The 461,373-nt window shown below is 69.9% G+C and carries 401 protein-coding genes, 7 tRNA genes, 1 other RNA gene and 5 pseudogenes (2 of these 414 running past the window's edge); 215 read left to right on the top strand and 199 right to left on the bottom strand.

What is annotated here, in order from left to right:
* Window positions 1–500, top strand: the 3' portion of a protein-coding gene (locus G4Z16_RS15430; RefSeq protein WP_197351354.1) for a DCL family protein. Its footprint begins 151 nt before the window's first position; only the last 500 of its 651 coding nucleotides appear in the window; the start codon falls outside the window, past its left edge; the stop codon is at window positions 498–500.
* Between the two features lie 994 nt (window positions 501–1,494).
* On the opposite strand, the gene G4Z16_RS15425 is transcribed toward G4Z16_RS15430, so the two are convergent.
* Complete coding sequence (locus G4Z16_RS15425; protein ID WP_197351353.1) at window positions 1,495–1,902, bottom strand: hypothetical protein; 408 nt, start codon at window positions 1,900–1,902, stop codon at window positions 1,495–1,497.
* Window positions 1,903–2,310: 408 nt separating this feature from the next.
* Window positions 2,311–4,041 (bottom strand): TIGR04141 family sporadically distributed protein, encoded by a 1,731-nt coding sequence (locus G4Z16_RS15420; RefSeq protein WP_197351352.1) that lies wholly within the window; start codon window positions 4,039–4,041, stop codon window positions 2,311–2,313.
* Window positions 4,042–4,669: 628 nt separating this feature from the next.
* Here G4Z16_RS15420 and G4Z16_RS15415 point away from each other — a divergent pair.
* Window positions 4,670–4,755 (top strand) — tRNA-Ser (locus tag G4Z16_RS15415).
* 329 nt (window positions 4,756–5,084) lie between these two features.
* On the opposite strand, the gene G4Z16_RS15410 is transcribed toward G4Z16_RS15415, so the two are convergent.
* Window positions 5,085–5,336: a hypothetical protein gene (locus tag G4Z16_RS15410; RefSeq protein WP_197351351.1), complete on the bottom strand. Its 252-nt coding sequence runs from the start codon at window positions 5,334–5,336 to the stop codon at window positions 5,085–5,087.
* A 52-nt stretch (window positions 5,337–5,388) separates the two neighbouring features.
* Between G4Z16_RS15410 and G4Z16_RS15405 the strand changes: the two genes are divergently transcribed.
* Entirely contained in the window at window positions 5,389–5,817 is a 429-nt protein-coding gene (locus tag G4Z16_RS15405; RefSeq protein ID WP_197351350.1) for a hypothetical protein, read from the top strand.
* A 45-nt stretch (window positions 5,818–5,862) separates the two neighbouring features.
* Here G4Z16_RS15405 and G4Z16_RS15400 read toward each other — a convergent pair whose 3' ends face one another.
* From G4Z16_RS15400 to G4Z16_RS15390, 3 genes are all read right to left on the bottom strand, one after another.
* Window positions 5,863–6,069: a hypothetical protein gene (locus tag G4Z16_RS15400; protein ID WP_197351349.1), complete on the bottom strand. Its 207-nt coding sequence runs from the start codon at window positions 6,067–6,069 to the stop codon at window positions 5,863–5,865.
* 400 nt (window positions 6,070–6,469) lie between these two features.
* Window positions 6,470–6,979: an RICIN domain-containing protein gene (locus G4Z16_RS15395; RefSeq protein WP_197348653.1), complete on the bottom strand. Its 510-nt coding sequence runs from the start codon at window positions 6,977–6,979 to the stop codon at window positions 6,470–6,472.
* Window positions 6,980–7,581: 602 nt separating this feature from the next.
* A complete protein-coding gene (locus tag G4Z16_RS15390) occupies window positions 7,582–7,959 on the bottom strand; it encodes a hypothetical protein (protein WP_197351348.1) in 378 nt (125 codons plus the stop codon).
* Between the two features lie 347 nt (window positions 7,960–8,306).
* On the opposite strand from G4Z16_RS15390, the gene G4Z16_RS15385 reads away from it, so the two are divergent.
* Complete coding sequence (locus tag G4Z16_RS15385; protein WP_197351347.1) at window positions 8,307–9,152, top strand: pentapeptide repeat-containing protein; 846 nt, start codon at window positions 8,307–8,309, stop codon at window positions 9,150–9,152.
* A 76-nt stretch (window positions 9,153–9,228) separates the two neighbouring features.
* Here G4Z16_RS15385 and G4Z16_RS15380 read toward each other — a convergent pair whose 3' ends face one another.
* The 9 genes and pseudogenes from G4Z16_RS15380 to G4Z16_RS15340 form a co-directional block, all read right to left on the bottom strand.
* Window positions 9,229–12,372, bottom strand: coding sequence for an error-prone DNA polymerase (locus G4Z16_RS15380; protein WP_197351346.1), 3,144 nt, complete (start codon window positions 12,370–12,372; stop codon window positions 9,229–9,231).
* Window positions 12,365–13,921 carry a DNA polymerase Y family protein gene (locus G4Z16_RS15375; RefSeq protein WP_197351345.1) on the bottom strand — a complete coding sequence of 519 codons (1,557 nt, stop codon included), beginning with the start codon at window positions 13,919–13,921 and terminating at the stop codon, window positions 12,365–12,367. Before G4Z16_RS15375 ends, G4Z16_RS15380 begins: the two co-directional genes overlap by 8 nt.
* A gap of 318 nt (window positions 13,922–14,239) precedes the next feature.
* Window positions 14,240–14,560, bottom strand: a complete 321-nt coding sequence (locus G4Z16_RS15370) for an RraA family protein (RefSeq protein WP_246530873.1) — start codon at window positions 14,558–14,560, stop codon at window positions 14,240–14,242.
* A gap of 380 nt (window positions 14,561–14,940) precedes the next feature.
* Window positions 14,941–15,264: pseudogene (locus tag G4Z16_RS15365) on the bottom strand (helix-turn-helix domain-containing protein); the annotation flags it as partial.
* Window positions 15,265–15,354: 90 nt separating this feature from the next.
* Complete coding sequence (locus G4Z16_RS15360; protein ID WP_197351343.1) at window positions 15,355–16,218, bottom strand: class I SAM-dependent methyltransferase; 864 nt, start codon at window positions 16,216–16,218, stop codon at window positions 15,355–15,357.
* A 131-nt stretch (window positions 16,219–16,349) separates the two neighbouring features.
* Window positions 16,350–17,132, bottom strand: a complete 783-nt coding sequence (locus G4Z16_RS15355) for an oxidoreductase (protein ID WP_343070938.1) — start codon at window positions 17,130–17,132, stop codon at window positions 16,350–16,352.
* A 224-nt stretch (window positions 17,133–17,356) separates the two neighbouring features.
* Window positions 17,357–17,998: an RraA family protein gene (locus tag G4Z16_RS15350; protein WP_197351341.1), complete on the bottom strand. Its 642-nt coding sequence runs from the start codon at window positions 17,996–17,998 to the stop codon at window positions 17,357–17,359.
* A 42-nt stretch (window positions 17,999–18,040) separates the two neighbouring features.
* On the bottom strand, window positions 18,041–18,994 hold the full coding sequence (locus G4Z16_RS15345; RefSeq protein ID WP_197351340.1) for a DUF5996 family protein: 954 nt from the start codon (window positions 18,992–18,994) through the stop codon (window positions 18,041–18,043).
* A gap of 254 nt (window positions 18,995–19,248) precedes the next feature.
* Window positions 19,249–19,935 (bottom strand): hypothetical protein, encoded by a 687-nt coding sequence (locus tag G4Z16_RS15340; protein WP_197351339.1) that lies wholly within the window; start codon window positions 19,933–19,935, stop codon window positions 19,249–19,251.
* 797 nt (window positions 19,936–20,732) lie between these two features.
* Between G4Z16_RS15340 and G4Z16_RS15335 the strand changes: the two are divergent.
* A pseudogene (locus G4Z16_RS15335) lies at window positions 20,733–20,926 on the top strand (DDE-type integrase/transposase/recombinase); the annotation flags it as partial.
* Window positions 20,927–21,276: 350 nt separating this feature from the next.
* Here the strand turns inward: G4Z16_RS15335 and G4Z16_RS15330 are convergent.
* From G4Z16_RS15330 to G4Z16_RS15315, 4 genes are all read right to left on the bottom strand, one after another.
* Window positions 21,277–23,133: a caspase, EACC1-associated type gene (locus G4Z16_RS15330; protein WP_197351338.1), complete on the bottom strand. Its 1,857-nt coding sequence runs from the start codon at window positions 23,131–23,133 to the stop codon at window positions 21,277–21,279.
* Window positions 23,130–23,582 carry an effector-associated constant component EACC1 gene (locus tag G4Z16_RS15325; RefSeq protein WP_197351337.1) on the bottom strand — a complete coding sequence of 151 codons (453 nt, stop codon included), beginning with the start codon at window positions 23,580–23,582 and terminating at the stop codon, window positions 23,130–23,132. The genes G4Z16_RS15330 and G4Z16_RS15325 overlap by 4 nt, the downstream gene beginning before the upstream one ends.
* Window positions 23,583–24,123: 541 nt before the next feature.
* A complete protein-coding gene (locus G4Z16_RS15320) occupies window positions 24,124–24,891 on the bottom strand; it encodes a transposase family protein (protein WP_197351336.1) in 768 nt (255 codons plus the stop codon).
* A gap of 29 nt (window positions 24,892–24,920) precedes the next feature.
* Complete coding sequence (locus G4Z16_RS15315; RefSeq protein ID WP_197351335.1) at window positions 24,921–25,829, bottom strand: LysR family transcriptional regulator; 909 nt, start codon at window positions 25,827–25,829, stop codon at window positions 24,921–24,923.
* 161 nt (window positions 25,830–25,990) lie between these two features.
* Here G4Z16_RS15315 and G4Z16_RS15310 point away from each other — a divergent pair, with 161 nt between their 5' ends.
* Window positions 25,991–26,617, top strand: a complete 627-nt coding sequence (locus G4Z16_RS15310) for a LysE family transporter (protein WP_246530872.1) — start codon at window positions 25,991–25,993, stop codon at window positions 26,615–26,617.
* A 571-nt stretch (window positions 26,618–27,188) separates the two neighbouring features.
* On the opposite strand, the gene G4Z16_RS15305 is transcribed toward G4Z16_RS15310, so the two are convergent.
* From G4Z16_RS15305 to G4Z16_RS32945, 4 genes are all read right to left on the bottom strand, one after another.
* Complete coding sequence (locus G4Z16_RS15305; protein ID WP_197351333.1) at window positions 27,189–27,611, bottom strand: SgcJ/EcaC family oxidoreductase; 423 nt, start codon at window positions 27,609–27,611, stop codon at window positions 27,189–27,191.
* Between the two features lie 213 nt (window positions 27,612–27,824).
* Window positions 27,825–28,028, bottom strand: coding sequence for a hypothetical protein (locus G4Z16_RS15300; protein WP_197351332.1), 204 nt, complete (start codon window positions 28,026–28,028; stop codon window positions 27,825–27,827).
* A gap of 501 nt (window positions 28,029–28,529) precedes the next feature.
* Window positions 28,530–29,765 carry a PP2C family protein-serine/threonine phosphatase gene (locus tag G4Z16_RS15295; protein ID WP_246530871.1) on the bottom strand — a complete coding sequence of 412 codons (1,236 nt, stop codon included), beginning with the start codon at window positions 29,763–29,765 and terminating at the stop codon, window positions 28,530–28,532.
* 1,732 nt (window positions 29,766–31,497) lie between these two features.
* Window positions 31,498–32,667: a hypothetical protein gene (locus tag G4Z16_RS32945; protein ID WP_197351331.1), complete on the bottom strand. Its 1,170-nt coding sequence runs from the start codon at window positions 32,665–32,667 to the stop codon at window positions 31,498–31,500.
* Between the two features lie 571 nt (window positions 32,668–33,238).
* Here G4Z16_RS32945 and dapA point away from each other — a divergent pair.
* A complete protein-coding gene (dapA, locus tag G4Z16_RS15285; protein WP_197351330.1) occupies window positions 33,239–34,120 on the top strand; it encodes a 4-hydroxy-tetrahydrodipicolinate synthase in 882 nt (293 codons plus the stop codon).
* Between the two features lie 282 nt (window positions 34,121–34,402).
* On the opposite strand, the gene G4Z16_RS15280 is transcribed toward dapA, so the two are convergent.
* Window positions 34,403–35,731 carry a flavin monoamine oxidase family protein gene (locus tag G4Z16_RS15280; protein WP_197351329.1) on the bottom strand — a complete coding sequence of 443 codons (1,329 nt, stop codon included), beginning with the start codon at window positions 35,729–35,731 and terminating at the stop codon, window positions 34,403–34,405.
* A 142-nt stretch (window positions 35,732–35,873) separates the two neighbouring features.
* On the opposite strand from G4Z16_RS15280, the gene G4Z16_RS15275 reads away from it, so the two are divergent.
* Both G4Z16_RS15275 and G4Z16_RS33080 read left to right on the top strand, forming a co-directional pair.
* Window positions 35,874–36,095, top strand: coding sequence for a hypothetical protein (locus tag G4Z16_RS15275; RefSeq protein ID WP_197351328.1), 222 nt, complete (start codon window positions 35,874–35,876; stop codon window positions 36,093–36,095).
* 203 nt (window positions 36,096–36,298) lie between these two features.
* Window positions 36,299–38,152, top strand: a complete 1,854-nt coding sequence (locus G4Z16_RS33080; RefSeq protein ID WP_197351327.1) for an ABC transporter permease — start codon at window positions 36,299–36,301, stop codon at window positions 38,150–38,152.
* Window positions 38,153–38,365: 213 nt separating this feature from the next.
* Here the strand turns inward: G4Z16_RS33080 and G4Z16_RS15265 are convergent, their stop codons facing one another.
* The 3 genes from G4Z16_RS15265 to G4Z16_RS15255 form a co-directional block, all read right to left on the bottom strand.
* Complete coding sequence (locus G4Z16_RS15265; RefSeq protein WP_197351326.1) at window positions 38,366–38,743, bottom strand: GntR family transcriptional regulator; 378 nt, start codon at window positions 38,741–38,743, stop codon at window positions 38,366–38,368.
* Between the two features lie 4 nt (window positions 38,744–38,747).
* A complete protein-coding gene (locus tag G4Z16_RS15260; protein ID WP_197351325.1) occupies window positions 38,748–39,560 on the bottom strand; it encodes a hypothetical protein in 813 nt (270 codons plus the stop codon).
* Between the two features lie 325 nt (window positions 39,561–39,885).
* A complete protein-coding gene (locus G4Z16_RS15255; protein ID WP_197351324.1) occupies window positions 39,886–40,212 on the bottom strand; it encodes a MarR family transcriptional regulator in 327 nt (108 codons plus the stop codon).
* Between the two features lie 128 nt (window positions 40,213–40,340).
* Here G4Z16_RS15255 and G4Z16_RS33075 point away from each other — a divergent pair, with 128 nt between their 5' ends.
* The gene (locus G4Z16_RS33075; protein ID WP_197351323.1) at window positions 40,341–40,763 is read left to right on the top strand and encodes an ANTAR domain-containing protein; all 423 of its coding nucleotides are present in this window, start codon (window positions 40,341–40,343) and stop codon (window positions 40,761–40,763) included.
* A 337-nt stretch (window positions 40,764–41,100) separates the two neighbouring features.
* Here the strand turns inward: G4Z16_RS33075 and G4Z16_RS15245 are convergent, their stop codons facing one another.
* The 4 genes from G4Z16_RS15245 to G4Z16_RS15230 all read right to left on the bottom strand — a co-directional run bounded on the left by G4Z16_RS15245 (window position 41,101) and on the right by G4Z16_RS15230 (window position 45,913).
* Window positions 41,101–42,237: a YihY/virulence factor BrkB family protein gene (locus tag G4Z16_RS15245; protein WP_197351322.1), complete on the bottom strand. Its 1,137-nt coding sequence runs from the start codon at window positions 42,235–42,237 to the stop codon at window positions 41,101–41,103.
* A gap of 379 nt (window positions 42,238–42,616) precedes the next feature.
* On the bottom strand, window positions 42,617–43,243 hold the full coding sequence (locus G4Z16_RS15240; RefSeq protein ID WP_246530870.1) for a DUF4142 domain-containing protein: 627 nt from the start codon (window positions 43,241–43,243) through the stop codon (window positions 42,617–42,619).
* Between the two features lie 236 nt (window positions 43,244–43,479).
* The gene (locus G4Z16_RS15235) at window positions 43,480–45,270 is read right to left on the bottom strand and encodes an AMP-binding protein (protein WP_197351320.1); all 1,791 of its coding nucleotides are present in this window, start codon (window positions 45,268–45,270) and stop codon (window positions 43,480–43,482) included.
* A complete protein-coding gene (locus G4Z16_RS15230; protein ID WP_197351319.1) occupies window positions 45,203–45,913 on the bottom strand; it encodes a TetR/AcrR family transcriptional regulator in 711 nt (236 codons plus the stop codon). The genes G4Z16_RS15235 and G4Z16_RS15230 overlap by 68 nt, the downstream gene beginning before the upstream one ends.
* Window positions 45,914–45,988: 75 nt before the next feature.
* Here G4Z16_RS15230 and G4Z16_RS15225 point away from each other — a divergent pair, with 75 nt between their 5' ends.
* The gene (locus G4Z16_RS15225) at window positions 45,989–49,219 is read left to right on the top strand and encodes a carboxyl transferase domain-containing protein (protein ID WP_197351318.1); all 3,231 of its coding nucleotides are present in this window, start codon (window positions 45,989–45,991) and stop codon (window positions 49,217–49,219) included.
* Window positions 49,220–49,304: 85 nt separating this feature from the next.
* Here the strand turns inward: G4Z16_RS15225 and G4Z16_RS15220 are convergent, their stop codons facing one another.
* On the bottom strand, window positions 49,305–50,558 hold the full coding sequence (locus G4Z16_RS15220; RefSeq protein WP_197351317.1) for an RNA polymerase sigma factor: 1,254 nt from the start codon (window positions 50,556–50,558) through the stop codon (window positions 49,305–49,307).
* 17 nt (window positions 50,559–50,575) lie between these two features.
* Complete coding sequence (locus G4Z16_RS15215) at window positions 50,576–50,932, bottom strand: YciI family protein (RefSeq protein WP_197351316.1); 357 nt, start codon at window positions 50,930–50,932, stop codon at window positions 50,576–50,578.
* 677 nt (window positions 50,933–51,609) lie between these two features.
* Between G4Z16_RS15215 and G4Z16_RS15210 the strand changes: the two genes are divergently transcribed.
* The 4 genes from G4Z16_RS15210 to G4Z16_RS15195 all read left to right on the top strand — a co-directional run bounded on the left by G4Z16_RS15210 (window position 51,610) and on the right by G4Z16_RS15195 (window position 56,858).
* Window positions 51,610–52,497: a choice-of-anchor P family protein gene (locus G4Z16_RS15210; protein WP_197351315.1), complete on the top strand. Its 888-nt coding sequence runs from the start codon at window positions 51,610–51,612 to the stop codon at window positions 52,495–52,497.
* 585 nt (window positions 52,498–53,082) lie between these two features.
* Entirely contained in the window at window positions 53,083–53,472 is a 390-nt protein-coding gene (locus G4Z16_RS15205; RefSeq protein ID WP_246530869.1) for a TraR/DksA family transcriptional regulator, read from the top strand.
* 259 nt (window positions 53,473–53,731) lie between these two features.
* Window positions 53,732–56,107 carry an ATP-binding SpoIIE family protein phosphatase gene (locus G4Z16_RS15200; protein WP_246530868.1) on the top strand — a complete coding sequence of 792 codons (2,376 nt, stop codon included), beginning with the start codon at window positions 53,732–53,734 and terminating at the stop codon, window positions 56,105–56,107.
* Between the two features lie 142 nt (window positions 56,108–56,249).
* A complete protein-coding gene (locus G4Z16_RS15195) occupies window positions 56,250–56,858 on the top strand; it encodes a dihydrofolate reductase family protein (protein WP_197351312.1) in 609 nt (202 codons plus the stop codon).
* On the opposite strand, the gene G4Z16_RS15190 is transcribed toward G4Z16_RS15195, so the two are convergent.
* Window positions 56,849–58,174, bottom strand: a complete 1,326-nt coding sequence (locus G4Z16_RS15190; protein WP_216865967.1) for a winged helix-turn-helix domain-containing protein — start codon at window positions 58,172–58,174, stop codon at window positions 56,849–56,851. The two genes, G4Z16_RS15195 and G4Z16_RS15190, sit on opposite strands and share 10 nt — an antisense overlap.
* Window positions 58,175–58,409: 235 nt before the next feature.
* Window positions 58,410–59,339, bottom strand: coding sequence for a LysR family transcriptional regulator (locus G4Z16_RS15185; protein ID WP_246530867.1), 930 nt, complete (start codon window positions 59,337–59,339; stop codon window positions 58,410–58,412).
* 136 nt (window positions 59,340–59,475) lie between these two features.
* On the opposite strand from G4Z16_RS15185, the gene G4Z16_RS15180 reads away from it, so the two are divergent.
* From G4Z16_RS15180 to G4Z16_RS15160, 5 genes are all read left to right on the top strand, one after another.
* Window positions 59,476–60,633 (top strand): 2-methylaconitate cis-trans isomerase PrpF family protein, encoded by a 1,158-nt coding sequence (locus tag G4Z16_RS15180; protein WP_197351310.1) that lies wholly within the window; start codon window positions 59,476–59,478, stop codon window positions 60,631–60,633.
* 171 nt (window positions 60,634–60,804) lie between these two features.
* Window positions 60,805–61,929, top strand: a complete 1,125-nt coding sequence (locus tag G4Z16_RS15175) for a Bug family tripartite tricarboxylate transporter substrate binding protein (protein WP_197351309.1) — start codon at window positions 60,805–60,807, stop codon at window positions 61,927–61,929.
* Between the two features lie 89 nt (window positions 61,930–62,018).
* Complete coding sequence (locus G4Z16_RS15170) at window positions 62,019–64,004, top strand: tripartite tricarboxylate transporter permease (protein ID WP_197351308.1); 1,986 nt, start codon at window positions 62,019–62,021, stop codon at window positions 64,002–64,004.
* Window positions 64,001–64,522: an AbrB family transcriptional regulator gene (locus G4Z16_RS15165; protein WP_197351307.1), complete on the top strand. Its 522-nt coding sequence runs from the start codon at window positions 64,001–64,003 to the stop codon at window positions 64,520–64,522. Before G4Z16_RS15170 ends, G4Z16_RS15165 begins: the two co-directional genes overlap by 4 nt.
* Entirely contained in the window at window positions 64,519–65,037 is a 519-nt protein-coding gene (locus tag G4Z16_RS15160) for an AbrB family transcriptional regulator (RefSeq protein WP_197351306.1), read from the top strand. Before G4Z16_RS15165 ends, G4Z16_RS15160 begins: the two co-directional genes overlap by 4 nt.
* A 5-nt stretch (window positions 65,038–65,042) precedes the next feature.
* Here G4Z16_RS15160 and G4Z16_RS15155 read toward each other — a convergent pair whose 3' ends face one another.
* Window positions 65,043–65,780: a GntR family transcriptional regulator gene (locus tag G4Z16_RS15155; protein WP_197351305.1), complete on the bottom strand. Its 738-nt coding sequence runs from the start codon at window positions 65,778–65,780 to the stop codon at window positions 65,043–65,045.
* Between the two features lie 99 nt (window positions 65,781–65,879).
* On the opposite strand from G4Z16_RS15155, the gene tcuA reads away from it, so the two are divergent.
* The 3 genes from tcuA to G4Z16_RS15140 all read left to right on the top strand — a co-directional run bounded on the left by tcuA (window position 65,880) and on the right by G4Z16_RS15140 (window position 69,998).
* Window positions 65,880–67,361, top strand: a complete 1,482-nt coding sequence (gene tcuA, locus G4Z16_RS15150) for an FAD-dependent tricarballylate dehydrogenase TcuA (protein WP_197351304.1) — start codon at window positions 65,880–65,882, stop codon at window positions 67,359–67,361.
* Between the two features lie 5 nt (window positions 67,362–67,366).
* Window positions 67,367–68,506: an isocitrate/isopropylmalate dehydrogenase family protein gene (locus tag G4Z16_RS15145; protein ID WP_197351303.1), complete on the top strand. Its 1,140-nt coding sequence runs from the start codon at window positions 67,367–67,369 to the stop codon at window positions 68,504–68,506.
* Window positions 68,507–68,699: 193 nt separating this feature from the next.
* Complete coding sequence (locus G4Z16_RS15140; protein WP_197351302.1) at window positions 68,700–69,998, top strand: hydroxyacid-oxoacid transhydrogenase; 1,299 nt, start codon at window positions 68,700–68,702, stop codon at window positions 69,996–69,998.
* Window positions 69,999–70,086: 88 nt separating this feature from the next.
* On the opposite strand, the gene G4Z16_RS15135 is transcribed toward G4Z16_RS15140, so the two are convergent.
* Window positions 70,087–70,686 carry a GNAT family N-acetyltransferase gene (locus G4Z16_RS15135; protein ID WP_197351301.1) on the bottom strand — a complete coding sequence of 200 codons (600 nt, stop codon included), beginning with the start codon at window positions 70,684–70,686 and terminating at the stop codon, window positions 70,087–70,089.
* A 64-nt stretch (window positions 70,687–70,750) separates the two neighbouring features.
* Window positions 70,751–71,935, bottom strand: coding sequence for a Gfo/Idh/MocA family protein (locus G4Z16_RS15130; RefSeq protein ID WP_197351300.1), 1,185 nt, complete (start codon window positions 71,933–71,935; stop codon window positions 70,751–70,753).
* Window positions 71,936–72,112: 177 nt separating this feature from the next.
* Between G4Z16_RS15130 and G4Z16_RS15125 the strand changes: the two genes are divergently transcribed.
* The 6 genes from G4Z16_RS15125 (at window position 72,113) to G4Z16_RS15100 (ending at window position 78,778) form a co-directional block, all read left to right on the top strand.
* Window positions 72,113–73,333: an ROK family transcriptional regulator gene (locus G4Z16_RS15125; RefSeq protein ID WP_197351299.1), complete on the top strand. Its 1,221-nt coding sequence runs from the start codon at window positions 72,113–72,115 to the stop codon at window positions 73,331–73,333.
* 106 nt (window positions 73,334–73,439) lie between these two features.
* Complete coding sequence (locus tag G4Z16_RS15120; RefSeq protein ID WP_197351298.1) at window positions 73,440–74,708, top strand: ABC transporter substrate-binding protein; 1,269 nt, start codon at window positions 73,440–73,442, stop codon at window positions 74,706–74,708.
* 1 nt (window position 74,709) lies between these two features.
* Window positions 74,710–75,696, top strand: coding sequence for a carbohydrate ABC transporter permease (locus G4Z16_RS15115; RefSeq protein ID WP_197351297.1), 987 nt, complete (start codon window positions 74,710–74,712; stop codon window positions 75,694–75,696).
* A complete protein-coding gene (locus G4Z16_RS15110) occupies window positions 75,689–76,615 on the top strand; it encodes a carbohydrate ABC transporter permease (RefSeq protein ID WP_197351296.1) in 927 nt (308 codons plus the stop codon). Before G4Z16_RS15115 ends, G4Z16_RS15110 begins: the two co-directional genes overlap by 8 nt.
* Window positions 76,616–76,703: 88 nt before the next feature.
* Window positions 76,704–77,759 carry a Gfo/Idh/MocA family protein gene (locus G4Z16_RS15105; protein WP_197351295.1) on the top strand — a complete coding sequence of 352 codons (1,056 nt, stop codon included), beginning with the start codon at window positions 76,704–76,706 and terminating at the stop codon, window positions 77,757–77,759.
* The gene (locus tag G4Z16_RS15100; RefSeq protein WP_197351294.1) at window positions 77,756–78,778 is read left to right on the top strand and encodes a Gfo/Idh/MocA family protein; all 1,023 of its coding nucleotides are present in this window, start codon (window positions 77,756–77,758) and stop codon (window positions 78,776–78,778) included. Before G4Z16_RS15105 ends, G4Z16_RS15100 begins: the two co-directional genes overlap by 4 nt.
* Window positions 78,779–78,928: 150 nt before the next feature.
* Here the strand turns inward: G4Z16_RS15100 and G4Z16_RS15095 are convergent, their stop codons facing one another.
* The 7 genes from G4Z16_RS15095 to G4Z16_RS15065 form a co-directional block, all read right to left on the bottom strand.
* Complete coding sequence (locus G4Z16_RS15095) at window positions 78,929–79,882, bottom strand: transporter substrate-binding domain-containing protein (RefSeq protein WP_197351293.1); 954 nt, start codon at window positions 79,880–79,882, stop codon at window positions 78,929–78,931.
* 70 nt (window positions 79,883–79,952) lie between these two features.
* Window positions 79,953–80,624 carry a hypothetical protein gene (locus tag G4Z16_RS15090; RefSeq protein ID WP_197351292.1) on the bottom strand — a complete coding sequence of 224 codons (672 nt, stop codon included), beginning with the start codon at window positions 80,622–80,624 and terminating at the stop codon, window positions 79,953–79,955.
* 91 nt (window positions 80,625–80,715) lie between these two features.
* The gene (locus tag G4Z16_RS15085) at window positions 80,716–81,498 is read right to left on the bottom strand and encodes a transporter substrate-binding domain-containing protein (RefSeq protein ID WP_197351291.1); all 783 of its coding nucleotides are present in this window, start codon (window positions 81,496–81,498) and stop codon (window positions 80,716–80,718) included.
* A gap of 494 nt (window positions 81,499–81,992) precedes the next feature.
* Complete coding sequence (locus tag G4Z16_RS15080) at window positions 81,993–82,991, bottom strand: sensor histidine kinase (RefSeq protein ID WP_197351290.1); 999 nt, start codon at window positions 82,989–82,991, stop codon at window positions 81,993–81,995.
* On the bottom strand, window positions 82,988–83,689 hold the full coding sequence (locus G4Z16_RS15075; protein WP_197351289.1) for a winged helix-turn-helix domain-containing protein: 702 nt from the start codon (window positions 83,687–83,689) through the stop codon (window positions 82,988–82,990). Before G4Z16_RS15075 ends, G4Z16_RS15080 begins: the two co-directional genes overlap by 4 nt.
* A 25-nt stretch (window positions 83,690–83,714) precedes the next feature.
* Window positions 83,715–84,329: a hypothetical protein gene (locus G4Z16_RS15070; protein ID WP_197351288.1), complete on the bottom strand. Its 615-nt coding sequence runs from the start codon at window positions 84,327–84,329 to the stop codon at window positions 83,715–83,717.
* A gap of 126 nt (window positions 84,330–84,455) precedes the next feature.
* Entirely contained in the window at window positions 84,456–85,892 is a 1,437-nt protein-coding gene (locus G4Z16_RS15065; protein ID WP_197351287.1) for an MFS transporter, read from the bottom strand.
* Between the two features lie 99 nt (window positions 85,893–85,991).
* On the opposite strand from G4Z16_RS15065, the gene G4Z16_RS15060 reads away from it, so the two are divergent.
* Window positions 85,992–86,531: a CGNR zinc finger domain-containing protein gene (locus G4Z16_RS15060; protein ID WP_197351286.1), complete on the top strand. Its 540-nt coding sequence runs from the start codon at window positions 85,992–85,994 to the stop codon at window positions 86,529–86,531.
* 87 nt (window positions 86,532–86,618) lie between these two features.
* On the opposite strand, the gene G4Z16_RS15055 is transcribed toward G4Z16_RS15060, so the two are convergent.
* From G4Z16_RS15055 to G4Z16_RS15045, 3 genes are all read right to left on the bottom strand, one after another.
* On the bottom strand, window positions 86,619–87,137 hold the full coding sequence (locus G4Z16_RS15055) for a nucleoside/nucleotide kinase family protein (protein ID WP_197351285.1): 519 nt from the start codon (window positions 87,135–87,137) through the stop codon (window positions 86,619–86,621).
* Between the two features lie 145 nt (window positions 87,138–87,282).
* Entirely contained in the window at window positions 87,283–88,359 is a 1,077-nt protein-coding gene (locus tag G4Z16_RS15050) for a hypothetical protein (protein ID WP_197351284.1), read from the bottom strand.
* Complete coding sequence (locus tag G4Z16_RS15045; RefSeq protein ID WP_197351283.1) at window positions 88,356–88,718, bottom strand: PadR family transcriptional regulator; 363 nt, start codon at window positions 88,716–88,718, stop codon at window positions 88,356–88,358. Before G4Z16_RS15045 ends, G4Z16_RS15050 begins: the two co-directional genes overlap by 4 nt.
* A gap of 212 nt (window positions 88,719–88,930) precedes the next feature.
* On the opposite strand from G4Z16_RS15045, the gene G4Z16_RS15040 reads away from it, so the two are divergent.
* Complete coding sequence (locus tag G4Z16_RS15040) at window positions 88,931–89,419, top strand: cupin domain-containing protein (protein ID WP_197351282.1); 489 nt, start codon at window positions 88,931–88,933, stop codon at window positions 89,417–89,419.
* Between the two features lie 228 nt (window positions 89,420–89,647).
* On the opposite strand, the gene G4Z16_RS15035 is transcribed toward G4Z16_RS15040, so the two are convergent.
* From G4Z16_RS15035 to G4Z16_RS15015, 5 genes are all read right to left on the bottom strand, one after another.
* The gene (locus tag G4Z16_RS15035; protein ID WP_197351281.1) at window positions 89,648–91,333 is read right to left on the bottom strand and encodes a glycoside hydrolase family 13 protein; all 1,686 of its coding nucleotides are present in this window, start codon (window positions 91,331–91,333) and stop codon (window positions 89,648–89,650) included.
* 172 nt (window positions 91,334–91,505) lie between these two features.
* Complete coding sequence (locus G4Z16_RS15030; RefSeq protein WP_197351280.1) at window positions 91,506–93,146, bottom strand: glycoside hydrolase family 13 protein; 1,641 nt, start codon at window positions 93,144–93,146, stop codon at window positions 91,506–91,508.
* A 44-nt stretch (window positions 93,147–93,190) separates the two neighbouring features.
* The gene (locus tag G4Z16_RS15025; protein ID WP_197351279.1) at window positions 93,191–94,024 is read right to left on the bottom strand and encodes a carbohydrate ABC transporter permease; all 834 of its coding nucleotides are present in this window, start codon (window positions 94,022–94,024) and stop codon (window positions 93,191–93,193) included.
* Window positions 94,021–95,091, bottom strand: coding sequence for a carbohydrate ABC transporter permease (locus G4Z16_RS15020; protein ID WP_197351278.1), 1,071 nt, complete (start codon window positions 95,089–95,091; stop codon window positions 94,021–94,023). Before G4Z16_RS15020 ends, G4Z16_RS15025 begins: the two co-directional genes overlap by 4 nt.
* A gap of 14 nt (window positions 95,092–95,105) precedes the next feature.
* Window positions 95,106–96,413, bottom strand: coding sequence for an ABC transporter substrate-binding protein (locus tag G4Z16_RS15015; RefSeq protein ID WP_246530866.1), 1,308 nt, complete (start codon window positions 96,411–96,413; stop codon window positions 95,106–95,108).
* 684 nt (window positions 96,414–97,097) lie between these two features.
* On the opposite strand from G4Z16_RS15015, the gene G4Z16_RS15010 reads away from it, so the two are divergent.
* Window positions 97,098–98,198 (top strand): LacI family DNA-binding transcriptional regulator, encoded by a 1,101-nt coding sequence (locus tag G4Z16_RS15010; RefSeq protein WP_343070824.1) that lies wholly within the window; start codon window positions 97,098–97,100, stop codon window positions 98,196–98,198.
* A gap of 37 nt (window positions 98,199–98,235) precedes the next feature.
* On the opposite strand, the gene G4Z16_RS15005 is transcribed toward G4Z16_RS15010, so the two are convergent.
* On the bottom strand, window positions 98,236–98,931 hold the full coding sequence (locus G4Z16_RS15005) for a hypothetical protein (protein WP_197351277.1): 696 nt from the start codon (window positions 98,929–98,931) through the stop codon (window positions 98,236–98,238).
* Between the two features lie 317 nt (window positions 98,932–99,248).
* Between G4Z16_RS15005 and G4Z16_RS15000 the strand changes: the two genes are divergently transcribed.
* The 4 genes from G4Z16_RS15000 to G4Z16_RS14985 all read left to right on the top strand — a co-directional run bounded on the left by G4Z16_RS15000 (window position 99,249) and on the right by G4Z16_RS14985 (window position 103,905).
* Window positions 99,249–100,040 (top strand): helix-turn-helix domain-containing protein, encoded by a 792-nt coding sequence (locus G4Z16_RS15000; protein ID WP_197351276.1) that lies wholly within the window; start codon window positions 99,249–99,251, stop codon window positions 100,038–100,040.
* Between the two features lie 194 nt (window positions 100,041–100,234).
* Window positions 100,235–101,233, top strand: coding sequence for a glycoside hydrolase domain-containing protein (locus tag G4Z16_RS14995; RefSeq protein WP_246530865.1), 999 nt, complete (start codon window positions 100,235–100,237; stop codon window positions 101,231–101,233).
* 195 nt (window positions 101,234–101,428) lie between these two features.
* Window positions 101,429–102,049 (top strand): SigE family RNA polymerase sigma factor, encoded by a 621-nt coding sequence (locus tag G4Z16_RS14990; RefSeq protein ID WP_197351275.1) that lies wholly within the window; start codon window positions 101,429–101,431, stop codon window positions 102,047–102,049.
* 203 nt (window positions 102,050–102,252) lie between these two features.
* A complete protein-coding gene (locus tag G4Z16_RS14985) occupies window positions 102,253–103,905 on the top strand; it encodes a long-chain fatty acid--CoA ligase (protein ID WP_197351274.1) in 1,653 nt (550 codons plus the stop codon).
* A gap of 118 nt (window positions 103,906–104,023) precedes the next feature.
* On the opposite strand, the gene G4Z16_RS14980 is transcribed toward G4Z16_RS14985, so the two are convergent.
* Window positions 104,024–107,692, bottom strand: a complete 3,669-nt coding sequence (locus G4Z16_RS14980) for a PAS domain-containing protein (protein ID WP_197351273.1) — start codon at window positions 107,690–107,692, stop codon at window positions 104,024–104,026.
* Window positions 107,693–108,179: 487 nt separating this feature from the next.
* On the opposite strand from G4Z16_RS14980, the gene G4Z16_RS14975 reads away from it, so the two are divergent.
* The 7 genes from G4Z16_RS14975 (at window position 108,180) to G4Z16_RS14945 (ending at window position 113,838) form a co-directional block, all read left to right on the top strand.
* A tRNA-Ser gene (locus G4Z16_RS14975) sits at window positions 108,180–108,270 on the top strand.
* Window positions 108,271–108,493: 223 nt separating this feature from the next.
* Window positions 108,494–108,566: transfer RNA gene (locus tag G4Z16_RS14970), tRNA-Arg, on the top strand.
* Between the two features lie 305 nt (window positions 108,567–108,871).
* The gene (locus tag G4Z16_RS14965) at window positions 108,872–109,042 is read left to right on the top strand and encodes a hypothetical protein (protein WP_197351272.1); all 171 of its coding nucleotides are present in this window, start codon (window positions 108,872–108,874) and stop codon (window positions 109,040–109,042) included.
* Window positions 109,043–109,482: 440 nt separating this feature from the next.
* Window positions 109,483–109,797 carry a circadian clock KaiB family protein gene (locus G4Z16_RS14960; RefSeq protein WP_197351271.1) on the top strand — a complete coding sequence of 105 codons (315 nt, stop codon included), beginning with the start codon at window positions 109,483–109,485 and terminating at the stop codon, window positions 109,795–109,797.
* Window positions 109,790–111,295, top strand: a complete 1,506-nt coding sequence (gene kaiC / locus G4Z16_RS14955) for a circadian clock protein KaiC (protein WP_197351270.1) — start codon at window positions 109,790–109,792, stop codon at window positions 111,293–111,295. The genes G4Z16_RS14960 and kaiC overlap by 8 nt, the downstream gene beginning before the upstream one ends.
* Before the next feature lie 13 nt (window positions 111,296–111,308).
* Entirely contained in the window at window positions 111,309–112,361 is a 1,053-nt protein-coding gene (locus tag G4Z16_RS14950) for a SpoIIE family protein phosphatase (RefSeq protein ID WP_207794547.1), read from the top strand.
* Between the two features lie 229 nt (window positions 112,362–112,590).
* The gene (locus G4Z16_RS14945; protein ID WP_246530864.1) at window positions 112,591–113,838 is read left to right on the top strand and encodes a PP2C family protein-serine/threonine phosphatase; all 1,248 of its coding nucleotides are present in this window, start codon (window positions 112,591–112,593) and stop codon (window positions 113,836–113,838) included.
* Window positions 113,839–114,045: 207 nt separating this feature from the next.
* On the opposite strand, the gene G4Z16_RS14940 is transcribed toward G4Z16_RS14945, so the two are convergent.
* Complete coding sequence (locus G4Z16_RS14940) at window positions 114,046–114,702, bottom strand: M15 family metallopeptidase (protein WP_197351268.1); 657 nt, start codon at window positions 114,700–114,702, stop codon at window positions 114,046–114,048.
* Window positions 114,703–114,845: 143 nt separating this feature from the next.
* On the opposite strand from G4Z16_RS14940, the gene G4Z16_RS14935 reads away from it, so the two are divergent.
* On the top strand, window positions 114,846–115,883 hold the full coding sequence (locus G4Z16_RS14935) for a uroporphyrinogen decarboxylase family protein (protein WP_197351267.1): 1,038 nt from the start codon (window positions 114,846–114,848) through the stop codon (window positions 115,881–115,883).
* 255 nt (window positions 115,884–116,138) lie between these two features.
* On the opposite strand, the gene G4Z16_RS14930 is transcribed toward G4Z16_RS14935, so the two are convergent.
* Together G4Z16_RS14930 and G4Z16_RS14925 are read right to left on the bottom strand one after the other, a co-directional pair.
* Window positions 116,139–117,605 (bottom strand): amidohydrolase family protein, encoded by a 1,467-nt coding sequence (locus tag G4Z16_RS14930; RefSeq protein WP_246530863.1) that lies wholly within the window; start codon window positions 117,603–117,605, stop codon window positions 116,139–116,141.
* 40 nt (window positions 117,606–117,645) lie between these two features.
* Entirely contained in the window at window positions 117,646–118,911 is a 1,266-nt protein-coding gene (locus G4Z16_RS14925; protein WP_197351265.1) for an MFS transporter, read from the bottom strand.
* Between the two features lie 198 nt (window positions 118,912–119,109).
* On the opposite strand from G4Z16_RS14925, the gene G4Z16_RS14920 reads away from it, so the two are divergent.
* From G4Z16_RS14920 to G4Z16_RS14895, 6 genes are all read left to right on the top strand, one after another.
* Window positions 119,110–119,922 (top strand): IclR family transcriptional regulator domain-containing protein, encoded by an 813-nt coding sequence (locus G4Z16_RS14920; protein ID WP_197351264.1) that lies wholly within the window; start codon window positions 119,110–119,112, stop codon window positions 119,920–119,922.
* 114 nt (window positions 119,923–120,036) lie between these two features.
* Entirely contained in the window at window positions 120,037–121,206 is a 1,170-nt protein-coding gene (locus G4Z16_RS14915) for a CaiB/BaiF CoA transferase family protein (protein WP_197351263.1), read from the top strand.
* Window positions 121,207–121,298: 92 nt separating this feature from the next.
* Window positions 121,299–122,120 carry a citryl-CoA lyase gene (locus G4Z16_RS14910; RefSeq protein WP_197351262.1) on the top strand — a complete coding sequence of 274 codons (822 nt, stop codon included), beginning with the start codon at window positions 121,299–121,301 and terminating at the stop codon, window positions 122,118–122,120.
* A 20-nt stretch (window positions 122,121–122,140) separates the two neighbouring features.
* A complete protein-coding gene (locus tag G4Z16_RS14905; protein ID WP_197351261.1) occupies window positions 122,141–123,004 on the top strand; it encodes a DODA-type extradiol aromatic ring-opening family dioxygenase in 864 nt (287 codons plus the stop codon).
* Window positions 123,001–123,360: a hypothetical protein gene (locus G4Z16_RS14900; protein WP_197351260.1), complete on the top strand. Its 360-nt coding sequence runs from the start codon at window positions 123,001–123,003 to the stop codon at window positions 123,358–123,360. The genes G4Z16_RS14905 and G4Z16_RS14900 overlap by 4 nt, the downstream gene beginning before the upstream one ends.
* A gap of 7 nt (window positions 123,361–123,367) precedes the next feature.
* The gene (locus tag G4Z16_RS14895; RefSeq protein ID WP_246530862.1) at window positions 123,368–124,384 is read left to right on the top strand and encodes a quinone oxidoreductase family protein; all 1,017 of its coding nucleotides are present in this window, start codon (window positions 123,368–123,370) and stop codon (window positions 124,382–124,384) included.
* A 103-nt stretch (window positions 124,385–124,487) separates the two neighbouring features.
* Here the strand turns inward: G4Z16_RS14895 and G4Z16_RS14890 are convergent, their stop codons facing one another.
* Complete coding sequence (locus G4Z16_RS14890) at window positions 124,488–125,225, bottom strand: class I SAM-dependent methyltransferase (protein WP_197351259.1); 738 nt, start codon at window positions 125,223–125,225, stop codon at window positions 124,488–124,490.
* A gap of 254 nt (window positions 125,226–125,479) precedes the next feature.
* Here G4Z16_RS14890 and G4Z16_RS14885 point away from each other — a divergent pair, with 254 nt between their 5' ends.
* The 3 genes from G4Z16_RS14885 (at window position 125,480) to G4Z16_RS14875 (ending at window position 128,753) form a co-directional block, all read left to right on the top strand.
* Complete coding sequence (locus G4Z16_RS14885) at window positions 125,480–126,334, top strand: caspase family protein (protein ID WP_197351258.1); 855 nt, start codon at window positions 125,480–125,482, stop codon at window positions 126,332–126,334.
* Between the two features lie 587 nt (window positions 126,335–126,921).
* The gene (locus G4Z16_RS14880; RefSeq protein ID WP_197351257.1) at window positions 126,922–127,443 is read left to right on the top strand and encodes a M23 family metallopeptidase; all 522 of its coding nucleotides are present in this window, start codon (window positions 126,922–126,924) and stop codon (window positions 127,441–127,443) included.
* A 224-nt stretch (window positions 127,444–127,667) separates the two neighbouring features.
* Window positions 127,668–128,753, top strand: a complete 1,086-nt coding sequence (locus G4Z16_RS14875; RefSeq protein WP_197351256.1) for an N-acetylmuramoyl-L-alanine amidase — start codon at window positions 127,668–127,670, stop codon at window positions 128,751–128,753.
* A 278-nt stretch (window positions 128,754–129,031) separates the two neighbouring features.
* On the opposite strand, the gene G4Z16_RS14870 is transcribed toward G4Z16_RS14875, so the two are convergent.
* Window positions 129,032–129,862 (bottom strand): YceI family protein, encoded by an 831-nt coding sequence (locus G4Z16_RS14870; RefSeq protein WP_197351255.1) that lies wholly within the window; start codon window positions 129,860–129,862, stop codon window positions 129,032–129,034.
* Between the two features lie 258 nt (window positions 129,863–130,120).
* A complete protein-coding gene (locus G4Z16_RS14865; protein ID WP_484600486.1) occupies window positions 130,121–132,547 on the bottom strand; it encodes an MFS transporter in 2,427 nt (808 codons plus the stop codon).
* 894 nt (window positions 132,548–133,441) lie between these two features.
* Between G4Z16_RS14865 and G4Z16_RS14860 the strand changes: the two genes are divergently transcribed.
* On the top strand, window positions 133,442–133,666 hold the full coding sequence (locus G4Z16_RS14860) for a hypothetical protein (RefSeq protein ID WP_197351253.1): 225 nt from the start codon (window positions 133,442–133,444) through the stop codon (window positions 133,664–133,666).
* A 125-nt stretch (window positions 133,667–133,791) separates the two neighbouring features.
* On the opposite strand, the gene G4Z16_RS14855 is transcribed toward G4Z16_RS14860, so the two are convergent.
* The 5 genes from G4Z16_RS14855 to G4Z16_RS14835 all read right to left on the bottom strand — a co-directional run bounded on the left by G4Z16_RS14855 (window position 133,792) and on the right by G4Z16_RS14835 (window position 138,091).
* Window positions 133,792–134,649: an RNA polymerase sigma factor SigF gene (locus G4Z16_RS14855; RefSeq protein WP_197351252.1), complete on the bottom strand. Its 858-nt coding sequence runs from the start codon at window positions 134,647–134,649 to the stop codon at window positions 133,792–133,794.
* A 198-nt stretch (window positions 134,650–134,847) separates the two neighbouring features.
* Window positions 134,848–135,639, bottom strand: coding sequence for an RNA polymerase sigma factor SigF (locus G4Z16_RS14850; RefSeq protein ID WP_197351251.1), 792 nt, complete (start codon window positions 135,637–135,639; stop codon window positions 134,848–134,850).
* A 361-nt stretch (window positions 135,640–136,000) separates the two neighbouring features.
* Entirely contained in the window at window positions 136,001–136,165 is a 165-nt protein-coding gene (locus tag G4Z16_RS14845) for a hypothetical protein (RefSeq protein ID WP_197351250.1), read from the bottom strand.
* A 287-nt stretch (window positions 136,166–136,452) separates the two neighbouring features.
* Entirely contained in the window at window positions 136,453–137,040 is a 588-nt protein-coding gene (locus G4Z16_RS14840; RefSeq protein ID WP_197351249.1) for a hemerythrin domain-containing protein, read from the bottom strand.
* 193 nt (window positions 137,041–137,233) lie between these two features.
* Window positions 137,234–138,091 carry an LLM class flavin-dependent oxidoreductase gene (locus G4Z16_RS14835; protein ID WP_197351248.1) on the bottom strand — a complete coding sequence of 286 codons (858 nt, stop codon included), beginning with the start codon at window positions 138,089–138,091 and terminating at the stop codon, window positions 137,234–137,236.
* A gap of 363 nt (window positions 138,092–138,454) precedes the next feature.
* On the opposite strand from G4Z16_RS14835, the gene G4Z16_RS14830 reads away from it, so the two are divergent.
* The 9 genes from G4Z16_RS14830 to G4Z16_RS14790 all read left to right on the top strand — a co-directional run bounded on the left by G4Z16_RS14830 (window position 138,455) and on the right by G4Z16_RS14790 (window position 145,293).
* Window positions 138,455–139,054 carry a sulfite oxidase-like oxidoreductase gene (locus G4Z16_RS14830; RefSeq protein ID WP_197351247.1) on the top strand — a complete coding sequence of 200 codons (600 nt, stop codon included), beginning with the start codon at window positions 138,455–138,457 and terminating at the stop codon, window positions 139,052–139,054.
* Entirely contained in the window at window positions 139,024–139,779 is a 756-nt protein-coding gene (locus G4Z16_RS14825) for a ferredoxin reductase (RefSeq protein WP_197351246.1), read from the top strand. Before G4Z16_RS14830 ends, G4Z16_RS14825 begins: the two co-directional genes overlap by 31 nt.
* 1 nt (window position 139,780) lies before the next feature.
* Window positions 139,781–140,065 (top strand): DUF6510 family protein, encoded by a 285-nt coding sequence (locus G4Z16_RS14820; RefSeq protein ID WP_197351244.1) that lies wholly within the window; start codon window positions 139,781–139,783, stop codon window positions 140,063–140,065.
* Window positions 140,066–140,129: 64 nt separating this feature from the next.
* Window positions 140,130–140,702, top strand: coding sequence for a GNAT family N-acetyltransferase (locus G4Z16_RS14815; RefSeq protein ID WP_197351242.1), 573 nt, complete (start codon window positions 140,130–140,132; stop codon window positions 140,700–140,702).
* Window positions 140,703–140,895: 193 nt separating this feature from the next.
* Window positions 140,896–141,783, top strand: a complete 888-nt coding sequence (locus G4Z16_RS14810; protein ID WP_197351240.1) for an ABC transporter substrate-binding protein — start codon at window positions 140,896–140,898, stop codon at window positions 141,781–141,783.
* A 131-nt stretch (window positions 141,784–141,914) separates the two neighbouring features.
* Window positions 141,915–142,835 carry a LysR family transcriptional regulator gene (locus G4Z16_RS14805; protein WP_197351239.1) on the top strand — a complete coding sequence of 307 codons (921 nt, stop codon included), beginning with the start codon at window positions 141,915–141,917 and terminating at the stop codon, window positions 142,833–142,835.
* Between the two features lie 383 nt (window positions 142,836–143,218).
* Window positions 143,219–144,502 carry an ABC transporter substrate-binding protein gene (locus G4Z16_RS14800; RefSeq protein ID WP_197351237.1) on the top strand — a complete coding sequence of 428 codons (1,284 nt, stop codon included), beginning with the start codon at window positions 143,219–143,221 and terminating at the stop codon, window positions 144,500–144,502.
* A 101-nt stretch (window positions 144,503–144,603) separates the two neighbouring features.
* Window positions 144,604–145,014, top strand: coding sequence for a MerR family transcriptional regulator (locus G4Z16_RS14795; protein WP_197351236.1), 411 nt, complete (start codon window positions 144,604–144,606; stop codon window positions 145,012–145,014).
* 81 nt (window positions 145,015–145,095) lie between these two features.
* Window positions 145,096–145,293 (top strand): hypothetical protein, encoded by a 198-nt coding sequence (locus tag G4Z16_RS14790; protein ID WP_197351235.1) that lies wholly within the window; start codon window positions 145,096–145,098, stop codon window positions 145,291–145,293.
* A 354-nt stretch (window positions 145,294–145,647) separates the two neighbouring features.
* Here G4Z16_RS14790 and G4Z16_RS14785 read toward each other — a convergent pair whose 3' ends face one another.
* From G4Z16_RS14785 to G4Z16_RS14750, 8 genes are all read right to left on the bottom strand, one after another.
* Window positions 145,648–146,619 (bottom strand): lysylphosphatidylglycerol synthase domain-containing protein, encoded by a 972-nt coding sequence (locus G4Z16_RS14785; RefSeq protein ID WP_197351234.1) that lies wholly within the window; start codon window positions 146,617–146,619, stop codon window positions 145,648–145,650.
* The gene (locus G4Z16_RS14780; protein WP_197351233.1) at window positions 146,612–147,976 is read right to left on the bottom strand and encodes a glycosyltransferase family 4 protein; all 1,365 of its coding nucleotides are present in this window, start codon (window positions 147,974–147,976) and stop codon (window positions 146,612–146,614) included. Before G4Z16_RS14780 ends, G4Z16_RS14785 begins: the two co-directional genes overlap by 8 nt.
* 264 nt (window positions 147,977–148,240) lie before the next feature.
* Window positions 148,241–149,290: a UbiA prenyltransferase family protein gene (locus tag G4Z16_RS14775; RefSeq protein WP_197351232.1), complete on the bottom strand. Its 1,050-nt coding sequence runs from the start codon at window positions 149,288–149,290 to the stop codon at window positions 148,241–148,243.
* Window positions 149,287–150,423, bottom strand: a complete 1,137-nt coding sequence (locus G4Z16_RS14770; RefSeq protein ID WP_246530861.1) for a glycosyltransferase — start codon at window positions 150,421–150,423, stop codon at window positions 149,287–149,289. The genes G4Z16_RS14775 and G4Z16_RS14770 overlap by 4 nt, the downstream gene beginning before the upstream one ends.
* Before the next feature lie 65 nt (window positions 150,424–150,488).
* A complete protein-coding gene (locus G4Z16_RS14765) occupies window positions 150,489–151,769 on the bottom strand; it encodes an endonuclease/exonuclease/phosphatase family protein (protein WP_197351230.1) in 1,281 nt (426 codons plus the stop codon).
* Window positions 151,769–152,818, bottom strand: a complete 1,050-nt coding sequence (locus tag G4Z16_RS14760; protein WP_197354603.1) for an NAD-dependent epimerase/dehydratase family protein — start codon at window positions 152,816–152,818, stop codon at window positions 151,769–151,771. Before G4Z16_RS14760 ends, G4Z16_RS14765 begins: the two co-directional genes overlap by 1 nt.
* Window positions 152,819–152,883: 65 nt before the next feature.
* Window positions 152,884–154,311 carry an aspartate aminotransferase family protein gene (locus tag G4Z16_RS14755; RefSeq protein WP_197351229.1) on the bottom strand — a complete coding sequence of 476 codons (1,428 nt, stop codon included), beginning with the start codon at window positions 154,309–154,311 and terminating at the stop codon, window positions 152,884–152,886.
* A gap of 577 nt (window positions 154,312–154,888) precedes the next feature.
* A complete protein-coding gene (locus G4Z16_RS14750) occupies window positions 154,889–157,240 on the bottom strand; it encodes an AfsR/SARP family transcriptional regulator (protein WP_281393696.1) in 2,352 nt (783 codons plus the stop codon).
* A 693-nt stretch (window positions 157,241–157,933) separates the two neighbouring features.
* Between G4Z16_RS14750 and G4Z16_RS14745 the strand changes: the two genes are divergently transcribed.
* On the top strand, window positions 157,934–158,872 hold the full coding sequence (locus G4Z16_RS14745) for an aldo/keto reductase (RefSeq protein ID WP_197351225.1): 939 nt from the start codon (window positions 157,934–157,936) through the stop codon (window positions 158,870–158,872).
* A gap of 69 nt (window positions 158,873–158,941) precedes the next feature.
* Here the strand turns inward: G4Z16_RS14745 and G4Z16_RS14740 are convergent.
* The 4 genes from G4Z16_RS14740 to G4Z16_RS14725 all read right to left on the bottom strand — a co-directional run bounded on the left by G4Z16_RS14740 (window position 158,942) and on the right by G4Z16_RS14725 (window position 160,737).
* Window positions 158,942–159,026, bottom strand: a tRNA-Ser gene (locus G4Z16_RS14740).
* A 98-nt stretch (window positions 159,027–159,124) separates the two neighbouring features.
* Window positions 159,125–159,619, bottom strand: a complete 495-nt coding sequence (gene tadA / locus G4Z16_RS14735) for a tRNA adenosine(34) deaminase TadA (RefSeq protein WP_197351223.1) — start codon at window positions 159,617–159,619, stop codon at window positions 159,125–159,127.
* 35 nt (window positions 159,620–159,654) lie between these two features.
* On the bottom strand, window positions 159,655–160,200 hold the full coding sequence (locus tag G4Z16_RS14730; protein WP_197351221.1) for a tRNA adenosine deaminase-associated protein: 546 nt from the start codon (window positions 160,198–160,200) through the stop codon (window positions 159,655–159,657).
* 246 nt (window positions 160,201–160,446) lie between these two features.
* Window positions 160,447–160,737 (bottom strand): hypothetical protein, encoded by a 291-nt coding sequence (locus G4Z16_RS14725; RefSeq protein ID WP_246530860.1) that lies wholly within the window; start codon window positions 160,735–160,737, stop codon window positions 160,447–160,449.
* Between the two features lie 91 nt (window positions 160,738–160,828).
* On the opposite strand from G4Z16_RS14725, the gene upp reads away from it, so the two are divergent.
* Window positions 160,829–161,464: a uracil phosphoribosyltransferase gene (upp, locus tag G4Z16_RS14720; RefSeq protein WP_197351219.1), complete on the top strand. Its 636-nt coding sequence runs from the start codon at window positions 160,829–160,831 to the stop codon at window positions 161,462–161,464.
* 128 nt (window positions 161,465–161,592) lie between these two features.
* Here upp and G4Z16_RS14715 read toward each other — a convergent pair whose 3' ends face one another.
* The 5 genes from G4Z16_RS14715 to G4Z16_RS14695 form a co-directional block, all read right to left on the bottom strand.
* Window positions 161,593–162,267 carry a LytR C-terminal domain-containing protein gene (locus tag G4Z16_RS14715; protein ID WP_197351217.1) on the bottom strand — a complete coding sequence of 225 codons (675 nt, stop codon included), beginning with the start codon at window positions 162,265–162,267 and terminating at the stop codon, window positions 161,593–161,595.
* Window positions 162,268–162,362: 95 nt separating this feature from the next.
* Window positions 162,363–162,659, bottom strand: a complete 297-nt coding sequence (locus tag G4Z16_RS14710; protein ID WP_028438603.1) for a type II toxin-antitoxin system VapB family antitoxin — start codon at window positions 162,657–162,659, stop codon at window positions 162,363–162,365.
* A 288-nt stretch (window positions 162,660–162,947) separates the two neighbouring features.
* On the bottom strand, window positions 162,948–164,444 hold the full coding sequence (locus G4Z16_RS14705) for a M28 family peptidase (RefSeq protein WP_246530859.1): 1,497 nt from the start codon (window positions 164,442–164,444) through the stop codon (window positions 162,948–162,950).
* Between the two features lie 485 nt (window positions 164,445–164,929).
* Complete coding sequence (locus tag G4Z16_RS14700) at window positions 164,930–166,114, bottom strand: acyltransferase family protein (RefSeq protein ID WP_246530858.1); 1,185 nt, start codon at window positions 166,112–166,114, stop codon at window positions 164,930–164,932.
* A 352-nt stretch (window positions 166,115–166,466) separates the two neighbouring features.
* Window positions 166,467–167,621: a tetratricopeptide repeat protein gene (locus G4Z16_RS14695; protein ID WP_197351214.1), complete on the bottom strand. Its 1,155-nt coding sequence runs from the start codon at window positions 167,619–167,621 to the stop codon at window positions 166,467–166,469.
* 427 nt (window positions 167,622–168,048) lie between these two features.
* On the opposite strand from G4Z16_RS14695, the gene G4Z16_RS14690 reads away from it, so the two are divergent.
* Complete coding sequence (locus tag G4Z16_RS14690; protein ID WP_197354597.1) at window positions 168,049–170,298, top strand: terpene synthase family protein; 2,250 nt, start codon at window positions 168,049–168,051, stop codon at window positions 170,296–170,298.
* Between the two features lie 81 nt (window positions 170,299–170,379).
* Here the strand turns inward: G4Z16_RS14690 and G4Z16_RS14685 are convergent, their stop codons facing one another.
* The 3 genes from G4Z16_RS14685 to G4Z16_RS14675 are packed head-to-tail and all read right to left on the bottom strand — an operon-like array spanning window position 170,380 to window position 173,450.
* Entirely contained in the window at window positions 170,380–170,907 is a 528-nt protein-coding gene (locus tag G4Z16_RS14685; RefSeq protein WP_197351212.1) for a hypothetical protein, read from the bottom strand.
* A 60-nt stretch (window positions 170,908–170,967) separates the two neighbouring features.
* Entirely contained in the window at window positions 170,968–172,518 is a 1,551-nt protein-coding gene (locus tag G4Z16_RS14680; RefSeq protein WP_197354595.1) for a sensor histidine kinase, read from the bottom strand.
* Window positions 172,519–172,535: 17 nt separating this feature from the next.
* Entirely contained in the window at window positions 172,536–173,450 is a 915-nt protein-coding gene (locus G4Z16_RS14675; protein ID WP_197351210.1) for a response regulator transcription factor, read from the bottom strand.
* 311 nt (window positions 173,451–173,761) lie between these two features.
* Between G4Z16_RS14675 and glgC the strand changes: the two genes are divergently transcribed.
* From glgC to G4Z16_RS14660, 3 genes are all read left to right on the top strand, one after another.
* Window positions 173,762–174,982 carry a glucose-1-phosphate adenylyltransferase gene (gene glgC, locus G4Z16_RS14670; RefSeq protein ID WP_197351209.1) on the top strand — a complete coding sequence of 407 codons (1,221 nt, stop codon included), beginning with the start codon at window positions 173,762–173,764 and terminating at the stop codon, window positions 174,980–174,982.
* A 453-nt stretch (window positions 174,983–175,435) separates the two neighbouring features.
* The gene (locus tag G4Z16_RS14665; protein WP_197351207.1) at window positions 175,436–175,876 is read left to right on the top strand and encodes a DUF485 domain-containing protein; all 441 of its coding nucleotides are present in this window, start codon (window positions 175,436–175,438) and stop codon (window positions 175,874–175,876) included.
* A complete protein-coding gene (locus tag G4Z16_RS14660) occupies window positions 175,873–177,501 on the top strand; it encodes a sodium:solute symporter family transporter (RefSeq protein ID WP_197351205.1) in 1,629 nt (542 codons plus the stop codon). The genes G4Z16_RS14665 and G4Z16_RS14660 overlap by 4 nt, the downstream gene beginning before the upstream one ends.
* Here G4Z16_RS14660 and G4Z16_RS14655 read toward each other — a convergent pair.
* On the bottom strand, window positions 177,473–177,688 hold the full coding sequence (locus tag G4Z16_RS14655; RefSeq protein ID WP_197351203.1) for a DUF397 domain-containing protein: 216 nt from the start codon (window positions 177,686–177,688) through the stop codon (window positions 177,473–177,475). The genes G4Z16_RS14660 and G4Z16_RS14655 overlap by 29 nt on opposite strands.
* The gene (locus tag G4Z16_RS14650) at window positions 177,685–178,518 is read right to left on the bottom strand and encodes a helix-turn-helix domain-containing protein (RefSeq protein ID WP_197351201.1); all 834 of its coding nucleotides are present in this window, start codon (window positions 178,516–178,518) and stop codon (window positions 177,685–177,687) included. The genes G4Z16_RS14655 and G4Z16_RS14650 overlap by 4 nt, the downstream gene beginning before the upstream one ends.
* 115 nt (window positions 178,519–178,633) lie before the next feature.
* Between G4Z16_RS14650 and G4Z16_RS14645 the strand changes: the two genes are divergently transcribed.
* From G4Z16_RS14645 to fdhA, 5 genes are all read left to right on the top strand, one after another.
* Window positions 178,634–178,888 carry a hypothetical protein gene (locus tag G4Z16_RS14645; RefSeq protein WP_246530857.1) on the top strand — a complete coding sequence of 85 codons (255 nt, stop codon included), beginning with the start codon at window positions 178,634–178,636 and terminating at the stop codon, window positions 178,886–178,888.
* Window positions 178,885–179,145: a hypothetical protein gene (locus G4Z16_RS14640; RefSeq protein WP_246530856.1), complete on the top strand. Its 261-nt coding sequence runs from the start codon at window positions 178,885–178,887 to the stop codon at window positions 179,143–179,145. The genes G4Z16_RS14645 and G4Z16_RS14640 overlap by 4 nt, the downstream gene beginning before the upstream one ends.
* Window positions 179,146–179,617: 472 nt before the next feature.
* Window positions 179,618–181,015, top strand: a complete 1,398-nt coding sequence (locus tag G4Z16_RS14635) for an FAD-binding oxidoreductase (protein WP_197351199.1) — start codon at window positions 179,618–179,620, stop codon at window positions 181,013–181,015.
* Window positions 181,016–181,231: 216 nt separating this feature from the next.
* On the top strand, window positions 181,232–182,017 hold the full coding sequence (locus tag G4Z16_RS14630) for an Fpg/Nei family DNA glycosylase (protein WP_197354590.1): 786 nt from the start codon (window positions 181,232–181,234) through the stop codon (window positions 182,015–182,017).
* 147 nt (window positions 182,018–182,164) lie between these two features.
* Complete coding sequence (gene fdhA, locus G4Z16_RS14625) at window positions 182,165–183,394, top strand: formaldehyde dehydrogenase, glutathione-independent (protein WP_197351198.1); 1,230 nt, start codon at window positions 182,165–182,167, stop codon at window positions 183,392–183,394.
* Window positions 183,395–183,488: 94 nt separating this feature from the next.
* Here fdhA and G4Z16_RS14620 read toward each other — a convergent pair whose 3' ends face one another.
* From G4Z16_RS14620 to G4Z16_RS14600, 5 genes are all read right to left on the bottom strand, one after another.
* Window positions 183,489–183,794: a hypothetical protein gene (locus G4Z16_RS14620; protein ID WP_197351197.1), complete on the bottom strand. Its 306-nt coding sequence runs from the start codon at window positions 183,792–183,794 to the stop codon at window positions 183,489–183,491.
* Between the two features lie 236 nt (window positions 183,795–184,030).
* Window positions 184,031–184,339, bottom strand: a complete 309-nt coding sequence (locus G4Z16_RS14615; RefSeq protein WP_197351196.1) for a hypothetical protein — start codon at window positions 184,337–184,339, stop codon at window positions 184,031–184,033.
* Between the two features lie 229 nt (window positions 184,340–184,568).
* The gene (locus tag G4Z16_RS14610) at window positions 184,569–184,856 is read right to left on the bottom strand and encodes a hypothetical protein (RefSeq protein ID WP_197351195.1); all 288 of its coding nucleotides are present in this window, start codon (window positions 184,854–184,856) and stop codon (window positions 184,569–184,571) included.
* A gap of 230 nt (window positions 184,857–185,086) precedes the next feature.
* Window positions 185,087–185,380 carry a hypothetical protein gene (locus G4Z16_RS14605; protein ID WP_197351194.1) on the bottom strand — a complete coding sequence of 98 codons (294 nt, stop codon included), beginning with the start codon at window positions 185,378–185,380 and terminating at the stop codon, window positions 185,087–185,089.
* A gap of 240 nt (window positions 185,381–185,620) precedes the next feature.
* Entirely contained in the window at window positions 185,621–185,908 is a 288-nt protein-coding gene (locus G4Z16_RS14600) for a hypothetical protein (RefSeq protein ID WP_197351193.1), read from the bottom strand.
* Window positions 185,909–186,292: 384 nt separating this feature from the next.
* Between G4Z16_RS14600 and G4Z16_RS14595 the strand changes: the two genes are divergently transcribed.
* On the top strand, window positions 186,293–186,832 hold the full coding sequence (locus G4Z16_RS14595) for a hypothetical protein (protein ID WP_197351192.1): 540 nt from the start codon (window positions 186,293–186,295) through the stop codon (window positions 186,830–186,832).
* Window positions 186,833–186,876: 44 nt separating this feature from the next.
* On the opposite strand, the gene G4Z16_RS14590 is transcribed toward G4Z16_RS14595, so the two are convergent.
* A complete protein-coding gene (locus tag G4Z16_RS14590) occupies window positions 186,877–187,686 on the bottom strand; it encodes an IclR family transcriptional regulator (protein WP_197351191.1) in 810 nt (269 codons plus the stop codon).
* Between the two features lie 84 nt (window positions 187,687–187,770).
* On the opposite strand from G4Z16_RS14590, the gene G4Z16_RS14585 reads away from it, so the two are divergent.
* Both G4Z16_RS14585 and G4Z16_RS14580 read left to right on the top strand, forming a co-directional pair.
* The gene (locus G4Z16_RS14585) at window positions 187,771–189,033 is read left to right on the top strand and encodes an MFS transporter (protein WP_197351190.1); all 1,263 of its coding nucleotides are present in this window, start codon (window positions 187,771–187,773) and stop codon (window positions 189,031–189,033) included.
* Entirely contained in the window at window positions 189,033–190,217 is a 1,185-nt protein-coding gene (locus tag G4Z16_RS14580) for a 4-hydroxybenzoate 3-monooxygenase (protein WP_197351189.1), read from the top strand. The genes G4Z16_RS14585 and G4Z16_RS14580 overlap by 1 nt, the downstream gene beginning before the upstream one ends.
* A gap of 123 nt (window positions 190,218–190,340) precedes the next feature.
* Here G4Z16_RS14580 and G4Z16_RS14575 read toward each other — a convergent pair whose 3' ends face one another.
* Window positions 190,341–190,535, bottom strand: coding sequence for a hypothetical protein (locus G4Z16_RS14575; protein WP_197351188.1), 195 nt, complete (start codon window positions 190,533–190,535; stop codon window positions 190,341–190,343).
* Window positions 190,536–190,838: 303 nt separating this feature from the next.
* On the opposite strand from G4Z16_RS14575, the gene G4Z16_RS14570 reads away from it, so the two are divergent.
* The 3 genes from G4Z16_RS14570 (at window position 190,839) to G4Z16_RS14560 (ending at window position 196,058) form a co-directional block, all read left to right on the top strand.
* On the top strand, window positions 190,839–192,080 hold the full coding sequence (locus tag G4Z16_RS14570) for a serine/threonine-protein kinase (protein ID WP_246530855.1): 1,242 nt from the start codon (window positions 190,839–190,841) through the stop codon (window positions 192,078–192,080).
* 272 nt (window positions 192,081–192,352) lie between these two features.
* The gene (locus G4Z16_RS14565) at window positions 192,353–192,958 is read left to right on the top strand and encodes a GOLPH3/VPS74 family protein (protein WP_197351187.1); all 606 of its coding nucleotides are present in this window, start codon (window positions 192,353–192,355) and stop codon (window positions 192,956–192,958) included.
* Window positions 192,959–195,530: 2,572 nt separating this feature from the next.
* Window positions 195,531–196,058, top strand: coding sequence for a hypothetical protein (locus G4Z16_RS14560; RefSeq protein ID WP_197351186.1), 528 nt, complete (start codon window positions 195,531–195,533; stop codon window positions 196,056–196,058).
* Between the two features lie 389 nt (window positions 196,059–196,447).
* Here the strand turns inward: G4Z16_RS14560 and G4Z16_RS14555 are convergent.
* A tRNA-Ser gene (locus G4Z16_RS14555) sits at window positions 196,448–196,532 on the bottom strand.
* Window positions 196,533–196,606: 74 nt separating this feature from the next.
* Here G4Z16_RS14555 and ffs point away from each other — a divergent pair.
* The 7 genes from ffs (at window position 196,607) to G4Z16_RS14520 (ending at window position 202,569) form a co-directional block, all read left to right on the top strand.
* An RNA gene (ffs, locus tag G4Z16_RS14550) (signal recognition particle sRNA small type) lies at window positions 196,607–196,701 on the top strand.
* A gap of 199 nt (window positions 196,702–196,900) precedes the next feature.
* Window positions 196,901–199,402 (top strand): DNA polymerase III subunit gamma and tau, encoded by a 2,502-nt coding sequence (locus G4Z16_RS14545; RefSeq protein ID WP_197351185.1) that lies wholly within the window; start codon window positions 196,901–196,903, stop codon window positions 199,400–199,402.
* Window positions 199,403–199,642: 240 nt separating this feature from the next.
* The gene (locus G4Z16_RS14540) at window positions 199,643–199,993 is read left to right on the top strand and encodes a YbaB/EbfC family nucleoid-associated protein (RefSeq protein ID WP_197351184.1); all 351 of its coding nucleotides are present in this window, start codon (window positions 199,643–199,645) and stop codon (window positions 199,991–199,993) included.
* A 237-nt stretch (window positions 199,994–200,230) separates the two neighbouring features.
* Complete coding sequence (gene recR, locus G4Z16_RS14535; RefSeq protein WP_197351183.1) at window positions 200,231–200,830, top strand: recombination mediator RecR; 600 nt, start codon at window positions 200,231–200,233, stop codon at window positions 200,828–200,830.
* A complete protein-coding gene (locus G4Z16_RS14530) occupies window positions 200,823–201,500 on the top strand; it encodes a DUF5063 domain-containing protein (protein WP_197351182.1) in 678 nt (225 codons plus the stop codon). Before recR ends, G4Z16_RS14530 begins: the two co-directional genes overlap by 8 nt.
* A gap of 108 nt (window positions 201,501–201,608) precedes the next feature.
* Window positions 201,609–201,884 carry a DUF1905 domain-containing protein gene (locus G4Z16_RS14525; RefSeq protein ID WP_197351181.1) on the top strand — a complete coding sequence of 92 codons (276 nt, stop codon included), beginning with the start codon at window positions 201,609–201,611 and terminating at the stop codon, window positions 201,882–201,884.
* 22 nt (window positions 201,885–201,906) lie between these two features.
* Entirely contained in the window at window positions 201,907–202,569 is a 663-nt protein-coding gene (locus G4Z16_RS14520) for a DNA alkylation repair protein (RefSeq protein WP_197351180.1), read from the top strand.
* Between the two features lie 24 nt (window positions 202,570–202,593).
* Here G4Z16_RS14520 and G4Z16_RS14515 read toward each other — a convergent pair whose 3' ends face one another.
* From G4Z16_RS14515 to G4Z16_RS14500, 4 genes are all read right to left on the bottom strand, one after another.
* Window positions 202,594–203,058 (bottom strand): SRPBCC family protein, encoded by a 465-nt coding sequence (locus tag G4Z16_RS14515; protein ID WP_197351179.1) that lies wholly within the window; start codon window positions 203,056–203,058, stop codon window positions 202,594–202,596.
* Window positions 203,059–203,195: 137 nt separating this feature from the next.
* Window positions 203,196–203,837 carry an SRPBCC family protein gene (locus G4Z16_RS14510; RefSeq protein ID WP_197351178.1) on the bottom strand — a complete coding sequence of 214 codons (642 nt, stop codon included), beginning with the start codon at window positions 203,835–203,837 and terminating at the stop codon, window positions 203,196–203,198.
* A complete protein-coding gene (locus G4Z16_RS14505) occupies window positions 203,837–204,199 on the bottom strand; it encodes an ArsR/SmtB family transcription factor (protein ID WP_425508079.1) in 363 nt (120 codons plus the stop codon). Before G4Z16_RS14505 ends, G4Z16_RS14510 begins: the two co-directional genes overlap by 1 nt.
* Before the next feature lie 191 nt (window positions 204,200–204,390).
* A complete protein-coding gene (locus tag G4Z16_RS14500; protein WP_197351177.1) occupies window positions 204,391–204,888 on the bottom strand; it encodes an SRPBCC family protein in 498 nt (165 codons plus the stop codon).
* Window positions 204,889–205,417: 529 nt separating this feature from the next.
* Between G4Z16_RS14500 and G4Z16_RS14495 the strand changes: the two genes are divergently transcribed.
* From G4Z16_RS14495 to G4Z16_RS14485, 3 genes are all read left to right on the top strand, one after another.
* Entirely contained in the window at window positions 205,418–206,770 is a 1,353-nt protein-coding gene (locus G4Z16_RS14495) for an aspartate kinase (RefSeq protein WP_197351176.1), read from the top strand.
* Window positions 206,767–207,921, top strand: coding sequence for an aspartate-semialdehyde dehydrogenase (locus G4Z16_RS14490; protein ID WP_197351175.1), 1,155 nt, complete (start codon window positions 206,767–206,769; stop codon window positions 207,919–207,921). The genes G4Z16_RS14495 and G4Z16_RS14490 overlap by 4 nt, the downstream gene beginning before the upstream one ends.
* A gap of 170 nt (window positions 207,922–208,091) precedes the next feature.
* Window positions 208,092–208,349 (top strand): hypothetical protein, encoded by a 258-nt coding sequence (locus G4Z16_RS14485; protein WP_197351174.1) that lies wholly within the window; start codon window positions 208,092–208,094, stop codon window positions 208,347–208,349.
* Window positions 208,350–208,429: 80 nt separating this feature from the next.
* Here the strand turns inward: G4Z16_RS14485 and G4Z16_RS14480 are convergent, their stop codons facing one another.
* Entirely contained in the window at window positions 208,430–209,362 is a 933-nt protein-coding gene (locus G4Z16_RS14480; RefSeq protein ID WP_425508165.1) for an aminoglycoside phosphotransferase family protein, read from the bottom strand.
* A gap of 432 nt (window positions 209,363–209,794) precedes the next feature.
* On the opposite strand from G4Z16_RS14480, the gene G4Z16_RS14475 reads away from it, so the two are divergent.
* The 3 genes from G4Z16_RS14475 to G4Z16_RS14465 all read left to right on the top strand — a co-directional run bounded on the left by G4Z16_RS14475 (window position 209,795) and on the right by G4Z16_RS14465 (window position 213,684).
* Complete coding sequence (locus G4Z16_RS14475; RefSeq protein ID WP_197354576.1) at window positions 209,795–210,370, top strand: SigE family RNA polymerase sigma factor; 576 nt, start codon at window positions 209,795–209,797, stop codon at window positions 210,368–210,370.
* Entirely contained in the window at window positions 210,367–212,400 is a 2,034-nt protein-coding gene (locus G4Z16_RS14470; protein ID WP_197351173.1) for a hypothetical protein, read from the top strand. The genes G4Z16_RS14475 and G4Z16_RS14470 overlap by 4 nt, the downstream gene beginning before the upstream one ends.
* A gap of 435 nt (window positions 212,401–212,835) precedes the next feature.
* Window positions 212,836–213,684, top strand: coding sequence for an SURF1 family protein (locus G4Z16_RS14465; RefSeq protein ID WP_197351172.1), 849 nt, complete (start codon window positions 212,836–212,838; stop codon window positions 213,682–213,684).
* Here G4Z16_RS14465 and G4Z16_RS14460 read toward each other — a convergent pair.
* Window positions 213,611–215,470 (bottom strand): S9 family peptidase, encoded by a 1,860-nt coding sequence (locus tag G4Z16_RS14460; protein ID WP_246530853.1) that lies wholly within the window; start codon window positions 215,468–215,470, stop codon window positions 213,611–213,613. The genes G4Z16_RS14465 and G4Z16_RS14460 overlap by 74 nt on opposite strands.
* A 158-nt stretch (window positions 215,471–215,628) precedes the next feature.
* On the opposite strand from G4Z16_RS14460, the gene G4Z16_RS14455 reads away from it, so the two are divergent.
* Together G4Z16_RS14455 and G4Z16_RS14450 are read left to right on the top strand one after the other, a co-directional pair.
* Window positions 215,629–216,759, top strand: a complete 1,131-nt coding sequence (locus tag G4Z16_RS14455; protein WP_246530852.1) for a hypothetical protein — start codon at window positions 215,629–215,631, stop codon at window positions 216,757–216,759.
* 136 nt (window positions 216,760–216,895) lie between these two features.
* On the top strand, window positions 216,896–217,471 hold the full coding sequence (locus G4Z16_RS14450; RefSeq protein WP_197351171.1) for a class I SAM-dependent methyltransferase: 576 nt from the start codon (window positions 216,896–216,898) through the stop codon (window positions 217,469–217,471).
* Between the two features lie 308 nt (window positions 217,472–217,779).
* Here G4Z16_RS14450 and G4Z16_RS14445 read toward each other — a convergent pair whose 3' ends face one another.
* The 8 genes from G4Z16_RS14445 to G4Z16_RS14410 all read right to left on the bottom strand — a co-directional run bounded on the left by G4Z16_RS14445 (window position 217,780) and on the right by G4Z16_RS14410 (window position 226,607).
* Complete coding sequence (locus G4Z16_RS14445; RefSeq protein ID WP_197351170.1) at window positions 217,780–218,781, bottom strand: LysR family transcriptional regulator; 1,002 nt, start codon at window positions 218,779–218,781, stop codon at window positions 217,780–217,782.
* A 72-nt stretch (window positions 218,782–218,853) separates the two neighbouring features.
* Complete coding sequence (locus G4Z16_RS14440) at window positions 218,854–220,197, bottom strand: cytochrome P450 (RefSeq protein WP_246530851.1); 1,344 nt, start codon at window positions 220,195–220,197, stop codon at window positions 218,854–218,856.
* Window positions 220,198–220,477: 280 nt separating this feature from the next.
* On the bottom strand, window positions 220,478–221,581 hold the full coding sequence (locus tag G4Z16_RS14435) for a selina-4(15),7(11)-diene synthase (protein ID WP_197351169.1): 1,104 nt from the start codon (window positions 221,579–221,581) through the stop codon (window positions 220,478–220,480).
* Between the two features lie 377 nt (window positions 221,582–221,958).
* Entirely contained in the window at window positions 221,959–223,365 is a 1,407-nt protein-coding gene (locus tag G4Z16_RS14430) for a cytochrome P450 (protein ID WP_197354568.1), read from the bottom strand.
* Window positions 223,366–223,505: 140 nt separating this feature from the next.
* Window positions 223,506–224,126 carry a GTP-binding protein gene (locus G4Z16_RS14425; protein ID WP_197351168.1) on the bottom strand — a complete coding sequence of 207 codons (621 nt, stop codon included), beginning with the start codon at window positions 224,124–224,126 and terminating at the stop codon, window positions 223,506–223,508.
* Window positions 224,107–224,460 (bottom strand): DUF742 domain-containing protein, encoded by a 354-nt coding sequence (locus G4Z16_RS14420; protein ID WP_197351167.1) that lies wholly within the window; start codon window positions 224,458–224,460, stop codon window positions 224,107–224,109. The genes G4Z16_RS14425 and G4Z16_RS14420 overlap by 20 nt, the downstream gene beginning before the upstream one ends.
* Window positions 224,457–224,861 (bottom strand): roadblock/LC7 domain-containing protein, encoded by a 405-nt coding sequence (locus G4Z16_RS14415; protein WP_246530850.1) that lies wholly within the window; start codon window positions 224,859–224,861, stop codon window positions 224,457–224,459. Before G4Z16_RS14415 ends, G4Z16_RS14420 begins: the two co-directional genes overlap by 4 nt.
* Window positions 224,862–224,864: 3 nt before the next feature.
* Window positions 224,865–226,607: a sensor histidine kinase gene (locus G4Z16_RS14410; RefSeq protein WP_246530849.1), complete on the bottom strand. Its 1,743-nt coding sequence runs from the start codon at window positions 226,605–226,607 to the stop codon at window positions 224,865–224,867.
* A gap of 1,021 nt (window positions 226,608–227,628) precedes the next feature.
* Here G4Z16_RS14410 and G4Z16_RS14405 point away from each other — a divergent pair.
* Window positions 227,629–229,149 carry an SPFH domain-containing protein gene (locus G4Z16_RS14405; RefSeq protein ID WP_425508164.1) on the top strand — a complete coding sequence of 507 codons (1,521 nt, stop codon included), beginning with the start codon at window positions 227,629–227,631 and terminating at the stop codon, window positions 229,147–229,149.
* Window positions 229,146–230,459 carry an SPFH domain-containing protein gene (locus tag G4Z16_RS14400; RefSeq protein WP_197351166.1) on the top strand — a complete coding sequence of 438 codons (1,314 nt, stop codon included), beginning with the start codon at window positions 229,146–229,148 and terminating at the stop codon, window positions 230,457–230,459. Before G4Z16_RS14405 ends, G4Z16_RS14400 begins: the two co-directional genes overlap by 4 nt.
* A gap of 140 nt (window positions 230,460–230,599) precedes the next feature.
* Here the strand turns inward: G4Z16_RS14400 and G4Z16_RS14395 are convergent, their stop codons facing one another.
* The gene (locus G4Z16_RS14395; RefSeq protein ID WP_197351165.1) at window positions 230,600–231,556 is read right to left on the bottom strand and encodes a TIGR03621 family F420-dependent LLM class oxidoreductase; all 957 of its coding nucleotides are present in this window, start codon (window positions 231,554–231,556) and stop codon (window positions 230,600–230,602) included.
* 147 nt (window positions 231,557–231,703) lie between these two features.
* Between G4Z16_RS14395 and G4Z16_RS14390 the strand changes: the two genes are divergently transcribed.
* The 4 genes from G4Z16_RS14390 to G4Z16_RS32940 all read left to right on the top strand — a co-directional run bounded on the left by G4Z16_RS14390 (window position 231,704) and on the right by G4Z16_RS32940 (window position 234,328).
* Window positions 231,704–232,591 (top strand): alpha/beta hydrolase family protein, encoded by an 888-nt coding sequence (locus G4Z16_RS14390; RefSeq protein ID WP_197351164.1) that lies wholly within the window; start codon window positions 231,704–231,706, stop codon window positions 232,589–232,591.
* A 205-nt stretch (window positions 232,592–232,796) separates the two neighbouring features.
* A complete protein-coding gene (locus tag G4Z16_RS14385) occupies window positions 232,797–233,639 on the top strand; it encodes an SAM-dependent methyltransferase (protein ID WP_197351163.1) in 843 nt (280 codons plus the stop codon).
* Window positions 233,640–233,747: 108 nt separating this feature from the next.
* Complete coding sequence (locus G4Z16_RS14380) at window positions 233,748–234,173, top strand: class I SAM-dependent methyltransferase (protein WP_281393695.1); 426 nt, start codon at window positions 233,748–233,750, stop codon at window positions 234,171–234,173.
* A gap of 23 nt (window positions 234,174–234,196) precedes the next feature.
* Window positions 234,197–234,328 carry a hypothetical protein gene (locus G4Z16_RS32940; RefSeq protein ID WP_281393694.1) on the top strand — a complete coding sequence of 44 codons (132 nt, stop codon included), beginning with the start codon at window positions 234,197–234,199 and terminating at the stop codon, window positions 234,326–234,328.
* Between the two features lie 389 nt (window positions 234,329–234,717).
* On the opposite strand, the gene G4Z16_RS14375 is transcribed toward G4Z16_RS32940, so the two are convergent.
* Entirely contained in the window at window positions 234,718–235,701 is a 984-nt protein-coding gene (locus tag G4Z16_RS14375; protein ID WP_246530847.1) for an LLM class flavin-dependent oxidoreductase, read from the bottom strand.
* Between the two features lie 89 nt (window positions 235,702–235,790).
* Window positions 235,791–236,723: an SMP-30/gluconolactonase/LRE family protein gene (locus G4Z16_RS14370; RefSeq protein WP_246530846.1), complete on the bottom strand. Its 933-nt coding sequence runs from the start codon at window positions 236,721–236,723 to the stop codon at window positions 235,791–235,793.
* 364 nt (window positions 236,724–237,087) lie between these two features.
* Between G4Z16_RS14370 and G4Z16_RS14365 the strand changes: the two genes are divergently transcribed.
* Window positions 237,088–237,834, top strand: coding sequence for a TetR/AcrR family transcriptional regulator (locus G4Z16_RS14365; RefSeq protein ID WP_197351161.1), 747 nt, complete (start codon window positions 237,088–237,090; stop codon window positions 237,832–237,834).
* Here G4Z16_RS14365 and G4Z16_RS14360 read toward each other — a convergent pair.
* A complete protein-coding gene (locus G4Z16_RS14360) occupies window positions 237,831–238,889 on the bottom strand; it encodes an NAD(P)/FAD-dependent oxidoreductase (RefSeq protein ID WP_197351160.1) in 1,059 nt (352 codons plus the stop codon). The genes G4Z16_RS14365 and G4Z16_RS14360 overlap by 4 nt on opposite strands.
* A 385-nt stretch (window positions 238,890–239,274) precedes the next feature.
* On the opposite strand from G4Z16_RS14360, the gene G4Z16_RS14355 reads away from it, so the two are divergent.
* Complete coding sequence (locus G4Z16_RS14355) at window positions 239,275–240,969, top strand: FAD-dependent monooxygenase (RefSeq protein ID WP_197351159.1); 1,695 nt, start codon at window positions 239,275–239,277, stop codon at window positions 240,967–240,969.
* Window positions 240,970–241,069: 100 nt separating this feature from the next.
* Here G4Z16_RS14355 and G4Z16_RS14350 read toward each other — a convergent pair whose 3' ends face one another.
* Window positions 241,070–241,273: a hypothetical protein gene (locus G4Z16_RS14350; RefSeq protein ID WP_197351158.1), complete on the bottom strand. Its 204-nt coding sequence runs from the start codon at window positions 241,271–241,273 to the stop codon at window positions 241,070–241,072.
* Window positions 241,274–241,620: 347 nt separating this feature from the next.
* Here G4Z16_RS14350 and G4Z16_RS14345 point away from each other — a divergent pair, with 347 nt between their 5' ends.
* Window positions 241,621–242,850: a threonine synthase gene (locus G4Z16_RS14345; protein WP_197351157.1), complete on the top strand. Its 1,230-nt coding sequence runs from the start codon at window positions 241,621–241,623 to the stop codon at window positions 242,848–242,850.
* Between the two features lie 88 nt (window positions 242,851–242,938).
* Here the strand turns inward: G4Z16_RS14345 and G4Z16_RS14340 are convergent, their stop codons facing one another.
* Both G4Z16_RS14340 and G4Z16_RS14335 read right to left on the bottom strand, forming a co-directional pair.
* On the bottom strand, window positions 242,939–243,157 hold the full coding sequence (locus tag G4Z16_RS14340) for a cold-shock protein (protein WP_197351156.1): 219 nt from the start codon (window positions 243,155–243,157) through the stop codon (window positions 242,939–242,941).
* A 385-nt stretch (window positions 243,158–243,542) separates the two neighbouring features.
* The gene (locus G4Z16_RS14335; RefSeq protein ID WP_197351155.1) at window positions 243,543–244,451 is read right to left on the bottom strand and encodes an NADP-dependent oxidoreductase; all 909 of its coding nucleotides are present in this window, start codon (window positions 244,449–244,451) and stop codon (window positions 243,543–243,545) included.
* Window positions 244,452–244,566: 115 nt separating this feature from the next.
* Here G4Z16_RS14335 and G4Z16_RS14330 point away from each other — a divergent pair, with 115 nt between their 5' ends.
* Window positions 244,567–245,010, top strand: a complete 444-nt coding sequence (locus G4Z16_RS14330; protein ID WP_197351154.1) for a winged helix-turn-helix transcriptional regulator — start codon at window positions 244,567–244,569, stop codon at window positions 245,008–245,010.
* Between the two features lie 70 nt (window positions 245,011–245,080).
* Here G4Z16_RS14330 and G4Z16_RS14325 read toward each other — a convergent pair whose 3' ends face one another.
* A complete protein-coding gene (locus G4Z16_RS14325; protein ID WP_197351153.1) occupies window positions 245,081–245,476 on the bottom strand; it encodes a hypothetical protein in 396 nt (131 codons plus the stop codon).
* 198 nt (window positions 245,477–245,674) lie between these two features.
* Here G4Z16_RS14325 and G4Z16_RS14320 point away from each other — a divergent pair, with 198 nt between their 5' ends.
* The 3 genes from G4Z16_RS14320 to G4Z16_RS14310 all read left to right on the top strand — a co-directional run bounded on the left by G4Z16_RS14320 (window position 245,675) and on the right by G4Z16_RS14310 (window position 248,390).
* Window positions 245,675–245,920 carry a hypothetical protein gene (locus G4Z16_RS14320; protein ID WP_197351152.1) on the top strand — a complete coding sequence of 82 codons (246 nt, stop codon included), beginning with the start codon at window positions 245,675–245,677 and terminating at the stop codon, window positions 245,918–245,920.
* A 1,127-nt stretch (window positions 245,921–247,047) separates the two neighbouring features.
* Window positions 247,048–247,284: a hypothetical protein gene (locus tag G4Z16_RS14315; protein WP_197351151.1), complete on the top strand. Its 237-nt coding sequence runs from the start codon at window positions 247,048–247,050 to the stop codon at window positions 247,282–247,284.
* 122 nt (window positions 247,285–247,406) lie between these two features.
* Window positions 247,407–248,390, top strand: a complete 984-nt coding sequence (locus tag G4Z16_RS14310; RefSeq protein WP_343070816.1) for a LysR substrate-binding domain-containing protein — start codon at window positions 247,407–247,409, stop codon at window positions 248,388–248,390.
* 94 nt (window positions 248,391–248,484) lie between these two features.
* Here G4Z16_RS14310 and ddaH read toward each other — a convergent pair whose 3' ends face one another.
* Window positions 248,485–249,384: a dimethylargininase gene (ddaH, locus tag G4Z16_RS14305; protein ID WP_197351149.1), complete on the bottom strand. Its 900-nt coding sequence runs from the start codon at window positions 249,382–249,384 to the stop codon at window positions 248,485–248,487.
* 125 nt (window positions 249,385–249,509) lie between these two features.
* Window positions 249,510–250,772 carry a phenylacetate--CoA ligase family protein gene (locus G4Z16_RS14300; RefSeq protein WP_197351148.1) on the bottom strand — a complete coding sequence of 421 codons (1,263 nt, stop codon included), beginning with the start codon at window positions 250,770–250,772 and terminating at the stop codon, window positions 249,510–249,512.
* Between the two features lie 336 nt (window positions 250,773–251,108).
* Here G4Z16_RS14300 and G4Z16_RS14295 point away from each other — a divergent pair, with 336 nt between their 5' ends.
* From G4Z16_RS14295 to G4Z16_RS14230, 14 genes are all read left to right on the top strand, one after another.
* Entirely contained in the window at window positions 251,109–252,422 is a 1,314-nt protein-coding gene (locus tag G4Z16_RS14295) for a phenylacetate--CoA ligase family protein (protein ID WP_246530845.1), read from the top strand.
* A complete protein-coding gene (locus G4Z16_RS14290) occupies window positions 252,422–254,212 on the top strand; it encodes a prenyltransferase/squalene oxidase repeat-containing protein (RefSeq protein WP_197351147.1) in 1,791 nt (596 codons plus the stop codon). Before G4Z16_RS14295 ends, G4Z16_RS14290 begins: the two co-directional genes overlap by 1 nt.
* A 14-nt stretch (window positions 254,213–254,226) precedes the next feature.
* Window positions 254,227–254,649 carry a tautomerase family protein gene (locus tag G4Z16_RS14285; protein ID WP_197351146.1) on the top strand — a complete coding sequence of 141 codons (423 nt, stop codon included), beginning with the start codon at window positions 254,227–254,229 and terminating at the stop codon, window positions 254,647–254,649.
* Entirely contained in the window at window positions 254,646–254,948 is a 303-nt protein-coding gene (locus tag G4Z16_RS14280) for an acyl carrier protein (RefSeq protein ID WP_197351145.1), read from the top strand. Before G4Z16_RS14285 ends, G4Z16_RS14280 begins: the two co-directional genes overlap by 4 nt.
* Window positions 254,945–255,979: a class I adenylate-forming enzyme family protein gene (locus tag G4Z16_RS14275; protein ID WP_246530844.1), complete on the top strand. Its 1,035-nt coding sequence runs from the start codon at window positions 254,945–254,947 to the stop codon at window positions 255,977–255,979. Before G4Z16_RS14280 ends, G4Z16_RS14275 begins: the two co-directional genes overlap by 4 nt.
* 3 nt (window positions 255,980–255,982) lie before the next feature.
* Window positions 255,983–257,596: an aromatic amino acid ammonia-lyase gene (locus G4Z16_RS14270; RefSeq protein WP_197351144.1), complete on the top strand. Its 1,614-nt coding sequence runs from the start codon at window positions 255,983–255,985 to the stop codon at window positions 257,594–257,596.
* Window positions 257,584–258,831, top strand: a complete 1,248-nt coding sequence (locus G4Z16_RS14265; RefSeq protein WP_197351143.1) for a 3-deoxy-7-phosphoheptulonate synthase — start codon at window positions 257,584–257,586, stop codon at window positions 258,829–258,831. Before G4Z16_RS14270 ends, G4Z16_RS14265 begins: the two co-directional genes overlap by 13 nt.
* A gap of 91 nt (window positions 258,832–258,922) precedes the next feature.
* Complete coding sequence (locus G4Z16_RS14260; protein WP_197351142.1) at window positions 258,923–260,218, top strand: ATP-grasp domain-containing protein; 1,296 nt, start codon at window positions 258,923–258,925, stop codon at window positions 260,216–260,218.
* A gap of 112 nt (window positions 260,219–260,330) precedes the next feature.
* Window positions 260,331–261,098 carry an SDR family NAD(P)-dependent oxidoreductase gene (locus G4Z16_RS14255; RefSeq protein ID WP_197351141.1) on the top strand — a complete coding sequence of 256 codons (768 nt, stop codon included), beginning with the start codon at window positions 260,331–260,333 and terminating at the stop codon, window positions 261,096–261,098.
* 110 nt (window positions 261,099–261,208) lie between these two features.
* The gene (locus G4Z16_RS14250; protein WP_197351140.1) at window positions 261,209–262,456 is read left to right on the top strand and encodes an ATP-grasp domain-containing protein; all 1,248 of its coding nucleotides are present in this window, start codon (window positions 261,209–261,211) and stop codon (window positions 262,454–262,456) included.
* Between the two features lie 220 nt (window positions 262,457–262,676).
* A complete protein-coding gene (locus G4Z16_RS14245) occupies window positions 262,677–264,110 on the top strand; it encodes an amidase (protein WP_197351139.1) in 1,434 nt (477 codons plus the stop codon).
* A gap of 358 nt (window positions 264,111–264,468) precedes the next feature.
* On the top strand, window positions 264,469–265,800 hold the full coding sequence (locus G4Z16_RS14240; RefSeq protein ID WP_197351138.1) for an MFS transporter: 1,332 nt from the start codon (window positions 264,469–264,471) through the stop codon (window positions 265,798–265,800).
* A 178-nt stretch (window positions 265,801–265,978) separates the two neighbouring features.
* Window positions 265,979–267,697, top strand: coding sequence for an APC family permease (locus G4Z16_RS14235; RefSeq protein ID WP_197351137.1), 1,719 nt, complete (start codon window positions 265,979–265,981; stop codon window positions 267,695–267,697).
* Window positions 267,698–267,873: 176 nt separating this feature from the next.
* Entirely contained in the window at window positions 267,874–269,247 is a 1,374-nt protein-coding gene (locus G4Z16_RS14230; protein WP_197351136.1) for an ATP-grasp domain-containing protein, read from the top strand.
* Between the two features lie 202 nt (window positions 269,248–269,449).
* Here the strand turns inward: G4Z16_RS14230 and G4Z16_RS14225 are convergent, their stop codons facing one another.
* The 6 genes from G4Z16_RS14225 to G4Z16_RS14200 all read right to left on the bottom strand — a co-directional run bounded on the left by G4Z16_RS14225 (window position 269,450) and on the right by G4Z16_RS14200 (window position 275,872).
* Window positions 269,450–270,475 (bottom strand): iron-containing redox enzyme family protein, encoded by a 1,026-nt coding sequence (locus tag G4Z16_RS14225; RefSeq protein ID WP_197351135.1) that lies wholly within the window; start codon window positions 270,473–270,475, stop codon window positions 269,450–269,452.
* Window positions 270,472–271,914: a glutamate--cysteine ligase gene (locus tag G4Z16_RS14220; protein ID WP_197351134.1), complete on the bottom strand. Its 1,443-nt coding sequence runs from the start codon at window positions 271,912–271,914 to the stop codon at window positions 270,472–270,474. Before G4Z16_RS14220 ends, G4Z16_RS14225 begins: the two co-directional genes overlap by 4 nt.
* A gap of 34 nt (window positions 271,915–271,948) precedes the next feature.
* Window positions 271,949–272,614, bottom strand: coding sequence for a HemK2/MTQ2 family protein methyltransferase (locus G4Z16_RS14215; RefSeq protein ID WP_197351133.1), 666 nt, complete (start codon window positions 272,612–272,614; stop codon window positions 271,949–271,951).
* Window positions 272,615–272,764: 150 nt separating this feature from the next.
* A complete protein-coding gene (locus G4Z16_RS14210; RefSeq protein ID WP_197351132.1) occupies window positions 272,765–273,649 on the bottom strand; it encodes an SDR family oxidoreductase in 885 nt (294 codons plus the stop codon).
* 412 nt (window positions 273,650–274,061) lie between these two features.
* The gene (locus G4Z16_RS14205) at window positions 274,062–275,327 is read right to left on the bottom strand and encodes a PP2C family protein-serine/threonine phosphatase (protein WP_197351131.1); all 1,266 of its coding nucleotides are present in this window, start codon (window positions 275,325–275,327) and stop codon (window positions 274,062–274,064) included.
* 212 nt (window positions 275,328–275,539) lie between these two features.
* Window positions 275,540–275,872 (bottom strand): plasmid stabilization protein, encoded by a 333-nt coding sequence (locus G4Z16_RS14200; RefSeq protein ID WP_197351130.1) that lies wholly within the window; start codon window positions 275,870–275,872, stop codon window positions 275,540–275,542.
* 195 nt (window positions 275,873–276,067) lie between these two features.
* On the opposite strand from G4Z16_RS14200, the gene G4Z16_RS14195 reads away from it, so the two are divergent.
* Both G4Z16_RS14195 and ku read left to right on the top strand, forming a co-directional pair.
* A complete protein-coding gene (locus tag G4Z16_RS14195) occupies window positions 276,068–276,484 on the top strand; it encodes a CBS domain-containing protein (protein WP_197351129.1) in 417 nt (138 codons plus the stop codon).
* Window positions 276,485–276,831: 347 nt separating this feature from the next.
* Window positions 276,832–277,821, top strand: a complete 990-nt coding sequence (gene ku, locus G4Z16_RS14190) for a non-homologous end joining protein Ku (protein WP_197351128.1) — start codon at window positions 276,832–276,834, stop codon at window positions 277,819–277,821.
* 150 nt (window positions 277,822–277,971) lie between these two features.
* On the opposite strand, the gene G4Z16_RS14185 is transcribed toward ku, so the two are convergent.
* The 8 genes from G4Z16_RS14185 to G4Z16_RS14150 all read right to left on the bottom strand — a co-directional run bounded on the left by G4Z16_RS14185 (window position 277,972) and on the right by G4Z16_RS14150 (window position 287,568).
* Complete coding sequence (locus tag G4Z16_RS14185) at window positions 277,972–278,310, bottom strand: hypothetical protein (protein WP_197351127.1); 339 nt, start codon at window positions 278,308–278,310, stop codon at window positions 277,972–277,974.
* Window positions 278,311–278,513: 203 nt separating this feature from the next.
* Complete coding sequence (locus G4Z16_RS14180) at window positions 278,514–278,840, bottom strand: ArsR family transcriptional regulator (RefSeq protein ID WP_197351126.1); 327 nt, start codon at window positions 278,838–278,840, stop codon at window positions 278,514–278,516.
* A gap of 120 nt (window positions 278,841–278,960) precedes the next feature.
* Entirely contained in the window at window positions 278,961–279,557 is a 597-nt protein-coding gene (locus tag G4Z16_RS14175) for a winged helix-turn-helix domain-containing protein (protein ID WP_197351125.1), read from the bottom strand.
* 464 nt (window positions 279,558–280,021) lie between these two features.
* On the bottom strand, window positions 280,022–280,369 hold the full coding sequence (locus tag G4Z16_RS14170; RefSeq protein WP_197351124.1) for a MerR family transcriptional regulator: 348 nt from the start codon (window positions 280,367–280,369) through the stop codon (window positions 280,022–280,024).
* A 1,053-nt stretch (window positions 280,370–281,422) separates the two neighbouring features.
* Window positions 281,423–283,453, bottom strand: a complete 2,031-nt coding sequence (locus G4Z16_RS14165; protein ID WP_197351123.1) for a hypothetical protein — start codon at window positions 283,451–283,453, stop codon at window positions 281,423–281,425.
* Between the two features lie 39 nt (window positions 283,454–283,492).
* Window positions 283,493–284,734: an ATP-grasp domain-containing protein gene (locus G4Z16_RS14160; protein WP_197351122.1), complete on the bottom strand. Its 1,242-nt coding sequence runs from the start codon at window positions 284,732–284,734 to the stop codon at window positions 283,493–283,495.
* Between the two features lie 384 nt (window positions 284,735–285,118).
* Window positions 285,119–286,087, bottom strand: coding sequence for an IS481 family transposase (locus tag G4Z16_RS14155; RefSeq protein WP_197351121.1), 969 nt, complete (start codon window positions 286,085–286,087; stop codon window positions 285,119–285,121).
* Window positions 286,088–286,848: 761 nt separating this feature from the next.
* The gene (locus G4Z16_RS14150; RefSeq protein ID WP_246530842.1) at window positions 286,849–287,568 is read right to left on the bottom strand and encodes a DinB family protein; all 720 of its coding nucleotides are present in this window, start codon (window positions 287,566–287,568) and stop codon (window positions 286,849–286,851) included.
* A gap of 55 nt (window positions 287,569–287,623) precedes the next feature.
* Between G4Z16_RS14150 and G4Z16_RS14145 the strand changes: the two are divergent.
* Window positions 287,624–287,789, top strand: a pseudogene (locus G4Z16_RS14145) (ATP-binding protein); the annotation flags it as partial.
* A gap of 258 nt (window positions 287,790–288,047) precedes the next feature.
* Here the strand turns inward: G4Z16_RS14145 and G4Z16_RS14140 are convergent.
* Window positions 288,048–288,758, bottom strand: a complete 711-nt coding sequence (locus G4Z16_RS14140; RefSeq protein WP_197351120.1) for a YceI family protein — start codon at window positions 288,756–288,758, stop codon at window positions 288,048–288,050.
* 610 nt (window positions 288,759–289,368) lie between these two features.
* On the opposite strand from G4Z16_RS14140, the gene G4Z16_RS14135 reads away from it, so the two are divergent.
* The 3 genes from G4Z16_RS14135 to G4Z16_RS14125 all read left to right on the top strand — a co-directional run bounded on the left by G4Z16_RS14135 (window position 289,369) and on the right by G4Z16_RS14125 (window position 293,985).
* Complete coding sequence (locus tag G4Z16_RS14135; protein WP_197354556.1) at window positions 289,369–290,649, top strand: serine/threonine-protein kinase; 1,281 nt, start codon at window positions 289,369–289,371, stop codon at window positions 290,647–290,649.
* Between the two features lie 433 nt (window positions 290,650–291,082).
* On the top strand, window positions 291,083–291,514 hold the full coding sequence (locus G4Z16_RS14130; RefSeq protein ID WP_197351119.1) for a hypothetical protein: 432 nt from the start codon (window positions 291,083–291,085) through the stop codon (window positions 291,512–291,514).
* Window positions 291,511–293,985 carry a tetratricopeptide repeat protein gene (locus tag G4Z16_RS14125; RefSeq protein ID WP_197351118.1) on the top strand — a complete coding sequence of 825 codons (2,475 nt, stop codon included), beginning with the start codon at window positions 291,511–291,513 and terminating at the stop codon, window positions 293,983–293,985. Before G4Z16_RS14130 ends, G4Z16_RS14125 begins: the two co-directional genes overlap by 4 nt.
* A 164-nt stretch (window positions 293,986–294,149) precedes the next feature.
* Here the strand turns inward: G4Z16_RS14125 and G4Z16_RS14120 are convergent.
* Together G4Z16_RS14120 and G4Z16_RS14115 are read right to left on the bottom strand one after the other, a co-directional pair.
* Window positions 294,150–294,223 (bottom strand) — tRNA-Pro (locus G4Z16_RS14120).
* A 205-nt stretch (window positions 294,224–294,428) separates the two neighbouring features.
* Window positions 294,429–295,358, bottom strand: coding sequence for a metallophosphoesterase (locus G4Z16_RS14115; RefSeq protein ID WP_197351117.1), 930 nt, complete (start codon window positions 295,356–295,358; stop codon window positions 294,429–294,431).
* Between the two features lie 213 nt (window positions 295,359–295,571).
* On the opposite strand from G4Z16_RS14115, the gene G4Z16_RS14110 reads away from it, so the two are divergent.
* Window positions 295,572–296,039: a GatB/YqeY domain-containing protein gene (locus tag G4Z16_RS14110; RefSeq protein WP_197351116.1), complete on the top strand. Its 468-nt coding sequence runs from the start codon at window positions 295,572–295,574 to the stop codon at window positions 296,037–296,039.
* A gap of 286 nt (window positions 296,040–296,325) precedes the next feature.
* On the opposite strand, the gene G4Z16_RS14105 is transcribed toward G4Z16_RS14110, so the two are convergent.
* Entirely contained in the window at window positions 296,326–298,620 is a 2,295-nt protein-coding gene (locus G4Z16_RS14105) for a transglycosylase domain-containing protein (RefSeq protein WP_197351115.1), read from the bottom strand.
* A gap of 467 nt (window positions 298,621–299,087) precedes the next feature.
* Between G4Z16_RS14105 and G4Z16_RS14100 the strand changes: the two genes are divergently transcribed.
* Entirely contained in the window at window positions 299,088–299,450 is a 363-nt protein-coding gene (locus tag G4Z16_RS14100) for a WhiB family transcriptional regulator (RefSeq protein ID WP_070017779.1), read from the top strand.
* A 565-nt stretch (window positions 299,451–300,015) separates the two neighbouring features.
* Here G4Z16_RS14100 and bagB read toward each other — a convergent pair.
* Both bagB and bagA read right to left on the bottom strand, forming a co-directional pair.
* Window positions 300,016–301,449 (bottom strand): ATPase BagB, encoded by a 1,434-nt coding sequence (gene bagB, locus G4Z16_RS14095; RefSeq protein WP_197351114.1) that lies wholly within the window; start codon window positions 301,447–301,449, stop codon window positions 300,016–300,018.
* Entirely contained in the window at window positions 301,446–302,420 is a 975-nt protein-coding gene (bagA, locus tag G4Z16_RS14090; RefSeq protein WP_197351113.1) for an ATPase BagA, read from the bottom strand. Before bagA ends, bagB begins: the two co-directional genes overlap by 4 nt.
* A gap of 44 nt (window positions 302,421–302,464) precedes the next feature.
* On the opposite strand from bagA, the gene sp36 reads away from it, so the two are divergent.
* The 4 genes from sp36 to G4Z16_RS14070 all read left to right on the top strand — a co-directional run bounded on the left by sp36 (window position 302,465) and on the right by G4Z16_RS14070 (window position 305,007).
* Window positions 302,465–302,623, top strand: a complete 159-nt coding sequence (sp36, locus tag G4Z16_RS14085) for a Sp36 family protein (protein WP_106965479.1) — start codon at window positions 302,465–302,467, stop codon at window positions 302,621–302,623.
* Window positions 302,620–303,093, top strand: coding sequence for a RidA family protein (locus G4Z16_RS14080; RefSeq protein WP_197351112.1), 474 nt, complete (start codon window positions 302,620–302,622; stop codon window positions 303,091–303,093). Before sp36 ends, G4Z16_RS14080 begins: the two co-directional genes overlap by 4 nt.
* Before the next feature lie 106 nt (window positions 303,094–303,199).
* Complete coding sequence (locus G4Z16_RS14075) at window positions 303,200–304,180, top strand: NUDIX hydrolase (protein WP_197351111.1); 981 nt, start codon at window positions 303,200–303,202, stop codon at window positions 304,178–304,180.
* Complete coding sequence (locus G4Z16_RS14070; protein WP_197351110.1) at window positions 304,177–305,007, top strand: MBL fold metallo-hydrolase; 831 nt, start codon at window positions 304,177–304,179, stop codon at window positions 305,005–305,007. Before G4Z16_RS14075 ends, G4Z16_RS14070 begins: the two co-directional genes overlap by 4 nt.
* Before the next feature lie 112 nt (window positions 305,008–305,119).
* On the opposite strand, the gene G4Z16_RS14065 is transcribed toward G4Z16_RS14070, so the two are convergent.
* A complete protein-coding gene (locus G4Z16_RS14065) occupies window positions 305,120–305,794 on the bottom strand; it encodes a Crp/Fnr family transcriptional regulator (protein WP_028438501.1) in 675 nt (224 codons plus the stop codon).
* 422 nt (window positions 305,795–306,216) lie between these two features.
* Between G4Z16_RS14065 and nth the strand changes: the two genes are divergently transcribed.
* From nth to G4Z16_RS14050, 3 genes are all read left to right on the top strand, one after another.
* Entirely contained in the window at window positions 306,217–307,251 is a 1,035-nt protein-coding gene (gene nth / locus G4Z16_RS14060; RefSeq protein ID WP_197354554.1) for an endonuclease III, read from the top strand.
* A 113-nt stretch (window positions 307,252–307,364) separates the two neighbouring features.
* The gene (locus G4Z16_RS14055) at window positions 307,365–307,976 is read left to right on the top strand and encodes an NUDIX hydrolase (RefSeq protein WP_197351109.1); all 612 of its coding nucleotides are present in this window, start codon (window positions 307,365–307,367) and stop codon (window positions 307,974–307,976) included.
* A 109-nt stretch (window positions 307,977–308,085) separates the two neighbouring features.
* Window positions 308,086–309,285 carry a MarP family serine protease gene (locus tag G4Z16_RS14050; RefSeq protein ID WP_197351108.1) on the top strand — a complete coding sequence of 400 codons (1,200 nt, stop codon included), beginning with the start codon at window positions 308,086–308,088 and terminating at the stop codon, window positions 309,283–309,285.
* Window positions 309,286–309,654: 369 nt separating this feature from the next.
* On the opposite strand, the gene G4Z16_RS14045 is transcribed toward G4Z16_RS14050, so the two are convergent.
* The 3 genes from G4Z16_RS14045 to acs all read right to left on the bottom strand — a co-directional run bounded on the left by G4Z16_RS14045 (window position 309,655) and on the right by acs (window position 313,440).
* Window positions 309,655–310,593, bottom strand: a complete 939-nt coding sequence (locus G4Z16_RS14045; protein ID WP_197351107.1) for an alpha/beta fold hydrolase — start codon at window positions 310,591–310,593, stop codon at window positions 309,655–309,657.
* Between the two features lie 105 nt (window positions 310,594–310,698).
* Window positions 310,699–311,184, bottom strand: a complete 486-nt coding sequence (locus tag G4Z16_RS14040; protein ID WP_197351106.1) for a phage holin family protein — start codon at window positions 311,182–311,184, stop codon at window positions 310,699–310,701.
* Between the two features lie 291 nt (window positions 311,185–311,475).
* The gene (acs, locus tag G4Z16_RS14035; RefSeq protein ID WP_197351105.1) at window positions 311,476–313,440 is read right to left on the bottom strand and encodes an acetate--CoA ligase; all 1,965 of its coding nucleotides are present in this window, start codon (window positions 313,438–313,440) and stop codon (window positions 311,476–311,478) included.
* Between the two features lie 407 nt (window positions 313,441–313,847).
* Between acs and G4Z16_RS14030 the strand changes: the two genes are divergently transcribed.
* On the top strand, window positions 313,848–315,041 hold the full coding sequence (locus tag G4Z16_RS14030) for a polysaccharide deacetylase family protein (protein ID WP_197351104.1): 1,194 nt from the start codon (window positions 313,848–313,850) through the stop codon (window positions 315,039–315,041).
* 86 nt (window positions 315,042–315,127) lie between these two features.
* Here G4Z16_RS14030 and G4Z16_RS14025 read toward each other — a convergent pair whose 3' ends face one another.
* Window positions 315,128–316,111: an ATP-binding protein gene (locus tag G4Z16_RS14025; RefSeq protein ID WP_197351103.1), complete on the bottom strand. Its 984-nt coding sequence runs from the start codon at window positions 316,109–316,111 to the stop codon at window positions 315,128–315,130.
* A gap of 108 nt (window positions 316,112–316,219) precedes the next feature.
* Here G4Z16_RS14025 and G4Z16_RS14020 point away from each other — a divergent pair, with 108 nt between their 5' ends.
* Entirely contained in the window at window positions 316,220–317,041 is an 822-nt protein-coding gene (locus G4Z16_RS14020; protein WP_197351102.1) for a Fic family protein, read from the top strand.
* 411 nt (window positions 317,042–317,452) lie between these two features.
* Here the strand turns inward: G4Z16_RS14020 and G4Z16_RS14015 are convergent, their stop codons facing one another.
* Window positions 317,453–318,295 (bottom strand): HAD family hydrolase, encoded by an 843-nt coding sequence (locus G4Z16_RS14015; RefSeq protein WP_197354552.1) that lies wholly within the window; start codon window positions 318,293–318,295, stop codon window positions 317,453–317,455.
* 451 nt (window positions 318,296–318,746) lie between these two features.
* On the opposite strand from G4Z16_RS14015, the gene ssd reads away from it, so the two are divergent.
* The 7 genes and pseudogenes from ssd to G4Z16_RS13980 all read left to right on the top strand — a co-directional run.
* Complete coding sequence (gene ssd, locus G4Z16_RS14010) at window positions 318,747–319,901, top strand: septum site-determining protein Ssd (protein ID WP_197351101.1); 1,155 nt, start codon at window positions 318,747–318,749, stop codon at window positions 319,899–319,901.
* A complete protein-coding gene (locus G4Z16_RS14005; protein WP_197351100.1) occupies window positions 319,898–321,253 on the top strand; it encodes a TadA family conjugal transfer-associated ATPase in 1,356 nt (451 codons plus the stop codon). Before ssd ends, G4Z16_RS14005 begins: the two co-directional genes overlap by 4 nt.
* Before the next feature lie 56 nt (window positions 321,254–321,309).
* Window positions 321,310–322,188 carry a type II secretion system F family protein gene (locus G4Z16_RS14000; RefSeq protein WP_197354550.1) on the top strand — a complete coding sequence of 293 codons (879 nt, stop codon included), beginning with the start codon at window positions 321,310–321,312 and terminating at the stop codon, window positions 322,186–322,188.
* A complete protein-coding gene (locus G4Z16_RS32505) occupies window positions 322,185–323,012 on the top strand; it encodes a type II secretion system F family protein (protein ID WP_246530841.1) in 828 nt (275 codons plus the stop codon). The genes G4Z16_RS14000 and G4Z16_RS32505 overlap by 4 nt, the downstream gene beginning before the upstream one ends.
* A 189-nt stretch (window positions 323,013–323,201) precedes the next feature.
* The gene (locus tag G4Z16_RS13990) at window positions 323,202–323,378 is read left to right on the top strand and encodes a DUF4244 domain-containing protein (RefSeq protein WP_246531292.1); all 177 of its coding nucleotides are present in this window, start codon (window positions 323,202–323,204) and stop codon (window positions 323,376–323,378) included.
* Entirely contained in the window at window positions 323,365–323,730 is a 366-nt protein-coding gene (locus G4Z16_RS13985; RefSeq protein WP_197351098.1) for a TadE family type IV pilus minor pilin, read from the top strand. The genes G4Z16_RS13990 and G4Z16_RS13985 overlap by 14 nt, the downstream gene beginning before the upstream one ends.
* Window positions 323,669–324,028, top strand: a pseudogene (locus tag G4Z16_RS13980) (Rv3654c family TadE-like protein); the annotation flags it as partial. The gene G4Z16_RS13985 and the pseudogene G4Z16_RS13980, both read left to right, overlap by 62 nt.
* A 96-nt stretch (window positions 324,029–324,124) precedes the next feature.
* On the opposite strand, the gene G4Z16_RS13975 reads toward G4Z16_RS13980, so the two are convergent.
* Window positions 324,125–326,614, bottom strand: coding sequence for a DEAD/DEAH box helicase (locus G4Z16_RS13975; protein ID WP_246530840.1), 2,490 nt, complete (start codon window positions 326,612–326,614; stop codon window positions 324,125–324,127).
* Window positions 326,615–326,834: 220 nt separating this feature from the next.
* Here G4Z16_RS13975 and bldG point away from each other — a divergent pair, with 220 nt between their 5' ends.
* The 13 genes from bldG to G4Z16_RS13910 all read left to right on the top strand — a co-directional run bounded on the left by bldG (window position 326,835) and on the right by G4Z16_RS13910 (window position 346,314).
* Window positions 326,835–327,176: an anti-sigma factor antagonist BldG gene (gene bldG, locus G4Z16_RS13970; RefSeq protein ID WP_019547857.1), complete on the top strand. Its 342-nt coding sequence runs from the start codon at window positions 326,835–326,837 to the stop codon at window positions 327,174–327,176.
* A 103-nt stretch (window positions 327,177–327,279) separates the two neighbouring features.
* Window positions 327,280–327,732: an ATP-binding protein gene (locus G4Z16_RS13965; RefSeq protein WP_197351097.1), complete on the top strand. Its 453-nt coding sequence runs from the start codon at window positions 327,280–327,282 to the stop codon at window positions 327,730–327,732.
* Window positions 327,733–328,491: 759 nt separating this feature from the next.
* Entirely contained in the window at window positions 328,492–330,867 is a 2,376-nt protein-coding gene (locus G4Z16_RS13960; RefSeq protein WP_425508078.1) for a sodium-translocating pyrophosphatase, read from the top strand.
* Between the two features lie 209 nt (window positions 330,868–331,076).
* On the top strand, window positions 331,077–331,634 hold the full coding sequence (locus tag G4Z16_RS13955; protein WP_197351095.1) for a small secreted protein: 558 nt from the start codon (window positions 331,077–331,079) through the stop codon (window positions 331,632–331,634).
* Window positions 331,635–331,723: 89 nt separating this feature from the next.
* Window positions 331,724–333,283 (top strand): DUF7059 domain-containing protein, encoded by a 1,560-nt coding sequence (locus G4Z16_RS13950; protein ID WP_197351094.1) that lies wholly within the window; start codon window positions 331,724–331,726, stop codon window positions 333,281–333,283.
* A gap of 376 nt (window positions 333,284–333,659) precedes the next feature.
* Window positions 333,660–336,569: a type I DNA topoisomerase gene (gene topA, locus G4Z16_RS13945; protein ID WP_197351093.1), complete on the top strand. Its 2,910-nt coding sequence runs from the start codon at window positions 333,660–333,662 to the stop codon at window positions 336,567–336,569.
* Between the two features lie 69 nt (window positions 336,570–336,638).
* Window positions 336,639–339,596 (top strand): dTMP kinase, encoded by a 2,958-nt coding sequence (gene tmk / locus G4Z16_RS13940; RefSeq protein WP_197351092.1) that lies wholly within the window; start codon window positions 336,639–336,641, stop codon window positions 339,594–339,596.
* 222 nt (window positions 339,597–339,818) lie between these two features.
* Window positions 339,819–341,036 (top strand): DNA polymerase III subunit delta', encoded by a 1,218-nt coding sequence (locus tag G4Z16_RS13935; protein WP_197351091.1) that lies wholly within the window; start codon window positions 339,819–339,821, stop codon window positions 341,034–341,036.
* Between the two features lie 244 nt (window positions 341,037–341,280).
* Window positions 341,281–342,882, top strand: a complete 1,602-nt coding sequence (locus tag G4Z16_RS13930; RefSeq protein ID WP_197351090.1) for an alpha/beta hydrolase — start codon at window positions 341,281–341,283, stop codon at window positions 342,880–342,882.
* A gap of 141 nt (window positions 342,883–343,023) precedes the next feature.
* Window positions 343,024–343,097: transfer RNA gene (locus tag G4Z16_RS13925), tRNA-Thr, on the top strand.
* A gap of 856 nt (window positions 343,098–343,953) precedes the next feature.
* Window positions 343,954–344,391, top strand: coding sequence for a hypothetical protein (locus G4Z16_RS13920; protein WP_207794546.1), 438 nt, complete (start codon window positions 343,954–343,956; stop codon window positions 344,389–344,391).
* A 347-nt stretch (window positions 344,392–344,738) separates the two neighbouring features.
* A complete protein-coding gene (locus G4Z16_RS13915) occupies window positions 344,739–345,299 on the top strand; it encodes a hypothetical protein (protein WP_197351088.1) in 561 nt (186 codons plus the stop codon).
* A 166-nt stretch (window positions 345,300–345,465) separates the two neighbouring features.
* A complete protein-coding gene (locus G4Z16_RS13910; protein WP_197351087.1) occupies window positions 345,466–346,314 on the top strand; it encodes a hypothetical protein in 849 nt (282 codons plus the stop codon).
* A gap of 35 nt (window positions 346,315–346,349) precedes the next feature.
* On the opposite strand, the gene G4Z16_RS13905 is transcribed toward G4Z16_RS13910, so the two are convergent.
* The 19 genes and pseudogenes from G4Z16_RS13905 to G4Z16_RS13815 form a co-directional block, all read right to left on the bottom strand.
* On the bottom strand, window positions 346,350–346,568 hold the full coding sequence (locus G4Z16_RS13905) for a hypothetical protein (RefSeq protein WP_197351086.1): 219 nt from the start codon (window positions 346,566–346,568) through the stop codon (window positions 346,350–346,352).
* A 44-nt stretch (window positions 346,569–346,612) separates the two neighbouring features.
* Complete coding sequence (locus G4Z16_RS32935) at window positions 346,613–346,888, bottom strand: hypothetical protein (RefSeq protein ID WP_197351085.1); 276 nt, start codon at window positions 346,886–346,888, stop codon at window positions 346,613–346,615.
* 433 nt (window positions 346,889–347,321) lie between these two features.
* Window positions 347,322–347,564 (bottom strand): hypothetical protein, encoded by a 243-nt coding sequence (locus G4Z16_RS13895; protein ID WP_197351084.1) that lies wholly within the window; start codon window positions 347,562–347,564, stop codon window positions 347,322–347,324.
* Between the two features lie 533 nt (window positions 347,565–348,097).
* Entirely contained in the window at window positions 348,098–349,402 is a 1,305-nt protein-coding gene (locus G4Z16_RS13890; protein WP_197351083.1) for a site-specific integrase, read from the bottom strand.
* Window positions 349,403–349,747: 345 nt separating this feature from the next.
* Window positions 349,748–351,685, bottom strand: a complete 1,938-nt coding sequence (locus tag G4Z16_RS13885) for a DUF3987 domain-containing protein (RefSeq protein WP_197351082.1) — start codon at window positions 351,683–351,685, stop codon at window positions 349,748–349,750.
* A 132-nt stretch (window positions 351,686–351,817) separates the two neighbouring features.
* Window positions 351,818–353,779: a hypothetical protein gene (locus G4Z16_RS13880; protein ID WP_197351081.1), complete on the bottom strand. Its 1,962-nt coding sequence runs from the start codon at window positions 353,777–353,779 to the stop codon at window positions 351,818–351,820.
* 103 nt (window positions 353,780–353,882) lie between these two features.
* Window positions 353,883–354,803 carry a hypothetical protein gene (locus G4Z16_RS13875; RefSeq protein ID WP_197351080.1) on the bottom strand — a complete coding sequence of 307 codons (921 nt, stop codon included), beginning with the start codon at window positions 354,801–354,803 and terminating at the stop codon, window positions 353,883–353,885.
* Between the two features lie 44 nt (window positions 354,804–354,847).
* A complete protein-coding gene (locus G4Z16_RS13870) occupies window positions 354,848–355,282 on the bottom strand; it encodes a hypothetical protein (RefSeq protein WP_197351079.1) in 435 nt (144 codons plus the stop codon).
* A gap of 126 nt (window positions 355,283–355,408) precedes the next feature.
* A complete protein-coding gene (locus G4Z16_RS13865) occupies window positions 355,409–355,630 on the bottom strand; it encodes a hypothetical protein (RefSeq protein WP_070009400.1) in 222 nt (73 codons plus the stop codon).
* Complete coding sequence (locus tag G4Z16_RS13860) at window positions 355,627–356,157, bottom strand: helix-turn-helix transcriptional regulator (protein WP_197351078.1); 531 nt, start codon at window positions 356,155–356,157, stop codon at window positions 355,627–355,629. Before G4Z16_RS13860 ends, G4Z16_RS13865 begins: the two co-directional genes overlap by 4 nt.
* A 406-nt stretch (window positions 356,158–356,563) precedes the next feature.
* Window positions 356,564–357,182, bottom strand: a pseudogene (locus tag G4Z16_RS13855) (DUF2637 domain-containing protein); the annotation flags it as partial.
* A 257-nt stretch (window positions 357,183–357,439) separates the two neighbouring features.
* A complete protein-coding gene (locus tag G4Z16_RS13850; RefSeq protein WP_197351077.1) occupies window positions 357,440–357,649 on the bottom strand; it encodes a hypothetical protein in 210 nt (69 codons plus the stop codon).
* On the bottom strand, window positions 357,650–358,402 hold the full coding sequence (locus tag G4Z16_RS13845) for an exonuclease domain-containing protein (RefSeq protein WP_246530839.1): 753 nt from the start codon (window positions 358,400–358,402) through the stop codon (window positions 357,650–357,652).
* The gene (locus G4Z16_RS13840) at window positions 358,399–359,055 is read right to left on the bottom strand and encodes a GGDEF domain-containing protein (protein ID WP_197351076.1); all 657 of its coding nucleotides are present in this window, start codon (window positions 359,053–359,055) and stop codon (window positions 358,399–358,401) included. The genes G4Z16_RS13845 and G4Z16_RS13840 overlap by 4 nt, the downstream gene beginning before the upstream one ends.
* 115 nt (window positions 359,056–359,170) lie before the next feature.
* On the bottom strand, window positions 359,171–359,431 hold the full coding sequence (locus G4Z16_RS13835; RefSeq protein ID WP_070009405.1) for a hypothetical protein: 261 nt from the start codon (window positions 359,429–359,431) through the stop codon (window positions 359,171–359,173).
* A gap of 105 nt (window positions 359,432–359,536) precedes the next feature.
* Window positions 359,537–359,899 carry a hypothetical protein gene (locus G4Z16_RS13830; RefSeq protein WP_197351075.1) on the bottom strand — a complete coding sequence of 121 codons (363 nt, stop codon included), beginning with the start codon at window positions 359,897–359,899 and terminating at the stop codon, window positions 359,537–359,539.
* Window positions 359,896–360,246: a WhiB family transcriptional regulator gene (locus G4Z16_RS32495; protein ID WP_343070809.1), complete on the bottom strand. Its 351-nt coding sequence runs from the start codon at window positions 360,244–360,246 to the stop codon at window positions 359,896–359,898. Before G4Z16_RS32495 ends, G4Z16_RS13830 begins: the two co-directional genes overlap by 4 nt.
* Before the next feature lie 189 nt (window positions 360,247–360,435).
* Complete coding sequence (locus G4Z16_RS13820) at window positions 360,436–360,807, bottom strand: hypothetical protein (protein WP_197351073.1); 372 nt, start codon at window positions 360,805–360,807, stop codon at window positions 360,436–360,438.
* Between the two features lie 104 nt (window positions 360,808–360,911).
* The gene (locus tag G4Z16_RS13815; RefSeq protein WP_197351072.1) at window positions 360,912–361,127 is read right to left on the bottom strand and encodes a helix-turn-helix domain-containing protein; all 216 of its coding nucleotides are present in this window, start codon (window positions 361,125–361,127) and stop codon (window positions 360,912–360,914) included.
* Between the two features lie 242 nt (window positions 361,128–361,369).
* Between G4Z16_RS13815 and G4Z16_RS13810 the strand changes: the two genes are divergently transcribed.
* The 3 genes from G4Z16_RS13810 (at window position 361,370) to G4Z16_RS13800 (ending at window position 363,662) form a co-directional block, all read left to right on the top strand.
* Window positions 361,370–361,687, top strand: coding sequence for a winged helix-turn-helix domain-containing protein (locus G4Z16_RS13810; protein ID WP_197351071.1), 318 nt, complete (start codon window positions 361,370–361,372; stop codon window positions 361,685–361,687).
* A gap of 234 nt (window positions 361,688–361,921) precedes the next feature.
* Window positions 361,922–363,145, top strand: coding sequence for a helix-turn-helix domain-containing protein (locus tag G4Z16_RS13805; RefSeq protein ID WP_246530838.1), 1,224 nt, complete (start codon window positions 361,922–361,924; stop codon window positions 363,143–363,145).
* 58 nt (window positions 363,146–363,203) lie between these two features.
* Window positions 363,204–363,662, top strand: coding sequence for an NUDIX domain-containing protein (locus G4Z16_RS13800; RefSeq protein WP_197354518.1), 459 nt, complete (start codon window positions 363,204–363,206; stop codon window positions 363,660–363,662).
* A 167-nt stretch (window positions 363,663–363,829) separates the two neighbouring features.
* Here the strand turns inward: G4Z16_RS13800 and G4Z16_RS13795 are convergent, their stop codons facing one another.
* The 4 genes from G4Z16_RS13795 to G4Z16_RS13780 all read right to left on the bottom strand — a co-directional run bounded on the left by G4Z16_RS13795 (window position 363,830) and on the right by G4Z16_RS13780 (window position 369,094).
* Window positions 363,830–364,360 (bottom strand): restriction endonuclease, encoded by a 531-nt coding sequence (locus G4Z16_RS13795; RefSeq protein ID WP_197351070.1) that lies wholly within the window; start codon window positions 364,358–364,360, stop codon window positions 363,830–363,832.
* A gap of 4 nt (window positions 364,361–364,364) precedes the next feature.
* The gene (locus tag G4Z16_RS13790) at window positions 364,365–365,297 is read right to left on the bottom strand and encodes a pentapeptide repeat-containing protein (RefSeq protein WP_197351069.1); all 933 of its coding nucleotides are present in this window, start codon (window positions 365,295–365,297) and stop codon (window positions 364,365–364,367) included.
* Between the two features lie 565 nt (window positions 365,298–365,862).
* The gene (locus G4Z16_RS13785) at window positions 365,863–366,924 is read right to left on the bottom strand and encodes a beta family protein (RefSeq protein WP_197351068.1); all 1,062 of its coding nucleotides are present in this window, start codon (window positions 366,922–366,924) and stop codon (window positions 365,863–365,865) included.
* A gap of 397 nt (window positions 366,925–367,321) precedes the next feature.
* Window positions 367,322–369,094, bottom strand: a complete 1,773-nt coding sequence (locus G4Z16_RS13780; RefSeq protein WP_246530837.1) for a DNA/RNA helicase domain-containing protein — start codon at window positions 369,092–369,094, stop codon at window positions 367,322–367,324.
* A gap of 204 nt (window positions 369,095–369,298) precedes the next feature.
* Here G4Z16_RS13780 and G4Z16_RS13775 point away from each other — a divergent pair, with 204 nt between their 5' ends.
* The 3 genes from G4Z16_RS13775 to G4Z16_RS13765 are packed head-to-tail and all read left to right on the top strand — an operon-like array spanning window position 369,299 to window position 370,972.
* Window positions 369,299–369,661 carry a nucleotide pyrophosphohydrolase gene (locus G4Z16_RS13775; protein WP_197351066.1) on the top strand — a complete coding sequence of 121 codons (363 nt, stop codon included), beginning with the start codon at window positions 369,299–369,301 and terminating at the stop codon, window positions 369,659–369,661.
* Complete coding sequence (locus G4Z16_RS13770; RefSeq protein WP_197351065.1) at window positions 369,661–370,653, top strand: hypothetical protein; 993 nt, start codon at window positions 369,661–369,663, stop codon at window positions 370,651–370,653. Before G4Z16_RS13775 ends, G4Z16_RS13770 begins: the two co-directional genes overlap by 1 nt.
* A gap of 58 nt (window positions 370,654–370,711) precedes the next feature.
* Complete coding sequence (locus G4Z16_RS13765) at window positions 370,712–370,972, top strand: hypothetical protein (RefSeq protein WP_197351064.1); 261 nt, start codon at window positions 370,712–370,714, stop codon at window positions 370,970–370,972.
* A 72-nt stretch (window positions 370,973–371,044) separates the two neighbouring features.
* Here the strand turns inward: G4Z16_RS13765 and G4Z16_RS13760 are convergent, their stop codons facing one another.
* A complete protein-coding gene (locus tag G4Z16_RS13760; RefSeq protein ID WP_197351063.1) occupies window positions 371,045–371,290 on the bottom strand; it encodes a hypothetical protein in 246 nt (81 codons plus the stop codon).
* Between the two features lie 128 nt (window positions 371,291–371,418).
* Between G4Z16_RS13760 and G4Z16_RS13755 the strand changes: the two genes are divergently transcribed.
* The 6 genes from G4Z16_RS13755 (at window position 371,419) to G4Z16_RS13730 (ending at window position 379,425) form a co-directional block, all read left to right on the top strand.
* Entirely contained in the window at window positions 371,419–372,504 is a 1,086-nt protein-coding gene (locus G4Z16_RS13755; RefSeq protein ID WP_197351062.1) for a hypothetical protein, read from the top strand.
* A 1,076-nt stretch (window positions 372,505–373,580) separates the two neighbouring features.
* Window positions 373,581–375,137 (top strand): alpha/beta hydrolase, encoded by a 1,557-nt coding sequence (locus G4Z16_RS13750; RefSeq protein WP_197351061.1) that lies wholly within the window; start codon window positions 373,581–373,583, stop codon window positions 375,135–375,137.
* Window positions 375,138–375,235: 98 nt separating this feature from the next.
* Complete coding sequence (locus tag G4Z16_RS13745; protein ID WP_197351060.1) at window positions 375,236–376,492, top strand: sensor histidine kinase; 1,257 nt, start codon at window positions 375,236–375,238, stop codon at window positions 376,490–376,492.
* Between the two features lie 10 nt (window positions 376,493–376,502).
* Complete coding sequence (locus G4Z16_RS13740) at window positions 376,503–377,150, top strand: response regulator (protein ID WP_197351059.1); 648 nt, start codon at window positions 376,503–376,505, stop codon at window positions 377,148–377,150.
* 167 nt (window positions 377,151–377,317) lie between these two features.
* Window positions 377,318–378,118: an ABC transporter ATP-binding protein gene (locus tag G4Z16_RS13735; protein WP_197351058.1), complete on the top strand. Its 801-nt coding sequence runs from the start codon at window positions 377,318–377,320 to the stop codon at window positions 378,116–378,118.
* A complete protein-coding gene (locus G4Z16_RS13730) occupies window positions 378,115–379,425 on the top strand; it encodes an ABC transporter permease (RefSeq protein ID WP_197351057.1) in 1,311 nt (436 codons plus the stop codon). Before G4Z16_RS13735 ends, G4Z16_RS13730 begins: the two co-directional genes overlap by 4 nt.
* Before the next feature lie 187 nt (window positions 379,426–379,612).
* On the opposite strand, the gene G4Z16_RS13725 is transcribed toward G4Z16_RS13730, so the two are convergent.
* Window positions 379,613–380,416 (bottom strand): SDR family NAD(P)-dependent oxidoreductase, encoded by an 804-nt coding sequence (locus G4Z16_RS13725; RefSeq protein ID WP_197351056.1) that lies wholly within the window; start codon window positions 380,414–380,416, stop codon window positions 379,613–379,615.
* A gap of 86 nt (window positions 380,417–380,502) precedes the next feature.
* On the opposite strand from G4Z16_RS13725, the gene G4Z16_RS13720 reads away from it, so the two are divergent.
* Window positions 380,503–381,354, top strand: a complete 852-nt coding sequence (locus tag G4Z16_RS13720; RefSeq protein WP_197351055.1) for a helix-turn-helix transcriptional regulator — start codon at window positions 380,503–380,505, stop codon at window positions 381,352–381,354.
* Between the two features lie 141 nt (window positions 381,355–381,495).
* Here G4Z16_RS13720 and G4Z16_RS13715 read toward each other — a convergent pair whose 3' ends face one another.
* On the bottom strand, window positions 381,496–382,446 hold the full coding sequence (locus G4Z16_RS13715; protein ID WP_246530836.1) for a helix-turn-helix transcriptional regulator: 951 nt from the start codon (window positions 382,444–382,446) through the stop codon (window positions 381,496–381,498).
* 62 nt (window positions 382,447–382,508) lie between these two features.
* Here G4Z16_RS13715 and G4Z16_RS32930 point away from each other — a divergent pair, with 62 nt between their 5' ends.
* Entirely contained in the window at window positions 382,509–384,764 is a 2,256-nt protein-coding gene (locus tag G4Z16_RS32930) for an ATP-binding cassette domain-containing protein (RefSeq protein ID WP_197351053.1), read from the top strand.
* 456 nt (window positions 384,765–385,220) lie between these two features.
* On the opposite strand, the gene G4Z16_RS13705 is transcribed toward G4Z16_RS32930, so the two are convergent.
* Together G4Z16_RS13705 and G4Z16_RS13700 are read right to left on the bottom strand one after the other, a co-directional pair.
* Window positions 385,221–387,995, bottom strand: coding sequence for an SCO7613 C-terminal domain-containing membrane protein (locus G4Z16_RS13705; protein WP_197351052.1), 2,775 nt, complete (start codon window positions 387,993–387,995; stop codon window positions 385,221–385,223).
* A 433-nt stretch (window positions 387,996–388,428) separates the two neighbouring features.
* Window positions 388,429–389,361 carry a phosphotransferase family protein gene (locus G4Z16_RS13700; RefSeq protein ID WP_197351051.1) on the bottom strand — a complete coding sequence of 311 codons (933 nt, stop codon included), beginning with the start codon at window positions 389,359–389,361 and terminating at the stop codon, window positions 388,429–388,431.
* 373 nt (window positions 389,362–389,734) lie between these two features.
* Between G4Z16_RS13700 and G4Z16_RS13695 the strand changes: the two genes are divergently transcribed.
* The 6 genes from G4Z16_RS13695 to G4Z16_RS13670 all read left to right on the top strand — a co-directional run bounded on the left by G4Z16_RS13695 (window position 389,735) and on the right by G4Z16_RS13670 (window position 396,117).
* The gene (locus G4Z16_RS13695) at window positions 389,735–390,568 is read left to right on the top strand and encodes an RNA polymerase sigma factor SigF (RefSeq protein WP_197351050.1); all 834 of its coding nucleotides are present in this window, start codon (window positions 389,735–389,737) and stop codon (window positions 390,566–390,568) included.
* A 355-nt stretch (window positions 390,569–390,923) separates the two neighbouring features.
* A complete protein-coding gene (locus G4Z16_RS13690; RefSeq protein ID WP_197351049.1) occupies window positions 390,924–391,988 on the top strand; it encodes a DUF2235 domain-containing protein in 1,065 nt (354 codons plus the stop codon).
* Window positions 391,989–392,241: 253 nt separating this feature from the next.
* Window positions 392,242–392,598: a hypothetical protein gene (locus G4Z16_RS13685; RefSeq protein WP_197351048.1), complete on the top strand. Its 357-nt coding sequence runs from the start codon at window positions 392,242–392,244 to the stop codon at window positions 392,596–392,598.
* A gap of 5 nt (window positions 392,599–392,603) precedes the next feature.
* Complete coding sequence (locus G4Z16_RS13680) at window positions 392,604–393,977, top strand: hypothetical protein (RefSeq protein ID WP_197351047.1); 1,374 nt, start codon at window positions 392,604–392,606, stop codon at window positions 393,975–393,977.
* A 637-nt stretch (window positions 393,978–394,614) separates the two neighbouring features.
* The gene (locus tag G4Z16_RS13675) at window positions 394,615–395,217 is read left to right on the top strand and encodes a DedA family protein (protein ID WP_197351046.1); all 603 of its coding nucleotides are present in this window, start codon (window positions 394,615–394,617) and stop codon (window positions 395,215–395,217) included.
* Window positions 395,218–395,301: 84 nt separating this feature from the next.
* Window positions 395,302–396,117 carry a peptidoglycan recognition protein family protein gene (locus G4Z16_RS13670; RefSeq protein ID WP_197351045.1) on the top strand — a complete coding sequence of 272 codons (816 nt, stop codon included), beginning with the start codon at window positions 395,302–395,304 and terminating at the stop codon, window positions 396,115–396,117.
* A gap of 108 nt (window positions 396,118–396,225) precedes the next feature.
* Here the strand turns inward: G4Z16_RS13670 and G4Z16_RS13665 are convergent, their stop codons facing one another.
* Window positions 396,226–397,050, bottom strand: a complete 825-nt coding sequence (locus G4Z16_RS13665) for an alpha/beta fold hydrolase (protein ID WP_197351044.1) — start codon at window positions 397,048–397,050, stop codon at window positions 396,226–396,228.
* Between the two features lie 370 nt (window positions 397,051–397,420).
* Between G4Z16_RS13665 and G4Z16_RS13660 the strand changes: the two genes are divergently transcribed.
* The 3 genes from G4Z16_RS13660 (at window position 397,421) to G4Z16_RS13650 (ending at window position 400,417) form a co-directional block, all read left to right on the top strand.
* Window positions 397,421–397,963, top strand: coding sequence for a hemerythrin domain-containing protein (locus tag G4Z16_RS13660; RefSeq protein ID WP_197351043.1), 543 nt, complete (start codon window positions 397,421–397,423; stop codon window positions 397,961–397,963).
* A 615-nt stretch (window positions 397,964–398,578) separates the two neighbouring features.
* Window positions 398,579–399,511, top strand: coding sequence for a hypothetical protein (locus G4Z16_RS13655; protein ID WP_197351042.1), 933 nt, complete (start codon window positions 398,579–398,581; stop codon window positions 399,509–399,511).
* A gap of 159 nt (window positions 399,512–399,670) precedes the next feature.
* Window positions 399,671–400,417: a DedA family protein gene (locus G4Z16_RS13650; protein ID WP_197351041.1), complete on the top strand. Its 747-nt coding sequence runs from the start codon at window positions 399,671–399,673 to the stop codon at window positions 400,415–400,417.
* 169 nt (window positions 400,418–400,586) lie between these two features.
* On the opposite strand, the gene G4Z16_RS13645 is transcribed toward G4Z16_RS13650, so the two are convergent.
* The 3 genes from G4Z16_RS13645 to G4Z16_RS13635 form a co-directional block, all read right to left on the bottom strand.
* The gene (locus G4Z16_RS13645) at window positions 400,587–402,200 is read right to left on the bottom strand and encodes a tripartite tricarboxylate transporter permease (protein WP_197351040.1); all 1,614 of its coding nucleotides are present in this window, start codon (window positions 402,198–402,200) and stop codon (window positions 400,587–400,589) included.
* Window positions 402,201–402,203: 3 nt separating this feature from the next.
* Complete coding sequence (locus G4Z16_RS13640; protein ID WP_246531290.1) at window positions 402,204–402,722, bottom strand: tripartite tricarboxylate transporter TctB family protein; 519 nt, start codon at window positions 402,720–402,722, stop codon at window positions 402,204–402,206.
* 68 nt (window positions 402,723–402,790) lie between these two features.
* Window positions 402,791–403,774, bottom strand: coding sequence for a Bug family tripartite tricarboxylate transporter substrate binding protein (locus G4Z16_RS13635; RefSeq protein WP_197351038.1), 984 nt, complete (start codon window positions 403,772–403,774; stop codon window positions 402,791–402,793).
* Between the two features lie 263 nt (window positions 403,775–404,037).
* On the opposite strand from G4Z16_RS13635, the gene G4Z16_RS13630 reads away from it, so the two are divergent.
* On the top strand, window positions 404,038–404,979 hold the full coding sequence (locus tag G4Z16_RS13630) for a DUF389 domain-containing protein (protein WP_197351037.1): 942 nt from the start codon (window positions 404,038–404,040) through the stop codon (window positions 404,977–404,979).
* A 157-nt stretch (window positions 404,980–405,136) separates the two neighbouring features.
* On the opposite strand, the gene G4Z16_RS13625 is transcribed toward G4Z16_RS13630, so the two are convergent.
* The 4 genes from G4Z16_RS13625 to G4Z16_RS13610 form a co-directional block, all read right to left on the bottom strand.
* Window positions 405,137–406,879, bottom strand: a complete 1,743-nt coding sequence (locus tag G4Z16_RS13625; protein WP_425508163.1) for a BCCT family transporter — start codon at window positions 406,877–406,879, stop codon at window positions 405,137–405,139.
* Window positions 406,880–406,978: 99 nt separating this feature from the next.
* On the bottom strand, window positions 406,979–407,185 hold the full coding sequence (locus G4Z16_RS13620) for a DUF2277 domain-containing protein (protein ID WP_197351035.1): 207 nt from the start codon (window positions 407,183–407,185) through the stop codon (window positions 406,979–406,981).
* 149 nt (window positions 407,186–407,334) lie between these two features.
* Window positions 407,335–408,357: a rod shape-determining protein gene (locus G4Z16_RS13615; RefSeq protein ID WP_197351034.1), complete on the bottom strand. Its 1,023-nt coding sequence runs from the start codon at window positions 408,355–408,357 to the stop codon at window positions 407,335–407,337.
* Window positions 408,358–408,509: 152 nt separating this feature from the next.
* A complete protein-coding gene (locus G4Z16_RS13610; protein WP_197351033.1) occupies window positions 408,510–410,417 on the bottom strand; it encodes an ABC transporter ATP-binding protein in 1,908 nt (635 codons plus the stop codon).
* A 380-nt stretch (window positions 410,418–410,797) separates the two neighbouring features.
* Between G4Z16_RS13610 and G4Z16_RS13605 the strand changes: the two genes are divergently transcribed.
* A complete protein-coding gene (locus G4Z16_RS13605; protein WP_197351032.1) occupies window positions 410,798–411,037 on the top strand; it encodes a DUF397 domain-containing protein in 240 nt (79 codons plus the stop codon).
* Window positions 411,038–411,201: 164 nt separating this feature from the next.
* On the opposite strand, the gene G4Z16_RS13600 is transcribed toward G4Z16_RS13605, so the two are convergent.
* Window positions 411,202–411,717: an ATP-binding protein gene (locus G4Z16_RS13600; protein WP_197351031.1), complete on the bottom strand. Its 516-nt coding sequence runs from the start codon at window positions 411,715–411,717 to the stop codon at window positions 411,202–411,204.
* 350 nt (window positions 411,718–412,067) lie between these two features.
* Between G4Z16_RS13600 and G4Z16_RS13595 the strand changes: the two genes are divergently transcribed.
* The 7 genes from G4Z16_RS13595 (at window position 412,068) to G4Z16_RS13565 (ending at window position 419,713) form a co-directional block, all read left to right on the top strand.
* The gene (locus G4Z16_RS13595) at window positions 412,068–412,907 is read left to right on the top strand and encodes a helix-turn-helix domain-containing protein (protein ID WP_246530835.1); all 840 of its coding nucleotides are present in this window, start codon (window positions 412,068–412,070) and stop codon (window positions 412,905–412,907) included.
* A gap of 100 nt (window positions 412,908–413,007) precedes the next feature.
* The gene (locus G4Z16_RS13590) at window positions 413,008–414,465 is read left to right on the top strand and encodes an aldehyde dehydrogenase family protein (protein ID WP_197351029.1); all 1,458 of its coding nucleotides are present in this window, start codon (window positions 413,008–413,010) and stop codon (window positions 414,463–414,465) included.
* A 119-nt stretch (window positions 414,466–414,584) separates the two neighbouring features.
* The gene (locus G4Z16_RS13585) at window positions 414,585–415,169 is read left to right on the top strand and encodes a DinB family protein (protein ID WP_197351028.1); all 585 of its coding nucleotides are present in this window, start codon (window positions 414,585–414,587) and stop codon (window positions 415,167–415,169) included.
* Window positions 415,170–415,341: 172 nt separating this feature from the next.
* Complete coding sequence (locus tag G4Z16_RS13580) at window positions 415,342–415,962, top strand: PadR family transcriptional regulator (protein WP_197351027.1); 621 nt, start codon at window positions 415,342–415,344, stop codon at window positions 415,960–415,962.
* Window positions 415,963–416,058: 96 nt separating this feature from the next.
* Entirely contained in the window at window positions 416,059–417,087 is a 1,029-nt protein-coding gene (locus G4Z16_RS13575; protein ID WP_197351026.1) for an ATP-binding cassette domain-containing protein, read from the top strand.
* The gene (locus G4Z16_RS13570) at window positions 417,084–417,863 is read left to right on the top strand and encodes an ABC transporter permease (RefSeq protein ID WP_197351025.1); all 780 of its coding nucleotides are present in this window, start codon (window positions 417,084–417,086) and stop codon (window positions 417,861–417,863) included. Before G4Z16_RS13575 ends, G4Z16_RS13570 begins: the two co-directional genes overlap by 4 nt.
* A 194-nt stretch (window positions 417,864–418,057) precedes the next feature.
* Window positions 418,058–419,713 carry a threonine/serine exporter family protein gene (locus G4Z16_RS13565; RefSeq protein WP_246530834.1) on the top strand — a complete coding sequence of 552 codons (1,656 nt, stop codon included), beginning with the start codon at window positions 418,058–418,060 and terminating at the stop codon, window positions 419,711–419,713.
* A gap of 172 nt (window positions 419,714–419,885) precedes the next feature.
* Here G4Z16_RS13565 and G4Z16_RS13560 read toward each other — a convergent pair whose 3' ends face one another.
* Entirely contained in the window at window positions 419,886–420,377 is a 492-nt protein-coding gene (locus G4Z16_RS13560) for an inorganic diphosphatase (protein ID WP_028438011.1), read from the bottom strand.
* An 85-nt stretch (window positions 420,378–420,462) separates the two neighbouring features.
* On the opposite strand from G4Z16_RS13560, the gene dacB reads away from it, so the two are divergent.
* The 6 genes from dacB to folE all read left to right on the top strand — a co-directional run bounded on the left by dacB (window position 420,463) and on the right by folE (window position 428,237).
* On the top strand, window positions 420,463–422,088 hold the full coding sequence (gene dacB / locus G4Z16_RS13555; RefSeq protein WP_197351024.1) for a D-alanyl-D-alanine carboxypeptidase/D-alanyl-D-alanine endopeptidase: 1,626 nt from the start codon (window positions 420,463–420,465) through the stop codon (window positions 422,086–422,088).
* Window positions 422,089–422,181: 93 nt separating this feature from the next.
* A complete protein-coding gene (locus tag G4Z16_RS13550) occupies window positions 422,182–423,315 on the top strand; it encodes a zinc-dependent metalloprotease (RefSeq protein WP_197351023.1) in 1,134 nt (377 codons plus the stop codon).
* Between the two features lie 284 nt (window positions 423,316–423,599).
* Complete coding sequence (gene tilS, locus G4Z16_RS13545) at window positions 423,600–424,685, top strand: tRNA lysidine(34) synthetase TilS (protein WP_197351022.1); 1,086 nt, start codon at window positions 423,600–423,602, stop codon at window positions 424,683–424,685.
* Window positions 424,686–424,768: 83 nt separating this feature from the next.
* On the top strand, window positions 424,769–425,308 hold the full coding sequence (gene hpt, locus G4Z16_RS13540; RefSeq protein WP_197354514.1) for a hypoxanthine phosphoribosyltransferase: 540 nt from the start codon (window positions 424,769–424,771) through the stop codon (window positions 425,306–425,308).
* 172 nt (window positions 425,309–425,480) lie between these two features.
* Complete coding sequence (ftsH, locus tag G4Z16_RS13535) at window positions 425,481–427,511, top strand: ATP-dependent zinc metalloprotease FtsH (protein WP_197351021.1); 2,031 nt, start codon at window positions 425,481–425,483, stop codon at window positions 427,509–427,511.
* Window positions 427,512–427,631: 120 nt separating this feature from the next.
* Window positions 427,632–428,237 (top strand): GTP cyclohydrolase I FolE, encoded by a 606-nt coding sequence (gene folE, locus G4Z16_RS13530; RefSeq protein ID WP_197351020.1) that lies wholly within the window; start codon window positions 427,632–427,634, stop codon window positions 428,235–428,237.
* Between the two features lie 8 nt (window positions 428,238–428,245).
* On the opposite strand, the gene G4Z16_RS13525 is transcribed toward folE, so the two are convergent.
* From G4Z16_RS13525 to G4Z16_RS13490, 8 genes are all read right to left on the bottom strand, one after another.
* Complete coding sequence (locus G4Z16_RS13525) at window positions 428,246–428,737, bottom strand: DUF3180 domain-containing protein (protein WP_197351019.1); 492 nt, start codon at window positions 428,735–428,737, stop codon at window positions 428,246–428,248.
* 14 nt (window positions 428,738–428,751) lie between these two features.
* On the bottom strand, window positions 428,752–429,348 hold the full coding sequence (folK, locus tag G4Z16_RS13520; protein WP_197351018.1) for a 2-amino-4-hydroxy-6-hydroxymethyldihydropteridine diphosphokinase: 597 nt from the start codon (window positions 429,346–429,348) through the stop codon (window positions 428,752–428,754).
* Window positions 429,345–429,704 carry a dihydroneopterin aldolase gene (folB, locus tag G4Z16_RS13515; protein WP_246530833.1) on the bottom strand — a complete coding sequence of 120 codons (360 nt, stop codon included), beginning with the start codon at window positions 429,702–429,704 and terminating at the stop codon, window positions 429,345–429,347. Before folB ends, folK begins: the two co-directional genes overlap by 4 nt.
* A gap of 333 nt (window positions 429,705–430,037) precedes the next feature.
* On the bottom strand, window positions 430,038–430,517 hold the full coding sequence (locus tag G4Z16_RS13510; RefSeq protein WP_197351016.1) for a nuclear transport factor 2 family protein: 480 nt from the start codon (window positions 430,515–430,517) through the stop codon (window positions 430,038–430,040).
* On the bottom strand, window positions 430,514–431,449 hold the full coding sequence (folP, locus tag G4Z16_RS13505; protein WP_197351015.1) for a dihydropteroate synthase: 936 nt from the start codon (window positions 431,447–431,449) through the stop codon (window positions 430,514–430,516). Before folP ends, G4Z16_RS13510 begins: the two co-directional genes overlap by 4 nt.
* Window positions 431,446–431,940: a rhodanese-like domain-containing protein gene (locus tag G4Z16_RS13500; RefSeq protein WP_197351014.1), complete on the bottom strand. Its 495-nt coding sequence runs from the start codon at window positions 431,938–431,940 to the stop codon at window positions 431,446–431,448. The genes folP and G4Z16_RS13500 overlap by 4 nt, the downstream gene beginning before the upstream one ends.
* Before the next feature lie 86 nt (window positions 431,941–432,026).
* Window positions 432,027–432,617: a cupin domain-containing protein gene (locus G4Z16_RS13495; protein WP_246530832.1), complete on the bottom strand. Its 591-nt coding sequence runs from the start codon at window positions 432,615–432,617 to the stop codon at window positions 432,027–432,029.
* Between the two features lie 254 nt (window positions 432,618–432,871).
* Complete coding sequence (locus tag G4Z16_RS13490) at window positions 432,872–434,104, bottom strand: ABC transporter ATP-binding protein (protein ID WP_197351012.1); 1,233 nt, start codon at window positions 434,102–434,104, stop codon at window positions 432,872–432,874.
* 314 nt (window positions 434,105–434,418) lie between these two features.
* Here G4Z16_RS13490 and G4Z16_RS13485 point away from each other — a divergent pair, with 314 nt between their 5' ends.
* From G4Z16_RS13485 to G4Z16_RS33070, 4 genes are all read left to right on the top strand, one after another.
* On the top strand, window positions 434,419–435,225 hold the full coding sequence (locus G4Z16_RS13485) for an ABC transporter permease (RefSeq protein WP_197354513.1): 807 nt from the start codon (window positions 434,419–434,421) through the stop codon (window positions 435,223–435,225).
* A 2-nt stretch (window positions 435,226–435,227) separates the two neighbouring features.
* Window positions 435,228–436,028, top strand: a complete 801-nt coding sequence (locus G4Z16_RS13480; RefSeq protein WP_197351011.1) for an ABC transporter permease — start codon at window positions 435,228–435,230, stop codon at window positions 436,026–436,028.
* A 77-nt stretch (window positions 436,029–436,105) separates the two neighbouring features.
* On the top strand, window positions 436,106–437,098 hold the full coding sequence (locus G4Z16_RS13475) for an ABC transporter substrate-binding protein (RefSeq protein ID WP_425508162.1): 993 nt from the start codon (window positions 436,106–436,108) through the stop codon (window positions 437,096–437,098).
* Between the two features lie 239 nt (window positions 437,099–437,337).
* Window positions 437,338–439,806, top strand: a complete 2,469-nt coding sequence (locus G4Z16_RS33070) for a hypothetical protein (protein WP_197351009.1) — start codon at window positions 437,338–437,340, stop codon at window positions 439,804–439,806.
* 121 nt (window positions 439,807–439,927) lie between these two features.
* Here the strand turns inward: G4Z16_RS33070 and G4Z16_RS13465 are convergent, their stop codons facing one another.
* Window positions 439,928–441,121, bottom strand: a complete 1,194-nt coding sequence (locus G4Z16_RS13465; protein ID WP_246530831.1) for an NADH-quinone oxidoreductase subunit D — start codon at window positions 441,119–441,121, stop codon at window positions 439,928–439,930.
* Between the two features lie 96 nt (window positions 441,122–441,217).
* Between G4Z16_RS13465 and G4Z16_RS13460 the strand changes: the two genes are divergently transcribed.
* Together G4Z16_RS13460 and G4Z16_RS13455 are read left to right on the top strand one after the other, a co-directional pair.
* Entirely contained in the window at window positions 441,218–441,817 is a 600-nt protein-coding gene (locus G4Z16_RS13460) for a PH domain-containing protein (protein WP_246530830.1), read from the top strand.
* Between the two features lie 22 nt (window positions 441,818–441,839).
* Window positions 441,840–443,477 (top strand): PH domain-containing protein, encoded by a 1,638-nt coding sequence (locus tag G4Z16_RS13455; protein ID WP_425508077.1) that lies wholly within the window; start codon window positions 441,840–441,842, stop codon window positions 443,475–443,477.
* Here G4Z16_RS13455 and G4Z16_RS13450 read toward each other — a convergent pair.
* Window positions 443,463–444,683 carry an SAM-dependent methyltransferase gene (locus tag G4Z16_RS13450; protein WP_246530829.1) on the bottom strand — a complete coding sequence of 407 codons (1,221 nt, stop codon included), beginning with the start codon at window positions 444,681–444,683 and terminating at the stop codon, window positions 443,463–443,465. The two genes, G4Z16_RS13455 and G4Z16_RS13450, sit on opposite strands and share 15 nt — an antisense overlap.
* A gap of 121 nt (window positions 444,684–444,804) precedes the next feature.
* Here G4Z16_RS13450 and G4Z16_RS13445 point away from each other — a divergent pair, with 121 nt between their 5' ends.
* Window positions 444,805–446,067 (top strand): sensor histidine kinase, encoded by a 1,263-nt coding sequence (locus G4Z16_RS13445; protein WP_197351008.1) that lies wholly within the window; start codon window positions 444,805–444,807, stop codon window positions 446,065–446,067.
* Here the strand turns inward: G4Z16_RS13445 and G4Z16_RS32925 are convergent.
* Window positions 446,051–446,182 carry a hypothetical protein gene (locus G4Z16_RS32925; RefSeq protein ID WP_281393692.1) on the bottom strand — a complete coding sequence of 44 codons (132 nt, stop codon included), beginning with the start codon at window positions 446,180–446,182 and terminating at the stop codon, window positions 446,051–446,053. The two genes, G4Z16_RS13445 and G4Z16_RS32925, sit on opposite strands and share 17 nt — an antisense overlap.
* Window positions 446,183–446,203: 21 nt before the next feature.
* On the opposite strand from G4Z16_RS32925, the gene G4Z16_RS13440 reads away from it, so the two are divergent.
* Window positions 446,204–446,881 (top strand): response regulator, encoded by a 678-nt coding sequence (locus G4Z16_RS13440; protein WP_197351007.1) that lies wholly within the window; start codon window positions 446,204–446,206, stop codon window positions 446,879–446,881.
* 48 nt (window positions 446,882–446,929) lie between these two features.
* Here G4Z16_RS13440 and G4Z16_RS13435 read toward each other — a convergent pair whose 3' ends face one another.
* Window positions 446,930–448,132, bottom strand: a complete 1,203-nt coding sequence (locus G4Z16_RS13435) for a threonine aldolase family protein (RefSeq protein WP_197351006.1) — start codon at window positions 448,130–448,132, stop codon at window positions 446,930–446,932.
* A gap of 235 nt (window positions 448,133–448,367) precedes the next feature.
* Here G4Z16_RS13435 and G4Z16_RS13430 point away from each other — a divergent pair, with 235 nt between their 5' ends.
* The 9 genes from G4Z16_RS13430 to G4Z16_RS13390 all read left to right on the top strand — a co-directional run bounded on the left by G4Z16_RS13430 (window position 448,368) and on the right by G4Z16_RS13390 (window position 456,375).
* Window positions 448,368–449,321: a Rossmann-like and DUF2520 domain-containing protein gene (locus tag G4Z16_RS13430; protein ID WP_425508076.1), complete on the top strand. Its 954-nt coding sequence runs from the start codon at window positions 448,368–448,370 to the stop codon at window positions 449,319–449,321.
* Entirely contained in the window at window positions 449,321–450,400 is a 1,080-nt protein-coding gene (gene panC / locus G4Z16_RS13425; protein ID WP_197351004.1) for a pantoate--beta-alanine ligase, read from the top strand. The genes G4Z16_RS13430 and panC overlap by 1 nt, the downstream gene beginning before the upstream one ends.
* Complete coding sequence (locus tag G4Z16_RS13420; RefSeq protein ID WP_197351003.1) at window positions 450,397–452,331, top strand: L-aspartate oxidase; 1,935 nt, start codon at window positions 450,397–450,399, stop codon at window positions 452,329–452,331. Before panC ends, G4Z16_RS13420 begins: the two co-directional genes overlap by 4 nt.
* A complete protein-coding gene (gene nadC / locus G4Z16_RS13415) occupies window positions 452,328–453,464 on the top strand; it encodes a carboxylating nicotinate-nucleotide diphosphorylase (protein WP_197351002.1) in 1,137 nt (378 codons plus the stop codon). Before G4Z16_RS13420 ends, nadC begins: the two co-directional genes overlap by 4 nt.
* A complete protein-coding gene (locus G4Z16_RS13410; protein ID WP_197351001.1) occupies window positions 453,464–454,261 on the top strand; it encodes a type III pantothenate kinase in 798 nt (265 codons plus the stop codon). The genes nadC and G4Z16_RS13410 overlap by 1 nt, the downstream gene beginning before the upstream one ends.
* 149 nt (window positions 454,262–454,410) lie before the next feature.
* Window positions 454,411–454,581, top strand: a complete 171-nt coding sequence (locus G4Z16_RS13405; protein WP_028438035.1) for a hypothetical protein — start codon at window positions 454,411–454,413, stop codon at window positions 454,579–454,581.
* Window positions 454,582–454,632: 51 nt separating this feature from the next.
* Complete coding sequence (locus G4Z16_RS13400) at window positions 454,633–455,040, top strand: BlaI/MecI/CopY family transcriptional regulator (protein WP_197351000.1); 408 nt, start codon at window positions 454,633–454,635, stop codon at window positions 455,038–455,040.
* 284 nt (window positions 455,041–455,324) lie between these two features.
* Window positions 455,325–455,852 carry an amino-acid N-acetyltransferase gene (locus G4Z16_RS13395; RefSeq protein WP_197350999.1) on the top strand — a complete coding sequence of 176 codons (528 nt, stop codon included), beginning with the start codon at window positions 455,325–455,327 and terminating at the stop codon, window positions 455,850–455,852.
* A gap of 190 nt (window positions 455,853–456,042) precedes the next feature.
* Complete coding sequence (locus tag G4Z16_RS13390) at window positions 456,043–456,375, top strand: histone-like nucleoid-structuring protein Lsr2 (protein WP_197354486.1); 333 nt, start codon at window positions 456,043–456,045, stop codon at window positions 456,373–456,375.
* Here G4Z16_RS13390 and G4Z16_RS13385 read toward each other — a convergent pair.
* Window positions 456,354–456,818 (bottom strand): hypothetical protein, encoded by a 465-nt coding sequence (locus G4Z16_RS13385; RefSeq protein ID WP_197350998.1) that lies wholly within the window; start codon window positions 456,816–456,818, stop codon window positions 456,354–456,356. The two genes, G4Z16_RS13390 and G4Z16_RS13385, sit on opposite strands and share 22 nt — an antisense overlap.
* Window positions 456,819–457,387: 569 nt before the next feature.
* On the opposite strand from G4Z16_RS13385, the gene G4Z16_RS13380 reads away from it, so the two are divergent.
* Window positions 457,388–459,916, top strand: coding sequence for an ATP-dependent Clp protease ATP-binding subunit (locus G4Z16_RS13380; protein ID WP_197350997.1), 2,529 nt, complete (start codon window positions 457,388–457,390; stop codon window positions 459,914–459,916).
* A 59-nt stretch (window positions 459,917–459,975) separates the two neighbouring features.
* Here G4Z16_RS13380 and G4Z16_RS13375 read toward each other — a convergent pair whose 3' ends face one another.
* Window positions 459,976–461,373, bottom strand: partial view of an NACHT domain-containing protein gene (locus tag G4Z16_RS13375; protein ID WP_197350996.1) — the 3' portion only. The gene runs 1,281 nt beyond the window's last position; 1,398 of the gene's 2,679 nt are visible here — the last part of the coding sequence; the start codon falls outside the window, past its right edge; its stop codon occupies window positions 459,976–459,978.

Here is a 461,373-nt window from a genome sequence, read left to right as displayed (position 1 = left end):
AGAAGGGCAGCGGAATCACCGGCTTCACGGTAATCCGCAACGAGCTACACGGCACGTACGGATTCGCGGTGTTGCGCGTGGACGGAACCACCATCGACTTCTCCTGGAACGTCTGCTTGAATCCGCCATCTCAGCTTCAGAAGGTCCTGAGCTGCCTGCGGCGGGCGATAAAGGACCAAGTGATTGCCCACCGAGACGCCGCTTTCATGGCAGGTCCCGTCAGCTGCGCGATAACTGGCGCAACGATCGCCTTCAAGCAGGAAGCGCACGTGGACCACCACGCTCCGACCTTCCTTGAGATCGCCGAGGGCTTCATCACGTCGCACGGTGGCCCTGATGCCTTCCGTATTGCGGACGACATCCCAAATGGGTTCTCCCACGCCGAACTCGCCGACAAGGAGTTGGAAGCTGCCTGGCAGGAACACCACCAAGCGGTCGCTGTGCTCCGCGTCGTTACCAAGTCGGCGAACCTGAGTCGACCCAGGGAGGAGAACAGATGATCGCCTTGGGCTGGTGATACACCCCTGTGAGGTTGGCTCGGGGCCTTGTGGAACGGGTGACGAGAATCAACCCGTGCGCTGGGCTTGGGAATCACCGTGCAGATCGGGCCAGTTGACCTCTGACCTGCACGGAGCAGTCCTTTCTCAGTCGTTCAATGACCCCGATTATTGGCCCCTGTTGACCGTGGCTTACCGCCTCTTCTGGTGCGCATCTGGTGCGCATCTGGTGCGGGAGTCGTGCGGCGAACACGAGGCTGTCGGCGCAGTGTCCAGTGCTGCACCGTTCCACGTGGAACAGGCTAGGACTGTTCCTCCGACCACGGCCGGGGAAGGGTCCGGACATGGACTCGAACGGTGACGCTCAAGCGGCAGCTCGGGAGCTGGCACGTCGAGCGCAGGAGATACGATTCACAGCGGCCCGACGGGCATGGCGGAAGCTCCTTTGGACGCTCACTGGCGGGCAGTTCGGTCGCAGCGGGCCATGGAACGACCGGAAATGCGGCTCTTTCGAACGTGCAGGATGGCGCGTGCGAGCGGCTGAGCTGGACGACGATGACGCCTTCGCGGTCACGTACTGGGTGTGTCGGAGATGCCGCCTTGGATGGGTGGAGTGGCCCTATGCCGCGCCTCAGTACGTCCGCTGTGGGCTGGCTGGTGCCGGCCTTGCAGCTCTGCGCGCCGACAACCAGGGGGTGGAGTGGTACACCCTGGGCGGACACGATCTGGATGCCGTCCCGTTTTGGAAGTCGGTTGGCTCTGGCGTCCCAGGCGGTTACGAACCGCGCGAGCCGTGTGAGCACGACCCTCAACATCGGGGCCGCAGCAGATCTTGACGCGTACAGGGAAGCTAGGGGGCTCCTCTTGGTGGCGTGAGCTGAGTTCCAATGCCCCTTGGCCCCCGACGGTGCCCGTCAGGGTGGGCGTCGCCGAACCTGAAAAGAGCTCTGGAGGGGTGACCGTCGTCGACGGTCACCCCTCGTGTCTTCAGCGTGTCTCAGCTCGTTCCACGTGCTTCCCGTTCCTGACCCGCCTGTGTGGGCGATGCGTGGGTCAAGCGGGAGGGGCGGGTCTGCATTTCGACAGCAACTGACATCGTGAGCTCACCGAAGCGCTTAGCCACCGTATCGTGGTAATCGCGAAGGGTTTTACTGGAAATATCCGGACGTTGACGACCCATTAGATAATGGGACACCACCGCACAGGCCTGATTGTGTGCTTTGAGGGCGTTTTTGACTGTGCGTCCAGCGACTGTCATCACTGTGGACAAACGCCTGATGAGCTTCACGTGCGCGGTGAGCGTACTCTCCAGTGCCTCGACCATGCGTAGGTCTTCAGTCGGCTCCTCCACGCGATTGCAGAGAGTTGCCAGCGCCGTAAGGAAGTTCTCCGCATCTTGGAGCATGTCGCTGTATGTAGCTCTGCGCTCTTGACGTAGCCAGTGCTCAAACTGATCGTTAGCCTGCCGCTCGGCGTGTTCCAAGGCGGACTTTGCCGCCCGATCTGCGCTTTCCCGCGCTCCTCGGACTGCGGCGTACCCACCAGCCAAAGATCCACCTACTGCGCCTATCAATCCCATGGCCGCAGCCAACACGGCGGCCCACCCCTGATCCACGGTTTCCCCCTCATCGCCAGTAGAGCGCCCTCCCTCAGAGGATGCTGCATGCACCTGCATCGACGTCGTGTCATGCAGGTGCATGCAGTTCCGAGCCATTCGTGGATGACAGAAAGGTCCTATCCCGGCGGACTCGTGTGACGAATTATAGGCACGACGGTCGCTGATCATCTCAGCCGATCGACTAACTTCCTGGGTTCATCCTCGTCCGACTACGGTCGCGGGTGTTGGACGAGAAATCTTCGCCAACGCCACTCCGAATCCTGCCTTCCTGATCTCGGATACACGCTTAACGAGATTCACCTTACTGAAGAAGAACAGTGATCTCGCAAGTGGCCCGTCCTTACTGGTCGCGATTGCCAAGATCATTCTCTTGTTGTTCTCAACGGCTGTTACGTCACCCCACTTTTCATTGTATTGATTTCGCGTCTTATCGGCGTAGCCGATTTGCGAGTCTCGACCGCTTCCAACCGCATTCTCAACGTATAGATCTGCTGATACAGCTGCTTGACTGAACAGGTGCGACATGGTGGGTGAGTCTTCCATTTTCTTCACACACACAAAGTCATATTCTTTGGTGAGGAGATCGCACACCTCTACCTTTTGATGCGAGCCACCGATCATGAAGTTCTTCGTGTCGAGAAGAATGTGCCCGCACTCATCTGCGACATCTTCATTGTATTCGGTTTCTGTCTTATATGAACCATCGAGATTTGGCAGCCATGGGGGAAGACCTATGCCTTCAGTTACGTCCTCGATCTGGTCGATTCGGCTGTTGATTTCGTGTAGGTATCCTGCTGCAATTCGAAACCATTGACCTAGGCAGAGCGCGTACGTCTCTTCGGCCGTTTCTGTTTCGAATACGAAGTAGTCTGTCAGCGATCGTTTGGGACGCATGGGGGAATCGGATGCATCGAACGGCGTGATCTTGAGCTTTTTCAACTTTTCGTCAAGATCATTTTCAGGAAGCCTCGTAAGCATGCTCGCGAGGTCAAGCTCCTCCAGTGGCTCTCGCTTCCGTATCCGGTCACCGGAGATCTTCCAGTAGGAGACGTCTGCGCCTAGCAGGTCGTCTGGGCATGCCACACCGATCTTTTTACTAGTCGAGTCCTCCAGCGCGCTACACAGCGCACTCCAGAGATTTTCCAGTACTGGATCACCCTTGGACACGGGCACAAAATTGTCGAGGTACGGAAACTTCTCCTTGTAGTCTTCCGACTCAAACTTGTCGAGAAGCTGAGAAAGGAGGCCTGGGAATTCGAGAAGGTCGGTATCAGTTGTGAGCGACAAAGCCTGAGATCCCCCCACGCCTGTCGCCCAGTTCAAATCCTCCGTGACGTCGGCCTTGAGGTACCTGAGCCACTCTCGTTCTACTTCTAGGTCGAATTCTGCAACGCGAGACCTATTTGCTGTTTGGCTTCGCTGCTGCCTAGAGTTCGCGTCCACGGTTCGAACTTGCATGGCGGAAATCTTCATCGGATCTGCCATGTTCGCCGTTACGCGCAGTCCGAATTCTGGCTCCAGTAGCTCGTTGTTGAGCATTGATTGTGCATACCCGAAGCACACAGCAAAAAAGCGGTCCGCAACTTTGAATAGTACGGCGACTGAATTGTTTGAGTTTTTCAGGTCAGTGACATCCACGAGGGGCGACAGAGCTGCAGCCCATTTTGGTTCCTTCGGATGGCCGGGCATGACCCAAACCCGACAATCCAGGCTCCCTTGATTGTCAGGTATGGTTACTCGCTCTTCCGGCCTCTGCGAGCTTAAAGAGAAATCGCGCAGCAGACCTTCGAATCCCTGAGCCTCTGCACGAAAGAGATAAATAGAGACGCGCATCCCAACCCCCCAGTTGCGAAGTAATTGGTTGAGGATGGCACAAGAGTTGGTAAAAGTGTAGAGATTGTGTGCAGAAAGGTATGTTTCGGTCAACTTGGCCAAGTTTAGTACGTGCGTGTGTTCGATTATGTTGTCTTGGCAAGCTGCTTACGGTGGGTTGAAGGTCTAGATGTGTGCTTGTCGGAGACTGCGAATCTACGCCCCTGAGGTCGGTGTAGCGGCTTTGGGCTGGAGCTGCCTTGGGGCGAGAGATCAGGGGCTCGTAAGCTTCCTGCGACTCGGGCAGTCTCCTGATCTGCCCGCAATGGCCCGAAGTGAGCCCCTGATCTTGGAGGCTCGCCCCAAGGTGGCTGCCTAAAGCCGTGGAGCCGACCGGCCCCGCCGGCAAGCCGGGCCGCGCGGCGAGCGGAGCGAGCCCTTGAAGCCGTAAGGAAAGTTGTTACTCACCGCTGAGGCTGGTGAGTGTCCTGTCTCGGGAGATGCTTTACACGCCCGCCGGACGGGGACGGCGGATGCACGACGATCGGCGCAGGCATGTGACCAGCGTGCAGACGTGCCGGCGCCGCCCCACCCGGGACCCTTCGCCTGGATCAGATGAGCCACAGCGGGTGCCGGGCGGATGGGGCTTCCCGGCCCAGGCGCTGGCTCTTCACAGCCCTACGGACAAGCCGCGGACAAGTCATTGCCCGGTTGGTGCCCTGATTGGTGCAATAGCAGGTCAGAGGCATGAGACAACATGTGGGCGCATGGTCTTGAAAACCGTCGTGAGGTGATCCCTCACCGTGGGTTCGAATCCCACCGCCTCCGCCGAGGTCAGAGAAGTAGCAGGTCAGAGGGCGCGTCTCCGGTTCGGGGGGTGCGCCCTCTGCGCGCACTCTGTCTCACCCAGTTCCGCGTATTTCTCGGCTTTGACCAGCCTGTGTGGGCCATCTGTGGGCCAGGATCGCCGCATTACGCACCGTCAATGGCCGCCCCGTGCGGCGCTCTTCTTCGGCGGTCTCGTCGACTGTGGGCTCCTGGTTCGTGCGCCCTGCCTCTTCTCTGCCTGTGTCGCTAGGGTTCACGTGGACCTGCTCCGCAAGAGGCGGACAGAGGGCGGGTAATGGGCGGGTAGAGGGCGGTTGTACGACTGCCCGTCAGTCGAGGTCCGAGCGGTGGCTCACGCCGGGCCGGCCGATGTATGCGCTGCGAACCTCGTCCGCGTAGTACAGGTTCAGCACGTTCGGACGCGGCGGGCGGACGGGCTCGACTCCCCATCGTCGTAGCGAGGCGCGGGCTTGGCCGGCCGCATTGGGGCCGGTGTAGCCGAAGTGCTCTGCGGCCTGGGCGGCGGTCCACAGCTCGTCGTCGTCCGGTATGGCGAGCAGGTACCCGCACCGGCTTGGCAACGAAACGGCATAACCCATCCGAGGTCAGGGGCGTGGTGCATACCGTCCTGGCATGGACTGGGGGGACGTGCCCGCGTGGGCCGCGCTCGTGCTGTCGGGCGTTGCCGTGGCGGTCAGCTGGAAGGCGCGCAGCGACGGGAAGCGGTCGGCGGACGCGGCGCAGTCGTCAGCGGCCTCGGCCGCGGGTTCCCTTGCGCTCCAGCAGGAGGAAGCCCACGTGCGGAGGGTCGCGGCACGGCAGTCGCACATGCGGCTGGAGCACATTGAAGACCGCTGGCTACGGCTTCGGAACGTCGGACGCGAGGTCGCGTCGTGCGTGATCGTGGTCGAGGAGTTCGAGGGGTTGCGTGATGGGTTCGACCTGGAGCCTGGGCGGTCCCTCGACTTCGAGCTTCCCGAAACGGCGCGGCCCGAAATCTGCGTCACGTGGGAGGAAGCCGACGGCGAGTTCGTGTATCTGCCGGTGCCGCCCAAGGAGTGAGCGGCGCCGACAGGAACGATTCCCCGAGCCGGAAGAGCTAGGGGCTCAGAGGGTGGTCAGGTCCCCCAAGGGCAGAGAGAAGCTGCCCTGGCTGGCATGCGGGGCCACTGCGTCATGTTCCAAGCCCGGGATAGGAATCTTCGTTCCGAAGACGGTAACGGTGGACTCCGCCGCAGAAGCTGTTCCTGTGCCCAGGATTGCTCCTGCCAGTGTCAGTGCGGCCAGTGCGCCAAGGCGTTTCGTGTACTTCATCGATCCTCCTCATGGTGTCTTGCTGTTCAACGAGCGAGGACCGTCAACGGAACGACATGGCAGGCCTGCCCCTTCACCCCCCCGGTGCTCCCATTCGTCGGTCCCCCCGGTTCCCCCGGGTAAGGGTCCGTGAGTCGATACGCTGGCGCGGTCAGCGGATGTCGCTTCGGCGCCCCCACGCTGGGCCGGTTGGCGGCGCGGATATCGTCGGCGCGGTACGGGTTCTCGGAAGGCGATACGCAGCCGCCGGCTGCTCCGCGCCAAGCCAGCAGAGAGGGCCCGTCAGCTTGCTGACGGACCCTCATGCAAGGTCGAGGTTAGCGACCTTCCATCGCTGCCTGACGGGTCACCACGGACCCGGGCACGACGCGACTACGTCGAAGCCCTTTCCTCAGCGGCCTCAGTTGAGCGCGTTGATGGCCCATCGTTGCTTTTGGGTGCCCTCGTCCTCCTCCAGGAGCACCACACTGTGAGCGCTCTTGCTGTAGGGCGTGAGCACGTTACCCGTGGAGACCGAGGTGATCTTGTAGGTGCCACCGGCAGAAGTCAGCCGCCACTGGAATTCCGGGGTGGAGCCGCACTCCCATTGCTCCACACGGGTCTGGCTGCCGAACCTGACCGGCCTGAGACACTTTTGTGTCTTCTCATTGCGAATTTGGGTGCCACCGTTGACGGACCTGAATGTCCACTGGTTACCGTCACCCGTGGGCTTCTTGTAGCCGGTCCAGATGTGAATGCCGTCGCGGTCATTCTTGCCGTAATAGTACGGCGTCAGGTGGCCGCCGGTCTGGTAGTTGATGATGGCCCACCGGGAGGCGTTCACCGCGGTGGCGGAGCCTGCCGTCAATCCGCCAAGCAGGGCTGTGAGCAGGCCGAGGACGAGAAGGAGCCGATTGGCTGAGCGTTTCACGAAGTCATGCCTCGTTTCTGTGCTGCATGGGGTTATGGAATGCACGGCGCCTTCGGAAACATCCGGCGCGGTGCACCAAGAGACTATGGAATTTCCAGCTCCTCAGCAGCAGTTCCCAACGTCCTTCATTCGATCAGGTATCAACGACCATTTCAAACTGTCACGTTGCGGTGAATGCCCGGCGCGGTGGCGCAGCAAGGCAGCGAATTCCCGGCATTCACTCCCCAGAGCCCTGGGGTCCGCGTCACTCACTGGAATGGAGCGCCTGGCCGCCCCACCGGACCGGCCGCGCTCCCGGTGCCGCCCAGGGATTGAGCGGCACCGGCAGGCGCGAGGTCAGGCGGCTGCGGGATCGGGTGCCGACCGTGTCCATCCGCAGCTGCTTCGCGTGCAGCGCACCGCGGGCGGGCGGCCGTCGCCTCCTTCGACTTCGAGGGTGCCCCGGCAGTGCGGGCACGGTTCTTGGATGACGCGTGTGCGTCGGGTCATGTCCAGCGCGGACTCGACGCGTTCGGCCGCCGAGCGGGCCACGGACGTGATGCGGTCGACCTGGACGGCGTTCAACTCGCGGAACGGGCCCGGGGCTTCATCGAGGCGGTGCGTCAGCCACACTGCGGCGAGCGGCGCCGTACGGGTGGGATGCGTGACGTAGGACCAGCGTGCGGTGTCGGCCTGGTCCTGCGCTGCGGCCAGTGAGAGGCGTCGGCCGATTTCGTCGCCGGGCCGGCCGACTTCACGCGGGCGGCGGGGCGTTGCACTGCGCTGGCGATCTGGTCGGCGCAGTCGAAGAGAGCGAGTTCGACGGTGCGCATGGTGTCGTGCACGGCGACGCGGATGGGGACGGGGCGTTCGTCGAGTGCGTCGTACGGGCGGTCGGCGCGGTCCTCCAAGCGGGCCTGCCGGGCGAGGGCGATCTCGTCGGCGTCGAGCTGGTCGAGGGCGTTGAGGTATGCAGCGAGGCCTGACGGGGGCCAGGACACGGTGTTGGGGGTGCCGAGTGCGTCGGTGAGTCGTCCCAGTGGTGGGTGACGACGGCGAGGTTCTGCTGTGCGGTGCGGGCGGGGATCACCGCAGGCTCCTGTGCTGCTCGGTGTACGGTTATCTCGCCGCATGGGGCGCCCTGGTCTGGCGGGACTGGTAGGGCGCCCCGTCGTCGTTCAGGGCTGTTTCGGCTGGTGCGGGGTCACTGCGCGACGGCATCGTGGCCGTCATGAGAATCGCGTTACTGCGGCGTGTTCGCCGCTCTGCCCCGACACCGTCACAGCTCAAGAAGCGGCGTACACGGGCGATGCGCGGGCGCCACGCCCAACGCATAGACAGTCGGGTGTTGTTGGGACTCGCGGCCTTGGTCCTCCTCGTCGGGCTGCCGCTTGGGGTGTGGAAGCTCCCGTACCTGCTCGACGGTCAGTACCTCGACACCGACTCGATCGGTGAAGGAGTGGGCTCGGCGACGTTGGTGACGGGCTTGCGAACGGCGATGGTCACCTGCGTAGCGGCGATCGGCGCAGGTGTCGCGCTGTTCTACACCGCCAGCACCTATCGTCTGAACCACCGCGGTCAGGTCACTGACCGTTTCACCAAGGCCTTGGAGCGGCTTGACTCGGAGCACATTTACGTCCGCATCGGCGGCATCCTCGCCCTGGAACAGATCATCCGCGACGCGCCCGACCATGCCGCCGACGCCGCTCGCGTACTGGGGCACTTTGTCCGGCACATGAGACCACCGGCGTCGCTGGACCGCCCGGACGCCGATATTCAGGCCGCATTGACCGCGCTGACCAGACCCGAAAGCCGCGCACACGTCTGGGACCACGCTTTGGACCTCAGAAACCTCTGTCTGGTCGGGGCAGACTTGCAAGGCGCGGACCTCACCAACGCCTTGCTGGAGAAGTCGATCCTCACCGATGCTGATTTGTGCGGTGCGAACCTCACTCACGCCCAGTTGATCGATGCGAACCTCACCGACGCCTTGCTGTCCGAGGTGAACCTCACCGGCGCCCGGCTGTTGGGTGCAGACCTCACCGACGCGGAGCTGATCTGTGCGGACTTCACCGGTGCCTGTGTAACGGTCGATCAGCTCCTCTCTGCGTTGGACCTGCTTGACGTCCGGCTGTCGCCGGACATGGCCCGCGACGCCAGAATCGTCGCGCGACTGCGGCGCGGCGCTGGCTGAGTGCGGGGACCAGCAGCGGGCCCACGGCGGGCGCGATCACTGCCCTCCCGGGCCTCCGGCGCCGCGGTGCAGTGCTCTACCGGCGGCCGGTGGGCGTGGTGATGGTGAGGGGTTCGAGGCGGCGGGCGACGACATTGATGGCGCCCCGGGCGCGTTCGATGCGGCCGTGGATGAGGAGTGCGGCGTGGTTGACGGCCATTTTCATGTGGGCGTCCCAGACTGGTGGCGGAACGATGACGTTGACCATGCCGGTCTCGTCTTCGATGTTGAGGAAGCAGGTGCCCTTGGCGGTGGGTGGGCGCTGCCGGTGGGTGACGAGACCGCCGAAGACGACTGTGGTGTCGTCGGGCTCGTGGCGTACAGCGGCGGCGGGGAGCACTCCCCGGGCGTCCAGATGGGGCCGGAGGTGCTGGACGGGGTGGCTGTCGGGGCTGGCGCCGGTCGCCCACAGGTCGGCGAAGGTCTCCTCGATCACGCTCATTGCAGGGAGCGCGGGTGGGTCGGGGGCCGCGGTGGTGCCGGGCAGGAGCGCCTCGTCGGCGGTGGCGAGTGCGCCGGCGGCCCACAGGGCTTCCCGTCGGCTGACGCCGAAGCCGTCGAAGGCGCCCGCGGTGGCGAGGTTCTCCAGCACTTTCGTCGGCAGGCGGGTGCGGCGGGCGAAGTCCTCCAGCCCGGCATACGGGCGGCCATCGGCAATCGCGTGTGCTGCCTCCGCCGAGAGGCCGTGGATCCCGGTCAGGCCCAGGCGGATGGCCCGGCCGCCGGTGGAGGCCTCGTCCGGTTCGAGGCCGGCCTGCGGGCCGGAGTGGGTGACGTCGATGCCGCGGACGGTGATGCCGCGGCGGCGGGCGTCGCCGATGAGGGTCAACGGGCTGTAGAAGCCCATGGGTTGGTTGGCCAGGATGCCGGCGATGTAGGCCGCCGGGTAGTGCAGCTTGATCCAGGCGGAGGCGTAGACGATGTGCGCCAGGGACTGGGAGTGGCTCTCGGGGAAGCCGTAGCCGGAGAAGGCCTGGATCATCGTGTAGAGCTCCTCCGCCGCAGCGGGCGGGATGCCGCGGGCGGCCATACCCTCCATCAGCCGCTGCCGTAGTTTCGCGACGCGTTCGGGGGCGTGCTTGGCGGCCAGGGCCTTGCGCAGCTGGTCGGCCTCGCCGGGGCCGAAGCCGGCGCAGTCCATGGCCAGCCGCATCATCTGCTCCTGATACAGCGGCACTCCGAGGGTGCGCTCCAAGGCGGGCTGGGCGAGCGGGTGGGGGTAGGTGACCTTCTCGTGCCCGGCGCGGCGGCGCAGGTAGGGGTGCACGGAGCCGCCTTGGATCGGGCCCGGCCGGATCAGTGAGACCGCCACGACCAGGTCCGCGAACGTCTGGGGGCGCAGGCGGGGGAGGGTGGACATCTGGGCGCGGGATTCGACCTGGAAGAGGCCCACGGTGTCCGCGGCGGAGATCATGGCGTACACGCCCGGGTCGTCGGGAGGGATCGACGTCAGGTCCAAGGTGCGGCCGTGGTGGTGTGCGATCAGATCGCAGGCGGTGTGCAGGGCGGAGAGCATGCCCAGACCGAGCAGGTCGATCTTGACCAGTCCGGCTTCCTCGACGTCGTCCTTGTCGCCCTGGAGGACGCTGCGCCCTTCGGCGGTGGCCCACTCGACGGGCATGATCTCCCCGATGGGCTGTCGGGTGAGGACCATTCCGCCGACGTGCACGCCCATGTGCCGGGGCAGGCCGTCCAGTTGGGCCGCGAGCTCTACCACGTCGGTCGGGATGCCGGCGTCGGCGCCCGGGGGTTCGTGGTGCTGGATGTGCCGGGTCATCTCGTCGATGTGGCCGGTCGCATAGCCCAGCGCGCGGGCGGCGTCGCGTACGGCGAGCCGGGGCCGGTAGGTGATGACGTTGGCGACCTGTGCCGCGTGGGTGCGGCCCCAGCGGCGGTAGACGTACTGGATGACCTCCTCACGGCGGGCGTTCTCGAAGTCGATGTCGATGTCCGGCGCTTCGGCCCGCTCCACCGACAGGAACCGTTCGAAGAGCAGCTTGTGCTTGATCGGGTCGACGGCGGTGATGCCGAGGGCGTAGCAGATGACGGAGTTGGCGGCCGAGCCGCGGCCCTGGCACCAGATTCCGGCGCCGGTGGCGTACTGCACTATGTCGTGGACGATGAGGAAGTAGCCGGCCATCTCCAGCTGTTCGACGACGTCGAGCTCGCGGTCCAGCTGCCGCCACGCCACCTGCGCCGCGGAGGTCTCGCGTGGGCCGTAGGTGTGTTCCGCGGCCCGGGTCGCCAGGTGGCGCAGGAAGCTGGTCTCGGTATGCCCGGCAGGGACGGGGAAGCCGGGCAGCTGCGGTCTCAGGTCGGCGAGGTCGACCACGCAACTGCGGCCCAGCCGAAGGGTGTTCTCCAATACCTCGGGGTAGCGGGCCAGTCGGCGGGCCATCTCGCCGGGTGAGCGCAGATGCGCCGTCGGGGCAGGTGGAACGTGTCCTGCCGCATGGTCGAGGTCTTCGCGGCGGCGCAGCGCGGCCAGGGCCTGAGCCAGGCGGGCCTGGGCGGGGGTGGCGTAGTGCACGGCGTTGGAGGCGACGACGGGCAGGCCGAGCCGGCCGGCGGCGGCATACAGGGCGTCGTTGCGCGTCGAGTCGGTGGGCAGGGCGTGGTCGACCAGCTCGATGTGCAGGGCATCTCGGCCCACCAGATCAGCGAGCTGCTCCAACCGCCTTGCGGTGGCGCCCGCATCGCCCACCTCAGCTGCGGTCATTTCGGGAGTCTCGCCCGGGGCGGGGCAGCCGGTCAGAACGGCCCACTGGCCGTTTCGGGCGGCCTTGGCCAGCTGCTGCAGGTCGTAGACCGGGGCGCTCTTGGCTCCGGCCAGTTGCGCGGCGGACAGGGTGGCCGCGAGTTGCCGGAAGCCGGCCAGGTCACGGGCGAGGACCACCACCGGCCCGTACGGGAAGGGCAGGCTCAGCTCGACGCCGTAGACGGTCCCGAGCTTGTGGTCGCGGGCGGCGGCGCCCATCCGGCGTGCGGCGTAGAGGCCGTCCCGGTCGGTGATCGCCAGGACCTCGATGCCCAACTCGGCTGCCTGCGCGGCCAATGCGTCCGCGTCGGATGCGCCTTGGAGGAAGGAGAAGGAGGAATGGACGTGCAGCTCCGCCCACCCGGCGGGTCTTCGCTCCTGGGTGGGCAGGCGCAACAGCCGGCCCGTCCCGTGTTCAGCCATAACAGGCCTCCGCCCACCACTGCCCCTGCTCCAGGACCAGCAGCCAGGCCGGACCGGCCACGGTGACCACTTGCATGCGCACCAGGCGGCGGGACCTGCCGGCGTCCCACCACTGCTCCAGGGCGGGCCACGGCCCGGCCCAACCCGACACCTCAGCGGCCGGGCTCCCGTGGACGGTGAGCCGGGCCGGGGGAGCGGACAGTTCAAGGCGGGCGGAGACGCCCACCAACTCGCCTGCCGCATCTTGCAGTCGGGCGGTCTGCGGCTGGGCGGGCACCCAGGCCGGGTGCGGAGCGGGCAGACGGCCTGGCCAGGGACCGCTCGGGAGGCCGTCTCCGGTCGGCAGGTCGCCGAAGGGGAGGCGTACCGTGCGCTCGGCCGGGCCACGGCCCCCGCCCAGCTGCACGCGGGTGACCGCGCCGTGTCCGAGCATCGCCTGCAGCCGCCCGGCCGCGACTTCCATCTCGGCACTCGCCGATCTCTCGCCGAACAGCAGCTCCTGCCGTCCGGTCGCCGCGCTCAGCGACTCGGGACGCAACGCCAGCCGCACGATCCCCGTCGCCGCATCGCTCCCCTCGTCTTGTGGGGAGAGGGCGCCCACCTCATGCCAGGCGGTCAGCTGCCAGCGGACCCGTTCGGCGACCGCCAGTTCCGAGAGCCGGCCCTCGTGCCGCCACAGCCTCGTCAGCCCTCTCCCGTCGGCGAGTTCGACCCCGACCTCGATCCGGGCACACACCGCCCCAGCGGCGGCCAGCCGCTCATGCAACGACCGGGCGAGCTCCTTCGCGGCGAATGCGACCGGCTCCAGTCGAAGTTCGGCAGGGTCGAAGGCGTGCGCGACGGTGAGGTCTTGGCCGGGCGCACGGGTACTCAGACCCCTCGCCTCCAGCCCGCGGGCAGTGCGGTGCGCCGCTGCGCCGTCAGCGCCGAAGCGTGCGAGCACTCTCTCGCTCGGCAGGCCGGCGAAGGCGCCCACAGTGGGAAGTCCCAGCCGGACCAGGAGTGTTGCCAGGTGCGTGCGGCCCAGCACGCCGACCGGATACGGAGCCAGGAACTCTCGTGTCTTCCCCTCTGGCACCAAGGCGCCCCGGCGAGCGGCGAGCGCGGCGCCGAAAACGGTTCCCGCCACCCCCATTCGAGCGGTGTGGCCTGCCGCCGCGACGGTCATCACGACCTTGTCGGCCAAGGCCGCTTCGCCGCTGAAGAACCGGGCCGGGCCGTGTGCCGGCAGCACCACCAGCCCGGGCCTGATCACCTCCCAGCGGGGTGCGACCTCCTGCTCCAAGAGCTGCATGATCGGCTCGAAGTGCCGCGTCTCGGCCTCCACATCGCGGGCGATCACCTCCAGTTCAGGGGCGCGGCTAGTGGCCTGCCGCAACCGCATTCCGCGGCGCACCCCCAAAGCGCGGGCAGCGGCTGAGCAGGCCACCACCTTCCCTGCGGCAATCACTGCGGTCGGACGCACACCGCCGGGATTGGTGCCATCGGCCACGACCGGCCAGTCCGGCAACCACGCGCACGCGACGCGGTCCGGCGGCGAATTATTCATCGGAAACAACACGCCCTCGTTGCACCTGCGTTGGAGCACGAAGGATCCCGGGCAGGTGTCCAGCCACCTGACCTGGCCAGTTACCCGCCGGCCGTACACGGCGCAACAATGATGCGGTTGATGCAACGAGGAGGAGGGTGTGCAGCAACTGGATGCGCCCGAGGTCGGCATGTCGGCGACCAGGAAGGCCGCGGCGGACCGCGACGGGACGTGAGGGGCGAGTCAGAGACGGTACTGGCACACCCATGAGAATCGGACAGATGTTCGATCTAAGCAAGATGTGACCGCGCCAGTGCGCCGCTGCCGCTGCTGTGTCCTTCAACACGCGGGCGACCGCATCATGAGTCCTCTGCACGGTCTTCTACTCGAAACCGCGACTGAAAACTCGTGCACTGAGGTGAGCGTCCAGGGGAAGTCCTCTGTGCGCATCTGGGACAGATCTGCCTCGTCCTCCGCGTCAACGCGGCGAGCCTCGGCTGTGACCTCGGCGAGGCTGTGGGTGGCGATGACGACGGCACCGGAGCAGTCGGCGTAGACGTAGTCGCCGGGAGTGATGCAGACGTCGCCGACCTCGACGGGGACGCTGGCCGCTGTCGGAGCGCCGGTGTCGCGCCCCAGCGGGTGGCTTCGCCGGTGCACCAGGTCGCGAAGTCATAGGAGGCAGTTCACCGAAGTCGCGTAGCCGGCCGTCGGTGAGCACGTCCCAAAGGGAAGAAGGCCCTCCTGATCGTGCACGTCGACGCCTACTACGACCACGTCCGCAATACCAGCGATCTTGAGGTAGCACCTCCACAGGACCAGCTGTACGGGCCTCGCACCTTCACCGTCACCGACCCCTGGGGATACCAGTGGAGCTTCTGGCAAGGCGAAGCCACACCACCGCATGATCCATCTGTAAGGATCGTCCGTAAATGATCTCTGGCATGCCGGTTGACCAGCTCGTTTTGCGCTCAGCCAGCGAGGGTGAGGTTGTGGAGGCGGGGGATGCCAAGCATGGCGTGGTGGACGCCGTCGCCTTTTTCTACGATGAGCACGGCATCCTTGCGGTGCCGCTTGCGCTGATGGAGGGCCGGCCTGGGACCGAGGTGGGCGATGATCCGGTCGGCCGCGGAATTAGAGACGCCGAAGAGCGGGGCGAGCTGCCGCAGCGTGAGGTTGGTGCGCCAGTACGCAGTGACCAGCAACACCCGGTCCTCCAGCGGCAGACTCCACGGCCTGCCCTTGCGGGCCGGATTCGCCCCCTCGCGTCGCAGCGCGGTGACGGGCCTGCCGGACTGACGCCGGCTCAACCCGGTGAACGAGGCTATCCAGGACGGCTTCGACGCCGTGATCACACCAGCCACCACAAGATCATCCCATCCGTGGCCAGCAGTTACGGGTCATCCCTTGGCCGTCGCGACAGATGTGGTGCACGTAGGCGTGGCAGGCAATCCTCAGCGGCTCGCGCGCAGTATGCGGATCGCGCGCAGTGTGCTGGGTGGTTCGCCCTCGAATCCTGCGAACCCGTGGAGGTAGCCGGCGATGAGGTCCGGAGCGGAATGGTCTTCGATACTGGTGAACCCGAGGGCGTGCAGCTGGGCGGCGATGTCGTCGGGTGCGAAGTAGCTGAACACGGGTTCGCCGGCGCCGGCCAGCCGATCGGCACGTGCCCGCTGGTGCGCGCGGTCCTCGTCGGTGGCCGCAGGCTGCAGGTAGTCGAAGACCACCTCGACCGGCTGGGCTTGACCAGCGATGTATTCGAGGGTGGCGTGGGCAGCGTTCGGGGTCAGGTAGAAGACGACGCCGAGCCACACGAATACGGCCGGCTCCGTCCGTTTGAATCCGGCGGATTCCAATCCAGCTGCCAGCGTCTGGGTTTCGAAATCGACCGGCACGAAGGTCAACGTCTCAGGGCGGTCGATCCCGGTCGTAGCAAGGCGTTCGCGTTTCCACGCTTGGGTGGCGGGGTGGTCGACCTCGAAGACACGCAAGTCCGGGTGCGGATTGCGATAGGCGAAGGTGTCCAGGCCCGCGCCCAGGATCACGGCCTGCCGCACACCAGCGGCGATGGCCGCGGTCACGGCGTCCTCGGCGAAGCGGGCACGGGCGGCGAAGAACAGGCGGCGGGGCCGATCGCTTGCCCCGGCACCGAGGAGATCGGTTGTGGGCGTGCCCAATTCCGTCAGTTCCTCTGCGGTGACGCCGAGCAGACGTGCCGCCAGGGGGTCGGTGAAGATCTGTGGTCGGTCAGCGATCTGGTGATAGGCGCGGGCGTACGCGGTGACGAGCGCTGTCCGGCTGGGTCCGCCGTTCTCCATGCTCCAGAACCTACTCACGAACGCGGCACGGGCTCTATGAACTCACTCACGAAGCCATGCGCGTCGACGCCATCGCTCCGGCGCACAAGCTCCTCCAAGGAACGCGCCTGCGCTGATCAGGGTTGAGCGCGTCACCGGACGGTGGTGATCAGGCCACCATCGACGGTCATGTCCGAGCCGGTGATGTTCGCTGCACGGTCGCTTGCAAGGAATGTGACCAAATCAGCGACTTCCTGGGGGGTGTTGAAACGGCCCAGCGGGGTGTCCGCGACAGCGGAGTCGGCGACCGACTGGGGGTCATTCCCGTCGGCAGACGACAGCGTCTGCGCCACACCAGCGTCTCCGAACCACAAGTCCGTGCTCACCGGGCCGGGGCTGACCGAGTTGACGCGCACGCCCTTGGGTCCGACTTCTTTCGACAGACCCTTGGTGAGGTTCGTCAGGGCCGCCTTGACCACGGAATAGTCCAACACAGCAGGATCGGGCAGGAACGCGTTCACAGAACCGACCATGACGATCGCTCCGCTGCCCTGTTGCACCATGGCCGGGACCGCTGCCCGGGTGGTACGCACCGCGGCCATGAGTCCGAGCGTCCATGCTCTGTTCCAGTCGTCATCGGTGATGCTGAGGAAGCCGTCAGGTCGGGGGGTGAGGGCTCCGGCGTTGTTGACGAGGATGTCGACGCCGCCGCGCTCGATGGCGACGTCGACCAGGGCGGGCGCAGCGCCTGGCTCTGTCAGATCGCCCGCCACAAACGTCACCTTTCCTGCCTGTTCCAGTTCTTTGAGCTCTTTGGTGAGGGTCCGTGACCCGGCGACCACGTGGCCGCCGGCATCTGTCAGTGAGCGAGTGACGGCCAGTCCGATTCCCTTGCTGGCGCCCGTCACGACGGCGGTCTTGCCGTTCATGTGCATGTCCACGGTTTGGTCCTCTCCTCGTCGGCGCTGGAGCTGCGGTGTGTCCGTTACGTCCGGCAGAGATGGGAGCCCGTGAGTGTTCGATAGGGGCGCCGGGCTCGGTGCATAGCAAACTCGGACCGGCATGGCAGTTCGGGTATTTCGCAGGCTTCCTTGACGGCGCGGAGAAAGCCGAGGTCGTCGACCAAGACAGGGCTGACGATGTGGTTGCCCGTACGCATTTACGGGAGGTCCTTCGTACGCATCTGGGACAGGGATGCCTTGTCCTCTGCCTCGACACGGCGGGCTTCGGCCGCGACGTCGGGGAGGCTGTGGGCGGGGATGACGACGGCGCCGGAGCTGTCGGCGTAGACGTAGTCGCCGGGGGTGACGCAGACGCCGCCGACTTCGACGGGGACGTTGACCGCTGTGGGGGCGACGGTGTCGCCGCCCCAGCGAGTGGCTTCGCCGACGCACCAGGTCGAGAAGTCGTAGGAGGCGAGTTCACCGAAGTCGCGTAGCCGGCCGTCTGTGAGCACGCCCGCCAATCCGAGATCGTGCACGCTGGACAGCTTGGTGCCGCCGCCGTGCGAGGCGTCCGGGTAGCCGCCGCTGGAGAGGACCAGCACCTTGCCTCGCGGAGAGTCCCCCACAGCGCGACGGAACAAGCCCTCGAATCCCAGCGTGTTGGTCTCGGTGAAGTCGTCACGGTAGGGCAGGTAGGCGATCGTCACTGCCGGCCCGAACAGCGAGCGTCCGGGAGTGGGGCTGACCAGGCTCAGGATGTGCGCCCGGTGCCCATGGTGGCGGGCCATCGCATCGACCAGGTCAGCACAGGACAGCCCGCCTACCAGCGCCCTGGGATCGGTGTTCTGCTCACCCATGCCGGTGTCTCCCTCGCGGTGGAACTGCTACGCCTGATGCGGTCAGCGCGGCGCGGCGCGCCGCTCGGGCCGGTCCTCCAGGGCGTCGCGGTCCCACCGCGCGTTCTGGGCGGCGGCCTCGTAACTGCTCTGCAGGAACTCCAGCAGCGCCTGGTCGGGGTCGGGGGATGTGCGTACGGCTTCGTAGGGAAGCAGGAACTCGCCGACATCCGCGTTGTATGCGGCAGCCGTGGGCCGCACCGGGTGCTGGGCGTAGCCCGCGGGCTCCGGGTAGGCGTAGGAGTAGAAGGTGCCCTCGGCCGATCCGCCGGGCCAGAAGCCGCAGCTGGACAGCTCGTGCGAGTACGCCTCGACCATGATCCAGTCGGCAAGATGCGGCGCGCCGCCCGGGTGCGGCGGGGCGGGCCGTCCGGAGAATCGGGTGACCGCGAGGTCCATGGACCCCCAGAAGAAGTGCACCGGGCTGACCTTCCCGATGAACCTGGACCGGAACTCGGCAAGCACCCGCTGCGCAGAAGTGAGCTGCCCCCAAAAGCGGCGGACGTGGTCCGGCCGGTACGAGGCGTGCCCGGTGTCATCCGGAAACGGGATGGCGGACTCGACCTCGACGGGCATCGGCCGAATCGCCACCTCGATGCCGAGCGCATCCAGGGCAGCCAAGGTCTCGTCATAGAAGACGGCGACGGACTTGGCCTCCAGAGCGATCCTTCGTTCCCCTCCGTCGCTGGCCCGCACATGCAGGTGGTGGTCGCAGAAGTCGAACTCCATCTCGAAGGTGCCCTCGCCATACGGAATGGCCGAGGTCGTCAACCCCCGCGTCGACACATACAGCGGCACCTGCCACCAGTGGTTGACCATCGGCGCCTGCGCCAACCGGACCTTGCCCACGATCTGGGCCCACATATGCAAGGTGTCCCGCGTCTCGGCCCACTCCTCCAAGGGCGCCCTCGGCCAGTCCTCGATACCGGACAATCGAAGCTGCTGGCTGCGGGGCATAACTGCGGGCCCTCCGTCTCCTCGCTAGTGCTGCCCCCTTGTGGCCGCCAGCGGCGGCCACACGCGGGACCAGGCGACAACACCAGCCCGGAACATGCATCATCGTCAGAATTGTCCGCCGCGAGCCCGGGCCACGCCACTCGCCGCGAAGAGCGCAGTCCACCTCGGCCCTGGATAGCTCCAAGATCCGAGACGGGCGCTCCACGTGAGCAATATGCAGCGACACGAACAATCAACTGCGCCAGTCATCACCCTCACCGCACGACACGCAGCGGACCGTGGCTCGCCGATGTGGCCTCGGAGGCAGCCTGTTCGGCGGCATCGGTGTCCGTGAGGCGCGCCGTGCCCCCGTCCGGACCCGGCAGCCACAACCGAGCAGTGCGGGGGGCGCCGCCGGCCGCTCCGCGGCCGGACGCCGTCACCTCCACCTGCCGGGCACACAGCAGCCCGTGCCCGGCCCCTACGCCCACCCACCGCGACCGGGTCACCGCCAGGCGCACATCGGCGCCCTCCCACTCCCCGGCGGTCAGCAAGACCGTGCCGGTGCGACGCAGTACCGCACCAACACGTTGTGCCGTGCGCCCGGTGGCTGGACCGCATCCGCCGAGCAGCAGCACCGGAACCACTTCAGCGAGCGTGGCCACCACCTCCGGCCAGTGCCTCCCGGGGTGGTCAACGAACATGCCCACGCCCACATCCAGGCCCATGGACTGCGCGGCCAGCACGCCCAGCTGCGGCAGGCCTACCACGGCCCAAGGTCCGGCCTCGGCCGCGGCCCATCCCGCCAGCGCCAGCAGCAGCGGCATGTCCCCGCCCGCACTGACGGTGGTGCCAGCTCGCAGGCAGCCACCCGGCAGCAGCGAACCGAGCTCAGCTGTGACGCCGAACCCGGAAGGCTCCTGCTGCAGCGACGACCCCTCGATGACTCCTACCGTGCCCACACAACAAAGAATCGAACACAGGAACTATTCAATGCAAGGCGACGCACCCGCGTTCATTGGCTCTCACGCAGGCTGAACACCCTGGTGACAGGCTCAACTCGGCGCCCTTGCAAGGGAGTCAGGCGATCAGACTCGAGAGGAGAAAACGCCGCCACCATGGGAGCGCTGTCCGGCGCCACGGCATGTTGACCGGACCGTGTGTGGCCGTGGCCACGATCCGGCAGGATGGCCCGATGCGCGGGGCCTGGATCTGACCGACGAGCAGCGCGCCGAGTCCGCCCGCCTCCGCAAAGAGAAAGCGAGGCATCTCTCGCCGTCCGCGCGGCTCTCTTCGCGAGCGAACTCCCTGAAGAGCACGACTACTACATCGCCTCCCAGGCCCTGAAAGACACGGCCCGCCCCGAGCCCGCCCCGAGGTAATCTCCGGCCCCGCGTGCGCGATGTGCTCCGGGGCCGACTGCCCGATGTGTACTGCATCATCGCGCCCATGACGACAACGCACGTACACAACGCGTCCCCGGCACCCGCTCAGGCGGCCCGGCATCGTCCGTGAGCCGGAATCCGCCTCGGGACGCGCCGTGTGGTCAGCAGAAGCAGAGGCCGACTCCGCACCCGGCGAACACGCCTGAAGAACGCCGGTTCCAGAAGGAGACCCGGAAACTGCGTTCGATGCTGCTGGGACATCCACGACGAGGTGCACGCGGACGCCCCGGCCCGTTCCACTCTCGCGAGCTCCCCGCGCCCGCGGGGCTGGTCCAGGGTCGGCCTGCGGGTTGGCTAGGGGCTGTTCGTGCTCCCCGCACGACGACCTCGTGCGCCGCGATTTCACCGCCGTTGGCCCCGAACCTGCTGTGGCTCGCCGATATCACCGAACACCGCACAGCAGAGGGGAAGTTGTATCTGTGCGGTCAAGGATGCCTTCAGCAGGAGAATCGTCGGCTACTCCATCGATGAGCGCATGAGATCCCATCTCGCAGTCGTCGCCACCGACGCCGACGACAAACCTCGCTCGGACGCCTGACCCCCATCGAATACGAAGCCGTCATGACCAAACCAGCACTTCACGCCGCGTGACCCAACCTGTCACCCAAACCTGCAGCAGACCCGCCCGCGTTGACCGTGGTTTACGGCCTCTTCAAGTGCACATCTGGTGCGGTAGTCGTGCGGAGCCCAGGACAGCTGCTGCCGCAGCGCCCCCCCCGTACGACCATCGCTGCGCTGAATCGCAACTCCCCAGGTCCCGTGCTGAGATGGCCAAGTGTCGTCCGTCGCAGTCCTCATGCATCGCCGCGCATGAAAGATCGCATGTCGGGAGATAAGTCCTCCGCCGTTTGCGCATGCTCAGAGATCGAGAGCGATCGTGTAGAGCCTGGTGGAATTCTTCTTTGCGGGGGTCGTGTCGTCGGAGACCAGGTAGAGCAACTGCCGTCGCTTGTGGTCCCCCATTTTCAACTTCGCCCCGAGCGCCATGCCTTCGACGTTGAGCGCCAGGGGATTCGGCCCCTTCTTCGGTGTCGGGGCTCCCTTATCGGGACAGCGGTGGAGGCTGAACATCCAGTTCCTCTTCCCGAACCCGCCGGCCGGCTTCCCAGCAGGGGCCCGTCCCGAGGCGTTGCCGCTGTTGCGTGTGCCGTCCAGGGGGAGACGGTGGACGCGCACCTGGTACCCCTTGTCTTTGCTGTAGCCGCGTTCGAGGGCGAGTAGGTCTCCGCTGTCGGTCGTCGTGAGGTCCGTGAGCTTGGTGCCGGTGCTGGTGTGGTAGTAGAAGTCCCCCTCCACGCTGTACCGGCCTCCCGGGCTGCCCTTGTACACTAGGAAACGCACCCGCGGCCTGTTGTCGCCGGCGCCGTCCCGCGTCGAACCCTTCGTAGCGACATAGAGGGACGTGCCGTCCTTGCTCAGGGCCATGGATTCGAACCCGTGCTCCTCTCCGCTGCCGTCATCGGCGCGGGAGCCCTTCGGCACCTCGAAAGTGTCCAGCCGACGGCCGCTCTCCCGGTCGAAGCGGCTCACCGACGCCCCTTGCTCGGAGGCGACCAGAACGGTCTTCCCACCCTCTTCCAGTACCAGCGCCTCAGGATCGAGCTGCTCGGAGCCGGAGGATTCGTCCTTGTCGAGCCGGAGAGCAGTGCTGTCGACGAGCCGTGTCTCCCCCGGCACCTCGGGAGGGTCCAGCGACAGCTCGTAGAGTCTCGCCGCCTCCTTCCCCTTCGTCCTGTCCGAGACGGCCAGTGCTCGCGAGGACCCGTTCATCGCGAGGGACGACAGTCCGGACACCTGTTTATCCAGCCGGTCGGAGAAGCCGAGAAGAGAGGCGTGCTGAGAACAGGCGCCCGGGTCGGTACGGTCGAGCCACCGGTGCGCGAGGGGCGCCGCGACAGCCAACGCCAAAACCACGGCGGCAGCGGCGCTCAAGCGCCTCGAAGGGCGCCACCGAGGGGGAGGATCTGGTGAACTGCCCCCGGCACCCTGTCGGTTGTGTACGAAGGGCAGATTGCCGATACGGCCCCGGTCCTGCACCTGCGGTTCGGGCTTGCCACTGGCTTTCAGCGCGCCCCGCACGCGCTCGTAGACCGTGTCCAGGGTCAGGAATGCCTGACCATCGGGCACACCTTCGCCGAGGACGCGGAGGAGTTCACCGGTGAAGGCCGTGCACTCCTCGTCCTTCGGAGAGAGGGCCTGGACGTTCTCGGCCGCGGAGGTCAGCAGGTAGGTGCCGTTGACTCCGGCAGCTGCGGGCAAAGCCGAGGTGGCGGGCGCCATGCCCTCGAGCGCGCGTCCGCTGTAGCAGCAGTCGAGGATCATGATCCGGCGCTGCGCCCTGCTGTTCTCGAGGATCGCCTGGCGCAGCCAGTCGTAGGGCACGGCGGTGTGTCGCCGAGCGGTCTGCGAATCGGGCAGGGTGAGGAAGAGTTCTCCGCGGTGGTCGACGAACCCGTGACCCGCGTAGTACACGATCAGGGTGTCAGGGGCCTCGCATGCCGCGCGGATGACGGGGTCGACCATGGCGGCCGAGGTCGGCGGGTCGGCCACCACATGGCACCGCTCGGCGGGCAGTCCCAAGACGGCGGGATCTGCCAGGGCTTTCGTCAGTCCGGCGCGGTTGCCGGCGACGGCGGGCAGCCGCGGCAGGTCCGTGTACTCACCGACTCCGACGACGACTGCTGCGGATCGCCGAGGGTCGGGGAAGCGGGTCACCGGACGCCCACGCCCCCGTCGCCGTCTGCTTCGCCTTCCGCCGCTCCATCGTCCGCTCCCTCCTCGCGCTGTCCCTGACGGGCGTCCGGGTTCGTGCCCGGCGCGGTGCGGAGACGCTCCAGGGCCTCGACCACAGCGCCGGCGTCGTGCAGGTCCGTCGTTTCCAGCCGGATCTCGGTGTCATGGTGGATGATCGTCACTGCCGAGCGCGGCTCGCACGCCTTGCGCCACGAAGCGATCCCGACCGCGAGAGACGCCAGTTGAAAAGACGAGTCGAGGACCAACTGCACCGAGTCGAAGACGGCACTCATCTCGCCGGGAACTCCGTCGGCCGGAACGAGCGACACCTCCGAACAGGTGCGCAAATCGCGTTCCGTGCGTAGCCAGTCATACAACTGCCCGAGGTTCTCGACTTGTTGAGCGTCGGACAGCCTCAACGTCAGATCCATCTTTCGTTACCCCCTGTGCCTCACACACTGACTCTCGTCGGGTTCAGCCGCAACTCCGGGGATCAGGAGCGTCGGAAGAGTGGCCGAAAGGCATCGCCACAGAGGCATAGAGACTTCGGAGGGCAGTCGGCGCCCGGGTCCCCATCACAGAGAGGAAGCCGCAGGCGCCCCGGGGTATTCGAAGGCAGGGACGCCAGGGAACGCTGGTGGTCCGCCTGGTGGTTGGGGTCGCTGTTGTACAGCAACTCACCGGACCCTCCGCTTTTCAGGCGCGTCCATGGGTTGGGACAGCCATGATCTCTCGCAGGAACGACCAACGTTGACACGTCGTGACGTACCGCTGCCTGCCTACCCTGGCGTCCGTTGGCGTTGCCGTCAGACTGCCGTCAGTGTGGCGGGGGTTGACCTCCTGAGTATCCACTCGCTCAGAGCCGCCTCGCCGGCCTTGGTGAACGTCATTCGCTTGCCGCTGCTAAGGCTTGTCCCGTAAATGATCTTCGATGTGGTCAGGGTGCGGTCGAACGTTGAGGGGGCCTGCCATCTATCCGGCGAGGTTGAGGTTGTGAAGACGGGCGATGCCGAGCATCGCGTGATGGACGCCGTCGCCCTTGAGGCGGCAATCCCGCAGGGTCTTCCAGCACTTCATGCGGGCGAAGACGTGCTCGACGCGCGCCCGGACCTGCTTGTGGGAGGTGTTGTGCGCCCGTTGCCAGTCGGTCAGTTCTTCACCTGCTCGGCGGCGGTGCGGCATCACCAGGCCGGTGCCCGGATAGCCGCCGTCCGCGATGGTCATCGTCCTGCCGACGGCGCCCTTCGCGCCGGATTCCTCCCATGCCCTGCAGTCGTTACGGTTTCCGGGCAGCGGCCGGCCGACGACCACGACGAGTCGGGTGACCGCATCAATGACGACCTGGTGATTCGTGGAGTAGCGGTAGTTCTTCGACTGCTCGGCCAGGGCATGGTCGCGAGTGGGCACCAGGATGCCGTCCACGATCAGCACGGTGGCTTTCGCGAACCGCTGCCGCGGCCGGAGCGCGAGCTTCGGTCCGACATGGTCGAGGATCCGATCAGCAGAGAACTTCGAGACGCCGAACAGCGGGGCGAGTTGGCGCAGCGTCAGGTTGGTGCGCCAGTACGCTGCGATCAGCAGTACCCGGTTCTCCAACGGCAGGCTCCACGGCCGCCCGCGCCGCGGCTCGTCGGGGACCTCACGCCGCACCACGGTCATCAACTTGCCGAAGCCGCGCGGGCTCAGCCCGGTGAACGGGGCTATCCAGGACGACTCCGACGCGGTGATCACACCAGCCATATCTAGATCATCTCACCCGTGAACTGGCGTTATGGGGCAAGCCTTAGGGCAGCGTCCTGGAGCGCGTCCAAGCCGCGCGCGATGGCGATCTGTGTCCTACTGCCGGGCCGGACACAGGCCAGGAGCCGACGGACGGGGGCCGTCGGGCCTGCCAAGGGTACGCGACGGAGGGGCAGGCCCTGAGGGAGCGGGGCCTGCCGGGGGACGAGACATATTCCGTGGCCGTGGGCGACAAGGGCGGCCACAGCAGTCCAGTCGATCGCGCTGTGTGTGACTCGCGGTGTGAACCCCGCGGCGGCTGCGGCATGCAGGAGGACCGGGTGTTGGTCCCTGGGGTCCCCGGCATGGATCCAGGTCTCCTGAGCAGTGTCCGACAGACGCACGGTTTCACGGCCGGCCAGTGCGTGGTGGTCGGGTACGAGCAGGTCCTGGGGTTCTTCGATCAGCACGTCGTGTTCGACGAGGCCACTTCCCGTGGAGGACACGTCGAAGGTAGCGATCACTACGGCGATGTCCACTCGGTGGGAGAGCAGCAGGCTGATGCGGTCCTCGTCGGGGTGCTCGTCGAGTCGGCAGGCCATGCCCGGGAACTGCTCGCAGAGTCTCTGTGCCGCGGGGGCGATCACCGTGGCCAGCGCGCTGGCGACGCCGGTGATCCGCAGAACGCCGGCGGCCCCCTCACGGTGGGAGTCCAGGACGCCGTTGGCCCGTTCCCATTCTGCGTTCATAACCTCCACGTGCTCGACCAGGGCGAGCGCGGCGGGTGTCAGCCGGACCCTTCGGCCCACGGGTTCCAGGAGTTTCAGGCCGAGTTCGCCGGACAGCTGACGCAACTGCTGCGAGACCGTGGGTGGAGAGAGGTGCAGGACAGCCGCCGTGGCGGTGACAGTTCCTTCTGCACGCAGAACGCGCAACGCCTGCAGCCGAGGATCGATCATGTGGTTTCTCCGAACGGAACGGTGCGGAACTTCCCAATGGACGCCATCAGGACGCCCGGACCAGGATGAAGATCCGAACCTTGGACGGCCACCTCTCACACAGGGGCCTGCCCGAATCCTGCTTTCCCCGCTGTTCTTTCAGCGCCCCCTGGAGGCTTGTTGTGTTCGATTCAGCCGTCGCGGGAGCGCTGGCCGGTTATGGCCTGGCGATCCCGGTGGGAGCCGTGGCCGTACTGATGATCAATCTGACGGCCCGGACCTCCTTCCGGGTCGGAGCCGCGGCAGCGATCGGAGCGACGACGGCAGATGCGCTCTACGCGGTGATCGCTGTTGAGGGAGGAGCGGCAGTGGCCACGGTGATCCAGCCGTTCTCCGAGCCTTTGCGGTGGATCGCCTTCCTCGTCCTGACCATGATGGCCGCGCGGATCGCCGTTGCCGGGCTTCGAGGGCAGAAGGGTGGAGCGGTCCAGGCGCCGACAGAGGAGGCGGCCATCAGTCCACGGCGGTCGTTCACTACGTTCCTGGCGCTCACTGCACTCAACCCGTGGCCTGCCCTCTACTTCGTCGCGCTCGTCCTCGGACACCAGGGGCTCCGGAACGCATCAGGAGCGGAGGCTGTGGTCTACATCGTTGCGGTCGTCGCCGCGTCCGCGAGCTGGCAGTTGCTGCTGGCCGGCGGAGGCGCTGTCTTCGGCCGCTTCATCACCGGCCCTCGCGGCAGAAAGGCAACCGCCGTGGTGTCCAGCGCCCTGATCTTTGGGCTCGGCGCCCACATGGCACTGGGATGACTCGGCACGGTGTCCGCCTGAGGCGCGGTTGCCGCCTGGGCAGAGCCATCAGTTTCCCGGCACACCGGGCCAACCCACGTATGGTCAACCGTCATGTGCTCAGTCCTGCCACGGACGACCTCGAGCTACCGTGGGACAGCTGCGATGACGGCCAGTACGACGGCGAGACCTGGCCACCGGATGCCCTGCTCGATCTCGCGTCCCCTTACGCAGGTCATTCCGACTGCCCCACGTTCCTGGGGAGGAGACGGTTTACGGGACAGCCCTTAGTCGCGATAGATGTCACCGGGTTACGGCTGCGAGCAGGGATTCCCGGAGAACTGTTCGCGACACTTGTCACCGTTCGGTCGAGATAGTTGTCATCAACCTCGCTTGTTCGCGGCATCTGTCATCGTTCTTCATCTCATCCGCGTTTCCTTGGGAGGTCTGTGCCACCTGTCCTGTCGCAGCGCATCCGTCAACGAGGAACTTCGACCTGCGGAGTCGCCATGTCGTCTGAGAATGCCGATGGATCGGGTTCTCAGACGACATGGCATTTGAGGCAATCGCGCTTGGGTCGCAAAGCGGCAGCTCAGCGAACCGGTGTCGTCTGGGCCAGGGCGATGCGCCAGTCGCCGCCTTGGCGGGTCAAGACATAGGTCATGGCACCGACCGAGGGCAGCTCGGACGAACCCTCCACTTCGGACCGTTCGTCGTGGACGGTCTTGGTGACGCTGACGATGGCGACGTCAGGGGTGGTGAACCGGATGTCGTCGACTTCCAGCGAGGTCCGGACGTCCTTGAGCGGCGAAGAGAGCGCCTCGGCCATGGCCGAAGCGAAGGCCTCACGCCCGAAGATGCGCCGACCAGCCAAGTTGACGATCACCAAGTTTTCGGTGTGCAGCGCAGGCAGCACGTCCGGGTCGGTCTGCGCCTCCTGAGAACGCGCAACCAACTCGCGAATCCCCTGCTCGTCGGCGTCCTTGGCGGGAAGAGTAGAACTCGTGGTGTCCATTGGGGAAACCTAGGACTTCAACTTATGTTTAAGTCAACCTCTGACAGGTGCCAGGTGTCCTCCCGGCGGCGACTCGGGTCGTCGCCAGGAGCGCGCGGCCGCAGTGACAGTTACGGCGACCAGGGGACATCTATCGCGACCAGTCACATCTGATCGTGTAGAGGCGAGGAAGGTCCTCGGGCAGTGGCAATTCGGGTACACGTTCGAGAGTAGCTAGTGCCACACATCCGGCCCACCCCGGCGCCATTCGATTAGTTCGGGGTCGTCGAACCGCAGGTTGTCGGTGTCCAGGCCGAGCCGGCGCAGGAACTCGGCGAGATCCTGCAGGCCGTGAGCGAGACCGAGGATGCGTCCGTTCGCGGTGACGCGGCGCCCGCCGGACGGGGACGGCGGATGCACGACGATCGGCGCAGGCATGGGACCAGCGTGCGGACTTGCTGGCGCGCCCGCATCCTGACTCCGTGATGAATCCAGAGGGTGCAGCTCGCCGCCTCCTTGGCCTGCTGCGCCAAGTCACGGGGTCGACGAAAGGCGCTTGTCAATCCACGCTGTGCCGACCTCGGTGGGCCATGTGTGGGCCAAGGCCATGCGTTGTGGGTCTATGGGAGCACTCCATCGCAGGTGAGGCCACACTCCGGCCCTTGAAGTCCGACGCTCTTGAAAACCGTCGTGAGGTGATCCCTCACCGTGGGGTCGAATCCCACCGCCTCCGCGCGCTGAGCAGTGAAAGCGGCCCCCGGCCAGGCAAGTTGGTCGGGGGCCGTTGTCGTGGGTGCTGCCCGGTGGTGGCCGTGGTTTCCCGTAGTTCCCCGTCTCTTCCGGCACGCGGATGGCACGGTGGAGCCCACCTGGGGCTCGCGCTGTCACCGTTGGTCGCCCCCGCACTGCCCAGAGACGCCGCTGTCATTGAACGGGGGGTCACTTTTCGGGGCTGGGCCAGTCCAGGCAGAGCACTGTGGCGTCATCTCGGGGATTGCTGTCGCTGGCCTGCATCACGGATTGCGTGAGGGCGCGCGCCGCTTCGCGCGGGTGCAGCGTGCCGGTCTCTCTGATCAGGCGATGCAGCACTTGCTCATGGCCGTGCGGTTCGAGCATGCCGTCGGTCAGCAGGAAGAGACGATCCCCGGGGCGCAGGTCGAGGCTCTGGGCGTGGTACTCAGCGTTGGCGGAGACACCGAATGGCAGGTCGACGACCGGGATGACTTCGTCGACGTGGCCATTCCGCAGCAGCAGGGGCCAGACGTGGCCGGCATTGATGAACAGGGCGCGCCCGGTGTCGAATTCGACCCACAGCAGTTGTCCGGTGACCATGGCCTGGGCACCGTGCTTGGCCAGCGCAGTGGTCACCTGAGCCGTCTGGTCGAGAACCGCGCGGTGCTCGTGCACGGCGTGATTGAACACGGCAGCGTTGGCGGCTTCTGCCTGGGCGACGAGACGGAGACCGGCGCGGCGGGCGTTGCGCACAGCAGCCAGGACCACGGTGGCCAACTGCGCGGCCCGGACATTGTGGCCCATGGCGTCGGTCAAGGTCATGTTGAGGCCGTGGCCGTTGAGGATGTAGTCGAAGGTGTCCCCGCCGACATCGGCTGCAGGCTCCAAGGACCCGGCGATGATGAAGGGCCCGGCCTCGCAGGTGTAGGACTCGGGCAGCAGACGGTGCTGGATCTCCGCCGCCAGGGACATCCGGGTCGTCCGTCTGCCCCACTCGTACAAGTCGGTGAAGCGTCGGTTGACGACCACGGCATACGCCAGCACGCGCGTCGCCTCAGTGATCCGTTCCAGCGTGTCCCGGTCGGGCGGAGTGGGAAGGGTCAGCTCCAGGAGCCCGATCGCGTCCCCACGGTCAGTCACCGGCGCGACCACCTTCGTATCACCGCGGCCGGCCTCGGCATCCCCGAGCCCCTCCGTGCTTACCCACGTCTGCTGGGATCGGATCACCTGTTCGTAGACCGTGCCGGGCAGGGCAATCGGCTCGGGAGCGATACTCCCGCCCTGCTCCGTCGATCCCGTCAACCGGACCACGGCGTCGCCCGCGAAGTCCGTGATGAGGAAGGTGACCTCTTCGGCAGAGAGCTGCTCCCGCAGCACCCTCGCCAGCACCGCGACCGACTTCACCGGTTGGGCCTCCTGCACAGCAGCGAGCAGGTCACTCACCCAACCCATGCTCAACGACACGCGCTGCGCCTTTCCCATAGATGGCAAAGCTCCGCCCTGGGAAGGATGTGGCGATCTTGGCTCGGCCGCCAACGGAGACGGTCTGTCGGGGTGAGTCGAGGTCGGTGGAGCCGGCCGACCCCACCCCGCACCCCTCTTTCATATTCCCGCCCTCTTCTTCCTGCGCCTTGGGGTTCGGCGGGTGGCTGCTCCGGGCCTGGGATGGGATTCGGTGTGCGTCAGTGGTGTTTCGATCCTGGCTGGTTGTCGGCGGGCTGCTCACGGGGTGTGGGTGGTGCGTTGCCCGTGGGGCGGGGTGTTTCTGCTCTCGTCAGTCCGGCGCGGGCTTTGGTGGATCAAAGCGGGAAACGGACAATCCCGCGGCTGTCTTGCCGCCGTGGGACCGGGGCGGCGCGCCGAAGGCAGGCGCCCGGCCCCGAGCCCCGAGTGGCTCGCACGGCGGGCCCCGGGGTGTGTCCGTAGCGACGGCTGTGAAGCCGATTGATCTGCCACGCGACCGGATGCCCGAAGGGCAAGAGCTTCCCCGCCAACACGGTGCCGACACCGACACGTTGCCCTCTGGGCCCTGGCTGTGCGGCTCTGCCTGAATGCCGCTGAGCGATCCCCCAGCTCAGCGGCACGTGCGGCCCAGACTAGGTTGGCGGCTCACGCTCACGCTTCTGTGTACATGCAGAGAAAGTTTCCCCAACACGCATGGACCGCTGGACCGGTGCTCCTCCACCGTGCTCCCGGCACTGTTGGCCGATGTCGCGGCGGGCCACGAGCGTGACAGGAACTCCACCCGGGAGCAGACTCCAAGCGGAGACGTGGGCACCGTCTTCCGTGCAACGGACGAACCGGAGCGAGTCCCGACCGGACAGTCAACTCCTCGACGGCAGGCGCTGGTTGGAAGCCAGCCAGCTCGTCGTGGACGTAATGACGCAACATCCGTTCCGCATGGAACGGTTCACTGCCGACGCACCCAACTCCATGATCGACCGGGCCGATTCATGTGCCTGCGCGTGCGAGGCGAGGGTCACTGCTGCCTCGGGGTTTTGGCCGTGTTGTCGGGTGGGGCACGGTTCATCCGTGCCAAGTCTGCTCATAAGCAGAGCACTATCGGTCATGCCACTGCAATCCCCTTTAACGTTCACCCAGCCTGCGGACCGTGCGCCGTGCTCGGCGCGCGAAGAGTGCCGCGGTGGAACGCGACACAACGGATCCGTTGAGGAGGCCGAGGGTGGCAGCGCTAACGTGCTCAACATGCGGGGCACTTATCCAGATCGACGGCACATCGCCCTGTCCGTGCGTGCTCATGGCCGCAGCAGAAGTCGATCGGGCCTTTGAGACGTTCCGATACAAGTGGAGTCCCGTCCCGCCCAAGCCCACCGCACCGCCCGCCCCTGCCTCGGACGGCACAGGCGGCTCGCGTCCGGCCCGACGCGGCAAGACCGTTCTCATGGCCATCGCAGCGGCCGCAGCGTTCGGGACAGTGGCGTTCAGCGTGCAATCGTTCAACGACGGTGAAACGAATCACGAGAGCGGCGGCATGCCGTCCCTCTTGATTCCACCCGGCCTGGGCGGCACTGACCCGGGTGATGAGAATGGCGAACGCCCGCCCGGTGGGGACGGCGGTGCTCCCTCGCAGCCTGGCTGGTCGGACCAAGTCGGTGACGATGACGGCGGGTTGCGCCCCAATATGCCTCCCCCCGAGCGGCACCACGATGACCCCTCACCTCCGCCCTCCTCGGGCGATGGTGGGGGTGTTCCGCCGGGTGACGGGGGGGGTGTTCCGCCCGGCGATGGCGGGGGTGTTCCGCCGGGTGACGGTGGTGGTGTTCCGCCGGGTGACGGTGGCGGGGGTGTCCCGCCGGGCGACGGTGGAGGTGTTCCGCCGGGCGACGGCGGAGGCGGCTCGCCGGGCGACGGTGGAGGTGTTCCGCCGGGCGACGGCGGAGGCGGCTCGCCGGGCGATGGCGGGGGTGTTCCGCCGGGCGACGGTGGTGGTGGTGTTCCGCCGGGCGATGGCGGAGGCGGCTCGTCGAGCCGGGGCCACGGATTGGACAGGCTGCTGGGCAGAGTCGGTGGCCTGCTCGACCATGGCGGTGGCAACCACGGCGGTGGTCACCAGGGTGGTGGCGGTCCGCAGAGCGGTGGCAACCACGGCGGTGGTCATCAGGGTGGTGGCGGTCCGCAGGGTGGCGGCAACCACGGCGGTGGCGGCCCGCAGGGTGGTGGCAACCACGGCGGTGGCGGCCCGCAGGGTGGTGGCAACCACGGCGGTGGCGGCCCGCAGGGTGGTGGCAACCACGGCGGTGGCGGCCCGCAGGGTGGTGGCAACCACGGCGGTGGCGGCCCGCAGGGTGGTGGCAACCACGGCGGTGGCGGTCCGCAGGGCGGCGGCCCGCAGGGCGGTGGTCATCAGGGTGGTGGCGGCCCGCAGGGTGGTGGTCATCAGGGTGGTGGCGGTCCGCAGGGCGGCGGCCCGCAGGGTGGCGGCCCCCAAGGCGGTGGAGGCCCCCAGGGCGGTGGTCACCAGGGTGGTGGCGGCCCCCAGGGTGGCGGCAACCACGGCGGTGGCCCCCAGGGCGGTGGCGCCCCCCAGGGTGGTGGCGGTCCGCAGGGTGGTGGTCATCAGGGTGGTGGCGGTCCGCAGGGCGGCGGCCCCCAGGGTGGCGGCGGCCCCCAGGGCGGTGGTCACCAGGGTGGCGGCAACCAGGGTGGCGGCGGTCCGCAGGGCGGTGGCGGCAACCAAGGCGGCGGTGGCGCCCCCCAGGGTGGCGGCAACCAGGGTGGCGGCGGTCCGCAGGGCGGCGCCCCCCAGGGTGGCGGCGGCCAGCAGGGCGGTGGCGGCAACCAAGGCGGCGGTGGCGCCCCCCAGGGTGGCGGTGGCGGAGGCCACCCCTAGGGCCTGTGCGAAAGTCGCCTCGGCTTCAGGAGATCACGGTGCGGCGCGAAGTGACCTGAGCGCGCCGTTGAGTTCGAGTCCCTGCCTGGCCACGGACAGGCGCGGACGAGCAGGCGCTGGAACGGCCCTGGGAACTCGTTGGACCCGCATGGTCTCGAGACCGTCGAGGCAGCGATGCCTCCGTGGGTTCGGCCCCATCGCTTCCGCGCCGATAGCAGGCAACTCGGCCCCCGACCAGGGAAGTTGGCAGGCAACTCGGCCCCCGACCAGGGAAGTTGGTCGGGGGCCGCTGTCGTGCGTGGCCGCCCGGTGGTGACCCTGGTTCCCTTCTCGATCCGGCACGAGACCGGCACGAGACCGGCACGAGACCGGCGCGAGACCGGTACGAGCGAGGTTCTTCCGACGGAGAGAACGAGATCCGTACGTGCCGGCTGCCGGTCCTCGCGGGGACATTCGCCAGGGCTGCGCGATGATGGGGAGGGTCCTTCCGGCCGGCTCGTTCGGATGGACCGTCAAGTTGGTTGCCCCCTTCGTGCCGGGGGAGAGGCTGTCCGAACAATGAAGCATGCGAGGGGTGGTCAATGTGACTGAAATGAGTCGTGCGCCGCTGGGGTCTGTGCTGACGGCGATCGTCACCCCCTTCGACAGCGATCTTGAGGTGGACGAGCAGGCCTTCGTGTCGCTGCTGCGTCATGTGTCCGCGAACGGGTCCGACGGTGTCGTGGTGGCCGCCACAACGGGAGAGCCCTCCACTCTCACCAACACCGAACATCTCCGGCTGATCGAACTCGCCTGTTCCGAGCGGCCGGCCGGTACGAGCGTGATCGCCTCCACCGGTTCGAACGACACGGCGCAGGCTTGCGCAATGACCGAACGGGCCATTGAGCTGGGCGCTGACGCGGTGCTGTCGGTGGCGCCGTATTACAACCGGCCGAACCGCCGTGGCCTGGTGCGGCACTACACGGAGATCGCCAAGGCCGCCGGGAAACCCGTCGTGCTGTACAACATCCCCGCACGCGCCGGTATCGACATGCCGAACGATCTGCTCGCCGAGTTGGCCCAGATCGAGCACATCGACTACGTCAAGCAGGCCAACAACGCCAATCTCGCCCCAGTGGACGGGCTCGGCCTGTATGCGGGCAACGACGACGTCTTCGCCCGCACCCTCGACCTGAACGGCTGCGGGGGAATCCTCGTCGCCAGCCATGTCGCCGGGAACCTGATGCGGCGCATGGTCGACGAACCCGAGCGGCGTGCGGAGATCGACGCCGTGTTGCAGCCGCTCTACCGGGCGCTCGGCGTGACGACCAATCCGATTCCGGTCAAGGCCGCCCTCAACCTGCTGGGCCACCGTGTGGGCGGCCTGCGTCTGCCGCTGGTCGAAGCGGACGATGAAGAAACGGAAGTCGTCCGCACGGCACTTGTCGCATGCGGCCTGCTCGACTGAGCTGCCGAGCGGTCGAGTCGGTTGGTTGCCTGGCCGGACGTAGCACGGCGGGGGATCTTCCTGCGCTTCTCCGAACTGGTGGGAAGCCCCGCCGAGTTGCTGCCGCGCGGGCTGCCAAGAGCACGAAGAACCAGGCGTAGGGCGTCCATAGGGTTCCGGCTCATGGAGACGTGGAACGCACCGGCGACGGCTGCGCCGCCCCACGCGGGAGCGTGGCAGGCGCCGACAGGGCCCCTGGCCTACCGCTGGATGGGGCCCCGGGAGGGCGACGGACAACGACCCTCAGTCCGCCGCCCACGCGTCCGCGATCGGGATGGGACGACCGAGGACGTCGCACGCGGCGCGGTGGCCGGAGTGGAGCGCCGCGGTGACCGTCGCCGGATCGTCCGTCCACGTCGCCTCGCCCGCGAGATGGAGCACGCCGCCCACGGGGGTGGCGAGCAGGTCATGGTCCTCGGGCGCCGATCCCACGGTCATGTACGCGTATGAACCTCGCGAGTAGGGGTCGTCCTGCCACGAGGTCACGTGCGCACCGACGGGGTTCTCGAAGCGGTCACCGTAGAGCCGGCGCAGTTCCCCGAGGACCGACTCGACGATCTTCTCCCTCTTCCATCCTCGTGTCTCCTGCGCGGCCGGACCCGCGGCGAACGTGAGGAGCGTCGGTACGCCGTGTACGGCGGTGAGGTCGTACCAGGAGTGCCACCAGACCCCGCCCGGCCCTTGCTGACGGATGCCGTACACGTCCTCGTCCCAGAACTTCGAGGGGAAGCGGAGGAAGACCTTCTCGAAGGCGTTCATGTCGAGGCGTGCCAGCGCACCGGCAACGGGTTCGGGCAGCGGGGGTTCGATGACGAACTCCGCGGACTTCAGCACCCCGACCGGGACGGTGACCACGGCACGGCTCGCCGTGAACACGCCCTGATCCGTGATGACCTCGGCTCCGTCGGCTGACCAGTGCACCGAGGTGACGACGTGCTCGAGACGGACGTCGAGTCCCGTCGCGAGGTGCGTCGCGAGGGCGTCGTAGCCGTCGGGGAAGACGACCTCGTCGCCGTCGATCGAATCGTCGTCGAGCCCGTGCGCGTCGAGCTCGTCGATCCAGACGCCGTACTGCTCCTCGGTTCGATGGCGCAGATACTCCCGGACGCGCTCGGCGCGTTCCGCCTCCCAGCCCTGGGAGCCCAGGGCTGATTCGACCGCCTCGGCGTACGAGTGCCCGGGCGCCATGTCGGCCACGAGGCGGACGAGCTCGGCATCCACCGCGTCGATGTCGGCCACGAAGCGCTCCACTTCGTCGTCGGTGAGACGAACGCCGGAGGGGCCGTAGTACGCGATGGGCCGGCTGTACGGCTGGTATCCGCCGACCGTGAACTCCGCGGTCCGGAGTCCGAATGCGGCTGCCGCCGCGGCGACGGGGCTGTCGGTGACCCCATGGATCCAGCTCGCGCCGAGATCGGTGACGACCCCGCCCTCCCGGTCGCTCCACACACGTCCGCCGATGCGATCGCGAGCTTCGAGCAGGACGACCCGCTGGCCGCTACGGGAAAGCAGTCGTGCCGCGGTCAATCCCGCGATACCCGCACCCACGACGATCGTGTCGACTCGATCCATCGCACCCACCCCTTCTCGGCGCGCTTCGCGCGGCGCACCCGGTCAGCGTATTGGGCGGTGCGGCCTCCCGGCCTGCCGCTTCAGATCCGGCATCCCTTCCGCCTGACCGCTGAGGCCCGATTGCCCGCATACTGACAACACGATGACGAAACCCTTCGCGCCCCGGCGCCACCTGCCCACAAGCCCCTTCAAGGCCGCGGCCGACCCGCTGGTCAAGCACTTCGCGCTAGGAGACCGGGTCTCACACGACCAGTACGGCCTCGGCAGAATCGTCGGTGTCGAGGACGGGATCGCGATGCTCGTCGACTTCGGCTCCGAAAAGGCTCGAATCGTCAGCCCGTACACCGGGATGGAGAAGCTCTGACTTCGAGACGGACAAGGCAACTCGGCCCCCGGCCACCGAGCAAGGTGGCCGGGGGCCTTTGTCGCAGCCTCCTCGGGCGCACGGCCGCGGGCGGGCGTTCGGCCGGCTTCGCCACCTGGCCCGGAGGGCTCTCAATGGAGTACTCGAGCGCGTAGGAACGGCACAATCAGGCTCATAGGGGGGCGCCTTTCGGAGAGTGAGCGATGCCCGGTTCCGCCATCCACGTCCAGAGTCTCGTCAAGCGCTTCCGAACGACCACGGCGCTCGCCGGCATCGATCTGAGCGTCGAGGAGGCCAGCGTCTTCGCGCTGCTCGGACCGAACGGCGCGGGGAAGACGACCCTGGTGCGGGTCCTTGCCACCCTGCTCGCCCCGGACGCCGGAAGGGTCACGGTCTTCGGCGTCGACGTCGTCGACGATCCCGCTGGTGTACGGGAACTGCTGGGGCTGACCGGCCAGTTCGCGGCGGTCGACGAGATGCTGACCGGTCGGGAGAACCTTCAGATGTTCGGCCGCCTGTTCGATCTCCCGGCGACGGCTGCCCGCCGCCGGGCGGATGAGCTGCTCGAGCGCTTCGATCTGACCGACGCCGGTGATCGCCGGGCCGGCACGTACTCAGGTGGTATGCGGCGACGTCTCGACCTCGCGTCGAGCCTGCTGACCCGCCCGCGCGTGCTGTTCCTGGACGAGCCGACGACCGGCCTCGACCCGCGAAGCCGCAATGAGATCTGGTCGGTCGTGCGTGAACTCGTCGCCGAGGGGACGACGCTCCTGCTCACCACCCAGTACCTCGAGGAGGCGGATCAGCTCGCCGACCAGATCGCGGTGATCGACCACGGTCGCGTGATCGCGCAGGGTACGGGGGACGAGCTCAAGGACCGGATCGGCGGCAAGCTCCTGGAGGTCGAGCTCGCCACCGCGGCGGAACGCGACAGAGCACGGTCCGCGCTGGTCGGCATCGGCTGCGGCGAGCCCGAACCCGGGGACCTGCTCGCGCAGCTGACCCTTCCCGCGCCCCATGACGGCCTCGAGATGATTGAGAACGCGGCTTCGGCACTCCGCGGTGCGGATGTCGCGGTGCGCGATCTCAGGCTCCGGCGCCCGACGCTCGAGGATGTGTTCCTGCAGCTGACGGGCGCGCCGCCGAGCGAGGACGAAGGGGACGAAGCGGCCCCCGAAGCACCCATGGACGAGAGGCCGAGCCTGGACGTCCCTGCCGCCGACACCCGGGAGGCCCGCCCCCCGGCCACGACGCGGCCACCGTGGTGGAGGCGACTCTCGCCGGGCAAGCTCCGTGCCGCCGTGGCAGACGCACGAGTCGTCAGTACGCGGAACCTGCGCCACTTCATCCGCCAACCGGATCTGCTGGTCTTCTCGACGATCCAGCCGATCACCTTCGTGCTGCTGTTCTCGTACGTGTTCGGCGGCGCGATCAGCCCGTCGCTGCCCCACGGCGTCACGTACATCAACTACCTGCTGCCCGGCATCCTCGTCCAGTCGGTGACGTTCCGGGCGAGCATGACGGCACTGGGCCTGTCCGACGACCTGAAGCTCGGCGTGATCGACCGGTTCCGGACCATGCCGATGGCCCGGTCCGCGGTGCTGGTCGGTCGTACGGCCGCGGACCTGGTCCGCAACGTCCTGATCATCGGGTTGATGATCCTCATCGGCTACATCATCGGCTTCCGCTTCCAGGCGGGTGTTCTGCAGGCCCTCGGCTCCATCCTTCTCGTCAGCGCGTTCGGTCTCGCCCTGAGCTGGATCTTCGCCTTCGTGGCGCTGATGGTGCGGAGCGCCGAGGCGGCTCAATCGGCCGGCTTCGTGGTCCTGTTTCCGCTCGTGTTCGCGAGCTCGGTGTTCGTGCCGGTCTCGAGCATGCCGAGCTGGCTGGAGGCGTTCGCGAACGTGAGCCCGGTGACCCTGACCGCGGACGCGGCGCGTTCGCTGGCGCTCACCCCTGGCGTCCCCTCGACGCTCGGTGGCGCCATCGCATGGGTCGCGGCCATCCTCGCTCTGTTCGTCCCGCTCTCCGTGTGGCGCTACCGGCGCATGACCTGACTTCTGCGGGCGCCGGTGAGCAGGTCGGGACCGGACGCGGCGCTGACCGTCGCCGAGGCAGTGAGGCGCGATGAGAACCGGTGGCCTGCCGCCGGTCGCCAACGGCCCCGCGGCACCCGGACATTCGCCGACCGGCTCCGGGGGCAAGGCCCGGCGACGCCTCATGAGAAGGGGTGCCGTGTCGCGAAACCAGCGGACGTCCGCCGGATCACGTCACGGCGAGGGCGAATCCGCCGAGCCGTTGGTCAGCGCCGCTCGGACGATGCGGATGGCCTCGTCGGTGTCGATGCCGACACTGGCGATGACGCCCGCGTACTCCTCGGCGGCGCGGCGGGCCCGTTCGCGTCCCTGCTTCCCGTCCGCGGAGACGAACGAGCCGGCCGGCCCGCGGGTCTCGATCAGTCCCGCTTCCTCAAGCTCCCGGTAGGTCCGGCCGACGGTGTTGACGGCCAGGCCGAGGTCCGCGGCCAGGCGGCGGATGGTCGGGAGCCGGGTGCCCACTGCGAGCGTGCGGTCCTGGATCTGCCGGGCGAGCTGGGCGCGGAGCTGCTCGAACGGCGGGACGGGCGAGGCGGAGTCGATGACGATCATCGGTTCACCCGGCGCTCATGGCGTGCCGTGCCACCGTGCCGCTCTGCGCGGTCCGCGTCGTGATCAGGGCCAGCGTGATGGCGCTCAGGGCGATGAAGGCGAGCCAGGCCGCGATCCACCAGCCCAGCGCGGTCTCGAACACCGACACGACCGGCAGTGACCACACCACGGTCGGCGTGGCGACGTTGCGGGCGTCCTCGACGCGCATGATGACGTCGGCGGTCAGCGAGACCTCGTCGTCGGCCACGACCGGGTGCGTCAGAACATGGCGCAGCTGCACGACCGTGCCGACCGCGACCCCGCACAACCCGATGAGCAGGACGAAAGCCCCGTACCGCGCGGTGGAGCCCTGCGTGGTCAGGGCACTCACACCCAGCACCGTCGCGGCGGCGAACGTGGCGACCGCGAACAGGGCGCGCGGCACGCCGAGCACGGTGCGCCAGCCGAGCGGGACCGGGTGGGCCGCCCGTCGCGGCAACGCAGCGGCGGCCTGCCGGTCGGCCCGCCGCACCCGCCGGTCCAGCAGCGACTGGGCCAGGACCAACGCCACGACCACCGCCGTCAGGACGAGCAGCGACCAGTGCCAATAGGGCCCGGACCCGTCGACCGCGGCGCCGATGAACTTGTCGACGGTGTAGATGAGGGCGACCGCGATGATGAATGCGGCCAGCAGGACATCGGCGGCGAGACGTGTGCGTCGCCGGGCCGCCAGACGCGTGGCCAGCAACGGTGTCGGCCGGACGTCGGCCAGGCCGTGCTGGGCCAGCCACGCAGCGGCCCGCTCGGCATCCGCCGGAGGCACCGACTTGTCAGTCATCGGGCCACCTTCCTTTCAGCGCGCGACGCGCCTATGTCTCAAGTCTTGTCGCAACATGGTGCGTCAAGGCTTGCGACAAGTCAACGGAGGAAGGACGGCGACGGGTTGAGGCGGAGATCAGGTCGCACGCCGGAGCCCCGGCGGCGCGATCAGCGATGCGGCACTTCCGGGTCCTGGTGCCGAAGAGCACGGCGCCGTCGCCGGCACCGCATGTGCCGGTCCTCTTCACGCACGGCGGCGGCCGGGTCCCGCCTTCGTCAGCGTGGCCACGGGTCGGATCCGGTCGATGCCGGGCGCTCAAGTACCCCTCGGGGGTGGCGCGTTGTCAGCCCGGCTGGGACGACTTGCGGTCGGCCTCGTCCTTGACGAGCCAGGACAGCAGCGAGGCGACGGTCAGGCCGGCCTCGGCCGGGTGGCGCAGGACTTTGCGGGGCTCGATCTCGTACGTGTTGGCACGGCCGACGCGGGTGTGGGAGAGGTAGCCCTCTTCCTCGAGGTCGTAAATGATCTTCTGGACGGCCCGCTCGGTGAGACGGCAGTGCGCGGCGATATCGCGAATGCGGGCGTTGTGATCGTCGGCGATCGTGGCCAGCACTCGCGCGTGGTTGGTCAGAAACGTCCATCCGGTATGGGGCTCGGGCACTCCGTCCATCCTCCGACTCTATCGACCAGGCATGCGTCCTAGATAACACGTACTGCAATTCATGTATATTAGTGCGTGTGCGGCCTGGGGGTGGGCTGAAAGCCAAGGTTGGCCGCCTAGGGAGGGGAGAGAACCTCATGGCGGAGCCTGCGTTCTCCGGGCAGACACCTGAGCAGGATGCAGCGCTGACGAACAGTGGCAGCACGCAGGCGGTGCCTGGCCCGGGCTTGGACAAGCGTCCCGACCCGGACGACGTGGACGGACTCGTTGCCGGTGACCCGCTCGACGACTCCGATCAGAATCTGCGCCTCGAAGTGTCGCAGCTGCGACGAGCCATGCGGACCCGGCCTGCCATCGATCAGGCCAAGGGTGTCCTCATGGCCGCGTACAGCCTCACCCCGGACGAGGCCTGGGAGGTCTTGGTGACCGTCTCCCAGCACACGAACACCAAGTTGCACGTGGTGGCGGAGGGGATCACGGCGAGCACTCAGGAAGGCGTCGTGGACGCATGCCTGCGGGGCGCGATCCAGGCTGCGCTGAGGGAGCTGGGGAAGCAGTAGGCCGATCCGCTCCGCCGCACGGCAACCGTCGCCACGGGTTGTCATCGGAGGACAACGGAGTGCTCTGCCCCGCCTGGGCGGGACAGAGCACTCACGTCGCGGCTTACACGGCTGTCTGTCCAACCAGTGAACGCCTAGGAAGTGTGCATTACCGGTCATGCAAACAACCTGACGGCACAATTACCCCTTACGAAACAGCGCATGCCGGCCGGCCGTTCCCCGCCCCGTGGGGGGCCTGCCATCGCCCGCCCCCCCCGGATCATTGCTTTTCAGGTGACGGGGCGCACCGCTCGATCTCCACGGTGGATGCCGGCGATCGGCTCTCGCGGCAGGCGGCTCAGGCCGTGCGTGACCGCTTCTTCCGCTTGGGCCTGGAACGTTCGTCGAGTTGCAACTCCCGCTCCGCGCCGCGGGTCCCGGCCGCGATCTCGCGGCTGCGTTCCCGCTCCGCGTTGAACTCGGCCCCCAGCAGGATCGCGAGATTCGTGATCCACAGCCACACCAGGAAGACGATCACTCCGGCGAGCGCCCCGTAAGTCTTGTTGTACGAGCCGAAGTTGACTACGTAGGCGGCGAAGCCGACCGATGCGACGAGCCAGATGGCCAGTGCCAGCACGGCGCCCGGGATGACCGACTTCAGGCCCGACAGCCGGGCGTTGGGGGACGCGTAGTACAGCACGCAGAACATGAGAACGACGACCAGCAGCAGAACGGGCCACTTCGCGTAGTTCCAGGCCGTCACCGCGGAGTCGCCGGCGCCGATGACCGAACCGGCCTTCGTGGCCAGCGGCCCGCTGACCACCAGTGCGATCAGGACGACGGCCTGCAGCAGGACGAGAACGAGCGTGACGAGCATCTGCAGGGGGCGGAGCTTGATGAAGGGCCGCCCTTCCTCGACCTCGTAGATCACATTCGAAGCGCGCATGAAGGCGCCGACGTAGGCCGACGCGCTCCACAGGGCCGCGGCGACACCGACGACGAGCAGGACCCCTGCCGCTTCCGTGCTCGCCGCCAGGTCGTTGATCGGGCCCTTGAGGGTGTTCACCGCCGACGCGGGTCCGATCGAACTGACCAGGTCCGTGCCCGCGCTGATGATCTTCTTCGGGCTCATGACCAGGCTGACGAGCGAGAACAGCGCGATGAGCGCCGGGAAGATCGACAGGACCGCGAAGTAGGTCAGGGCCGCTGCCGAGTCGGAGAGATTGTCTTCCTTGAACTCGCTGACCGTGCGCTTGAGGGTCTGCCCCAGGCCGCCCTTCCTCGGGTGCGGAGGGCCCTCGGGCCGGCGGCCGGAGCGCTTCTCGTCCAGGTGGCTCACGGAGGCGGACCGGGACTCGGAGCCCGGGGCCTCCCGGCCGGTGTGCTTGCCGGAGGCGGGCTCAGGCGTCGGCCCGGAAGCCGGGCCTTCGCGCTGTCCCGGCCCGTGAGAGCGTTCCTCGGGCCCGTCAGGTGATGTGGGATCCGTGCCGGACATCGAACCTCCTTCACCGGAGGTCGGGGGCAGTCACAGGTGCCACTTCTGAGCACCATCGCGTCCAGGCTAGGGCGGGGATTCCCGTGCTGCACTCGGAGCGAGGTCATGCCGCGTCCAGCGAGAGTCCGCATGGCCTCCGACGGGGCCTGCCGGAGTCGCGAACGCCGGGGCGGGACAGGCGAGTTCGCGATGACTCGAGCCGTTCAACGCCGGGGCGCGGAGGTGTGGGCGGCCCGGAGCTGTTCCGCGACGGTGGGGCGGGCCGGTGCGGGCTCCCGCCGCGCCCGTGGTCCGAGGCGGGTCCGCCGGAGCTCGTCCATGAAGACCTCCCGGGCCGGTGGCCCGCCGGCGGCGAGCACCCGCGCCCGGGCGGCGCCGGTCACTTCACGTCGTTGAGTTCCTCGAACTTCACAAGTCCGGTGTCCTCCAGGACCGTGATGTGGTCGAGAACGATGGCGTTGGCGCGGGTTGCCAGCGACCGCACCATCGAGTTGCGGGTCTGGTCGCGCACGAGGCCCACCAGGCCGAAGACCACGCCGTGCTGCTTGCGCAGGTGGGCGACGAGGATCTTGTCGAACTCCTTGCCCGTGGCGCTGTCCATGTCGTTCAGGTACTTCTGCTGGGAGCCGGTCGGCTGGTTCGGCAGCGAGACGTCCAACGCGCGGCTGGCGGAGATGGCGCGCCTGTCCAACTCCTCGTGGCCGTCGACGAGATGGTTGCCCACGATCCGCACCGACTTGGTCGTGCCCCGTTCCTGTGCCGAGCGGCCGGCAGGGCCTTCCCACAGTCCGGCGGCGCGCACCTTGCGTATGAAGTCACGGTCCATCGGCGTGAGCGGCCCGTACTTCGTGTTCCAGGTTCCCCTGCCGTCGTCCTGCCATCCGGCCCTGGCCAACGCGCTGGCCCTGTTTCCCTCGAACATGTCGGAGGGCATGATCAATGCTGCGAGCGTGCCCGCGAGCGCGATCACCACCAGCACCGTGCCGATCGCCCGTCCAGTGAACATGCCGGACCCCATCCGTCCCACCTCTCGACACACGCGTTCCAGTGCAAGGAGGTTAGCGAGGTGTGCGCCGTTGCGCGCGGCCCTCGTCCCGACAGGACAAGAACCGTTTCCGTAGCGCCCAAGCCTGCTATGTGGAGCGGGACTCCGGCCGCGATCCGGACAATGGCCCCACCGGCAGACCTACGGCACGATCCGGAACGGGGACGGGGACGAGGATGGAGGGGAGCGGAACCGGCTCAGGCGCCGCAGGCGTGCGCGGCCCGCTCGGCGAGTTCCACCTTGCGGATCTTGCCCGTGGCGGTGAGGGGGAACTCCTCGACCAGCTCGACCACCGGCACCTTGTACACAGCCATGTTCGCCCGGGCCCATTCCCGCAGGTGACCGCTGGTGAGGAAGGCCCCGGGGCGCGTACGCACGAACGCGTAGGGCAGTTGCCCGCTCCGGGAGTCCGGCACCGCGACCACGGCCGCGGAGACGACGTCCGGGTGCCTGTCCAGCAGGGCTTCCACCTCGGCGGGGAAGACGCTCATGCCGTTGACCTTGATCATGTCCTTGTCCCGGCCGAGGTAGTGCAGGCAGCCGTCCTCGTCGAGCATCCCGATGTCGCCGGTGCGCAACCATCCGTCGCGCAGCGCCTCGGCCGTGGCCTCGGGTTTGCGCCAGTACCCGCGCAGGAGGGACGGACCGCGCAGCACGATCTCTCCGTGCTCCCCCAGCGGCAGCGGCTCGCCGGTGCTGAAGTCGGTGACCATGACGTCGGTCCCGGGGACCGGCAGCCCGCAGAAGACCGGGTCGGTGAGCAGATCCCGGTCCTCGTCCTGGAAGCCCAGCGTGAAGGTGTCGCTGGTGTGCGTCTCCGTCATCCCGTACGAGGCCTCGCGCAGCACGCTGTGTCCGCCGACCGCTTCGCGCCAGCGTCCTCGCAGCTCGGGGGAGAGCTTGCGGATGAAGGAGATCACGGTGGGGTTCGTCAGGCTGCTCAGGTCGTGGTCGCCGAACTCGGGGTGTTCCAGGAGCTCTTGGTAGTTCTCCACCGTCCCGGTCAGTACGTCGACCCCGTAGCGCTCGATTGCCCGCAGCGCGGCGGACGGATCCCAGCGGGTGAGGAGCACGCTCGTGCCGCCGCTGACCAGCGGCGCGAGGATCCCCAGATTCTCGCCGGCGATCCAGAAGACGGGCAGGTGGCACAGCACCGTCATGCCCTCGCCCTCGGCGAGTGAGGACCCGGCGCGGACGGCTGCCGCCGTGTAGACCATGTGGCGCTGGGTGTGCTCGCATCCCTTGGGCAGGCCCGTCGTTCCGCCGGTGTAGTTGAGCGCGGCCAGGGCATCCAGATCGTCGGCCGCCTGCCCCAGCGGGGCATGGGCCAGGGCATCGGCCCACCCGGAGGGAGGCACGCCGGGCCGCCCGGCCCCGTCCGCGTCGCCGGTCCCGTCCGTCATGGAACGCGGCAGCGGAAGCAGGGGCTGCTCGGGCAGTACGTCGGCGAACGACGTGACCAGGACCTTCCGCACGGACGTCTCGGGCCGCACCTCTTCCACCAGCGGCGCCAGTGTGTCCAGTGTGATCACCAACTCCGGGGCGGCGTCCTGGAGTTCGTGGCGCAGTTCGGCGGCGCGGAAGAGCGGGTTGACCGGCACGTGCACGGCTCCGGCCCGCAGAACCGCGAGGAAGGCAACAAGGAACTGGGGGCAGTTGGGGAGATGGACTCCGACGCGGTCCCCGGGCCGTACCCCGGCGTCCACGAGCCATCCGGCCAACCGGTCGGAGGCGTCGTCCAGTTCGGCATAGCTGGTCTCGGCACCGTAGAAGACGACCGCCGGACGCCGAGGGTGGTGGCGGGCCCAGTGCCGCACGTGGGCGGGAAGGGTGATCTCGCCGAGCGGATAGCGCGGCCGCGCAGGGAGCTGCGCGGGGCGTATGCGGTCCTGGCGTCGGCGCACGTCCGTCAGGTAGGTCTCAACCGGGCCGGGATCGTGGTGCGTCGGGCCTCGGGGCGCGTGGTGCTGGGGGCGCTTCGGATCCATCGGGCGGCTCGCTCCCGTCTCGCGGAGTGACGCGTAGCAGGTGGAGATGCATGGTGGTGACGTCGCGCACGGCGTCCTCGTACACATCCGGGTCGGCGGCCACCAGACGCGCCCAGGTCGTGGACATCGCACCCACGGCGCGCGCCAGCGCGAGCGGTTCGACGACCGGGTCGGCGCGGCCGTCCTTCACCAGCCTGCGTACGTATCTGGCGTGCCGGCGCAGCGGGCGGCTCTCGATCTCGGTCCACAGCTCGCGGACTTCGTGGTCGCAGAGCGCCTGCTGCTCGAAGAGGGCCAGCAGCGGCAGATGTTCGGCGTACGCGGCGATGAACGCTCCGGTGGAGGCCCGCGCCACCGCGTACGGGTCGTCGGGGTCCGTCCCGGGAACCTCCTGCGCGGCCAGGAAGGCGTCGCGCACCTGTACCGCCAGCACCCTGAACACCTCTGCCTTCGAGGCGAAGTAGACGTAGAAGGCGGCACGCGAGAGGCCCGCCTCGGTGGTGATGCCGGCGATCGTCGCGGGCCCGTATCCATGGCGCGCGAAGACGCGCCCGGCCGCCGCGAGGAGCAGCGCACGGGTGCGGGCGTCCCGTCTGTCGTGTTCCGTGCGTGCTGCCCAAGCCTGCTGCTGCCGTGGTGTCACGACGGGCAGCATATTGACGTTGACACCAGTGTCAATGAGCATGACGTCCTCGGAACACCGCAGCGTGGAGGGCATATGGAACCGGCGGCCGTGCTCGTCGCAAACCGTGGGGAGGCCGCGGTACGGGTGCTGCGCGGCGCGGCCGAGGCCGGGATGCGTACCGTCGCCGTGCACGCGTCCGACGACGCCGGATCGCTCCATGTGCGGCTCGCCGACGAGGCGTTCGCGCTGAAGCGTTCGGGCCCCGCGGCGTATCTGGACATCGACGGACTCCTGGACGTGGCCGAGCGCGCGGAGTGCCGGTTCGTCCACCCCGGCTGGGGATTCCTCAGCGAACGGGCCGACTTCGCACGGCGCTGCTCCGAGCGCGGTGTCACGTTCGTCGGACCGCGTCCCGAAGTCCTCGACCTGCTGGGCGACAAGGCACGGGCACGCGAACTCGCCTCGGACAGCGGCGTTCCCGTGCTGCCCGGCACCACCCGGCCCACCACGCTGGGGGAGGCCCGCGCCTTCCTGGACGAGCAGGGCCGCGACGGCGCGGTGATGATCAAGGCTCTCTCCGGCGGCGGCGGGCGCGGGATGCGCGAGGTGCGCGGCGGCGACGGGAGCGCGGACAGGCTCGACGAGGCATGGGAGCGCTGCGCCTCTGAGGCCCGGCACGCCTTCGGGCGCGGCGAGTTGTACGTGGAGCGGCTGCTGACCGGCGCGCGGCACATCGAGGTGCAGATCGCCGGGGACGACAACGGCGCCGTGGTGCATCTGTGGGAGCGGGACTGCAGCGTCCAGCGGCGGAATCAGAAGCTGATCGAGACAGCGCCCGCTCCCTCACTCGACGGAGGGACGCGGGACCGTCTGCTGGACGCGTCGCTGCGGATGGCGCGCGCCGCCGGTTACAGCGGCCTGGGCACCTTCGAATTCCTCGTCGAGGGCGGGGAGTTCTTCTTCCTGGAGGCCAATCCACGTCTCCAGGTCGAGCACACCGTCACCGAGGAGATCACCGGGCTCGACCTCGTGGCCGTGCAACTCGCCCTGGCCGGTGGTGAGTCGCTGGCGGGTCTCGGCCTCGGCAGTGCTCCGGCGCCCCGCGGCTACGCGATCCAGGCACGGGTGAGCGCCGAGTCGTCCGGGAAGCTCACGCGCTTCGCACCTCCCCACGGCCCCGGGGTGCGCGTCGACACCGGCGTCGCCGAGGGGCATGAGACCGGCACCGCCTACGACCCGCTCCTCGCCAAAGTCGTCGTCCGCGCACCCCGCTTCACCGCGGCCGCCGAGCGGGCGCGCCGTGGGCTGGCGCAGTTCCACATCGAAGGCGTACGCACGTCCGTGCCGTTGCTGCGCTCGCTGCTGGACGAGCCCGGCTTCCTCACGGGCGGCATCGACACCGGGTTCGCCGACCGGCATGCGAGCGGCGCGGCGCCGGACACGGACGTCAGCACGAATGCTGCCGACGACGCGGGTGCCGACGACGCGGGTTCCGATGGCGCGGCTGCCGCCCGCGCTCCCATGAGCGGCACCGTGATCTCGCTCGATGCCTCTGCGGGTGACGCCGTACGTGCCGGGCAGCAACTCGCCGTCCTCGAAGCGATGAAGATGGAACACGTCGTGCGGGCGGCAACTGCCGGAACCGTACTGGCAGTTCCGGTGGCCGTGGGCGACACCTTGGCCGAAGGGCAGCCCGTCGTACTGCTGGACCCGGCGGGCACTGGGGACGACGGTCCCGTACGGGAGCAGGAGATCGACCTCGACCTCGTACGTGACGACCTCGCCGAGGTCATCGGCCGGCACCGTGTGGGGCAGGACGCCGAACGCCCCGCGGCCGTCGCCTCCCGGCACGATCGCGGGCGGCGGACCGCGCGCGAGAACCTCGCCGATCTGTGCGACGAGGGCAGCTTCACCGAGTACGGGGCTCTCGCCCTGGCCGCGCAGCGCCGCCGCCGCGGCCTGGACGACCTGATCGCGAACACCCCCGCGGACGGCATGGTGGCCGGCACGTGCACCGTCAACGCGGACCTGTTCGGCCCGCGGCGCGCCGACTGCGTCGCCCTCAGCTACGACTACACGGTTCTGGCCGGGACCCAGGGCCATATGAACCACCGCAAGACCGACCGCCTGCTGGAGACCGCCGAACGCAGGCGCGCCCCCGTGGTGCTCTTCGCGGAGGGCGGCGGCGGCCGTCCCGGCGACACCGACACCACGGCGGTCGCCGGGCTCGACCTGGGGACCTTCCGCCAGATGGGACGCCTCAGCGGTCTCGTACCGCTGGTCGGCGTCGCTTCCGGCTACTGCTTCGCGGGCAACGCCGCGCTGCTGGGCTGCTGCGACGTCGTGATCGCGACGCCCGAGTCCAGCATCGGCATGGGCGGGCCCGCGATGATCGAGGGCGGCGGGCTGGGCCGATACCGGCCCGAAGAGGTGGGCCCGCTGGACGTGCAGGTCGCGGGCGGCGTCGTCGACATCACCGCCGCCGACGACGCCGACGCCGTGCGCCTCGCCCGCCGCTATCTCGCGTACTTCCAGGGCCCGTTGAGCGACTGGGAGGCGCCCGATCAGCGGCTGCTGCGTCATGTCGTGCCGGAGAACCGCCGCCGTGCCTACGAGATACGGGACGCGATCGAGTCACTGGCCGACACCGGCTCGGTGCTGGAGCTGCGGCGGGGCTTCGGCGCGGGGGCGGTCACGGCACTGATACGGATCGAAGGCCGCCCCATGGGGCTGATCGCCAGCAACCCCGCGCACCTGGGCGGCGCCATCGACAGCGACGCCGCGGACAAGGCGGCCCGCTTCCTCCAGCTGTGCGACGCCTTCGGCCTTCCGGTCGTCTCCCTCTGCGACACCCCCGGCTTCATGGTCGGTCCCGATTCCGAACGCACCGCCACCGTCCGGCACTTCTCCCGGCTCTTCGTGACGGGCGCGAATCTCTCCGTGCCTGTCTGTGCGTTGATACTGCGCAAGGCTTACGGGCTGGGCGCGATGGCGATGCTGGGCGGTTCGACACGGGCACCGGTCGCCACGGGTGCCTGGCCGAGCGGGGAGATAGGCGCCATGGGCCTGGAGGGCGCCGTCCGGCTCGGGTACCGGCGCGAACTGGAGGCGATCGCCGACCCCGAGGCTCGCGAGCGCGCCTTCCAGGACCGGGTCGACGAGCTCTACGCCAACGGCAAGGCGCTCAACGCGGCCACGGTCCTGGAGATCGACGACGTCATCGACCCGGCGGACAGCCGCAGTTGGATCACGGCCGCCTTCCGCGACCATGCGGATGGGGCGCCATGGGACGGCAAGCGCCGCCCGTACGTCGACACTTGGTGAGGGGCCGACACTTTGTGTTGGGCAGGCCGGTGACGTTCCGGCCGCTCCGGCCACGAGGGTCCAACTGCCCGAGCGGGACGGCCCCTCAATACTCCGAGGCATCCCCGGGATCGCGGGCGCCCTCGCGGGCCCGGTCGGCTGCCTGCCGGAGGAAGCCGCGCTCCGCCTGGTTCTCGGTGAGGGCGATCGCCGATTCGTAGGCCCGGGCGGCCTCGTCCCCGCGTCCCAGTCGGCGCAGCAGGTCTGCCCGTACGGCGTGGAACACGTGGTAGCCGTCGAGATCGATGTCCTCCACCAGGGCCAGCGCCTCCCGCGGCCCTTCGACCTCGGCCACGACGACCGCCCGGTTGAGCGCCACGACCGGCCCGGGAGCCACCACGCTGAGCTGGTCGTACAGCTGCAGGACCTGTCCCCAGTCGGTGTCCGCCGCCGTCGCCGCGTCACTGTGCACGGCCTGGATCGCGGCCTGGATCTGGTACGGGCCGGGCCGGTCGCGGCGCAGGCACCTGCGGACGAGGGCCTGGCCCTCGGCGATGAGTTCGCGGTCCCACAGGCCGCGGTCCTGGTCGGCCAGCAGCACCAGTTCACCGTCGGGCGTGGTGCGGGCCTCCCTGCGGGACTCGACGAGCAGCATCAGGGCGAGCAGGCCCAGGACCTCCGGTTCGTCGGGCATGAGCCCGGCCAGGAGCCGTCCCAGACGCAGGGCCTCCGCGCACAGGTCCGCCCGGGCCAGGGTCTCGCCGGAGCTTGCGGTGTGGCCCTCGTTGAAGATCAGGTAGACGACGGCCAGCACGCCCTGGAGCCGGTCGGGGAGATCGGCGTCGGCAGGTACGCGGTACGGGATCCGCGCGTCCCGGATCTTGCCCTTCGCCCGTACGATCCGCTGGGCCATGGCCTGCTCGGACACGAGGAAGGCACGGGCGATCTCCGTGGTGGTGAGCCCGCCCAGCAGCCGCAGCGTCAGCGCGACCCGGGCGCCCTGGGCGAGCGCCGGATGGCAGCACGTGAAGATGAGGCTGAGCCGCTCGTCGCGCACGGGACTCTCCTCGGCCGGCTCGTCGCGGGTATGGAGCAGCGCCGCCTCGGCGTGCCGCTCGGCACGGGTCGCCTCCCTGCGGAGGCGGTCGACCGCGTGGTTGCGGGCGGTGGTGATGATCCATCCGGCCGGGCTGGGCGGGAGTCCGTCCGCCGGCCACCGCTGGACCGCCGTCGTGAACGCCTCCTGGACCGCCTCCTCGGCGACGTCGATGTCACCGAAGACGCGGACCAGGACGGCGACCGCGCGCCCGTACTCCTCGCGGAAGACCTGCTCGACCGCCGAGGCGGACACCTGAGACATGCCGTGCGCCACTCACGTCACCCGCAGTGCCCGAACTCCATGGGCCTGACTTCGATCGAGAGGGGCGTGAGCACCTGGGCGAACTTGCTGCCCCAGGCCAGGGCGGCGTCCAGATCCTCCGCCTGGATGACGGTGAAGCCCCCGAGGTGCTCCTTGCCCTCGACGAACGGGCCGTCGGTGGTGAGCACTTCATTGCCCTTCCCCTGCAGCACGGTCGCCGTGCTCGGCGGGTTCAGACCGCCGGAGAAGACCCAGGCACCGGAATCCCTCAACTCGGCCTGCAGCGCCTCCATGTTCCGCATGATCGGGTCCAGCACCTCCGGGGGCGGCGGGTCCCCGTCGGGCTGGTAGATGCTGATCAGGTACTTCTTCATGGTGGGCCTCCTCGTGACGGTGCCGGTCCGGTGCCCGTGGCATCCCGGCTTCTCACTCTCTATACGAACGGCGGCCCCCTGGATCGACACACCGGGCGAGAAATTCTCGTGAGGCTGTCCCGTGGAGGGGGGCGGCGGGCCGCGCTGCAGGGGATGTGAATCAGCGGAAGAGCCGGGAGGCGGAATTCAGGCCGCCGGAGAGAGAGCGGTCGGCTGGTGCCGAGTCGCCGAATTCCGGTGGTCCACTGACGTCGTCATGCGTTCGAATCCCGTCGCCTCACTTCACGGGACCGGCACGCACCGCGTCGACGAAGCGACATTCTCACCGGATCGGCCTGTCGACTCCGCTCGCTGACGGTTGGCGCCCTCAGGCCCCCGCGGAATGCGGCGGACAAGGGCGGAAGCAGGCGTCCGGAAGGCCGCGCCGCTTCCGGAGAGTGGAGGAACGAAGGAGGAAATCGGCAGGCGCTGCGCCAGTATCACGCGGGAGAAAGGAAGGGCCTGGAAGGGGGCTTCGAAATTACTGGCGGCCTTTCACTAAATAGGGTTACCAGGAGTTGCACCCCGATCTCAGGGGCGGCATAGTTCCCCGGACCAAGCCCCGACCGGCCCTGCTGTCCCCCTGGTGCGGCGTCCTCGGCGGCTCCATGTCCCCTGGAAGGTTCCCCTAGTTGATCATGCATGTCTCGAACCGGCGGGCGCGCCGGGCAGCGCTGCTGGGCACCGCCACCATCGTCGTGGGCGGCGCGATGATCTCCGTCCCGGCTCATGCCGCCTCCGCGGACGGGCACTCCGGATCGACCGGCAAGGCCACTGCCGTCGCGGCCCGCGCGGATCTGAACGTCTCCGTCGTGAACGCCGCCAAGGTTCCGGTCCGGGCCTCCCTCAACTCCGTCAGCGCCCCCCGCGCCGCCGACAAGACGCTGCTGACCGCCGAGGTGAACGGCGCGAACAAGGGTCAGCCCGTGAGGCTGGTCGACGCCAAGGTCGCCCGCTCCGCCGCCAAGGCAGGTGCGCAGCGCTCCGTCGGGCACGTCAAGCTCGCCGGGCTCCGTGCCTTCGCGCCGGGCCTGCCGACCAAGCCGCTGGTGAGCGCCGACCTTCTCACCGCCACCGCCCTGTGCAAGGCGGGCCAGAAGCCCGTCGCCAAGGCGGACCTGGAGAACGTCTCCGTCCTCGGCAAGCCGGTCAAGGTCAACGGACTCGGTAGCCAGAAGGTCGAGTTGCCCGGCGTGGGAACCGTCGACATCGCCCTGGAGGAGACCACCACCAAGGCCGCGTCGGGAGCCGCGACGGCGCTCAAGCTGTCGTACGAGGTGAACCCGGCCAACCTCAACGTCGTGAAGGCCGCCGGTGAGATCGTCCTCTCCGAGGCGACCTGCGAGACGCCGAAGGGCGCCGGTGGCAACGAGCCCGGCCCGCAGACCGGTGACGACGACGGCGGCGGCCTCGCCGAGACCGGCGGCAACTCCGCCACCCCGATCATCGCCGGCGTGGGCGCGCTCCTCGTCGTCGGTGGCGGCACGATGTACCTGATCCGTCGCCGCGGCGCCCGGAGCAGCTGACAGACCAGCGGGACCGGCGGTACCGCACGAACCACGTGTTCAGTGAGTCCCTGTGGAGACCGGTCCCCTTCCGACCGAGGCCCACCGCGCCCCTCCCCCGAGGCGCGGTGGGCCTCGGTGCTGCGTGGGGCGGGCTTGTCTGCCGCTTCGGGTCCATCAGCACGTTCACCATTTCCGGAACGGTACGTGGGAGAGCCAACGCCTCGGCCGCGTAATGGAGTTGTGGCTCCGCGCCGGGAATGAAGCGTCGCCCCGGCCGGCGGTGCCCCGGTGCCGAATTCGTGCGGGGGCAATCGGCGGGGGATCGGCCATATCCCGTTCGTCGTCGGACGGAACGCCGGAGCCGGCCATGGCCCCCGGTCGAATTTCGCCGCGGATCTGCTTGCCGGACATGCCGTGGCGGAAGGGCACCAGGGGATCTTCATCGGCTCGGCCACGTTGCTTCGACGCGGCATCGGAGATACGACCGTTGGGCCGGGAACGTACGTACGGAATCGCGGCCGAATTCGCCGTCGCCACGGGAACACCCGTCTCGGCTCCATGGCCTGCAGGAATAGCGCGCCGTGGCGACTTGCTTCCGCCCTTGTGGAGAAGCGTCCCGAGAACGCCGAGGGGCCCTCGCCGGAGGAGCGGCGGGAAGCCGCCGAGCGGATCGACGAGGCCAGGGCCGGGAACGAGCGGCTCGTCGCCTCGCTGACGCGCCTGTGGGACGGCGTCGTCGAGGCGTCCACGCAGGCCAACATCGACGACGAGCACGATCCCGAGGGGGCCACGGTCGCCTTCGAGCGTGCCCAGCTACGGGACGCGCTCAAGCAGGCACGCTCCGATCTTGAGGACCTCGGCAGGGCTGCCGAGCGGCTGCGCGCCGGCGAGTACTGGGTCTGCGAGCGCTGCGGAGGCTCCATCCCGGGCGCCCGCCTCGCCGCGCGCCCGACGACCGCCCGCTGCATCGACTGCGCGGGCAAGCCCCTCTGACGAGGCCGCGTGCGACCTCGTTCTGCCTGGTGAGGGCCGCAACCCGCAGCAGAGGCCGCGGGGGAAGCTGAGCGAAGACCTCCCCTCGGCCCTGGCCGCCAGGGCGCCGTCCGGGGCGTGCTGCCGTTGTCTTCCAGTTGGTGCAGGCTGGAAGCAGCGGCCCGGACCGCCTCACACTCCGCGCCGTGGGAAGAGGGCGGTGATGACCCGGCAAGGAATTGCGGCTTCGCGACGCGACCGGCCCCGCGACGGGGACGACGTGGCGACTCCCGCCACGGCCGTCCTCGACGAGCAGGGCAAGGTGACCGCGTGGAGCGAGGGTGCCCGGCGCCTGTCCGGCCATCGCCGCGAGGAGGTCGTCGGACGCGATGCCGCCGGGCTGCTGTCGGGGGACGCCGATCAGCCGGAGGGGCCGGCGCCGGGCAGCCGCATCTGGAGCGGGCACGCCGTACTGCGGCACCGGAACGGCTTCGATGTGCGCGTGGCACTCCTCGCCCGCCGCCGCGAGACGCCCTTCGGCTCCGACTGGCTCGTGGTGCGGGTCGCCGAATCACGGCTGCGCCCGTACCGGGACGACGCCTTGATGAGGTGGGCGTTCGGCGAATTCCCCTGCATCCTCGCGATCTTCGACACGAATCTGCTGCTGGTGAGGGCGAACCCCGACATGGAGCGCGCCGTCGGTCTCACCGAGGAGCAGCTGCAGGGCCTGCGTCCCTCGGAGATGCTCTCGTCGCAGCCCGAGCCCGGCAGCGTCGAAGAGGCCATGCACGAGGCCGTACGGAAGGACGAACGCCGGCATCTGCGCATGTTCCTGTGGGTGCCGGGCGAGGACCGCGAGCACGCCTGGTCGGTGTGGGTCGCACCCGCCAAGGACGAGGGCGGCCGGCTGCGCGGCGTGTGCTTCACCGCGCAGGATCAGACGGAACAGTACGCGGCACAGCAGCGGCTGCTGGTGCTCAACAAGGCCGGCACGCGCATCGGGACCACCCTCGACATCAGCCGCACCGCGCAGCAGCTCGCGGACGTCGCGGTCCCCGAGTTCGCGGACTTCGCCAGCGTCGACCTGCTCACGTTCCTCGAACGCGGCGAGGAACCGCCCCCCGGTCCCCGTGCCGGACCCGTCGCCCTGCGCCGTGCCGGCCAGCGGTCCTCGAGGAGCGGGAAGCCCGAGGACCTGGTCGTGCCCGGTGACGTGATCACCTACCCGCAGCTCTCGGCCCTCGTCGAGTCGCTGGAGGGCAGAAGGACGACGACCCCTGATGCCAGCCGGGACCTGCTCACCCGGTGGTCGCCCCAGGACCCCGAGCGGGCCGCCCGGCTGCGCACGCAGGGGATCCACTCCGTGATGGTCGTGCCGATGCGCGCCCGCGGCCTGCTCCTCGGGGTCACCGTCTTCATGCGCCACCGGCACCCGGAGCCGTTCAACGAGGACGACATGCTGCTCGCCGAGGAGCTCACCGCGCGTGCGGGGGTGTCCCTCGACAACGCGCGGCGCTACATCGCCGAACGCAACAGGGCCGAGACCCTCCAACGTGACCTGCTGCCGCAGCGGTTGCCGGAGCTGAGCGCGATCGAGACGGCCGCCCGCTACCTGCCCGCCAGGGAGCAGGCGGGTGTGGGCGGCGACTGGTTCGACGTGATCCCGCTGTCCAGCGCCCGCGTCGCCCTCGTCGTCGGCGACGTCGTGGGCCACGGCCTCCAGGCCTCGGGCGCCATGGCCCGGTTCCGCACGGCCGTACGGGCCCTGGCGGACATGGGGCTCCCGCCCGACGAACTGCTCACCCGCCTCGACGACATGGTCACGCGCCTGTCGGACGAGGACGGTGCCGCGGGCGCGAAGTACATCGGTGCGACCTGCCTCTACGCCGTGTACGACCCGGTCTCCCGGCTCTGCACCGCCGCATGCGCAGGCCACCCCGTGCCCCTGGTCGTGGGGCCGTCGGGGGAGGCGGAGGTCGTCGACCTCCCCATCGGGCCTCCACTGGGCATCGGCGGCATGCCGTTCGAAGCGTCCGAGAGCGAGCTGCCGGAAGGCAGCGTGCTGGCCTTCTACACCAACGGCCTGATCGAGTCGCGTGACCGGGACATCGACGAAGGGATCGAACTGTTCCGGCAGACGCTGGCCGGGACACCCCCCTCCCTGGAGGCGGCGTGCAACCACGTCGTCGCGACGTTGCTCCGCGATCCTCCGCGGGACGATGCGGCGCTCCTCCTCGCCCGCACCCGCGCCCTGAGCCCGGAGCAGGTGGCCACCTGGGAGCTCCCGGCGGACCCCGCGGTCGTCGCGCGGATCCGCGGCGACGTCGAGGGCCAGCTCGGCCGCTGGGAGCTGGACGACCTGGCGTTCAGCACGGAGGTGGTGGTCAGCGAGCTGGTCACCAACGCGATCCGCTACGGCCAGTCGCCGCTCCAGCTGAGGCTGATCCACGACCGGGAACTGATCTGCGAGGTCTCCGACGCCGGCATCGCGGCCCCGCACCTGCGCCCGGCCAACCTCATGGACGAGGGCGGACGCGGCCTGCTCCTCGTCGCGCAGCTGTGCCGTCGCTGGGGCGTGCGGTACGGCCCGCAGGGCAAGACGATCTGGGCGGAACAGAGTTCACCGGGCGACCATCCGCATCCGCTGGCGATGTGACGGGCGGTCGGCGACGGCGGCGACAGCGGCGAAGGCCCGGGCGCTGACGCTCGCGCCGGGACGCGCGGCTCCGATGAGTTTTCCCCGGCCGGCTCGTCTGACTGGAGGAAGGCGTCACCGACAAGCCGTCCCGGAGGACATCATGAGGAAGATCACCGCTGGGTTGTTCATCTCGCTGGACGGAGTGGTGGAGGCCCCAGACCAGTGGCACTTCCCGTACTTCAACGACGAGATGGGTGCCGCCGTCGACGCGACCCTGGGGTCGGCCGACACCGTCCTCCTCGGCCGCAGGACCTACGACAGCTTCGCCGGCGCGTGGCCGGAGCGTGAGGCGGCGGGGGGCGAGGACGCCGGTTTCGCCAAGAAGCTCGGCGACGCACGCAAGATCGTCGTCTCGAATCAGCAACTCGCCTTCACCTGGCGGAACTCCGAGCAGCTGACGGGCGAACTCGCCGAGGCCGTCACGGCGTTGAAGAACGAGCCGGGCGGCAACATCGCCATGAGCGGTTCCGTCTCCGTCGTCCGCCAGCTGCTCGCCGCCGGACTGCTGGACGAGCTGCACCTCCTCGTGCACCCGATCGCGGTCCGCAAGGGCATGCGCCTCTTCGACGAGGGCGAGACCGCGATCCCCTTGCGACTGGTCTCGTCGGAGGCGTTCCGGACCGGCGTGCTGAACCTTGTCTACGCCCCGGACGGGACGGTCGACGACGCCACGTACGACGACGCCAAGGGGCACCTGCCTCAGGGCTGATGAACCTGCCCGGCGGTGTGGGTGTGCGGAGGTTCCTGAGCGCTGGTGACCGCCTTCGCCAGCTTCCCGGCGAGGTCGCCTTTCCCCGCCACCGAGACGTCTTCGAGGTCGAGCCAGCGGGCGAGCAGCCGCAGCTCGTCCGCCAGTTGCACAGCCACCGCGCCGGGATCGGCCCCCGGCTCGGCGAACGCGCCGAGCACCCGCAGGACCCCCGCAGCGCGGTCGCTCTTGACATCGATCCGTGCCACAAGACCGTCGCCGAGGAGGAACGGAAGCACGTAGTAACCGTGGACCCGCTTGGCCGCCGGGGTGTAGAGCTCGATCCGGTGGCGGAAGCCGAAGACCCGTTCGGTGCGTGGCCGCGACCAGACCAGCGGGTCGAAGGGCGTCAACAGGGCGCGCGCTTCGCGCACGGGCGCCGGGAGCCGTCCCGCCGTGACGTAGGCAGGGGCGCTCCAGCCCTCGACCCGGGCCGGGTCGAGGGCACCGGCCTCGACCAGTTCGGTCAGCCGCGCCTTGGACTCCTTCCGCGGCAGGCGGAAGTAGTCACCGAGGTCGGGTTCGGTGGCGACGCCGAGGCGTGCCGCTGCGATCAGTAGCAGCTGCCGCTGCGCCTCGTCCTCGGGCGGGGTCGGGGCGTCGAGGACGGCCTTCGGCAGCACCCGCTCAGGGAGGTCGTAACGGCGCTCGAATCGGACACGGTGGTCGGCGCAGACGAGGCCGGCGAAGAAGAGGTAGTCGAGTGCGATCTTGGCCTCGCTCCAGTTGTACCAAGGGTTCTTGGGCCTGCGTACCGGCGTGGCGAGCTCGGCGGCACGGACGGGCCCCCGCTCGCCCACGGTGCGCAGGACCGACTGGAGCAGCTCGGGCTTCTCCGCGGCCAGGAGGCGGGCCGGTTTCTCGGCGAACTTCTCCGCCCGCGCCATCCGCCAGCGCAGCAGCGGCTGCAACTCGACCGGCAGCAGCGAAGCTTCGTGTCCCCAGTACTCGAACAGGGCGCGGTCGCGGCCGGCACGCGTTGCGGCTCCGGCGGCGGTGTCAGCGTGCGAGGCCAGGCGGTCGAGGGTGGCCCGCGGGTAGGGGCCGAGCCGGGAGAAGAGCGGCATGTAGTGAGAGCGGCAGAGGACGTTGACCGAGTCCAGCTGAAGCAGGCCGACGTCGTCGATCGCACGCCGCAGCCGGCGGGCGTCGATCCGGCCGTTCGGCCGCCGTCGGCCCAGGCCCAGGCCCTGCGCTGCGAGTGCGACGCCCCGCGCCTCACGTGCACTCAGCTCGATCTCGGCGCCCACGCTCACCGTCCTTGTTCCGGCGCTCACTTCGATCGCCCCTTGCCTTTCGACGGCGCCCCAGGAGACGCAACCGGTCCTCGTGGACAGTCCGGGGATCTCCCAGCCGTCGTGGAACCTTCGACGACCGCCCGGAGTGTGCCCGTCAGGCGTGCGCAAGCGTAGCCCCCTCCTCGGTCGGGTTGGGGGGCGCCGAACCGGCCACCGCCACGGCTCCGTTCGCACTCAGCGGGTCACCGGAGACCTCGCCGCCGGCGACGGGGGATCACGAGGCCGGTGCCTCGCGGTTCCAGCCGCCCTCGCGCACCACCTGCCGCAGGATCCTCGCCATCGCCGTCCCCACCGGGGACGGAGCACGGTCGGCGGAGCTGGCGAGCATGATCCGCCGCGACGGTGCCTGGCCGCCGAGTCCGAGGACGCGCACGTCCTCGCGCACTCCGCTCAGGGCCAGTTGAGGCACGAGCGCGACGCCCAGGCCCGCGGCCACCATCGCCTGGGCCTCCTGGTAGTCGTGCGCCTCGAAGGCGACCGCCGGTTCGTAGCCGGCCGACTGGCACGTCCTCAGCAGCACCTCGACCACGGGATGGTGGTCGGCCCGCGTGATCCAGCGCTCCTCGGCGAGCTCGTCGACGCCGACGGCGTCCCGGTCGGCAAGGCGGTGGCTGCGCGAGACGACCAGCCGCGTCGGGTCGGCGAGCAGCTCGTGGACGCTGAGGCCCGGCTCGTCCAGCCGGGACCACTCGTAGTCCCAGAGGACGGCCATCTCGATCTCCCGCGAGTGGAGCAGGTCGAGCAGCCCGGTGAGGCGGGCGCTGCGCACGGAGAGCGAGACGCCGGGGTGGCGTGAGGTGAAGCTCGTGATCGCGAAGGGCAGCAGCGAGGCTCCGAAGGTGGGGAAGGTGCCGAGCCGCAGCGTGCCCGCACGTGCGCCGCGGATGTCCTCCAACTGCTCACGCAGCGCCGCCAGTTGACGTTCGATCCCGGCGACGTGCTCGACCACCGCGCGCCCCGCGTCGGTGAGGTCCACCCCTTTGGCATGACGGGCGAGGACCCGCAGGCCCAGCTCGGTCTCCAGCTTGCGGATCTGCTGGGAGACGGCCGAGGGCGTGTAGGCGAGCCGGTCGGCGGCGGCGGTCATCGACCCGTACCGCGCGACCGCGGCCAGCAGCCTCGACCGTCCGATGTCGACATGCACGGACGGGACTTTAGCAAGAGTTAAGCCTGCGTGGAGAGATGGGAGATGGTGTTCAAGCCGCACCTGTAGCAGGGTGTCTCCCACTTGGCGTACAGATTGCATGCAACTTGCATGGCGAAGGGGAGGCGGGCGAACGATGCAGGTACCGGCGGTACTGATGCGGGGCGGCACCAGCCGGGGACTGTTCTTCCACGAGTCGGATCTTCCCGCCGACCCGGAGCTGCGCGACCGGTTCATCCTGGCCGCGTACGGCAGCCCCGATCCGTACCGCAGGCAGGTCGACGGCGTCGGCGGGGCAACCTCCGCCACCAGCAAGGTGGCGATCATCGCCGACGGCAGTCACCTCGGGGTCGACGTGACGTACGAGTTCGGGCAGGTCTCGATCGACCGGCCGCTGGTGGACAGGACGGGCACCTGCGGCAACATGTCCGCCGCCGTCGGGATCTTCGCCGTCGACGAGGGTCTGGTCCCGGCGACGGACCCCGTCACGCAGGTGAAGTTCCTCAACATCAACACCGGCAAGGCGGTCACCGCCCACGTGCCCACCCGCGACGGCCGGTTCGATCCGGCGGGCGACTTCGCGATGCCCGGCGTCCCCGGGACGGGCTCCAGCATCCGGCTCGACTACCTGCACCCCGGCGGCGCCGTCACCGGCTCGCTGCTGCCCACGGGACAGACGGTCGACAAGGTGGAGGTTCCCGGCATCGGGACCGTCGAGATGTCCGTCGTCGACGCAGCCAACCCGCTGCTGTTCGTGAGGTGGGAGGCCCTGGGCCTGACTGGCAGGGAACTCCCCGACGAGATCGACTCCGACCCCGAACTGCTCGCCCGGCTCGAACTCGTCCGCGCCTCCGCGGGCGTGCACATCGGGACGGCGACCTCGGCCGGTGACGCCACGAAGCGGACCCCCTCGGTCCCGAAGCTGGCCCTCGTCGGACCGCCGTGCGACTATCCCCTGCCGGACGGCAGGGTGCAGAGTCCCGCGGGCCAGACGCTGCGGGCGTCGATGATGTCGATGGGCAGGCTCCACCGGTCCTATGCGCTCAGCGGGGCCATCTGCACCGCCGTCGCCGCGGCGATCCCCGGGACGCTCGTCTCCCAGGTCGCCCGGGCCGGCTCCCCTGACGACGAGATCCGAATAGCTCATCCCTCGGGCGTGCTTCCGATGACCGCCCAGGTCGAGCGCAACGGCGAGGGATGGGCCGTGCCCGTCGTCTCCGGCTACCGCACGGGACGGCGGCTCATGGCCGGAGAGGTCCTCGTGCCCGACGAGAGGGTCGCCTCTCCCGCGTAGCGGCCCCGAATCCGCATCCCTGAGCCCCGAACACGAACCCCGCCTCCCGAGTCCCGGTCCCCGAATCCCCGATCCCCGACTCCCAGTCCCCGACGAAGACAAGCTCAGCAGTGCGGTGAACGTCTGCCGCAGGTCAGCCAGGACACGTCACCGCTCAAAGGAGGACCCTCGATGAGCCGCAAACCGATGGCACGAATACGCGTAACCGTGGTGGTGGCCGCGGCCGGCCTCGGGCTCGGAGCCTGCGGCAACCCGCAAGGCGTCGGGGACGACGGCAAGACCGACGCGGGGGCGAAGGTCCCGTCACGCGTCGAGATGGTCATCCCCTACGACGAGGGCGGCGGCACCGACACCTGGGCGCGCTTCCTCGCGCCGTATCTGAAGAAGCACACCGCCGGCGGTCCGACGTTCCTGCCGGAGAACAAGCCGGGCGGCGAGAGCATCACCGGCTCCAACGAGTTCGTGCGCTCGGGCGGGACCGACGGCAAGGAGGTCCTGGTCACCTCCGGGACCACCTACTACCAGGCACTGCTCAAGCGTCCCGAGGTCGAGTTCGACTTCTCCAAGATGCGGCCGCTGATCATGAACGGCTCGGGCGGCGTCATCTACACCTCGCCGAAGTCCGGCATCAAGAGCGCGAAGGATCTGGCGAAGTCCAAGAAGAAGCTCAAGTACGGCGGCATCAGTGCCACCGGCCTCGACATGACGATGCTTCAGGCGATGGACGTGCTGAAGAAGCCCGTCGACGCCACGTTCGGCTTCGAGGGACGTGAGACGGCGCTGCTGGCCTACCAGCGCGGCGAGGTCGACATCGACTACCAGACCACCTCCGCCTACAAGACCCAGGTGGAGCCGCTGGTCAAGAAGGACAAGGCCGTTCCGCTGATGTCCTTCGGCGTCATCAAGGACGGGAAGGTCGTGCGCGACCCGAACGTGCCCGACCTGCCGACGGTCGAGGAGTTCTACAAGAAGATGTACGGCAAGAAGCCCTCCGGGTCCGCCTACGACTCGTACAGGGCCTTCCTCGTCCCCGGCTGCACGTACCAGAAGGGCCTGTGGGCGAACGAGGACACCCCCGACTCGATCGTGAAGGCCTACTGGAGCTCGGTCGACAAGCTGAAGAAGGACAAGAAGTTCTCCGAGAAGAGCGGCGAAGTGCTCGGCGGCTACCCCCTCTACTCCGGTGAGAAGGGGGAGAAGCAGATCCAGAAGGCGTTCGAGATCGATCCCTCCGCCCGCAAGTACGCCCTCGACATGCTCGAGCGCGAGTACGGCGAGAAGCTCGGCGGAACCTGACCGGCCCGTCCCCGGGGGCGCCTTCGCACGGCGCCCCCGGAGCGGTGTCCCGGAGCGAATGTGAAGCAGCACCCCGAAAGGCTTGATCGATGCTAGACGCCGCGTTCAGCGCGCTGGGCAACCTCTTCGCCCTGTCGAACTTGATATTCCTGCTGCTGGGCGTCGGCTCCGGCCTGGTCATCGGCATGATTCCCGGACTCGGCGGCACGGGTGCGGTGGCGATGCTGCTGCCGTTCGTCTTCGCGCTGGAGCCGACGCAGGCGCTCGCCCTCATCATCGGCGCCGTCGCGGTCGTCCACACCTCCGACACCATCGCCTCGGTGCTGCTGGGCATACCCGGCTCCGCCTCCGCGAGTGTGCTGATGCTCGACGGACATCAGATGGCGAAGAAGGGGCAGGGCGCGCGGGCGCTGTCGATCGCCTTCATGTCATCGATGATCGGCGGGCTGCTCGGCGCTCTCGGGCTGACGCTGTCGATACCCGTCGCCCGCCCGCTGGTTCTCAGCTTCGGCGCCCCCGAACTGTTCATGCTGACGCTGCTCGGCGTATCGCTGACCGCGGTGCTCTCGCGCGGAAACATGGTCAAGGGGCTGCTCGCGGGCGCGTTCGGGCTGCTGCTCGGCGGGATCGGCGCGGCACCCGCGGCGGCCGACTACCGCTTCACCTTCGGCTCGCTCTTCCTGTCCGAGGGCCTCGACCTGGTGGCCGTGGCCCTGGGCATCTTCGGCATCGCCGAGATCGTCACGCTGGTGGGCACCCGCTCCAGCGTCGCCACCGGGTCCGGACTCGGCAGCGGCTGGCGGACGGGCCTGCGCGACGTGCTGCACCACTGGCGCCACGTCATACGCGGGGCCCTCGTGGGGATGTGGGCCGGTGTCCTGCCGGGACTGGGCGCCACCGCGGGGACGTGGATGGCGTACGGGCAGGCGAGGGCGACCACCCGCAAGGAGACCAAGAAGACCTTCGGCAAGGGGGATCCCCGCGGGATCATCGCGCCGGAGAGCGCCAACAACTCCGTCGAGGCCGGGGACCTGATCCCCACGCTGCTGTTCGGGATTCCCGGAGGAGCGCCCGCGGCCCTGCTCCTGGGCGCGCTGCTGGCCTTCAACATCGAGCCGGGGCCGGCGATCATCACCAAGGACCTCGACATCGTCTACACGATCATCTGGTCCTTCGCGCTTGCCAGCATCCTCGGGGCGGCGGCCTGCTTCCTGCTGAGCCGTCCACTGGCGAAGCTCAGCTTCGTGCGGTTCCCGGTGCTGGCCGGCGGGCTCATCGTCGTACTGTTCACGGCCGGCTTCCAGGAGTCCGAGCAGATCGCGCTGCTCCAGGTCATGCTCCTGCTGGGCGCCCTCGGGTGGGTCATGAAGGTGTGCGGTATCCCGAGGGCGCCTTTCCTGATCGGCTTCGTGCTGAGCCTGCCGATGGAGCGCTACTACTTCCTCACCGCGAACCTCTACAAGTTCGACCAGTGGATCGTGCGCCCATGGGTCCTGGTACTTCTCGGCGTGCTCGTCGTACCGACAGTCTTCTCCCTGGTGAAGAAGGTGCGCGCCCGCCGCGACCCGGAGGCGGCCGACGATCCGGACGAAGAGGTGGGCGAGGGACCGCAACCGCCGGGGATCTGGGGCGTCGTGGTCCCGGCCGCCTTCCTCGCGGTCTTCGTCGCGGCGTTCGTGATCTCCCGCGGTTACAGCAGCCAGGCGCGGCTCGTGCCGGGACTGGTGACGGTGGTCGGAGCAGCGATGGCCGCGACGGCACTCGTCATCGGCATCCTCGCCCTGCGGCGGGCCGGGGCACGGGAGGAGTCCGAGCGTGAGGCGTGGGTCGTCGAATGGCGCGCCGTGCTGCGGTCGTTCGGATGGCTCGTCGTGTTCATCGTGCTGACCTACGTCCTCGGCGTGCTCCTTGCGGCACTGGTGTTCCTGCCGCTGTTCCTGCGCCGTGTGGCCGAGATGAGCTGGCGCGCCATCGCGGTCTACACCGTGTGCACGGTCGCGGCGCTCGGCGCTCTGGCGGCCTTCGCCGACATCGCCCTGCCCATCGGCTACCTCACGCCGGTCGGGCTCCTGTGAGCGAGCCGTCGCCCTCCTTCTCCCGCGCGGCCGTCGGGCTGCTGGCGGGGGCGGCCGGCGGACTGCTGCTCACATGGCTTCGCGTACCGGCCGGGACGCTGGTGGGTGCCGTGCTCGGGAGCGCGGCGGCCGGTGGCTTCGTGAACGCGCGGCGGCATCCGGTGCAGCGCTGGGTGCGGACGGCCGGTCTCGTGCTGATCGGCTGTGTCTCGGCGGCACGGCTCGACGGGGAGAGCCTGGCGATGATGGGGCGCATCGCGCTTCCCGTCCTGGCGGCCGTGGTGTTGCTGCTCGTCCTCAACGCCGTGCTGGCGCGCTGGCTGATCCTGCGTCACGGGCTCGATCCGACGACGGCGGTTCTCGCGTGCGCGCCGGGCGGGCTGAGCGAACTTGCCGTTCTGGCGGTCAAGGAGCGGGCGGACGTCCCGACCGTCACCGTCATCCACCTCGTTCGGGTACTGCTGGTCGTCCTGGTGGCGCTCCCGGCCCTCGTCCTCGTCCTGGGCCGGTCGGCATGACGGGCGCACCGGGCCTGGTGATGCTGCTGGCGCTCGCCGGTGCCGGGGCCGGGCTCGGCCGGATGCTGCGCCTGCCGATGTGGCCGGTCACGGGCTCGATCCTGGGGGCGGCGACGGCTCCGCTGGTCGGGCTGGGCGGCGCCGTACCGCCCGGATGGTGGTCGGTGACCGGCCAGTTGCTGGTCGGCTCGGGTGTCGGGGCCATGGTGGGACGGGGCTTCTTCGCCTCCGTGCGGCGCGTCAGCGGGCCCGGGGCCCTGGTGGTGCTGCTGATCGTCGTCGTGGGAGCCGGTGCGGGGGCGGCACTCGCGGCGAGCGGCGCGCTCGAACCCGTGCCGGCGCTGCTGGGCTCGATTCCCGGCGGTGTCGGGGAGATGGTCGCCGCGACGGCGGGGCTGGGCGGCGACAGTGGACTGGTCGCCGGGATGCATCTGATCCGGCTGGTCGTCGTGCTCTCGGCGCTGCCGTTTCTGCTGCGGTGGGCCCGCCGCCGGTACGGCCGGAGCGGGGTATGACCGCGTCAGCCGCCCAGCAGCACGGCGAGCCGGATCTCGCGGGCGCGCCGCATATGAGCCCTGGCCTCCGCCTCGGCCGCCTCGCCGTCGCGCTCCTTCACCGCGCGGGCGACCGCCTCGTGTTCGGCAAGGACCTCCTCGGGCCGGCCCGGATGCACGAGGGTCGTCGCCGGGAGCCGCCGCACGGCGTGCTCGACCTGGTTGAGGAACCTCTCCAGGTACGGGTTGGCGGCGCCGGTGCGCAGCGCCCTGTGCCAGGCGAGGTTGAGCTTGGAGAGCCCGGCCACGTCCCCGCGGTCGGCGGCCTCCCGCATGCTCGCGTTGATCTCGTCGAGCTGGTCGACCAGTCCCTCCGGACACCGAACCGCCGCCAGCCGGGCCGCGAGCCCTTCGAGGTCCTCGCGGACGACGTAGAGGGCGAGCACGTCCTCCAGGGAGAGGGCGGCGACCATCGCGCCGTGGTGGGCGGTCTTGACGACCAGGCCCTCGTCGGCGAGCCGCTTCAGTGCCTCACGGACCGGGGTGCGGCTGACCTTGAAGGCGGCCGCGAGCTCGCTCTCACGCAGCCAGGTCGACGGAGAGAGGACGCCGTCGAGGATCGCCTCTCGCATGGCGCCCGTGACGTCGTCGGTCGTGCGGCCCCGTACCGCTGCCCCCTGGTGCAGGTAAGCGCGAAGGCGCTCCACCGACTCCTCTGACTGACTCGTGATGCCGCTGGTCGTAGGTGCTCTGTCCTCCTGCACGGAGTGAACCGTACGGGAGTGGTCAGATCGTCCGCAAGTTGAGTACAATCCCGAGTCGATTGCATGCAACTTGAATGTGACAAGGATGCGGGAGTGCGCATGGCGAGTCGGCGAGTCATCGTTGTCGGAGCGGGAAACGCGGCGCTGTGCGCGGCGCTGGCCGCACGGGAACAGGGTGCGGAAGTCCTGGTCCTGGAGCGGGCGCCGAAGAAGGTCCGCGGCGGCAACACCGCGTTCACCGCCGGTGCCATGCGGGTCGTCTACTCCGGTGTCGAGGATCTGAAGAAGCTGATGCCCGACCTGACCCCGGAGGAGATCGACAGCACGGACTTCGGGAGCTACACCGCCGAGGCGTATCTCGACGACCTGGCACGCGTCACCGAGTACCGGACCGACCCCGAACTCGCCTCCACCCTGGTGGAGAAGAGCCTGCCGACGCTGCTGTGGATGTCGGAGAAGGGCGTGCGCTTCGTACCGATCTACGGGCGGCAGGCCTTCAAGGTGGGCGGCCGCTTCACCTTCTGGGGAGGCCTGACCGTCGAGGCGTCCGGTGGCGGAATGGGCCTCGTCGAGGCCCTGACGCGCGCCGCCGAACGGGCCGGGATACGCATCGAGTACGGGGCGCGCGCCTTCGGACTGCTTCAGGACGACGGCGGCGCGGTCCAGGGTGTGAGCCTGCGTCAGGACGGGCGGACGCGTGAGGAGCATGCCGACGCGGTCGTGCTGGCCAGCGGCGGCTTCCAGTCCAGCCCCGAGATGCGGGCGCGCTACCTGGGCCCCGGCTGGGACCTCGCCAAGGTTCGGGGAACGATGTACAACACCGGCGACGGCCTGCGGATGGCGCTCCGCGCCGGGGCGAGCCCCGCGGGGAACTGGTCCGGGTGCCACGCCGTCGGCTGGGACCGCAACGCCCCCGAGTTCGGGGACCTGGCGGTCGGTGACAGCTTCCAGAAGCACAGCTATCCGTGGGGCGTCATGGTCAACGGCCGCGGCCGGCGGTTCGTCGACGAGGGCGCCGACTTCCGCAACTACACCTACGCCAAGTACGGCCGCGTGATCCTGGAACAGCCCGGCCAGTTCGCCTGGCAGGTCTTCGACCAGAAGGTCACGCACCTGCTCCGCGACGAGTACCGGATCCGGCAGATCACCAAGGTGACCGCACCGACGTTGGAGAAGCTGGCCGAGAAGATGGACGGCGTGGACCCGGCCGGGTTCGTCGCGGAGATGGCCGCCTACAACGCCGCCGTCGACACGGGCACGCCCTTCAACCCGAACGTCCGGGACGGCCGAGGCACGACGGGCCTCTCCGTCGACAAGTCCAACTGGGCCAACACCGTGGACGAGGGGCCGTTCGAGGCGTACGCGGTGACGTGCGGAATCACCTTCACGTTCGGGGGCGTGCGCATCGTTCCCGAGACCGCGCAGGTCCTGGACACCGACATGAACCCGATCTCCGGTCTCTTCGCCGCGGGTGAACTCGTCGGCGGGCTCTTCTACTTCAACTACCCCGGAGGCACCGGCCTGACGAACGGGTCGGTCTTCGGGCGCATGGCCGGTACCTCGGCCGGACGGGCGGAGTGAGGCCGATGCCAGGGGAGCGGGAGCGGGAGCAGGACCGGGAGCGGGCGCGGGACCGGGGCCAGGCGCGGAACGCGGAGCCGGAGCCGCTCGATCTCGTGGTGATCCCCGGGGACGGCATCGGGCCCGAGCTGGTGGACAGCGCGCTGCGCGTGCTGGGGCGGGTCGCGGCCGTGGACGGTTTCGAGTACCGCGTCACGACCGTCGAGGCGGGCGCCGGCGCGTACCGGAGCACCGGACGGGCACTGCCCGAGAACGCCCTGGACCGCCTGCGCGCCGCCGACGGTGTGCTCAAGGGGCCCGTGGGTCTACCCGGCGTGCGGCACCCGGACGGTACCGAGGCCGGGCTGCTCGGGGGGCTGCTGCGGATCGGCCTGGACACCTTCGCCAACGTCCGCCCGATGCGGCTGCTTCCGGGCGTCCCCGGCGGCACGCGGCACGAGGCGGGCGAGATCGACTACGTCGTGGTGCGCGAGAACACCGAGGGCCTGTATCTCTCGCGAGGAGCGGGCGCCGCCACTCCGCACGCCGCCTGCGACCAGCTGATGGTCACGCGTGCGGGCACCGAGCGCGTGGTGCGGTACGCGTTCGAGCTGGCGCGGGCGCGCTCCGGCGCCCCGGCCGACGGCACACGCCGGGTGACGTGCGTCGACAAGAGCAACGTGCTGCGCAGCTACGCGCTCTTCCGCAGAGTGTTCGACGAGGTGGCCGAGGAGTACCCGGACGTCGCGACCGAGCATCTCTACGCCGACGCCGCGGCGCACGACCTCGTCGCGCGGCCCCAGTGCTTCGACGTGATGGTGATGGAGAACTTCCTCGGAGACGTGCTCAGCGACCTCGGGGCCGCGACGGTCGGCGGCCTCGGCATGTGCGGTTCCCTCAACGTCGGTGCAGACGCGGCCTACGCGGAACCCGTGCACGGCAGCGCTCCCGACATCGCGGGCCAGGGCCTGGCCAATCCGCTCTCCCAGATCCTGAGCCTGGCGCTCCTGCTGGACCACGCGGAGCTGCCCGCCTCGGGCGACCGCGTCCGGCGCGCCGTGGAGTCGGCGCTCCTGCTGGGAGCCGTCGAGCTGGGTGAGAGGGGACGGCCCAGCGGCGGGACGCAGTCCGTCACGGCGGCCGTGTGCGAGAACCTGCGGCCGTGACGCCATGAGGCCGTGGCGACCGTGAGGCCAGGCGGGCGACCGTGAGGCCACGGGGCCGGGCGGGCCGGGCAGCCGGTTCCGGCGAGGCGGAATCCCAGCGTCCGTGTCGCGGTGGTCGCGCGCGGGCACCCGCAGTTGAGAGACCGGCACGGCTGGTTCCTTCCTCAACCGCGAGCGTGGAGGCGTACTTCCGATGAGCACTGGCAGCGACGTGGACCCGGCCGAGGAGACGATTTTCACCTGGGGTGCGCCCCCGCTGAAGTTCGGTGCCGGCGCCTCCGACGAGATCGGCTTCGACATGGCGCAGTTCGGGGTGGAGCGTGTGCTCGTACTGACCGACCCCGGCGTCGCCGCCCTCGGGATTCCGCAGCGCGTGGCCGAGAACCTGAAGCGGTACGGCATCACCGCGGAGGTCTTCGACGGCGTGCACATCGAACCGAGCGACGCCGCCTTCGAGAGGGCCGTCGAGTATGCGCGTGCCCAGGGCCCGTGGGACGGGTTCGTGGCCGTCGGCGGCGGCTCGGCCATCGATACCGCGAAGGCGGTCAACCTGCTCACGTCCTGCTCCGGCGAGCTGATGGACTACGTCAACAAGCCGATCGGACGGGCCGAGGTGCCGCCGCACCAGCTCAAGCCGCTCGTCGCCGTACCGACGACGGCCGGCACGGGCGCCGAGTCGACAGCCATGTGTGTGCTGGACGTCCTGTCGATGAAGGTCAAGACCGGCATCAGTCACTGGCGGCTGCGTCCCACGCTCGCGGTGGTCGACCCGCTGCTGACGATGAGCCTTCCGCCCGAGGTCACCGCGTCGGCGGGCATGGACATCGTCTGCCACGCCCTCGAGTCGTACACGGCCAAGTGGTACGGGGATTCGGGCCGGCGCAAGCCCGAGGAGCGGGTGACGTACTGCGGCTCGAACCCGGTCTCCGACCTGTGGTGCGAGAGGGCGCTGGAACTGATCGCGAAGTCCTTCCGGCGGGCCGTGCACGGCGGGGCCGAGGACGTCGAGGCGCGTACGGACATGATGATGGCGGCGACCTTCGCGGGAATGGGCTTCGGGAACTCGGGCGTCCACATCCCGCACGCCAACGGCTACCCGATCGCCGGCATGGTGAAGGACTACCGTCCCGCCGGCTACCCGCAGGACGAGCCGATGGTGCCGCACGGGCAGGCGGTCTCACTGACGGCGCCGGAGGCATTCCGGTTCAGCTTCCCCTCCGCTCCCGAGCGTCATCTGCGGGCCGCGGAACTGCTGGCGCCGCGGACGGAGCGGCTCCCCGACCCCGTCGAGCAACTGCCGCAGGTGCTCGTCGATTTGATGCGCGACATCGGCATCCCCAACGGCATCGGCGCCGTCGGCTACGGCGAGAGCGACGTGCCGGACCTGGTGCCGGGGACGATGAAGCAGCAGCGCCTGCTGTCGACCTGCCCCCGCCCGGTGGGTGAGGAGGAGATCGAGCGCATCCTGCTGCGTTCCGTGAACAACTGGTAGCGCCGTCAGGGCCGTTGCCGTGCCCCGGCCGTCGCTCCGCCCCCGGCTGTCGCCCCGCCCCCGGCTGTCGCCCCGCCCCGGCAGTCCCTCAGCCCGCCTCGACCTGACCGGCCGTCGCGGGATCAGCTTGGGGAGGCAGGGGCGTACGGCCTCGCAGGGCCCGCCAGACGACCTCGACACCCGACTCGCCCGGCGCCGCCGGGCCCTCGATGGCGCGCCGCCGCTCGACCTCGGTGAAGCCCAGTCGCATCGGCACTCCCCCGCTGGCCTCGTTGGCCTCGTCGTTGTGGATCTCCACCACGTCGATCCCGGGCAGCGAGAACGCCTCGCGCAGCAGTGCCGCCGCGGCAGCGGTCGCGAGGCCCCGCCGCGTCCACGAGGGGTGTATCCAGTAACCGATCTCCAGGCCCCCGGGGCCGATGCGGCGCATCAGGCCGCAGCTGCCCACGGTCGAACCCTCCACCGACACCGCGTAGTTGTACGCCTTGCCCTCGGCCCATTCACGCTCGCACCTGGTCACGAATTCGAGGGACGAATCAGGGCTGTAGCCCTCGTCGGCCCACGGCATCCACGGCACGAGGTGGGCGAGCGATTCCGTGACCACGCGGTAGTGCACGTCGGCGTCGCGGTAGCGCCAGCGGCGCAGCTCGACGCGGTCATGGCGGAGCAGCTCCGCAGGCCGGTTCATGCGGGGAGCATTCCCCCGCACGCCCCGTCCACAACTCGACGTCGTGTGGCGCCCGTTGCCTTTCTCAGGGCTGTCCCTGTGCGTAGTAGGACACCAACTCCTCAGGAAGCGGCGGCACTTCGACAGGAACGCTCCCCGAGCGCAGCGACGTCGCGGCAGCGTGCCCCGCCGCGACCGCCTCACGTGCCGCGAGCGGCGAGGTCTCCGTCGGTCCGCCGGCCGCCGCGAAGCGGAGGAACTCCTCCACCAAGAGGCGGTCTGCTCCGCCGTGCATCCCCTCCGCCCGCGGTACGGGCACGGTCAGATCGGCGTCGTCGCGGTAGCCGGAGCGGCGGGAGTTCCAGACCTTGATGACCGATCCGTCGAGGTCGCCGAAGTTCTCCAGGCGTCCGTGGTCGCCGATCACCGTGTAGTTGCGCCAGTAGTCGGGCGTGAAGTGGCACTGCTCGTAGCTGACGAGCACGCCGTTGTCGGTGCGGCCGTGCAGCATGCTGATGTCCTCGACGTCGACGACCGGGTTGAGCCCGCGCAGCGACGTCGGCGGCCAGTTCGCCTCGGGGTCGTGCCACTCCGACATGCGCTCGCCGCCGCGGTCGCGCCGGTCGGATATGCCGCCGTAGACGGCGAGTTCGCCGACCGCCGTCACCCGGCGCAGGGAACCCCCGGCGAGCCAGTGGATGACGTCCAGGTCGTGCGCGCCCTTCTGCAGCAGCAGGCTCGTGGTGTTGCGCCGTTCCGCGTGCCAGTCCTTGAAGTAGAAGTCGCCCCCGTGGCCGACGAAGTGGCGGCACCACACGGCCCGCACCCGCCCGACCGCCCCGTCCAGGACGAGTTGCCGCATCCGGCGGACGAAGGGCGCGTGCCGCAGATTGTGGCCGACGTACAGGCGGCTGCCCGTCGTTCTCGCGGTGCGCAGGACCAGGTCGCAGTCGTCCGTGGTGATGGCGAGCGGCTTCTCGACGAAGACGGCGACGCCGGCGCGCAGCGCGTCGAGCACGCAGCGCGCGTGGAGATGGTCGGGGGAGAGGACCATGACGGCGTCGAGCCCGCCGGCCGCCAGCATCTCCTCATGCCCCTGGTGCACGGGCACTTCGGGGCCGAAGAGCGTGCGCGCCGCCTCCTGCCCGCGCGGATGCGGGTCGGCGCAGGCCACGACGCGTGCCCCGGCTCCGGGGTGGTGGGCGTGCGACGCCAGCACGGCCCTCTCGCCCACGCCCACGACTCCTATCCGCAGGTCGCCGCTCGTCATGGTCCGCCCTCACTCATATCCAGGAGTCCTTCGTAATTACCCGGTCGGAAGCCTTCACGCCCGCTCGCGTTTATGCAACAGTCCTCAATCAATCAATCCGTACAAGTGACGGGACGGGCCTCACGGGCCCCGGCCCGTGAGGGACCGGACCCTGCTCGGGCGGAGGAGGTGCACGGGATGCGAGGCCACGACCTGGCCGCTCTGCGGCGGTTGAACACGATCGCCGTGCTGCGTTTCCTGCGCTCCCAGGGGCCGGGCCGTCCGCAGTCGCTCAGCCAACTCGCCGCCGCCACCGGGCTGTCGCGTCCCACCGTCGACCAGGTCGTCGAGGAGCTGACTGCGCAGGGCTGGCTCACCGAGGCGTCCGACCCTGTGGCGGGACGCTCCGGCCGTCCGGCCCGGCGCTTCCGGTTCCGGGGCGAGGCGGGACGGGTCGTCGGCGTCGACATCGGGCTGCACAAGATCGTGCTGCTGCTCTCCGACCTGGCCGGCGACATCATGGCGAGCGAACGCGAGGAGATGGACCCGGACATGGGCGGTGCGGAACGCCTCGCCTTCCTCCGTGCCCGCGTCGCACGCTTCCTCGACGAGCAGAAGGTGCACCCGGACGAACTCTGGGCCCTGTGCGTCGGGGTGCCGGGAGTCGTCGGCGAGACGGGCCGCATCACTTCGGTGATCGTGCCGGAGTGGTCGGACTTCGAACTGGCGCGCAGGCTCGGCGAATCCTTCCCCTGCCGGATACTCGCCGAGAACGACGTCAACCTGGCCACCCTCGCCGAACACTGGCAGGGCGCCGCCCAACTCGCCGACGACGTCGTGTGTCTGCTGATCGGCCACCGCTCGTCGTGCGGCGTGCTGCTCGGCGGCCGGCTCCACCGCGGTCACCGCGGCTGGGCCGGTGAACTCGGGCTGCACCGCGGACTCGGACTCGCACATGCCCACAAGGCACTGTCCTGGCGGGGCGAGCGCCGCAATGCCGTCTCTTCGGCAAAGGCAGGGGTCGGGGTCTCCCCGCCGGAGGCAGGGGAAGAGTCTGACGTCGCGGCGCTGGCCCGCGCCGCCGGCGAGCGGGACCCGGACGCGCTCGAAGTCCTCGACCGCTACGCGGCCCGGCTCGCACCCGGGATCGGGGCGCTTCTCCTCGCCGTCGATCCCGAACTCGTCGTTCTCTCCGGCGGGATGACCCCCGTCGGGGAGGCGCTGACCCCGCTGCTCACTCAGCATCTGCGGGACGTCGCGCTGGACGTTCCCTTGCACGTGCCGCGCATCACCGTCAGCACGCTGGGCGAGCAGGGCGTGGCGCTCGGCGCCGTGCGCAAGGCGCTCGACAGCGTCGAAGCCCTGCTCTCCGACGCCACCGGACCTCTGCCCTCCGTGCCGCCGTCCACGATCCGCTGAGCCAAGTTCGCCCGGACCGCCTGCCGTTCACGAATCAGCTCCGGACACCTCGTCCGGACCCCGCCCCTCACCCTCCCCGTGCCCACACCGTCCCCGGGAGTCCCCGATGCGAAGGAGAACACTGCTCGCCGGAGCGCTGGCCGCAACGCCGGTCGCCGCCGGCGCGGCCACGGGCTGTTCCGCGGGAGGTGCGTCCGCGCGCACCTCCGGCGGCCGCACCACCATCTCGTACGGGATGTGGGACCAGCTCCAGGTCGCCGGCATGGAGAAGATCATCAAGGCATTCGAGGCGGAGCACCCGAAGATCTCCGTCAGCATCCAGGTCACGCCTTTCACCTCGTACTGGACGACCCTCAAGACCGCCATGCGCGGCGGCTCCGCACCGGACGTGTTCTGGATGAACGCGGTGAATCTCCAGCTGTACGCCTCGGAGGGCGTTCTGGAGCCGCTGGATCCCTTCATCGAACGCGACGGGTTCGACATGGGCGTTCATCCGGAGGAGCTGCTGCGGATGTACACCTACGAGCGCACTCGCTACGCGATGCCGAAGGACTTCGACACGATCGGACTCTGGTACAACAAGGAGCTCTTCGACAAGGCCGGCATCAAGTACCCGGACGAGAGCTGGACCTGGGACACGGTCCGGGACGCGGCGGCAGAGCTGACCGACCCGCGTGCGGGTGTGCATGGCATCGCCGCCGAGATGAGCAGGCAGTACACCTACTACAACTCCATTGCCCAGGCCGGGGGTTACGTCATCCGCGACGGGCGGTCCGGCTTCGGCGACCCGCGGACCATCGACGGACTGCGCTTCTGGACCGACCTGATCGACCGCGGCCACTCGCCCTCGCAGAGCGCGATGACCGACACGAGGGGCCGACAGCTGTATCTGTCGGAGAAGGTCGCGATGAACTACGACCTCTCCGCGATGGCCTCGCAGATGTACGCGGAGCCCGCGATCAAGGACCACGGCGCTGTCGCCGTGCTGCCGAAGGGACGCGAACGCGGGACCACCATCCACGGCCTGGCCAACGCCATTTCCGGAAAGAGCCCCAACACCGAGGCGGCGTGGGAGTTCGTGAGGTTCCTCGGCTCGCGGAAGGCCGCCGAGATCCAGGCGCGCGAGGGCGTGACGATCTCCTCGTACGAAGGCACGCAGGACGCCTGGGTGAAGTCGATGCCGGAGTTCGACCTGAAGGTCTTCACCGACATGCTCGACTACGCCGTCCCCTACCCGGCCTCGAAGTACACGACGGTGTGGGAGAACCTCCAACCGCAGCTGCTGGGAGGCCCGTTCACCGGCAAGGGCGGCATCGAGGACGCCTCGCGCACCCTGGGCCGGCAGATGGACCTCGCCCTGGAACAGGAGAAGTGACATGGCTGTCTTTCCCTCCACGGCCGGGGCGCAGCAGGCCGAACGGCGCCTCCGCAACAGCGGTCGCGGCGACGGCCGTTCACCGGCGGGCGGCGCGGGCGCCGGCGCCAAGGGCGGCCGGCGGTCGCAGCGTGCCGCGTACCTCTTCATCGCGCCCATCGCGCTGGGCTTCCTCGTCTTCTACATCTGGCCGCTGCTGGAGACGTTCTGGTTCAGCTTCACCTCGTTCGGTGCCTTCGGCGGCAACTCGTGGGTGGGCGGCGAGAACTACGAGCGCGTGGTGCGGGACGTCACCGTCGGCAGGGCGCTGGGCAACACCGTGCTGTACATGGTGATGGGGCTGATGACGCTGCCCGTCGCCATCGTGCTGGCCGAGCTGATGAACCGGCGCGGGCTACGGGGCGTACCCGTCTACCGGGCGCTGTACTTCATGCCGTTCGTGACGCTCCCCGCGGCCGTGGGCCTGGTCTGGAACTGGCTCTACAACGGCGACTTCGGCATGGTCAACGAGGCGCTGTCGTGGATCGGCGTCGACGGGCGGTACTGGGTCTCCGACCCCTCGACCGCCGTGTACGCGATCGGCATCGTGATGATCTGGTCCCACATCGGCTACTACCTGATCATTTTCACCGCGGGCGTGAAGGCCATACCGCGCGACTACTACGAGGCAGCCGAGATCGACGGCGCCGGGCCCCTGCGCCGCTTCTTCCGCATCACGCTGCCGCTGCTGAGCCCGAGCATCTTCTTCGCCTCGGTGATCTGCGTGATCAACTCGCTCCAGCAGTTCGACCTGATCTTCGTGATGATGAGCCCCGAGAACCCGGCGCTCGGGGAGACGCAGTCCATCGTGACGCTCTTCTTCAAATGGGCCTTCGACGAGAACTCCCAGGGCGCGGCCGCGGCCCTCGCCTTCCTCCTCATGCTGCTGATAGCGGCGCTCACTTACCTGCAGTTCCGGTTCCAGAAGAGGTGGGTGCACTATGCCTGAACCGGCCCCCGTGACACCGGCCGCCGCGGCGGCAGTGGCGACGACACGCGACCCGGCGGCCCCCGCGGCTGCGGCATCCGGGCGCCCGGCGCGCGGCCGGAGGTTCGACCCGGCATCCGTCGCCACCCACGCGGTCCTTTCGCTGGGTGCGCTCGCCATGATCTTCCCGTTCCTGTGGCAGCTGCTGACCGCGTTCAAGACCATGCCGGAGGCGGTACGCGTGCCTCCGACGATCCTGCCCGAGGCGTGGAACTGGGCGGCGTTCGAACAGGTCTTCACCGCCGTGCCGTTCGCGGAGATGCTCACCAACAGCCTTCTGAACACGGCCGGCAGGACACTCGGGCAGCTGGTCTTCTGCTCGCTCGCGGCCTACGCCTTCGCGCGGCTCCAATTCCGCGGCAGGAACCTGCTGTTCGCGGTCTTCCTGTCGGTGCTGATGGTGCCGCCGCAGCTTCTCGTGCTCCCCCAGCACGAGATCATGATGAAGCTGGGGCTGCTCAACAGCGTCCCCGCGCTCTTCCTGCCCGGCATGTTCAGCGCGTTCGGCACGTTCCTGCTGCGGCAGTTCTTCCTCGCGCTGCCGAGGGAGCTGGAGGAGGCCGCCCGCATCGACGGGGCCGGGCCCTTCCGGATCTTCTGGAGCATCATGCTCCCGCTCGTACGGCCGGCGCTCGCGGCTCTCGCCGTCATCACGGCGATGTGGTCGTGGAACGACCTGCTGTGGCCGCTGGTGGTCAACACCGACCCGGCGAAGGCGCCGGTCAGTGCCGGACTGATCTCCCTGGAGGGGCAGTTCATGACCAACTACCCGGTCATGATGGCTGGTTCGGTCATCGCCAGCCTCCCGATGCTGCTCCTCTACGTGCTGCTCCAGCGCCACTTCGTCCAGGGAATCGCGCTTAGCGGTTCGAAGGGCTGAACCGCCGGGCCCCAGGACCCGCCGGCACCGCCCCTCGGCCCGTCACCTCGCATCCGCACCCCCGACAAAGGAAGGCAGTCACTCCCCTATGCCGGAACTCGCAGTGGGGCTCATCGGCGCGGGCGGCATCGCCCGCGCCCATCTGCCCGCGTGGCTCGAGCTGGGAGCACGGGTCACCGTGTTCACCCCCGACGACAGCGGAGGGAGACTCGCCGCGCAGTACGCGCAGCAGGGCGTGCGGGCGGCGAGCAGCCTCGCTGAACTCCTGGAGGTGGCCGAGGCGGTCGACGTCTGCACCCCCACCCACACCCATCGGGAGGTCGCCCTCGCGGCTCTGCGCGCCGGACGTCACGTCGCCTGTGAGAAGCCGCTCGCGCTCACCGCGGAGGACGTCGAGGAGATGATCGCGGAGGCCGAGCGGGCGGGCGTCCTGCTCTTCCCGGCACATGTGGTGCGGTACTTCCCCGAGTACGCGGCCATGGCGAAGGCCGTAGCCGGCGGTGCGGTCGGGGAGCCTGCGGTACTGCGCTTCACGCGGACGGGCACCTACCCGGTCTGGTCGCCGTGGTTCGCCGACCCGTCGCTCTCCGGCGGTCTGCTCGTGGACCAGATGATCCACGACTTCGACTTCGCGCGGCTGCTGGCGGGTGAGGTGACCCGGGTGTACGCCCATGTGCGGGGACACCAGGAGGCACCCGCCCCGGCGGGCTGCGTCGCCTCGGCCACCGCGGTGCTGACCCACGCGTCGGGCGCGATCAGCCACGTGCACGGCGTATGGGGTCTGCCCGACTCCCAGTTCCGCACGACCTTCCGCATCGCCGGACGAGGCGGGGTGCTCCAGCACGACTCCGCGCGGACCAAGGCGTTCCGCGTGATCTCGCAGGGCGGAGCCGCCGACGGCGAGGGCATCCCCGCGACGAACCTCACCGAGAGCCCCTTCCTCACCGAGCTGCGCGAGTTCGCGGAAGCGGTCCGGGGCGGCCCGGCCCCGCGGGTGACCGCACTGGACGGACTGGCCGCGGTACGCATCGCCCTCGCCGCGGCCGAATCGGCGCGCACGGGACGGGCGGTCGACACCGGCAGCGGCAACGACGGGGCCGCCGGAGCCCAAGGGGCGCAGGAGACCAGGGAGGTGGCCCGATGAAGGTCGGCGTGCTCTCGTTCGCCCACGTACACGCGGCGGGCTACGCGAAGCTGCTCCGCGGAATGGACGGCGTCGAGGTCCTCACCAGCGACCCGGACGGCGGGTCGGCACCCGCGGGCGAGGTGCGCGGCAGCGCGCTGGCCGAGCGGCTCGGGGTCCCTTACGCCGGCACCTACCAGGAGGTGTTCGACTGGGGGCCGGACGCGGTCGTCGTCGCCGCCGAGAACTCCCGGCACCGGCCGCTCGTCGAACTCGCCGCGAAGCACGGCGTGGACGTGCTCTGCGAGAAGCCGCTGGCCACCACCGTGGAGGACGGCGAGGCGATGGTCGCGGCCTGCCGTGAGGCAGGCGTACGGCTCGGCGTCGCCTACCCCGTGCGCTTCAGCCCCGCCTACGCGGCGCTGCGGGAGGCGGTGCGCGGCGGCGGCACAGGCCGGGTGCTGACCGTCGCCGGGGCGAACAACGGACGGCTACCGGCGGACGCCCGCGCCTGGTTCACCGATCCCCGGCTCGCCGGCGGCGGCGCCCTGATGGACCACACCGTGCACATCGCCGACCTCCTGGACGACCTGTTCGGCGACGCACGCGCCGAAGAGGTCTACGCGCAGACGAACAACCTCATGTACGAGGCCGACGGCGTCGGGGTGGAGACCGCCGGACTCGTGACGGTCCGCTACGACAACGGCGCCGTCGCCACCATCGACTGCAGCTGGAGCCATCCCGACCACCACCCCACCTGGGGCGGTCTCGAACTCCAACTCGTGGGCGAGCGGGCCACGGTGGAGATGGACGCCTTCGGCCAGGTCGTCTCCGGCTTCGACGAGTCGCGCCGCGAGGGCGTGCTGCTGCCGTGGGGGAGCGACCTCGACGATGCGATGGTCCGGGCGTTCCTCCACGGCACGCGGGACGACTCCGCGGTCCAGGTCGCCGACGGAGAGGCCGGGCTCCGCTCGCTGCGCATCGCCCTGGCGGGCTACGCCTCGGCACGCTCGGGGCAGCCGGTGCGGCTGGAGGGCTGAGCGGGGACGGCCCCGGCTACCGCGCCGCGGCGGCCTCACCGTCGTGTGTCCAGATGCCGGGCCCGGTGAACTTCCGGGCCCGGCAGGGCGGTTCGCGTTGCGTACGGGCCACTGACCGGGGAGCCGATTCCGCCGGCTTCGGCTCCCCGGCTACGCGCCGCCGCACGACTTGGCCTCGTACGCCTTGAATTCGCGTTCCGTGGGCTTGTACTGCTGCTCGAACCCCGGGCCGCCGGCGGCGATACGCGGGAAGTGATCCGTGAAGGTGTCACGCCATGTCTGCCGGAGAAACTTCTTCAGCCTGGCGTTGATACGTCTGCAGTCCCGCTCGTGGCCTTCCGGGAGGCCGATGCCGTAGAACTGGCGGCTCTCGATGGCGATGTCCTCCACCACCTTCACATCGTGGCCGCCGTCCGCCTCCGCGATGCCTTCGAGGAGCACCTTGTCCGTCCAGACGGCGTCGACGACTCCGGTCCTGAGCGCGCTCACGCAGGAGTCGTAGTCCTTGCGCAGCTTGATTACCGCGTCCCGTCCGATCGCGTCGACGATCTGCTCCCGCTCGCCGCGCCCGGGGGCGCTGCCCGGATCGGAGGTCGTTCCGGTCGCGGTGCACACCCGCTTTCCGGCGACGTCGTCGAGCTTCTTGATGTCGGTGTTGTCCTTGCGGACGAGGACTCCCTGGTAGGTCTTGAGATAGGGCGCGGTGAAGTCGATCTTCTCGTCACGTGCTTCGGTGATCGTGTACGTCGCGATGGCGAGGTCACCGAGGCCCCTGCTCAGGCTCTGCTCCCGCTCGCCGCCGGGCACACTGCGCAGCCTCTCCTTGAAACCGATCTCCCTGGCGAGGAAGTGCGTGAGCGCGACGTCGAATCCCGTGTAGCTCTCGCCGCCCGAGGGCGTGCTGAAGCCGGGTTGGTCGCTCTTCACGAGGACGGTGACGGGGCTGTCCGCGAACAGGGACTTCTGGCTTCCCGAGTTCGGATTGCGTCCTGATGCCTCGCCGTCGGAGCCGTTCGACGTCCCGGAGCCGGTGCATGCGCACAGCCCGGCAGTTGTCAGCAGGGCGACGAGCTTGAGGCGTAAGTGCCGGGAGCGGCGGTTCATTTCGGCTGTCTCCTTGTGGCGGGCTTCGGTGGGTACGGCCTTTACGGCTGGGCGCGGAATCGGCAGGCGGTCAGGGGTAGTTGACGCTCTTGAGCGTGAGATCGACTTGGCAGAGGCCGCTGCCGCTCTCCAAGGTGATCGTCAGTCGCACCCGCGGTCCGTTCGCGCGAACAGGCAGGGTCTTCGTCACCACGTCATCCAGATCGACGGTGCTCTCCCCGGCGAGGTCGGTGCCGTGGAAGCGGAGTCGGCTCGTGGGCACGCAGGAAGTACCGGCACCGTCGGCGTTGTCCTCGGCCGAGAGCGTCAACTCGAGTTTGCCGTTCGATGGTTCGGCGTCGACGTTCAGCTGCGCCGTCGCTCCGTCGTTCATGTCTTTCGCATGCAGCAGGTGCGAGCGCCCTGTGACGTCCTCCGACGCCGTCGAGAGCGCGAACGCCGTCACAGCGGCTCCTGTGACGGCGACGCCCAGGGCGGCGAGGAAGATCTGCCTGTTCCGGGTCACCTGGATACGGTCGTCCCGGCGGCCCACCCACTCCATGGCGGGCAGGACGGTGACGAGCGCAGCGACGACGGTGGCCATGGCGCCGAAGTCGTGGCCTGCGAAGGCTGCCCAGAGCACCACGACCGCGGCAAGGGCGAACGGCGTCAGGTACACGAGGAACAGCGTCCACAGTTGGCGCGTGCTCTCCGGTCCGGGCGGTCTTTCGCTGCCAGGACTTCCTGGTCCCTGCGCGGTCATGCGAGCCCCCGAGAACGAAAATCCCATGGCGTCGTAGCACTGGCCCGAGCCGTTGTCGCGTCACCTCTGCTGAGGCTGTTCCGGGCCACGTTCAGTCCTTGCCGCAGGATTGTTTTCTGTACGCCTTGAACTCACGTTCCGTGGGCTTGTACTGCTGCTCGAAGGTCTGGTCCCCGGCGATCCCCGGGAAGTAGTTACGGAAGGTCTCGCGCCAGCTCTCGTGGAGGAAGTCCTCCAGTTTGTCGTTGATCTTCCGGCAGTCCTGTTCGTGACCCTCCCTGATGCCTATCGCGTAGAACTGACGGTTCTCGATGGTGATGCCATTGACGAGCTTCACGTCTTCGCTGTACGGGGAGGTCTGCGCGAATCCTTCCAGCAGTACCTTGTCCGTCCACACGGCCTCGAAGTTCCCGCTCCGCAGTTCCTTGACGCACGTCTTGTAGTCCTTGCGCAGCCCGATCTTGGCCTCGGCGCCGAGCGCCTCCTTCAACTGGTCCTTTTTCCTGGCGGCGTTCGGATCGGTCGTCGAGCCCTCGGCGCTGCACACGCGCTTGTCCTCCAGGTCCGCCACCTTGTTGATGTCGGTGTTGTCCTTGCCGACGAGGACTCCCTGATAGGTCTTGAGGTAGGGGGCGGTGAAGTCGATCTTCTCGTCACGGGCGTCGGTGACCGTATAGGTCGCGATGGCGAGATCGGCGTCGTGGTCGATCAGTCTCTGCTCGCGTTCGCCGGCCGGGACGTCGTGAGCGTACTTCTCGAAGTCCAGTCGGCTGGCGAGGAAGTCGGACAGGGCGATGTCGAAGCCCGCGTACTCGTACTCCGAGCTGCTGCGTGTGCTGAAGCCGGGAAGTCCCTTCATCACCTCGATCTTCACGGACGGCTGATCGAAGAGGGATTCAGCAGCTTGAGAAGGCTCGCCCCCACCCTGTTTCCCTTGCTCTTCCGGACTTCCACAGGCGGCGGCGAGCGTGCCCAGAGCGCACAGGCATATGACAGCCTGAAGTCCTAATCGCCGAGTTCCGATCATCCTGGGACTCTCCTCCGTGATCGCAGTGAAAGAACCGTGGTGCGGTGTGATGCAGGAGTGACGAAAGGGCGCTCGTACGGAGCCCCCTCCTTGCAGAGGGGGAGGGCAGCGTGAAACGGCGCTCGGGGTCACGGCGTGGGGGGCGCGAGTGCAGGCGCCAAGAATGCCACAGTGCGCCGTTGGAATCGCATCAACAATGTTGCGCGCTATGGGAGTTACTGTTCTGTGGCGGCGCAGTTGCATGGACGTGCCGCTTCCGCCGACGGCCCGGCGTCCGGCTGCTATCCGTTCAGGTGCCGCAGCCGTTCAGGTGCCGCATCCGCTCAACGGCTGCTATCCGTTCAACGGCTGCATCCGTTCAACGGAAGGGAGAGCCGGATTCGCGTGCCCGGCTCGGGGCCCGTCCCCAGAAGCAGCGCGCCGCCGTGGGCGTGGACGCACCATCGGACGACCGACAGGCCGAGCCCCGTACGGGCAACGGGTGGCCGAAGCCCCGGCCCCTCGTCGCCGACCGTGATCAGGGCGCGGTCGCCGTCCGCCTCCACGGTCACCTCGATCCGGGCCGGGCGGCCGGGCAAGTGCCCGTGCCGCAGCGCGTTGTGGACGAGGTTGGAGGCGGCCCGCTCCGCCAGGGCAGGATCGATCAAGGCGACCGTGGGCGTCGCTCTCATCGTGATGCTGTGACCGTCCAGGTCGACCGACAGCCGCGTGGTCCCCCCGTCGTCCGTGCCGGATCCGGGCCCGGTGCCCGCCAGTTCCGTGCCCGCCAGTTCCGTGCCCGCCAGGTCGGCGATGACGCGCTCGACAAGCAGATCGAGACGCACGGGACGGCGGCTCGCCTCGATCACACCGGCGGTCAGCCGGGCTCGCAGCAGCAGGTCCTCCATCGTGTCGCCGCTGCGGTGCGCGAGTCGGGCGGCCCGCTCCAGCGCGTCGTCGCGTGCGTCCGCGTCGGGGTCGCGGCGGGCGGTCTCCAGGAGCGCGCCAAGGGTGGCCAGGGGCGTCTTCAGGTCGTGGGCGGCGGTTCCGAGGAAGGACTCCTGTGCGCTCAGCGAATGCGACACCGGCGCCAGCACGTACCCGAGCAGTATCCAGGCGACCGGTGCGAAGAGCGCCACCGCCAGCCCGCCCAACACGGCGAGGGACCAGCCCAGTTCGGCGCCCCCTCCGCCAGATCTCGACGCATAGCCCGGTGCGGCCACGGCGGAGACGGCCACCACCGTCACCGTGAGCACCACCGCGAGGACGAGGGTGAACCACACGGTCAGCGACCAGCGCAGCCGGCGCAGCGAGCGTTGCGGCGGAATCGGCGCGGGCCCCGGTCCCCGCCCGCCCTTCACGTCAGGCCTCGCGCCGCGGGGCCTGACGGACTCTCCTCCGCCGCGTCCAGCCGGTAGCCGACGCCCCGCACCGTGCGCACCACCGCCGGCTCGCCCAGCTTGCGGCGCAGCTGCGCGACCACCACGTCCACGACGTTGGAGACCGGGTCGGCCATCTCGTCCCAGCAGTGCTCGACGAGGTCCGCGCGGCTGACCGCGACGCCCTGGCTCGCGGCGAGCACTTCGAGGACGGCGAACTCCTTCGGGGTGAGGGTGAGTTGGACGCCCGCCCGGAACACCTCGTGCCGGGCCGAGTCGACCGTCACGTCCCCGATGGTCACCACCGCCGCCCGCATGGTGCCCGCCCGCCGGCACAGGCTGCGCACCCGCACCACGAGTTCGGGCACCGCGAACGGCTTGACCAGGTAGTCGTCGCCCCCGGCGTCGAACCCCTCGACGCGGTCGGCGAGCCCGTCGCGGGCAGTCAGGAAGAGCACCGGCAGCAGCCAGCCGCACTCCCGGTACCGGCGGACCAGATCGACGGAGTCCCCGTCGCGCACCAACCGGTCGAAGACGGCCGCGTCATAGCTGTTGACGGAGAGGGTCTCGTCCGCGGCGGCCAGCGTCTCCACCGTGTCCACGGCGAATCCCGAACGCTTCAGGGCGTCACGGACGGCACCGGCCAGGTCCCGGTCGTCCTCGAGCAGAAGAATCCTCATGACTCGCACCCTCGGGCCGCGGCCGTCACCAGCTCTCGTCCCAGGCGTACCACGGCCCGTGAAGATGCTCGTAGAAGTCCTCACCGATCCGCGGAGGCGGCCCGCCGGGGTTGTAGACGAAGCCCGAACCGTCAAGGAAACCGGCGTACTTGATCAGGAACCGCGCCCCTCCGCCGTCGAGACGCTCGGCCCGCTCCACGGGGTACGGTCCGATCCAGGCGGGCTCCCGGGCGTCCCGGTCAGTGGCGAACTCGGTCATCGTCGGTTTGGCGAGGTGGAGTCCGGCACGCAACGGCGCCCCGGTGCTCACCAGGACCACCGCGACGGTCGCGACCGCCGGCACGGCCGCCCACCGGGCCCAGTCGCGCAGGACCCCGCGCAGACCGCCGTCCGTCGCCAGCGTGAGGGCGAGACGGGCGGCGAAGGCGAGGACGAGTCCCAGCCACACCTTGTACGTCAGCAGCCAGAGCAGGAAGAACCCGTCGGGGACGGAGTTCACCACCAGGGTGAGCACGGCGTTCACCCCGGTCACCGTCCCGAAGAGCCACCGGGGAGGCCCGCTGAACCAGCGCCGCAACGTGTCCATCCGGCTCTCCGGACCGAACTCCTCGTCGGTGATGTCCACGAACTGCTCGGCCATGCCCCTCTCCCTCACGTCCACCGCACGCGTGCGGCCTCTCCGCCCGCCGGACACGAAGGCTCACAGGCCCACCATGAGGATTTGATGAGGTCCTTGCCGGGCATTCGTCCGCTTCGCCGCCAGGCATCACGCCCTCGGGCCGGCCGATCCTCGGCGCCGGTGGGCCGTGAAGACGGGCACCGCTGTGCCGACGACGGTGAGGACCGCCGCCACGGACAAGAACGTCAAAGACATGGGCGGCAGTTGCGTCGCTGCCGACGTGCTCCACAGATACAGCGTTCCTGCTGCGGCGATGCCGGAGACGATCGAGAGCTGGATGACGGTGGCCACGACTCCGCTGACGTCCGCGGCGTGTTCGGTGCGGACGCTGCCCGCAGTCCGCTGCATGAGGGCGCCGAACCCGGCCCCGTGGCCGGCCCCTGCCATCACGAGCAGCGCCGTCGCCTGCCAGGGCCAGCCCTGACCGGCGACGGCGAGCGAAAGGAGGCCGGTGGCGAGGGCCATCGCCGCGAACGAAGCACCGGGAACGCGCGGATGCCAGGCGGACGGCAGCCGGGACCAGGTCAGGGACGCCGTGGCGAATCCGGCGGAGTACGCGGCGAAGGTGAGCCCGGACCGCAGGGGACTGTAGAGCAGCACGGTCTGGAGGTGCAGCGCCGTGGTGAACAGCAGCCCTCCGAAGCAGCTCATCATGGTGAAGATCCCCACGAGCCCCGCCCGGACCTCCGGCGGCGACAGAAGCGCGGGGTCGATCAGCGGCTCGCGTCCCGTCCTGGCCAGGCGTGCCTCGTACATGCCGAAGAGCATCAGCGCGAGCGCGCCCGCGGCCAGCGACGGCCAGCACCACCAGGGCCAGCCCGCCCCCGCGCCGAATGTGAGGGGCACGACGAGCATCAGGACGCCCCCGGCGAGTACCGCTGCTCCGGGCAGGTCGAGCCGCCGCTCGCCCGATGCCGGCCCCTGGGGGAGCCGTCCGGCGGACCAGGCCAGCACGGCGAGGCCGACGGGAACGTTGACCAGGAAGACCGGCCGCCACTCCATGCCGAACAGGTCCGCGCCGACCAGGAGCCCGCCGAGCACCTGCCCGGCGGCCACACCGATGGCGAGCACCATGCCGTACAGGCTCAGCGCGCGGCGCCGCTTCTCGCCCTCGAAGGTGATCTGAAGCAGGGAGAGGACCTGCGGTACGAGCAGGGCGGCGCCCAGCCCCTGGACGGTGCGTGCCGCGACCAGCATCGAGGGTGAGACCGCCAGCCCGCAGGCGAGCGAGCTGACGGTGAACAGCACGACCGCCCACGCGAACACCCGCCCGTATCCGTGCCGTCCGCCCAGCCGGGCACCGATGATCAGGCCGACCGCATAGGCCAACACGTAGGAGTAGACGGCCAGTTGCAGGTCCGCGCCAGACAGTCGCAGATCCCGCTGAACGCTCGGCCCGGCCACGTTGACGATCGAGGTGTCGAGCGTGGCCATGACCTGCCCGCCCAGTACGCACACGGTCAGCGCCCACGGGGCCAGTGGCCTGCGGGGCCGGCGCTCCTGCCGCGGAGGGGCAGTCACCACGGGGACTCCTTCGACGAACATCAGTAGTGATCTATAGAAAGCTACTGATGCCATTGAAGCAAGTAGTATTTCCTTGAACAAGACTGATGCGGGGTGATCATGGAGGAGTCGGAGCTCGACCTCGATCTGGCGGTCGAACTGGTCAACGCCTTCACGCTCGCCGGCACGGACGGGACCCTGACCGACGTGAGATCCGGGGCCGACGTCCTGAGGAGGCTGGAAGGCCACGAACTGTCCGCGGAGCTGTCCGAGGACGATCTGCCCGCGCTCGGGAAACTGAGTGCGGAGCTCGCTCCGGTCTTCGCGGCGGGCACCGTCGCCGAAGCGGTGAGCGTGCTCGACCCGTTGCTCCGCGACGCGGTCGTCCCCGCGCGGCTCGTCGAGGACGCCGAGGGTTCAGGGGTGGCCCGCTGGGGCTGGGGCCGTGACCAGCAGGGGATGGACGCGATGCGCACGCGGCTGCTCGCCGCCCTTGCCGCGCACCTCGTCCGCCACGGCACGAAGCGCACAGGGGTGTGCCGGGCGGATCCGTGCCGGTGCGTGTTCGTCGACCGCAGTCGCGCACGCACTCGCCGCTACTGCTGCGACAGGTGCAACGACCGGGCCGCAGCGACCGCCTACCGGAGGCGGCAGGACTGACCGGGGATGACGCGGGCGGTCACGGACGGGCGCCGGGGCGGCTCCCATGCGGCCGTCACCCTCGCCGCTGCGGTTTCCCGACCGCGGTCAGCCCAGCGCACCCGCGTCGTCCGCGATCGCCTTCGCGACGTCTTTCGGCTGCCGGTGCGTCGTGTCCACGATCTGCGCCGCGTCACGCAGCCAGGGCAGCGCCTCCTCGTAGTCGGTGAGGTGCCGCAGCCGCCAATCGTGGCCCGTCGGCCGGTCGTTGACGATCCGGTGGGCGAGGGTGTCGCGGTCGGTGTGGAGCACGTAGTGGTGCACCTCGATGCCGGCTTCGGCGAGGCCGGTGCTGATCTCGTCCCAGTACTGCTTCACGAGGACGGTCTGGGGGACGACGAGGATTCCGCCCACGTAGTCGAGGAGTTGGGAGGCCGTCTCGACGACGAGGTGGCGCCACGGCGGCCAGTGCTGGAAGTCCCCGAGTTCGGGGAGGTCCGGCACGGTAGCGAGCATGCCTCCGACCTGTTCGGTGTCGAAGAACCGTGCCTGCGGGAGGAGTTCGGCCAGCTTCCCGGCGGTGGTGGTCTTGCCCGCCCCGAATGTTCCGTTCAGCCAGATGATCACGGGAGCTGAGCCTAGTCCGGTGGAGGGCATCCGCTCAGCCGTTCGCCCGATGGAGACGCGGAGACGGCCCCCTCCCGTGTCATGCGCGGCCCCGTGTCATACGGGGCCCCGTCTCATGCGCGTCCCCCGGCCCCGGCCCGCCCGGTCACTGACCGTCCGGGGACGAACCCGCCGTCCGCGTCCGCGACTTGTTGCGGTAGTGGCGGACGAGGCCGAATCCCGTCAGCACGGCCACGGCCAGGAAGCCCCACTTGCTCCACCCGATGTCGACCCAGGGTGTCTGCGCGAGTTGCAGCACCGCGATCCCGAAGAGGCCCCACCGCCTGTAGAGGCTGAGCTCCTGGCGGGAGGGGCGCTTCGCGCCGCCCTCCTCCACGAGGCTCAGTGCGTACCGCTCCACGTCGCCGAACTCGTCCTGCGGGCGGGTGCCGGACGCCTCCAGGTGCTGCCGCGCATCGGCGACGAGACGCCGTGCCTCGCCGCGCCTGACGTGGTGCCGCCCTCGGAGCAGCCCGTGGAGGTGCGCGAGCCAGCGGCGGGTCTCGCGGGCGTCGGGTGCGCCGGAGGCGGCCGAGCCGCGCCGCGTCGCACGACGCCGGAGTGCCTCGATCGCTCTGCGCTCGGCCGTGTGCGGGCGTTCCAGTCTCTCGCCGACCCAGTTGAGAAGAAGGGCCACGGCTATGAGCGTCGGAGTGGGTATCCGGCCCAAGCCGTTGTGGGGCAGTTCGAAGAAGGCCAGGGCGGTCGGGCCGGAGAGTGCGAGCGCGACGCACAGCGTGACGAGTGCGGCGCGCCGGTGGCCGGCCGCGCGGAGGGAGTGCGCCCCTCCCAGGACGGCGCAGATGACCCCGAGCAGGACGCTCCCCACGAGCCCGGCGACCGTGACCCGGATCCACAGCCCCGCGCCGATCCACGCGAGGATTCCGCCCAGGAACAAGTAGTAGGCCGGCATCGTCAGCGGCGCGCCCCAGTACTCGTCCATGGTGACGTTGTCGTAGTCCGTCCGCGCACGCTTCGAGACGGGGATACGGCTGGTGGCGACGGAGTCCGCGTACTCCTCGGGATCGCCGAACGCCTGCCGGAGGCTCTCTCCGGACTCCTCGCAGTGGGCGACGGCTTCTGCCACGCAGGCCTCGGCGGTCTTCTCGTCCAGGCCGCGCTGCATCAGGGCGGTCGTGAACTCGTCGTCCCAGCCGATGTCTTCTTCCGTGGTGCTGCTCATGTGGTGCGGCCCTTCTGGACGTTGGTGGTCAGCAACTGGTCCATGCGTTCGGCGAAGCGGCCCCACCGGGTGCTCTGTTCCGCCAGCCACCGGGAGCCGGAGGCGGTGAGCGAGTAGACCTTGCGGCCCGGTCCGCCTTCCCCCGCTGCCCACGTCGAGCTGAGGATCCCCTCGGACTCCAGCCGCGCCAGGACGGGATAGAGCACCCCGCCCTTCATCCGTCCGAAGCCCGCTTCGTTGAGGCGCTGCGCCACGGCATAGCCGTGGTTGTCGCCCTCTGCGAGCACGGCGGCGGCCGCCAGTTCGATCACACCGCGCAGCCACGCGGCGGGTTCCTCGTTCGTCGCTTCGGTGGTCACGGACTGAGAGTAGACGGTTTTCGGAACTAGTCAATATCCCGACTAGTCTTCGCGATGAGCCGCCGCCGGGGCTCTGTCTTCCGAGCCCGCCCCGGACCCGAGGTGCGGTACGGGAGGTGTACGCCCGACCGGCCCCGCGTCCGATGCCGGACCTCGGCCGCCGTGGCCACAATCGCGGGAACGGGAGAGGGACGGACGGGAAGGAGAGCCGCATGTCGTATCCGGAGCCCCGGTACCTCGGCGAAGGAGGCGAGGTCACCGCGGTGTTCAGGCCGTCCACGACGGAGCCAGACATCACGACCGGGACGGGCAACAGCACCCACTACCTCGCCACGAGCGCCGGCACCGGGGGTGAGTTCGGGCTCTACAAGGCGGACATGGGACCGCGCTCGCCCGGGCCGAGCACGCACTTCCACCGTTCGATCTCGGAGTCCTTCTACGTGCTGTCCGGGGAGGTGCAGCTCTTCGACGGCGAGCGCTGGACCACCGGACGGGAGGGTGACTTCCTGTATGTGCCGGTCGGCGGGCTGCACGCGTTCAAGAACTCCTCCGACAGCCCGGCGTCGATGCTCCTGCTGTTCTCGCCCGGCGCACCCCGCGAGGAGTACTTCGAGCGGGTCGCGGAGATGGCGCAGCGCGGTGGCAAGGAGTTCGAGGACTTCCTCGTGAAGCACGACAGCTTCTTCGTCGACGGGCACTGAGAACGAAGAAAACGCGTCGCCGCCGGTGTGCACCGCAACCGGAAACGGCAACGGCACGGCGGTCCCCCGTCGTTCGGGGGTACTCGCCGTGCCGTTCGTCCCGGTCCGGTCCGGTGCGGTCCGGCAGGCAGCCGGAGGCCGTGGGCCCTCAGCTCTCAGCCCTCAGCTCTCAGCCCTTGGCCATCGGCACTCGCCGAGGACCGCCGGCCGCTCCGCTCCGGGCGGGCCTCAGCCCTCCCCGGCTCCGTCCCGCAGCCACACCGTCGTCTCCCCGGGGATGCCGTCGCCGTTCAGCGGGCTGCTGCTCAGCAGGACCTCACCCTCGGGCAGCGGCTTCGTGTCCGTGCCGAAGTTGGTCAAGCAGTGCCATCCCTCGGGACGTACGAAGTGCAGCAGGCCCTCCCGCTCCGACTCCTCATCGCCCCGCCATGTCAGCGACTCGTCGGTGCCGACGAGCTTGTGCCGCAGCCGCAGCGCCTCCCGGTAGAGCTCCAGCGTGGAGCCCTCCTGGCCCTCCTGCGCCTCCACGGACAGCTCGCCGAAGCCGGCGGGCTGTGGCAGCCACGGGTTCTCGCCGCCGAAGCCGAACGAGGCGCCGGTGCGCGTCCACGGAAGCGGTACGCGGCAGCCGTCGCGCCCCTTGCGGGTGTGCGAGCTGCGGATCCACGTCGGGTCCTGGAGGTCCTCCTCCTTGAGAGAGGCGACCTCGGGCAGCCCCAGCTCCTCGCCCTGGTACATGTACGCGGACCCGGGCAGCGCCAGCTCCAGCATGGTGGCGGCCCGCGCCCGCCGCAGTCCGCGCTCGGCGTCGGCCTGCGGCTTCGTGCCCCCGCTGAGCAGCCACTCGTCGGTGTCGGTGCCCTCGGGAAGCGCGAATCGCGAAGCGTGCCTGATGACGTCGTGGTTGGAGAGCACCCACGTCGCCGAGGCCCCGGCCTCCTGCGCTGTGCGCAGCGAGACATCGATGACGCGGCGCAGCTCCTGCGCGTCCCAACCTGTCTTCAGATACTCGAAGTTGAAGGCCTGGCCCAGGCCCTCGGGACGTGCGTAGAGCACCAGGCGGTGGTTCTTCACCCAGGCCTCGGCGATGCCGACACGGGGCGGGTCGTACTCGTTGAAGACCTCGCGCCAGTCCCGGTAGATCTCGTGGACCTCGTCGCGGTCCCAGAACGGGTGGCTGCCGTCCTCCAAGTCCTCCATCTGGTCGTCGAAGGAGATCGGCCCCATGTCGCGCAGCGGGTCCTCGAGGTCCTTCATCAGGGCGTTGGCCACGTCGATCCGGTAGCCGTCCACGCCGCGGTCCGACCAGAAGCGCAGCGTCTTGCGGAAGTCCTCGCGCACCTCCGGGTTCTCCCAGTTGAGGTCCGGCTGCTCCGGCGCGAAGAGGTGCAGGTACCACCAGCCGTCGGGCAGCCGGGTCCAGGCCGGGCCGCCGAAGGCGGACTGCCAGTCGGCGGGCGGCAGTTCACCGTTCTCGCCCTTGCCCTGACGGAAGACGTAGCGCTGCCGCTCCGGCGATCCGGGCTCGGCACGCAGCGCCTGCTGGAACCACTCGTGGTCCTCGGAGGTGTGGTTGGGCACGATGTCGATGATCACCTTGATGCCGAAGCGGTGTGCCTCGGCGACCATCGCGTCGAAGTCCTCCAGCGTGCCCAGGCGCGGGTCGACGTTGCGGTAGTCGGCGACGTCGTAACCGCCGTCGGCCAGCGCGGAGGGGTAGAACGGGCTCAGCCAGACGGCGTCGACCCCGAGTTCGGAGAGGTAGGGCAGCCGGGAGGTGATGCCGGGTATGTCGCCCAGGCCGTCACCGTCGGAGTCGGCGAAGCTGCGGGGATAGATCTGGTAGACGGCGGCCTGCCGCCACCAGTCGGGGCCGTCCTGGCGGTGCGGTGCGGATGCGGTGCGGTCGGTCACGTGAGTCCTCGCTCATACGGTCCTGTGCGGATCAGTGGTCTGGTGTCGGTGGGGCGGGGGTCCCGGTGGTTCAGCGGCTCGTTCGGAGTCGTCGAAGGAGAGCCGCCGACGACCTGGAGGGCGCCCCGCAGTTGGGGGCGCCCTGGACCTGGAGGCCGAACGGAACCGGCGCTTACAGTGCGAGCCACACCGCGGCGTCGGGCGCCAGGTAGCCGTCGTCGAGCTGCCGGCTCGCGAGCAGCACCTTGTGCTGCTGCGGAAGCCGATACGGCTCGGCCGAGAAGTTGACGACGCACGCGAAGTCCGGATCGCGGTTGAAGGCGAGCACTCCCTCGGGGGCGTCCCACCAGGTCAGGCTGCCCTCGCCGAGGGCAGGATGGGCGCGGCGCAGGTGCAGGGCGCTGCGGTAGAGCTCCAGCATCGATGCGTCGTCACCGGTCTGGATCTCGACGCTGTGCTCCTTCCAGTTCGCAGGCTGGGGCAGCCAGGGCTCGCCGGTGGCGCCTTCGGGGCTGAAGCCGAACGGCGCCGTCTCCCCGGACCACGGGATGGGCACGCGGCAGCCGTCCCGTCCGCGGTCGGTGTGCTCGGATCGCTCCCACATCGGGTCCTGAAGGACGTCGTCGGGCAGGTCCTCGACCTCCGGCAGGCCCAGTTCCTCACCCTGGTAGATGTAGGCGCCGCCGGGGAGGGAGAGCATCAGCAGGGCGGCCGCGCGGGCCCGCCGCACTCCGAGTTCGAGGTCCAGGGGGCCTTCGGGCCGGAAGCGCTCGTTGGCCACCCATTTCTTCGACTGGTCGCGGCCGAAACGGCTGGGAGGGCGCGCGACGTCGTGGTTGGAGAGCACCCAGGTGGCCGGTGCTCCGACCGAGCCGAGCGTGGCGAGCGAGTCGTCGATGACCGCCCGCAGCTGCTTGGAGCCCCAACTGGCCATCAGGAAATCGAAGTTGAACGTCGTGTGCAGACCGTCCCGCCGTACGTACGCGGCGAGCCGCTCCGGGGTCTCCGCCCATGCTTCCGCCACGAACGACCGGTCGCCGGGGAACTCATCGGCCACCCGACGCCACGCGCGGTATATGTCGTGCACCTCGTCGCGGTCCCAGTGCGGGTGAGCCACCCGTTCCCGAGGCGGCGGGCCGTCCGGGTCGACGCGGGGTGGCAGATCGGGCAGTTCGGGGTGCTTGATCAGGCCGTGCGCCACATCGATGCGGAACCCGTCCACTCCACGGCTGAACCAGAACCGCAGGATGTCCTCGAACTCCGCCCTGACCTCCGGGTGTTCCCAGTTGAGGTCCGGCTGCTCGGGGGCGAACAGATGCAGATACCACTGTCCGTCGGGCACCCGGGTCCAGGCCGGCCCCCCGAAGACCGACCTCCAGTCATTCGGCGGCTCGGCGCCTTCGGGGCCGCGCCCGTCCCGGAAGATGTAGCGATCCCGCTCGGGGCCGCCCGGCGGGTCGGACAGCGCGGCCCGGAACCACTTGTGCTGGTCGGAGGTGTGGTTCGGCACGATGTCGGGGATGACGCGGAGGCCGTACTGGTGCGCCTCCTCGATGAGTTCCTCGGCCTCGGCCACGGTGCCGAACTGCGGGTCGATCTCACGGAAGTCCGCGACGTCGTAACCGTGGTCGGCCATCGGCGACTTGTACCACGGGTTGATCCAAATGGCGTCGACACCCAGCGACTTGAGATACGGCAAGCGGGAACGAATGCCCGCGATGTCACCGACTCCGTCGCCGTTCCCGTCGGCGAAGCTGCGGATATAGACCTGGTAAATGACGGCACTGCGCCACCAGGGTGCGGTGCTTGACATGCTGTGCAGGCTCCTTCGAGTAGTGATCCGCGGAGAGGGCCGGTCTACTTCGCCGAACCGGAGGTGAGGCCGGAAACGATGCGACGCTGGAAGACGATCACCAGGACGACGAGCGGCAGGGTGACGAGCACGCCAGCCGCCATCTGGCTGCCGAACGGGACCTCGAAATCAGAGGCGCCGGTGAACTTGGAAACGGCGACAGGAGCTGTCTGCATGTCCTCCTTGTTCGTCATCGTCAAGGCGATGAGGAATTCGTTCCAGGCGATGATGAAGACGATGATCGCGGTGGTGAACAGGCCGGGCGCGGCAAGGGGAATGATGATCTTGCGGAACGCCTGGCCCCGCGTGCACCCGTCGACCATGGCCGAGTGCTCGAGTTCCTCCGGCATCTGCCGGAAGAAGGTCGTGAGGTTCCATACCGCGAGCGGCAGCGCGAAGGACATGCTGGGCACGATCAACGCCTGATAGGTGTTGATCCAGCCGAAGTCCGTGAACAGCTTCAGCAGCGGGACCACGATCGACACCACGGGAAACATCGAAGTGGCGATGATCACCGTGAGCACGACGCGCTTGAAGCGGAACCGGAGCCGCGCCATGGCGTAGGCGGTGAAGGTGGCAAGCACCAGAGCCACGGATGTGGTGACCCCGGCCACGACGATGCTGTTGATCATCGACTTGGTGAACGACTGGGACGGGTCGAAGACCGCGAGGTAGTTCTCAAGGGACGGGTGGCTGGGCAGCGGTGCGTTCTCGAAGATGTCCGAGGTGCGCCGCAGGCTGGACACCACCATCCAGTAGAACGGGGCCAGGCAGTAGGCGACGACGACGGCGACACCCACATACGGAAGCCACCTGCGGATCTTTGCCTGGAAGTTCATGCCGTCACCTCCGTGCGACGTCGCGTCAGCCACCGGCGGCGGCGCTTGGGGGTGGGGTCGTCGTCACGGACGAGATCGGTGCCCAGCAACCGGACAAAAGCCAGCGCGATCAGGAAGACATAGATGAAGAGGACCACCGCGTACGCCGCAGCCGGTCCGAACCGCACGTTCGACGCCTCGTCCTGGGCCAGCATCGACAACGTCTCCACCGATGCCTTCTTCGCGCCGATGAGGACGTAGGGAAGGTCGAACATCCGCAGCGCGTCCAGCGTCCGGAACAGCACGGCCACCAGCAGCGCGGGCTTCACCAGGGGCAGGGTGATGTTCCAGAACTGGCGCATTGCGGTGGCCCCGTCGATCCGTGCGGCTTCGTAGACCTCCTTGGGGATCACCTGGAGACCGGCCAGCACGAGCAGGCCGATGAACGGCGCGGTCTTCCACACCTCGGCGATGATGACCGCGACCTGGGCGTGGAATCCCTCCGTGGTCCACAGGATCTGCTCGCCGATGATCTTGTTGGCCACGCCGTCGCTGTTGAATATCCAGCGCCACAGGATCGCGGAAATGGCGGTGGGGATCGCCCACGGGATCAGGATGCTCGCACGGACCAGTGCCCGGCCCTTGAAGGCCTTGTGCATGATCAGCGCCATGGCCACACCGATCACCGTTTCCAGCGTGACCGTGGTGACGGTGAAGAACGAGGTGTTCCAGAAGGCGTTCCAGAATCGGGAGCCGGCCTCCCCGAAGATGTCGGCGTAGTTGGACCAGCCCACGAACGGTTCCGTCTTGCTGACGAATCCCGTCTTCGGGTCCAGACCCGCAGTGCCGTAGAGCGAATCCTTGAACGCCACGATCGTGGGGTAGAGCACGACGATCGTCAGCACCAGCAGTGTGGGGGAGACCAGCAGCGCGGCCATCCGCGCGGATCCCGACGTCGCCCCGGGCTGCCGGCGCCGGCGCTTGGCCGGCGCCGGCAGCCCGTCGGGCGAACTGCCGCCCGAGCGGTCGTGCGACGACTCATCCGCACTGGCTGTCGCACTGCCCCCGGGGTTATGCGTTTCCACCATGAGCGGGCCGCTCCTTACTGCTGCGCCGTGGGCTTCTGAAGAGCCTTCTGAAGGTCCTTCAGGGCCTCAGCACTGCTCTTCGTACCCGTCATGGCGGCGTAGGCCTCCTTCTGCATCGCACTGCTCGCGTCGCCGTAGTTGACGACTCGGGGACGCGGCTCGGCGGTCAGAATCGACTTCTTGAGCGTGGGCAGGTACGGGAACTGCTTCACCAGCGCCTTTTCGGTGTAGAGGCTCTCGTAGGGCGGCGCGAGAGAAGCCTCCTCGAGGGCGAACCGGGCCTTCTGCTCACTGGTGAAGAACTTCATGAAGTCGAGTGCCGTGGCCTTGTTCTTCGCCGAGGACGACAGAGCGACGTTGTGGCCGCCCAGACTTGAGGTGCCCGGCCCCTTCAGGCCAGGCAGAGGGGCCACATCGAACTTCCCCGCGACCTTGCTGGAACCGTCCTTCTTCGATGCGAGGGAGTGCACGTACGGCCAGTTCCGCATGAAGATCAACTTCCCACCCTGGAAGGCCTGCCGGCCTTGTTCCTCCTGGTAGGTGGTCGCTTCCTTGGGGATCGTCTTGTCCTTGACGGACTTGGCGAGGAAGTCCAGGCCCTTCTTCGCCTCGGGGGTGTCGAGGTTCGGCTTGCCCTTCGCGTCGAGCACCTCACCACCCGCGGAGTTCACGGCCTCGGAGAAGTTGACCGTCAGGCCCTCGTACTTCTGGTGCTGCCCGGCATAACAGTCCATGCCCTTGCCCTCGGACAGCTTCTTGACCTTGTCGCAGGCGTCCTGCATCTCCGCCCAGGTGGCCGGGGCCTTGTCGATGCCTGCCTTCTTCAGCAGGTCCTTGCGGTAGTAGAGCAGGCCGCCGTCCGAGGCGTGCGGTATCGAGTACTGCCCGCCCCGGTACTTCCCCGTCTCCACGACGGGCTTCATCATCTTGTCCAGCGGGAACTTGTTCTCGGGCAGCCGGTCGATCCACTGATGAGCCGCGAACTCCGAGGTCCACACGACGTCGAGGGACAGCACCGAATACGCGTCGGACTTCGTCTGCGCGTTCTGGATCATCTGCTGACGCTGCGCGTCGGCATCCGTGGGCAGCTCTACGAAGGTCACCTTTTCCTTCGGGTGCGCCTTGTTCCACTTGTCGAGCACCTTCTGGACGGACCCTCCGGCGTCCTTGCCGGCCACGTACTTGATGGGGCCGCGGCCCTTGAACGAGGGGTTCTTCTGAGCGGCGTCATCGCCACCGGACGATCCGCAGGCGGTGGTGGCCATGAGGCCGGCAAGGACGACGGCCGAGCACTGAACCGCCCTGGTAGCACTGGTCTTCACTCTGTCTCTCCTAACGGTGTGGAACCGGATCGGCCGGATCGCTCCGGCGCGCAGCCGCTGGCCGGTTCCGGCGAACGAGGGCGTGGTCCCCGCTGGGACGAAGGCGCACAGTTGTTGTCCGCCGATCGTCGGCGGTGCGAGCTCTGCGGGTGGGCGCAGCGATGACGGCGGCCCCGCTCCCGTTGTCACGGTTGCCCGGGCGGGTCACGTACGCGCAGAAGGTCTCGGTAAGTAGATCTCCACCGGCAACGTCCGATACAGGCCATCGACAGCCGAGCGGTCACTCCAGGTGCAGCACCTGGAGACCCTCTCGGGACTCGCTGCAGCCATGCGAATCTCATCCCTTCACCGGCCGCGCTCTCAGACGGTGTGCATGGACGCTCAAAACGGCCTGATAGAGGCGCTGTCATAGACGTGTTGAACGACCGAACTGCAGGTCAAAGCCATGAAGACGCACGCAACGCATGCATGGTGTTGACTACTTCAAGACAGCGCGTTCAACGTATGGATGCACATACGGGAAGTCAATGGGTGTCACGCAGGGATCTCTCGAACTTCTGCTGTGAAATGTCCGTTTTGGTGTGAGAAAAACCAAGCATTCAAAGGTTGAATCGTTGCGACCCTCCGTGGCAGCGCTGTCATCAGCTGCCGCTGAAAGGGGCTTCCCGTGCTAGCGTCCCCGTCATGCCACCAGCGCAACGGCACCCCACGATGGTCGATGTCGCCGTACGGGCCGGGGTCTCCCCTTCCACCGTCTCTCGCACGCTGCGCGGGCTCTCGACCGTCTCGCCCGAAGTCCGCGTCCGGGTCGAACAGGCAGCCCGCGAGCTGAACTTCGCGGTCTCCAGGCAGGCCGCCAGTCTGGCCACCGGCAAGACGGGGGTGGTAGCAGTACTCACGCCCGTTCTCAATTCGTGGTTCATGGGCTCTGCGTTGGACAGCCTGGCGCCGATACTGCGCGCGGCGGGCATGGATCTGCTCATGTACGTCACGCCCAACATGACCGAACGCGCCGACTTCTTCGAACGTCTCCCGGCCCGGCGGAACGCCGACGCCCTGCTGGTTTTCTCCTTCGACCTCACCGAGGAGGAGGGCGCGCGTCTGGACGACCTGGAGATCCCGGTCATCTACGTGAGCCAGCACGCCGAGGGACGAGCGAGCGTGTACATCGACGATGTCGCCGGGGGGCGCCGCGGCACGCAGTATCTGCTCAACCTCGGACACCGCCGTATCGCCTTCGTGAAAACGATCGGTCCCAGCGGGTTCAGCTTCAGCTCCAACGAACGGCTGACCGGCTACCGGCAGGCGCTCACCGAAGCGGGAATCCCCCTGGACGACAGTCTTGTGGTCACCGCCTCCAGCTTCGGCGACAAGCGAAGAGTCGTGGAGTCGGTCGGGCAGCTGCTCAGCCAGCGGCAGCCACCCACCGCGATCTTCGCCGAACAGGACCAAGCTGCCGTCTCGGTTCTCTGGACGCTGCGCAGGAGCGGCATCGACGTCCCCGAGCAGGTATCCGTACTCGGCTTCGACGACCATGAGATCGCCCGGTGGTCGGACCTGTCCACCATCGCCCAGTCGCCCACGGACATCGGACGTGTCGCCGGTGAACTGGTTCGTTCACTTGTCAGCGACAGCGATGCTGACCAAGGCCAGCACATCGTCCTGCCGACACGTCTGATCCTGCGGGGCAGTACGGCGCCGTTGTCGCGCGAGGAGACGCTGCCCCACAGTGGCGCGGACCCACTGGAGGCGGCGTCCCCCGCTCACGCCGACGACGGCTCCTGACGGTCGGTCGGCGAAAGAAGCGACCAGGCCGCGGAGGCTAGTCGTTGTCGTTGTGGAACTTCACGCCCCGCCAGTCGGTGACGCAGTCGCGGTCCATGAAGACCCAGCCCAGGTTCGAATCGCGCACGACGACCGCGGGGTTGGAGCCGTTGGTCGTGTACCGGTACTGCACCTGGGCCGCGGGCGTGCCGGCCGGGTCGCGCAGCGAACCGCTGTTGTAGTCGCTGGAGTCGTAGTAGTTGAGGTACGCGCCTCCCGAGCAGGCCGGGTCGACCGAGACGGCGCTGCCGTCCTCCGCCTCGTGGGCACGGGCGTTGAAGTCGGAGCCGAACGAGCGGCGGTGGCCTATGCGTTCCTTCGTCTCGGCGCTGCACGACTCGTCGGCCTTGCCCGTGGGCGAGCCGCTGAGCGCGCCCGGCGGCACCCAGGCACACAGGTTGTTGCCGCCGTAGTTGTGCCCGTAGTGGTAGTCGCTCTGCGCGGTCTCGTGCACATCGAAGGCGGTGCCGGCCAGGGCCGTGCCGACGAAGTAGCCGCACACCTTGTTCTGCAGCCAGGTTCCGGCCGGGACGGTGCCGTGGTTCTTGCAGGCCTCGGGCTTGGGGGAGTTGGCCTGGATGGTGTAGCGGTTCACGGCGGCCTCGGCGTCGGAGGACCAGATCGTGAGCGTGCTTCCGAGCGCGGTGATCAGGGCGCCCGCGAAGACGAGTTGGAGCTTCCTCTTGATGGTCATCGGTTTCTCTCTTCGAGTGTTCGGTTGTCCGGTTACGCCGGGCAGTCGAGACGGCTCGAAGTGCCCGGGGCTCGCATCGGCCCGCCGGATCCCGGTGCGCACCGTTCCGGCACCGCGCCCGCCCGCCGCGTGAGAACATGCGGGCGTTCCCGGAGCGCAGGGGCCGGTGTGAACCGCCGAAGTGCACGGAGGACGAGCCGGGTTGATTCTTCGGTCCCGCCGCCTGGCACCGCCACGGGTTGCGTGCGACGAGGGACACCGGGAGGCCCGCGAGCCTCTGACCGGCGAAGAGGGACGTGGATGAGGGAGGCAGGGACGTGCCCGAGCCAGGCAGACGCCCGCTGAAACCGCTGCCGGACGAACTCGGCGGCACTGTCAGAGACTTCACGGAGCAGCTGCGTGCCGTCTTCCGGGACAGGACGGAGCTGAACCAGCGCGAGCTCGCCGAGGCGCTCCATCTCACCAAGTCACCGGTCTCCCGCTACCTGAACGGCCAGGAGGTCATGCCCGCCGACACCTTCGCCGCCTTCTGCGATGTCGCCGGGCTGGCACCCCGGGAGCGGCAACGGCTGGGCAGGCTGCGCGAGCAGGCGGCGGAGGCCACCGAGCGCGAGAGGAACGCACCGGACGAGGCGGCGGAGCAGCCCGGGCAGGCCGGACAGCCCCGGCAGGCGGGACGCCGGGAGTCCCCGGCACCCTCCGTGTGGTGCCTGCCGGCCGGGCTCCACTCGCGCGCCGGGCTGGTCGCGCTGGTGGCCGCGGTCGCGGTCTGCGCGGGGACGTTCGCGGTGGTGTGGTCGGGCACCTCGGGGACGCCGGACCGCGCGGGGAGTTCCGCGAAAATGACGGCGGACGAGCCGGACAGCAGCGCGAGTTGCCGCATGACCCGCGTATACCGGGTGATGCGGGAAGGGGACATCCTCGACGCCGGCCGCAACGACATCGGGGACGTGCACACCGACGACATCTTCCGCCTGGACGAGGCTCCCGCTGGGCGCCCGTACCGCTTCCGCGACTACGGCCATGTCGCCGGCAGCCGTACGAAGGGCTACGTCGACCAGGCCAAGCTCAAGTCCCTCGGCAGCCGCTGCGTCGGCGAGGGCGGCTGAGCGGCCGGCTCCGCCGGGACGGTACCGGCCGGCACCCGGCAATGGCGGACGGGGTAACGGGCGTGGCCGCGCGGCCTGTTCGGGCAGCGAGCCCGCGCCGCGGCAGTCACCGGCGGACGGCCCAGTCGGGCGAAACCGCTGCGGCGGCGGCGAGCCTCAGCGGCGCCGCCGGGTGATGCCCGTTCACTCGGTCCATGTGGCATAAAAATCACATCATCCGCAAAACCGCCGTCTCCCTTGCCTCGATCACCCTGCTCACCGGCCTCGCCGCCGCCGACATGATTCCCGCGCACGCCGCGAGCGGACCGGCGGCCGGTCCGGCCCCGACGGCCACCCCCACTCCCACGGCCACCCCGACGGCCACCCCCACTTCCACGGCCACCCCGACGGCCACCGCGACCGCCACTCCCGGCGCCCGCAAGGGCTCCGTCTCCGGCAAGCGGCCGAAGCGCGACCCCAGCCCGTCCGGCGCCGAGATCTTCCAGGGCCAGGCCTTCGACACCTGCCACACCCCTTCTTCGTCCCTCATGCGCGCATGGGACGGCACCTCCCCGTTCGGTGCCGTAGGCGTCTACATCGGTGGCCGTGCCCGGGCGTGCCCCCACCAGCCGAACCTCAACACCTCCTGGATGCGCTCCGTGGACCGCATGGGATGGAAGGTGCTGCCCATCTACATCGGTTCGCAGTCGCCCTGCGTCGAGTCGACGCGCAAGGGCCGCTACTCGATGAGCCACACCGCGCCCACCCGGCGGGGCCTGCGCGAGGGACGCGACGCCGTGGCCGCGGCCAAGAAGCTGAGCATGGCCAGGCACAGCGCCATTTACCTCGACATGGAGTCCTACGACAACTCCTCGACGCGCTGCGCCGCCACCACGCTCCGCTTCATCCAGGGATGGAACCGCTCCGTGCGCGAGGCGGGCTACCTCCCCGGCTTCTACAGCAGCGCGAACTCCGGCATCGAGCACATGAACGGCGCGCGCAAGGCGGGCAGGAAGGATCTCCCCCACGCGCTGTGGTTCGCGGACTGGAAGGCGAAGGCGTCCGTGAAGAGCAACAAGTACATCGACGCGGGTGCCTGGCAGCCGCACCGCCGCATCCACCAGCACGACGGCAACGTGACCCGCACCTACGGCGGCCGCCGCCTGACCATCGACCGCAATCTCGTGGACGCACCCGTTGCCGTCGTCCCCTGACCCGCTGCCTGAACCGCTCGTCACGGCACGGCGCCCCGGACCCGGAGGCGCGCCCCTGAGGCACCCTGACCCCCGGGTACCCCCGGGGTCCACCCTGCGGAGGTGGAGCGGGCACCGCCTCTCCCCCCAGAGGCGGAGGCCGCTTCGGGACCTCGGGGCGATCCGCGGCGGCCCGCCCGCTCCTAGCGTTGAGCCATGACCACGCCTGGGACAGCCGGGAGGGCCCGAAGCGCCTCTCCGTCCGTGACGCCGCTGACGTTCACGTCATACGTGCGGGACCGCGGGCCGGTGCTGCTGCGCACCGCGCGCTCGCTCACAGCCAACCCCTGCGACGCCGAGGACCTGCTCCAGACGGCGCTCACCAAGACGTATCTGGCCTGGGAGCGGATCGAGGACCACCGCGCGCTCGACGGCTACGTTCGCAAGGCACTGGTGAACACGCGCACCTCGCAGTGGCGCAAGCGCCGCGTCGACGAGTTCGTGTGCGACGAGCTGCCCGAGCCCGAGCCGCAGCAGGGGCCCGACCCCGCCGAGGCGCAGGCGGTGCGCGACGCGCTGTGGCACGCCATCCTCAAACTGCCCGCCCGGCAGCGCGCGATGGTCGTGCTGCGCTTCTACGAGGACCTGAGCGAGGCGCAGACGGCCGCGGTGCTCGGGGTGTCCGTGGGAACGGTCAAGAGCGCCGTCTCCCGTGCGCTCTCGAAGCTCCGCGAGGACCCGCAGCTCGCGACGGACGTGCTGGGCGCCGAGGAGGACGAGCCGGCCGAGCCGGACCGGACCGCGGAGCCCGCTCATGAGGCGGTCGCGGCGGCCTGAGCAGTGCGGCCCGGGTGCCGCCCCGGTGCCGTCTCCGTGCGTCCGAGGTGCGGCAGAGCCGCGGCCGAGGAGACCCCGGCGCCCCCGGTGCGTGCCGCACCCCGCCCTGCCTTGAAGTTCTCGCCTCCGAGTAGTGACGTACCGCGCGGTATGCGTCCAGAATCGCAGCACCAGTACCCGTCCGTAACTCGGGGAGGCCCCAGGTGCTCAGCACAATGCAGGACGTACCCCTGCTCGTTTCACGCATCCTCCGTCATGGTTCGACCGTCCACGCGGAATCGACGATCACGACCTGGACGGGAGAGGGGGAGCCGCACAGGCAGAGCTTCGGGGAGACGGGTGAGCGCGCCGCGCGCTTCGCCCACGCGCTCCGCGACGAGCTGGGCATCGTGCGCGACGACCGCATAGGCACCCTCATGTGGAACAACGCCGAGCACGTGGAGGCGTACTTCGCCGTCCCCTCGATGGGGGCGATCCTGCACACCCTGAACCTCCGGCTGCCCACGGACCAGCTGGTGTTCATCATCAACCACGCCGCCGACCGCGTCATCGTGGTCAACGGCTCCCTGCTCCAGCTGCTCGCTCCGCTGCTGCCGTCCCTGGACTCGGTCGAGCACATCATCGTCGTCGGTCCCGGTGACACCTCCGTGCTCGAGGGCTGCCGCCAGTCCGTGCACGACTACGAGCAACTGCTGGAGGGCCGCCCCTCCACCTACGACTGGCCCGAGCTGGACGAGCGCGACGCCGCCGCCATGTGCTACACGTCCGGCACCACCGGCGACCCGAAGGGCGTCCTCTTCTCCCACCGCTCCATGTATCTGCACAGCATGCAGGTCAACATGACGCAGTCCATGGGCCTCACGGACGCCGACACCGCGCTGCCGGTCGTGCCGATGTTCCACGTCAACGCCTGGGGACTGCCCCACGCGACATTCATGACCGGCGTGAACATGCTGATGCCGGACCGCTTCCTGCAGCCCGGCCCGATCGCCGAGATGATCGAATCCGAACGCCCCACCTACGCCGCCGCCGTCCCGACCATCTGGCAGGGGCTGCTGAGCGAACTCGCCGAGAAGCCGCGCGACATATCGAGCCTGAAGCTGGTCACCATAGGCGGCTCCGCGTGCCCGCCGGCGATGATGCGGGCCTTCGAGGAGGACCACGGCGTGCGCGTCTGCCACGCCTGGGGCATGACGGAGACCTCGCCTCTGGGCACCTTCGCCCACCCGCCGGCCGGGCTCAGCGCGGAGGACGAGTGGCCCTACCGCATCAGCCAGGGCCGCTTCCCCGCCTCCGTCGAGCCCAGGCTCGCGGCACCGGACGGCACCTTCGCGCCCTGGGACGGGAAGTCGCCGGGCGAGCTGGAGGTTCGCGGCCCCTGGATCACCAGCGCCTACTACGGCGGCGCGACCGGCGAACCCCTGCGCCCCGAGGACAAGTTCAGCCCCGACGGCTGGCTGCGCACGGGCGACGTCGGCGTGATCACCCCCAACGGCTATCTGACGCTCACCGACCGCGCGAAGGACGTCATCAAGTCCGGCGGCGAGTGGATCTCCTCCGTCGAGCTGGAGAACGCGCTCATGGCGCACGAGGCCGTCGCCGAGGCGGCGGTCGTGGCGGTGCCGGACGAGAAGTGGGGGGAGCGCCCGCTGGCCACCGTCGTCCTCAAGGAGGGCGCGGAGAACGTGGGTTATGAGGAACTGCGTGCCTTCCTCGCCGAGCGCATCGCACGCTGGCAGGTGCCGGAGCGATGGGCGCTCATCCCTGCCGTGCCGAAGACGAGCGTCGGCAAGTTCGACAAGAAGGTGCTGAGGGGGCAGTTCGCGGCGGGAGAGCTGGACGTCACCCGGCTCTGAGACGGACGAACGGGGCCGGTCCGGGAACGACGCGCTCGGACCGGCCCGGCGGGCACGGACGCGAAAGGCCCGTGCCCGCCCGGGTCAACGCGCGGAGATCATGTTCGGAACGGGACGCTCACTGCGCGCCGATCTTGGACAGCATGTCCACGATGCGCTGCTGAACCGCGTCGCTCGTCGACCGCTCCGCGAGGAAGAGCACGGTCTCGCCCGTCGCCAGCCGCGGCAGGTCCGCCGGGTTCATGTCGGCGGAGGTGTAGATGACGAACGGCGTGCGGCTCAGCAGCCTGTTCACGCGCAGCCAGTCGATGATCCCGGCACGCCGGGTACTCACCTGCATCGCGTCCATCACGACGAGGTTGGGCCGCATCTGCGCCGCCACGTTGACGGCGACCTCATCCGTCTGCGCGTGCGCGACCTGGATCCCGCGCCTCTCCAGCGACGCCGCCAGCGCGCCCGCGATCGGCGGCCGCTCCTCGACCAGCAGCACACGCGGCGGGTGCTGCTCGCTGTCGCGTGGGGCGAGGGCCTTGAGGAGGACGGCCGGGTCGGCGCCGTAGGCCGCTTCGCGCGTCGCCTGCCCCAGCCCCGACGTGACCATCACCGGCACCTCGGCCGCGACCGCCGCCGTACGCAGCGACTGCAGCGCGGTGCGCGTGATCGGGCCGGTGAGCGGGTCCACGAACAGAGCGGCGGGACGGGCCGCGATCTGCGCCGCGACCTCCTCGCGCGAATGCACGATGACGGGACGGTAGCCGTGCGACGAGAGCGCGTGCTGCGTCGCGGCGTCCGGTTCCGGCCACACCAGCAGCCGCCGCGGATTGTCCAGCGGCTCGGGCGGCATCTCGTCGTCCGCCTGGCGCGGCACGGGGAATCCGCGTCCGTCGGTCAGCTCGACCGGGCTGTTCGGGCCGTCCAGCGGCTCCGGGCCCTCGGCGGTGCCCGCCGCCGGGGCGCCGATGGTGAACTCGCGCGCCGGGGGCGGATTCCCGTGACCCGGCGCCGGTCCCCTTCGGCCCTGCGTCTGCCTCCCGGTGGGCTGCTGCCCGCCGGCCTGCCCGCCGCCCTGGTCCGGCGCCGCCAGCTTGCGACGCCTGCCCTGACCCGGCGGCGTCGACGGAGTGGACGGTATGGCCGTCGCCGGCGCGGGCGCGTGCGCCTGATGGGGCGAGGGCACCGGTGCGCGGGTCGCGGAGTGCCCGTAGGACTGCGGACCGCCGGGCCTCTCCGTCATTCCCGGCGTGACGGGGACGCCCTGGCCGAGCGTCTGCACGCGGTGGTGTCCCGTCTCGTACGACGCCTGCTCCTCGGCACTCGGTGCGCCGGGCATCGGCAGGCCGCGCGGCTGCTGCGGAATGTTCTGCGGCAGCGGACCGCCGCCCAGGATGGGGCTGGCGGCGACCACCTGGTGCTCCACCGCCTGCTGCTCGCCCTGCCCGGCCTCCTGCTCGGTCTGCGGGGCGCTCTGCTGTGCCGGAACCTGCTGGGCGGGGACCTGCTGCGGCACGGCACCGTTCTGCTGTGCGGCCGCCGCGCCCTCGTCGGCTGCCGGGGCCGCACCGTTGCTGCCGGGCTGCGGCTGACCGGGCGCCGCCGCGAACTGGACGCCCTGCTGGCCGGTTTCGCCCTCTGCTCGCGCGAGCCTGCGCGCCCTGCGGCCCCCGGCCTGTGCGGAACCGTCGTCGCCCTGGCCGTGCTGGGCCTGCTGTGCCTCCGCCGGCTGCGGCTGACCCGGCTGTTCCTGTGCGGGGCGGCGTCCCCTCCGGCCCGTCCCCGGCTGAGCCTGCTGCGCGGGCAACGGCTGTGCGCCCGCGGCCTCTTCGGCCTGTGCGGGCTGAGTCTGCATGCCGGCGCCGTCCGTACCGGCCGGGGGCGGCGAGAGCGTTCGCCGCGAGCGGCGGCCCGCGCCGGCCTGCTGCGGCACCGTCATACCGGCCGCCTCCGCACCCGCGGCCGCGTCACCGGCTGCGGCCTGCTGCTCCTGCTGCGCCTCGGCGGGGCTGGGACGGCCGCGGCGGCGGCCGGTCGGCGTCCCCTCGTCCTGCTCCTGCGTGTGCCGTGCCTGGAACTGGTCGGGGATACCCGCTGCGGGCGGCGCGTCCGAGACGTCGCCCGTGCCCGTCCACGGCCCCGCGGGCTGGTCCGCCGGCGCCTCCGTGCCGCGCACGGGCTGCGCGGGCACCGGCATCACCGTGGTCTCGTTCCCCTCGCGGCCGCGCTGAGCGGACCCCTCGCCCGTGGCACCGGCCCGGTCACCACCGGCAGCCGACTCGGCGGCGCCCGCGGTGTCAGCCTTGAGGGGCACTTCGAGCACGTACGCGCTGCCGCCCGCGCCCGGCACCTCGTGCGTCTGCAGCACACCGCCGTGCCGCTCGACCGTGCCGCGGACGATCGGCAGATGCACCGGGTCGCCGCCGCCGTAGGGGCCGCGCACCTCGATCCGTACGACGTCACCGCGCTGGGCCGCGGCGACCACGATCGTGTTGTCGACGCCCGGCGTCACCACGAGGGTGTTGCCCGTCGCGTCCACGCCGGCCACGTCCGCGATCAGATGCGCCAGCGCGGTCGTCATCCGCTCGCCGTCCACCTCGGCCTCGATCGGCGGCGCGTGCACCACGAACTGTGCGCGCCCCGGCCCGATCAGCTCGACCGCGCCCTCGACGCCGTTCGCCACGACCGAGTCCAGGGACGTCATCTCGCGGCGCAGCTTCTCCCGGCCCGCGTCGAGGCGCTGATAGCCGAGCACGTTGTCCACGAGCGTCGTCATGCGCGCGTAGCCCGCCGCCAGGTGGTGAAGGATCTGGTTGGCCTCGGGCCACAGCTGCCCGGCGGGGTCGGCGGCCAGCCCGGACAGCTCGTCGCGCAGCTGGTCCAGCGGCCCGCGCAGCGAGTCCTGCAGTACTGCCAGCAGCTGCTCGTGCCGCGCGGCCAGCGATTCCTGGGCACGCCGGTCGCTGAAGGTCACCACGGCGCCGACCAGCTGCTCGCCGTCGCGCACGGGTGCCGTCGTGATGTCGACGGGCACCGCCTGCCCGTCCTTCGCCCACAGCACATGACCGGCGCGCACCCGGTGCTTGCGCCCCGACTTGAGGGTGTCGCTGAGGGTGGTCTCCTCGTACGGGAGCGGATTCCCGTCCGGACGGGAATGCAGCAGCAGCGAGTGCAGGTCCTGACCGCCGAGGTCGCCTGCGCGGTAGCCGAGGATCTGCGCCGCCGCCGGGTTGACGAGGACGATCACGCCGTTGGTGTCCACGCCGATGACGCCCTCGGACGCGGCGCGCAGGATCATCTCCGTCTGGCGCTGCTGGCGGGCGAGTTCGGCCTCGGTGTCGAGGGTGCCGGTGAGGTCCCGCACGACGAGCATCAGCAGCTCATCGCCCGTGTAGGAGTTGCCGCTGCCGGGGCCGTGATCGGCGAAGGCCGCCTCGAAGGCGGAGGCGTAGGGCGTGCGCCCGTCCTCCAGGTTCGCGCTGGTGACCTCGACGTTGAACTCGCTGCCGTCGGTGCGCCTCGCGACCATGCGGGTCGGCAGCTGGCGCTGCTCCAGCTCTGCGGCGGCCTCGTCCGGCCTGCGCATGGAACCCGGGATCCGCTTCGCATCGAACTCGGGCAGCAGATCGAGCAGCCCTCGTCCCACCAGTGCGGTGCCGGGAGCCTCGAACGCTTCGAGCGCGATGGTGTTTGCGTTCACCACCGTGCCGTTGCAGTTGACCAGCAGCAACGCATCAGGCAGTGCGTCGAGTATGGCGGCGAGACGAGCAGCGCCTCGGGATGGCCTGCTGCTCACGACGGAATTTCCTCCCTGCTGACACATGGTGCGGGTGACCGGTCGCCCGGCCCTCTGCGTTCGGTCACGGCTGCCAGTGTGCCGCCGACCCCGGGCGTGCCACCAGAGGGGAGTCTACGGCCAGCGGGCATATACGCGGCCAGTGCTGTACGGAGTGCACAAGAGAGGGGTGCATACGGGACGACGGGCGCCTCCCGGGCGCTGCCGCGGGCCCGTGCTCCCCCTCGCTGCCCGCCCCGTTGCTCCTCGGGGCGATCTTCCAGGTACCGGTCAGGTTCTCGGTCAGGCACCGGGGCACGTGCCGTGCCGTACCGGCCGCGCGGGCCGTCGGCCGGAGCGCGGATCATTCCCGGTCACCGGCGGTCGGTGCCGCGAATCGCTTTGCCCGCCGGTGCCGGGACCGAGTACGGTAGGGGTCGATTGGAGACAGCCCGTGAGGCTGTGCCATCATCGGCACGCACCGCTCCGTCAGGTCGCGGTCGTGCGGGGAGGCTTCGCCTAGTCTGGTCTATGGCGCCGCACTGCTAATGCGGTTTGGGGATAACCCCCCATCGAGGGTTCAAATCCCTCAGCCTCCGCTTCCGATCTCCAAGATCGCCGAAACCCCGGCTCTCGTGGCCGGGGTTTCGTGTGTGCCGGGAAGGGCTTCGGGAAGGGGGCGCGAGGCTTGTCCCGTGAGGGCGTCGAAAGGGCCTTTTCGCAGCTCAGAGTGGGTGCGGAGAACAGATTTCGCCTCTGGGCGCCGTTCATGTAATGTTGTTCCCGCAACATCGCAGGGTTGATCAACAGCCCACGTGTCAAGCGCTCGTAGCTTAACGGATAGAGCATCTGACTACGGATCAGAAGGTTGCAGGTTCGAATCCTGCCGAGCGCGCACAGGTCAGAAGCCCCTTGGAATCATCCAAGGGGCCTTTGCTTTGACCGTTGACATCATCGATTGACAGCAACCGCCACAGAGCGGGCTTCAGACGACTGCTGGAGCCGCGTCGGGGTCGCCGTCCTCGTCTTCCTCGTTGCCCATGTCGCGCACGTTGTCCACGAGTCGAAGGACCCTGGGGGACCGTTCGCGGCCATGCCGGAGTCGCCGCCGCTGCAGCCCGTTCAAGAGGGCAGGGGCGTGTGCACTCCAAGGCGGTCTTGCACAGCGGCAGTTCAAGTTCGGGCACGTGGACGCCGCGGATGCGAGCTGGCTCGTTCCTGGACGACCATGTCCGGTTGAGCGCGTCGCGAGGGCGTGAGCACTTCGTGACGATGCGGCGGCGCATCCGGCCGTCCGGCAAGGTCCGTGCGGCACGCGAGTTGACGGCGCGTGCCCGGGAGATTGCTGCGATGAAGGGACGGCCGGCCTGACATACCCCCCCGGACGTCGGGACTCCGGGGGACACGGCAGGGGACTTGCCGCCACGGCATCGCGACCCACCGCGCGTGGGCCTGCCACAGCATCGCGACCCAGCGCCCGTGCGCCTGCCGCAGCACCCGTATGGCCGTGTCCCGCGGGCGCCCGGCGGCATGCAGGGTGATCGTGAGAGGGCGGAGCAGCCCATCGGCTCAGCGGCACGACCCTCGGCGGGCCGCCGTGCGCCTACGGGCAGGACCTGCACTCCTGGCTCGGACGAGGGCTGCGCAGCGGGTTCTGGAGAATTTCCGGGTGCTACTCGGTCTGGAAAGGTCAGGTGCCTGGATGGACGTCACGGGAAGCCGGTCGAGGCGGGACGGTGCCGCGGGGCGTGGCGACCGGGGAGGGGCTCCTCAGCATTCCCGGCAACCCGGCACGGGGGGGGTGATGGTTGGTGACGGACTACGCGTTCCGCCTGTTCGTCGCTGGGCAGTCTGAGCGGTCCAGCGCTGCCGAGTCGAATCTGCGTGCCCTTGCCGAGACCCGACTGCCGGGTGGGTACGAGATGGAAGTGGTGGACGTGGTGGATCGGCCCGGGCTGGCGGAGGAGCAGCGGATCCTGGCCACGCCGACCGTGGTCAGGCTTCGGCCGTTGCCGCAGTTGCGGGTGGTCGGGGACCTGTCCGACCCCCCGAGAGTCGCGAACGCGCTGGATCTGCCTGGTGAGTCGCAGGAATTCCGGGAGGAGAAGGAGGCGGGCGGTGCTTGAGGCCGACGCGATCGAGCGGGTTCCCACCGGGATCAACGGGTTCGACCAGGTGGCGATAGGCGGACTGCCGGCACACAGGCCGACTCTGGTCACCGGCACGACCGGCAGCGGTAAGACGATCTTTGCCGGGGAGTTCCTCGCCCGCGGGATCGCGAAATACGACCAGCCGGGAGTGTTCGTCACTTTCGAGGAGACGCCGGATGCGATCCGCCGCAACTTCGTCTCGCTGGGCTTTCCGATCGAGCAGTGGGAAGCCGAGGGGAAGTGGGCGTTCGTCGACGCCGCCGAGAGCAAGGACGAGGAAGCCGCCGTCGTCGGAGCCTACGATTTCGGCGCGCTGCTGTCCCGCATCGAGCACGCGGTCCACCGGATCGGCGCCTCCCGGGTGGTACTGGACTCGCTGGGGGCCGTGTTCGCCCGGTTCGCCGACCCCGGGATCGTCCGCCGGGAGAGCTACAGGCTCTCTTCCGCGCTGACCTCGCTCGCAGTCACCTCAGTCATCACGGCCGAGCGGAACAGCGAGTACGACGGCGTATCGCGGTACAGGGTCGAGGAGTTCGTCGTCGACAACGTGATCGTCTTGCGCAATGTGCTGCTCCAGGAGCGCCGGCGCCGGACCGTCGAGATCGTCAAGCTCCGCGGTGCCCCGCACCGCACGGGCGAATGGCTGTTCACCATCGACCCGCGCGAAGGGTTCGTTGTCATCCCCCTCGCTTTCCTCGGTATGCCGTCCACGACCGCCGCCAGTACCCGCGTGTCCTCGGGTAACGCCGGGCTGGACCGGATGTGCGGTGGCGGGTTCTACCGGGACGCCATCGTCCTGCTGTCCGGGCCCTCCGGGTCCGGCAAGACACTGACCAGTCTGAAGTTCCTGGAGGCCGGTGTCGCAGAGGGAGAGCGCTGCCTGGGGTTCACCTTCGACGAGACCCGCGAGCAGATGCGGCGCAACGCCGCCGGCTGGGGAATCGACCTGGAGGCCATGGAGGAAGGCGGCCAGCTGCAGGTGGTGTGCGACTACCCGGAAGTGGCCTCCTTGGAGGACTACTTCATCCGGATCCGGCGGGCCGTGATGGATTTCCAGCCCCAGCGCCTGGTCATCGACACCCTGTCCGCACTGGAACGCATCGCCACACCGAGGGCGCTCCTCGACCTGGTGATCGCGCTGGGCGCGGTCGTACGCGAGCACCGCATCACCACGCTGCTCACCTCCGCCCCCACCAGCCGCTTCACACCTGTGGAGACACCTTCGATCGCGCGTGAACTGGCCAGCCTCACCGACGTCACCATCGCACTGCGGTACTTCCAGAACGCCGGGATGATCAAGCGCACCGTAGCCGTCGTGCAAAACCGCGGCTCCGCCCACGACGAGGCCGTGCGCCAGGTCAGCATCGACTCGGACGGCATGCACATCGGCGCCCCGGTCGCCACCCTCGACGACATGGAAGCCGTCGGCCTGGACGCGCCACCGTGGCCGGGCGTCATCGGCGATGACATCTGAGCGGCGCACCCCCATGGCGAGAGACAGGCCCGGAGCCGGGACCAGCGGACTCGGAAGCGACCTCATCGACCTGGTCATCTCCGCGTCCGCCGACGGGGTCATCGCAGTGGACGATCAGGGGATCGTCCGGCTGTGCAATCCAGCCGCGACGGAGCTCTTCGGCCGCCCCGCCGAGGATCTTCTGGACACGCCGTTCGGCTTCCCGATCGTGGACGGCCAGGCGACAGACGTGGAGCTGAGGCAGCCCGGGGGCGGCGTCAGGGTTGTCGAGATGCGCGTCAGCGCGACCACCGCGAACGGCGCTCCGCTGTCCGTCGTCTCGCTGCGGGACGTGACGTCGCGATGGCTCGCCTTCCAGCGGCTGCTGCTGCCGACGCTGCCGGACCTGTCCCCCCTCCAGACGGCCGTCGTCTACCGGCCCGCCGCCGAGCAGCTGGGCGGTGACTGGTATGACGCGCTCCCGCTGCCCGGCGGCGCCGTCGGCGCCGTCATCGGTGACGTCGCCGGGCACAGCCTGCAAGCCGCCGCCGCGATGGCCCAGATCCGCAACATGCTGCGCGCCTTGTTCTACGACCGGCCTTCCGCGCCCGGCTCGGTGCTGGCCACACTCGACCGGACGCTGCACGCGATCAACGAGAACCCCGTCACCACCGCATGCGTGGCCTGCATCGAGCCGAGCGGCGACGGCTGGCAGCTTCGGTGGAGCAGCGCGGGCCATCTCCCGCCCCTGCTGCTCACCCCCGTCGGCGCGGCCGAGTACCTGCACACCGAGCCCGGCCTGCCGCTCGGCGTCGATCCCGGCCGGCCCCGCTTCGCCGGCACGCGGTCCCTGCCCGAAGGCGCCACGATGATCTTCTTCACCGACGGGCTGGTGGAACGCCCGGGCCAGTCCATCGACGTGGGCCTGACCTCCCTGGCCGCCATCGCCGGCGGCAGCGCCCACCTGCCGCTGGACGAGCTGTGCCGGACCCTCGCTGATCAGCACCTCGGGGACGACCACGACGACATCGCCATCCTCGCCCTGCGACTGCCCGCTCAGCCCCACGACGGAAGCTCTGCGCGATAGCAACGCGTCCGATGGGCGCTGCCTTCGGAGACAGCACCCGGCCTTCCGGCGCCGTGCGAGCGCTCAGGCGACGGGCGGATCCGCGAGCCGCACAGCGACTGAATGGCACGGCCCCTGTGACGCAGCCCTGACCCCCATCCATTGGGGTGAGGTGTCCGGCCGGTTCGTTGCTTCGATCCGTTCTGGTAGTTATGCCGGGATAGTCGTTCGCCGAAGGGAGGGGCATCCGGTGGAGCAAGGTCGAAGGCCGGGTCGCCGGGTTGATGTGGACCTCTCGGAGGGGTTCGGTGAGCGGTTGCTGGGGCAGTTGCTGGACCGGGCTCACGAGATGCCGGCGCATCTCATCGCTCCGCTGGTGGCCGAGGAATGCGCCAAGGTCGGTGGCCGGGACGTCTCCATCTACCTTCAGGACTACGAGCAGTTGATGCTGGCGCCGCTGCCGGGCCGTGGACTCGTCCACGGTGACGCGTTGCCCATCGACGGCTCACACGCGGGTCAGGCATTCCTCAGCAAGCGCGTGGTCGAAGAGTGGCTGGCGGAGGCCGTGCGCCTGTATCTCCCCTTGCTGGACGGCAGCGACGTGGTGGGCGTCATGGCCCTCACCCTGGACGCGGTCGAGGAGGACGACCGGAGGCTGCTGCGGAGGCTGTCCGGTCTGGTCGCGGACATCGTGGTCACCAAGAGCAGCTACACCGACCAGTTCTTCAAGGCTCGGCGTCGTGGCAAGTCGTTGACCGTGGCGGCGGAGATCCAGTGGTCGCTGCTGCCTCCGCTGTCGATGAACACCCCGCAGGTGTCCCTGGCCGGCGCCTTGGAACCCGCCCACGAGATCGCCGGGGACAGCCTGGACTACGCCCTCAACGACAACGTCCTGCATCTGGCGATCATCGACGCCATGGGCCACGAGCTGAGTGCGGCCGTGCTGGCGACCGTCGCCATCGGCGCCTACCGTCACGCCAGGCGTGCCGAGATCGGGCTCGCGGAGCTCTATTCCTTCATGGACAGAGCTGTCGACGCGCAGTTTGGGCCGGAGCAGTTCGTGACGGCCCAAATGCTGCGCCTGGACGTGGAAACCGGCCAGCTGCAATGGGTCAACGCGGGCCACCCGTCGGCACTGCTCATCCGGGGTCACCGGGTCATCCGGAAGCTGGAGGGTCCGACCACGCTGCCGGTCGGCTTCGGCGGCGCCGAACCGCAGGTCTCCACCATTCAACTGACCAAGGGCGACCGGGTGATGTTCTACACCGACGGCCTCACCGAGGAACACCGGATCGGCGGGGAACCGTTCGGCGAAACACGCATGATCAACACCATCGAGCGCACCGGACCGCTCTGCGACGGAGTGGCCCAGATGGCACGGGAGTTGTCCCAGTCCCTGATGCGGGAGCGGGGCGGGACCACCAGCGACGACGCGACGCTCTTCCTCATCGAATGGCACGGCGGCAGCGCCGACCACCTCGCCGTCCCGGACCTCTGACGTCCCGCCTCCGGATGACCACGAACTCCCGGCCCCGCACTGCCGGGTCCCGGCCGTTGTCAACGATGTGGAGCGCAGGCCGGGTAGGCACGCGGCGCATTTCCGGGTCACGGTGGGGCTCTCACGAGGGCGTCCGCGTCCTCGGTCCGCCGGGGCCGCGCGTCAAGGCGGGGGCGGCGGGAGTCCGTTGGGCGGTGAGGACGACGTTCACGGCTCCGGTTCCGTGGGGCCGTGGAGAGCGCACTCCGCTCCCGTCGCCATGGCCCAGTACCGGTCTCCGTACGACCAGTGCCACCACTCCGTGGGGTAGTTGACCAGTCCGGCGGTGCTCAGCGCCGCTCCCAGTAGGTCCCGGTGGCGGCGGGCCTCCTCGCTGATGTTCCCCGCCTGCGTGTAGCAGGCACCCGAACTCTCCTCGGGAGTGGCGTTCATGCGCGTGCCCAGGTCGAGTTCATGGCCGTCGGCGTCGGCCAGCGTGAGATCGACGGCGGCGCCGGCGCTGTGGGGTGCCAGCTCCGGTGGAGAGACGTAGCGGCTGGCCGCCGACCGCAATTGCTCGGCGGACCACTCCGGATGGGCCGCGCACAGTCGCGCCGCGTAGTCCTCGAAGTAGCGGCGCTGCAGGGCCGGCGGCCGGTACCCCTCGACGAACAGCAGCCGGAACCCCTGGGGCAGCGACGCCTCCGCCCTCAGCAGCCGGTCGAGGACGCCGCGGCGCACCTTGGCGAAGTCGCCGGCCGAGTCGTGTCTGCGCCCGTCGACCAGCAGTTCGCTCTCCCGTCGTACGTCCACGAGCCGTTCGCCACTGTCTGCGACGGGAACGGCCGCGACTCTCGGGTCGGACATCAGGATGACGCCGGTCATGGCGCGATCATCTCGCGTGCGCCCGTACCGCCGTGCCCGTTCTTCCCCATTCATCTCAGCGCCCGCGCGCCCCTCGTGAACCGGAAGATGACATCGTGGGAGGTCTATTGCCTGACCGGGAGAAGTCCTGCACAGTTCGCCCCATGCGGAACCTTCCACTCTTCCCAGTGTCGTTGGTCGGCAGCTATGCCCAGCCCGAGTGGCTCATCGACCGGGCGAGACTGGCCGACCGGTTCCCTCCGCGGGTCCGCGCCCGTGAGCTGTGGCGGCCGGACCAGGAGTATCTGGCCGAGGCGCAGGACGACGCCACGCTGCTCGCCATCCGCGCGCAGGAGCGAGCGGGCCTCGACGTCATCACCGACGGCGAGATGCGGCGGGAGAGCTACTCCAACCACTTCGCCACCGCGCTGGAAGGCGTGGACATCGACAACCCCGGCGAGGCGCTGGACCGTAGCGGCCACCCGAACCCGGTCCCTCGTGTAGTGGGTCCGATCCGGCGGCCCGAGCCGGTCCAGGCCGACGACGTGCGCTTCTTGCGTGCCAACACCGACCGCGTCATCAAGGTCACCGTGCCGGGCCCGTTCACGATGTCGCAGCAGGCGCAGGACGACCACTTCGGCAGCCGCGAGGCGATGGCCATGGCCTACGCCGAGGCAGTCAACGCCGAGGTGCACGACCTCTTCGCCGCAGGTGCCGACATCGTGCAGCTCGACGAGCCGTACATGCAGGCGCGTCCCGAGCCGGCGCGCGAGTTCGGCCTGAAGGCGCTGAACCGGGCGCTGGAGGGCGCACCGGGAACCACCGCCGTGCACATCTGCTTCGGCTACGCGGCGATCATCCACGAGCGGCCCTCGGGCTACTCCTTCCTGCCCGAACTCGCCGACTGCGCCTGCGATCAGGTCTCGATCGAGACCGCACAGTCCGGTCTCGACACCTCGGTGCTCAAGCACCTGCCGGACAAGACGGTCATCCTCGGCGTCATCGACCTCTCCGACCATGCCGTGGAGAGCGCCGAGACCGTGGCGGCCAGGGTCAGGCGCGCGCTGCCGCACGTGAATCCGGAGCGCATCGTCGTCGCGACGGACTGCGGCATGAAGTACCTGCCGCGGCAGTCCGCCGAGGGGAAGCTCCGCGCGATGGCCGATGCCGCGGAGATCCTGCGTGCCGAGGCGATCGGCTAGATGTATTGACCTGATGCGTTGTTCACACGGGCGCTACGGGGACCCGGACCGCCCGCGCTGCCGGGGCCGCCGCGCGAGCGGCCCCTGACCGTGGTGTTCCCTGCCCAACTGGTGCCGCTTAGGGTGGCGTTCGCCCCGGCCTCGTCGAGCGTGCGTTTTCGTCGCCGTCACACCCCGCGTCCGCGCCGCGGTCCTGGGCCTCTTGGCGGCGCGTCCAGCGAACTCCGGTCTGCGCGGCCGGAGTCCGGGGCGCGGCTAGCCGGCCGCCTTGTGCGTCGCGGCGCTCCGGAACCCCGTGTACGTGTACGGGTTGTCCAGCACCTCCGTCTCGGGGATGTCCGGGTTCATGCCCTGCCGCCACGCCTCGTCCCCGAGCGCCCCGCGCAGATGGTCGACGGTGGCCTCGACGGTGCGGCGGACGGCCGGGAGGTCGACGTCGACGAGCCGGTGGTCGTGCTTGACCACCCGGCCGTCGACCATGACCGTGTGGACGTCAGCGCGCTGGGCCTGGAACGCGACGTGCCCGTACGGGTTGAGGACCGGGAACATGACCGGTGAGTGGTCGTTCTTGATGAGCACGACGTCGGCCTTCTTACCGGGCTCGAGACTGCCCACCTTGTCCTCCAGCCCGAGGGCCTTCGCTCCCCCGCGGGTCGCCCACTCGACGACCTGTTCGGCGCGCAGGCGGCAGTGCGTGACCGTGTCTCCCACCGCGTGCGCTTCCAGGTGTTCGCGTGCGCGGTCGGCTCCGAGTGTCGAGCGCATCGCGGAGAAGAGGTCGCCGCTCCACCAGGCGCTGGTGTCCATGGACAGCGCGACGGGTATGTCGTGCGCCCTCAGCACCCACGTGGGCGGGTAGCCCTGACCGCAGCTCTGCTCGCTCTCGGTGGACACCGACACCGTTCCTCCGCTGGCGGCGATGCGGTTGTAGGAGTCGGCGCTCAGTGTCGCCGCGTGCACGTAGACGGTGCCGGGGGTCATGAACCCGTGGTCGTGCATCAGGCGGATGCTGTCGTCGTTGGTCGCCCCCCACACGCCGGCGTGCGTCGTCACCGGGGCGCCCAGCTCGCGCGCCACCTCGAACGCGGCCCGCTCGGGGAACTCCGGATCGCCCGTCACGTCGAAGGCCATCTGGAAGCCCAGCATGTCGCTGCCGCCGAACCGCCTCTCGACGAATGCGCGGAACTCCGGCTTAGCCGACCAGTCCCACGGCGCGGCCTGGATGTTGCCGTAGGCCAGTACGAACCGCCCGGGCACGGCCTCCAGGGCGTCGACGGCGGCCTCGGCGTGATCGGTGGTCTGCAGCCCGTGCGACCAGTCGACCGTGGTGGTGACCCCGGCATCGAGCGACTCGACGGCCGACAGCAGGTTCCCTGCGTATATGTCCTCGGGCCGGAAGAGCTTGCCGTGTTCGAGGTAGTACCAGACGAAGTACTGCGTCAGGGTCCAGTCCGCGCCGTACCCGCGCATCGCGGTCTGCCACATGTGCCGGTGGGTGTCGACCATGCCGGGCATCACGATGCCGTCGGCGGCGTCGATCTCGACGGTGCCCTCGGGGACCTCCAGCCGTCTTCCGACGGCCTTGATGCGCTCGTCGATCACGAGCACGTCCGCGTCGGTGAGCACCGACCGGCGCTCGTCCATCGTGAGCACGGTGCCGTGACGGAAGACGACGGCACGTTCTGACGGGAACATCCGCTGAGGCGAACCGCCGGTTGTCATGTTCGTCCCCTCCAACTCTGTGCACGCGTACGGGGGTTGGTCACTTGGCCGGGGAGGCGTACGGGACGAGCATCTGCGACGTGCGCACCAGGCTCAGTCCGGCGATCCCGAGGACGGGCAGCAGCGTCAGCTGCCACAGTCCGGCGCCCTCCCACCCGATGCGCCCGACGAGCCAGGCGAAGATCAGGCCGGAGAAGGCGGCGCCGACGTAGTAGGTGAGCATGAACATCCCGGCGCCGCGTCCGACGTGCTCGGGCCGTACCGCCCGCTGCATGGCCGTGGTGCAGTTGGTGAACAGGAAGCCGCTGGCGAACGTGCCGATGAGGAAGGCCAGCACGTAGTGCGCCGCCGGTGAGGTCATGACCTGGTAGGCGAGGAACGTGCAGCCGCCCGCTCCGACGAACCCGACGGCGAGCAGCATGCGCTGGTCGTAGCGATCCCCGAGCCACCCGGCGGGCAGGGCCATCATGGCGCCGAACCCGGCCATCGACAGCGCGAAAGCCGCCTCACCGGCGGAGAAACCGAGCTCCTTCGCGAGGAACGTGGGGTAGAGGCCGAGGAATCCGTAGAAGACCAGGCCCGAGACGACGCAGGCCACCCCGAGTCCCAGGGTGTTGCGGTTGAGCGGGTTCGCCGGCACGTGGTCGTACGTCTGCGCCGCGGCGCCCGGTGTGCCGACCGCCTCGGTCAGCTTCTTGGAGACGGCCGCCACCATGAGCACCGACATGACCACGCCGACCGCGGCGAAGAGGTAGAACGGCCCGCGCCAGTCGCCCCACGCGGCGACGATCTGCGTGCCGACGAGCGGGCCGAGGAAGATGCCGAGGCCGAACGAGACGCCCACGACCCCGGCGGCCACCGCCCGCCTGTGGAAGAAGAACGCGCCGACGACCGCGTAGAGGGCTGCCGCGTGTATGCCCTCGCCGACGCCGGAGAGCAGCCGGTAGGCGCTCATGTCCACGAAGCCGCCGGCCAGCGGAACGCCGACCGTGCCGGCCGAGTACATCAGGACGGCGATCACGAGGATGTTCCGCCGCGAGAGCCGGTCCGCGAGGAAGCCGCCGACGAGGCCGGCAGCTGCCAGACCCAGCGTGAAGCCGGTGGCAAGCGTGCCGCCCTGTTCGAGGCTGAACCCGAACTCGCCGCTGATGGCGGGCAGCAGCGGATAGAAGATCTGCCGGTCCATCGCGTTGAGCATGTACGAGAGGCACAGGACGCCGAAGCCGACGGCGACCACCCTCGGTGCGGTGCCGGACCCTCCCGGCGTGTTCCCGGTCTCCACCTGCTGCTGCGGAACGCTCGTCACGGCGTGCTCCTCGGGTGTCCGGTGTGCGGACAATCGTCCGTGGAGCAGTAAAGTAGGAGCGGGCCTGCGCGGTGTCAAGGTCAGGGCACTACGGCAACGTGCCGCGTGGTTCACTGAAAGGTCCGCGAGGCTCGCGACCGCCCGTCGGGGCCCCGGGACGTTGCCGTCCCGAAGACGCAGCCAGCTGCAGGAGTGCCGATGCCCCGCCGTGACCCAGACCCCGACTTCATCGAGTCCATCGCTCGGGGCTTCGACGTCATCAAGGCGTTCGACCAGCACCGGCCGGTGATGTCGCTGAGCGAGGTCGCAACGGCAGCCCAGCTGGCGCGGCCCACGGCGCGACGGATCCTGCGCACCCTGGAGTCCCTCGGCTACGTGCGGGCGGTCGGCGGCGGATTCGCCCTCACGCCGCGGGTTCTCGAACTCGGGCTGACGTATGTGCAGGGCATGGGGCTGTGGGAGGTGGCGCGCACCCACATGGAGAAGCTCGTGGCGCAGACGAACGAGTCGAGTTCGATGGCACAGCTCGACGGCTCCGACATCGTCTACGTGGGCCGGGTCGCCGTGCCCAAGATCATCACGCTGGCGGTCCAGATCGGCACCCGCTTCCCGGCGCCCGCGACATCCCTCGGAAAGATCCTGCTGGCCGACCTCGACGAGGACGAGCTGGAGCGCACGCTCGCCGAGCCGAGCCGCGCGGGCGTCGTCGCGAAGTGGCAGCCCGAACGGACCGAGCTGGACGCCGCGTTGCGCCAGGTGCGGGCGCGCGGCTGGGCCCTGACCGACGAGGACCTGGCCGCCGGCATCCGGTCGATCGCGGCGCCGCTGCGCGACGGAACGGGCAAGGTCGTCGCCGCCATGAACGTGACCGTCCACGCCGCCGAGACGTCCGTGGAGACCCTCACCGGGGAGTACCTCCCGTTGCTGCGGGAGACGGCGAGCGCGGTGAGCGCCGAGCTGGCACTCCACGACGCGCTGCCTCGCACGGTGGTCGAGCCCGAGGTCTCCTGACCGGTCCTGGCGCGGGGCCGCTCTTGACATCGGCAGTGCGCGCGCCGATGCTGGCCGCGTCCGGACAGTTGTCCGGAGAGCGGGCAGGGAGGGCCTCTCTTGTTCGATGTCCCGGTGGATGACTCGGAGCAGGGCCAAGGACGACGGCCTCTCGAAGGGCTGCTCGTCGCCGATTTCTCACGCATCCTGGCGGGGCCGTACGCGAGCATGCTGCTGGCCGACATGGGCGCCGACGTCGTCAAGGTGGAAGGCCCCGACGGCGACGACACCCGCACATGGTCGCCCCCGCTCCGCGACGGCGTCGCCACGTACTACCTGGGCATGAACCGCAACAAGCGGTCCATCGCGCTCGACTTCCGCGACCCCGACGACCGCGCCCTCGCCCAGGAGCTGGCAGCGCGGGCCGACATCGTCCTGGAGAACTTCCGCCCGGGCGGCCTCGCCAAGTTCGGCCTGGACTACGACACCGTGGCGGCGGGGAATCCGGCCGTCGTCTACGCGTCCATCAGCGGATTCGGTTCGGGAGGCGGCGCCGCGCTGCCCGGCTACGACCTCATCGTGCAGGCGATATCGGGACTGATGAGCCTGACCGGCGACCCGGACGGACCGCCCTTCCGCTCCGGGATCTCCGTGTTCGACGTGATGTCCGGCATGCAGGCAACCATCGGGATCCTGGCGGCACTTCAGCACCGGGGCCGCACCGGCCGCGGGCAGCACGTCGAGGTCAACCTGCTCTCCACGGCCCTGTCGGGGATGGTGAACCACACCAGCGCCTACGTCGCCGGCCACGTCGTCCCGCACCGCATGGGCAACGCACACCCCAGCCTCTTCCCGTACGAGCCGCTGCCCACGGCCGACGGCGACCTGATCATCACGGCCGGCAACAACGGGCAGTTCGCCAACCTGTGCAAGGTGCTCGGCGTGCCGGACCTGGCGGAGGACCCGAGGTTCGGCACCAATCAGGAACGCACGGCAAACCGCGAGCAACTCCGGCCGCTCCTGGTCGAACGCCTGCGGACACGGGGGCGGATGGACTGGTTCCGCGAACTCCTCGACGCCGGCGTCCCGTGCGGGCCGATCAACACCGTCGAGGAAGGCGTCGCGTTCGCCGAGCAGTTGGGCCTGGACCCCGTCGTACGGGTCGGCGAGGGCGACAGCGCGGTCCCCTCGGTGCGCAACCCGATCACCTTCTCCGAAAGCCCCGCGCGCTACGACCTTCCGCCCCCCGCGCTCGACGAGCACGGCGGCCAACTGCGCGCCTGGCTCACCGCACCCCGCCGCTGACGACGGACACCGGCACCGCTGGCAACCGGACACCGGCACCGCTGACACCCGGACACCGACACCGACACCGACACCGCCGAGGAGTTCACGGAGTGGACGACAGCTCGCCGCCCGGCACACCGTCATACCCCACGTCGCTGGGGACGTCGGACGCCGAGACGATCTCGCTGCTCGGGCACGATCTGGCCACCGAGCTGATGGGCAACGTCGGCTTCGGCGAGCTGGCGATGTGGCTGGTGACGCAGCAGCGCCCGACACCCGGCCAGGTCCGCCTCTTCGAAGCGGTGCTCGTGGCGCTCGCCGACCACGGATTCACCCCGACCGCCATCGCCGCCCGGCTGACCTATCTGTCCGCCCCGGACTCGCTGCAGGGCGCGCTGGCGGCGGGTCTTCTCGGCGGCGGGTCACGCTTCCTGGGCGTGACCGAGGACTGCGGCCGCTACCTGGCCCGCGTACTGGAGGAGCACCGCGCGGACCTTCCGGAGGACCCGGACGACGAGGCCGGATGGGACGTGCCGGCGCTGGCGGCGGTGCGGCAGGCCAGGAAGTCCCGCAGCATCGTTCCCGGGCTCGGGCACCCCGTGCACAAGGAGCGGGACCCGCGCACCGCGAGGCTGATGGACATCGCCGCCGAGGAGGACCTGAAGGGCCCGCACCTGCGGCTGTTCGAGGCCATCGGCCGCGTGCACCCCGCCGTGCTGGGCAGGCGCCTGCCGCTCAACGGCGCCGGCGTGTGCGGTGCGGCACTGGCGGATCTGGGCCTGCCGGGCGAACTGCTGCGAGGGTTCGCGCTCCTCGCGCGCACCGCCGGCCTGCTCGGGCAGCTCGCCGAGGAGACCCGCAGGCCCGTGGCGAGCGACATCTACCTGTCCGTGGACCGCAACGCGTTCTCCGTGCCCCCGGAGACTGCCTGACCCGAACCGAAGGAGCAGCCATGGCCGAGGTCGTCGCGGTGATCGCCTCCACGCACCATCCCTTCTACTACCGGGCCAGCACGTCCACCGGTGACGAGCGGCCGCCCTTCGCCGACGAGTGGGTGGCGAAGATCGAACGGTTCCGCGAGACGCTGACCCGCGCACGGCCCGACGTGCTGGTGATGGTGGGCAGCGACCATTTCCATCAGCTGTGGCTGGACAACATGCCGCAGTTCCTCGTCGGCAAGGCGCCCTTCTACGACGGCAACTTCTACAACGAGGAGCGCGAGTTCGGGCTGCCGCGGATGCTTCTCGACGGGCACCAGGAGCTCTCCGGGCACATCCTGCGGCAGGGGTTGGACGCCGGGTTCGACCTCGCGTTCAGCGAGGAGCTGCGCATCGACCACAGCATCACGTGCCCCGTCATCACGCTGCGGCCCGAGGCGGACCTGCCGATCGTGCCCGTCTACACGAACATCTTCGCCCCGCCCTTGCCGCAGCCGAAGCGCTTCGTCCAACTGGGCCGTGCCATCAGGGAGATCGTGGAGTCCTGGCCCTCGGACCAGAGGGTGGCGATCATCGGGACCGGCCATCTGTCGCTGGAGCTGGGAGGCCCGCGCCAGTTCGGCGAGCACGGCCCCGACCCCGAGTTCGACCGCAAGGCCGTCGACTGGATCGCCAATGGCGACCTGGAGGGCTGCCTGAGCGAGGTGAGCCTGGAGAGCCTGCACGCTCCGGGGAACGCCACTCACGGATTCATGGACTTCATGCTGATGATGGGCGTCGCCGGTGAGAACGCCAAGGCCGACCACGTCGACAGCCTTGACCTCTTCCACACCATGGAGGCCTACTTCACCTGGTATCCGAACGGAGCACCGGCATGAGCAAGTACCTGGTGGACAAGTTCCTCTACACCATCGACCGCGACCCCGAACTCGTCGAGCGCTACCGGGACGATCCGCGCGGCACCGTCGAGTGGTGGGAGGCCGAGCAAGCCGGAAGCATCCTCAACTGCGTCCGGGCGGAGACCACCACCTGGCTGAAGTTCGAGCCAGGGGAACGCGAGGCGCTCGCGACGCACGACTACCCGCGGCTGTTCGAGCTCGGCGCCCACCCCTTCCTCACCCTCACCCTGTTCATCGCGATGTTCGAGCGCGACCACGAACCGCTGGGATTCCAGAAGGAATACGCCCGCAGGCTGGGGCACTTCCAGCTGCCCTACCCCGACTACGCGACCTGAGGCACCAGTGCGAGCAGCCGTCATCGAACGCCACGGCACTCCGCCCGCGATCGGGGAACGTCCCCCGCCGGCAGGCTCCGAGGCACACGCACTGGTCAGTACGACGGCGGCCCCGGTCACGCCGCTGGACATCCTGTGCGCCACCGGCAAGTCGTACTTCGGTCCGCCGCCGCTCCCTTACGTTCCCGGCGTCCAGGGAGTGGGCGTCGTCCAGGACGCCGAGGGCCTGACCGGCGGGACCCGCGTCTGGTTCCCCACCACTGCCGGGATGGCACCGGGCGACGGCAGCCTGGCCGAGCAGGTGCTCCTGCCCGAGTCCGAACTCATAGCGCTACCCGACGGCGTCGAGGACACGCTGGTCGCGGCGCTGGGGCTGTCCGCCATCGCAGCGTGGACGGCTCTGACCTGGAAGGCCGGGCTGCGGCCGGACGAGAACGTCCTCGTCCTCGGCGGCGGCAGCGTCGTCGGCCAGGTCGCGATACAGGCCGCCCGGTTGTGCGGCGCGGGCCAGGTGGTGGCCGCCTCCCGTTCGAGCCGCGCCCAGGAACGGGCGAAGGCGTGCGGCGCGGACGCCGTCGTCGCCCTTCGCGACGACGACGAGCCCGACGAGCTGGCCGGGAGACTCGCGAACGCCTGTGCACGGGACGTCGACGTCGTGATCGACCCGCTGTGCGGCGTTCCGGCAACGGCCGCGCTCCAACTCCTCGCGCCGGGCGGCAGGTTGGTCAACCTCGGAAGCTCGGCCGGCGACACCGCGACCTTCAGCTCCGCCACAGTGCGCAGCCGCTCGGCCCGGGTCCTCGGCTACACGAACAACGAGATCAGCACCGAGCAGAAGGGCGAGGCCCTGCTGGCCGTGCTCCGGCACGCGGCGGCGGGACGCCTCTCGGTCGACCACGAGGTCGTGCCCCTCGACGGGCTCCCCGACGCCTGGGAACGACAGGCGCAGGGGCTGGCCGAGCGGCGCATCGTCGTCCACTTCACCGCGCGCGGCGGCCAGGTCGGCGAACTCCCTTCGCCGTGAGCGGGCGGGGACGTCGGGTGGCCGCCGGTGCGCGCCCGGTACGTACGCCGCCCGTACGTGCCGGATCCTGCCGGGCGACCCCAGGGCCCGGCTCCGGCCCGGCTCAGCTCCGTACGGCGACGGTGATGATCTCCGGGCTGCTGTCGGTCAGAGGGCCGGCGTCCCAGTTGCCGTACTGCTCCGCCACCCTCAGCCCGGCCTCCGCGAGGAAGGACGACAGCGCCTCCGTGCCGAGGAACCTCAGCGTGCTGCGGGAGGTCTGCGGCACGTCCCAGCGGGGCCCGGCGAGCGTATGCGTGAAGGTGACGAGGCCGCCCGCGACCGGTCCCTCCATCTCGTGCCACGAGCGCAGCACGCCACCGCGGGGATCCGTCACCTCGACCCCGTTCTCCGGGACCCAGTGCTCCCAGGCGCGGGCGGCGGGGTTGCGCGTATCGAACATGAAGCGGCCGTCGCGGGTGAGGGCCGAGCGGATCGAGGCGAGCGAGGAGCGCAGGCGGTCGTCCTCCACGAAGACCTGGAAGGTGTGCCCGGTCATGACGACCAGCTCGAACTCGCCCTCCCAGCGCGCGGTTTCGGGGTCACCGAGCACCCACTCGACGTCCGGCCGCCTGCGGCGTGCCTGGGCGAGCATCGCCTCGGCCGGGTCGAGGCCGCACAGCCTGCCGGTGTGGCCGGCCTCCCGTGCCAGGTGCAGCAGCTCACCGGTTCCGCAGCCGACGTCGAGGACCGTACGGGCCGACATCACGAACGGCAGACAGAAGGCGAAGTCGTCCCTCCCGGCGTACAGCGTGTCGTACAGCTCGGCGAGTTCAGGATCGGAGAACAGGCGGTCCACCATCGGGCATGTCTATCCGGCTCGGTACGCCGCCGCCACGGGATATCCGCCCCTGGGCCCGGCGGGGCGCCCGCTTCGGCCGTGCGGTGATCGGGCCCGGACGGCCCGTTCCCCGGCGATCCGCCCCCCGTCACCCGTATGGCCCAGCAGTTCCTCTCATGCCCCCGAACGGGCGGTTAGTTTCGCGGAAGGACCCGTCCAGCGGGCGTGGGCTGCACATTCGTGCTTGTGCCCGCCCGAAGGGAAGGAGACGTTCCATGGGCCAGGGCATGTCCATCCACATAGGTCTCAACAAGGTCGATCCCAAGAAGTACGGGGGCTGGGACGGCAAGCTCATCGCCTGCGAGAACGACGCACGGGACATGGACCGCCTCGCCAAGGAGGCCGGATTCCGGGACCGCACGACGCTGCTCACCAAGGACGCCACGGTCGACAACGTGAACTCCGAACTCCGCAAGGCCGCGAAGACGCTCGGAGCCGGGGACATCCTGCTCTTCTCGTACTCGGGTCACGGCGGCCAGGTGCCGGACATCAACGGCCCCGAGGACGAGCCCGACCGGCTCGACGAGACCCTGGTCCTCTACGACCGGGAGTACATCGACGACGAGTTGTTCAAGGAGTTCGAGGGGTTCGCCGAGGGCGTCCGCATCCTCACGTTCCTCGACAGCTGCCACAGCGGCAGCGGCGTCAAGGTGCGGGAGATCCTCACGCCGGAGGCGATGCGGGACCAGTTCCAGACGACCGAACCCGCGGAGGTCGAGCAGGCCTCGCGGCTGATGCCGCTGGAGAAGCAGTCGGAAATCTACGAGCGGGACAGGGACTTCTTCGACTCCCTCCAGCGTGAGCTCAACGCCAAGGACAACCGGGACCTCGGCGCGTCCGTTCTGCTCATCTCGGCCTGCCAGGACAACCAGCTGGCGGGCGACGGCCTGCGCAACGGCATGTTCACCGGGAAGCTCCTCGAAGTGTGGAACGAGGGCAAGTTCTCGGGCGGCTACCGGGCGTTCCACCGGGAGATCCTCAAGGCGATGCCCGCGGTGCAGAGCCCCAACCTCTTCCTGACCGGGCGGAGCAACAAGAGGTTCGCCCGGCAGCGGCCCTTCACGATCTGACGGCGGGTCTCCGGCGCGGCCGATGTCGCCTCGGCCGCGCCGGCCCTTCCACCGACCGCGCCGACCGCCCCTGCCCGCTCAGGCCCAACGCGCCGAGCGGGCAGGGGCGTTCGGCGCGCGCCTGTCGGCCTCCTGCTGACGACCGGCCGCGCCCGACCGGTCGGAACCGCACCGCGTGGGGACGACAAGTGCGCCTCCCCGCGCCCGGCGCCAAGGGGACCCGGTGACGTGAACGCGGCTTCCGGCCGCCGAACCACCCCGCCCCGTGGGGGAGTTGAGGGGGATTTGAGGAACGCACGCGAGGCGTCGTCAGAACCACGCCCGAACGGCTGCGGATTTCGTACCTCAACACCTCTGCGGACACCGCTCAGTTCGTCCACAACGTGAGACGGCACTTTCCTTCAGTGGTCGAACCAAGGAAGGAAGAGCCCGAATTCGCTTGGCTGCGGGTGATTCGTACGGGCCGAATCCTTCACGTGACACAGAAAGTGTCACTTGTTGGCGGAACAGGGTTGTCGCGTACATGGCCCGCTGCGTCTACTGGCGGTCGCACGGAATTCGTCTTCATCCGTGGAAGGAAACCCCCCATGTTCCGTCCCCACAGCAGACGCGCCAAGCGCGCGCTGCTCGCACTCGCGGCCGCCGGCGGCTGCGTGATCGCGACCGCTGCCGCCGTGCCGGCGAGCGCCGGCACCGCCGACGGCGCGAAAGCTGCTTACCAGGCTTCGTGCCCCGTCGGTGCCGAGATCAGTCAGGGCCATCACGACGGCCACGACGGCGTGGACCTCGCCGCCCCGATCGGCACCCCCATCTTCGCCGCGGGCCCCGGAGAGGTCACCGAATCGGGCCCGGCCTCCGGCTACGGCCAGTGGGTGCGCATCAAGCACCCCGACGGGTCCGTCTCCGAGTACGGGCACATGAGCGAGCGGTTCGTCCAGGTCGGCGACACCGTCGAGGGCGGAGCGCGGATCGCCTCCGTCGGCAACGAGGGCCAGTCGACGGGCCCGCACCTGCACTTCGAGGTCCACCTCGACGGAGGCACCGGCGTCGGCGACGACCCGCTGGCCTACATGTCCGAGCGCGGCGTCTCCCTGCCGTGCACCCCCTGACCGTCTGATCCGGCCGGGGGCGGCGACCGGCCGCCCCCGGCCCGCACCCCAGGCATCCAGGAAAGGCGCCGAAGCCGTCCAGGCACCCCCACACGTGTCGTGGACGGCGTACGGGCGCACCGCGCCACCCCTGTCACCGGCCGAGATCCGGCGCGCCGGCCGGCGACAGGAGCAACAACCCCCCACCACGCGCTGGAGTTGGATCCAGAGAGGCAACAGAGCCGATGAACACACGAAAGAGAGTCCTGGCAGCGGCCGTCGGTGGCGCGCTGGTGGCGGGCCTGGCGGTGGCGACCCAGCAGGCCACGGCCGCTCCCCCCGCCGAAGCGCCGTCGATGAACGAGGCGTTCACGCAGGCCGCCAAGGAGTTCGACGTTCCGCGCGACCTCCTCGTCTCCGTGGGCTACGCCGAGACGCACCTCGACGGTCACAAGGGCAAGCCCAGCCAGGACAACGGCTTCGGCGTGATGCACCTGGTCAGCAACCCCGAGCGCAAGACGCTGGAGCAGGCCGCCGAACTCACCGGCGAATCGAAGGCCGACCTGAAGAAGAACGACGCCGCCAACATCCGCGGCGGTGCCGCCGTCCTCCGCGCCAAGGCGGACAAGGCCGGCCTCAAGGCGGCCGACCGCAAGCGCGTCGAGGCCTGGTACCCGGCGGTCGCCGCCTACGGCGGTGCCGAGAGCGCCTCGCTCAAGCGCCTCTACGCCGATGCCGCCTACGACTTCGTGAGCAAGGGCATCCCGTCCAAGGGCACGAAGGTCCGCATGTCGGCGGAGAAAGTCACCCCCGAGCGCGGCAAGCTCGCGAAGGCGGCGGCCCCCGGCACCGGGACCAAGAGCGACGACTACCCGCCGGCGATCTGGAACCCGGCCGACCCGGCCAACTTCAACACCGGTCGTGACGCCGCGATCTCCCAGGTCGTCATCCACGTCACCCAGGGCGCGTACGCGGGCACGATCAACTGGTTCAAGAACCCCGAGGCCCAGGTCAGCGCCCACTACGTGGTGCGGTCCTCGGACGGCGAGATCACCCAGATGGTGCGCGACGCCGACACCGCGTGGCACGCGAGGGGCGGCAACGCCTCCGGCATAGGCATCGAGCACGAGGGCTTCGTCGACGACCCGTCCTGGTTCACCGACGCCATGTACCGCTCCTCGGCGGCGCTGACGAAGCACCTGTGCGACAAGCACGGCATCCCGAAGGACCGTGCGCACGTCGTCGGCCACAACGAGGTCCCCGGAAACGATCACACCGACCCGGGTCCGAACTGGAACTGGGACACGTACATGGGCTACGTCAACAGCTGACGTACCAGGAGGGCGCCGCGGCGCCCACCGAGAAGTGATCCGGTGACCCGGCCACCTGTGCCGGGTCTCCGGGTCGTCCATACGAGGGCCCCCGGGGTCACTCCGGGAGCCGGGCCCGGAGCCCGGGGGTCCTCAGCCGTTCCGGTATCTCACTGCCGCCGTCCGGGAGTTGCCGGGGCGGCGCCGTCCCGTCCGCGGACCGGCGGCCGCGCGCTCGGGGCCCCGACCGCCGGTCGGGGGCCGTGACCGGCAGGGAGCCCGCTCGCCCGCGCCCGCGTCTACTCGAGTTCCGGCAGCTCCTCGCCCTGCACCGCCTGGATGTCCAGCTCGATCCTGAGCGTCGTGCCGATCGCCGCGATCCCGGCCGCCAGGATCTGGTTGTAGTTCATCGCGAACTCCTCGCGCTTCAGCTCAGCCGTCGCGCGGAAGGCGGCTCGCGTGCCTCCCCACGGGTCCGGCCCGTAGCCGAGGTACGTCAGGCTCAGCGTGACGTCGCGCACCACTCCGTGCATCGCCAGCCAGCCGTGCACCGTCCAGCGGTCCGTGCCCGCCGGCTCGACGGCGTGACTGCGGTAGGTCAGCTGCGGGTGGCGCTCGACGTTCAGGAAGTCCTCCGAACGCAGATGCGCGTCGCGGATCCTGTTGCCCGTCTCGATGCTCGCGGCCTGGATGACGGCCTCCACGGAGGACTTCTCGGGCTCCTCGTCGACCTCGATGCGGGCCTGGAAGTCGGTGAACCGGCCGTGCACGCTGGATATCCCCAGGTGCTGTGCCGTGGCCCCCACCGTCGAGTGGACGGGGTCGACGGTCCACGGGCCGGGCGGCGGCAGTTCGGTGCCCCCCTGCCGTACGAGCACGAGGGTCCCCAGGTCCGCCCTCCCGGAGGCGGTGACGAGCGCCGTGGCCGCGGCGGGCGCATAGCCGAGAGCGGTGGCGATCACCGTGTAGGGGCCCGCGGGCAGTGCCTCCTCGCTCTGTGCGACACCGTCGTCGTCGGCCTCCACACGGAGCACCTGTACGCCCGTCATGTCGGTGACGGTCAGCACGGCGTGCTGTACCGGCCATCCCTCCCGGGTGTGGATCTGCGCCCGTACGCCTGCGCCTGCCATCTGTCGATTCGCTCCTTCTCGCTCGGGCCCGGTCTGTCCGGCCCGCCCCGTGACATGTCCCGGAACCGGGGCCGCCCGCCCGACGCCCCGGCCCAGTCTTCCCTCCGCGTCACCGACGCGGGAAGTGCGTTGCGGGATCTTCCGGTTCCGCTCTGCGCACCTCTTGGTCCGGCGTTCGGGCGGCGTCCGCTTTGTGTCCCTTCCCGGCCGTCCGGGGCCCTGCGAACCGCTCAGGGGTGCCCGGACGACGGGACGGGGTTACTCGTCCGGGTGGTGCAGCTCGATGTCGTGGGAGTCCGGCCCCGCACCTTCGACACTCAGGGCACTGGCCACCGGCGGATAGCCGCTGGCGATGATTGAGTACTCGCCCGCGTCGAGGTCGGTGAACCCGTACGCGCCGTCCTCACCGGTCGTGGCGGTGGCGACGACGTTCCCTGCCGCGTCGACGAGCGTCACCCGCGCGTCCGGGAGCGGACTCGCGTCGACACCGGCCCGGATGACGCCCTGCACGCGGGCGCCGGCCGCCAGCTCGACGTCGATGCGGGTGATGCCCTGCCCCTCGACCTCGATGGGCCGTGCCACGGGCCGGAAACCGGGCGCGTTGACGGCCAGCGTGAAGGTGCCGGTGACGAGCTCGTCGAAGGCGAACTCGCCGCGCTCGCCGGTGCGTCCGGTGGCCAGCACCTCGCCGCGGTCGTCGGTGACCACGACCATCGCCGCCCGCACCGGCTGCCCGTCTCCGGAGCCGCGCACGCGCCCGGCGAGCCCGCTCGTCGCCGCCAGCCGGACGTCGTGGCTCAGCTGCTCGTCGCCGACGGTCAGCGTCGTCGCCTGCGGCTGGTGACCGTCGGCGGCGGCGATCAGGACGTAGGTCCCGGGCCCCGGGGTGTCCATGCCGTAGCGGCCGTCGCCGCGCGCCACCGACCGCCCGAGCTGACGCCCGCTGAGCGAGATGAGGGTCACGGCGGCACGCGGCACCCCGTTGCCCTCCGCGTTCCGTACGGTGCCGAGCACGCAGTGCTGGGAGTTGGCCAGGGGCTCGGTCGGGTCGCCCTCGCCCGGCGCGGGCCGCGCGGGCTGGTATCCCGGCGGGATGAAGTCGCCCGCGTCGCCCTGTCCGGCCTGACCGGCGGCGAACGCGGGGTTCTGCTCGAGGAAGTCCGCGGCGGCGGCTTCACCCTGGCTCATGCCCGGCTTCGTCTTCAGCGGCACCTCCTTCACGAACAGCACGAGCAGCAGGCCCAGCAGCGCCGCGGGCGCCGCGTAGAGGTAGATGTCGCCGATGCCGTGCCCGTACGCCGACTCGATGACCTCACGTATGGGCCTGGGCAGCTTCGCGAGGTCGGGGAGCTCGCTGCCGGCGCCGCCCGTGGGGCCGCCGTGCTTGATGCCGAGCTTGTCCAGGCCGTCGTCGACGTAGTCCGTGATGCGGTGCGCGAGGACCGCGCCGAGCACGGACACACCCACGGCGCCGCCCAGCGAGCGGAAGAAGTTCACCGACGAGCTGGCCGCGCCGAGGTCGGTCGCGTCCACCTGGTTCTGCGTGGCCAGCACCAGGTTCTGCATCATCATGCCGACGCCGACACCCACGCCGGCCATGAAGACCGCCAGCTGCCAGTACTCGGTGTCGTGCCGCATCGTGCCCAGCAGGCCGAGGCCCGCGGTCAGCAGCACGCCACCGGAGCAGAGCCAGATCTTCCACTTGCCCGTGCGGCTGATGACCAGTCCGGAGAGGGTGGTGGACAGGAACATCCCGACGATCATCGGGATCGTCATGACGCCCGCCATCGTCGGCGACTCGCCCCGCGCCAGCTGGAAGTACTGGCTGAGATAGACCGTCGCGCCGAACATCGCGATGCCGACGAACATGGAGGCCATCGACGTCAGCGCGATCGTGCGGTTGCGGAAGAGCCTCAGCGGGATGATCGGTTCCTTCGCCTTGGCCTCGACGAGGATGAAGAGCAGGGCCAGCAGCACCGAGCCGCCGACCATCGAATAGCTCTCCCACGACAGCCAGGCGTACTTGTCGCCGGCGAAAGTCACCCAGATCAGCAGCAGCGAGGCCGCCGACGCGACGAGGAAGGCACCGCCCCAGTCGATCTTCACCTCGCGCTTGAGCACCGGAAGGTGCAGCGTCTTCTGGAGCAGCAGCAGCGCGATGACGGCGAAGGGGATGCCCGCGTAGAAGCACCAGCGCCAGCCCAGCCAGCTGGTGTCGGTGATGACGCCGCCGAGCAGCGGCCCGCTCACCATCGCGACGGCGAAGGACGCTCCGATGTAACCGGTGTAACGGCCGCGCTCCCTCGGGGAGATCATCGCAGCGATCACGGTCTGGGTCAGGGCGGAGATGCCGCCCATGCCTATGCCCTGCACCGCTCGCGACGCGATCAGCATGCCCGTGTCCTGCGCGAGACCGGCGCTGGCCGAGGCGAGCACGAAGATGATGATGGCCGTCTGTATCAGCACCTTCTTGCTGAACAGGTCCGCGAGCTTGCCCCACAGCGGGGTCGACGCGGTCATGGTCAGCAGCGACGCCGTCACCACCCAGGTGTACGCGCTCTGCCCGCCCCCGAGTTCCGAGACGATCTTGGGCAGGGCGTTGGCGACGATCGTCGAGGACAGGATGGCGACGAACATGCCGAGCAGCAGCCCGGACAGCGCCTCCATGATCTGCCGGTGCGTCATGGGCGCGGCGCCCCCCGGTCCGGAGGAGGCGGACGCGTGATTCTGCGAAGCGTCGCCTGCCCCGCCTCCGGAGCCGGCGCCCTGCACACCGGACGGTGTGGTCGTGGCCATTCTTTCCCTAACTCTTCTTCAGTGCGGTGCAGTGTTCCTGCTGTGGTCGCTGTGCTCGCTGCGGTCCGTGGCCGTGCCGGCCCCGCCGTTCTCCGTCTTCGTCGTCCGGGCCGGCCGGCCCGGTGAGTACTGTCCCGTCGCGACGGAGGCTCGACGGTCCCCGAAGCCTTCCCGAAGGCGCCCGGGCATCCCCTTCAGCTGCGATGTCCTCCCCGCTTTGCTCAGCTCGGTCCAGTCGTGAAGAAGCCCTCCGGGGCCCAGGTCGTGGCCCCGCAGAACGTGTCCAGTTGTCGGCGCCCCGTCGGGCGGGGCGCGGCAGCCGGGAGCTTCCGTCCTGCGGACCGGGCGCATGCTCGGCCCGCCCACGCTCCACCCGTGTGTGTGACGTGGCGACTGGTGACAGACATGTCTACCGCCATCGGCTCCGCGAGACGACCCATACGCATCTCGTCTCGTTGTGAAGATGCGTCAACACGGGGGCGTCGGCGGGCGGTCGGCCGGCCGGCGGCCCCGCGAACAGGCTCCCGCCGGACGGAGCCGAGGCCGCCGGTACGCCGGGCCGGCCCCTCATATCCGCTGCGTGTGGCTCGTACGGGCGTCGTCGCTCAGAAATCGTTGCTTTAGGCAACTATAATTTCCATGTGTTGACGTACGCAAATGATCGGGATGCAAGCGGAGGCAAAGAATCAGCAAAGGGCGGCTGTTCCTGCCGCCCGGATACGCGCGCGGCCGCCGGGCCCGGGGCTGTTCCCGCCCTCGCAGCGTTCGCTATCGTCCTGCCCCATGGCTCACAACCCGCATGCCCCGCAAGGTCCCGACCCGTCCCAGGACGCGGCCGGCAGCACGCAGATGTTCCGCGCGTTCGTCGACGAGGAGAACGGTGGCGCGGGTGCACAGCGACGCGGCGCACCGGAGACGCAGTCGTCCGGTCCCCGGGTCGGTCTGATCGTCGGCGTCATCGTCGCGGTCGCGGTCATCGTGGGTGCGGTCGTGCTGGCGATCTCCTGACGCGCCCTGTCCCGTACCCGCGCAGGATGTGACCCGGCCGTCCCGTGGGCCGCCCCGGAAGCGCGGCGCGAACGACGTGCCCGTACGTCAGCGGTGCGTACGGGCGGAGCCGCGCACACCGGCGCTCACTCCTCCGCGATCAGCCCCTCACGCAGCTGCGCCAGCGTGCGCGTCAGCAGCCGGGAGACGTGCATCTGCGAGATGCCGACCTCCTCGCCGATCTGCGACTGCGTCATGTTGGCGAAGAAGCGCAGCATGATGATCTGCCGCTCGCGCGGAGGCAGTTTGGCAAGCAGCGGCTTGAGCGACTCGCGGTACTCAACGCCTTCCAGCGCGCTGTCCTCGTAGCCGAGCCGGTCCGCGAGCGAGCCCTCGCCGCCGTCCTCCTCCAGTGCGGGGGAGTCCAGCGAGGAGGCGGTGTAGGCGTTGCCGACGGCCAGCCCGTCGACCACGTCCTCCTCCGACACCCCGAGGGCGTGGGCGAGTTCGGGGACGGTCGGGGAGCGGTCCAGGGTCTGCGAGAGCTCGTCGCTCGCCTTGGTGAGCGCCAGGCGCAGCTCCTGAAGGCGCCTGGGCACCCGCACCGACCATGAGGTGTCACGGAAGAAGCGCTTGATCTCACCGACCACCGTCGGCATGGCGAACGTCGGGAACTCCACGCCCCGCTCGGCGTCGAAGCGGTCGATCGCCTTGATCAGGCCGATCGTGCCGACCTGGACGATGTCCTCCATGGGCTCGTTGCGGCTGCGGAAGCGCGCCGCGGCATACCTCACGAGGGGCAGGTTGAGCTCGATGAGCGTGTCGCGCACGTACGTGCGCTCCGTGCTGTCCGTGTCGAGCGTGGCGAGCCGCAGGAAGAGGGAGCGCGAGAGGGTGCGCGTGTCGATGGCGTGGTCTACGGGGGCTTCGGGGGCTCCCATGGCGTCGACGTCGTCGGTCGTGTTCTCTGTGAGCACCTTCGAGCTGCCCAGTTCTACGGACATGCCACCCCCTTGAGGTCGCGGACGGATCGCAGCGGCGCCCTCGTGCGAGGGGGGCACCTCCCCCTGCATACCGGAAGCGCCGTCGCGTCAAACGCAGCTCTTGCAGAATGTCACAAGTAGGCAACGCGACGTAGCCCCATGTCGATAAAACTGCACAGCTGAGGAAGTTGAGTCGCCAACTTGCCTCACTCTGTTCGGTTATGCCTCGATTCGATTTGCGGCACGGAGGCGCGCGAAGCTGCGCGACAGCAGCCGTGATACGTGCATTTGGGACACACCCAACTCGGCACTGATCTGTGACTGCGTCAGATTCCGGTAGTAGCGCAGGAGCAGGATGCGCTGTTCGCGCTCCGGCAGCTGGACGAGCAGGTGCCGTACGAGGTCGCGGTGTTCGACGCCGTCCAGCTCAGGGTCCTCGTAGCCGAGGCGGTCGAGCAGGCCCGGCAGGCCGTCCTCGCGTTCCTGTGCCGCCTCCAACGACGTTGCGCGGTAGGAGCGTCCGGCCTCGATGCAGGCCAGCACTTCCTCCTCGGTGAGCTTCAGGCGCTCCGCGATCTCGGCGGTGGTGGGCGAGCGTCCGAACGCCGTCGTCAGGTCCTCCGTGGCGCTGCTGACCTGCACCCACATCTCGTGCAGGCGTCTCGGTACGTGCACCGTGCGGACGTTGTCCCGGAAGTAGCGCCGGATCTCCCCGATGATCGTCGGCATGGCGAACGTCGGGAACTGCACGCCGCGGTCGGCGTCGAAGCGGTCGATGGCGTTGATGAGTCCGATCGTGCCGACCTGGACGACGTCCTCCATCGGCTCGTTGCGGCTGCGGAAGCGCGCCGCGACGTAGCGGACCAGGGGAAGATTGGCCTCGATGAGTGCGGTGCGCACCCGTTCGTGTCCGGCGGTGCCGGGTTCCTGCTCGGCCAGCTGCTCGAAGAGCTCCTGGGTCAGCGCCCGGGCCTCCGCGCTTCGGCTCTCGCGGGTCTGGGTCGCCGCCACTCAGCCACCACCTCTTCGGGTCCGGGTCGGTTTCGATCCACGCATCGGCCAAAAGCGGTCATAGCATCACAAGACATGTGCAACGTGCGCAAGCACCGTAAATTGCCGTGTTGGTGCGGAGTTGAGAAGTTTCACCGTTGCCTGTACGGACCGCCGGACACGGATGCCGGTACGACTCGCCGGCCCGTACGGCTCCCGTTCGTGCGGGAGGGCTGCCCTCGCACCGGTGACGGGTGGGGGCCGAATGCCGGGGAGCGGCGGGACGTGCCGGTGCGGCCGTCCCTGCCGGGCGCCTGAGCGGTGCTCGCGGGGTCTGCGGGAAGCCCGCGGGAAAAAGGGGCCGGTTGCGCCGTCAGGGGCGCTACCTGACCACCTCGGTCATGAAGTTCCCGACTCCCTGGGCGGCGCTCGATATCCCCTCGAAGCCGATCTGGACGAGGTCCGCGGCCCTGGCGGGGGACGTGATGATCGTATACAGGGCGAACACGGTGAGGACGTAGATCGCGACCTTCTTCGCCTGCACCATCCAGCTCCTCCCGCGGCTGCCCGTGCTCCCCCTCTTAGCAGTCGGGTGAGTCTAACCACCGGTGCGGGCGGGTCGATCCATACGTACGGCGGCAAAGTGGCAGTAATCAGGGCTCTTTGACCAGTGCTGCACGTGTCGTTCCCCGATCGTTGCACCGGCTTCACACGCCGGGCCGCCGCAGGGTGGCCGGTGGCGCACATCCGGCGCGCCCTCCGCCCGGCGCTGCCGTCACGTCCCGGTCGCTCGTGGGCGGGCCGCAGGGAAGGGCGGCCGGACGGCACCCCGTGTCAGGGGCGGCGCCGCGTGGCGCCCAGAGCGTCCCTGGCCCGGTCCAGGAGCGACTCGAAGGGGGTGGCCGCCCACTGGGCCGCCGGCGATCCCGCCGTGGCGGGATGCGGGTGTGTGGGCGCTGTCCGCTCCGCCCTCAGCAGCCGCCTGCCCATCTTCTGCCGCTGCTCCCGCGAGCACCCGTCGCGTACGGCGGGGAACTCCTCCAGCTCCTCGCGGTCCGCGTGATCACGGAAGGCCTTCTCGAACTCCGAGAGCTTCGCCTCGAATTGGGAGCGGTCCGGGTTCATCTGCTCAAGCTCGGCGAGGATCCGCTCTTCCTCCCTCTCCTCCTCGTTGCGTGCCGCTGCCTCGTCCTCCCCCGCGGTCTTCCGCGCGACGGGCCGAAGGATCATCTCCTCGGCGGCCTCGTGCACGGCCAACAGGGCTCTGAATTCGCCGAACTTCGCTCGCTTCGCGTCGCCCAGCGTCACGTGCACCTCGGCGAACAGCTCCCGGATGCGGGCGTGTTGGGTCAGCAGGATGCCGATGATGTCGTCCTGCGGGAGCTTCGCCGCCTCGGCGCGTTCCAGTGCTGCGTTGCTCACGGGGACCCACTCCTCCGTACGCCGGCGTCGTCGCACCCCCGGCCCCGTGCCGGTGGTGCCGGACGACGGCGTCGGCGACCATGTCACTCGCGTTACGAGTCACCTCGCCCTCCCCGGGCAAACACGGCGGCCACCAGGGCGGACACCGCCCGGGCCGGGGCCGCATGCGGCGAGGGGGCGCCCGGTGACGGAACTAGAAGGCCGGCGGGCCCTGTTCGACGCGGCGCAGCACCGGTTCGAGCCGGTCGAGATCGCCGCTGTCCTGGAGCTGGCGCTCGTCCCACCATGTGGCGCCCGCGTCGATCAGCGGACCGAGCAGGTCACGCGCCTTGGCGGGAGCGGAGGGGCTGACGCCGCCGAGGACGATCTCGAAGGGGCCCTCGCCCCGGCCGCGGTGCCTGCCGACGTACGCGACCAGATCGTGCACCTCCTCCACGGGTGGCGCATGCCCGTGCTTCGCCGAAGCGAACAGCGGCACCGCGCCGTCCCAGCGGGCGGCGCGGCGCATGGGCGGCCGGTTGGGCCAGAAGCCCGCGATCCACACCGGTGGACGGGGACGCTGCACGGTGCCGGGCAGCAGCGCCACGTCCCGGGCCTGGAAGTGCCGCCCCTCGTGGTTCACCGGATCGCCCAACCAGAAGCGGTTGAGCAGATCGAGGCCCTCGTCCAGGCGCTCGGCCAGCACGACCGGGTCGGTGGTCTCACCGAAGCTGCCGTACTCGTCCTCCGCCGGGCCGCCCAGCCCCGCCGCGAAGAGGACCCGGCCGCCGCTGAGGTTGTCCAGCGTGGCCACCTGACGGGCGAGCTGCTGCGGGCGGCGCCGGGCGACCGGGGTGACGAGCGTGCCCAGCCTGATCCGGGACGTCGCGAGCGCGGCGGCGGTCAGCAGCATCCAGGGATCGCCGAACGGCCGGGGGTGGCGTCTGTGCAGCACGTGATCCCACACGAACAGCCCGTCCCACCCCGCCTCCTCCGCCGCCGCGGCCACCTTCGCCACCGCTCGCGGGTCCGCGAAGTCGCCGAAGTTCGGAACGTTGACGGAGAAGCGCATTCCGGCATCGTGCTCCGCGCGGGAGGCGGCCTCAAGCGAATAACAGGCTGTGGACGGCCAGTTGGGCCCCGGCCGCGTTCGGGGAAGGACGCGGCCCACCGTCCGGCACGCGCTCGGCGGGCACGGCCGTCCGCGTTGCGCCGAACGGCTCCTCCGGTCGCGGCCCCGATCGCCGGACCGTACATTCCAGGCAGCTCGACGATCGTCCCGCCGGTCGTGAGCACGCCGCCGCGACCGGGCTGCGTCCCGTTCCCGCCGGGGTTCGCTTTCGTGTGTGCACCACCCCTGACCTCGCCGTGCCCGAACGCATCGAGCGGCGCCGGCATCCGCGGTCCGGCGACCGTACGAAGGGAGGAGCCCCGTATGGGCGTTGTTTCCCCAGGTTTCCGGGGCCGGCCGCGGGAGTCCTCCCGCCGTCTGCCGCCAGGGCAGTACGAGACGCACGACTTCCCCGTGCTCTCGGCCGGACCGACGCCGCGGATCGCCAGGGAGGACTGGGAGTTCACGGTGACCACCGAAACGGGGGACCGTCACTCCTGGAACTGGGCCGAGTTGACCGCCTTGCCCAGCGAGAACCCCACGGTCGATCTGCACTGCGTGACGAAGTGGTCGAAGTTCGATACGCGTTGGCAGGGCGTCTCCCTCGACGTACTGCTGGCGGAGGTGGAGACCGCCGCGGACTACGTCATGGTCAGCTCCTACGGCGGCTACACGACCGGCATGCCGCTCGAGGACCTGCTGCACGGCCAGGCCTGGATCGCCTACGGCTACGACGGCGACGACATCCCGCCGGAGCACGGTGGCCCCGCCCGTCTGCTCGTGCCCCATCTGTACTTCTGGAAGTCGGCGAAATGGGTGCACGGCATCCAGCTGCTGCCCCAGGACGAGCCCGGCTTCTGGGAGAGCCTCGGTTACCACGACTACGGAGACCCATGGCGCGAGCAGCGGTACCAAGGCGACTAGGCACACGCCTGCGCTGGCAGGTGGCCACGCTCGTGGAGCGCCGGGCGGAGAACGAGGGGGCGAGCACCCTCGTGCTGGACGTCCCGGACTGGCCCGGTCACCTCGCCGGACAGCACGTCGACGTCCGGCTGACCGCCGAGGACGGCTACAGCGCCCAGCGAAGCTACTCGCTGGCCTCGGCACCCGACGCCCGGCACGTCGAAATCACCGTGCAGCGGGTCGGCGACGGCGAGGTCTCCGCGTACCTGGTCGACGGACTCGCCGTCGGTGACCCGATGGAGCTGCGCGGACCGGTCGGAGGGTGGTTCGTGTGGTCCGCGGGACAAGCCGACCGTGTGCTGCTTCTGGGCGGCGGATCCGGTGTCGTGCCCCTGATGGCCATGATCCGCGCCAGGCGTGCGGCCGCCGACCCCACACCCTTCCGGCTGCTGCACTCCGTACGAAGCCCGGCCGACCGCTACTACCTGCCCGAGCTGCGGCGCGGCGACCCGGGCCTCACGACGGAGTTCCTCTACACGCGGACCTCTCCGGACGGCCGGTCACGGCCGCCCGGCCGGATCCGGCAGGAGGACATCACCGGCTTCGCGTGGCCGCCGGAGACCTCACCGATGTGCTACGTCTGCGGCCCCACCGGATTCGTCGAGACCGCCGCGGACCTGCTCACCGGCCTGGGCCACGACCCCGACCACATCCGCACCGAACGATTCGGTCCCAGTGGAGGCTGACATGAACCACCGGCCCGACAGCGACGGGTACGAGGACGGCAACGCCCTGGCCGGCCCGCTCTCCGAGATCTTCGCCGTCGACCTGACCAGCGCGCTCGGCCGCTGCGCGAACTGCGGCGTCACCGAGCCGGTGGCCCGGCTGCACGTCTACACCCGAGCACCCGGCCTGGTGGCACGCTGCCCCCACTGCGCCCACGTGACGCTCCGCATGGTGCGCTCCCCGGACGACGCATGGCTCGACATGAGCGGCACCGTGGCCCTGCGGATCCCCCTGACGTCCGGCTGAGACGGAAGACGCGCACGCAGGCCGGCCGGACGGCCTTGTCGGTGCGGCGTGGCATCGTGGCGCCATGACCATCGACGTTCGCCCGGCTTCGGCCTTCGATGACGTCCGCACCCTGGTCGGTCCGAAGTCGCCGGGGGCGAACGTCTGCTGGTGCCTCAGCTACCGGATTCCGTCCAAGCTCAACAACGAGCTCCGCGGACCCGCTCGCGGTGAGTACGTCGCCGAGCTGTGCCGAGCGGATCCCGCTCCGGGGGTGCTCGCCTACGACGGCGACGAGCCGGTCGGCTGGGCCGCTGTGGCGCCGCGGTCTGCAACCTCCTTTGCGCGCAACAGGAAGATCCCGCACGTCGACGACCTGCCCGTCTGGTCGCTGTGGTGCATCCGCGTACGCCCCGGCCACCGGAAGAAGGGCATCTCGCACGCCCTCATCGCCGGCGCCGTCAAGTTCGCCGGCGCCCATGGCGCCCCGGCGATCGAGGCGTACCCCCTCGACAACGGGGACGCCAAGGTCGATCTGACGATGGCGTACGCCGGGCTCCGCAAGAACTTCGAGCGCGCCGGCTTCGTCCACGCCGCCGACACCACGTCCGTGCTGGCCGGTCACCCACGGGTCCTGATGCGGCTCGACCTGCGCTGAGAGACCTCCACTGAATGACCGGCACCCCGGGCCCGCGCGGTCGGGGCCGGTACGGCACGCCCCGGCGGGACGTCCGCGCGCCGCGCAGACACGTCATCGAGAAGTCCGATACAGCCATAGATCCCAGCCCGTTGCCGCTCCTGATGGGCGTGCCTAGCGTCGTTCGCACCCGTCGCAAGGGAGGGCAGAAACCGTGGGCAAGTTCGTCATTCAGCCGCACGTGAGGTTGCAGGAGTGGGTGGCCGAGGAGCGCGGTTACTTCACCGAAGAGGGCCTCGACTACGAGTTCATGCAGGCCGGGCTGGCCGGAGCGTCGCGCACCACCTCGGCGGTGCGGCCGGCGGACAGCGTCCCCGTCGAGCTGCGCAGCGGCGCGTTCGAGGACATGCAGGACGGGCGTAGCTGTGATGTGTCGGCCGCCTGCCACTGGGCGGTGAGCGCCGCCGCCGCGGAGGGTGCCGGACGCATGTGGGGCGACGCCTACTCGGTCTCGCCGGCCGGCATCTTCGTGTCGCCCGACTCGCCGTACACGCGCCCGGAAGACCTGGCGGGTGTGCACGTGGCGGTGAGTTATCACTCCGGCAGCCACTACTCGGCCATCCAGGCTCTGGAGCCCTTCCTGCGGCGGGACGAGATCGAGCTGTCCTACTCAGGTCTTCCCTACGACCGTGTGCGGTTGCTGATGCGCGGCGAGGTGGCGGCGGCCAACGTGTTCGGAGCCCAGTACTACGTGCTGGAGCAGCTCGGGTACCGCAAGCTCGTCGACACGACGTTCGTGATGGGTTTCCTGGTCCCGCGCGCTGCCGACCTGGAGGACACCCGTAAGTACTTCAGGGCGCTGAAGAAGGCGCAGCGTGACGTCGACCTGGAGCCGGAGCGCTACAAGAAGTACTGGCTGCGCGAGATGCCCGATGACGTGGCCGAGGTCGTGGACATCCGTCGCTTCGGGCCGGGCGAGCGCATCGTCTTCGAGCCGTACACCCGGGAGATGTTCGATGTGACGCGGGCCTGGATGAAGAGCTGGGACCTGCTGGATCTCGACGTCAGGCCCGAAGGGTTCGAGCAGACCGTTCTCGCCTGAGGCCTGTCGTTTCGGATCGTCGCGCGCACGCGGAGATCCGGACGACAGGCCCTAGCATCCGGCAGTGCGGTGGCGTGCACCGCCGAGATGCGGGCGTCCCGGGCGGCCGCCGGCTCACCGGAGGAGGTTCGGTGGCTCTGGATCTTTTTCGTCTGCTGGTCTTCGTCACCGTTGTGGACCGCAACGGCTACTCGGCGGCCGCCCGCCATCTCGGTCTGGCCCAGCCGACCGTCTCGCACCACGTCGGCGAACTGGAGAGGGCCCTCGGCACGACGCTGCTGCACTACGAGCAGCGCGCCGTGCACCTCACGGCGGCCGGTCGCGAGGTGTACCGGGTCGCGTCGGTCATGCTGCGCGAGCAGGACCAGCTCACCGAGTCGCTGAAGGACATCGAACAGGGTCGTCGGGGACGGGTCCGGCTGGGCGCCAGCATCGCGTTCGAGCAGAAGTACTTCATGGAACGGGTGGTCGCCCCGTTCTGCCGAGCGCACCAAGGCACCCTGTTGTCACTGCGGTTCGGCCACAGCCGCCGCGAGGCTCAAGCAGTGGTCGACAGGGAGCTCGATCTGGCCTACGTCATCTCCTGGCATCTGCCCCACGAGGTGCACTTCGAGCGGCTGCACGAGGCCACGCTCACGTTCCTGGCCGCGCCCGGGCACCCACTCGTCGGCGAGGAACGAGTCACGGTCGACCAGATCGGTGCGGCGGGGCTGATCACCGCGCCGCTGACCGGCGTCGAGTCCACCTACTACCGGCTGGTTCTGCGGGAGTTCGGCCTGACCGGCGACCACTCGGTGCTGGAGATGGACGGCTTGCAGCCCCGGGTTCTCGCGGCCGAGGCGGGACTTGGCGTGGTGGCCACGTTCATCCCCGAGTACGGGCGCGGCTCTTCCCCTGGTTCACTCGTGCCGCTGTCCGTCGAGGAACCCGCCCCGACGGTGGAAGTCGGCCTCGTACGGCGAAGGGCGGAGCCGGAGTCGGCCAGCACCGGGGCCCTGGCGGACTGGCTGCGCGCGGCAACGACGGGCAGCCGCCGCACGCGGCCCGCCTGAACCGGGGCCGGACCGAGCTGCGCGCGCCGGCCGACGGCGCCCGCTTGCCTCCACGAGCCTCTGGTGACGCGCGAACCCTGCGTCGGCCGGCGGAGCATGTCTCGAGCCATGTGATGCGGCAGCGATACCAGGTCCCGACGGCAACCGGGACGGCACACGCCGGTGCAGGCCGTCAGACGCGGACCATGCGAAGCCGCTGCCAGAGCAGGCGATCTTCCCGGTGCGGCAGCGGTCGGCGCAGGCCGAAAGCGCAGCCGTGTCGCTGACACATGCCTGTCACCGGCTGCGAGGTTTCTGACAGCGGGCCTGTGCTCAACTGAGCCGTCCGCGAAGGGGAGCCGAGCCGCACACCTCCAAGGCACGGCAAGGCAAGAGGAGATCATGTGCGTGCCATCGAACGACGACTGCTGCCGTGCACTGCCGTCACTGCCGCACTCACGCTCCTCGGCGGCTGCGGTCCGAGCACGGCGAGCGACGGGAGCGGAACCGATGCCAAAGAGCGCGGGCCCATCACGTTCGTCTCGGGCAAGAACACCTCGGGAACGGTCGAGAAGCTGATCAAACGCTGGAACGACAGGCACCCCGGTGAGAAGGTCACCTTCATCGGACTGCCCGAGGACTCCGAAGAGCAGCGGGCGAAAATGATCCGGAACGCGCGGCTGAAGGCGGACACCTACACGGTGCTCACGCTCGACGTCGTGTGGACCGCCGAGTTCGCCGCGAACCGCTGGATCGACGAACTCCCCAAGAGTTCCTTCCCGTTCGACAAGACGCTCGGCCCCATCAACGGCACGGCCAAGTACCGCGACAAGTTGTTCGCGATGCCGTACACCTCCGACGGCGCGCTGCTCTACTACCGCAGCGACCTGCTGGAGAAGGCGAACATCGAGCCGCCCAAGACCTGGGACGAGATGCGCGAGGCCTGCGACGAGGTCCTGCCGAAGCAGAAGGGGATGTCCTGCTACGGCGGCCAGTTCGAGAAGTACGAGGGGCTGACCGTCAACTTCTCCGAGGCGGTGAACTCCGCGGGCGGCCAGGTCACCGACGCCAAGGGCAACCCGCACCTGGACACGCCCGAGGCCAAGCGCGGCCTGGACAACCTGATCAAGGGCTTCCGCGACGGCACGATGCCCGAGAACGGCATCAAGTTCATGGAGGAGAACGGCCGACAGGACTTCGAGAAGGAGCGGTTGCTCTTCTACCGCAACTGGCCCTACCAGTACGGCGTGTCGAACACGAAGGCCAAGGGCAACAAGGTCGTCGACAAGTTCGGCGTCGCTCCGATACCCGGTGAGAAGGGCACAGGAGCCTCCTCCCTCGGCGGTCACAATCTCGCCCTGTCCTCCACCGCTCGCAACAAGGCCACGGCCCTGGACTTCATGCGCTATGTGACCAGCGAGGAGGGCGCGCGGCTGCGGCTCACCAAGGCGACGCAGGCGCCCGTCTTCGCGAAGCTGTACGACGACCCGAAGCTGGCGGAGGACTTCCCGTGGCTGCCGGTGCTGAAGAAGTCCATCGTCGGCGCCGAGCCGAGACCGCGCGTGGTGCGTTACGGAGATGCCAGCAAAGTCATCCAGCAGGAGGTGCACGCCGCGCTGACCGGAAAGAAGAGCTCCGCGGCGGCACTTGAGAGCCTTCAGAAGAAGCTCAATGCCCTCAAGCCCTGATCCGGCTGACCGGGTGTGTGCCGTTCGTTTCACACACCCGCGGACGTTGGCCGAACCCGGTCCTTGACCTGGTGTGCACTCCAGGTTGCAAGGTGTTCGCCATGACGACGTCCGAGAGATACGTGAGCATCGGTGAGGCAGCGCGGCAGTCGGGGCTGACCGTGGACACGCTGCGCTACTACGACCGCGAGGGTCTGCTCGGAGAGCTGCCCCGCGACACGGGTGGGCGGCGCCGCTTCGACGCCGACGCCCTCGGACTCTTGGACGTACTGGTCGCGCTGCGCCGCACCGGGATGCCGATCGAGGCGGTGCGCGAGTTCAGCAGGCACTCACGCAGCGGAAACGACGCCACGAGGGCCGCTCGGCTGGCGCTGCTGCGCTCCCACGGCGAACGGGTACGGGCGGACCTGCGTCAGCTCCAGGCCGACCTCGAACTCATCGAGTGGAAGGTGGCTGCGTACACAGCGGCCGAGAACGGGGAGGACCCTCCCCCGAGGAAGGATCAGCGGTGAACAGGACGCCGGCTACCGCGAACTCATGGTCCGGGCACAGACCGGGCCGCCACCCCGTTTCATCGGCTTGGAGGAGATGACATGATCCCCATCGAAGGCCCCATGATCGTGAATGCGATGCGCGAGGCGGATTCTGCCTTACCGAACGCACCCGTAGCCGACGACGCACCCCGCAGACCCCGCTTCTCACGGCAAGCGCTGGCGCGTTCGCTGCGCTCGGTGGCCGATTGGCTGGAGCCGCCGCGGTACGAAAAGCCCGCCTTGCAGCCTCCGGGCTGAGTGTCTCGATCACCAACTACCCGCGGCAGCGCGTCGGATTCGGCCCGCCGCCGCGGATCGCTCTTCTCACCTCCGCCACCAACACCCGCCGAACCGCCGTTGATCGCGCTGCGGAGTCCGCCTTCTCCTCGACAGCTACGAGGCCGACTCCGGCAGCGGCCAAGTGCGCCCCCGTCCTGCGCACCCCACCGTCCTGCGCCTGCCACCCACCGACGCCGAGAAGGCCGCCGGCCGCCTGATCTCCCGCGAACGCGCCCCCGTCGGGCATGGCTTGGCCGACACGCTGAGTGGCAGAGGGGCACACAGTTCCCCGCGCCCCAGGGCGGCCGGCGAGTACGTGCCTGCCGTCCGGCGTCACCCCGAGCGGGGAAGCTCGGTGACACCGTCCGTGATGGCTTCGGGGCGCCACCGCCGGGACACCATGGTCAGCGCGCACACGCCGCTGGCCAGCAGATCCGTCAGCAGGCAGACGGCGCGGCTGGCCACCGCCACGGCTGTGGCCGCGGTGACGGGCAGCACCTGGGAGAGCGTCCCGATCAGGACCATCTCCCGGATCAGGGCGCCGTCGGGCAGTACCACGACGACCGAGCTGAGCCCCGTGGCCAGCGCGAACGCTCCGATGCTGACCACCAGGGACTGCCACACGGGCGCGCCCATGGCGAGCGTGAGCAGCCACAGATGGAGGCCGGAGACCAGACGGCAGGCGATCTGCCAGCTGATGGCCGCGCGGATCTGCCGTCCCGAGCCGGATGTGGTCAGTTCCCGGCGCAGCAGGCGGGCACCCGCCTGCGCGGCCCGGCCCACCAGCGTCGGCCGAGCCATCACGAAGGCCAGCGACGCGGCCGGGAGCAGCAGCAGCCAGCTCCAGCCGCCGAGCATCGGGGGCGCGGCCAGGCTGCCGACGACCATCCCGGTCAGCAGCACGATCGGGATGTTGAGCAGCCAGACGGCGACGGTGACCAGCGCTCCGACACCGACACTCTGAGCGAGCCGCGCATGGGTGAGGACCACCCAGAGCGCCCCGGGCGCGTACTTGGCGCTCATCCCGACGAAGTAGACACCGGCGGCGGTGCGGCGGGGGAGGGGATGCCCCAGATCGGCGAGGACGCTGCGCCAGGACATCATCGCGCACAGCAGTGCTGCCACGTTGACCACGCAGGAGAGCAGCAGGAAGGGCAGCGCCTGGAGGGTCACCATGGGGCGCGTGGCCGACCAGTCCTGTCCACGGAGGGCCAGCACGAGCCCGGCGACGATGACGCAGGCCAGTGCCCAGCCGGCCAGCAGCCGCCAGCGTGGCCGCCGCCCGGGGCTGCTGGTGTCATCCACGACTGGGCTCCCGGCGCGTCAGGCTCTCGTACAGGCCGAGAGTGCGGGTGATGGTGTCCGGCCAGCGGAAGTTCTGACAGGCGTGGGCCCGGCCGCGGGCGGCCAGCCGTGCAGCTGCGGCGGGGTCGTCCAACAACTGGCAGACGAGGTCGGCCAGTTCGTCGGGGGTGTCGCCGCGCATCCGCAGCGCCGCCGGACCGTCGCTGCCCTCGCCGTCGGAGATCAGCGTGGAGAAGCCGGAGCCGAGCACCACCGGGGCCGCCAGGGCCATCGCTTCGACCGAGACCAGCCCGAACGGCTCGTAACGCGAGGGGAAGACGCAGGCGTCGGCGGCGAGATAGTGGCGTCGCACCTCCTCCTGGGGCAGGTAGCGGTGGTAGACGTGCGTCCGGTCCCCGATGCCGAGCTCGGTGACCAGCCGGTCCACCGCCTCGTCCTGGTCCGTGCCGGCGAGGCCGACGCCGAGCATCACCAACTGGACGCCGGGGTGGCGGCGGGCGATCACGGGCAGGGCGTGCAGCAGCGTGGGAACGCCTTTGATCGTGCTGAGCCGGCCGGCGAAGACCAACAGCGGGGCGTCGGGAGGAAGCCCGAGTTCCGCGCGGAGCCCGCTCCGCTCCCGCTCCCGCTCGTGGCCGAGCTCCGCGTCGTCGGCGTTCCGGTCGGCCGGGACCGCGCCGGTCTCGCAGCCGTGCGGGACGACCTCGATGCGGTCCGCCCGCCAGCCGTGCGCGACGGCCAGCCGTCCCAGCTCCGGGGTGGGCACGACGACCCGGGCCGCGACTCCGGCGAGCAGCCGCTGACTGATCTCGATCAGCCGGAAGGGATCGGTCACATCGGGCTGTTCGGCCATGGTCATCTCGGTGTTGTGGACGTGATAGACCACGGGCAGCCGTAGCACGGTGGCCGCGAGGATTCCGGCGACGGCACTCTGCCAGTCGTGCACGGCCACCACCGTGCCCGACCGGCGGGCTCGTACGAGCGTGGGCAGTGTCGCCAGATTGAAGGCGAGCAGGGAGAGCGCGAACAGGGCCCGGCCGCTGGGTGCCAGATGGTTCTTCGGCGCCACGATGCGCCGCTTGAGCCGGCGCGGCAGCCAGGGCCGCCGGATCGTCAGGGAGCCGTTCCGCTCGCGTCGCGGGAGGTTCTCGGGGCAGTTCAGGGTGTACAGCGTCAACGGCACGTCGTCGCGCTCCCGTTGGGCGCACTGGACGAACCGCTGCGCGTACTCCGCCAGGCCGCCCACGTTCCAGGGCGGGTACTGGTGACAGACCACCACCACCCGCCGCAGCGGGGAGCGTGGTGGGGCGGTGCCGAGGCCCGGGCTCGGGCGACTCGACGTGCTGGGGCGAGTCAAGTGGAGCATCCTCTCTTCGCAGCCCTCATGGGTGGGGTCGTGACCTCGCGGCCGCAGTGGGTGCACGGCCGGTCGTGCGAGCCGTCCGACGGCCCGCACGAGTTCCGCCGGCTCCGCCGGGCCGAGGACGTCTGATCGGCTTCGGGGACACGCACCGCTGAGGGCCCGTCAGGCCACTCCCCGCAGGCGCCGGCCCGCCGTACGGTTCCCGGGTCGTGCTGAGGGATCGGGGGATGCGTGCAGGCTCGGACCGAGTCGGTGTGCTCACAGAACTCGGCCGACGGCCAGACAGGCCAGCCAGAGCACGGCGTTGATCAGGAGCGGCACGTCCGTGAGCACGTCCTGACCGGGTTCGCCGCCGCTGCGGTCCACCGCCAGCAGTTGCGCGTAACGGCACAGGGCGAAGACGGCGAACGGCACGGTGACGACGGCCAGTACGGAGCTGTGCGGATGCGGCGCGGAGAGGACGAACAGTTCGTAGCTGATCAGCGTGGCCGCCAGCAGCACGGCCGTGAGCTGGTCGAGCAGCGGGACCGAGTAGCCGGAGAGGGCGGGCCGCTGCGCCGCCGCCTGCCCCCGGAGGGTCGCCGTCTCCAGTTCGTGCCGCCGCTTGCCGAGCGACATCAGCAGACAGGTGCAGTACACGCAGATGATCAGGGCGGGGTTGAACGGCGCCGCCACCACGAGGCAGCCCGCGACGGCCCGCAGCACGAACCCGGTGGCGACGACGCTGACGTCGACCAGCGGATAGTGCTTCAGCAGCAGGCAGTACGCCAGGTTGAGCACCGCGTACCCGCCGACGGTGGCCTGCACGGGCAGGGGCAGCAGCACTCCGGCGGCCGCCAGCGTCGCCAGACAGCCCGTGCCCAGCAGCAGCGCGCCCAGCGGTCCGACCTTCCCGGAGGCCAGCGGGCGGTGCCGCTTGACGGGGTGCAGCCGGTCCTGCTCCCGGTCGAGCCAGTCGTTGAGGACGTAGACCGCCGCCGACGCCGCCGTGAACGTGACGACCGTCGCCAGCGCCCAAGTCAGATGCCGCAGGACCGCCGCCGGATCCACCGCGAGCGGCGCGATGAGCACGAAGACGTTCTTCACCCACTGGCGGGGGCGCAGCAGCACCAGCGCCGCGGGTAACCGCGTCCGGGGTGCCGCGGCGAGGGACGGGCCGTCCTCCGGCGGACCGTGCGCACCGCTCCCGGAGCGGACGGGTTCCGGGACCAGTGTCATGGGCGGCACGACCTGACGCTGACCGGGCAGGGCGGCCGCGGCCGGGCCGCGCCGTTCCCCCATGGTGTCCCCGCCGCCGGGCAGCTTCACGACCGGCTGCCTCTCAGGAGCTGCCGGAACGCCTCTTCGTGCGCGTCGAGGAAGGCCTCGCCGCCGAAGAGCTTCGTCGCCACTTCCCGTCCGGATTCCCGGTCCTCGGCCGGCATACGGGCCAGCTCCACGATCGCCTCGCGCAGGGCGTCCGGGTCGCGCGGCGGTACGAGCCGGCCGAAGCCGGTGGCCGCCACCGGGTAGCGGGAGCCGGGGAGTTCGGTGCTCACGGGCGGGATGCCCGCCATCATGGCCTCGACCTGGACGATGCCGAACGACTCCGAGATCGAGGGCAGCGCGAACACGTCGATCGATGCGTAGAAGTCCCGTACGGCCTCGCCGCGCAACAGCCCCGTGAAGCGGATGCGCGAGTCGTCGCCGACCTCGGCCCGCAGCTGGTCGATGTTGCTGCCACCCGCGACGGTCGCGTAGTCGCCCGCGATCAGCAGCCGCGCGTCCGGGTCGTCGTGGGAGCGGAACGCGCGGATGAGGTACTCGATGCCCTTGTCCACGGTGATCCGGCCCATGAAGCCGACGTGCAGCCCGTCGCCGTCCCGCATGCTGGGCGTACCGCCGTTGCGGTCCACGCAGGGGGAGGAGATGGGCTCCAGGCGGCGGCGCCGGATCGTCGGCCAGATGCGCGAACCGTGCGCTTGGTCCTCGCTGTTGGTGATGACCAGGTCCGCCTTGCGTACGGCCGACTTGCAGGTCTGGTCGACGGCCCACATCCCGAAGCGGTTCACCGGGTTGTCGGGCAGGAAGACGTCGATGTGGTACGTCACGACCAGCCGGGCCCGGCGCCTGAGCGCGGCGACGAACCCGGCCTCGGGGTTGGGCAGATGCATGTGCAGGATGTCGGAGCGCGCCGCGAGCCGCCCTGCCAGCAGCGGGAGTTGGGGGCTGATGAAGCCCCGGCTGATCTTCGCGAGCACGGGCGCCCGGAAGACGTGGACGCCGTTGACGACCTCGTACCGGGGCAGCTCGGGGTCGTGCTGGTAGCAGGCGACCGCGACCTTCCAGCCGCGCGCGGCGAGTCCTTCCGCGGTCAGCCGTGCCGCCTCCGTCAGTCCGCTGACGTACGGCGTGTAGTAGTCGAGCATCACCGTCACGTCGAACCTGTCAGGTTGCAGCACGGTGTTCCCTTCCTCGTCGTGGGATGTGGCGCGGGAGTGGTGCGATGCGGTGCCGGTACGGGACGTCATCGGGCGTGCGCCGACGACTCCTTGCGCGGGACGACCAGGCGGATCTTCTGAGCCGCATGGTCCGAGAGGGCCTCGCCGCCGCCGAGCCGGTAGCTGGAGACCGCCAGGTCGTCGCTGGTGAACAGCCAGTCGAAACGCCACAGTTGGGGCAGTACGCGCCACGACTGGGGCAGTGAGCAGGAGCCTTCGCAGGCGGGCCAGGTGCGGGCGGGAAACAGGGAGCCGCCCGGGTTGTGCGGCCGCGTACCGGCTCCGAGCGGGTAGCGGTCCATCCAGGCCGCGTTGAAGTCGCCGGCCACCACGGCCGGGTGGGAGTTGCTGCCCAGATCCGCGCGCAGCTTGCGCAGCTCCCTGGTCCACCAGTCCTCCTGGAACTTGGAGGCTTGGCGGAAGCGGTCCCACCCGTAGCGGAGGTCGCAGGGCCGGAAGCGGATCGGCAGATGCACGTTGTAGAAGGAGACCGTCCGCCCGCCCGCGCGGATATCGGTGCGCTGGGACTTCGCCAGCTTCCAGTACCAGTCCTCACCCTTGGCCGGAGCCTTCTCACCCGGCGCTTCGACGACGGGCAACCGGGTCAGAGTGAGCAACTCGCCCTGCACGAGCAGCCGGTAGCCGGGGAACTCCGCGCGCAGCCGGGCCGTGTCGTCGATGCGGACAGGACTTGTGCATACCTGCTGCTCGTCCCGGTTCGTGTAGTTCCAGTTGAGGTATTCGTGCAGGAGATACACGTCGGCGTCCTGGCGGCGCAGGAAGTCGTAGAAGGCGTCCTTGTCGCCGGCCGCCATCTGCCAGTAGTCCGAGGACCAGGCGAAGACCTTGACCTCCGTGCCGCGGGCGCTGTCCGAGGTGGTTCCCGTCCATCCGAAGCCGGCCAGATGGGCCCCGGCCAGCAGCAGGAGCACCAGGACCGCGGAGAGCCAGCGGCGTACCGGCGCCGCGAACGGCACGACTGCGAGCAGCAGCAGAGGCACCACCACCGCGGTCAGCGGCGGGACGATCTCGACGACGATCCATGGCCGCCAGCGACCGGTGAGCGTGACGTGCAGGACGAGGAGGACCGTCCAGAGCGCCGTGCCTGCCACCAGCAGTCGCGTTCCCCAGCACCAGCGGCGGGCGGCGGGTTCCTCACCGGCCGGTTCCCCCACCGATTCCGGTTCCTGTGCCGACCCCTCCGCCGGCTCCGGCTTCTGTGCCGACTCAGGTGCGGTGTCCCGCTCCGTGGCCCCGTCGGCCGTGCGTATGGACGAGTCGCCGCCCGGTGCGTCCGAAGCGGCCATCAGAAGAACACCTTCGCGAGTCCGAGCACGCCCTGCTTCCACGGGTCCGTACTGGTCCGTCCGGCACCCTTGCCCGCCGTGCCGCCCGTGGCGGCCGCGCGCTGCGTGCGCCACCAGTCGTACGTACGGAGCACGGCGTCCTGATTGGACAGTCGCGGACGGAACCCGAGCTTGTCGCGGACCTTGTCGACGCTGACGTACGAGTCGGCGAGCAGCTTGGAGACCAGCCGGCCGTACACGGGGGACAGCTTCGTCCGCTCCAGCGTGCGCAGCACGGCGACCGCCGGGCCTGCGGGCATCGGCACCACACGGCGGCCGTGCCCGGCCGCGTCCAGCACGCACTGGAAGTCCTCGCGCAGCGTGCCGAATTCGGCGGCGCCGATGTTGTACGTGTCGCAGGCCACGTCGTCCGGGGCGCGCAGCACCTCCAGCAGCGCGTCCACGAGGTCGTCGAGTCCGAGCATCTGGATACGGACGTCGCCCTTCCCGAGCACGGGGAAGTGCCGGCCCTCCTCGGCCCATTGGAAGAGCATGTCGAACAGGCCCATCCGGCCCGGCCCCACGAAGGTCTTGGGCCGGATCACCGGCAGGCACATCCCGTCCGCCCGGAAACGCTCGGCCACCTCCTCCGCCGCCGCCTTCGCGCGGCTGTACGGGTCGACGGGCTCGTGCGGGTGCTCCTCGGGCGTCGGCACCAGCTTCGGCAGCCCGTACACGGCGGTGGAGGAGACGTGCACCACCCGCGGCACCGCCGCGGTGCGGGCCGCCTCCAGCACCGTGGTGGTGCCGTCGACGACGATCGACCGGATGTCGGCCTCGGGATAGCTGGGCAGCGCGGAGGCGCAGTGCACGACGGCGTCCGCGCCCTCGAACGCCTCGGCGAGCGCCCGCGGATCACGAATGTCGCCGGTGAACGCCTTCAGTCCGGGCTTCGCGGGCACCTCCCGCAGGTCGAACGCGCGGAGCTGGGCGCCCGATTCCAGCAGCCGGTCCACGAGACGGCCGCCGAGCACGCCGGCCGCTCCGGTCACGGCGACATGGACGGGCAGGCCGGGGAGGCCGGGGAGGCCCGAACTCTCCGGCGACGGCGGGTCGTCGGGGGCGTCCGTGTCCTTCACCACGAGCTCACCCGCTCGCGTACGAAGCGGGCGAGCAGCCGGTTCATGCCCTCGCCGAGTGTCGAGTCCAGGGCCTCCAGGAACCGCTCGGCGTCGTCCGGCTCCGCCACCAGCGGCGGGCTCACGACCAGCGGGCTCCGGCCGTTGAGGGTGTTGTAGGTGTACACGTCGTGCTTGCGGTACAGGGTGTGGATCACCGCGGCGGTGATGATCTTCGTGCGGATCAGCGGGTCCTTGGCCAGATCGCCCGCCGGCAGCTTGCCGATGAGGTCCAGCACCTTGGGGCCGCCGGAGAGGAAGACCCCGAACAGCGCACCGGCGCCGCGTACTTCGGAGATCAGCTGCGGGTACCGCTCGCGGAGCCGCTCCAGTCCCGGGCGGAGCACGGCCTCCAGCGCGCGGGCGCGTGCCGGGTAGTCGTCCTCGACCGCCACGGCGACGGCCTCGATGGCGGTCGCGGTCTCCTCGCCGAAGCCGTAGTACGTCGTACTCGTGCTCTGCATCATGGCGTCGGCCATGTTGTCGTAGGCCTTGCGGAAGACCGGTTCGCGCGCCACGTACGCGGAGACGGAGGACTTACCGCCGCCGAACGACTTGGAGGTCGTCACCACGTCCGGCACCAGGCCCTCGTACCGGGTGAAGTGGAACATGCTGCCGGTCTTGCCCCAGCCGGTGTAGATCTCGTCGAAGATCAGGACGATGTCCTCGGCGGTGCACAACTCACGCAGCTCACGCAGGAATTCCTCGGAGCACCAGCGGATCGTGGACGCGCTGAACGGTTCGATCAGGAGCGCGTACACGTCGCTGCGTCCGCGCTCGCCGCGGGTCTCCTCGATCACCTTGCGGACGGACGCGATGTCGCCGTACTCGAAGGTGCGGATGCCGGGGATCGTGGGGAACGCGAAGGTGTTCTGCGCGCTGCCCGTGAGCCCGCCGGAACCGAGCAGCTTGCCGTGGAAGCTGCAGTCCGCGCGCAGGACCGTCTGCCGCTTCCCGTCGTGGTACTTGTACGCGAGTTTGACGGCGCCCTCGACCGCCTCCGCCCCGGAGTTGGGCAGGAAGGAACGGTTCAGGTCACCGGGGAGGACCGCCGCGAGGTTGTGCCCCAGCGCCGCCAGGTACGGCGAGAAGTAGGTCTTGTGCACCTCCATGCGCCGCTGCTCCTGGAAGCGTTGGCGGGCGGCGAGGATGCGCGGGTGGTTGTGTCCGTGGTTGAGGACACCGACACCGCCGGTGAAGTCCAGGATCCTGCGGCCGTCACGTGTGTGGACGTAGGCGCCCTCGGCGTGGTCGACGAGCTCCCGGCCGAAGCCGAAGGAGGTCATCAGCCGGACCTGACTCTTGTTGATGTACGTGCGGTACAGGTCGTGCACGTGCTCGACGTCCAGCTTCTCGGCCTCTTCGAGGCTGATGAGATCTGCCATGGGTCCTTCCGATCGACGTTTTGGGTGCTCCGACATCTACGCAGGTGCCATGTCCCTGACCCATCGCTGTCACTGCGGCCCTCGTCCGCGGGATTCCGGACCCGGCGCCACTCCGTTCGACGGGCCGGGAATCCGGGGAGGCCGGTTGTCCCGGCTACCGTCCGCCCCCGCCCCCGCCCGTGGCCGCCGCTCTCACCGCGGCGTCTTCCGGACGGCTTCGGAGAGTTACGGCCCCGGGCATGAGAAATCCCCGCGTACCTGTGGCTGGATGTGCCCCCGTTCCCGTGTCCCTCGGCCCGGGGGATGTGTGACCGGGCGCCGCGCCCCCGCGGACAAGCTCTTGCCATGCCTTGGAGGTGTGCGGCTCGGTTCCCCTTCGCGGACGCCTCAGTTGAGCACAGGCCCGCTGTCAGAAACCTCGCAGCCGCTGACAGGTGTGTGTCAGCGACATGACATGTGTCAGTGGCATGACGGCGTTACCAGCCTGCGCCGACCGCTGCCGCACCGAGAAGATCGCCTGCTCCGGCACCGTTCGAGTCCCCCCAGCTCTTCGAAGGCTGTGGCTCGCCTCCTCGAGTCACTTCGACGCTTCGGTGAGCCGCCGCTGGTCCCACCGTGTGAGGCCGATGCTGGTCAGCACCGAGGCTTCGCCGTACCGGTCACCCTGTGCCCGCGCAGCGGCGAGGCCCACTCTGTGGCTTTCGATCCAGTCGCCCCAGTGTTTACGCAGGTTGAAGAAGCCCCACAGGATGGTCGGTAGCCGCCAGGCGATGGTGTACTCGCCCACCTCGAAGGCGAGCCGGACAGCGGCCATCAGATTGGCGCGCTCTGTCTCACACCACCGCAGCGCCTCCTCGTGCGAGGAGAAGGCAAGCGGTGCGCAGCCCTCCTCGGGCGGGTCGGGCGGACGGTGCTGGTGCCCGGGGTTGAGTATCCGCTCGGCCGCTTCGGCGGTGTGCATGTACCAGGACAGGACCCGATGCAGCGCGGCCAGCCGGGTCGGTTCGCTCTCCTCCGCCTCGGCCCGTTCCGCCGCGTACAGGCGCATCAGGTCGTGGAACCGGTAGCGGTACCGGCCGGCCCGCTCCAGCAGACCCCGGTCCGCCAGCCCCTCCATCAGCCGCCGCGCCTGGTCCGTGCCGACGCCGATGAGCACGGCCGCCGCCTCGGTGCTGATGTCGGGCCCGGGGTGCAGGCCGAGGACGCGGAAGGCGCCGGCGGCGGCCGTGTCGAGTGCGTCATAGGACCAGGAGAAGACTCCGCGAACCGCTGAGGTCTCGTCGTCGCCCACACTGAGCACGTCCAACCGGTCCCGCTCCACGGCGAGTTCGGCGACGAGGTCGTGCAGCGGGACGGAGCGCCCGGCCGCCGGGCCCGTCGGGTCACCCGGGCCGGACAGGTGGTGGATGCGTTCGGCGGCCAGGGCCAGGGCCAGGGGCATATGAGCGCACAGACCGGCGAGTTGCACGGCGGTGTCCGGCTCGGCCGCGATCCGGTCCTTGCCCAGGACACCGGCGAGCAAGGTGACCGACTCCTCGACGGACAGCCAGTTGAGGCCGACGCGGTAGGCGCCTTGCCGCACGGCCAAGCCGCGTAACTGGCTACGGCTGGTGACCAGGACCAGGCAGTGCGAGCCGGGCAGCAGCGGACGCACCTGCGCGGAGTCGCGCGCGTTGTCCAGCAGCACGAGCACCCGCCGGTCGGCCAGGGTGCTGCGCAACAGCGCGGAGCGGCCGTCCAGTTCCGGCGGGATCTGCTGCGCGGGAACGCCCAGCGCTTGCAGGAACATCTCCAGGACCGCGGTCGGCTCCACCGGAGCGCCCATGCCGTAGCCGCGGAGATCGGCGTAGAGCTGCCCGTCGGGAAACCGGTCGCGCACGCGGTGCGCCCAGTGCACCGCCAGGGTGGTCTTTCCGGCTCCCGCCGCCCCGTCGACCACGACGATCGCCGACTTCTGCGCGGACTGACCGTGTTCGGCGGGCAGCAGGCCGTCCAGTGTGGCGAGCTCCATGGTGCGGCCGGTGAAACAGGGGATGCCCGGCGGAAGCTGCTGCGGGCGGATCGGCGGCGACTGCACAGGTGGATCGGCGGCGGGATGGACGATCGTGCCGGCGACCGGCTCCAGCTCACCTGTGCCGCCGGCCTGGGAGGCGGTCGCGCCGCCGTCGAGGATGGACCGGTGCAGGTCCCGCAGCTCATCGCTGGGATCGAGCGCCAACTCGTCCCGGAGGATCGCGAGGACCTGCTGGTACGCCTCCAGGGCCTCGGCGCGGCGACCGCATCGGTGCAGGGCCAGGATCAGACGCTGCCAGCTCGCCTCGTGCAGCGGGTGGGCGGTCGTCAGCTTGCGCAGCTCGGGAATCAGCTCATGGTGCCGTCCCGCTGCCATCTCGAGGTCGATGCGGCACATCAGGGCGCTCAGCCATTCGTCGTTCAGCCGGGGCACCACCTCGCGGTCCAGCCACGGGGAGGCGACATCGGCGAACGGGTCGCCGCGACGGAGCGCCAGAGCTTCGCGCAGCAGAACCAGCTTCTCGCCGGAGTCGTTTCCGGCGGCTTCCGAGCGCCGGACGAGATCCCGGAACCGCAGCAGGTCCACGCTCTCGACCGGTACGCGCAGGGCATATCCGCCGGCTCTCGTCTGCACCAGATCGGGGCAGAGCAGGCGGCGCAGCCGTCTCACGCAGGTGTGCAGCGCGCCGCGTGCCCGTTCCACCGGGGTGTCTGCCCATAATCGATCGATCAGCGTGTCGCTGGAGACGACCTCGTTCGGCGACATCACCAGGCACGACAGGAGCACACGTAAGCGGCCTGCGGGTAACTGCACCACTCGCTGTCTGTGGCTCACCTCGAGTGGCCCCAGTACCTGGAAGTCGAACTCCTTGCACACCGCCGCCTCTGCAGGCGGGGCAGAAACCGATGACTGCATAGAGCAGATCCCCCGTGAAATGTCGCAGTTTATTGCCCGGCACTGACATCTGCCGTGTGTTTTACGACTGGATCCGGCACCCGGTTTGGTCAGTTGTGCTGTGCGGTCGTTTCATGCTTGTGTCCGGCTCCGCGGGCGACTGGAGCCGACCGTGCACCGGGTCCCGATGCCCCGCTCCCCTCCGGTCATCCGGCCGCCGCCTGTGCGGCAGAGCCCGCTCGTTCACGCGCCCTCGCACACTTCGTGCGCAGCTCCACCTGCACCTCTGCCCCGTGCCGCGCGTCTCCCGTACACCGGGCACGTACGCCGCCCGGGCTGCTGCGGCCCGGACGACCGAATACGGAACCGAAGCGACACAACGCCCGGAGAACCTACCGAACAACAACGGGTTCTGTCTCGTAATCGGAGGGTGACCGGGCTCGTCGGCATGCCGTGGGAGATCTCAACTCCTCTGTGAAGATGATCTTTTCCGGCTCTCGGCACTGGTCATCGAGGTGTGGTGGACGGGGGCGAGGCGATTCACCTGGCGGGCACGGCAGGGGCCCGCGTTGGACCCAGCGCTTCATCGGGTGCCCGGCGACGTGCGGCATGTGGAACGAGTCTGGGTTCACGCTGCGGCCTGCCCCACGAATCCGCAGCTCTCGTGAACTCGCAGCTTGACCTGGAGCGTGCTCCAGCAACGAGGATGGCGCCATGACATTACCCAAAATGGCCCTAGGGGCGATGTACTTCGGCACCAAGGTGGACGAACGGACCGCCTTCTCCATCCTCGACCGGTACGCCGAACTGGGCGGAGCCTTTATCGACACCTCCGACAACTACAGCTTCTGGATGTCCGAGACCGGCTTCGGCGGCCAGAGCGAGGCGCTGCTGGGCCGCTGGCTGGCGTCCAACCCCGGGGTTCGCGTCCGCCTCAGTACCAAGGTCGGCGCCCAGCCCACGCGGGTCGGCGGATTCCCCGACCACCTCGAAGGGCTGCGCGAGGACGTCGTTCGCGGAGCCATGGCAAAGAGCTTCGAGCGGCTGGGCGTGGACGCTGTGGACCTGTACTGGGCGCACGTCGAAGACCCGACCGTTCCGGTGGAGAACCTGGTCGAGACGTTCGGTGGCCTGGTCCGTGACGGCCTGACCGCTCGCTGGGGCGTGTCGAACCACCCGTCCTGGCTGCTCGAGCGGATCCGGGCCACCGCCGAACTTGCCGGCCACCCCCAACCAAGCGCGTACCAGCAGCGCTACTCCTACCTCCAGCCCGCCGGCGGCATGGCCGTTGAGGGCCAGCCGATCCCGCTGGGAATGCTGTCACCGGACGGCCTCGACTTCCTGCGACGCAACCCGTCGGTCGACGGCTGGGTCTACACCGCCACCCTCCTGGGCCGATACGACCGCAACGACCGCCCGCTCGAGACCGAGTACCGCCACCCCGGCACCGAACGACGGCTGGAGGCGCTGACGCGCGTCGCCACTGCGCGCGGGCTCCGACCGGGCCAAGTGGTCCTTGCTTGGCTGGCCTCCGGGAGCCCGGCGCTGACCCCGATCGTCGGAGTCAGCAGCGTCGAACAGGTCGAGCAGGCCGTGGTAGGCGCATCCACCGAACTCACCGAGGACGAACTGGCGGCGCTGAACGGCGCATAGGCGACGACGCCCACAACGACGGTGGGCCGGGTCTCCTGGACCCGGCCCACCGTCGTTGCACTTCACAAGCGGTAGCGGTGGGATTTGAACCCACGGAGGGTTGCCCCTCACTCGCTTTCGAGGCGAGCTCCTTCGGCCGCTCGGACACGCTACCGAGACGCACTCTAGCCCAACGGGTGCCGTGTGCCGAAATCCGTTCGGGGGAGAGGCCGCGGGGACCCCGTGCCGTCCCGTCAGCCGGGCGGCGGGACCTCAACAGGGGCCGGGGGAACCGCGGAAGAAGTCCTTGAGCAGTGCTCCGCATTCGTCGGCCAGCACCCCGTGGATCACCTCGGGGCGGTGGTTGAGCCGCCGGTCCCGTACGACGTCCCACAGCGAGCCCGCGGCGCCGGCCTTCGGGTCCACAGCGCCGTAGACGACGCGCTCCAGGCGCGACAGCACGCTCGCGCCCGCGCACATCGTGCACGGTTCCAGGGTGACCAGCAGGGTGCAGCCTTCCAGCCGCCACTCTCCGTGGAGGGTGGCCGCCGCCGCGCGGATCGCGATGATCTCCGCGTGTGCGGTGGGGTCGCCCCACGCCTCACGGGCGTTGTGACCGCTTCCGATCACCTCGCCGCCGGGGCCGAGAACCACGGCTCCCACCGGTACGTCGCCGCTCTCCCGTGCCCGTCCGGCCTCGTCGAGGGCGCGGCGCATCGGCTCCCGCCAGCGGTCGCGGACGGGGTCGGGCACGGGAGAGTCGGTCATGAGGCCAGTTTCCTACCGCCCCGCGGCGGCGCGGGCTACCGCACTGCCTCCAGGACGTCGGTGCAGCCCAGCGCGTCCGCGATCTCGCTCAGTGCGTCCTCGGGAGCGAGGGTGAGCAGCGTCTTGTCCTCCATTCCGAGGTCCGCGAGAAGGCCCGCGTCACCGAGGGGACCGATGGGTGCGCCCTCGGCCCCCTCCGGGCCGGTCTCGTCGCCGTCGGCTGTGTCCTTGGACTCCGGCTCACCGTCCTCGGTGCCGTCCAGGTCCACGAGCTGGTCCAGCGCGTCGGGGTTCTCCGGCTCGCGGCCGAGGAGCTCGTCCGAGAGGAGGATCTCGCCGTACGAGCTGCGCATGGCAGCGGCCGCGTTCGAGACGAAGACACGCGGGTCGTCCTCGCCCTCCACTCTTACGACGCCGAACCACTCGCCTTCCTGCTCGATGCAGGCCAGCACAGGCTCGTCGTCGGTCGCGGCCTCCCGGGCCAGGTCGGCCAGGTCGGCCAGGGTCTCCACATCGTCGAGCTCCGTGTCGCTCGCTTCCCACCCGTCTTCGGTGCGCGCGAGCAGTGCGGCGAAATACACCGTGACTCTCCCACTGGTTTCTGAGGTGCCCGATGGCTGCTGACGAGGACATCGCCCCGCCCCAATCGGCATCGTGGCAGAAACCGCGGCTGTGCGAAGGGTCTTCGACAGTGCGTCGTGCGGGTGTTTGCGCAGATCTCTTGTGCGGACCTTGTGATGAGAACGCAGTGTGACCGATTCTTGACCAGGTGTTGTGATTTGACTGTGTCTGTCCTGTGGGGTTTTCACGCTCTGCACATCATCGCTCTACCAACGGAACGTGCGCATCCGCATTGCCTGGCGCATGCGCGCGGTGCGGGTACGGCGAGGCTGCACTCTGTCGCGCAGCTCTCTCGCCTCGCTGCGCTCGCGCAGGAAGCGGGCCCGGCGGCGCAGGCGCTCCGTGCGCGCCTCCGTGGCGGGGGCACCGCCCGCCGTGCCGCTGTCGCGCGACTTGGCGGCGTTGCGTGCCGCGCTCACCTTCCGGTCGCGTGCGTGGCCGGGGTCACCGGCCGGGCGTGAGTTCCTGGCGTCACTGCCGTTCTGCGAGTCGGACATCTGTACACCTCCGGCTACTTGACCACCTTCCCCCGTCGCGCAGGGGTACGCCAGTACGAGCCGTACTCATGCCTCCGCTAGTGTCGGGCGCATGCGGATCCACGCCGTCGACCACCCGCTGGTGGCGCACAAGCTGTCCACGCTGCGCGACGAGCGCACCGACTCACCGACGTTCCGGCGCCTCGCCGACGAGTTGGTGACGCTGCTCGCCTATGAGGCGACGAGGGATGTGCGTACCGAGACGGTCGACATCACCACTCCCGTCACCGCCACCACGGGCGTGCGCCTGTCGCACCCGCGCCCCCTTGTCGTGCCGATCCTGCGCGCCGGGCTGGGCATGCTCGACGGCATGGTGCGGCTGCTCCCGACGGCCGAGGTCGGCTTCCTCGGCATGATCCGCGACGAGGAGACACTCCAGGCGTCCACCTACGCCAACCGGATGCCGGACGACCTCTCGGGGCGTCAGGTGTACGTGCTCGACCCGATGCTGGCGACCGGCGGCACGCTCATCGCCGCCATGCACGAGCTGATCCGGCGCGGCGCCGACGACGTGACGGCGATCTGCCTGCTGGCCGCGCCCGAGGGCGTACGCATGATGGAGCGCGAGCTCGAGGGGACTCCCGTGACGGTCGTGACGGCCTCGATCGACGAACGCCTCAACGAGAACGGCTACATCGTCCCGGGGCTCGGTGACGCGGGCGACCGGATGTACGGCACCGTGGGCTGACCCTCCGGCGGGCGCGTGCGCCCGCGTCTTCGGGCGACTCGTTCCCAGCCTGCACCGCCCGCCGGGCCCGCCGCCCGGAGCCTCGACCGCGTTCTCGCTGCTCGGCCGCCGACGCGGCTGTCGCGCCGTCAGTCCTTGCAGCGGCCGCGGGACGGGGACGGCTTCGGGTCGCTCAGAGCCGTCAGCGCCGCATCGGCTTCCTTCTCCTTGGCGAGCTTCTCGTACGCCTTGCCGATGATGAAGTCGACGTCTTCGCCCTTGCGGTCGTCGAACTGGTTCTCGACATCCTTGAACTGAGTGCCCAGCACCTTCAGACGGGCGTCGCCGTCCTCGCCGGGCGCTCCCATGAGGATGCCGGTGTTCTCGACCTTCTTGTCGAACTCCTTGGGCGCGTTCGTCACCTCGCCGATCTTGAAGCCGCGCTTCTCGAGCTTGTCGGCGATGGACTTGGCGAGACCGCTGCGGTCCGTGGCGTTGAGGACGTTGACCTTGATCGAGTCCGGTTCGGGAAGGTCGATCTTCTTGCCGTCACGCTTCGGGTTCCGCTTGTCGGCCTTCGCGTCGGTGGCGCAGTCCGCGCCTCCCGTGCCCTTTCCGCTGCTGCCGGCGGCGTTGGCGGAGGTGCCGCCGGAGAAGATGTCGATGAGTTGAAGCGTTCCCCACCCGCCGAGGGAGAGGGCACAGACGGAGGCGAGTGAGGCGAGCACGATCCTGCGACGGTTTCGGGGGCGGCGCATGCGGGGGTAGCGATTTCCCGTGATGCGGTACTTTCCGCCCATGCCGGGGGGAGTCAGCATGCTCATGGGCGCAGAGTAGTGCGGGATGCGGGCGATGCCTACTAGATGATCAATGGTTGTGACGTGGTGGCCCTGAAAGGGCTAGCGACGCTGACGCCGGGTCAGTCAAGTTCCAACACGCGTGCGTGCAGAACTTGTCGCTGCTGAAGGGCCGCTCGCACGGCGCGGTGCAGCCCGTCCTCCAGATAGAGGTCGCCGCTCCACTTCACGACGTGCGCGAAGAGATCCCCGTAGAACGTCGAATCCTCCGCCAGCAGGGTCTCGAGGTCGAGTTGACCCTTCGTCGTGACGAGCTGGTCGAGGCGCACCGGGCGTGGGGCCACGTCCGCCCACTGGCGGGTGCTTTCCCGGCCGTGGTCGGGGTACGGCCGCCCGTTTCCGATTCGCTTGAAGATCACACGGAAAGCCTACCGGGCCAGCGGCTCCGGGCGCAGCTTCCCGTGGTTCTTACAGGTGCACGTGGCGGGGCTGTGGGCTGCCCGGGGACGGACGCGAATAGGGGGGTGATGCGACGGGCGAAGGGGCCCGGGACGGGCGGCGGCGCCGGGGCAGGACGGGGCGCACGCGCCCGGTGCCCGCGCCGTGCGAGGGGTCACGAGGTATCGCACGGGCGGGCACCGGACGGCGGACGCCGAGGAGTGCACGGGCGCGCCGGTAATGGGCTCCGGCGCGCCCGTGCGCTTGCTTCAGGGAAGGTCGCTGACGTCCCGTGAGTAGTGCCCGACGGCGTTGGCGATCACCTTGATGTTGAGGTCGAATGCCTTCTTGTTGATGTTGTCGAGGTCGTCGCACTCCTGGTGGTAGCAGCCGTCGTACGCGGCATCCGCCTCGCCGCCCCACAGCTTCTGCTCCTCCGCGGTCTTGATGCCCTCCGCGCCCGTCTTCGAGCCGCCGCCCGGGATGCCCGCCTCGATGAAGGGGCCGTAGTCGGAGCGGCCGTCGAAGTCGGCGCCCCGCGTCTCCTCGCCCTGCGACTCGATGAAGTCGACGATGTCCTTCTCCAGTTGGCCCGAGCCCTCGGGGCCGGGGCCGGAGCCCTCGCCGTCGGAGTCGTCGCCGTCGTGGACGAAGAGTCCGTAGTTCGGAGAGGCGATCATGTCGAAGTTGAGGTAGAGCGCGATCTTGTCGCGTTCGGCGTCGGAGAGTTCGGAGACATAGTGGTCGGCGCCCTGGAGGCCGACCTCCTCCGCCGTCCACAGCGCGAAGCGCACCTTGTTGCCCTCGTGGCCGCCTCCGCTCCTGGTGCCGCCGGCACGGGCGAACTGGAGCGCGGTCTCGAGGATTCCGGCCGAGCCGGAGGCGTTGTCGTTGATGCCGGGGCCCTCGCTCACCGAGTCGAGGTGCGCGCCGAACATCGCCACCTTGTTCTCGTCGCCGCCCGGGGTCTCCGCGATGACGTTGGGCGTGCTGCGCGTCTCCTGGAACTCCCGCAGCTCCACGTTCACCGTGACCTCGCCCGAGCCGGCCTCGGCGGCGAGCGCACGGCCGTCCTTCTGGCTGATGCCGCCGGTCGGGATGACGCCGCTTTCCGGGTCTCCCAGGGTGCCGTTCAGTTCGCCCTCGGTGTTGTTGTAGATGACCGCCGCGACCGCGCCCGCGTCGGCGGCCGCCTTCTGCTTCTCGGCGAAGGTGCAGCCGCCGCGCTGGATCAGTGCGATCTTGCCGTCGAAGTCCCCGGCTGCGTAGTCGTCGGCCGTGCAGCCCGACGTCGCGTCCGCGTCCTCGGGGACGGGCGCCAGGGCGGCCTTCGTACCGCCCTCGGGGGTGCTCTTGGTGTACGTCATCAGCTTGACCGGCACGTCCCGCTCGTCGGGCGAGGTGACGGTCATCCTCTCGGCGAGGGTCTCGCGGTAGACGAAGTCGAAGTTCTGGTAGGTGACTTCGTAGCCCGCGGCCTTGAGCAGCGTGCCGGCGTACTTCGCGGACAGTTCGTGCCCCCGCGAACCGGCGGCGCGGTTCCCGTCGCTGTGACGTGCGATGGCCTGGAGGGCCTTGAGGTGCTTCATGGCGCCCTTGGCACCCGTCCGTCGGACGAGCTGCTTCGCCAGCCGGTCGCCCTCCTTGGCCGCGGAGGCCTTCTCGGCCGCCGAGGCGGACGCCTTGGCCGCCGCGGACGGGTCCGCCGCCGCGGGTGAGGCGGCGGCGGTCAGCAGCAGCGGTGTGGCGAGCGCGGTGGCGGCCACCGCGGCGAGCGAGCGGCGTCCGAGCCGTCGGCCCGGCCCGGTGACGGGTCTCGCGGGCGAACCGGCTGTTCGAGGCGGTACGTGCACAGTCGGGGTCCTTCCGGTGCGTACGGCGGCAGGCGGCACACCCGGGCCCGAGGCGTCCGGCCCGGTGTGCGCCATGTCCGGGTTACGGACGTGTCGTACCGAAAGCTAGCGGTCTCGGCGCCAACAGGGAACGCATGTGCGGCAGTTGGCCGTGACCGGCTGCGTCGCCCCTCGATGACCCGGATGGCCGAGCAGGGCCCGCGCCCCTGCCCCTGCCCTGCCCGTGCCCCGGACGGGCGCTCGGCCGGGCTTGCGACCGCCGGCCGTCCCGCACCAGGCGCGAAAGGCGCGAACCCTCGGCACCGGGCAACCGCCTCACAGCCCGGCGGCCGGCAGGATAGTTGAGGCCCGCAGCGCGGACTGCGCGGTACGGGCCTCGATGGGGGTCTGCTGTCTCGTCAGCTCCTCACGCGCATGCGGGCCGCCGCGGAGGCGTCCTCCTTGAAGGCCCACCCCAGCTTCGGCTCCATCGCGAAGCGGAATACCCGCTGGACGGGCGGTGTGCACAGCGCGGTGATCAGCGCGGCCGCGATGCAGGTCACCCCTATCGCGCCCAACGGCGTGTGCACCCAGTCCACTTCGTACCAGTCCCCGAAGCGGGAGCCCTTGGCGACGAAGCCGTGCAGCAGGTACCCGTAGAGGGTGCCGGCGCCCAGAGCCGTGAACCACATGTGGCGGCCCGGGACCCAGGCCAGGAAGCACGCGGTGAGCACCATCGAGCAGCCGAAGAGCGCGAAGGTCATGATGACGCCGACCCACCACGGGGCGCCCATCTCCTGTGCGCTGTTGTAGTGGTAGAACCACGCGGCGTTCATGCGCTCCACCGCCCAGTACGCCACGACCAGAGCGACCGCCATCACCGGCAGCGACAGCAGCCGTGCCCGGCGGCCGCGCACCAGGTCGAAGTGCTCGGGCTTGAGGAAGAGCCCGATGACGAAGAACGGCAGGAACTGCAGCACGCGTTGGAGGTCCATGTCGTCGCCGATGTCCGGCGAGATGGACGCCAGCACGGCCACCGCGAGGGCGAGGGCGACGGGCCAGCGCACCGTCTTCCACAGCGGTGTCGTCAGGCGCCAGATGAACAACGCGCCCAGGAACCAGGTCAGATACCAGGGGTCGAGCAGGCTGATCGGGTACGTCGGGTCGTCGTCGGCCCACCGCTTGAAGAGGGTGTAGGCGACCTCGAAGAGGACGTACGGCACGGCCACGCCCGTCAACAGCCGCTTGAGCTGGTGCGGTTTGCCCTGGAAGCTGCGCGAGAAGTAGCCGGAGATCACCATGAACGCCGGCATGTGGAAGGTGTAGACGAAGACGTAGAGGGCGCCCGCGGCGCGTGAGCCGTCCCGCAGCGGCTCCCAGGAATGACCGAGCGCGACCAGCACGATCGCCAGGTACTTGGCGTTGTCGAAGTACGGGTCGCGCTGCTTTTCCTTGGGCTGCTTCGGTGCGGCGGCCTCTGGCGGCCTGCCGGGTGCCGGGCCGTGCCGTGCCTCCCCGTTCTCCGGGCGGTGCGGCGCGGCGGGTTCGGCTGCCGGGGGGAGGGGAGTCCGGGCCGCTGTCCGCGATTGCAGTTCCTGTCTCACGGGACCTCCCTGGGAGGCCGTGAGGGACAGCGGACAGGAGCGGTGAAAGGGGAGGGGCTGAGCATCGGGTTCACTGTAATAGTGCTGCTCGGGCTCACCAATTCGCCCTGTGCGGCCGCATTTTGACCGCGCGAAAGGTCCGCGGCGTCAGTTCTCGGGGAGCCGGCCGGAGGGTGGAAGGGGCGGACGGGGACGGGCCGGGTGCGTCTCTTCCGGGGAACGGGGGTTCGTCGCACTCGTGTCAGGGTCATGGCATACGGATTCCCCCGAACTCCCGTTCCGTGCCTGCCAGTTGTCCGAACCCCAGTTTCCCGCCCGACCGGCCCCGGTCGCGGACGGATCCGCGGAGTTCTCAGGCGGCCGCTGCCTTCTCCCCGTCCTCGTCCGCCCCGTGCTGCCGGTCCGTCTCCCGCTCCCCGCCCGTCTCCCGCTCCCCGCCCGTCGTCTTCCGCCTCGCCTCCGCCTCCGGCGTGGCCTCCGCGGGCGCGAGTCCGAGCTCCGTACGGGCGTCGTCCGTGAGACGGCGTGCGTGGTGCAGCCCGATCGACTCCAGGGCCCGTCGCAGCTCGTCGAGGTCCGCGGAGGTACGGCCGGGCTCACGGCCGAGACGGGAGTGCGACTTGATCAGCCCGAGACGCGCCAGCGCCTCCCCCCGCCGCTCGCCGATGACGAGGAACTCCGAGCGCGCCTGCTCGTACATCCTGCGGGCCTCGGAGTAACGGCGGGCCCGGTAGAGGACGTTGCCGCGCATCTTGTGGTTGTAGGCGAGCGCGCCGGCGAGATTCATGGCGCGGCACAGCTCTGCGGCCTCGGAGAGCAGAGCGAGCGCGCGCTCCGTGTCGCCGTCGCGCACGGAGACGAGGTCGGCGACGCCGCGGAGCGCCCAGGCGCGGCCCCGGCGGTCGTCCGCCTCCTCGGCGATGGCGGCGGCCTCCTCGAACATCGCGAGCGCGGAGTCGTAGGCGCCGGTGTTGCGGCGCATCTGGGCGATGCCCTCCAGCGCCCACACCATGTGGCGGGCCTCTCCGCGTTCGCGCGCCTCGGCGAGCAGTTGCTCGTGCAGCTCGTCGACGGCCTCGTAGTCGCCCTGGATGCGACCGGTCTCCGCCAGCCCGGCGATCGCGTAGCCGCGGGCGAGTATGTCGCCGTCGCGCTCGCCCAGTTCGGCGGAGAGGGTGAGCAGTCTTCGGGCGAGCGGCATCGCGCCGCGCTGGCGGGCGAGGGTGCCTCCGCTCCATGCCGCCCAGGCCATCGCGCCCGCGTCGCCCGCGCTGCGGGCCGTCCGGTAGCTCGCCTTCCAAGCCCGGTCCGCCTCACCGGTGTTGCCGAGCCGCCGGTGCGCCTCGGCGACGGCGAGGGAGCAGCGTGCCGCCTCCTGCCGGGTGCCCTCCCGTTCGGCGGCGCGCAACTGCTCGGTCGCACGGACGAGTACGTCGGCCAGCGAGGAGTTGACCGACAGTGACCCGAGAGCGCCCTGGTACTCGGGTGCGAATGCCTTGCCGTACATGCCCATCCCTTCCGCGGTCCCGTGAGGGCCCGATCGCCGGCCCAGCTATACACAGGGGGTATACATCGCGTGTATAGACGTCGTGCGGGGCGTACGGGTTGAGCGGTACGGATGTGAATTCCGAAACGAATCAAGGGCGTTGGGCAAGGCCCGCACAGCCGCCCTGGTGGCCGCTTGGGCAGTGGTCCGTGGGCTTATATGACTGTTTTCCGCAATGGATACGGCACTCGGACGTCGGGTAGTGCTGAGCCCGACCGGGGGCGGGAGGCGGACACACCGGGGTGTGCCGGCCGCGTCGCGGAGGGCTCGGCGCCGCCCCCGGCAGAGCGTGCGGCGCAGCCTCGTACGAGGCCGCGGGAGACAACGTGAGAAAGGCCGGGGCGCATCGGTGACAGCGGGCAACCCCTTCCAACTGCCGGACTTCTACATGCCGTATCCGGCGCGGCTCAACCCGCATCTGGAGCAGGCACGGGCGCACTCCACCGCGTGGGCGCGCGAGATGGGCATGCTGGAGGGCTCCGGCATCTGGGACCAGGACGATCTCGAAGCCCACGACTACGCGCTGCTGTGCGCCTACACGCATCCCGACGCCACGGCTGCCGACCTCTCGCTCGTCACCGACTGGTACGTGTGGGTCTTCTTCTTCGACGACCACTTCCTGGAGAGGTTCAAGCGCACCCCCGACCGTGAGGGTGGCAAGCAACACCTCGACAGGCTCGCCGAGTTCATGCCGATGGACCTGTCCGCGGAGATGCCCGGACCGGAGAACCCCGTCGAGGCGGGTCTGGCGGACCTTTGGACCCGTACGGTTCCGCGCATGCCGGACGGCTGGCGGGCCCGGTTCGCGGAGAGCACCGAGAATCTGCTGGGCGAGTCCCTGTGGGAGCTGTCCAACATCGGCGCGCACCGCGTACCCAACCCCGTCGAGTACATCGAGATGCGGCGCAAGGTGGGCGGCGCGCCCTGGTCCGCCGGTCTCGTCGAGTACGTGACGGGCGCCGAGGTGCCGGGACCGATCGCCGCGTCACGGCCGATGCGCGTGCTGCGCGACGCCTTCTCCGACGCCGTCCATCTGCGCAACGACCTCTTCTCGTACCAGCGGGAGGTCGAGGACGAGGGGGAGAACAGCAACGGCGTGCTCGTGCTGGAGCGCTTCCTGGAGTGCACGACGCAGGAGGCGGCCGACGCCGTCAACGACCTGCTGACCTCGCGTCTGCAGCAGTTCGAGAACACGGCGCTGACCGAACTCGCCCCGCTCTTCGCGGAGTCGGGACTCGATCCGAGGGAGTGCGCGGGCGTGCTCGCGTACGTCAAGGGACTCCAGGACTGGCAGTCGGGCGGCCACGAGTGGCACATGCGCTCCAGCCGCTACATGAACGAGGGCGGCGCGGGAGCGAGCGGCGGGACTGCCGCCGGCGGGCTGCTGCCGCCCGGCCCGTCCCGCCCGCTGCCCGAGCCGTGGCTGGGGCCGAGCGGGCTGGGTTCGTCCGCGGCCAGGCCCGCTGCGGCGAGCGGCGTGCGCACCACGCCGCGGGCCGAGTCCGCCCGTGTCCGCAGCTTCACCCACGTCCCGTACCGGCAGGTGGGCCCCTCTCAACTGCCCGATTTCTGCATGCCGTTCACGGCCCGGCTCAGTCCGCACCTGGAGCGGGCGCGGCGCAACGTCGTGGACTGGGCGCACCGTACGGGCATCCTCCAGCCGCAGCCCGGCGTGCCCCTCTCCCACGTGTGGGACGAGCGCCGGCTCATCGACAACGACCTGCCGCTGTGCGCCGCGGGCATCCATCCGGACGCCTCACCGGACGAACTCGACCTGAGTTCCGCATGGTTGGCGTGGGGCACGTACGGCGACGACTACTACCCGGTGGTCTACGGACGCCCCCGCGACCTGGCCGGCGCCAAGGCCGCCACCGACCGGCTCCCCGCGTTCATGCCCCTCGACGACCCGTCCGCGACCCCGCCGTCTTCCACAGCGCTGGAACGCGGGCTCGCCGACCTGTGGTTCCGTACGGCCGGACCGATGGCGCCCGACGCGCGCCGCGCCCTGCGCCGGGCCATCGAGGACATGACCGGCAGCTGGCTGTGGGAACTGGCCAACCAGACGCAGAACCGCATCCCCGACCCCGTCGACTACATCGAGATGCGGCGCCTGACCTTCGGCTCGGACCTGACGATGAGCCTGTGCCGCCTGGCGCACGGCGGGAGCATCCCGCCGGAGATCCACCGCAGCGGGACCATGCGTTCGCTGGAGAACGCCGCCTGCGACTACGCGGCCCTGCTCAACGACGTCTTCTCGTACCAGAAGGAGATCGAGTACGAGGGCGAGATCCACAACGGCATCCTCGTCGTGCAGAACTTCTTCGACTGCGACTACCCGGCCGCGCTCGGCGTCGTCCACGACCTGATGACGTCGCGGATGCGTCAGTTCCAGCACGTGGCGGCACACGAACTCCCAGTCCTGTGCGACGACTTCGGACTCGACGAGGACGCGCGCCGCTCCCTCGGCTCGTACGTCGAGGACCTGGAGAACTGGCTGTCGGGCATCAAGGTCTGGCACGAGGGATGCCGCCGCTACCGCGAGGAGGACCTCCGGCGCGCCCACGACCCGCAACACACCCCGAGGGGCCTGGGCACCTCGGCGGCCCGTGTCCCCCAGCCCGTGGGGCGGGGGATGTGACCGGAACAGGGGACCGCGCCCGTCCGCCCCCCGCGGCGTGGACGGGCGCGACCCCCTTCGGTGGACCGGCCGGTCAGCGCGTCAGCTGTCGCTGCTCTCGCCGCTGCTGTTCTTCTCGCTCTTGCCGTCGTCCTGCGTGGCGCACCAGGCGCGGACCTTCTTCAGGCCCTCCTCGCGGTCCTTCAGCCTGACCTTGAGTTCGCGGCGGTCGTCGAGGCGGTCGTTCAGGAAGTCGGCGATGACGCCGTGGCCGGCCTTCTTCGCGTTCTCGATGCGCTTCTCCAGGCGGTCGATGGACCCGCGCGTGCGCAGACCGCCGTCGAGCCGGTTCTGGACGCGGTCGATGCGCTTGTCGATCTTCGGGGCGTGCTTGCACAGCGCCTTGGCGCCGTCGGCCTTGGGCGCGTGCTTCGCGAGCCGCTTCTTGGCCTTGCCGTGGCGCTTCTTGGCCTTGTCATGCCGGTCCTTGGCCGTCTGGGCCTGCGTCTGCGAGCTGTCGGCGGACACCGGACTCGCGTCGCTGCCGGCGACCGCCGCGGCGGCACCGCCCGTCGCGAGCAGCGCTGCGACGGTGGACAGGGCGACGACGGTTCCCTTCGTTTTCCTCATGACGGTCTCTCCTCCTTGTCGGGACGGCACGAGTGCGGATCGCCCGCGCGGTCCCGGACGTTAGAGGCCCTCTTTGTGAATTCCCTGTGAGCCGGAAGCCGTCCCGATCAGCCAGTCCCGCTGTGCGGGAAGCCGCGGGTCCGCCGCGCTCGCCTCGCGGGGCGCCAGCGGGATGCGCACCTCGACGCGCGTGCCCTGACGGCCGTCCGGCCGCTCCCGTATCTCGACCGTCGCCCGGTGCAGCGCCGCCTGCTGCGCGACGAGAGTGAGGCCGAGTCCCGAACCGCTGCTCTCGGCGCCGCGCCGGAAGCGCTGGAAGACCGCCGCGCGCTGCTCCTGCGGGATGCCGGGGCCTTCGTCGTCGACGGTGAGGATCGCGACGGGTCCCGCCGGTGACGCGTACGGGCGCACCGCGACCTCGACGGCGCCCGCTGCTTCGCCGTACAGGTTCCGTCGCCCGTGCGTCAGCGCGTTGCCGATGAGGTTGTCGAGCAGCGAGCGCAGGCCGGGCTCCCAGCCGTGGACGGTCAGTCCCGGTTCGGCGGCGGCCAGGCTCACCGCCGCCGTACGGTCCCGTCGCCCGGCGTCCGCCACCGCCGCCTCGGCCACCTCACCCAGGTCCAGTGGCCCGAACGCGTCCGCCTCGACGAGGTCGCCCTGCCCCAGCTCCCGCAGCATCACCAGCAGGCCCAGCAGCCGGGAGTGCTCCCGCCGCAGATCCTCCAGGACCTCGTCGCGGTCCTCGCCCGCCAGTTCGGGATGGGTGGAGAGGATCTCCAGATTGGTCTGCATGCTCATCAGCGGGGTTCGCAGTTCGTGCGCGGCCGACGACGAGAAGGACCTCGCGGTGGCCAGCGCCTGCTTCGTGCGTCCGGCCTGCTCGTCGTAGCGCGCGAGCACCGTCCGCAGCGTCTCCGCGAGGTCGTCGACCTCGGTGATCCCCGTCGGGGTGTGTTCGAGCCGTGACGTGTCCGAGCGCGGATCCAGGCCGCTGGTGCGCCGCTGCAGCCTCCGCAGCGGACGGCTCGCACGCGAGGCCGCGGCCCACGCCAGCAGCGCCGAGACCGGCGCGGCGACAAGCGCGACGCCCACCACCCGCCGCCGTACGAAGGCGAGTTGGGCCCTTCCGGTGGTGTCGGGGGAGAAGAGCCACAGCGTGCCGTCGACCCCGGCCCTCTTGCCCTGCACCGGCACCGAGAGCACCCGCCAGCTGTCCACCCTGCGCTTGCGCGGCATGCCCTCCGGTGTGCCCTTGCCCCGCTCCTGGACGGTGACGGGGCGCGGCGCGGCCTTGGGCAGCCGCGTACGGGCATCTGGCTGCGGACCCCCGGAGAAGGTGCCGTCCGGGCCCACGACGCGGATGCCCACGTCGAGGGCCGCCGCGTAGAGCCTCCGCTCACGTATCTGTTCGGCACGCGGCTTGTCCGATGAGACGACGCGCAGCAGCCGCCGTGCGTCCTTCTTCACCACGGCGGCGCGCTCACGCAGATGCGCGTCCTGTTCGGCGTGCAGGTCGCGCGAGACCAGCGCGAACAGCAGCCAGCCGGAAGCGAGCACGAGCAGGGGCACGGTGACGCCGACCGCCAGCGCGATGCGTGTGGAGAGCTTCATCTTCACGGGCGTGCCCCTTACTTCTCCTCGCGCAGTACGAAGCCGACGCCCCGCACGGTCTGCAGCAGCCGCGGCCGTCCGCCGCTCTCGGTCTTGCGGCGCAGATAGCTGATGAACGTGTCGACGGCGTCCGTCCGCACCTCGAAGTCGTAGCCCCAGACGCGTTCCAGCAGCTGGTCCCTCGTGAGGACGATGCCGGCGTTGCGGGCGAGTACGAGGAGGAGTTCGAACTCCCGGCGGGTAAGCGGCAGCGGATCACCCTCGCGGTGCGCCTCGCGGGTCGCCGGGTTCAGTACGAGGCCGCCGACGCGCACGGCCTCGGCGGCTCCCGGTATCGCACCCGGTCCGGAGGCGTCCGCCGCCCCGTGGCCGGGTCCCGGACCGGCACCCGCGATCCCGCCGCCCCCCGCTCCGCCCGCCGCGGCGCCTCCCGCACCCGGGGCCGGTGCCCGCCTGCGCAGCAGCGCGTCCAGGCGCAGCACCAGCTCCTGGAGCGCGAACGGCTTGACCAGATAGTCGTCGCCGCCCGCCTGGAGCCCCGCTATGCGGTCGGCGGTCTCGTCGAGCGCGGAGAGCATCAGCACGGGTACGTCGTCGCCGCCGTCGCGCAGCGACTGGCACACCTGGATCCCGTTCACGTCCGGCATCGAGATGTCGAGCACGACGACGTCGGCGGGCCGCTCCCGCATGAGAGACAGGGCGCGGCGGCCGCCCTCGGCCAGTTCGACGGCGAACCCGTTGAGCCGCAGTCCGCGGCTCAGCGAGCGCCGGATCGCCGCGTCGTCGTCGACGACCAGGACCCGTCCGCGGTCGCCGCCCGCCGGGACGGGGGCTCCGGCGGCTCCCGCCGCACCGGGCGCTCCCGCCGCACCGGCCGCTCCGGGCGCCGCTGCCCGGCCCGACCAGGCCCCCGCAGCTCCGTTCGCGCTCATGGTCCTCCCCTTCCGCCTCCCGCCCCGCCTGCCGTGTGCCGCTTGTCCGTGCAGTCTGGCGTGCGCACCTTCCGGCCCGCGAGCCCCCTTCACCCCGCCCTTCCCCTTGATCGACGTTTGCCGCTCCGCAATCGTGCGTACAAGGGGTTTACGGGACAGGGACCCACCGCCCCGGGAGCCCACCGGACTGGGCGCGATGGCGGGAGCGCGCGGCGTGCGGTGAGCGGGCGAACACCGGGCGGGGTGGGACGAGGTTGACCGGCGGCCGGGCGCGGGCACGGCCGGGAAGATCAGGCGGCGGAGGTTTCGGGATGGCAGCAGGACCGCGCGTACTGGGCATCGTCCTGGCAGGCGGCGAGGGCAAGCGACTGATGCCGCTCACGGCGGACCGCGCCAAGCCCGCGGTGCCCTTCGGCGGCGTCTACCGGCTGGTGGACTTCGTACTGTCGAACCTCGTCAACGGCGGGATCACCCGCATCGCGGTCCTCACCCAGTACAAGTCGCACTCGCTCGACCGGCACATTTCGACCACGTGGCGGCTCACGGGCCTGCAGGGCGACTACGTGACGCCCGTCCCCGCGCAGCAGCGCCTCGGCCCGCGCTGGTTCATGGGCAGCGCCGACGCGATCTACCAGTCGCTCAACCTCATCCACGACGAACAGCCCGACTACGTCGTCGTCTTCGGCGCCGACCACGTCTACCGCATGGACCCGCGGCAGATGCTCCGCCAGCACATCGCGGGCGGCGCGGGTGTGACGGTCGCGGGCATCAAGGTGCCGCGGGACCAGGCGAGTTCGTTCGGGGTGATCAACACGGATCAGGGGAGCGAGCGCGTCAAGGAATTCCTGGAGAAGCCCGAGGACCCGCCCGTACTGGCCGGGGACCCGGACCACGTGTTCGCCTCGATGGGCAACTACATCTTCTCCACCGACGTTCTCCTCGACGCCCTGCGGAGGGACGCGGAGGACGAGGACTCCGTCCACGACATGGGCGGCAGCATCCTCCCGCTGCTCACCGACCGGGGCCAGGCGCAGGTCTACGACTTCGACGACAACGAGGTCCCGGGCGAGAGCGAACGCGACCACGGCTACTGGCGCGACGTCGGGACCCTCGACGCGTACTACGACGCGCACATGGATCTGATCTCGACCGAGCCCGTCTTCAACCTCTACAACCGGTCCTGGCCCATCTTCACGAACCAGGCCCAGCTGCCCCCGGCGAAGTTCATCGCCGGGGGCATCGCGAGCGAGTCGATGGTCAGCACGGGCTCGATAATCGCTGGTCAAGTGACCGGATCGGTCCTGGCGCCCGGTGTCGTCGTCGAGGAGGGCGCCGTGGTGCAGGGTGCCGTGCTGCTTCCGGGCGTGCGGGTGGGCCGCAACGCGGTGGTGCGTCAGGCCATCCTCGACAAGAACGTCGTGGTGCCCGAGGGAGGGACCGTAGGCGTCAACGCCGAACACGACGCCGAGTACTGCACGGTGTCGGCCGACGGCATCGTGGCGCTGGGCAAGGGGCAGCAGGTGCGGCTGTGAGCGTCGGCGGCCCGTTCGGCTCGCCTCCCTGACCGGACATCAGCGCCGGAACGGACGGGGAGGCCCGGAGGCCCGCGGCCGTCCGGTCGGGCGTTCTTCGGCGGACGGAAGCCGGGGCCCGCAAGTCCCGCTCCGGGCCGCCGACTTGGCCCCGCGACAGGGGCCCGCCGGTGTGAGCGCCCGGGCACGTTACCTTCACCGACTCCCTTCACACGCGGCCCTTCAGTGATCACTATCAGTGGCCCTAAACTGCTGTAACCCCCGGTAAACAGCCGGCTTTTCGCAGCCCTCCCGTGTCTCGGTGCATCAGGCTGCCCCCATGACCCGCTGGAGAACCTTTTGACTTTCGCCCGTCGCCCCGGCATGTCTTCACACACCCACCGCCGGGCGCCGCAGACTCGCCGCAACGACCCTGTGGTTCAGGGGAGTTCGGGGTTTCTCCGACGGGACTCCATGCGGCCCGCCTACCGGACGGGCTCCTCCAGCGAGGCCCTGACCGCCGCCCGGCGCACCCAGCTCCACAGGGGTCTCGGCCTCGTCCTCGGCGTCTTTCTGCTGTACGCCCTCGTCTCCTGCCTCATCCCCGGGCTGCTGCCCCTGCACGTCTTCGGCGGCCTCCGCGTGGGTGAACTGGCCGCCGCCGCACAGGTGTTGCTCATCGCCGTCGCCGTGTTCCGTCACGACCGTCACGCCCGGCGGCACGTCGAACCGCTGGCGCAGCGGGTCGCCAAGCGCGAACCGGCCGTACAGGCCGAGCAACCCCGTCGCTCCTGGACGGCGGGCACCAGCGAGACGCCGGACGATGAAGGCGGTGGGTTCAACGCCTTCGACTCCTCCCGCGCCTTCGGCGGCCGGACGAACGGGGCGCGCGGCGCAGCGAGGGCGACCACGTGAGTTCACTCGCCGACGAACGTGCCATAGCGATCTCCGTCTTCCTCGTCTTTCTCGCGGGCTGCCTCTTCATCTCCATGCTGACCAGCCCCGACCTGCACGAGGGCATGGACGACTTCTTCGCGCCGCAGGGAAGTACGAATCCCCTGCGCCAAGGGATCGCCTTCACCGGCGACTTCATCTCGGCGGCCGGCGTCCTGTACCTCTGCGGGATCGTCGCCGTCGGCAGCTATGACGGCATCCTCGTCATCGCCGCCACAGCGCTCTCGCCGGTGCTGATGAAGATATGGCTGGCCGAACGCCTACCCACCGGGCCCGGCTGGTCACTCGGCGACGTGCTCTCCCGCCGCCTGCCCGCGGGTCCCGCCCGCCGCGCCGCCGGCATCGCGACGCTCGTCGTGTCCATACCGCTGCTCATCGCGCAGCTCGTCCCCATCGGGCAGATCACCGCCTCGCTGATGGGACTGCCGGGCGAGCACGGCGAGATGGCCGGTATCGCGCTCGTCGGAATCCTCATCCTCTCCTGCGCGGCGATCGGTGGTGTACGAGGCTCCACGCTGCTCCAGATCGTCAAGACCGTCGGGTTCCTGCTGGTGGCACCTCTGCTGGCCGCACTGGTGCTCGCCCGCTTCGACTGGGACTACGGCGAGGTGCTCGCGCAGGCCGCACAGGGCAGCGGAGCGGGCGAGGCCTACCTCGCCCCCGGGCGGCTGTTCGGCACCGACTTCGTGGGACGCCTCGACACGCTCAGCCTCGCCGTCACCGTGCTGCTCGGCACGGCGTTCCTGCCGCATCTGGTGATGCGCCTCTCCACGAGCCGCACGGCCGAAAGCGCACGCCGCGCGAGCAGTTGGGCCGTCGCCGCCATCTGCCTGATATCCGTCGCGGTCGCGGTCATCGGCTACGGCATGCAGGCGCTCGCCGGAGCGAAGCAACTCGAGGACGCGGGCCCCCGCGGCAGCAACAACCTGCTGCTGCTCGCTGCCGCACTCGACGGGAGCGACCCCAACAGCCCCGACAGCCCGGGCACGTTGCTCACGTTCATCGCCTGCGCGGCGTTCCTGACCGTCCTCGCGTCCGCGTCGGTGCTGCTTCTCGCGGGCTCAGCCGCGATCGTCCACGACATGGGCCGCCACCGGCACGCCCCCGCCGGCCAGGTCAACCCGCACCGTCCGCTGCGGGCGAGGATCGCACTCGTGATCGTCGGCGTGGTCTGCATCGCGCTGGCCGTCTTCGGACGCACCGCCGACGCGCAGTTCTGGCTCGTCCTCACGTACACCGAGGCCGCCACCGTCGTACTCCCCGCGCTCGGATGCGCCCTGCTCTGGCGGGACTTCACCCTGCGCGGGCTTCGCTGGTGCGTGTACGGGGGCACGCTCGTCACCCTGGCGCTGCTCGCGGTCTCGCCGGCCGTCTCCGGCAGCCCGGACTCCGTCTTCCCGGATGAGGACTGGGTCGTCTTCCCGCTCTACGCCCCGGGCCTCCTCAGCGTCCCGCTCGCGTTCCTGCTGGCATGGGCGGGCACGCGGCTCACCCCGGCGTCACGGATCGAGCCCGCTCCGGCGAACCCCCAACGGACGGGCCGCTCCGAGGACTTGCTCAGCGCGACCGGAGCGCGTCGCCCCTGACGGCGGCGACGAAGGCGCCCCAGCTCGTGGCGGGGAAGAGGAGCGCGGGCCCGTCCGGGACCTTGCTGTCGCGGACGGGCATCACCCCGTCGAACCCGTCGGCGACCTCGAGGCATGCGCCGCCGTCACCGTTGCTGTAGGACGACTTGCGCCAGGCGGCTATGTCCAATTCCGGTCCGCTGCTCATGGTTTCGCGTAGTCCTCCGCCACCGACTCGATGCGTGCCAGGGACGCCTCTGGCGACAGCGCGGCGGCCCTGACCAGATCGTATGCCTTGCTGTATTGCCTCACCAGCGCTGGCTCGTCGATGAGTTGACCCGCGTATGCACTCTCCGTGTACGTCACCGCGGGCGAGTCCGCAAAGGTCATGTTGATCACGGTGCCGTTGAGGAAGGCAGGCGCTCCGGCGGCGAACGGCATCACTTGGACCACGATGCGGTGATGGCCCCGGCCCATGCCGACAAGCCTCTCCAGCTGCTCGGTCATCACTGCTGGACCACCGACAGGGACTCGAAGAGCTGCTTCGTGGATGACGACCCACAACTCCGGCGCTGTTGGGTGGTCGAGGAGGCGTGCCCGTTCCATTCGAGCCCTCACATGGCCTTCGATCTCGTCGTCGGGCGCGAAGGTCTGCGCCGCCCGGGTCAGCGCCCGCGCATACGCCTCGGTCTGCAGCAGCCCGGGTACGAGCATCGGTGCGTATTCGCTGATCGTGATGGCCTGCTTCTCCAACTCCGCCGCGTCCGCGAAGTAGTCGGGGTGCTTCGACTGCCGGGCGAGCCTGCACAGGCGCTGGACGTGCTCACCGCTGCCGAGGACTTCGTCGAACTGCTTGGAGACGTCCGTCTGCGGGCGGCGCACGGCCGACTCGAACTGCCCCACGTACGTGCCGGAACAGAAGACGCGCTCGCCCAACTGCTCCTGCGACAGCCCGGCCTTCTCACGGAGACGGCGAAGTTCCGCGCCGTAGAAGGCGCGTGGCGAGGTGTAGGGGTCGAGCTCTTTGGGCTGAGTCATTGCCGGTTTCCCCCGGGTCGAGCAGATCGCTTGCTGGGTCGGATCCCCTACACAGCGTAGCCGCGTTTGGTGACGCTATGAGTGTGAAGCGTGACGAACGGGCAACCAGGGAAAGGTGATCGCAGTGCACTCCGTGTATCCGGACTCCTTCGACGACCGAGCCGTCGAGGCCATGACGACGTCCACCGAGGCGGTCGTGAAGCTTCAGGAAGCTCTCACCGACCTCGGCATCGTCCTTCCGTCCCTCAGTATCGATCTGCTCTCGTGCAGCCGCCCGTTGGACCCGCGTCCACTCATCGAGCTGGGGCGTTGCAACCTCGAGACGGCCGCCGCACTGACCGCCGCTCTCCGCAGGGCGGGTGAGGCTTGAGCCGGGAGCCCGCGCTGCCGATCGAAGGCATGGTCGTCGTCGACGAGGATCGGGGCAGCGTCGGCAAGGTCCACGGACGGCAGGACGGACGGCTGAGGCTCCGCCCCATTCGGGGCGGCCGCGAGTGGGAAGCCGACCCCGCCCGTGTACGCAGAGCCACGCCCGCCGAACGGCTCCGCGCCACGCTGGCCGCGGTCAACGCCGTCAGCCGCGCGGAGCCGTCGGACGGCGCGTGGAGGCGCGATGAGGGCGAGTGACCGGCCGGCCGAGCCGAGATGATCACGGGAGGACGAGGAACCGCCTGCGCGCCCGGCGCCCTCTCCGGTGCGACGCGCCGGAGGCGCACATGGCGGCGGCAGGCCGGCCCGCGGTGTCACGGAAGGGCCACGGGGCGGCCCGCCGCCGTGTCCGGAGCGCCGGGCCGAATCCCCGGGACGCTGCCCGGAGAGTCTGCCGGACAGAGGTCCGGACGGGAGCCGGAACCCTCAGCAAGGGCGCCGGTCCGGCTTGCTGGTCCACGCCTCGTACGTCGGGGGCAGTCCCTCGGCGTATGAGGTTCTCGTAGAGCTTTGCCCGAGTTGCACCTAAAATTACATTTGCCTACGCTACCTGAAGTGAGTTCTCGCGCAACCCCGCGATTCACGGCGGATCTCGCCGCTGCGGTCATTCCCAACAAGGTATGTACGGAGCGGAATTGATCGCTGCCGGCGCCGACGAGGCGAGGACACCATGAGCAGCCACCGAAACACGGTGACCACGGGCAACCGCCCACACATCGAGGGCGAGCTGACCAGACGCGGCGAGAGCGCGTACGAGCGCGCGCGTGAGTCGGCGGTCTGGAACGGGCTCAAGCCCGACCGGTTCCCGGAGCTGATCGTGCGCCCGGCCTCCGAGCGGGACATTCCCCAAGTCCTCGCCTACGCCCGCGAGCAGGGCCTGCGCGTCTCTATGCGCTCCGGTGGGCACAACTGGTCCGGCGCCCAACTCCGCGACGGCGCCCTGCTTCTCGACCTCTCCGGCCTCGAACAGTGCGACATCGACCCGGACTCGTCGACGGCGACGGTGGGCCCCGGCGTCATCGGCCGGACGCTCGCCGCTCAACTGGCCCGCTACCGGCTGGCGTTCCCCACCGGCCACTGCCCGACTGTCGCCCTGGGCGGCTACCTGCTCAGCGGGGGCCTCGGCTGGAACTGTCGTGAACTGGGCCCGGCCTGTCAGTACGTCGAGGAGATCGAGGCGGTGACGGCCGACGGCCGCACCGTCACCTGCAGCCAGCGTGAGAACCCGGACCTGTTCTGGGCCGCACGCGGAGCGGGGTGCGGCTTCTTCGCCGTCGTCACCCGCTTCAGGCTGCGGCTGCTTCCGCACCCGGGCTCGATCATGACGGCGCGGTTCACGTTCCCGCTGACCGAGGCCGAGCGCGTGGGGAGCTGGGCGGTGAGCACGGCGCGGGAGATGCCGTCGAACGTCGAGACCAGTCTCGTACTCACGGCCGCCGGCCCCGCCGTGGGCACGGCCGCCCCCGGGCCCCGGCTCAAGATCCAGGCGAGCGCCTTCGCCGCGACACGGGAGCAGGCGGCGGACGCGCTCGTACCGCTGGACGCATGCCCCTTCCTCGATCGCGCCCTGGAAGTGAGTCCGTCGAGCCCCGTGGCCTTCAGGGACCTGTACGAAGGCGACGGTTCGACATGGTCCGCCGAGCGGCGGTACACGGTCGACACCCTGTGGTCGACGGAGTCGTACGAGACCCAACTGGCGCGCGGCGCCGAGCTGATCGCCCGGTCGCCGTCCGAGCACTCACTGGTCCTCATCCCCGTGGAGCCCGTCGCCCCCGACCCGCAGGGCTTGCGGGACATGGCCTTCTCCGCGCTGGGCGAGTCCTATCTCGCCTGCTTCGCGATCTGGGAGGACCCGGCGGCCGACGTGGCCAACACGCGCTGGCTGCGGGAGGGAATGGACGAACTCGACCCGAGCGGTACCGGAAGCCACTACATCGGCGAGGCGGACCTGGGCGCCGGGGTGTCACGTTCCCGGCGCTCCTACGCGCCCGCCGACTGGGAACGACTGAGGCAGGTGAGGGATCGATGGGACCCTTCCGGACTCTTCCAGGACTACCTCACTCCCTGAAGCCCGCCTGCTCAGGGCGTCTTTCGGCCATGTCCGAAAGGCGTGCGCAGGCGCCCGCGGAAGCGGCACTCTCTACGACGGGCAGCGGTGTTCCGGGCGTTGTACGGGGGAGGTCCGGAGCACCGCGCTCACCCGTGCCGGCTCCGCGACCAGCGACTACGCCCATGATCCGGGGCGGATCCGTCCCAGGCGCTCCCGGGAGCGGTGGTGAACGCCATGCCTGAACTGCCCGACGTCGAAGGCTTCCGCAGGCTCCTGGACTCATGCGCCCGCGACCGGCGGATCCGCCATGTCGAGGTCTACGACACGGGCGTGCTGCACGGCGTGAGCGCGCAACGTCTGCGCCGCGAGCTGGAGGGCCGCACCTTCACCGAGCCCGGTCGTCACGGCAAATGGCTCCTCGCCCGAACCGGCGGCCCCACGCTGATGCTCCACTTCGGCATGACCGGACAACTGCTGTGCTGCCGCCCGACGGACGAGCGGCACGCGCACGACCGCGTCGCCTTCACCCTCGGCCGCGAACGCCAGCTCCGCTACCGCGACCAGCGCAAACTCAAGGGCCTCTGGCTCGCGGACGAAGAGGAACTCGCCCGCACCCTGGACGCGCAGGGCCCGGACGCCGCCGCCGTGGGCCGCGACGAGTTCGACGCGCTGCTCCGGCGCCGCCGGGGCGGCGTCAAGTCCGCGCTGACCGACCAGTCGGTGATCGCGGGGATCGGGAACCTGCTGGCCGACGAGATCCTCTGGCACTCCCGCCTGCACCCGTCCCGCCGCGCGAACAGCCTCACCGACGGCGAACGCGCCCGCCTCCACGGGGACATGCGCACCGTCCTGCGCTCGTCCGTCCGCGCGGGCTGCGTACCGCCCCGCGAATCCTGGCTGACGGGCCATCGCGACGAGCCGCACGGCACGTGCCCGCGCTGCGGCACGGACCTGAGCCGCGGCCGCACCGCCGGCCGCAGCACGGTTTGGTGCCCGCGCTGTCAGCCGCGCCCCGGGTGACGAGTCGCCACGCACCGTCACCGCAAAGGCACATAGGTGCAGGTGATGGGACGTTGCGGCCCTCGGACTGGCTGGCCCGTCCAGACTCCCGCAGACTGTCACAAGAGTGACGAACAGTGCCCATACGCATGGCCGGAGGGACAGTTCATGAGTGGAAACAAGGCCGTCGCCTACATCGAACCCGGCGTCGTCGAAGTGCAGACCATCGCCTATCCCGATCTGGAGCTGCACGACGGCCCCGGAGTGGACCCGCGCAACGTCGGACGCAAGTGCCGGCACGGCGCCATCCTCAAGGTCCTTGCGACCAACATCTGCGGCAGCGACCAGCACATGGTGCGCGGCCGCACCACCGCGCCCGCGGACCTCGTACTGGGCCACGAGATCACCGGCGAGGTGATCGAGACGGGACCGGACGTCGAGTTCGTCAACGAGGGCGACGTCGTCTCCGTGCCGTTCAACATCGCGTGCGGCCGCTGCCGCAACTGCAAGGAGCGCAAGACCCACATCTGCCTCAACGTCAATCCGGCCCGTCCCGGATCCGCCTACGGCTACGTCGACATGGGCGGCTGGGTCGGCGGCCAGGCCGAATACGTGATGGTGCCGTACGCGGACTTCAACCTGCTGCGGTTCCCGGACCGCGAGCAGGCCCTGGACAAGCTCCTCGACCTGGCGATGCTCGCCGACATCTTCCCCACCGGCTACCACGGTTGCGTCAGCGCGGGCGTCGGCCCGGGCAGCAGCGTCTACATCGCCGGCGCGGGCCCGGTCGGCCTCGCCGCGGCGCATTCGGCCCAACTCCTCGGCGCCGCCGTCGTCATCGTCGGTGACCTCAACGAGAAGCGTCTCGCCCAGGCCCGCAGCTTCGGCTGCGAGACGGTCGACCTGACGCGCGGCTCACCGCAGGACCAGATCGAGGACCTGCTCGGCGAACCGGAAGTCGACGCAGCCGTCGACGCCGTGGGCTTCGAGGCGAAGGGCCATGGCAAGGACTCCGACGAGGCCCCCGCCACGGTGCTGAACTCGCTGATGGAGGTGGCAAGGGCCGGTGGCGCCCTGGGAATTCCCGGGCTGTACGTCACCGAGGACCCCCGCGGCGTCGACGCCGACGCACAGACCGGATCGCTCAAGCTGCGACTCGGCCTCGGCTGGGCGAAGGCGCACAGCTTCACCACGGGCCAGTGCCCGGTGATGAAGTACAACCGTGAGTTGTCCATGGCGATCCTCAACGGCCGCGCGCAGATCGCCAAGGCGGTCAACGCCCAGGTGCTCCCCTTGGAGGACGCACCGCACGGCTACGCCGAGTTCGACAAGGGCGCCAGCACCAAGTACGTCCTCGACCCGCACGGCGCGTTCGACCGCTTCTCGACGGCCCTCTGACAGACCGTCACCCTCGCCCGGACATGCGGACGGGCAGCTCAAGAACCCGGTGCGGACCGGTTCCTGAGCTGCCCGACGAGGCCGCCTCTTGTGCCTATTCGAGGAGCCCGGACGCCGCTCCACCGTTGGCGTCACCGGAGGTCTGGTCGTTGTCGTTGTTGCCGACGCCGCAGATGTTCTGCATGTTGCGGGAGTCGGCCAGCGTGATGAGGGGGCCGGTGACGGTGACGAGGCCGCCCAGGTCCGTGGACCCAGCGGTGTCGCCGTTCGACTGGTTGCAGGTGATCTTCACGTCCTTCGGGGGCTCTTCTCCCCCGCCTGCTGCGGCGACGCCGGCACCGAGCATGCTGACGCTACCGACCATGGTCGCCACAAGAGCAGCTTGGCGAAGCTTGGGCATTTCATCTCCACTTCGATGAAGGCTTACGCGATCGGTAATTGATCGCATACAGGCAGTGGAAAACCATATTCGCCGAAATGGGATATACCGTTGTCCAACACGCGGTTTTGCACTGCCCCATGGCCGGGCCGACCGTCGAGGTCGGTTCTGCGGCCTTGTGTTGGGACCGGGTGGGACATGGTTCAGGGACCGAGCCCGAAGGCTCGGTCCCTGAATGTGATTCGGCGAGGTCGGTGTCAGCCGCCGACGAGACCGTTGGCGTCTCCGCCGGTGGCGGCGCCGGAGGTCTGGTCGTTGCCGATGATGAAGGCACCGCAGTTGTTCTGCAGGTTGCGGGAGTCGGCGTTGCCGCCACCGCCGGTCAGCGCGGCGAGGGCCGGGAGGTCGGTGTCGCCTTCGGTGTCACCGTTCGACTGGGTGCAGGTGATGTTCGGGATCTGCGGGGGCGGGCCACCGAAGTCGCCGGCGGACGCAACACCGGCACCGAGCATGCTGACGCCGCCGGCCACGACGGCCAGTACGGCAGCTTCGCGAAGCTTGCGCATTTGATCTCCACTTTCATGAGGGCTTGGACACGATCAGTAACCGATCGCATGTAGGCAGTCACATACGGTATTGCGTGAAATCAGGCTTTTCAGCTGCAACACGCCGTTTTGCTCTGATCCAGCGCCAGAGGCTTCGGTCCTTGGTGTCTGCCGTGACCGGGTGGGGACATGGTTCAGGGACCGAGCCCGAGGCTCGGTCCCTGAATGTGTACCGATGAGACCGGTCCGCTTAGACGGCGGACGAGTCTCCGCCGGTGGCGGGGCCGGAGGTCTGGTCGTTGCCGATGATGCCGACGCCGCAGTTGTTCTGCAGGTTGCGGGAGTCGGCGTTGCCGCCGCCGCCGGTCAGCGCGGCGAGGAGCGGAGCGTCGACGTCGCCTTCGGTGTCACCGTTCGTCTGGTTGCAGGTGATGTTCGGGAGCTGCGGGGGCTCCCACTCGCCGGCGGACGCGACGCCGGCACCGACCATGCCGACGCTGCCGACCATGGCGGCCACGACTGCAGCTTCGCGAAGCATGCGCATGTCTTTTCCTTTTCGGTGGTGGCTCGAGCGCGATCCATAGGGATCGCGATTAGCAGAGGCCAACATATTGCTCTGTTTTGGGTGTTTTCATCCTCAACACGCCGTTTTGCTCTGATCCGCCGCTTGAGTCGCCGATCCTCGGTGTCCGCTGCGACCGGGCGGGACATGATTCAGGGACCGAGTCCGAAGACTCGGTCCCTGAATGTGAATCGGCGAGGTCGGTGTCAGCCGACGAGGCCGCTGGCCTCTCCGCCTTCGGCGGGACCGGAGGTCTGGTCGTTGCCGATGATGCCGACGCCGCAGTTGTTCTGCAGGTTGCGGGAGTCGGCGTTGCCGCCGCCGCCGGTCAGGGCGGCGAGGGCCGGGAGGTCGGTGTCGCCTTCGGTGTCACCGTTCGTCTGGGTGCAGTTGATGGTCGGGAGCTGTGGGGGCTCCCCCTCGCCGGCGGACGCGACGCCGGCACCGACCATGCCGACGCTGCCGACCATGGCGGCCACGACTGCAGCTTCGCGAAGCATGCGCATGTCTTTTCCTTTTCGGTGGTGGCTCGAGCGCGATCCGTAGGGATCGCATGAAGCAGAGTTCAACGTATTGCTGTTTTCTGTCTTTTCGTCCACAACACGCCGTTTTGCTCTGAATTGCTGCATGGGCGGACTGCCGGATCGGGTTCTTCGGCCCTGCGTTGTGACGGGGCGGGGCATGGTTCAGGGACCGAGCCCGCAGGCCCGGTCCCTGAATGTGAATCGACGAGGTCGGTGTCAGCCGCCGACGAGGCCGTTGGCGTCTCCGCCTTCGGCGGCACCGGAGCTCTGCTCGTTGCCGAAGATGCCGACGCCGCAGTTGTTCTGCAGGTTGCGGGAGTCGGCGTTGCCGCCGCCCGGGGTCAGCGCGGCGAGCAGGGGCGCGTCGACGTCGCCTTCGGTGTCACCGTTCGTCTGGGTGCAGTTGATGGTCGGGATCTCCGATCCGCCGGCGGAGGCGACGCCGGCACCGACCATGCCAAGGCTGCCGACAACGGCGGCCACGACAGCAGCTTCGCGAAGCATGCGCATGTCTTTCCCTTTTCGGTGGTGGCTCGAGCGCGATCTGTAGTTGATCGCATCTATACGGTGACGAACCATATGAGGGGATTGGGAATTTGTGACTGGAACACGCCGGTTTGATCTGAATGGACGTCAGAAACTTCATGCTCCGCGCAGCGGCCGGGGCTTCCTTGGAGGCTGGACGGTGGCCGAACGTCACTGCGGCTTGGGGCACTTGGGGAGGCGCGTGCAGGCGGGTCGCACACCGGAGCTCGGCGTGGGCAGCTGTGTGAACGGATCCCGATCGGCCCTGCCGTTCGCGCCGGTCGCTCGCCTCAGCGGCTAACGTCCGCTCAGGTCACCGGAGGCAGCCGGGCCGCCGGGCCTGCCCCCCGATCGGAGACCGACGTGACCCGCCCGACTCTTGCCCGCAGATGTATCCGGATCGCGCCCCTTCTGCTGACGGCGCTGGGCTTGGGCGTCAGTGCCACCGGGTGCGTCGCGGAGGCCGGAGCCACCACACGGACCGAGGTCGTGGCTCCGGACAGCCCGTTCCTCGCCGAGGTCGCCGAGCAGATCGCGCTGCCGGCGCACGCGTGGACCGCCTGGGGCACTCACACGGCCAGGGGTTATACGACGGAGGCGGCCGAGACCGTCGATGTCGAAGGCATGAGGGCCGACTGCGAGAACATCAACCTCAACAAGAAGCTGGCCCCCGACTTCCGCAGCGACGTGTTCGGTCCGGGCGTGAAGGGGTTCTTCTACAAGTGTCAGCGGGTCGCGTACGACACCAACAAGTACTGGTTCACGATCAGTTCGGCGGACGAGGGGCAGATCGACAAGCTGTGTGACCCCTCGACCGAGTACCCGATCGTCCACGATGAGCAGCACGACACCTACTGGATCGACGAGCCGTTCAACTGCACCCGCCGGGTGGGTCCTTCGTAGAGCGCGGAACCGGGTCGGCCCGCCCGACGGCTCGTTGCGGACGCTCAGCGCACCGAGCGCAAGGTGACGTCGTGGACGTAGCCCGGGTAGGGGTCGTCGCCCGCCTCGGCGAGTCTCGTGCCGATACCGTGTGCGGCGGCGATGACGGGTGGAGCCAGCCGGTCGAGATCCAGATGGCTGGAGCGGACCACCACACCGACGGCCGCCACCGGTTCGTCGTCCACAAGGACAGGGCTCGCGACCGAACAACTCCCGAGAGTCATCTCCTCGCGCGTGGTGGAGAATCCACGCCGTCGTGTGCGCTGCAGGTCACGTCGCAGCCGGCCCGGCTCGCGGATCGAGTACCTCGTCGGGTGGCTCAGCGGCTGGCTGAGGTGGTCGTCGATGTCGGCGGGTGACGCCCAGGCGAGCAGCGCCTTGCCGACGCCGGTCGTATGGAGCGGAAGCCGTCCGCCGGTGCGGGAGATGATCGGCACCGACCGGTGGCCGGTGAGCTTCTCCACGTACAGCGCGTTGTCCCCGTCGCGCACGGCCAGATGGACGTTCTCGCGCGTCGCCTCGTAGAGCTCCTGCATGAACGGCATGGCGACATCGCGCAACTGCGTGTGCAGACCGCTCAGCAGCCCGAGCTCCAGGAGGCGGAGCCCCACGCGGTACGTCCCGTCGTCCTCCCGTTCCAGGCCCCGCCAGCGGGTCAGTTCGCCGACGAGGCGGTGGGCGGTCGGCAGGCTCAGGTCCGCCCGGTGGGCGAGGTCGGTGAGCGTCAGCCGCGGATGCTCGAAGTCGAACGCGTCGAGGATCGCCAGCATGCGCGAAGCCACGGTGCGGCCCGGCTGGCTGTTGTTTCCGGCCATGTGTTTCCGCTCAGTGAAAGGCAGCCCTGTGCCTGGAGTGTGCCACGCACCACGATGTCGGTCACCCCGACAAGGAGAAACACCATGTCGTCAACGTCCCCGAGGTTCTCGACGCCCGCTGCCGGCGCGAACGCGCAACGTTCGGCCCGGGGCGGCGTCTGGCCGGTTCTGCTCTGCTGGCTCGCGGTCGCGCTCGACGGGTTCGACCTGGTCGTGCTCGGAGCGGTCATCCCCACGCTCACCAAGACACACGCTCTCGGGTTCGACCCCGGGACGCTCACCACGGCGGCCACCCTCGGGCTGGTCGGCGTCGGCATCGGTGCGGTGGCGATCGGGCCGCTCACCGACCGGTTCGGCCGCCGCGCCAGCCTGATGACCTGCATAGCGGCCTTCTCCGTACTGACGCTCGCGATCGCCTGGGCACCGAACATCGCCACGTTCGTCGCGCTGCGCTTCCTCAGCGGACTGGGCCTGGGCGCCTGTCTGCCGACGGCGCTGGCGTACATGACCGAGTACGCGCGGCCCGGGCGCCGCGGCTCCGCCGTCACGCAGATGATGACCGGCTACCACGTGGGCGCGGTGCTCACCGCCGTGCTGGCGATCGTGGTCATCCCGAAGTTGGGCTGGGAGGCGATGTTCGCCGTCGGCGGGCTGGCCGGGCTGCTGACACTGCCGGTGATGTGGGCCAAGCTGCCCGAGTCGCAGGCGTTCCTCGACGCCCGCGGCAAGGTGGCCTCCGCGGCCGGGGAGCCGGTGCGGCCCTCCGCCCTGCTGCGCGGCCGGCTGCTGCGCGTCAGCCTCGGGATCTGGATCGCCTCGTTCATGGGACTGCTTCTCGTGTACGGGCTCAACACCTGGCTTCCGCAGATCATGGGCGCGGCCGGGTACTCCGTCGGTGACTCCCTCGGGCTGCTGCTCGCGCTCAACCTCGGCGCCGTCGCGGGCCTGTTGCTCGCCGGGCGGGTCTCGGACGCGCGTGGAAACAAGCGCACCGTGCTGCTGTGGTTCGGCGTCTCCGCCGTATTCCTCGCGTTGCTGTCGGTCAAGTTGGAGTCGACGGCGGTGGTGTACGCCGCGGTCTTCCTGGCCGGAGTGTTCGTCTTCAGCGCGCAGGTGCTCGTGTACGCCTTCGTCGGCCACCTGTTCGCCGCGGAGGTGCGCGGCACCGCCCTGGGACTGGCCGCAGGGGTGGGACGGCTCGGCGCGATCGTCGGTCCGTTCCTCGGCGGGCTGCTGGTGAGCGCGGGCGTCGCCCATCCCTGGGGCTTCTACGCATTCTCCGTCGCCGCGGTTCTCGCCGTACTGGCCCTGCTCGTCGTTCCGGCGAACCTGCGGGAGGGCAGCTGATGAAGACGACGCGGACCCAGGTGGTGATCGTCGGGGCAGGGCCCGCCGGACTGTTGCTCTCCCACCTGCTGGACCGGGAAGGCATCGAGTCGGTGCTGCTGGAGAACCGCAGCCCTGACTACGTCCGCGGCCGCATCCGTGCCGGGATGCTGGAGCACTCGACCGTCGAACTGCTCGTCGAGGCCGGCGTGGGCGACCGGCTCAAGCGCGAGGGCATGGAGCACCGGGGGATCTACCTCCAGTTCCCGCACGAGCGCCACCACATCGACTTCCGCTCCCTCGCGAACCGGTCGGTGTGGGTGTACGGGCAGACGGAGGTCACGCGTGACCTGATGCAGGCGCGCTCCGCCGCGGGTCAGCAGTCCCACTACGAGGTCGGCGACGTCGCCCTGCACGACATCGACGGTGAGAGTCCGTCCGTCACCTTCGTCGACGTGGAGGGCCGTCCCCACCGCATCGACTGCGACGTCGTCGCCGGCTGCGACGGCTTCCACGGCCCTGCGCGCCGGAGCATCCCCGAGGGTGCGCGCCGCTCGTTCGGGCGGGAGTACCCGTACGCGTGGCTCGGCGTTCTGGCCGACGTCGCTCCGTCGACGGACGAGCTCATCTACGCCTGGCATCCCGAGGGCTTCGCGATGCACTCGATGCGCTCGCACTCCGTCAGCCGGTTCTATCTGCAGGTCGACCCGTCCGACGACGTCGCCGGATGGTCCGACGACCGGATCTGGGACGCGCTGGCCCGTCGCCTCGGGCACGGGCAGGACGGGTGGCAGCTGCAACCGGGGCGGATCACCGACAAGTCGGTCCTGCCGATGCGCAGCTTCGTCTCGACGCCGATGCAGTACGGGCGGCTCTTCCTTGCGGGCGATGCGGCGCACATCGTCCCGCCGACCGGTGCCAAGGGACTCAACCTCGCGGTGGCCGACGTGGCGCTGCTCTCTCGCGCGCTGGCGGCCCTGCTGCGTGACGGAGACCCGCGTCCGGCCGACGAGTACACGGACACGGCGCTGCGGCGGGTCTGGCGGGGTACCCACTTCTCGTGGTGGATGACCAGCATGCTGCACGTCACTGGTGATCCGTTCGACGCTCAGCTGCAACGGTCGCAACTGGAGTGGGTCGTCCGCTCCGAGAGCGCCGCGGCGGGTCTGGCGGAGAACTACGCCGGACTCCCCATCGGCTACTGAGCGCGGCCGGGTCGAGCAGTCGCGGCGTGAGATCGATGCGGCCCCTACTGGCGTGAGCGTGCGCCGGCAGGGGCCGCATCGATGCGGAGGTGAGCATGTGATGCAGGTGTCTTTTCACGAAGTTCACCGGGGCCGTGCCCGAGCGGAATTCGAAGTCGCCGCGGTCACTTCGGCGGATTCTCGCGGGATTCCGTGGCCGGTGAAGAGGTGAACAAGAGCGGGGAGGCCGTAGGGGAGGCCGTAGTTGACCGCGAAGCGCACGTGCTCGTTCTCCATGGTGAAGATGTCCTGCGACCAGCCCGCGAGCCAGTCGGCCACCGGCCGTGCGATTTCCGAGTCGCAGTTACGAGAATTCCATAACTGGTTCACAGGATTGGTGTGACGGTTTCTCCGTCCCGTGGCGCAGAGAGGAAAGCGGCCGGGGCGTCCTCGGCCGTCCGGGATGGAGGGCAACCGTCCTCCTGGCCTGTGCTTTGCGCGTGAGTGGTCGAGGGCCGAAGACCCTGCCCCGCGCCTCCGCCCGGACCGCGTGACCGGTCGGGCGGACCGCAGCCGACCGGCTGCCCCTGCGCGTTGCGTCTGGGGCCGCGAGTTGCCGTCGGCGCTGAAGGAGGTGAGGTCGTGCTGGTGGCGGAGCGCTATCGGCTGGTGGAAGAACTCGGCCGCGGCGCCATGGGGGAGGTGTGGCGGGCCGAGGACACAACGCTCGGACGCGAGGTCGCCGTAAAGCTCCTCCTCGAACAGGTGGCGATCGATCACGCGGCGGAGCGGTTCCGGCAGGAGGCGCAGACGGCTGCCCGGCTCAACCACCCCAACGTGGTCGCCGTGTACGACTTCGACGGGGACGGCGAGCGCGGCTACCTGGTGATGGAACTCGTCCCGGGGCACAGCCTGCGCGACGAACTCGCCACACGTGACGGCCTCGATGCCGACGAGGTGTGCCGGCTTGCCGGACAGGCGGCGGTCGGTCTGGCCGCCGCCCACGCGCGCGGGGTGGTCCACCGGGACGTCAAGCCCGGCAACTTGCTGCTGACTCCGGACGGACGGGTGAAGGTGGCCGACTTCGGCATCGCGCGAGCCGCCGTCGAGGCCGACGCCTCGATGACCGCCACCGGCGCCATGCTGGGCACGAGCGTCTACCTCGCGCCGGAGCGCGCCATGGGCGGCTCCGCCGAACCCCCCAGTGACGTCTACGCGTTGGGCTGCGTCCTCTACGAAATGCTCTGCGGGCGACCGCCGTTCACCGGGGACCCGGCGGCGGTCGTGTACCAGCATGTGGACCAGCCACCCCGGCCGCCGGCCGAACTGCGGCCCGACATTCCCGCCGCCCTCGCGGACTTCGTCCTGCGGATGCTGGCCAAGGACCCGGCCGCCCGTCCCACTGCGGCGAAGGCAGCTCACTTCCTCACCGGCGACACCGCGTCCATCGGCCCCACCGCCGTGAAGGCGGAGGCAGAGGCGACCCGACGACTGCCACGCCCCGCGGCTGTCACGCGAGGGGCTGCCCTGTCCCGTCGTTCGGCGGCTCTGGCTGCCGTTGTTCTGGCAGGCGTTGTCGCCATCGCGGGGTTGGCCGGCTTCCTGCTGAGCTCCGGTTACAACCACGAGGCCGACCCGCCCGCGTCACCGAAGCCCTCCACCTCCGAGCCCGACCGGTCTCGCGCGCCGGACACGGGGTCGGCGAACACGCCTCCGGCCCGCGAGAAGCCGGGACCCGGAGGGGCGGACCGCAAGGACGGGCCGCAGCCTCCGGACGAGCAGCTCAAGCGGGAGCAGGAGGCCGACAGGAAGGCGGCGGAGGACGAGCGCAAGCAGCCGGAAGGCCCGAGCAAGAAGGGTCCGGCCGAGCAGCCGAAGCCGTGAACCGGGTCGGTCGGGCGACTTTGCGCTTCTGCTGACGCCCGACGTGGGGTTCGGGCTCTCCCGGGTGGCGGTTACCGAGCGTTTCCGTTGGAACTCTCTGTCAGGGGCGCGAGGGGCGGCAGGGGTGCGAGGGGCGGCAGGAGTGCGAGGGGCGGCAGGGGTGGGCCGGACCGGCGCTGACGTGCAGCCGTCCTCCTGTCTCCCTAGGCTGGTTGAGGGGGGGACCCAGCCGGGCGCCCGAGCGCGACCGGCGCAGCGATCTGGAGTCCGCCATGACCACACCACGGGACTTGATGATCACCGCCATCGACGTGGAGCCCAGCCGCCCGGTGGAGCAGGGCGAGCTGTCGCTGGCACTGGCGGGAGCCGAACTGATCGACCTGCTGGCTGACGGAGCCGTCACGCTGGAGGACGACCGGATCGTGCCCGGCCAGCGGACGATGATGACGGATGGCCTGCTCGATCAGGCCACGGCGTCCCTCGACCGGGAAGCGCCGTACGAGCCGGTCGGCGACTGGCTGTGGCGCAGAGGACGCGGCCTCGCCGCGGACTACTCGGCCGCCCTCGAGGCCGAAGGGCAACTCGTCCGGCAACGTCGTCCGTGGATGCCTTTCCGGACGGGTCAGTTGGTGGCCGTCGAATCGCTCGACCGCCGTCGGGCGGCGGACCGCTGGGCCGCGGACGAGCCGGTCCTCACCGCACTCGCGACGGCCGTCGGCATCCGCAGCGAAGGAGCGGAGGCCTCGCCGAGCGCGGGCGACGACGCGGTGGACACGGTGCTCGCAGCAGTCGACAACGCGTCGGTGGAACTGGCGGCGGAACGTCAGAAGCGCTCCATCGAGAAGGACGCGTTCGACAACGTCTGGCGAGGCTACTGAGAACGTCTGGCGAGGCTTCTGGGAACGTCTGGCGAGGCTTCTGGGAACGTCTGGCGAGGCGTCTGGGAACGCCTGGCGAGGCGTCTGGGAACGCCTGGCGAGGCTACTGAGGAGGCCGCGAACGCGCCATGGCCGTACGGGAGTTGGCGGGTGGTGCGGAGCACCGGCCTGAGCTGCCGCCGAAGCGTCGGGGAGCCCGCCTTCGTTCATCCCGGTGAGTTCGGGCCGAGAACCCTGGATGAACTCCGGGTAGCAGTTACGGGCGCTGTCTTGACCTCGCAGGCCGGGGTCCATAGCTTGCCTGCAATGTTCATGACTGATGCGCCTTCATCAAAATGAAGAGGGTGCTGGCCGACCACCGGTCGACCGAAGCGGGGGAGATCAGGCGTGAGACGACCGGGCCGATGGGCAGGTGCCGCGGATCTCAGTCGTCGCGCCCAGGCCAGGCTTCGCCGGATGCCTCGGCGGGCCGGTCCGGGCAGTCGCAGTCGTAGTCCGGCGACACCCCGGCTTCCCGCACGAATCCGCTTCGGAACGTATGCGCTTCGAAACGAATCCGCTTCGAAACGAATGCGCCTCGAAGGGGCGCGTCATGCCAGTGAGTTGGTGCGTGGATGGAACGACATGCCGGCTCGCGTAGGCGGCGCCGATGCACAGCTCATCAAGCTCCATCGCGCAACAACCAAACAACCCCCACAAGACGGCGCCGAACGCGCGCCGGTCAACGAAAGGAAGGCGAATGACGGGACGTCGCCGCCATCCATCAGGGAGACTTCAACTCAGTTTGGCCAGGTATGCCACCAAGCGCAGTGGGTACGTCATAGCGGGTGCCTTCGCTGCGAGTTTCCTGGCGGCCGGGACGGCATCCGCAGCCGACACCGGCCCCAACTCAAGTGCCAGCGCTCCGGATTCGAGTACGAGTGCACAGGGGAGCGTCCGATCGAGCGCGAAGGCGACCCCGGGGAACGCCGGCGGCGCGAGCGCCCAACAGACCCGCACAGGCGGATCGACCTCACACGACGCACCGAGGTCGAGCAACACCCAGATCACCGCCCGGGACAACGGGGACGGCACAAGGACACTGTCCAGCCAGCACAGCACCAGCCGCTTCTCCTCGCCGGAACGGGAACCTGCAGACGAACCGGAATCACCGGTCGGCGATGGTCCGGCACCGTCACTCGGCGACGCTCTCTCCGCACTGGCTGCGCCGCCGGCGAATGCTCCGGCCGCGGATGCTCCGGCTCCGCCGCCTGCTCCGGGTCCCGCAAATGACGCTCCGGCGCCTGCTCCGGCTCCGCCGCCTGCTCCGGCCGCGGATGCCCCGGCTTCGGCGCCTGCTCCGGCGGCTGATGCACCCGCTGCACCGCCTGCTCCGGCGGCCGATGCACCCGCTGCACCGCCTGCTCCGGCCGCGGATGCCCCGGCTCCGCCGCCAGCTTCGGGACCGGCAAATGAGGCCCCGGCTGAGGCTCAGGCGCCTGCTCCGGCCGCGGATGCTCCGGCTTCGGCGCCTGCTCCGGCGGCTGATGCACCGGCTGCACCGGCTGCTCCGGGTCCGGCCCCTGCTCCGGCTGCGGATGTTCCGGCTTCGGCGCCTGCTCCGGGTCCGGCTCCTGCTCCGGCTGCACCGCCTGCTCCGGCTCCGGGTCCCGTGAATGAGGCTCCGGCGCCTGCTCCGGCCGCGGATGCCCCGGCTGCGCCGCCTGCTCCGGGTCCCGCAAATGAGGCTCCGGCGCCTGCTCCGGCGGCTGAGGCTCCGGCTGCGCCGCCTGCTCCCGCGCCGGGTCCAGTTGCGGAACCCGAGCGTCACGCAGCTGACGGTCTCCCGGCTCCTGCTCCGGCTCCGGCTCCTGCCCCGGCCGCCGAGGCTGCGACACCGGGACAGGCTCCGGTGCCCGCTGGTCCTCCGCCAGCTGGTGGGGTTTCGGCCCCGGCTCCTGCCGGTCCGCCGCCTGCGCGCGCCAGTGACGCTCCGGCTGCTCCGGCGCCTGCTGGTCCTCCACCAACTCCGGTTCCGGGGCCAGTTGTGGAACCCGAGCGTCACGCGGCTGACGGTCTCCCGGCGCCTGTTCCTGCGCCTGCTGGTCCGCCTCCGGCTCCGGCTCCTGCCGGTCCGCCGCCTGCACGCGCCAGTGATACTCCGGCTGCTCCGGCCCCGCCGGGGACTATCGCGCCGAGTGACCTCGGCGGCTTGCTCGGGGCCCCGGCTCCTCCTGGTCCGCCTCCGGCACCGGCCCCGGCTCCTGCCGGTCCGGCGCCTCCGGCACCGGCCCCGGCTCCTGCCGGTCCGGCGCCTGCGGATCCCCCTCCGGGGACTATCGCGCCGACCGATCTCGGCGGCCTGCTCGGGGCTCCGCCTGCTCCCGCTCCGGGACCAGTTGTGGAACCCGAGCGTCACGCGGCTGACGGTCTCCCGGCCGCTCCGGCCCCGGCTCCCGCGGGTCCGGGTCCCGCTCCTGCGGGTCCGGGTCCGGCGCCTGCGGGTCCGCCGCCGGTGGCTCCCGGGAACCTCCCCAAGCAGGATTGGCAGACGGGGCCGGGCGTCCTCGTCCGGACGTACGAGGTGCCAGGGGTGGATGCCTACAAGCTTCCGCCGAGCCCGAATGGGAGCTTCTCCACTCCGTCCACAGCCCAGGTGTACATCCCGGGCCACGTTCCCCCACCCGATACTGCCACCCTGCCGGAAGCCAGCTGGGACAACGGGCTGCTGAGCGCGTGGCACGCGAATATCAAGGGGGAGACGATGAGCATCCCCTACAAGGAACCGGCCACGTACGAGCCGACTTACCGCGGGGGCAGCATCAAAGCGCCGGGCAAGATCGGTTCCATCGACGTCTCCGTGAACCAGGACTACCAGATTCGAGCGGTCGGGATGGAGCCGGTGGAATCCCAGCACATTCTCACGCCGGAGGGTCAACCCGTCACGCGGGTGAACTACGAGTACCAGTACGAGGTTCGAAAGCGGACCGTAGGAACCGTGCAGGGCATCCATGGCTGGACCGAGTCGGAGTGGAAGCGCGTTTCGACGGAAGAGGTGGCCAACCTGGTCAGCAAGGACAGTGTGGCGAAAACGAACCTGCCCGGATGGGAAGGGTCATGACCGCGCGCTTTCTCGCCTCGAGCTGTCCCTTGGGCGGCAACTGAAGCGAGAAGGGCGCTCCTGACCCGCACGATCAGACCTGTTGAAGGTCCATGTAGTGCAACGCTCAGGTGACGTCGGGTCCCACGCAAGGCAACTGGTGCCCCGCTGCTCGTCGTTGGAGCGGCGGGGCACCGTGCCGGGGTCACACCGTGTCCGGCTACGACGTGCGGAAGCAGTTGCTCACCGACGCCAAAGTGCGCGACGGGCGCCTGCACGGCGCCAGCGACGACGGGGTGCCGGCGGAGAGTCCGGCAGACCCCCCGTTGAGACTGCGCATGAGACGGAGAACGACGAAGGCCCCGACCGGTCTCCCGGTCGGGGCCTTCGTTCAGCCCGGTGAGGCTGGGCGGAGGATACGAGATTCGAACTCGTGAGGGGTTGCCCCCAACACGCTTTCCAAGCGTGCGCCCTAGGCCACTAGGCGAATCCTCCGCCGCAAACACTACAAGACGCCGAGCAGTGCTCGCGAACTCGATCCCCGGTACGGCCATCGGGTACTGTTGGGCGCAGCCCCTCACGTGGCGCTAACTCTCTGAACTCCCCCAGGGCCGGAAGGCAGCAAGGGTAGGAGGGCTCTGGCGGGTGCGTGAGGGGCGTTCGCGTGCGCGAGGGCGTTCGGGCCCCGTTTTCGGGCGGCGCCACCGCACGTCCCCGCTCCGAGGAGGCGCTTCCCCGCGCCCCTTTCTCCAGGCGCTCGCGCGCTCCCGTTCTCCCCGGGGCCACCGCGCTGGTGTGCGGGTGGACGGCGGGTGGGGTGAGCGCGGCGTGACTTGTCGGTCCGCACCGATATCGTCGGGGGTGTGTCGTCCCTCGCCCTGTACCGCCGGTACCGCCCCGAGACCTTCGCCGAGGTCATCGGGCAAGAGCATGTGACAGAGCCGCTTCAGCAGGCTCTGCGCAACAACCGCGTCAACCACGCGTATCTCTTCAGCGGGCCGCGCGGCTGCGGCAAGACGACCAGTGCGCGCATCCTCGCCCGCTGCCTCAACTGCGAGCAGGGGCCGACACCTTCGCCCTGCGGTGAGTGCCGCTCGTGCCTCGACCTCGCGCGGAACGGCCCGGGGTCGATCGATGTGATCGAGATCGACGCGGCGTCGCACGGGGGCGTCGACGACGCACGCGAGTTGAGGGAGAAGGCGTTCTTCGGGCCGGCCTCCAGCCGGTACAAGATCTATATCGTCGACGAGGCGCACATGGTCACCTCGGCGGGCTTCAACGCCCTGCTGAAGGTGGTCGAAGAGCCGCCCGAGCACCTGAAGTTCATCTTCGCGACGACGGAGCCGGAGAAGGTCATCGGCACGATCCGCTCGCGTACGCACCACTACCCGTTCCGGCTCGTGCCGCCGGGGACGCTGCGTGACCACCTGGCCGAGGTGTGTGAGCGGGAGTCGATCCCCGTCGAGGAGTCCGTGCTGCCGCTCGCCGTTCGCGCGGGCGCGGGGTCGGTGCGGGACGCGATGTCGGTCATGGACCAGCTGCTGGCGGGCGCCGATGAGAACGGCGTGACGTACGCCATGGCCACGGCCCTGCTCGGATACACCGACAGCGCGCTGCTGGACGGCGTGGTGGAGGCTTTCGCGGCGGGCGACGGGGCGCGGGCCTTCGAGATCGTCGACCGCGTCATCGAGGGCGGTCACGATCCGCGGCGCTTCGTGACGGATCTTCTGGAGCGGCTGCGTGACCTGGTGATCATCGCTGCCGTTCCGGACGCCTTGGACAAGGGGTTGATCGACGCCCCGGCAGACGTGGTCGAGGGAATGCGTGCGCAGGCCGTCGCCTTCGGTGCCGCGGAGCTCAGCCGAGCGGCCGACGTGGTCAACACGGGCCTGACCGAGATGCGCGGAGCGACATCGCCGCGGCTCCAGCTGGAGTTGATCTGTGCGCGGGTGCTGCTGCCCGCGGCGTACGGGGACGAACGTTCCGTGCAGGCCCGGCTCGACCGGCTGGAGAGGGGTGCGGCCTTCGCGGGAGGCTCGGGCCTCCCGGCGGCGCCCGTGCAGGCTGCAGGCCCGGCGGCTCCCGCTCCGGCTCCGCGGGCCGCCGCTCCAGCCACGAACGCGAGGGTCGCTGAGCAGGCACAGGACACGGGATCCGCGCCGGCCCGGACCGCGGAGCCGGCGCCCTCCGCCGAGCTGCCCAGTGGCGGCGCGGGTGCTCCGGCCTCGGCGCCCCCGTCCGGTGGCGGCGGCAGGCGCCCGGGTGCGTGGCCCTCGTCGACAGGACCCGCCACAGGAGCCGGGGCAGGAGCCGGGCCCGCGACAGGAGCAGGCGCCGCGGCCGGAGCCGGAGCGGGGGACGAGGATGCCGCGGCGGCCTCCGGAGCGGCCGCACGGGACGAGGCCCCGCCGCGGGAGCCGTCCCGAGCGCCCGGTGCCTGGCCGGGCAGCGGCGGCGGTGCGCAGCGGAGCGCCCCGGCAGAACCCGCGGCTCCAGCCGAACCCGCAGCTTCAGCCGAACCCGCAGCTCCCGCGGGCCCGCCCGAGCCCGCGCCGCAGCCCGCCGGCGCCGCCGACGCGGAGTCCGCACCGGCTCCGGCCGCGCAGGACCCGTCCCAGGGCGCCGCCCAGGTCCGGCAGATGTGGCCGCAGATCCTGGATGCGGTGAAGAACCGGCGCCGCTTCACCTGGATCCTGCTGAGCCAGAACGCGCAGGTCGTCGGCTTCGACGGCTCCACGCTCCAACTCGGTTTCTCCAACTCCGGCGCCCGCGACAGCTTCGTGGGCGGCGGCAGCGAGGACGTACTGATCCAGGCGCTGAACGACGCGCTGGGCGTGCAGTGGAAGGTCGAGGCGATCGTCGACCCGTCCGGTGGCGGCGGCGCGGGCGCGAGAGGCCCTGGCGGCCCGCCGGGCGGCGGTGGCTTCGGCGGCGGTGCGGGCGGCGGCTCCTCGGCTCCCTCCGCCCCTCCCGCCGCACCCTCCGCTTCGTTCTCCCCGTCGGGGCAGCAGGCGCACGGATCGTCCTACGGGCCGGGCACGGGCGGTGGCGGGCAGTCGCCGCAGGGTGGCCAGGGCTCCGGGGGCGGCGCCGCGGGTGCCCGTCAGGCGCTCGCCACCGCGCAGGTCGCCACCGGCGCGCAGTCCGCCGGGGCCTCCGGCCCGGGCAGGGCGAACGGGGTTGTTCCGGGCCCGTCCGGGCCGCACGGTTCCGCGGCGCCGGCGGCCGCCGCGTACAGCAGCACGATCGAGGACGACATGCCCGCGGAGGACGATCCCGATCTTGACGAATCGGCCCTCTCCGGCCATGACTTGATCATGCGCGAACTCGGGGCCACCGTGATCGAGGAGTTCGATCACGAATGAGCTCTTCCGTCCTGTTCCAGGTGGTCGAGGGGCAGGTTGGGTACAGGGTCAGCGGGGTCGGCGCAGAGCACGTAGGCTCGTTCTACGAGATGAAGAACCGCGCGTACGGCATCTGTCCGAGGCGGATGAACAGCCGTACGGCGCGGGCCGCGCGAAGAACTGGCGCCGTGTGTGCACCGTGCACAACCGGCACCGCGTGCGGTGCGGACAAGACGTCGTCGACGAGCCAGGAGCCAAGTCGTGATTCCCGGTGATGGTGGGGGCCAGCCCGACATGCAGCAGCTGTTGCAGCAGGCCCAGAAGATGCAGCAGGACCTCGCCGCGGCGCAGCAGGAGCTGGCCGAGTCGATCGTCGAGGGTTCCTCCGGCGGTGGCCTGGTCAAGGCGAGCGTGAACGGTACGGGCGAGCTCGAGGGCCTCGTCATCGACCCCAAGGCGGTGGACCCGGAGGACACCGAGACCCTCGCCGACCTCGTGCTCGCGGCCGTGCGGGACGCGACTGCGAGCGCCGAACAACTCCAGCAGCAGAAGCTCGGACCGCTCGCTCAGGGCCTGGGCGGAGGCGGCGGCATGCCGGGGCTTCCGTTCTGACGCCGGCACCCCGCTGATGGAACGACCGCGGGGTCGGGGCCCGTTCACCTGGTGAGCGCCGTCACGGGGGAGCCGCCCGACGGCCTGCGGTGAGCGTGCGGGGGCCTTGCGCCGGCGGCGCGGCGGAGCGAGCGGGAAGACAACTCACCGTTCCGCGACGGTCGTTCGGCGACGGCCGGAAGCGGAAGCAGGAGGAAGACCGGCGGGACGAGTCCGACGGCAGGAACGGGAGAATCCGTGTACGAAGGCGTGGTTCAGGACCTCATCGACGAGCTCGGCAGGCTGCCCGGCGTCGGTCCCAAGAGCGCGCAGCGGATAGCTTTCCACGTCCTCCAGGCCGACCCCGCCGACGTACGCCGCCTCGCGCACGCCCTGACGGAGGTCAAGGAGAAGGTCCGTTTCTGCGTGGTGTGCGGCAACGTCGCGCAGGAGGAGAAGTGCCGCGTCTGCCTGGACACCCGGCGTGACGGCAGCGTCATCTGCGTGGTCGAGGAGCCGAAGGACGTCGTCGCGATCGAGCGGACGCGGGAGTTCCGTGGCCGCTACCACGTGCTGGGCGGCGCCATCAGCCCCATCGAGGGTGTGGGGCCGGACGATCTGCGCATCCGCGAGCTGATGACGCGGCTGGCGGACGGCGCCGTCACCGAGTTGATCCTTGCCACCGATCCGAATCTCGAAGGGGAGGCGACGGCCACGTACCTCGCGCGTATGGTCTCCAGCATGGGGCTGAAAGTGACGCGCCTGGCAAGCGGACTCCCCGTCGGGGGAGACCTGGAGTACGCGGACGAGGTCACGCTGGGGCGGGCCTTCGAGGGAAGAAGGTTGCTCGATGTCTGAGGCCACTCTGAACGCGATCGAGGACAATCCGGACGACTTCGCGGTCCAGATCTCCGATCAGATCGAGAGCTTCCTCGTGTCGGTGACCGAGGTGGCGAAGGGCGACGACCCGGACAGCGCGATCCCTTACCTGCTGCTGGAGCTGTCCCAACTCCTGCTCGCCGGCGGCCGGTTGGGCGCCCATGAGGATTTCGTGCCTGTGGAGCGGTACGAGCCGGACATCGGTCCCGAGTCGGACGTCGACGAGATGCGTCTCAAGCTCGCGGCGCTGCTGGACCCGGTGGACGTCTACAACGAGGTCTTCGACCCGTACGAGCCGCGCACCGCGCCCGTACCCTGCCGCATCTCCGACGATCTCGCCGACGTGGTCACCGATCTGCGGCACGGCATGGCGCACTACAGCGAGGGCAGGGTCAGCGAGGCCCTGTGGTGGTGGCAGTTCTCGTACCTGTCGAACTGGGGGCCCACCGCCTCCGCCGCGCTGCGGGCCCTGCAGTCCCTCGTCGCGCACGTGCGGCTCGACACCCCGCTGCGCGAACTCGACGGCCTGGACACGGACAGCCCGATCGCCGATGACGACGACGGCGAGCTGGAGAAGGAGGCCGGCGCGGTCATGGCAGCGGAGATCGGCGTCCCGCTAGGCATGCAGCCCGACGGCGGCGGTCGCTGACACCTCTGCCCGCGCACTCTTCCTCAAGCGGGGCGATGAGTTTTCGCGCCGTCCGCGGTCGCCACTTGCAGGACCGGTGAAGGCGACGGCGAGGGAGGCGTGCCGACCATGGACAAGCGGTTCACCGCAAGACTGCGCAAGGGCCCCGACGTGGGGGGCTGGACGTATGTCGTCTGGCCCGACTCCGTCGAGTACTTCGGCACCCGAGGCCTGGTGAAGGTGCGGGGCACGGTCGACGGGCATCCGTTCCGGAGCTCGTTCATGGCCCTGGGTGACGGCACGCACAAACTGCCCGTGAAGGCGGAGGTGCGCAGGGCGATCGGCAAGAAGGCGGGGGAGATGGTGACCGTTCGTCTGGAGGAGCGGATCGACGGGCGCGACTGAGGCGTCCACCACTGAGGTGCACATGGACGAGCGAGCGCTTGCCGACGAGTTGGACCGGCGCATCCGCATGCTTTCCGAGCCGACGACGGAGTCGGTACGCCGGGTCCGTCGTGAGTTCTCGAAGGATCTGCGAACGGAGTCGGGCGAGTACGCCGTGGCGCTGGCTTGGGCGCTGGCGGACCGGCAGCGCTGGGTCGCCTTCGAGTTGATCTACCACCACCCGACTGCCCTGACCTGCCTGAGCGTTGAGGATGTCGAGGGGCTCGCCGGCCGGCTCGACAGCTGGGTCTCGGTGGATACCTTCGGCTGCTGCGTCTCGGGTCCTGCCTGGCGGCGGGGGGTGATCCCCGACGAGGTGATCCACCGGTGGGCCGGATCTGAGGACCGGTGGTGGCGCCGCGCCGCCCTGGTCTCGACCGTCCCCCTGAATCTGCGATCCCGTGGCGGCACCGGCGACGCGGAGCGCACCCTCGACATCTGCGCCCGGCTGGTGTCGGACCGCGACGACATGGTCGTCAAGGCGCTGTCGTGGGCTCTGCGTCAGCTGGTGATCTGGGACCCGGACGCCGTGCGGAGCTTCATCCGGAGCAACCAGGAAGTCCTTGCCGCCCGCGTGGTCCGCGAGACCGGGCACAAGCTCGACACCGGCTACAAGAACCCACCCCGGACATCGCGGGCCCGCTGAGCCTCAAGTGCCTGCTCAGGCAGGTCACTTCGAGGACTCGACGGCCGCGGCGACGTCTTCCAGGTCCTTCGACACCGTCTTCGCCACGGCCTTGGAGCCGATCCCGCCGAGGAACTTCCCCATCGCGCCGCCGAGGCTCTTCTTCTCCGTCTCGGCGTCGAGGACCAGCCGGACGGTGGTGGCTCCGTCCTGGTCGGGAGTGAGCGTGAACTCCGACATGTAGTGCACGCCCCGCGAATCGGATTCGACGACGTAGCGCGCGGGGGCCTCGGCGGCCGTCACGTACATCTCCTCGGTGGCTTCCTTGCCGAAGATCCTGCGGGTCTCCCGCCATCGCGTGCCCACCCCGAAGGGGCCTTCGCTGAGAACTTCCACGCTTTCGATGCCGGCGATCACCCCGGGAGAGCCTTCGATGTCCGTCATCGCCTGCCACACCCGCTCCACGGGAGCCGCGATGCGGAGCTCCACCGTCACCTGCCACGTGGTCATGAACGAGCCCTTCCGTCGGGGACCGGTGTCTGATTCCGGCCTCCTTGGCCGGAATCAGATCAGCAGTCTCCGGCAACGGAGCTCGGGCGTCGAGGGATTGGCAGCGACTCCCGGTGCGACTCGGTCCTCGGCCGTGCTCAGGCGCCGTCCTCGCGGGGCGGTACGTAGAAGGCCGTCGTGCCGCGAACCGCCTCCTCCACGGCGTCGGCCGGTGCGCCGGAAGCCTCGTGCGCCGCGCCCCACAACTCGCTGCTGCGGGTCATGAAGTTCCGTGCCTCGTCGCTCGCTTCGAACTTCTCGTGGTCGCCGACGGACTCGCCGCGCAGATGCATCCCGAGACCGATCAGCGTGAGGTCCCAGCCGACGCCGACGGCTCCCGGGCCGAACTGGTCCCAGAACTCCGGGGGTACGACGGCGACATGCTCCAGTTCGAAGAGCGTCTTCTCCTCGCCCTTTGGTGTCAGGCGCACCTCGACCTCGCTGAAGCCGGGGCTCTCGCCCATCACCCAGCTCACCTTGAGCAGCCGGGGCCGTTCGCAGCGCAGGATCTCGCCGCCCGCGTTGCCCTCGAGCTGGTAGTTGCCGCCGAGCTTCAGGTCGCCGCTCACGGGGAGGAACCACCGGGCGATGCGTTCCGGGTCCGTGCAGGCGTCCCAGACGTCCTCGGCCGTGGCGTCGTACGTCCGCCGCAGCAGGATGGTGCGGGCCTCCTCCTCGCCCACGCTCCGGCTGCCGACTTCCCGGTGGATGTCGTTGATCTCGTCGATGATGTCGCTCATCACTGCTCCTTGCCGCTGTCCGCGCCGGCGCCTCTTGTGCGGCGTTCGCGCTTGCCGCGCGCCAGCTCCGTGCCGAGCGCGTCCAGCCGCTGTTCCCAGAAGCCCCGGAAGCGCTCGAGCCATGTATCGACCTCGCGCAGGGGAGCGGGCTCGACGGCATAGAGCCGCCGGGTGCCCTCCGGCCGTACGGAGGCGAAGCCCGTCTCGCGCAGTACCCGCAGGTGCTGGGAGACGGCGGGCTGGGAGATGCCGAACTCGGCCTGGATCACGGCGCCGACGGCTCCCGAGGTCCGCTCACCGTCGGCGAGCAGTTCGAGTATCCGGCGGCGCACCGGGTCTCCCAGGACATCCAACGCGTGCACGGCAGCAATATATACAGCCACGGCTTATATAAGCCATAGGTGAAGCAAGGATTCCGGCCGCCGCCCCGGTGGCGTCGTCCTGCGGGGGCCGGGGGCCGGGGGCCGGGGGCCGTGGGCCGTGGGCCGTGGGGCCGGAGCAGGCAGGATCCAGGGCCGTGCAGAGGTCCGGGGCCGGTGCCGGAGCGGGCGGATCAGCGCGAGCGTGGCCCCTGCCCCTCGGGAGGTGCCGCCTCCTCCAGGGACGCGGCTATGTCCGCGAGGTCCTTGGCCAGAGCCTTGGCCGCGCCCTTGGCGCCGACGGTGACGAAGGCCTTCATCAGCACGGCCTTGAGACCGCCCTGTTCGCCGGTCTCGGCGCCGAAGGTCAGGCGCACCGAAGTGGCGTCGTCCCCCTGCGGCGTGAGCAGGAACTCCGAGGTGTAGTGCGTGCCGCGGGACTCGGCCTCGACCACGTAGCGGGTCCGGGGCTCGCTCTCGGTCACCCACATCTCCTCGGTGGCCTCCTTGCCCAGCATGCGGCGCGTCTCCCGCCAGCGGGTGCCGACTCCGAAGGGGCCTTCGCTGAGCATCTCGATCCGGTCGATCCCCTTGATCACATCGGCACCGTGCTCGATGTCCGTCAGCGCGGCCCACACCTTGTCCACCGGTGCCGCGATGCGGCGCTCCACTGTCACCTGTGGTGAACTCATCGTTCGTCCTCCGGAGTTGAGGACGGACCCCGTTGTTCCATCCCTGTAGCCGGAATTGGAGCAGAGGGCACTGACAACGGCCGCCTGGGCGACAGGGCGGGCCCCTCCCGGAGCCGGCCGCTCCGCCGGAATGGCGGGGCGCCGCTGTCCGGAACCGATGACGGCGCCGTCCGGTCACGCGGTGTGACGGCACCTGACAAGGGCAGCAGTGCCGCCTCGCGCCGGCGGAACGGGAGCCGGCCTGAACGGACGGAACCCCGGCACGCAGCCGCTCGGGCAGGGAAAGCGGGCCGCCGAGGGTGGCCGAGCGCCAATGGTGAGTCCTCCGCCCAGTAGCGCCCGCGTGTGACCCTTCTTACGTTCCCGTGTGGACGCCCCTTGAACGGGCAGGGTTGCTCGCTGGACGAGAGGGCGGGACGCCTTCTCGGTAAAATGAGCCGACCCGAGGACTTCCGGACGGGAGTCGCCCCGGCCACTCAGGCAGGCAGGGGAAGGGCGCGAGGACTTGAGAATCGAGGAGCGAGCACACGTGGGCCTAGTCGTGCAGAAGTACGGCGGCTCCTCCGTTGCCGATGCCGAGGGCATCAAGCGCGTTGCCAAGCGGATCGTCGAGGCCAAGAAGAACGGCAACCAGGTTGTCGTCGTGGTCTCGGCGATGGGTGACACGACGGACGAGCTGATCGATCTCGCGAAGGAAGTGTCCCCCGTACAGACGGGGCGCGAGTTCGACATGCTGCTGACCGCCGGAGAGCGAATCTCCATGGCACTGCTGGCGATGGCGATCAAATCCCTCGGCCACGAGGCACAGTCGTTCACCGGAAGCCAGGCAGGCCTGATCACCGACTCCGCCCACAACAAGGCGCGGATCATCGACGTCACGCCGGGCCGTATCCAGACCTCCGTCGACGAGGGCAACATCGCGATCGTCGCGGGCTTCCAGGGCGTCTCGCAGGACAGCAAGGACATCACCACGCTGGGCCGCGGCGGCTCCGACACGACCGCCGTCGCGCTGGCCGCCGCGCTGGAAGCGGACGTCTGTGAGATCTACACCGACGTCGACGGTGTGTTCACCGCCGACCCGCGGGTCGTGAAGAAGGCCCGCAAGATCGACTGGATCTCCTTCGAGGACATGCTGGAGCTGGCGAGCTCGGGTTCGAAGGTCCTCCTGCACCGCTGCGTCGAGTACGCCCGCCGCTACAACATCCCGATCCACGTCCGGTCGTCCTTCTCGGGGCTTCAGGGCACCTGGGTCAGCAGCGAGCCGCCGGGTGGATATGAAGGGCACGGAGAGGGCACCCCGGGTGCACAGGCCGCGCTGAAGAGCGGGCAGAGCAAGGACAGCGGGCAAGGGGAACAGTCGATGGAACAGGCCATGATCTCGGGTGTCGCGCACGACACCTCGGAGGCGAAGATCACGGTTGTCGGAGTGCCGGACAAGCCCGGTGTGGCCGCGGTGATCTTCCGTGCCATCGCGGACGCCGAGGTCAACATCGACATGGTCGTGCAGAACGTCTCCGCCGCGTCGACCGGTCTGACGGACATCTCCTTCACGCTCCCCAAGAGCGAGGGGCGCAAGGCGATCGGGGCGCTGGAGAAGGCGCAGGGCGGCATCGGGTTCGACTCGCTGCGCTACGACGACCAGATCGCGAAGATCTCGCTCGTCGGTGCCGGAATGAAGACGAACCCCGGTGTGACGGCCACCTTCTTCGAGGCCCTGTCGCAGGCGGAGGTCAACATCGAGCTGATCTCCACCTCGGAGATCCGCATCTCGGTCATCACGCGCGAGGACGACGTCAACGAGTCGGTGCGCGCGGTGCATTCGGCGTTCGGGCTCGACAGCGAGAGTGACGAGGCAGTCGTCTACGGAGGCACAGGGCGGTGACGCCCCCGGCCCGTGCCGCCCGCCCCGGCGGCGGGCGCGCGGGCAAGCCCGTCCTGGCGGTCGTCGGTGCGACCGGGGCCGTCGGGACGGTACTGCTCGGCCTGCTCTCCGAACGGGCCGACGTCTGGGGCGAGATCCGCCTGATCGCCTCGCCGAGCTCCTCCGGACGGGTACGGGACGTACGCGGCGAGGGCACCGCTGTGCGCGCGCTGAGCGAGGAGGCGCTCAAGGGCGCCGACGTGGCGGTCTTCGCCGTTCCGGAGCAGGTCGCGGCACGGTGGGTACCCGTCGCCGCCGGGCTCGGTGTCGTCGTCGTGGACGGCTCCCGGGCCTTCCGTATGGCGGAGGACGTGCCGCTGGTCGTGCCCGAACTCAACGGCGAGGCCGTGAGGAAGAGGCCGCGCGGCGTCATCGCCAGTCCCGGCTGCACGACTCTCTCGATGATCGTCGTGCTGGGCGCCCTGCACGGGGAGTGGGGGCTGGCCGAGCTGGTCCTCTCCTCGTACGAGGCCGTCTCCGGCGCGGGTCGTTCCGGAGTGGAGGCGCTGCGCGGCCAGTTGGCGGCCGTCACGTCCGCGGAGGCGGCCGGTGCCGAGCTGGGCAGGCATCCCGGCGACGTGCGGCGGGCCGTGGCGGAGGGGCGTGGGGCCGCCGTGGCTTCCACGTCCGCTTCACCGGGCGACCCGCACGCCACGCCCGTCGCGCTCAACGTCGTGCCGTTCACGGGGGAGATGAGCGAGGGCGGGTGGACGTCCGAGGAGCTGACCGTCCGCGACGAGACGAGGAAGCTCCTCGGGCTGCCCGGCCTTCCCGTCGCGGCGACGTGCGTGCGGGTGCCGGTGTTCACGGCTCATTCGACGTCCCTGCACGCCCGGTTCGAGCGTGAGGTGTCCGTGGGGCGAGCGCGCGAGATACTGGCGAACGCGCCGGGCGTCGTGCTGTGCGACGACCCGGCCCTTGGCGACTTCCCGACTCCCGCGGACGTGGCCGGCACGGACCCCACCTGGGCGGGACGTGTGCGGCAGTCGCTGGACGACCCGCAATCGCTGGAGCTGTTCGTCTGCGCGGACAACCTGCGCAAGGGCGCGGCGCTCAACATGGCGCAGATCGCCGAGCAGGTCGCGGCGGAGAAGGCCGCGTCGGGCAACTAGGCCGTCATGCGCGGTCGTTGGGGGCGACGGCACCGCCCCCGCAGGACCCTCGCCGATCGGGCCGGACGGTCGAAGCAACCCTGCCGCTCGTGCCGCGGTCCTTCCGGGTGTCGTGTTCGCGGGGCCGCCTCTGCCGACGCGCAGCGGTGACCGACGGGAGGGTGCAGTCCATGGAGTTCGACCCCGGCCTCTGCCTGGACGTTCCGGAGGGTTTCGACGACAGCGACGCCGAGTCCCAGGTTCATCCCATGGCGAGGAAGCTCTTCCCCGCCACGACCGCCGCCGACGCCTTCAGGAAGGCCCACGAGTGGGTGGGCGAGCACGATGTCTTCCTGGTGGATGTCTCATGGGACTTCATGCACGACGAGGACGAACCCTTCATGCTGAGCGTCTATTTCACGTTCGAGCTGGAGCCCGAGGACGCCTGAGGGCTCCTTCTCGGTCCGCCGCGGTTTCGCGGTCCGTCCGCATCGGCCGGTCGACGGGGCCGGGTTCGCCGTGCGGGACGCTAGCGGTCCGTCCGCTCCTCCTCGTACTCGGTCAGCACCTCGTCGAGGACGGCCGCAGCCTCGGTGCCCGCACCGTCGCACATGAGCCCCGCGAGGGAGATGAGCGCCTTCCACAGCGTCCAGCCCCGTCCGCGCTCCCAGCAGGCGGCGTCGACGTGACCCCCGGCGTACATCGCCTCCCGGAAGGCCTTCCGGCTCTCGCCGGACAGCAGCGTCCACGCGATGCTCAAGTCGCAGGCGGGATCGCCGACGCCCGAGCATCCGAAGTCGATGACGGCTGAGAGACGTCCCTCCGCGACGAGCAGATTGCCGGACGCCACATCGCCGTGGAACCAGACGGGCCGGCCCTCCCACGAGGCGTTCAGGGCCGACTCCCACGCGGCCGTGGCCGTCTCGGCGACGGCAGGGATGCGTCCCGCCAGCGCCTCGATGGAGCGGCGCGTCTCGGCGTCGTACGTCGTGAGCGGGGCGCCGCGGTAGAAGCTGTGCGCCCCGGCGAGCGGCCCGCCGGTCGCGTCGATCCCCTGAAGCGTGGTGAGGAAACCGGCGAGGTCCGTGGCGAACTCCGTGAGATCACCGATGCGTTCCCTGCTCGCGGTCTCGCCCTCGATCCACCGGTTGACGGACCAGCGGAAGGGATAGCCCTCCGCGGGCTCGCCCTTGGCGAGCGGCGCGGGCACCGGCAGCGGCAGCCGCGGCGCGAGTACCGGCAGCCACGTCTGCTCCTTGTCGACCTGCGGCGCGTATCCCTCGGCGCTCGGCAGGCGGACGGCCATCTCGTCGCCGAGGTGGAACGTGCGGTTGTCGACGCCGCCCGCCGCGACGGGCGTGACCGGCAGATGGGCCCAGCGCGGGAACTGCGAGGCGATCAACTTCCGTACGAGGTCCGCGTCGACCGACGGGGGTGCTGAGATTTCGCTCACCCGGCACAGGCTGGCTTGTGCGTGTGCCGCGGACAAATGGATTTCCTCGCGCAGGGCCACCTCCGCCAATGCGTTCGGCGTCTCCGGGAACTGTCGACCGTCTGCTGTATCCACGCGGAACGGTGCGAAGTTCTACGTCAAGGAAGGGTCTTGGCACTGGCCTGTACACGACGACTGGACGAGAATTTCTCTCCCGGGCGCTGCAACCGGCTCCGGGGGGCGAGGCGTCTTTCTGTCCACTGCCTGGATTCGCGAGAGGCGCTGTGACGATGAGGGCATCCGGGAAGAGCTGGTACGCATGAACGCGTTCGAAGGTTCGTCTCCGACGATGACAAACGCGTACAACCCTGCAGGGGGAGTGTGTGTCCAACAAGCGTGGCGGAAGCATTCGGATCAGTACTCGCGACGGCACCTGGCACCTCCGGCATCGCAACCGGGGGCATGCCGGTGATCTCGCCGTGGTCCGCCACCCGTCCCACGCGTGTCCCTGCCCCGGGCGCGGAATCTGACGACGCGATGGCAGCGGGCACGACAGTCGACCACCTGACCGAGACCTACCGAGTCCACTACAAGTCGCTGCTCGGGCTCGCGGCCCTGCTCCTGGACGACACCGCGTCCTGCGAGGACGTCGTGCAGGAGGCCTTCATCCGCGTCCACTCCGCACGCAAGCGCGTCCGCGACCCGGAGAAGACCCTCGCGTATCTGCGGCAGACCGTCGTCAACCTCTCCCGTTCCGCGCTGCGCAGGCGCATCGTCGGTCTGAAGCTGCTCTCCAAGCCGATGCCGGACATGGCGAGCGCCGAGGAGGGCGCGTACGAGCAACTGGAGCGCGACGAGCTGATCCACGCCATGCGCGGCCTGCAGCGCCGCCAGCGCGAGGTGCTGGTGCTGCGCTACTTCGCGGACATGACCGAGGCGCAGGTGGCCGACGTGCTAGGACTGTCGCTCGGCTCGGTGAAGGCCTACGGCTCGCGGGGCATCGCCGCGCTCAGGGTCGCGATGGAGGCGGCGTCATGAGTGCGTACGACGACCAGGACATGGTCCTGAGCCGGCGGCTGCGCGAGCTCGTGCGTCTGGCCGGAGCCGGTGAGCTGCAGGACGTCTCGAGCGAGCCCGGCGGTCCCTACGAGCTGGGTATGCACCTCAACGGGCACAACCCGGGCGGCCGCGGTGCCGCGCCGGTCGCCGCCCACGAGCAGGGCGGCCCGGGCACCGGTCCCGAGGAGCCCGGTCTGCCGGACGGGCCGCACGCGCCCGAGACGCCGCACGCGCCGGACGCACCCCACGTGCCCGAAAGCCCCGAATTCCCGCCGCACGAGGCACCCGAGTCCCCCGATCTGCCGGATCTGCCCGGAGTGCCGGACGTCCCGGAGGTCGACGGTCCGGCGGAGATGCCGGAGATCCCCGGCGCACCGGACGTGCTGCGGAGCCCGGAGATCCCGCCGACGCCGGACATACCGCCGGCGCCGCATGTCCCCGACATGCCCGACGTTCCGGAGGCTCCCGAGATCCCAGAGAGCCCCGGCATCCATGACGAGCCCGAGATCCCGGAACCTCCGCGGATCGACGATCCGGACCTGCCGGAGCTGGACCGGCCCGTCGACCTCCCGGGCCCCCCTGCGGACCTGCCGGGCGCGCCCGGCGACCCATCGGCCCCGGACGCGCCCGACGTGCCGCGTCCGCCGGACCTCCCTGACCCTCCGCATTCCGCCCCCGGTGGGCCGGACGCGGTTCTCGACGCGGTAGCAGCCAGCGCGGTAACAGCCATGCATTCGAACCACACGTACACGATGCGATTCCCGGACGAGCCGGGTCCGTCCGGCCTGGAGCAGCCGGAGCGGCGTCACGGCTCCCCGCAGGAGTGGGGAGAAGGCGCCGCCGTGCCTCCGCCCGCTCCCGGCGGCAACGGCGGGCAGGGCTCCGGCGGCGGTCTCCGCGGAACGGGCGGCGGGGGCAGCGGCGGCGACGGGGAACACGGTCCCGCCGGCGACGGCGGTCACGACGGCGACGACAGCGAGGTCGAGGCGGAGCTGCGCCGGATGCTGCACCAGAGCGTGCGCGGCATCGAGCCCGCCCCCGAGGCCCTCACCCACCTCAAGCACGCGGTGCCGGCCCGCCGTGCGCACCGCCGCCGTGCCCTCGCGGGCGCCGCGGCCGCCGTCGTGCTGGTGGGAGTGGGCTTCCCCGGGCTGGTGAACGCGGGGCTGATCCCGGGCATCGAGGGCGGCTCGTCGATCAACGCGGGCGAGGGCAACAGCCAGGCGCAGAGCGTCGGCGGGGCGAACGGTACCGGCAACACCCAGGGCCCGGGCAGCGGGTCGGGCGGTGCGAGCGGCAACGGCGGCAAGTCGGGCGGCGGTGACGGATCGGCGTCGCCCTCGCCCACGCAGGGCGCGGGCTCCGAGGGGGGAGACCCGAACGACACCCTCGCCACGAGCGCCCCGAGCTGCGGCCGGCAACAGCTCGGCGACGGCTCGGCGGCGACGGAGAGCCCCGACTCCGAGGGGAAGGTCTACGGCAGCTTCCGCGTCGTCAACACCTCCTCCGACGCCTGCACCGTCGAGGGCGAGGGCATCGTCGGCGCGTCCGCGCACGGCCGTGCCGACATCGAGCGCATAGACGTCCTGGACCACACCGCGGGCGACGCCGCCACGGCGCTTCCCGACCCCGCCCTCGCCGCGAGCGAGCTGGTGCTGAAGCCCGGCCAGGCCTACGAGGTCAAGTGGGCCTGGGTGCCCAAGGACTGCGAACCCTCCGGCGATCCCGAGCCCAAGGCCCAGGAGGGCAACGGGCCCGAGGGCAGCCAGGGCGGCAACAACGGCAACCCCGGCGGCAACGACAGCGGTGGCAGCAACGGGAACTCCGGCGGCGACGACGCCGGCGGCAACAGCTCCAACTCCGGCGGCGACGGCGGGGAGTCGGACGAGGAGGCCAGCGTCGTGCTCAGCCACACACCGGACGTGGGCGATCCGGCGGCGGCGAACACCGAACTCGAGGGCGCCTGCGCCGGCACGCTCTACCGCACCGGAGTGCTTGCGGCCGACTGACCGGGTCGACTGGCCGGGCCGCGGGCCCGCGGGCCCGCGGGCCCTCCGGGACCGGTTGGCCGGGGTGGGAAAGCCGGACGGCGAAGGTGCCCCGCGGCCTGTGTCCGGCGGCCATACCCTGCACCCGCTCATGAGCTGTGCCGCGCCCCGGCCCGTCGCCCGGCGCCCCTCGCTGCGCGTACCCGCGCTCCGGCCCGTCGCCCAGGGCCGCTCGCTGCGCGTACCCGCGCCCCGTGCGTGCCCGGGTCCCGACACCGCGCGCACCCGCGCTCCGGCCCGTCGCCCAGCGCCGAATGCACCCGCGCCGCGTGCGTGCCCGGATCCCGACGCTGCGCGTACCCGCGCCGCGTGCGTGCCCGGCGCCTGGCGCCGCGCGCACCCGCGCCGCGCGCACCCACGCGCCACCGCCGCTCCCCGGCCCCGTACCGTTGAGGCGTGTACCGGTTCCTGCTGACCCCGCGGTGGTGGGGAATCAACCTCTTCTCCGTGCTGGCGATCCCGGTGTGCCTCTTCATGGGCAGCTGGCAGCTCTCCCGCTTCGAGGCACGGGTCGAGAGCCATGAGGAGCAGCAGAGGACGGTCTCCCGCGCGGAGCACGCGAAGCCCGAACCGCTGTCCCGGCTGCTGCCCGTCGACGCCGTGACCAGCGGCCGCACCGCGGAGGTCACCGGACGCTACGACACCTCCCGTCCGCTGCTGGTCCCCGACCGGAGCCTGGAGGGCAGGCGTGGCTTCTACGTGCTGTCGCTGCTGCGCACCCACGCCGGGACCGGCGGCCACGGCAAGGCGCTCCCGGTGGTGCGGGGATGGCTGCCCGGCGACGCCGATCCCTCCCGGGTGCCCCGGACTCCGCGCGGGGAGGTGCGGGTGACCGGTGCGCTCCAGGCGTCCGAGACACAGGGCACTCCGGGCGTGCGGGCCGAAGGGGGCCTGCCGAAGGGGCAGCTCGGCATGATCAGCGCGGCGGCCCTCGTCAACGTCGTCCCGTACGACGTCCACGACGCCTGGATCACCGTGCAGCACATCCCTGCCGACTCGAAACTGAAGCCGGTGCCGCCCGTACGTCCCGACAACACCGGCCTCGACATCAAGGCGTTCCAGAACCTCGGCTACACGGCCGAGTGGTTCGTCTTCGCGGGCTTCGTGGTCTTCATGTGGTTCCGGCTCTTCCGCCGGGACGCGGAGCTCGCGAAGGACGCCGCGCTCGGCATCATCCCCGGGCCGCAGGAGCAGGATCCGGAAGGTGCCTCAGGGCAAAGTCGATCTCCAGCCTCAACTGCTTGATCCGCTCCTCGACCACGAGCGATCCGTGCCCGGCGTCGTAGCGGTACACCTCGTGCGGTGCCCCTCGCCGCTCCAGCCGCTGCACGTAGTTCTCGACCTGCCGGATGGGGCAGCGCGGGTCGTTGACGCCCGCGGAGATGAAGACCGGTGCGCGGACGTCGTCGACGTACGTCAGCGGTGACGAGACCTCGTAGCGCTCCGGCACCTCCTCTGGGGAGCCGCCGAGCAGCGTGCGGTCCAGCGACTTCAGCGCCTCCATCTCGTCGTGGTACGCGGTGACGTAGTCGGCGACCGGCACGGCGGCGAGGCCGACCGCCCACGCCTCGGGCTGGGTGCCCAGGCCGAGCAGCGTCAGATAGCCGCCCCACGATCCGCCGCCCAGCACCAGCCGACTGGGATCGGCGAGGCCGGAATCGACGGCCCACTCACGCACCGCCGCGATGTCCTCCAGCTCGATGAGGCCGACGCGGTGCTTGAGCGCGTCCGTCCAGGCCCGTCCATAGCCGGTGGAGCCGCGGTAGTTGACGCGTACGACGGCGAAGCCGTGGTCGATCCACGCGGCGGGCTGGCCCGCGAAGGCGTCGCTGTCGTGATGGGTCGGGCCGCCGTGCACGTCGAAGACGGTGGGGAAGGGGCCCTCGCCCTCCGGCTTCTGCACGAGCGCGTGGATGGTGCCGCCGGGGCCCTCCACCCAGGCGTCCTCGACTGCGACCGACGGCGGTGCCGTCATGCCGGGCGGGTCCAGGACGACGTCACCGGCGACGGAACGCACCTGCGGTGGCTGTGCCGCGGACGACCACAGATACTCGACGCTGACGCCGGTGCCATCCGCTCCGCCGGGCCCCTCCGTTCCCTGCGCGGCCTGCGCGACGGGCCGTACCGTCGCGTCGGAGACCGAGCCGGGCGGGGTCTCGACCCGGGTCAGGGTGCGGTCCGCGAGGTCGTAGCGCCACAGGTCGCTGCGCGCCTGGTGGCTGTGGGACACGAGGAGCGCGCTGCCGTCCGGATACCAGTCGGCGCTCACGTCCCCGGGCAGGTCGATGGCGAGCTCGGTCGTGTCTCCAGTGAGGGGTTCCCAGATCATCGGCTCCCAGCGGCCCGTGCGCTGGTGCGCGATCAGCAGCCGGGAGTCGTCCGGCACGGGCGCGAACCCGAGGGCGGACAGGCCGAGTTCCTTGGTGCCTCCCTCGCTGTCGTCGAGTTCGGCGACGGTCGTGCCGTCGGGGCGCATCACGCGCAGCGCGGAGTGCATCGCGTCGCCGTGCTCGGTGTGTTCGACGACGAGCAGCGTCCCGTCGTGCGAGAGGTCGGCCACCCCGGCGGACTCGCGATGGCGGTAGATCTCGACGGGCTCCTGGCCGGGACGGCAGAGGTGGATCGTCGTGCCGTCCTCGTCGGTCGAGCGGCCGATGACGGCACTGCCGTCGCGTCCGATGGTCAGTCCCGCGGGGAAGGACGGGGCGAGACCGGGTACCGCCGGCTCGTCGTCGCCGCCCTTGAAGGGCTGCCGCATCCAGACCCCGAACTCGTCACCGTCGGTGTCGGAGAACCACCAGATCTCCTCGCCGTCGGGCGTCAGTACGCCGTCGGTCGTCCCGTTGGGGCGGTCGGTCACCTGGCGGTGCTCACCGGTGACCCGGTCCCACGCGTACAGCTCGAAGGTGCCCGTCACGTTGGAGACGTACAGCGAGCGGTCGGGAGCGTCCTCGGCCCAGTCGGGCAACGAGACCCGCGGTGCCCGGAAGCGCTTCTCCCACTCCGGCATGGCATCGGTCTTCTGCGTCATGTGCCCATTCTGCGCCGGGAGCGGACGCCGCGAGGGCGGGGGCCGCCGTACGTGGCGGGATCAACATCGTTTCGGGGCGGGGCCCGCGGGACAAGCAGACGGGACGGGGACCTACGTACGCGCACGCAAGACGCACCGACCGGGCGGACGGAGGCGACGTGGCTGACGGGACGAACGGTGAGCCGACGGCACGGCACGGGCAGGACGGATCCGACGGGACCAGGACCAACAGCTCTGCGCCAGGGGGAAGTTGGGCGCCACCGCCACCGCCCCCGCCGACGCCACCGGCTCCGCCGACGGCACCGTCCGGACCGCCGAGCCGCAGGGGACTGCTCGCGGCCGGAGCGGCCGCCGGGATCGGCGTGGTCACGGGTTGCGGCACGTCCTCCCCCTCGCGGCCCGACGACGCGAAGGGCGGCGCGAGTTCGGCACGTGACGGCGGGCGCAGCGCCTCGCCGTCAAGGTCCCCGAAGCCGCGGCGGACCAGGAAGCGGCCTCAACTGCCTCGCGGCGGCCGGGAGTTGTTCCCGAAGTACCGGCTGGTCGGCTACTGCGGGCTGCCGGGAGCTCCGGCGCTGGGCCGCCTCGGCGACGGCGATCCGGGCAAGCGGGCCTCCGAGATCGAGAAGACCGCGCGCAAGTATGCCGGGGGCCGCGAGGCGCTGCCCGTGCTGGAACTCCTCGCCACCGTGGCCAACCCGAACGCGGGCCCCGACGGCGAGTACCGCACCCGGACCCCCGGGAAGACGATCCGCCGCTTCCACGAACTCGCCCGCAAGAACGACGCGTTGCTGCTGCTGAACATCCAGCCCGGACGCGCCGGGATGCTCGACGAGGTCAGGGCACTGGAGGAATGGCTGGAACACCCCGACGTAGGAGTGGCCCTCGACCCCGAATGGGACATGGGCCCCGGCCAGACGCCCGGCGAGACATACGGACGCACCGGCGGCGGCGAGATCAACGACGTCGCCGACCACCTGTCGAAGCTCGTCGACGAGCACGATCTGCCGCACAAGCCGCTCGTCTTCCACCAGGTCGCCACGTCCGTCCTCAGCGACGAGAAGAAGCTGCGCCCCGCGGACGGCGTCACGTTGATCAAGAGCGCCGACGGCATAGGATCCCCCGGACTCAAGCGGGCCACGTGGCGGCAGCTCGTCGAGGACATGCCCGACGGACTCCACACCGGATTCAAGCTCTTCTACGAGGAGGACGCCGAGGGCTCCCGCCTGATGAAGCCGCCGGAGGTCCTGAAGCTGCGCCCGGAACCGGAGTACGTGATGTATGAGTAGCGGCCTGCGGCACGTCCTCGCCGGTTCGGGAACGGTCGCGGCGCGGCCGAGGCGCGGCGCGGGCCGAGGCGTGGAGCGCCGACGAGCTCGTGTCCGGAGCGTAGCGGGACGGTCACCCGGGCCGTAGCGTCTGCTCATGCCGATGAACCGAGCACATCGAAGGTTGTGCAGCTCCGAGAAGTGGGCGCAGGGCGTGCGTGACCGTCTGCTGCCCTGGGCCCTCGAGGACGTCGAACTGGGCGACGAGGTACTGGAACTCGGCCCCGGGTACGGCGCCAACCTCCGCGTACTGGTCGAGCAGGTCCCCAGCCTCACCGCCGTGGAGATCGACGGGGACACCACGCGTCTGCTGCGGGAGAGTTGGGGCGAGCGTGCCCGCATCATCCACGGTGACGCCTCGGATCTGCCGTTGCCGGACGGCGGCTTCTCATCCGTGGTCTGCTTCACGATGCTCCACCACGTGCCGGAGGTCCCGACGCAGGACAAGATCTTCCGCGAGGCCTTCCGTGTGCTGCGTCCCGGCGGGATCTTCGCGGGCAGCGACAGCCAGCCCAACTTCCGTTTCCGGCTGCTGCACATCGGCGACACGATGAACACGCTGCCCCCGAAGACGCTTCCGGGACGGCTGGAGGCGGCGGGCTTCACCGATGTACTGGTCGACCGGCACCCGGAGAGCGGCGGCCTGCGCTTCCGCGGCCGGCGTCCCGAGTGACGGCGCACCCGTACCGGCGCAGCGGCTTCCAGCTGGGCGCGTTTCCGAAGTCGTCGCCGCGGGGGCGGTGACGGAAGGACCCCGGGCTCTCTCCGGGGCCCTTCGGGCCACCAGGCTGGGGGTCCCCCCCCGGGGCCCCAAGGGCCCAGGGGGAGTGCCTCCCGGTCGGGGCGGACCGGGCGCGGTCAGGCGCCGCCTGGCTCTCGCGCTCTCCCCGGCCGCGGAGCAGGGGTGCAAGCGCTCGACCAGCATCTCCGTCCACCGCGCGGGGGTCAAAGCAAACCTCCCTATGCCTGCATAGCCGGCGCCTATGACCCGAGGTGGGCGCTGAGCAGCTCGTCCAGCGAGTCCCGTACGCGTGCGCCTTCCGCCACTTCCAGCAGCGCGCGGACCATGGCGGGCCGCGGTTCGTGGGCCGCGAAGACCAGGCCGACGCGCGGCCTGCTGTCGCCGTCGCCGTGCAGCCGCACAACGCGCATGCCTGCGGGGATGCCGAACATGTGCAGCCACGCGTGGGAGATCACGCTCGACCAGCGTCCCGACGCGAGGTGCGCGTAGAGGCCGTCGACGGTGTCGGACTCGACGGCGGGGGAGACCGAGGCGCCGTCCGCGGCGAAGAGCCCGTCGAGGATGCGGCGGTTGCGCATGCGAGGAGAGAGCAGGCACAGCGGTAGCCGCGCGGCCTGCGACCAGCTCACCACCTCTTCGCCGTCGCCGGTGGAGCCGGCATATCCGTCGCTGTCGCCGGGGGAGCCGGCATATCCGTCGCCGTCGCCGTCGGCGGTGACCGGCTCGTCCTCCGGCGTGAGCAGGACGTAGCGCTCCTCGTACAGCGGCAGCTTGTGCACGCCCTGCAGGGTCTCGTCGTCCAGGTAGGTGAGTGCCGCGTCGATCTCGAACTCCGCGAGCCGGCGCATGATCTCGCGCGAGGAGAGCGATTCCAGACGTACGCCCGCCTCGGGGTGGCGCTCGCAGAAGGGCGTGGTCAGCAGCGAGGTGACGGTGAGCGCCGTGGGGATGGCGCCGAGCCGCAGGGTGCCGGTGAGGCGTCCGTGCATCGCGGCGATCTCCTGCTGGAGGGCGTCGCGGTCGCCGAGTATGCGGTGGGCCCACAGCAGGACGCGTTCGCCCTCGGGCGTCAGGCCCTGGAAACGCGCGCCGTGCTGGACGATCGGTACGTCCAGCTCACGTTCCAGCTTGCGGATGCCCGCGGAGAGCGACGGCTGCGAGACGAAGCAAGCGGCCGCCGCACGCGCGAAGTGACGTTCCCTGGCCAGCGCGACCAGGTATTCCAACTGGCGAAGCAGCATGCCTCACCATGACCCGGCACCCGGCGAACGGTCCACTCCCCCGTGCGGGACCGCCCGGCCCGGGACCGCGGCTCACCCCTCCCTGGGCAGCACGGTCATGGGGAGGCTGTCGGGGTGCGCGACCGCCGAGGCGACCTCCTTGACGGTGTGGCCCGGCACCCGCTGGAACCTCCAGCGCCGCAGAACGGTCGCAAGGGTGATGACGATCTCCGTCCAGGCGAAGCCGTCGCCGATGCACTTGCGGTTGCCGGCGCCGAACGGGATGTAGCCCTCGCGCGGCACCTTCGCGCCGTGCTCCGGAAGCCAGCGGTCCGGGTCGAAGCGCTCGGGGTCCTCGTACAGGCGCGCGTCGCGGTGGAGCGCGTAGAGGCTGAAGGCGAGCTCGGTGCCCACGGGCATCTCCGTACCGCCGAGTTCGACGGGTGCGGTGGCCTGGCGCATGAGCAGCGGCACCGAGTGCATCCGGGAGATCTCGCGCAGCACCCGGTCCATGTACTCGAGCTTGGGGACGTCCTCGAAGGTGACGGGACGGTCCCCGAGCACCGACTCGATCTCGGCCAGCAGCTGGTCCTCGACCTCGGGGTGCGTGGCGAGCTCGTGGAAGGTCCAGGCGAGCGTGGAGGCCGTCGTCTCGGTGCCCGCGAACATGATCGCGACGAGTTCGTCGCGCACCTCGCGGTCGCTGAGCGTGTCCCCGGTGTCGGCGTCGCGCGCGGCCATGAGCAGGGACAGCAGGTCCTCGTTGTCCTCGTCCCCTTGCTGGTGGGAGATCGCGATGACGTCGTCGATGACCTTGCGCAGCCGTGCCGCCGCGGTGTCGAAGCGGCGGTTGGCGGGGATCGGCATCCGGTCCATGAGCCTCGGCGTGACGGCCCGAACGAGCGCGTTCTTCAGCAGGATCGGGACGTCGCGGATGACGGCCTCGGCGGCGGGACGGCTGATCTCCGCGGAGAACATCGTCTCGGCGAGCGTGGCCACGGAGAACTGGGCCAGTTCCTCGTCGACGGCGACGGTCTCGCCCGGTTTCCACGACTCGGCCATCGCGTTCGCGCGGGTGGCCATGACGTTCGCGTACCCGGCGATGCGGGCGTGGTGGAACATCGGCTGCATCAGCCTTCGGTGCCGCTTGTGGATGTCCGAGGGTGCGGTGGGCAGCGCGTCGCCGACGAGGGTGCGTGCCCGTATGAAGAAGCGGCCCTTGTCGAAGTTGCGCGCCTTGGTGACGAGCAGCTCATGGGTGAGCTCCGCGCTGGTGACGAAGTAGATGGGCAGGGTTCCGACGTCGACCCGTACGAGGTCGCCGGTATCTCGGAGCGACTTCATGAAGTCGAGGGGCTGCCGTAGCAGGGGGAGGGCGTGGCCGATCAGGGGGCGTCGGTTCGGGGCCAGGGGGACAGCCTTCAGTGCAGCACTCACGTTCGCAGCTCCTTCGGGCAAGAGGTGGGGGGTCCGGGGTGGAGGTGCAGCCGATATTCGATTTCGGTGGTACGTGACGAGGGCCGGTGCGGGTCAAAGGCGTGCAGGCGTACGGGTCTTCGGTGCTCTGTGGGCGCGCTGGGCTTCGGTGCCGGCATGGCCGGCGTTGCTTGGTGTGCTTCGGACTTACGGCGGTGCGTCGGTCAGCGCATGATCGGTGCTCGGGTCCGTGCAGTGTGCGTGGCCGCGGATGTGCGTGGGCCGGGGTTTCCGCGCGGGTTCAGACCGTTGCGGAGGTGCGGAATTCGCCATGCGACGGCTGAAACGTTTCCCTCTCGGGGAGAACGTCCCACCACCATGCGACGGCAGGGATGTCGAGGGCCTCGTCGCTGTCGTCGGTGGGGGTGTCGCAGAACGTCGAGGGCAGGTCGGCGGGGTCGTCCGGTGTCGTGTAGCGGTGCGAACTGATGCCCCAGTCCTGGGCCCCGCGGATGAACGTCCCCAGGTTCTCCAGGTATTGGCGCAGCTGAGGGCTCCCCGTCGCGGCGAGTTCGTCCCGTACCCGCAGGAACAGGCACATGACGCGGTCGCGTTGGGCGACCGCATGGGACAACGCCTCGGCGGGGGTGAGTTGTTGCTCGTTCTCCAGCACTCGCAGGACGTTGAGGTAGTACTGCTGGGCCCGGCTCTCCTTGTGGTACGAGAAGAGGTCGTTGTCCCACGTGATGATGAAGTACGCCATCTCGGCGGCGGCGCGAACTGCCGTGCTGTCCCGCTCGTTGGGATGCAGCTCGTACCCGTGCCCCATCTCCAGCAAGGGCAGGACGACGGACGTGGCGCCGTCGTAGAGGCGCATCAGCGTGTAGTCGTTCAGGCCGGGCACCGTCTCCCGGCTGCGGTGGGAGGCCTCCCACACGACGGAGAGGAAGTACTCGCGCAGTGCGTCCACCCAGCGGGCCTCCTGGCCCGGGGTCGCGTACCGCGAGACGCGGTGGCGCAGATCTCTCAGCCCCGCCGCGAGGGGGTTCTCGGAGAGCATCGGCACGTCCGGGTTCTGCGCGACGCGCAGCATCCTGGACAGCTCACCCACCAACTCCGCGGGGTCCTTGCCGAGTTCGCCCTCCTCGCAGAGGCCGTCGTCGACGCCGAAGAGCCAGATGATGAAGTCCGCGAGTATCGAGACGACCTCCTCGCGGCCCTCGGGCAGGACCCGGGCGGCGAAGGTGCCGATGTCGTGGACGACCAGCTTCTCCCGCAGCTCCGGGGAGCCGATGGAGAAGGTGTTGGCCCAGGCCGTGGTTCGCTCGTTGATCGCTTCGTGGCGAGGGTGTATCGCGGGTGGGATGGGAGAAAAAACGGGTGGCACGATCAAGCCGTGCTCCACTGTCGATCACCTCAGTAATCCGGCGGCTCCCGCCGCCTTCCACTCAACCTCTCGGCAGTTGACCTCTCCGTGGCCCCCTGCACCGGGTATAACCGGCCAATAGCACGTCCTGCCTGCGGAAACAGCGCCCGTCCGCGGCTGCGGGCGGGCGGCACGTCACCGTCTGCTACATGGACATCACCACTCCATCAAGGGGCTGTTCGGCCACGGGAAAACAGGCGGAACCTGCGGATCCGTTATGGCCACAGGAAGGCTTCCCCCTGGTCACCCGCCATTACACGTTCAACTATCACCAGTAGGAGGCGAGTTGACGCCAGTGGCCGAATAAGGCCGGGCATTGCAGACATCCCGGACGTGGTTGGTCTCCCCCGCCCCCGTCACCACCCCCGCAGTTTCCGCTTCAGCCGCGTCCACCACGAGGTGTGGACGGGCGGCGGTGCGACCGGGGGCATCGGCACGGAGGCCGGCTCCTGCGGCTGCAGCGGCGGAAGTTCGACGGAGGGGACGCCCGGTCCCTGGCGTCCCGTGGTGTTGGTGCGGCGTGCGGCGAACTCCACGGGGAGCGCGACCAGCCGCCGGGACATCAGCGCGGTCTCCCACTTCAGATGTTCCTCCGGGACGGCCAGCCGCAGATCCGGGATGCGCGTGAGGAGCGTGTCGATCCCGGTGTCCACGATCGCCCTGCCGAGGTCCTGGCCCGGGCACTCGTGGGGTCCCCCGCTGAACGCGAGATGCGAGCGGTTGCCGTGCATGGGCGTGGACTTGTCGGGCCGGATCTGCGGATCGGCGTTGCCGGCGGCGAGGCCGAGCAACAGCATGTCTCCGGCCTTGATCGTCTTGCCCGCGAGCTGTGCGTCGCCCGTCGCCCAGCGGCCGATATTCGTCGTCATGGGTGGCTCGTCCCAGAGCACCTGCTCCAGCGCGTCGGGCAGTGTCATGTGCCCCCCGGCGAGAGTCGCCCGGAAGCGCTGGTCGGTCAGGACGAGGCGGAGGGTGTTCGCGATCAGGTTGACCGTCGGCTCGTTCGCCGAGACGAGCACCACCCGAAGGTGTTCGCGCACCTCGTCGTTCGTGAGCCGGGCGGGGTGCTCGATCAGCTTGGACGCCACGTCGTGTCCCGGCGACGCACGCTTGCGGTCCACCAGGTCCTGAAGGGCCTCGGTGATGTAGTCGTTGCTCGCCACGGCGGTCTCCGAGCCCCGGATCATGTCCTTGGCCGCTTCGATCAGCCGGGGCCCGTGGTGCTCGGGCATGCCGAAGAGCTGTGTGATCACGCGCAGCGGCAGCTGGTCGGCGAACTGCTCGACCAGGTCGGCGCGTCCCTTCGGCTCGAACTCGTCGATCAGCTGGTGTGCGAAGCGCGTCACGTACCGGCGGATGCCGCGCGCCTCGAAGCGCGCGAGGCTCTCGGTGACGGCCCTGCGCAGCCGCTCGTGCTCCTCGCCCTCGGCGAAGACGCACAGCGGCTGCCACATCGTCAGCGGCGCCAGCGGATGCGTCGGCGGGACCTTGCCCTCCTGCATGTCGCGCCACAGGCGGGAGTCGCGGGAGAAGAGGGAGGGCGTGCGCGAGACCTCGAGGTTCTCCCGGTGCCCCAGCACCAGCCACGCCTCCCGGTCACCCGGCAGCAGTACGGGAGCCACCGCCCCGTGCTCGCTGCGCAGCCTCTCGTACAGCGCGATGGGATCGGCGTCCGCCTCGGGTCCGTACAGACGGCGCAGCCCGTCCGGACCGAGACCGTGGGCGGGGCAGCCGGGCGGCGGAGCGGGGGAGGGGTCGAACACGTCGAAGCCGGAGGCAGCCGGTGAGCCCGCGTCGGGCTCGCCGGGCGTGTGCGCGGAGGGCGTGCCGGCGCCGGGGGCCGCGGGAGCGGGGCCGGAGCCGTCCGGGCGGCCGGGGGCGTCCGGGTCGGGTGGTGGAGAGGTCACTTCGCCTCCGAGGTCAGTGCAAGGGAGCGCAGGTAGTGCATCAGCTGCAGCAGGACGTCCTGGCTGGAGGACCGCTGGCGTGCGTCGCACACGATGATCGGGACCCGCGGGTCGAGGTCCAGGGCGCTGCGCAGGTCCTCGACGGGGTAACTCGGGGCCTCCGGGAAGGCGTTGACGGCGACGACGAACGGGACGGCGGACTCCTCCAGCCGGCCGATCACGTCGAAGCTCACCTCGAGACGGCGCGTGTCGACGAGGACCACGGCTCCCAGGGCACCGTCGAAGAGCCCGTTCCAGAGGAACCAGAAGCGCTGCTGCCCCGGCGTCCCGAACAGGTAGAGCACCAGCTCGTCGTTGAGGCTGATGCGTCCGAAGTCCATGGCGACGGTGGTGGCGGTCTTGCGTTCGACGCCGGCGGTGTCGTCGATGTTCTCGCTCGCCTGCGTCATCGTCTCTTCTGTCGTCAGCGGGCGGATCTCGCTGACGGAACGGACGAGGGTCGTCTTGCCGACACCGAAACCGCCGACGATGACGATCTTCACCGCGGAGCTGGCGGAGGAGGGCAGTCTGTCTTCGCTCCTAGGCCCCGTGGCTGTGTCAGAGATTCCGGAGTCCATGGATCACCGCCTCAATCAGTTCGATGTCAGGAAGCGACGGGGCGGGCGATCGCGCCTCGACCCGTTCCTCGGTCAGCAGGTCCGCCAGCAGGACGGTGATGACGCTCACGGGCAGTCCCAGGTACGCGGAGATCTCCGCCACGGAGAGCGGGGAGCTGCACACGCGTAGAATCGAGGCGTGCTCGGGCTGCATCCCCACCTGGGGGTCCTGCCTCGCCACGATTAACGTGACGAGGTCCAGGCCCGTCTGCTCGGAGGGGTCGCTGCGCCCGCCGGTGATCACGTAGAGCCGCTCGGGCCCGATGTCGTCGTCCCATCCCGGAACCTGGCTCATATGGCCAATCCGCCGTCGCGCGGGGGACTGGTCAGATGCTCGCCGATGCGAGCAACGAGGTCCCTCATGCGCCCGCCGACGAGGCCCGCGTCGACACCCTCGTCCGCGAGTACGGCCAGATGCGCGCCGGCTCCCGCCGCCATCAAGTACATGAAACCGCCGTTGACTTCGATGACGACCATGCGCATCCGCCCGTCACTGTGCGGGAATTCGGCCGCCACGGCGGAGGAGAGGCTCTGCAGGCCGGAGCCGATCGCGGCCAGCCGGTCGGCCGTGTCGGTGTCGGTGCCGTGCTTGGCCATGCACAGACCGTCGGAGGACAGCACGATCACGTGGCGGGTCTGGGGGACGGTCTCCGCCAGATCCTTCAGCATCCAGTCCATGTCGGCACGCCGTTCCATCGTTCACTCACCCTCATCCGACGACGCGTCTTCATTACGGTCCGCGTAGGAGTTCTCGTCGGTCTTGCCCGACAGTCCGCTCTGCAGGTCTGCCATCCACAGGCCCGGTGCCGGTTCGTCCGGCGCGGGCCGCGCCGGAGGCTGCGGCGTCCCGGTGCTCCGGCCGCCGATGCCTCCGGGACGCGCGTTCGGGTTCGCGCTGCGTCGGCGGCGCTGGGGCAGCCCGTTGGCGTTGCGCTCGACCACTGGTGGTGTCTCGTCCTGCACTTCGTCTTCCTGCCGTGCGGGGCCGCTTTCCGGAAGCCAGGGGTCAGGACGTGGCGGCATCCGGTGCCCGGCGGCAGGCGCTCCCGCCGGGGGTGCCGCCGAAGGCGCGTCCTGGAACGGCATGCGCTGTGGAGCAGTGCGGGGTGCTTCGTCCCCCGCGAACCCCGGCGCGGGCGGGGCCCCCGGGGCGGGTGAGGCGACGGAGGCCGGTGCCCCGTCGAACGACGGTGCGCCGTTGCCCGGGACCGCGGCGGCCGGAGCCTCCGTGCCGGGGACCTCCCGGCGGGATGCCTCCTGGCCGGGGCCCGCGCCGATGCCGTGGGCACGTCCCGTGGCGGGCGCGGTGGTGACCAGCTTCTTCGGCACGACGAGCACGGCACGCACGCCGCCGTACGCCGAAGGCGGCAGCGAGACCTGGAAGTCGTAGGCCTGGGCGAGGCGGCCGACCACGGCGAGGCCGAGGCGCGGCGACTCACCGAGGTCGTTGAGGTCGATGCCCGCCTGGGCCTCCTTCAGCCTCAACTCGGCGCGCTTGCGGGCCTCTTCGCTCAGGCCCACGCCGCCGTCCTCGATCTCGATGGCGATGCCGGCGTGCACTTCGCCCGCGGTCAGGTGGACACGTGCCTTCGGCGGCGAGTAGCGGGTGGCGTTGTCGAGAAGCTCGGCGAGCGCGTGGATGAGCGGTTCCACCGCCGGACCGACGATCGCGACGTCGGCGACGGAGTGCAGCTCGACGCGCTGGTAGTCCAGCACCCGCGACATCGCGCCACGCAGCACGCTGTACACCGGGACGGCCTTGCTCCACTGCCTGCCGGGCCGGGCGCCGCCGAGCACGGCGATGCTGTCGGCGAGACGGCCGATGAGGGCGGTGCCGTGGTCGAGCCTCAGCAGGTCGGCGAAGAAGTCCGGCTGCTGGCCGTGCCGGTCCTCCATGCCCCGCAGGTCGGTCGCCTGCCGGTGGACGATGGCCTGCACGCGGCGTGCGATGTTCACCACGCCCCGCTGCGCGGAGTCGCGCAAGGTCTCCTCCGCCTGGACGGCCTCGACGACGGAGCGCAGCAACTCCTGGTGCGCAGCCTGGAATTCACTGCTGAGTCCCTCGGCCCGCGGCATGGACTGCAGCACGTCCTCGGCGAACTCGCCCTCCTGGAGGCGTTCCACAGCCTCGGGCAGCCGCTCCTTGGCCAACTGCACCGTCACGCGCTCCTGTTGGTGCAGCCGGGCCTGGAGCATCGACAGCTGCTCGGCATGCTGGGCCCGCATCAGCGTCAGTGCGCGTCCGCGGCGGGCCACTTCGGCCACCACGACGGCCACGGCGAGCGTCGCGACGAGTCCGCACACGGTGACCGCCGTGCGGGCGCTCGCCGGTACGAGGGGGACTGCGATGCCTGTGGCCGCCGCCGTCACAACGGCGGGCAGCAGCCAGACGAGTACCGGGCCGGACCCTTGCTCTCCGGGTGACGATCCAGCACGAACCATCAGGATCCTCAAATCAATCGAAAAAGCTGGTGAGCAGGCAGTGCGGGGCAGCAGCGACAGGCACGAAGGGGATCGCCCGAACCGCACATTCGGTCTCAACTCGGCGGCTGGGCGAGGAGGTTGGTCCGGTCCACTGAGCCTCGGGCAGCATAGCCGGAACCGATCACTTGTGACGCAGAGTCTTCGTGCGAGTGCCGCTTAGGGTCCACTTCGGTGCCGAAACTGAGCAGGTCAGGACAGTAGGCCCCCGAGGCTCACAAATGTGCGTCAGACGGACAGGTGCCCTCAGCACCTAAAAACGGAATGCGGCGACGGGGGGTGAGTTGGCCAGAAAGAACCGGCTCGTCGGAAAGTGACCGGGAGAGGCCCTATTGGGTACGACACGGCAGTGCGGATGTTCGAACCCCAGGTCCGGTCCATCGGTACGTGCCAGAACTAACCTGCGAGTAGCGGAGGTTGTGTGAAGTTCTAGCGTCTTCTATGTGTGCACGACGGTGACTGACGCAGAGTCACGTAGCCCGGAACGCGCGGTCCCTCTCGGGCCCGCGGCGCCGCTTGTGTAAGTTGGCCGACGGTGCACCGGAACGTGGCCTTGCGAGTCGTCGTTGTTGCCATGCGGTTCACCGAACGGGGGAGCGCATCAAGTTCGTCTTGTGTTCGCGCGGAGTCCGGGGACCGTCGGTCGCACCGGGCTTCCGCACGACCTGCGGGCCACGGCGGCCGGCGCGGACTCCCGCATCGGTACCGGCACCGGCATCCGGGCAGCACCGACGGACGGCATGCGAAATGGGGGAATTGCGTGAGCCAGAGCGTGAAAAGGATCGCCAAGGCGGTCGCGGAGAATCCGGAGCTGCGCGAAGCAGCCGAGGGTGAGCTACGGCGCCGCGGCGGCGCGGTGGTGCGGCAGCGTTCGGGGGACGGACGTGACGACGGCGGTTCGGGCGAACTGCGCGGCGACGACGGACTCGACCCCGCCGACTTCCCAGCCGCCCGCGAACAGGGCGGCAGCATCGACACGGTGATGACGCAGCAGACCGTGCCCATGGACGAGGCGCGGGAGGTGCTCAACCGCAGCGAACAGCGCCGTGAGGACGGCCGGAAGGTCCACGCCATCTGCCCGATGGCCCTGCCCCGCGGCCGCTCGTTCGTCAGCATGCTGCCCGTACTGCTTCTGCTGGTGGTGGGGGCGGCCGGGAGCGCCATCACGTCGTCCGCGGGCAGTTCCCTCCTCACCCATCCCCTCTTCGGCATCCACTACTGGGTGCTGTCGCTGCTCGCCATCGGCTTCGTGTGGTGGCGGCAGGGCATGGTCATGGTGCCGGACGGCTGCCAGGCGCTGATCACGCGCTTCGGGAAGCTGGAGGACGTGGTCGGCCCCGGCAGGGTGATCCTGCTGAACCCGTGGAAGCGGGTGTCGTACATCATCAACACCACGCGCGAGTACCCGTTCAACGCGCCGGTGCGTGAGGCCCCGACCAAGGGCGGCGTCAAGGCGTCCATCGACCTGTTCATCCAGTTCCGCATCAGCGACCCGGTGGAGTTCGTCTACACGCTCGGCGCCGTGCGGGGGTTCGAGGAGAAGCTCAGCAACGCCACCAGCGAGACGATCCGGAGCCTCATCTACGAGCAGGAGGCCGCCGAGATCTACGACATGGTCGGCGAGGACACCGGCCGCCTCCTGGAGCAGCTCAACCAGCAGTTCCGTCCCGCCGTGGAGCTGACCAACGCCAATATCACCCACGCCGAACCGTCCGACCGCGGCTACCGCATGGACCTGGCGTCGCCGGAGATGGTGCGTGTCGCGAAGGACGCCTACACCCACGAGTACGCGCTGCACCTCCGCAAGGAGCAGGACGAGGGAGACCTGACGAAGGAGCTGGCCTCCCGTCACGAGACCCTCTCGGCGATCATGGCCGACATCGCCCAGTACCAGGCGCAGATGGACACCGCCGTGGAGCGCGAGACGAACCGCGCCGAGGCGACGGCCCGTCAGCGCTATGTACAGGCCGAGTCGGAGGCGAAGGCCAACGCGGCGCTCCTGGAGGCGCAGGCACTGGACATCCGCGCGGTCACCGCCGCCGAGGCGCCGGAGATCCTTCAGTACCGCTACCAGCAGCAGGTCCTCGACACGCTGGAGGAGGTCGCCGACCACCTTCCGCGGCTGCTGCGCATCGGCGGCGGCACCGAGTCCGACGGGGGCGGCGTCGGGGTCGACTTCCTCGCGCTCGCACGGGAGTTGGTGGGCGAGCGCGGCACGGAGCTGTTCTCCGAGGAGGACATGGCTGCCGGGCGCGCCCGCCTCTTCGAGGTCTCGGAGCGCATCCGCGCACGCGAGGCAGAGATCGACGCCCTGCTGGAGACGGACCGCCCGACCGTTCCTGCCGCCGCCGGCACCGCGGGCCCTGACGCCGACTCCGTGGCGGAGTCCGCGGGACCGTCCGTGCCGGCGGCCGGGAAGTCACCCGGAGAACCCCGCGGGGCCTCCGGAAACGCGACCGGGGAAGCACCGGCCGAGGCCGCGTCCGAGGAGGCCGCAGAATGAGCGTCACAAGAAGCCGCCGGTCGGTCATCTCCGAAGAGGTCGCTCCCTGGAGCGAGATCCGCCAACTGCTGCGCGGCGGCGAGACGGACAAGCTGATCCCCGTCATCATCCCCAAGCACACCCGCAGGCTGTGGTGGCTGCTGCTGATCTGGCTCGGGCTCTTCGCGCTGCTGACCGGCGTGATGTTCTCGCTGAGGGAGCCCGACGGCCCCTCTGCCGACGTCGCCGCCGTCGCCTACGACGCGCTGGCCTCGACCGCCTATGCCGCCGGCGCCGTCCTGCTCGTGCTGGGGATGCTGTGGTGGTGGCGGTCCTCCATCGCCGAGATCGAGCAGGGCACCGCGGGCGTCCTGACCCGCTACGGAGCCGTCACCCGCACACTCGACCCGGGGCGGCACTACCTCTGGCACCCCTGGTCACGGGTCGACTTCGTCGTCGACACCGCCACCGAGATCCCGTACTCGGCACCGGTGATGGCGTGTCCCACCCGGGAGAACGTGCCGCTGCGCTCGATCGAGTTCTTCCTGAAGTTCCGCATCAACGACGCCGTCCTGTTCGTGCGCACCATCGGCGCGGGCAACTTCGACCTGGTGCTCTCCCAGGCCGTGCAGGACGCCATCCGCCAGCGCGCCCGCCTGGTGCAGACGGAACGCGCGTACGACCTGCGCGGGTCCGACGTCGCCGACATGCAGGAACTGCTCAACCGCCAGCTCTCCCGCTACGGGGTGCGCATCACGGGCTCCAACATCCCGGACGTCCAGCTGCCCGCCCAGTACCAGCAGCACCTGGCCACCCGGGAGCGCGTGGCCAAGGAACGCACCGCGTACGACCAGGAATGGGGCCTGACGCGCAAGCGCCGTATCGACAGCCTCCAGATGGACATCGAGCGGGCGAAGAAGGTGCGCGACGCCCGCATCGTCGAGGTGAAGGCAGCGCTCAACAAGGCGCGTGAGGACGTGGCTCAGCTCCTGGAGGAGCAGGAGACGAACGCGCAGAAGGTGCGCTTCGAGATCGAGACCCGCGGCCGCAGCGGCCTCATCTCCGCCGAGAACGAGGCCCGCGCGCAGCGCCGACTGGCCCAGGCCTACCGCGACAACCGTGCGGTGCTGCAGTACGAACTGGCCCGCAGGCGGCTGGAGGTGGGCGCGATCCTCGCAGGCCGCGCACCGCAGCCGGTGGTCGTGCGCACCGACGGGAACGGCGGGGACACCTCCGCCCTGTCGACGTTGCTCACGGCTCAGCTGATCCCGAAGCTGAACGGTTCCCTGCTGCCGCCGGAGGCGGCCCGCTCGGCGGACCGCGAGGACTGAGGACGGCCCCTCGCCGCGCGCCGCGGCAGGGGTGAGCACGGCAGGAAGCACGGCACAAGGGGCCCGCACCGACGCCGCTTCGGGGTCTCCGCACGCCGATGGCGTAGGGGAAGGGTGTGCGGGCCCTTGGCCGTGCGGTGTCAGTCGCGGACGGCCAGTTCCCGTACGCGGGCGACGACAGGTGCGAACGCCTCCGCGTACGGGCCGAGGACGGTGTAGTGCGTGAAGCCGTACCGCTGCCGGTTCCGCATCACCTGCTCCGCCATCTCCTCGACGGTGCCGACGAACACGAAGGGGCACTCCAGGAGTTCCTCGGGGCTCATCGCCTGCCCGAACCGCTCCAGCAGGCGCTCGGCCTCTTCACGTCTGTCGTCCGTCACCACCACCGCCTGTGCGAGCGCGTGCCATTCGATGCTCTCGGCACGCGCACCCGCTCGTTCCCTGACGTAACGCACCCGGTCATCCGCCTCGGCGGCGGAACCCAGCCGCAGCGTTCCGGGCGGCTCGCCCTTGCGCTGGTAGAGGCCCGCGATGCTGACGATGTCCGCGTGCTCCGCCGCGACGTCCAGCACCCGGTCGCCGGTGCCGCCCACGATGAGCGGCGGCCCGGCGCCGCCGAAACCGTGCCGCTGGACGGGGCGGAGCGCCGGGAGGCCGAACCTGGTCCGCATCCCGTGCTGCTGCTCGTATCCGTCCGAGCCGAAGAGCCGCCCCAACTCCCGTACGACGGCCCGCAGATGCTCCGTCCGCTCGGCGATCGGCCGCCACGGCACGCCTGCTTCGTCGAACTCCCACTTCATGTGCCCTGCGCCTAGGCCGAGTTCGAGCCGCCCGCCGGTGAGGAGGTCGGCGGTCGCCGCCTCCCGGGCCAGCAACGCCGGGTTCCAGAACTCGGCGTTGAGGACCAGCGTGCCCACCCTCAGACGCTCGGTTGCCCGAGCGGCGGCGACGAGCAGCTGGAACGGTGCCGGGATGCCGAGGTGGTCGGCGGCGTAGACCGCGTCGTATCCGTCGCGTTCGGCCCGGCGGCACTCGGCGGCGACGGCCCCGTACGTCCCGGAACTCGCGAGCCCCTGTGAAAACCGAAACTCCCGCATGCGCCGAAAGCTACCCGCCGGCCGCCCCGTGCACGGGGATCCGCCGCCGGGAGCCGCCCGGCTCTGCCGACAGCAGACGGCGGGTCGAACGCCTTGACCACGCTCGCCGGGGTTGCCGGTGTGCACGGGCGTTCGTACCGTCATGTCATGGCACGCGTTGCCGCTGGTGCGTCCGGCTCACGCAAGGCCGTGGGCCTGCTCACGGCCCTCCTTCTCGCGTCCGGGGTGGCCTGCTCCGGAGAGCCTCCCGAGGAGGGTCCGCGGGAGAGCAGTCCCGGCGCCGGGGCCGAACGCCACGCCGGCAGCCCGAAGAAGGGCCCCTACAAGGTGCGCACCCAGACCGTCTCGCCCGACGACGTGGGCGGCGACTTCGGCAGCGGTACCGTCCACTACCCGGACGACGACAGCCGCGACCACGGAGTGATCGCGGCCTCACCGGGGCTCGGCGCGGACGAGTCCATGGTCACGCCCTTCGGCCAACTGCTCGCCTCGCACGGCTTCGTGGTCATCACGTTCAACACGAAGACCACCGAGGACTCGCCCTCGCAGCGGGGCCGCCAGCTGCTGGACGCCCTCGACTACGCGGCCGGGCGCAGCGACGCCGCGGACCGGGCCGACCCGAAGCGACTGGGCGTACTGGGCCACTCCATGGGCGGCGGCGGAGCCCTGTTCGCGGCCGCGCGCAACCCGGCGATCAAGGCGGCTGTGCCGCTGACCCCGTACGCGACCCGGGGCGAGTGGCGGGGTGTGAAGGCGCCGACCCTCGTCGTCGGCGGCAGCACCGACGAGATCGCCCCCACGTCCGAGCACGCCGAGGTCTTCTACGAGGATCTGGGCGGCGCGAAGGAAAAGGCATACCTGGAGCTGAAGGGCGACCACTTCGTGGCCACCCCGCCCGACGCCCTGGTCGCCCGCCAGGTGGTCGCCTGGTTCAAGCGCTTCGTCGACGGCGACACCGGGTCCGCCGACCGCCTCTGCCCGCCACCGCGCACGGCGCAGGTCACGGAGTCCCGTGACACCTGCCCGGTCGGCTGAACAGGGACATGGACGGGGACGGGGACGGGGTCCGGGGCAGACGCGGCCGCGAAGAGGTCGTCCCGAAGTGCTCCCGGAATCAAGGAAGTTGAGGGCCACTGGATGCGGCGCGCCCCGGGCGCCCTGGCGCATCACTGGCAGACTGCCGCCACACGGCGGTGAGTTAGCATCGCGTGACGGTCGACACATCGAGGAGCGTGGAGACATGGCAGACGATGTCGATGCGACTGACGAGTCCCGGGGCGACCCGCTGATCGTCGGTCACGACGTCCCGTCGATCGTCAGCGACGTCCCGCACTCGGCCCGGATGTGGGACTACTGGCTGGGCGGCAAGGACCACTACGCCGTCGACCGACGGGCGGGGGAGACCGCCCGCGAGGCCTACCCGGGCATCGTGGACATCGCCCGTACCAGCCGTGCGCTGCTCAGCCGCGTCGTGCGGTACCTCATCACCGAGGCGGGCATCCGCCAGTTCCTCGACGTCGGCACCGGACTGCCGACCGCTGACAACACCCACCAGATCGCTCAGCGGGTCGCACCCGAGAGCCGCATCGTGTACGTGGACAACGACCCGCTCGTGCTCACACACGCCCGCACGCTGCTGACCGGGACGCCGGAGGGCGCGACCGACTATCTCCACGCCGACATGCACGACCCCCAGGCGATCCTGGAGGGGGCGGCCCACACCCTCGATCTGTCCCGCCCCGTGGGGTTGATCATGTTCGGCATCGTCGGGCACGTGGACGAGCACTCCGAGGCGCTCTCGATCGTGCGCAGCCTGACGGGGGGACTGGCCCCGGGCAGCCACCTCGGGCTGTACACCGGCACCGACGGCGACCCCGCACTGGTGGAGGCCGAGCGCCGCGTCGGCGAACACGGCGGCACCCCCTACCGGCTCCCGGATCTGGCTCAGGTGCAGGAGCTCTTCTCCCACCTGGAACTCGTCGACCCCGGAGTCGTATCGGGCCCGCGGTGGCGCCCCGAGGAACCCGTCACCGACTCCGCCGCCGACATCGCCTCTCTCTGCGGCCTCGCGCGCAAGCCCTGACCGCCGCCGTGGCAGTCGGACGCCACGACTGACGCGGCAGTGGTCCGGCACAGGGCCGGACCCGGATCGTGTCCGGGCCGTGGCCGGGCGCGGATAAGGTCCGTCCGCATGGCGATCGACTACAACGCCCACTACCACCCGCTGCTGCTGAAGCACGTGCCCGAGGGTGCGAGGACCGCCCTGGACGTCGGCTGCGGGACGGGGCAGTTCGCGCGGTTGCTCGCCGGCCGGGGACTCGATGTCGAGGGGATCGACGGCAACGCGCAGGTCATCGAGGCGGCGCAAGCCGCCGGCGGAGGCCCCCGGTACCGTCACACCGACGCCCGCGAGGACCAACTGCCCGAGTCCCACTACGACTTCATCTCCTGCATCGCCAGCCTCCACCACATGCCGTTCGACATGGTGCTGACGCTGCGGAAGGCCTCGCCCCGGGAGGCGTCCTGGCGGTGCTGGGGCTCTATCCGGCCAGGACGGTGCCCGACCTCGTCTGCGCCCTCCCCGCGATCGCCCTCCTCAAGGCGGACCGGCTGCTGAGCCGGCGCCGCCGAGGCCCCGCCGTGCAGGTCCCCATCGTCTGGCCGCCGCCGCTCACGTACGCCGAGACCCGCGCCGAATCAGCCCGCCTGCTGCCGGGCTCGACGCTGCGCCGCCTGCTGCTGTGGCGGTATCTGCTGCTGTACCGGGCCTGAGCGGAGGACGGGCGGCCGGGCACGTCCGTCGCCACCCGCGCCGGTCGGCTCCGGCCCCCCACATCGCCCGCCGCCCGCACTCGGGCGATGTCCGGGTGGCCGTCAGGGGGAGGTTCGGGGGCCTCGCTCATGCGCTCACCGTGCGGCTGCCGGCACCCCGGAACCGCGTCACGGTGAACGAGCAGGAGAACAGGGGAGGTTGACGGGTGTGCTCCCCGGCGGGAGCACACCGTTTTTTCCGGCCCAGCCGCACGGCCCGGCGTCCGCGGTCCCGCCAGCGCACCGACGCCAGCGCACCGACGCCGACGCACCGACGCCGACGCACACCGACGCCGGCGGGGCCGCGACCCTCACGAGGCCCGGTGCGACCGGGTGCCCGGCGGAGGACTTCAGGAGTCGGCCGCCTCGAGGAACCGCTCGAGCTCGGTACGGGTGTCGGACCCGCAAGGCTGGAACACGATCTCCGTGACGCCCTTCTCGGCGAATTCGTCGAGCCGGCGGCGGATCTGGTCACGCGTTCCGCTGACCGTCACGTCATGGAGCATCTGATGACCGCCGGCCTTCCACGCGGCCTCGTCGGCCGCGTTGAGCTCGACGCAGTGCCCCTCGTGGACAGCGAGGTGCCGCTGCTTCTCGGGGGTCCGCTCGACGACGTCCATCCACTCGGCGCCGCCGGGCAGTTCACGTACGGCCGAGGGACCACCGAACTCGTAGGCCCCGTGGTAGGCCAGGGCCCAGCCCGGTCCGCCCGAGAGACGGGCGTGCTCGGAGTCGGTGGCCTCGTCGTCGTCGAGCACCGTTCCCCACACCAGGTTCGGCACCCACGAGTACTCGCTCATGAACTCCGGCAACTGGAGCGTCACGTAGAGCCCGTCGGCGAGCTGCTTGGCCACTTCATGCCCCTTGGGCCCGAGGGCACTGATGAGGACGGGAACGTCGACCGGACGGGCGGGAGCGTGTCCGTCGGGGTGCAGCATCTGCATCTCCACGCCCTCCCACTCGACGACCTCGCCCCGGAGAAGCGCGCGGTAGGCGCGGATGTAGGAGTCCATGAAGGACCAGGTGATCGCGCGGTACCCCATGGCGCGGCGGCCGGTGAACCCGGTGCCGAAGGCGACAGCGACCCTTCCGGGCGCCAGTTCGGCCAGGGTGGCGGTCGCGGCGGCATTGACCATCGGGTGGCGCAGGCTGGGTATCAGCACGCCCGGGCCGAGGCCGATCCTCTCGGTCCGCTCGGCGGCAAGGGCGAGGGTCATCCATACGTCCGGGCTCTGCTGAGGCGTGTCGTAGACCCACGCCCGCGCGTATCCCAGTTGTTCGGCCAGAGCGATGTTGTCCGGCGAGTCCAGGGCGGTCGGGAAAGCACAGGACACCTCCACGGCCCCTCCATTTCACATGTCGGATCGGATGGAACGGCAGGGGACCGGCCGCGCCGCGGAAGGAACGGCCGGGCCGGGACGGTCTAGGGCAGTCCGGCGTGCGGCACCTCGACGCGCACCGACAGCAGTTGGGCCTCTCGCACGGGCCGGCGCTCGTGCTCCGGGAAGGAGGGGGCGGCGCACAGATACAGGGTCCGGCCGTCGTCACCGCCGAGCATGCAGGCGAAGACGCCCGTCCCGGTGGGGATTTCCTCCAGGATCCCGCCGCCCTCCGCGACGCGGATGACGCGGGAGTGGAGTGCGTCCGCAACCCATATCGCGCCGTCGGCGTCCGCGCAGATTCCGTCGGGGCCGACCTCGAGGCGCTCCACGGCCTCGCCGACGTCCTCGGTCTGCGGCGTCTCGCCGAACTGCGCCCATATGCGGCGGTTGCTCAGCGCACCGTCCTCACCGATGTCGAAGGCGGTCAGCCGTCCGGCGAACGTCTCCGCGACGACCAGTACTCCGCCGGGCAGGATCACCATGCCGTTGGGGAAGCCCAGATCCTTCGCGGCGGTCGTCACGGTCCCGTCGGGGTCGACCCGCGTGATCGTGGTGTAGCGCAGCGCTTCCCCACCCATGAGGTCGAAGCCGAAGTTGCCCACGTAGGCGCGTCCGCGCTCGTCCACGACCATGTCGTTGAGCATCCCGGAGACGGCGTCCGACAGGTCGGCGTGCTCGGTGAGCTGTCCCCTCTCCTGGCGTACGAGGACCCGGTGATCACGCATCGACACTATGAGCGCCCGCCCGTCGGGCAGGAAACCGATCCCGGACGGCTGGTTGGGCACCGCCGCCACGACCTCGGTGCCGCCGCGACCGTCCGTCGCCACGACCTGGTTGGTGTAGAAGTCCGAGACCCACAACCGGCCGTCGTGCCACCGCGGGCACTCCAGGTAGGAGTATCCGTCCAGCACGACCGTCAACTCCCGGGCCGACGGCTGTCCTTCCTCCATCGTGACCTCGTTCCCGTACGTCATTCCCGTACGTCGTCGTTGGCAGTTCGGAAGGCGTGATGCCACCGTCGCTCGTGAGAGCGACCACATCCCACGGCACGAGAGCTGCCTGCCAACAGCAGTCGGCCGCAGTGACTAAGCGCATAGTCATTCCGCTTGGGATGTGCGTCAAGGGTCCGGGCGACGGTATTCAGCGAGGGCGCCATGGTCATCCAGAGGTGGCCGGTCCTGAACACCTCGGCCGATCGACGGAGCACGGGCGCGTGGTACACAGTTCAAGGCACTCGTGGCGCGGGCACGTCACCTCACAGCCACCGCGTCCGAGCCGGAACCGAGCCGGCAGCGGAGCCAGGACCAGTACCGGAAGTGCAGGAAGGGGCGTCACGGCATGGCCAAACGGCAGGCCCGCTTCACCCCGGCGGAGATGGAGGACGACCCGCGCCTGCAGGACCAGTCCCCGGATCTGTGGGGCGAGGAGTTCGGGGAGGTCGCGCGCGGGATGCTCGCCTCCGCCGTCCGCTGCTTCGCCGCCAACGGCTTCCACGCCACGACCACCCGGGACATCTCGGCCGGGGTCGGGCTCAGTCCGGCCGCGCTCTACGTGCACTTCCCGTCCAAGGAGCTCGTGCTCTACCAGATCATGCGGATCGGCCATGAGCGCGCGCTCGCAAACGTGCAGGGGCCCGAGGTCGAGGCGGCTGTCGACTCCGCGGACCGGCTTCGGGTCCTCACGCGGCGGTACACCGCCTGGCACGCGCGTCACCACGTGGCCGCGCGGGTCTGCCAGTACGAGCTCAACGCGCTGACTCCGGAGCACTTCGAGCAGATCCGGGAACTGCGTCACCGCACCACCGAGGTCTTCCGTGAGGCCGTCGCCCGCGGCGTCGCCGACGGCACCTTCGCGCAGACCGACGTGAACAGGGTGGTGCGCGGCATGCTCTCGCTCGGCATCGACCTGGTCCGCTGGTACCGGCTGGACGGGCCCGACTCCCCTGAGGAGCTCGGTGAGTTCTATGCCGATCTCGCCCTGAGAATGGTGACGAGGACCGCGCCGGACGAGCAGTCGCCGGCAACGGTGTCCCGGCCCCGCAACGGCCGCAAGGCGAGCAGCTCTTCGGCCACGGTCACCGGCTAGGGCACACCCCCCGGATCCGCACTTCCGGGTTGCGGCAGGGTCGCGCCCTGGAAGCGGCCGGGACGGCAGCCCGCCAGCACCGGCTCCTCGGTGCCCTCGGCCAGCTCCCGCGCGACCAGGCGGCCCACGGCCGGGGCGAGCGTGACCGCAGCGTGCAGCACCGCCACGTTCAGGCCGGGCACCGGGGCGACCGGGCCGACGATCGGCTCGCCGTCTGCCGGCATGGGGCGTACGCCGACCCGCGTGCTCAGCAGCTCGACGTTCGCGGCGCCGCGGAAGGTGGACCGGACGGCGGCGAGAGTCCGTTCGCGCGAGTCCGCGGCGGCGATCAGCTGATCCGCGGCGACCTGCCGGAGATCGAAGTCCCGGTTGTTGACCACGGTGCGCACCAGACCGGCCGGAGCGCGGAAGCGGAAGAGCGTCGCCGGCGACGGATCGACCGGAACGCGTACGCCGAGCGACGCGCCCAGCGCGGCCGTGGCCACCCCGGCCGCGAGCACCACGGTCGCGGCGGAGAGGGGTCCTGCGGCCGTCTCGACCCCGACGACCCGGCCCCCCGCGTCCCGGCGGACCGCGGTGACCGGGGTGTCCGGGCGGACCCTGGCGCCGTGAGCCCGGGCACCCGCGACCAGCCGCTCGGTCACGCCGACCGGGTCGACGGCGGCGTCACCGGGTGCCCAGACGGCCCACTCCGGAGGTTGCCGCAGCGTGGGCTCGAGCGTCGCCACGGTGGCCGCGTCCACGATCTCCTGCCCGGGCCCCGCCTCCGGCGCTGCGTCCGTGGTGCCCCAGGACAGGGAGCCGGACCAGGTCATCGGGAGCCCCGGCAGCTCGGCCTCGAGGCGGTGGTACTCCTCCGTCGCGGTCGCCCGCAGCGCGGCGGCCGGACCGGTGCGTACGCCGGACGCTCCGATCCAGGCGAACGAGTCCGCCGTCACGCCGGCGCCCGGCCGCCCGGCGTCGACGAGGGTCACGACGGCACCGGCCCGGGCCGCGTGATAGGCCACCGAGGCGCCGACGATGCCGGCGCCGACGACCACCAGGTCGCTGCTCACCGGCGGCCGATCCTCGGCTCCCGGCCGGGCACGCGCCGACGGAACTCCTGACTCTCCGCCGGCGCCCCGCTGGGCAGGTCCGTCATGACGCGTCGCACGCTCATCCGCAGCACTGTGCCGCAGGGCGGACCCCGGCGACAACCGAAAAAGGCCCCGCTCGGGCGGCCGCGCGGCATGCCGCTCCGCATCGGGGTGCGGGCGACCGGGCGGCCGGTGGTCGCGTCCGCCGACCGCTCCGTGAACGGGCGCAGCGCGCTTGGCGACGCGGTGCCCTCTCAGAAGTCCGGACAGCGACCCAGCGATGCCTATGGACGGAGGAGGGTCACTCGTAGCACCATGGCGGCAGTAAATTCATCAAGTGGCGAATTATTGTGAGGGCTGAGTGATGGCGGACGAGCGGCCGGCTCCGGTGCTGGTGGTGGGTGCGGGACCGACGGGGCTGACAGTGGCCAACGAACTGGCGCGGCACGGCGTCGTCCCGCGGATCATCGATCGTGCTCCCGCACCGGCCACCACCTCCCGGGCACTGGTCGTCCAGCCGCGAACGCTGGAGATCTTCGACGACATGGGCGTGATCGACGAGGCGCTGGCGGCCGGCAACCGGGCTGCGGCGCTCACCATCACGTTCAGGAACAAGCAGGTGCGGATGGACATCGCCGATCTGCTGACCGGCCCCCGGAACCACACCGCCTACTCCTCGTTGCGGACGCTCTCGCAGGACGACACCGAGCGGATCCTCGCCGAGGCCCTGGTCGCCAAGGGCGTCGAGGTCGAGCGTGGGCGGGCACTGACGGATCTGACGCAGGACGGGGAGGCGGTGACCGTCTCGCTGCGCGATGAGGACGGATCGACGGAGACCGTCCGATGCCGCTGGGTCATCGGCTGCGACGGCGCGCACAGCGCGGTGCGCAAGGCCGCGGGCATCCCGTTCGAAGGGAGCACCTACCGCAGCGAGTTCATCATGGCCGACGCCCGGCTCGACTGGGAGCTGCCCCACGGTGAGCTGTACGGATTCCCCAGCACTGCCGGGATCTTCGCGGCCTTCTCGATGCCTGGTGAGAACCGGTTCCGCATCTTCGGCAACGTACCGTCCAGGCCCGAGGGGTCCGGTGCCGAGTACAGCGAACCCACGCACGAAGAGTTCCAGGCGATGCTCGACGAGCGAGTGCCCTTCCCGGCCAAGGTCGTCGAGGCGTACTGGGTGACGCGCTACCGCGTGCACAGCCGCAGCGTGCCGCGCTACCGCGACGGGCAGGTCTTCCTGGCCGGCGACGCGGCACATGTGCACAGCCCCGCCGGAGCCCAGGGCATGAACACCGGCATCCAGGACGCCTACAACCTGGCGTGGAAGCTCGCACTGGTCGAGCGGGGCATCGCCGGGGGTTCGCTGGTGGACAGCTACCACGCCGAACGGCACCCGGTCGGCCTCCGGTTGCTGAAGACGACCGACCGCCTGTTCTCCGTCATCGCGGGGCACAACCCGATCTCGAGGACAGCCCGCGGACGGATCGCCCCGCAGCTGGCCGGCGGGGTGCTGACCCGCCGCTCGGTACGGCGCAAATTCGTCGGCATGCTCGCCCAGTTGCGCCTGCGCTACCCGGACAGCCCGCTCAACTCCGAGGAGGGCACGGGCTGGCAGGACGCGCCGGCACCCGGCGACCGGGCGCGCGAGGCGGATCTGCTCGTGGACGGGAAGCCGGGACGCCTCCACGACGTGCTCCGCGGAACGCACCACACCGTGCTGCTCTTCACCGGGCTCGGCGACCATGCCCGGTCCTCCGTCGAGTTGTGCCGCGTCGCCGAACGACTCGAGGAGGCCCACCCCGGGCTCGTGAAAGCGCGCGTGATCAGCGCGGAACGAATGACCGACCAGCCACTGGTGCTCGCGGATCCTGACCGGTCCGCACATCGCCGGTACGGGATCACGGCTGCCGGTGCCTTCGTCATCAGGCCGGACGGGCATGTCGGCCACCGCGGAAGGCCGATCGACGTCGACCGCCTGATGGCAGACCTGGCGGCCAGGCTCCCCGGTGGCTCACGGACACGGACGCCGGACACCGGGTCCACGACGACGCGCTGACCGGAGAACTGACGTACTGACCGGGGAACCGGGACCTCTGCTCGTCCTGTGAACGGTCTCGATCACGTGCTGCCGCCGACTGCCCCGTTCTGCCGATCGGTCAGACTCCAGGGGCAGTTGGAGGCGACGGCTGTCGCATCGAGTGCCAGCCGAGATACACCCACGGCCAGTGGTCGAAACCGCTGCCCGGGTCGGGTTCGATGGCGACGACGGACTCCGCGGCCACATACAGCCGTTCGTGGTGAACGGTGCGGTCGCCCTTCGCGTAGACCTTGTCAGGGTCCCACTGCTGGTAGGTCTCCATGGCGGTCCCCCGGCCGGCGTTCGGCTGCCCTGCTGGGCGCCCTGGAACGATGATACGCAGCCTCTGCACACGTTAGAAGTGAAATGCGCACGATCGTCTGATTCTGTCCGGCCCGCCGGGCTTCGGCGTATTCGGCGCCCCCGGATGGCGAACAGCCGCTGCTCGCCGGGGCGGACGGCTGATCAGGACGGGTCTGTACGATCTGGAGCGCGACGCCGCGAGCGTCCTGCAGCGGAGGGCCGCACCGCTGGTGGTCCCTTCCCCTACGCCTTCCGCGTCGGGAGACCCCAACACCGGCCGACGGCGCCGACGTGTCATGAGGCGACACCGACTGAGCAAGGAGCGGCATGCCTACTGCGCATTTCTCGGCCCTCTCCCACCTCGAATGCTCCCGTACGGGCACGACGTTCGACGCAGACGTGGTGCAGGGCACCTCCGACGTGGGTGCTCCCCTGCTTGCCCGCTACGACCTGGGACGGGTCGCGGCGACCGTGACACGGGAGCAGATCGCCTCACGGGCGCCCGATCTCTGGCGGTACCGCGAGCTGCTGCCGGTGCGCGGGGAGCGCCATGTGTGCAGCCTCGGCGAGGGGATGACGCCGCTGCTGCGGCTGCCACGCTACGGGGCCCAACTGGGCGTCCCCGGGCTGCTGATGAAGGACGAAGGGCTCATCCCCACCGGCAGTTTCAAGGCGCGCGGTGCCGCAGTCGGGGTCTCACGCGCGGCGGAGCTCGGGGCGCGCGGAGTCGCCATGCCCACGAACGGGAACGCGGGCGCGGCCTGGTCGGTGTACGCGGCCCGTGCCGGGCTCGGCAGCCTGATCGCCATGCCGGTCGACGCCCCTGAGATCACCCGCACCGAATGCGTGGTCGCCGGAGCCGAACTCAGCCTGGTGGACGGGCTGATCGGGGACGCGGGCAAGCTCGTCGCCGCGGCCGTCGCCGAACGGGACGGCTTCCAGGAGGTTTCCACGCTCAAGGAGCCGTACCGGCTCGAAGGCAAGAAGACGATGGGCTACGAGATCGCCGAGCAGCTCGGCTGGCGCACGCCCGACGTCATCCTCTATCCGACCGGCGGCGGCGTCGGCATCATCGGCATCCACAAGGCCCTGCTGGAGATGCGTGAACTCGGCTGGCTGGAAGGCGAGTTGCCACGGCTGGTCGCGGTGCAGGCGGAGGGCTGCGCGCCCATCGTCGAGGCGTACGAGCGCGGGGAGAGCGAGAGCCGTCCCGTGAAGGACGCCCATACGGTCGCCTTCGGCATCACGGTGCCCAAGGCGCTCGGCGACTTCCTCGTGCTGGACGCCGTACGGCAGACCGACGGCACCGCGATCTCGGTGACCGACGAGGAGTTGCTGGCCGCGCAGGGTGAACTGGCCCGCGCGGAGGGCGCGTTCGTCTGCCCGGAGGGCGCGGCCTGCTTCGCCGCCGTGCACCGCCTCCGCGACTCCGGCTGGCTGCGGGGCGACGAGCGCGTCGTCGTGCTCAACACCGGCAGCGGCCTGAAGTACCCGGAGACTGTCCCGGTCGACGTGCCGACGCTGCCGGTGGACGGGCGCATCCCCTCGGCGCCGTGACAGCGCACCGAGCGGTGAGACAGTCACGCTCGGCGCGTTCCCGTCACCGGCAGTTGCGGGGACGCTGCGCGCGTGCCGTACTCGACCGTCAGGCAGTCCGCGGCGCGATGCTCACCGCGCGGTAGTCGTATCCGTCCTGGCCGGGGGCCTCCCAGGTGAGGTCGACCCGCTGTCCGGGCAAAAGCGTGCGGAAGCCGGTCGCCCGGATGTCGGAGAAATGGCCGAAGCAGCCACCGGGAGTCTCGGGCGAATCGAGCACGCCCCACCCTTCCTCGTCGCTCCACTCGCGGACCGTCGCCGTAACCATGCGCGGAACCCTACGGACTCCGGCACCGCCCGCGCATGCCGGTTTCCCCACTCGGCGATCACTGTGCAGTCCGGGCAACCGGAGCGCTGACCTGGCGGGACGCTCTCCTGCCGGGCATCGACCCTGCTTGACGCCGACCCGACGTGACGAACCGGTCGTGGGGCGAAGTCGGTCCCGGCCGCCTCCGTCGTCCGGCGCCGAGCAATAGCGTCCTAGGAGGGGCGTCGAAACGGGATCATGGTCTTGCGAGGGCGGTCACGCACGCGAGGAGTCAGGCACGCAGGAGCGGGCCGGCCCTCTCTCGCCGAGAAGGCCGGCCCGGCCTGCGATTTCCTGCGCGGCGGGGACGGGACGTGCCTGGCGCCGCCCCTCAGCGCGCCGGCCCTCAGGGCTGAAGCACGTACCTCCCGCGCACCCCGCCCTTCGCGACCGCGCGGTGGACGGAGGCGACCTGGTCCAGCGGCACGACCGCGTGCACCCGCGACGGCAGGCGCCCGCTCGCCGTGGCGTCGAGGAGCCGGGCGAGCCTGGCGCCGTCGGGCTCCGTCACGACCACACGGACGGTGACGCCCCGCTCCTGCGCCGGCTCAGAACTCGGCTGCACGCCGACGAAGAGGCCGCCGTCGCGGACCAGCGCGACGGCCTGTTCCTGGAGCGCCGCACCGTCGGCGACCGCGTCCCAGCCGGACGATGCCTGCGTGGTGAATCCGGCGCCGAGGCCGCGCACGAACTCCTCGTCCTCGGCCCTGGCCAGTCCGGTGACCTGCCAGCCGCGATCCTGGGCGAGCACGAGGACGTAGCCCCCGACCGCCCCGGCGGCACCGGTCACCAGCAGGCTCCGGCCCGCGCCGTCGCCGAGCAGGTCGACCAGCTTCGACGCGGCCAGGCTGTTGAGCGGGACGGTGGCTGCCGTGGTCAGGTCGAGGCCGTCGGGTACCAGGGCGGTGTCGCTCGCCGGAACGACCAGTTGTTCGGCGTAGGTGCCGAAGTCGCGGTCGAAGCCGCCGACCAGCCCGGCGACGCGGCTGCCGACCGGCAGGTCGACACCCGGACCGGCAGCGGTGACGGTGCCGGCGAAGTCCCAGCCCAGGCCGGTGCGGTCGGGCTGGTCGACCAGCCCGAGCCCGTGGAACACCCCGGCGGCGACCGCCAGGTCGACCGGATTGACCGCGGCTCCGGCGATCTCGACCCGCACCTGGCCCGGCCCGGGCTCGATCACGGGAACATCGATGATCTCGATGGAATCGGGACCCTTCGGGGTCCGTACGACCGCCGTACGGAAGGTGGTGGACATCTTCGCCTCCTGTGGAGAAATCAGTGCTACTACTCCACACTGGAGGTGTAGCTCTCCAACGGGAAGTACGCACTTCGAGGTGCGTATGCCACCGCGCGGTAGGAAGGAGTGGCCGATGCCGACGATGACGGCGGCCGAGAAGCGGGCCGAGGCGAAGGTGGAGTACGACGCGTTTCTGGCGCAGTGCCCCAGCCGGCGGCTCCTGGACCGGATCTCCGACAAGTGGGTGGCCCTGGTCCTGGCGGCTCTCGGCGGCAACGGCCCGCACCCAGGGGAAGAGGATGCCGGCGAGCCGCGGCCGCTGCGCTACTCGGAGCTCTCCCGCCGGCTGGCGGGGGTCAGCCAGAAGATGCTCACCCAGACGCTGCGCTCCCTCGAGCGCGACGGCCTGCTGAGCCGCACGGTGACGCCGACCGTGCCGGTCACGGTCACCTACGAACTGACCGACCTCGGCCTCTCGCTCCACGACCTCATGCGCGGCATCAAGGCCTGGGCGGAGGCCCACATGGACGAGGTCCTCGCCAACCGCGACCGGTACGACGGGTCCCAGGACCAGTAGGTCTGCGTGGGCGCCGGGCGCCGTCCGGCACCGGGCGCACGTCCCGCCCTGTCGCCTCGTCTCGCCCCGCTCACTCCTCGGACGGCCCGCGTTGCGACGGCACGCGCTGCGGCGGTGTGCGTGCGGGGCGGGGCAGACCGAGACGGATCAGCGCCAGGCCCCCGGCGAAGAGCACGCCGAACAGCCCCACGGCGCTGATTCCGAGAACGAAGCCCCCGGCCCAGAACAACAGGCTGAACCCCAGTGAGAGAACGCAGGCCGCGCCCGCGAGGAGCAGCAGGGTCAGCACGCTGAACGGCGTCGAGTCCGGCTCGCCGTCCACGGAGGCCTGGGCCTTGATAGGGCCGACCTTCACCTCGAACTGCAGCCCGGTGCCCTCTCGCAGCACCGACACATCGGCGCGGCTGCTGGGGACCTCTTCGCTTAAGTCGGTGTTTCCGCCGCTACGGCTACCCGTTATGGGCATCCATCCCCCTCATATTGACAAGCCCAGCTTCCATGGAAACTGACTCAGTATCAGACGCGCCACCGTTGCACCTCATGTACGCGCAACGTACAGCGATCACGCATACGATCGCTTGACGACGTCTGACTGTCTGTCATACTGGACTGCGTTGGACGCGGCTCGGTGCCAACACGGCACCCCGAGGAGGGAGGGCCCCGTATGGCCTCCGGACAGTCGGACACCGACGCGAAATCTGCCGGCCTCGAACGCATCACCGTCAATCTCGCCCCCAAGGCGGCCAGTGCCCTGAACCGGGCGGTCAAGCTGACCGGCGACACCAAGACCGACACCGTGAACCGCTCCCTGCGGATCTACGCCTACCTTGAGCAACTCATGCAGGAGGGCGGCACGCTGTACGTGAAGACCGAAGGCAGCGACGAGTTGGAGCGCCTGCACTTCGTCTGATGGCTTGCCCACGTGGGTCAGCCCCGGCCATGTACGCGGCCGGGGCTTTTCCGTTCGCTCGTCCCGGGCCGGGCGGGTGGTGGCGGGTGCGGGCCGTTCCGGGGGCGGCCCCGGGGCGGCATGATTTACGGCCGACCAACGGAACCAGTTCGGTGAGCTCTGTGTCGGCCACAAATCACGTTTGAGCCCCGGAACCATCCCCCTCCACGTCCCGCCCCCTTCCGCCGTCCCGCGTCTGCCGCCTTTCGTACGGGTTCGCTGTCGTCCGTTGGGTCGGACTGCCCACCGCGGCCTCCGGCCGGTGGTCTCCGCCGCCACCTGCGGCTTCGGGTGGCTCAACTCGTCTGCTGTGAGGGTTGGTTCAGGGGCGATGACATGGGCGGGCCCGGCGGCGGAGGAGAAGTCACGGGGGTGCGGTGTCCACCGGCGGAATGCCGCTGGACGGGCGGGAGGGGGCGGGACGCGCAGGGGGGCCGTGTCCGGGCCATTGGGGTCTCCCCAGCGAAGCGTGGGGAAGTGATTTGTGCCGATGCGAACCTGGCGATCTGGTTCCCAGTGGTCGGCCGTAAATCATGCCGCCCGGACATGCCCCCCGGAGCGGCACGCCCCCGCCACCCAACCGCTCGTCCCGGGCCGGGCGCCGCCCCGTGGTCCTCGGCGAGCCGCCGCGAAGTGGAGGGCTGGGCGCGCACCGCGGACCGGGGCGGCCTCCCCATAGCGCATTCCGAACCGGCGCGGTACCACGGCCACTTGGGGCTCGAACGCGCACTGCCGCTCTCCGTCTGACCCGTGACGGCTCAGATTCAAGTCACGTGTCGCGCACCGTGTATTGCCCTCCACTTGGTCCACCTGGCGCTGCCACGTCCGACGGGCGACGTGAGGGGGATGAGCGGTCTGGTCAGGCTCAACTCAGACAATGCGTACATTGACGGCAACGGATTCGGCAAGCGTGGGTGCCGAATTCAATAACAAACGTCATTTCTTTCCGCCGATTCAAGGGAGTTGCCGGGGCCCCGGAATCCGGCCGAGCGGCCGGTGCGACGCTGGCCGCGGCCCGGTCCTGTCGGACGCTCGCCGGGTGCGCCGAATCCGGGCCGGCAGGTCCGGGTGGTGAAGGTTGGAGGTATTTGGCCGCTATTACACCGTCCGAACTGCGCGTGTTCCCGCGCCGTTTCAGCCACCGGGGCATCGTGCGCCGCCGCGTCGCTGCCGGAACCGCTTCGAAGGCGGACGTCGTCCACTGCGGCGGAGAGGTGACGGAGGGGCGGACGGGCGGCTCCCGGTGGGCCGCGAGCACGCAGTGCGAGATCCTCGTCACCTGGTGCAGTGCAGGGAACATCGGTACGCTTCTGGGCGACTCGTGACGTAACATCGGACATCACGGCCGTAGTGGGATCTCGTAGCAGCGCGAGGCCGCTGCGACCGCCGTCGCCTTCCCGGAGCCGGCCGCGCTGCCCTGCCGGTGTTCAAGTTTCAGACCTTGTGTATGCGGGACGTCGGGGGTAGTCCCAACATGGATATTCGTAGTGCGCGTTACTTTGTAGCTGTCGCCGAGGATCTGCATTTCGGTCGCGCGGCGAAACGATTGCACATAACCCAGCCGGGTCTTTCCCAAGGTGTGAAGGCACTTGAGAAGGCCATCGGCATGCAGCTCTTCGAACGGGGCCGGCAGGGCGTGGCGCTCACGGCCGAAGGGGAGGCTCTGCTCCCGGAGTTCCGCGAGTTATTGGCCCGTGCCGACGCCGTCGACGCCTTCGTGAAAATCCTCGCAGAACAGTTCCACGGAAGTCTCACCGTCGGATACACGAGATCCGCCGGTCTGGGCCGGGCCTTCGACTTGATCAGCCGTTTCCGGGGCGCCTGCCCGCGATTACGGATACAGACATCCAGCGCCTCCAGCAGCAGCAACCTCGAAGCCATACGCGAACGCCGCCTCGACGTGGGGTTCGTTCGCCCCCCTCTTCCCGACGACGCGGAAGTGGAATCCGTCAGCGTCGGCCGGGAAGCGGTGCTCGTGGGGCTGCCCGCGGGGCACCGGCTGGCACGCTCGGCCGAGGTGCGCAGGCAGGACCTCGTGGGCCTGCCGCTGGTGTACTTCTCCGAGTCCGCGGGCGGCCTGTGGCATTCCATGCTCTCCGCCGTCTACGGCGGCCACTACTTCCCCGAGATCTGCCGGGAGGAGCCCGACGTCCCGCACATGCTCGCCGCGGTCGCCGAGGGTGCGGGCATCACCCTGGTGACGGAGGGTTCGGTGGCGATGCTCGACGTTCCCGGGGTCGAACTGCGCAGGCTGTCGGGCTCGCCCAGCGTCGGGCTGGATCTGGCGTGGCGGGGGGACAACACCAACGCGGCGCTGCGTACGTTCGTTGAGTTCGTACGTGCCGAAGTCGCCGGTTCCGCTCCGGGCCTCTCGCCGCGCGCCGCGCTGCCGGAGCCCGGCCCCGGGTTGCGGCGCTACGACGTGAACTGAGCCCGGCCGCCCCCGAGTCGGACGGCGGGCGTGCGGTGCGGCCTCCCGGGGCTCCGGCACGGGGCACGAGCATCCCGGAGGCCGCACGTGCACGTCAGACGACGCAGGCGGTCTGCGCCGGCGCCGACGCGGTGGTGCCGGCCCTGCCCGATCGCTGCTCACGTCCGCCGGACGGCTCCCGGATCTCCAGAGTGCAGCACTTCACGCTGCCCCCGGCCTTGAGCAGCTCCGAGAGGTCGACGCCGTGCGGCTCGTAGCCGCGTCGTCGCAGCTCGGCGATGAGTCCCGTGGCCGTCTCGGGGAGCACGACGTTGCGTCCGTCCGATACGGCGTTCAGGCCGAACGCCTCGGCGTCGTGGGCCGAGGCGGTGATCGCGCCGGGGAAGAGTTCGCGCAGCACGGCCCGGCTGCCTTCCGAGAAGGCTTCCGGGTAGTACATGACCTCCTCGCCGAGTACGGCGAGTGCGGTGTCCAAGTGGTAGAAGCGGGGGTCGGTGAGGGTGAGGCCGACCACGGGCCGGCCGAAGAGCTCCTGGGCCTCCTGGTGGGAGCGAGGATCGGTACGGAAGCCCGTGCCGGCGAGGATCCAGCGGTCGGTCGTCAGATAGTCGCCCTCGCCCTCGTTGACCCACTGCGGTTCGTGGACCCGGCCGAAGCGCCGGTCGCGGAACCACTGCGCGTAGGCGGGGCCTTCGGCCGCCCGCTCCTCGTTGCGGAAGCGCGCGGCCAGTACCTTTCCGTCCACGACGGTGGCGCCGTTGGCGGCGAAGACCATGTCGGGAAGGCCGGGCAGCGGGTCGATGAGCTCCACGGTGTGCCCGAGGCCGGTGTAGAGCTCTTTCAGCTTCTCCCACTGCGCGACGGCCCGGTCCCGGTCCACCGGCTTCTCGGGGCTCATCCACGGGTTGATGGAGTACTGGACGTCGAAGTACGTGGGTCTGCACATCAGATAGCGGCGGGGCCGTGCGGTGCGGACGGCGGAGGACTCGGGCATGGCGACTCCAGGGATCGGGGCTGGCGAAGGGATCGGGGCTGGCGAAGGGATCGGTGCGGGCGGCAGGACGCCCGCCCGCTGCGGCGCCGGGCCGGATACGGCCACGCGGCGCGCCGGGAGGGTGCTCAGTCCAGGGGCGAGTCCTTGACCAGCAGCGGCGTCTTCTGTGAGCGCTCGTTGATGCTGAAGCGCGGCGTGACGCGGACCCAGAACGCCTCGGGTGCCTCCGTCTCGACCTCGTAGCCCATCCGGTACACCTGCGTCAGCACCGTCTCCTTGACCCGCGCCTCGACCTCGTCCGCCTGCGCGCCCTCCCGCACCTTCACGCGCAGCTCCATGCGTTCCGCGGGAGCGCCGTGGTCGAAGAGCGCCACCTGCACGCCCGTGACGTCCGGGTCCTTCAGGGCCGCCTCCTCGATCTCCTGCGGCGTGACGAGGATGCTGAGGAACTTCATCTGAGGGTCGTCGCGGCCCAGCACGCGCAGCGCGGGCTCCGTACGGCCGCAGGTGCAGGAGGTGAACTCGCCCCTGTCGCCGATGCGGTAGCGCACCACCGGGTTGACGCACTCGGGGTGCAGGTTCGTCACGAATATCAGCCCGTCGTCGAGCTCGACGTGCTGGTAGGGCACGAGGTGGAAGGTGTCCATGGCGCAGCCCGGGCCGTTGTGCCCGATCACCCACGTCTCGGTCGAGCCGTAGCAGCCGTACAGCTCCGCGTCGGGCAGGATGCGCCGCACCACGTCGAGGGCCGCGGCGCCGAACGGCTCGCCGGTCCACAGGAGTTTGCGGAAACCGGGGGTGATCCCGGCGTCGACGCAGGTCTGCAGCAGATGTGCGATCTGGCTCTGGGTGGCGTTGAGCGCCGTGGCGCCCAGACGGTGCACCATGCCCATCCACTCGGGGAGTTGGCGGTCCTCGATGGCGCCCAGCGGAACGGAGACGGCGCCCGACGAGTGGGCCAGCGCGTTGAAGAAGGCGTGCGAGGAGCAGAGCCGGCCCGGGGTGTCGTAGTTGACCAGCACATCGTCGGCGGACAGCGGGTCCCAGACCGTGCGGATCTCCTCGATCATCTGGCCGCTGGGCACGAGGCTGAGCTTGGGGGCGGACGTTGTGCCGCCGCTGCCGAGCACCAGGGAACCGTGCGCGCGCCGCCGCGCCCTGAGCACGGTGTCCGGCAGCGCGGTGCGGAAGTCGTCCTTCGTCAAAACGGGAAGGTCGCCGAGAGCCGGGTCCGGCAGCGAGCGCGCCTTGTCGTAGAGGTGGCTGAGCGAGGGCAGGTCGCTCATCCGGTCCAGCAGCCGGCGCACGACCTCCGGCGACAGCACGCGGTCGTGCTGCGCCGGGTCGCGGTGTGCCGTGGCGGACTCTTCCGAGGAGGTGATGGCCATGCGGGACGGTCTCCCATCGCACGTTGCCGCAAGAAGTACGGCAGGAAAGCAGGACCCCTCGAGTGCGCCACGAAATACCAGAGTTGTCCAAGAGAACTTCGCACGCCTTGAATAAGTGATTCCTATTGCGGCAGCTAGGCGCTGTGCGGCCCGATTGGCCACCTCGCTTCATAACCGGCGCTTCTGGTGGCCGCGTCTCCTCGTATTGGACGGTCGGCCGGGCGGTGCTGCAGCATTGCGTTCGCTTCCGGCCGCAACAAGGCGGCCGGTCGGATTCTCGGAGGGGTTCGCCTCCGCAGAAGTCCTCTGTCTTTTCCGTGAATTGAGGGGTGGCTCGTGCTCGTCCGGGACCGTGCGGGACTGGAAATGATGCGCTGCGCTCAGGAGGAATTACGTTCGCTGCGCGGGAATCCCGTTCCCGAGGATTTCCACGGCGGAAAGCTCGCCGCGGTCTGGGACCGGGCGAGGAAGAGTCCCGCCTTCCAGGGGCTCCCGGATTTCTCCTGGGAGGAGTTCGGACGCCTGCCGGTCATGACGAAGGACCAACTGAAGGCCGACCCTTGGAACTTCGCCGTCACCGGGGTGTCGGGCGCGGCGAAGTACTACGAGACCACGGGCACCACGGGACGGGTCACGCCGACGCCGCGCCTGGCCGAGGACGTCATCTGGAACACCGTCTCCGTGGCGGAGGCGTGGCGCACGATCCTGCACGACGACGACCGTGTGGCGGTGCTGCTGCCCTCGGACGTCGTGCCCGTCGCGGACCTGATCGTCTCCGTATGCGAATACCTGGGCCTGCCGCACAGCCGGCTGTACCCGTTCGCCACCGGAATCTCCGACTGGGACAGGCTGCTCGCCTTCTGGGAGAACCTGCGCCCCACGACCCTGTTCGTCTCGCCGGGCGTGATGCTCCAGCTCACGCGCCTGCTCAAGCAGCGCGACCTGATGGAGCGGCACAGCGGCGCGGTGCGCAACATCATGCTTCTCGGCGAGGTCAGCACCCCCGCCCTGCGGGCGCGGCTCGGCCAGTGGTGGGGAGCCGACGCCCACGACGCCAGCTACGGCAGCACCGAGACCGGCACCCTCGCGGCGGCCTGCCCGCGCGGCAGCCTGCACCTGCTGACCGGCACCAACTACTTCGAACTCGCCACCGACGAGGGCCTGGTGCCGCTGCCCGCCAAGGGCTCCGGCCGCCTCGTCGTCACGCCGCTCAACCTGTACGCCCGTCCGATGCTGCGGCTGGACACCGGCGACGACGTCAACATCGACGCGGCCGGCTGCGAGTGCCAGGACCCGGCGCCGGTGATCGTGGTGTGCGGACGCAGCAGCGAGACGATCCGCATACACGGCGCGCAACTGAACATCCTCGGCGTGGAGAACGCCGTGTACGGCGCGACCGAGGCCACCGGCTACCTCGTCGAGCTCGAGGCCACCGGCGACTTCGGACGCCTGCTCCTCGAACGGGGCATCGGGGCGGACCGCTCGGCCGAGCCGGCCGCCATCGAGGCGGTGCAGCGCTACTCGGAGAAGGAACTCGGCCTCCACTGGGACGCCGTCGCCTTCGTCAACTCCCTGCCCAGCACCACCAAGAGCGGTGGTTCCCAGAAGAGCTGGAAGCGCTCCAACATACGCGTGGTGGAGCAGGCCTGATGAGCGCCCTCACACAGGCACAGCCCGTGCCCGCCGCCCTGTCGCAGAGCCGTGCCGCCGGCACCGGCGAACCGGACCTGTGGTGCACCTACGCCGCGATGCGCACCCTGGCCTGGCTCGGCCGCACCGCCGAGGCCGAGGACGCCGAGGCGACGGCCCGCTACCTGCGCAGCAGACGCAACTCCGACGGCGGCTACGCCTGGTCCGCCGGAATGCCGTCCGATGCGTGGGCGACCTTCTACTGCACGCAGGCCCTCGCCGACCTCGGCCGCCCCCTGCCCGAGCCCGACGGCACCGCACAGTGGCTGCGCGGCACCTGGACGGCGGACGGTACCGGCGCGGCCTACGCGATGGCGCCCGGCCAGGCGCCGGACGTGTGGGCCACGCACTTCTCCACCCGCAGCACCGTGCGCATCTGCGGCGACGGCGTGCCGGACAGGGCGCGGCTGCTGGCTTGGCTCGGCGCGCTCCAGCGCCCGGACGGCGGGCTGTCGTGGAGTCCGGACTCGCGGACCAGCGACGTGCGTGCCTGTCACTACGGTGCCGCCGCCTGGTTCGCGCTGAACGGCGTCGCCCCGGTGGACCCGCCGTGGGACGTCGCGGCGCTCACCCGCTGGCTGTGCGAACAGCAGACACCCGAGGGCGGCTTCCGCTTCTCGCCGGAGGCGGACGTGCCCTGCATGTGGGCCACGTACCGCGCGACGGCGGCACTGAACATCCTGGGCGCCTCCCCGAGCCGCCCCGTCGAGCCGTGGATACGTGAACTGCGCGGTGCCTCCGGCGCGTTCGTGCGCTGGCAGGGCTACGAGGTCGAGGACGTGTGGGCCTCGTTCTGCGCGGTCGGCGCGCTGCAGGCGGTCGGGGCGCCGACCGCCGACGTCGCCGACGCCGTGGTGGCCCGCATCAGCGCACTGCGCTGCGCGGGCGGCGGATACACCTACCGCGAGCCCGAGCACGCGGCCGACGCACTGAGCACCGCGGCCGCCGTGCTGGCTGACGGGACGGAGCCCCCGGGTGCCCGGGAATCGTCCGGTTCCCCGGAGCCGTCCGTACGTGCCGACCGCATCACCTGGCTGGAGAGCTGCCAACTCCCCAACGAGGGCGGCCTGATGTACATGCCGGCCCGCGGCAGCGAGATCCGCTGCACCCTGTGGGGCCTGACCGCAGGAGCGTTCGCCGGTGAGGCGGCTCAGCCCGCGCGCAGGCGCATCGCCGAGTGGGTGCGCGGCATCCAGAACCCCGACGGAGGCTTCGGCTTCTGGGAGGGACGGGGCTCCGAACTGCTCTCCACGGCGGCCGCGGTCGGCGTCGTACGTCACCTGGGCGCCGCCGTGCCGGAGCTTCTCGACGCCGCCGCGCTGCGCGCCTTCGTCTCCCGTTGCCTCGGCCCCGATGAGTGCACCGCGGCACTGCCCGGCACCGAACCGACGCTCCGCCAGGGCCTGCAGGCGCAGCGCATCCGGCACGCACTCGGCGAGGGCTCCCCGCACGCCGTGACGTCGCTCCTCGACCGGCACCGGGTGCGTGGCGGCGGCTGGGCCAACACCGGTGCGCGACTGCCCGATCTGCTCTCCACGTACGAGGCGGTCGCCACCGCGGACCTGTACGGGCTGCCCCTCGACGCCGAGCATCTGCGGCGCTTCACCGACCGCGTGCACAGCGACGGCGGCACCGCGTGGAGCCCGCTGGCACCCGGCAGCGGAGGTCCGCTCGCCGACGCGCTCGGCTCCCTGCTGCGCCGCCGCGTCGACGGCGCCCTGCGCGCCCTCCCCGACCTCGCGCTCTCCTGACCAGGAAGGTCTCCATGCCCACGATCGAGATCAGCGGCCCCGACCTCGCGGTCCCGGCCCGCCGCAGGGTGGCGCTGCGGCTCACGCGCTGGTTCACCGCACGCGGCGTACCGGGCGGCCACGTGGTGGTCCGCTTCTGTGCCACACCGCCGTCCACCGTCTTCAGCGGCGGCATGCCCGTCGATGCCCTGCCGCACGGCGACGAAGGCCTGCAGCACGCGTCGGTGACCGTGTGTGTGGGGTCGGACCGCGACGAGGACTTCCGCACGGAGCTGGCCGCCGAGATCGCCTCGGCGCTGGAGATGAACGAGCAAACCCCCTTCCTCTACATCGAGTTCCGGGAGACCGACCCCGGCCGCGTCCATCTCGCCCACCAAGGAACGCTGCGACAGGCCGGAGAGGCCCTTGCCGCCGCTCAGGGAAAGGCACTGCGATGAGCAACCGCACCATTCCGGCGTACGACGAGACGCTCTCGCGCGTGCGCGAGGTCCTCGGCGAACTGCTCGGCGACGGCCCGAAGTCGGCGGGTGAGGACCAGCCGCTGACGGAGGCGCTGGGCGACCGCTACGACAGCCTCGCCGCGCTGGAGTGCGTCTCCCGGGTGGAGAACGCCTTCGGCATCGAGGTCGACTTCGTCGCACACGACGTGCGCTACTCCTTCGCGACGCTCCGGCGCATCGCCGAGTTCGTGCGGGGCGAGCTGGAGGACCGCGCCGTGCTGGAAAACCGCGCGTGAACGCCTGCGTGACGGACCGGCCCGTCCTCGAGGCCGAGATCCCGTTCGACACCTCAGGGCATACCGGGGAACCCGTGCGGTGGTGGCGGACGCCCGAACAGCTCCGTGCGGAGGTGGAGTTGCTCGTCGCCACGGTCGTCGGCGAGGTGGGCCAGGTGGTGACCCTGGCGCCCCCGGGGCACCTCTTCGGAAGGCTCTTCGGCGTCGAACTGCCCGCCCTGAAAGGCATCGAGGTGCATTCCGCGTGGCAGGACCCCGTCACGCCGCCGACATGGCGCCCCGGCGTCCCGGCGCTCTTCGTGTGCCTGCCCGCGAGCTGGGTGGCGCTGCGCAGCCTCGCGCCGCGCATCGCCGAACTGCCGCGCGCCGTGGCCCTGCACAGCGCCGGGCCGACGACGCCGCACACCCGGCAGCTGGTGGGCGCGCTGCGCGGGCACCCCTTCCGGGCCGTGGAGCTGTTCGGCTCGACCGAGACCGGCGCGGTGGCCTCCCGGGAGATCGCCGCGGACGCACGGGACGAGCAGCCCTGGCGGCTGCTGCCCGACGTGCACGCCGACCTGCCCGCAGAGCCGGCGGAGCGCAGGCTCACCGTCAGCTCGCCCCGGCTGGCACGGCGCGACGGGCACGACGCGCCGCCCGCCTCCTGGCAGATGGGCGACCTCGTACGGCCCGCGGGGGAGCGGCAGTTCACCTTCGTCGGCCGCGCCTCGCGGCTGATCAAGGTGAACGGGCTCCGCTGCGACCTGGGCCGCGTGGAGCAGACCGTCGCCGCAGCGCTGCCGGGCCTCGACGCCGTGTGCCTGCCGGTGCGCGACGCGGTGCGCGGGGAGCACTACGAGCTGGTCTGTGCCGACCCGGCCGGAAGCCTCGACGCCACGTCGCTGTGGCCGCTGCTGCGCCGCGCCCTGGGCGGCACCCCGCTGCCCCGGTCGCTGCGGCGCGTGCCCCGCATACCCCGGAGCGCCACGGGCAAGCCGCTCACGCATCTGCTGACGGCCCCCGCCGCCACGGCAGCGACGGCAGGTGAGTGACGGATGACGACGGAACCCACCGACGCGCCGCACGAACTCCCGTGCCCGGTCGGGGAGTTGCTCGCCCACACGGTGCCCGGCGGCAAGCTGGTGCTCACCCGCGACGAGGAACAGCGCATGCGGGCATCCGCATCGGCGCTCGCCCGCATCGCAAAGGACCGCCCGGTCTACGGGCTCACCCGCGGCTTCGGCCCGCTCGCCGAGTACGCGGCCGACGAGGACCCCCGCGAGCAGGGGCTCGGCCTGCTGGACCACCTCACCGCCGGACAGGGAGCACCGCTGCCGCGCGACGTCGTACGCACCATGGTCTGGCTGCGGTTGCGCGGGATGACGCAGGGGCACTCGGCGGTCGACGTGGAGGTGTGGCAGACCCTCGCCGAGCAGTGGAACCACGGGCTTACTCCCGTTGTCCCGCAGGAGGGCAGCCTCAGCGCGAGCGGCGACCTGGTGCCGCTCGCCCACGCCGCGCAGGCGGCGGCCGGACGCGGCGAGGCCTGGCTCGAACTCGGCGGCGAGCAGCGGCGCGTGCCGGCGGCCGAGGCCCTGGCCGCCAATGGCCTGCCCGCGGTGCGCTGGGACGCACGTTCCGCCCTGGCCTTCGCGAACGGCTCGGGCGCGTCGCTGGCGCGGGCCCTGCACAACCACGTGCGGCTGGCCGCCCTGGCACGTGCCCTCGCCTCGGTCACCGGGCGCACCGCGGCCCTGCTGGGCTGCAACACGGAGGCGTACGCGGACGCGCTCTCGGCGGTGCGGGGACACCACGGCCAGCGGGTCGCCGCCGCGCTGGTACGCGAGGAGATGCACCGCTCGGCCGCGGGCAGCGCAGGGCAGGACGGTACCGGTACCGCGCCGCGCAGGCTCCAGGAGCCGTACTCGCTGCGCTGCGCGCCCCAGGTCGTCGGAGCGGTTCTCGACCAACTCGCAGCGCAGGGACGGATACTGGCCGCCGAGGCGGAGGGCTGCACCGACAACCCGGTGCTCGTCGACGACGACGTGCTGCACGGCGGCAACTTCCACGCCGCGCCGGTGGGCCTGGCAAGCGAGCAGCACGCCCTGTGCGTGCACCAGCTCGCCTACCTCGCCGAGCGGCAGCTCGCGCTGGTGCTCGACCCGCAGCACAACGGCGGGCAACCGCCGCTGCTGGCGGAACGGCCCGGCAGGGACAGCGGGTTCGCCGGTGTGCAGATCGCGGCGACCGCCCATCTGGGCGCCCTGCGACAGCGCGGCTATCCGGCGTCCTTCACGCCGGTGCCGACGAACCTAGACAACCAGGACCACGTACCGCTCGCCCTCAACAGCGCCAATGCGGTGGCGGAGATGACGGAGCGGGCGTGGTGGATCGTCTCCTCCCTGTTCCTCGCCGTCACCCGGCTCGGCCACCTGACCCGGGGCGGTGCGGGCGCCGGCGGACCCGGCGACGGGAGGGGCGGGGACGGCCGCGGCGCGGACTCGCTTTGGGCCGAACTGGCTCGCGACTGGCCCCCGTTGACGCGCGACCGGCCGCTCGCCCACGAGGTCGCGGCCATGGCCGGCCGCATCGAGGCCCACTACTCCCGCGCCGGGGAGCGACACGGCGCGAACGACGAGGATCAGGAGTACACCCGGTGCCCAGCGTGACACTCGGAACCCGGCTTGCCGCCGCGCAGCAGCCGCAATGGGAGGACGAGGAGGAACTCGTCCTGGCCGTGAAGGAGTTGGCGACCAGGCCCGCGCTGGTGAGCGCGGGCGACTGCCACGAGCTGCGCCACCGGCTGGCGGCGGCGGCCCGCGGCGAGGCGTTCGTCGTACAGGGCGGCGACTGCGCCGAGCGGTTCGCCGCCTCCGCGCCCGGCCAGGTGCGGGCGAAGGAGCAGCAGCTCCGGCGGCTCGGCGCGCTCGTGGGGGAGCTGTCCGGGCTGGAGAGCGTCCTGATCGGCAGGCTCGCCGGGCAGTACGCCAAGCCGAGGTCGAACCCGACGGAGACGGTCGGCGGGCAGGTACTGCCCGTCTACCGCGGTGACGCGGTCAACTCCCCGGAGCCGCTGCCCGAGGCGCGGCGGGCCGACCCCGCCCGGCTCGTACGCGCCTATGACCACGCCGCCGATGCGCTCGCGGCGCTCGGAACACCCGGAGGGCGGACGGGAATTGACGGCCCGGCACCGCACGGCCCGGAGCTGCCCGGCGCACCCGGCCCGGAGGCCCGCAGCTCGCGGCAGCGCGAGGCGGTCTTCACCAGCCACGAGGCGCTGCTGCTGGACTTCGAGGAGTCCCTGGTGCGTCCGGACGCGATCGTCGGCGGCTCGTACGCCTCGTCCGCCCACATGCTGTGGATTGGTGAGCGAACCCGCCAACTGGACGGCGCTCACGTGCACTTCGCGGAGCAGGTGAACAACCCGGTGGGCGTCAAGCTCGGCCCGTCGGCCGACCCGGCGGACGTGCGCGCGCTGTGCAAGCGGTTCGACCGGTACGGGCCGCCCGGCCGGCTGACGCTGATCAGCCGCATGGGGCGCGGAGCGGTCTCGGAGCGGCTTCCCCGGCTCATCGAGGCGGCGGCTCCCTTCGCGGGCCGCGTGGTCTGGCTGTGCGACCCGATGCACGGGAACACGCTGCCGCACGCCTCGGGGCGCAAGAGCCGCGTACTGGCCGACGTCCGGGAGGAGGTGCGCGGATTCCTCGCCGCACTCCGCGAGTACGGCGCGTACCCGGGCGGCCTGCACCTGGAGACGACCCCCGAGCCCGTGACCGAGTGCGTGGGCGAACGCGGCGACCTCGAACGTGCCGATGCCCTGACCCGCTACACCTCCGCCTGCGATCCGCGTCTCAACGCCGAACAGGCCGAGGAACTGGTGGCGTTCGCCGCCCGGCTGCTGTGACCGCCGAATGCACGGACCCGCGTACCCGACCGCCCAGAGAGCCCAGACTGCCTTGCCGGCACCGCCCGGCAGCCGACGGAGAGAGAAGCACGTGACAGCCGCGAGCGCACCGGACGACAGGCCCCACATCGTGGTGATCACCCGCTGGCGTGAGCACTACGCACAGTACGAGCGCTACCTCGACCACGAGACCCACACCGTCACCTACGTTGCCAGTGGCATCGCACTCGGCTCCGTACCGCCGGCGGCCACGGAGGTGGCCCGTGTACGGCGCACCGACGACCTCGAGGAGGTTCGTGCGGCCGTGCACGCTCTGGCCGGCAGGCACGGGCGGCCCGCCGGGATCGTCGCCCTGAAGGAGGACGACCTGCTGGTGGCGGCGCAGCTGCGCGCCGACCTGGGATGCCCCGGCCAACTCCCCGGGGACCTGCTGCGGTTCCGCGACAAGTACCTGATGGCCTCGGCGATCGCCGAGGCAGGGCTGCCGGTGCCCGCGTGTGAGCCCGCACCCGGACCGGAGGCCGTCACTGGCTTCGCGGAACGGCACGGCTGGCCGGTGGTGCTCAAGCCGCGCACGGGCAGTTCCAGCGCGGGGGTCACCGTGCTGGACGGGCAGGAACAGCTCGCGGCCACATCCTGGTCGGAGCCGTCACTGGTGCAGGTGTGCAATCCGCATCCGATCTACCACGTGGACGGTGTCTTCACCGGCGAGGAACTGGCCACCTGGCGTGCCTCCCGCTACGTGAACTCCTGCCTCGGCTTCCGCGAAGGGCTCTTCCTCGGGTCCGTGGAGGAGGACGACCAGGAACTGCTGGCCGTCATCGGCACGTACACGCGCCGGTTCCTCGCGGCGCTCACCGACCGGCCCACGCCGTTCCACCTGGAGATGTTCGTGGACCGGGTGGGGCTGCGGTGCGAGTTCCTGGAGGTGGGCGCGCGCGTCGGCGGTGCGGAGATCCCGTTCATCTGGCGGGAGTTGCACGGCTACGACCTGATGGAGGCAGCCTTCCGCATCCAGCTCGGCGAACCCGCGCCGCCGGCGCCGTCCGCGGCTCACGGCAGCGACGGATCCGGCACCGGCGTCGGCCACGGTCCCGAGCGCGGCGGCTGGCTGCTGATCCCCGCACCGGCGGAGAAGCCGTGCCGCATCACCGAGGTGACGCCCATGACCGGCCTGGAGCCCGGACCGTACAGCGAGTCCCTGCTGAGCGTCGGGGAGGTGCTGCCCGCGGCCGACGCCTACTACGAGCACGTCGGCGGCCGGTTCCGCTTCCGGGGCCGCGACAGCGGTGAGGTGGAGAAGGCCCTCGTCGCCACGGCCGAGGCGTTCCGGGTGACCGCGGAGCCGGTGCGGGACGAGAACATCGTCGGAGCCGGATCCCGGTGAAGGGCACGACGGCAGGCGGCTCCGGGCAGGACCGGAACGAACACACGACGCGGCGGAACACGACCGGACCGGCCGACCGGACCGGGCAGCACGCAGCAGGAGAGGGGATGAGATGTCACGAGTGGTGATCGTCAGCGGTGGAGGGACGGGCATCGGACGTGCCGTGGCCCGCGGGTTCGCCGCGGACGGCGACAGTGTGCTGCTTGTCGGACGCCGGGCCGGGGTGCTCAGCGACGCGGCCGAGGCGCTCGCGGCCGAGGACGGCATCAGCGGGGAGATCCGGACCTTCGCGGCCGACCTCTCCGACCCGGCGGAGGCGGAACGCGTACGTGCCGAGGTCGACCGGCTCTACGGCCGCGTGGACGTGCTGGTCAACAACGCCGGCGGCAACGTGGAGATCGGCGCGCCCGACGACGCTCCCGGCGGACTCGCCGGCGTCGCACGGCACTGGACCGGCAACTTCAACTGCAACGTGCTCACTTGCGTGCTTCTCACCGAGGCGCTCAGGGACCTCCTGCAGCAGCCGGGCCGCCGGGTGGTGCTGATCAGCTCCATCGCCGCATACCGGGGCTCGGGTTCCGGTTCGTACGCCGCGTCGAAGGCGGCCCTGCATCCCTACGCCTACGACCTTGCGGGGCAGTTGGGCGGGCACGGAGCCACCGTGAACGTGGTGGCCCCCGGCTTCATCGAGGACACCGAGTTCTTCGGCGACCTGATGTCGGACGAGCGGCGCAAGATGCTCGTCGCACAGACCGACAACGGCCGCGCCGGCACGCCCGCGGACATCGCCGACACCGTGCACTGGCTCTCCTCGCCCGGCGCGGGCCACGTCACGGGACAGGTCGTCCAGGTCAACGGCGGTGCGCAGCACGGCGCTTGACGCCCGTCAGGCCCGTCCCCCGAATCATCCCCCCCGCAGAGCACCCGAGGCCGGTGACCCACCGGCACAGCACAGCGGCGGCTGCCGCGCCCAGACAGGAGAGAGAAGCCATGCCGGAAAAGGGCTATGTGGCCATCGTCGACGCCTACAGCTTCACCAGGCGGCTCGCCCCGGAGTTCGTGAAGGCCGGATACGGGTGCGTGCGCGTGCAGAGCACCCCCGAGGTGCCGGAGGTCTACGGCTCCTCCTTCAGCCTCGACGACTACGCCGGGAACATCGTCCACCGGGGCGACCTGGACGAGACGGTGAAGGCGCTCGCCGACTTCGGTCCCGTGGCCGTCGTGCCGGGAGGTGAGTTCGGCGTGGAGTTCACCGACCTGCTCAGCGAGGAGATGGGTCTGGCCACCAACGGCACCGCACTCAGCGCCGCACGCCGCGACAAGTACACGATGATCGAGACGATCAAGGCAGCCGGTGTGCCCGGAGCCGAGCAGCTCCGCATCACGGGTGAGGACGAACTGCGGCGCTGGCACGAGAAGCTGGGCGGCCGCGTGGTGGTCAAGCCGGTCCGAAGCACCGCGGGCGACGGCATCCACTTCTGCGACACGCCGCAGGAGTCCGTCGACGCCTACCGGGCCCTGAGGTCGGCCAGCAACGTCTTCTCTCAGAGCAACGAGGGCATCGTCGCCCAGGAGTACCTCGTCGGCGGCGAGTTCATCGTCAACACCGTCAGCCGCGAGGGCCGGCACCACGTGTGCGACATGTGGAAGACGACGCGGCTGACGGCGAACGGCGTGCTCGACCTGTGCGACGCCGTCCGCCTCATCGCTTCCGGCAGCGACGACGGACACACCCTCGCCGCGTACGCACGGCGGGTCCTGGACGCCCTCGGCATCCGCAACGGTCCCGCCCACCTGGAGGTGAAGCTGACGCCGGACGGGCCGCGGCTCGTCGAGGTGGGCGCGCGCATCGCCGGCGGCGACATCCCGCACTACGCCCGCATGGGCATCGGCGAGTCCCAGATCGACTGGACGGTCGACGCCTACGTCAACCCGGAACGCTTCGACGCGCGGCAGCACGAGGAGTACCGGATCCGGCACCACTTCGCGTCCGTCGCGATGATCTCCTCAGTGCGGGGCACGCTGCGCCGCTACCCGCACCTGGAGACGGTGGAGAAGCTGGAGAGCCTCCACGAGATCCGCACCCTCGTCAGCCCCGGCTCCGCCATCGAGCCGACGGTCGACGACCTCACCTACCCGATGATCGTCAACCTCCGGCACGAGGTCGAGGAGGTCGTCATGCGCGACTTCGGCACGCTGCGCTATCTCGACGGTGAGGGCTTCTACGAACTCGGCTGAGCACGACGGCTGTTCGGGCACGTGCGCACCCCGTTTTTTCGTGCCCGAACAGCGGCCCGGCTCCCCGTACGGGCGTATGCGGGGCCAGGCGGAGCGGGAGCACCGGCCACGACACAGCGCAGCCCAAACACCCCAGCCCACACACCCGAGCCACACACCCAAGCCACACACCCAACCCCACAGAGCCGAACATCATCGGCGCCGACATGCAGGAGCAGCGATGCGAACGCCTCAAAGTGCAGTGGCGGACTTCGTCGGCCGCAGACGGCCCGGCGCGACGGGCGACGCGGCGGCGCCGGCCGTGCCCCGCGTGCTCGCCCTGCCCCTCGCGGAACGGGACGCGCTGCTGCGCAAGGGCGAGTTGTCCGCGGCCGAGCTGTACGGAGCGGCTGCCTCCTGGGAGCCCGTCGCTGACCAGCGGTACCGGGCCTGTGCCCAACTGCGCGTCACCACAGGGGAGTCGGTCGACGGAGCCGGCGGCGGACATGACGGGGACGAGGCGGACGGGAGCGGCAGGGGCGGCGGCGCCCTGCGGGTCGGCGTCAAGGACACCGTCGACGTGCGGGGCTTCGCCACGCGGCTCGGGCTGCGCCACTACCGGCACCACCCCCGGGAGTCGGCGACGGTGGTGGCGGGGCTCCGCCGCGCGGAGGTCAACGCGAAGGTCATCACCACGGAGTTGAACATCGGTGTGGGCTCGGGCTGCGGCAACCCCTACTTCCCGCAGTTCGACCCGGCCGGATCCAGCACCGGATCGGCGGTGGCCGTCGCGGCGAACATCTGCGACGTCGCGCTGGGCACCGACGTGCTGGGCTCCGTGCGCTGGCCCGCGGGACGCTGCGGCGTCGTCGGCCTGCGCACGACGCACGACCCGGCGAAGCTCGCGGGCATCTTCCCGCTCAGCCCCTGCATGGACGCACCCGGCTGGGTCGCCCGCACCGCCGACGATCTCGCCTTCGCCTGGCGGCACTTGGGCCTCGGCGAGGCCCCCCGGCTCTCGGCGCCGAGCCTGCGGGTCGGCGTGCCGCAGGAGCTGTACCGGCCGGGCGTCATCGACCCGGAGATCGCCGGAGCACTCGACACGGCGAGCGCGGCGCTCACCTCGCGCGGACACCGCGTCGCGTCGCGCCCCCTGGGAGAACTGTGGAACTGCCGTGCGGCGGCATGGGAGTTGTGCGCCCGCGAGGCCTGGGACGGCCACCAGGTGTGGCGCGACCGGCTCGTGGACGAGCTGATGCCGTCGACCTGGCGGGCGCTGGAGACGGGCGCGAAGGTGACCGACGAACGGCTCGCGGAGATCCGCGGCAGCATGGCGCAACTGCGGGCGGGCGTGGTGGAGTTGTTCGCCGCCGAGTCCGTCGACGTGTGGCTCATGCCGCTGGACCCGGGCGTGCCGCGGCCCCGCGGCATGGTGGTGGCGGCCTCCACCATCCCCGACGCAGACGACCCCGCCTTCGAGCGCGAGGTGGGCTTCACGCCCGTCGCCAGCTTCGCCGGTCTGCCGGCGGTCACCGTGCCCGTCGGCCGGGACCCGGAGCACGGTGCGCCCCTGGCCGTGCAGCTCGTCGGCCGCCCGGGGGACGACGGTTCGCTGATCCGCCTCGCGCAGCAGCTCACCACGGCACTGGAGCCCCTGGAGCTGCGCCCCGCCTGAGAACCGGCAGGCAGAGCAAGGCAGTCGGGCGACGAGGGGCGACCGAGGAGGCAACAGATGAAGGGCGACGGCCGGCAGACGGGCGGTGAGGAGGGACGTGCGGAGGATGACCGGAAATCGGCAGCCGAGCAGGCCGGCACCGGATAAGACTGACCAGCGGCCCGGGTTGGGGTCCGCGGGCCGGACAGCCCTGGCCCTCGGCGGCCTGACACGGACCGGCCGTGCACGGCACGAATCCGTGCACGGGAGCCGGCGAGGACGCCGGAGAACGGCGAAGAATCCGTCCGACGTCGGACCGGAGGGGAAGGGCACCCCCGAACCACCAGACGTCGGCCGAACCGGAATCGATGGGACGAACATGACCACTGCGGCGCCACACGCCACGCCGGCCGGCTCGAGCAGCCCTCCCCGGCGCAGCCTCCTGCTGCTCTACCTGGCGGTCTTCGGGGGCTACACGGGTCAGCAGATCCTCACGCCCGCACTTCCGCCGCTGGCACGTGAACTCTCCCTCAGCGAGTTCCAGTTCGGCATCGTGATGAGCGCCTCCGCAGCCATGGTCGCGCTCGTCAGCCCCTGGTGGGGCCGGCGCAGCGACGCACACGGGCGCAAACCGCTGCTCGTGGTCTCGCTGTTCGGCGCCGCCGCGGGCCTCTTCGCGTTCGCCGTCTCCGCGCACTTCGGGCTGCTCGGCGCGATCGGCGCCGCCCTCACCTTCGCCCTGCTGCTGGCGACCCGCGGCATCGTCTTCGGCGGAGCGCTGGCCGCCCTGCCGGTGGCGGCGCAGTCCTACGTCGCCGACGTCACGCCGGACGAGCAGGACCGCGTGAAGGGCATGGCGCGCGTGGGTGCGGCCATCGGCCTCGCGCTGGTCCTCGGGCCCGGACTGGGCGGCGTACTGGCCGAGTTCGGGCTGGTCGCCGCTCTCTACCTGGCGCCGGGCCTGATCCTGCTGCCCGCCTTCGCTGTATGGGCGGCCCTGCCGCAAGACGCGCGCTCCGAGGGCCCGAAGAAGAAGGCACCGCGGCTGAGCTGGCGGGACGAGCGGGTGTGGCCCTTCCTCCTGGCGGGCGTCGGCGTCTACCTCTCCGTCAGCATGCTGCAGATGAGCCTGGGCTTCCTGCTCCAGGACCGGCTCGGGCTGACGACCGGGGAGACCGCCGAGTGGTCCGGGTACGTGCTGCTGGCCGGCGGGCTCCCCATGCTGCTGGTGCAGGGCGTCGTCATCCCGTTCCTCAAGTGGCGGCCACTGCGGCTGCTGCGCGTCGGGGTGCCGCTGACCGGGATCGCCTTCGTGGTCATGGTCTTCGCCGACAGCCTGCCGGTCTTCTTCGCGGCGACCGTGCTCTCCGGCCTGGGCCACAGTCTGGCCATCCCGGGCTACAACTCCGTGCTGAGCCTGCGGGTCGGTGCCGACGAACAGGGCGGTGTCGCCGGGCTGATCTCCGCGACGAACGGCTTCACCCTCGTCCTCGGCCCGCTCGCCGCGACGGCGCTGTACCAGACGGGCGTCTCGCTGCCGTTCGTCTGCGGTGCGGCGGTGCTCGGCCTGCTCGCCGCGTTCCTCGTGCTCTCCCCGAAGGTGCGCGACGTGCCGTCGCCGTCGCCCGCCGGGGAGACGTCGGCCGAAAAGTCCCCGGAGCATGCCGCGGCTCCCGACGGCGCGGGGGAGGAGCGCAGCGACGTGGGGTGACCCGCCGGCGCACCGGCCCCGGCCTGCACGTCCCCACTTCCCGAGCACGTCCGCACCACCGGGACCCGTGAACCCTCCGGACTCCCGGATTCCCTGAACGGCCGCCCGCCGGGCGGAAGTTGCAACCCCCGGCGCCAGGCCGTCCGTTCGCCCTGCCATCACACATAGGGGGAGACCCATGTCCGCACCACCCTTGGACCACCGCCCGCCCGCCGGCATACCCCGTCCGACGGGGGAATCCGGGCTCCGCCGGGAACTGGGCTTCTGGAGCCTCACCGGAGTCGCCTTCGGCGGCATGATCGGCTCCGGCTGGCTGTTCGGCGCCTACTACGCGGCCCAGGGCGCGGGCCCCGCGGCGCTGTTCTCCTGGCCGCTGGCCGGCGGCGCCCTGATCCTCGTCGGCATGGTCCTGGCGCAGCTCGGCGCCACCCGGCCGCAGGCAGGCGGCATGGTGCGCTGGCCCATGCAGGCGGGCGGGCCCGTCGTGGGGGCGGTCATCAGCTGGGGCGTGATGCTGGCCGTCACCAGCGCGCTCGCAGCCGAGTCCTCCGCGATCGTCCAGTACGCCGAGCGCTATCTGCCCGGGATGTACACCGACGGTGCCCTGACGGCACAGGGCACCCTGGTGACCGTCGCGCTGCTCGGTGTGCTGGTACTGCTCAACTGGTTCGGCGTCGCGCTCTTCGCGAAGGTCAACCTTCTGGTGACGGTGGTCAAGACGGCCGTACCGCTCCTCACCATCGTCGCGCTGTTCATGTCCGGCTTCCACACCGGCAACATCGAGGCGGGCGGCGGCTGGGCGCCCTACGGCTGGCCGGCGATGCTCAGCGTCGTCGCGACCGCGGGCATCATCTACTCCATGAACGGGTTCGGCGCGGCCGTCGAACTCTCCGGCGAGGCCCGCGATCCGCGCCGGGACCTGCCCCGCGCGGTCATCATGTCGATCACGCTCGTCGTCGCGCTCTACACGCTGCTCCAACTGGTCTTCCTGCTCGCCGTCCCGGAGAGCAGCCTCGGCGACGGGTGGCAGGGCATCAACCTCTCCTCCCCGTACGGGCAGCTCGCTCTCGCCCTGGACCTGGGATGGCTGGCCACAGTGATCTACGCCGACGCCGTGATCTCCCCGGCGGGCGCCGTCTCCGTCTTCGTCGCCTCGGGGGCGCGGGAGACGTACGCCGCGGCACGCAACGGTGTGCTGCCTCGCTCGGTGGCCGTCGTCCACCGGCCGTCGGGTGTGCCGCGCCGCGCGATGCTGGGCAACTTCGCCGTCAGCGTGCTCTTCCTCGTGCCCTTCCGCGGCTGGCAGGACTTGATCACCGTCGTCGGTGTGCTTTCCCTGCTGAGCTACTCCGCGTGCGCTGTCGCGGCAGGCACGTTCCGGGCGAGCGACGGCCAACGGGCCACCTGGACGCTGCCGGGGCTGCGCTGGATAGCGCCGGCGAGCTTCGTGGTCTCCACCGGGCTGATCCACTGGGCGGGCTGGGACCATCTGCGCATCGCGCTGCCGATGGCCGCCACCGGCGTGCTGATCTTCGTCGTACGGCATCGCCTCCGCCCCGGGCTGGGACGTGAACTGGCCCTGGGCATGTGGCTGCTGGGCTATCTGGCCTCTCTCTACCTGGTCTCCTGGGCCGGCAGCTTCGGCGGAAACGAGCTGCTGACCGCCCCGTGGGACTCGGTCGTCGCGTCCGTGCTGGGCCTCGCCGTCTACTACTGGGGTGTCCGCTCGGGCGTCGCACACCAGGCCCGCAGCGCGGAGCCGGAGGACGCGGGAGACGCGGACGCCGCGGTCCGAACGGAACACGCCAACCTTGCGGATCACGACGGCCGTTCGGACGGCGACGGTCACGCCGGCCACGAGCGCCGGACAGGGCCGGCACCCGAACCGGCCGGATGACGACGCGGCCGGGCACCGGAGGCTGATACTTCCCTCGGCACAACTGCGTTGGTCCCGTTGGGTGTTGTCGAGGGCCGTGCACCGTCGTCCAGGTGCCGGCCCGTCCGTCCTGGCAAGTGAGAGCGGCCGGCCCGTGCAACAGCGGGCCGGCCCCGGAGAAACGAGGGAGAGCCGCGATGTCCGAGCACGTCCAGCAGTCCCAGCAGCCCGACCGGCCGCCACGGGCCGGGAACGCGGAGCCCGAACACGATGTGGCCGGACGCGCAGGAGTGGAACGCCCCGGCCCGGAGGGCGGGGGCGCCGCTCCCGAACGGGGATACGTCGCGATCGTCGACACCTACCACCCGACCCGGCGGCTCATCCCCGAGTTCGCGAAGGCCGGCTACGCGTCCGTGCGCGTCCAGAGCGGCCCGGAGGTCCCGGAAGCGTTCCGCAGCGCGCTGAACCTGGACGACTACGCGGACAACATCGTGCACCACGGTGACCTGGAGGAGACCGTACGGGCACTCGACGCCTACCGGCCCGTCGCCGTCGTGCCCGGAGGCGAGCACGGCGTGGAGTTCGCGGACCGGCTCAGCGAGCGGATGGGCCTCCCCTCGAACGGCACGGAACGCAGCGCGGCCCGCCGCGACAAGTACACGATGATCGAGACCGTGAAGGCGGCGGGAGTCGCCGGTGCCGCCCAACTCCTCATCACCGACGAGGAGTCGCTCCGCCGGTGGCACGCCGGGCTCGGCCGGCGCGTCGTCGTCAAACCGCTCAGCAGCGGTGGCGGCGACGGGGTGTTCTTCTGCGACTCCCCGGAGCAGTCCGCCGAGGCGTACCGCGCACTGCTCGGCGCCGAGCACATCTACGGAGGGCGCAACGAGGGCGTCGTCGCCCAGGAGTATCTGCGCGGTGCCGAGTACATCGTCGACACCGTCAGCCGGGACGGCAGACACCGCGTGTGCGACATCTGGCGTACGACGCGGCTGTCGGCCAACGGTGTTCTCGACCTGTGCGACTCGATCCGCTCCGTGGCGCGCTCCTCGGAGGAGGGCCAAGTGCTGGGCGAGTACGCGGAGTCGGTGCTGGACGCCCTGGGAATCCGGCACGGTCCCGGGCACTTGGAGGTGAAGCTGACGCCGGAGGGGCCGCGGCTGATCGAGATGGGCGCGCGCATCGCGGGCGGCGAGATTCCCCACTACGCCGAGCTGGCTCTCGGTGAGTCCCAGCTCGGCTGGACGGCCCTGGCCTACACCGACCCTGACCGCTTCCACACCGAGTGCGGGAGGGAGTACCGCGTCCAGCAGCACTTCGCCTCGGTCGCGATGATCTCGCCGGTGGAGGGCACGCTCCGGCGCTACCGCCACCTGGATCAGCTGGAGCAGCTGGAGAGCCTCTACGACGTGCGCCCCCTCGTCGCCCCCGGCTCGCCGATCCGGCGAACCGTCAACGACCTGACCTATCCGCTCATCGTCAACCTGCGCCACGAGGTGCAGGAGACGGTGCTGCGCGACGCGGGGACCGTCCGCTACCTCGACGGCGAGAGCTTCTACGAGATCGCGTGAGGCGGGTGGTCGGCCGGTGCGGAGGGGGTGAGCAGTCGGGGGCGCTGAGTGCACTGGGCGCAATGGGACTGCTTCGCTCTCCGCGACGCCGTGGCGCGGGCCGGGCAACCCGGAGGTGCCGCGTCCGCGCCGACGGTGTCGCCCGGCGGCGTCTGCCGAACACGTCCGGCAACCCTCGGGTCCGTGATGAGGATCCGCGGCCTCACTCGCCCGGGGGGCGTCGCAGCGAAGTGGCGCCCTGGTCCCACGCGGTGTCGAGATGGCGGGCCAGATGCTCCTCGAGCAGGTTGGTGGCCTGGATTCCCAGGACGACGTCCGGCGCGAGCTCGGGTTCCTCGTCGAGGAGGCCACCGATGACGTCCCGTCGCACGACCTGCTCGTGCACCGCGTCGGCTTCGACGTGCTCGCTGTAGAAGTGGACGCAGGAAGGGTGGGCCTGCATCCGCTCCAGCGCCTGGACCATGCGACGCGAGCCCGGGGCACTGGTGGTCTCGACCACGGCGAAGTGACCGACGAGCGCCCCGCGCAGCCCACGGTGCAGACCGAACAGCGACATCATGTTGACGAGCGCGAGAGCCGGCGCGGGAACATCGTTCAGATAGTGGAGGTATCCGGGCTCCAGCCCCGCCCCGGCGAGAAGGTCGACGAACAGCTGGGCGTGCACCCGCTCCGGCCGGCCCGCGCCGAACTCGTCGTACTCGACTGCCACGAGCGACGCCTTGGCCCGCCCGTGCAGACGAGGGATGGCCCAGGCATGGGGGTCGGCCTCCTTGTGGTGGTAGACGGAGCGATGGACGAGGTACTCCCGCATCTGCCACCACTCGCCGCGCTCAGCCAGGCGGCGCGATGTTCCGGAGCCACCCACGGGTTCCACCAGCAGCGCGTCCAGCTCTCCTGCGACGTCGTCTCCTCCGGCGACGGCCGTGCGCAGCCCGTTCAGGAACTCCTGCTCCAACTGCGCTCGCAGCCGCAGCAGTTCAGGGTCCCACTCCCACGCCGGATCGACGTCCCTGAGCCCCCGGTAGTGCAGTTCGTAGCAAAGGTGCAGGGCCAGGTGCACGTCCTCGCTGAATGGGCCCGCGGCAGCGACGGTCGGCCACTGCGGGTGCTGAGAGCCCGGTGTGCGGCGAAGTGCGTCGAATACGGCCGCGGAGAGCGGGCCCCGTGGCGGGGGCATGGCTGCCGCGCCGTGGTGCCGGGCCGGCGTCGGAACAGCGGCGGCGGTCATGGGTTCCTCCGAGCGGTCGCCGGAAGGCCGGACGACGTAGGTGTGCTGTGCGACCGGATCTCCCCGGCCGGCCGGGCGGTTTCATCGGCGAGGCGTTCGACGACTGCGGTCGCGCCCTTGAGGGCCGAGGCGTCGGCCCGCTGCCGCTGCGCGCCCGTTCCCTGGTCCACGAGTACGTCCAGCTGATGCCGTACGAAGTTCAGGTCGCCGGCCTCCTCGAGGGCAGGTGTCACGTGGTGCAGGAGTTCCTGGGCGAGCGCGACGGCCGGAGCTCTGCGTCCCTGCTGCGGATGAATGCCGGGACCGTTCAGCCCATGGCGCGCAGCCGACCAGACGGCCGCTGCCACCTGGTCCGTCACCGTCGCCGGTTCTCTCCCGTCCGACAGAGCTGTCAGCGCGGTGTGCACCAACGCGCGCGAGAGCGCCGCTTGCAGAACGGCCTCCTCCACCGGCGTGGCGGCGTCAGCCACGCGGAACTCCACCGCGGGAGACAAGGGCGAGGGCCGGGCCAGCCAGAAGCTCTGTCCGACGTCCGCGAGCGTGCCGCACTCGACCAGCTGCTCGAGTCGATCGCGGCAGGCCGCTGCGGACGGGAAGTACGGAGGCACCCCTGAGCCGGGAAAGCGGGACTGAAGCACCATGCGCCAGCTCGCGTACCCGGTGTCCCGGCCGGCGTGGAAAGGGGAGTTGGCAGACAGGGCGAGAAGGGTGGGGAGCCAGCCGCGCACGTGGTTGGTCACCGCCACGGCTGTCTCCTCGTCGGCGACGCCCACATGCACATGGCATCCGCAGGCCTCGTAGTCGCTGAGGAGGCCCGCGTAGGTCCCGCCCGTCTGCTCAGGGAGTGCACCGGAGGTGAGAGTCACCGGGCCGCTCTCGCGCACCGGCGTGCCCGTGGAGATCAGCATTCGGCGCTTGCGGCGAGCCGCTTCGGCCAGGAGCCGCCTTCCGACGTTCAGCTGTTCCGCCAGCGCCCGAAGGTCATTGCAGACGCCGGAGGCCAACTCGACCTGGCTGGCCAGCAGTTCCGGCTCGATCCGCATTCCGTTCGGCAGTGCGGGGCCTTTGCCTGCTTCATCGATGACTTCGGCGCCGGCCGGCACGGATCGGCCACCGACCTCGTCAACGAGGAGGAACTCCTCCTCCACACCCATCGTGAGGGCACCCGGCGCCGGGGCGGCCTTCGCAGAGTGTGACGGGCTCAAGGTCCGGTCGGTGGCCCTCTCGGCACGTTCGGCGTCTGCCTCGCCTCCGCGAACGGCACCTTGCCGATCGCGGGGTCGACGGCGGTGGCTCGTGTCGCACCAGGGGTAGTTGCGGCTGCGCCGACAGGCGCACAGCGCCACGACGAAGCGGTCCGAGACCGCCGTCCGGCCCTCGCCGAGGTCCACCTCGACGGGGCCCTCGATCAGTACCGGCCCACCCTGGTCGATCACCACGCGTCGCGGTTTCTGCTTGAGCCGGGTGCCGGGGTCAGGCTCCGGCTGGGGAGACGAGTTCGGCACGTATGACCACCAGTTCCTCTTCTCGTTGACCGGGGGCTATCAGCTGCTTCTGCTCCAGCAACAGCGCCCGGCGACGCAGGACCGGACCGAACGCCTGCCGTCTGCGGGCCGCGACAGATGCCTTCAACCCGGCCTCCTGCAGCAACCGGACCGTCCGACGGGTGTCGCAGATGTCTGAATGCACCATCAGCAGCACCCCGCCTGCCCTCAGCAGATGCGGAGCCGCACGGCACAGACGGTCCACGCACTCCCTGCCGTCCTCACCGGCATCCCAGGCACGGTCCCTGCGTTTACGGGTACGGGCCGGGTGTCCGGTGGGGACATAGGGCGGATTGGCCGACACGACGTCGAAGCGCCCGACTGCGTGATCGAGGAAGTCACCGCGGTGGACGGTGAGTGGAAGCCCCCGCAGGCCGGCGTTCCAACGGGCTGCCAGAGTGGCGCGGAACGAGAGGTCGACGGCATGAACCTCGGCCGCGCCGAGCCGGGCCCCGCCGAAAGCCACCACGCCGCTGCCGGTGAACACGTCCAGCATGCGCGCCCCCGCAGGGACGGCGGCATACCGGAGCGCTTCCAGCAGCAGTTCGGAATCGCCTTGCGGGGCATACACCCCCGGCGGTCTCAGCAGCCACACAGTGCATGGGTTTCTCGACGGCCTCGCACCAAACAGCCGCAAGCTGCGGATCTCGTAAAAAGAGCTTCATACGGTGATGCAAAAAGACATGTGGTGACGTAGGGGACACGGAGTGTGAGGCCCGACGGAGGGCTCCCCGTCTCCGCCCCCTCAGGGAAGGGGCGTGCCGCCGGTGGCATTGATGATCTCGGCGGTGATGTAGCTGGATTCGGGGGAGGCGAGGAACACGTACGCCGGCGCCATTTCGGCGGGCTGGCCCGCCCGGCCGAGGGGGCTCTGCTTGCCGAACTCGGTGGTGTCCGGCAGCGTCGAGGGAATCAGCGGCGTCCAGACAGGGCCTGGAGCCACGGCGTTGACGCGGATGCCGCGCTCGATGAGCATCGCGGCCAGCCCCTGAGTGAACGTGGCGATCGCGCCCTTGGTCATCGCGTAGTCCAGCAGATGCGGGCTGGGCTTGTACGCCTGCACCGACGTCGTGTTGATGACGGTTCCGCCCTCGGGAATGTGCGGAAGGGCGAGCTTGCACAGCCAGAACATGCCGTACAGGTTGGTGCGTACGACGCGGTCGAACTGGTCGGTGGTGATGGCCTCGATGCCGTCCGGCTGGGACATCTGGAATGCCGCGTTGTTGACCAGGACGTCGATCCGGCCGAACTCCTCGACCGCTGTGTCCACGACCCGCCGGCACTCCTCTTCCTCCCTGATGTCGCAGGCCAGAGGGACGGCACGCCGTCCGGCGGCCTCCACGAGGCGGACCGTCTCCTCCGCCTCGCCTTCTTCCTCCGGCAGACAGGTCAGCAGCACGTCCGCGCCTTCGCGCGCGAATGCCAGTGCCACCGCTCGGCCGATGCCCGAGTCCCCGCCGGTGATCACGGTCTTGCGGTCGGTGAGGCGGCCAGTGCCCTTGTAGGTCTCCTCGCCGTGGTCGGGGCGCGGGCTCATGCGCTCGGTGTAGCCGGGATGTTCGTCGTCCTGCTGAGGGAACGGCGGCTGGGGCTGCTGACGCGTCGGGTGCTCCGGGCCGGATCCGGACATGGGGCGCCTCCTTGGGACGAAGGGAAGGCGCCTGAGTACCCCTCGCGACCTCGTCACTAACGAGCGCGGACCTGCTGGTTGATCGCCCGCGGCCACGGGCAGCCGCGGCCGGCCGTTCGGCGCGCTTCGGAGGGGACGGCCGGGGCGGCTACATCAACCACCGTGAGGGAGCGGGCCGACGTGCGGGGCGGTGATCAGCCGAGTCCGGGCACCGGAACCCCTGGGCCCGCTGCGGGGGCGCACCACGAGCCATGGGCGCACGCCACCAGTGCCCCCTCGATTCGCCCGAGTTGGAGGCTTGCCGGTTGTCCCTGCGATACGGAGCTCACCTTCGGGGCTGCTCCTGGCGCCGGCGTCGGCGGCATCCGGTTCGCAGTCGGTCCGAAGGAGCGAACCGGAACCCTCGACGCCTCTAGTGCTTCAGCTGATCGTCCTCGCTGGGCGGCAGCCCTGTGCGGGCCTCGACCTCGTCGGCACGGAAGGCGCCCGGTCCGTTCCACTCGGCCAGCAACACCGTCGCGTCGTCGTCCAGTTGGTCATCGTGGTGTTGGAGGATCCTCATCATCAGCCGTCTCAGCGTCTCCGGGACGGGCAGACCGTCCGCGTGCTGCCGGATGAGGAAGTCGAGGAAGCGGGCCAGGCCGAATTCCTGGCCCGCGGGGCTGCGAGCCTCGGTGATTCCGTCCGTGTAGAAGACGACCCGGTCGCCCGGCTCCAGTGACTCCTGACACAGGTCTCCGTGGAAGCTGAAGTCGGTGCCGAGCGGCGGCCCGGGCCGGCATTCGAGCTGAGGGGTCGATCTGCCACCGCGGATGATCACTGGCGGGTAGTGGCCGTAGTTCGCCCATGTCAGCTGTCCGGTGCGGGTGTCGAGGTCTGCCAGTACCGCGGTGACGAACCGGTCCCCGTCGAACTGCGTGACCAGCATGCGGCCCACCTCCTCCGCCACTTCCTGCAGGGTCCGGCCGGCACGTCGCTGACTGCGGGCGGTGGCCATGGCGAGGTTCGCGGTCAATCCCGCGGCGACGTCGTGTCCCATGGCGTCATAGACCGCCAGGTGGACGACCTCGCCGGAGGTCGCGTAGTCGAATGCGTCGCCGCTGACCTGGTAGGCGGGCTCCATCACGGCCCCGAGCACGACCCGATCGTCCGCGTAGGTGCGGGGCGGCATCAACGTCCACTGCATCTCGGCCGGGACGTTCATCTTCGTGCTCCGCACCAGGCGGGCGTGGGCGTCGCTGTAGTGGCGCTTGCTGACCACAAGGAGGGCCACGAGTGCGGCCAGGGCTTTGAGGCCGGCCAGCGTGTCGGTGTCGTCCGAGGCCGTCCTTGCCCGGACGACCCCCAGCCGTTCGGTGCCGTCCAGCAGCGGGATCCACCACAGGGTGCCGTCCTGGGCGGACTTCTCCGTCCTGACCACCTCTCCATACTGGAAGGCTCGCCCGGGCACCGTCCCTTCCACCTGGAGTTCGGTCTCCTCGCGGTCCCGCCCACGGGTGAGCCCCGGTCCGCTCAGCAGGCGTAGTACGCGTTCCTGCACGTCAGCCAGGTAGATCCGTACGCCGATGAACCCCACCTCTTCGGCGTGCTCGGCGACGCGGGCGGCCACCCGCTCCAGCGGCATCACATGGCTGTCGACCAGCAGCAGGCTCAGCAGGTGGTCCCGCGCGCTCGACATCGCCGCTTCCCTTCCGTCCCCCTCGATGGCCGCTGTTCCCATCCTCCGGCGGACCGGCGCAACCCGCATCAGCACACGATGTCAGCGGATTCGGGCCCACATCGGCCGACTGGGCCGCCCGCATCGGCGACGGCTTCATCACCATGGATCCCGACGAGGAGTCGGGCCACCCGCCCCTCCGAACAGGACCAAGCTCTACGGCCCCGGTCCGGTCAGCGGCCGAGGGCCCGCTCCAGCTGGCGCTTGTTCATGGTTGAGCGGCCCTGGATGTTGCGCTGCTTGGCCTCGTTGTAGAGCTGGTCGCGAGTAGGACCGCCCTTGGGGCCCATGCGGTTGCCGGAGCGCTTGCCACCTCGTTCGGGGGCGGACTTGCCGGCTGTGGACGTACGGCTCGCCCGCTTGGCTTCGCCGGTACGCGCACGCTCCTTGTTCACCGTCCGCGAGGCCATCTCCTTGGCACGGCCACTGGAAGCACCACGCTTCTTCGCGCCTTCCTTGATGTGCTCGTATTGCCGCTCGCGCTTGGCATTGGCTCCTGCAGGCATTGCTCCTCCTGTGCCTCGAAGGGATCGCCCGCCGAGTGCCCTCGGACCCAGGGCACACACGTGAACGGCGAGCATGGGCCTTTCGGGCAAACGAAGGTGTGGACGGTTTGCTGCGGTTTGCCCCTCGGCAGCGGGGCCACCCGTGGCCCCGTACGCGTCGTGCTGAAACGGCTGAGACCAGAGAGGCAGGCCGACATGACAACTGCGCGAGACATCATGACGCCGGGCGCCGAGTGCATCGGCGAAGAAGAGTCTGTGCTCCAGGCGGCCAAGAAGATGCAGCAGCTGGGGGTGGGTGCTCTGCCCATCTGCGGGACGGACAACAAGCTCAAAGGCGTTCTCACCGACAGGGACATCGTGGTGAAGGTCCTGGCAACGGGTAAGGAGCCCGGCCAGACGAAGGCGGGCGAACTTCAGCAGGCAGAGGCCGTCACGATCGGCGCCGACGACGACGCGGAGGAGGTCATGGCGACGATGGCCGAGCACAAGGTGCGGCGGCTCCCGGTCATCGACGGGCGCGACCTGGTCGGCATGGTTGCCCAGGCAGACGTCGCGCGTGCTCTCTCTGATCCGAAGGTCGGAGAACTCGTCGAGGCTCTCTCCTCCGACTGACCGACCGTTGCCGTCCGCGTATGCCTCTCCTTGACCGCGGTGGCGGTGGCGGTGGCACCCGCATCGTCATGCGCAGGAGAGGCGTACGGCGCTCTTGGCCTCATCTGTCTGGCCTGGCCTTCCTCTGGCGCCGCCGAGCCGTCCCGGCATTCTTCCGTACGTCCGGTGCCGCGAGGCGCGGAGAAGCGGCAATCGGGCCTCCAGAGGACTTTCGGTTGCTTCCTGACCAGGTAAGACCCTCTCCCCCGCTGAGCGTCTGCGAGACCGGAAGAACGAACATAAGCGGTGAGAACGGGCTCGCAGTGTGAAAATGGGCTGGACCGGCGTCGGACGAGAGGACGGGCGTCATGGCACGCGCAGTGTGGTCCGGATCGCTGACATTCGGCCTTGTCACTCTTCCCGTCCAACTCGCCACGGCGACCGAATCCCATACCGTCCGCTTCCACCAGCTGGAACGTGGCACCTCCGACCGGGTACGCAACAAGAGGGTGAACGAACGCACCGGCAAAGAGGTCCCCTACGACAAGATCGTCAAGGGTTACGACACAGGGGACGGCGAGTATGTGGTCATCGAGCCGGCGGAGCTCGACGAGATCACTCCCGGACGGTCCCAGGCCATCGAGATCTCCGGATTCGTGGAGCTGGAGGCCATCGAGCCCGCCTACTTCGACAGCACGTACTTCCTTCAGCCGCGTAAGGAACACGCCAACGTCTACGGCCTGTTGCGAGACGCCCTGGCAGAAACCGGGCGGGCAGGGATCGCCGTCATGAGCATGCGGCAGAAGGACTACCTCGTCGCGGTCCATGAGCAGGGCGGGGTACTGGTCATGCACACACTCCACTGGGCTGATGAGGTCCGCGACCCGCACGAGACGCTGGACAATCTGCCCTCGCGATCCAAGGCGTCGGCGAAGGAACGGAAGATGGCCGCGCAGCTGATCGAAGCCATGGCGATGGAGTGGGACCCGCATGACTTCCGGGACCGCACCCAGGAGCGAGTGCGGGAGCTGGTCGAGGCGAAACGGACGGGGGAGACGGTGGAGAGGGCGGAGAAGCCCCCGGAGTCCACGAATGTCGTCGATCTGATGTCGATGCTGGAGGCGTCGGTGGACCAGGCCCGCTCCGGCCGCACGAGTAAGGGGTCGAAGAAGACCGGTCAGGCCAAGGCCGGGGGGAGCAGGAAGTCGGGCAAGAAGAAGTCCCAGCCGGACCTGGGGGAGCTGACGAGGGACGAGCTGTACCAGCTCGCCACCGACGCCGAGGTTCCCGGCCGCTCCCGCATGAATCGCGCCGAATTGGAGAAGGCTGTCGCCCGGAGTGCCAGGAGCGCCGCCTGACCCGGCCCGCGAAATGCCCGGATGAGCAGCAGCGCGTAGTGGGGCCATCACCTCGCGGTTGTCGGGCGGGAGCCGCCTGATGCACCTGCTCCTCGGTTGTCGAAGGTGATCACTCAGCGTCAGACAGGGAATCCGTCCACGACGAACCGGTCAGTGGTCCCAGGCTTGGCCGAACGGGGCAGGCCCGAGTCCTGAGCAGCCCGCCTCGCGAGGCCCGCTGGTGGCCATGAACGAACCCACTCGCCCATCGGGCAGACGAAGAATGCCGGGGGCTGCGTCGAAGAGATCAACCTCATCGTCACCGGCGAGGGTGAGGCTGCCTCCCCAGGTGCTGTGCCGGTCGTAACTGAAGTCGGGCACTGTGGATGGATCCAGGCGGAGCATGAGGGAGGCGATCACGGCGGCCTCACGGCCGTCGGGGAAGACGACGGTCGCGGGACCCTCATATCGGGCGCTTCCGTCGCCCTGGTGGAATCGCTCGTGAGCCATGGTCCGATCATGCTCCACAGACACCCCTACGGGAGCTTGGGAAGACCAGCTCATGTCCCACGACCTCTCGCGACGACGCGGCTCTTGCGGCCAGGCGGAGAGCCGCCCGAGTCGCTGACGAGCTTGCTGGTCGCTCGTCCAAGGCGGCTTCAGCTCAAAGCCGCTCAACCGCCGGGTTCACAGAGGCCGGCAGGTCAATACATCTAGTCGTCCCGGGCCGTCTTGCGGTCGGCTTCGTCTTTGACGAGCCAGGAAAGCAACGAGGCCACCGTCAGCCCGGCTTCGGCTGGGTGCCGCAGCACCTTGTCGGGCTCGATCCGGTACGCATTGGCGCGTCCTTCGCGGACGTGGGACAAGTAGCCGCCCTGCTCCAGGTCGAAAATGATCTTCTGGACGGCACGTTCCGTCAGCCGGCAGTGTGCGGCGATATCGCGGATCCGGACGTGCTGATCGTCGGCGATGGTCGCCAGCACTCGTGCGTGGTTGGTCAGAAACGTCCATCCGGTGTGAGGTTCGGGCACTGCGCGCATGGCCCGATCGTAACTAACTGGCGTTCACGCATCTTATTACACGTACTGCAGTTCATGTATATGCGCCCACGAGCGGCCGTAACCGCGTCCGGCCGGCCATGGCCGTTTCCTCGTAACGCATCAGCTCTCCGCCTCCCGTTCAGCGATGTCGACATCCGGCAGCACATGGACGTTCACCCAGACCCGGTCGGCGTCCTCGGGCCCGTCGTCGCCCGCGGCCCGTCGATACCGGTCGACGACGTTCCAGATCTCATCCCGCATCTCCTGGGCCTCCGCCGGGGTGAGCCGAAGAGAGGCATCGCTCATGTCGAACGCCTCCCGCCACGGCCGCGGCAGTGTCTGCAGGCCGTTGAGCGCCTGCTGGGAGCGCATGGTGTACGAGTTGTGGACCGACTGCAGATACGCCATCGCCGCCTCGGGCTCGCACTCCGCGAAGGCCTCGGAGCTGAAGCGCGTCAGCTGGTGCACCGAACGCCACCACCGCTCTCGCGCGTTCCCCCTCTCTGCGTCCTCGGCAACGAAGCCGGCCGCAGCGAGTTGGCGCAGGTGGTAGCTGGTCGCACCCGAGTTCAAGGCCAAACGGCCGGCCAACTGCGTGGCAGTAGCGGGGCCGTGGAGCCGCAGCAGACCAAGGAGCTGCACGCGCACGGGGTGTGCCAGAGCGCGTAGGCCCTTGGCGTCCAGGACGACGGACTGCTCATCGGGAATCTGTGCCATGCAGGCACCGTAGATCACAGCTACTTCTTTGCAAATACATCTGTGCGAAGAGCTCTTTGTAAATACTGGGGCACGGCTACGTGCGCAGCCGCCACACCACCCCGCTGCTGCGAGCGTGGGCGCCCGCAGCGCCTCGCTACCTCATCCATCCACACGCGAGGACGTCCCGAACGAGGTCAACGCGCCTGCGTGAGCCGGCGTTTGCATCACCGGAACCGTTGCAGGTCGTGCGCCGGAGGGGGGAGGCATCGAGTCTGCTGTCATGCGGAAGCACCTCCAAGTGCTTCCGCTTTCCCGCGGCATGGCCGAACCCGCGCAGGCGAGTGCTGGTTGTGCGCCGCCGAAGTCGGCGTGCCATGCGGCACTTCAGCCGTTCGTGCTGATGATGTGACGCCACGTCCTCTGGCGCCCGGGACGGGCGATCCCCTGATGACACGCGGGGCGGCCGGGTCGGGCGGCCTGTCTCAGGCGTCGGCTTTCGATTCCGGGGAGGTCTCCGGGGCGCGCAGCTGTTCGTTGATGCGCTTGGCTTCCTCGAGCTGGTCTTCAAGGATGATGATGCGGCAGGCAGCCTCTACGGAGGTCCCCTGGTCGACCAGTTCGCGCGCCCGGGCGGCGAGCCTCAGTTGGTAGCGGGAGTAGCGGCGGTGCCCACCGTCCGAGCGGAGCGGCACGATCAAGTGTGCTTCGCCGATGGCTCGCAGGAAGGCGGGCGTCGTGCCGAGCATCTCGGCGGCCCGCCCCATGGTGTAGGCGGGGAAATCGTCGTCGTCGAGGTTGCTCGACGGGGTGGAGGGATTGTCTGCGGCCACTGGCACCTCTCGGGAGACGCGTCGAGGGGCCCTGGCGCCGTGCGGCACCAGGGCCCCGAGGGGATCAACACCATCTACCGGCTATTTGCACCGGCTTCTGTTTTCCGCACCACCGTCCGGAGGGACGGGTGCGGGGATCGCAGCTGCGTGACCGGGGACCACCTTCCAATCCGGGGTCTGCGGTACCCGGGCGGACTTCCCGCCCCGGGCGATCCTGATGGCGCGTTTCTCCTCCTTCTCTACTGATCTGTCGTGCACTGCTCGATCTTGCAGAACTGCGTGCGACTCCTGGAGTCGCTTGGCCCGGCAGCCAGTGGTGGAGCCTTCACCATGCAGCCACACCACTCGACCGCCGGTCCACTACTTGCTTGACCTGCATGCGAGGCAGTTCGTCACCTGCCTCGCCCTTCTGATCTCTGCGAGTACGAGAAGCAATCTACCCCCAACACCTCTCCATGTCTACTCTCGCCACTACAGATTTTCTGCAGCCTGGGCGCCCTCGATTCTCGACTCGGCGGATGGCGGAAGTCTGCACCGGTCGCTGCCCTCACCGGTGCGGGGCGATCCAGGCAAGGGCCCGCGACCCGCCGCGGCGCGGGAGCCTCATCGGGCCGCCGCCTGCTCAGAACACCCGGGTGAACGAGAAGTTCGCCTGCCCGGCATTGCCCTCACGGAGCAAGCCGGCATCGGGTTGAGTGAACGGCCACTCCTCGCGTACGGCGCCGCCACCACGGCCGTGCGTGTCACCTGAGAGCCGCGTGATCAAACCGGGTTCCAGTCGGCTCACCGAGCTCCCCGGCCTGCGGAGAGGCACCTCTGGCCCGCACCAGTCCAGCCGGGCACGAACTCGCCACTTCGCAGGCGCAGTCGGCCGTGCCACTCGATGAGGAACAAGGTGGCGTCGTCGCTCGGCTCGCCGCCCCGGGCGCGTTCCAGGGCAATGGCGAGCCGGGTCGTCTCAAGCAGCGGGTCTACGAGACCTGTACCACCGGCGCCGAGCCGTTCGGAGCCGATGCCCGTGCAACGGCCACGACCCATGGTTGCGCAGTGGGTTCACAGGCCGGTGGGGCTTTCGAGGGCTTGCAGCGTCCCGGCGGGTAGCCGGTCGTTGCCCCAGCTGCGCTCGATGTAGCCGATGATCCGCGCGATGTCGTCGGCGGGCACCCGCTCCGGTTCGCCGCGCTCCAGCGGGTCGGAGTGGAAGATGTAGAGCCGCGAGGCGAACTGGTCGAATGGCAGCGAGGCCTCGCCGAACCGCTCGCCGTTGCCCGCGGTGGAGACGACGACGCCGTCGCCCCAGTCCTGGCCGCTGTCGTTGTTCGGGTTGAAGAAGTACACCCGCATGACGTCCTGTGGGTCCGGCGCGACCCGCAGGATCGTGATCGCGTGCCAGCCGACGTAGCGGGCCGCGCTGTCCGTGACGGCGACGCCGGCCGGCTGCGGATGGATCAGCGGCTGCTCGCCGTTGTAGGACGGGTGGTAGCCGGCGTGGAACTGCCGCAGGAACTCCTCGAGGTCGACCAGGTTTCCGGTGGCGACGTCGACGTTGATGTGGAACCCGCGGGCGGCCCACCAGCCGTGGAACTCGGGGTTGACCCACCGGTGCGGGTCTCCTGGCCGCGCGGCGCAGTGCCGCCCCATCTCGGCGTAGATCCGGTCCAAGTGGGGGACCACGAGCAGCGATACGGGGTCCAGGTCCATCGGCAGCGTGCTCGCGACTCCGGTTGCGCTGTCCTTCGACGAGATCGGCTGACCCTCGAAGTGCATGAGGATCTCGTCGTCGCGGGCCGCCCAGACCACCATTTGCAGCAGGTAGTCCGGGTCGTTGTAGGACCACATCGACAGCGCGCGGGCCGACTGGCAGGTGGGGTTGTCGCCCTGACCGACGCCGAGCGGCTGGCCCAGCATCGAGAGCACCCCCGCGACCAGCCGCGCCTGCGGCCCCGGCACGTCGCCGAAAACCGTCGTCAACCGCTCCCGCGCGACCGGGGAGAGTTCGAGCGCCAGCTGGCGCCACAGAGCGGGCACCACCGGCGGCTCGTAAAGGATGCCGCGGTCGAGCAGCAGCGCCAGCCCGTAGATGCATTGCGCGGTCTGCGGGTGCACGGCCACCTCGATCAGCCGGTGCACCAGCTGGCTGTAGCGCAGCAGGCAGTTCCGGCCGGTGTCGGACAGCCCGAGCGCCTCACCGATGAGGTAGTCGCTCTCGCGCAGAAGGAACCGGAGCAGTTCCGCGTGGTACGGCGACACCAGGCCGGTGTCGTGCATCGCCCGCGCGAACCCCGTGGCCTCGTACTGCAGGCCGCCGGCGTCCATCGCCTCAAGCCGGGAGCGGAAGACGTCGATGCCCGGGTCCTCCCGGCATGCCTCGGTGGTCCCGAACAGGCTCGTGATGAGCCGGTCGAAGCCCTGCCCTGACGACCCGCCAAGATCGACGTCCGGGTCGTCGCGGTACGTCGCGATCCGGGTGATCAGGGACTGCACCGCCTCGACCTGGATCGGACGCTGACGCAGGATCCGCCAGATCTCGTCGACCAGGTCGTCCAGGACGCTGTCGTAACCGATCTCGTCGGCGAGGTGGCGGAACAGGTCCCGGATGAGCTGCGCGGTCCGGCCGTTCTGGGTTCGCTCCGCCTCGCTGAGCGGCGCGAACAGCAGTTCCAGGTTCATAGCCAGCACCTGGGACAGGAACTGGCGGGCGTCCTCGGCGGGCAGCGTCGGGTGCGCGTAGTCGCCGCGCGCGACGGCGAGCACCCGCAGCTCGCTGGTCGCCTCCATGACGACCGTGTCCGGGTCTCCGCTGTGCAGTCCCGGGCCGACCAGCGACGGGACGAGGATCTCCGGTGACGCCCAGTCCGTCTCCTGGAAAAGCCCGGCTTCCTCAAGGGCCTGCGCCCTGGCCTGGACCGCCGCGGCGCCGCCCGGCTGCACGAGCACCCGCCGCAGTGCTTCCAGGACCCGCCGCAGCTTCGTGTGCTTGCCGAAGTCGCGGGTTTCGGCCATGGCCTGGATGGCGTCGTCGAGTGAGGTCACGCGCTTGTCCAGCGTCGTGGCCTCACCGCTGACGTCGACGGTCGGTTTCAAAAGGTTCCCTCGGGTTGGTCTCCTGCGTCCACGGGATCGTCAGACGTAGAAGTCGAGCTCTTCCTGCCTCTTCAACAGGTCGCGCATCCGGTAGGCGTCATCACCGAAGAAATACACCAGGCCCCAATGGGTGCCGAACGCGGTCCTCTTGGTGACAGTCTCCTCGAGCGGCCTCGAGAGGTCGTGCGACTCGTAGTAGTCGTCGTCCTCGGTCTCCTCCGGAATCTGCAGGTCGCTGACGACGCGGCGGCGGGGGTAGACACCGAAGCAGCCGGCGACCCCGGACGCGTCGACGACCTCGCGCGGGAAGAAGGCGTCGATCTCCTCCTCGGTAGTCTTCGGGTCGAAGGCCAGCACCAGCCCATGGTAGGCGTTGAACCCGTACGCACGCTCCAGCAGTTCGAACACCTTGAAGCCCGGCGGCCGGTAGGCGACCTCGCCGAAGTACATCTCGCCGTCACTGGTGACGAAATACTCCGGGTGCACGAAGCCGAACTCGATGTCGAACGTCTTGATGAGCTTCTCGATCTGCGCCGTGATCTGCGGGCGGTACCGCTCCAGTTCCGGGGTTGCCGGCACGAACACCGAATATCCCAGCGTGACGTATTCGGAGATATTGAGGAACTTGATCTTCCCGTTGTGTACCCACGCCTCGACCGCGAACTCCCAGCCGTCGAGGTGGGATTCCATGAGAACCGGGAACTCCTCTTCCGGAATCGTGTCGACCTCGTCCGGGGTGCGGATGACGCGGTGCCCGAGGCATCCTGCCTTGTCGAACGCCTTGAGATGGATCGGATCGTTCGGGTCACCGTCCAGCTTGAGCAGCGTCTGATTGACGCGCTTGAGGAAGCGGATCACATCGTCCCGGTCGTGGGCTTCCTCGAAGATTCCGACCCGGATGCCGCCGAGTTGCGCGCGGCGCTTCATCAGCGCCTTGTCCCGCAGCAGCATGGCCTGACCGTACAAACGCGGGTTGTCCAGCAGGACGGAGTTGATCGCCCCTGCCCATTCAACTGTTTCCTCGAACAGCGGGATCGCGACGTCCACACCCTCGTTCTGCAGAGTCTCGGCGATCTCCATGGAGCGGTCGTTGAGCCGTTCGAAATTCCACGGCACGTAGGGGATGTCGTGCTCGACGCAGTACTCCTCGGCCCACTCCGGCGCCACGACGACGTACCGCCGGTCGAACCGGTCGAGCGCTTCCACCGCATTGAGACTCCAGCCAAGAAGCGCTACATAGCCCTTGTCCGGGTTCCTGGTGGCCGGTTCGCCCTGTGGCATAGACAGTCTCTCCTTCGGCGCGTGCGCTCATCGACGGCGTGGCTGCCGCTTACCCGGCGATCTGCCGCGCAAGCACCTCAACCCTGCGCGCAAGGTTTCGTGGTGAAGCCGGCGCTACGGTGACCTGGCCCTTCTCGATCCGCCGGGCGGTGCCGGTGTACCGACGCTGAACGCCAACCGTGTGTGGCCTTCTTCGGACCGCCGGTCTTGTCGACCACCAACACCGCGTCCTCGTCCTGCAGTTGCCCGATGACGAGGCTGCGGATGAGGTCACGGGCCGCGCCGGCACTGCCCCGTCGTAAAGGTTTCGCCAGGTGAGGCATGAAGGAGCGCACCACGGTTATGTGGTCGGGATGTTGTTTGCCCGCCCGGGCGTGCAAGCGGCTAGGTGTATTGACCTGATGCGTTGTTCACGCGGCTGATCGGTGGCTGGCCTGCCAGTGCGGTGTGGCACCGGTGATGGTTGTAGGCGTGCAGGAAGTTGTCGAGTGCGGCGGTGCGTTCTGAGTTGCTGCTGTAGGGCCGTTGGTAGGCCCATTCGTCGAGCAGGGTGCGGTTGAAGCGCTCCACCTTGCCGTTGGTCTGCGGCCGGTAGGGGCGAATGCGTTTGCCGACCGCACCGAGGCCTGCCAGGGCCTGCTTCCACAGGTCGCTCTTGCGGTAGGACCAGGCGTTGTCGGTCAGGACGCGTTCGATGCGGTCGATGCCCAGGGTGGCGAAGTGGGCTGCCGCCCTGCGGATGAAGTCCGCGCAGGTGGTGGCCTTCTCATCGGGGTGGACTTCGCTGTAGGCGAGGCGGGAGTGGTCATCGACGGCGGAGTGGATGTAGTCGTAGCCGGTGCTGTGGCGGCTTTGCGGCCGGGCCGCCCGGGCTGCCTCCCGGCCGTGGACGCGCCAGCCGCCGCCCTCGGGGATGCGGCCGAGCTTCTTGACATCGACATGGACCAACTCGCCGGGCCGGCTGCGTTCGTAGCGGCGGATGAGCCGGCCGGTGGGCCGGTCCAGCCAGGACAGACGGTGGAGACCGTGCCGGGTCAGGACCCGGTGGACGGTGGAAGGCGGCATGCCCAGGATCGGGCCGATGCGGGCGGGCCCGAGTTTCCGTTCGGTGCGAAGAGCGCAGACGCGCAACTCCAGGGCTCGCGGTGTGCGGTGCGGCGTGTGATGCGGACGGCTGGAGCGATCGGCCAGACCGGCCTGGCCTTCACAGGCGTACCGGCGTACCCATTTGTAGGCCGTGGCCCGTGAGATGCCCATCTCGCGAGCCACGTGGGCCACTGGTCGTCCCGAGCGGACACGATCGACCAGCAACCGCCTCCCGCGAACGGTCAATCGGGCATTACGGTGATACACGAAGGCCTCCGTGCGGTGCAGATTCGACACCTCCACCACACACGGAGGCCTTCGCCATGATCAAGACCCGCAACCGTCAACAACGCTCGTGATCAATACAGCTAGGCCACCCTGGTTCGGAGCATGTGCCGGGGTGGCTGTGACTCTTCATGAGCCGTCCCGGCCGCGCGACGGCACATGCAGTCGGAGAGGCGATGTAAGCGGCAGGGCGAGGCATCCGAAGCGCAGAACGGTGATCAGTCGTCCGGAGCCCTTACACGGGAAGCAGAGTTCGATGTAGGTGCTCTTGCCAGTCATGACGGTCTGACCGTTGCCACTGCCCTTGCATCCGGGACAACGGATCGGAGCGGAGGCGGGGTTCAAGAGCGAACACCTCCTGGCTCAACCGGCCCCCCGTGGTTAGGTGTTCAACGAGTGCGAGGCGACACGGGTCACGGGTTGCACCCGGTCCGGGTCCTCTGGTCATGACCCGGCCGGGTACCACCTCGGCACATAGGGAGATCAACGGCCGGCCCCCGGGGCCGCTCTCTTCTGGCTCGCGTCCGTGCGCGGCAGGGCGGCCGGGCCGGAGTGGAGACAGGCATCCGGTGCTGTTGATCTGCGGAACTGGGGGCGAGGCCGGCTTTCCTTGGTCCACTCCCCGTTCACTCCCCAGGGCTTGGCTCTGAGACGCGGTGACGACCTGCGGTGACGACCTGCGCAGCGAGGTGATCTCAGCGAGATCGGCCCGTATCCGCAAGATGCTGAGTCCGTAGCCGGCCCTACTCAGCGTCCTGTGCCTCGATCAGGTCGAGGTCGCGGACGCAGAAGCCGTGGTGCTCGAAGGTCTCGTTGAGCACCGTGCCGAGGCACTGTCGCACCGAGCGGCCCCGGGCGTACGGCGGCCAGACATCGTCGTCGGGCACCGGCGCTCGCGCTGCGAGCTGCACAGCGGTGACCTCGTCGAGCCAGGCCTCGAGCTCGGCGGCCTGTGCGTCACGCACGCTCAGGATCTCCTCCAGTGCCGGATCGAGCGAGAGGTCAAGCCCGTGCGCTCCACGGTAGGGCTCGACGGTCGTCCCGATGCCCATCGGCGTGAACAGCTCCGTCGAGCCCAGGCAGCAGCGGCGGAACCACGAGTCGTGCACGAACACCAGGTGCCGCAGCGTCTGCACCGCCGACCACTCGTCGTTCACGCTGCGGCGCTCGATGCCGGGCGTACGGCGGATCCGCTCGATCGTGGCGGCCCAGCCGGCATGGAGCTGACGCGATGCTTCGCGCAGATCGGCAGGGTCCTCGGAGCGGATCAGCACCCGCACCGGATGACGCCGGTCGAGCTCTGCCTCGACGTACTCGGTGACCTCGACACCGTTCACCACGAGGTTGGTGATGAGCCCGTCGATCACGGCATCCTGCATGACGACGCCGACCAGGCGCGCGCCGGTCAGATCGCACTCGCGGAACTCCGCACCGTGCAGATCCTCGTCGGCATACCGCGTCATGCTCCGCATGCTAGGTCCGAGCACCGACAAGCCAGCCTTCCCGGCTTGATTTGGCCTCTTCCAGGTCCTGACCGAGCGCGAAGAACGCAACAGCGTCGCGATCGCCTCCAACGAATTCTTCTCGGGAAGGACCAAGACCTTCACCGACCCGCGCTTGTGCGCGGGCCATCGTCTACCGGCTCACCTGCGGCGGCGACATCATCGAGATCGGCACAGTGAGCCCTGGCCGCCGTCAAGTACCACCGTCGGCCGGCACTCCCGTAGGCGCTACGCCGATTTCCGCAAGGCCCTGCCCTGAGCCCCGGCCGCCGGAGGAAGAGGCCCTCAGCCGAACTCGGTGCCGTTGAATGCGGCGTTGCGGCCCGTACGAGGGGCGTCACGCTGACCTGTCATGGTGATGGACGACGGGACCGCCCCGGGGCCGGAGGTGGCGAAGGCGATCCCGTCCGGCCACGGGTGGACAGGCTGAGAGCACCGCCTCATGACGGTTCGGCAGCCAGCGAGAACTCCACCGAGCCCTGATTCTCGACCTTCACGAAGCCCAGACTCGGCGCCTTCACGCCGAAGTCCTGGAAGGTGATGGGGATGCTCCCGACGATCTTCGTCTTGTTGGGGCCCGCCTGTGTCTTCGCGGTGAACGACACGGGCCGCTGCACACCGTGCACCGTCAGATCGCCCTTCAGCTTGACGTTGTGCGTACGGCCGTCGGCGAGTGCCCCTACGTCCACTGGCTTCGTCACTTTGAAACCGGCCTTGGGGAACTTGTCGGTCTCCATGGCGTTCTTGCGGAAGTACACGTCGCGCGTGGCTTCCGGCGTCTTGATGTCGGCGACGTCGACGCTGAAGCGCGCCTCGCGCAGGGTGCCGCCGTCCACGTTCAGGGAGCCGGTCACACTCTTGGAGCGGCCGGTGACCGTCACGTTCTCTCCGCGCAGCACCTCCTTGACGCGGTAGCCCGCGAAGGAGCCGCCGCCTCCCACCTTCCAGGCGCCTTCGAGATCGCTCGCCTTGAACGACTCGGACTTGCCGCTGTCTTCGAGTTCCGGCGCCTTCTCGGCCTTGGAATTCGCCCAGGACGCGTAGAGCTGAGGTACGACCAGCACGCCGGCCACACCCAGGACGGCCACGGTGAGCACGGCGGCGAGCAGCTTCTTACGGCCCTTCCCAGGGGCCTTCCTACGGGCACTCATGACTCCTCGATTCTGTCGGCCACACCCGGCACTACGGATGGCGCGACGAATCGTTCACCAGAATCGATCAACGGGGCCCGAGCTTTTCCATTGTGGAGTAAAAGCGGCCCGTCAGAGCCCCGCCGCCCGTAACCTACGCGGGCACTCGTCTGCTCCCGCCGGTTCCCGCGCGCGTCGCAGACGACGCACCGTCTGCGCTCCAGGATGGGCTGCTGGTTCGCATGGGCGCTCTGCTGGTGCACGGGCGGTGTGCTCCTCGTGGGCCTCGGGACTACCGGGCACGCGGTGTGCCCGTAGATGTCCTCTGGCCCGAGGGCGCGACCCGGGACGCATGAGCGACCGGACGTACAGAGCCTGATGGCAACTGCCATGAGCGCGACGAAGGTTCCTCGTACGGCGGCCAGGAAGCAGCCCCGTCTCTTTCCGACCAAGCCCTCCACGCCCAACCGTGCGGAGGTGAGACGATCCCGCGTACCGGACGATCTGGAGTGACGCGGGGGACATCGTGGAGGATCGGCTGAGTGGGGGCCATGAGGGGCCGGTCGGACCCGCCGTGCACGGCGGCCGCATCGGCTCGTACGCCGTCGAGCGCAAGCTCGGCGAGGGCGGCATGGGGAGCGTCTATCTGGCCCGTTCCCGCGGTGGGCGTGCCGTCGCGGTGAAGGTCGCCAGGGCCGAACTCGCGGCCGACCCCGACTTCCGTCAGCGCTTCCGAGCCGAGATTGCCGCGGCACGCATGGTCGGCGGCTTCCATACGGCACCCGTTGTCGACGCGGATCCGGATGCGCCGGAGCCCTGGCTGGCGACCGCGTACGTCCCCGGGCCGACGCTCGCCGAGCACATCGACCACAACGGGCCCATGAACGCGGGGGAGTTGACGGCACTCGGCGCCGCGCTCGCCGAGGCGCTGGAAGCCATTCACCGATGCGGCCTCGTCCACCGTGATCTGAAGCCCGGCAACATCGTGATGGCCGACGACGGTCCCCGGGTCATCGACTTCGGCATCGCGCGTGCGGTCGACTCCACCCGTCTGACCGCTACCAACCACGCCTTCGGCACGCCGGGGTACCTGGCTCCCGAGCAGGCGACGGGCGGCGAAGTCACGGGCATGGCAGATGTGTTCGCGCTCGGGGCCGTGCTCACAGCGGCGGCGGGCGGCAGGGCGTTCGGGACGGGGACGCCGATGTCGCTGATGTACCGCTCCGTGCACGAGGCGCCGGATCTGAGTGCCCTGCCGGACGGGGTACGGGACGTGGCGGCGGCCTGCCTGGACAAGGAGCCTTCACAGCGCCCCGGTACGGCCCGGCTCCTGGACTGGTTCGAGGAGTTGGCGGGCCGCACGGACGGTGATGAACGGCCCGGCAGCACTGATCCGCGGGGGGCGCTGCTGTCGTCCCCGCAGCCTCCGCGGCCACGGTCATCGTCTCCGGCGCTGCCATCCTCGTCCCCGTCCCCGCGGGTGCCTCCGTCACCGTATGCACCGACGCGGCCGGACGCCCCGAGGCCGCCGAGGGCTGCCCCTGCACCGTCCGTTCGCGCATCGGAGGACGAGGCGGGCGAGGCAGGCGAGGCGTTCATGGCCGCGGACGCGGACACCGCCGTCGTTGTCGACGCCGACGGCGTGGTGTTTCTTCTGGAGCAGCGCTGGCGCCCGCTCGACGAGCTCGAGAACGGCCAGGACCTCGATCGGGCAGAGACGGAGGCCGAGTTCGCCTGGGCCGAGATCTCTGACGTCACCATCGGCACCGCCGACCGCACGTATTTGACCGTCACGGTCGTCCTGCGTGACGGCTCGTCCCACTTCTGCGCGGTCAACGCCCGCCGCGCGGCCCGTCTCAACGCCTGGCGGCGCGACCTCGCCGAGGCCGTACGGCATTACCTGCGCCGCTGACCGTCAGCGATCGCCGGCTTTGTCGAACAGCAGGGAAAGTCTTACTGCGCCGTCTTGTCACGGAAGTTGGGGCGTGGAGGGTTTCCCGCGGTTCGATACACCGACCGTCGGGCCACGGTCAATCCGACTCTCTCCGGGGGCTGGCTCGCAGCTATGCCTGACCTGTGCTGACGGTCCACCGAAGTCAGCGGAAGTCCGTGGGAGTCCGCGGCGTTGTCACGCAGTTGGTCACGCACCCAAGTCGCTCACTCAAACAATTGGGCGCTGGGCCGACTCGGCTGAAGCTCAAGCAGCCGCGCCGACAAGGGATTTGCTACGTCAGCCTCTTGATGCGCGAAGGTGACCACAGCCGGTCGACTCGAACGCGCAACGATACGAACCTACTTCGATCCTTTTGCTGCCGCTCAGTGCCCGGTTGTGTGACGATCGCCGCATGTTGTCGCTCGCAACGGGACGGGTCCAAGCATGGGCCGGGGGCATTCTCGCTGTCGCGGCCACCGGGGGCTTGGCCTGGTATCTCGCATCGGTCGGGCTGGATGACGCCAGCAAGTGGGCCGGTGTCCTGGGTCTCTTCGTCGCTCTGGCAGGAGTTGCGATTTCACTCGTGGGTCTGCGTCGCCAGAGTGCCCCTGCCGGCCAGTCGGTGACCGGTTCGAGCGTAGGTGGCGGTGTCACCCAGATCCAGAACACCGGCAACATCCAGATCAGCCACGGTCGTTCGGCGGTGGCGTCGGCGCCGGTGCCCGGCCCTGCAGCCGCTTCGCCTCCGGCGGGCGGGCAGTCGGTGACGGGCAGCGAAGTCCATGGGCCGATCGACCAGATTCGCGACGCCCAGGGTGACGTCGATATCCGCCAACAGCCATGACCGGCTTGTTCGGACAGGGGCGCCGTTGGCTGCCCGGACGCCGCGACACCGCCGCCGATTCGGCGACGATACGCGCAGGCGGCCAAGTACTGCCCGACCAGCAGGTGGTCAACTCCACTGTTGCCGATTCAGTGGTTCAGATCAGCGGTACCGGGCGAGACGTGCATGTCCGCTTCGGCGCCCGGAATTACCGAGTGAACAACCAACTGCCGACCCCTGCACGGCTGACCGTGCAGCAGGCCCGAGCGCAGCCGGCCCGGCTGCTACACGCCCGCCATCAACTGGTCTCCTTCACCGGACGTGCAAGTGAGCTTCGAACGCTCAGCAACTGGCGGGACGGCGACGCAGGGATCTCGGTCCTTCTCCTCCATGGCGCGGGTGGGCAAGGTAAGACCCGCCTCGCTGTGCGGTTCGCGGAACAGAGCCGGGCGCGCGGCTGGCAGGTGTTACAGGCACGCCATGTCAGCGACCCTCCTCCGGTGACAGCAGCATCGGCGGCGGGGGAGAAGAACAACACGCCGGACACGCTCGTTCTGGCCGACTACGCCGAGAGGTGGCCGGTCGACGACCTGCTGGAATTCCTACGCGAAGCGGCAGGCCGTGGTGGCGGCAGGGCCAGGGTGCTGCTTGTCGCCCGGCCCGCCGGCGTGTGGTGGCAGATCTTGGCCAACCGCCTGGACCGGATGGACGTGGCCACGACGTCACTGGCGCTGCCGTCTCTGGTCACGGACCGGGCCACCAGCCCCGCGGAACTGTACAGCCAGGCACGTGACCGCTTCGCCGAAGCCTTAGGCGTATCGGGAGCGCAGCACCTGCCGGTGCCCTCCGCGGTTCTCTCCGACGCCCCTGGAATCCGCAATGTGCTGGCAGTGCACATGACGGCGCTCGCGGCCGTCGACCGGCACCGCCGAGGAGAAGCGGGCGGGGCTGCAATGGATGCTCCGGGGGCGGTCTCCGCCTATCTGCTGTCCCGAGAACGCGATCACTGGCGGACCCTGTGCGCCAACGGCCGCATCAAGACTTCCGACAGCATTCTGGCCAGGGCCGTCTTCACCGCGGCGCTCACGGGTTCGCTTTCCCACCACGAAGGCGTGACCGCCCTCAAGGTGATCCAGGCATGTCCTTCCGACGTGACTGACCAAGTGCTCCGCGAACATGCCGAGTTGTTCCCGCCCGACGCCGACCGCCAGGGTGCGGTCCTGGAGCCCCTCTACCCGGACCCGCTTGCCGAGGACTTCGTCGCCCTGGGGACGCCAGGCCATCACTTCTCGCACCCACCCGATCCCTGGGCGGAGGACGCGATGCATCGCCTGCTCGTACCGGGAACTGACGAAGACAGCGTTCACCCGTGGACCCGGCCGGCACTCACCTCGCTGATCGCCGCCTCGGCCCGTTGGCCCCACCTCGTCACCGGACACCTCGCTCCGCTCCTGATGCGGCACCCGGAACTGATGCTGCACGCGGGTGGATCGGCGCTCACGGCCCTCACAGAGGTACCGGAACTGTCGCCGAGCGTTCTTGAGAATGTGGCTGCCCGTCTGCCGGACCATCCGCACGCGGAGTTCGATGCGGGGATCGCGGCCATCACCAGCAAGCTCATCAGCCATCGCCTGCGTGCTACGAACGATCCCGCGGAAAGGGCCCGCCTGCACAGCTCCCTCGCCACACGACAGGCGTACGCGGGCAAGTACCAGCAGGCGGTGAGCGCTGCTGAGGCAGCGGTGGAAATCGGTCGGCAACTCGTGCGGCTGAACTCGGAGTTGCATGAACCCGACCTGGCTGCGTCACTCTCGAACCTCGGCAACCGGTTCGCCCAGGTGGGCCGGCATGACGAAGCGCTCGAATGCGCGAGAGAGGCCGTGTGGATCCGCCAGAGACTCGTCAGCAATGCACCGGACGCCCAAGCACCGGGACTGGCACAGGCGTTGTCCAACCTCGGTGTACGGCTGGCGGAGGTCGGCCGGCACGCTGAAGCTCTCGCCACTGAAGAGGTAGCCATCGACATCAGACGCCGTCTCGCGGCTGCTGACTCTGCGCGCTTCGAGGCGGACTACGCCACGTCATCGTCCAATCTCGGGAACCACCTCGCACACCTGGGCAGACATGACGAGGCACTGAGCTGTGAGGAAGAGGCGGTGGAGATTCGGCGGCGCTTGGCGGCGGAGAACCCAGCCGCACATGAGCCGGACCTGGCACGGTCGTTGTCCAACCTTGGCGTGCGCTTGGCGCGGGTCGGCAGGCCCGACGAGGCACTGAGCTGTGAGGAAGAGGCGGTGGAGATTCGGCGGCGCTTGGCGGCGGAGAACCCAGCTGCACATGAGCCGGACCTGGCACGGTCGTTGTCCAACCTTGGCGTGCGCTTGGCGCGGGTCGGCAGGCCCGACGAGGCACTGAGCTGTGAGGAAGAGGCGGTGGAGATTCGGCGGCGCTTGGCGGCGGAGAACCCAGCCGCACACGAGCCGGCCGAGTAGGAACCCTGTACTCAAGCTGGACGAAAGCCAGTGACCAGCTGCCCTGGCTCCCCGGGAGTGAATTTCCTTGATCCACTCCCCGTTTACTCCCCAGAGGCCACCGATCACGAGTCAGGGCCAGTCATCCACGGAGGATGACTGGCCCTGAACTGGTGCTTTCTCTGTCGGGGTGGCGGGATTTGAACCCACGACCTCTTCGTCCCGAACGAAGCGCGCTGCCAAGCTGCGCCACACCCCGAAGCAACGCGCACCACTCTAGCCCAGCCGGACGCTGAGGCGAAATCCGGTTTACGTGCTAAGAGCGCCCCGAGCAGGCCCGACCGGGGCCGTCACGACCGGTCCTGCAGTGGGTCGCGCCCACGACAGCCCAGCCGCGGTAGTGGGCGGCACTGAAGCCGCCCCGGCTGCGCCCCGGCGGCGCCGCGGCACCCCGCCGGAACACCTCAGTCGCGCGCCGTGAGCGTCAGCAGCGTCGCCTCCGGCGGGCACGCGAACCGCACCGGCGTGTAGCGGTTGGCGCCGCAGCCCGCCGAAACGTGGAGGTAGGAGCGGTTGCCGCCGGCGACGTGGGTCGAGAGGCCCTTGACGCGGTCCGTGTCCAGGTCGCAGTTGGTCACGAGAGCGCCGTAGAACGGGACGCACAGCTGCCCCCCGTGGGTGTGCCCGGCGAGGATCAGCGGGTAGCCGTCCGCGGTGAAGGCGTCCAGGGAGCGCAGATAGGGGGCGTGGACGAGCGCGAGCGAGAAGTCCGCGTCCTGCTCGGGGCCGCCGATGACGGCGTTGTAGCGGTCGCGCTTGATGTGCGGGTCGTCCAGCCCGGTGAGGGCGATCTCCTGGCCACCGTCCAGCTTGAGACGTCCGCGGGTGTTGCTGAGGCCGACCCAGCCCGCCGCGTCGAAGGCGTCCCGCATGCCCTCCCACGGGTTGTGCACGGCGCCGACGGCCGGAGCGTTCCCGTTGAGGCCGTGGCGCCCGCTGGCCTTCTCCATCAGGTAGCGGGCGGGGTTGCGCAGCTTCGGTCCGTAGTAGTCGTTGGAGCCGAAGACGTACGCGCCGGGGAGCTCCATGAGCGGGCCCAGCGCGTCCAGGACCTCGGGCACGGCCTCCGGGTCCGAGAGGTTGTCCCCCGTGTTGACCACGAAGTCGGGGCGCAGGCCCGCGAGCGATCGCAGCCAGCGCTGTTTCTTGCGCTGCCCGCTGACCATGTGGATGTCCGCGACATGCAGGACGCGCAGCGACGGCATGCCCTGCGGCAGTACGGGGACGGTCACGCGCCGCAGCCGGAAGGAGCGGGGCTCGACGAGCGTCGCATAGCCCACGCAGGCCGCGCCGAGTGCCGTCAGGGTGAGGGGGAGTCCGTATCGCGCGCGCATCGGACCATGGTCGCAGAACTCTCGTTCCCCTCGCACTCCGCGCCAGTCGGCACACCCGACGCCCAACGCCGGTCAGTGCGGCCCAAGAAGGCACGTCCGCACGTTACGCAGCTGGCGCCGCAACGGCGGGTGCGCACGCGCCCCAACGGCGAGTGCCCCCGCGCCGCGTGCGAGATGATGGGCGCCGGATTCTCAGGAGGACACGGAAACGCTATGACTACGCTCAAGTCCCGGCTCCAGAACGACCTGACGGCAGCGATCAAGGAGCGCAACGAGCTGCGCTCGGCGACCCTCCGCATGACCCTCGCCGCGATCACCAAGGAGGAGGTCGCCGGGAAGTCCGCACGCGCGCTGTCGGACGACGAGGTCCAGAAGGTGATCACGCGCGAGGCGAAGAAGCGCCGCGAGGCGGCGGAGGCGTTCGCCGACGGCGGCCGCGGCGAGCAGGCCGAACGGGAGCGCGCGGAGGGCGAGGTGCTCGCCGACTACCTGCCGAAGCAGCTGTCGGACGAGGAGCTGGACGCGCTGGTCGGCGAGGCCGTGGCGGAGGCGCAGGCCTCGGGGGCCGAGGGCCCGCGCGCGATGGGTGCCGTCATGAAGATCGTCAACCCGAAGGTGCAGGGACGTGCCGAGGGCGGCCGCGTGGCGGCGGCCGTCAAGAAGCGGCTGGCATCGGGCTGAACCCGGCCTCGTCAGGGCCGCCTGCCCGGACGCCTTGAGCTGGACCCGCACCCCCTCGACGGGCCGGAGGCGGACGCTGAAGGGGGGCGCTCCCCCGTGGAGCGCCCCCTGAACGTGCAGGCCAGTGCAGGGCGGGTGGTGACGAGCCGACTCCGGAGGAGCAGGGCCCGAGGCCACCGGGGCCCGGGCGCCGGTCGGGCCCAGGCCGAACCCCGGCCGTCGGCGCCACGCCCCGGCCCGCGCGCCGCCGCCAGGGCCGAAAGGCTCGGAAGCCGCGCCGGAGGCCTTAGAACCCGCCGGTCCCGCCGAAGCGCCCGCCACTGCCACCGCTGCGCCCGCCGAACGGGTTGCCACCGCCGTTGGCTCCGCCGATGTCGGCACCGCCGGGGCCTCCGCTCGCTCCGCCGTTCTGGCCGGTCGTGGCTCCGGAGTCCGCACCGCCGTTGCCGCCGCCGCCGATGAAGTCGGGCGGAAGCGTGATGTCCGGCCACGGCGAGTCATCGTCCGGCGGCTTGGGCTTGTCGCGGCCCTTGTCGTCGTCGATCGGGATCAGGTTGAAGCGCGGGGCCGGCTTGCCCTCAAGGGCTCCCGCCATGGCGTCGCGCCAGATGGGGCCCGGCACTTCACCGCCGAAGACCTTGCCGTAGTAGTTCCCGCCTATCGAGAGGTTCGTCATCTGCGTCTTGTGTGCCGGGTCCCCGACCCACACGGCACCAGCCATGTTCGGCGTGTAGCCCACGAACCAGGCCGCGTAACGCTGGTCCGTCGTACCGGTCTTGCCCGCGCTCTCGCGCCCGGTCAGCCCCGCCTTCTTACCCGTACCGTCCTCGACGACGCCGCGCAGCAGCGAGTTGACGGTGTCGGCGGTGCGCTGGCTCATCGCGCGCTGGCACGAGGTCTTCGGCACCGGCAGCTTCCTGCCGCGCGCATCGGTGATCGACTCCACCGCCACGGGCGTGCAGTGCTCACCACGGTTGGCGAAGGTCGCGTACCCCGCGGCCATCGTCAGCGGTGACATCTCCTGAGTCCCGAGGGTGATGGAGGGGACCTGGTCGATCTCCTTGCCGTCGGCCCGCTCTATGCCCATCTTCTCGGCCATCTCGGTGACCGGGCAGATGCCGGTCTCTCCGATCAGGGAGACGAAGTAGGTGTTCACGGACTTGGCGGTGGCCTCCTTCATCTCGTACGGGCCCACCTCGCGCCGGTTCTCGTTCTCGACGGGCGCGCTGCCGCTCCACTGGCCTCCGCACGTCTGCACCGGAGACGGATACTGCATCCTGTACGGCGAGGGGTACTTCTTGTACACGCTCATGCCGCGCTCCAGCGCCGCGGCAGCGATGACGGGTTTGAATATCGACCCCGGCTGGTATCCGGCGCCTCCGCCCATGTCGTTGTCCACGGACAGGTTGATCTGCGTCTCGTTCTCGCCGAAGCCGTACGGCCGTGACTGACCCATCGCCAGGATCCTGCCGGTTCCGGGCTCGACGATGGACGAGGCGGAAGCCACCTTGTCCGACTTGTTCACGTGGTCCTTGATCGAAGCCTCGACGGACTTCTGCGCCTTCGGGTCGAGCGTCGTCCTGATCGTCAGGCCGCCACGGTTCCAGCGCTTGGCACGTGCCTTGTCCGTCTTGCCGAACGCGGGGTCGTTCAGGACCACTTCGCGTACGTAGTCGCAGAAGAAGCCGGCACCGTGCGAGGCGGTGATGCAGCCGTTGCGGGGCCTGCTGATGTCGAGGTCGAGCGGCTTGTCCTTCGCTTCGCGCGCCTCTTCGGCAGAGATCCGGCCGAGGGCCTCCATGCGAGAAATCACGGTGTCGCGCCGCTTCTTGGCGGCGTCCTCGTGCTGCACCGGGTCGTACTGGGCCGGGGACTGCACGAGCCCGGCCAGCAGCGCCGACTCGTGAACGTCGAGGTCCTTGGCCGACTTGGAGAAGTAGCGCTGCGCTGCGGCCTCGATCCCGTAGGCCTGCTGCCCGAAGAAGGTGATGTTGAGGTAGTTCTCGAGGATCTTCTTCTTGCCGAGGCTCTCCTCGACCTGGATCGCGTACTTGAGTTCCTTGATCTTCCGGCCGATCGTCTGCTGGGTGGCCTGGGCGACCTTGTCGGGGTCGTCGCCGGCCTCTTCCACGAAGACGTTCTTCACGTACTGCTGCGTGAGAGAGGAGGCGCCCTCCTCGACCTCGCCGTTGCGGGCATTGCGGTTGAGTGCGCGCAGGATGCCCTTCAGGTCGACGGCACCGTGCTTGTAGAAGCGTGCGTCCTCGATCGCGACGATCGCCTCGCGCATGGAAGGTGAGATGTCGGAGAGGCTGACGACGGTGCGGTCACGCGAGTAGATCTTGGCGATCTCGCCGCCCTCGGAGTCGAGGACGATTGTGCGCTGACTCAGTGGCGGACGCTTGAGGTTCGCGGGGAGTTCGTCGAAGCCCTGGACCGTGTTCTTGGTGACGAGCCCCAGGCTGCCGACCGCCGGCAGGGCCAGCCCTGCGAGCACCGCGCCCGCCAGCACGCTGACGCCGAGGAACTTGGCGCCCTGCTGGAACGCGGATTCACCACCGCCGGCACTCTTCATCACCATGGCGGTCAGCCTACGTTCTCAATTGCCGGACAGGGGAGCCTCAGTTCACCTAAGCTGGCTACGCATCGAACCTCACACCGTCACTGTGGCTTCGTTCCTCTGCGGCCTATCCACTCACTCCTGTGAGTGATGAGGCTTGTCCGGACGAGCGCCAAGTGTCGTGATGTGCCCGGCAAGTTCCTTCCCGCCGCACCGCCGTGAACTCCTGTGTTGTCCCGAAGGCCCAGCTTTGAGCGCAAGTGGCTGTCAAGTCGCCCCGACTTGAGCTCAAGTTGAGTCCAGGTTGTTACCGGCTCACTCCGGTGGGTTACTTGTTGCGCACGCATAGTCCGTTCGGGCCATTCAAGATTGGGCCCGCTGGGGGTGTTGCGCCCTGCCCGCCTTCCGTAACGTCTCGAACTGGCAACGGCGAATATGCCGCTTGCCGCCGTGGGGGAGCCTCGATTCGGGAGAGGACGGCGCCGGCTATGGGCTGGGTAACCGACTGGAGTGCGCAGGCAGCCTGCCGCACTACCGATCCGGATGAACTGTTCGTGCAAGGTGCGGCTCAGAACCGCGCCAAGGCCGTTTGCACAGGGTGCCCCGTGCGCACCGAGTGTCTGGCGGACGCTCTGGACAACCGCGTTGAGTTCGGTGTCTGGGGCGGGATGACCGAGAGGGAGCGGAGGGCGTTGCTGCGCCGCCGGCCCACGGTCACTTCTTGGCGCCGGTTGCTCGAGACAGCGCGTATGGAGTACGAGCGCGACACGGGCGGAGTTCTGCCTCTGGACCTCGAGGAGGCGAAGGACTACGCCGTCAATGCGGTGAAGGACTACGCGGCGGCGGGGTGAGTCACGCCTCAAGGGTGATCCGGTCCGTAACGGCGTAACGGCGGCATTGCCGCTCGGCCGTAAGGCAGTTGAGCGGTGCTGATGCGCCGCCGTGCCAAGTGCGTACCGCGAGTTCACCTGCGCCACACGCTTCCCGCGGGCTCCCACTCCTGCTCGATGTGCCGCGACGCACCGCTCGTACCGCTCGGGTCGATGACCTCCGGGCGGGAGGTGCGGCGCGCGGCCGTGTGCACCCCTGCTCAGCTGCTGAGCTGAACCCGGGGCGCCATGCCGCTGTCTGCGCGCCCGTGCACCGCCACGCCCGTGCACCGCGCCACGCCCGTGCACCCCCACGTCCTTCGACGCGCACAGCGCAGGTACGTCGCGGGGATACGGCGGTACGGGCATTCCGCGTATCGCTGCCGCATGTGAACGCGGGGCACAGGTTCTCGTGCGGGCATTGCGCCACACGCGACGGAAGCGCGTTCCCGCGGCCCCCGTTGAACGCCTCACGCCTCACGGGCGCCGGAAGGAACCGGCACCCGCGGCAGTGAGAACGGATCGAGGATCAGAAACGAGCCGGGGATCAGGCCGCAGGCGGCCGGCCCGGCGCGTCCAGGAGTTGCGGCCCGTTGGCGAGCAGCTCGCCGATCGTGCGCAGCCCGGCCAGGTCGTGCACATCGCCGGCCAGTGCCTCCACTTCGGCCACCGGCACCTCGGGGTGGAGCGCGGCGAAGCGGTCGCGCGTACGCCGCTCGCGGCTCAGCAGGCGCATGCGTTCGGCGTGCAACCTCAGCAGAGCGGCAGCGAGTTGCTCCGTCTGACCGAAATGCCCGTCCCGTCCCGTCGACTCCTCTGCGGATTCGGGCCGCAGGGTGGAGTCCGGGACGGCGTCCTCTCCGGTTTCCAGATGCTCGTCCGTGACGGTGGTGTCGGACGAGCCACGCCCGGGGGAATGGGCGCTGTGTCCCGTTCCCTTCCCGTGCCCTCGATCGACAATGCCGCCCTCTTCAAGATTTTCCGCGAGGGCCAGCGCCCGCTCCGCGCCGATCACCGAGGCACCGCTTGCGTGCACGCGGTTGAGCACGAGCCCGGCCAGCGGCATCTGCTCCGCCGCCAGGCGCTCCACGAAGTACGCGGCCTCGCGCAGCGCGTCCCGCTCGGGGGCCGCGACCACGAGGAACGCGGTTCCGGGCGCCTGAAGCAGCTTGTACGTGGCGTCCGCACGCGTACGGAAGCCCCCGAACATGGTGTCCATCGCGGCCACGAACGTCTGCACGTCACGCAACAGGCCCGTACCGAGGAGCTTGTTGAGCGCCCCGGTGAACATCGACAGCCCTGCCATGCCCAGGTTGACGAACTTCATCCCGGCCCGGCCGCCTGCTTTCGCCGGCGCCATGAGCATCTTGATGAACCGGCCGTCCAGGAACGAGCCCAGCCGTTTCGGCGCGTCCAGGAAGTCCAGCGCGGAGCGCGACGGAGGGGTGTCCACGACGATGAGGTCCCAGGCGTCGCGGGAGCGAAGCTGGCCCAGCTTCTCCATCGCCATGTACTCCTGCGTCCCCGCGAAGCCCGCCGACAGCGACTCGTAGAAGGGGTTGTCCATGATGGCCCGTGCGCGCTCGGGCTCGGCGTGTGCCTCGACGATCTCGTCGAAGGTCCGCTTCATGTCCAGCATCATGGCGTGCAGCTCGCCGCCGGCCTTCTTGTCGACGCCCGGTACGGGCCGCGGAGTGTTGTCCAGTTCGGTGAGTCCCATGGACTGTGCGAGCCGCCGAGCGGGGTCGATCGTGAGGACGACGGTCTTCCGGCCGCGCTCCGCGGCCCGGACGCCCAGCGCTGCGGCGGTCGTCGTCTTGCCGACGCCGCCCGACCCGCAGCAGACGATGATCCGTGTCCCGGGGTCGTCGATCAACGGGTCGACGCACAGTGCCACTTCGGAGGCCAGCGGGTTGCCGGCGTGTGCGGTGTGCTCGCCGCCGCCCTTACGCGTCCCGGCGTCCGTCCTGCCTTCTGTCATGACGTCTCCTGGCGTGGTGGCAACTGTTCGCGCAGGTCCGCCGCGAGCTGGTAGAGCCCGGCGAGTTCGACGCCTTCGGGCAGCAGCCCGAGTTCGTAGACGGGCATGTCCAGCTTCGCCAGTGCGGAACGCTGCTCCTGTTCCAGCGCGACGCGTTGTGCGTGCTCGTGTGCCTGTTCGATGAGCGGCCCGACGAGGCGGTCCGCCCGGGCCAGGCCCGCACGTGCCAGCGCGTCGGCCAGTTCACCGCCCGGACTGCGGTCGGCGTTCTGCAGCAGTTCCTCGTCCAGCAGATGCGGTCGCACCATGTTCACCAGCGCCGCCCCGACGGGCAGACCGGCCTCGCGGAGCTCCGCGACCCCGTCGACGGTCTCCTGGACGGGCATCTCCTCCAGCAGCGTCACCAAGTGCACAGCAGTCTCAGGGGACTTGAGCACTCGCATCACGGCCTGGGCCTGGTTGTGCACGGGTCCGACCTTGGCCAGCCCGGCGACCTCCTCATTCACACCGAGGAAGCGGGTGATGCGGCCGGTGGGCGGCGCGTCCATCACCACGGCGTCGTACACGCGTCGTTCGTGCTTGTCCCTGCGGCGCACGGCCTCGCACGCCTTGCCCGTCAGCAGTACGTCGCGCAGGCCGGGCGCGATGGTGGTCGCGAAGTCGATCGCGCCCAGCTTCTTCAGCGCGCGCCCGGCGCTGCCCAGCTTGTAGAACATCTGGAGGTAGTCCAGCAGCGCCCGTTCGGGGTCGATGGCGAGCGCGTGGACCTCGCCGCCGTCGTGCGCGACGGCGATCTTCCGCTCCTCATAGGGAAGTGGCTCCGTCTCGAAGAGTTGAGCGATGCCCTGCCGTCCCTCGACCTCGACGAGGAGTGTGCGCCTCCCTCCGGCGGCCAGGGCCAACGCGAGTGCCGCGGCGACCGTCGTCTTGCCGGTGCCGCCCTTGCCTGTGACAACATGCAGCCTGCTCACTCCCGGGAGCCTAACCAGCATGGCGACGGACTACCCTCTGCCCCATGACGAAGTGGGAATACTCGACAGTGCCGCTGCTCGTGCACGCGACCAAGCAGATCCTGGACACCTGGGGAGAGGACGGCTGGGAACTCGTCCAGGTCGTCCCGGGCCCGACCGGTTCCGAGCAACTGGTGGCATATCTCAAGCGGGAGAAGCAGTGACCAGCGTCGAGTCCCGGCTCGCGGAGCTCGGCATCACGCTGCCCGAAGTCGCCACCCCCGCCGGGGCGTACGTCCCCGCTGTGCGCAGCGGACGGTACGTCTACACGGCCGGCCAGGTTCCGCTCGTCGACGGCAAGCTGCCGCTGACGGGCAAGGTCGGCGGAGAGGTCACTCCGGAGGAGGCCAAGGACCTGGCGCGTACGTGCGCGCTGAACGCCCTCGCGGCTGTCGCCTCGGTGGCGGGCGGACTCGAGCGGGTCGTACGGGTCGTGAAGGTCACCGGATTCGTCGCCTCCGCCCCGGACTTCACCGCTCAGCCCTCCGTCATCAACGGTGCGAGCGAACTGCTCGGCGAGGTCTTCGGCGACAAGGGCGTACACGCGCGCAGCGCCGTCGGTGTCGCCGTGCTGCCGATGGACGCGCCGGTCGAGGTCGAGGTCCAGGTCGAGCTGGCCGACTGGCCGGAGTGAACGCACGGGCGCGGTGACGGAGTTCACGAAGCCCTGACCTGTGCCTTCACTGGCGGCTGCGCCACCACCCGGCGACGCGGCGCGAGGTGACCCGTAGCATCCGTCCATGTCGTCATCCACGAACGGTCAGTGGTACCCACGGGAGTGGCCGGAGCGCATCCGCGCCCTGGCCGCGGGCGAGATCACGCCCGTGACCCCGCGTCTGGCCGCCACGGTCATGCTGCTGCGTGACGGCGGCGGGGCGGCGGGGGGTCCCGAGGTGCACATGCTGCGCAGGAGTACGTCCATGGCCTTCGCCGGAGGTGCGTACGCCTACCCCGGCGGCGGCGTCGATCCGCGCGACGAGCACTGGGGCGGTGGCGACCGCAGGCCGGGCAGGGGCTGGGCCGGTCCCTCCCGCAAGGAGTGGGCCATGCGGTTCGGCACGGACGAGGCCACCGCCCAGGCCATCGTCTGCGCCGCGGTGCGCGAGACCTTCGAGGAAGCGGGCGTGCTGCTCGCGGGCCCGGACGCCTCCAGCGTCGTCGACGACACGACCGGCGAGGACTGGGAGCGGGACCGGAGGGCGCTCGCCGAGCACGAGCTGTCCTTCGCCGACTTCATGGAGCGCCGCGGGCTGGTGCTCCGCAGCGACCTGCTCGGCGCCTGGGCCCGCTGGATCACCCCGGAGTTCGAAGAGCGCCGCTACGACACGTGGTTCTTCGTCGCCGCACTGCCCGAGGGTCAGCGCACGCGCAATGCCTCCACGGAAGCGGACCGCACGGTGTGGATCCGTCCGGACGAGGCCGCGGCGGGCTATGACGACGGCGAGCTGCTGATGATGCCGCCGACGATCGCCATGCTGCGGCAGCTGGCGCCGTATCCGACGGCGGCAGCGGCGCTGAACGAGAGCGCACACCGCGATCTGTCCCCGGTGCTGGCGAAGGCGCGCATGGAGGGCGGGCAGGTGGTGCTGAGCTGGCCGGGGCACGACGAGTTCACCAAGCGGGTCGAGGTGACCGCCCCGGAGGGCGACGACGGGGGCGCGGCCGGAGGCGGCGACGGCGCCGCGGGCACCCGTGGCACCGGAGGGGACGGCCCCGCATGACGGATGCCGCGTCCCTGCCGGGCCAGCCGCGGGGCGGCGTGCTCAGCGGTCAGGCCACCGCGCGCGCCCACTGCGTCCTCGCGCCCAATCCGTCCGCCATGACGCTGGACGGCACCAACACCTGGATCGTCGCCGAACCGGACTCCGGTTCCGCCGTCGTCATCGACCCCGGGCCGCTCGACGAGGGCCATCTGCGGCACGTGATCGACACCGCGGAGAGCCTGGGCAAGCGCGTCGGCCTTACGGTCCTCACCCACGGCCACCCCGATCACGCGGAGGGCGCGGCACGCTTCGCCGAGCTGTCCGGCACTTCCGTGCGGGCCCTCGATCCCGCGCTGCGCCTGGGGGACGAGGGCCTGGCCGCCGGTGACGTCGTGAGCACGGGCGGGCTGGAGATGCGCGTCGTGCCCACACCTGGGCACACGGCGGACTCGCTCTGCTTCCACCTGCCCGCGGAGGGGGCGGTGCTCACGGGCGACACGGTGCTCGGCCGCGGCACGACCGTCGTCGCCCACCCCGACGGGCGGCTCGGCGACTATCTGGATTCCCTGCGCCGCCTGCGATCGCTGACCGTCGACGACGGGGTCTCGACGGTGCTGCCGGGGCACGGACCGGTGCTTGAGGACGCACAGGGCGTCATCGACTTCTACCTCGCGCACCGTGCCGACCGTCTCGCCCAGGTGGAGACCGCCGTCGGCAAGGGGTTCCGCACGCCGTCCGAGGTCGTCGCGCACGTGTACGCGGACGTCGACCGCTCGCTGTGGCCGGCCGCCGAGCTGTCCGTACGCGCACAGCTCGCCTACCTGCGGGAACGGGGCGCCGCATAGCCGCGGGTCCGGCCGACGCCGGACGGCGAGGGGCACCAGTGGCACGCGTGAGGGGCGCCCTCTTGGAGAGGACGCCCCTCGGGCGTTGTTCCAGCGGTCCAGCGGCAGCGGCTCAGCGGCTCCGCTTCGCCAGCCGCTCGATGTCCAGCAGGATCACCGCACGCGCCTCCAGCCGCAGCCAGCCGCGGCCCGCGAAGTCGGCGAGCGCCTTGTTCACGGTCTCGCGAGACGCGCCGACGAGCTGCGCCAGCTCCTCCTGCGTGAGGTCGTGCACGACGTGGATGCCCTCTTCCGACTGCACGCCGAAGCGGCGCGAAAGATCGAGCAGCTGCTTCGCGACGCGGCCGGGGACGTCGGAGAAGACAAGGTCGGACATCGAGTCGTTGGTGCGGCGCAGCCTGCGGGCGATGGCCCGCAGCAGTGCGGAGGCCACCTCGGGACGTACGTTCAGCCAGGGCTGGAGGTCGCCGTGGCCCAGGCCGAGCAGTTTCACCTCGGTCAGGGCCGAGGCCGTCGCCGTACGCGGGCCGGGGTCGAAGAGGGAGAGCTCGCCGATGAGCTCGCCGGGGCCCAGCACGGCCAGCATGTTCTCCCGGCCGTCAGGGGAGGTCCGGTGGAGCTTGACCTTCCCTTCGGTCACTACATAGAGACGGTCGCCCGGGTCGCCCTCGTGGAAGAGGGCCTCACTTCGCGCGAGCGTGGTCTCCGACATGGAGGCGCGCAGCTCAGCGGCTTGCTCCTCATCGAGCGCCGCGAAGAGCGGGGCGCGCCGCAGAACGTCGTCCACGAGTTCTCTCCTTGTCGACCTAGCCCAATGGGGTCCCCAGGGGCCTCACAAGGCTCCCACGGGCCGAGGGGCGGCGTCTCCCCAGGCCCCAGGGCGGCCTCAGGTCCGTGAGGGCGAGGGGACATCGAGCCCAATGATGCCGGACGGTGAAACAGTGCGATCAATCACAAGTTTGACTCACGTCCCCAGCGTTCCCGAAGGCAGGGGGCCGATCGGGCCGGGAATTGCCTTCGTGCGGGGCGGATGTCAGCGGGCCCCTCTACGCTGGCCGGGTGTCAGTTACCCCGTGATGCCCCGGTGAGCGCACGCAGAGCGGGGCCGTGCGGGTGACCGCGATGGGAGATTCCGCTGTGGGCGAACAGGAGCCCCTCAACAGGGCAAGCCGGACAAAGGGGTCCGATGCTGCCCCGGCCGCCGATGCGATGGCGGCCGCGGGGAGCACCGGCAAGCCCGTGAAGAAGGCTGCCGCCGGTAAGCCGGTGAAGAAGGCCGCAGCCGGCAAGGCGGCGGCCGGGAAAGCCGCGCCCGCGAAGGCCGCCCCGAAGAAGACCCCGGCGAAGAAGGCCCCGGCAGGGACGACGTCGGCGAAGAAGACGGCGGCGAAGAAGACGTCGGCAAAGCAGGCCGGGCCCGCCCCGAAGAAGGCGTCCGGGAAGCCCGAGTCCCACCTCGCCAAGGTCCGCCGCGCCCGTCGCATCAACCGCGAGCTGGCCGAGGTGTACTACTACGCCCACCCGGAGCTCGACTTCGAGAACCCATTCCAGCTGCTGGTCGCCACGGTCCTCTCCGCCCAGACCACGGACCTGCGGGTCAACCAGACGACGCCCGCGGTCTTCGCCGCCTACCCCACTCCCGAGGACATGGCCGCAGCCGACCCGGAGAAGCTGGAGGAGCTGCTGCGTCCCACGGGCTTCTTCCGCGCCAAGGCCAAGTCGGTGCTGGGCCTCTCGGCGGCGATCCGCGACAGGTTCGACGGCGAGGTGCCGGGCAACATAAAGGACCTGGTGTCGCTGCCCGGCGTCGGGCGCAAGACGGCGTTCGTCGTGCTGGGCAACGCATTCGGCGTCCCCGGCCTGACGGTCGACACCCACTTCGGCCGTCTCGTGCGCCGGTGGAAGCTCACCGAGCAGACGGACGCGGACAAGGTCGAGGCCGAGATCGCCGAGATCATCCCGAAGAGCGAGTGGACGATGTTCTCGCACCGGACGATCTTCCACGGCCGCCGCATCTGCCACTCCCGCAAACCCGCCTGCGGTGCCTGCCCCATCGCGGAGCTGTGCCCCTCGTACGGGGAGGGCGAGCTCGACCCGGAGAAGGCGAAGAAGCTGCTGAAGTACGAGATGGGCGGGCTTCCGGGCCAGCGCCTCAAGCCTCCGCCCGACTACCCGGGGCGACCCGCGCCGCCGCTCGGCGCCAACGGCAGCAACAGCAACGGCGCCGCCGGGGCCGCCCGGTGACGCGTCCCCCCACCGGTTCTCATCCGACTGCAGCCTGCGACGGCTCTCCCGCCGGCCCCCGGATCCACTTCAGCGATCAGGGTCTGCCGGATTGGCTCGCGCCGGTCGCCAAGATGGCGGCCTCGGTCGAGCCTCGCCAGCTCAGCCGCTTCCTGCCCCCCGCCGACGGAGCAGGCCGTCCTTCGGCGGTGCTCGTGCTCTTCGGCGAGGGAGCCGACGGGCCTGAACTGCTGCTCATGGAGCGTTCGTCCAGCCTCCGCTCCCACGCCGGCCAGCCGTCCTTCCCCGGCGGTGCCATCGACCCGGAGGACGGCGACCCGGAGGGTGAGGGGCGGCTGCGGGCGGCGCTGCGGGAGGCCGAGGAGGAGACGGGCCTCGATCCGTCAGGCGTGCAGATCTTCGCGACGCTGCCGGCGCTCTACATCCCGGTGAGCGGGTTCGTCGTGACGCCCGTCCTCGGGTGGTGGCGGCGCCCCACGCCCGTCGCGCCGATGGATCCGGCGGAGACGGCACGGGTCTTCACCGTCCCCGTCTCCGAGCTGACCGATCCGGACAACCGCGCGATGGCCGTCCACCCCTCCGGATACACGGGCCCGGCGTTCAGCGTGGGGCCCGCCCTGGTGTGGGGCTTCACGGCGGGAGTGATCGACCGGCTGCTGCACTACTCGGGCTGGGAGAGGCCCTGGGACCGCGAGCGGCGCGTCCCGATCGACCGCAGCGCATGACGCAGGAGCGCGCCTGCCTGTCCGGTCGGCCGTCTCACCAGGGCCGCGGCGCGCTTTCGTACCGACCGCGGCGGAACTCCTCCTCCATCCCCATGAGACGGTGGCTCCCGTGAACGCGCTGGACTTTGTGCTCCTGCTTGCAGCCATCTGGTTCGCCGTCATCGGTTACCGGCAGGGTTTCGTCGTCGGAATCCTGTCCGTGGCCGGTTTCCTGGGCGGTGGACTCTTCGCGATCCTCGTGCTGCCACCGCTGTGGAACGGCCTGACGGACGGCACTCCGCCCGGAGCGGTCGGTGTGATCGCGGCGGTCGTCCTCGTCATCGTCTGCGCTTCCGTGGGCCAGGCGTTCACCACCCACCTCGGCAACAAGCTGCGGCAGCACATCACCTGGTCGCCCGCGCGTGCCGTGGACGCGACGGGCGGCGCGCTCGTCAACGTGCTGGCGATGCTGCTCGTGGCGTGGTTCATCGGCTCCGCGCTGGCCGGTACGTCGCTGCCGACGGTCAGCAAGGAAGTGCGCAACTCCAGCGTGCTGCTGGGGGTTTCGCGCGTGCTGCCGCCGCAGGCCGACAGCTGGTTCAACGACTTCTCCTCGACGCTCGCGCAGAACGGGCTCCCGCAGGTCTTCTCGCCCTTCTCCAACGAGCCGATCCGGGCGGTGCCCGCGCCCGATCCGAAGCTGGCGAAGAGCCCCGTCGCGGCCGAGGCGAGGCGCAGCATCGCGAAGGTCGTGGGCAGCGCGACGCGTTGCGGAAAGGTGCTGGAGGGCACGGGCTTCGTCTTCGGCCGCCACCGGGTGATGACGAACGCCCACGTGGTGGGCGGCGTCAAGGAGCCGACGGTGCAGATGGGCGGCGTGGGCCGCATCCACGACGCGCGGATCGTCCTCTACGACCCGAAGCGTGACGTCGCCGTCCTGGACGTTCCCACGCTCGAAGCCCCCGCGCTCAAGTTCGCGCCCAAGGACGCGGACCGGGGCGACGGCGCCATCGTCGCGGGCTTCCCGGAGAACGGCGGCTTCGACGTTCGCTCGGCGCGCGTACGGGACAGGGTCGACGCGGACGGCCCGGACATCTACCAGCAGGACAGGGTCCGCCGCGACATCTACTCCCTGTACACGACGATCCGCCAGGGCAACTCGGGCGGTCCGCTGCTCACACCTCAAGGCGAGGTCTACGGCGTCATCTTCGCCAAGTCGCTCGACAACTCCCGTACCGGGTACGCCCTCACGGCGGACGAGGTCCGCAGCGACGCACGGCGCGGCCGGAGCGCGGAACGGCAGGCCGACAGCCAGGGTTGTGCGATGTGAGTGGGTGCCGCCGGGCAGTCCGCGCCGCCGCCGAATACGCGGTAGGCGACGGAGGCGGGAGTGCGAACGTCTTCAGCCGCGCGAGTGCCGCAACCTTGCTCCGAACCAGCGTGCTCTTCGGCTGAGCAGACTGGGAATTCCGGGCTCGGAGCCTTCGCCGAGTCTCTCGGATCGTAAGCGCCGCATACGCTGCCCGGGGATCAGTCCCCTCCGCTCGCTGCGGCCACCTGCCTGGTCACGGTAGTCGTGTGTCCAGCCCATACAGCGAACTGTGCCCCGTACCGTGGCGCGTAACCTTCTGACGGTCCATCAAACGCCTATGCACGCGGCACGTGTTGCCCGTGTTGACGGCGTGTGCGAGCGATGCGTTCAGCGGTCGGGCTCGGGGTCGTTGAGCCAGCCGATGAGTTCCGCCGAGAAGCCCGCGGGGTCCTCCTCGTGCGGCCAGTGGCCGATGCCGTCGAACAGGCGCCAGCGGTACGGCGCTTCGACGTACTGCCCCGATCCGGCCGAGCTGCGCGTGCGCAGCACGGGATCCAGCGCGCCGTGCATCTGCATCGTCGGCACCCGTACGGGCCGCTTCATGCGGCGGTTGAACTGGAAGCCGTCCGGCCGCGCCATCGACCGCACCAGCCAGCGGTAGGGCTCGACCGAGCAGTGCGCGGTCGACGGCACGCACATCGCCTGCTCGTACCGTGCGACCGCCTCGTTCGCGTCCGGCTGCTCCAGGAGCCGCGGGCCGGCCCAGTCACGCACCAGCTTGCCGACCAACTCGCCGCCATTGGCGGTGAGTTGGCGCTCGGGGACGAACGGCCGCTGGAAGCCCCACACGTAGGAGCCGGCCGCGGTCTGACGCATGTCCTTGAGCATGGCCGCCCGCCAGCGTCTCGGGTGCGGCATCGAGGAGACGGCGAGACGCCGTATGAGCTTGGGCCGCATCACGGCGGCGGTCCAGGCGAGATAGCCGCCCAAGTCGTGCCCCACGAGCGCCGCGTCGGCCTCGCCGAGCGAGCGGATGACACCGGTGACGTCGAGGGCGAGGTTGGCCGGGTCGTAGCCGCGGGGCGTCCGGTCGCTGCCGCCCACACCGCGCAGATCCATCGCGACTGCGCGGAAGCCGGCGTCGGCCAGCGCTGTCAGCTGGTGCCGCCAGGTCCACCAGTACTGCGGGAATCCGTGCAGCAGCAGTACGAGAGGTCCGTCACCCATCTCAGCGATGTGGAAGCGGGCTCCGTTCGCGGCCACATCCCGGTGCGTCCAGGGGCCTTCGGGACGGATCAGGTTCGCTGGACCTGCTGGATGGGTCATGCCGACGAGCCTGTCACACTTCGGGCCGCGTCCATGCCGCGCTCGCCCCCGGGGGCGCGGAGCGGGAGGCCGTCCGCCGAGCGGGCGTCCCCTCCGGCTGCGGCCTCACGCCGCCGAGGTGCTCTTCCGCTGCTTCTCCGGCCGCCTGCCGTTCTGTTCAGGAGCGGTCTGCCCTGCCGCGACGGCCCGCGTGCGCGGATGCGGCTTGGCGCGTGAGAGCACCGAGGCCGTCTCCTTCGCGGAGGCGATCGACTTCTCCGGGGGCTTGATCCGCTTGAACTTCCGCAGCGCCAGCAGCAGAAGGATGAGCGCGACGACGATGTACGCGCCCCCCACGATCAGGAACGACCAGGCCAGTCCGAGGCCCAGGTTGTGGATCCCGTAGGCCGCGGCGAAGCTCAGCACGGGCAGCGAGAAGAGCAGCAGCACCCCGGCGACCGTGGCCGCGCCGCCGCCCACGATGCCCCGCTTCACGTCCTGCCGGATCTCGGCCTTGGCCAGCGCGATCTCGTCGTGCACCAGTCCGGACAGCTCGGCGGTGGCCGAGGCGACCAACTGGCCGAGACTGCGGCCGTCGTCGGCAGAACTCATCGGTGTCTCCCTCTCCTTCTCTGCGTCGGTCCCGGACGGAGGCCCGGTCATGGGCCTTCGACCGTCCCCGCCCCGTCCGTCCGATCATGCCGGACCATCGTGCGGCACGTGTGCCCAGGAGGCCACTACGACAAGCTCCGTCAGCCGTCCCGGTGTTGACGAAGCGTACGGCCGGCGGCGATCCGGGGGCGCGAACAGGGGAGAACAGGGGGAGGGGCACCCGGCGTTGCCGGATGCCCCTCCTCAAGGACCTGACGTCTCCCGTACGTCCTTGATACCGCCGTACGCCGGTCAGTCCTCGCTCGCCGCGCTCGGCAGCTTGTCCTGGATGAGCTCCATGACGGAGGAGTCGGTCAGCGTGCTGACGTCTCCGAGCGCACGGTTCTCCGCGACGTCCCGCAGCAGCCGCCGCATGATCTTGCCGGAGCGGGTCTTGGGCAGCTCCGCGACCGGAAGGATCTTCTTCGGCTTGGCGATCGGGCCGAGTTGCTTGGCCACGTGCGCGCGCAGCTCCTCCACCAGGCCCTCGTCCTCGGCGGCCGAGCCGCGCAAGATGACGAACGCGCAGATCGCCTGGGTCGTCTGCGGGTCCGTCGCACCGACGACCGCCGCCTCGGCGACCTTCGGGTGCGAGACGAGGGACGACTCGACCTCGGTCGTCGAGATGTTGTGGCCCGAGACGAGCATGACGTCGTCGACACGGCCGAGCAGCCAGATGTCTCCGTCGTCGTCCTTCTTCGCGCCGTCGCCGGCGAAGTACATGTTCTGGAAGCGTGACCAGTAGGTGTCGAGGAAGCGCTGGTCGTCGCCCCAGATGGTGCGCAGCATCGACGGCCAGGGCTCCGTGAGCACCATGTATCCGCCGCCGCCGTCGGGCACTTCGTTGGCCTCGTCGTCCACGACCGTCGCGGCGATTCCCGGCAGCGGCCTCTGCGCCGAGCCCGGCTTGGTCTCGGTGACGCCGGGCAGCGGGCTGACCATGACGCCGCCGGTCTCCGTCTGCCACCAGGTGTCGACGATGGGCGTGCGGTCACCGCCGATGTGGTGGCGGTACCAGATCCACGCCTCCGGGTTGATCGGCTCGCCGACGGAGCCGAGGATCCGCAGCGACGACAGGTCGAACTTGGCCGGGATGTCGTCGCCCCACTTCATGCAGGCGCGGATCGCGGTCGGGGCGGTGTAGAGCAGGGAGACGCCGTACTTCTGCACGATCTCCCACCAGCGGCCCTTGTGCGGGGTGTCCGGGGTGCCCTCGTAGAGCACCTCGGTGGCGCCGTTCGCGAGGGGCCCGTACACGATGTAGGAGTGGCCGGTGACCCAGCCGACGTCCGCCGTGCACCAGTACACGTCCCGGTCGGGCTTGAGGTCGAAGACGGCGTGGTGGGTGTAGGCGACCTGCGTCAGGTAGCCGCCGGTGGTGTGCAGGATGCCCTTCGGCTTACCGGTGGTTCCGGAGGTGTAGAGGATGAAGAGCGGGTGCTCGGCGTCGAAGTTCTCCGGCGTGTGCTGGTCGCTCTGGCGGTCGACGACGTCGTGCCACCACACGTCGCGCCCGTCGTTCCACTCGATGTCGTCCTGCCCGGTGCGCCTGACCACCAGCACGTTGCGGACCTTCTCGGTACCGGGCCGGGTGAGCGCCTCGTCGACGGCGGGCTTGAGCGCGCTGGCTCCGCCCTTGCGGTAGCCGCCGTCGGCGGTGATGACGACGCGGGCGTCGGCGTCCTCGATGCGGGTGGCGAGCGCGTCGGCGGAGAAGCCGCCGAAGACCACCGAGTGCGGGGCGCCGATGCGGGCGCACGCCAGCATCGCCACGACGGTCTCCGGGATCATCGGCAGATAGACGGCGACGCGGTCGCCGGCCTGCACGCCCAGTTCCGTCAGCGCGTTCGCGGCCTTGGAGACCTCACGCTGGAGGTCGGCGTAGGTGATGCTGCGGGAGTCGCCGGGCTCGCCCTCGAAGTGCAGGGCGACCCGGTCGCCGTTGCCCGCTTCGACGTGCCGGTCCACGCAGTTGTACGCGACGTTGAGCTTGCCGTCCTTGAACCACTTGGCGAACGGCGGGTTTGACCAGTCGAGGGTCTCGGTCGGCTCCGTACCCCAGCTCAGGCGGCGTGCCTGCTCGGCCCAGAAGCCCAGCCGATCCGCCCTCGCCTGCTCATACGCCGCTACGGTGACGTTGGCCTGAGCGGCCAGATCGGCGGGCGGCGGGAACCTCCGCTCTTCCTTGAGCAGATTGGCCAGGCTTTCGTTGCTCACGACATCTCCCTTTCCCAGGGTGTCTGTTGTGTCCCGGCCCAAGGCCCGGATCTTGCTTGGACCTTGGACTCCGGGCCTAGCTCATCAGCCGTCGCGCCCTTGTGACAAGAGCTTGCGGCGAAATTGGTTTAGACCTGTCATGGACGCGCTCGCCCGTCACTGAGACCCGTCCTGACGCGTGTGGTGCCGCGCGTGAAGACCGGGTGCCGCTGCTTCGGTGAGTGCCACTCACTATGCGCCCGACGAGTGAAGAAATCACCCCAAGGCCCCACCCGAGTTGCCCGCTCTGTCCGAGATGCGAGCTTTGAGTCACGTACCGGAGTTGATCCGTTACGGAGCGACATCGACATGGGTGAGGTGATCCGATGACAGCCACTCGACGGTGGCTCGTGGGTATATCGGCGGGAATGGCGCTCACTGCAGTGATGAGCGGCTGTGCCGGTGACACCACACGCAGCCCGGAGGGCCAAGGCCGCTCGGCCCCCGAGGAGAAGCCCGAGCAGCAGGCCCGCGTCATCGGGGACGGTTCGACCTCCATAACCGGCCGGCAGCCGAACCAGCCGGTCCCCAGGAAGCTCCGCAAGGGCAAGAAGCCGCCGCAGTTCGTGGTCTTCTCCTGGGACGGAGCGGGCGAGGACGGCAAGAAGCTCTTCTCCCGTTTCCGCAAGGCGGGCAAGCGCTACGGCGCATCGCAGTCGTTCTTCCTCAGCGGCATATACGCCCTCCCCGAGGCCAAGTCCCGCCGCTACTCGCCCCCCGGCCACTCTGTCGGAGCCTCCGACATCGGCTACCTCAAGGACGAGAACATACGGGCCACCCTTCGCGAGGTACGCAAGGCATGGCTCCAGGGGAACGAGATAGGCACCCACTTCAACGGCCACTTCTGCGGCCCCGCGGGTGTCGGCAGCTGGTCCGAGGACCAGTGGAAGAGCGAGATACGCCAGGCCAAGTGGTTCGTGAAGAACTGGAAGACGACCACCGGCTTCAAGGGCGAGGATCCTCTTCCCTTCGACTACGACAGGGAACTCATAGGCGGACGCACCCCCTGCCTCCAGGGCCAGGAGAACCTCCTCCGGGCGGCCCGGCAGATGGGGTTCCGCTACGACTCCAGCGGCAACGGCACCCAGGTCTGGCCCGGCAAGAAGGGCGGCCTCTGGGACGTACCGCTTCAGGAAGTCCCCATGCCCGGGCGCAAGTTCCAGACCCTCTCCATGGACTACAACTTCCTGGCGAACCAGTCGGGAACCGTCCGGGGCCCGTCCGAGAAGCACGCGGCCTACGGCCGTCAGATGCGTGACGGCCTGATGAAGGGCTTCGAGCGCGCCTACAAGGGCAACCGCGCACCGATGGTCATCGGCAACCACTTCGAGAACTGGAACGGCGGCGTCTACATGGACGCTGTCGAGGACGTCATGAAGTCGGTCTGCCAGAAGCGCGAGGTGCGGTGCGTCTCGTTCAGGCAGCTCGTCAACTGGCTCGACAAGCAGGACCCCAAGGTGCTGGCCAAGCTCCGCGAACTGGGCGTCGGCGAGCGGCCCAAGGCCGGCTGGGACTCGTACCTCAAGAAGCACAAGCGGACCACGAAGCTGCTCTCCGACTGACGGGAGTAGGCCCCGCGCGGCGGGCACGGCCGTGGACGGTGGTTCCTCAACCTCCGTCCGCGGCCTGCCCGTTCGGGAGCAGTCCCTCAGACGGGCTGGGCCACCGGCTGCTCGCCCAGCACGAAGTCGGGGTCCACCTGGGCGGCCAGGTCGGCCCCCGTCTTCTCGTTGCCCCAGCTCTCGGCGTTGCGCAGATGGAAGTGGATCATCTGCCGTGTGTAGCGCTGCCGGTCGCGCTTGTCGTACGCACCGTCCGCGGCTTCCTGGAGTTCCCCCAGCGCCCGGCGGTTGGACGGCTCCAGGTCGGCCAGCGAACGCGGCCGGCCCTTCTCCATGGCGCGCACCCAGTCGGAGTGCCCGAAGGAGACCAGCAGGTCGTCGCCGGCCTCCTCGCGCAGGAAGTCCAGGTCGTCCTGGCCGTGCACCTTGTTGCCCACGACGCGCAGCTGGATGCCGAAGTCCCGCGCGTACTCCTTGTACTGGCGGTAGACGGAGACTCCCTTCCGGGTGGGCTCGGCGACGAGGAAGGTCATGTCGAAGCGCGTGAACATGCCGGACGCGAAGGAGTCGCTGCCCGCGGTCATGTCGACGACCGTGAACTCATCGCGCCCGTCGACGAGATGGTTGAGGAAGAGCTCGACCGCCCCGGTCTTGGAGTGGTAGCAGGCGACACCCAGATCGGCCTCGGTGAACGGCCCCGTGGCCAGCAGCCGCACCGTGCCGCCCTCGAGGGCGAGGGTGCGTGCGCACGCGTCGTAGACGGGATTGTCCTCGGTGATCCGCAGGAGGCGGGAGCCGCGGCCCGGCGGCGTCGTCTTGATCATCGTCTCGGACGAGGCGATACGCGGATTCGAGCCGCGCAGCCACTCCTTGATGAGCGGGAGCTGCGCGCCCATCGAGGGGAGCGCGGCCGCTTCGGCCTCGTCCATCCCCAGCGCGGCGCCGAGGTGCTGGTTGATGTCCGCATCGACAGCGACCACCGGGACGTGCGCGGCGGCCAGCTGACGGATGAACAGTGAGGACAGTGTCGTCTTGCCACTGCCGCCCTTGCCGACGAAAGCGATTTTCATGTACGAGAGCGTAGGGGGACCGGCCCGCGGACCACGGGGGCGGGGTGAGAAGGACCACTCGTTCGTGCGACGCGAGTTGCGGCGCGGCCTGCGCGTAGGGTCATACGCATGAGTAGCTCCGCTGATCCCCTGGCTCCGCTGGGGGCGTTGCCCGGCGTCGCGGACGCCGTCGACTCCGTACGGAAGTCCGTGGACAGGATCTATGGGCACCGCGTGATGCGCCGCCGCAGCAGCGAGGTGAGCGCGGAGGCGGCGCTGCGCGGGGCCCGGGCCTCTGCCGCGCTCGAGGGTGCCGACTGGCCCCTGGAGGAACTGCGCCGGCGCACCGACTTCGGCGGCGAGGGCGAACCCCGCACGGTCGGGGCGGCGCTCCGCACGACCGCCGAGGCGGGGCAACTGCTCGACGTGTGGGGGCAGTCGCCCCTGAGGGTGCTGGCGCGGCTGCATCTCGTCGCGGCGGGAGGCACCGGGGACGACGGGGCGGTCGGCCGGCCGCGCCTCGCGGGTGAGCCGGTGAGCGGACCCGCGCTCGGGAAGGAGCCGCCGGACGCGGACGAGGTGGCGGCCCGACTGGACGCGCTCGCGCGGATCGTCGTGGACGGCAGCGAGGCGCCGGCGCTTGTGCTCGCCGCGGTCGTGCACGGGGAACTGGCCACACTGCGGCCGTTCGTCTCCTTCAACGGGCCGGTGGCGCGCGCGGCCGAGCGCATCGTCCTGGTCGGGAGCGGGCTGGACCCCAAGTCGATCTGCCCGGCCGAGGTCGGCCAGGCCGAGCTGGGCCGTGAGACCTACGAGCGCGCGCTGGCCGGCTACGCCTCCGGGACGCCCGAGGGCATGGCCGACTGGATCGGGCACTGCGGAAAGGCCCTCGAACTCGGCGTGCGCGAGACGACCGCGGTGTGCGAGGCGCTGCAGCGCGGGGCCGCGTAGCGCGCGCTTCCGGCGCGGCAGACCGGCCCATCGCGGCGGGCGACGGCAGCGCAGACGTAGGGAAGCAGGTCAGAGGGCTCACGTACCGGGTCGGCAAAGCCTTGGGCGCCACAGAAACAGAGTTGCGGCGGCACCGTCCTGGACGGTGCCGCCGCTGGCACGGATACCGGGTTACCAGTGCGTGCTCTCATCCTTCCCGTCAGGCCGGGTGCTTCGCCCGTTTCCTGGCGGGTCCGCCCGATACGTGGGCTCAGCGTCGCGTGGGTGCCCAATATTCGTGCAAGGCGGTCCGTGGGGCCTTGTGCGTACCGGCGAACTCTCTGTCGCCGCTGGTCTCGCGGGCCGTCAATTCCTTTGTACTGCGCGCTGCGATGATGTGGAACCCCTGGCTTCCGAACTTTACCTTTGCCCCTAAAGCTGCTCGAACCGGGCGCTCCTGCGCTGGCTCGTGTACCAGACCAGTCCGGCCGTGGCGACTGCCGCTCCCACCGCCGCCGCGGCGATGGCCAGCGCCGGGCGCGACGGCATGGAGAGGGTCGGGACGCGCTCCTTGAGACGGACCGGACGCGAGAAGGTCAGGACCGGCCAGTCACGCCCGGCGGCCTCCTTGCGCAGTGCGCGGTCGGGATTGACCGCGTAGGGATTGCCGACGGCTTCCAGCATGGGGATGTCGGTGATCGAGTCGCTGTACGCGTAGCACCGGCTCAGGTCGTACCCCTCGGACTCCGCGAGCGACGCGATCGCCTCCGCCTTGGCAGGGCCGTAGGCGTAGTACTCGATCTCGCCCGAGTAGCAGCCGTCCTCGACGACCATCCGGGTCGCCACCACGCGGTCCGCGCCGATCAACTCCCCGATCGGCTCGACGACTTCGGCGCCCGAGGTCGAGACGATGACGACGTCCCGCCCCGCGAGGTGATGCTCCTCGATGAGGGAGGCGGCCTCGTCGTAGATGATCGGGTCGATGAGGTCGTGGATCGTCTCGGCGACGATCTCCTTCACCTGCTCGACGTTCCAGCCACGGCACAGCGCGGAGAGATACTCCCGCATCCGCTCCATCTGGTCGTGGTCGGCGCCTCCGAGGAGATATACGAACTGGGCATATGCGGTGCGGAGTACGGCACGGCGATTGATCAGGCCACCTTGGTAGAAGGATCTGCCGAAGGCGAGCGTGCTCGACTTCGCAATGACCGTCTTGTCCAGATCGAAGAACGCGGCTGTGCGGCGCATCGCTAGGTTTTCCACGAAGCCGAGCATAGGCGCCAACCATTCGGCGTAAGGTGGGGCGCGTGGGTTTGCCTGAGAAGGCCCTCGGGTACACCATGGAAGTCACGGATCGTTCGCGACCGTGCTAACCCGGCCCGACTCCTCCCCCCCGAGTCGGCCCTGGGGACGACCCCCGCTCTCCCCCCCGGCGGGGGTCGTCGCATGTCCAAGGCCCTTTTCGCCTTTCATTGATCGTTCTCCCGCCACTTGGCGATCTTCACGAGCCCGCTCGCCGGACCCTCGGTTTCGTAACTCAGTGTAACCATCGAGCTCCTCAGTGGGAGTCGCCAGGATGGGTGACGGAGTTATTCACAACTCCCGGCATGTCCACAGTTTTGGACCATGATCACCAAGCTTTTCGCGTTCACCGCACAGTGATTCCGGACAGGGCCCGCAGGTGTTTGCGGGAGTGAGCCAGTGAACTGCGAAGGGGGTCCGGAAGGTGGCCGAAACCATTCTGATTGTCACTGAGGACGAAGAACTCCTTGACGATCTCCTGAGGCTGTGTGCAGCTGCCGGGGCAGAAGCGGAAGTTGTGCACGGAGCTCCGCATGACCGGATGGGATGGGCGGAGTGGGGCGGCGCGAAGGCTTGGGAGAAGGCCCCTCTGGTCCTCGTCGGCGACGACTGCGCGGGCGCTCGGGGGCTCGGCGCAGCCGCCGGAGGAGAGCCTTCCGGAATCCTGCGCAGGCCAGGAGTGCTCCTCGTCGGCAAGGACATGGACGACCCGGGCGTGTGGGAACGCGGCGCCCGCATCGGAGCCGAGGGCGTGGTCATGCTGCCCGACGCCGAGAGCTGGCTGACGGGCCGTATCGCGGACGCGTCCGAGTGCGTGGGCAGGCCCGCGCTGACGGTCGGGGTCCTCGGCGGACGCGGCGGCGCAGGTGCGTCGACGCTCGCCTGCGCCCTGGCCGTCACGGCCGCGCGGGAGGGGCAGCGCACGATGCTCGTCGACGGCGACGCCCTCGGCGGCGGTCTCGACGTACTGCTCGGCGGGGAACGGACGGAGGGACTTCGATGGCCGGCGTTCGCGGAGTCCCGGGGGCGGGTCGGCGGCGGCGCGCTCGAGGAATCGCTGCCGAGGCTGCACGACTTGAGCGTGCTCAGCTGGGACCGGGGGGACTCCGTGCTGATCCCCGCGGACGCGATGAAGTCCGTGCTCTCCGCCGCGAGGCGGCGCGGTGGCGTGGTCGTCGTCGACCTGCCCCGCCGTGTGGACGAGACGGTGGCGGAGGCCCTGGCGCAGACGGATCTCGGACTGCTGCTGGTCCCGGCGGAGTTGCGTGCCGTGGCAGCCGCCCACCGTGTCGCCTCGCGTACGCAGATGGTGCTGCGTGACCTGAGGGCGGTCGTGCGCACGCCCGGCGGCCCCGGTGGCCCGCGCGGCTACGGTCCGGGGCTCGACGACAGCGAGGTCGCCAGGCTTCTGCGCCTCCCGCTCGCGGGCGAACTGCCCTGGGAACCGGGGCTGTTGGAGGCCGCGGAGCGGGGCGTGCCGCCCGGGGCGCGTACGAGCGGGGTGCTCGCCCGCTTCTGCCGGGAGTTCTGGGCGCAGGCGTTGAGCGGCGGCGTGAGCGGTGGGGGTGTCTCCGTATGAGCGCGAGGCGGGGGCAGGTGGGGACGAGCGTGCAGGGTGCTCGCGAACCATCCGGGACGGCCGTACGTTCCGCGGCGGCCGACGCGGCCACGTCCCGGGCAGGGGAGCCTGCGCTGCTCGACGTGGTGCGGCGACGGCTCGCCGAGACGGGGGCGGAACCCACGCCGGCACGGGTGGCCGCGGCACTGCGCGCGCACGGACGGCTGCTGGGGGACAGCGCGGTGCTGGGCGTCGTGGAGGCCCTGCGCTCGGAGATGGTGGGCACGGGCCCGCTGGAGCCGCTGCTGGCTGAGCCGGACGTCACGGATGTGCTGGTCACCAGCCCCGACGAGGTATGGGTCGACCGGGGCAGGGGTCTGGAACGCACCGATGTGCGCTTTCCCGACGCGGCATCAGTGCGGCGGCTGGCCCAGAGGCTCGCCACGTCCGCCGGGCGCCGCCTGGACGACGCGAGGCCGTGGGTGGACGCCCGCCTTCCGGACGGCACGCGGCTGCATGCGGTGCTTCCGCCTGTTGCGGTCGGATCGACGTGCCTCTCGCTGCGGGTCGTACGCCACAAGGCCTTCAGCCTGGGGGAGTTGGTGTCGGCGGGGACAGTGCCGCCGGGCGGAGAGAGGGTCCTGCGGGCCGTGCTGGAGGCGAGGCTCTCGTTCCTGATCAGCGGCGGCACGGGCTCGGGCAAGACCACGCTGCTCAGTTCACTGCTGGGGCTCGTGGGTCCCGATGAGCGAATCGTGCTCGCCGAGGACTCGGCGGAGCTCCGCCCCGACCATCCCCACGTCGTGCGCCTGGAGGCACGGCCGCCGAACCAGGAGGGCGCGGGCCGGGTCGCGCTGGACGATCTGGTGCGCCAGGCGCTGCGCATGCGGCCGGACAGGCTGGTCGTCGGTGAGGTGCGTGGAGCCGAAGTGACCGATCTGCTGGCCGCGTTGAACACGGGGCACGAGGGCGGCTGCGGGACCGTGCACGCGAATGCCGCGGGCGACGTCCCTGCCCGTCTGGAGGCTCTCGGTACGACGGCGGGCCTGGACAGGATCGCTCTGCACAGTCAGCTCGCCGCTGCCCTCGACGTACTGGTGCACCTGGACCGCGACTCGTCGGGCAACCGGCGCATCGCGGAGATCCATGTGCTGTCACGGGACAGGGAGGGCCTGGTCTCGACGGTCCCGGCACTGGTGTGGGACGCGAGCGGATTCCTGGAAGAGCGCGGCGCCGGCCGCTTGTGGGAGATGTGCGAGCGAGGTGGCAGACGCCTCGCGAGCCCGGGAGCCGGGCGATGGCAAGAGCCTCGACTCCCCTCCCACGCCTTCCCCGTGGGTTCCGGTATCGCACACGAGGAGGGACTGAGGTGACGGGCGCCGTGGTGCACGGAGCGACGGTTGTCGAGACCGCGCCGGTCTATGCCGCGATGGTGTGCGCGGGGGCGGCCGCCTGGCTGATGGCCGGCCGGGACGATGGCATACGGCGGGCGAGGCTGATGCTCGCCGGGGCGGGCCGGGCAGCGGAGCCTCGCCCCGGACGCCCGCTGCGGCTCGGTGAATTCGCCGCGTTCTTACGCGGCCGGCTCGGGACTCCGTCCGGCAAGGCGTGGTGGTGCGTGCTCGGCGGCGCGGTGCTCGGGCTGCTGGGCGAGTCCTGGCTTCCACTCGTGGCAGGGACCGTCGCCGTGCCCGTCGTACGGAGACTGCTGCGCAAGCGTGAGCGAGGCAGGGCCGGCGAGCGAAGGGCCGCCGCCGTGATGGAGCTCTGCGCGGCGGTCTCGGGCGAACTGCGGGCGGGCAGGCAGCCCGACCGGGCCCTGCTGTCGGCGGGAGGCATCGCGCTGCGGGAGCTGGGGGACGGCGGCGCGGCGGTGCTGGCGGCAGCGCGCTTCGGCGGCGACGTTCCTGGTTCGCTGCGAGAAGCGGCACGAAGTCCCGGTGCGGAAGGGCTCCGAGGCGTCGCGGCGTGCTGGCAGGTCGCTGTCGAAGGCGGCGCGGGCCTGGCCACGGGCCTCGACAAGGTCGCCGAGGCGCTGCGTGCCGAACGCGACCAACGCGAGGAGTTGCAGGCGCTGCTGGCAGGGCCCCGTTCCACGGCCGTCGTGCTCGCGCTGCTTCCGGTCTTCGGTCTGCTGCTGGGCACAGCCATGGGTGCTGACCCCGCTCGGGTCCTGCTGCACAGCACGGCAGGGCTGATCTGTCTCGTCGTCGGCGGGCTTCTGGAGTGGGCGGGCATCGCCTGGGTCGCCGGGCTTGTACGGACGGCGGAACGGCCAGGCGAAACGCGCGGAGAGAAGCCGTCATGAACGAGACCTACTTCGGCGTCCCCACGGAGACGCTCACGTCGTTGATGGTGCTGCTGGGAAGCGGAGCGTGCCTGACCGCTTCTATGCGGGAGCTGTGGCGTGCCCGCACCGTGCGGCACCGGACGCGAGAGCTGCTCGCGGCACCCGGCCTCGAACCACGCGGCAGGTTGCGGCGCTTCCTTGGCGAGAGAGCCCGGACCGCAGTGACAGCCCGCCGCCGTGGACTGCGGGAGGCCGGAGCCGCGCTGGGTGTCGCGGCCTTCGCGGTGGTCGTCATCGGCGGAGTCGCCGGATGGGTCCTCGCGGGAGCGGGCGCGTACGGCGTGAGGTTTTGGATGCGCCGTCAGGAGGCCATCGGGGCCGCGGCGGATGAGACGGCCGAAGCGAGCGCCGCAGCCGAACAGCTTCCGTTGGCAGCGGAGTTGATGGCGGCCTGCCTGGCAGCCGGTTCGGGACCTGCGCAGGCCGCCGACGCGGTCGGCCGCTCGCTGGGGGGACCGCTGGGCATACGCCTGATCCGCACGGCCACCGAGCTGCGGCTCGGAGCCGAACCGGCGGCGGCGTGGGCGCACTTCGCGTCCTTGCCCGGCAGCGAGGGCTTCGTCCGCAGCATGGAACGGGCCGGTACGGCGGGAGCCCCGGCCGTGGCCGAAGTGACGCGGCTGACCGGGGAACTCCGTGCCCGTCGGGCGCGCCAGGCCTCGGCCCGTGCCCGTAGAGCTGCGGTTCTCGTGACCGGGCCACTGGGCCTGTGCTTCCTGCCGGCCTTCCTCGCGGTCGGTGTCGCCCCGGTCGTGATGGGCCTCGCGGGGTCGCTGCTGTGAGCGATCCGTGCGTCGGCGGAAGCAGAGGCGCGACGGATCGAGCAGCGGGGCGGACCGGCAGCGCCACAGCGAGGACAACAGAACAAGAAAGCAACGACCGCAGGGGGAACCATGTCCAGGAAGTTCCGTGAGGCCGCAGGTACCGCACGCACCGGATCCGTACGGCTCGCAGCCGCCATCCGCCGCCGAATGCGCGACAGAGGTGGCCAGTTGAGGTCGGACGCGGGGATGAGCACAGCGGAGTACGCGGTGGGCACGATCGCCGCGTGCGGCTTCGCCGCGGTGCTCTACAAGGTCGTGACGAGCGGTGCCGTCAGCTCCGAGCTGCAGCAGCTGGTCGAGCGGGCCCTTCATGCCCGCTTCTGACGACGGCTATGTGACGGCCGAGACCGCGGTGGTCATTCCCGCACTCGTGCTCCTCTTCGGAATGCTCCTGTGGGGCGTCATGACCGCGGCGGCGCACATCCAGTGCGTCGACGGTGCCAGGGCGGGTGCGCGGGCAGCCGCACGCGGTGAGACGGGGGCAGCGGTGCGATCGGCGGCGTTGTCGGCCGCACCCCACGGGGCTGTGGTGAGGACAGCACGGGAGGGGCCGTTGGTGCGTGTCCGCGTACACGCGCGGACAGCTGGCCCGGGGCCACTCGCCCTCCGCCTCGATGCGGAGGCGGTGGCCATGTCCGAGGAGGGAACGGGGGTGGGCAGCCTTGATGGACAGTGACCGGGGATCCGCCACCGTGTGGGCGGCCCTGAGCGGGGTGGTGCTATGCGCCGCGGTCTCGGTGGTGCTGGGCCTCGGGCAGGCAGTCTCGGCCCGGCACCGGGCGGGCGGCGTCGCCGACCTTTCGGCCCTGGCTGCGGCAGATCGCGCCCTCGAAGGACGGGCCAGGGCCTGCGCTGCTGCCGCCGAGGTCGCCCGCGCCCAGGACGCCCAGCTCGTACGGTGCGCGGTCAACGGCGAAGTCGCGGATGTCTCCGCGCGGGTGCGGTTCGGGCCCTACGCCCCGACGGTGCGGTCCCGCGCCGGGCCGTCCGAGGCCGTGCTCGACGGGCTCGCCATGGCCGGTGACGTCGGCACCCCGGTCGCCGCCGTACGCGCGCCGCGACCGCCGGACTCATGCGGCGGAGGTCAGCAGTTCCGTCAGGAGCCGTACGGCGCCCCGCTTGTGCAGGGGGTCGTTGCCGTTGCCGCACTTGGGCGACTGGATGCAGGAGGGGCATCCCGCCTCGCACTCGCAGGCGGCGATGGCGTCCCGCGTGGCGGTGAGCCACTCGCGTGCCGTGCGGAAGGCCCGCTCGGCGAAGCCGGCGCCGCCGGGCTGCCCGTCGTAGACGAAGACGGTGGGCAGCAGGGTGTCCGGGTGCAGCGCGATGGAGACCCCGCCGATGTCCCAGCGGTCGCACGTCGCGAAGAGAGGCAGCAGACCGATGGCTGCGTGCTCGGCGGCGTGCAGTGCGCCCGGGAGCACCGACGGATTGATCCTGGCCCTGTCCAACTGGTCCTCGGTGAGCGTCCACCAGACGGCCCGGGTGCGAAGAGTGCGCGGGGGAAGGTCGAGTTTGGTCTCTCCCATGACCTCGCCCGTGATGATGCGGCGGCGCAGATAGGAGACGACCTGATTGGTCACCTCCACCGTCCCGTAGCACAACCGGGCCTCGCCCCAGGGGACTTCCTCGTCCGTCTCCAGCACGGCGACGGAGGTGGTGTCCCTGGCCATCGTCGTCCAGGGAGGCGAAGCCTCCTCCACGAGGGCCGCGGAGTCCTCGAGATCCAGCTGCCGGACAACATAGGTGCGCCCCTGATGCAGGTGCACGGCTCCCTCGTGGACGGTGGCGTGGGCCGCGCCCGCGTCCACGGTGCCCAGAAGCCTTCCGGTGCCGTCCTCGACCACCTGCACGGGCGTGCCCCCCGAGCCGCGGATGTCGGCGAGGTCGCAGGCGCGCTCCTTGAGCGTCCAGTACCAGGAGCCTCCACGCCGGCGGAGGAGCTTGCGCTCCTCGAGCTGGCTCACGAGTTCGGAGAAGCCGGGCCCGAAGAGTTCGGCGTCGGCCTCGGTGAGGGGGATCTCCGAGGCTGCCGCGCAGAGATGGGGAGCCAGGACGTAGGGGTTGTCCGGGTCGAGGACGGTCGATTCGACGGGTGTCCGGAAGAGCGAATCGGGGTGGTGCACGAGATAGGTGTCGAGCGGGTCGTCGCGGGCGACCAGGACAGCGAGGGCTCCCTCTCCCGTCCGGCCCGCTCGGCCGGCCTGCTGCCACACGGATGCCCGGGTCCCGGGATAGCCGGTGATCAAGACTGCGTCCAGACCGGACACGTCGACGCCCAGTTCCAGGGCGTTCGTGGCGGCGAGGCCGAGGAGTTCGCCCTTGTGCAGGCTGCGTTCGAGGGCGCGGCGTTCCTCGGGGAGATATCCGCCCCGGTACGCCGCGACCCGGTCGCTCAGCGAGCGGTCCACGGAGGCGAGGCGGTCCTGAGCGATGAGCGAGATGAGTTCCGCTCCCCGCCGCGAGCGGACGAAGGCCACAGTGCGCACGCCCTGAACGGCAAGATCCGTGAGGAGTTCCGCGGACTCGGCCGTCGCGGTGCGTCGCACCGGGGCGCCGCGCTCGCCTTCCATCTCGGTGAGAGGCGGCTCCCACAGGGCGAAGACCAACTCGCCCCGCGGGGAGGTGTCTTCGGTCACTTCCGTCACGGGCACCCCGGTCAGGCGGGTCGCCGCTTCGCCCGGGTCGGCGGCCGTCGCGGAAGCGAGGAGGAACACGGGATCGGATCCGTAGCGGGCACAGACCCGGCGCAGCCGACGCAGAACCTGGGCGATGTGGGAGCCGAACACCCCGCGGTAGGTGTGGCATTCGTCGATGACGACATAGCGCAGCGAGCGCAGGAAGGAGGCCCAACGGGCGTGGACCGGGAGTATGCCCCGGTGCAGCATGTCCGGGTTGGTGAGCACGTAGTTGGCGAAGACCCGCACCCACTCGCGCTCTTCGACGGGTGTGTCCCCGTCGAAGACGGCGGCGCGTACGGCCGTGCCGAGCGGCGCGGCCAGTTCGGTGACGGCGCGGCGCTGGTCGGCGGCGAGTGCCTTGGTCGGGGCCAGATACAGCGCGGTACTTCCGCGGCTGCCCGTCCCGCCCCGCCGCTGCCCGGTCCTGCCCCGGGCCCGCGCTTCGCCCTCCAGCCCGGCTCCGCAGTCGGGCGCCGCCCCGTCCCGCGAGCCGCCCCCGGCCCCCGCACCCTCGCCCACGTCATCCGTATGTCCGGCGGAGCCGCCCGCGCCGCTTTCCGCGCCGTCGAGGAGAGAGCTGAGCACAGGCATGAGATACGAGAGCGACTTGCCCGAGGCGGTGCCTGTGGCAATGATCACTGACTCCCCGCGCAGAGCGTGCCGGGCGGCCCGCGCCTGGTGTTCCCAGAGCCGCTCGATGCCCGACTCCCTTACGGCGGCGGCCACTTCGGGCCGGATCTGCTCGGGCCAGGCGGCATGGCGGCCTGTTCGCGGGGGCAAGTGCTCCGTATGGGTGATACGCGCAGCCCGGCCGTCCCCGGCGGTGAGTCGGGCGAGCACCGTGCGGGGATCGCTTTCCGGGACGTTGCGGGAGGGCACAGCAGGTGAGCGTACGCTCGTGCCGGCCGGCTGGGGTCGGCCGGCCGTGGACTCCGGCGGTGTCACCTGCACGACGCACAAAGACAGCAAGGCGTCGTGCGTGCAGGCCGGTAAGTGATTGAATGCTTCTGCGGCTGCCGATCCGCCTGCTGTCCCGGCCTTTCCTCGGCCGGGATGTCTCAGTTGGTGGACGACTCGATAGCAAGGTGCTGGAGGATCCGTGGACCTGTCCCTGTCGACCCGGACCGTAGGCGATCGGACGATCGTCGAGGTCGGTGGCGAGATTGATGTATACACCGCGCCCAAGCTGCGCGAGCAGCTGGTCGAGCTTGTGAACGACGGGAGCTACCACCTCGTCGTGGACATGGAAGGCGTCGACTTCCTGGACTCCACCGGGCTGGGTGTGCTCGTCGGCGGGCTCAAGCGGGTGCGTGCTCACGAAGGCTCGCTGCGCCTGGTGTGCAACCAGGAGCGCATTCTCAAGATCTTCCGTATCACCGGTCTGACCAAGGTGTTCCCGATCCACGGATCCGTGGACGAGGCCGTCGCGGCGACCGACTGACGTCCGCAGGACGCGGACCGGATACCGGAACGACGTTGGAGGTGCCGGGCTCTTGGAGCCCGGTGCCCGGGAATGTGTTCAAGGAAAGTTCGAGGGGGATGGCATGGCCATCGTGGAACTCCGATTCAGCGCGCTGCCGGAGCATGTACGTACGGCGAGGCTGGTGGCTGCCGCGGTCGCGCGGCGTGCGGGGGTCGACGAGGCTGTGCTCGACGAGGTCCGGCTCGCGGTCGGCGAGGCATGTTCGCGCGCGGTCGGGCTGCATGTGCTCCACGGTGTCGAAAGCCCTGTGCGCGTGGCGCTCATCGAGGACGAGAAGAAGTTCTCCATCGAGGTCGGTGACGGGACCTCGACAGCAGGCGCCGCACACGGCAAAGCCGGCTCCGACGCCTCCACCCCGGCGTCCGCGGGCCCGGCCGACGACGAGGAGGCCGAGGGCGAGATGGGCCTCGCGGTGATCAGCGGTCTCGTCGACGACGTCGAGGTGACCGCGGACGGGAACGGCGGGTTGATCCGCATGAGTTGGCCGGTGGCGCCGGAGCCGGTGCTCCCCTGACACGCCGCAGCCAACGGTCTCCGCACCCCCGCTCACGGCACGGATCGAAGAGCGACCCCGCCGCCCCTGACGGATGGGCCACTCGAAGGCCGGCTGAGGGACCACCGCCCCGGCCACCAACCCGCCACCGACCGGCGGCCTGAGCGGGTGGCCGAAATCCCAGGAACCCCCGGCACAGCGTCCGAATCGCGGCGGCGGAACGACTCCCCAGCAGCAGTCAGGGAGGGGGAGTTCGGGATCTTCCCACCACCCGGCTCACAAACCCCCAGCCAACGCGGTGACCAGGCATTTCGCTGCTCGACCGAGGCTCACTGCCGAAGCGGTAGCAAGATGTTGCGGGATCTTCATCAAGCACTCTCAGATCACCGCACAGGCCACATGCGTCACATCTGACCCAGCGCTGAGCGGTATCCGCCGGGGTCGCCGACCCGGGGTGAAGAGGGAATCCCTGAACTGTTTTGATGTGAAAAATGGGGCCTGCGGGGCTCTCGCAGCGATCATTTTTTACAGTGTCAACGTTTTTGTAAAGCTACCTCGTGCGAGCGAATTCGCCACACGAACTCCATTTGATCTCCGCTGTTGGTCGCGGTTCGCCGAAACGGTGCACTGTTTTGTTCCTGAGCTGATCCCTACAATCCGTCCACATCTTTGCAAGCAGGAGCCGGCCACCGAACCGCGCGCCCCTGCGCCAAGCGTCAAGGAGGACGAATGGCGGGGCACCTCAGCCCATCCCAGAACCACCAGCACCTCGCTGATGCCATGTTGACCACTGGCAATCGCGGTCTCGTCATCGTGATCGCCCTGGTCGCCCTGGCAGCTCTCGGCGTCGCCGTCGTGCTGGTCCGTCAAGTACTCGCCGCGAGCGAGGGCACCGACAGCATGAAGAAGATCGCTGCTGCTGTGCAGGAAGGCGCGAATGCCTATCTTGCCCGCCAGTTGCGCACCCTCGGCATTTTCGCCGTCGTCGTCTTCTTCCTGTTGTTCCTGTTGCCTGCCGATGACATGAGCCAGCGTGTAGGACGCTCGCTGTTCTTCCTGGTGGGTGCGGCATTCTCCGCGGCCACCGGCTATATCGGCATGTGGCTTGCAGTGCGCAGCAACGTACGAGTGGCCGCGGCCGCCCGTGAGGCGACCCCCGGTGAGGGCGAGCCCCCCGCGGATCTCACCAAGGTCTCGCACAAGGCCATGAAGATCGCCTTCCGCACGGGCGGCGTCGTCGGCATGTTCACGGTCGGCCTCGGTCTGCTGGGTGCGGCCTGCGTCGTGCTCGTCTACGCCGCGGACGCCCCCAAGGTGCTGGAGGGCTTCGGCCTCGGCGCCGCGCTCATCGCGATGTTCATGCGTGTCGGCGGCGGCATCTTCACCAAGGCCGCGGACGTCGGTGCCGACCTCGTCGGCAAGGTCGAGCAGGGCATCCCCGAGGACGACCCGCGTAACGCCGCGACCATCGCGGACAACGTCGGCGACAACGTCGGTGACTGCGCCGGCATGGCGGCCGACCTCTTCGAGTCGTACGCCGTGACGCTGGTCGCCGCGCTCATCCTGGGCACGGCGGTCTTCGGCAACGACGGTCTCGCGTTCCCGCTGATGGTTCCGGCCATCGGCGTGATCACCGCCATGATCGGCGTCTTCGCCGTGGCACCGCGCACCAAGGACCGCAGCGGCATGACCGCCATCAACCGCGGGTTCTTCATCTCCGCGGTGATCTCCCTGGTTCTCGTCGCCATCGCGGCGTTCACGTATCTCCCCTCCAGCTACGCCGACCTCAAGGGCGTCGGGGGCAGCGATGCGCAGGAGATCCTCGGCCACAGCGGCGACCCGCGGGTCCTCGCGATCGTCGCCGTCGCCATCGGCATCGTGCTCGCCGCGGTGATCCAGCAGCTGACCGGCTACTTCACCGAGACCAACCGCAAGCCCGTGCGGGACATCGGCCGCACGTCGCTGACCGGCCCGGCCACCGTCATCCTGTCGGGCATGTCCATCGGTCTCGAGTCGGCCGTCTACACGGCTCTGCTGATCGGTCTGAGCGTCTACGGCGCCTTCCTCCTCGGAGGCGGCACCGTGATGCTGGCGCTCTTCGCCGTGGCCCTCGCGGGCACCGGTCTGCTGACCACGGTCGGCGTCATCGTCGCCATGGACACCTTCGGCCCGGTCTCCGACAACGCGCAGGGCATCGCCGAGATGTCCGGCGACGTCGAGGGTGCGGGCGCCCAGGTGCTCACCGACCTCGACGCGGTGGGCAACACCACCAAGGCGATCACCAAGGGCATTGCCATCGCCACGGCCGTACTGGCCGCGGCGGCGCTCTTCGGTTCGTACCGCACGGAGCTCGTCAGCGCGCTGAGCGAGGCCGGCGAGAGCAGCAACAAGATGCTGCAGCTCCTGGACATCGCGCAGCCCAGCACGCTCGTCGGGCTGATGCTCGGCGCCGCGGTCGTCTTCCTCTTCTCGGGGCTGGCGATCAACGCGGTGTCGCGTTCCGCGGGTGCGGTGGTCTACGAGGTCCGGCGGCAGTTCCGTGAGAAGCCCGGGATCATGGACTACACCGAGAAGCCGGAGTACGGACGCGTCGTCGACATCTGCACGAAGGACGCCCTGCGGGAGCTGACGACGCCCGGTCTGCTGGCCGTGCTGTCGCCGATCCTGGTGGGCTTCACCTTCGGTGCCGGTGCTCTGGCGGCGTTCCTCGCCGGTGCGATCGGTGCGGGCACGCTGATGGCCGTCTTCCTGGCCAACTCCGGTGGTGCCTGGGACAACGCCAAGAAGCTCGTCGAGGACGGGCACCACGGCGGCAAGGGCAGCGAGGCCCACGAGGCCACCATCATCGGCGACACGGTCGGCGACCCGTTCAAGGACACCGCGGGCCCGGCGATCAACCCGTTGCTGAAGGTCATGAACCTCGTGGCGCTGCTCATCGCGCCCGCCGTGATCCAGTTCTCCCACGGGGACGACGCAAGCGTCGGCGTGCGCGCCGTCGTCGCGCTGCTCTCCGCGGGAGTCATCGTCGGTGCCGTCTACATCTCCAAGCGCCGCGGTATCGCCATGAGCGACACGGACGCGGGAAACGGCAGCGGTGACGCCGGCAACGAGACGGAGAGCACGGCGAAGCCGGGTGACCCGGTCACGGCCGGCTGAGGTCTGACAGGTCACTTTCGTTCAACAGACGGGCGGGCAGGGCGCGTTGTCGCTCTGCCCGCCCCACTGTTGTCTGTGGGGCACTACACACCGGTCGGTAAGGTGGTGCAAATGGCTGCAATGCCACACATATTTCTTCCCCGGCTCACCGCCGCCGGTTCGAGGGCGTGTATCTTCCGGGCCGAACAGCCACGGAAGGGACCGATCCGGTGAACAAGAAACTTGCGGCCGCACTCTCCGGCGGGGCGGCGATCGCACTCGCGCTGACCGGTTGCAGTGACGACAGCGAGCAGGCCGACGCGTGGGCCAAGAAGGTCTGCGACGGCGTGCAGCCTCAGGTCAAGAAGATCCAGGAGGCCAACGCCTCGATCAACGAGGCGTCCAAGGAGAAGAACTCCTCGGAGGACGTGAAGAAGACCGACGCCGCAGCCTTCAAGAAGATCTCCGGCGCCTACAAGTCCCTCGCCTCCGCGGTGGACAACGCCGGCCCGCCGCCCGTCGACGACGGCGAGAAGCTGCACGCCGACGCGGTGGACGAGCTGCGCAACATCTCGTCGAAGTACGGCGAGTTGCAGAAGACGGTCGACGGCCTGGACACCAAGGACCAGTCGAAGTTCGCGGAGGGGCTGCAGGACGTGGCCACCCAGCTCGACACGCTCGGCAAGAGCGGCGACAAGGCGCTGAGCAAGCTCCAGTCCGGCGAGGTCGGCAAGGCGATGGCCAACCAGAAGGGGTGCAAGCGTTCGGGGAGCGCGCCCGGCGTGTAGTCCCGCGTGTTCCCCTGGCCCTTCCGGGCCGTCCGTTCGCGCACGTACCGGCGGCGCACGCGTACGGGCCGGGGCGTCACAATGGGTGCGTGAGTACGAGCGAGCGCCTACCCGAAGCAGACCCAGTTCGCACCGGCAGGCTGAGGGAGGCGTTGCGCGCCGCGAACTTCACCGCCGACGGTCTGCTGGACCTGCTCGGCGGACCCGCGTACGCCGCCCTCGCACGGAGCGAGACGGTCCCCGCGCTGCGCGCCACCCGCGGAACGAGCCCCCTGGAGACGCTCGTCCGGCTGTTCCTGCTTCAGCAGAGCGTCCCGCGCGAGCGGGCGCGGGACGCCCTGCCGCTCGACGAGGTGCTGGAGGACGGCTGGCTGGTGCCGGCCCCCGAACCGGGCACCGGGGACGGCGAACTGGTGCGGGCGAGCGTCGATGTACGGCCCTACGGCGGGCCTCAGGGTCAGGACTGGTGGATCGTCGCCGACCTCGGGTGCGCCGTCGGCGGTGCCTCCGGTGCCGGGACGACGGAGGGCACGCACGGCAGGGACGTCGTTCTCGGCGTGGGCGGTGCATCGACGACCCTGGCCGGCATCACGATCCGCAAGCCGGTGGCCAGGGCCCTCGACATCGGAACCGGTTCCGGGTTCCAGGCCCTGCACGCCGCGCAGCACGCCACCCGCGTCACCGCGACCGACCTCAATCCGCGAGCCGTCACCATCGCCGGACTCACACTCACGCTGTCCGGGGCATCCGGCGTGGATCTGCGTGAGGGAACGCTCTTCGAACCGGTCGCCGGCGAGGAGCCGTACGACCTCATCGTCTCCAACCCGCCGTTCGTGATCTCCCCAGGAGCACGGCTGACGTACCGGGACGGCGGCATGTCCGGAGACGACCTGTGCCGGACCCTCGTGGAGAACGCGGGGGAGTGGCTGGCTCCGGGCGGTTACTGCCAGCTGCTCGCCAACTGGGAGCATCCGCAGGGACAGGACTGGCGCGAGCGCCTGCGCTCCTGGGTGCCCGCCGGCTGCGACGCATGGATCGTGCAGCGGGAGGAGCAGGACGTCACGCAGTACGCGGAGCTGTGGCTGAGGGACGCCGGGGACCACCGCGCGGGAGAGGCCGAGTACGAGGCCCGGTACGGCGAATGGCTCGACGAGTTCGAGCGCAGGGGAACCACAGCGGTCGGGCTCGGCTGGATCACGCTGAGGAAGAGCGGCGCGGAGGAGCCGGCGGTCGTGGTGGAGGAGTGGCCGCACCCCGTCGAACAGCCGCTGGGCGACGAGGTGGTTCAGCATTTCGAGCGTCAGGACTTCCTGCGTGCGACCGACGACGCGGCGCTCCTGGACTGCCACTTCCAGCTGGCCGAGGGCGTCGTCCAGGAGCAGGTCGGCATGCCCGGTGCCGAGGACCCCGAACATGTGGTGCTGCGCCAGCAGCGCGGGATGCGGCGGGCCACCAAGGTGGACACCGTCGGGGCGGGCTTCGCGGGAGTGTGCGACGGTTCGCTGCCTGCCTGGCGGATCCTGGACGCCATCGCGCAGCTGGTCGGGGAGGATCCTGTGATGCTGCGCGACCGCACGCCGGGCGCGATCCGGCTGCTGGTCGAGCAGGGCTTCCTGCTGCCGGTGGAGCCCGGGGTCCAGGCGAGCTGAGCCTCCCGGACCGGCTGACCCTCCCCGTACGGCTGAGCCCCGGCAGACCGGGCCCGGCACCCCGGACAAACAGGACGACTCTTCACTCGGCCCGCTTGGGCGGACGGGGACGACGGGCCTCCAGCACGCCTCCGCACGGCAGACTCCGCACAGTGAACTGTGATCGCATTTTCGGCCTGATTTCGCTCATCAGGGGTGCTCCAGCGTTGTCCCCGGCAGGAGGATCGGGCGGTATCAGGCGGCAGGACCCACGGGTGTCGGGTTACCGTTCGAGTTGCGTTGCGGAGTTTTCCCGTTTGACACAGAGCCGGGATGTACCGTCACACTCCGCAGCGAGCAGCGATGCCGTACGCCGACCGGAGAGAAGAGCGAGAAGTTGTCCCCCACCCGCGAGCCCGCAAACGGCGGGCGCCGACTCGTGATCGTCGAGTCGCCCGCCAAGGCCAAAACGATCAAGGGGTACCTCGGCCCTGGTTACGTGGTCGAGGCCAGCGTGGGGCACGTCCGCGACCTTCCCAACGGCGCCGCGGAGGTCCCGGCGAAGTACAAGGGCGAGTCCTGGGCGCGGCTCGGTGTGAACGTCAACCACGACTTCGAACCGCTGTATGTGGTGAACACGGACAAGAAGGAACAGGTCAAGAAGCTCAAGCAGCTTCTCGCCGAATCCGACGAACTCCTGCTCGCCACCGATGAGGACCGCGAGGGCGAGGCCATCGCATGGCACCTTCGCGAGGTCCTCAAGCCCAAGGTGCCGGTGCGGCGGATGGTCTTCCACGAGATCACCCAGGACGCCATCCAGGACGCGGTCCGCAATCCGCGCGATCTGAACCAGCGTCTCGTGGACGCCCAGGAGACGCGCCGCATCCTCGACCGGCTCTACGGCTACGAGGTCTCGCCCGTCCTGTGGAAGAAGGTCATGCCGCGGCTCTCGGCGGGCCGCGTGCAGTCGGTGGCCACCCGGCTCGTCGTCGAGCGTGAGCGCGAGCGCATGGCGTTCCGCTCCGCCGAGTACTGGGACCTGACCGCCACCTTCGCGACGGGGCAGGGCGAGGCCCGTCCCGGCGCCGGCGAGCCCGGCACGTTCGGCGCGAGACTCAACTCCGTCGACGGACGCCGCGTGGCCCAGGGCCGCGACTTCGGCGCCGACGGCCAGCTGAAGAACCCGGACCAGGTGCTGCACCTGGACGAGGCCAACGCCCGTGCGCTCGCCTCCGCACTCGCGGAGACGCGCTTCTCGGTCCGTTCCGTCGAGTCCAAGCCGTACCGCCGCTCGCCGTACGCACCGTTCCGTACGACCACGCTCCAGCAGGAGGCCAGCCGCAAGCTCGGTTTCGGCGCGAAGCTGACGATGCAGGTGGCGCAGAAGCTGTACGAGAACGGCTTCATCACCTATATGCGTACGGACTCCACGACGCTCTCCGAGACCGCGGTGCGCGCGGCCCGCGCCCAGGTGACGCAGCTCTACGGCTCGGAGTACCTGCCGGAGAAGCCGCGCGTCTACACGGGCAAGGTCAAGAACGCGCAGGAGGCGCACGAGGCGATCCGCCCCTCCGGCGACCGCTTCCGCACCCCCGCCGAAACCGGCCTGACGGGCGAGCAGTTCAGGCTCTACGAGCTGATCTGGAAGCGCACCGTCGCCTCGCAGATGAAGGACGCCGTCGGCCAGTCGGTGACCGTGAGGGTCGGCGGGCAGGCCAGTGACGGGCGGGACGCCGAGTTCACCGCGACCGGCAAGATCATCACGTTCCACGGCTTCCTCAAGGCGTACGTCGAGGGCTCCGACGACCCCAACGCCGAACTGGACGACCGCGAACGCAGGCTGCCGCAGGTCACCGAGGGCGACCCGCTCACCGCGGAGGAGCTGTCGGTCGACGGTCACGCGACCAAGCCGCCGGCGCGCTACACCGAGGCCACGCTCGTGAAGGAGCTGGAGGAGCGGGAGATCGGCCGCCCCTCCACGTACGCCTCGATCATCAGCACCATCCTCGACCGGCGCTACGTCTTCAAGAAGGGGACGGCGCTGGTGCCCTCCTTCCTGAGCTTCGCCGTGGTGGGGCTGCTGGAGAAGCACTTCGGCCGGCTCGTCGACTACGACTTCACGGCCAAGATGGAGGACGACCTGGACCGCATCGCCGCGGGCAGCGCCGCCTCCGTTCCGTGGCTGCGCCGCTTCTACTTCGGTGAGGAGAGCGGCGCGGACGGTGCGCCGGGCTCCGCCGCCGACTCCGGCAACGGCGACGGCGACCACCTGGGCGGTCTGAAGGAGCTCGTCTCCGACCTGGGCGCGATCGACGCCAAGGGCGTCTCGTCCTTCCCGGTCGGCGAGGGCATCACGCTGCGCGTGGGGCGCTACGGCCCGTACGTCGAGGGCCCGCCGCCCTCACCGGACGAGCCCGGCCAGCGCGCCGACGTCCCGGACGACCTGCCCCCGGACGAGCTGACCGTCGAGCTGGCCAAGGAGCTTCTGGCCAAGCCCAGCGGCGACTTCGAGCTGGGCACCGACCCGGGGACGGGCCGGCCCATCGTGGCCCGCGACGGCCGGTACGGCCCGTACGTGACGGAGGTGCTGCCCGAGGGCACGCCCAAGACCGGGAAGAACGCCGTCAAGCCGCGCACCGCGTCGCTGCTGAAGTCGATGTCGCTGGACACGATCACGCTCGACGACGCGCTCAAACTGCTGTCGCTGCCGCGTGTGGTGGGTACCGACCCGGAGTCGGGCGAGGACATCACCGCGCAGAACGGCAGGTACGGCCCGTACATGAAGCGCGGCACCGACTCGCGCTCGCTGGAGACCGAGGAGCAGATCTTCACGATCACCCTCGATGAGGCCCTGGCGATCTACGCCCAGCCCAAGCAGCGTGGCCGCGCCGCCGCGAAGCCGCCGCTCAAGGAGCTGGGCACGGACCCGAACAGTGAGCGTCCCGTCGTCGTCAAGGACGGCCGCTTCGGCCCGTACGTGACGGACGGCGAGACGAACGCGACGCTGCGACGCGACGACGACCCGGAGACCATCACGCCTGAACGCGGGTTCGAACTGCTCGCGGACAAGCGCGCGAAGGGACCCGCCAAGAAAGCCACGAAGAAGGCGACGAAGAAGAAGGCCACGGCCAAGAAGTCCGCCGAGAAGACGACGACGGCCAAGAGCACGGCCGCCAAGACGACGGCGAAGAAGACCGCGGCGAAGAAGACCGCGACCAAGAAGGCAGCAGCGAAGAAGGCGGCGTCGAAGACGGCCGCCTCCGGCCGGTCCGCCGACTCGGCCGGATCCGGCGCGTCCGAAGAGTAAGGCCCTGGTCCCGCCCGTTTGTTCGGGCTGGGACACACGGCTTCCACGGCTCCCTATACCCTGACCGCCATGACGCGAGCAGATCAGCCAATGGGCGTACCCCCCACCCCTGACGCCCCCGACGACGCACTCGCCGCGGAGTCCCGCGAGCGCGCCGTGGGCGCGCTGTTGCGATTCGGTCCTCTCAGGCGCCTGTGGAGCGCCCACTTGACCAGCGGGATCGGCGACGCGCTCGCCCTCCTGGTGATGGTGCTGCTCGCCCTGCAGGCGGCGACCGTACGGGCAGCGGGCGCCGAGGCGGTCTTCGGCGGCGGCTACCGGGGCCTGGCCCTCGTCATCACCGCCGTGTTCGGGGCCCGGCTGCTGGCCACGCTGCTCTTCGGGGCCGTGCTCCTCGGGCCGGTGTCCGCGCTGCTGGCCCCCGGCAAGGGCGTGCTGGACCGGCGCTGGACGATGTTCACCGCCGACGCGCTGCGTGCCCTCGCGCTCATCGTCGCGCCCATGTGGATCGACTGGATCCCGGGGCAGGCCTTCACGCTCGTCCTGATCACCGTGTTCGTGCTCGGTGTCGCCGAGCGCTTCTGGACCGTGGCCAAGGACAGCGCAGCCCCGGCGCTGCTGCCCGCGGCGCCGCCCGAGGGCGCAGCCGTGCGACCGCTCCCGGACCGGGGCGACGCGCTGCGGAGGCTGTGGCTGCGCAGCACGTTCATGGCGCTTCCCATAGCGGCCATCGGCCTCGTCGTGGTCACGCTCATCAGCAACGGGCTCAGCTCGCTGTTCGGCTGGTTCAACACCCACCAGGCCGCCCTCGGTTCCTACGTGGCGGCCGGGCTGTTCGCCGCCGCGCTCTCCGTCGTGTACTTCCTGGAGCTGCCCGACGGCGGGAACCCCCGCCCCCGCTCCCCGCTCGAGGGCCTGCGCCGTCCCAGGGGCGGCTCCGCCTCCGGCGACGGCAAGGGACGCACCGGCGCTGTCCCGCTGCTGGTGCTCGCGGGTTCCGCGACGGCTTGGGCCATCGCGTCCGCCGTGGCGCTCGCCGCGCTCCACGCCGCCGACCTAGGCGGTGGCCCCATCAGCTTCGGGATGCAGGTCTTCGCGCTCGCCGGCGGTACGGCCGCCGGCATCCGGCTCGCACCCCGCACACTTCCCCAGCTCTCCCGCCGGCGGCTGCTGGCCATCGCCATAGGTCTCGCGGGGCTGGCCCTGCTCGTCTCCGGGCTGGTGACGGACGCCACCACCGGCCTCGTGCTGATGGCCGTGGCGGGCCTGTCGTCGGGCGTGGCCGCGCAGGCGGGCCACGTCCTGCTGGACCAGGAGACCGAGGACGCACACCGTGCCCGCATGACGGAGCACCTCCAGGCCGTCGTCCGCATCGCCATCGGGCTCGGTGCGCTGGTCGCCCCCGTCGCGGCCGGGTTCATCGGCCCGCACCGCGTGGTCGCAGCCGACTTCGTCTTCGACCACGGGGGCGCGGCCTTCACCCTCATGCTGGTCGGCGCGCTGCTGCTGCCCGTCGCTGCGCTCGTGCTCGGACGTACCGACGACCGTCAGGGCGTCACCCTGCGCCGCGACCTGCTCGACGCGCTCGGCGGCGGCCACCCCAAGGAGGCACCCGCCGGCAGCGGCTTCTTCATCGCCCTCGAGGGCGGGGACGGCTCAGGGAAGACCACGCAGGTCGAGACGCTGGCCGAGTGGATCAGGGCGAAGGGCCACGAGGTCGTCGTCACGAAGGAGCCGGGAGCGACACCCGTCGGCAAGCGCCTGCGGTCGATACTGCTCGACGTCTCCTCGGCCGGGCTCTCGCACCGCTCGGAGGCACTGCTGTACGCGGCCGACCGGGCCGAGCACGTCGACACGGTCATCCGTCCCGCGCTCGAACGCGGCGCCATCGTCATCTCCGACCGCTACATCGACTCGTCCGTCGCGTACCAGGGGGCGGGCCGCGACCTGTCGCCGACGGAGATCGCCCGCATCTCGCGCTGGGCGACGGCCGGTCTCGTGCCGCACCTGACGGTGCTGCTCGACATCACGCCCCAGGCCGCGCGCGAACGCTTCACCGAGGCGCCGGACCGGCTGGAGTCGGAACCGGCCGAGTTCCACGACAAGGTCCGTGCCGGCTTCCTCACGCTGGCCGCTGCCGACCCGGCCCGCTACCTCGTCGTCGACGGGGCACAGGAGCCCGAGGCGGTCACGACGGCCGTACGCCACCGCCTCGACCAGGTCCTGCCGCTCTCGGACGCCGAGATCCAGGCCCGCGAGGACGCCCGCAAGGCCGCGGAGGACGAGGCCCGCCGCAAGGCCGAGGAGGAGGCCGCGCGCAAGGCCGAGGAGGAGCGCCAGGAGCGCGCACGCCAGGAGCAGATGGACCGGCTCCGCGCCGAGGAGGAGGACCGCAAGAGGCGCTCCGCCGAGCTGGAGAGGCAGCAGGCGGAGGCCCGTCGCGCGGAGGAGGCCCGGCGAAGGGCCGAGGAGGCGCGTCGCATCGCCGAGGAGGAGCGGCAGCGCCGCGAGGCCGAGGAGCGCACCCGCGAGGAGGAGATCGCGCGTCAGCGCCGTCTCGCCGAGGAGGAAGCGCGGCTGCGCGCACAGGCCGAGGAGCGCCGCCAGGAGAAGCAGCGCCTCGCGGAGGAGGCGCTTCAGCGGGCCGAGCAGGCGCGCAACCGCAGGGGGTCGAATCCGGACGGCTCCGACGGTGACACCGCCAAGCTGCCCCAGCCGGACGAGGAGCACGGCGACTCCGACGGCGAGCGCACGCACGTCATGCCGCAGACCCGCCAGGCCAACGGTTACCGCCAGGAGCCGCAGGACGAGGAGACGGCGATGCTGCCCCGGGTGCCCGCCGAGGAGCGGGAGCGGACGCGCGAGGAGATCCCGCAGGTCGACCCGGAGACGGGCCGTGCCTCGCGTCCCCGCCCGGACTGGGCGGAGGAGACTCCGCTCGACGACGTGCCGTCCCTCGCGGACGAGTTGCTGGGTTCGGGCGAGGACGAGGACGACCGGGACCGCAGGCGGCGCCGCGGCAAGTGAACCGCCGCGCGGCCCGTGAGCCGGTCCGGTTCGTGAGCCGGTCCGGCCCGCAGGTCCGCGAGGCCGGCGCGCTCCGGTGCGCAGGTCCTGACTGTCGGTGCCGTGGCCCACAATGGTCGGCGTATGCGGGACGCGTGACTCGACGAGTGACGCGTGCGTGCCTCGTGCCACGAGAGCCGGTGCGGGCGCACGCGAGAGCGGTGAGAAAGGCGGCAGGCAGCAATGGCGGTGTGGGACGACGTCGTCGGCCAGGAGAAGGTGACGGACCAGCTGGGCGCCGCCGCCCGTGACGCCGACGCCTACGTCACCGCCGAGGCGGAGGGGAAGGGCACGGCCGCCCTGTCCGGTTCCGCTATGACCCACGCATGGCTCTTCACCGGGCCACCCGGCTCCGGCCGCTCCACCGCTGCGCGGGCCTTCGCCGCCGCGCTCCAGTGCGTGAGCCCGGACCGCGCGCTCGGCGGCGCACCCGGCTGCGGCTTCTGCGACGGATGCCACACGGCGATGGTCGGCACGCACGCCGACGTCGAGGTGATCCGCACCGACCTGCTCACCATCGGCGTCAAGGAGACCCGCGAACAGGTGCGCAGGGCCCAGATGTCACCCGCGGGCGGCCGCTGGCAGGTGATCGTCATGGAGGACGCGGACCGGCTCACCGAAGGCGCGGGCAATGTGCTCCTGAAGGCCGTCGAGGAACCCGCGCCCCGCACCGTGTGGCTGCTCTGTGCCCCCTCCACGGAGGACGTGCTGCCCACGATCCGCTCCCGCTGCCGCCATCTCGCCCTGCGCACACCGCCGGTGGACGACGTCGCGGATCTGCTGATGCGGCGCGACGGCATCGAGCCGGACATGGCGGCGTACGCGGCGCGCGTCACCCAGGGACACATCGGCCGGGCCCGCCGCCTGGCCACCGACGAACGCGCGCGAAGGCGCCGAGCGGCGGTGCTGACCGTGCCGCAGCGGGTCGCGGACGTCGGCGGCGCGCTGCGTGCCGCGCAGGAACTGATCGACGCCGCGGCCGAGGACGCCAAGGAGGTCGCCGAGGAGCACGACGAGCGGGAGACCGAGGAGCTGCGGGCCGCGCTCGGCGCCTCCGAGGGCAAGGGCAGCCGCCTCCCGCGCGGCACCGCCGGCGCGATGAAGGAACTCCAGGACAAGCAGAAGCGGCGTTCCACACGCACCCAGCGCGACTCCCTCGACCTCGCGCTGAGCGACCTCACCGGCTTCTACCGGGACGTACTGGCACGGCAGTTGGGCTCCGGCGTGGCACTCGCCAACGAGGAGGCGGCGGACGTCGTGCAGCAACTCGCCTCGTCGTCAGGTCCGGAGCAGACGCTGCGCCGCATCGAGGCCGTGCTGGAGTGCCGCGAAGCGCTCGACCGCAACGTCGCGCCCTTGCTGGCGGTCGAGGCGATGGCGATGACGCTACGGGCGGGCTGACGTCGCCGCAGTGGCTGCGGGGCGCCCCCTCGGCACCGCCCGGCCGGCCCGACGGACCCGGCCCGTGGGCCGACTGCCGTGCCCCCTCACCCGTATGAGGAGCGGCACCTGGCGGGGGAACATCTGTGGTACTCGGTGCGGATACGCTCCCCCTGGGCCTCACGGCCCGGGTGGTGCCCCCAACCTCAATTGCCGTGCCGCTCCCGCCGGCCCACCGGTCCGACGCGAACCCAGGGGATGGTCCATGCACACCAGCCGTCTGCCCAGCACCGCACTCGCCGTACTCGCGACCGCCGTACTGCTGACGATGTCCGGCTGTTCGTCCGGATCCGGCGGATCGGGTGCACCCGAGGGAGCCCCCTCCTCCGCCAGCAGCGACCGCGCGGCCGGACGCAACGACGCCCAGCCGCTCAAGCCGCTGCCCGCAGCGGTGCCCGGCAACCTGAAGCGGTACTACGAGCAGAAGCTCTCCTGGCGCGACTGCGGGGAGGACGGCTTCCAGTGCGCCACCATGAAGGCGCCTCTGGACTACGAGCACCCGGACCCCGACGAGGACGTGGAGCTCTCCGTCGCCCGCAAGAAGGCCTCCGGCAAGGGCAAGCCGATCGGCTCCCTGCTCGTCAACCCGGGCGGCCCCGGCGGCTCCGCGGTCGACTACGTGCAGCAGGCCGCGGCCGTCGGATATCCGCCGCCGGTGCGCCGCGGCTACGACCTCGTCGGCGTCGACCCGCGCGGAGTCGCCCGCAGCGAGCCGGTGCGGTGCCTGACCGACAAGCAGATGGACACCTTCACGCAGACCGACCAGACACCGGACGACAAGGGGGAGACCGGCAAACTCGTCAGCGCCTACAAGAAGTTCGCCGCCGGCTGTGAGAAGCGCTCGGGCGAACTGCTCGGCCACCTCTCGACCATCGACGCGGCGCGCGACATGGACGTGCTGCGCGCCCTGCTGGGCGACAAGAAGCTCAACTACGTCGGTGCCTCGTACGGAACCTACCTGGGCGCCTTCTACGCCGGGCTCTACCCGCAGCGCTCCGGCCGGCTCGTGCTGGACGGTGCCATGGACCCGTCCCTGAGCATGCTCAGGCTCAACCGCGACCAGACCGGCGGCTTCGAGACCGCGTTCAACGAGTTCGCGAAGGACTGCGTCGGCCGGTCCGACTGCCCGCTCGGCACGAAGAGCACCAAGGACGCGGGACGCAAGCTCAGCGCCTTCTTCAAGAAGACCGACGCTCGGCCCGTGCGCACCGGGGAGGAGCGCCGGCTCACCGAGTCCCTGGCCACGACGGGCGTCATCCGCGCCATGTACGACGAGAGCACCTGGCCGCAGCTGCGCGCCGCTCTGAAGACGGCGATGGACGGCGACGGCGCCGACCTGCTCGCCCTCGCCGACGAGTACTACGAGCGCGACCCCGAGGGCCACTACGGCAACATCATGTACGCCAACGCGGCCGTGAACTGCCTCGACCTCCCGCCCGCCTTCTCCTCTCCGGCGGAGGTGAAGAAGATGCTGCCCTCGTTCGAGAAGACCTCGCCCGTCTTCGGACGTGGCTTCGCGTGGGCGGCCCTCAACTGCGGCTACTGGTCCGAGAAGTCCACCGGCCGGCCCCACAACATCGACGCCAAGGGCGCCGACCCGATCCTGGTCCTCGGCACGACCCGCGACCCGGCCACTCCCTACGCCTGGGCCCAGGGCCTCGCCGGTCAGCTCGACTCGGCCAGGCTCCTGACGTACGAGGGCGACGGGCACACCGCGTACCTGCGCGGCGGGGCCTGCATCAACGACACGGTCGACAGGTACCTGCTCAAGGGCGAGGCGCCGAAGAAGAACAAGAAGTGCTCGTAGGAGCCGTCCTTGGCGGCGCTCGGAGCCCCCTCCGGGCGCCGCTGCGGAGGCCGCGGCCCCGGCCGTTTACCCCGTACGGAGCACCCCCGCTGACTGTGTAGACTTGTCCGCGCTGCGCCTGCAGGACCGGCGCGGGCACCTGCCGCCTTAGCTCAGTTGGCCAGAGCGACGCACTCGTAATGCGTAGGTCGGGGGTTCGACTCCCCCAGGCGGCTCGCAGGTCAGAGGCCCCTTCCGTAGACGGGAGGGGCCTTTTGGATCTTGAGTGCTAACACCTTTGCTAACACGCCTTCCTCTCGGCGGGGTCTGAGCCTCCCTCGAAGGGGCTCGCAGTCTCGACGGAGCGGCCCACTGTCGCGTGCGGAGACATACCGAGCGTGACTGGGGAGATGTAGTACCTGGCGGCGGCTGTGCAGGCAACGGTGATCGCTGCGTGCACATCACGCTGTACAAGTACGTGCCGAGTAGGCGGCGGGGCGGGACGCCCTTCCTTCGGCTCGCGCCATGTGGAACAGATGCGGCCGTCCTGCCCTGTTGGGCAGGACGGCCGCTACGTCAGTGGTGCTGGGCCCACCAGATGGTGCCGGTGACGAGTACGCCCCCCGCAGTCGTGGCGATGCCGCGAACAAGGCCGTGGCCCGCCGTGCGCGCAAGGGCCCGCAGACGATGGTTACGTCGGCCCTTGCAGAGGACGGGGTGCCAGGTCTGCCAGAAGATCCGGGGAGCTCGGTGTGCCGTTTCCTTTGGTTGACCCGTAGGGTCGGATGCGGTGCTGATGGTTCCTCCTGGTGTGGAGCTATCGGTCGGTTGATGAGGACGGCTCCCTGGGCAAACAGGGGGCCGTCGCTCTTTGTGGGCGGCGGCCGGCGCCGCGCGGACGAACCGCACCAGTTGATGGGCGAGTTCGGCGCTCTCGTATCCAGTCTGTGGGCTCATCCGAGTAGTTGGTCACTCGGGTTTGCGCTGGTCAGAGCAGGTTTTTGGGTTGCCAAAGCTGGTCATTGGTGGGTTTTCACGTGCCATCGGTTGTCATCGATAGACTTACCTGGTCAGAGTCCAGGGGAGGGTTCGATGGCAAGGGTCTTGCGGATGCCGAGCACGACGGAGCTGCCGCCGAGGCATCCGCGGCGGGAGTTCGTTGAGGAGCTGTTCTCGTACTACCGGGACGCCGGCCGCCCCACGCTGCGGAACATCGCAGAGGAGATCGCCGACAGCTCGGAGTTCGACGCCTTCACAGCCAGCCGGGAGACCATTCGCAAGACGCTGCGAGGCGAAACCGTCCCGCTGACCTTCGATGTCGTCAACGCCGTCATGACGGTGCTGTGCAAACGAGCCGGGATCGACCCAGACACCGAGCGCTGGACAGGCGGATTCGGCGATGACTCGACCACACACCGGCAGAACCTTCGAAACCTGTGGAACAACGCGCTGGACACTCCACTTCCTCCGCCCGCATCAACCGGAGGATGGTGGGGCAGCGGAGGGTACTCCGACGAACCGCCGTTCTGACATCGCCCGTTCAAGCAGGCGAAGCCGAACAGTTCGGGACTGTTACCGCTCTGGCCGGTGCAGGCATCAGGATGGTGAGATCCCGGGCCCTGGCCTGGGCCGCTGTGCGGCTTCTCGGGGACGGTCGCGGCGCGGGAAAGCTTCTCTCGGCTCCTCCTTGGCCGGCGCGTCTCCCGTCTCAAGGTTGCGAAGGCAGTCCGCACCGGACGGACGTCCAAGGAGCCCACGAGGTAGACCCAGCCGTCGCTTGTGCTGCTATCCCATGGAGTTCGAGGTGCGCTGATGCCTGGGGCCGGAGGAGCACCCTGCCGGCGCGCGGAGCGGGGGCGTTCGGGCACGATCGCCTGATGGAAGCCGAAGTCCTTGCCGCTCTCGTAGCTACTCCCGCAGTCCTCGTCACTGGGGGCGCGGCCTTCTTCGCCGGCCGAGCCCAAGCTCGGGCTGCTCTACGCGGACCTGTCGATTCGATCCGCCGGAGTGCTCAGCGGGATGCCTACGCTGACCTGCTTGGTGCAGCACGCGAGTACGTGCGCAAGGCTCAGTGGAAGGCGGCGTGGCACAGGCTCATGGCGGAGGGCGCTCTTCGCGACCTGTCCGACGCGCAAATCCAGTGGCGGGTCGTCAGCTCGCTAACGGCCGTGCCGATTGAGCCGGTACGTCATGCGGTCGCGGTGGTCTCGTTGGAAGGGCCTGAGCACTTGGTGCCGCTCGCCGAGGCGATTGAGCAGTGCGTCGTGGACCTCCGAGAGACTGCCCGTCAGCATCGGACCAGCGCGGCGGGGACCTACGGGGAGAGGCGCGAGACGAACAGCCTCCTTGAGGAAAAGTCGGCAGAGGTCGCGGCCGCGATCCCTCCGTTCGTCGCGGCGGCCCGCGCGCACCTCAATGGCAGTCCACCATCCCTGTGATGCGCTCGACGTCCGAGGCCGCGCCGAGTGCCCCGCAGCTTGGGTGTTCAGCAACCGATCGGTTCCCGAACACCGGTGTCAGCAGCTCGCGTTGGCAGGAGAAATCCCTCTGTCGCGTTCATGGAGTATGTGCATGAAGTAATGGTCGATTCGGCAAGATGCTCGTATGACTCATTTGATCCCAAAGGGTTCCTACGGGGGTCTCACTGCGGCGGAACTGGTCGAGACTGCGAAGCAATGGGATCTGTACGACGCAAGCGTTGAAGGGTGGCGGGCGAGACCGCCGTCCTATACGGAGGTGCGCTACGACAACTGGTGGGGTTCGGGGGCCACGCTTCGCCAGCTGCATGGGCTGGCGAAGGATCACGGAATCCCCGTCGCGTGGGTTCCGCCGGCGGATGTGCTCCGCGAATTGGTCAAGGCAGATGACGCTCATCGCGCGAAGCTCGCAGTGCTGACGGCTGCCGAGGAGCGGATCAGAACCTCATGCCGTTACGAGATACCTGAACTCCACGCAGGCTGGTCGGAGGACTACGCCGTTACGGTCCGGCACGTGATGGCCGCATGGGATGACGGTCACCTCCTGGCGGCTGGCTGCCTTGCGCTTGCTGGGTCCGAGGACTTGATGCTTGAAACCGCCGAGGTGGACCGCAAGCGATCGAAGAGCTACAAGCGGCTGCAGCAAGCAGCGGTGAGGGACCTAGAAGAGTCACTCTGGCTGCACGAACAGGTCGCCCTGACGCCCATTGGCCCCCTCTTCACCAAGTACATGCCAGAGGACAACGACCCGATCCCCGAGGCTCTCTCGCGGCACGCGGTCGTCCACAGGATGCCTCTGGACCACTTCAATGACGGGCACTGCATCGTGGCAATCATGCTGATGGTCTCGTTGCTGCGTGAGATGGAGGAACGTAGGACCCAGGCTCAGGTCTCCTCCCTTATCGACGAAGGCCGATACGGTGAAGATCTGGATGTGGAGTGGGACAGGGAGCCGGACTTCGATCCCCCGGACTGAGGCTCCGGACAGCGAGACACACAGCCGAACCGTTACTAGCGGCTCAGCCACCAGCGGCGCCCCCAGGGGGTGAGCAGGCGGTGCCACCAGCGGGAGGTCACGTCGAACCGGGCGGTCTCGGCGAACTCCCGGAGTTGCTCTAAGAGCTCAGCATTGCTGGTGATGATGGGCAGTTCGTTGCCGCTCCATTCGACGAGTCCCCTGCTACGCAGTTGGAAGATGCCGGTGCACTCCTGGCCTTCGGGGATGTCCACGGTGGTGTTCCACCCGGTGCTGGGGCGACCGAGATTTGGGCCAATCATGGCGCCGACGAGCCGCCCGAAGAGCTGGTTGGCGGCCGCGCGTACGTGGCGGGGGCGCGGAGATCAATGGCCAGAACGGCGGAGAGGAGTTCGGTGATGTCCTCGTGCTCAAGACGGCCGTCGTAGAAGGCGACGGAGCAGACCCGGATGAACCGGTCGTAGGCGGCTGCCCGGTCTTCGGTGCGTCCGTGGCGGACCATGACGTAGGGGGTGGTGGCGGCGCGGGCGGCGTTGAGGGCCTGGCTGGTGGCGGGGATGAGCGGATCGGGCATGTGACCGAAGGTAGGCATCCTGCCGGGGGCCGGGGAGGGAGTCGAGGGATCCGTCCGGCTTCTCCTGGGGGTTGCCGCGAAGTAGCTCATGCCTGGCGTGAAACCACCTGCCACGTGCCATCGGCGGCGGAGAGTGTAGGCGTGTCGGTCGCGAGCATCCGTCGCACCGTCTCGGGGTGCCATCGGTCGCCGCATCGGGGCTGGTGTTTCTCAACTTCCAGTGCGGCCACGAGCCCGCACCGCTCGGAGGGGAGACCGCATTGGGAATCGACGACCGGAACGCCGACGAAGAGGCCTGCGTGTAGACACCACGCGCTCAACGCTCCGAGCGAAGGGCCCCGCCTACATCCGTCAGCGGGGCTAGGCGGCGAGAGACGGGCGAGAGCAGGTCCACCAGGGATGCGCTGCCCTGCTCGCGCCGCGGGCACCCGCCCTAGAAGACCAGCGGCAGGACGAGGGCGAGCGTGGCAAGGACGAGGGCGCCGCCGAGCGCAGTGAAGGCGAACGCGCCCTTGGCGGTGGCGGTGACGATCTCGAAGAGCGCCACCGCCTCGGGTGGTCGGCGGCTGGCCGGGGTCTCGCTGGGCCGGGACCTAGCGGTGATGACGGCTGCGCCGATGGCGCCGACCAGAGCGAAGCTGCCGGTGATCATTGCGCCGATGATGATGGGGTTCATGGTGTGCCTCCGGGCGTTGGCGGGACTGCACCATAGGCACGTACCGAAGGAGCCCGCCGGAGCCGCCCGCAGCAGCGACATCCCTAGTGAACTGCGCGTTTTCCGGTAGCTGGGCGGCGTGAACTGGGATCGATCCGGCCCGGTTTCCAGCTGGAACGGCCACCTTTCCCCATGGGGCAGAGCCGCAGTTTCGCTCAGGACGCCGCGGGTTTTCCCATAGGCAGGCCCGGGAATCCGGGTTCACCCGACCGGGTTTTCGAACGTCTGCGGGGGCGGCGAGGCAGGCAACCTGCACGAACGCGACGCGGAGGCCCCGAAGCCTGTGCCGTTTCTCTGTCGAGTCCAGCCATTCGATTTTTCTCCCCGTTCTGAGCAGATCCGGATGTGCGTTTTCCGGGCCGGGTTCCATGCGATTTCGGATACGGACATACTGGGACAATCTCAGACACGGAAGCAGCCGCCGAAGCTCACCAGGTTCACCCTTTCGAGTGAGCGGCGACCACCGGCGGCCGCAGGGTTCTTCGTCCTGATCGTCAGCGGCGCTGTCCCTCCGGGTTGGTGTCGTCCTCCTCGAGTGCGGTCTCAAAGGTGTCCGCGACATCAACCGCCCGGTCGTTGATCACGTGTGCGTACACGCGCAAGGTGATTGCAGGGTCCCGGTGCCCGAGACGGTTCGAGACGACGTGGACCGGAACCTTGGCCATCAGCAGCATGGTCGCGTGCAGGTGTCTCAAGTCATGCAGTCTTGCCTTCGGCAACGGCTCCGCGGGGGCGGTGCCATCGATCGGGCCGTTGTACGAGGTGATCAGTTTCGCCATGAGGCCGGTCACGGTGTCGGGGTGAATTTGCTCGCCGGCCTCGTTGGCGAAGAGGAAATCACCGGCCTCCGTCGGTCGCATGCCCAGCTGGTGTCGTTCTGTGTCCTGCATTTCGCGATGGTGCTTGAGTACCTGCGCCGTCGTCCGGTCGATGCTGATCACGCGGCTGTGGCCGGTCTTGGTCGAGCCCTGAATGCGCTCGCCCTTGACGAAGGCCGTTGAGCCGCGGATCGCCAGCTCGCGCTTGCCAAGGTCTACCGCAGACCACCGCAGGTACAGCAACTCGCCACGACGGGCGCCGGTGTAGGCGGCGAGATGGTAGAAGGCTCCCAATCTGTGCTGAGCGGCGTGGTTGAGGAAACTCCGCAGCTGTGCCTTGCTCCAGACGGCGCCGGGTTCGCTCACCTCTCGACGGGGTCGCTTCGCCCGCTCGACGGGGTTGCTGGCAAGCAGTTCATCCACCACGACCGCGTCGCGGAATGCGCGCCTGAGCACGGCGTGCACGTAGTCGATCGTCCGGGGCGAGATGCCGCTGCGCTTCTGACCGCCGTTCTTCCTCAACTCCATGTAGAAGCGGGTAATTGTCGCCGGGCGGACGTCTTGGATGGCCATCTTGCCCATGTAGGGAATGACGTAGCGTCTGATCACGCCGCGGTAGCTGTCGATCGTCCGAGGCTTGATCTCTGCGGCATGCACCTCGATCCAGTCGTCGAGGTACTCGGCGACCGTAATGCGGTTCCGCATGACGTAGTTGCCCTCGCGGGCCCTGACGCGTGCCTTGTCACGGGCGGCCTTCGCTTCGTCTTCAGTTCGGAAGCCCCCGACCCATGTTGGCCTGGTCTTACCAATGCTCGGATCGTAGACCCGGATAACGTATGACCACGTCGATCCACGCTTCTTCACTCCATCCCGCAGGCCGGATGTGTCGGAGGGCGCCCTCTTCCGTCCAGCAGGGCGCCGATGCTGTCCGCTCTGGTCGCCATCATCCTCGGGTGGTTCGGCGAGGGCTGTCTTGGTCATGGGTGTCGATCTCCTTCGAGTCGGCGTTGTGGGTCGGCGGTGCGGCGGCGTTCGTCTTCGGCGCCGTGGAGGCAGATGCGCAGGGCCGGATCGCCCGTGATTTCCGGCCGGGCAGGGTCGGTTGCGGAGAGTGAGTTCCTGGGCGGTGGACGCGGTCGGAGGGCGTCGACCGTCAGCAGATTCAGCACAATCCGTTGAGCTGCACTTATGGCGTGCTGACGGGTGTCAGCGAATGTCAGCGCTGTCAGCGGTATTTGGGGGTTCTGCTGGCACTGCTGACGTTTGCTGACGTCGCGCTGACAGTTGGTGTCGCTGGTCAGTGGATTGCGCTGACTCTGCTGACGGTTAGCGGGCATCGACGGCGTCCGCGGGTGTGTGGAGGGAGGGGTGTACGCGGTACGTAGTCGTCTCCGGGCGCCCGCGTTTCCCGTCGCGGCTGGCTTCTTCGCCCTTGAGGTAGCCGTGGGCTTCGAGGAGTTGGAGGGCGGGGTCGACCTGGCTGACGGTGCGGAAGCGGCGGGAGGCGGCGACGGCGTCGCGGCGTTTGATGGTGCGGCGGTGAGTGCCGTCGGTCTTGGTCCGGGAGAGCCAGTCGAGGATGGTGCGGGCGTCTTCGGTGGCGGGATCGGAGCCAATGAGGTCGAAGACGGCCAGGGCGTGCTCGGTGTAGTAGCCGGTGATCTCGGCGGCCCGGTGCACCGTGCTGGCGGTGAGGGGTTGGCCCCAGCCGCTGGTGAGGTGGTCGGCGAGGTGGAGCAGGCAGGCGACGCGGGCAGTGGTGCCGACGAGCTTTCCGCCCCAGTCCTGCAGGTGCTCGAGGGGCTGTCCGGGCCGGAGTTGGACTTCGAGCTGGGCCTGGAGTTCTTCGACGGCCTGGTCGGCGAGTGCGTCCATGGTGAGGGTGACCGGCTCGGGAAGGTCGGTCAGCGTCCGCAGCAGCGCGTCGAGGCGGGAGGCGTATGTGTGGGCGACGGCGTCGGGCACGGGGGCGGTGCGGGTTTTGCGGTAGCCGAGGTTGGAGGCGGGGAGGGCGTATAGGAAGCGGGCGAGCAGGCCGCGGTCGCGGGCGCCGTGGGCGTCGCCGAGGTCCTGGAGGACGGAGGGCTGCGGGGTGATGCCGATCGTCAGGGCGGGTTTGTCGATGGAGGGCTGTTCGCGGGTGATGCGGTCGGTCTCCAGGCGTTCGCCCTTGTGGCCCTTGAGGAAAACGCCGAGGTTGGGTCGGGCGCTGTAACGGCCGGCGATGATGTCGAAGAGGTCGCCTTCGGGGGAGAGCACGGCAAGGCAGCGGTGCAGGGCGAGTTGGTGGGTGAGCGGCTCAGGCGTGATGTCGCCGGCGGCCGTCAGCCGCGGCTTGGGCGGGACGACTATGTCCTCGGCGAGCATGCGGGCGGCGGAGGCTTCGGCGACCAGGTGCTCTGAGGCCTGGTCGGGTTTGCGGGCTTTGGCCATGAGGGCTTCGGCTTCGGCCTCGGCGGCGTCCTTGGCGGTCTGGGCTTCGACGCGGGCGGCGCGAGAGGCGTCCTGGAGTTGCTTTTCCATCTCGTAGATGGGCGCGGTCATCAGCGCGAAGACGTCGGACTTGCGGGAGGCCGGCGGCATGGCGCAGACGAGGTAGAGGTTGGACTGCTCGACCCAGCCGGGGCGGATCTGGATATGGACGCGTCCGCCGGCCGCGGTGGAAAGGGCGGCGAGGGCCATGGTGGCGGCCATGTCGGGCGGGGTCTGCGTGAACTCGGCGAGGGCGGCGACGTGTTCGCCGACCCACGGCGGCAGCGTGTCGATCGGGAAGGCGGGCAGCGCTGCGTGGGTGCCGAGGGGGACGGGCGGGGGCCAGCGCTCGGTGGTGCGCAGGGCGGCGAGTTCGCGCTCGGCGTCGGCGGCGATGTCGACGCCGGCCTCGCCTGCGGTACGGACGCGGCTGGCCGTGCGGGTGGTGGTCTCGATGATGCGCCGCTCGACGGCCTTCTCGGCGACGATCTCGGCGTAGTGGGCGCCGTTGGCTGCGGTGGGGACCTTCTGCACGAGGCTGTGGAGGTAGCCGGGGCCGCCGACCCGGTTGAGGTCGCCGCTCCTACGCAGGTAGTTGGTGACGGTGATGGGGTCGACGGGCTCACCGCGTTCGTGCATGCCGACGATGGCGGTGTGGATAGTGGCGTGCGCGGGCCGGTAGTAGTCGCCGACGTCGACGAGCGCGGAGACGTCGGCGATCGGGTCGAGGCCGGGCGGCTGCAGGAGCATGGCGCCGAGAGCGGCCTGCTCGGCGTCCAGGTCGTGCGGCATCGACGTATCGAGGCCGCCCGTGTCGCCGTCTCTGGGGCGTAGGGGGCGGATGTTGTCTGAGTGGTCGTGTTGGGTTGGCTGGCTCACGTGGGGCCTTCCACAAGTGGCGTGCGGACGAGGGAAGTCGAGGGGTCAGGCGGCTGCGTCGTCGTGCTCGGCGGCGTCGGTGTCGACGGCGGCCCAGACGCCGTGCCGGACGCGCGTGACGCGGCCTTCGGCGGCGAGGCGGCGCAGGGACTGGCTGACGGTGGGCAGCGGGATGTCGAGGTCGTGGGCGATGACCCCCGTGCGGGCTTGGTCGCGCTCGGCGAGGTAGTTGCAAATGGCGCTCTTGGCGCTGTCGTCGGCCGGGACGACGGGCGCCAGCTCGTCGACGTCGGCGCCCGCGTCCGCGGCGTCCTTGGTGAGCGAGACAGCCGCGGGCTCATCGGCGGGTTCGGGGGTGCCCCATGCCTCGTCGCGGCGCTGTCGCCAGGTGGAGTAGTCGGTGCCGGCGGTGGCTATTCCGTCGGCGCACAGGGTGGTGGTCTCGCCGGTGGTGGCCCACTCGAAGGGGTCCTCGACGAAGTGCGTACGCATGACGGACGAGCGGGCTTGGGGGCCGAGGCTGTAGCCGAGCCCGGAGCTGGAGGAGCCGTCCGGGAACTCCCGCGGCAGGGCGTGCGGGTCGGCGGGGATGGTGCCGTTGAAGGCGACCTGGCCTGAGAGGCGGTTCGCGGTGCGCAGGACGACGACGTTGCCAGCGGCGACCATGTCCCGCAGGGTCATGGAGTTGCCGAGCTGGGCCAGCAGCGGGACTTGGGTGACCAGGCGGAGCTTGATGCCGCACTTGCGGGCCATCTTCGCCAGGTCCTCGACGATCTTGACGCTCTGCGGGTCGGCGAGGACGGCGTGCGCCTCTTCGATCGTCAGGCACAGCAGCGGAAGCTCTTCGGTCGGCGTGAACGACGCCTTCCCACGCCGCAGTCGGCCCTTCTCGTCAGTCCACTCCATGCGCGCGAGCAGCTTGTTGCGGCGGTACATCTCCCGCTGCGCGGCCTTCAGCAGCTTCTTGCCCTCGGTCACGGAGTCGGCGAACCAGTCGACGGCGTCCTGCCAGTCGGGGAGGGACTGGCCGCGCTGGGGGTCGATGACCCAGGAGACCATCAGGGGTGAGTGCCGCTCGTAGGCGAGGAGTTGGTCGAGCAGGCGGGACTTGCCGGCGTCGGTGGTGCCGGCGATGAGGTCGTGGACGGGTCCGGAGCCGGGGCGCCAGAAGCGGTAGAGGGCGTGGCCGCCGTCGGGGTAGACGCCGATGGGCGCGATGCCGGCTGTGTGGTCGAGTAGCTGGGGGCCGGGCCAGGGGTGGACGGCCTGGAGTGGGTTGCGCTTGTAGACGGCGAGTTCGGCCTGGTTGTTGGCGCCCTCGGCCGTGGCCTCGATGACGACGGAGGACGGTGGAACGCCGAAGGCGGACGCGATGCGGCCGGTGGCGGCGACGGCCTGCTCGGTGGTCAGCTCCCCGGGCGGGAGGTTGATCAGCGCTGAGACACCGTTGCCGTCCTGGCGGCCGACGAGGTTGGTGAGCCAGGAGCCGGTGAGGGCGCCGCGGTCGTGGGCGACGCGCTGTTCCCACAGTTCGATCTCCTCACCGAGGGCGCCGTCGACGTCGCGGATTCGGTGGTGCCACCACCACGGGATACCGGCGGCCAGGAGCCAGATCAGGAGCAGGCCGGGCATGGGCGGTGCGATGCCGCCGCGAGCGGCCATGGCCAGCAGCAGGGCACCGGCCGTACCGGCGGAGGTCAGTGCGTAGGCGCGCTCGCGGGGCCGCAGCGGCCGGTCTTTGAGCCTGCGGCGGCGTAGCCACCAGGCGGTGCCGGCGGCGAGCGAGGCGTCGAGGAGCAGAGCGGTCTTCCATCCGTCGGCTGCGGCGCCGCAGGCGGCTCCGAGGGTGCCGAGGGTGACGGTGGCGTGGACGGGGGCGAGGGGACGGCGGTGCCGCCAGGAGAAGCGCGCGATGCCGCGGCTGGTGCGGAAGAGCGCGCGGGCGGTGAGAACGGCGGTCTCCAGCTTCGAGCGGCGGATGACGATGCGAGGGCGGCGACGCAGCATGACGCGGGGCTCCTTGAACAGGTCTGCGGAAGAAGGGCGTTGGGGCGCGAGGTGGGGCCGGGGTCCGGCCCGGCTGGCTGCCGGGCCGGACCTGTCGGCTGGATCAGGCGGTGTAGAACTCCTTCTTCGCGCCGCCCTCGGGTGCGGAGGCGTAGGCCTCGGCGAGGGCCTGGTGGGTCTGCTGGACGTGCTGAGCCGTCTCCATCGCGCCGCTGGCGCGCGTCTCCGCGGCGACGGCGCGGGCGTTGGCCGCCTCCAGCCGCGCGCTTGCGGACTCGGTCAAGGCGCTGACCTTGCCGAGGGTTTCGCGGTCGAGTTCGAGCTCGGTCAGGGAGCCGACCATGGTGTCGATGCGCTCGGCGTCCTGGCGGGCGCGCTCGGCGTCGGCCTGGGCGTCCTCGAGTTCGGCGTGGGCTTCGACGGCGATGGAGTTGAGTTCGGCGAGCAGCTGCTCGTAGCTGTGGACCTCGCCGCCGGTGACGGTGTTGATGGACACGGGTGTGGAACCTCCCGAAGTGGATGAGGGATTGGGGACAGGCCCGCCGCTCGGCTCGGCGGCGGGGGTCTTGGGCGCGCTCGCCGAGGGAGCGCTGGTAATCACGTGGACGGTCGCCTTGCCGCCGTCGTCCTTGGTGCTCGACTTCGCGGCCGGTGCGGAACCGGGGTCGTCGGGCGGCGTGCCGTCGCCGTCCTTGGCGGCGGAGCCGTTCTTGCGGGTGTCGGCCCAACGGCGGGCGCGTTCCTTGCCCTTGGGCCACCCGGCGCGGAAGCCGTCGATGAAGCCGCGGGCGACGAGGAAGCTGCTTAGGCCGATCGTGACGGCCCCGGAGGCGACCTTCACGCCCGTGCTGGCGCTGCGCGGTGCCGGGCCGCCGCCGCGGGCGGCGAGCTTGCGTCGCCTGTCCGCCTTGGCGTGCCGACGGTCACGTCCGGTGCGGTAGTTCTCGCGCACGCTGCTGGTGGCGTTGCTGACGCCGTCGCCGACGGCCCAGCACAGCGCCAGGATGATGATGACGAGACCCATAGGGCCTCACCTCCAAAGGGAGTTGGGTTGATGGGTGGAGCGGGTCAGAAGAGGAAGCCGCCGATGGTGCCGAAGGCGCCGGCGATCGCGCCGACGACGCCCATGACCACCGCGCCGGCGGTGCCGGGGATCGCCACCCCGGCGACCGGCAGCACGGCGGCGCAGGCGAGCGTGCGGTTGGTGATGGCCCTGTTGACGAGGTCGAAGGCGATGACGAGGAACGCCACCAGGCCGATGAGCCCGACGGCTGCGGCGCCGGTGTAGCGGCCGATGACTGTGTTCACCGCGGTATCCGCCCAGCCGACCGCCGTACGCAGCCAGTCGCCGACGGGCGTGCCGACGATCCCCACCACGCCGGCGAGGACGAGCAGGACCGTCAGCCGCGGGGCCGTCCGGCGGCCAACCGTCCGAAGCAGCACTGCGGCGATGAGGCACAGCACGCCGACGGTTACGGAGATCGAGGCGTCGAGGAACGACATGGAATCAACTCCCTTCAAGATCAACTTTTGTGACTTTCGGTGACTGCGGGTTCACGCGCGCCTGCGCGCGCCTCCGCGTTGGCGTGGGCGGGCGTGTGAATGTCGCCGTGAATTTCACGCGCCCGCTCACGCTGCGTGAGTTCGGTCGAAGTGACGGGCCCAGGCGTCGAGGTCGTCGGCGACCTGCTGCCAGGCCCTCTCGCGCTCCTGCGCGGGGAGGTCGGCGAGCCGGGCCCGCAGCTCGTCGAAGGCAACGGCGGCCAGCGCAGCGGAGGTTGGCGCCGCGGCTCGCTTCGCCGCGAAGTGCGCGGCTTCGCGCTGGCGGCGGGCCTTCTGCCGGCGGCTCATCGGGCCTCACCACCGCTGAGCGGGACCTGCGGCCCGCGATGCTGGGTGCGAGGGGTGGAAGTCCACACGCCCCAGCGGCTCTTCACGGCCATCCCGTCGGCGGCGAGGTACCGCAGAGCCGAGCTGACGGTGCTGCGGGGCAGGTCGAGCTCGTCGGCGATCTCGCCCGTACGGGACTCGCCGTTCTCGTCGAGGTGCTCATGCACCCGTGTACGGATGCGGGCGGGGACGGCCCAGCCGGGCAGGTGGCCGTAGTCGGGATGCAGCCGCTTAGCCGGTGCTGTCAGCACGAAGCGGACGATGCGTCCGGCGCCGAAGCAGGCGAGCGCCGCCAGCGCCAGGCCGGGTGCATCCGACGGCGCGTGGGTGGGTGAGTCACCGATCGCTGCGGACGCGGCGAGGACGCCCGCGTAGAGACCGGGCAGTGCGCAGACGATGTCCGCCAGGTCGGCGAGGACGTCGAGCGCGTTGGCGGCGACGACTCGTGGGGTGTGCCATCGGCTGTAGCGGATGGTCTCGTCGGACACGGTGCGGTACCTCATTTCTGGTTGGTGGTGCGGTCGTTGCTGGTGGCGCCATGGGTGGTGGGGGTGAGCAGGCCTTCGGCGGCCATGAGCGCCTTGGCCTTGGACTGGCGGCAGCCGAGGGCATCGGCGGCCTGGCGGATCGAGGCGGGGGCCCTGCCGGCGGCGGCCAGGCGCCGCAGGAGTGCGCGGCGCCCGTCATCAGTGCTCGGCTTCTCGGCCCCCGGCTTGGTCGCCGCCTTCTGCGTCCGGCCGGTGGCCCGGTGGGTGCGTCCGGTCCCCGGGCGGGACGCAGCCGAACGAGGCGCGTCCGGACGCGGGTCGGGTGCATCCGGCTCGGGTGCGTCCGGCGTGGACGGGATGCGTCCGGGCTCGGGTGCGTCCGGTGCCGGGCGGGTGCGGTCGATGGCTTCGGCGAGCGGGACGCCGTAGCGGGCCAGTCGTAGCGGCAGCCGCATCTGCTCAGGCGCGGTGCGGCGCCAGTTGCGGCCGTAGCGGGCGCGCAGTTGCTCGCGGTAGACGGCCCAGTCCTGCTCGATGGCCACCGCGGTCTCGTAAGAGCGCAGCTCCCACAGCTTCATGCGTCGCCACAGGCCGAAGGTGGAGGGGAAGGCCAGCAGCCAGCGGGCCAGCCGGACGCCCTCCATGTGCTTGTCGGCGGTGATGTCGGCGACGCGTCCTACCGCGTGCCGGGCTGCCTCCACGGCGACGATGAACAGCACCGGGATGACGGCGTGCATCCCGACACCGAGCGCGTCCGGCCACGCCGCCGCCGCGTTGAAGGCGACCGTTGCGGCCGTCAGCAGCCAGGCGGTCTGACGCAGCAGCGGGAACGCGATGCGCAGCCACGTCAGCAGCAGATCCAGCGCGAGCAGGACGACGATCCCGGCGTCGATACCGATCGGGAAGTACGGCGCGAAGGCGCCGAAGCCCTTGCGTGCGGCCAGGTCCCGTACGGCGCTGTAGGAGCCGGTGAAGCCGATCGCGGCGATCACCAGCGCTCCGAGCACCACCACGGCGATCAGCAGCCAGCGCACCTTGGACGGGCCTGCGGTCTGCCGCGGCAGGTCGTCCTGGCCGTCGTCGACGGACGCCGGCGACTCGTCGGCAGTCGGCTCTTCGGCGGGGGATTCGCTCCGAGCTGTGGGCTCGGGAGGGACGGGTGTGAGAGGTCGGCCGTCGGCGGCGACCAGGCCGCCGCAGGCGGGCGGCTCGGTGCCGTTGACGGGGGCGAGTACCGGGTGCGACACGGTCAACTCCAGGCAGGGTCAGCAGAGTTCAGGGGTCAGGAGGTGGTCTGGCGGTGCTGGGCGATGAGCAGCGCCAGCCAGCGGCCGTTGTTGGTATGGCCCGCGTAGGAGCCGTCGGGCGCCCAGGCGTGCCACCACAGCGAGGGCCGGCCGAAGAAGCGCTCGACGGTCAGCGCGACCGTGTAGCCGTCCAGCACACCGGCCTCGACGGGAAGCCCGAGCAGGGCGGGGAATCGCATGGCCACTCACCCCTCCCTGCGCGCGCCGACGAGGGAGTGGGGCAGGTAGGGCCAGGCGGGCTCGACGTACGCCTCGGGATCGGTACGGCGCAGGTACTCCTCCAGGCCCGCGGCCTGCTGTGCCGCCCAACTGATCTGGGCGTCGTGCAGCTTGAGGAGCTCGGCGCCGCCAATCCGGCTGTGGTGGGTGCCGATCCGCCAGGCGATGCGGGCCGCGGCCAGGGCGTCAGCCTCGGCGGTGTGCGCCGACTCGTGGCGTACGCCGTAGTGCGCGGCGAGCGCTGGCAACTTCCGGGAGCCGCGCCGGTAGCGGTCGATCTGCCGGTCGAGCACCAGCGGGTCGATGACCGGCGCCACGTCCAGCCCTGCCAGCCGCTCGACCAGGGGGAGCACGCCGTGCCGCCGCGCCTCGCGGTCGAGCAGGGTCAGGTCGTAGCGGGCGTTGAAGACCACGACCGGAACGCCGGCGCCCAACTGCTCAGCCAGAGCCGCGGTGATGTCCTCAACGACCTCGGCCGCATCGGAACCCTCGGCACGCGCCTGGTCGGTCGTGACTCCGTGGATCGCCGTGGCCTGCTTGGGAATCTCAACGCCCGGATCGGCCATCCACGTGCGGCTGTCGGAGGGCCGGCCACCGCCGACGGCGACGACAGCCGCGGTGACGACACGGTCGTTCTCCGCGTCCACGCCGGTCGTCTCGGTGTCGAAGGCCACCATCCGGCCTTGCGCCCACGGGGAGTTGACGTGCGTGGTCATCATGCGGCCCTCCCCTCGTGAGCGCGGGAGGCGCCGAGTCGGCCGGCGCGGCGACCGTTGACCGTGCTTTGCGTGCTGGCGGGCCCGTCGGCGGTGAGCCATCCGCCACCGCCGCGCTTGACGACGTACATGGCCTCGTCGGCACGCCGCAGAGCGAGCGGCAGATCCGGGCTTGGCAGTTCACCGCTCCAGCAGGCCCCGATCGAGGCACCCAGCTGAAAGCGGTCGCGGCCGTGGCCGACGGGAAGGCACAGCCCCTGGTGCAGCGTGGCCAGCGATCGGTGAAACGCCTCCGGATCGACAGCGCGCACGGCGAGCGCGAACTCGTCGCCGCCCAGGCGAGCAGCGGCGCCGTCGACCGGCTGGCCATCCAGCCATTTCGTCAACCTGGCGCCGCTGGCCCGGATGGCCTGGTCGCCGGCCGCGTGGCCGTAGGTGTCGTTGACGGCCTTGAAGCCGTCCAGGTCGATGAGGACCACGGCGCACGGGCCGCAACGCAGCATCCGCGCGGCACGCCGCTCGAAGGCGGCACGTCCGGGAAGACCGGTGAGCGGATCGCGGCGTGCGCGGTCCAGCTGGCGGCGCATCCACACCGTGTGGAAGCCCCAACCGGCAAGCGGGACGGCAGCCGTGGCCGCAGCTATCAGACTGCTCATGCGGCCCTCCCAGTGCGGGCGGGCTGGCAGCTGTGGGCGCGGGCGGCGCGGCGAGCGGCCTTCTGGCTGCGGTAGGTGCGGCGCCAACCGCAGTCCGGGCAGCGGGTCTTGGCACTCATGCGATCCGCCTCCCAGCAAGCGGCAGCGGCCCGGTGAGCAACTCCTCGGCCAGCTGCGGCTCGTACTCGGGCAGCTGACCGAGCTGGTCGAGGGTGTCGATGAGGACGGACAGCGGCAGCGCGTGGCCGTCGTAGTGCGCGACGACCGCGGCGCGGGACGCGCCCAGCAGCTCGGTGTGGTCGTGCCGCAGCGCGGCCAGCTGCCGGCGCAGGTACGTGTTGCTGCGGGCCAGTTCGGAACGTGTCGGGGTCGACATGTGAGGAGGAACCTCCACAAGTAGGGCGCCGCCGGCCGCACGCGGCCAAGGCGACGGGGCCTGCGGCCCGGCGGCGTCAGGACGAGCGAGAGAGCAGAGAGCGGGTCAGCGGTAGGTGGTGAGGCTGCGCATCACCAGCACGCAGCACGTGATCGCGACAGCCGAGATGCCGACAGCGACGGCGACCACGGCGACCGACAGCAGCAGCGAGACCAGGACGACGCCCACCACCAGCGCGCCCACGGTGCCGACACCCACAGCCGAAGGCTTGAACTGCTGTCGGCCAGGGACCTGTTGACCGTGGCTGTGATGCGAGCAGCAGCTCGGCGCCGCATTCGCGTGCGGGCCGACGGTGACCGCATGCTCGGCTGGCGGCTGGGCCGCCGTCGCCAGCGAGGCGAACTGCCGCCCGGAAGCGTCCGTGAGCACGTACGCCTGGCTGGTCTGCGAGTTCGTGTGCTCAGTCATGCGGCCTCACCGCCAACCTGCCGTGCCCGCTTGCGCCGCAGCGCTCGGCGCTGGTTGGCGGTCAGACCGCCGAAGACGCCGAACTGCTCGTTGTTGTCCAGCGCACGCTCCAGGCACGCCGCACGCACGGGGCAGGACTCGCAGATGCTCTTGGCCAGCTCGATGTCTGCGGGCCGGTCGGTGAAGAACAGCTCGGTCTCCACGTCGGCGCACGCGGCGCCGGCCTCCACGTTGGGGTCGGCGCCCGGCACGGGAGGGCCACCGGGTCCACGGCGGTTCGGGTACACATACGGCCGCTTGGCCTGGCGCAGGTGCGGGCGGGAGGAGCCCACTACGCGGATCGTCACGGGACGAACAGTCATCTCAGCGCACCCCCTCACGCTCAAGCTGCGGGCCGGGGGTCCACATGTGGCCGCAGCTCCCGCACACCTCACGTGCAGCCGATCGGCACCGTGAGACGGACGTCGGGCTCTGGCAGCGCGGGCACTTGGCCGTCGCACACGCAGGACGCTGGTCGTAGAACGGACGCGTCGACATCACGCGGCATCACCACCGCGGCCGGTGTCGGGGCCCTCGACCGGGGCGTAGACCTGCACCTGCCGGCCGCCGACCAACACATGGGTCTCGAACAACCACGTGCGGTCGTTGAGGGGCTTCACCAGGGCGATACCGCCGGCCTCCTGCGCGATCCGCGCAACCGCCTCGCACCGCTCCCCCGGCTCACAGTCGAACTCGGAGACCTGCACGCCGATCGAGCCGTCGGTATGGACCACCACGTACAGATCAGGAAGGTCAGGAAAGCCCTCCAGGAAGTCCGCGATCAGCCGCAGACTCGCGACTGTGCTGGACGTGCTCAGCCGTTCCGGCCGGGCATCGACCGCCACATCGGCGGTACGCTCGTTGAGCATCGTTGAACTCCTCAGTTCACTCGCGATGTCGGGCCTCGGTGAGGTCGACCAGGAGTGGCAGCTCCCGTTCGGCCGTTCTCGCCGGGGCCTCTTGCTGTTCTCCGTCAGGCGGCCTCGGCCGCCGGCGCCGTGCCCGCCGAGCTCACGTACGCGTCGTACGCGGGCCGCGGGATCCGCAGAGTGCCGCGGCCGGCACCCACACGGATGGCATGCAGCCGACCTGCCTCGATCTCGCGGTAGACAGTGGCCACGTGAACGTCGAGAAGTGCGGCGACGTCCTTCACCTTCAGTGGCCGCTGGTCGGTCGTCGGCTTGGACAAGTTGAACCTCCTGAGTAGGTCGCAAGGGGCGCTGCTTTCGCACGCACCACCTTGCTTTGCCGTGTGTACATGGTTGAGCTATGTGCACATAGTTGTCAAGCGATCGCGTTGCCTTTCTCGGCGAGAACCTGCTCGTTCCCCGGTCATCTGCGATGTGCTCAACTAGGTACGGCGACGACCAGGTGCACATAGGAGGATCCGGAGTGGGCGAGCAGACGGGGCTGCCTGAGTACCGACGGGTCATGAACGACCTGCGGCGCCAGATCGCGAACGACGTCCTCCCGCTGGGGGAGTCCATCCCGTCTACCGCGGACCTCATGGAGGAGTACGGCGTCTCGGTCACGGTCGTACGGCGCGCAGTCGCCGAGCTCAAAGGCGAGGGCCTGCTACGCGGCCAGCCCGGCAAGGCCGTGTACGTGCTGGCGAAGCCGAGCGACTCGCCATCTGCCCACACTCCGGAGTACGAGGCGATCATGGGCGAGATCCGCGCGTTGAGGGGCGAGATGCAGAGCCTCGCTCGTCGGCTCGGGCAGCTCGAAGATGCGGTCGGTCCTCAGTAACGCGGCTGAACAGCTGGTTCACCCGGTCCGACAGATCGTGGGCTTCCTCAGCCATCTCCCGTAGGACTACGGTCAGTTCAGCGCGCTCGCTTTCCGTCAGTGCCATGTCCGAGCTCCAAGCCCTGCTGCGGTTCGATCAGTTGATCCAGTGGCAATGACGGTAGGGAGGACGTACCGAAGTACCCCGGAAAAACCTTCCGGGGTCCGACCGGCCCGCGGGGTGAAGCTCTGTCCATGCGAGGAATGACGGAGAACCTGACCATCGGTGAGCGCGTCGCCTGGTACCGCCGGCGGCGCGGAATCCCCCAGGAAGCGCTGGCCGGCCTCATCGGACGTACGACGGACTGGCTGAGCAAGGCGGAGAACAACCGCATCGACCTCGACCGGCTCTCGGTCATCAAGTCCCTGGCGGACGCGCTCGACGTGTCGCTGGGCGACCTGCTCGCCGAGCCGACGCTCATGGACTGGACGGCCGACAGCGGTCGGCGCACTGTCCCCGCACTTCGCGAAGCCCTCATGGACTACCGGCAGTTGACGCCGCTGCTCGGCACCCCGACCGAGGGCGAGCCGCCCGCGCTTCCGGAGCTCCGGGCGAACGTCGCCGACGTCCTCGATGCCTACCAGGCGTCCCGCTACGGCTACGCCACTGGGCGGCTCCCGCTGCTCCTGGCGGACGCACTGCTCGCCGCCCGCTCGTACAGCGGCCGCGAGGGCGAGGAAGCCAACGCACACCTGGCCATGACGTACCAGGGTGCGGCCCAGGTGCTCGGCAAGGTGGGGGAGACCGAGCTGGCGTGGATGGCCGCCGACCGAGGCCTCGCCGCGGCCCAGCAGAGCGGAAACCGCTCGGTCACCGGCTCCCTGTTCCGATCAGTCGTGCACTGCCTGCTCTCAACCGGTCGCTTCAAGAACGCCGTCCAGCTCGTCGACGACGCCTCGACCGTGCTCGAGCCAGAGCTCGCCGACGCCTCACCCGGCTACCTGTCCGTGTACGGCACGCTCTTCCTCGCCGGCTCAATGGCCGCGGCCCGCGCCGAGGACCGCTCGACCACACAGACGTACCTCCGGGAAGCCGAGAACGCCGCTCGCCGACTCGGCGCAGACGCGAACCACATGTGGACGGCCTTCGGCCCGACGAACGTCGGCATCCACCGCGTAGCCACAGCGGGGGAGTTCGGCGACATGCAGGTAGCGGTCGAGCTCGGCCAGCACCTCGACGTGACGGCGCTGCCCGCGGAACGCCGCGTACGGCATCACCTCGAGGTCGCCCGCGCCCTTAACGCCTGGAACCGTACGGACGAAGCCCTCGACAAGGTCCTCGAAGCCGAACAGGATGCCCCCGAGCAGGTCCGGCACCACTATATGAGCCGCGAACTCGTCGTCGGCTGGGTCCGCGGCACCAAAGGGCAGCCCTCCCGCTCAGTCGCGGACCTGGCGCACCGTCTCCGGGTTGTGTGAGCCGGTTAGGGTCGGTGATGTGAGCGAGCACCGAGCCGAGAACGAGCACGAAGCCAAGATGGCGCGCCCGCGCATGGCAGCGGGCGCGCTCTTCTTCGATGAGCACGACCGCGTCCTCATGGTCGAGCCGGCGTACAAGGACTACTGGGACATCCCCGGCGGCTACGTCGAGAAGGGTGAGTCCCCCCGTGAGGCGTGTATCCGCGAGGTTCGCGAGGAACTGGGCATCACGCCGCCGATCGGCCGGCTTCTGGCCGTCGACTGGGCACCGAACCCGGGGGAGGGGGACAAGGTGCTCTACCTCTTCGACGGCGGGGTCTTGAGTCCGAGTGACACTGAGCGCGTGCACTTGCAGGCAGAGGAGCTGACCGGCTTTGACTTCCATGATCTCGCTGAGCTGTCGACGCTGACCATTCCTCGTCTCGCTCGAAGGATCACTGCTGCCATGGAAGCTCGGGCCCTGGACAGGGTCGCTTATCTGGAACACGGAGAGCCAGTACCGGCTACCGATTCTTGAGGGTGCCTGCTGGAGGTCGCAGACGTCTCTGATGTCGGCCTACGTCGACGAGACCCATTGCCCAGCAGTTGACTCCTAGACGACGACGGAAATCAGGTCGGCGGAAGCCCGCAGTCGAACTTGGCGTCGCGACGCGCGACGACCTTGCCACTTACCTAACAGTTACCTTAGAAACGTCCAGACGCCACAACCTTGAGAAAGCTACGGCACAGCAATTCAGCAAAGTCCTCGGATGTCCGGAGTTCGCGAAGCTGACTTAGTGTAATAACTAGGATGCGACGCCCATCCTGTTGAGCCATGGCGATCTTAAAATGCGCCGCGGTGAGGTTATCCGCGTTTCCTGTGACTCCATTTGCTGCGACTAGAACACCAAGCTGAACCCCTTTTTCCTTGAGTTTTGTTACGAAAGCACCAACCTCCTTTGCTCCAACAGGTGCGTCCCAATTCTTGCACTCGACCAAAAAGCACACAGGGAGAACCTGCATCCAGCGGGCCTCCTGAGTGTTGGCCACAGACACGTCTATCTCTGATCCTTTAAACACGTCTACGCCGTTCGACTGGGTCATGAGACCTGGAATCTCGCCAAACAAGTAGCAGACGAGTGACTCCAAAGCGTCACCGCGGGCTTTGGTAGTAAGACTCTTGTCCATTCCCAGACTGACATATTCTTCGATCTTGGTAATCGAATACTTGGGCATGCGATCACTCGCTCGACGAGTGTGTGATCGCATCTGAAATCACCTGCGAGAGGGCGGTAAGCCGTAGTCTGTGTAGAAGGTCAATCGCTGAAATAATCTGCGTTCGCCCGGCGGAATGTCGATCGGCTGAGAACTGCCTACCTTCATAATCGTTATAGACGACAAGTCCCAGATTAGCTCGGCGTTCTCGAACCAAGTGCTCCAATTGAAGCTCTGCTTCAGCCAACCGCTGTTCCGACAGTCGACCACTTTTGCATTCAACGAGCACGATGTTCGAAGACTCGTCCGATGGGATGAAGGCAAAGTCCACGACTGAGTCAGAGTAGTTTCCCAGTGAATGCCCCTGGGTGTGGTCCTTCTCTGCCAGGGTGGCTCCTGCTTCGGTCAGTAGTTGGATAATCAGCTTCTCAAATGCAATCCCGTAATTTTCCGTTCCTTTGAGCGTTTCCAATCGCTGCCTGTAGTGTTCGACATCGAGCAAACGTGACTCTGGAGAATGTATCTGGGTAAATGGTGTAGAGCCATCGCTGTCGGTGATAGCGGCGCTGGCAGAGCCATCAAATATAGTATGACTCGAAAAAGTCGCCCCGCTGAACTCTGAATCGTGTTCGGATGTGGCTTCGCCGCCCTGGAACGCCACCCCGCGAAACCGGGTATCCCCCGTGAACCTCACGTGGTCAAACCAAGCGCTCTTCTCGAACTTCGCTCCGGTGAACCAGGCACGGCTCTCGAACGTCGCAGCCTCGAACTGGGCCTCGTCTTTGAACGTCGCCTCGCCAAACCAGGCGTCGTCTTTGAACGTCGCCTCGCTAAAGCTGACGGTCTTCTCGAACGTCACGCCGCCAAACCAGGTGGCGCCTCGGAACATCACCTTTCCAAACAAGGCGGCGCCCGTGAACGTCGCTCCTTCGAACCCAGCGCGCCCCTGGAACGTCACTCGGTCCCATCGGACGGCTCCGAGCCGTGGCCGATGGTCGGGGTCGCGTACGGCATTCAACAGGTCTCGCAATAGAGCCGGGTTGAAGGTTGTGCCTCGGTGGTCCACATCGCTGCCGGGGCGGAGAGATGACAAGTACGTACTGCGCTCGCCGGCGTCGAGATGCGCCAAACAGGCTCCGAACAGTTCTGCCTCAGCCCCCGTGCATTCACCGTGCGGTCGTGGGACGCGGTGACCCCGGCACCCCACCGGGTCTTGCGGGCTGGCACCGTGGCCACAGTGCGGGTAAGGAGGAGGAGCGATCGACATAGGGGAGATCATGCCCTCACCAACGCAACCGGCGTCAGGGTCAGTTCCTGGCGGAGCGATCTGACTGCTCATTGCTCGACGCAGACGGCGGTCGATGTCCCCTACCTGCCGTGGTCGGCTCGCCGTCAGATAACACCCCAGCCCGTTGCTCTGGTCAACCTTGCTGCACTTGGCGGCAGCAGCCGCAGGGTTGCGATTTGGTGCCTTGCAAGGGCCCAACACTCCTGCTTGCGAAGTAGTTGACTACTAAGCGGAGTCATGGGCGCCCCAGAATAGTTAGGCGAGAGGTCACCGCAGCGAGATGGTGGGATGTTGCCCACGCACGCCACTCCGTTCCGCCGCCTGCTCTTGGCCGTTCTCGTTCGGCGCACTCCAGAAGACGTGCGTCACCCCACGAGGTCCGGGCACCGCTGGAGGGCCAATACGGCGAGTCAACTAAATCTCGACTTAGAACGAAGAAGTCGTCATTTCCTCGACGCCTCTTGGCATAAACGAACACCTGCCAGTTGATGTCCGAGGTGTAGCGCATGTTCGGATGAGGCGCTCCGCGGCTTTGCGCTGGCATGCGGGGATGGGTCACACCGAAGTCCGCGAAGTCTAGGCGACGGGTCTGCCATTTGTCAGTAACATCAGCCCAGAGGAGCGCGTCCTCTCTTTTGACTGGTGTTGCTCGCCCTCGCGGAAAACCCGACAGATTGAAGGGAAAAGCACCAGCAGCAACACATATTCGCCGCCAAGGCCAGGGTGCCAGGCGCTCTAGTGATTCAGTGACCTCTCCTACACGCACATGCCGGCTGTCTTCGGACTGCACTGGCCCCGCATCGATGAGCAGATCGATCTCTTCCGGGTCTACACGGAGTACTCTGAGAAGATTACGGATGTGCTCGCCTTCCAAGAGTCCTCGCGAAACATCTAAAGATGAGGCGCGAAGGCACCCACCTTGCTCGTGCAAGTTCATTACTGCAGAGACCTCGGTAAGCATTTTTTGAGTGTCAGTTATTCTGAAAACCGGACACATAGCGACCTGCCGCTGACCCAGTGATTCACCGACTCTCATCATTGGTCCACCGATATCGACTCGCGAGGCATTCGTCCCCGACAAGGCGCTGCAGTCGACTGAAAGAACCATCCCGTCCGGGGTACTGTCGACGGCGTGAGTGCAAAAGGTAGCCACTTCGGAGTCCGGCACGATCTCCATGACTGGACGAATCTGGGATTGAACCTCTGCCGACGCATGTTTCAGCGCCAGAAACTCCCCCTTCTTACCCTTGAGGATCGGAACGTAGGTCACCGGCCACCCCCTGGATGCAAGGCACATTCACTCAGTTGAAGTACGCATCGCTCCTGCCAGGGTGGCCGAGCAACCCCAGAATCGATAGAGACACAAACAAGCCAATGTGTCGATGCCTGTGGCCGAGTCGTTCATTTAAGGATCTGTTGATGTTGGAAGAGCCGCTGATCTTCGCATCTGGCGAATCTTGCGAGCCAGTCGATCAGCGCCCCTCACGCATGCACGCCGTTGCATCAAACAGAAGGGCGCAGTAAGGGCGCACAGCAGCAAAGCCCGCCATGCTGTTAGTTGCCCGGTAGAGGACGCAAGCACAAACGATTTCGGACGCTTCTACCCCGTAGACCCAAGGTCATGACGTCAGACGGCGCGCGTGGGTGCCCACCTGGCGCGCTGCTGTGAGCAGTGAGATTGCCTTGGCAATCCGCTAGAGGGAGTGCAGTGGCAGGACTTCCTCCAGGTAGCTCTGCGTCGCGCGGTCGGTGGAGTAGAGACGGGTGCCTTTGGTGCCTCTTGTTGAGAGGACGCGGTAGCTGTTGAGGGCGTATTGCAGGTAGCGGGGCGGGGGAAGTTCCTTCAGAGCGGGGTCGTGGCTGGCTTGGGGCCTCGCTTCCCAGCGACCGTTGTGACGGATGAGGTCGTCTCCGATGATGACGACGTTGTAGGCGTACTCCATACCTTGCGCGGTGTAGATGCAGCCGACCTGATCGTGCCCACCCTTGTCTGTGGCCCAGAAGGGGCGAGCCGGAACGTCTGCACTGTCGAGGCCCGTCTCGTCGGCTCGCGAGTTCCAAGGGCGTTCCCATACGCGTCGGCCCTCGGGGCTGTCAAACGCGATCCGGACTTCCCGGCGGAGCGGAGGGGTGGGTGGGGAGTCCCAAGGCCAGCAGAAGCCAGCAGCGATGCGTGCTGTGTGTCCGGCGCTTTGGTGGCGTTCAACCCATTCGGTGAAATGTTCGGGGTCGCTTGCGATGGCGAGATCGTAGTCCGCTCCTGCCCAAGGTGAAACCGTGCCGTGGGGCTGGAGGAGTTGGTCGATCCACTGGTGGTAGGCGGTGGATCCGTTGCATCGGAACTGGGTGGTCAGGTCGATGTGCCGGAAGGTGCGGTCGTTGTCGTGAGCGTGCTGCGCGAGTTGGGCGAGTGTGATGCCCTCGGTCGGCCGGACGATCTGGCGTTCGTCGAGGAACAGGACGCTCACTGCGGCCCGGTCCATGAGCTTTCCCAAGGTGGTCGGGAACTTGTTGCGTTGGTGGTCGGGGTAGGTGCGGGCACGGTGAGCCTCATCGAGGAGGATCACGCTGTTCGACGTCACGCTGGTGGGGACCTTGTCGAGGAACGTGGTGATGAGACCACGTGACTCGTCTCCGACCGTCCGCTTCAGCTGTCGCGTGAGGGTGCCGGACGGGGAGAGGAGTCGCGGATTGGCGTTGTGGCGGCTGCACAGATCGCCCAGGAGCCTGCATGCGATGACGGTCTTCCCCGTGCCCGGTCCGCCGGTCACGACGATGGTGCTCTTGCGGCCTCTCCGTTGGGCATCGGTGACGGCATGCCAGACCTCTTGGCGGGCGAGGTCCTGGTCTCCGACGAGGGCCAAGGCGTCGTTGCCTTCGATAACCCTGCCGGCCCGTGCGAGCAGTCCGGGTGACGGCTGGTGCTCCGTGGCCAGGAAGGCCGTGACGTCTTCGGGTGCGGGAGGCTGCAGGTCGGTGCATGCCAGCCGCTCGGCGAGCAGTTCCGGAGCGGTGCCTGCGTCGAGATCGTCGCGTCCCAGGACGGGGAAGTCGGCTGACGGGCCATGCGCGGAGAGTTCACGTAGCTTCTTGACCAGATCTGCTGGGGCGTCGTGGAGGACCGCGACGCCGCGGACGCTCAGTTCGAGTTCGTCAGTGGACACCCAGTCCTGCAGGTAGCGCGCGTATCCGCCGACCTGCCGGGCAGGGTGCTGGACGGTGCGCTCCCCAATCCCGATCAGCCCACGACGTGCTGAATCGATGCGGGCGTGAGTCCACTGCTTCAGCTCGATGACAACTACACACAGGCGACCGTCTGGCAATTTCCCGATGACAAGAGCATCGATACGCTCGCCCGTAGCGGGAAGGGCGTACTCCAACAGCACGTAAAGCGGAGCCAGTTGGGCACGGCACAGGGCCTTCAGCAGAGCGGGCCAGCTGCGACGCCAGCTGCGTACTTCCTCCACGCTGGGGGGCGTTCCGAAGGATCGTGTGAAGCGCTGTTCGCAAGCCGTGATGAAATCCGGGTGAGTCACGTGCCGAGCCGTTTCGTCAACCGATCCCGCGTGAAGGTGCATGGTCCCAATCCATACCAGCCACGGATGACAACCCGCCTGTGTGGAGGGTGAGTTGGGCTCGTGCTGTCTGCACTGTCTGATACTGCTGAAGGCATGACGATCAGAGCACTTGAGCAAGCGCTGGCCGACTTCGCGGCCGAACGCGATTGGGAGCAGTTCCACACTCCGAAGAACCTGGCGATGGCGCTAGCAGGGGAGTGCGGTGAGCTCCTCGAGCTCTTCCAGTGGCTCACGCCTGATCAGTCAACCCACGTGATGGACGACCCACGCCAGGCCCAGCGCGTACGGGAGGAGATGGCGGATGTCTTTGCCTACCTGCTGAGGATGGCCGACGTCCTCGAACTCGACCTGGAGCAGGCAGTCGTAGAGAAGATCGAGAGCAACCGCAACAAGTACCCAGTGCACCTGGCACGTGGACGGGCCGACAAGTACACAAACCTGGGGGAAGAAGACTGATGCGCATCGTGATGCAGCCGGCACGTCGGTCCGACAAAGTCGTCAACCAGCACTACCTGGACACGATCGCCAACCCCGTCGTCTTCGACGAACACGCCGACCTGTTGGAGCCTGGGGTCATGGACGAGCTCAAGCAGCTCTTCCCCGACGGCTCCGCCGAAATGTGGGGCGTTGTGCCCGGCAAGGGGGGCGCCAACCTTCCTCGCATCAACAAGATGAGTCCAGGCCAATGGGTCTTCTTCACCGGCGACAAGAAGCTCTACTTCGGCGGCACGATCGCCCTGATGTGGCACAACAAGGCCTTGGCCGAGAGGCTGTGGGACACAGACGCAGCAGGTAGTACGTGGGAGTACATGTACGCCCTCTCCGGGACCCGCGGCTTCGACATACCAATCAGTGAAGTCCGCCAGCTCCTGGGCTGGAACGCCAATCGCAACATCATGGGCATCACCGTCCTCAACGAAGACGAAAGCGACACCCTTCAGACCCTCCTCACCCTCGATCCAGCCACCGCCGCTACCTCCCCGCTTACCGCGCAGGACGAGCGAGCAGCCGTCAACGCGTTCGACGGCGACCTGGAACGCAAGGCACAGCGCGCCCAGCGAGGAGAGCAAGCAGCACTCAAACGCCGCCTGCTGCCCGGAAGCACCGGAGAATGCGCCCTGTGCGGACGAGAACTACCTGCAACTTTCCTCATCGGCGCCCACATCAAGAAGCGCGCGATGTGCACCGACGACGAGAAGCGTGACCTGGCCAACATCGCCATGCTCGCTTGCACCTTCGGATGCGACGCGCTTTACGAACACGGCTACGTAGCCATCGCGCCAGGAGGCACCATCCAGGTGAGCCCTTTGGCCTACGACCTCCCTGGCGTCGCCACACATATCCAGGAGAGGCTCGCCGACCGCACCGTCACCTGGTGGAACGAAGACCGAGAGCCCTACTACCAATGGCACCGCACGCACACCTTCAAGACGACGCCGATGCACTGAATGGTGGGACCGCGAGAGGCTGGGCCGCGTTGGGGAGCAGGCCGGAACCCATGTGCGCGTGCTGCGTCCTGACCTCACCTACTGGGTGGACAACGTGAACAAGGGACTGCGGACGGTGGACCAGGGGACCTGGGAGTGGTCCAACCCGAAGATCGACAAGCCGTCGTTCTTCCCCACGGTGGCGATGCCTCAACTGATCGGTCCCTCAACCGCCTCCAGGATCACCTTGCCAGAAAGGGACGCATACCACCGGTCCCTGACGGCCACTCCGCCACCTTGCGCTGGCGGGCAGCTGGCGCGACGGTTGGGCCTCGCGTGAGCTGGCGTTTTTTCATGCGTGGTGGGCGATACTTGTCCAGTTTCCCTGGGGGGCGTGCCGTAGGGCTCGCACTCACCGAGGGGACACAGCCGTAGGCGGGTTCGTCGTCGGCGAGGCAGGAGCCTTCGGCTGTCCGAAGCCGGGGGTGAGCAGTAGCGCGAGGAGCGTCGCGACGGTGGCCCCTGAGGTAATCGACGCCACCACGTCCCCGCGGCCGACGGCGCCGTGCGCCCGCGCGGTGTACTTGAAGACCGAGATGCCCACGGTGATGCCCACGACGATGAGCAGGACCGACAGCGGCGCGATCTGGATGGTCACGAAGATCTCCTTGGCTTGTCCCGCCGAAACACGGCGGCTCTGTCTGTGCCGGGCGGCACGACGTCATGTCACCAAGGGGGCTATGGGAGGGGCGATCCCGAGACTTCGCGAGGTTCTACGCTCTGCCCATGGCGAGGACCACGAGCACGGCGATGCGCGAGCTGATGGAGCTGTCTGGGGCGTCTCAGGCGCAGATTGAGCGGTGGCAGAAGCGAGGCTTCCTGCCGAGACTTCCCAGGCTGTACACCGGGGGCGGAGGTAGCGAGTCGGCACTCAGCGAAGAGACCGTCGAGCGGGCGCGGCTGCTGGCAGACCATGCGCGGCAAGGCGCCTTGACGATGGGCCCGATCTCGTTGATCGCCACTCTGTCCGAACCGGATGTCGCTCTCCTGCGGGAAGCGGTCATCGAGAACCTTACGCAGCTGCGCCACCGCGTAGGCATGGACGTCCAAGTCTGCTCGCCGCAGGAAGCGGCGATCGCCCGGCAGAGTGCTGCCGATCGGAAGGCAAAGCGCCAGGGCCGTACCCAGCGCCTGAAGAACATCGCAACGGGCCCGGTCAAGGAGGGATCAGCGCTTGAGTTTGTCGAACTGCTGACGCTGTTCAACCGGGACACGGATGAGGAGATCGACGCTGGCGACCTGGAGGCTGCGGTCGATTTGGTGGTCGCCCGTGTCAAGGAGAACCTATCCCGCCTGATCGGTGTCCCCGTCGATCTTCTGCCGCCTGAGATGGAGGCGGGCCTCAGAGCCGATGCCCGCCGACAGCTGCTTGGCGCCCCGACGTTGCGTGACCAGTGCGACCTGGTCCGATCCGTGCCTGAAGGCTTACTGATTAGGGCATGCCGCCTTGTCCCGATGGTCCGGCGGATTCAGATCGCGGCGGTGGAGTCCGCGAGGCTGGCTCACGCAGTGCGTACCGGCACGCTGGCGGCGAAAAGGCTCGGCGCGTGGCAGGACTTCCCGATGCCGTACGCCAACGTGGAGCGCATGGAGGCGCACCCGATGTGGGAGCGGTGGGGGAGCAAGGTGATCGAGGCCGGAGCGGTGCGCGACAGCGGCGACGGTCCGCGCATCGTGGTGTGCCTGGAGAACCCGGGCACCTTGGACGAGCTGGAAACTTACGCTGACTTCCTGGTGGCATTGATGCCGGCGCAGGCCTTCCACCGCCTGGCGTTCCATCGCCCCGGGCCCGGAAGCCGGACAGTCCAGTGAGTCCTGTTTTATGAATGGTTGCTCCTGAAACACCCTCATGGAACGCTCCTCGCCAAGGTGCTCAGCGTGCCGACCCCGCCGTACGCTAGCCGGGATCGTGTTCACCGTACTCGCGGCCATGTCTAGGCTGGAGCGCGAGTACATCCGCGACCGCACCCTCGAAGGCCACGAGTTCGACCACTAGCGTGGCAAGACTATCGGTGACGCTGAGTGATGAAGATGCCGACCAGCTCGACCGCTGCCCTCCGCCCGGCCCTGCTAATGATTTGCTAACCCGGCGTCCGCACACCCTGCGAATCAGGTCCACAGATCCAGCGTCTGAGGCCCACTCCGGCGACAACCACGAGGTCAGCGACGTACGCGAGATCCGTCGCCTCGCTCGTAATGCGTAGGTCGGGGGTTCGACTCCCCCAGGCGGCTCCAACAGCATCCACGATGAGCCGTATCCGCCGTGACCTGGTCGTTTCGGCGACCGTCAGTGCTCTGCGAACGCACCGCCGGGCTGGCGGTGCCTCGTGAGGGGACTGGCGAAGCACACGAGGAGCCGGAAACACGGCGCTGTTCTGGACATGTGGGTGCGCACTGGTCGCCGCAGCTGTGGCTGCTTATGCCTCCGACGAACGCCAGCGGGGCTTGCCCTGCACGGCGACGCTGATCCAACGAACTGCTGCACGCGGCGTGATGCGGGCTGTGCGCGTCGACCTGATGGACAGGGCGGGCCCGGCAGCAGACTGAGCACCCGGCGAACCTCCATCAAGCAGTCGGATCTTGGTCGGTCTTCTGTCCTGCAGGGACTCAATTTCTGTGTCCGGCACTCACCTGAGCCACCATCAGAGCAAGGGTGAGATCGGCCCGAACCAACCACCACCGTCTCGGCAATGCGGGGGCTGGCCCCACCCGGCGATTCCGGGTAGCCGTAGCCAGTCGGGTGGACAGCCCTGTCGTGGCGGCGCCGATGTGATCCGTACGGTTCCGAGGTGCCAACCGGGAATCGCCCGGCCGGCGTGACCGTAGGGGGAGCATTGATGCGAGGGCGAAAGCGGGTCTTGGCCGGGGCGGCGGCGACAGCCGTATTGGTGGTCGCAGGAAGTGCGTCCGGTGCGCAGTTGGCGATGGGGGACCAGGCGGATGACGCGCTGGACCAGTTCGAGCAGCAGAAGATCGACTGGCACCGGTGCAAGTCCGGTGGCAAGGACGAGATCGGCAAGCAGCTGGAGAAGGTGAAGGCGAAGTGCGCGGAGATCACCGTGCCGCTGAACTACCGCAAACCGCAAGGCCGTACGGTCAAGGTGTCCATCGCCCGGCGCGCGGCCACCGACAAGGCCCACAAGCTGGGCACCCTGGTGATCAACACCGGTGGTCCGGGCGAGTCCAAGAGCGGGATCAACTGGGTGGTCGGAGGTTTCCCGCCGTACATTCCCAAGGGTTCGCCGAAGGTCGCTTCCCGCTACGACCTGGTGTCCCTGGACCCGCGGTTCATGGCATCCAGCCGGGGCACCGTGCTGGAATGCGGCTGGACCAACCGGATCACCAACACCTCCACGTTCGTCGGCCCGGACCGGCGCAGCTTCAAGCGCAGCGTCGCGCTCAACAAGGACATGGCCGCGCGCTGCGCCAAGCACCAGAAGGTGCTGCCGCACCTCTCCACGCGCAACATCGCCCGGGACATGGACGTGGTCCGGGCCGCGCTGGGTGAGAAGAAGCTCTCCTATCTGGGCTGGTCCTACGGCGGCTACCTGGGCGCCGTCTACAGCCAGATGTTCCCCGGCCGCCTGGGGCGGACCGTGCTGGACAGCTCCCCCGACCCCCACACCTGGGGGCCGGCCTCCGACAGGGAGAACGCTCCGGTCCAGGCCAAGGAGTTGCGTAAGTGGGCGGCCTGGGCGTCTCGTTACGACGACCGATACCACCTGGGCACCACCACCGCCCGGGTCCTGGCCACCTTCGACCACTATCGGCAGGTGGCCGACAAGGACCGCACGCTGCGCATCGGCCGTCACCGCATCAACGCCAACAACCTCCGGAGCCTCGGCATCGGCCCGGACCCCGATGACCCGACGTCCTACAAGCGGGCGACGTCCCTCCTGAAGATGTTCCTCGACGCCGCCCGCGGGAAGGAGGTCAAGCCAACGAAGGAGCAGGACCAGTTCCTGGCCCAGACCCTGTCCAACGAGGTGGCCACGGAGGCAAGCGCCAGCGCGGCCACGTTGTGCGCGGACCGGGCGGTCTCCCGTGACCCGGAGACCAACTACCGCGACATCCAGGCCCACTACGCGGACGACGGGTTCTACGGACCGCCCAACCGCAACGTCACCCCGTGCACCTTCTGGCCGGCCGGCCCGGCGGAGCCGTCCACCAAGGTCCACAACAACGTGCCCGCCCTGGTCGTCGGCTCGACCGAGGATTCGACCACGCCCTATTCCGGCCAGTTGGCCATGCACCGCGCGCTGACCGGCTCCCGGATGGTCACACAGAAGGGCAGCGGCGGCCACGTCACGTACCTCGCCTACCACGGCGCCCCCTGCGTCGACACCACCGTCGACCGCTACCTCCTCGGAGGCGACCTGCCCGCCAAGGACATCACCTGCACCAAGGACAAGCCCTCCACCCATAAGAAGGCCGAGGGGAACTGACCGCCGTTCACGGGGACGGTTCGGGTTCCGCTTGAATCCGTTCACGTGAGCGTGCCGCACACTTGGTCAGTGCCGGTGAAAGAAGGAGGCCGACAGCCGTGCACATCGCCCGCTGGTCACCGCTGAACCAGCGGGCCCTGAGGGAGCTCGGCTATGTGCTGGTGGCGCTTCCGATCGCCGTGCTGGGCTTCGTGTACGCGTACATCGCGACCTCTGTAGGCGTCCTCCTGAGCCTCACCCTCATCGGCCTGCCGTGGCTCGTCATCGTATTGAGAGGGGCCCGGGGGCTGGGAAGCCTTCACCGGGGACTGGTCCGCCTGCTCGGCGTCGCGGTAACGACCCCCGAGCGCGTACGGCGGGCGCCAGGAGTCCTCGGGTGGATCCGGTCAGGGCTGAGTGACGCTGTCGGCTGGCGGACGTTGGCGTACCTGTTCCTGAAGGGCCCCCTCGGCGTGGCCGAGGCCGTGGTTGTGCTGCTGACATGGGGAAGCGGCATCGCGCATCTGTGCTATCCGCTGTGGTGGCAAGCCCTATGGCCGTCGAGCTTGTCCATCCCGACACCGAACGGCGACTTCCACTTCGACACCTGGCCTCGCGCGTTCCTCGCATCCGCCCTGGGGGCGGTGCTCCTGCTGGCAGCGCCGTGGGTGCTCCGTGCCTTGCTCCTCGTGGACACGGCCCTGCTGCGGTATCTCCTCGGCCCGACCGCTTCCGCGCGGCGCATCCAGCATCTGGAGGAGACCCGGGCGCACGCCGTGGAGGATTCGGCCCAACGGCTCCGCAGGATCGAGCAGGACCTGCACGACGGCGCCCAGGTCCGTCTCGTCACGCTGGCCATGCACTTGAGCGCGGCCAAGGACAGACTCGCCGTACTGCCCACGGCCGATCCGGCGCTGAGTGGGCTCATCAGCGGGGCCCATCAGAACGCCAAGGACGCGCTCGTCGAGCTTCGCAGCCTCGTGCGCGGCATCCACCCCCCGATCCTGGACAAGGGCCTCGACGCGGCGCTGGCCACGCTCGCCGCGTCCGGCTCCGTGCCCGTACGCCTGCGGGTGACGCTCCCGGAGCGGTCCTCGCCCGCGATCGAGAGCATTGCCTACTTCTGTACGGCCGAGCTGCTGGCCAACGTGGCGAAACACAGCCAGGCACGGCAGGCCGCCGTGACGGTGACCGAGGAGGACGGGCTTCTCCGGATCGTGGTCCGCGACGACGGCGCCGGGGGCGGCCGCATTTTGGAGGGCGGCGGCCTGGCCGGCCTGGCCGAGCGCCTGGGCACGGTCGACGGGCGACTGGTGATCGACAGCCCTCACGGAGGACCTACGGTGGTGACCGTCGAACTCCCTCTATACGTGTGAGCCGCATACGATGCGCATCGTTATCGCCGAAGACGCCGTCATCCTGCGAGACGGCCTCGCCCAGCTGCTCGACGCGTACGGCCACGACGTCGTCGCGACGGTGGGTGACGGCGACGCGTTGCGCGAGGCCGTGGACGAGCACCAGCCCGATATCGCCGTGGCCGACATCCGCATGCCGCCCACCTTCACCGACGAGGGCCTCAAGGCCGCCATCGCACTGCGCCGGGACCATCCGGGGCTCGGGGTCCTGGTCTTCTCGCAGTACATCGAGACGAGGTACGCCGCACGGATGCTCGCCGAAGGCGCGGGCGGGGTCGGCTACCTGCTCAAGGACCGGGTCGCCGACTTCGGCGAGTTCATCGACGCCCTCGCCCGGATCGCCTCCGGCGAGACCGTCCTCGATCCGGAGGTCGTCACCCAGCTCCTGGCCGCCGAACGCCGGGGGTCGGACACGCTGGACAGCCTCACGGAGCGGGAGCGCAAGGTCCTGGAACTCATGGCCGAGGGCCGCACCAACTCCGTGATCGCCAAGTCCCTTTTCCTTGGCGAGAGTTCGATCGAAAAGCACGTCTCCAGCATCTTCACCAAACTCGGCCTCCCGCCATCCGCGGACGACCACCGCCGCGTCCTCGCCGTCCTGCGCTACCTCGGCGTCTGAACGCGCAGAGTCGGGGGTGTTCGTGACGGCCATGCCGTCCTGACGTCGCCCGCGTCAGGGGCAGGCGGCCACCGGGGTGTTCGCCAACTGCTTTCCGGTTATCCGGAAGCCGGATGGGTGGCTTCCCCCGTGGTGGCGGGTGGGCTCCGACCACGACGCTGCTGCACATGGACGGAATCGAGCCGGCAGTCACGTCGGCAGTCACCTTGACCGGAGTGCACAAGAGGTTCGGACGCGGCAAGAACGCCACGCATGCCCTTCGAGGCGTGAACGCGGCGATCGCGAAAGGATCCTTCACCGCGGTGATGGGGCCCTCCGGATCGGGCAAGAGCTCGCTCCTGCAGTGCGCCGCCGGGCTCGACCGGCCGTCCTCGGGCTCGGTGAAGCTGGGCGACCTCGAGCTGAGCCGCATGATGGAGCGGCGGCTCACGACGATACGGCGGGAACGCATCGGCTTCGTGTTCCAGGCGTACAACATCCTGACCGCTCTGACCGTCGAGCAGAACGTCCTGATGCCGCTGCGGCTCGCCGGGGCTGAGCTCGACCGGGAACGGGTTGTGGAGGTGCTGACCCTCGTCGGTATGGAGCGGCACGTCAAAGCCCGGGCCGGCCGGCTGTCCGGAGGCGAGCAGCAGCGGGTGGCGATCGCCCGGTCACTGATCAACAACCCGGAGGTGGTGTTCGCCGACGAACCGACCGGAGCGCTGGACCCCTCTGCCGCAGCCGACGTTCTGGCGTTGCTGCGCTCTCTGGTCGATGAGCGTTCCGTGACCGTCGTCATGGTCACGCACGAGCCCGGTGCCGCGGCGTGGGCGGACCGGGTCGTCATCCTCGCGAGCGGCGAGATCGCCCACGACACCACCGACACCGACCCGCAGCGGATCCGCGAGCGGATATTCGAGGCGAGCAGACGCACGGTGCCCGTGCCGGTTCCGCCGTCGAAGACGCACCAGGGGAGCCGGGCATGACCGCGGGTATCGCTCGAGCCTCGTTGAGGTCCCGGCCCGCTGCCTTCGCGGGAACCTTCGTCGCGTTGCTGTTCGCCTCCACCGTGGTGAGCACCTCCGTCATGCTGCTGAACAGTGCGACCAACGATGACCTCGAGGCAATAGCCATCGTCATGCTGATGATCTCGATCTACCTGGCGATCTTCGTAGTGGCCTCCACCATGAGCACAGCGGTGGTCCAGCAGCAGCGTGAGTTCGCGATGCTGCGGGCGGTGGGCGCGCGGCCCTGGCAGATCCGCCGGGCGGTCGCCCTCCAGGCGGTGACCGCCGCCCTGCCCGCCGCCGTGCTCGGCTTCGGTCTCGGCGGAGCCCTCGGATGGTGGGGCTTTCGCGGAATGATCGACAGCGGTGTGGTCTCGCCCAGCTCGACCTTCTCCTTCACCTGGGCCGCCCTTCCGGCCGCGCTCGGGGTCGCGGTGCTGACCTCGGCGGTCGCGGGGATCATCGCCTCGGTCCGGATGGCGGCGCTGCGCCCGGCCCGGGCGGTGGCAGAGTCCGCCAGTCCGCGCTGCGAACTCGGGCTGGTGCGTACCGCATTCGGGGTGCTCGCCGTGGCTGGTGGAATTGCGGCCTTGAGGATGACCGCAGAGCAGACGCCCGATCAGGCCACACAAAGCGCCATGCTCGTAATGATTCTCTTCTGCGCGGGTATCGGTCTGCTCGGTCCACGCATCATCGGGCCCGCCGCGGCGCTGGCCTCGGTGCTGCTGCGGCCGTTCGGACCGGCCGCCCAGGCCGCGATGCTCAATGTCCGCTCCCAGACCCGCAGGTATTCCGCAGCCGTGGTCCCGGTGGTGCTGGGTGTTGCTTTCGCCACGATGAAGATCGCAGTACATACGACGACCGAACACGTCAGGGGTGTCGCCCAGGATCCGTCCTGGGCGTGGCTGGACTACGCCGGAACTGGTCTCTACGCGGGCTTCGCCGCGATCGCGGCCTCCAACCTTCTGGCGGTGATCAGCCACGAGCGTCGCCGAGAACTCGCGCTGCTCCGGGTCGTCTCCGCCACTCCCGGCGACCTCCGGCGGATGGCCGCCTGGGAGGCCGTCCTGCTCGGGCTGACCTCACTGATCCTCGGCGGTGTCGTCGCCACACTGACGATCATCCCGATCCTGCGCAACACCCTGCACACCAGCGTGCCGTACCTGCCCGTCACCGCGGTCGTCGGCATCGTCGGCGCGACATTGGCGCTCACGCTGGTGTCGATCGGGCTGCCCGTACAGATGGCCCTTCGCAAGCGTCCCACCGAAACGATCAAGATGGCCTGAGCGTCTACGGTGCCCTGAGGCCATCCAGGGCGGCACCGCAGCGTAGAGACCGCCTCCGTGCGTGGAAGCCGTCGGAGCCGGCAAGGCAGCTCCCAGGTGAGAGGCCCCTTCCGAAGACGGGAGGGGCCGCGGCGCCCTCCCGCGTACGGGAGGGGCCACGGCGCCCGTGCGCAGCGCCCTTCCCGGATCAGGCCCGCGCGCCGCCGTCGACCCGGAGGACCGTGCCGGTCACGAAGGAGGAACGGTCACTGAGGAGCCACGCGGCGGCCTGGGCGACCTCTTCGGGATCGGCCGTGCGGCCCAGTGGCGTATGAGCCTTGAGCCGCTCGACGAGACCCGGGGAATCCGCTTCCCAGGTGCGGATCATGTCGGTCAGCGTGCCGCCGGGGGCGATCGCGTTGACGCGGATGCCTTCCGGCGCATAGGTGACGGCAGCCGACTCGGTAAGGCTGTTGACCGCCCGCTTCATGGCGGCGTAGGCGGGCAGCTCGGGGTTGCCCCTCAGGCTGCCGACGGAGGAGTTGTTGACGATGGCCCCCGTTCCGGCGGTGGCCCGGATGGCGGCGACCTCGGCGACCATGGCCAGCCAGACGCTCTTGAGGTTCACGGCGTAGATGCGGTCGAAGTCGTCCTCCGGCATCTGGTCCATCGGGCCGGGCCGCTGGATCGTCGCGCCGTTGTTGAAGGCGATGTCGAGCCGGCCGTACAGGTCGACGGCGCGGTCCACGGCGGCGCGCACTCCGGCTGTGCCGGCCAGATCGCACACCACGTGGTCCGCGATGCCGCCCGCTGCCCGGATCTCGTCTGTCACGGCCTCCAGCTGGGCCTCCGTACGGGCGGCCAGCAGGACGCGGGCGCCCTCTCGGGCGAAGAGCCGAGCCGCGGCGGCGCCGATGCCGCGCCCGGCACCCGTGATGAAGGCGACCTTGCCGGCCAGCAGCCCCAGGGCGGCAGGGGCGGCGGAGGTGCTGCCGGTGAGTGTGTTGTCCATGGCAGCGAGCGTGCGCCGGTCCGCGGAGCCGATCCAGGCACCGGCCGTACCTGGCTGGGCGGTCCGGGCTCCGCAACACTGGGCGTGTGGACCGACGAGAACTGGCGGACTTCCTGCGCAGCAGGCGCGAGCGGATCAGCCCCGCTGACGTGGGGCTGCCCGCCGGGCCGCGCCGCCGCACCCCTGGGTTGCGCCGTGAGGAGGTGGCGCAGCTGGCCTTCATATCCACGGAGTACTGCACGCGCCTGGAGCAGGCCCGCGGCCCGCGTCCGTCGCGCGAGGTGCTGGCCGGGCTGGCCCGGGCCCTGCGCCTGTCGGACGCCGAGCGGGACCATCTCCACCACCTCGCCGGTGCACCGCCGCTCCCGCCGACGGGGCCCTCGCGCGAGGTACGGCAGAGCATCCTCGACTTGCTGCAGCGGCTGCCGCGGGCGGCGGCGATCGTGACGTCCGCGTCCTTCGAGGTGCTCGCCTGGAACGGCCTCGCGGCAGCCCTGATGGAGGACTTCTCCGCCCTGCCGCGTCGCGACCGCAACCTCGTGCGCCGCGTCTTCCTCGGGCCGCACACGCGGGGGCAGCGGCTGTACGGGGTCTCGGACGCGGACGCCTTCGCCCGCACCTCGGCGCAGCGCCTTCGTGCCGCCGCCGCCCGCTACCCCGACGATCCGGACGTGGCCGAGCTGGTGGGTGAACTGCTCGCCGGGAGCGAAGAGTTCGTCCGGCTGTGGGAGTCCCACGACGTGTCCGCCGAACCGGCCCTGCGCAAGACGCTCCAGCACCCGCTGGTCGGTCCGGTCACCGTCAACTGCGATGCCCTCGCCATCACCGACCGCGACCAGCAGGTCGTGATCTACACCGCTGACCCAGGCTCGCCCTCCGAGGAGGCGCTGGCGCTGCTCTCGGTCACCGGCACTCAGCGCATGGACCTCACGCGCTGAGCCATGCCGTGCGGCACCCGGCGTCCCATGGGCCGGGCAGGTTGCAGGCGTGTCGATGAACTACGCGCTGGAGTCGGTGTTTCCGCGGTTCTGGAGCTGCCGGCCCGCGTGATGCCGCGAGTTGCGGGACGGTGGGGCGGGTCAGGCGCGTGTGAGGCGGGCGCCGAAGTCCCGGAAGGCCGTGCGGAATTCCTCGGGTTCCTCGACTGTGACGTCGGCGTCGAGGAAGGCGAGCGCCGGCAGCAGCCACTGCCAGGAATCCAGCATCAGCACGGCGCGGGTCCTGCCTCCCTCCGTCGCGGTGAGATCGACGTCCTGGCGGTAGAAGGCCTCCGCCACCGCTGTCACGGGGGCGTCGATGGTCAGCACCACGCGCTGCCGGTACCGGTTGATCCCCTCCCGCAGATAGGCGCCGGCGGTCTCGGCCGGAAGCGGGCGCGGCGAGAACGTGCGGCTGTGCACCCGCAGTTCGGCCACGCGGTCGAGGCGGAAGACGCGCCAGTCCTCCTTGTCCGTGTCCCAGCCCAGCAGGTACCAGCGCATGTGCAGGTGGATGTGGCGATGCGGCTCGACCTGGCGGGTGGTCGCCTCGCCGCTCGCCCCGACGTAGTGGATCGTCACGAGGTGCTGCCGAGCGATCGCCTCGGCGAGGGCGCTGACCGTCTTCGCGCTCGGACTGGGCGCGGGCGTCGGCATTGCCTCAAGGCTGTCCCGCAGCGCTGCCGCCCGGGGACGCAGCCGCTTGGGCAGATACTGGTCCACCTTGCCGTAGGCGCGGATCGCCGCCTCGTCGAGGCTTCCCTCGCTCGCGCTGCCGGTGGCGCCGAGCGCTGCCAGACCCAGGAGCGTGGCGATGGCCTCGTCGTCATCGAGCACCAGCGGTGGCATGGTCTGCCCGGCCGCGAGCTGGTAGTAGCCGCCCGGCCCGGGCTGCGTCTCGACCGGATACCCGTAGCCGCGCAGCCGGCCGATGTCGCGCCGGAGGGTGCGCGGGGGAACGTCCAGGCGGGCCGCAAGCTCCCCGCCCGAGAACCTCCTTCCGGACTGCAGCACGACCAGCAGCGCGAGGGTTCGTTGCATCACGTCGGCCACGACTGCAGTGTGCCGGAATTTGAGGCCAATTTCCGGCCACATCATGTCCTAGGGTCCCCGCCATGGCGCATCACAGCATCCGGATCCGCGAAGCCCGCACGCACAACCTTCGCCGGCTCGACATCGATGTGCCGCGCGCGCAGGTCGTGGTCTTCGTCGGGGTCTCGGGCTCCGGCAAGTCCTCGCTCGTCTTCGACACGATCGCCGCCGAGGCCAACTACCAGCTCAACGAGACCTATCCGCCCTTCACCCGCAACCGTCTGCCGAAGTGGGCCCGCCCCGAGGTCACCCACATCGACGGGCTCTCCCCGGTGGTGGTGATCGACCAACGTCGGCTGGGCGGCAATGCCCGCTCCACAGTGGGCACGATCACCGACATCTGGACGTACCTGCGTCTTCTGTTCTCCAGGGTGAGCACTCCGCACGTCGGCGAGGCCACGTGCTTCTCCTTCAACGAACCGGCCGGCATGTGCCCCACGTGCTCGGGCATCGGCGAGGTCGTGGCCAGCGCCGTGGACCGCTTCGTCGACCTGGACAAGTCGCTGAACGAGGGCGCCGTGCTGCTGCCCGGATTCGCACCCGGCGGCTACTGGTACTCCCACTTCGCCGACGTCGGGGTGTTCCCGCTCGACAGGCCGCTGCGCCACTGGAGCCGGAACGAGCGGGACGCGCTGCTGTACGGCGCCCGGGCTGCCGGAGCGTCGGCGAAGAGGCTTCCCAGGGAGTACCAGGGCGTGGTCGAGCGGTTCGAGCGCATCTACCTGCGCAGCTCCGACGACATGTCCGAGCGCAAGAAGAAGACGCTCACCGAGTTCACCCGCTCCGAGATGTGCCCGGACTGCCACGGGGACCGTCTGCACAAGGAGAGCCGGAGCGCCACGGTGCTGGGCCACACCATCGGCGAGATGGCCCGGATGGAGGTCAGCGAACTCGCGGAGCGGGTCAAGGGGGTGACCGAGGCGAGCGTGGCGCCGGTCGTGTCCGCGCTGACCGACCGGTTGCAGGCGATGGTCGCCATCGGGCTCGGATACCTCCACCTCGGCCGCAGCACCACGACGCTCTCCGGCGGCGAGTCGCAGCGGATCAAGACCCTCCGCCACCTGGGCAGCAGCCTCACGGAGATGATCTACGTCTTCGACGAGCCCACGGTCGGGCTCCACCCCCACGACGTCGCCTCCATGACCGACCTGCTGGGCCGGCTGCGCGACAAGGGCAACTGCGTCCTGGTCGTCGAGCACGACCCCGCTGTCATGGCCGTCGCGGACCAGGTCATCGAGGTCGGGCCGGGGGCGGGCGAGCAGGGCGGCACCCTTGTCTACCAGGGCTCGTTCGAAGGACTGTGCCGGGCCGGGACCGCCACCGCTGCCGCACTGAGGCAGCACCGGCGCGTCAAGGAGGACCCGCGAACGCCTCGTGGGCAGATCACCGTGGCCGGCGCCACGCGCAACAACCTCAAGAACGTGACCGCGGACATCCCCACGGGCGTGATGACCGTGTTCACCGGCGTGGCCGGCTCCGGGAAGAGCAGCCTGGCGGGCGAACTGATCGACCAGCACGACGCCGTCGTCATCGACCAGAGGCCGGTCAGCGCCAACCGCCGCTCGACGCCGATCACTTACACAGGGATCACCGCTCCCCTCCGCAAGCTCTTCGCCCGCCACCACGGCGTCGCGGCCGGCCTGTTCAGCGCCAACTCCGACGGCGCCTGCCCCGGCTGCCAGGGCCTCGGGACCATCTGCACCGACCTCGCGTTCATGGAGGATCAGGAAACGGTCTGCGACACCTGCCAGGGCCGCCGCTTCAGGCCCGAGGTTCTCAGGTACACCGTCGACGGTATGTCCATCGCCGACATCGACGACCTCACGATCAGCGAGGCCATCCATCGGCTCCCGGACCGCGCGATCGTCAGGGCCGTGCGACACCTCGACGAGGTCGGGCTGGGATATCTCCGCCTCGGCCAGCCGCTGACGACCCTCTCCGGAGGCGAGTGCCAGCGCGTGAAGATCGCCAAGGCCCTTCGCGACTCGACCGCTCCGGCCCTCTACATCCTCGACGAGCCCACCACCGGCCTGCACATGCAGGACATCGACACTCTGCTGGGCCTCCTCGACGGCCTGGTCGACCATGGGCACACGGTCGTACTGATCGAGCACAACCTCGACGTCATCCGGCGAGCGGACTGGATGCTCGAGCTGGGCCCCGGGCCCGGCAAGCACGGCGGTCGGCTCCTCTACCAAGGCCCCGTCGCCGGGGTCACCGGCACGGCCACCGCCGAGGCGCTGCACCAGGACGGCACGGGGGACCGGGCCGGCCGCTGACACCTCCGCAGTGGTCCGCAGCCCGATGCCCGGCGGCCGGAGCACCTCCTCCGTCACCGCGGCCGCGCGCCGCCGGAGGCCGGTGGCTCCCGGCATCCGCGAGGCCCCACGGCAAGCCCGGCGGGGGACGTCGACGATCCCGCGGCACGGCTCGCCCGCCGGGCAGCGGGGGCGGTCGTCGCGGCGCGGACCTGCCCGTTCCTCTTCTCGATGTGTCGGCCGTCACGAGCAGTGATTACTCACGGCCCCGCGGGACGGCGTGACTAGCGTCGGAGGCCGCACCACGCCAGACGTCACGCCCACGCGGGGGCTGCAGCGCGCTCTCCCGCCGAACCCCGAGCGAGATCATGCGCGCGACGTGAGTCAGCCCCGTACCGACGTGCCTTGACGCATCGGTACGGGGCTGGGGCTCGCACGGCTCGCGTCCTTCGAGCCGTGCGGACGCCGGCCTGGTCCTCAACCCAGCCGCTGCCAGGCGCGCTTGAGCCGTCGCGCCTCCTCCAGCCGCCGCTCGTACGTGGCACCGGCCACGACAAGCAGCAGCCCGGCGAGCGCAGGCATCAGCCATCGGGGCAGCAGCCACGCGACCTGGGCGACGTACGGGGCGAGTTCGTGAGCGCCGACCGCCGCGAGGGTGACCCCGCCGAGCAGCAGTGGCGCCTGCGTCCGCCACCGGGCGCCCGCGAGGGTGGTGCCCAGAGCGCCTGTGCCGAGCAGCAGTGGGCGCAGCCAGTACGGGTCGCTCAGCACCATGACCAGGCTCGGCACGAAGGTGAAGGTGAGCCCGCCGCCGTACGCCCACCACGACGACACCCGGGCAGCTGAGCCCGCGCCGCTGCCCGAACGGCGCCTGCGCAGCCAGCCGATGAGCAGCAGGGCGGCGGAGACGGGCAGCGTGTATGCCTCGGGGGTGGAGATGTCGGAGGCGAACAGCCGTACCCACGTGGCGAGTACGAGCAGAGCCGCCGACGCATGGCCCGCGCCCGGACGCCGGTCGGGCCGGAGGGCGACGCCCGCCGCGGAGACGGCGCTGAGGGCGAGGGCGAGCCAGAGCGTGCCCGGGTACGGGGCGCAGAGCAGGAGCGCGACCAACGCCGTTGCGTAGCCCGTGCATTCGACGGCGAATGCGATGGCCTTCCGTGCCGCGGGCTCCGTCGCATCCGCGCCGCGGTCCAGCAGGGCCGCCGCCGGCACGGTGGCCACGGCTACCGCGAGCACCGCGAACGCGGCCTGGTGCGCGGGGAAGTGCAGAGCCGCGGCGAGCGCTCCGGCCAGCCCGGCCGCGTACGCCACTGCCGAGGCCGCGAGTGCGGCCCGGAGCCCGGGGCCGCCCTTCGGCGACCAGGCCGCGGCCGCCGCGGACGCACCGCACAGCAGGGCCAACACCGCCAGGGTCGCGGTCTGTTGAGCGAGCGCCCAGCCGGTCGCGGTGCCGGCCAGGGCGAGACCCGACACCAGTGCGGTCACGCCGGTGGTGGCGTCCGCCACCGTGGCCGCGGTGGCGAGCAGGCCGATGGCCAGTGCGGCGACGACGGTCACGGTCGGCCCGTAGGGCAGGCCCAGCGCCAGCGGCAACGTTGCGCCGACGGTGGCGAACAGTACGGGCAGAACGGACCGTACGGGCACCGGGGGCACCACCCAGCGGGGGCTGAGGGGCGATCCGGTGGCCTTGAGGGGGCCCAACGCGCCGTCGTCGCCCGGCCGTTGACCGTCACCTGCCTTCCGGTCGAGCGCACCGGCGATCAGCGGCACCGACAGGGCCAGCAGCAGGAGGATCGGCAGCGTGGCGGCGGAGCCGGTCCATTCGTGGTGACTGCCGACGTCCTGCCGGACCGTGCCGAGCGGCGGCCCCTCCCACGCCCGCGTCACGAAGTACAACGGCCCGAAGACCGCCTCCGCCACCGGCACCAGCACCCACACCAGCGCAACGCACTGGACGACAGCGGCCGCCACCACGAGTCCGGCCGACTGCGGCGCGCTCCGCCCCCGTGCCACGCGCAGGACGAGCACCGCGCCCAACAGGCCCATCGCGCACAGCAGATACACCAGCATCCGCCAGTCCGGGTCCGCCGTGTCTTCGGCACCGGCAAGGGCCCACACCAGGCCCCCCAGCGCCGTGATCAGCACCAGCCCGGCGGCCATGCCCAGCGGAATCGCCAGCCGACGGGCCTGCTGTCGCTGCCCCGCAAACAGAAGGACGGCCGCCGCCACCACCTGCAAGGCGCTCCAACGTGCGGCCGCGGCAACGTCGTTGGACTCCTGCGACAGCGTCACGCTCATCATCAGTGCGCCCACCGGCACCGCCGCCACGGCGGCCGTCAGCCGTACCGGCCGGGCGGTGGCCCGGGTGCCCATGCCGTCCCTCTGCGGCGACACCGCCAGTGCGACGTCCGCCGCGAAGGTGACCAGCAGCGCCAGGGCGAGTGTGTAGACCGACGCGTCCGAGGTCCCGTCGAGGGTCAGCGCCCAAAGCGGGAGCGGGAGTTGGGCGACGACGACGGCGAAGGGCAGCGGCAGCCGCAGACCGGGTGCCGGCAGCGCCAGCCCGTAGCCGGCCCACAGCGGGGCGATCAACGCCGCGCTGGCTGCCGTGAAGCCGAGGCCGTCCGCGTACGGGAGAGCGACCTCGTGCAGTGCGTACGCGTCCAGCGCCAACAGCGCCAGACCGAACGCGGCGACGGACTCCGCGGTGGCCACCAGCTTGCGGCGCAACAGGAGCAGCGGCACGGCGAGGGTGGCGAGGGTCAGCCCACCGAGCACCAGCGCACGGCCGCCGACGCCCATGCTGCCCCAGCTGAGCAGCGTGAAGGCGAGCGCGGCGACGGTGAGCAGCAGACCGCCGAGCACGAGCAGGACATTGCGTGCGGTGTACGAGGAGGTCTCGGCACGGCCCGCGGTCCACGACCGGGGCACCGGTCCGTGCGCCGGCATGGCCTTGAAGGCACCGCCCGGAGCCCCACCCTGGGCCGACGCGCCTCGGGCAGCGCTTTGCGCTGCGGCCCGCAGCCCGGCTACCAAGGTCTGCCGCCGTCCGTACAGTGCGGCGCGTCGCTGTTCCAGACCGGTCAGCTCCGCGTCGATCCGCCGCACCTCCTCGTGCGCCTCGCCGGTCAACGGCAGTGCGCAGTAAGGGCAGTTGGCGGGCTCGTCCGCCTGCCCCTCTCTCTGCTCCCCCTGCCCCAGCGGTCCCAGGCAGTAGGGGCAGTGTGCGAGCGGCTGGTTGTACTCCATGCCGGGCAGCGTGACGCCGCCCCGGCACCTGCGGATATCCGTCGGGATACTCAGATCGGTCTGAGGTTCCGGCGATGCCGGCGACCCGCAAAGCGCAGGATCCGCCTTCCGCTCACTCACCCGTTCAGGGGCTCACCGGAAGTGCCCGGTTCCCGGGCCCGGGACCATGAATCCGGGCCGGGCGGTCTGTGCGGGAGAGGAAGTGCGTCCATGGCCGTGCCGACTGCGTACGTCACGAACGACTGCTCGTACGACCGGCTGCCCGTACGAATGGCAGGCCAACGTACGAATGGCAGGCCAACGTACGGATGGGAGCCAACGCCGGGCTCACCGAGGAGGAGATCGCCGCGCTCGCCGCGGACGGCACGCGGGTCCCTCTGGAGACCACGGACAAGATCGGGACGCGCACCTCGCCGCTGGGGTAGGGCTGTCGTCAGGAGGCCCGGCCGGCGGCAGCGAGACAGCGTGCCGTCCACGCGGTGTGGCGCCGTCGAAGTTCCCGGCCGGTGAGGTCGGTGCGGCCGAGGCCCGCGTAGTTGGGGACCCAGGTCTCCACGGTGCGGTGGGAACGGGCGAGGGTGTAGAGGTCCCACAGCGTCACGTCGGGCGGTGGGATGCCGGCCGCGTCCCGATAGGCAGCGCAGAACGTGTCGGCCGTCGTGGTGTCCGGGCCGTGCAGCAGGGCGAGGTCCAGCCGGCACCAGCCGACATCGAACCCGCGCGGAGCCAGGCCCGCACCATCCCAGTCGATCACGCCGCTCAGCGAACCGTCCTGCCACAGCACGTTTCCCGACCAGTAGTCGAAGTGGGCCAGCACCCGCGGCTGGGCGGCGAGCCGTTCGAGCTGCCCGTCCAGCGCCGCGGCGGCCGGTCCGGTGCTGCTGCGGGTGGCGGTCATGCCGTCCCGGAACCCGGCGAGGCGGGCGTGGGGGAGTGCGTGCAGGCGGGCGAGGGCGTGCCCGAGTGCCGCCGCCGCGGCGTCCGGATCGGCCGGGGTGATATCGGCCCGGCCCGGAAGACGCGTGATCAGAACGGTGGGCAGCCCGCACCGTTCGCCGTGCGGATCGACGCCCAGCAGACGCGGGGCGAAGCCGTCCAGGCCGTCGAGCGCCCTCAGGACCTTCTCCTCGCGGGCCGCGGAGTCGTCGCCGGGCGGGAAGCGCCGCAGCACGGCCTGCCGTTCAGGATCGGCGGCCTGCAGCAGGTGAGTGGAGGCGTGGCTGCCGCCGCCCAGGGCGCGAACGGCGCGCACGTCGGCAGCCGTTCCCGAGCCGAGGACTTCGGCGGCCCAAGCGAGCGCCTCCGCCGGCGGATCGCCCGAGGGCTGGGCGTCGTCGTACGACGAGTACGGCGGGGATGAAGTCACGCGAGCCAGCACAGCACGCGGCAACGGCCCGCAGCCAGCGGTTTCCTGGCGGGACCTGCCTGCGGGCGCCCCACAGGGCCCGCCCGGTCAGGACGCCCCGCAGGCGGCCGGCGTACATGAAAGCGGCTCTGCCCTCCTGGGCCGCTGCGGGCTGACAGGTGCCCGGGAGGCACGTACAACTCGCCTCGAATTGCTGACGTTTGCTGTCGGGAGGCCGGGGCACGCGGGCATCAGTGCTTCGGCAAGAAGGCACATCCGCGGGAGCGGGACCTTTGTCTCGCCCTCGGGCCCATGAAGTGGTCCGGCCCGCCTGTGTCCTTCTCCCGCGGTGTCCGCTTGGACGCAGTACCGGAGGGAAGAGGACACCAGCACGATGTCAGCCGTACAGATGCGTACGAAGCGTGCCCGTCACCCGCACGACGATGCCCCTGACACCGCGGAGGACTTCCGCCGCATCGTCGCGCTCCCCGAGGGGCCGGAGAAGGAAGAGCTCAAGCAGCGGGTCGTCGAGGCGTGGATGCCGATGGCGGAGCGTCTCGCGCAGCGGTTCCGCAACCGCGGGGAGAACCTGGAGGACCTGCAGCAGGTCGCCTCGCTGGGCCTGGTCAAGGCCGTCGACCGCTACGACCCCGGCCGCGGCAAGGCTTTTGAGAGTTTCGCGATCCCGACCATCGTCGGTGAGATCAAACGCCACTTCCGCGACCACATGTGGGGGCTGCACGTGCCGCGGCGCGTGCAGGAGTTGCGCAACAAGGTCCGCGTCAGCCGCCGCGAACTCAGCCTGACGATGGGCGACCGCAGCCCCACCGTGGCGCGGATCGCCGAACATGCCGGAATGTCCGAGGAGGACGTGCTGGTGGGCATGGAAGCACTGGAGAGCTACAGCACCCTGTCCCTGGATGCCGAACTGCCGGGCGCCGAGGACGGATACTCCCTCGCCGACACCCTCGGCCGCACCGAACCGGGCTTCGACCACGTCATCTACCGCGAGTCCGTCAAACCCCGCCTCAAGCGGCTTCCCGAGCGTGAGCAGCGCATCCTCTACATGCGCTTCTTCTGCGACATGACACAGACGAAGATCGCCGACGAACTCGGCTGCTCGCAGATGCACGTCTCCCGCCTCATCAGCCGCACTTGCCAACGCCTCCGGGACGAGGTCGACGCCGATTCCGACACCGGACGCGAACGGGAACTCACCGCAGCCTGAGGCTCCTCCGGGCGATCGCCGGGTGCGGTACGGGATCAGGCGATCGCCCTCCCACGCGTATGCCTGGCCACCTGCCCCCGCAATGGACGGCAGGTGGCCAGGCGGCCAGGCGGCACAGGCCAGGTGAGGTGAACCAGGTGTGAGCTCTGACCACGTGACCACCTGGCCACCTGGCCACGAGCTCGCCCGATGGCGGCGGCAGGACAGGACTGGGCCGAATGGCGAGCCCGTCGGAGCCGTGCGATCGTCGAATCCGGTCCCGACCACCAGCCTCGCGGCCCGCTGTCCGCGCCGCGAGAGCCGGGCGACGACGTCCACGACGTCGTCGCCGCAGTTCTCCGCGGAAGGAGATGCCGTGGCCAGGAAACTGATCGTCTGCTGTGACGGCACATGGAACTTCGCCGACCAGCCCCGCACGACGAACGTCACCAAGGTCGCCCTGGCGGCTCGGACGGAGGCCGACGGGGCGGCGCAGCGCGTGTACTACGGCAGCGGCGTCGGCATGCGCCCGTGGCAGCGGTGGCGCGGTGGGGCCTTCGGCATGGGGCTGTCCGGCAACGTCCAGGACGCCTACCGCTTCCTTGTCGACAACTACGAGCCCGGTGACGAGCTGTACCTGTTCGGCTTCAGCCGTGGCGCCTTCACCGCCCGCAGCCTGGCCGGCCTGGTGCGCAACTCCGGCATCCTGCGCCGGGAGAGCGCCCACCGGGTCAAGGAGGCGTGGGCGCTGTACCGCGACCGGGCCGAGAAGCCGACCAGCACGGCCTCCAGGCTGTTCCGCGGCGCGCACGCGCATGAGACGGGGATCCACTTCATCGGGGTGTGGGACACGGTCGGTGCCCTCGGCATCCCGATCGGTGCCCCGTTCAACCGAAGGTGGGCGTTCCACGACACCGAGCTCAGCAGCTGGATCAAGGGAGCCTTCCACGCGCTGGCCATCGACGAGCAGCGCACGCCGTTCACCCCGACGCTGTGGCACCAGCAGCCCGGAGCCGCCAAGAGCGGCCAGGAACTGAAACAGGTGTGGTTCAGCGGAGTGCACTGCGACGTCGGCGGCGGTTACGAGAAGACGGGGCTGTCCGACATCGCGTTGCTGTGGATGGTGCAGCAGGCCCGCCGCTACGGGCTGGAGTTCAAGAAGGAAGCCTTCGGCGACATCGAGCCCGACATCATGGGCGAGCTGCACGACTCGCTCACCGGCCTCAACCGGCTGATGGGGCGGCTGCACCGCCCCGTCGGACGAGCGGCGAACGGATGCGAGTACCTCTCGAACACGGCCATGGAGCGCTACAGCAACGACGCGGACTACCGTCCGCCCAAGCTCCAGGGGCGTACGCAGGGGCTGGTCCGCGTCGAGCAGGTGCCGCTGACCTTCGCCGAGCGGGCGTCCAAGGACACCGGGAAGAGGCGGGCGGCGTAAGCGAGCCTCTGCTGACGGGACTTGGGGCGAGAGGGGAGCGTGGCTTCGCTGCGGCTCTCGCGCCGGTCCTCCGGTGAGGACGTCCCTGCCGGCCGTGAGTTCGCCGATTCCGTGACGGGGCTGTAGCGGAGTGGCGTGGCACACGGCCAAGCGACGGGGAGCCGCACCGTGCGCGGGCGCAGAGGCTGGCGGCCCGTTGACGTCGTGCCTACGCTGGGCCTTCCTGAGCCGCGGCACCGGGGGGAGTTGGCGCATGAGTGAGGGCCTCAGTGCGGGACCGGAGCCAAAGTCGAAGCCGGAGTCGGAGCCGGGCGGCGGCAGCCCGCATCCGCTGCTGGAGATCGCGCGGCTGCTCGAACAGGGGCGCCTGGACGGGGACATCGGCACCATGGCACGCGTTCCGCGATCGCACTCGGAAGTCTCCGCGGCGGTCGTGGACCTCGCCCGCGTGGCCGACGAACGGGGCCGGGACGCCGCGGCGTTGCTGACCGCGCTGTCCACGCTGCTGAGGCCCGCTGCCGACAACGGCCCTGCCATGGACGGCAGTACAGCGGCGAAGCTCAAGGACTTCGCCGACTCGTCCGCGTGCGTCGCCCCGAAGGGAAGCTGAGGGCCGTGGCGTACTACGAGGACGTCAGGTTCCTGGAGCACTGCGACCCGAGGCTGATCGAGCGCAACGCCGCCGAGTACAAGCGCATGCGGGATCTGCTCGCCTCCGTGGGGCAGTCCCTCAGGGCGGCGGAGTCCGTGGAATGGAGCAGCGACGCCGATGCCGGCTACGAGGGCCGGCTGAGGGACGTGAACGGCCTAATACAGGGGCTGTTGGACGGCTACGAAGCGGCGTCGGCGGCCCTGCTGACGTACGCCGGGGCTGTCGAGGACGCCAGGCGGAAGCTGCGACTCGGGTGCGACGCCCAGGACCGGCTCTCCCGGCTGATCTCCCGAGGGGCGGTCCCGATCACGCGTTCCGCACAGGAAGCCGAGCCGATGCGCCGCTGGGAGGACCTGCGCTCCTCGACGAGCCTGCTCGACTGGTTCGCCGAACTGGGCGTGGACCGCGAGGAGATCGTGGACGAGGCCGACCGCCACCACGAGCAGGCCGGCGAGGCGTTCGGCGCGGCGCTCCGCGCCGAACAGGGCCCGCGCGGCGAATGCGTGGCCGCGCTCCGGCGTGCCAAGGAGCTGATCCCGGGCTTCCGCACAGGACACATGGACGCGGCGGCCCTGCTGTCCGAGGTGAACGTCCTGTCGCAGGAGGACGTCGAGGCACCGGGCCGGGGCACCGTGCTGACACGGCTGCCCGGCAGTGCCCCGGGAAAGGGGAGCGTGCCGACGATCGGCGACGAGAGGGTGTCGCCGCTGCTCCAGGACCTGCGGAGCCACCGCAATGGCGTGCCGGACGTCGACAGCCTCTGGCTGACCGATGCGTTGGGCAGCAGGAAGGAGTGGATCGAGGCCAACAAGGCCGCCATCAAGGCGGCGGCGCGGGCGTACGGTCTGCCGCCGGACATGGTGGCGGGCATCGCGTGGGTCGAGGTCGGCGGCAAGCCCTACGTCGCCGACGACGTGGCCCAGTGGCTGCGGCACACCGCCGAGTCCGACTGGAGCCCGGTCACTCCCGGCTACCTTCCGGGGCCGCTCGCCGGGGACCGTGACAACACCTCTTACGGGCCGATGGCCGTGCAGGTCCGCCGTGCCGCGGAGACGCTGGGATACGACCCGGCCAACCTCACCGGGGACCAACGCGAGGAGCTGACAGCCTCGTTGAAGGATCCCAGCCAGAACCTGCTGATCTCAGCGAAGCACATGGCGGACCTCAAGGCCCACAGTTCCTTCGCCGACGTACCGGCCGAGGAGATGACACCGGAGCAGTACCGCGAGCTTGCCGCCCGCTACAACGGCGGCCCCTACTGGGAGAGTTCCGACGCGCAGAGCTACGCCGACGAGTTCGAGGAGACCCGCGAGCAGGCGAAGCAGGCGCTGAAGTGACCTGAGCGGCACGACCCGCGCCGGGGCGTGGGCGTGCCGTCGCGTCCACGCACCAGCCGGGTCCGCACCGGCGAGGGCTCTGCGAGTGGACCACCGTGACCGTGCTCGTGGTCGTGCTCGTGCTCGTGGTCGTGCTCGTGGTCGTGAGCGCCGCATCGCGCTCGGCCCGGCCCCGGCTGGCCTTTCCGACGCGGGTACGGGCACGAACGTCGACACCCCCGACCTGTCCACCGCCTCGGCGGCCCGCCGTACGGCAACCTCGCCGCCACGGCCGCCGCCGCCACGGCTACGTGGACGCCGCCGCCGTCCACCCCCTGCACGCCGGGACCCGAAGTCCCGCCGGCCCGGAAGCCCCGCCCGTCCCGGCAGTCCCGCCCGTCCCGGCAGCGAGGAGGAGCACCGCCACGGCGTATCCGCCGGAATCCGTCCCAGGGCGCGACCGGCCGGGAGGCCGGTACTCCCAACGGCGGCACGCACCGGCGCCCGTGACCGGCCAGGGTGGCCTCAGGGTGACCGGGGCGAACCCCCAAGGGAGAACTCGCAGTTCTCCCCGGGCTCATTCTCCGTCTGTTGAACACCGTCACGGCTCCTGTCAGCCTGCGAAGAGGCGATCACCCACGGTGCCGGGAGCGTGGACATGGACAGCACGCACTGGATCTACGCCCTGCTGGTGCTCGCCACCCTGCCGCCTATGGTCCCGAACTCCGCCCTGGTGGCCGGTGCCGGGGCCATGGCCGCAGCGGGCGGGCTGAGCCTGCCCTTTCTCGTCCTCGTGCTGCTGGCCAGCACAGTCGTGGGCGACCTGGGCGTGTTCTGGGCGGGCCGGAGGTCCAGCGGGCGGGTCGTCGCCTGGCTGAGCCGCAGGCCGGGCCGCAGGTCGATGCTGGAGCGCACGGCCGCCGGGCTGGAGCGGCACGGGGTGCCCTCGGTGATCGCCGTACGCTTCGTACCCGGCGGGCGGGGCGTGGGCGGGCTGACCGCCGGCGTGGTCGGTTACCCGGTGCGCAGCTATCTCCTCGGCGCCGTGATCGCCGAGGCCGTCTTCGTCTCGTACACCGTCGGGCTGGGATACCTGGGCGGGCGGTTCGCCATGGACGGCGTGGCCCGGTGGTTCATAGGCCCGCTGGTGTCGCTCCTCGTGGCCGGTGCCGTGTCGGCCGTGCGGCGCATCGCGCGTGGACGCCGCGAAGAGGCCGAGAGGTCCGAGGAGCCCGAGGAGCCGGACCCCGTGCCGCCGTAGCGGCGGCCGGAGTGGAGCGGGCCCTTCACCCGAACGGATCCGGTCACCTGTGCGAGCGCGTGACCCCGGTGCACCTTTTGTCCTATGCGGCACCGTAAGCCCAAGCGCAGACGTCCCGGCAGGCTCGTGTACGTGGCACTCGTGCCGCTCGCGTTCGCCATGACCTGGGAGGAGCCGGCGAGGGATGCCCTCTCGCCCGCCGCGCACCGGCAGCGGCACCGCGAGCCGGCCGAGGCGAAGACGCTGCCCGGCGCGCCACGCCCCGACATAGTGCCGCGCAGCTCCTGGCACGCCGACGAGAGCCTGGTGCGGGAGCGGGCGTCGACCATGCACAGCGTGCGGGTCGTCTTCGTCCACCACACGAGCCAGCCCAACGGCTACGACTGCGACGAGGTGCCCCGGATGCTCCGGCAGCTGGAGACGGAACACGTCGAGCGCGGCTGGGACGACCTCGGCTACAACTTCGTCGTCGACCACTGCGGCAACATCTACGAGGGCCGCTCCGGCGCACTCGGCCGCTCCGTCGAAGGGGCGCACACGAAGGGGTTCAACGCCCGCAGCCTCGGCATAGCGGCGATGGGCACCTTCGACGAGGGGGCCCGGGTTCCACAGGCCATGATCGACTCGATCGCCGCCCTCGCCGCCTGGAAGCTGCGGCGCGGCATAGACCCGCACAGCACGAGGCGGCTTGTCTCCTCGAGCGACGAGAGCCGGTTCGACAAGGGCGAGCATGCCCGTTTTCACGTCATAGCCGCGCACCGGGACGCCTACGAGACCTCCTGCCCGGGCAGAGCGCTGTACGGCAAGCTCCCGCAGATACGGGACGAGGCCGCGCGCCTGCGCGAGCGTGCCGAGGCCAGGAGGCCGGAGCACCCGTCGACGGAGGCGGGCAGGCGGTGACCAGGCGGCCACGCCGCCCCCGCGCCCCTCGGAGGCGACGCGCCCCACCCCGCGTCCAGCCCGGGACTGCCCAGCCGGGGACTGCCCGGCCCCGGCACCGCTCCGCGCTCAGGCGGTCTTCAGGAACCCCAGCAGGTCGTTGTTGAACGTGTCGTGGCGCGCGGCGTAGAGACCGTGCGGCGCGCCCGGGTAGATCTTGAGGGTCGGGTCCTTCACGAGTTCGGCCGTCTTCGGCGAGGACGCGTCGATGGGGACGATCTGGTCGTCGTCGCCGTGCGCGATGAAGACGGGCACATCGATCCGCGTCAGGTCGTCGGTGAAGTCGGTCTCCGAGAACGCCTTCACGCACTCGTACGAGGCGTTCGTCGCCACCGACATGGCCATCAGCCAGAACGCGTCACGCGTGCCCTCGGAGACGTCCGAGCCGGGCCGGTTGGCGCCGTAGAAGGGCGCGGTGAGGTCCTGGTAGAACTGCGACCTGTCCTTCCGCACGCCCTTGCGCAGCTCGTCGAAGACCTCCATCGGCAACCCCTCGGGGTTGGCGTCCGTCTTCAGCATCAGCGGCGGTACGGCGCTGAGCAGCACCGCCTGCGCCACGCGGGACGTCCCGTGCTTGCCGAGGTAGCGCGCCACCTCGCCGCCTCCCGTCGAGTGCCCGACGAGCGTGGCGTTGCTGAGGTTGAGGCTGTCCATCAGCTGCGAGAGGTCGTCCGCGTAGGTGTCCATGTCGTGGCCGGCCCACGGCTCGCCGGAGCGGCCGTGACCGCGGCGGTCGTGCGCTATGACCCGGTAGCCCTGCGACGCGATGAAGAACAGCTGCGGGTCCCAGACGTCCGCTGTCAGCGGCCAGCCGTGGCTGAAGACGACCGGGCGTCCCGATCCCCAGTCCTTGTAGAAGATCTCGGTCCCGTCCGTGGTGGTGATGGTGCCCATGGCTGGACTCCTTCCATCCTGCGGTTCTGCCGGTCATTCGCGGTTCTGCCGGTTCTTCCAGGTCCGGCCAGGAGCCGGCCCGGGAGAAGGGGACTCAGTCCCCACCGTCGCGCGCGTGCGTGGGTCTCGCGAACGCGGACCGCGTCGCCGCCGGTGAGGGCTGGGGTGATGACAGCCGGTGAACTCCGGTGACCTGGTGTGCGGATCCTGTGGCCGTTTCTTGAAGGCGGCCGGGAAGCCCCCTCACGTACGACTGGCGCGCACAGGGAGGGGAACCAGTCGAGCGCTCGATCCGCGGGCAGCGGGACCGGCGGAGAGAGCGGAAGAGGCCGGCCCAGGCCGGAGGACCGCACAGAACGGAGGAGGTGCCATGGGCAACTCACCCGCCGAGCAGGGCAAGCAGGAAGACGCGGACGAAGTCGTGGAGCTGATCCTGAGGGACCACCGCGCGATGGAGGATCTGTTCCGCGAGATGCGCAGCGTCGACGCCGACCGCGCGGCGGCACTTCACAGGCTCGCCGATCTGCTGATCGCCCACGCCGAGGCGGAGGAGACGGAGGTCTACCCCGCCCTGCGCCGATACCGGAACGTGGACGACGAAGAGGTCGAGCACGGCGTGGAGGAACACGCCGAGGGCAACGAGGCGTTGCTCGAACTGCTGGAGGCGGGCGCGCCCGGCAGCGACGACTGGGACGAGAAGCTGGAGGCCCTGGTCCAAGCGGTCAACCACCACTTGGACGAGGAGGAGCGTTCCCTCATCAACGACACCCGCGAGAACGTGAGCTCCGGGCGCCGTGCCGAACTGGGCCGGGCTTTCGCCCGCGCCCGCCGCGATCAACTGGCCTCGGCGCCGGGGCGGTTGGAGAACGTGCGGAGGATCGTGGAGGAGGCGGGCGCCTCCTCCGGGAGCTGAGGCACGCGGCGCCCGACGGCGGGAACCGGGCGCGGAGCCGAAGGAAGGCGCCCCCGCTGAGCTCCCGTGCGCCTCGGTTTCGCCATGCAGTCGGAGTCTCCTCGGCGCACGGGAGGTACTTCCATCGGGCGATACATGCGGGGGCGGGGAGCACGGTTGCGGTCCCTGCTGCGGGTGTTCTTCCGGTGGTCCTGCGGGACGCGGCGCCCGTCCGCGCGGCGGCTGCCGGAGGCCGGCACGGCAACGGTCCAACTGGCCGCAGCCACGCTGCACCTGTGCGAGTCCCAGGTCAGCTCGTCCTCAACTACTCACGTTTCACGCGGAGTTGGGGCCCACCCATCCCGCGCGGTGCGGGACGCGCTGCCGCGACGCAGCAGGGAGCGAGCCTCCGGCGAGGCGGTGCCTACGAGCGGGACGCCCGGAAGTGACGGCCTCAAAGCCGTCCGTCGGGCCGTACTTGTGTACCCCGGGGGAATCGAGGGGAAACGCGCCGGACGCCGTCACGGCGCGGCGGATATCGCCGTTCACGCCACTAGATTGAGCCTACGAAGATACGGATTGCATGATTTGGACTGTGAATTCAGTACATAAGGACCGAGAGGACACGGGGTCTGCATGGAGCCTCGGGAGCTGTGGGAACGGCACACGGTGCTGGCCAGAGCCTTCTGCCAGAGCGACGAGGAGGTGCGTACGGCGCAGGTGACGCTGGACGACGCACAGGCGAGCCGGGCCCGTTCCCTCGCGGCGTTCGCGGTGGTGGTCGGCAACGACAAGGCGGTGGCCGAGATGCTCGGCCTGCCCGAGCGGGAGGTGCGCATCGCGCGCCGCACCGTGGGCAGGGACGATGCCCGAGCGCTCGCGGACGATCTGCTGATGGCGCCGCTCCAGCATCAGCAACCCGGCCCGGGTTCCGGCACGGACGAGAACGCAAGGGCGAATGACGCGGCCCACGCGCACACGCAGGCGCCCGCGCAGGCCGCCGACCACATTCCGGGGCCCGACCAGACACAGTCGCAGCCGCAGTACCAGGTGCAGGGTCAGCAACAGGCGCCGCAGGCGCAGCAGATGCCGTCGCAGCCGCACGTCCAGTACCAGGCGCAGCACCAGCAGGTCCAGCACCACGCCGCGCAGTCGTACTACCAGCCCCAGGAGCACTACCAGCAGCCGCAGGAGCACTTCCAGACCTACGACCACTCACAACTGCCGGACCACATGGGCTGGTCGCCCGTCCAGGACGCGGTGCTCGTCGACGGCTGGCAGTCCGGGGTCGACCTGGAGATCCTCGCGCTCGAACTCGGCACGGACCTGCGGAGGCTGACCGCCCGCGCGCAGTATCTCTCCGCACAGGGACGGCTGTTCGTCGCGCCGGAGGAGACGGGACGGCAGGGAGGCAAGCACCGCAGGGAGACCGTGCAGCACCACACGGGCATCCCCACCCAGCAGATGAGCTCCCCCGGAGACATGTTGCTGCCGGACGGCCTGGTTCCGGACGGATACGGCGGGTACTGGGCGAACTGGAACGAGATGCTGCCCGCCCCGCAGGCCTGATCGGACCGGGCCCGAATCGCGGGTCGATGCAGCGGCGACAGCCGGGAACAAGCGCGACAGCAGGGGCCAGGCGGCACGTCCGGGCCTCCCTGAGCGTTGATAGCGTGTACCCCCCGACGACGGCCGCCCCTGCGGTGCGACTGATGAGGAGCCTGTGACGTGACCGCCCTCGCGCTGGGACCGAGTTGGCTCGACCCGGATTATCTGATCCAGACCTTCGGTCTGATCGGCATCCTGGTGATCGTCTTCGCGGAGTCCGGCCTGCTCATCGGCTTCTTCCTGCCGGGCGACTCCCTGCTGTTCACCGCAGGTCTGCTCGTCGCGACGGACCAGTACCTGCACTATCCGCTGTGGCTGGTCTGCACGCTCGTGGTGATCGCGGCGGTGCTCGGCGACCAGGCGGGCTATCTCTTCGGACGCAAGGTCGGCCCGGCCATCTTCAAGCGCCCGGACTCCAAGCTGTTCAAGCAGGAGAACGTCGAGAAGGGCCACGAGTTCTTCGAGAAGTACGGGCCCAAGTCCCTTGTGCTGGCCCGTTTCGTGCCCATCGTGCGCACGTTCACGCCGATCATCGCCGGCGTGAGCCAGATGCAGTACCGCTCGTTCCTGATCTTCAACGTCATCGGCGGCGTGCTCTGGGGCGCGGGCGTCACGCTGCTCGGCGCCCTGCTGGGGCAGATCGCGGCGGTACGCGACAACATCGAGGCGATGCTGGTCGGCATCGTCCTGCTGTCCATCACGCCGATCATCGTGGAGTACCTGCGCGCCCGGAAGAGGAAGTCGCGCGGGGCGCCGGGCGCTGACTCATCGGCCGGCACCGGGTCCGGCGGCGGGGTACCGCCCACCGGGGCGCCGGGGAACTCGGCGGACGACGGCGGCCAGCGCGGCCGGCACGCCCGCCGCTGAAGCGGCCCCCGCACACAGACTTCCCGCACCGCAGCACGGAGCTCGCGCACCGCATCACGAGCTCGCGCCCCGCACCCGACTGCGCCCCGCCCGCCCGGTGACACCGGACGGACGGGGCGCGGCCTTGTGACCAGCAGCAGACGGAGAACGGGAGACGGGGAGGGCCGTCTCAGACCTTGGCGCCCTCCTTGTCGTCCGTCTCGCCCTTGTCGTCGCTGCCGTCAGCGTCCGGAGCACCGTCGGCTCCACCGTCCCCGCCGTCGCCGCGGCCGCCCTCGCGAGGACCGCCGGGCCACTGCGGCCGTCCACGCCCGGCCAGGCGCCGCAGCCACGGCCAGGCGAGCAGCAAGACGATCACCACGTAGACCGTGACCGCGAACGGTGTGTTCACCAGCCCCGTCACGTTGCCGTCGCTGATCTGCAGCGCACGGCGCAGCTGCTGCTCGGCGTTGGGCCCGAGGATGACGCCGATGATCGCGGGCAGTACCGGCAGCCCGAAGCGCCGCATCATCAGCCCGACGACCCCGATGACGAGCAGGATCACCATGTCGATGGCCTCGCCGCCCACCGCGTAGGCGCCCACGGCAGCGAAGAAGAGGATCCCCGCGTACAGGTACGGGCGAGGGATGCGCAGCAGCTTCGCCCAGACCGGCGCCATCGGCAGGTTGAGCACCAGCAGCAGCACCATGCCGACGAAGAGCGAGGCGATGAGGCCCCACACCAGGTCGGGCTCCCGCTCGAAGAGCAGCGGGCCGGGCTGGATCCCGTACTGCTGGAACGCTGCCAGCATCACGGCGGCCACGGCGGTCGTCGGCAGGCCCAGGGTCAGCAGCGAGACCAGCGTTCCGGCGGCCGAGGCCGACGACGCCGACTCGGGTCCCGCGACGCCCTCGATCGCGCCCTTGCCGAACTCCTTCTTGTGCCGGGAGAACCGCTTCTCGGTGACGTACGAGAGGAACGTGGGGATCTCGGCGCCGCCGGCGGGGATCGCCCCGAACGGGAACCCGATGGCCGGGCCGCGCAGCCACGGCTTCCAGGTGCGCCGCAGGTCGGACCGGTCGAGCCAGGGACGCCCCACGGGGATCGACTCCCCGGCGCTCCTGTGCGCGTGGGCCGCGACCCACAGCGCCTCGCCGATGGCGAAGAGCCCCACGGCCACGATCACGACGTCGATGCCGTCGGAGAGCTGGAGGCTGCCGAAGGTGAGCCGCTGCTGGCCCGTCATCTGGTCGAGCCCGACGAGCCCGATCGTCAGACCGATCAGCAGCGCCGCGAAGCCCCGCACCCGCGAGCTGCCGAGCACGGAGGTGACGGCGATGAACGCCAGCACCATGATCGCGAAATAGTCGGGCGCGCCGATGTCCACCGCGAGCGCGGCGACCGTCGGCGCCAGGACCACCAGCAGGATCGTGCCGATCATGCCGCCCGCGAAGTGGCCGATGGCCGCCGCCGCGAGTGCCTGTGACCCGCGTCCGGACTTCGCCATCGGATGGCCTTCGATGGCGGTGACGACCGCCGCGCTCTCACCGGGGGTGTTGAGCAGGATCGAGGTGGTGGAGCCGCCGAACATCCCGCCGTAGTAGATGCCCGCGAACATGATGAACGCGCCGACGGGGTCGAGACCGTAGGTCACCGGCAGCAGCAGGGCGACGGCCATGGCCGGGCCGATGCCGGGCAGTACGCCGATGGCGGTGCCCAGCAGCACGCCGACCGCCGCCCACAGCAGATTGAGCGGCGTCAGCGCCGTGCCGAAGCCGTCGAGCAGGGACGTGAGAGATTCCATCGGTCAGAGCACCCCCATCAGCGGGCCGCCGGGCAGGGGGACGCCCAGCAAGGTGTTGAAGGCCGCGAAGGTGGCCATGGACAGTACGGCCGCGACGAGCGGATCGCGGGAGAAGTTGCGGCTGCCGAGCGCGTACGCGGAGCCCCAGAAGAGCAGGGCGCCGGTGATCGGGAACCCGAGCGGCTCGATGAGGACGGCACTGGCGAGGAAGATCCCGGCCAGGAGCGCGACGGTGCGCCAGTCGGCGGGCTCGCTGCCTGCTTCCTCTCCGGGCTCCGCTTCTCCGCGGCCACCCCGCAGCACGTCGACGGCCAGGACGACGGCGACCACGAGCAGGGCGACGCCGACGACGAGCGGGACCGTCCTGGGACCGACCGGGCCGCGCTGACCCGCGACGGTCTCCATGGTGAGCGTGTCGCCGAGCACGAGCACGCCGACGACCAGCAGCAGGACGCTGACGCCGAGTTCGGAGCGTCCGCGCAGCCATTCGCGCCAACCGCCGGGCGACGAGGGCGACTTCACCTCACCGGAACCGGGGGCGGGTGCTTCCGCGCCCCGCGTGGGTTCCTTGGACTCGGTTGATCCGGTGCTCACTTGCCCACCTCCTCGAGGACGGACTCGACGCGCCGGTCCTGGGCCTCGAGGAACTGCCCGTACTTCTCACCGGTCAGATACGCGTCGTCCCAGCCGTTCCGCTTGAGGGACTTCTGCCACTGCGGGCTGCGGTGGAGCTCGTCGAAGAAGTGGATGAGCTTCGTGCGCTCCTTCTCCGACAGGTCGGGCGGCGCCATGATGCCGCGCCAGTTGGTGAACTCGACGTCCATGCCCGCCTCCTTGAGGGTCGGTGCGTCGAAGCCCTCGATCCGCTTCTTTCCGGTGGTGGCGAGCAGCCGCAGTTCGCCGGACTTGATCTGGTCGCGGTACTCGCTGATGCCGGAGATGCCGAAGGCGACCTTGCCGCCGAGCACGGACGCCAGGAGTTCGCCGCCGCCGTCGAAGGGCACGTAGTTGACGGTCTTGGGCTCGATGCCGGCGTCCCTGGCCATGAGCATCGGGGCCAGATGGTCGGGGCCTCCGGCGGACGAGCCCCCGCCGACGGGCAGCGAGCCGGGCTTCTTCTTCCAGTCCGCGAGGAGCTGCTCGATCGTCTTGTACTTGGACTTCTTCGAGACCACGACGATGTCCGGTTCCTCCACCGTGCGCGCGATCGGTGTCGCGTCGTCGAGCGTGGAGGGCGAGTCGTTCGTCCGCACGGCGCCCACGACACCGAGGCCCATCGACATGGCGAGCTTGCCGTTTCCGCGCTCGTTGACGAGCCGGGTCAGGCCGACGGTGCCGCCGGCGCCGGGCAGGTTGAACACCTCGATGTTGTGGTTGAGTTCGGCGTCCTCCGCGTCCTTGGCGGCGGTACGCGCGGTGATGTCGTAGCCGCCGCCGGGCGTGTTGGGCACCATGAACTGCAGCCCGGGGATGTTCGTCCCTGTCTCGGCGCCGCTGCCCGTCGTGATCAGCGGGGGGCCGATCAATACGAGCAGCGTCGCCCCGAGAAGAGACATGAGAGTGCGCTGACGCACGCGGGGGCACCGCCTTTCGTGAGTGAGGTCCGGGTGGGGGGACGGCCCACATGCTGCACGGGGTACGCGGCGGTTTCGCCCCCTGTGCGCGAAAGAACTTAATGATCGTTGTGGTCATTGTGTTCACGGGGCGGCACGGCGACCGCCTTGAGGGTGAAGTCACCGCAAGGCAGTGGCAGTTGAGCTCATCCGTGTGCCTGACGGAGCTGGCGGGCCGACGGCCGGCGGGGGAGCCCTCGGCGGTCCCGTCTAGTCTTCCGCTCATGCTTCATCTGCGGCTGATCGTTCCGTCATCGCGCACCGGCGAGGTCACGTCCCTGCTGGACTCGACCGTGGGGACCGCGCATCTCGTCGTGCTGCCGGGCGCCGCCCGCGACCCGGAGGGCGACGTGGTGATGTGCGATGTCGCCCGTGAGGCCGCGGACGAGCTCATCACGGAGCTGCGCCGCCTCGACCTCCACGAGCACGGAGCGATCTCCGTCGAGGACATCGACCTCTCGCTCTCCGAGCGCGGCACCCAGGCCGAGGTCGACGCCCCCGGCGAGGGCGTGGACGCGGTGCTGTGGGAGTCCCTCACCGGCGCGACGCACGAGGAGTCCCGGCTCTCGCTCACCTATCTGGCGTTCCTCGTCGTGGCGACGATGCTGGCGGCCTGCGGCGTCATGCTGGACAGCGCGATCCTCATCGTCGGCGCGATGGTGGTGGGGCCGGAGTTCGGGCCGCTCGCGGGTGTCTGCACGGCGCTGGTGCGGCTCAGGCCGCGTCTGGCGCTGCGTCCGCTGATCGCGCTGGTCGTGGGCTTTCCGCTGGCGATGCTCGCGACGGGCGCCTTCACCGTATTCATGGACGCCGTAGGCCTGTTCAGCGAGCAGAAGTACCAACAGCCCCATCCAGTAAGCGAGTTCGTGTGGAATCCCGACTGGATGTCGTTCGTGGTCGCCATTCTGGCGGGCATCGCGGGGGTGCTCTCCCTCACTTCGGCCAAGTCCGGTGCACTGGTGGGTGTGGCCATCTCGGTGACGACCGTGCCGGCGGCGGCCAACGCCGCCATGGCACTGAGCTACTGGTTTCCCGGGGAGGCCTGGGCGTCGGCGGAACAGCTGGGCCTGAACCTCTCCGGCATCCTGGTCGCCGGAACGCTCACGCTGCTGGGGCAGAAGCTCTTCTGGGCCTGGAAGCGCAGGCATCTCGCCCGGACGGCCTGACGTGTGACGTCCGGCGCGTGACCCGACGCCACCCCGTTGCCGCGGCGGGTCCACGAACTACGGTGCCCCGCAACGCGAAACCGCGTTGCGGGGCACCGTAGTTCCGTATGGGAGGTGCCGGACCGGCTCGGGTCCGTCGGCCCGGCTCCCGGCGGACTCAGTCCTTCTGCATCGCACCGGCCTTGCCGTCGTCGCCCTCGGCCGAGTCCTGCGAACCGCTGTCCGAGGAGGCGCCGTTGGTCGGCCCGATGAGGATCTCGTACTCGCCGCCGTACTGCTCGTGGCCGGCGAGCACGGCGATCTCGATGGCTTCGTCACCGCGTTCACCGGTGACGATGAGCCGGTCGCGCCGCAGATCCCGGGTGAGCGCTATACACATGCCGATCATCACGAGCGTGAACGGCACCGCCACGAGAATCGTCAGGTTCTGCAAACCGGTCAGCGCCGACGCTCCGCCGCCGCCGATCAAGAGCATGATCGCGGCGACCGCACCGGTCAGCACACCCCAGACGATGACGACGTTCTTGCCCGGCTCCAGCGTGCCCTTCTGGGAGAGGGTTCCCATCACGATGGACGCCGCGTCGGCGCCGGACACGAAGAAGATGCCGACCAGGATCATCACGATGAGGCTGGTGACGCTCGCGATCGGGTACTCGCGCAGCATCGCGAACAGCTGGCCCTCCGCCGTCGACTGGTCGGTCAGCTTGGCACCGCCACGCTCGAGGCTGATGGCCGTACCACCGAAGATCGCGAACCAGATCAGGCTCACGACGCTCGGCACGAGGATCACGCCGCCGACGAACTGCCGGATCGTGCGGCCCCGGCTGATGCGGGCGATGAACATGCCGACGAAGGGCGTCCACGAGATCCACCACGCCCAGTAGAAGACAGTCCAGGAGGACAGCCACGTGGCGACGTCCTTGCCCGCGGTGTCGTCCGTGCGAGCGGCCATCTGCGGCAGATCACCGATGAACGAACCCACCGATGTCGGCAGCAGGTTGAGCATCAGCACCGTCGGGCCGACCACGAAGACGAAGAGGACCAGCAGGCCCGCCAGCACCATGTTGATGTTGGACAGCCACTGGATGCCCTTCTCGACACCCGAGATCGCGGAGGCGACGAACGCCGCGGTCAGCACCGCGATGATGATCACCAGGATCGGTGTGCCGACGTTCGAGGCCCAGTTGATCTCCTTCACACCGCTGCCGATCTGCAGGGCGCCGAGGCCCAGCGACGCGGCGGAGCCGAAGAGGGTCGCGAAGATGGCCAGGATGTCGATGACGCGTCCGAAGGCACCGTTCGCGTTCTTCTCACCGATGAGCGGTGTGAAGACGGCACTGATGGTCTGACGCCTGCCACGCCTGAAGCAGCTGTACGCGATGGCGAGACCGACGACCGCGTAGATGGCCCAGGGATACAGGGTCCAGTGGAACAGGGTCGTCGCCATCGCGGTCTGCATGCGCTCGGCCGCGGAGCCGCCCGTACCCGGGGGAGGGTCGGTGAAGTGCGACAACGGCTCGTTGACGCCGTAGAACATCAGGCCGATGCCCATGCCCGCGCTGAACATCATCGCGACCCATGACACCGTCCGGAACTCCGGCTCCTCGCCCTCCTTGCCGAGGGTGATCTTCCCGTAACGGCTGAAGGCCAGCCAGAGCGAGAAGACGACGAAGCCGGAGGCGGCGAGCACGAACGCCCAACCAGCGTTGTGCATGGTGCTGTTGAGCATCGCGGTCGCCGCGCTGTCCAGGGAGTCGGTGGCAACTGCCCCCCAGATCACGAAGGCCAGGGTCAGCGCGGCTGTGACACCGAACACCACTTTGTCGGTCTGTGGTTTCGACGTGGCCCGCAGACCGGCGGAACCGCCGCCTGGCGGTTCCCCTGTCGCGTTCTGTTCCACCCGTTTTTCCGGCACGCTTTGACCTTTCAGTTCTGGATCAGATCGGGGAGCAGCTACCCGACTTCCTGATCAGCATGCCGTCCGAATATCCGTTTGTCTTCAGCTGCGCACGACCAGTGACGAAAGCAGGTCCTCGGTCGCCGCTGCTACTCGTTCGACGGCCTTGTCGAAGGCTTCGGCGTTGTGTGCCGCGGGTTTCCGGAAGCCGGACACCTTCCGTACGTACTGCAGGGCTGCTGCCCGCATGTCGTCGTCGGTGACGGCTTCGGCGTAGGGCGGTCGGAGTGTCTTGATGTTTCTGCACATACCTCGACGCTACGTCCGCCACCCCCGCCCGGTCACCGTCCGGGACGGCCGGCGGACGGGCTCGGTGCCTCCCGGGGACCGAGTCCGGGGGAAGTCCGAGGGGGCGGGGAGAGACGGTGCGGTAGTGGGGGGCTCTGCAGGGCCCTTGATCAGTGGACATCGACGTTCAGTGGCACGACCTGCCCTTCCACCATGGCCGCGAGGCCGTTGACTGCGCTGAGGGACGGCTGGTCCGCGATGTGGACGGGCATGCCCGTGCCCGTACGCAGCCGCTCGTCGAGCCCTGGCAGCAGCGCGCTGCCGCCCGCCAGCACCATGCCGCGGTCCGCCAGGTCCGCGACCAGGTCGGGCGGGCAGTTGTGCAGGACGCTGCGGATCGCATCGGAGAGCCCGATCAGAGGGGCCTGTATGGCCGCCCGCACGTCGTCGGGGTCGATGCACACGGTGCGGGCCATGCCGGTCGCCACGTCCCGGCCCCACACCTCGGTCGTCTGGCCCTCTCCGGCGCCCGTGAGCGCCAGGTGCAGCGGGCGGACGGCCTGGCTGGGGAGGATCAGCTCGTGGTGGTTGCGCAGATGCTGGACGACCGCGTGATGAATGGTGTCGCCCCCCATCGGTACGGTCGTCGCGGAGACGATCGCGCCCAGAGACAGCACGGCGATCTGGGTCGTCGTGGCCCCGCAGACGAGGATCATGGTCGCCTCGGGCTGTTCGACGGGCAGCCCGCACCCGACCCCGGCCGCGGTGGGGGTGTCGACCAGTTCCACCTGCTTCGCGCCCACCCCGGTCAGGGTCTCGACGGCGGCGCTGCGGGCCAGCGGGTCGGCGTTGTGCGGAATCGTGACGGCCGCGCGCTGCATGGCACCCCGCCGCCGCCACGCACGCCGTACCGAGGACCCGACGAGCGCCCGCAGCATCCGCTGGGCCATCTCGATGTCGATCACGGTGCCGTTGCTGACGGGACGCACGACGCGGATATGGCCCGGTGTGCGTCCGTCCATGCGCTCGGCAGCGGTGCCGACGGCGATCAGCGCCCCGGAGAAGGTGTTCACGGCGACGACGGACGGTTCGTCCACGACGAGCCCCGCGTCCTTGATGTGGACACGGGTGCGGGCGGAGCCGACGTCGACGGCTACCGAGCAGCGGCGCAGCTGGTCAAGAGGCTTGCTCACGGTGTTCCCCATCCTTGCCGGTGCGTTGGAGGGGTCCGCTCGCACGTGGGGACCCTGACCTCAGCGTGCACACGGCGCGGTGGGGCCGCCCGCTGGGCTGCTCCGCCCGAGTGATTCGGCGAGCGGCCCGGCGGGGCCGCTCGCCCGGGGACTCAGCGCAGGTCCGGCACGGCCGCTTCGTCCGCCGCCGGCAGCGGAGGCCGCTCGCTGAACTGCGTCCGGTACAGCTGCTCGTAGCGTCCGCCGAGGGCGAGCAACTCCTCGTGCGTGCCGCGCTCGACGATGCGTCCGCTCTCCAGGACGAGGATGAGATCCGCGGCCCGTACGGTCGACAGTCGGTGCGCGATCACCACGGACGTGCGGCCCGCGAGCGCCTCGGCCAGAGCCTCCTGCACGGCGGCCTCGGAGGTCGAGTCGAGGTGGGCCGTCGCCTCGTCCAGGATCACCACGCGGGGCTGCGCCAGCAGCAGCCGTGCGATGGTCAGCCGCTGCCGTTCACCGCCCGAGAGCCGGTAGCCGCGTTCGCCGACGACGGTGTCAAGTCCCTCCGGCAGCGCGGCGATCAGCCCGTCGAGGCGTGCGCGGCGCAGCGCGTCCCACAGTTCGTCGTCGGTGGCCTCGGGGCGTGGCAGCAGCAGGTTGGCGCGGATGGTCTCGTGGAAGAGGTGCCCGTCCTGGGTGACCATGCCGAGGGTGCGGCGCAGCGAGGCCGCGGTCACGTCGCGCACGTCCGTGCCGCCGATGCGCACGGTGCCGCTGTCCGCGTCGTAGAGCCGCGGAGCCAGGGAGGCGATGGTCGACTTGCCCGCGCCCGAGGAGCCGACCAGCGCCACCATCGCTCCGGGCTCGGCGCGGAAGGACACGCCGTGCAGGATCTCCTCCCCGCCGCGGGTGTCGAGCGTGGCGACGTCCTCGAGCGAGGCGAGCGAGACCTTCTCCGCCGACGGATAGGCGAAGTGCACGTCGTCGAACTCTACGGAGACGGGCCCGTCGGGCACGGCGACGGCGTCCGGCTTCTCGTCGATCAGCGGCTTCAGGTCGAGCACTTCGAAGACCCGCTGGAAGCTGACCAGCGCGCTCATCACCTCCACCCGCGCACCGGCGAGCGAGGTCAACGGCGCGTACAGCCTGGTCAGCAGCAGCGCGAGGGAGACCACGGTGCCCGCATCGAGGGTGCCGCGCAGCGCGTAGTAGCCACCGAGCCCGTAGACGAGGGCGAGCGCGAGAGCGGAGACGAGGGTGAGCGAACTGATGAAGAAGTGCTGGACCATCGCGGTACGGACGCCGATGTCCCGCACACGTCCGGCCCGCCGCGCGAACTCCGCGGACTCCTCCTCCGGCCGGCCGAAGAGCTTCACGAGCGTGGCGCCCGGCGCCGAGAAGCGCTCCGTCATCTGGTTGCCCATCGCGGCGTTGTGATCGGCGCGTTCACGTTCCAGGCGGGCGAACCGCGCGCCCATCCGTCTCGCGGGCAGCACGAAGAGCGGGAGCAGCACGAGCGTCAACAGCGTGATCTGCCAGGACAGTTGGAGCATCACCACCAGGGTCGCCAGCAGCGTGACGAGGTTGCTGACCACCTGGGAGAGGGTGTTGCTGAACGCGCGCTGCGCCCCGATCACGTCGTTGTTGAGCCGGCTGACGAGCGCGCCCGTACGCGTGCGTGTGAAGAAGGCGACCGGCAGTCGCTGCACATGGTCGTAGACCGCCGTGCGCAGATCGAGGATCAGGCCCTCGCCGATACGGGCGGACAGCCACCGCGTGAGGAGACCGGTCGCTGCCTCCGCGACGGCGATGAGCGCGATCACGGACGAGAGCACCACGACGGTACGGACAGCGGCGCCGCCCGTGATCGCGTTGACGACCCTGCCCGCGAGGAGGGGAGTGGCCACGGTGAGCAGGGCGAGCGCGCTGCTGAAGCCGAGGAAGGCCAGGAGTGCCCGGCGGTGGCCGCGGGCGAAGCGGAGGATGCGGATGAGCGTGGCCCGTGAGAAGGGGCGCTTGTCCTGCTGTGCGAAGCGGGTGGAGTAGAGCGCGTGCCACGCGGTCGTCTCCATACTCATGGTCTCTCCTGCGGGCCGGGCGACGGGTCTCGGGCGGTACGGGACGACCGTAGAAGTTGAAGTTACCTTGAAGTCAATGCCTCGGTGCGCGGGCGCTCCGTGCGTCGGGTGACGTCGCCCTGGGGGAGCGCGGTACGCGTGCGCCCGTACCGCTCCGGAGGCGGCGAGAAGCGGAACCCGAGGACACGGGGTGATGGGCGATCAGCCGTCCGCAAGGGGCTTTGACCGGCTGTGATGGGGTCGCGACAGGGTGTCGTGCACGTGCATCGGCACATGCATAGGCACATGAACGAGGCTATGATCCAGGGCAGTTGAAGGACAACGGTGTCCTCACCGCGCACTGTGCGACACCCCCCACCGCACCAGCCCGGGAGATCCAAGTGCCTCACCCGTACAACGGCATGGCCGCCAGGGACCTGCACGGGGTCGAGTGGCAGAAGAGCCGGTACAGCAACTCGCAGGGCACCTGCGTGGAGTTCGCAAGGCTGCCCGGCGGCGACATCGCCGTACGGAACTCGCGCTTCCCGGACGGCCCGGCGCTGGTCTACACACCCGCGGAGGTCGAGGCGTTGCTCCTCGGCGTCAAGGACGGCGAGTTCGACCACCTCGTGCAGGAGTGACCCCCAGCCGAAGCAGGGGGCCACGTGTGAAGACGCCTTCCCCGCGCCGGGGGTTGAGCCGTCGGTTCGCCGAATCACGGATCAAGAAGGGGTCTTGAGACGGCGTCCGGCCCGAAGGGTTTGTCGGCCCGGGGCCGCGGCGCCCCGACCGCAATGGATACGGCCTAGACGGGCCGCACCGACGTGAGCCGGAAGAGCGCCCAGACGACCTTGCCGCGCATCATCCCCGTCATCGGGTGCCAGCCCCAGCCGTCGCTGAAGGACTCCACCAGGCAAAGGCCCCGGCCCGACTCGGCCGTGAAGTCCGCATACTCGGTGCAGTTGTTGGTGGTCTCGGGCGGTGCGCCGCTCGGGTCGCGTACGGCACACACGAGTCGTGACGCCCACCGCATCAGGTCGAGTCTCACCGGAGAGGTCAGCTCCGGTGCCGGGGCCAGTGAAGCCGGCAGTCCGTGACGCAGAGCGTTGGTCACCAGCTCCGAGACGACGAGCGCAACGGTGTCGAACTCGGCCTCCAGTCGCCAGCGTTGCAGCGTCTCGCGGGTGAAGTCCCGTGCACTCTTGACCGCTTCGAAGCGGGCCGGCAGTGCGCAGGTGGCGGACCCGGAGACGGTCGAGTGGTCGAGGTGCGGGAGACCACGCCACATGGGCTCCAGCACAGTCGATCCTTCGGTCCCCATGACGAGCCACTCCTGGCGTTCGCGGCAGTGATGATCCTGTGTGGATCCGGTCGATTTGCTGTCCCGATTGGTCTCGCTGTTCCTCGGTCCCCGTACCCCTTGTTCCACAACTGCGCTGGCATGCAGTGCACTTGTCCGATGCCTATGGTTCCCAATGCCCTCGGCAGATGCAAGGGCAGATGCACGTGCACGCAAGACTTTCGATCGTGTGTAATCACCCGGGCACGCAACGAAGCGTATTGATGGCACACTTCCTTCAGAGCAGGGTGAAGGGTTCCTCGAAAATGGAGACACAACCGGCAATGGGTGTGAGCGGCGGCGCAATCGGGGCGAGTGGCTCAAGTGGGTCGATGGTCCGTCGCATCCTGCTCGGATCTCAGCTCCGCCGCCTCCGCGAGGCCTGCGGTGTCACCCGTGAGGCGGCCGGTTACTCGATCCGCGCGTCCGAATCCAAGATCAGCAGGATGGAGTTGGGCCGCGTGAGCTTCAAGGCCCGCGATGTGGCCGACCTGCTGACGCTCTACGGAGTGGTCGACGACTCCGAACGCGAGCCGCTGCTCGGGCTCGCCCGGGACTCGAGCATAGCCGGGTGGTGGCACAGCTACAGCGACGTGCTGCCGGGCTGGTTCCAGACGTACGTCGGCCTCGAGGGGTCCGCCTCTCACATCAACACCTACGAAGTGCAGTTCGTGCACGGCCTGTTGCAGACGGAGGAGTACGCACGCGCCGTCGTCACCGCCGGGCACCAGAGCCACATCCCCTACGAGGAGGTCGAGCGCCGCGTCGCCCTCCGCGTCGAGAGGCAGAAGCTGCTGCTCGGTGAGAGCGCCCCGAAGCTCCTCTGCATCCTCGACGAGGCCGCGCTGCGCCGCCCGTTCGGCTCGCACGAGATCATGGACGCCCAGCTGCGCCACCTGGCAGAGGTGTCGGAGTCACCCAACATCACTGTTCAGATCGTCCCGTTCGAGCTGGGCGGTCACCCCGCGGAGAGCGGCGCCTTCACGCTCTTGCGCTTCCCCGAGTCGGATTTGAACGACGTGGTGTATCTGGAGCAGCTGACCAGTGCTCTTTACCTGGACAAGAAAGATGAAGTCGCTCACTATGACCAGGTGTTGAGCCGATTGGTGAAGGACAGCCTGTCCCCGTCGCGTACGCGCGATCATCTGCAAGCAATACGCCAGCTCGGCTGAATTGCAAGTACGATGACCAGCTATCAGTACGGGAGTTGTGCTACGGCTGTCGACCGCGGCCGGCAATGCGCAGCTTGTTCCTGCCCCACGAAGGAATGACATGTCCTACTTCACGGACCTGGCGCTTCAGTACATAGACGGCCAGTGGTGCGAAGGAAGCGGCTCCTGGGACGTCATCGACTTCGACCCGTACAACGACGAGAAGCTCGCCTCCATCACGGTTGCGACGGCCGAAGAGGTCGACCACGCCTACCGTGCGGCCGAACGGCACCAGCGCGACTGGGCGAAGACGAACCCGTACACCCGCCGGCAGGTCTTCGAGCGGGCCATCCGGATCATCGAGGAGAACGAAGAGGCCATCACCGAGGCGCTCATCGCCGAGGTCGGCGGTACGCGGCTGAAAGCCAGCATCGAACTCCACCAGACCAGGGAATTCCTGCGTGAGACCGTCCACTTGGCGCTGCGCGCCGAGGGCCGGATCGTGCCGTCCCCGATCGACGGCAAGGAAAACCGTGTGCACCGCGTCCCCGTCGGGGTCGTCGGCGTCGTCACGCCCTACCACTTCCCGCTGCTGCTCTCGCTGAAGACGATTACGCCCGCGCTCGCCCTCGGTAACGCCGTCGTCCTCAAGCCGCACCAGAACTCGCCCGTGTGCGGCGGTTCGCTGGTCGCCAAGATCCTCGAGGACGCGGGTCTTCCGCCCGGCGTGCTGAACGTCGTCATCAGTGACACCGCCGAGATCGGCGACACGTTCATCTCGCACCCGGTGCCGAAGGTCATCTCCTTCACCGGCTCCGAGCCGGTCGGCCGGCAGGTCGCGACGGTCGCCGCCTCGCACTTCAAGCGCACGATTCTCGAGATGGGCGGCAACAGCGCGCTCATCGTCCTGGACGACGCCGACCTCGACTACGCGGTGGACGCCGCGGTCTTCAGCCGTTTCGTGCACCAGGGCCAGGTGTGCATGTCGGCCAACCGCATCATCGTCGACCAGGACATCTGCAAGGCGTTCAACGAGAAGTTCACGGCGAAGGTCGAGACGCTGAAGGTGGGCGACCCACGCGATCCCGACACGCAGATCGGCCCGCTCATCAACGCCGTCCAGGCCGACAAGGTCAACTCCCTTGTGGAGCGCACGATCGCGGATGGCGCGACCGCTCTCGTACGCGGAACCAAGCGGGGCAACCTCATCTCGCCGACGATCCTCACCGACCTGCCCGACGGCTCGCCCGCTCTGCGTGAGGAGATCCTCGGCCCCGTGGCCCTGGTCATCCCGGTCGACGGCGAGGACGAGGCGGTGCGGGTCGCGAACGACACCCCGTACGGCCTGGGCGGTGCCGTGCACACGGGCAACATCGACCGCGGGCTGCGCGTGGCTCACCGGATCGAGACCGGCATGGTCCACATCAACGACACCACGGTGGCCGACGAGCCCATCGTCCCGTTCGGCGGTGAGAAGAACTCCGGTCTGGGCAGGCTCAACGGCGAACAGATGGTGGAGGCCTTCACCACCACCAAGTGGATCTCCATCCAGCACGACCGCAGCGGCTTCCCCTTCTGAGGCTCGGACCCGCCCGCGAAGCCGTACCGCTTGAGGACAGTTCCTGACCGCAAGGCCTCATAGCGTTGTCGTCATCGAGAGACGCCGTAAAGGGCGGCTCCTGGCGGAAGGTGACGACCATGCCTGTAGTCGTGAAGTCGGAAGCGCCCGGCGACGAGCGCGGCGCACTCCTGGCCTACCTGGACGCCCAGCGCGGCGGCATCCGGCGTTCGCTGCACGGGCTCACCGAGGAGCAGGCCCGCAGCGTCCCCTCGGCCAGTGCCCTCTCGCTCGCTGCCGTGCTCAAGCACGTGGCCACGGGGGAGCGCGGCTGGCTGCGCAGACTCCAGGCCGACGGCGAGGAGTTCGACTTCTCCGCCTCGGTCGGTGAATGGGAGGACAGCTTCAGCCCGGGGGAGGGCGAGACCGTCCAGGTTCTGCTCGACCTCTACGAGCGCGTGGCACAGGAGACCGACGAGGCCGTGCGTGCCCTCGGCTCGCTCGACGAGACCTTCGACGCGCCCAAGGTCCCCTGGGACGAGGGCGGCAAGCGCTCCTGGCGCTGGGCCCTCCTGCACCTGATCGAGGAGACGGCACGGCACGCGGGGCACGCGGACGTCATCAGGGAGAGCATCGACGGCAAGGGCGCCTTCGACCTCGTCTTCGAGACCGGAGCCATGCCCGAGCCGGACTGGGCGGCCTTCGGGAACGAGCCCCCGAAGTAGCGGACGGCGGGCAGGGCGGCCGGGTGCCCGAGCGGAATCCGGCCCGCCTGGTGCCTCGCCCGGCGCACGCGCCCGGACCTCCCCTCACCGAAGTCTGCCTCGTCGCCCGCGCACCGCCCGTCTAGGCTGGCGGCGACGCGGGCGCGACGCGCCGGAGTGCGAGAGGGAGACGATGTCGGCGATCCGGCTGCTGGTGCTGGGCGCGGTGCGCCAACACGGGCGGGCACACGGCTACATGGTCCGCAACGACCTGGAGTTCTGGGGCGCGCACGAGTGGTCCAACGCCAAACCGGGCTCGATCTACCACGCGCTGAAGCAACTGGCCAAGCAAGGTCTGCTGCGTCAGTACGAGACCGCGCCGAGCACCGCCGGCGGCCCGCCCCGCACGCAGTACGAGGTGACGGATGCCGGCAACGCCGAGTTCATGAGGCTGCTGCGTCACGCGCTCACGGCCATCGACGAGAAGCAGGACATGCTCACCTCGGGCGTCGGCTTCATCGTCGACCTGTCCCGCGATGAGGCCGTCTCGCTGCTCAAGCAGCGCATCGCGTCCCTGGAGGAGTGGCGGCAGGAGGTGACGCGCCACTGGGCACCGGACGAGAGCACCCCCGAGGAGTGGGGTCACATCGGCGAGATCATGAAGCTCTGGGTGCACAACGCCGACAGCGGCGCGGAGTGGGCGCGAGGCCTGGTGGAGCGCCTCGAGAACGGTGCGTACGTCATGGCGGGCGAGGGCGAGCGTCAGGTCGACGTGCTGCCGCCGGGCACCGGGAACCCGTTCGCCGAGAAGTAGGACAGCTCATCAACTTTGACTAATGGGCATCGGCCCGGCTAGTCTGCCGAGACAGGTAGTCAAATTTGATCAGAACTACCGGGGTGGAGGATCGGCATGGACACCGACGACGCGATCGTGGCCGTGGGGCTGCACAAGGACTACGGGGGCAAGCCCGCGCTCGCGGGCCTGGATCTGACCGTGCCGCGCGGCACCGTCCAGGGACTCCTGGGGCCCAACGGCGCCGGCAAGACCACGCTCGTACGGATCCTCGCCACCCTTGTCCGCCCGAGCGCCGGGCGGGCAGAGGTCGCCGGCTGGGACGTGGTGCGGCAGCCCGGCCAAGTGCGCCGGCGCATCGGCCTGTTGGGGCAGCACGCGGCGCTCGACGAGGAGCTGGGCGGCAGGGAGAACCTCGAGATGTTCGGGAGGCTCCACCACCTCGGCGCCCGGACGGCGAGGACGCGCGCGGGCGAACTCCTCGAGCGCTTCGGGCTCGCGGACACCGGCCGCAAGGCCGTGCGCCAGTACAGCGGGGGCATGCGCCGCCGCCTCGACCTGGCCGTCGCGCTGTTGGGCACCGTCGACGGCGGTGCCCCGGACGTCCTCTTCCTCGACGAGCCGACGACGGGGCTCGACCCGCGCGGCCGGACCGAGGTCTGGGACGCGGTGCGCTCGCTGGCCGGCGGGGGAGCGACCGTGCTGCTCACGACGCAGTACCTGGAGGAGGCGGACCAGCTCGCGGACTCGGTCGCCGTGATCGACGGCGGGCGAGTGGTGGCCGAGGGCACCACGGGTGAGCTCAAGTCCCGCCTCGGCGGGGACCGTATCGACGTCGTCGTGCGCGAGGCGGCGGACCTGGACGCCGCCGCGTCGGCCCTGGCCGAGGCCCTCTCCCGTACGGGAGGCGGCACGTCCCAGGACGCCGTCGTCGAGAGCGACCCCTACCGGCGGCTGGTGAGCGCTCCGGTGTCCGACCGTATGGCCGCGCTGACCGAGACCGTGAGGGCCCTGGGCGAGGCCGGCATCGAAGCGGAGGACGTCGCTCTGCGCAGGCCGACCCTCGACGAGGTCTTCCTGCACCTGACCGGCGGGCGGCAGACCGGGACCATGACCGGGCAGCAGCCCGCGGAGGCCGTCGCATGAGCAGCTACGTGATGACCGACTCCTGGACGATGACCCGGCGCGGCCTCTCGCACTGGCGGCGGCAGCCCGTACAGGTACTGGTCGGCCTGGCCTTCCCCGCGCTGATGCTGGTGATGTTCGCCTACTTCCTCGGCGGCGGCATGGGCGTGGAGAACTACCGCGAGTTCCTGGTGCCCGGCATGCTCGCCCTCACCATGGCCTTCGGACTGGAGTCGACCATGGTCGCGCTGACGCAGGACCTGACGAAGGGAGTGATCGACAGGTTCCGCTCGCTGCCCATGGATCCCTCGGCGGTGCTCGTCGGGCGGAGCGTGCTGGACATGCTGCAGTCGGCGCTCAGCCTGCTCGTACTGCTGGGCGTCGGGCTCGCGATGGGATGGCGCTGGCATGGCACCGCTGCGGCAGCCCTCGCCGCGGTGGCCCTGCTCCTCCTGCTGCGCTTCGCGCTGCTGTGGGCCGGCATCTACCTCGGTCTGGTCGCGGGCAGACCTGAGCTCGTGCAGGCCGTGCAGATCCTGGTCTGGCCTGTGGCGTTTCTCTCGAATGCGTTCACCTCCCCCGACACCATGCCGGGCTGGATGGGCGCGATCGCCGAGTGGAACCCGATGTCGGCCACCGCACGGGCCGCGCGCGAACTGTTCGCCAACCCCGTGTGGGGCGGCGGTGGTTCCTGGGCGACGGAGCACGCGCTGCTGCTGGCCGTCGTCTGGCCGGTGGTGCTGGCTGTGGTGTTCTTCACGCTCTCCGTACGGCGCTACCGGGCACTGGGGCGCTGAGCCCGCCGGATCCGGCTCCACCCCCGCACCGCACGGTTTCCGCCACGTTCCGCGCGTGCCGTCGCACGCGTGTCGGGAAGCACCCTTGGGGGCACCCTGACCGGGACCTCCGCCCGGGAGCGACCTTATGCTTCGGACCAGCGGGCGGAAGCGGGCGAAGACCGCGGACGCGAGTGTTAGGGAGCGGGAAGAAAGTGGTCGGGGAGCCGAAGCGCAACGGCCGGTCGGCGGAGAACGGGGACGCCTCGGAGGAGGCCCGGCAGCAACTCGCCGACGAGGTGCGCAGCGCGTTCACACCGCCCCAGGGCATGCCGCTGCCGCCCATACCGGACGACGACCACCCGAGCTCCGAATTCGCCGTTCCCGAGGGGCTGTTGACGTCGCCGCCGCAGGAGTTCGGCAGCGCCTTCACCCCGCCCGAGGGCATTCCGAAGGTGTCCCTGATAAAGCCGGGCGGCCCCTGGCAGGACCGGATGCGCACGATGATCCGGATGCCGCTCGCGGAGCGGCCGGCGCCGGAGAGGCTCAGCCGTACCGAGGACACGGAGCCGGGCCCCGCCGTGCCCCGCGTGCTCGACCTCACCCTCCGCATCGGCGAACTGCTGCTCGCGGGAGGCGAGGGCGCCGAGGATGTCGAGGCCGCGATGTTCGGCGTGGCCCACGCGTTCGGGCTCGATCGCTGCGAGCCCACCGTCACCTTCACGCTGATCTCGATCACGCACCAGCCCTCGCTGGTCGACGACCCGGTCACGGTCGGCCGGACGGTACGCCGCCGCGGCACCGACTACACGCGTCTCGCCGCCGTCTTCAGGCTGGTCGACGACATCACCAAGGGCGACGTCACGCTGGAGGAGGCATACCGGCGCCTGGCCGCCATGCGCCGTAACCGCCACCCGTACTCCAAGAACGCGCTGACCCTCGCCAGCGGCCTGCTCTCCGGCGCCGCGTCGCTGCTCGTCGGCGGTGACGGGCTGGTCTTCGTACTCGCCGCGATCGGGGCGATGCTCGGCGACAGGCTGGCGTGGCTGTGCGCGGCGCGCGGGCTGCCGGAGTTCTACCAGTTCACGGTCGCCGCGGTACCGCCGGCGGCGATGGGCGTCGCGGTGGCGCTCTTCGACTCGCAGGAGGAGACGAAGCTCAAGGCCGCGGCCGTCATCACCGGTGGTCTCTTCGCGCTGATCCCCGGCCGTGCACTGGTCGCCGCCGTGCACGACGGGCTGACCGGCTTCTACATCACGGCGGCGGCCCGCCTGCTGGAGGTCATCTACCTCGTCGTCGGCATCGTCGGCGGCGTGCTGGTGATGCTCTACATCGGCTCGAAGCTCGGCGCCGAGCTCACGCCGGAGAACACGCACGGCGACGTCAGCCCGGTGATACAGCTCTTCGCGGCGATGCTGCTGGCGCTGGCCTTCTGCGTACTGCTCCAGCAGGAACGTCACACCGTGGCCCTGGCGACCCTCAACGGCGGTGTGGCCTGGCTGGTCTACGGCGCGCTGACGAACCCTCCGGTGAACGTCGACGCGGTGGCGGCGACGGTCACCGCGGCCGGACTGGTCGGCCTCTTCGGGCAGTTGATGTCCCGCTACCAGTTCGCGTCGTCGCTGCCGTACATCACGGCGGCGATCGGACCGCTGCTGCCCGGTAGTGCCACGTACTTCGGACTGCTCAACATCGCCCAGGGACACATGGACGAGGGCATCCTGAGCATGTCCAGGGCGGTCGCCCTCGCGCTGGCCATCGCCATCGGCGTCAACCTGGGCGGCGAGCTGGCGCGGCTGTTCATCAAGAGCCCCGGAGTCGAGACGCCGCTGCCCGGCCGCCGCGCGGCCAAGCGCACCCGCGGCTTCTAGGCCGTGCCAGGCGTCGTAGCCCAGACGGGATTTGTCAGACAGGGCGTAGGCCGGACGGGGCCCAGAGCCCGGCGCCGGCAGGGACGAGGGTGCGTCCCGCCGGACGGGGGACGCACCCTTCGGGTTACGCCTTTCGTACGCTCCCGTCTCGCCGGAGGCCCGGTTCGGTGCTTCAGTGGTCGCCGTGGGCCTCAAGCCGCTTGATCGACGCCTCGACCTCGGCCTCGGCCTCGGCACGGCCGACCCAGTTGGCGCCCTCGACGGACTTGCCGGGCTCCAGGTCCTTGTAGACCTCGAAGAAGTGCTGGATCTCGAGCCGGTCGAACTCGCTCACGTGGTGGATGTCCCGCAGGTGCTCCATGCGCGGATCGGACGCCGGTACGCACAGCAGCTTGTCGTCGCCGCCGGCCTCGTCCGTCATGCGGAACATGCCGATGGCGCGGGACTTGATGATGCAACCGGGAAAGGTGGGTTCATCGAGAAGCACGAGCGCGTCCAGCGGGTCGCCGTCCTCGCCGAGAGTGTGGTCGACGAAGCCGTAGTCGGCGGGGTACACGGTCGAGGTGAAGAGGTGCCGGTCCAGACGGATGCGCCCGGTCACGTGATCCACCTCGTACTTGTTCCGCGAACCCTTCGGGATCTCGATGACGACGTCGAACTCCAAGGAAGGCTCCTCAATGATCAGCACATGTATCTGGTGATTAAGTGTCCCCTACGCACGTACACGGGCGCGAAAGGGGCTGATCGAGGTGCGTGACACCGCCTCAGAGGTGCGTGACACCGCGATCCGGGCATACCGGAAGGCCCGGGCCCGTGCCCGTCGTCACGGGCGGCGGATCCGGCAGCACTGGCGGACCGCGACTCCGCAGCGGCGGCAGACCGTCGGAGTGACGGCCGGCGCTGCCGCGATCGGACTGGTGCTCGCCGTCACGGCGGTGGCCGCGAGCGGACCGTGGGACTCGGGCCAGCGTACGGCGGAGCGTTCACGGGCCGCCGCCGGGGAAGGGCGAAGTGGCGGGAACCACACCGGAGACGGCCCGGGCAAGGGCGCCCCGGGAGCGCCGGACGTGCTCGCCGCACTCGACATGGACGCGGTACGCAGCGACGCCGCCGGCGGCGGTCGCGACGCCAAGCCCTCGCACGGCCCGGGCGCGGCAGGAGTGCCCCCGCCCAGCGAGGACGCGCTCGCCGACACCCTCGAACCGCTGTTGAAGGACGGCGACTTGGGCAAGGTCCGAGCGGTCTCGGTCGTCGACGCGGCCACGGGCCGGAAGCTGTACGCCACCAAGGACGGCACCGCCGTCACCCCCGCCTCGACCGTCAAGCTGGCCACCGCGGTGGCCGCGCTCTCGGCACGCGGCGCCGACCACCGCATCCCCACCCGGGCGTTGCGCGGCAAGGGCTCCGGCGACGTCGTCCTCCAGGGCGGCGGCGACCCGACGCTCACCTCTGACGCGCTCGACGGCCTCGCACGCGACACGGCCCGCCGGCTGCGCGGACACGACGGCAAGGTCTCGCTCCGGTACGACACTTCGCGCTACAGCGGGCCTCTGCGCCACTCCATCGGCACCAACGACAACCTCGCGCCCGTCAGTCCGCTCATGGTCGACGAGGCCCGCCTCGGAGGCGGCTCCGGGGGCGGCAAGGACGGCGACGCCCCGCCGCACGGCCCCGCTCCGCGGTCCGGCGACCCCGCGAAGGACGCCGCCGAGGCCTTCGCCAAGGCACTCGGGAAGCACGGCGTCGACGTCAAGGGCAAGCCCAAGGAGGTGAAGGCGCCGGGCAAGGGAAAGGAGCTGGCCGTGCACCGCTCGGCCCCGCTCTCCGCGCTGGTCGAGCGGATGCTGACCCACAGCGACAACGACATCGCCGAGGCCCTCGCCCGGCAGACCGCACTCGCCGCGGGCGAGCCCGCGAGCTTCAAGGGCGCCGGCAAGGCCGTACGCCATCGCCTCGGCAAGCTCGGAATCTCCCTGAAGGGCGCCCACTTCGCCGACGGCAGCGGCCTCGACCGCCGCGACAAGGTCTCACCCAAGCTGCTCACCGGCCTCCTCGTGCGCGCCGCCGACCCCGACCACGCCGGGCTGCGCCCCGTTCTGACGGGCATGCCGGTCGCCCACTTCACCGGCACCCTCGGCAGCAGGTACGGCAGCGACAAGGGCAAGCAGGGCGCCGGTCTCGTACGGGCCAAGACGGGAACCCTCACCGGCGTGAACACCCTCGCAGGCACCGTCGTGGACGCCGACGGCCGGCTGCTGGCCTTCGCCTTCATGACGTCCGGCACCACCGACGGAAAGGGCGCACAGCGCTCCCTGGACAGCCTCGCGGCCGCACTCGCCAACTGCGGCTGCCGTGGTTCGCCGTCGGAGGGCTGACCTCGGCAGGAACCGCGGAACGCCCCCGGGCCGGAACCCCTGCGCCGCCGGTGCAGCCTCCCGCCCGGCGGCGGTGCCACGTACCGTGAAGTCATGACGAGCCTCGGTGGTGTGGAGATGGTCGACTGGAATCTCGCGGTCGCGACCGCGACCCGGCTCGTACGGCCGGGCCCGGAGGTGACCCGCGAGGAGGCGCGAGCGGCCGTCTCGGAGCTTCGCCGCCACGCGAAGTCGTCCGAGGAGCACGTGCGCGGCTTCACGGGGATGCAGCCGGACCGTCCGTCGGAGTCGGACACCCCGGTCCTCGTCGTCGACCGGCCCGGCTGGGTGCGCGCCAACGTCGCCGGCTTCAGGGAACTCCTCACACCGCTGCTCGCGAAGGTGCAGGAGCGCCGCTCCGGCACCCCCGGCGGGGCGGTGCTCGGCGCGGTCGGCGGCAAGGTGACGGGCGTCGAGGTCGGCATGCTGCTTTCGTTCCTCGCCTCGCGCGTGCTCGGCCAGTACGAGACGTTCGCGCCGGCGACCCGAGAGCTGCCGGGCGGTGCCGACGGTTCCGGCCGTCTGCTGCTCGTCGCGCCGAACATCGTGCACGTCGAGCGCGAACTCGAGGTCGACCCGCACGACTTCCGCCTCTGGGTGTGCCTGCACGAGGAGACGCACCGCACGCAGTTCGCCGCCGTCCCCTGGCTCCGCGACCACATCCAGGGCGAGATCCAGGCATTCCTCAGCGAGACCGACATGGACCCGTCCACGCTGCTGGAGCGGATGCGCGAGGTCGCGCAGTCGGTCGCCGGCGGGCGCTCGCAGGGCGCGGAGGGGGAGGAGAAGCCGGAGGCCGGGCGGGCCGGGCTCGTCGAGCTGGTGCAGACACCCACGCAGCGCGAGATCCTCAGCCGCCTCACCGCCGTGATGTCGCTGCTGGAGGGCCACGCGGACTACGTGATGGACGGCGTCGGCCCGGCGGTCGTGCCGAGCGTCTCGGAGATCCGGGAGAAGTTCCAGAAGCGCCGTGCCACCGGCGCCGGACGGCTGGACCAGGCGCTGCGCAAGCTCCTCGGCCTCGACGCCAAGCTGCGCCAGTACCGCGAGGGCGAGCGGTTCGTACGGACCGTCGTCGACGACCTGGGCATGGACGGCTTCAACCGCGTCTGGATCTCGCCCAACACGCTCCCCACGAAGTCGGAGATCGTCAGCCCCGCCGACTGGGTCGCGCGCATGCGCTCTTGACCCGCGCCGACCCGGCCGCGACGTGGGGACCGCTCCCCGGTCGCGGCCGCACGCAGGAGCGCTGAGTTCGCGAGGCGAGGTGCTGATGATGCGAGAGGCATGTCTGCCGCAGGGATCCGACGGCTACTCTCCGGAGCGGGCCGGGATCACGGGAAGCCCCGGTAATCACTCGTCCGAGGGACCGAGAATGGCCGCTCCGCGTGCGATGCTCTGGGAACCCTCCCATCTCTGTCACCATCAACACACTCAGCGTGACAAGACTCCTTCGAGGAAGTGAATCGGACATGGGTCCCCATCCCGCGGTCGCTGCAATACGTCTCGCGGTTCGCCGCGCACTTCACGACGTCCTCAGCGAGCACGCCGTCGTCAGTGAGAATGCCGGCGACACCCGCAGCCCGGGCGAGCCACCGCTCGTCCTCGTGGCCTGTTCCGGCGGCGCCGACTCCATGGCGCTCGCCTCCGCCCTCGCCTTCGAAGCCCCCCGGCTCGGCCTCCGCGCGGGAGGCGTGACGATCGACCACGGTCTTCAGGCCGGATCGGCCGATCGCGCCCAGGAGGTCGCCGAGCGGCTCACCGCCCTCCGGCTCCATCCCGTCGAATCGATCGCCATCACCATCGGACGCACGAACACCGGCCCCGAAGCCGCCGCGCGCACCGCGCGGTACGCAGCTCTCGACGACATGGCCGACCGCTGCGGCGCCAAGGCCGTGCTGCTCGGACACACCCGTGACGACCAGGCCGAGACGGTGCTCCTCGGACTGGCCCGCGGTTCCGGTACGCGTTCCCTGTCCGGCATGGCGGAAGTCACCGGCCCCGCGGACCGCTACCGCCGCCCGTTCCTCGCCATCGACAGGCAGACCACCCGCAAGGCCTGCCTCGCACAGTCGCTGCCCGTATGGGACGACCCCCACAACGACGACCCCGCCTACACCCGCTCCCGCGTGCGTCACGAGGCCCTGCCGGTGCTGGAGAAAGCACTGGGCAAGGGCGTCGTCGAGGCGCTCGCACGTACCGCACGTCTCTCCCGCGACGACGCCGACGCTCTCGACTCCTGGGCCCTCCAGGCCGAGAGGGCCGTACGCACCGACCAGCCGGGCACCGACGGCTGGGACGGGGTGGAGCTGGACACCGCCCGGCTCTACGCACTCCCGTCGGCGGTACGCCGCCGGGTGCTGCGCCGCGCCGCCGTCGCCGCGGGCGCCCCCGCGGGCTCGCTCTTCGCCCGCCATCTCGAAGAAGTGGACCGGCTGATCACGGCCTGGCGCGGTCAGCGCGCCATCAATCTGCCAGGCCGTGTCGAGGCCGCGAGGCAGGGTGGCAGACTTGTCATCCGGCATGGCTCACAGACCCCGCCGACACCGACCGGCTGACCGCCCTCCCGGGGCGGTCTCCGGCCGGCGGCAGCGTGGGCCCGGGACCTCGACCGAGAGCGGCACGCGTGGACGAGAAGGACATGGGCACCGACCTCAAGTCGGTGCTCATCACAAAGGAAGAGATCGACGCGAAGCTGGCCGAGCTGGCCGGGAACATCGACGACGAGTACGCGGGCAAGGACCTTCTGCTCGTCGGGGTCCTCAAGGGCGCGGTGATGGTCATGGCCGACCTGGCACGTGCCGTCTCGACACCGGTGACCATGGACTGGATGGCGGTCTCCTCCTACGGCGCCGGCACTCAGTCCTCCGGGGTCGTCCGGATCCTCAAGGACCTCGACACCGACATCAAGGGCAAGCACGTCCTGATCGTCGAGGACATCATCGACTCGGGGCTGACGCTCTCGTGGCTGCTCTCCAACCTCGGCTCGCGTGAACCCGCGTCGCTGAACGTCTGCACCCTGCTGCGCAAGCCCGATGCGGCCAAGGTGGCGATCGACGTGAAGTGGGCGGGCTTCGACATCCCCAACGAGTTCGTCGTCGGCTACGGACTCGACTACGCGGAGAAGTACCGGAACCTCCCGTTCGTCGCAACGCTCGCACCGCACGTCTACGGCGGCTGAGCACCCCGGCACCCTGCGGGAACCATGCGGGGCCGCGCTCCGTTGGAGGAGCCAGGACGGTTCTGTTTGACCGTCCTCGGCGGCGCCCTGAGACAATGCTGAGGTACCGTCCGAAGGTCAGCCTTTTCAACTCACTGTGGCAGGAGGGACGGGGCGCACGCGCTCCGTATGGATGGACGTGAAGCGATACTTCCGCGGGCCGGTCATGTGGATCGTGCTGGCCGTCCTCGCCGTGGTCGTGTTGATGCAGGTCGTCGGCTCGTCCGGCGGCTACAAGACGGTGGACACGGGACAGGTCGTCCGGGCGATCGACCAGGACAAGGTGAAGTCCGCCGAGCTCACGACAGGCGATGAGCAGATCGTGAAGCTCGAGCTCAAGGACGGCGCCAAGGTCGAAGACAGCGACAAGATCAAGGCGAGCTACATCGACTCCCAGGGTGTCGACCTCGCCAAGAAGCTGCAGAGCAAGTACGAGCAGAACGAGATCACCAAGGGCTACACGGTCGCGCCGCAGCAGCAGAACCCGTTCGTCGGGATGCTGCTGTCGTTCCTGCCGTTCGTGCTCATCATCGTCGTCTTCCTGTTCCTGATGAATCAGATGCAGGGCGGCGGCTCCCGGGTGATGAACTTCGGCAAGTCGAAGGCCAAGCTGATCACCAAGGACACCCCGAAGACGACGTTCTCCGACGTCGCGGGGTCGGACGAGGCGTGCGAGGAGCTCCAGGAGATCAAGGAGTTCCTGCAGGAGCCCGCCAAGTTCCAGGCCGTCGGCGCCAAGATCCCCAAGGGTGTGCTCCTGTACGGGCCGCCCGGTACGGGCAAGACGCTGCTGGCCCGCGCGGTCGCGGGTGAGGCCGGCGTGCCGTTCTACTCGATCTCGGGTTCCGACTTCGTCGAGATGTTCGTCGGTGTCGGTGCCTCCCGGGTCCGTGACCTGTTCGAGCAGGCCAAGGCGAACGCTCCGGCGATCGTCTTCGTCGACGAGATCGACGCCGTCGGCCGCCACCGCGGCGCCGGCATGGGCGGCGGTCACGACGAGCGCGAGCAGACGCTGAACCAGCTGCTGGTCGAGATGGACGGCTTCGACGTCAAGGGCGGGGTCATCCTGATCGCCGCCACGAACCGGCCCGACATCCTGGACCCTGCGCTGCTGCGTCCCGGCCGGTTCGACCGCCAGATCGCCGTCGACCGCCCGGACATGCAGGGCAGGCACGAGATCCTCAAGGTCCATCAGAAGGGCAAGCCGATGGCGCCCGACGTGGACCTGGGTGCCGTGGCCCGCCGTACGCCGGGCTTCACCGGTGCCGACCTCAGCAACGTGCTGAACGAGGCAGCTCTGCTCACCGCCCGCGGTGACCAGAAGCTGATCGACAACAGGTATCTGGACGAGGCGATCGACCGGGTCGTCGCCGGTCCGCAGAAGCGGACCAGAATCATGAGCGACAAGGAGAAGAAGATCACCGCGTACCACGAGGGCGGACACGCCCTGGTCGCGGCAGCTTCGCCGAACTCCGACCCCGTACACAAGATCACGATTCTCTCCAGAGGCCGTGCCCTCGGCTACACGATGGTCCTGCCGGACGAGGACAAGTACTCGACCACGCGCAACGAGATGCTCGACCAGCTCGCATACATGCTGGGCGGGCGCGCCGCCGAGGAACTGGTCTTCCACGACCCGACGACGGGTGCGGCGAACGACATCGAGAAGGCGACGGCGACAGCCCGTGCCATGGTCACGCAGTACGGCATGACCGAGCGGCTGGGCGCGATCAAGTTCGGCTCCGACCAGTCCGAGCCCTTCCTGGGCAAGGAGATGGGCCACCAGCGCGACTACTCCGAGGAGGTCGCGGGCCTGGTGGACGAGGAGGTCAAGAGCCTGATCGAGACGGCGCACAACGAAGCCTGGGAAATCCTGGTGGAGAACCGCGACGTCCTCGACAACCTGGTCCTCGCACTGCTGGAGAAGGAGACGCTCGGCAAGGAGGAGATCGCCGAGATCTTCGCCCCCGTCGTCAAGCGTCCGAGCCGTCCGGCCTGGACCGGCTCGTCGCGGCGCACGCCCTCCACGCGTCCGCCGGTCTCGTCGCCCGCTCTGAGCAACGGGAACGGCTCCGTTCCCACGCTCGAGAAGAGCGGCGGCAAGGAGATCGGCCCGCACGAGGCGGAAGCCGTCGTCGAACCGGCCGATCCGACGGAGAGCTAGAAGCAGCAGCTGTGCAACGGCCCACAGCGGGTCGTGGAATTCCAGCCGCGCCCCCCGGGTTGTGAGACCTGAGGGGCGCGGCTGACTGCTTGTGCAGCAGGTACCAGGAACGAGGCGACAATGACGGACCCCGTGACGCTCGGAGAGGGCGAGTTCCCGACGGCCGAATTCGACGAGAAGCGTGCGGAGAACGCCGTACGTGAGCTGCTGATCGCGGTCGGCGAGGACCCGGACCGCGAGGGACTGCTGGAGACTCCCGCCCGTGTCATGCGGGCGTACAAGGAGCTGTTCGCCGGCCTGCACCAGCGTCCCGAGGACGTGCTGACCACCACCTTCGACCTGGGCCACGACGAGATGGTCCTGGTGAAGGACATCGAGGTGTTCAGCACGTGTGAGCACCATCTCGTACCGTTCCACGGCGTCGCCCACGTCGGCTACATCCCCTCGGCGGACGGCAAGATCACGGGCTTGTCGAAGCTGGCGCGGCTCGTCGACGTCTTTGCCCGCAGGCCCCAGGTCCAGGAGCGGCTGACGACGCAGATCGCCGAGTCGCTGATGCGGATCCTGGACCCGCGCGGAGTGATCGTCGTCCTGGAGTGCGAGCACATGTGCATGTCGATGCGCGGCATACGGAAGCCGGGTGCGAAGACCGTCACGTCCGCGGTCCGCGGCCAGCTGCGGGACGCCGCGACGCGTTCCGAGGCGATGAGCCTGATCCTGCGCTGAGAAGGCGCTCAGGCCGCCGCCGCGGCCGACGGGTTGTCGTTGTCGTCGTCATCGGGGAGACGGCAGACGCGCTCCAGGAAGATCGCCGTCGCCACCACTGCCACCCCTGCCAGGACGGAGAGACCGGCGTAGATCGCCTGGTCGTCGCGTGCCGGCGCCTCGGACGGGTCCATCAGCAGGAAGACCCCGATGCCTCCGTAGATCCCGGCGACCAGCGACGCCACCAGAGCGCTGGCGTGCCCGAAGAGGACGGCCCGAGCCGCCATCATCGGATCCACGCCCTTCGCTCCGGGCTCGCGTTCGCGCTGTGCCTTGAGCCGGGAGCGTAGCGAGAGTGCGGTGGCCAGCAGCACCGTCGCGATGATCGCGAGAACGACAGGAGCGGCGACGGGTACGGCGGGCAGGGTGCCCAGCGAGTTCCACAGCCGCGACACCGCCCAGGCCAGTACCCCGGCGACGACGAAGACACCCGCCAGGACGGGGATACGCAGTTCCTTCACGGGGTTCCCAACGACTACTCGGGCAGGCTGAGTTCCAGATCCGTCCGGGCTGCTACGCCTTCGCGTCCCAGTCGCGCCAGAAGCTCCGCCACCGCGCCGTGTCCCGGCACCTCGGCGCCCGGGTCCACGTCGTGCCACGGCACGAGCACGAAGGCCCGTTCGTGGGCGCGGGGATGAGGCAGTGTCAGCAGGGGGTCGTCCGAGATGACGTCCTGGTAGGCGACGATGTCGACGTCGATGGTCCGCGGCCCCCAGTGCTCGTCCCGTACACGTTCGAGGGCCTCCTCGATCGCGTGTCCCCGTTCGAGCAGGGAGCCGGGCGGCAGCGTCGTGCGGACCAGCACGACGGCGTTGAAGTACGAGGGCTGGCTGTCCGGATCCACACCCCACGGCTCCGTCTCGTAGACGGGTGAGACGGCGACGACCTTCATGCCCGGGGTGTCGGCGAGCGCGTCCACGGCGCTCTGCAGCCGCTCCAGGCGGTTCCCCACGTTGCTGCCGAGGGCGATCACCGCCTGCTGAGGGTTGTGAAGCGTGGTGTCCGCGGCATCCACCTGGTGCACGACGGAGGCGGGCACCGGCTGTACGGTCGGGTCACTGTTCGGCGTCATGCGCGACTCCGCTTGATTGTGATGGTCACGTCGTCGAAGGGGACGGTGATCGGAGCGTCCGGTTTGTGCACGATCACCTCGGCCACCTGCACCCGCGTATGCGCGAGGCAGGCATCGGCGATCCGCTGCGCGAGGGTTTCGATCAGGTCGACGGGCTCTCCCTCGACGATCCCAACGATCTCCTCGGCGAGAACGCCGTAATGAACGGTCTGGGCGAGGTCGTCGCCTCCGGCGGCGGGGCGGGTGTCCAGGCCCAGCTCCACGTCCACGACGAAGGTCTGACCCTCCTCCCGTTCCCGCTCGAGGACCCCGTGATGCCCGCGGGCCCGCAAGCCCCGCAGTGCGAGGTGGTCCACGCGTATCACTCCCGTCCTCTGTCCTGGTCACAGCTGCGCGGCGCGTGTTGTCAGCATTGCCGCATCGAATCTACCCGCGGGCGGTGCAGGTACCTGCCCGGGGCGGGTGCCTACCCGACAGCGCCGATCTCCACGCTCACATTCCGGCCGAGCTGCTGCGAAGGAGTGGTATGGGACACACCCGGAGTGGCGCGAATGCGTGCGTCGACGGCGGGCCGACGGTGTGGGCCGGTCCGGAGCCTTGTTCGCCTCCGGCGCGCACGCGCGAGGTGAACGGACCGATCCGGTCGGGCCGGCGCCGGTCAGTGGAGCGCGGGGACGGCCCGACCGCGGTCAGATCTGGACGTCGCCGTCGTCGATGCCGCCCTCGTCGTCGTCCTCGCCCTCGCGCTCGACCAGGACGGGCGAACCGTGGTGCGACCACACCTTCCAGTTGCCGCCCTCGGCCCGCCGGAACACGTTCGTGGCGACGACCAGACCGCCCACGAGCGGGCCTGCGGAGCCGTCGTCTTCGGCGGGGCCGCCGCTGAGGATGTTCTCCGTGCAGTTCACGAGGGCCGTGTCGCCGTGGACGGCGACCTCGACGTCCGTCAGGAAGAACTGCACGTAGTCGGTGTTCGCCATGATCAGGGCGTAGGAGCGCAGCACCTCCTCCCGGCCCGTCAGCACCGGCCAGCCCGGGTGCACGACGCTGATGCCGTCGTCCATCCACAGGTTCTGCAGCGCGTCGAGGTCCGCGTGCTCCACCGCGTCGTACAGGGCCGTGTTCGCGGCCTCGACCGCTTCGATGTCCGTACGCGCGCCCCGGCTCACCCTTGCCGCCCCACCTGGTCGACGCCCGCGGAGTTCGCGGTGCCGCCCGGATCCTCGGCTCCGCCGTCCGGCCCGGCGGCGCTCTCCACGGCGTGTACGACGCGGACCGCGTCGGCGCTCGCCCGTACCTCGTGCACACGCACCGCCCACGCGCCCTCGCGGGCGGCCAGGGCCGATACGGCGGCCGTGGCGGCGTCCCGTTCACGGGCGGGCGGAACCGGAGCGCCGTCGGTGGTCGCGAGCACACGGCCCAGGAACCGCTTGCGGGATGCGGCCACCAGAAGTGGTCGGCCCAACTCCTCGCGCAGACGGCCGAGTTCGGCCACGAGTCGCAGATCGTGCGGGGCCTGTTTGGCGAATCCCAGGCCGGGGTCGGCCACGATCCGGTCCGGGGCGACGCCGGCATCCACGGCGCGGTCGAGGCTCGCGCGCAGCTCCGCGATGACCTCCGCGGTGACGTCGTCGTAGACGGCGCGGTTGTTCATGTCGATGGACTGGCCGCGCCAGTGCATGACCACGAAGGGGACCTCCGCGGCGGCCACCGTGGGCAGCATCCGCGGGTCGGCCATGCCGCCGCTGACGTCGTTGACGAGCACCGCGCCCGCCTCCAGGGCCAGCTGCGCGACGGAGGCCCGCATCGTGTCGACGCTGACCAGCACGTTCTCGGATGCCAGTCCGCGGACGACGGGGAGCACCCGCCGCAGCTCCTCTTCCTCGTCGACGCGGGGTGCGCCCGGACGCGTCGACTCGCCCCCGACGTCGACCAGATCGGCGCCCTCGGCGACCAGGTCGAGGCCCCGCTTGATCGCCACTTCGCTGTCGAACCACTTGCCGCCGTCGGAGAAGGAGTCCGGCGTGACGTTGACCACCCCCATCACGGCACAGCGGTTCCAGTCCGGGAGTCCGGCGACGCGGCCACGCGATGGATTCATGTCTCCAGCGTAGGCCGCGCATCCTCTCCAGGGGTGACGGGTGGCGTCACGGGGAGTCCGGCGGCACGCCAGGACTGGAAGCCGCCCTCGAGGTCCGTGGCCCGGTGAAGTCCCAGGTCGCGGAGCGAACGGGCGGCGAGGCTGGAGGCGTAGCCCTCGTTGCACACCACGACGACGGGCAGGTCGAACGCCCTGGGGTCTCCCCAGGCCCCACGGTCCGAGGGGAAGGCCTCGGGTGAGCGGTGCGGACAAGTCGGGTCCAGACGCCACTCGAGTTCGTTGCGCTCGACGATCAGAGCTCCGGGAATGGTGCCGTCCCGGTCCCGCAGCGCCGCGTAGCGGATGTCCACCAGCAGCGCGCCCTCCTCGCGCTGGGCCCGTGCGGCAGCCTCGGCGTCGAGCCGGGTCAGCCCGGAGCGCGCCGACTCCAGCAGGGAGTCCACGCGGCTCGGGGCCAAGGCGTCGCCGGACGCGTCCGGAGCGCCGGTCATCTGCGCTCGCCCGCTCGGGTCGTGGGGCCCGGGGAGGCCCCAGGGCGCTCGACCTGCTCCAGGCGCGGCGCGCGTGAGGCGGCGCGTCATTCCCACTCGCCCGGGCGCTCGACCTGCTCCAGGCGCAGCAGTGCGCCGGTGCGGCTGTACCGCCGCATGAGCGGCAGCGGCGGGTAGTAGGCATGCACGGAGACCGCGTGCTCGTCGTCGGTCTCGTTGAGCACCTGGTGCACGTGATGGGGCCCGAAGGCGCGTCCGCGGCCCGGGGTCAGCTCACGCTCGCGGTCCACGCCGTCGGCCAGCTCCAGCGTCTTCCACCCCTCGGTGGGCAGCCGGACGGCGAGCGACTGCTCGGTGAGACGGCCGCCGGCCGCGGCGAACGCCCCGTGGGAGCCGCCGTGGTCGTGCCAGCCGGTACCCGTCCCGGGCGGCCAGCTGATGATCCAGGCCTCGCTGCCGCCGGGTCCGTTCAGCCGGAGCCAGGTGCGGCCCTCGGGGTCGAGGGGGAGCGATGCGATGAGCCCGGCGTCGGCGGCCGTCTCCCGGACGAATGCGAGGAGCTCGGCCTCGGTGGGTGCGGGGGCGGCGGCCGGTGCGTCGGCGGTGACGGGGGCGGGATCCGCTCCCGGCGTGGAGCCGGAGCCGGACACAGGTGTGGCGGGGGATGCGGGAGACACGGAGAACCGTCCTGAGTGTGATCGAGGGCACGTGCTCATCAAGAGCGCGTGGAATGGCCTGACTTGATCAACAGGACGGACGACACACGCAGCCCACGTAGCGGAGCAGGTCCAGGTGGACCCTCCGCCAGGGGTGCAACTCGGTGCCGGTCATGCGGTGGAGTGAAGCACGAGACCCCCGGGTGGTCAACTCGCCCTCGCATGTGCCGCGATGGACGGGCGGGCCGCGCACACCCCAGTCGTGCGGCGGTTCGTCACGCGTCGGCCACCGTCTCCAGCTCCACCTCGTCGCGGCTCACGTCGCGTTCGTCCGCGTCGATGGAACGGCGCAGCGCCTCGTGCAGCCGGCCGGGTGTCAGCACGCCGACGAAGCGGTCCGCGTCGTCCAGCACGGCGATCCAGCCCGCGTCGTGCTGGAGCATGCTGCTGAATGCCTGCTTCAGGGGCGAGCCGAGCGGCAGCCACGCCTCCATGCGCCGGGCGTGATCCGCGACCGTGGGGGGCGCGTTCTTGCCCGCGGCCTTCGCGGCGGCTGTCGTGTCGGTCTTGGCGTCGGCATCCGCGACGGGGCCGGCGCCGGTGTCCAGCGCGTCGGCGGCGAGCCACCCGTGCAGCTCGTCCGCGTCGTCCAGCACCACGGCCCAGCGTGCGCCCTCGCTGCGCATGCGGGCCCGGGCCTTGTCGATGGGGTCGTCGAGGTGCACGACCGGCGGCTCCTCCAGGTCGCCGCGCTCGATCGGGGTGACCGACAGCCGCTTCAGACCGCGGTCCGCGCCCACGAAGTCCGCGACGTACGGCGTGGCGGGTGCGCCCAGCACCTTCGCCGGAGGGTCGAACTGCTCGATGCGGCCGTCCCCGTACACGGCGATGCGGTCGCCGAGACGCACGGCCTCCTCGATGTCGTGCGTGACGAAGAGGACCGTCTTGTGCAGCGTGGACTGCAGCTTCAGGAACTCGTTCTGCAGATGCTCGCGCACCACAGGGTCGACGGCGCCGAAGGGCTCGTCCATGAGCAGCACCGGCGGGTCCGCGGCGAGCGCCCGCGCGACGCCGACGCGCTGCCGCTGGCCGCCGCTGAGCTGGTCCGGGTAGCGGTCGCCGTAGCGGGCCGGGTCCAGGCCGACCATCTCCAGCAGCTCGGCGGCGCGCTTGCGGCGCTCGGCCTTGGACCAGCCGAGCAGGAACGGGACGGTGGCCGTGTTGTCGAGCACCGTCTTGTGCGGGAAGAGCCCGACCTGCTGGATGACGTAGCCGATGCGGCGGCGGAGTTCGACAGGGTCGACGGTGGAGATGTCCTCGCCGTCGAGCAGGATCCGTCCGGACGTCGGCTCGATGAGCCTGTTGACCATCTTCATCGTGGTCGTCTTGCCGCAGCCGGACGGACCGACGAGGGTGACGAGTTCGCCCCGCGCCACCTCCAGCGACAGCTCGTGCACGGCGCTGGTGCCGTCCGGGTAGCGCTTTGTGACGTTCTCGAAGCGGATCATCGTCTCATTCTCATCGCTCGGCTCGGGTTCGGCCCTGGTCCGGTCTGCTCTGCCGGCTGCCGCCCCGGGGCCTCGTCGGCTGCCGACGTCATCGGTCTCGGCCGCATTCTTCCGGGGGCCGGATGAAGTCTGTGTTGCAGGAGTGTGGCAGTTCGGAGCGGCTGTCGGTAGCGGACTGTAAGGTCTCCCGGCATGCTTACGGGCGCACGTGACGCGCCCGTACACGTAGGTGCCCCGTGTGAGCGGGCCGGGACGAGCGCAGCGAGCGGGTTGAGGCGGTGAGCGGGTTGAACGGCGTCGAGCAAGCGGCGGCCATGGCCGGTGCCGCGGCGCGGCAGGGCGGCGACTGCCTCTCCGCGAACGACTGGATCTGCGCCGAGTACGTGCGCACGCGCGGCCAGGAGCTGACGGACGCGACCGTGGAACACGTCGGGATCACCGTCGCCTCGGTGCTGCTGGCGCTGCTGGTCGCCTTTCCCCTCGCGCTCGCGGCCCGCCGCTGGCAGCGCGCGTACGGGCCCGTGCTCGGGCTGACCACGGTGCTCTACACGGTGCCGTCGCTGGCGATGTACGCGCTGCTGCTCCCGCTCTTCGGTGTCGGAGCGGCAGTCGTCGTGACGGGTCTGGTGCTCTATTCGCTCACCGTGCTCGTACGGAACATCCTGGCCGGCCTCGAATCCGTCCCCGAAGAGGCCCGGGAGGCAGCGCGCGGCATGGGCTATGGCCCGTACCGGCTGCTCTTCGGCGTGGAACTGCCACTGGCGCTGCCAGCTTTGATGGCAGGTGTGCGGATCGCGACGGTCTCCGCGGTCGCGCTGACGACGGTCGGCGCGATCGTCGGCTACGGCGGTCTCGGCAATCTCATCTACGACGGCATGGACAGCTTCTTCAGGGCGCAGGTGCTGACTGCGTCGGTGATATGCGTCCTGCTGGCGGTGCTCGCCGACGTGCTGCTGCTCGGCGTGCAGCGGCTTCTGACGCCCTGGGCCCGCACGCGCGGGAGCGGGCGGCGCCGCACCGGCGCGGACACAGCCGACGGCGCGGCACCGGACACCGCCGGCGCGGACGGTGCGAACGGCGGCGTCCGCGCGGCGCCGGAGCCGGCCGGCAAGGGGGCGTGACGGTGAGCTTCTTCCTGGACGCGTGGACGTGGCTGATCACGGGCGCCAACTGGACCGGCGGCGACGGCGTGACGCACCGGCTCGCCGAGCACCTCTACCTGACAGTCGTCTGCCTCGGCATCGCCTGCGCCGTCGCCCTGCCCGTCGCCCTGTGGCTCGGGCACGTGGGGCGCGGTGGCGCGCTCGCCGTCAACATCTCCAACGTGGGACGTGCGGTGCCCACGTTCGCGGTGCTCGTCCTGCTGACGCTGAGCCCCCTCGGCAAGCACGGCGACCTTCCGACGATCATCGCGCTGGTGCTCTTCGCGCTTCCGCCGCTGCTGACGAACGCCTACGTCGGGATGCGCGAGGCCGACCGTGACGTGGTCGAGGCGGCCCGCGGAATGGGCATGTCCGGATGGCAGCTGCTGGGCCGTGTCGAGGTGCCGCTCGCCTTCCCGCTGATCATGACGGGCGTGAGGTCGGCGGCGGTGCAGGTCGTGGCGACGGCGACGCTGGCGGCGCTGCCGGGCGGCGGCGGGCTCGGCCGCATCATCACGGCCGGCTTCGGGACGTACGACACCCCGCAGGTCGTGGCGGGCGCGGCACTCGTCGCGGCGCTCGCGCTGCTGGTGGAGGGCGTGCTGGTGGTGGCCGAGCGGCTGCTGGACCCCATGCGGGGCCGGCGCACGAGCGCGAAGACGCCGGCCTCCGGCACGTTGCGCGGCGGCGGGAGGTCCGGGAAGCCCGAATCCCCTTCGCATTCCCCTTCGACGGCCGGTGGCTTCGATGAAAAGGTGATCCCCGCCCAGCCGACGTCCTGACCGATGACGACCGACAACTCCCTGGCCTGGGGTTCCGACGCCTCGGGTGACCCCCGTACCCCTGATGAACGGTGGACATGATGAGTGAGGCAGCAACCTCGAAGCCGGACCGGAAGCCCCGAAGGGCACGCACCCTGCTGGCCGCGGGCGGAGCCGTGGCCGTTCTGGCCACGGCCCTGACCGCGTGCGGCGGCAACAGCCTGGAGAAGGAGGGCGGCGGCTCCGCCGACGGCGGCTCCAAGGGCGAACTGGTCATCGGTTCGGCCGGATTCACCGAGTCGCAGATCATGGCGGAGCTGTACTCCAAGCTCCTGACGAAGGCCGGATACAGCACCTCGATCAGCAAGCTGAAGAACCGCGAACTGTACGAACCGGCCCTGGAAAAGGGCGAGATCGACGTCGTTCCGGAGTACGCGGCGACGCTCGCCGAGTTCCTGAACGCGAAGGAGAACGGGCCGAAGGCGAAGCCCGTCGCGTCCAACGACATCGGGAAGACGACCGCCGCGCTGGAGAAGCTCGCGAAGCCCCGCGGGCTGAAGGTGCTGCCCGCCGGTGACGCCGTCGACCAGAACGCCTTCGCCGTCACCGAGCAGTTCGCCAAGAAGCACAAGCTCAAGACCCTCTCGGACCTCGGCAAGTCCGGCGAGAAGGTCAAGCTCGCGGCGAGCGACGAGTGCGAGGAGCGGCCCTTCTGCCGCCCCGGCCTGGAGAAGACGTATGACATCGACATCACCGGCATCGACCCCAAGGGTGTCGGTACGACCCAGGCGAAGGAGGCCGTCAAGGACGGCACCGACCAGATGGTGCTGACCACGACGACCGACGCCACCCTGGAGGACTTCGGCCTCGTCCTGCTGGAGGACGACAAGGGCCTGCAGAACGCCGACAACGTGCTGCCGGTCGTCAACGCCAAGAAGGCAGGCGACAAGAAGGTCTCCGCGGCTCTGGAGAAGCTGACGAAGGTCCTCACCACGAAGGACCTCGCCGACCTCAACAGGAAGGTGGACGCGGAGCGGCAGAAGCCGAAGGACGTCGCCGAGGAGTTCCTCAAGGCCGAGAAGCTCCTCTGAGGAAACCGGCACTTCCGGCAAGCCTGCGTTCAGCGCGTCCGGGATGTCCGAGAGAGACGTCTCGCGGGGGTCCGTGAGGCGTCTCAGGAGGGCTTTCCGGCCAAATGCGCGAGGCCGCCGGAGCGAGGAATTCCAGAAGGGGACAGCGGAGGCGAAAGAGGACAGCACCGGGTTGTGGCGGCGTAACAATGCCCCATGTCCGGTGCCTGATCGGAGTCTTGCAAGGTACATTCCAGGCCATGCCTCGTGGACGTCATCGCCATTCGCAGCCACTGCACCGGGTCCTCGCCCCGGCATCCGTAACGGTGGCCGCGCTGGTCTGCGCGGGTGCCGCCTGGCTGTTCGGTGAGGCCGGCGTCGGTGACACGGAAACGGTGCTGCTCAGGGCCTGTGCGGCAGGCGCCGCCGTGGCCGCCGTGACCGGCGCCGTCATGCTGCGGGCATGGGACAGGTCGGCGGGCAAGCGTGTCGGCGAGCTCAAGGCGAAGCAGGCGAGCACGGAGTGGCGCGCCGAGGAGCGCCAGGCCGAACTGGAGGGCCAACTCGAGGAGGCCCGCCAGGGGCGGGAGAAGACACGGACCAGGCTTCGCGAGAAGCGCGGCGAACTGGCTCAGCTGCGCAACGAACACGCGGATCTTCTGCGCCGCTACGCGAATGCCGAGACGGAGCGGGCGAGCGCCCTGGAGGGGCGGCGGCAGCTCCAACTGGAGTCGGGCGAGCCGACCAAGGCCCTCGCCGCGACGGCCACGGACCACCGCCATCCGTCGGGCGCCCCGACCCCGCTGACCTACCTCCAGGCGAACGAGGCACTGCGGAACCTCAGCCGCAACATCGCGCGGATGCAGGAACGCGCGGAGCAGGAGCGCGAGGAGCAGCAGCAGGAAGAGCACGAACTCGAACGGCAGGAGACGCTCCGCAGGGAGCGTGAACAGCGCGAACAGGAGCGCGAGGCCGTGCGGCAGGCGGTCGTGTACAAGCCGCAGCCCGCACTCGAGGAGCGCCGGCCGGGAGAGCCGGAGAGCGGGAAGTTCGACTTCTTCGGCACCGCGGGCGCGGCCAAGCCGAAGCGGCGTGCGAAGAGGCTGTCCGCCACGCAGGGAGCGCAGGGCGCATCGTCCGCGCCGTCCAGGGCGGGACGTGAACCCCGCGAGGCTTCCGAGCTGTTCGAACTCCGTGAACCGCGCGAGCAGCGCGAGGCGGCGGAGCAGGCGGAGGCCGTGGAGACGGCCGAGGTGTCCGAGACGTCCGAGGCGGCCGGTACGGGAGAGGCCTCCCTGCCGACGATCAACGGCAGCGCGGCACAGCCGGAGCCGGGACCTACGAGCGCGAACGCCGGCACGAACGGCACGAACGGCACGAGCAGCGCGAGGAGTCGGGGCCCCCGGCCCGTCCCGGGGCAGCAGCCCGCGGCGTCCAGTGCGCCGGGCGGGACGAAGGAGTCGGGCGACGCGACGGAGGCTCAGCAGCCGGAGAAGGCCGGGGAGTCCCGGGCGCCGGAGGGGACGGATCCCAAGGGGGCGGCGGCAAGGGCGAGTTCGGGGGCATCCGCTCCGCGGACACGTACCGGGCGGCCCGGACCCGAGGCCGGCTCTGCCTCGTCGGCCGCCGAGCCGCCTCGTCCGTCCGGCAGGCATGCCAAGCGCGACGAGACCGTACGCGAAGATTCGTCGGAGGCATCGGAGTCGCCGGAGTCCTCCGGGGCGGACGCGGCGGGCTCCGGGAGCGGGGAGTCGTCGCAGGACCCCAAGTCGCCCAGGGGCGGGAGCGGTTCCGGGTCCGCGTCGGACAGACGGTCGGCGAAGGCCGCGGACACACCTGGCGCCGAGAGCGAGCCCGGCGGCACCCCGCCCGGCGGTACGAGCCCGACGAGCGGAACCGCCGAAAAGTCGGGGACGGGCTCGGACGAGAGCAAGGCGGGGACGGACGGGACCGCGTCGGGCGAGCCGGAGTCCTCCGCGGAGCCGGAGTCCTTCGCGAAGCGGGGGTCCTCCGCGAAGCCGGGCGCGCCCGGCAAGGCGGACCAGCCCGGCAAGCAGCAGCCTGAGCCGGCCGGAAAGCCCGAGCCGGCCGGAAAGCCGGAGCCGGCCGGAAAGCCGGAACAGGCCACCAAGGCGGGCGCGGGCACCGGGGCGAAGTCCGGGAAGCGCGAGGAATCGGCTGCCAAGTCCGAACCGGCAGCCAAGCCGGACCCGGACACCGGCCCCGCATCGGCGGCGAAGCCGGAGTCAGTGGCGAAGCCTGAGTCCTCCGCGAACTCTGAGTCCTCCGCGAACTCTGAGTCCTCCGCGAACTCTGAGTCCTCCGCGAAGCCTGGGTCCTCCGCGATGTCTGAGCCCTCCGCGAAGCCGGAGTCCGGGACCGAACCGGAGCCGGGCGCGTCGGGCAAGGCGGAAGAGTCGGGAAGGAAGCAGGGCGAACCCGCCGAGGGCTCCGAGCCGGCAACGAAGCCCGAGGCCGGGAAGAAGCCCGAGCCGGCCGCGAAGACCGGCTCATCGTCGGAGCCGGAGTCCGGGAAGCCGGAGCCCGAGTCAGGGAAGCCCGAGCCGGAGGCCGGGAAGGGGCCGGATGCGGCCGCCGAACCGGAGCCGGAGGCGGACAAGAGCGCCGAAGCCGAGTCCGAAGCGAAGTCCGGGCCCTCGACGCCGAAGCCCCGTACGTCCACCGGTTCCAAGCCCAAGTCGGACACCGGCGTGCGCAACGTCGGCTGACGCAGCCGCTTCACGGAGCCGCTTCACGGAGCCGCTTCACGGGCCGCGGAGACCCGCGGCGGTGGCCGGCGCACGGTCCGTGGCAGCTCTGACAGCCGCGGCGCACGCGCCCCCGTACGCGTTACTTGTCGATGTCACCCACGACGAAGAAGAACGACCCCAGGATCGCGACCATGTCGGCGACCAGCGTCCCCGGCAGCAGTTCCTTCAGCGCCTGGATGTTGTTGAACGAGGCCGACCGGAGCTTCAGCCGGTACGGCGTCTTCTCACCCTTGGAGACCAGGTAGTAGCCGTTGAGTCCGAGCGGGTTCTCGGTCCAGGCGTACGTGGCCCCTTCCGGTGCCTTCAGCACCTTCGGCAGACGCTGGTTGACCGGCCCGGGCGGCAGTTGCGAGAGGCGGTCGAGGCACGCGTCCGCGAGGTCGAGCGAGTTGTGCACCTGTTCCAGCAGCACCTCGAAGCGGGCGAGGCAGTCACCCTCGGTCCGGGTGACGACCTTGAGGGTGTCGCGCAGCTCTCCGTACGCCAGATACGGCTCGTCGCGGCGGAGGTCGAAGTCGACACCGGAGGCACGGGCGATGGGGCCGCTCACCCCGTAGGCGTGCACGATCGCCGGATCGACGACCCCGACGCCACGGGTGCGTCCGCGGAAGATCTCGTTCCCTGTCACCAGGCGGTCGAAGGTGTCCATCCGCGACCGCACGTCGGAGACCGCCTGCCGGGCCCGGCCCTGCCAGCCGGCCGGGAGGTCCTCCTTCAGACCGCCGACACGGTTGAACATGTAGTGCATCCGGCCGCCGGAGATCTCCTCCATCACGTGCTGCAGCTCCTCGCGTTCGCGGAACGCGTGGAAGACCGGCGTGATGCCGCCCAGCTCCAGCGGATAGGAGCCGAGGAACATCAAGTGGTTGAGGACGCGGTTGAGTTCGGCGAGCAGCGTGCGCATCCACACGGCACGCTCGGGAACCTCCATGCCGAGCATGCGCTCGACGGCGAGCACCACGCCGAGTTCGTTCGAGAAGGCGGACAGCCAGTCGTGGCGGTTGGCGAGGACGATGATCTGCCGGTAGTCGCGGGCCTCGAACAGCTTCTCCGCGCCGCGGTGCATATAGCCCACGATGGGCTCGACCTGGCTGATCAGCTCGCCGTCGAGGACGAGCCGCAGCCGCAGGACCCCGTGCGTCGAGGGGTGCTGGGGGCCGATGTTGAGCACCATGTCGGAGCTCTCCGCGGCGCCGCCGATGCCGACTGTGGTCGGCCTCCCCGGGCCGTCGGGTGCCGCCGCGGTGCCGTCCGTCATCGTCCGCTGACTCATGGGTTCAGTCTCGCACCCGCCCCCTCGGCGTCCCCCGGCGGCGGTGTATCTCCCGGAGCCTGCCCCTCCCGCCTGACCCGGCCGTAGGGTGGCCGCATGACGACGGGGACGGGGATGTCCGACGCGGGGAACGACCCGGGAAGCGCCGCGCACGGTGCCGCGCACGGTGCCGTGACCGGTGCCGCGAGCGGGCCCGGGACCGCCGGGCCTTCCGAGCCGGGGCCCGCGGCGGAGCCCGAGCGGTGGAGCGGTGTCGAGCGTGCGCTGCTGCGGATGCGCAGGGTCGTGCTGCTGAGCACGCTGCTGCCGCTGGCCGCCGTGACGGCCGGCGTGCTCTGGCCGACGGCTGGCCCGGTGTGGGCCGCGTTCGCGCTGCTGCCGTGCGCCTTCGCCGCCTGGGGCTGGGGCGCGCTGGAGCGCAACTGGCGCTCCTGGCGGTACTCGGAGCGCGCCGACGACCTGCTCATCACCCGGGGCGTGCTCTGGCGGGAGCTGACGGTGGTGCCGTACGGGCGCATGCAGCTCGTGGAGGTCACCTCGGGTCCGCTGGAGCGGCGCTACGGCCTCGCTCGCGTTCAGCTGCACACCGCCGCCGCCACGACCGACGCCGAGATCCCCGGTCTTGTGCCGGACGAGGCCGAACGGCTGCGCGACCGGCTCACGGAGCTCGGCGGCGCCAGGTCGGCGGGGCTGTGAGCCGGGTGGAGAGCGCGGAGCTGTGAGCGAGGTGCGCGGAGCCGAGGACGGGGCGGATCCGGCCGCCGGGCAAGCGGGCAGCGGGATCGGCCCGGGCACGGACATCGGCAAGGAAACGAGCAGAAACACCGGCCAGGAAAAGAGCAAGGACAGCGGCGAGGGGCCCCCGCCGCCCGGCCGTTCGGAGGGCAAGCGGCTGCACCCCGTCACGCCCTGGCGCCGGGCCTGGGCGCCCGTCGCGGGACTGGTCGCCTTCTCCGTGCACGACTTCGAGCGCACCCGTGAGTGGTTCACGCATCTGACGCCGGGCTGGCTGGCGGCCGCGTTCGCGGTGCTGCTCCCGGTGGCGGCGGCCTACGGCTTCTTCTCGTGGTGGTTCACCAGCTACCTCGTCACCGACACCGACTTGCGCATCCGTACGGGCCTGGTCTTCCGCCGCACCGCCCACATCCGGCTCGACCGCGTACAGGCCATCGACGTGGGCAGGCCGCTGCTGGCCCGCGTCGCCGGGGTCGCCAAGCTCAAGCTGGACGTCGTGGGCACCGAGGCGAAGGACGAACTCGCCTTCCTCGGCGAGCGCGAGGCCGTCGCCCTGCGCGCCGAACTCCTCGCCCGCGCTGCCGGGATCGCCCCGGACGCCGCACCGGAGGCGGGTGAGGCACCCGCCCGCGAGCTGCTGCGCGTCGGCACCCGCACGCTGGTCACCGGCCTGCTGCTCATGGGGACCGGCTGGGGTGCGCTGCTGATGATGCTCGTCGTACCCACCCTCGTGTACTTCGCCAGCGACAGCGCCCTCGGCGCCGTCGCCGCTCTCGTGCCGGCACTCGGCGGTGTCTGGGCCAGCACGGGCGGCCGCTTCCTCAAGGAGTACGACTGGACGGTGGCCGAGTCGCCGGACGGGCTGCGCCTGGACCACGGCCTGCTGGACCGGGAGCACGCCACCGTGCCGCCGGGACGTGTGCAGTCCGTGCGGATCACCGAGCCGCTGCTGTGGCGGAGCCGTGGATGGGTGCGCGTCGAGCTGGAGATCGCGGGCGCCGGCAAGGACAAGGGCGGGGTGCTCATCCCGGTCGCCCCGAGGGGTGAGGCGGCCGCCGTTCTCGCTCGCGTTCTGCCCGGCGTCGATCTCGCGGCCGCGGCCGGGACGACTGCTCCCGTGCCCCGCCGCGCCCGCTGGTGCGTGCCGCTGCTGTGGCGTGGCTACGGGCACGGGGCGACGGACTCCGTCTTCGTCACCCGCAGCGGGCTGGTCAGCCGCCGGGTCACGCTCGTCCCGCACGCGAAGGTGCAGAGCGTGCGATTCGTGCAGGGCCCCTGGGAGCGCAGGATGAGGCTGGCGGACGTGGCAGTCGACCACGGCGCCAACGGCTGGACCGCGGCCCGGCTGCGCGACGCGGACGAGGCACGCGCACTGGTGCACGCCCAGGCGGAGCGCTCGCGTACGGGACGCCGGGAGGCCCGTCCGGAACGCTGGATGACCGGAGGCGCGGCGCAGACCCCGCAAGCGCAGACGCAGACTCCGCACGCACACGACCCACAGGCGCAGACCCCGCACGCACACGACCCGCACGCACACGCCCCGCAGGCCGGGGCCCCGCTGGACGGGGAGCCCGGTGCGCCGGCCTCCGCGACCGACGAGGGCCGGTCAGCCGAAGGGTGACGGCACGCCGCCGAGCGGCTGGATCAGCCAGCTGAAGGAACCGAGCCCGCCCGTGCCGGTCAGCTCCGCGGCCTCGCCAGCCGAGGCCAACTGCCGTACGTACGCGGCGGGATCACTGGACGCCAGCGAGAGCGGGGGACGGGCACCGTCGATCCCCAGGCTGTGGAGGGCGTCGCGCTGGGAGCGTACGGCCGGAGGCGCCGCTCCGCCGGTCTCCGTCGCGTCGGCGGGTGTGGCACTGTGGCTGCGGGCGGCGGCTCGCGCACCCGCAGCCGCGCAGGCGTCGATCGCGACGTGCGCCGTGAGATCCCGGCTGCCGTCCGGTACGGGGTGCACCTCGCGGCCGTCGAGGTAGCCGGTGAGCGTGCCGAAGGGCGGACGGTTCTCGCGGAAGTGCCCGTAGTCGACGGCGACCGCGAGGCCCTGCCCGAGCGTGCGTACGGCCGCTGCCCAGGCCTCGTCGCGCGGAAGCCCGATCTCGGCGCGTGTCCCGGGTTCCGCGCGGCCCGCGCGGTCGGGGCCGGCGGGCCCGGCGGAGTCTGAGTCCGAGCCGGACGGCCCCAGCGGCCACCACCGCTCCAGCCACTCGGCGTCGGGTCGGCTCAGGGGTTCGCCGAGCCGCTCGGCGCCGTCCGACGTCCGCACAAGGACGGTGCGCGGCACCCCGTCGGAATCGGTCTCGGCGATGTCGACGGGCACGTTGTCGAGCCATTCGTTCGCGAAGAGCAGGCCGGCGGCTCGCCGCGGGGAGGGCAACTGCCGGGACCACACGATCCGTTCGTCCAGCCCTTCGGGGCGGGGAGCGCGCTCGACCGCGCAGGGGCGTACGCGCGCGGCGACTTCGGCGGGCAGTGCCGCGAGCACGCCGGTGAGCAGTTCGCCGCGTCCGGCGCCGACGTCCACCATGGCGAGCTCCCCGGGGTGCCCGAGCGCGTCGTCGACGTGCCGCAGCAGGCGGGCGACCGCTACCGCGAAGAGCGGCGAGGTGTGAACGGACGTACGGAAGTGGGCAGCGGCCGCCTCGCGCACGAAGAAGCCGTCCGTCCCCGCTGCCCCGGCTCGCCCTCCGCCCTCGTCCTCCCTCGCACCCGCGGCCACGCCCGGCGTCCCGTAGAGCGCGCGCTCCGCGGCGGCCCGCCAGGGCAGCCAGATGTCGTCCGTTCCGCCTGTGCCGCCGGGCTCCGGGCCGGTGTGGGGTGTGCTCACGGGGCCACGTTAGGCGAGCGGTGCGGACGGTCCTCCTCCACCTTGCGGAGTAGGCGGGCGTCCCCGGGATCGCCCCTCCGGCTGACCCCGGCACGTGCTCGGCCTGAATACGCTGGGTTATGTGAACCGCATTTACGATTTCATCCGCCGGCACCCCACCTGGGTGGACAGCGCGTGGGCTGTCCTGCTGCTGATGATCTCGGCGGTGTGGCTCGTCTCGAGCGTGGAGGGCGACGGGGACGGCCTGCCGCACGGCCCCGACGAGCAGATAGCCGCGGTCCCCATCGTCCTGGCGATGTGCACGGTGGTCGCGCTGCGCCGCCGCGTACCGGAGAAGATGCTCGTCCTGGCGACCGGCACCGGCGTGGCACAGGTCGTCACGCACGTCGAGGTGGGGCCCGCCAACTTCGCCATGCTGGTGATCGTCTTCACGGTCGCGTCCCGGAACATCCGCTGGGCGTCGCGCTTCGCGCTGTGCGCCGCCCTCCTCGCTCCCACCATCGCCACGCTCCGCTGGCCCGACGAGAGGCAGTCGCTCGCCGGTACGATCCTCGGCGACATATTCCTGACGGTGACCTTCCTCCTCGCCTGGGTGCTCGGCGACTCGCTGCGCACCCGCCGGGCCTACTACGCGCAGCTCGAAGAGCGCGCCACGCGCCTGGAGAAGGAGCGCGAGGCCCAGACGAAGATCGCTGCCGCCGCCGAACGGGCGCGCATCGCCCGCGAGTTGCACGACGTCGTCGCTCACAACGTCTCGGTCATGGTCGTTCAGGCCGACGGCGCCGCGTACGTGCTGGACTCCGCGCCCGACCAGACCAAGCAGGCCCTGGAGACGATCTCCGGGACGGGCCGCCAGGCGCTCGCGGAGATGCGCCGCCTCCTCGGGGTGCTCCGTACCGGCGAGGGCGGGAGCGCGGGAGGCTCCGGCGGCCGGAGCCGCGAGGGCAGGGAGGGTATCGGCGAGTACCTCCCGCAGCCCGGCGTCGAGCAGCTCTCGGAGCTGATCGACCAGGTCAGGGGCGCGGGTCTCACCGTCAGCTTCTCGATAGAGGGCACCCCGCGGCCGCTTCCCAGCAGCGTCGAACTGACCGCGTACCGCGTCGTGCAGGAGGCGTTGACCAACACGCGCAAGCACGGCGGCCCCGAGGTCGGAGCGACCGTGAGGCTCCGCTACGGCCCGGACGAGCTGTCGCTGCTCGCCGAGGACGACGGGCGGGGCGCGGAGCGCGAGCTGTACGAGGACGGCGGCACCGACGGGCTCGGTCACGGCCTCATCGGAATGCGCGAACGCGTGGGCATGGTCGGCGGCAGCCTGGAGACCGGGCCCCGGCCCGGCGGCGGCTTCCGTATCAGCGCCGTGCTGCCGCTCAAGGCCGCCCACTGAGCAGCAGAGGAACGAAGCCCTTGTCCGCATCAATGCCGTACGCCGCACCCGATTCGTACGCCGCACCCGAGTCGTACGCCGCACCCGGGTCGTACGCGTCCGCACCTCCTGCCACGACCACCTCGAAGGAGCCCCGATGACGATCCGCGTGATGCTCGTCGACGATCAGATGCTGCTGCGCACCGGCTTCCGGATGGTGCTGGCCGCGCAGCAGGACATGGAGGTCGTCGCGGAGGCCGGGGACGGTGCCGAGGCACTGGAGACGCTGCGTTCGACGGCCGTGGACGTCGTGCTGATGGACGTGCGGATGCCGAACGTCGACGGGGTCGAGGCAACCCGCCGCATCTGCTCCGGGAATCCCGGTTCGCCGAAGGTGCTGATCCTTACGACCTTCGACCTCGACGAGTACGCCTTCTCCGCGCTCAAGGCGGGGGCGAGCGGCTTCATGCTCAAGGACGTGCCGCCGGCCGATCTGCTCGCCGCGATCCGCGCCGTGCACAGCGGGGACGCGGTCGTCGCCCCGAGCACCACGCGCCGGCTCATCGACCGCTTCTCGACGGTGCTGCCCGCCACCACCCCCGAGCCCCTCTCGCGGGGGCTGGAACGCCTGACCGACCGGGAGCGGGAGGTGCTGACCCTCGTCGCCCAGGGGCTCTCGAACGGTGAGATCGCCGCCCAACTCGTGCTCTCCGAGGCGACTGTGAAGACCCATGTGGGCCGCATCCTGGCCAAGCTCGAACTGCGCGACCGTGTGCAGGCGGTCGTCCTCGCGTACGAGACGAAGCTGGTCAGGGCGGGTGGCGGCGCGCAGTAGAAGCCCGGGGTCACCGACGGCTCCGACGGCTCGGCCGCCGCCACGCGCTCAATCCGCCCCCGCGCCGGACCCGAACGCGGACCACGTCCCGGAGGCCCGCAGGAAGCCGAGGAAGTCCGCGAACGCAGCCCGTACGTCCTCCGCGGACCACTCGAGTCCGTCCCCGGCGACCGTCACCTCGTGCATCGACAGGCCGGGCGGCGCACCCGTCGGCTCGGACCAGCGCCTGAAGAGCAGCGTTCCGGTCTCCTCCGCCTGGCGGGCGCTCGCCTCGGTCAGCTCCTTCACCCCGTACGGCAGCCAGACCTGGAACTGATGGGTGTGCGGCACGCGCGGCGACACCAGCCACCACGGCACGTCCGACTCCGCGAGCGCCCCGCGCAGCGCCTCCGCGACGAGCTTCGCGTGCGCCACGTACTCGGGCAGGCGCGGCAGTTCGCGCTCCAGGCCCACCACAGCGGCCAGGGCCGTGGGCCACTGCTGGAAGAGCTGGCCACCGTAGCGGTGCCGCCACGCGGCCGCGTCCTTGACGATTGCCTCAGGGCCGGCGAGCGCGGCCCCGGACAGGCCGCCGAGGGACTTGTAGAAGCTGACGTAGACGGTGTCCGCGAGCGAGGCGATCTCCGCCAGGGTGCGGCCGAAGTGCGTCGTGCACTCCCACAGCCGGGCGCCGTCGAAGTGCACGACCGCGTCCCGTTCACGCGCGGCGGCGACCGTGGACGTCAGCTCGTCCCAGGACGGCAGCAGGAACCCGGCCTCGCGCAGGGGCAGTTCGAGCGCGAGGGTGCCGAACGGCTCGGCCACGTCCCGGACTTCGTCCGCTGACGGGAGCCGGGGCGCGTCCGTCGGGTGCACCACGTTCAGGCCGGTGAGCCGCCGCAGGGCGTCGCCCTCCCAGCGCACCGGATGAGCGAGCGGATGCATGGCGATCGTGGAGTCGCCCGTACGGTCCGCCCAGCAGCGCAGCGCGGCCTGCTGCGCCATCGTCCCGGTGGGGAAGAAGGCGGCGGCCTCCGTGCCGAGGGCGGCGGCCGTGCGCCGCTCCAGCTCGCCGACGATGCCGTCCTCGTTCCCGTACATGTCGGACCAGCCGGTGAGGTCGTACGCATCGGCGCCCTCCGCCGCCAGACGTGCCAGGCGAGCGCCGATGGTCTCAGCGGTGGGGCCCGCCGCGAGCTTGCGCACGGCACCGTTCCATGCGCGCTGCAGCCGCGCCCGTTCCTCCCGCTCAGGTCCGTCCATGACGGGCATCCTCGCTTCCGGGGGCCCGGGCCGCCAGGGTGCCCCCGTCGCCCCTCGCGGTGACGGCTGGGCGGCCGCTCGCGGCGCTTCCCGGCCCCTTCGGGCGCCGGTCGCCGCAGCAGGGTGCGTCCGCGGACCCCGTGCGCCCCTTCGGTGCTCCCGCTCGCGGCGAAGGAATAGCATGGCCCGCAGGACGTCCGGTACCCGGCGAGGACCGGAACGGAATACGGAAGGCCGCCAAGCCGTGAACGATCAGCACCAAGCCCACCCTCCGGACGCCTCCGGCGGAGGCCTGAGCGGCCACGCCCGGGCGGAGGACCGGCCCGCACGCCTCACCGTCGGCGTCGTCGGCACCGGCCGCGTCGGCCCCGCCCTCGGCGCCGCGCTCCGGCAGGCCGGGCACCGGCCGGTTGCCGCCTCCGGCGTCTCGGAGCGCTCGCGCCGCCGCGCCGCGGAACTGCTCCCCGGCGTCCCGCTCGTCGACCCGCCCCAGGTCCTGGCCCAGGCCGACCTGGTGCTGCTCACCGTGCCGGACGACGTGCTGCCCGAGCTGATCACCGGGCTCGCCGGGACGGGCGCCGTGCGGCAGGGCCAGCTCATCGCCCACACCTCGGGCCGCTACGGCACCGGCGTGCTCGAACCGGCCCTGCGCGCGGGCGCGTTGCCGATAGCACTGCACCCGGTCATGACGTTCACGGGGACGCCCGTCGACGTACAGCGCCTGGCGGGCTGCTCGTTCGGCGTCACGGCGCCCGAGGAGCTGCGGCTCGCCGCCCAGGCGCTCGTCATCGAGATGGGCGGCGAACCGGAGTGGATCGCGGAGGAGGCACGGCCTCTCTACCACGCGGCCCTCGCGATCGGCGCGAATCACCTGGTCACCCTCGTCGGGCAGTCCGTCGACCTGCTGCGCGCCTCCGGGGTCGAGGCACCCGAGAAGATGCTCGGGCCGCTGCTGGGCGCCGCGCTCGACAACAGCCTGCGCTCCGGCGACGCGGCACTGACGGGGCCGGTCGCGCGCGGCGACGCGGGCACCGTCTCCGCGCACCTCGCCGAACTCGGGGAGCACGCCCCGCGCATGGTCGCCAGCTACCTCGCGATGGCACGAGCCACCGCGGACCGCGCCCTCGACCAGGGCCTCCTCAAGCCCGAACTCGCCGAGGAACTGCTCGACGTCCTGTCCGAAGGAGGCCGGCGCTGATGAAGGGCACGGCAGAGAACGCGGCGTCGGTTGCCGCGGCGCCGGACACCGCGGGAGCGGAGTCGAACGGCGGCGTGGCAGCCGGAACGCACCTGCGGCACATACGACTTGTCCATACGGCCGCCGAACTGCGCGCCACCGCCGCCGGGTTCGGAGCCGGAGCGCCCGGGGATCGCGCCGTCGTCATGACGATGGGCGCCCTGCACGCCGGGCACGCCTCGCTCATCCGCACCGCACGTGAACGCGTGGGGCGGCAGGGGCAGGTGGTCGTCACGGTGTTCGTCAATCCGCTCCAGTTCGGCCCCTCCGAGGACCTCGACCGCTATCCGCGCACGCTCGACGCCGATCTGGTAGTGGCCGAAGAGGCGGGCGCGGACGTGGTGTTCGCACCGTCCGTCGAGGAGGTCTATCCGGAGAGCACCGCATCCGGCGGCTCACGGACGGCCGGCGGGAGGAGCCAGGGGGAGGCCGGTCCGCAGGTCCGCGTGTCCGCCGGCCCGATGGGCGAACGCTTCGAAGGGGCGTACAGGCCCGGGCACTTCGACGGTGTGCTCACCGTCGTGGCGAAGCTGCTGCACATGACCGCACCGGACATCTCGCTGTACGGGCAGAAGGACGCACAGCAACTCGCCCTGATCCGGCGGATGGTGACGGACCTGAACTTTCCCGTGGAGGTCATCGGTGTGCCGACCGTGCGCGAGTCCGACGGCATGGCCCTCTCCAGCCGAAACCGCTACCTCTCCCCCGAGGAGCGTGCCAGCGCGCTCGCCCTCTCCGGGGCCCTGTTCGCGGCGCGGGACGCGCTGCCCGACGGTATCGACGCCGCTCTGGCGGCGGCGCGAGCGGTCCTGGACGGCGCCGCCCGTCGCGAACCACCCGTGCACGTGGACTACTTGGCCCTGATCGATCCCGCCGACTTCACCGAACTCACCGAACGCGCGGGGGAGTCCGGCCACCCGCCCCGTACGGGTACGGACGAAGCGGCGGACGCTGAAGAAGGCGTGCTCGCGGTCGCAGCCCGCGTCGGCGGCACCCGGCTGATCGACAACATCCTCCTGCCCCTCGGCCCGCTCCGATGACGGGGCCCCAGGGGAAGTCCCCAGGCCACGAGGGGCCGGCCGAGGCTGCCGGCACGGCAAGCAAGAGCCACGGTCACCGCCGAGGCGTTTCCGTGCCCGGCGGCGGCACGGGCCCGCTCCGAGCCCCCGCGCCCGGCTGGCGGATCGATGCGGACGTCGTGGTCGTAGGCTCCGGCGTCGCCGGTCTGACGGCAGCTCTGCGCTGCGACGCCGCCGGGCTCCGTACGGTCGTCGTCACCAAGGCGCGCCTCGACGACGGCTCCACGCGCTGGGCGCAGGGCGGCATCGCGGCCGCGCTCGGCGAGGGCGACAGCCCCGCACAGCACCTCGACGACACCCTCGTCGCCGGAGCGGGGCTGTGCGACGAGGAGGCCGTCCGCACGCTGGTCACCGAGGGGCCCGCCGCCGTGCGGCGCCTCATCGGCACCGGAGCCCGATTCGACGCCGACCCCCGCACCGGCGAGATAGAGCTGACCCGCGAGGGCGGCCACCACCGCAGGCGCATCGCGCACGCGGGCGGTGACGCGACCGGCGCGGAGATCTCCCGCGCGCTGGTCGACGCCGTACGGGAGGGCCGCGGCGGTCGCGGTGGCCTCCGTACCGTCGAGAACGCCCTCGTGCTCGACCTGCTCAAGACGGCGGACGGCGCGGCCGCCGGCGTCACGCTGCATGTGATGGGCGAGGGTCAGCACGACGGTGTCGGAGCGGTGCACGCCCCTGCGGTCGTGCTCGCGACCGGCGGCATGGGCCAGGTGTTCTCGGCGACCACCAATCCGTCCGTGTCCACCGGCGACGGCGTCGCCCTGGCCCTGCGCGCGGGGGCCGAGGTCAGCGACCTTGAGTTCGTGCAGTTCCACCCGACCGTGCTCTACCTGGGCGCCGACGCCGAGGGTCAGCAGCCGCTGATCTCGGAGGCGGTGCGCGGCGAGGGCGCCCATCTCGTCGACGCCGACGGTGTGCGCTTCATGACCGGGCAGCACGAACTGGCGGAGCTGGCGCCCCGCGACATCGTCGCCAAGGCGATCATGCGGCGGGCCTCAGAGGCGGGCGCGGAGCCGGGCACCGAGCACATGTATCTCGACGCCCGCCACTTCGGTGCCGCCATGTGGGAGTCCCGCTTCCCCACGATCCTCGAGGCCTGCCGCAGTCACGGCATCGATCCGGTGACCGAGGTCGTCCCCGTGGCACCGGCCGCGCACTACGCGAGCGGCGGCGTGCGCACGGATCTGCACGGCCGCACGACCGTCCCCGGCCTGTACGCGTGCGGCGAGGTCGCCTGCACCGGGGTGCACGGCGCGAACCGGCTCGCTTCCAACAGCCTGCTGGAGGGCCTGGTCTTCGCCGAACGCATCGCGGATGCCGTGGCATCGGCCGATCGGGAGGGTGCCGAGGGCAGCGGCGAGGAGGCGACCCCCGCTTCCCCAATCCCGGCCACCGACGCCGCGCACGGGCCCGGCGTGACGCCCCTGCTTCCCGCGGAGGCACGGCCCGACATCCAGCGCATCATGACCGGTGGCGCCGGAGTCCTGCGCTCCGAGGCGAGCCTCGCCGAGGCCGCCGCCCGCCTCGACGCGCTCCCCGCGGGCACGGCTCACAAGCCGGCCGACCCCGGTGTCGAGACGTGGGAGACCGCCAACCTCCACCTCGTGGCCCGCGTCCTCGTCGCGGCCGCGCTCCGGCGGACTGAGACCCGCGGCTGCCACTGGCGCGAGGACCACCCCGGCCGGGACGATGCCGCCTGGCGCCGGCACCTCGTCATCGGCGTGCGCGGAGCGGGCCGTAGTCTCGACGTCCGTACGACCCCGACGACCGCATTTCCGCCGACCGCGTTCCCGCCGGCCGCGGACGCCCGCCCGGAGCCCGGCAGCGCTCCGGACCGTTCCGAGGCATCGCAGGCCCCGCCACCACACACCCCTACGGAGAAGCCGTGACCAGCCCCTTTCCGGACTCCCCGGAGGAGCGACGCCCTCAGCCCGTCGACGTGCCCCTGCTCCAGATCGGCGGTCCCGCCTCGGCCCTCACCCCGCGGTCCGGCGGATGCGGCGACTCCTGCGGCTGCGGCAGCGCCGGCTCGGAGGACGCGGACGCCGCGTGGGACCTGGATCCGCTGGACTGCGGCCTCGACCCCGACCTCGCGCGGCTCCTGGCCGACGCGGGGCTCGACCCCGTACAGGTCGAGGACATCGCCCACCTCGCCATCGAGGAGGACCTCGACCACGGCGTCGACGTCACCACCGTCGCGACCATCCCCGAACTCGCCGTCTCCACAGGCGACTTCGTCGCCCGGGAGGAGGGGACCGTCGCCGGGCTGCACATCGCCGAGGCCGTCCTCTCCGTGGTGTGCACGGACGAGTTCGAGGTGGAGCGCCACGTCGAGGACGGCGACCGGGTCGAGGCCGGGCAGCGGCTGCTGACGGTGCGTACGCGCACCCGCGACCTGCTCACCGCCGAGCGCAGCGCCCTCAATCTGCTCTGCCGTCTCTCCGGCATCGCCACCGTCACCCGCAGCTGGGCGGACGAGATCTCCCGTGCCGCCACCGCGGCCGACTCCGGCACGCACGCCGAGACGCGCGTACGCGACACCCGCAAGACGACGCCGGGGCTGCGCGCCCTGGAGAAGTACGCGGTCCGCTGCGGCGGCGGCACGAACCACCGCTTCTCACTCTCCGACGCGGCGCTCATCAAGGACAACCACGTGGTGGCGGCGGGCGGCGTCGCCGAGGCGTTCAGACTCGTACGTGCCGAGTTCCCGGACATCCCCATCGAGGTGGAGGTCGACCGCCTCGACCAGATCGAGGGCGTGCTCGCCGAGGGTGCCGACCTGATCCTGCTCGACAACTTCACGCCCGACGAGACCTCGGCGGCCGTGGCCCTCGTCGCGGGACGTGCCCAGCTGGAGTCCTCCGGCCGGCTCACTCTGGAGAACGCGGGGGACTACGCGGCGACCGGCGTCGACTTCCTCGCCGTCGGTGCCCTCACCCACTCCTCCCCGATCCTCGACATCGGCCTGGACCTCCGCGAGACGGAAGGCGCCGGCGAGAAGCGCGAAGAGGTTGATGACTGATGCTGCTGACCATCGACGTCGGTAACACCCACACCGTCCTGGGCCTCTTCGACGGCGAAGACATCATCGAGCACTGGCGCATCTCCACCGACGCCCGCCGCACGGCCGACGAACTCGCCGTGCTCCTCCAGGGGTTGATGGGCATGCACCCACTCCTCGGTGAGGAGCTCGGCGACAACGTCGAGGGCATCGCCATCTGCTCGACCGTCCCGTCCGTGCTGCACGAGCTGCGCGAGGTGACCCGCCGCTACTACGGCGACATCCCGGCAGTCCTCGTCGAGCCGGGCGTGAAGACGGGCGTGCCGATCCTGATGGACAACCCCAAGGAGGTCGGCGCCGACCGCATCATCAACGCGCTCGCCGCGGTCGAGCTGTACGGCGGCCCCTGCGTCGTCGTCGACTTCGGCACGGCCACCACCTTCGACGCCGTCTCCGCGCGGGGTGAGTACGTCGGCGGCGTCATCGCCCCCGGCATCGAGATCTCCGTGGACGCGCTCGGCGTGCGCGGCGCGCAGCTGCGCAAGATCGAGCTGGCCCGCCCGCGCAGCGTCATCGGCAAGAACACCGTCGAGGCCATGCAGTCGGGCATCCTCTACGGCTTCGCCGGCCAGGTGGACGGCGTCGTCGACCGCATCGCCCGTGAGCTCACCGACGACCCGGACGACGTGACGGTCATCGCCACCGGCGGCCTGGCACCGATGGTGCTCGGCGAGGCGTCCGCCATCGACGAGCACGAGCCGTGGCTGACACTGATCGGCCTCCGCCTCGTCTACGAGCGCAACGTCAGCCGTACCTGAGGGACGCCGGCCGTACGCGACAGGGGCGCCGGCCGTGGCTGAGGGAACCGTGGGCGCCCTCCCGCTCCCTCAGGCGCCCGTGGCCGGTCTCCTGGGCCCTCGAGGGCTGCCGTAGTCTGGAGGCCGGTTCTGAAGGAGGCACGACAGGCATGGACTACATCGCGGCACTGACACCGCCCGTCGTGATGGCGGTCGCATTCACCGCTCTCATCGTGACGATCGTGAAGAGCCAGGGTGGCGCGAACAAGGCCAAGGAGGACGCGGCCGTGGACGCCGCCTTCGCCCGTGCGGAGCGCGTCAGGCAGAAGAAAGCGGACTGATCCGCGATCTTCCCTGCGCTATTCGGGACAACTCCGACTATTATTCACGGCGTGCCTCGGCCATTGGGAGAGTTGGAAGACGCCGTCATGACGCGGGTATGGCGGTGGAACCGTCCCGTCACTGTGCGGGAAGTTCTCGAGGATCTGCGGGACGACCGGTCCATCGCGTACACGACCGTCATGACCGTAATGGACAACCTCCACCAGAAGGGCTGGCTCAGCAGACGCCAAGAAGGCCGGGCCTATCGATATGAGCCCGTCTCGACGAGAGCCGCCTACTCCGCCGCACTCATGAACGAGGCCTGGGCGTCGAGTGACAACGCCGCCGCCGCTCTCGTGGAGTTCTTCGGCCGCATGACTCCGGAACAGCTCGATGCCGTACGAGATGCGTTGCGCGTCGTGCAGCTGAACGATGTGCATGTCGATGCTCCGGAGAGAGCGCCGCGCGAGACCCACTAGGCCTAGCGGGCGGGAACGCAGAAGAAGGACCGCAGCGGGAACGCGGAACGCGCTGAACCTGTGGAGTCCCGTAGAACGCCGTAGAACGGTGCTGAACTCGCGGAACTCACGAGGCATGGGAGCGGGACCCCGGAACGGAACCACTCGCGAAGCCGCTCGGGAACCCGTGACGGAACGTTCCCGGAACGCCTACGGGAAGGCCATGGGGATGCCTCAGGAAGGCGGCGTGGAACGCCTCGGACCCGGAGAGCACCGCCTTCGGCAAGGGCGATAGCGTCCCGTTCATGGCGTCCCCATCCCCTTCCGTATCAGAAGTCACCGTCCGCCGTGCACGCACGACAGATGTGCGGGCAGTGCGCCACCTCATCGATGTCTACTCACGCGACCGCATCCTGCTCGACAAAGCCACGGTCACCCTTTACGAGGACATTCAGGAGTTCTGGGTCGCGGAACGCGATCACGACGCCGAGGTGGTCGCATGCGGTGCTCTCCACGTGATGTGGGAGGACTTGGCCGAGGTCAGAACGCTCGCGGTCGATCCCGCCCTCAAGGGCACAGGCGTGGGTCATCTCCTGCTGGAGAAGCTCGTGAACACCGCGCGATGGCTCGGTGTGCGGCGCATTTTCTGTCTCACCTTCGAAGTGGACTTCTTCACCAGGCACGGCTTCACGGAGATCGGGGAGACGCCGGTCGACGGCGATGTCTACAGCGAACTGCTGCGTTCCTTTGACGAGGGAGTGGCAGAGTTCCTGGGTCTCGAACGAGTGAAGCCGAACACCCTGGGCAACAGTCGCATGCTTCTGCATCTCTGAGTGACGGAGTCGTGACCGCCCCGTGCCACTCGACCGAGGGATGACGGTGGCGCTTTGTCCGAAAGATCCCGCCAATCCCGCCGGTGGACCGGACAAACTCAACCGAGGGTTTGTGTTTCTCCCCGAAAAGCGGTTTGCTTTCTTCGTCAGTATCAGTAATCGAGTTATCGATGACGAATGGGAGTACGCGGTGGCGCAGAAGGTTCAGGTTCTTCTGGTCGACGACCTCGAGGGCGGCGAGGCCGACGAGACAGTGACGTTCGCTCTGGACGGGAAGACCTACGAGATCGACCTGTCCACCTCTAATGCGGACAAGCTCCGTACGGTGCTCGATCCGTATGTGAAGGGAGGGCGCCGCACCGGCGGCCGTTCGGCTCGCGGAAAGGGCCGTGCCTCCGGCGGCGGCAGCAGCCAGGACACCGCGAAGATCCGTGCCTGGGCGAAGGAACAGGGTTACGAGGTCAACGACCGCGGCCGTGTTCCGGCCAATATCCGAGAGGCCTACGAGAAGGCCAACGGCTGATCCCGCGACTTACGTGCGGTGCTTCGAAGCCTCGCCCGGTGGCATTCCGTCGCCGCAGCGCTGACCAGCCGTACGAGATCGATGCGATCCGCCTCACGCCCCGGCCCGGGAGGCCGCAGCCATACGGCGGCCTCCCGAGGGTCGTAAGCGGTACGGCCCGCAAGCCCCAGTTCGATGCCGCCCCATTCGAGCCACTCCAGCAGTCCCGGCAATTCCTCCGCGCTGCCCTCCGGGACGAGCAGCTGAACGCATCCGCTTTCCCCGTCGAAGGCCACAGGCCCCGTTTGCACGCCGGGGCGCCGAAGCAGCGCCAGACCCGCATCGGCGGAAAGCACCAGCGCGTCATAGCCGCCGGCGCCTTCCGGGGCGCCCTCTCCGGCGCCCCCGCACTCGCGGACGGGGGCGCCGGGAGCCGCGTGCGGCCCTGTAATCGCGAAGCTCACGACCGGAGCAACTGACGAACCCCCTCCGGGTTACGCGGCGTTGCACCGCGGCTACACTTGACAGCTCTGTGTGTTCACGCGTGCGCACAAGGTGACACGTGTGAGAAGCGCCAGGTGCAAGGCTGTTCGCCCTCAGCGGATGCCCTCTGCCGACTCGGACAAGCCCGGCATGGAGTGTCAGTACGAGCGGGTAAGAAGGTTCTGAGGTCGGTCCCGCCTGCTTCAGGCCGGACAGCAGCACAAAGACCTGGTGACACGGGGGTGCGAAGAACGATGACGACGAGCCGGGAGCCATTCGCCCAAGAGCCGTTCGCCGTGGGCGTAGTGAATCAGGGTGGATACGCCTGGCCTGCGGGAACATCGTCTCGCACCATCGGGTTGGAACTGTTGTCGGCTGTTCGGGGAAGGAGGCCCGACTGTGCTTCCCTCGGGAGCGTGGCCGGCCGTCGGCGCAGCCGGGCCGGAGTCGGCAGATGGAATGAGCGGTCCCCGCTTGCGGGACTAAGCTGCGGAAGGACAGAGAGGGGAGCGTCCCCTTACTGCCTGACCGCTCTGAGGAGCGATTAACGATGTTCGAGAGGTTCACCGACCGCGCGCGGCGGGTTGTCGTCCTGGCTCAGGAAGAAGCCCGGATGCTCAACCACAACTACATCGGCACCGAGCACATCCTCCTGGGCCTGATCCACGAGGGTGAGGGTGTCGCCGCTAAGGCACTGGAGAGCCTCGGGATTTCGCTCGAGGCGGTCCGCCAGCAGGTGGAGGAGATCATCGGCCAGGGCCAGCAGGCGCCCTCGGGCCACATCCCCTTCACGCCCCGTGCGAAGAAGGTGCTGGAGCTGTCGCTCCGTGAGGCCCTTCAGCTCGGCCACAACTACATCGGTACGGAGCACATCCTGCTCGGCCTGATCCGCGAGGGTGAGGGCGTCGCCGCCCAGGTCCTCGTGAAGCTGGGCGCCGATCTGAACCGGGTGCGGCAGCAGGTCATCCAGCTGCTCTCCGGCTACTCCGGCGGCAAGGAGGCGGCCACCGCAGGCGGCCCCGCCGAGGGCACGCCCTCGACCTCCCTTGTCCTGGACCAGTTCGGCCGCAACCTCACGCAGGCCGCCCGCGAATCCAAGCTCGACCCGGTCATCGGGCGCGAGAAGGAGATCGAGCGGGTCATGCAGGTGCTCTCGCGCCGTACGAAGAACAACCCGGTGCTCATCGGCGAGCCCGGCGTCGGCAAGACCGCCGTCGTCGAGGGCCTGGCGCAGGCGATCGTCAAGGGCGAGGTGCCGGAGACCCTCAAGGACAAGCACCTCTACACCCTCGACCTGGGCGCCCTGGTCGCCGGGTCCCGCTACCGCGGTGACTTCGAGGAGCGCCTGAAGAAGGTGCTCAAGGAGATCCGCACCCGCGGCGACATCATCCTGTTCATCGACGAGCTGCACACGCTGGTCGGTGCGGGCGCCGCCGAGGGCGCGATCGACGCCGCCAGCATCCTCAAGCCGATGCTGGCCCGCGGTGAGCTGCAGACGATCGGTGCCACGACGCTCGACGAGTACCGCAAGCACCTGGAGAAGGACGCGGCCCTGGAGCGCCGCTTCCAGCCCATCCAGGTCGCCGAGCCGTCGCTGCCGCACACGATCGAGATCCTCAAGGGTCTGCGCGACCGTTACGAGGCGCACCACCGTGTCTCCATCACGGACGCCGCCCTGGTCGGCGCCGCCACGCTCGCCGACCGCTACATCTCCGACCGGTTCCTGCCGGACAAGGCGATCGACCTGATCGACGAGGCCGGCTCCCGCATGCGCATCCGCCGGATGACCGCGCCGCCGGACCTGCGCGAGTTCGACGAGAAGATCGCGAACGTGCGCCGGGACAAGGAGTCCGCGATCGACTCGCAGGACTTCGAGAAGGCGGCCTCTCTCCGCGACACGGAGAAGCAGCTGCTGGCCCAGAAGGCCAAGCGGGAGAAGGAGTGGAAGGCCGGCGACATGGATGTCGTCGCCGAGGTGGACGAGGAGCTGATCGCGGAGGTTCTGGCCACTGCCACGGGCATCCCGGTCTTCAAGCTCACCGAGGAGGAGTCCTCGCGTCTGCTGCGCATGGAGGACGAGCTGCACAAGCGCGTCATCGGGCAGGAGGACGCCATCAAGGCGCTCTCCCAGGCGATCCGGCGTACGCGCGCCGGTCTGAAGGACCCGAAGCGCCCCGGTGGTTCGTTCATCTTCGCGGGCCCGTCCGGTGTCGGTAAGACGGAGCTGTCCAAGACGCTCGCCGAGTTCCTCTTCGGTGACGAGGAGGCGCTGATCTCCCTCGACATGTCGGAGTTCAGCGAGAAGCACACCGTCTCCCGGCTCTTCGGCTCGCCTCCCGGATACGTGGGGTACGAAGAGGGCGGTCAGCTGACCGAGAAGGTCCGCCGCAAGCCGTTCTCCGTGGTCCTCTTCGACGAGGTCGAGAAGGCGCACGCGGACATCTTCAACTCCCTGCTGCAGATCCTGGAGGACGGCCGCCTGACCGACTCCCAGGGCCGGGTCGTCGACTTCAAGAACACGGTCATCATCATGACGACCAACCTCGGCACCCGGGACATCTCCAAGGGGTTCAACCTGGGCTTCGCCGGCCAGGGTGACGTCAGCGCCGGGTACGACCGGATGAAGGCCAAGGTCAACGACGAGCTGAAGCAGCACTTCCGCCCGGAGTTCCTCAACCGTGTCGACGACACGGTGGTCTTCCACCAGCTGACCCAGGACGACATCATCCGCATCGTCGACCTGATGCTCGCGATGGTGGACGAGCGGCTCAAGGACCGCGATATGGGTCTGGAGCTGAGCACGGACGCCAAGGAGCTGCTCGCGAAGCGGGGCTACGACCCCGTGATGGGCGCCCGGCCGCTGCGCCGGACGATCCAGCGCGAGATCGAGGACCAGCTGTCCGAGAAGATCCTCTTCGGTGATCTGCGTCCCGGCCACATCGTGGTCGTGGACACCGAGGGTGAGACCGACGAGGACAAGAAGTTCACCTTCCGCGGCGAGGAGAAGGCCGCCCTGCCCGACGCACCTCCGGTGGAGTCGGCGGCGGGCGGTGGCCCCAACCTCTCCAAGGAGGCGTAAGGCCTCAGGCCAACCGCGAGAAGTCCCCCGTCACCGAGTGGCGGGGGACTTCTCGCGGTTCACGCCGGGTGCTCGATGACGCGTATGCCGTCCGGTACGTCGGTCACCGGTGGCAGCCGCGGATCCACGCGCAGCGCGGTCAGCGACGGGAACGAGCTCAGCCACCCCATCTTCATGCCCGCGCCCAGGTCGAAGGCGATCCACAGATGGGTGAGCCGGTCGGCCACGAGCCCGTCCAGCAGCTCACCCGGTGTGAACCGGCCGACGATCTTCACCCGCTCCCTGCCGCCCAGCTTCCGCAACTCCCTCAGCTCGGCCCGGTCGGCGACGGGGAAGAAGAGCCCTTCCGGGTCGAGGTGCCGGATGACCTCGGCCGCGTACCGCTCGGTCTCGAAGTTGCGCCAGCCGCGGGCGAGTTCGGTGCGCACCTTCAGCGATTTGCGGTGCCGCATCCGGGCCAGGTAGTCGACGGCGGCGTCGTCCTCGATGCGCGTCACGGTGAGGGCCAGCCGGTACGCCTTCTCGTCGGTCACCGACGCCGGGTCGGGGATCATCTCCAGCACGATCGGGCCGACCCAGCCGAGTCCGCGGGCGCCTCGGTCGTCGGTGGGCGAGACCATGTTCTGCGTCTCGCGGCGTACGCGGGCGTGGGTCTCCGGGTCCAGCTCGGTGACGTACTCCAGGCACGCCGCCGCGAGCAGCCGCCGCCGCGTCCGCTTCATCCCGATCGCTCCGGGGGCGAGGAGTCCCTGCAGCAGCGTCGCGCACTCACGCGGGCGGGCGTGGGCGACCGCCATGCGGAAGACTTCCTCCCACTCCGGCTCGTGCGCGTGCTCCAGCAGCAGGTCCAGACTGCCCTGCTCCACCGCTTCCTTCGCCGCCAGGTAGTCCTGAACCGTGCGGTGCACGAACTCCACTGACCTGTCCGCCTGTTCGCGCAGCAGCCCCGTGCGCTCCAGCAAGTGGTCGAAGATCTGCTCGGGGTTCCCCTGCCCCGCGACCTTGGGCAGGGCCGGGAGGTGGTGCGCGATCTCCCGTAGCGCGCCCGCGCGGTCGAGCACGGTGCGCTCGTCGGTCAGCATGCGGAAAGCGAGCTTGCGCAGCAGGGTCTCGCGGGGAGCACGCGGCAGGACGATCGTGTCCGCCTGGACGCGCCTCTCGGGGTCGCGGCGCTCCAGCAGCATCTTCATCGCCGCGTCGTACAGCTCCCCGCGGCCCTTGGGCATGGAGCCGGACCTGTCGCGGTTCAGGGCGCAGATCAGCCCGCACATCAGCGGATTGGTGGCGAGTACGCGCAGCTCGCGGAAGAGCGGGATGGACCGCAGCAGCATTTCCTTGTACTCGTTCAGGCGGGCGTGGTCCTTGCCCTCGTCGGTGCGTGCCGCGGTGTGCCAGGCGGTGATGAAGGCCGCGACCTGGTCGCGGTTCATCGGGGCGAGCGTGAGTTCCGTGAAGCC

This window comes from Streptomyces bathyalis (assembly GCF_015910445.1).
Lineage (GTDB): Bacteria > Actinomycetota > Actinomycetes > Streptomycetales > Streptomycetaceae > Streptomyces > Streptomyces bathyalis.
This window is presented reverse-complemented; position numbering and strand designations above follow the sequence as displayed.

Coding starts and splice junctions, on each gene's coding strand:
- G4Z16_RS15280 (WP_197351329.1), bottom strand. CDS start 35,731: ATGGATCGAGTCGACACGATCGTCGTGGGTGCGGGTATCGCGGGATTG.
- G4Z16_RS13435 (WP_197351006.1), bottom strand. CDS start 448,132: ATGCCCGTCATGGACGGACCTGAGCGGGAGGAACGGGCGCGGCTGCAG.
- G4Z16_RS15060 (WP_197351286.1), top strand. CDS start 85,992: ATGGAGGAGTCGGAGCTCGACCTCGATCTGGCGGTCGAACTGGTCAAC.
- G4Z16_RS15125 (WP_197351299.1), top strand. CDS start 72,113: ATGCGAGGCCACGACCTGGCCGCTCTGCGGCGGTTGAACACGATCGCC.
- G4Z16_RS14990 (WP_197351275.1), top strand. CDS start 101,429: ATGACCACGCCTGGGACAGCCGGGAGGGCCCGAAGCGCCTCTCCGTCC.
- tcuA (WP_197351304.1), top strand. CDS start 65,880: ATGGCGAGTCGGCGAGTCATCGTTGTCGGAGCGGGAAACGCGGCGCTG.
- G4Z16_RS14615 (WP_197351196.1), bottom strand. CDS start 184,339: ATGCGCAAGCTTCGCGAAGCTGCCGTACTGGCCGTCGTGGCCGGCGGC.
- G4Z16_RS13620 (WP_197351035.1), bottom strand. CDS start 407,185: ATGTGCAGAAACATCAAGACACTCCGACCGCCCTACGCCGAAGCCGTC.
- G4Z16_RS15305 (WP_197351333.1), bottom strand. CDS start 27,611: ATGGACACCACGAGTTCTACTCTTCCCGCCAAGGACGCCGACGAGCAG.
- G4Z16_RS15265 (WP_197351326.1), bottom strand. CDS start 38,743: ATGATCGTCATCGACTCCGCCTCGCCCGTCCCGCCGTTCGAGCAGCTC.
- G4Z16_RS14410 (WP_246530849.1), bottom strand. CDS start 226,607: ATGGTTCGTGCTGGATCGTCACCCGGAGAGCAAGGGTCCGGCCCGGTA.
- G4Z16_RS15400 (WP_197351349.1), bottom strand. CDS start 6,069: ATGAAGTACACGAAACGCCTTGGCGCACTGGCCGCACTGACACTGGCA.
- G4Z16_RS14395 (WP_197351165.1), bottom strand. CDS start 231,556: ATGCGGGAGTTTCGGTTTTCACAGGGGCTCGCGAGTTCCGGGACGTAC.
- G4Z16_RS14175 (WP_197351125.1), bottom strand. CDS start 279,557: ATGGCACAGATTCCCGATGAGCAGTCCGTCGTCCTGGACGCCAAGGGC.
- G4Z16_RS13665 (WP_197351044.1), bottom strand. CDS start 397,050: ATGGGCACCATCACCACCACGGACGGGACCGAGATCTTCTACAAGGAC.
- G4Z16_RS13685 (WP_197351048.1), top strand. CDS start 392,242: ATGAGTGAGGGCCTCAGTGCGGGACCGGAGCCAAAGTCGAAGCCGGAG.
- G4Z16_RS14310 (WP_343070816.1), top strand. CDS start 247,407: ATGCGGGACGTCGGGGGTAGTCCCAACATGGATATTCGTAGTGCGCGT.
- G4Z16_RS14400 (WP_197351166.1), top strand. CDS start 229,146: ATGAGCGTCACAAGAAGCCGCCGGTCGGTCATCTCCGAAGAGGTCGCT.
- G4Z16_RS13395 (WP_197350999.1), top strand. CDS start 455,325: ATGGCGTCCCCATCCCCTTCCGTATCAGAAGTCACCGTCCGCCGTGCA.
- G4Z16_RS14460 (WP_246530853.1), bottom strand. CDS start 215,470: ATGACGCAGAAGACCGATGCCATGCCGGAGTGGGAGAAGCGCTTCCGG.
- G4Z16_RS33080 (WP_197351327.1), top strand. CDS start 36,299: ATGCCCGGTTCCGCCATCCACGTCCAGAGTCTCGTCAAGCGCTTCCGA.
- G4Z16_RS13630 (WP_197351037.1), top strand. CDS start 404,038: ATGCTTCATCTGCGGCTGATCGTTCCGTCATCGCGCACCGGCGAGGTC.
- G4Z16_RS15180 (WP_197351310.1), top strand. CDS start 59,476: ATGCAGGTACCGGCGGTACTGATGCGGGGCGGCACCAGCCGGGGACTG.
- G4Z16_RS15210 (WP_197351315.1), top strand. CDS start 51,610: ATGCATGTCTCGAACCGGCGGGCGCGCCGGGCAGCGCTGCTGGGCACC.
- G4Z16_RS14600 (WP_197351193.1), bottom strand. CDS start 185,908: ATGCTTCGCGAAGCTGCTGTCGTGGCCGCCGTTGTCGGCAGCCTTGGC.
- G4Z16_RS13405 (WP_028438035.1), top strand. CDS start 454,411: ATGGACTACATCGCGGCACTGACACCGCCCGTCGTGATGGCGGTCGCA.
- G4Z16_RS15235 (WP_197351320.1), bottom strand. CDS start 45,270: ATGGATCCGAAGCGCCCCCAGCACCACGCGCCCCGAGGCCCGACGCAC.
- G4Z16_RS15175 (WP_197351309.1), top strand. CDS start 60,805: ATGAGCCGCAAACCGATGGCACGAATACGCGTAACCGTGGTGGTGGCC.
- G4Z16_RS13755 (WP_197351062.1), top strand. CDS start 371,419: ATGGCGAGGACCACGAGCACGGCGATGCGCGAGCTGATGGAGCTGTCT.
- G4Z16_RS13820 (WP_197351073.1), bottom strand. CDS start 360,807: ATGCTCAACGAGCGTACCGCCGATGTGGCGGTCGATGCCCGGCCGGAA.
- G4Z16_RS14270 (WP_197351144.1), top strand. CDS start 255,983: ATGACGACGGAACCCACCGACGCGCCGCACGAACTCCCGTGCCCGGTC.
- G4Z16_RS14620 (WP_197351197.1), bottom strand. CDS start 183,794: ATGCCCAAGCTTCGCCAAGCTGCTCTTGTGGCGACCATGGTCGGTAGC.
- G4Z16_RS14675 (WP_197351210.1), bottom strand. CDS start 173,450: ATGAGCGCGAACGGAGCTGCGGGGGCCTGGTCGGGCCGGGCAGCGGCG.
- G4Z16_RS14725 (WP_246530860.1), bottom strand. CDS start 160,737: ATGTCCGACTCGCAGAACGGCAGTGACGCCAGGAACTCACGCCCGGCC.
- G4Z16_RS14160 (WP_197351122.1), bottom strand. CDS start 284,734: ATGCCACAGGGCGAACCGGCCACCAGGAACCCGGACAAGGGCTATGTA.
- G4Z16_RS14020 (WP_197351102.1), top strand. CDS start 316,220: ATGAGTAGCTCCGCTGATCCCCTGGCTCCGCTGGGGGCGTTGCCCGGC.
- nth (WP_197354554.1), top strand. CDS start 306,217: ATGGCGGCCGCGGGGAGCACCGGCAAGCCCGTGAAGAAGGCTGCCGCC.
- G4Z16_RS15095 (WP_197351293.1), bottom strand. CDS start 79,882: ATGAACCGCCGCTCCCGGCACTTACGCCTCAAGCTCGTCGCCCTGCTG.
- G4Z16_RS13500 (WP_197351014.1), bottom strand. CDS start 431,940: ATGACCGGCGCTCCGGACGCGTCCGGCGACGCCTTGGCCCCGAGCCGC.
- G4Z16_RS14405 (WP_425508164.1), top strand. CDS start 227,629: ATGACGCAGCAGACCGTGCCCATGGACGAGGCGCGGGAGGTGCTCAAC.
- G4Z16_RS14930 (WP_246530863.1), bottom strand. CDS start 117,605: ATGACAACCGGCGGTTCGCCTCAGCGGATGTTCCCGTCAGAACGTGCC.
- G4Z16_RS14855 (WP_197351252.1), bottom strand. CDS start 134,649: ATGTCCGTAGAACTGGGCAGCTCGAAGGTGCTCACAGAGAACACGACC.
- G4Z16_RS13595 (WP_246530835.1), top strand. CDS start 412,068: ATGGTCCGTCGCATCCTGCTCGGATCTCAGCTCCGCCGCCTCCGCGAG.
- G4Z16_RS14755 (WP_197351229.1), bottom strand. CDS start 154,311: ATGGCAGATCTCATCAGCCTCGAAGAGGCCGAGAAGCTGGACGTCGAG.
- G4Z16_RS14920 (WP_197351264.1), top strand. CDS start 119,110: ATGCCCCGCCGTGACCCAGACCCCGACTTCATCGAGTCCATCGCTCGG.
- G4Z16_RS14320 (WP_197351152.1), top strand. CDS start 245,675: ATGGCCTCCGGACAGTCGGACACCGACGCGAAATCTGCCGGCCTCGAA.
- G4Z16_RS13600 (WP_197351031.1), bottom strand. CDS start 411,717: ATGGGGACCGAAGGATCGACTGTGCTGGAGCCCATGTGGCGTGGTCTC.
- G4Z16_RS14280 (WP_197351145.1), top strand. CDS start 254,646: ATGAGCAACCGCACCATTCCGGCGTACGACGAGACGCTCTCGCGCGTG.
- G4Z16_RS13380 (WP_197350997.1), top strand. CDS start 457,388: ATGTTCGAGAGGTTCACCGACCGCGCGCGGCGGGTTGTCGTCCTGGCT.
- G4Z16_RS14390 (WP_197351164.1), top strand. CDS start 231,704: ATGGCACGCGTTGCCGCTGGTGCGTCCGGCTCACGCAAGGCCGTGGGC.
- G4Z16_RS14905 (WP_197351261.1), top strand. CDS start 122,141: ATGGCCGAGGTCGTCGCGGTGATCGCCTCCACGCACCATCCCTTCTAC.
- G4Z16_RS15225 (WP_197351318.1), top strand. CDS start 45,989: ATGGAACCGGCGGCCGTGCTCGTCGCAAACCGTGGGGAGGCCGCGGTA.
- G4Z16_RS14510 (WP_197351178.1), bottom strand. CDS start 203,837: ATGAGCGACATCATCGACGAGATCAACGACATCCACCGGGAAGTCGGC.
- G4Z16_RS14290 (WP_197351147.1), top strand. CDS start 252,422: ATGAGCGCCCTCACACAGGCACAGCCCGTGCCCGCCGCCCTGTCGCAG.
- G4Z16_RS14420 (WP_197351167.1), bottom strand. CDS start 224,460: ATGAGCCAGGTTCCGGGATGGGACGACGACATCGGGCCCGAGCGGCTC.
- G4Z16_RS15355 (WP_343070938.1), bottom strand. CDS start 17,132: ATGCACATGAACGGCAAGACCGCCGTCGTGACGGGCGCCAGCAAGGGA.
- G4Z16_RS14580 (WP_197351189.1), top strand. CDS start 189,033: ATGAAGACGACGCGGACCCAGGTGGTGATCGTCGGGGCAGGGCCCGCC.
- G4Z16_RS14745 (WP_197351225.1), top strand. CDS start 157,934: ATGACATTACCCAAAATGGCCCTAGGGGCGATGTACTTCGGCACCAAG.
- G4Z16_RS15315 (WP_197351335.1), bottom strand. CDS start 25,829: ATGATCGATCCTCGGCTGCAGGCGTTGCGCGTTCTGCGTGCAGAAGGA.
- G4Z16_RS14585 (WP_197351190.1), top strand. CDS start 187,771: ATGTCGTCAACGTCCCCGAGGTTCTCGACGCCCGCTGCCGGCGCGAAC.
- G4Z16_RS14845 (WP_197351250.1), bottom strand. CDS start 136,165: ATGGTGCAGGCGAAGAAGGTCGCGATCTACGTCCTCACCGTGTTCGCC.
- G4Z16_RS15160 (WP_197351306.1), top strand. CDS start 64,519: ATGACGGGCGCACCGGGCCTGGTGATGCTGCTGGCGCTCGCCGGTGCC.
- G4Z16_RS14240 (WP_197351138.1), top strand. CDS start 264,469: ATGACCACTGCGGCGCCACACGCCACGCCGGCCGGCTCGAGCAGCCCT.
- G4Z16_RS14055 (WP_197351109.1), top strand. CDS start 307,365: ATGGCGGCCTCGGTCGAGCCTCGCCAGCTCAGCCGCTTCCTGCCCCCC.
- G4Z16_RS14230 (WP_197351136.1), top strand. CDS start 267,874: ATGTCCGAGCACGTCCAGCAGTCCCAGCAGCCCGACCGGCCGCCACGG.
- G4Z16_RS15260 (WP_197351325.1), bottom strand. CDS start 39,560: ATGACTGACAAGTCGGTGCCTCCGGCGGATGCCGAGCGGGCCGCTGCG.
- G4Z16_RS14685 (WP_197351212.1), bottom strand. CDS start 170,907: ATGAGGAAAACGAAGGGAACCGTCGTCGCCCTGTCCACCGTCGCAGCG.
- G4Z16_RS14245 (WP_197351139.1), top strand. CDS start 262,677: ATGCGAACGCCTCAAAGTGCAGTGGCGGACTTCGTCGGCCGCAGACGG.
- G4Z16_RS14820 (WP_197351244.1), top strand. CDS start 139,781: ATGAACCACCGGCCCGACAGCGACGGGTACGAGGACGGCAACGCCCTG.
- G4Z16_RS15240 (WP_246530870.1), bottom strand. CDS start 43,243: ATGTTCACTGGACGGGCGATCGGCACGGTGCTGGTGGTGATCGCGCTC.
- G4Z16_RS32935 (WP_197351085.1), bottom strand. CDS start 346,888: ATGCCCGATCCGCTCATCCCCGCCACCAGCCAGGCCCTCAACGCCGCC.
- G4Z16_RS13870 (WP_197351079.1), bottom strand. CDS start 355,282: ATGTCGTTCCTCGACGCCTCGATCTCCGTAACCGTCGGCGTGCTGTGC.
- G4Z16_RS14450 (WP_197351171.1), top strand. CDS start 216,896: ATGCCGATGAACCGAGCACATCGAAGGTTGTGCAGCTCCGAGAAGTGG.
- G4Z16_RS13845 (WP_246530839.1), bottom strand. CDS start 358,402: ATGATGACCACGCACGTCAACTCCCCGTGGGCGCAAGGCCGGATGGTG.
- glgC (WP_197351209.1), top strand. CDS start 173,762: ATGGCAGCAGGACCGCGCGTACTGGGCATCGTCCTGGCAGGCGGCGAG.
- G4Z16_RS14340 (WP_197351156.1), bottom strand. CDS start 243,157: ATGGTTACGGCGACGGTCCGCGAGTGGAGCGACGAGGAAGGGTGGGGC.
- G4Z16_RS14485 (WP_197351174.1), top strand. CDS start 208,092: ATGGAGTTCGACCCCGGCCTCTGCCTGGACGTTCCGGAGGGTTTCGAC.
- G4Z16_RS13410 (WP_197351001.1), top strand. CDS start 453,464: ATGCTGCTGACCATCGACGTCGGTAACACCCACACCGTCCTGGGCCTC.
- G4Z16_RS14130 (WP_197351119.1), top strand. CDS start 291,083: ATGTTGTCGCTCGCAACGGGACGGGTCCAAGCATGGGCCGGGGGCATT.
- G4Z16_RS14875 (WP_197351256.1), top strand. CDS start 127,668: ATGAACACACGAAAGAGAGTCCTGGCAGCGGCCGTCGGTGGCGCGCTG.
- G4Z16_RS13895 (WP_197351084.1), bottom strand. CDS start 347,564: ATGAACCCCATCATCATCGGCGCAATGATCACCGGCAGCTTCGCTCTG.
- G4Z16_RS14680 (WP_197354595.1), bottom strand. CDS start 172,518: ATGAAGCTCTCCACACGCATCGCGCTGGCGGTCGGCGTCACCGTGCCC.
- G4Z16_RS13885 (WP_197351082.1), bottom strand. CDS start 351,685: ATGCCGCACGACCTGGACGCCGAGCAGGCCGCTCTCGGCGCCATGCTC.
- G4Z16_RS13440 (WP_197351007.1), top strand. CDS start 446,204: ATGACGATCCGCGTGATGCTCGTCGACGATCAGATGCTGCTGCGCACC.
- G4Z16_RS13830 (WP_197351075.1), bottom strand. CDS start 359,899: ATGACTGAGCACACGAACTCGCAGACCAGCCAGGCGTACGTGCTCACG.
- G4Z16_RS13675 (WP_197351046.1), top strand. CDS start 394,615: ATGGACAGCACGCACTGGATCTACGCCCTGCTGGTGCTCGCCACCCTG.
- ddaH (WP_197351149.1), bottom strand. CDS start 249,384: ATGCCCGAGTCCTCCGCCGTCCGCACCGCACGGCCCCGCCGCTATCTG.
- G4Z16_RS13585 (WP_197351028.1), top strand. CDS start 414,585: ATGCCTGTAGTCGTGAAGTCGGAAGCGCCCGGCGACGAGCGCGGCGCA.
- G4Z16_RS14325 (WP_197351153.1), bottom strand. CDS start 245,476: ATGCCCATAACGGGTAGCCGTAGCGGCGGAAACACCGACTTAAGCGAA.
- G4Z16_RS14515 (WP_197351179.1), bottom strand. CDS start 203,058: ATGACCACGTGGCAGGTGACGGTGGAGCTCCGCATCGCGGCTCCCGTG.
- G4Z16_RS14935 (WP_197351267.1), top strand. CDS start 114,846: ATGCGGAACCTTCCACTCTTCCCAGTGTCGTTGGTCGGCAGCTATGCC.
- G4Z16_RS14210 (WP_197351132.1), bottom strand. CDS start 273,649: ATGTCCGGATCCGGCCCGGAGCACCCGACGCGTCAGCAGCCCCAGCCG.
- G4Z16_RS15375 (WP_197351345.1), bottom strand. CDS start 13,921: ATGAATAATTCGCCGCCGGACCGCGTCGCGTGCGCGTGGTTGCCGGAC.
- G4Z16_RS14225 (WP_197351135.1), bottom strand. CDS start 270,475: ATGACCGCCGCCGCTGTTCCGACGCCGGCCCGGCACCACGGCGCGGCA.
- dapA (WP_197351330.1), top strand. CDS start 33,239: ATGCGAGGGGTGGTCAATGTGACTGAAATGAGTCGTGCGCCGCTGGGG.
- G4Z16_RS14125 (WP_197351118.1), top strand. CDS start 291,511: ATGACCGGCTTGTTCGGACAGGGGCGCCGTTGGCTGCCCGGACGCCGC.
- G4Z16_RS13575 (WP_197351026.1), top strand. CDS start 416,059: ATGGACACCGACGACGCGATCGTGGCCGTGGGGCTGCACAAGGACTAC.
- panC (WP_197351004.1), top strand. CDS start 449,321: ATGAAGGGCACGGCAGAGAACGCGGCGTCGGTTGCCGCGGCGCCGGAC.
- G4Z16_RS15135 (WP_197351301.1), bottom strand. CDS start 70,686: ATGAACCGGCCTGCGGAGCTGCTCCGCCATGACCGCGTCGAGCTGCGC.
- G4Z16_RS14885 (WP_197351258.1), top strand. CDS start 125,480: ATGGGCCAGGGCATGTCCATCCACATAGGTCTCAACAAGGTCGATCCC.
- sp36 (WP_106965479.1), top strand. CDS start 302,465: ATGACGAAGTGGGAATACTCGACAGTGCCGCTGCTCGTGCACGCGACC.
- G4Z16_RS14370 (WP_246530846.1), bottom strand. CDS start 236,723: ATGACGTACGGGAACGAGGTCACGATGGAGGAAGGACAGCCGTCGGCC.
- G4Z16_RS14835 (WP_197351248.1), bottom strand. CDS start 138,091: ATGCGCTTCTCCGTCAACGTTCCGAACTTCGGCGACTTCGCGGACCCG.
- G4Z16_RS15025 (WP_197351279.1), bottom strand. CDS start 94,024: ATGAACTTCCAGGCAAAGATCCGCAGGTGGCTTCCGTATGTGGGTGTC.
- ftsH (WP_197351021.1), top strand. CDS start 425,481: ATGGACGTGAAGCGATACTTCCGCGGGCCGGTCATGTGGATCGTGCTG.
- G4Z16_RS15090 (WP_197351292.1), bottom strand. CDS start 80,624: ATGACCGCGCAGGGACCAGGAAGTCCTGGCAGCGAAAGACCGCCCGGA.
- G4Z16_RS14200 (WP_197351130.1), bottom strand. CDS start 275,872: ATGCCTGCAGGAGCCAATGCCAAGCGCGAGCGGCAATACGAGCACATC.
- G4Z16_RS14900 (WP_197351260.1), top strand. CDS start 123,001: ATGAGCAAGTACCTGGTGGACAAGTTCCTCTACACCATCGACCGCGAC.
- G4Z16_RS14140 (WP_197351120.1), bottom strand. CDS start 288,758: ATGAGTGCCCGTAGGAAGGCCCCTGGGAAGGGCCGTAAGAAGCTGCTC.
- G4Z16_RS13775 (WP_197351066.1), top strand. CDS start 369,299: ATGACGATCAGAGCACTTGAGCAAGCGCTGGCCGACTTCGCGGCCGAA.
- G4Z16_RS13800 (WP_197354518.1), top strand. CDS start 363,204: ATGGCGCGCCCGCGCATGGCAGCGGGCGCGCTCTTCTTCGATGAGCAC.
- G4Z16_RS14445 (WP_197351170.1), bottom strand. CDS start 218,781: ATGCTGCTTCGCCAGTTGGAATACCTGGTCGCGCTGGCCAGGGAACGT.
- G4Z16_RS14100 (WP_070017779.1), top strand. CDS start 299,088: ATGGGCTGGGTAACCGACTGGAGTGCGCAGGCAGCCTGCCGCACTACC.
- G4Z16_RS13460 (WP_246530830.1), top strand. CDS start 441,218: ATGACGACGGGGACGGGGATGTCCGACGCGGGGAACGACCCGGGAAGC.
- folE (WP_197351020.1), top strand. CDS start 427,632: ATGACGGACCCCGTGACGCTCGGAGAGGGCGAGTTCCCGACGGCCGAA.
- G4Z16_RS15320 (WP_197351336.1), bottom strand. CDS start 24,891: ATGGCTGGTGTGATCACCGCGTCGGAGTCGTCCTGGATAGCCCCGTTC.
- G4Z16_RS14255 (WP_197351141.1), top strand. CDS start 260,331: ATGTCACGAGTGGTGATCGTCAGCGGTGGAGGGACGGGCATCGGACGT.
- G4Z16_RS15405 (WP_197351350.1), top strand. CDS start 5,389: ATGGACTGGGGGGACGTGCCCGCGTGGGCCGCGCTCGTGCTGTCGGGC.
- G4Z16_RS15170 (WP_197351308.1), top strand. CDS start 62,019: ATGCTAGACGCCGCGTTCAGCGCGCTGGGCAACCTCTTCGCCCTGTCG.
- G4Z16_RS14590 (WP_197351191.1), bottom strand. CDS start 187,686: ATGGCCGGAAACAACAGCCAGCCGGGCCGCACCGTGGCTTCGCGCATG.
- G4Z16_RS14565 (WP_197351187.1), top strand. CDS start 192,353: ATGACCACACCACGGGACTTGATGATCACCGCCATCGACGTGGAGCCC.
- G4Z16_RS13935 (WP_197351091.1), top strand. CDS start 339,819: ATGGCGGTGTGGGACGACGTCGTCGGCCAGGAGAAGGTGACGGACCAG.
- G4Z16_RS15120 (WP_197351298.1), top strand. CDS start 73,440: ATGCGAAGGAGAACACTGCTCGCCGGAGCGCTGGCCGCAACGCCGGTC.
- G4Z16_RS14205 (WP_197351131.1), bottom strand. CDS start 275,327: ATGTCGAGCGCGCGGGACCACCTGCTGAGCCTGCTGCTGGTCGACAGC.
- G4Z16_RS15255 (WP_197351324.1), bottom strand. CDS start 40,212: ATGGACGGAGTGCCCGAGCCCCATACCGGATGGACGTTTCTGACCAAC.
- ku (WP_197351128.1), top strand. CDS start 276,832: ATGGCACGCGCAGTGTGGTCCGGATCGCTGACATTCGGCCTTGTCACT.
- G4Z16_RS15005 (WP_197351277.1), bottom strand. CDS start 98,931: ATGACCATCAAGAGGAAGCTCCAACTCGTCTTCGCGGGCGCCCTGATC.
- G4Z16_RS13810 (WP_197351071.1), top strand. CDS start 361,370: ATGAACGACCTGCGGCGCCAGATCGCGAACGACGTCCTCCCGCTGGGG.
- G4Z16_RS13475 (WP_425508162.1), top strand. CDS start 436,106: ATGATGAGTGAGGCAGCAACCTCGAAGCCGGACCGGAAGCCCCGAAGG.
- G4Z16_RS14335 (WP_197351155.1), bottom strand. CDS start 244,451: ATGTCCACCACCTTCCGTACGGCGGTCGTACGGACCCCGAAGGGTCCC.
- G4Z16_RS14965 (WP_197351272.1), top strand. CDS start 108,872: ATGCGAGCTGGCTCGTTCCTGGACGACCATGTCCGGTTGAGCGCGTCG.
- G4Z16_RS14355 (WP_197351159.1), top strand. CDS start 239,275: ATGGCGGACGAGCGGCCGGCTCCGGTGCTGGTGGTGGGTGCGGGACCG.
- G4Z16_RS14870 (WP_197351255.1), bottom strand. CDS start 129,862: ATGGCAGGCGCAGGCGTACGGGCGCAGATCCACACCCGGGAGGGATGG.
- G4Z16_RS14475 (WP_197354576.1), top strand. CDS start 209,795: ATGCCGGTGATCTCGCCGTGGTCCGCCACCCGTCCCACGCGTGTCCCT.
- G4Z16_RS15300 (WP_197351332.1), bottom strand. CDS start 28,028: ATGCCTGCGCCGATCGTCGTGCATCCGCCGTCCCCGTCCGGCGGGCGC.
- G4Z16_RS15275 (WP_197351328.1), top strand. CDS start 35,874: ATGACGAAACCCTTCGCGCCCCGGCGCCACCTGCCCACAAGCCCCTTC.
- G4Z16_RS13985 (WP_197351098.1), top strand. CDS start 323,365: ATGCCCGCTTCTGACGACGGCTATGTGACGGCCGAGACCGCGGTGGTC.
- G4Z16_RS13890 (WP_197351083.1), bottom strand. CDS start 349,402: ATGACCAAGACAGCCCTCGCCGAACCACCCGAGGATGATGGCGACCAG.
- G4Z16_RS14880 (WP_197351257.1), top strand. CDS start 126,922: ATGTTCCGTCCCCACAGCAGACGCGCCAAGCGCGCGCTGCTCGCACTC.
- G4Z16_RS15195 (WP_197351312.1), top strand. CDS start 56,250: ATGAGGAAGATCACCGCTGGGTTGTTCATCTCGCTGGACGGAGTGGTG.
- G4Z16_RS15105 (WP_197351295.1), top strand. CDS start 76,704: ATGCCGGAACTCGCAGTGGGGCTCATCGGCGCGGGCGGCATCGCCCGC.
- G4Z16_RS14610 (WP_197351195.1), bottom strand. CDS start 184,856: ATGCTTCGCGAAGCTGCAGTCGTGGCCGCCATGGTCGGCAGCGTCGGC.
- G4Z16_RS13420 (WP_197351003.1), top strand. CDS start 450,397: ATGACGGGGCCCCAGGGGAAGTCCCCAGGCCACGAGGGGCCGGCCGAG.
- G4Z16_RS15345 (WP_197351340.1), bottom strand. CDS start 18,994: ATGCCCCGCAGCCAGCAGCTTCGATTGTCCGGTATCGAGGACTGGCCG.
- G4Z16_RS14070 (WP_197351110.1), top strand. CDS start 304,177: ATGACGGATGCCGCGTCCCTGCCGGGCCAGCCGCGGGGCGGCGTGCTC.
- G4Z16_RS15110 (WP_197351296.1), top strand. CDS start 75,689: ATGCCTGAACCGGCCCCCGTGACACCGGCCGCCGCGGCGGCAGTGGCG.
- G4Z16_RS14470 (WP_197351173.1), top strand. CDS start 210,367: ATGAGTGCGTACGACGACCAGGACATGGTCCTGAGCCGGCGGCTGCGC.
- G4Z16_RS14285 (WP_197351146.1), top strand. CDS start 254,227: ATGCCCACGATCGAGATCAGCGGCCCCGACCTCGCGGTCCCGGCCCGC.
- G4Z16_RS14380 (WP_281393695.1), top strand. CDS start 233,748: ATGGCGATCGACTACAACGCCCACTACCACCCGCTGCTGCTGAAGCAC.
- G4Z16_RS13490 (WP_197351012.1), bottom strand. CDS start 434,104: ATGATCCGCTTCGAGAACGTCACAAAGCGCTACCCGGACGGCACCAGC.
- G4Z16_RS13660 (WP_197351043.1), top strand. CDS start 397,421: ATGGGCAACTCACCCGCCGAGCAGGGCAAGCAGGAAGACGCGGACGAA.
- G4Z16_RS13570 (WP_197351025.1), top strand. CDS start 417,084: ATGAGCAGCTACGTGATGACCGACTCCTGGACGATGACCCGGCGCGGC.
- G4Z16_RS14830 (WP_197351247.1), top strand. CDS start 138,455: ATGGGCGTTGTTTCCCCAGGTTTCCGGGGCCGGCCGCGGGAGTCCTCC.
- G4Z16_RS33070 (WP_197351009.1), top strand. CDS start 437,338: ATGCCTCGTGGACGTCATCGCCATTCGCAGCCACTGCACCGGGTCCTC.
- G4Z16_RS14365 (WP_197351161.1), top strand. CDS start 237,088: ATGGCCAAACGGCAGGCCCGCTTCACCCCGGCGGAGATGGAGGACGAC.
- G4Z16_RS14330 (WP_197351154.1), top strand. CDS start 244,567: ATGCCGACGATGACGGCGGCCGAGAAGCGGGCCGAGGCGAAGGTGGAG.
- G4Z16_RS14135 (WP_197354556.1), top strand. CDS start 289,369: ATGGGGAGCGTCTATCTGGCCCGTTCCCGCGGTGGGCGTGCCGTCGCG.
- G4Z16_RS13725 (WP_197351056.1), bottom strand. CDS start 380,416: ATGGACAACACACTCACCGGCAGCACCTCCGCCGCCCCTGCCGCCCTG.
- G4Z16_RS14500 (WP_197351177.1), bottom strand. CDS start 204,888: ATGAGTTCACCACAGGTGACAGTGGAGCGCCGCATCGCGGCACCGGTG.
- folP (WP_197351015.1), bottom strand. CDS start 431,449: ATGAATCCATCGCGTGGCCGCGTCGCCGGACTCCCGGACTGGAACCGC.
- G4Z16_RS14825 (WP_197351246.1), top strand. CDS start 139,024: ATGGCGCGAGCAGCGGTACCAAGGCGACTAGGCACACGCCTGCGCTGG.
- G4Z16_RS15130 (WP_197351300.1), bottom strand. CDS start 71,935: ATGACGAGCGGCGACCTGCGGATAGGAGTCGTGGGCGTGGGCGAGAGG.
- upp (WP_197351219.1), top strand. CDS start 160,829: ATGCGGATCCACGCCGTCGACCACCCGCTGGTGGCGCACAAGCTGTCC.
- G4Z16_RS14005 (WP_197351100.1), top strand. CDS start 319,898: ATGAGCGCGAGGCGGGGGCAGGTGGGGACGAGCGTGCAGGGTGCTCGC.
- G4Z16_RS15220 (WP_197351317.1), bottom strand. CDS start 50,558: ATGTCTCAGGTGTCCGCCTCGGCGGTCGAGCAGGTCTTCCGCGAGGAG.
- G4Z16_RS14385 (WP_197351163.1), top strand. CDS start 232,797: ATGGCAGACGATGTCGATGCGACTGACGAGTCCCGGGGCGACCCGCTG.
- G4Z16_RS15380 (WP_197351346.1), bottom strand. CDS start 12,372: ATGGCTGAACACGGGACGGGCCGGCTGTTGCGCCTGCCCACCCAGGAG.
- G4Z16_RS13730 (WP_197351057.1), top strand. CDS start 378,115: ATGACCGCGGGTATCGCTCGAGCCTCGTTGAGGTCCCGGCCCGCTGCC.
- G4Z16_RS13930 (WP_197351090.1), top strand. CDS start 341,281: ATGCACACCAGCCGTCTGCCCAGCACCGCACTCGCCGTACTCGCGACC.
- G4Z16_RS15100 (WP_197351294.1), top strand. CDS start 77,756: ATGAAGGTCGGCGTGCTCTCGTTCGCCCACGTACACGCGGCGGGCTAC.
- G4Z16_RS14525 (WP_197351181.1), top strand. CDS start 201,609: ATGGACAAGCGGTTCACCGCAAGACTGCGCAAGGGCCCCGACGTGGGG.
- G4Z16_RS14860 (WP_197351253.1), top strand. CDS start 133,442: ATGGCTCACAACCCGCATGCCCCGCAAGGTCCCGACCCGTCCCAGGAC.
- G4Z16_RS14350 (WP_197351158.1), bottom strand. CDS start 241,273: ATGGAGACCTACCAGCAGTGGGACCCTGACAAGGTCTACGCGAAGGGC.
- G4Z16_RS14115 (WP_197351117.1), bottom strand. CDS start 295,358: ATGCGCGCGCGATACGGACTCCCCCTCACCCTGACGGCACTCGGCGCG.
- G4Z16_RS13795 (WP_197351070.1), bottom strand. CDS start 364,360: ATGCCCAAGTATTCGATTACCAAGATCGAAGAATATGTCAGTCTGGGA.
- G4Z16_RS15030 (WP_197351280.1), bottom strand. CDS start 93,146: ATGTCAAGCACCGCACCCTGGTGGCGCAGTGCCGTCATTTACCAGGTC.
- tadA (WP_197351223.1), bottom strand. CDS start 159,619: ATGACCGACTCTCCCGTGCCCGACCCCGTCCGCGACCGCTGGCGGGAG.
- tilS (WP_197351022.1), top strand. CDS start 423,600: ATGGGTCCCCATCCCGCGGTCGCTGCAATACGTCTCGCGGTTCGCCGC.
- G4Z16_RS14235 (WP_197351137.1), top strand. CDS start 265,979: ATGTCCGCACCACCCTTGGACCACCGCCCGCCCGCCGGCATACCCCGT.
- G4Z16_RS14025 (WP_197351103.1), bottom strand. CDS start 316,111: ATGAAAATCGCTTTCGTCGGCAAGGGCGGCAGTGGCAAGACGACACTG.
- G4Z16_RS14865 (WP_484600486.1), bottom strand. CDS start 132,547: ATGACGCACCGGCAGATCATGGAGGCGCTGTCCGGGCTGCTGCTCGGC.
- G4Z16_RS14015 (WP_197354552.1), bottom strand. CDS start 318,295: ATGCTCGGCTTCGTGGAAAACCTAGCGATGCGCCGCACAGCCGCGTTC.
- G4Z16_RS14195 (WP_197351129.1), top strand. CDS start 276,068: ATGACAACTGCGCGAGACATCATGACGCCGGGCGCCGAGTGCATCGGC.
- G4Z16_RS32930 (WP_197351053.1), top strand. CDS start 382,509: ATGGCGCATCACAGCATCCGGATCCGCGAAGCCCGCACGCACAACCTT.
- G4Z16_RS13740 (WP_197351059.1), top strand. CDS start 376,503: ATGCGCATCGTTATCGCCGAAGACGCCGTCATCCTGCGAGACGGCCTC.
- G4Z16_RS14605 (WP_197351194.1), bottom strand. CDS start 185,380: ATGCTTCGCGAAGCTGCAGTCGTGGCCGCCATGGTCGGCAGCGTCGGC.
- G4Z16_RS14790 (WP_197351235.1), top strand. CDS start 145,096: ATGATCCCCATCGAAGGCCCCATGATCGTGAATGCGATGCGCGAGGCG.
- G4Z16_RS14075 (WP_197351111.1), top strand. CDS start 303,200: ATGTCGTCATCCACGAACGGTCAGTGGTACCCACGGGAGTGGCCGGAG.
- G4Z16_RS15350 (WP_197351341.1), bottom strand. CDS start 17,998: ATGGGTGAGCAGAACACCGATCCCAGGGCGCTGGTAGGCGGGCTGTCC.
- G4Z16_RS13990 (WP_246531292.1), top strand. CDS start 323,202: ATGCGCGACAGAGGTGGCCAGTTGAGGTCGGACGCGGGGATGAGCACA.
- G4Z16_RS15115 (WP_197351297.1), top strand. CDS start 74,710: ATGGCTGTCTTTCCCTCCACGGCCGGGGCGCAGCAGGCCGAACGGCGC.
- G4Z16_RS15050 (WP_197351284.1), bottom strand. CDS start 88,359: ATGAGCAGCACCACGGAAGAAGACATCGGCTGGGACGACGAGTTCACG.
- G4Z16_RS14630 (WP_197354590.1), top strand. CDS start 181,232: ATGCCTGAACTGCCCGACGTCGAAGGCTTCCGCAGGCTCCTGGACTCA.
- G4Z16_RS13770 (WP_197351065.1), top strand. CDS start 369,661: ATGCGCATCGTGATGCAGCCGGCACGTCGGTCCGACAAAGTCGTCAAC.
- G4Z16_RS14030 (WP_197351104.1), top strand. CDS start 313,848: ATGGCGCTCACTGCAGTGATGAGCGGCTGTGCCGGTGACACCACACGC.
- G4Z16_RS13965 (WP_197351097.1), top strand. CDS start 327,280: ATGGCCATCGTGGAACTCCGATTCAGCGCGCTGCCGGAGCATGTACGT.
- G4Z16_RS15020 (WP_197351278.1), bottom strand. CDS start 95,091: ATGGTGGAAACGCATAACCCCGGGGGCAGTGCGACAGCCAGTGCGGAT.
- G4Z16_RS14765 (WP_197351230.1), bottom strand. CDS start 151,769: ATGGCCGCTTCGGACGCACCGGGCGGCGACTCGTCCATACGCACGGCC.
- G4Z16_RS15010 (WP_343070824.1), top strand. CDS start 97,098: ATGCCACCAGCGCAACGGCACCCCACGATGGTCGATGTCGCCGTACGG.
- G4Z16_RS14655 (WP_197351203.1), bottom strand. CDS start 177,688: ATGAGCAGCGGACCGGAATTGGACATAGCCGCCTGGCGCAAGTCGTCC.
- G4Z16_RS14635 (WP_197351199.1), top strand. CDS start 179,618: ATGAGCAGCCACCGAAACACGGTGACCACGGGCAACCGCCCACACATC.
- G4Z16_RS13960 (WP_425508078.1), top strand. CDS start 328,492: ATGTTGACCACTGGCAATCGCGGTCTCGTCATCGTGATCGCCCTGGTC.
- G4Z16_RS14040 (WP_197351106.1), bottom strand. CDS start 311,184: ATGAGTTCTGCCGACGACGGCCGCAGTCTCGGCCAGTTGGTCGCCTCG.
- G4Z16_RS14940 (WP_197351268.1), bottom strand. CDS start 114,702: ATGACCGGCGTCATCCTGATGTCCGACCCGAGAGTCGCGGCCGTTCCC.
- G4Z16_RS13645 (WP_197351040.1), bottom strand. CDS start 402,200: ATGGAATCTCTCACGTCCCTGCTCGACGGCTTCGGCACGGCGCTGACG.
- G4Z16_RS15070 (WP_197351288.1), bottom strand. CDS start 84,329: ATGGCCGAGCAGTTCGTGGACATCACCGACGAGGAGTTCGGTCCGGAG.
- G4Z16_RS14695 (WP_197351214.1), bottom strand. CDS start 167,621: ATGTACGGCAAGGCATTCGCACCCGAGTACCAGGGCGCTCTCGGGTCA.
- G4Z16_RS14715 (WP_197351217.1), bottom strand. CDS start 162,267: ATGAGCATGCTGACTCCCCCCGGCATGGGCGGAAAGTACCGCATCACG.
- G4Z16_RS14665 (WP_197351207.1), top strand. CDS start 175,436: ATGCGGCCCGCCTACCGGACGGGCTCCTCCAGCGAGGCCCTGACCGCC.
- G4Z16_RS14045 (WP_197351107.1), bottom strand. CDS start 310,593: ATGACCCATCCAGCAGGTCCAGCGAACCTGATCCGTCCCGAAGGCCCC.
- G4Z16_RS14815 (WP_197351242.1), top strand. CDS start 140,130: ATGACCATCGACGTTCGCCCGGCTTCGGCCTTCGATGACGTCCGCACC.
- G4Z16_RS13705 (WP_197351052.1), bottom strand. CDS start 387,995: ATGGAGTACAACCAGCCGCTCGCACACTGCCCCTACTGCCTGGGACCG.
- G4Z16_RS13695 (WP_197351050.1), top strand. CDS start 389,735: ATGTCAGCCGTACAGATGCGTACGAAGCGTGCCCGTCACCCGCACGAC.
- G4Z16_RS14180 (WP_197351126.1), bottom strand. CDS start 278,840: ATGCGCGCAGTGCCCGAACCTCACACCGGATGGACGTTTCTGACCAAC.
- G4Z16_RS14415 (WP_246530850.1), bottom strand. CDS start 224,861: ATGGAACGGCGTGCCGACATGGACTGGATGCTGAAGGATCTGGCGGAG.
- G4Z16_RS13670 (WP_197351045.1), top strand. CDS start 395,302: ATGCGGCACCGTAAGCCCAAGCGCAGACGTCCCGGCAGGCTCGTGTAC.
- G4Z16_RS15245 (WP_197351322.1), bottom strand. CDS start 42,237: ATGTCCGGCACGGATCCCACATCACCTGACGGGCCCGAGGAACGCTCT.
- G4Z16_RS15145 (WP_197351303.1), top strand. CDS start 67,367: ATGCCAGGGGAGCGGGAGCGGGAGCAGGACCGGGAGCGGGCGCGGGAC.
- G4Z16_RS13590 (WP_197351029.1), top strand. CDS start 413,008: ATGTCCTACTTCACGGACCTGGCGCTTCAGTACATAGACGGCCAGTGG.
- G4Z16_RS13835 (WP_070009405.1), bottom strand. CDS start 359,431: ATGTCGACCCCGACACGTTCCGAACTGGCCCGCAGCAACACGTACCTG.
- G4Z16_RS15040 (WP_197351282.1), top strand. CDS start 88,931: ATGTCGTATCCGGAGCCCCGGTACCTCGGCGAAGGAGGCGAGGTCACC.
- G4Z16_RS13785 (WP_197351068.1), bottom strand. CDS start 366,924: ATGTGCCTTGCATCCAGGGGGTGGCCGGTGACCTACGTTCCGATCCTC.
- hpt (WP_197354514.1), top strand. CDS start 424,769: ATGGGCACCGACCTCAAGTCGGTGCTCATCACAAAGGAAGAGATCGAC.
- G4Z16_RS14300 (WP_197351148.1), bottom strand. CDS start 250,772: ATGGCCATCACCTCCTCGGAAGAGTCCGCCACGGCACACCGCGACCCG.
- G4Z16_RS13610 (WP_197351033.1), bottom strand. CDS start 410,417: ATGAGTATGGAGACGACCGCGTGGCACGCGCTCTACTCCACCCGCTTC.
- G4Z16_RS14530 (WP_197351182.1), top strand. CDS start 200,823: ATGTCTGAGGCCACTCTGAACGCGATCGAGGACAATCCGGACGACTTC.
- G4Z16_RS14150 (WP_246530842.1), bottom strand. CDS start 287,568: ATGACGCGGTATGCCGACGAGGATCTGCACGGTGCGGAGTTCCGCGAG.
- G4Z16_RS13655 (WP_197351042.1), top strand. CDS start 398,579: ATGGAGCCTCGGGAGCTGTGGGAACGGCACACGGTGCTGGCCAGAGCC.
- G4Z16_RS33075 (WP_197351323.1), top strand. CDS start 40,341: ATGGCGGAGCCTGCGTTCTCCGGGCAGACACCTGAGCAGGATGCAGCG.
- G4Z16_RS14950 (WP_207794547.1), top strand. CDS start 111,309: ATGGCGAGAGACAGGCCCGGAGCCGGGACCAGCGGACTCGGAAGCGAC.
- G4Z16_RS14425 (WP_197351168.1), bottom strand. CDS start 224,126: ATGGACTCCGGAATCTCTGACACAGCCACGGGGCCTAGGAGCGAAGAC.
- G4Z16_RS15075 (WP_197351289.1), bottom strand. CDS start 83,689: ATGAGGATTCTTCTGCTCGAGGACGACCGGGACCTGGCCGGTGCCGTC.
- G4Z16_RS13485 (WP_197354513.1), top strand. CDS start 434,419: ATGGCCGGTGCCGCGGCGCGGCAGGGCGGCGACTGCCTCTCCGCGAAC.
- G4Z16_RS13805 (WP_246530838.1), top strand. CDS start 361,922: ATGCGAGGAATGACGGAGAACCTGACCATCGGTGAGCGCGTCGCCTGG.
- G4Z16_RS14795 (WP_197351236.1), top strand. CDS start 144,604: ATGACGACGTCCGAGAGATACGTGAGCATCGGTGAGGCAGCGCGGCAG.
- G4Z16_RS15425 (WP_197351353.1), bottom strand. CDS start 1,902: ATGCTCCAAGATGCGGAGAACTTCCTTACGGCGCTGGCAACTCTCTGC.
- G4Z16_RS14250 (WP_197351140.1), top strand. CDS start 261,209: ATGCCGGAAAAGGGCTATGTGGCCATCGTCGACGCCTACAGCTTCACC.
- G4Z16_RS13735 (WP_197351058.1), top strand. CDS start 377,318: ATGGACGGAATCGAGCCGGCAGTCACGTCGGCAGTCACCTTGACCGGA.
- G4Z16_RS13550 (WP_197351023.1), top strand. CDS start 422,182: ATGACGAGCCTCGGTGGTGTGGAGATGGTCGACTGGAATCTCGCGGTC.
- G4Z16_RS15360 (WP_197351343.1), bottom strand. CDS start 16,218: ATGGAGAACGGCGGACCCAGCCGGACAGCGCTCGTCACCGCGTACGCC.
- G4Z16_RS14890 (WP_197351259.1), bottom strand. CDS start 125,225: ATGGTGGACCGCCTGTTCTCCGATCCTGAACTCGCCGAGCTGTACGAC.
- G4Z16_RS13880 (WP_197351081.1), bottom strand. CDS start 353,779: ATGCTGCGTCGCCGCCCTCGCATCGTCATCCGCCGCTCGAAGCTGGAG.
- folK (WP_197351018.1), bottom strand. CDS start 429,348: ATGACGCCGAACAGTGACCCGACCGTACAGCCGGTGCCCGCCTCCGTC.
- G4Z16_RS14650 (WP_197351201.1), bottom strand. CDS start 178,518: ATGACTCAGCCCAAAGAGCTCGACCCCTACACCTCGCCACGCGCCTTC.
- G4Z16_RS14110 (WP_197351116.1), top strand. CDS start 295,572: ATGACTACGCTCAAGTCCCGGCTCCAGAACGACCTGACGGCAGCGATC.
- G4Z16_RS14520 (WP_197351180.1), top strand. CDS start 201,907: ATGGACGAGCGAGCGCTTGCCGACGAGTTGGACCGGCGCATCCGCATG.
- bagB (WP_197351114.1), bottom strand. CDS start 301,449: ATGACAGAAGGCAGGACGGACGCCGGGACGCGTAAGGGCGGCGGCGAG.
- G4Z16_RS32505 (WP_246530841.1), top strand. CDS start 322,185: ATGAACGAGACCTACTTCGGCGTCCCCACGGAGACGCTCACGTCGTTG.
- G4Z16_RS13875 (WP_197351080.1), bottom strand. CDS start 354,803: ATGGGTCTCGTCATCATCATCCTGGCGCTGTGCTGGGCCGTCGGCGAC.
- G4Z16_RS13580 (WP_197351027.1), top strand. CDS start 415,342: ATGTCGGCGATCCGGCTGCTGGTGCTGGGCGCGGTGCGCCAACACGGG.
- G4Z16_RS14105 (WP_197351115.1), bottom strand. CDS start 298,620: ATGGTGATGAAGAGTGCCGGCGGTGGTGAATCCGCGTTCCAGCAGGGC.
- G4Z16_RS13915 (WP_197351088.1), top strand. CDS start 344,739: ATGGAAGCCGAAGTCCTTGCCGCTCTCGTAGCTACTCCCGCAGTCCTC.
- G4Z16_RS15215 (WP_197351316.1), bottom strand. CDS start 50,932: ATGAAGAAGTACCTGATCAGCATCTACCAGCCCGACGGGGACCCGCCG.
- G4Z16_RS14750 (WP_281393696.1), bottom strand. CDS start 157,240: ATGCAGTCATCGGTTTCTGCCCCGCCTGCAGAGGCGGCGGTGTGCAAG.
- G4Z16_RS13910 (WP_197351087.1), top strand. CDS start 345,466: ATGACTCATTTGATCCCAAAGGGTTCCTACGGGGGTCTCACTGCGGCG.
- G4Z16_RS13865 (WP_070009400.1), bottom strand. CDS start 355,630: ATGAGCCGCCGGCAGAAGGCCCGCCGCCAGCGCGAAGCCGCGCACTTC.
- G4Z16_RS15140 (WP_197351302.1), top strand. CDS start 68,700: ATGAGCACTGGCAGCGACGTGGACCCGGCCGAGGAGACGATTTTCACC.
- G4Z16_RS13465 (WP_246530831.1), bottom strand. CDS start 441,121: ATGAGTCAGCGGACGATGACGGACGGCACCGCGGCGGCACCCGACGGC.
- G4Z16_RS14995 (WP_246530865.1), top strand. CDS start 100,235: ATGTGGCATAAAAATCACATCATCCGCAAAACCGCCGTCTCCCTTGCC.
- tmk (WP_197351092.1), top strand. CDS start 336,639: ATGACGCGAGCAGATCAGCCAATGGGCGTACCCCCCACCCCTGACGCC.
- G4Z16_RS13840 (WP_197351076.1), bottom strand. CDS start 359,055: ATGAGCAGTCTGATAGCTGCGGCCACGGCTGCCGTCCCGCTTGCCGGT.
- fdhA (WP_197351198.1), top strand. CDS start 182,165: ATGAGTGGAAACAAGGCCGTCGCCTACATCGAACCCGGCGTCGTCGAA.
- G4Z16_RS14000 (WP_197354550.1), top strand. CDS start 321,310: ATGGTGTGCGCGGGGGCGGCCGCCTGGCTGATGGCCGGCCGGGACGAT.
- G4Z16_RS14185 (WP_197351127.1), bottom strand. CDS start 278,310: ATGGCTCACGAGCGATTCCACCAGGGCGACGGAAGCGCCCGATATGAG.
- G4Z16_RS15325 (WP_197351337.1), bottom strand. CDS start 23,582: ATGGATCTGACGTTGAGGCTGTCCGACGCTCAACAAGTCGAGAACCTC.
- G4Z16_RS13920 (WP_207794546.1), top strand. CDS start 343,954: ATGGCAAGGGTCTTGCGGATGCCGAGCACGACGGAGCTGCCGCCGAGG.
- G4Z16_RS14345 (WP_197351157.1), top strand. CDS start 241,621: ATGCCTACTGCGCATTTCTCGGCCCTCTCCCACCTCGAATGCTCCCGT.
- G4Z16_RS14690 (WP_197354597.1), top strand. CDS start 168,049: ATGCCGTATCCGGCGCGGCTCAACCCGCATCTGGAGCAGGCACGGGCG.